Origin of the sequence: Sutcliffiella sp. NC1 (genome assembly GCF_027594365.1) — a bacterium.
GTDB lineage: Bacteria > Bacillota > Bacilli > Bacillales > Bacillaceae_I > Sutcliffiella > Sutcliffiella cohnii.
Genome location: NZ_CP115153.1, coordinates 1,646,743 through 2,108,115, shown reverse-complemented (window position 1 = coordinate 2,108,115; position 461,373 = coordinate 1,646,743). Strand labels below are relative to the sequence as shown.

At 35.7% G+C, this 461,373-nt stretch carries 481 protein-coding genes, 1 tRNA gene, 9 pseudogenes, 4 riboswitches and 3 other annotated features (2 of these 498 cut by a window edge); of the genes and pseudogenes, 123 read left to right on the top strand and 368 right to left on the bottom strand.

All coding sequences use genetic code 11. The features are described 5' to 3' along the window. The 16 genes from O1A01_RS10930 to O1A01_RS10855 form a co-directional block, all read right to left on the bottom strand. Positions 1–1,148 carry the 5' portion of an RNA-guided endonuclease TnpB family protein gene (locus tag O1A01_RS10930; protein WP_066411933.1) on the bottom strand. The gene continues 214 nt to the left of window position 1, outside the view, so the window shows 1,148 of its 1,362 coding nt (coding positions 1–1,148); its start codon is at positions 1,146–1,148; its stop codon lies off the left edge, out of view. Positions 1,149–1,633: 485 nt separating this feature from the next. Then, positions 1,634–2,161, bottom strand: coding sequence for a GNAT family N-acetyltransferase (locus O1A01_RS10925; protein WP_066411936.1), 528 nt, complete (start codon positions 2,159–2,161; stop codon positions 1,634–1,636). A gap of 195 nt (positions 2,162–2,356) precedes the next feature. Further along, entirely contained in the window at positions 2,357–2,812 is a 456-nt protein-coding gene (locus O1A01_RS10920; RefSeq protein WP_066411939.1) for a hypothetical protein, read from the bottom strand. Then, complete coding sequence (locus O1A01_RS10915; protein ID WP_066411940.1) at positions 2,809–3,588, bottom strand: aminoglycoside 6-adenylyltransferase; 780 nt, start codon at positions 3,586–3,588, stop codon at positions 2,809–2,811. The genes O1A01_RS10920 and O1A01_RS10915 overlap by 4 nt, the downstream gene beginning before the upstream one ends. Before the next feature lies 1 nt (position 3,589). Next, a complete protein-coding gene (locus O1A01_RS10910) occupies positions 3,590–3,895 on the bottom strand; it encodes a hypothetical protein (RefSeq protein ID WP_066411941.1) in 306 nt (101 codons plus the stop codon). Positions 3,896–3,905: 10 nt separating this feature from the next. Next, a complete protein-coding gene (locus tag O1A01_RS10905; protein ID WP_066411942.1) occupies positions 3,906–4,358 on the bottom strand; it encodes an NUDIX hydrolase in 453 nt (150 codons plus the stop codon). Positions 4,359–4,859: 501 nt separating this feature from the next. After that, positions 4,860–6,017, bottom strand: coding sequence for a mannitol-1-phosphate 5-dehydrogenase (locus O1A01_RS10900; protein ID WP_066411344.1), 1,158 nt, complete (start codon positions 6,015–6,017; stop codon positions 4,860–4,862). Positions 6,018–6,022: 5 nt separating this feature from the next. Continuing rightward, positions 6,023–8,104: a BglG family transcription antiterminator gene (locus tag O1A01_RS10895; protein ID WP_066411346.1), complete on the bottom strand. Its 2,082-nt coding sequence runs from the start codon at positions 8,102–8,104 to the stop codon at positions 6,023–6,025. A gap of 82 nt (positions 8,105–8,186) precedes the next feature. Then, on the bottom strand, positions 8,187–10,106 hold the full coding sequence (locus tag O1A01_RS10890) for a PTS mannitol transporter subunit IICBA (protein WP_066411347.1): 1,920 nt from the start codon (positions 10,104–10,106) through the stop codon (positions 8,187–8,189). Between the two features lie 233 nt (positions 10,107–10,339). Further along, positions 10,340–10,846, bottom strand: coding sequence for a DNA topology modulation protein (locus O1A01_RS10885; RefSeq protein WP_270066252.1), 507 nt, complete (start codon positions 10,844–10,846; stop codon positions 10,340–10,342). Positions 10,847–10,862: 16 nt separating this feature from the next. Then, positions 10,863–11,057 (bottom strand): hypothetical protein, encoded by a 195-nt coding sequence (locus O1A01_RS10880; protein WP_066411357.1) that lies wholly within the window; start codon positions 11,055–11,057, stop codon positions 10,863–10,865. 82 nt (positions 11,058–11,139) lie between these two features. After that, positions 11,140–11,904: a class I SAM-dependent methyltransferase gene (locus O1A01_RS10875; RefSeq protein ID WP_270066251.1), complete on the bottom strand. Its 765-nt coding sequence runs from the start codon at positions 11,902–11,904 to the stop codon at positions 11,140–11,142. Between the two features lie 104 nt (positions 11,905–12,008). After that, positions 12,009–14,018 (bottom strand): hypothetical protein, encoded by a 2,010-nt coding sequence (locus O1A01_RS10870; RefSeq protein ID WP_270066250.1) that lies wholly within the window; start codon positions 14,016–14,018, stop codon positions 12,009–12,011. Further along, on the bottom strand, positions 13,984–14,535 hold the full coding sequence (locus O1A01_RS10865) for an RNA polymerase sigma factor (protein WP_270066249.1): 552 nt from the start codon (positions 14,533–14,535) through the stop codon (positions 13,984–13,986). The genes O1A01_RS10870 and O1A01_RS10865 overlap by 35 nt, the downstream gene beginning before the upstream one ends. A 122-nt stretch (positions 14,536–14,657) precedes the next feature. Next, positions 14,658–15,116: a hypothetical protein gene (locus tag O1A01_RS10860; protein WP_235858040.1), complete on the bottom strand. Its 459-nt coding sequence runs from the start codon at positions 15,114–15,116 to the stop codon at positions 14,658–14,660. Positions 15,117–15,142: 26 nt separating this feature from the next. Next, positions 15,143–15,601 (bottom strand): NUDIX domain-containing protein, encoded by a 459-nt coding sequence (locus O1A01_RS10855; protein ID WP_066411369.1) that lies wholly within the window; start codon positions 15,599–15,601, stop codon positions 15,143–15,145. A 141-nt stretch (positions 15,602–15,742) separates the two neighbouring features. Here O1A01_RS10855 and O1A01_RS10850 point away from each other — a divergent pair, with 141 nt between their 5' ends. From O1A01_RS10850 to O1A01_RS10835, 4 genes are all read left to right on the top strand, one after another. Beyond that, complete coding sequence (locus O1A01_RS10850; RefSeq protein ID WP_066411372.1) at positions 15,743–16,273, top strand: GNAT family N-acetyltransferase; 531 nt, start codon at positions 15,743–15,745, stop codon at positions 16,271–16,273. A 108-nt stretch (positions 16,274–16,381) separates the two neighbouring features. Beyond that, complete coding sequence (locus O1A01_RS10845; protein ID WP_066411669.1) at positions 16,382–17,107, top strand: DUF421 domain-containing protein; 726 nt, start codon at positions 16,382–16,384, stop codon at positions 17,105–17,107. 164 nt (positions 17,108–17,271) lie between these two features. Next, on the top strand, positions 17,272–18,207 hold the full coding sequence (locus O1A01_RS10840) for a DUF3994 domain-containing protein (RefSeq protein ID WP_270066248.1): 936 nt from the start codon (positions 17,272–17,274) through the stop codon (positions 18,205–18,207). Between the two features lie 195 nt (positions 18,208–18,402). Beyond that, on the top strand, positions 18,403–19,251 hold the full coding sequence (locus O1A01_RS10835; RefSeq protein WP_066411375.1) for an FtsZ/tubulin family protein: 849 nt from the start codon (positions 18,403–18,405) through the stop codon (positions 19,249–19,251). Between the two features lie 70 nt (positions 19,252–19,321). Here the strand turns inward: O1A01_RS10835 and O1A01_RS10830 are convergent, their stop codons facing one another. Next, positions 19,322–19,876, bottom strand: coding sequence for a nitroreductase family protein (locus tag O1A01_RS10830; protein WP_066411384.1), 555 nt, complete (start codon positions 19,874–19,876; stop codon positions 19,322–19,324). A gap of 501 nt (positions 19,877–20,377) precedes the next feature. Between O1A01_RS10830 and O1A01_RS10825 the strand changes: the two genes are divergently transcribed. Continuing rightward, positions 20,378–21,115 carry a serine/threonine protein kinase gene (locus O1A01_RS10825; protein WP_270066247.1) on the top strand — a complete coding sequence of 246 codons (738 nt, stop codon included), beginning with the start codon at positions 20,378–20,380 and terminating at the stop codon, positions 21,113–21,115. Between the two features lie 60 nt (positions 21,116–21,175). On the opposite strand, the gene O1A01_RS10820 is transcribed toward O1A01_RS10825, so the two are convergent. From O1A01_RS10820 to O1A01_RS10785, 8 genes are all read right to left on the bottom strand, one after another. Continuing rightward, positions 21,176–22,822, bottom strand: coding sequence for a catalase (locus O1A01_RS10820; RefSeq protein ID WP_270066246.1), 1,647 nt, complete (start codon positions 22,820–22,822; stop codon positions 21,176–21,178). A 141-nt stretch (positions 22,823–22,963) separates the two neighbouring features. After that, positions 22,964–23,338, bottom strand: a complete 375-nt coding sequence (locus tag O1A01_RS10815; protein WP_066411391.1) for a hypothetical protein — start codon at positions 23,336–23,338, stop codon at positions 22,964–22,966. Positions 23,339–23,374: 36 nt separating this feature from the next. Then, a complete protein-coding gene (locus O1A01_RS10810; RefSeq protein ID WP_268874249.1) occupies positions 23,375–23,497 on the bottom strand; it encodes a hypothetical protein in 123 nt (40 codons plus the stop codon). A gap of 96 nt (positions 23,498–23,593) precedes the next feature. Further along, positions 23,594–24,988 carry a serine hydrolase domain-containing protein gene (locus O1A01_RS10805; protein WP_270066245.1) on the bottom strand — a complete coding sequence of 465 codons (1,395 nt, stop codon included), beginning with the start codon at positions 24,986–24,988 and terminating at the stop codon, positions 23,594–23,596. 32 nt (positions 24,989–25,020) lie between these two features. Continuing rightward, positions 25,021–25,578, bottom strand: coding sequence for a TetR/AcrR family transcriptional regulator (locus tag O1A01_RS10800; RefSeq protein ID WP_270066244.1), 558 nt, complete (start codon positions 25,576–25,578; stop codon positions 25,021–25,023). A 116-nt stretch (positions 25,579–25,694) separates the two neighbouring features. Further along, positions 25,695–26,210, bottom strand: a complete 516-nt coding sequence (locus O1A01_RS10795) for a hypothetical protein (protein WP_270066243.1) — start codon at positions 26,208–26,210, stop codon at positions 25,695–25,697. Between the two features lie 128 nt (positions 26,211–26,338). Beyond that, complete coding sequence (locus O1A01_RS10790; RefSeq protein WP_328227390.1) at positions 26,339–26,626, bottom strand: hypothetical protein; 288 nt, start codon at positions 26,624–26,626, stop codon at positions 26,339–26,341. Between the two features lie 130 nt (positions 26,627–26,756). Continuing rightward, positions 26,757–26,936, bottom strand: a complete 180-nt coding sequence (locus O1A01_RS10785; protein WP_066411404.1) for a hypothetical protein — start codon at positions 26,934–26,936, stop codon at positions 26,757–26,759. A 108-nt stretch (positions 26,937–27,044) separates the two neighbouring features. Between O1A01_RS10785 and O1A01_RS10780 the strand changes: the two genes are divergently transcribed. Then, positions 27,045–27,170, top strand: a complete 126-nt coding sequence (locus O1A01_RS10780; RefSeq protein WP_268874250.1) for a hypothetical protein — start codon at positions 27,045–27,047, stop codon at positions 27,168–27,170. A 12-nt stretch (positions 27,171–27,182) separates the two neighbouring features. Here the strand turns inward: O1A01_RS10780 and O1A01_RS10775 are convergent, their stop codons facing one another. Beyond that, on the bottom strand, positions 27,183–27,689 hold the full coding sequence (locus O1A01_RS10775) for a VanZ family protein (RefSeq protein ID WP_270066242.1): 507 nt from the start codon (positions 27,687–27,689) through the stop codon (positions 27,183–27,185). 54 nt (positions 27,690–27,743) lie between these two features. Then, positions 27,744–28,142, bottom strand: a complete 399-nt coding sequence (locus O1A01_RS10770; protein WP_270066241.1) for a group-specific protein — start codon at positions 28,140–28,142, stop codon at positions 27,744–27,746. 172 nt (positions 28,143–28,314) lie between these two features. Between O1A01_RS10770 and O1A01_RS10765 the strand changes: the two genes are divergently transcribed. After that, positions 28,315–28,923: a hypothetical protein gene (locus tag O1A01_RS10765; protein WP_270066240.1), complete on the top strand. Its 609-nt coding sequence runs from the start codon at positions 28,315–28,317 to the stop codon at positions 28,921–28,923. A 44-nt stretch (positions 28,924–28,967) separates the two neighbouring features. Beyond that, the gene (locus tag O1A01_RS10760) at positions 28,968–29,702 is read left to right on the top strand and encodes a class I SAM-dependent methyltransferase (protein WP_270066402.1); all 735 of its coding nucleotides are present in this window, start codon (positions 28,968–28,970) and stop codon (positions 29,700–29,702) included. A 107-nt stretch (positions 29,703–29,809) separates the two neighbouring features. On the opposite strand, the gene O1A01_RS10755 is transcribed toward O1A01_RS10760, so the two are convergent. Then, positions 29,810–30,244, bottom strand: coding sequence for a hypothetical protein (locus tag O1A01_RS10755; protein WP_270066239.1), 435 nt, complete (start codon positions 30,242–30,244; stop codon positions 29,810–29,812). After that, positions 30,241–31,113: a hypothetical protein gene (locus tag O1A01_RS10750; RefSeq protein ID WP_270066238.1), complete on the bottom strand. Its 873-nt coding sequence runs from the start codon at positions 31,111–31,113 to the stop codon at positions 30,241–30,243. Before O1A01_RS10750 ends, O1A01_RS10755 begins: the two co-directional genes overlap by 4 nt. Before the next feature lie 241 nt (positions 31,114–31,354). Between O1A01_RS10750 and O1A01_RS10745 the strand changes: the two genes are divergently transcribed. Continuing rightward, positions 31,355–32,239: a S16 family serine protease gene (locus O1A01_RS10745; protein WP_066411414.1), complete on the top strand. Its 885-nt coding sequence runs from the start codon at positions 31,355–31,357 to the stop codon at positions 32,237–32,239. A 129-nt stretch (positions 32,240–32,368) separates the two neighbouring features. Here the strand turns inward: O1A01_RS10745 and norA are convergent, their stop codons facing one another. Next, the gene (gene norA, locus O1A01_RS10740) at positions 32,369–33,562 is read right to left on the bottom strand and encodes a multidrug efflux MFS transporter NorA (protein ID WP_066411415.1); all 1,194 of its coding nucleotides are present in this window, start codon (positions 33,560–33,562) and stop codon (positions 32,369–32,371) included. Positions 33,563–33,666: 104 nt separating this feature from the next. Here norA and O1A01_RS10735 point away from each other — a divergent pair, with 104 nt between their 5' ends. Next, positions 33,667–34,485 carry a MerR family transcriptional regulator gene (locus tag O1A01_RS10735; RefSeq protein ID WP_066411417.1) on the top strand — a complete coding sequence of 273 codons (819 nt, stop codon included), beginning with the start codon at positions 33,667–33,669 and terminating at the stop codon, positions 34,483–34,485. Between the two features lie 219 nt (positions 34,486–34,704). On the opposite strand, the gene O1A01_RS10730 is transcribed toward O1A01_RS10735, so the two are convergent. The 8 genes from O1A01_RS10730 to O1A01_RS10695 all read right to left on the bottom strand — a co-directional run bounded on the left by O1A01_RS10730 (position 34,705) and on the right by O1A01_RS10695 (position 43,058). After that, a complete protein-coding gene (locus O1A01_RS10730) occupies positions 34,705–35,931 on the bottom strand; it encodes an IS4 family transposase (protein ID WP_270066237.1) in 1,227 nt (408 codons plus the stop codon). A 142-nt stretch (positions 35,932–36,073) separates the two neighbouring features. After that, the gene (locus O1A01_RS10725) at positions 36,074–37,624 is read right to left on the bottom strand and encodes an AbgT family transporter (protein ID WP_270066236.1); all 1,551 of its coding nucleotides are present in this window, start codon (positions 37,622–37,624) and stop codon (positions 36,074–36,076) included. A gap of 171 nt (positions 37,625–37,795) precedes the next feature. Then, on the bottom strand, positions 37,796–38,974 hold the full coding sequence (locus O1A01_RS10720; RefSeq protein WP_066411424.1) for an amidohydrolase: 1,179 nt from the start codon (positions 38,972–38,974) through the stop codon (positions 37,796–37,798). A gap of 222 nt (positions 38,975–39,196) precedes the next feature. Further along, positions 39,197–40,402 carry an anti-sigma factor gene (locus O1A01_RS10715; RefSeq protein WP_270066235.1) on the bottom strand — a complete coding sequence of 402 codons (1,206 nt, stop codon included), beginning with the start codon at positions 40,400–40,402 and terminating at the stop codon, positions 39,197–39,199. A 16-nt stretch (positions 40,403–40,418) separates the two neighbouring features. Continuing rightward, on the bottom strand, positions 40,419–40,928 hold the full coding sequence (locus O1A01_RS10710; RefSeq protein ID WP_066411430.1) for an RNA polymerase sigma factor: 510 nt from the start codon (positions 40,926–40,928) through the stop codon (positions 40,419–40,421). 123 nt (positions 40,929–41,051) lie between these two features. After that, positions 41,052–41,759 (bottom strand): DNA alkylation repair protein, encoded by a 708-nt coding sequence (locus tag O1A01_RS10705; protein WP_270066234.1) that lies wholly within the window; start codon positions 41,757–41,759, stop codon positions 41,052–41,054. 95 nt (positions 41,760–41,854) lie between these two features. Continuing rightward, a complete protein-coding gene (locus tag O1A01_RS10700; protein WP_066411435.1) occupies positions 41,855–42,604 on the bottom strand; it encodes a class I SAM-dependent methyltransferase in 750 nt (249 codons plus the stop codon). Positions 42,605–42,680: 76 nt separating this feature from the next. After that, entirely contained in the window at positions 42,681–43,058 is a 378-nt protein-coding gene (locus tag O1A01_RS10695) for an SLAP domain-containing protein (RefSeq protein ID WP_066411439.1), read from the bottom strand. Positions 43,059–43,376: 318 nt separating this feature from the next. Between O1A01_RS10695 and pepF the strand changes: the two genes are divergently transcribed. After that, positions 43,377–45,176: an oligoendopeptidase F gene (pepF, locus tag O1A01_RS10690; RefSeq protein ID WP_270066233.1), complete on the top strand. Its 1,800-nt coding sequence runs from the start codon at positions 43,377–43,379 to the stop codon at positions 45,174–45,176. A 48-nt stretch (positions 45,177–45,224) separates the two neighbouring features. Here the strand turns inward: pepF and O1A01_RS10685 are convergent, their stop codons facing one another. Then, positions 45,225–45,668, bottom strand: coding sequence for an SRPBCC family protein (locus O1A01_RS10685; RefSeq protein ID WP_270066232.1), 444 nt, complete (start codon positions 45,666–45,668; stop codon positions 45,225–45,227). A 95-nt stretch (positions 45,669–45,763) separates the two neighbouring features. Beyond that, on the bottom strand, positions 45,764–46,246 hold the full coding sequence (locus tag O1A01_RS10680; RefSeq protein ID WP_270066231.1) for a hypothetical protein: 483 nt from the start codon (positions 46,244–46,246) through the stop codon (positions 45,764–45,766). Positions 46,247–46,442: 196 nt separating this feature from the next. On the opposite strand from O1A01_RS10680, the gene O1A01_RS10675 reads away from it, so the two are divergent. After that, on the top strand, positions 46,443–47,876 hold the full coding sequence (locus O1A01_RS10675) for a DDE-type integrase/transposase/recombinase (RefSeq protein WP_270064909.1): 1,434 nt from the start codon (positions 46,443–46,445) through the stop codon (positions 47,874–47,876). A gap of 345 nt (positions 47,877–48,221) precedes the next feature. On the opposite strand, the gene O1A01_RS10670 is transcribed toward O1A01_RS10675, so the two are convergent. The 12 genes from O1A01_RS10670 to O1A01_RS10615 all read right to left on the bottom strand — a co-directional run bounded on the left by O1A01_RS10670 (position 48,222) and on the right by O1A01_RS10615 (position 56,346). Then, positions 48,222–48,971 (bottom strand): aminoglycoside phosphotransferase family protein, encoded by a 750-nt coding sequence (locus tag O1A01_RS10670; RefSeq protein ID WP_066411443.1) that lies wholly within the window; start codon positions 48,969–48,971, stop codon positions 48,222–48,224. 18 nt (positions 48,972–48,989) lie between these two features. Beyond that, the gene (locus O1A01_RS10665) at positions 48,990–49,586 is read right to left on the bottom strand and encodes a voltage-gated chloride channel family protein (protein WP_270066230.1); all 597 of its coding nucleotides are present in this window, start codon (positions 49,584–49,586) and stop codon (positions 48,990–48,992) included. A gap of 187 nt (positions 49,587–49,773) precedes the next feature. Then, positions 49,774–50,613, bottom strand: coding sequence for a nucleotidyltransferase domain-containing protein (locus O1A01_RS10660; RefSeq protein WP_270066229.1), 840 nt, complete (start codon positions 50,611–50,613; stop codon positions 49,774–49,776). A 52-nt stretch (positions 50,614–50,665) separates the two neighbouring features. After that, positions 50,666–51,631, bottom strand: a complete 966-nt coding sequence (locus O1A01_RS10655) for a quinone oxidoreductase family protein (protein WP_270066228.1) — start codon at positions 51,629–51,631, stop codon at positions 50,666–50,668. Positions 51,632–51,681: 50 nt separating this feature from the next. Continuing rightward, on the bottom strand, positions 51,682–52,011 hold the full coding sequence (locus O1A01_RS10650) for an HIT domain-containing protein (protein WP_270066401.1): 330 nt from the start codon (positions 52,009–52,011) through the stop codon (positions 51,682–51,684). A 60-nt stretch (positions 52,012–52,071) separates the two neighbouring features. Further along, positions 52,072–52,332 (bottom strand): hypothetical protein, encoded by a 261-nt coding sequence (locus O1A01_RS10645; protein ID WP_270066227.1) that lies wholly within the window; start codon positions 52,330–52,332, stop codon positions 52,072–52,074. 189 nt (positions 52,333–52,521) lie between these two features. Next, positions 52,522–53,064 carry a ribonuclease FAU-1 family protein gene (locus O1A01_RS10640; RefSeq protein WP_270066226.1) on the bottom strand — a complete coding sequence of 181 codons (543 nt, stop codon included), beginning with the start codon at positions 53,062–53,064 and terminating at the stop codon, positions 52,522–52,524. 155 nt (positions 53,065–53,219) lie between these two features. Continuing rightward, positions 53,220–54,236 carry a DUF4871 domain-containing protein gene (locus tag O1A01_RS10635; protein WP_270066225.1) on the bottom strand — a complete coding sequence of 339 codons (1,017 nt, stop codon included), beginning with the start codon at positions 54,234–54,236 and terminating at the stop codon, positions 53,220–53,222. Beyond that, positions 54,226–54,780 carry a sigma-70 family RNA polymerase sigma factor gene (locus O1A01_RS10630; protein WP_270066224.1) on the bottom strand — a complete coding sequence of 185 codons (555 nt, stop codon included), beginning with the start codon at positions 54,778–54,780 and terminating at the stop codon, positions 54,226–54,228. Before O1A01_RS10630 ends, O1A01_RS10635 begins: the two co-directional genes overlap by 11 nt. A 598-nt stretch (positions 54,781–55,378) precedes the next feature. Continuing rightward, entirely contained in the window at positions 55,379–55,663 is a 285-nt protein-coding gene (locus tag O1A01_RS10625) for a hypothetical protein (protein WP_066411479.1), read from the bottom strand. 141 nt (positions 55,664–55,804) lie between these two features. Further along, entirely contained in the window at positions 55,805–56,086 is a 282-nt protein-coding gene (locus O1A01_RS10620; protein ID WP_270066223.1) for a hypothetical protein, read from the bottom strand. After that, positions 56,083–56,346: a hypothetical protein gene (locus O1A01_RS10615; RefSeq protein ID WP_270066222.1), complete on the bottom strand. Its 264-nt coding sequence runs from the start codon at positions 56,344–56,346 to the stop codon at positions 56,083–56,085. Before O1A01_RS10615 ends, O1A01_RS10620 begins: the two co-directional genes overlap by 4 nt. A 340-nt stretch (positions 56,347–56,686) precedes the next feature. Here O1A01_RS10615 and O1A01_RS10610 point away from each other — a divergent pair, with 340 nt between their 5' ends. Then, positions 56,687–57,493, top strand: coding sequence for an aldo/keto reductase family protein (locus O1A01_RS10610; protein WP_270066221.1), 807 nt, complete (start codon positions 56,687–56,689; stop codon positions 57,491–57,493). Positions 57,494–57,903: 410 nt separating this feature from the next. On the opposite strand, the gene O1A01_RS10605 is transcribed toward O1A01_RS10610, so the two are convergent. From O1A01_RS10605 to O1A01_RS10550, 12 genes are all read right to left on the bottom strand, one after another. Beyond that, positions 57,904–58,092, bottom strand: a complete 189-nt coding sequence (locus O1A01_RS10605) for a hypothetical protein (RefSeq protein WP_270066220.1) — start codon at positions 58,090–58,092, stop codon at positions 57,904–57,906. A 148-nt stretch (positions 58,093–58,240) separates the two neighbouring features. Continuing rightward, positions 58,241–59,122 (bottom strand): GNAT family N-acetyltransferase, encoded by an 882-nt coding sequence (locus tag O1A01_RS10600; protein WP_270066219.1) that lies wholly within the window; start codon positions 59,120–59,122, stop codon positions 58,241–58,243. Between the two features lie 33 nt (positions 59,123–59,155). Then, complete coding sequence (locus tag O1A01_RS10595) at positions 59,156–59,359, bottom strand: hypothetical protein (RefSeq protein WP_270066218.1); 204 nt, start codon at positions 59,357–59,359, stop codon at positions 59,156–59,158. A gap of 61 nt (positions 59,360–59,420) precedes the next feature. Then, complete coding sequence (locus O1A01_RS10590) at positions 59,421–59,927, bottom strand: hypothetical protein (protein ID WP_270066217.1); 507 nt, start codon at positions 59,925–59,927, stop codon at positions 59,421–59,423. 76 nt (positions 59,928–60,003) lie between these two features. Continuing rightward, on the bottom strand, positions 60,004–60,180 hold the full coding sequence (locus O1A01_RS10585; protein WP_270066216.1) for a hypothetical protein: 177 nt from the start codon (positions 60,178–60,180) through the stop codon (positions 60,004–60,006). Positions 60,181–60,250: 70 nt separating this feature from the next. Continuing rightward, the gene (locus O1A01_RS10580) at positions 60,251–60,742 is read right to left on the bottom strand and encodes a GNAT family N-acetyltransferase (RefSeq protein ID WP_270066215.1); all 492 of its coding nucleotides are present in this window, start codon (positions 60,740–60,742) and stop codon (positions 60,251–60,253) included. A gap of 54 nt (positions 60,743–60,796) precedes the next feature. Next, positions 60,797–61,597, bottom strand: coding sequence for a nucleotidyltransferase domain-containing protein (locus O1A01_RS10575; RefSeq protein WP_270066214.1), 801 nt, complete (start codon positions 61,595–61,597; stop codon positions 60,797–60,799). An 82-nt stretch (positions 61,598–61,679) separates the two neighbouring features. Then, positions 61,680–61,973 carry an RNA polymerase alpha subunit C-terminal domain-containing protein gene (locus O1A01_RS10570; RefSeq protein WP_066411493.1) on the bottom strand — a complete coding sequence of 98 codons (294 nt, stop codon included), beginning with the start codon at positions 61,971–61,973 and terminating at the stop codon, positions 61,680–61,682. 81 nt (positions 61,974–62,054) lie between these two features. Then, a complete protein-coding gene (locus tag O1A01_RS10565) occupies positions 62,055–62,234 on the bottom strand; it encodes a hypothetical protein (RefSeq protein WP_270066213.1) in 180 nt (59 codons plus the stop codon). After that, positions 62,227–62,418: a hypothetical protein gene (locus O1A01_RS10560; RefSeq protein ID WP_270066212.1), complete on the bottom strand. Its 192-nt coding sequence runs from the start codon at positions 62,416–62,418 to the stop codon at positions 62,227–62,229. The genes O1A01_RS10565 and O1A01_RS10560 overlap by 8 nt, the downstream gene beginning before the upstream one ends. Positions 62,419–62,653: 235 nt before the next feature. Beyond that, positions 62,654–62,860, bottom strand: a complete 207-nt coding sequence (locus O1A01_RS10555; protein ID WP_066411506.1) for a hypothetical protein — start codon at positions 62,858–62,860, stop codon at positions 62,654–62,656. Between the two features lie 121 nt (positions 62,861–62,981). Then, complete coding sequence (locus O1A01_RS10550) at positions 62,982–63,626, bottom strand: 2OG-Fe(II) oxygenase (protein ID WP_270066211.1); 645 nt, start codon at positions 63,624–63,626, stop codon at positions 62,982–62,984. A 295-nt stretch (positions 63,627–63,921) separates the two neighbouring features. On the opposite strand from O1A01_RS10550, the gene O1A01_RS10545 reads away from it, so the two are divergent. Together O1A01_RS10545 and O1A01_RS10540 are read left to right on the top strand one after the other, a co-directional pair. Next, on the top strand, positions 63,922–64,437 hold the full coding sequence (locus O1A01_RS10545) for a hypothetical protein (RefSeq protein WP_270066210.1): 516 nt from the start codon (positions 63,922–63,924) through the stop codon (positions 64,435–64,437). Beyond that, positions 64,430–64,639, top strand: coding sequence for a hypothetical protein (locus O1A01_RS10540; protein ID WP_270066209.1), 210 nt, complete (start codon positions 64,430–64,432; stop codon positions 64,637–64,639). The genes O1A01_RS10545 and O1A01_RS10540 overlap by 8 nt, the downstream gene beginning before the upstream one ends. Before the next feature lie 101 nt (positions 64,640–64,740). Here the strand turns inward: O1A01_RS10540 and O1A01_RS10535 are convergent, their stop codons facing one another. Genes O1A01_RS10535 through O1A01_RS10520 form a run of 4 tightly spaced genes read right to left on the bottom strand, consistent with a single transcriptional unit; the run spans position 64,741 to position 67,017 of the window. Further along, on the bottom strand, positions 64,741–65,310 hold the full coding sequence (locus tag O1A01_RS10535; protein WP_066411512.1) for a DUF4256 domain-containing protein: 570 nt from the start codon (positions 65,308–65,310) through the stop codon (positions 64,741–64,743). Positions 65,311–65,370: 60 nt separating this feature from the next. Next, positions 65,371–66,006, bottom strand: coding sequence for an FMN-binding negative transcriptional regulator (locus O1A01_RS10530; RefSeq protein ID WP_270066208.1), 636 nt, complete (start codon positions 66,004–66,006; stop codon positions 65,371–65,373). A gap of 21 nt (positions 66,007–66,027) precedes the next feature. Continuing rightward, positions 66,028–66,540, bottom strand: coding sequence for a spermidine/spermine N(1)-acetyltransferase (locus O1A01_RS10525; RefSeq protein ID WP_066411518.1), 513 nt, complete (start codon positions 66,538–66,540; stop codon positions 66,028–66,030). Between the two features lie 24 nt (positions 66,541–66,564). After that, on the bottom strand, positions 66,565–67,017 hold the full coding sequence (locus tag O1A01_RS10520; protein ID WP_066411521.1) for a MarR family winged helix-turn-helix transcriptional regulator: 453 nt from the start codon (positions 67,015–67,017) through the stop codon (positions 66,565–66,567). Positions 67,018–67,307: 290 nt separating this feature from the next. Here O1A01_RS10520 and O1A01_RS10515 point away from each other — a divergent pair. Beyond that, positions 67,308–67,559: pseudogene (locus O1A01_RS10515) on the top strand (GNAT family N-acetyltransferase); the annotation flags it as partial. A 63-nt stretch (positions 67,560–67,622) separates the two neighbouring features. Here the strand turns inward: O1A01_RS10515 and O1A01_RS10510 are convergent. From O1A01_RS10510 to O1A01_RS10480, 7 genes are all read right to left on the bottom strand, one after another. After that, entirely contained in the window at positions 67,623–68,183 is a 561-nt protein-coding gene (locus O1A01_RS10510) for an NUDIX hydrolase (RefSeq protein WP_066411524.1), read from the bottom strand. A gap of 63 nt (positions 68,184–68,246) precedes the next feature. Beyond that, positions 68,247–68,888, bottom strand: a complete 642-nt coding sequence (locus O1A01_RS10505; RefSeq protein ID WP_066411526.1) for a pyridoxamine 5'-phosphate oxidase family protein — start codon at positions 68,886–68,888, stop codon at positions 68,247–68,249. Between the two features lie 19 nt (positions 68,889–68,907). Next, positions 68,908–69,294: a VOC family protein gene (locus O1A01_RS10500; protein WP_066411528.1), complete on the bottom strand. Its 387-nt coding sequence runs from the start codon at positions 69,292–69,294 to the stop codon at positions 68,908–68,910. 36 nt (positions 69,295–69,330) lie between these two features. After that, the gene (locus O1A01_RS10495; protein ID WP_066411532.1) at positions 69,331–69,522 is read right to left on the bottom strand and encodes a hypothetical protein; all 192 of its coding nucleotides are present in this window, start codon (positions 69,520–69,522) and stop codon (positions 69,331–69,333) included. Between the two features lie 200 nt (positions 69,523–69,722). Next, positions 69,723–70,328 carry a hypothetical protein gene (locus O1A01_RS10490; protein WP_066411534.1) on the bottom strand — a complete coding sequence of 202 codons (606 nt, stop codon included), beginning with the start codon at positions 70,326–70,328 and terminating at the stop codon, positions 69,723–69,725. A 201-nt stretch (positions 70,329–70,529) separates the two neighbouring features. After that, a complete protein-coding gene (gene proS / locus O1A01_RS10485) occupies positions 70,530–71,966 on the bottom strand; it encodes a proline--tRNA ligase (RefSeq protein WP_270066207.1) in 1,437 nt (478 codons plus the stop codon). Positions 71,967–72,021: 55 nt separating this feature from the next. Continuing rightward, positions 72,022–72,238, bottom strand: a binding site (T-box leader). An 85-nt stretch (positions 72,239–72,323) separates the two neighbouring features. Then, the gene (locus O1A01_RS10480; protein ID WP_066411538.1) at positions 72,324–72,677 is read right to left on the bottom strand and encodes a DUF3221 domain-containing protein; all 354 of its coding nucleotides are present in this window, start codon (positions 72,675–72,677) and stop codon (positions 72,324–72,326) included. Positions 72,678–72,887: 210 nt separating this feature from the next. Between O1A01_RS10480 and O1A01_RS10475 the strand changes: the two genes are divergently transcribed. Beyond that, positions 72,888–73,166: a hypothetical protein gene (locus tag O1A01_RS10475; RefSeq protein ID WP_066411540.1), complete on the top strand. Its 279-nt coding sequence runs from the start codon at positions 72,888–72,890 to the stop codon at positions 73,164–73,166. A gap of 50 nt (positions 73,167–73,216) precedes the next feature. On the opposite strand, the gene O1A01_RS10470 is transcribed toward O1A01_RS10475, so the two are convergent. From O1A01_RS10470 to O1A01_RS10430, 10 genes are all read right to left on the bottom strand, one after another. Next, the gene (locus O1A01_RS10470; RefSeq protein WP_066411543.1) at positions 73,217–74,017 is read right to left on the bottom strand and encodes an AAC(3) family N-acetyltransferase; all 801 of its coding nucleotides are present in this window, start codon (positions 74,015–74,017) and stop codon (positions 73,217–73,219) included. 15 nt (positions 74,018–74,032) lie between these two features. Then, positions 74,033–75,898, bottom strand: a complete 1,866-nt coding sequence (gene abc-f / locus O1A01_RS10465; protein WP_066411546.1) for a ribosomal protection-like ABC-F family protein — start codon at positions 75,896–75,898, stop codon at positions 74,033–74,035. Positions 75,899–76,084: 186 nt separating this feature from the next. Further along, positions 76,085–76,198, bottom strand: a complete 114-nt coding sequence (locus O1A01_RS25360; protein ID WP_280522906.1) for an RAxF-45 family protein — start codon at positions 76,196–76,198, stop codon at positions 76,085–76,087. 87 nt (positions 76,199–76,285) lie between these two features. Next, a complete protein-coding gene (locus O1A01_RS10460) occupies positions 76,286–77,059 on the bottom strand; it encodes a nucleotidyltransferase domain-containing protein (RefSeq protein ID WP_270066206.1) in 774 nt (257 codons plus the stop codon). 35 nt (positions 77,060–77,094) lie between these two features. Beyond that, positions 77,095–77,343, bottom strand: a complete 249-nt coding sequence (locus O1A01_RS10455) for a DUF4181 domain-containing protein (protein WP_270066205.1) — start codon at positions 77,341–77,343, stop codon at positions 77,095–77,097. Between the two features lie 336 nt (positions 77,344–77,679). Then, positions 77,680–78,528 (bottom strand): DUF2268 domain-containing putative Zn-dependent protease, encoded by an 849-nt coding sequence (locus O1A01_RS10450; protein WP_270066204.1) that lies wholly within the window; start codon positions 78,526–78,528, stop codon positions 77,680–77,682. Positions 78,529–78,676: 148 nt separating this feature from the next. Next, on the bottom strand, positions 78,677–79,123 hold the full coding sequence (locus tag O1A01_RS10445; RefSeq protein WP_270066203.1) for a GNAT family N-acetyltransferase: 447 nt from the start codon (positions 79,121–79,123) through the stop codon (positions 78,677–78,679). Between the two features lie 29 nt (positions 79,124–79,152). Next, entirely contained in the window at positions 79,153–79,830 is a 678-nt protein-coding gene (locus O1A01_RS10440) for an HAD family hydrolase (protein WP_270066202.1), read from the bottom strand. 131 nt (positions 79,831–79,961) lie between these two features. Continuing rightward, the gene (locus O1A01_RS10435; RefSeq protein ID WP_270066201.1) at positions 79,962–80,774 is read right to left on the bottom strand and encodes a protein phosphatase 2C domain-containing protein; all 813 of its coding nucleotides are present in this window, start codon (positions 80,772–80,774) and stop codon (positions 79,962–79,964) included. Positions 80,775–80,779: 5 nt separating this feature from the next. Beyond that, positions 80,780–81,226: an HIT family protein gene (locus tag O1A01_RS10430; RefSeq protein ID WP_270066200.1), complete on the bottom strand. Its 447-nt coding sequence runs from the start codon at positions 81,224–81,226 to the stop codon at positions 80,780–80,782. Between the two features lie 53 nt (positions 81,227–81,279). Then, positions 81,280–81,494, bottom strand: a binding site (T-box leader). Between the two features lie 169 nt (positions 81,495–81,663). Here O1A01_RS10430 and O1A01_RS10425 point away from each other — a divergent pair. Both O1A01_RS10425 and O1A01_RS10420 read left to right on the top strand, forming a co-directional pair. Next, positions 81,664–81,780: pseudogene (locus O1A01_RS10425) on the top strand (IS1595 family transposase); the annotation flags it as partial. Positions 81,781–81,833: 53 nt separating this feature from the next. Continuing rightward, complete coding sequence (locus O1A01_RS10420) at positions 81,834–82,514, top strand: hypothetical protein (RefSeq protein ID WP_270066199.1); 681 nt, start codon at positions 81,834–81,836, stop codon at positions 82,512–82,514. A 183-nt stretch (positions 82,515–82,697) separates the two neighbouring features. Here the strand turns inward: O1A01_RS10420 and O1A01_RS10415 are convergent, their stop codons facing one another. The 3 genes from O1A01_RS10415 to O1A01_RS10405 all read right to left on the bottom strand — a co-directional run bounded on the left by O1A01_RS10415 (position 82,698) and on the right by O1A01_RS10405 (position 84,686). After that, complete coding sequence (locus tag O1A01_RS10415) at positions 82,698–83,318, bottom strand: alpha/beta hydrolase (RefSeq protein ID WP_235858043.1); 621 nt, start codon at positions 83,316–83,318, stop codon at positions 82,698–82,700. Positions 83,319–83,404: 86 nt separating this feature from the next. Further along, positions 83,405–83,887, bottom strand: a complete 483-nt coding sequence (locus tag O1A01_RS10410) for a hypothetical protein (RefSeq protein WP_066411574.1) — start codon at positions 83,885–83,887, stop codon at positions 83,405–83,407. Positions 83,888–84,230: 343 nt separating this feature from the next. Further along, a complete protein-coding gene (locus tag O1A01_RS10405) occupies positions 84,231–84,686 on the bottom strand; it encodes a GNAT family N-acetyltransferase (protein ID WP_270066400.1) in 456 nt (151 codons plus the stop codon). 271 nt (positions 84,687–84,957) lie between these two features. On the opposite strand from O1A01_RS10405, the gene O1A01_RS10400 reads away from it, so the two are divergent. The 5 genes from O1A01_RS10400 (at position 84,958) to O1A01_RS10380 (ending at position 88,622) form a co-directional block, all read left to right on the top strand. Then, positions 84,958–85,473: a CBO0543 family protein gene (locus O1A01_RS10400; protein ID WP_066411577.1), complete on the top strand. Its 516-nt coding sequence runs from the start codon at positions 84,958–84,960 to the stop codon at positions 85,471–85,473. A 181-nt stretch (positions 85,474–85,654) separates the two neighbouring features. After that, entirely contained in the window at positions 85,655–86,185 is a 531-nt protein-coding gene (locus O1A01_RS10395; protein WP_270064414.1) for a transposase, read from the top strand. A gap of 133 nt (positions 86,186–86,318) precedes the next feature. Continuing rightward, positions 86,319–87,572 carry a DDE-type integrase/transposase/recombinase gene (locus O1A01_RS10390; protein WP_270064413.1) on the top strand — a complete coding sequence of 418 codons (1,254 nt, stop codon included), beginning with the start codon at positions 86,319–86,321 and terminating at the stop codon, positions 87,570–87,572. Next, positions 87,565–88,365 carry an ExeA family protein gene (locus O1A01_RS10385; protein ID WP_270064412.1) on the top strand — a complete coding sequence of 267 codons (801 nt, stop codon included), beginning with the start codon at positions 87,565–87,567 and terminating at the stop codon, positions 88,363–88,365. Before O1A01_RS10390 ends, O1A01_RS10385 begins: the two co-directional genes overlap by 8 nt. Continuing rightward, entirely contained in the window at positions 88,362–88,622 is a 261-nt protein-coding gene (locus O1A01_RS10380) for a DUF5348 domain-containing protein (RefSeq protein ID WP_270064411.1), read from the top strand. The genes O1A01_RS10385 and O1A01_RS10380 overlap by 4 nt, the downstream gene beginning before the upstream one ends. 216 nt (positions 88,623–88,838) lie before the next feature. Here the strand turns inward: O1A01_RS10380 and O1A01_RS10375 are convergent, their stop codons facing one another. The 3 genes from O1A01_RS10375 to O1A01_RS10365 form a co-directional block, all read right to left on the bottom strand. Further along, positions 88,839–89,171, bottom strand: a complete 333-nt coding sequence (locus tag O1A01_RS10375) for a hypothetical protein (protein ID WP_066411580.1) — start codon at positions 89,169–89,171, stop codon at positions 88,839–88,841. A gap of 66 nt (positions 89,172–89,237) precedes the next feature. After that, a complete protein-coding gene (locus O1A01_RS10370; protein ID WP_066411583.1) occupies positions 89,238–89,573 on the bottom strand; it encodes a DUF6054 family protein in 336 nt (111 codons plus the stop codon). A 449-nt stretch (positions 89,574–90,022) separates the two neighbouring features. Beyond that, positions 90,023–90,235 (bottom strand): DUF6366 family protein, encoded by a 213-nt coding sequence (locus O1A01_RS10365; RefSeq protein WP_066411594.1) that lies wholly within the window; start codon positions 90,233–90,235, stop codon positions 90,023–90,025. 112 nt (positions 90,236–90,347) lie between these two features. Here O1A01_RS10365 and O1A01_RS10360 point away from each other — a divergent pair, with 112 nt between their 5' ends. After that, a complete protein-coding gene (locus O1A01_RS10360; protein WP_157076577.1) occupies positions 90,348–90,503 on the top strand; it encodes a cyclin family protein in 156 nt (51 codons plus the stop codon). 85 nt (positions 90,504–90,588) lie between these two features. Here O1A01_RS10360 and O1A01_RS10355 read toward each other — a convergent pair whose 3' ends face one another. The 3 genes from O1A01_RS10355 to O1A01_RS10345 all read right to left on the bottom strand — a co-directional run bounded on the left by O1A01_RS10355 (position 90,589) and on the right by O1A01_RS10345 (position 91,867). Further along, positions 90,589–90,951, bottom strand: coding sequence for a VOC family protein (locus tag O1A01_RS10355; protein ID WP_066411597.1), 363 nt, complete (start codon positions 90,949–90,951; stop codon positions 90,589–90,591). A gap of 45 nt (positions 90,952–90,996) precedes the next feature. Then, positions 90,997–91,344: a DUF952 domain-containing protein gene (locus O1A01_RS10350; protein WP_066411600.1), complete on the bottom strand. Its 348-nt coding sequence runs from the start codon at positions 91,342–91,344 to the stop codon at positions 90,997–90,999. A 70-nt stretch (positions 91,345–91,414) separates the two neighbouring features. After that, positions 91,415–91,867, bottom strand: a complete 453-nt coding sequence (locus O1A01_RS10345; RefSeq protein ID WP_066411602.1) for a hypothetical protein — start codon at positions 91,865–91,867, stop codon at positions 91,415–91,417. A 221-nt stretch (positions 91,868–92,088) separates the two neighbouring features. Here O1A01_RS10345 and O1A01_RS10340 point away from each other — a divergent pair, with 221 nt between their 5' ends. Next, the gene (locus O1A01_RS10340) at positions 92,089–92,313 is read left to right on the top strand and encodes a hypothetical protein (RefSeq protein WP_270066198.1); all 225 of its coding nucleotides are present in this window, start codon (positions 92,089–92,091) and stop codon (positions 92,311–92,313) included. 25 nt (positions 92,314–92,338) lie between these two features. Here the strand turns inward: O1A01_RS10340 and O1A01_RS10335 are convergent, their stop codons facing one another. The 6 genes from O1A01_RS10335 to O1A01_RS10310 form a co-directional block, all read right to left on the bottom strand. Further along, entirely contained in the window at positions 92,339–92,671 is a 333-nt protein-coding gene (locus O1A01_RS10335) for a hypothetical protein (RefSeq protein WP_270066197.1), read from the bottom strand. A 55-nt stretch (positions 92,672–92,726) separates the two neighbouring features. Further along, positions 92,727–92,897, bottom strand: coding sequence for a hypothetical protein (locus tag O1A01_RS10330; RefSeq protein WP_157076578.1), 171 nt, complete (start codon positions 92,895–92,897; stop codon positions 92,727–92,729). Positions 92,898–92,914: 17 nt separating this feature from the next. Next, the gene (locus tag O1A01_RS10325; RefSeq protein WP_066411610.1) at positions 92,915–93,868 is read right to left on the bottom strand and encodes a phosphotransferase enzyme family protein; all 954 of its coding nucleotides are present in this window, start codon (positions 93,866–93,868) and stop codon (positions 92,915–92,917) included. A gap of 73 nt (positions 93,869–93,941) precedes the next feature. Next, on the bottom strand, positions 93,942–95,417 hold the full coding sequence (locus tag O1A01_RS10320) for an amidase family protein (RefSeq protein ID WP_066411612.1): 1,476 nt from the start codon (positions 95,415–95,417) through the stop codon (positions 93,942–93,944). Between the two features lie 113 nt (positions 95,418–95,530). Then, positions 95,531–96,103 (bottom strand): histidine phosphatase family protein, encoded by a 573-nt coding sequence (locus O1A01_RS10315; RefSeq protein ID WP_328227331.1) that lies wholly within the window; start codon positions 96,101–96,103, stop codon positions 95,531–95,533. 191 nt (positions 96,104–96,294) lie between these two features. Further along, complete coding sequence (locus O1A01_RS10310; protein ID WP_066411618.1) at positions 96,295–96,759, bottom strand: hypothetical protein; 465 nt, start codon at positions 96,757–96,759, stop codon at positions 96,295–96,297. Between the two features lie 260 nt (positions 96,760–97,019). On the opposite strand from O1A01_RS10310, the gene O1A01_RS10305 reads away from it, so the two are divergent. After that, positions 97,020–97,181, top strand: a complete 162-nt coding sequence (locus tag O1A01_RS10305) for a DUF3934 family protein (protein ID WP_084380139.1) — start codon at positions 97,020–97,022, stop codon at positions 97,179–97,181. 208 nt (positions 97,182–97,389) lie between these two features. Here the strand turns inward: O1A01_RS10305 and lepB are convergent, their stop codons facing one another. The 8 genes from lepB to O1A01_RS10265 all read right to left on the bottom strand — a co-directional run bounded on the left by lepB (position 97,390) and on the right by O1A01_RS10265 (position 102,548). Further along, entirely contained in the window at positions 97,390–97,977 is a 588-nt protein-coding gene (gene lepB / locus O1A01_RS10300; protein ID WP_270066196.1) for a signal peptidase I, read from the bottom strand. Between the two features lie 78 nt (positions 97,978–98,055). Beyond that, a complete protein-coding gene (locus tag O1A01_RS10295; RefSeq protein WP_066411629.1) occupies positions 98,056–98,760 on the bottom strand; it encodes a class I SAM-dependent methyltransferase in 705 nt (234 codons plus the stop codon). Between the two features lie 327 nt (positions 98,761–99,087). Beyond that, a complete protein-coding gene (locus O1A01_RS10290) occupies positions 99,088–99,477 on the bottom strand; it encodes a hypothetical protein (RefSeq protein WP_066411631.1) in 390 nt (129 codons plus the stop codon). Positions 99,478–99,534: 57 nt separating this feature from the next. Beyond that, a complete protein-coding gene (locus O1A01_RS10285) occupies positions 99,535–100,182 on the bottom strand; it encodes a hypothetical protein (protein WP_066411633.1) in 648 nt (215 codons plus the stop codon). A 91-nt stretch (positions 100,183–100,273) separates the two neighbouring features. Further along, the gene (locus O1A01_RS10280) at positions 100,274–100,774 is read right to left on the bottom strand and encodes an NUDIX domain-containing protein (RefSeq protein ID WP_066411635.1); all 501 of its coding nucleotides are present in this window, start codon (positions 100,772–100,774) and stop codon (positions 100,274–100,276) included. Positions 100,775–100,813: 39 nt separating this feature from the next. Beyond that, a complete protein-coding gene (locus O1A01_RS10275; RefSeq protein WP_066411637.1) occupies positions 100,814–101,203 on the bottom strand; it encodes an NUDIX hydrolase in 390 nt (129 codons plus the stop codon). A 47-nt stretch (positions 101,204–101,250) separates the two neighbouring features. Then, positions 101,251–101,718, bottom strand: a complete 468-nt coding sequence (locus O1A01_RS10270) for an NUDIX hydrolase (RefSeq protein ID WP_270066195.1) — start codon at positions 101,716–101,718, stop codon at positions 101,251–101,253. Between the two features lie 221 nt (positions 101,719–101,939). Beyond that, positions 101,940–102,548 carry a TetR/AcrR family transcriptional regulator gene (locus O1A01_RS10265; RefSeq protein WP_270066194.1) on the bottom strand — a complete coding sequence of 203 codons (609 nt, stop codon included), beginning with the start codon at positions 102,546–102,548 and terminating at the stop codon, positions 101,940–101,942. A gap of 149 nt (positions 102,549–102,697) precedes the next feature. On the opposite strand from O1A01_RS10265, the gene kynU reads away from it, so the two are divergent. From kynU to kynA, 3 genes are read left to right on the top strand one after another with little or no spacing between them, the layout of a single operon-like run. After that, positions 102,698–103,984 carry a kynureninase gene (gene kynU / locus O1A01_RS10260; RefSeq protein ID WP_270066193.1) on the top strand — a complete coding sequence of 429 codons (1,287 nt, stop codon included), beginning with the start codon at positions 102,698–102,700 and terminating at the stop codon, positions 103,982–103,984. Then, complete coding sequence (gene kynB, locus O1A01_RS10255; protein WP_270066192.1) at positions 103,984–104,613, top strand: arylformamidase; 630 nt, start codon at positions 103,984–103,986, stop codon at positions 104,611–104,613. The genes kynU and kynB overlap by 1 nt, the downstream gene beginning before the upstream one ends. A 2-nt stretch (positions 104,614–104,615) precedes the next feature. Further along, complete coding sequence (gene kynA, locus O1A01_RS10250) at positions 104,616–105,461, top strand: tryptophan 2,3-dioxygenase (RefSeq protein ID WP_270066191.1); 846 nt, start codon at positions 104,616–104,618, stop codon at positions 105,459–105,461. Between the two features lie 41 nt (positions 105,462–105,502). Here the strand turns inward: kynA and O1A01_RS10245 are convergent, their stop codons facing one another. Both O1A01_RS10245 and O1A01_RS10240 read right to left on the bottom strand, forming a co-directional pair. Continuing rightward, entirely contained in the window at positions 105,503–106,021 is a 519-nt protein-coding gene (locus tag O1A01_RS10245; RefSeq protein WP_270066190.1) for a DUF3231 family protein, read from the bottom strand. Then, entirely contained in the window at positions 106,018–106,506 is a 489-nt protein-coding gene (locus tag O1A01_RS10240; protein WP_270066189.1) for a DUF3231 family protein, read from the bottom strand. Before O1A01_RS10240 ends, O1A01_RS10245 begins: the two co-directional genes overlap by 4 nt. A gap of 177 nt (positions 106,507–106,683) precedes the next feature. On the opposite strand from O1A01_RS10240, the gene O1A01_RS10235 reads away from it, so the two are divergent. Then, the gene (locus O1A01_RS10235; RefSeq protein ID WP_270066188.1) at positions 106,684–107,286 is read left to right on the top strand and encodes a phosphatase PAP2 family protein; all 603 of its coding nucleotides are present in this window, start codon (positions 106,684–106,686) and stop codon (positions 107,284–107,286) included. Here the strand turns inward: O1A01_RS10235 and O1A01_RS10230 are convergent. The 9 genes from O1A01_RS10230 to O1A01_RS10190 all read right to left on the bottom strand — a co-directional run bounded on the left by O1A01_RS10230 (position 107,266) and on the right by O1A01_RS10190 (position 114,206). Next, positions 107,266–107,763: a GNAT family N-acetyltransferase gene (locus tag O1A01_RS10230; protein WP_270066187.1), complete on the bottom strand. Its 498-nt coding sequence runs from the start codon at positions 107,761–107,763 to the stop codon at positions 107,266–107,268. The two genes, O1A01_RS10235 and O1A01_RS10230, sit on opposite strands and share 21 nt — an antisense overlap. Positions 107,764–108,053: 290 nt before the next feature. Then, on the bottom strand, positions 108,054–108,686 hold the full coding sequence (locus tag O1A01_RS10225) for a CPBP family intramembrane glutamic endopeptidase (RefSeq protein WP_270066186.1): 633 nt from the start codon (positions 108,684–108,686) through the stop codon (positions 108,054–108,056). A gap of 293 nt (positions 108,687–108,979) precedes the next feature. Further along, positions 108,980–109,441 (bottom strand): DUF4362 domain-containing protein, encoded by a 462-nt coding sequence (locus tag O1A01_RS10220; RefSeq protein ID WP_270066185.1) that lies wholly within the window; start codon positions 109,439–109,441, stop codon positions 108,980–108,982. Positions 109,442–109,490: 49 nt separating this feature from the next. Beyond that, positions 109,491–109,829 (bottom strand): ASCH domain-containing protein, encoded by a 339-nt coding sequence (locus O1A01_RS10215; RefSeq protein WP_270066184.1) that lies wholly within the window; start codon positions 109,827–109,829, stop codon positions 109,491–109,493. Positions 109,830–109,856: 27 nt separating this feature from the next. Further along, positions 109,857–110,732, bottom strand: coding sequence for a GNAT family N-acetyltransferase (locus O1A01_RS10210; RefSeq protein WP_270066183.1), 876 nt, complete (start codon positions 110,730–110,732; stop codon positions 109,857–109,859). Between the two features lie 103 nt (positions 110,733–110,835). After that, a complete protein-coding gene (locus O1A01_RS10205; RefSeq protein WP_270066182.1) occupies positions 110,836–110,964 on the bottom strand; it encodes a hypothetical protein in 129 nt (42 codons plus the stop codon). 38 nt (positions 110,965–111,002) lie between these two features. Continuing rightward, positions 111,003–112,016, bottom strand: coding sequence for a GNAT family N-acetyltransferase (locus O1A01_RS25355; RefSeq protein ID WP_333482933.1), 1,014 nt, complete (start codon positions 112,014–112,016; stop codon positions 111,003–111,005). Between the two features lie 154 nt (positions 112,017–112,170). Further along, positions 112,171–112,653 carry a hypothetical protein gene (locus O1A01_RS10195; RefSeq protein ID WP_270066181.1) on the bottom strand — a complete coding sequence of 161 codons (483 nt, stop codon included), beginning with the start codon at positions 112,651–112,653 and terminating at the stop codon, positions 112,171–112,173. A 509-nt stretch (positions 112,654–113,162) separates the two neighbouring features. Continuing rightward, positions 113,163–114,206 (bottom strand): serine hydrolase domain-containing protein, encoded by a 1,044-nt coding sequence (locus O1A01_RS10190; protein ID WP_270066180.1) that lies wholly within the window; start codon positions 114,204–114,206, stop codon positions 113,163–113,165. A 486-nt stretch (positions 114,207–114,692) separates the two neighbouring features. Between O1A01_RS10190 and O1A01_RS10185 the strand changes: the two genes are divergently transcribed. Both O1A01_RS10185 and O1A01_RS10180 read left to right on the top strand, forming a co-directional pair. After that, positions 114,693–114,887, top strand: coding sequence for a hypothetical protein (locus O1A01_RS10185; RefSeq protein ID WP_270066179.1), 195 nt, complete (start codon positions 114,693–114,695; stop codon positions 114,885–114,887). Positions 114,888–114,900: 13 nt separating this feature from the next. Beyond that, a complete protein-coding gene (locus O1A01_RS10180; protein WP_270066178.1) occupies positions 114,901–115,845 on the top strand; it encodes a DUF2268 domain-containing putative Zn-dependent protease in 945 nt (314 codons plus the stop codon). A gap of 90 nt (positions 115,846–115,935) precedes the next feature. On the opposite strand, the gene O1A01_RS10175 is transcribed toward O1A01_RS10180, so the two are convergent. From O1A01_RS10175 to O1A01_RS10145, 7 genes and pseudogenes are all read right to left on the bottom strand, one after another. Continuing rightward, a complete protein-coding gene (locus O1A01_RS10175; protein ID WP_270066177.1) occupies positions 115,936–116,349 on the bottom strand; it encodes a hypothetical protein in 414 nt (137 codons plus the stop codon). A gap of 73 nt (positions 116,350–116,422) precedes the next feature. Beyond that, on the bottom strand, positions 116,423–116,737 hold the full coding sequence (locus O1A01_RS10170) for a hypothetical protein (RefSeq protein ID WP_270066176.1): 315 nt from the start codon (positions 116,735–116,737) through the stop codon (positions 116,423–116,425). Between the two features lie 73 nt (positions 116,738–116,810). Further along, the gene (locus tag O1A01_RS10165; protein ID WP_270066175.1) at positions 116,811–116,975 is read right to left on the bottom strand and encodes a hypothetical protein; all 165 of its coding nucleotides are present in this window, start codon (positions 116,973–116,975) and stop codon (positions 116,811–116,813) included. A gap of 210 nt (positions 116,976–117,185) precedes the next feature. Next, entirely contained in the window at positions 117,186–117,422 is a 237-nt protein-coding gene (locus O1A01_RS10160; protein ID WP_235858150.1) for a CPCC family cysteine-rich protein, read from the bottom strand. A gap of 56 nt (positions 117,423–117,478) precedes the next feature. After that, positions 117,479–117,724, bottom strand: a complete 246-nt coding sequence (locus tag O1A01_RS10155) for a hypothetical protein (RefSeq protein ID WP_066416975.1) — start codon at positions 117,722–117,724, stop codon at positions 117,479–117,481. Positions 117,725–117,828: 104 nt separating this feature from the next. Next, complete coding sequence (locus O1A01_RS10150; RefSeq protein ID WP_270066174.1) at positions 117,829–118,386, bottom strand: hypothetical protein; 558 nt, start codon at positions 118,384–118,386, stop codon at positions 117,829–117,831. 116 nt (positions 118,387–118,502) lie between these two features. Then, positions 118,503–118,832, bottom strand: a pseudogene (locus O1A01_RS10145) (TrmB family transcriptional regulator); the annotation flags it as partial. A gap of 4 nt (positions 118,833–118,836) precedes the next feature. On the opposite strand from O1A01_RS10145, the pseudogene O1A01_RS10140 reads away from it, so the two are divergent. Then, a pseudogene (locus O1A01_RS10140) lies at positions 118,837–118,959 on the top strand (hypothetical protein); the annotation flags it as partial. A 68-nt stretch (positions 118,960–119,027) separates the two neighbouring features. Here O1A01_RS10140 and O1A01_RS10135 read toward each other — a convergent pair. Genes O1A01_RS10135 through O1A01_RS10125 form a run of 3 tightly spaced genes read right to left on the bottom strand, consistent with a single transcriptional unit; the run spans position 119,028 to position 121,048 of the window. Next, positions 119,028–119,534, bottom strand: a complete 507-nt coding sequence (locus O1A01_RS10135; protein WP_270066173.1) for a GNAT family N-acetyltransferase — start codon at positions 119,532–119,534, stop codon at positions 119,028–119,030. 48 nt (positions 119,535–119,582) lie between these two features. Further along, positions 119,583–120,500 (bottom strand): Nif3-like dinuclear metal center hexameric protein, encoded by a 918-nt coding sequence (locus O1A01_RS10130; RefSeq protein ID WP_270066172.1) that lies wholly within the window; start codon positions 120,498–120,500, stop codon positions 119,583–119,585. Positions 120,501–120,538: 38 nt separating this feature from the next. Continuing rightward, on the bottom strand, positions 120,539–121,048 hold the full coding sequence (locus O1A01_RS10125; protein ID WP_270066171.1) for a nucleoside deaminase: 510 nt from the start codon (positions 121,046–121,048) through the stop codon (positions 120,539–120,541). Between the two features lie 159 nt (positions 121,049–121,207). On the opposite strand from O1A01_RS10125, the gene O1A01_RS10120 reads away from it, so the two are divergent. Beyond that, positions 121,208–121,807 carry a histidine phosphatase family protein gene (locus O1A01_RS10120; protein WP_270066170.1) on the top strand — a complete coding sequence of 200 codons (600 nt, stop codon included), beginning with the start codon at positions 121,208–121,210 and terminating at the stop codon, positions 121,805–121,807. Between the two features lie 68 nt (positions 121,808–121,875). On the opposite strand, the gene O1A01_RS10115 is transcribed toward O1A01_RS10120, so the two are convergent. From O1A01_RS10115 to O1A01_RS10095, 5 genes are all read right to left on the bottom strand, one after another. Continuing rightward, complete coding sequence (locus O1A01_RS10115; protein WP_270066169.1) at positions 121,876–122,076, bottom strand: helix-turn-helix transcriptional regulator; 201 nt, start codon at positions 122,074–122,076, stop codon at positions 121,876–121,878. Between the two features lie 39 nt (positions 122,077–122,115). Beyond that, positions 122,116–122,580 (bottom strand): hypothetical protein, encoded by a 465-nt coding sequence (locus O1A01_RS10110; RefSeq protein WP_270066168.1) that lies wholly within the window; start codon positions 122,578–122,580, stop codon positions 122,116–122,118. A 263-nt stretch (positions 122,581–122,843) separates the two neighbouring features. Next, complete coding sequence (locus tag O1A01_RS10105) at positions 122,844–123,053, bottom strand: hypothetical protein (protein WP_270066167.1); 210 nt, start codon at positions 123,051–123,053, stop codon at positions 122,844–122,846. Positions 123,054–123,087: 34 nt separating this feature from the next. After that, complete coding sequence (locus O1A01_RS10100) at positions 123,088–123,339, bottom strand: hypothetical protein (RefSeq protein WP_270066398.1); 252 nt, start codon at positions 123,337–123,339, stop codon at positions 123,088–123,090. Between the two features lie 21 nt (positions 123,340–123,360). Next, complete coding sequence (locus O1A01_RS10095) at positions 123,361–124,212, bottom strand: DUF4037 domain-containing protein (protein ID WP_270066166.1); 852 nt, start codon at positions 124,210–124,212, stop codon at positions 123,361–123,363. Positions 124,213–124,590: 378 nt separating this feature from the next. On the opposite strand from O1A01_RS10095, the gene O1A01_RS10090 reads away from it, so the two are divergent. After that, positions 124,591–125,805: an IS4 family transposase gene (locus O1A01_RS10090; RefSeq protein ID WP_270066083.1), complete on the top strand. Its 1,215-nt coding sequence runs from the start codon at positions 124,591–124,593 to the stop codon at positions 125,803–125,805. 165 nt (positions 125,806–125,970) lie between these two features. On the opposite strand, the gene O1A01_RS10085 is transcribed toward O1A01_RS10090, so the two are convergent. The 8 genes from O1A01_RS10085 to O1A01_RS10050 all read right to left on the bottom strand — a co-directional run bounded on the left by O1A01_RS10085 (position 125,971) and on the right by O1A01_RS10050 (position 133,401). After that, positions 125,971–127,281 (bottom strand): MFS transporter, encoded by a 1,311-nt coding sequence (locus O1A01_RS10085; RefSeq protein WP_270066165.1) that lies wholly within the window; start codon positions 127,279–127,281, stop codon positions 125,971–125,973. A 189-nt stretch (positions 127,282–127,470) separates the two neighbouring features. Beyond that, on the bottom strand, positions 127,471–128,469 hold the full coding sequence (locus O1A01_RS10080; RefSeq protein WP_270066164.1) for a DUF3231 family protein: 999 nt from the start codon (positions 128,467–128,469) through the stop codon (positions 127,471–127,473). A 105-nt stretch (positions 128,470–128,574) separates the two neighbouring features. Beyond that, positions 128,575–129,087 carry a CBO0543 family protein gene (locus O1A01_RS10075; protein WP_270066163.1) on the bottom strand — a complete coding sequence of 171 codons (513 nt, stop codon included), beginning with the start codon at positions 129,085–129,087 and terminating at the stop codon, positions 128,575–128,577. Positions 129,088–129,111: 24 nt separating this feature from the next. Then, on the bottom strand, positions 129,112–129,573 hold the full coding sequence (locus O1A01_RS10070) for a glycine zipper family protein (RefSeq protein ID WP_270066397.1): 462 nt from the start codon (positions 129,571–129,573) through the stop codon (positions 129,112–129,114). Then, entirely contained in the window at positions 129,573–130,364 is a 792-nt protein-coding gene (locus O1A01_RS10065; RefSeq protein ID WP_270066162.1) for a hypothetical protein, read from the bottom strand. Before O1A01_RS10065 ends, O1A01_RS10070 begins: the two co-directional genes overlap by 1 nt. Before the next feature lie 160 nt (positions 130,365–130,524). Then, the gene (locus O1A01_RS10060) at positions 130,525–132,483 is read right to left on the bottom strand and encodes a SpoIID/LytB domain-containing protein (protein WP_270066161.1); all 1,959 of its coding nucleotides are present in this window, start codon (positions 132,481–132,483) and stop codon (positions 130,525–130,527) included. A 189-nt stretch (positions 132,484–132,672) separates the two neighbouring features. After that, complete coding sequence (locus tag O1A01_RS10055) at positions 132,673–132,924, bottom strand: hypothetical protein (protein ID WP_270066160.1); 252 nt, start codon at positions 132,922–132,924, stop codon at positions 132,673–132,675. Positions 132,925–133,047: 123 nt separating this feature from the next. Continuing rightward, positions 133,048–133,401 (bottom strand): cupin domain-containing protein, encoded by a 354-nt coding sequence (locus O1A01_RS10050; RefSeq protein ID WP_270066159.1) that lies wholly within the window; start codon positions 133,399–133,401, stop codon positions 133,048–133,050. Between the two features lie 148 nt (positions 133,402–133,549). On the opposite strand from O1A01_RS10050, the gene O1A01_RS10045 reads away from it, so the two are divergent. The 4 genes from O1A01_RS10045 to O1A01_RS10030 all read left to right on the top strand — a co-directional run bounded on the left by O1A01_RS10045 (position 133,550) and on the right by O1A01_RS10030 (position 136,187). Further along, positions 133,550–133,795, top strand: coding sequence for a hypothetical protein (locus tag O1A01_RS10045; protein ID WP_270066158.1), 246 nt, complete (start codon positions 133,550–133,552; stop codon positions 133,793–133,795). A gap of 86 nt (positions 133,796–133,881) precedes the next feature. After that, the gene (locus tag O1A01_RS10040; RefSeq protein WP_270066157.1) at positions 133,882–134,289 is read left to right on the top strand and encodes a hypothetical protein; all 408 of its coding nucleotides are present in this window, start codon (positions 133,882–133,884) and stop codon (positions 134,287–134,289) included. Between the two features lie 227 nt (positions 134,290–134,516). Continuing rightward, a complete protein-coding gene (locus tag O1A01_RS10035; protein WP_270066156.1) occupies positions 134,517–135,098 on the top strand; it encodes a copper resistance CopC family protein in 582 nt (193 codons plus the stop codon). A 3-nt stretch (positions 135,099–135,101) separates the two neighbouring features. Further along, positions 135,102–136,187, top strand: a complete 1,086-nt coding sequence (locus O1A01_RS10030) for a copper resistance D family protein (RefSeq protein WP_270066155.1) — start codon at positions 135,102–135,104, stop codon at positions 136,185–136,187. An 84-nt stretch (positions 136,188–136,271) separates the two neighbouring features. On the opposite strand, the gene O1A01_RS10025 is transcribed toward O1A01_RS10030, so the two are convergent. Together O1A01_RS10025 and O1A01_RS10020 are read right to left on the bottom strand one after the other, a co-directional pair. Further along, a complete protein-coding gene (locus O1A01_RS10025) occupies positions 136,272–136,832 on the bottom strand; it encodes a sugar O-acetyltransferase (protein WP_270066154.1) in 561 nt (186 codons plus the stop codon). Positions 136,833–137,340: 508 nt separating this feature from the next. Then, complete coding sequence (locus tag O1A01_RS10020) at positions 137,341–137,736, bottom strand: hypothetical protein (RefSeq protein WP_066416929.1); 396 nt, start codon at positions 137,734–137,736, stop codon at positions 137,341–137,343. A 196-nt stretch (positions 137,737–137,932) separates the two neighbouring features. On the opposite strand from O1A01_RS10020, the gene O1A01_RS10015 reads away from it, so the two are divergent. Genes O1A01_RS10015 through O1A01_RS10005 form a run of 3 tightly spaced genes read left to right on the top strand, consistent with a single transcriptional unit; the run spans position 137,933 to position 139,019 of the window. Further along, the gene (locus tag O1A01_RS10015) at positions 137,933–138,058 is read left to right on the top strand and encodes a hypothetical protein (RefSeq protein WP_270066153.1); all 126 of its coding nucleotides are present in this window, start codon (positions 137,933–137,935) and stop codon (positions 138,056–138,058) included. 26 nt (positions 138,059–138,084) lie between these two features. After that, positions 138,085–138,411 carry a transposase gene (locus O1A01_RS10010; RefSeq protein WP_333482932.1) on the top strand — a complete coding sequence of 109 codons (327 nt, stop codon included), beginning with the start codon at positions 138,085–138,087 and terminating at the stop codon, positions 138,409–138,411. Then, complete coding sequence (locus O1A01_RS10005) at positions 138,408–139,019, top strand: hypothetical protein (protein ID WP_235858146.1); 612 nt, start codon at positions 138,408–138,410, stop codon at positions 139,017–139,019. The genes O1A01_RS10010 and O1A01_RS10005 overlap by 4 nt, the downstream gene beginning before the upstream one ends. A 689-nt stretch (positions 139,020–139,708) precedes the next feature. Here the strand turns inward: O1A01_RS10005 and O1A01_RS10000 are convergent. The 16 genes from O1A01_RS10000 to O1A01_RS09925 form a co-directional block, all read right to left on the bottom strand. Further along, positions 139,709–140,299, bottom strand: coding sequence for a hypothetical protein (locus O1A01_RS10000; protein ID WP_066416928.1), 591 nt, complete (start codon positions 140,297–140,299; stop codon positions 139,709–139,711). A gap of 9 nt (positions 140,300–140,308) precedes the next feature. Then, complete coding sequence (locus O1A01_RS09995) at positions 140,309–140,833, bottom strand: matrixin family metalloprotease (protein ID WP_066416927.1); 525 nt, start codon at positions 140,831–140,833, stop codon at positions 140,309–140,311. 302 nt (positions 140,834–141,135) lie between these two features. Then, on the bottom strand, positions 141,136–141,762 hold the full coding sequence (locus O1A01_RS09990) for a hypothetical protein (protein ID WP_066416923.1): 627 nt from the start codon (positions 141,760–141,762) through the stop codon (positions 141,136–141,138). 57 nt (positions 141,763–141,819) lie between these two features. After that, positions 141,820–142,260 (bottom strand): ArpU family phage packaging/lysis transcriptional regulator, encoded by a 441-nt coding sequence (locus O1A01_RS09985; RefSeq protein ID WP_066416921.1) that lies wholly within the window; start codon positions 142,258–142,260, stop codon positions 141,820–141,822. A 201-nt stretch (positions 142,261–142,461) separates the two neighbouring features. Beyond that, a complete protein-coding gene (locus O1A01_RS09980; RefSeq protein WP_066416919.1) occupies positions 142,462–142,722 on the bottom strand; it encodes a hypothetical protein in 261 nt (86 codons plus the stop codon). Between the two features lie 123 nt (positions 142,723–142,845). Beyond that, entirely contained in the window at positions 142,846–143,406 is a 561-nt protein-coding gene (locus tag O1A01_RS09975; RefSeq protein ID WP_066416917.1) for a sugar O-acetyltransferase, read from the bottom strand. Between the two features lie 541 nt (positions 143,407–143,947). Further along, on the bottom strand, positions 143,948–144,103 hold the full coding sequence (locus O1A01_RS09970) for a hypothetical protein (protein WP_169714875.1): 156 nt from the start codon (positions 144,101–144,103) through the stop codon (positions 143,948–143,950). A 33-nt stretch (positions 144,104–144,136) separates the two neighbouring features. Then, positions 144,137–144,532 carry a hypothetical protein gene (locus tag O1A01_RS09965; RefSeq protein WP_066416915.1) on the bottom strand — a complete coding sequence of 132 codons (396 nt, stop codon included), beginning with the start codon at positions 144,530–144,532 and terminating at the stop codon, positions 144,137–144,139. 27 nt (positions 144,533–144,559) lie between these two features. Next, complete coding sequence (locus tag O1A01_RS09960; RefSeq protein ID WP_066416913.1) at positions 144,560–145,258, bottom strand: hypothetical protein; 699 nt, start codon at positions 145,256–145,258, stop codon at positions 144,560–144,562. Positions 145,259–145,433: 175 nt separating this feature from the next. Then, positions 145,434–146,117 (bottom strand): ABC transporter ATP-binding protein, encoded by a 684-nt coding sequence (locus tag O1A01_RS09955; RefSeq protein WP_066416911.1) that lies wholly within the window; start codon positions 146,115–146,117, stop codon positions 145,434–145,436. Between the two features lie 15 nt (positions 146,118–146,132). Further along, the gene (locus O1A01_RS09950; protein WP_066416908.1) at positions 146,133–148,679 is read right to left on the bottom strand and encodes an FtsX-like permease family protein; all 2,547 of its coding nucleotides are present in this window, start codon (positions 148,677–148,679) and stop codon (positions 146,133–146,135) included. Positions 148,680–148,930: 251 nt separating this feature from the next. Beyond that, complete coding sequence (locus O1A01_RS09945) at positions 148,931–149,608, bottom strand: hypothetical protein (protein ID WP_066416906.1); 678 nt, start codon at positions 149,606–149,608, stop codon at positions 148,931–148,933. Then, on the bottom strand, positions 149,592–150,134 hold the full coding sequence (locus O1A01_RS09940; RefSeq protein ID WP_066416904.1) for an RNA polymerase sigma factor: 543 nt from the start codon (positions 150,132–150,134) through the stop codon (positions 149,592–149,594). Before O1A01_RS09940 ends, O1A01_RS09945 begins: the two co-directional genes overlap by 17 nt. A 185-nt stretch (positions 150,135–150,319) precedes the next feature. Continuing rightward, positions 150,320–150,988 (bottom strand): hypothetical protein, encoded by a 669-nt coding sequence (locus O1A01_RS09935; RefSeq protein WP_270066152.1) that lies wholly within the window; start codon positions 150,986–150,988, stop codon positions 150,320–150,322. Between the two features lie 58 nt (positions 150,989–151,046). Beyond that, on the bottom strand, positions 151,047–151,190 hold the full coding sequence (locus O1A01_RS09930; RefSeq protein WP_270066151.1) for a hypothetical protein: 144 nt from the start codon (positions 151,188–151,190) through the stop codon (positions 151,047–151,049). 225 nt (positions 151,191–151,415) lie between these two features. After that, on the bottom strand, positions 151,416–153,977 hold the full coding sequence (locus O1A01_RS09925; RefSeq protein ID WP_270066150.1) for a S8 family serine peptidase: 2,562 nt from the start codon (positions 153,975–153,977) through the stop codon (positions 151,416–151,418). Between the two features lie 344 nt (positions 153,978–154,321). On the opposite strand from O1A01_RS09925, the gene O1A01_RS09920 reads away from it, so the two are divergent. Further along, positions 154,322–155,785, top strand: a complete 1,464-nt coding sequence (locus tag O1A01_RS09920) for a transposase (protein WP_270066149.1) — start codon at positions 154,322–154,324, stop codon at positions 155,783–155,785. Between the two features lie 162 nt (positions 155,786–155,947). Here O1A01_RS09920 and O1A01_RS09915 read toward each other — a convergent pair whose 3' ends face one another. The 11 genes from O1A01_RS09915 to O1A01_RS09865 form a co-directional block, all read right to left on the bottom strand. Then, positions 155,948–156,079 (bottom strand): hypothetical protein, encoded by a 132-nt coding sequence (locus O1A01_RS09915; RefSeq protein WP_268874246.1) that lies wholly within the window; start codon positions 156,077–156,079, stop codon positions 155,948–155,950. 435 nt (positions 156,080–156,514) lie between these two features. Beyond that, complete coding sequence (locus O1A01_RS09910) at positions 156,515–156,571, bottom strand: hypothetical protein (RefSeq protein ID WP_244905130.1); 57 nt, start codon at positions 156,569–156,571, stop codon at positions 156,515–156,517. Positions 156,572–156,741: 170 nt separating this feature from the next. Then, the gene (locus O1A01_RS09905; RefSeq protein WP_270066148.1) at positions 156,742–157,401 is read right to left on the bottom strand and encodes an HAD family hydrolase; all 660 of its coding nucleotides are present in this window, start codon (positions 157,399–157,401) and stop codon (positions 156,742–156,744) included. A gap of 98 nt (positions 157,402–157,499) precedes the next feature. After that, positions 157,500–158,261, bottom strand: a complete 762-nt coding sequence (locus O1A01_RS09900) for a GntR family transcriptional regulator (protein WP_270066147.1) — start codon at positions 158,259–158,261, stop codon at positions 157,500–157,502. 91 nt (positions 158,262–158,352) lie between these two features. Then, entirely contained in the window at positions 158,353–159,171 is an 819-nt protein-coding gene (locus O1A01_RS09895; protein WP_270066146.1) for a PfkB family carbohydrate kinase, read from the bottom strand. Positions 159,172–159,195: 24 nt separating this feature from the next. Then, on the bottom strand, positions 159,196–160,035 hold the full coding sequence (locus O1A01_RS09890; RefSeq protein WP_270066145.1) for a carbohydrate ABC transporter permease: 840 nt from the start codon (positions 160,033–160,035) through the stop codon (positions 159,196–159,198). Positions 160,036–160,037: 2 nt separating this feature from the next. Continuing rightward, positions 160,038–160,898 carry a carbohydrate ABC transporter permease gene (locus O1A01_RS09885; RefSeq protein WP_270066395.1) on the bottom strand — a complete coding sequence of 287 codons (861 nt, stop codon included), beginning with the start codon at positions 160,896–160,898 and terminating at the stop codon, positions 160,038–160,040. Between the two features lie 105 nt (positions 160,899–161,003). Beyond that, entirely contained in the window at positions 161,004–162,290 is a 1,287-nt protein-coding gene (locus O1A01_RS09880) for an ABC transporter substrate-binding protein (RefSeq protein ID WP_270066144.1), read from the bottom strand. A 39-nt stretch (positions 162,291–162,329) separates the two neighbouring features. Continuing rightward, positions 162,330–163,304, bottom strand: coding sequence for an SIS domain-containing protein (locus tag O1A01_RS09875; protein WP_066411131.1), 975 nt, complete (start codon positions 163,302–163,304; stop codon positions 162,330–162,332). Positions 163,305–163,598: 294 nt separating this feature from the next. Next, complete coding sequence (locus O1A01_RS09870) at positions 163,599–163,970, bottom strand: iron chaperone (protein WP_270066143.1); 372 nt, start codon at positions 163,968–163,970, stop codon at positions 163,599–163,601. Between the two features lie 106 nt (positions 163,971–164,076). Continuing rightward, positions 164,077–164,355: a hypothetical protein gene (locus tag O1A01_RS09865; protein ID WP_270066142.1), complete on the bottom strand. Its 279-nt coding sequence runs from the start codon at positions 164,353–164,355 to the stop codon at positions 164,077–164,079. A 245-nt stretch (positions 164,356–164,600) separates the two neighbouring features. On the opposite strand from O1A01_RS09865, the gene O1A01_RS09860 reads away from it, so the two are divergent. The 4 genes from O1A01_RS09860 to O1A01_RS09845 all read left to right on the top strand — a co-directional run bounded on the left by O1A01_RS09860 (position 164,601) and on the right by O1A01_RS09845 (position 167,201). Then, positions 164,601–165,125, top strand: coding sequence for a CBO0543 family protein (locus O1A01_RS09860; protein WP_066411138.1), 525 nt, complete (start codon positions 164,601–164,603; stop codon positions 165,123–165,125). Positions 165,126–165,383: 258 nt separating this feature from the next. Further along, positions 165,384–165,899 carry a sigma-70 family RNA polymerase sigma factor gene (locus O1A01_RS09855; RefSeq protein WP_270066141.1) on the top strand — a complete coding sequence of 172 codons (516 nt, stop codon included), beginning with the start codon at positions 165,384–165,386 and terminating at the stop codon, positions 165,897–165,899. After that, entirely contained in the window at positions 165,883–166,911 is a 1,029-nt protein-coding gene (locus tag O1A01_RS09850; protein ID WP_270066140.1) for an anti-sigma factor, read from the top strand. The genes O1A01_RS09855 and O1A01_RS09850 overlap by 17 nt, the downstream gene beginning before the upstream one ends. After that, complete coding sequence (locus tag O1A01_RS09845) at positions 166,896–167,201, top strand: hypothetical protein (protein WP_270066139.1); 306 nt, start codon at positions 166,896–166,898, stop codon at positions 167,199–167,201. The genes O1A01_RS09850 and O1A01_RS09845 overlap by 16 nt, the downstream gene beginning before the upstream one ends. A 254-nt stretch (positions 167,202–167,455) precedes the next feature. Here O1A01_RS09845 and O1A01_RS09840 read toward each other — a convergent pair. From O1A01_RS09840 to O1A01_RS09825, 4 genes and pseudogenes are all read right to left on the bottom strand, one after another. Next, positions 167,456–167,689 (bottom strand): annotated as a pseudogene (locus O1A01_RS09840) (HAD hydrolase family protein); the annotation flags it as partial. Positions 167,690–167,895: 206 nt separating this feature from the next. Then, positions 167,896–167,994 carry a putative holin-like toxin gene (locus O1A01_RS09835; protein ID WP_220096667.1) on the bottom strand — a complete coding sequence of 33 codons (99 nt, stop codon included), beginning with the start codon at positions 167,992–167,994 and terminating at the stop codon, positions 167,896–167,898. Between the two features lie 117 nt (positions 167,995–168,111). Continuing rightward, on the bottom strand, positions 168,112–168,588 hold the full coding sequence (locus tag O1A01_RS09830; RefSeq protein WP_270066138.1) for a hypothetical protein: 477 nt from the start codon (positions 168,586–168,588) through the stop codon (positions 168,112–168,114). Then, positions 168,585–169,472 carry a ParA family protein gene (locus O1A01_RS09825; RefSeq protein WP_270066137.1) on the bottom strand — a complete coding sequence of 296 codons (888 nt, stop codon included), beginning with the start codon at positions 169,470–169,472 and terminating at the stop codon, positions 168,585–168,587. Before O1A01_RS09825 ends, O1A01_RS09830 begins: the two co-directional genes overlap by 4 nt. A gap of 359 nt (positions 169,473–169,831) precedes the next feature. Between O1A01_RS09825 and O1A01_RS09820 the strand changes: the two genes are divergently transcribed. After that, entirely contained in the window at positions 169,832–170,251 is a 420-nt protein-coding gene (locus O1A01_RS09820) for a hypothetical protein (protein ID WP_270066136.1), read from the top strand. 216 nt (positions 170,252–170,467) lie between these two features. On the opposite strand, the gene O1A01_RS09815 is transcribed toward O1A01_RS09820, so the two are convergent. From O1A01_RS09815 to O1A01_RS09795, 5 genes are all read right to left on the bottom strand, one after another. Then, a complete protein-coding gene (locus O1A01_RS09815; RefSeq protein ID WP_270066135.1) occupies positions 170,468–170,755 on the bottom strand; it encodes a DUF5316 domain-containing protein in 288 nt (95 codons plus the stop codon). Positions 170,756–170,900: 145 nt separating this feature from the next. Then, the gene (locus O1A01_RS09810) at positions 170,901–171,581 is read right to left on the bottom strand and encodes a hypothetical protein (RefSeq protein WP_270066134.1); all 681 of its coding nucleotides are present in this window, start codon (positions 171,579–171,581) and stop codon (positions 170,901–170,903) included. Positions 171,582–171,583: 2 nt separating this feature from the next. Continuing rightward, a complete protein-coding gene (locus O1A01_RS09805; protein ID WP_270066133.1) occupies positions 171,584–172,087 on the bottom strand; it encodes an RNA polymerase sigma factor in 504 nt (167 codons plus the stop codon). Positions 172,088–172,260: 173 nt separating this feature from the next. Further along, a complete protein-coding gene (locus O1A01_RS09800; protein WP_270066132.1) occupies positions 172,261–173,088 on the bottom strand; it encodes a nuclease-related domain-containing protein in 828 nt (275 codons plus the stop codon). 83 nt (positions 173,089–173,171) lie between these two features. After that, a complete protein-coding gene (locus O1A01_RS09795) occupies positions 173,172–173,693 on the bottom strand; it encodes a GNAT family N-acetyltransferase (protein ID WP_270066131.1) in 522 nt (173 codons plus the stop codon). A 412-nt stretch (positions 173,694–174,105) separates the two neighbouring features. After that, positions 174,106–174,358: a binding site (T-box leader), on the top strand. A 72-nt stretch (positions 174,359–174,430) separates the two neighbouring features. Between O1A01_RS09795 and O1A01_RS09790 the strand changes: the two genes are divergently transcribed. Next, positions 174,431–175,669 carry an MFS transporter gene (locus O1A01_RS09790; protein ID WP_270066130.1) on the top strand — a complete coding sequence of 413 codons (1,239 nt, stop codon included), beginning with the start codon at positions 174,431–174,433 and terminating at the stop codon, positions 175,667–175,669. Between the two features lie 265 nt (positions 175,670–175,934). Here the strand turns inward: O1A01_RS09790 and O1A01_RS09785 are convergent, their stop codons facing one another. Then, positions 175,935–176,312: a hypothetical protein gene (locus O1A01_RS09785; protein WP_270066129.1), complete on the bottom strand. Its 378-nt coding sequence runs from the start codon at positions 176,310–176,312 to the stop codon at positions 175,935–175,937. A gap of 194 nt (positions 176,313–176,506) precedes the next feature. Continuing rightward, positions 176,507–177,031, bottom strand: coding sequence for a hypoxanthine phosphoribosyltransferase (gene hpt, locus O1A01_RS09780; protein ID WP_270066128.1), 525 nt, complete (start codon positions 177,029–177,031; stop codon positions 176,507–176,509). A 282-nt stretch (positions 177,032–177,313) separates the two neighbouring features. Between hpt and O1A01_RS09775 the strand changes: the two genes are divergently transcribed. Further along, on the top strand, positions 177,314–178,183 hold the full coding sequence (locus O1A01_RS09775; protein ID WP_270066127.1) for a LysR family transcriptional regulator: 870 nt from the start codon (positions 177,314–177,316) through the stop codon (positions 178,181–178,183). Positions 178,184–178,255: 72 nt separating this feature from the next. On the opposite strand, the gene O1A01_RS09770 is transcribed toward O1A01_RS09775, so the two are convergent. After that, positions 178,256–179,272 (bottom strand): 5-methylcytosine restriction system specificity protein McrC, encoded by a 1,017-nt coding sequence (locus tag O1A01_RS09770; protein WP_270066126.1) that lies wholly within the window; start codon positions 179,270–179,272, stop codon positions 178,256–178,258. A gap of 1 nt (position 179,273) precedes the next feature. Beyond that, complete coding sequence (locus tag O1A01_RS09765; protein ID WP_270066125.1) at positions 179,274–181,499, bottom strand: AAA family ATPase; 2,226 nt, start codon at positions 181,497–181,499, stop codon at positions 179,274–179,276. Between the two features lie 161 nt (positions 181,500–181,660). Between O1A01_RS09765 and O1A01_RS09760 the strand changes: the two genes are divergently transcribed. Together O1A01_RS09760 and O1A01_RS09755 are read left to right on the top strand one after the other, a co-directional pair. Then, the gene (locus tag O1A01_RS09760; protein ID WP_270066124.1) at positions 181,661–182,320 is read left to right on the top strand and encodes a hypothetical protein; all 660 of its coding nucleotides are present in this window, start codon (positions 181,661–181,663) and stop codon (positions 182,318–182,320) included. Between the two features lie 215 nt (positions 182,321–182,535). Continuing rightward, entirely contained in the window at positions 182,536–182,889 is a 354-nt protein-coding gene (locus tag O1A01_RS09755) for a helix-turn-helix domain-containing protein (RefSeq protein ID WP_270066123.1), read from the top strand. Between the two features lie 466 nt (positions 182,890–183,355). Here O1A01_RS09755 and O1A01_RS09750 read toward each other — a convergent pair whose 3' ends face one another. Then, positions 183,356–183,682, bottom strand: coding sequence for a nucleoside triphosphate pyrophosphohydrolase (locus O1A01_RS09750; protein WP_066411191.1), 327 nt, complete (start codon positions 183,680–183,682; stop codon positions 183,356–183,358). A 127-nt stretch (positions 183,683–183,809) separates the two neighbouring features. On the opposite strand from O1A01_RS09750, the gene O1A01_RS09745 reads away from it, so the two are divergent. Further along, positions 183,810–184,205 carry a (deoxy)nucleoside triphosphate pyrophosphohydrolase gene (locus O1A01_RS09745; RefSeq protein WP_270066122.1) on the top strand — a complete coding sequence of 132 codons (396 nt, stop codon included), beginning with the start codon at positions 183,810–183,812 and terminating at the stop codon, positions 184,203–184,205. Positions 184,206–184,293: 88 nt separating this feature from the next. On the opposite strand, the gene O1A01_RS09740 is transcribed toward O1A01_RS09745, so the two are convergent. Together O1A01_RS09740 and O1A01_RS09735 are read right to left on the bottom strand one after the other, a co-directional pair. After that, positions 184,294–185,286: an HNH endonuclease gene (locus tag O1A01_RS09740; protein ID WP_270066121.1), complete on the bottom strand. Its 993-nt coding sequence runs from the start codon at positions 185,284–185,286 to the stop codon at positions 184,294–184,296. Between the two features lie 35 nt (positions 185,287–185,321). Next, a complete protein-coding gene (locus tag O1A01_RS09735; protein WP_270066120.1) occupies positions 185,322–186,713 on the bottom strand; it encodes a Sau3AI family type II restriction endonuclease in 1,392 nt (463 codons plus the stop codon). Positions 186,714–186,873: 160 nt separating this feature from the next. Between O1A01_RS09735 and dcm the strand changes: the two genes are divergently transcribed. Then, on the top strand, positions 186,874–188,121 hold the full coding sequence (dcm, locus tag O1A01_RS09730; RefSeq protein ID WP_270066119.1) for a DNA (cytosine-5-)-methyltransferase: 1,248 nt from the start codon (positions 186,874–186,876) through the stop codon (positions 188,119–188,121). Between the two features lie 46 nt (positions 188,122–188,167). On the opposite strand, the gene O1A01_RS09725 is transcribed toward dcm, so the two are convergent. From O1A01_RS09725 to O1A01_RS09685, 8 genes are all read right to left on the bottom strand, one after another. Further along, on the bottom strand, positions 188,168–189,340 hold the full coding sequence (locus O1A01_RS09725; protein WP_270066118.1) for a PDDEXK family nuclease: 1,173 nt from the start codon (positions 189,338–189,340) through the stop codon (positions 188,168–188,170). A 40-nt stretch (positions 189,341–189,380) separates the two neighbouring features. After that, entirely contained in the window at positions 189,381–191,849 is a 2,469-nt protein-coding gene (locus tag O1A01_RS09720; protein WP_333482931.1) for a restriction endonuclease-like protein, read from the bottom strand. After that, positions 191,818–194,061 carry an HI_0552 family protein gene (locus O1A01_RS09715; protein WP_270066117.1) on the bottom strand — a complete coding sequence of 748 codons (2,244 nt, stop codon included), beginning with the start codon at positions 194,059–194,061 and terminating at the stop codon, positions 191,818–191,820. The genes O1A01_RS09720 and O1A01_RS09715 overlap by 32 nt, the downstream gene beginning before the upstream one ends. Positions 194,062–194,403: 342 nt before the next feature. Further along, positions 194,404–195,528: a M28 family peptidase gene (locus O1A01_RS25350; RefSeq protein WP_333482930.1), complete on the bottom strand. Its 1,125-nt coding sequence runs from the start codon at positions 195,526–195,528 to the stop codon at positions 194,404–194,406. Positions 195,529–195,596: 68 nt separating this feature from the next. Further along, positions 195,597–195,866 carry a hypothetical protein gene (locus O1A01_RS09700; protein WP_270066116.1) on the bottom strand — a complete coding sequence of 90 codons (270 nt, stop codon included), beginning with the start codon at positions 195,864–195,866 and terminating at the stop codon, positions 195,597–195,599. Between the two features lie 17 nt (positions 195,867–195,883). Beyond that, positions 195,884–196,630, bottom strand: coding sequence for a tetratricopeptide repeat protein (locus O1A01_RS09695; RefSeq protein ID WP_270066115.1), 747 nt, complete (start codon positions 196,628–196,630; stop codon positions 195,884–195,886). Positions 196,631–196,713: 83 nt separating this feature from the next. After that, a complete protein-coding gene (locus O1A01_RS09690; RefSeq protein WP_270066114.1) occupies positions 196,714–197,298 on the bottom strand; it encodes a hypothetical protein in 585 nt (194 codons plus the stop codon). A 46-nt stretch (positions 197,299–197,344) separates the two neighbouring features. Then, positions 197,345–197,848 (bottom strand): hypothetical protein, encoded by a 504-nt coding sequence (locus O1A01_RS09685; RefSeq protein ID WP_270066470.1) that lies wholly within the window; start codon positions 197,846–197,848, stop codon positions 197,345–197,347. On the opposite strand from O1A01_RS09685, the gene O1A01_RS09680 reads away from it, so the two are divergent. Beyond that, positions 197,802–198,053 (top strand): N-6 DNA methylase, encoded by a 252-nt coding sequence (locus tag O1A01_RS09680; protein ID WP_270066393.1) that lies wholly within the window; start codon positions 197,802–197,804, stop codon positions 198,051–198,053. The genes O1A01_RS09685 and O1A01_RS09680 overlap by 47 nt on opposite strands. Before the next feature lie 295 nt (positions 198,054–198,348). Here O1A01_RS09680 and O1A01_RS09675 read toward each other — a convergent pair whose 3' ends face one another. From O1A01_RS09675 to drmA, 5 genes are all read right to left on the bottom strand, one after another. Beyond that, on the bottom strand, positions 198,349–199,404 hold the full coding sequence (locus O1A01_RS09675) for a DNA cytosine methyltransferase (RefSeq protein ID WP_270066113.1): 1,056 nt from the start codon (positions 199,402–199,404) through the stop codon (positions 198,349–198,351). An 8-nt stretch (positions 199,405–199,412) separates the two neighbouring features. Continuing rightward, on the bottom strand, positions 199,413–199,661 hold the full coding sequence (locus tag O1A01_RS09670; protein WP_270066112.1) for a DNA cytosine methyltransferase: 249 nt from the start codon (positions 199,659–199,661) through the stop codon (positions 199,413–199,415). 486 nt (positions 199,662–200,147) lie between these two features. Then, entirely contained in the window at positions 200,148–200,930 is a 783-nt protein-coding gene (locus O1A01_RS09665) for a phospholipase D-like domain-containing protein (protein WP_270066111.1), read from the bottom strand. Beyond that, complete coding sequence (drmB, locus tag O1A01_RS09660) at positions 200,923–202,734, bottom strand: DUF1998 domain-containing protein (protein ID WP_270066110.1); 1,812 nt, start codon at positions 202,732–202,734, stop codon at positions 200,923–200,925. Before drmB ends, O1A01_RS09665 begins: the two co-directional genes overlap by 8 nt. A 5-nt stretch (positions 202,735–202,739) precedes the next feature. Continuing rightward, complete coding sequence (gene drmA / locus O1A01_RS09655; RefSeq protein ID WP_270066109.1) at positions 202,740–206,087, bottom strand: DISARM system helicase DrmA; 3,348 nt, start codon at positions 206,085–206,087, stop codon at positions 202,740–202,742. 133 nt (positions 206,088–206,220) lie between these two features. Between drmA and O1A01_RS09650 the strand changes: the two genes are divergently transcribed. Then, a complete protein-coding gene (locus tag O1A01_RS09650) occupies positions 206,221–208,047 on the top strand; it encodes an ATP-dependent helicase (protein WP_270066108.1) in 1,827 nt (608 codons plus the stop codon). A gap of 12 nt (positions 208,048–208,059) precedes the next feature. After that, the gene (locus O1A01_RS09645; protein ID WP_270066107.1) at positions 208,060–209,502 is read left to right on the top strand and encodes a 3'-5' exonuclease; all 1,443 of its coding nucleotides are present in this window, start codon (positions 208,060–208,062) and stop codon (positions 209,500–209,502) included. Between the two features lie 141 nt (positions 209,503–209,643). Here the strand turns inward: O1A01_RS09645 and O1A01_RS09640 are convergent, their stop codons facing one another. Together O1A01_RS09640 and O1A01_RS25445 are read right to left on the bottom strand one after the other, a co-directional pair. After that, the gene (locus tag O1A01_RS09640) at positions 209,644–211,395 is read right to left on the bottom strand and encodes a DEAD/DEAH box helicase (protein ID WP_270066106.1); all 1,752 of its coding nucleotides are present in this window, start codon (positions 211,393–211,395) and stop codon (positions 209,644–209,646) included. Between the two features lie 598 nt (positions 211,396–211,993). Further along, a complete protein-coding gene (locus tag O1A01_RS25445; RefSeq protein WP_443081810.1) occupies positions 211,994–212,137 on the bottom strand; it encodes a DUF6946 family protein in 144 nt (47 codons plus the stop codon). A 198-nt stretch (positions 212,138–212,335) separates the two neighbouring features. Here O1A01_RS25445 and O1A01_RS09635 point away from each other — a divergent pair, with 198 nt between their 5' ends. Next, positions 212,336–212,752: a DDE-type integrase/transposase/recombinase gene (locus O1A01_RS09635; protein ID WP_270066105.1), complete on the top strand. Its 417-nt coding sequence runs from the start codon at positions 212,336–212,338 to the stop codon at positions 212,750–212,752. A gap of 807 nt (positions 212,753–213,559) precedes the next feature. Here the strand turns inward: O1A01_RS09635 and O1A01_RS09630 are convergent. From O1A01_RS09630 to O1A01_RS09620, 3 genes are read right to left on the bottom strand one after another with little or no spacing between them, the layout of a single operon-like run. After that, positions 213,560–214,606, bottom strand: a complete 1,047-nt coding sequence (locus tag O1A01_RS09630; RefSeq protein WP_270066104.1) for a 6TM ABC transporter family protein — start codon at positions 214,604–214,606, stop codon at positions 213,560–213,562. Further along, entirely contained in the window at positions 214,593–215,150 is a 558-nt protein-coding gene (locus O1A01_RS09625; protein ID WP_270066103.1) for a hypothetical protein, read from the bottom strand. The genes O1A01_RS09630 and O1A01_RS09625 overlap by 14 nt, the downstream gene beginning before the upstream one ends. 16 nt (positions 215,151–215,166) lie before the next feature. Next, positions 215,167–216,369 (bottom strand): hypothetical protein, encoded by a 1,203-nt coding sequence (locus tag O1A01_RS09620; RefSeq protein ID WP_270066102.1) that lies wholly within the window; start codon positions 216,367–216,369, stop codon positions 215,167–215,169. Positions 216,370–216,704: 335 nt separating this feature from the next. Here O1A01_RS09620 and O1A01_RS09615 point away from each other — a divergent pair, with 335 nt between their 5' ends. Beyond that, on the top strand, positions 216,705–216,806 hold the full coding sequence (locus tag O1A01_RS09615) for a hypothetical protein (protein WP_270066101.1): 102 nt from the start codon (positions 216,705–216,707) through the stop codon (positions 216,804–216,806). Positions 216,807–217,092: 286 nt separating this feature from the next. Here O1A01_RS09615 and O1A01_RS09610 read toward each other — a convergent pair whose 3' ends face one another. The 3 genes from O1A01_RS09610 to O1A01_RS09600 all read right to left on the bottom strand — a co-directional run bounded on the left by O1A01_RS09610 (position 217,093) and on the right by O1A01_RS09600 (position 219,515). Beyond that, positions 217,093–217,260 carry a hypothetical protein gene (locus O1A01_RS09610; protein WP_270066100.1) on the bottom strand — a complete coding sequence of 56 codons (168 nt, stop codon included), beginning with the start codon at positions 217,258–217,260 and terminating at the stop codon, positions 217,093–217,095. A gap of 92 nt (positions 217,261–217,352) precedes the next feature. Then, positions 217,353–219,047 carry a M3 family oligoendopeptidase gene (locus tag O1A01_RS09605; protein WP_270066099.1) on the bottom strand — a complete coding sequence of 565 codons (1,695 nt, stop codon included), beginning with the start codon at positions 219,045–219,047 and terminating at the stop codon, positions 217,353–217,355. A 393-nt stretch (positions 219,048–219,440) separates the two neighbouring features. Beyond that, positions 219,441–219,515, bottom strand: a tRNA-OTHER gene (locus O1A01_RS09600). A 294-nt stretch (positions 219,516–219,809) separates the two neighbouring features. Here O1A01_RS09600 and O1A01_RS09595 point away from each other — a divergent pair. The 4 genes from O1A01_RS09595 to O1A01_RS09580 all read left to right on the top strand — a co-directional run bounded on the left by O1A01_RS09595 (position 219,810) and on the right by O1A01_RS09580 (position 222,498). Next, positions 219,810–221,024, top strand: a complete 1,215-nt coding sequence (locus tag O1A01_RS09595) for an IS4 family transposase (RefSeq protein ID WP_270066083.1) — start codon at positions 219,810–219,812, stop codon at positions 221,022–221,024. A 234-nt stretch (positions 221,025–221,258) separates the two neighbouring features. Continuing rightward, entirely contained in the window at positions 221,259–221,345 is an 87-nt protein-coding gene (locus tag O1A01_RS09590) for a hypothetical protein (RefSeq protein ID WP_270066392.1), read from the top strand. 42 nt (positions 221,346–221,387) lie between these two features. After that, entirely contained in the window at positions 221,388–221,549 is a 162-nt protein-coding gene (locus O1A01_RS09585) for a hypothetical protein (protein ID WP_270066098.1), read from the top strand. A 709-nt stretch (positions 221,550–222,258) separates the two neighbouring features. Then, entirely contained in the window at positions 222,259–222,498 is a 240-nt protein-coding gene (locus tag O1A01_RS09580) for a hypothetical protein (protein ID WP_270066097.1), read from the top strand. A gap of 272 nt (positions 222,499–222,770) precedes the next feature. Here O1A01_RS09580 and O1A01_RS09575 read toward each other — a convergent pair whose 3' ends face one another. After that, complete coding sequence (locus tag O1A01_RS09575) at positions 222,771–223,712, bottom strand: hypothetical protein (RefSeq protein ID WP_270066096.1); 942 nt, start codon at positions 223,710–223,712, stop codon at positions 222,771–222,773. 330 nt (positions 223,713–224,042) lie between these two features. Between O1A01_RS09575 and O1A01_RS09570 the strand changes: the two genes are divergently transcribed. Continuing rightward, complete coding sequence (locus tag O1A01_RS09570; RefSeq protein WP_270066095.1) at positions 224,043–224,426, top strand: hypothetical protein; 384 nt, start codon at positions 224,043–224,045, stop codon at positions 224,424–224,426. A gap of 572 nt (positions 224,427–224,998) precedes the next feature. After that, complete coding sequence (locus tag O1A01_RS09565; protein ID WP_270066094.1) at positions 224,999–225,136, top strand: zinc ribbon-containing protein; 138 nt, start codon at positions 224,999–225,001, stop codon at positions 225,134–225,136. Here O1A01_RS09565 and O1A01_RS09560 read toward each other — a convergent pair. From O1A01_RS09560 to O1A01_RS09550, 3 genes are all read right to left on the bottom strand, one after another. Then, positions 225,123–225,443 (bottom strand): hypothetical protein, encoded by a 321-nt coding sequence (locus tag O1A01_RS09560; RefSeq protein WP_270066093.1) that lies wholly within the window; start codon positions 225,441–225,443, stop codon positions 225,123–225,125. The two genes, O1A01_RS09565 and O1A01_RS09560, sit on opposite strands and share 14 nt — an antisense overlap. 427 nt (positions 225,444–225,870) lie before the next feature. Further along, positions 225,871–226,299: a GIY-YIG nuclease family protein gene (locus O1A01_RS09555; protein ID WP_270066391.1), complete on the bottom strand. Its 429-nt coding sequence runs from the start codon at positions 226,297–226,299 to the stop codon at positions 225,871–225,873. A gap of 216 nt (positions 226,300–226,515) precedes the next feature. Further along, positions 226,516–229,518 (bottom strand): UvrD-helicase domain-containing protein, encoded by a 3,003-nt coding sequence (locus O1A01_RS09550; RefSeq protein WP_270066092.1) that lies wholly within the window; start codon positions 229,516–229,518, stop codon positions 226,516–226,518. Positions 229,519–229,724: 206 nt separating this feature from the next. Here O1A01_RS09550 and O1A01_RS09545 point away from each other — a divergent pair, with 206 nt between their 5' ends. Then, positions 229,725–230,978, top strand: coding sequence for an HRDC domain-containing protein (locus O1A01_RS09545; RefSeq protein WP_270066091.1), 1,254 nt, complete (start codon positions 229,725–229,727; stop codon positions 230,976–230,978). A 513-nt stretch (positions 230,979–231,491) separates the two neighbouring features. Here O1A01_RS09545 and O1A01_RS09540 read toward each other — a convergent pair. The 15 genes from O1A01_RS09540 to O1A01_RS09470 form a co-directional block, all read right to left on the bottom strand. Then, on the bottom strand, positions 231,492–231,863 hold the full coding sequence (locus O1A01_RS09540; RefSeq protein ID WP_270066090.1) for a nucleotide excision repair endonuclease: 372 nt from the start codon (positions 231,861–231,863) through the stop codon (positions 231,492–231,494). Between the two features lie 497 nt (positions 231,864–232,360). Beyond that, positions 232,361–232,453: a putative holin-like toxin gene (locus O1A01_RS09535; RefSeq protein WP_270066089.1), complete on the bottom strand. Its 93-nt coding sequence runs from the start codon at positions 232,451–232,453 to the stop codon at positions 232,361–232,363. Positions 232,454–232,888: 435 nt separating this feature from the next. After that, positions 232,889–234,217, bottom strand: coding sequence for a Na+/H+ antiporter NhaC family protein (locus O1A01_RS09530; RefSeq protein WP_270066088.1), 1,329 nt, complete (start codon positions 234,215–234,217; stop codon positions 232,889–232,891). Positions 234,218–234,299: 82 nt separating this feature from the next. Next, positions 234,300–235,121, bottom strand: coding sequence for an SDR family NAD(P)-dependent oxidoreductase (locus O1A01_RS09525; RefSeq protein ID WP_270066087.1), 822 nt, complete (start codon positions 235,119–235,121; stop codon positions 234,300–234,302). A gap of 88 nt (positions 235,122–235,209) precedes the next feature. Beyond that, a riboswitch (SAM riboswitch) is annotated at positions 235,210–235,319 on the bottom strand. Positions 235,320–235,543: 224 nt separating this feature from the next. Further along, complete coding sequence (locus tag O1A01_RS09520; RefSeq protein ID WP_270066086.1) at positions 235,544–236,056, bottom strand: DUF4652 domain-containing protein; 513 nt, start codon at positions 236,054–236,056, stop codon at positions 235,544–235,546. A 397-nt stretch (positions 236,057–236,453) separates the two neighbouring features. Next, positions 236,454–240,866 (bottom strand): coiled-coil domain-containing protein, encoded by a 4,413-nt coding sequence (locus O1A01_RS09515; protein ID WP_066411282.1) that lies wholly within the window; start codon positions 240,864–240,866, stop codon positions 236,454–236,456. After that, on the bottom strand, positions 240,853–241,593 hold the full coding sequence (locus O1A01_RS09510; RefSeq protein WP_066411284.1) for a DUF6063 family protein: 741 nt from the start codon (positions 241,591–241,593) through the stop codon (positions 240,853–240,855). Before O1A01_RS09510 ends, O1A01_RS09515 begins: the two co-directional genes overlap by 14 nt. Further along, entirely contained in the window at positions 241,594–243,093 is a 1,500-nt protein-coding gene (locus O1A01_RS09505; protein WP_066411287.1) for a replicative DNA helicase, read from the bottom strand. It lies immediately after the preceding gene. Next, positions 243,080–244,087 (bottom strand): Wadjet anti-phage system protein JetD domain-containing protein, encoded by a 1,008-nt coding sequence (locus tag O1A01_RS09500; RefSeq protein ID WP_084380120.1) that lies wholly within the window; start codon positions 244,085–244,087, stop codon positions 243,080–243,082. Before O1A01_RS09500 ends, O1A01_RS09505 begins: the two co-directional genes overlap by 14 nt. Positions 244,088–244,346: 259 nt before the next feature. Next, positions 244,347–245,597 carry a M20 family metallo-hydrolase gene (locus O1A01_RS09495; RefSeq protein WP_066411292.1) on the bottom strand — a complete coding sequence of 417 codons (1,251 nt, stop codon included), beginning with the start codon at positions 245,595–245,597 and terminating at the stop codon, positions 244,347–244,349. A gap of 276 nt (positions 245,598–245,873) precedes the next feature. Next, on the bottom strand, positions 245,874–246,086 hold the full coding sequence (locus O1A01_RS09490; protein ID WP_066411295.1) for a hypothetical protein: 213 nt from the start codon (positions 246,084–246,086) through the stop codon (positions 245,874–245,876). Between the two features lie 49 nt (positions 246,087–246,135). Beyond that, positions 246,136–247,440 (bottom strand): solute carrier family 23 protein, encoded by a 1,305-nt coding sequence (locus O1A01_RS09485; RefSeq protein WP_066411297.1) that lies wholly within the window; start codon positions 247,438–247,440, stop codon positions 246,136–246,138. Between the two features lie 231 nt (positions 247,441–247,671). Continuing rightward, a complete protein-coding gene (gene hydA, locus O1A01_RS09480) occupies positions 247,672–249,066 on the bottom strand; it encodes a dihydropyrimidinase (protein ID WP_066411299.1) in 1,395 nt (464 codons plus the stop codon). A 30-nt stretch (positions 249,067–249,096) separates the two neighbouring features. Then, a complete protein-coding gene (gene preA, locus O1A01_RS09475; protein WP_066411301.1) occupies positions 249,097–250,380 on the bottom strand; it encodes an NAD-dependent dihydropyrimidine dehydrogenase subunit PreA in 1,284 nt (427 codons plus the stop codon). Between the two features lie 31 nt (positions 250,381–250,411). Then, on the bottom strand, positions 250,412–251,776 hold the full coding sequence (locus O1A01_RS09470; RefSeq protein WP_066411303.1) for an NAD(P)-dependent oxidoreductase: 1,365 nt from the start codon (positions 251,774–251,776) through the stop codon (positions 250,412–250,414). A gap of 702 nt (positions 251,777–252,478) precedes the next feature. On the opposite strand from O1A01_RS09470, the gene O1A01_RS09465 reads away from it, so the two are divergent. After that, positions 252,479–253,216 (top strand): AAC(3) family N-acetyltransferase, encoded by a 738-nt coding sequence (locus tag O1A01_RS09465; protein WP_066411312.1) that lies wholly within the window; start codon positions 252,479–252,481, stop codon positions 253,214–253,216. A 129-nt stretch (positions 253,217–253,345) separates the two neighbouring features. Here the strand turns inward: O1A01_RS09465 and O1A01_RS09460 are convergent, their stop codons facing one another. Then, positions 253,346–254,287, bottom strand: a complete 942-nt coding sequence (locus O1A01_RS09460; RefSeq protein WP_066411314.1) for a DMT family transporter — start codon at positions 254,285–254,287, stop codon at positions 253,346–253,348. A 405-nt stretch (positions 254,288–254,692) separates the two neighbouring features. Between O1A01_RS09460 and O1A01_RS09455 the strand changes: the two genes are divergently transcribed. Together O1A01_RS09455 and O1A01_RS09450 are read left to right on the top strand one after the other, a co-directional pair. After that, complete coding sequence (locus tag O1A01_RS09455; RefSeq protein ID WP_270066085.1) at positions 254,693–256,378, top strand: sulfatase family protein; 1,686 nt, start codon at positions 254,693–254,695, stop codon at positions 256,376–256,378. 959 nt (positions 256,379–257,337) lie between these two features. Next, the gene (locus O1A01_RS09450) at positions 257,338–258,330 is read left to right on the top strand and encodes an EAL domain-containing protein (protein ID WP_066411316.1); all 993 of its coding nucleotides are present in this window, start codon (positions 257,338–257,340) and stop codon (positions 258,328–258,330) included. A gap of 94 nt (positions 258,331–258,424) precedes the next feature. Here the strand turns inward: O1A01_RS09450 and O1A01_RS09445 are convergent, their stop codons facing one another. From O1A01_RS09445 to O1A01_RS09375, 15 genes are all read right to left on the bottom strand, one after another. Next, on the bottom strand, positions 258,425–259,837 hold the full coding sequence (locus O1A01_RS09445; RefSeq protein WP_066411319.1) for an MATE family efflux transporter: 1,413 nt from the start codon (positions 259,835–259,837) through the stop codon (positions 258,425–258,427). Positions 259,838–259,956: 119 nt separating this feature from the next. Then, positions 259,957–260,085 carry a thiopeptide-type bacteriocin gene (locus tag O1A01_RS09440; protein WP_220096665.1) on the bottom strand — a complete coding sequence of 43 codons (129 nt, stop codon included), beginning with the start codon at positions 260,083–260,085 and terminating at the stop codon, positions 259,957–259,959. A gap of 52 nt (positions 260,086–260,137) precedes the next feature. After that, entirely contained in the window at positions 260,138–260,266 is a 129-nt protein-coding gene (locus tag O1A01_RS09435; RefSeq protein WP_220096664.1) for a thiopeptide-type bacteriocin, read from the bottom strand. Positions 260,267–260,318: 52 nt separating this feature from the next. Then, positions 260,319–260,447 (bottom strand): thiopeptide-type bacteriocin, encoded by a 129-nt coding sequence (locus tag O1A01_RS09430; protein ID WP_220096663.1) that lies wholly within the window; start codon positions 260,445–260,447, stop codon positions 260,319–260,321. Between the two features lie 40 nt (positions 260,448–260,487). After that, a complete protein-coding gene (locus O1A01_RS09425) occupies positions 260,488–260,619 on the bottom strand; it encodes a thiopeptide-type bacteriocin (RefSeq protein ID WP_268874272.1) in 132 nt (43 codons plus the stop codon). 29 nt (positions 260,620–260,648) lie between these two features. Next, positions 260,649–263,198 carry a lantibiotic dehydratase gene (locus O1A01_RS09420; protein WP_066415879.1) on the bottom strand — a complete coding sequence of 850 codons (2,550 nt, stop codon included), beginning with the start codon at positions 263,196–263,198 and terminating at the stop codon, positions 260,649–260,651. Beyond that, positions 263,195–264,487 carry a nitroreductase family protein gene (locus tag O1A01_RS09415; RefSeq protein ID WP_066415880.1) on the bottom strand — a complete coding sequence of 431 codons (1,293 nt, stop codon included), beginning with the start codon at positions 264,485–264,487 and terminating at the stop codon, positions 263,195–263,197. Before O1A01_RS09415 ends, O1A01_RS09420 begins: the two co-directional genes overlap by 4 nt. 9 nt (positions 264,488–264,496) lie before the next feature. After that, positions 264,497–266,284, bottom strand: a complete 1,788-nt coding sequence (locus O1A01_RS09410) for a YcaO-like family protein (RefSeq protein ID WP_066415882.1) — start codon at positions 266,282–266,284, stop codon at positions 264,497–264,499. Then, positions 266,281–268,038, bottom strand: coding sequence for a hypothetical protein (locus tag O1A01_RS09405; protein WP_066415885.1), 1,758 nt, complete (start codon positions 268,036–268,038; stop codon positions 266,281–266,283). The genes O1A01_RS09410 and O1A01_RS09405 overlap by 4 nt, the downstream gene beginning before the upstream one ends. After that, a complete protein-coding gene (locus O1A01_RS09400) occupies positions 268,007–269,155 on the bottom strand; it encodes a hypothetical protein (RefSeq protein ID WP_066415887.1) in 1,149 nt (382 codons plus the stop codon). Before O1A01_RS09400 ends, O1A01_RS09405 begins: the two co-directional genes overlap by 32 nt. Continuing rightward, complete coding sequence (locus tag O1A01_RS09395; protein WP_066415890.1) at positions 269,152–270,048, bottom strand: thiopeptide-type bacteriocin biosynthesis protein; 897 nt, start codon at positions 270,046–270,048, stop codon at positions 269,152–269,154. The genes O1A01_RS09400 and O1A01_RS09395 overlap by 4 nt, the downstream gene beginning before the upstream one ends. Before the next feature lie 286 nt (positions 270,049–270,334). After that, positions 270,335–270,955, bottom strand: coding sequence for a response regulator transcription factor (locus O1A01_RS09390; RefSeq protein ID WP_066415891.1), 621 nt, complete (start codon positions 270,953–270,955; stop codon positions 270,335–270,337). A 15-nt stretch (positions 270,956–270,970) separates the two neighbouring features. After that, a complete protein-coding gene (locus tag O1A01_RS09385) occupies positions 270,971–273,343 on the bottom strand; it encodes a sensor histidine kinase (protein ID WP_066415892.1) in 2,373 nt (790 codons plus the stop codon). A gap of 73 nt (positions 273,344–273,416) precedes the next feature. Further along, on the bottom strand, positions 273,417–273,644 hold the full coding sequence (locus O1A01_RS09380) for a hypothetical protein (RefSeq protein ID WP_157076646.1): 228 nt from the start codon (positions 273,642–273,644) through the stop codon (positions 273,417–273,419). An 89-nt stretch (positions 273,645–273,733) separates the two neighbouring features. Further along, positions 273,734–274,702 (bottom strand): polyprenyl synthetase family protein, encoded by a 969-nt coding sequence (locus tag O1A01_RS09375; RefSeq protein ID WP_066415895.1) that lies wholly within the window; start codon positions 274,700–274,702, stop codon positions 273,734–273,736. A gap of 341 nt (positions 274,703–275,043) precedes the next feature. Between O1A01_RS09375 and O1A01_RS09370 the strand changes: the two genes are divergently transcribed. Continuing rightward, complete coding sequence (locus O1A01_RS09370; protein ID WP_066415897.1) at positions 275,044–275,421, top strand: hypothetical protein; 378 nt, start codon at positions 275,044–275,046, stop codon at positions 275,419–275,421. Between the two features lie 127 nt (positions 275,422–275,548). On the opposite strand, the gene O1A01_RS09365 is transcribed toward O1A01_RS09370, so the two are convergent. Beyond that, the gene (locus O1A01_RS09365) at positions 275,549–276,544 is read right to left on the bottom strand and encodes a DUF3231 family protein (protein WP_066415899.1); all 996 of its coding nucleotides are present in this window, start codon (positions 276,542–276,544) and stop codon (positions 275,549–275,551) included. Between the two features lie 333 nt (positions 276,545–276,877). Here O1A01_RS09365 and O1A01_RS09360 point away from each other — a divergent pair, with 333 nt between their 5' ends. Together O1A01_RS09360 and O1A01_RS09355 are read left to right on the top strand one after the other, a co-directional pair. Then, positions 276,878–277,393 carry a CBO0543 family protein gene (locus O1A01_RS09360; protein WP_066415902.1) on the top strand — a complete coding sequence of 172 codons (516 nt, stop codon included), beginning with the start codon at positions 276,878–276,880 and terminating at the stop codon, positions 277,391–277,393. A 15-nt stretch (positions 277,394–277,408) separates the two neighbouring features. After that, positions 277,409–277,534, top strand: coding sequence for a hypothetical protein (locus tag O1A01_RS09355; protein WP_268874273.1), 126 nt, complete (start codon positions 277,409–277,411; stop codon positions 277,532–277,534). Between the two features lie 356 nt (positions 277,535–277,890). On the opposite strand, the gene O1A01_RS09350 is transcribed toward O1A01_RS09355, so the two are convergent. The 11 genes and pseudogenes from O1A01_RS09350 to O1A01_RS09300 all read right to left on the bottom strand — a co-directional run. Next, positions 277,891–278,976, bottom strand: coding sequence for a C45 family autoproteolytic acyltransferase/hydrolase (locus tag O1A01_RS09350; protein WP_066415904.1), 1,086 nt, complete (start codon positions 278,974–278,976; stop codon positions 277,891–277,893). A gap of 34 nt (positions 278,977–279,010) precedes the next feature. Next, positions 279,011–279,844 (bottom strand): polysaccharide deacetylase family protein, encoded by an 834-nt coding sequence (locus O1A01_RS09345; RefSeq protein ID WP_235858119.1) that lies wholly within the window; start codon positions 279,842–279,844, stop codon positions 279,011–279,013. Between the two features lie 23 nt (positions 279,845–279,867). Beyond that, positions 279,868–280,884: an NADH:flavin oxidoreductase/NADH oxidase gene (locus tag O1A01_RS09340; RefSeq protein WP_066415905.1), complete on the bottom strand. Its 1,017-nt coding sequence runs from the start codon at positions 280,882–280,884 to the stop codon at positions 279,868–279,870. Between the two features lie 41 nt (positions 280,885–280,925). Further along, positions 280,926–282,479 (bottom strand): sodium:solute symporter family protein, encoded by a 1,554-nt coding sequence (locus tag O1A01_RS09335; RefSeq protein ID WP_066415908.1) that lies wholly within the window; start codon positions 282,477–282,479, stop codon positions 280,926–280,928. A gap of 3 nt (positions 282,480–282,482) precedes the next feature. After that, the gene (locus O1A01_RS09330) at positions 282,483–282,716 is read right to left on the bottom strand and encodes a hypothetical protein (RefSeq protein ID WP_066415911.1); all 234 of its coding nucleotides are present in this window, start codon (positions 282,714–282,716) and stop codon (positions 282,483–282,485) included. Positions 282,717–282,790: 74 nt separating this feature from the next. Next, complete coding sequence (locus O1A01_RS09325) at positions 282,791–283,558, bottom strand: SDR family NAD(P)-dependent oxidoreductase (protein ID WP_157729277.1); 768 nt, start codon at positions 283,556–283,558, stop codon at positions 282,791–282,793. A gap of 21 nt (positions 283,559–283,579) precedes the next feature. Beyond that, positions 283,580–284,329 carry an SDR family NAD(P)-dependent oxidoreductase gene (locus O1A01_RS09320; protein ID WP_066415915.1) on the bottom strand — a complete coding sequence of 250 codons (750 nt, stop codon included), beginning with the start codon at positions 284,327–284,329 and terminating at the stop codon, positions 283,580–283,582. 22 nt (positions 284,330–284,351) lie between these two features. After that, the gene (locus O1A01_RS09315) at positions 284,352–286,043 is read right to left on the bottom strand and encodes a hydantoinase B/oxoprolinase family protein (RefSeq protein WP_066415917.1); all 1,692 of its coding nucleotides are present in this window, start codon (positions 286,041–286,043) and stop codon (positions 284,352–284,354) included. Then, entirely contained in the window at positions 286,040–288,109 is a 2,070-nt protein-coding gene (locus O1A01_RS09310; RefSeq protein ID WP_066415918.1) for a hydantoinase/oxoprolinase family protein, read from the bottom strand. Before O1A01_RS09310 ends, O1A01_RS09315 begins: the two co-directional genes overlap by 4 nt. Before the next feature lie 24 nt (positions 288,110–288,133). Next, positions 288,134–288,766 carry an NAD(P)/FAD-dependent oxidoreductase gene (locus O1A01_RS09305; protein ID WP_270066084.1) on the bottom strand — a complete coding sequence of 211 codons (633 nt, stop codon included), beginning with the start codon at positions 288,764–288,766 and terminating at the stop codon, positions 288,134–288,136. A 55-nt stretch (positions 288,767–288,821) separates the two neighbouring features. Then, positions 288,822–289,409, bottom strand: a pseudogene (locus O1A01_RS09300) (NAD(P)/FAD-dependent oxidoreductase); the annotation flags it as partial. 240 nt (positions 289,410–289,649) lie between these two features. On the opposite strand from O1A01_RS09300, the gene O1A01_RS09295 reads away from it, so the two are divergent. Continuing rightward, positions 289,650–290,453 (top strand): IclR family transcriptional regulator, encoded by an 804-nt coding sequence (locus tag O1A01_RS09295; RefSeq protein WP_066415922.1) that lies wholly within the window; start codon positions 289,650–289,652, stop codon positions 290,451–290,453. Positions 290,454–290,514: 61 nt separating this feature from the next. Here the strand turns inward: O1A01_RS09295 and O1A01_RS09290 are convergent, their stop codons facing one another. The 3 genes from O1A01_RS09290 to O1A01_RS09280 all read right to left on the bottom strand — a co-directional run bounded on the left by O1A01_RS09290 (position 290,515) and on the right by O1A01_RS09280 (position 294,451). Next, positions 290,515–290,934 (bottom strand): GNAT family N-acetyltransferase, encoded by a 420-nt coding sequence (locus O1A01_RS09290; RefSeq protein WP_066415924.1) that lies wholly within the window; start codon positions 290,932–290,934, stop codon positions 290,515–290,517. A 543-nt stretch (positions 290,935–291,477) separates the two neighbouring features. Further along, a complete protein-coding gene (locus O1A01_RS09285) occupies positions 291,478–292,473 on the bottom strand; it encodes a zinc-dependent alcohol dehydrogenase family protein (protein ID WP_066415926.1) in 996 nt (331 codons plus the stop codon). A gap of 682 nt (positions 292,474–293,155) precedes the next feature. Continuing rightward, positions 293,156–294,451: an HNH endonuclease gene (locus tag O1A01_RS09280; protein WP_066415927.1), complete on the bottom strand. Its 1,296-nt coding sequence runs from the start codon at positions 294,449–294,451 to the stop codon at positions 293,156–293,158. A 263-nt stretch (positions 294,452–294,714) separates the two neighbouring features. On the opposite strand from O1A01_RS09280, the gene O1A01_RS09275 reads away from it, so the two are divergent. Continuing rightward, the gene (locus O1A01_RS09275) at positions 294,715–295,929 is read left to right on the top strand and encodes an IS4 family transposase (protein WP_270066083.1); all 1,215 of its coding nucleotides are present in this window, start codon (positions 294,715–294,717) and stop codon (positions 295,927–295,929) included. Positions 295,930–296,158: 229 nt separating this feature from the next. Here O1A01_RS09275 and O1A01_RS09270 read toward each other — a convergent pair whose 3' ends face one another. The 5 genes from O1A01_RS09270 to O1A01_RS09250 form a co-directional block, all read right to left on the bottom strand. Then, positions 296,159–297,424, bottom strand: a complete 1,266-nt coding sequence (locus tag O1A01_RS09270) for an L-lactate MFS transporter (protein ID WP_066415974.1) — start codon at positions 297,422–297,424, stop codon at positions 296,159–296,161. 493 nt (positions 297,425–297,917) lie between these two features. Beyond that, positions 297,918–298,190 (bottom strand): hypothetical protein, encoded by a 273-nt coding sequence (locus O1A01_RS09265; RefSeq protein WP_066415929.1) that lies wholly within the window; start codon positions 298,188–298,190, stop codon positions 297,918–297,920. Positions 298,191–298,263: 73 nt separating this feature from the next. Next, on the bottom strand, positions 298,264–298,455 hold the full coding sequence (locus O1A01_RS09260; protein WP_066415931.1) for a hypothetical protein: 192 nt from the start codon (positions 298,453–298,455) through the stop codon (positions 298,264–298,266). Between the two features lie 30 nt (positions 298,456–298,485). Then, complete coding sequence (locus O1A01_RS09255; protein ID WP_066415934.1) at positions 298,486–298,938, bottom strand: YaiI/YqxD family protein; 453 nt, start codon at positions 298,936–298,938, stop codon at positions 298,486–298,488. A 309-nt stretch (positions 298,939–299,247) separates the two neighbouring features. Next, on the bottom strand, positions 299,248–299,967 hold the full coding sequence (locus tag O1A01_RS09250) for a spore coat protein (RefSeq protein ID WP_066415937.1): 720 nt from the start codon (positions 299,965–299,967) through the stop codon (positions 299,248–299,250). Positions 299,968–300,157: 190 nt separating this feature from the next. Between O1A01_RS09250 and O1A01_RS09245 the strand changes: the two genes are divergently transcribed. After that, positions 300,158–300,649: a hypothetical protein gene (locus tag O1A01_RS09245; protein ID WP_270066082.1), complete on the top strand. Its 492-nt coding sequence runs from the start codon at positions 300,158–300,160 to the stop codon at positions 300,647–300,649. Between the two features lie 180 nt (positions 300,650–300,829). Here O1A01_RS09245 and O1A01_RS09240 read toward each other — a convergent pair whose 3' ends face one another. The 6 genes from O1A01_RS09240 to O1A01_RS09215 all read right to left on the bottom strand — a co-directional run bounded on the left by O1A01_RS09240 (position 300,830) and on the right by O1A01_RS09215 (position 304,374). Further along, positions 300,830–301,501: a DNA alkylation repair protein gene (locus O1A01_RS09240; protein ID WP_066415941.1), complete on the bottom strand. Its 672-nt coding sequence runs from the start codon at positions 301,499–301,501 to the stop codon at positions 300,830–300,832. Between the two features lie 32 nt (positions 301,502–301,533). Then, positions 301,534–301,746, bottom strand: coding sequence for a PF20097 family protein (locus O1A01_RS09235; RefSeq protein WP_066415943.1), 213 nt, complete (start codon positions 301,744–301,746; stop codon positions 301,534–301,536). 426 nt (positions 301,747–302,172) lie between these two features. Next, positions 302,173–302,811 (bottom strand): cadmium resistance transporter, encoded by a 639-nt coding sequence (locus O1A01_RS09230; protein WP_066415946.1) that lies wholly within the window; start codon positions 302,809–302,811, stop codon positions 302,173–302,175. Between the two features lie 82 nt (positions 302,812–302,893). Next, on the bottom strand, positions 302,894–303,601 hold the full coding sequence (locus O1A01_RS09225; protein WP_066415956.1) for an FAD-dependent oxidoreductase: 708 nt from the start codon (positions 303,599–303,601) through the stop codon (positions 302,894–302,896). Between the two features lie 53 nt (positions 303,602–303,654). Beyond that, the gene (locus tag O1A01_RS09220) at positions 303,655–304,047 is read right to left on the bottom strand and encodes an SRPBCC family protein (RefSeq protein WP_066415959.1); all 393 of its coding nucleotides are present in this window, start codon (positions 304,045–304,047) and stop codon (positions 303,655–303,657) included. Positions 304,048–304,050: 3 nt separating this feature from the next. Then, positions 304,051–304,374, bottom strand: coding sequence for an ArsR/SmtB family transcription factor (locus O1A01_RS09215; protein ID WP_412766317.1), 324 nt, complete (start codon positions 304,372–304,374; stop codon positions 304,051–304,053). A gap of 435 nt (positions 304,375–304,809) precedes the next feature. Between O1A01_RS09215 and O1A01_RS09210 the strand changes: the two genes are divergently transcribed. Beyond that, the gene (locus O1A01_RS09210; RefSeq protein ID WP_066415963.1) at positions 304,810–306,033 is read left to right on the top strand and encodes an MFS transporter; all 1,224 of its coding nucleotides are present in this window, start codon (positions 304,810–304,812) and stop codon (positions 306,031–306,033) included. 192 nt (positions 306,034–306,225) lie between these two features. Here the strand turns inward: O1A01_RS09210 and O1A01_RS09205 are convergent, their stop codons facing one another. The 3 genes from O1A01_RS09205 to O1A01_RS09195 form a co-directional block, all read right to left on the bottom strand. Then, entirely contained in the window at positions 306,226–306,843 is a 618-nt protein-coding gene (locus O1A01_RS09205) for a hypothetical protein (RefSeq protein WP_066415966.1), read from the bottom strand. Between the two features lie 260 nt (positions 306,844–307,103). Then, positions 307,104–308,114 (bottom strand): LLM class flavin-dependent oxidoreductase, encoded by a 1,011-nt coding sequence (locus O1A01_RS09200; protein WP_066415969.1) that lies wholly within the window; start codon positions 308,112–308,114, stop codon positions 307,104–307,106. Positions 308,115–308,171: 57 nt separating this feature from the next. Further along, positions 308,172–308,381, bottom strand: a complete 210-nt coding sequence (locus O1A01_RS09195) for a hypothetical protein (RefSeq protein ID WP_270066081.1) — start codon at positions 308,379–308,381, stop codon at positions 308,172–308,174. A 112-nt stretch (positions 308,382–308,493) separates the two neighbouring features. On the opposite strand from O1A01_RS09195, the gene O1A01_RS09190 reads away from it, so the two are divergent. Further along, positions 308,494–309,096, top strand: coding sequence for a restriction endonuclease (locus O1A01_RS09190; RefSeq protein WP_270066080.1), 603 nt, complete (start codon positions 308,494–308,496; stop codon positions 309,094–309,096). A gap of 199 nt (positions 309,097–309,295) precedes the next feature. Here O1A01_RS09190 and O1A01_RS09185 read toward each other — a convergent pair whose 3' ends face one another. The 4 genes from O1A01_RS09185 to O1A01_RS09170 form a co-directional block, all read right to left on the bottom strand. Next, positions 309,296–310,210, bottom strand: coding sequence for a sensor histidine kinase (locus tag O1A01_RS09185; protein WP_270066079.1), 915 nt, complete (start codon positions 310,208–310,210; stop codon positions 309,296–309,298). 13 nt (positions 310,211–310,223) lie between these two features. Next, positions 310,224–310,976 (bottom strand): ABC transporter permease, encoded by a 753-nt coding sequence (locus tag O1A01_RS09180; RefSeq protein ID WP_270066078.1) that lies wholly within the window; start codon positions 310,974–310,976, stop codon positions 310,224–310,226. Continuing rightward, positions 310,969–311,886: an ABC transporter ATP-binding protein gene (locus O1A01_RS09175; protein ID WP_066421041.1), complete on the bottom strand. Its 918-nt coding sequence runs from the start codon at positions 311,884–311,886 to the stop codon at positions 310,969–310,971. Before O1A01_RS09175 ends, O1A01_RS09180 begins: the two co-directional genes overlap by 8 nt. Before the next feature lie 100 nt (positions 311,887–311,986). Continuing rightward, a complete protein-coding gene (locus O1A01_RS09170) occupies positions 311,987–312,670 on the bottom strand; it encodes a response regulator transcription factor (RefSeq protein ID WP_333482929.1) in 684 nt (227 codons plus the stop codon). Between the two features lie 201 nt (positions 312,671–312,871). Here O1A01_RS09170 and O1A01_RS09165 point away from each other — a divergent pair, with 201 nt between their 5' ends. Then, positions 312,872–313,732, top strand: a complete 861-nt coding sequence (locus tag O1A01_RS09165; RefSeq protein WP_094366088.1) for a hypothetical protein — start codon at positions 312,872–312,874, stop codon at positions 313,730–313,732. A gap of 121 nt (positions 313,733–313,853) precedes the next feature. Here the strand turns inward: O1A01_RS09165 and O1A01_RS09160 are convergent, their stop codons facing one another. After that, a complete protein-coding gene (locus O1A01_RS09160) occupies positions 313,854–315,284 on the bottom strand; it encodes an SEC-C metal-binding domain-containing protein (RefSeq protein WP_270066077.1) in 1,431 nt (476 codons plus the stop codon). Between the two features lie 127 nt (positions 315,285–315,411). Next, positions 315,412–315,960, bottom strand: a complete 549-nt coding sequence (locus O1A01_RS09155) for a hypothetical protein (RefSeq protein ID WP_066419993.1) — start codon at positions 315,958–315,960, stop codon at positions 315,412–315,414. Between the two features lie 144 nt (positions 315,961–316,104). Here O1A01_RS09155 and O1A01_RS09150 point away from each other — a divergent pair, with 144 nt between their 5' ends. Further along, positions 316,105–317,523 carry a PQQ-dependent sugar dehydrogenase gene (locus O1A01_RS09150; protein ID WP_066419994.1) on the top strand — a complete coding sequence of 473 codons (1,419 nt, stop codon included), beginning with the start codon at positions 316,105–316,107 and terminating at the stop codon, positions 317,521–317,523. A gap of 87 nt (positions 317,524–317,610) precedes the next feature. Here the strand turns inward: O1A01_RS09150 and O1A01_RS09145 are convergent, their stop codons facing one another. Further along, complete coding sequence (locus O1A01_RS09145; protein ID WP_066419996.1) at positions 317,611–318,057, bottom strand: GNAT family N-acetyltransferase; 447 nt, start codon at positions 318,055–318,057, stop codon at positions 317,611–317,613. 322 nt (positions 318,058–318,379) lie between these two features. Between O1A01_RS09145 and O1A01_RS25345 the strand changes: the two genes are divergently transcribed. Beyond that, positions 318,380–318,493 carry a putative holin-like toxin gene (locus tag O1A01_RS25345; RefSeq protein ID WP_268874288.1) on the top strand — a complete coding sequence of 38 codons (114 nt, stop codon included), beginning with the start codon at positions 318,380–318,382 and terminating at the stop codon, positions 318,491–318,493. Between the two features lie 363 nt (positions 318,494–318,856). On the opposite strand, the gene O1A01_RS09140 is transcribed toward O1A01_RS25345, so the two are convergent. The 4 genes from O1A01_RS09140 to O1A01_RS09125 form a co-directional block, all read right to left on the bottom strand. Then, positions 318,857–319,087, bottom strand: coding sequence for a DnaA N-terminal domain-containing protein (locus O1A01_RS09140; RefSeq protein ID WP_066419998.1), 231 nt, complete (start codon positions 319,085–319,087; stop codon positions 318,857–318,859). A 15-nt stretch (positions 319,088–319,102) separates the two neighbouring features. After that, on the bottom strand, positions 319,103–319,459 hold the full coding sequence (locus tag O1A01_RS09135) for a hypothetical protein (RefSeq protein WP_066419999.1): 357 nt from the start codon (positions 319,457–319,459) through the stop codon (positions 319,103–319,105). Positions 319,460–319,541: 82 nt separating this feature from the next. Continuing rightward, positions 319,542–319,895 carry a DUF1801 domain-containing protein gene (locus tag O1A01_RS09130; RefSeq protein ID WP_270066076.1) on the bottom strand — a complete coding sequence of 118 codons (354 nt, stop codon included), beginning with the start codon at positions 319,893–319,895 and terminating at the stop codon, positions 319,542–319,544. A 117-nt stretch (positions 319,896–320,012) separates the two neighbouring features. After that, positions 320,013–320,606 carry a YdeI/OmpD-associated family protein gene (locus tag O1A01_RS09125; RefSeq protein ID WP_270066075.1) on the bottom strand — a complete coding sequence of 198 codons (594 nt, stop codon included), beginning with the start codon at positions 320,604–320,606 and terminating at the stop codon, positions 320,013–320,015. A 265-nt stretch (positions 320,607–320,871) separates the two neighbouring features. Here O1A01_RS09125 and O1A01_RS09120 point away from each other — a divergent pair, with 265 nt between their 5' ends. After that, positions 320,872–322,569, top strand: a complete 1,698-nt coding sequence (locus tag O1A01_RS09120; protein ID WP_270066074.1) for a M3 family oligoendopeptidase — start codon at positions 320,872–320,874, stop codon at positions 322,567–322,569. 538 nt (positions 322,570–323,107) lie between these two features. After that, positions 323,108–324,196: an NAD(P)-dependent alcohol dehydrogenase gene (locus tag O1A01_RS09115; protein WP_066420005.1), complete on the top strand. Its 1,089-nt coding sequence runs from the start codon at positions 323,108–323,110 to the stop codon at positions 324,194–324,196. A gap of 344 nt (positions 324,197–324,540) precedes the next feature. On the opposite strand, the gene O1A01_RS09110 is transcribed toward O1A01_RS09115, so the two are convergent. The 5 genes from O1A01_RS09110 to O1A01_RS09090 form a co-directional block, all read right to left on the bottom strand. Further along, positions 324,541–329,010, bottom strand: coding sequence for a hypothetical protein (locus tag O1A01_RS09110; protein WP_270066073.1), 4,470 nt, complete (start codon positions 329,008–329,010; stop codon positions 324,541–324,543). Further along, positions 328,988–329,737 carry a DUF6063 family protein gene (locus tag O1A01_RS09105; protein WP_270066072.1) on the bottom strand — a complete coding sequence of 250 codons (750 nt, stop codon included), beginning with the start codon at positions 329,735–329,737 and terminating at the stop codon, positions 328,988–328,990. Before O1A01_RS09105 ends, O1A01_RS09110 begins: the two co-directional genes overlap by 23 nt. Continuing rightward, positions 329,734–331,245 carry a hypothetical protein gene (locus O1A01_RS09100; RefSeq protein WP_270066071.1) on the bottom strand — a complete coding sequence of 504 codons (1,512 nt, stop codon included), beginning with the start codon at positions 331,243–331,245 and terminating at the stop codon, positions 329,734–329,736. Before O1A01_RS09100 ends, O1A01_RS09105 begins: the two co-directional genes overlap by 4 nt. Next, entirely contained in the window at positions 331,236–332,309 is a 1,074-nt protein-coding gene (locus O1A01_RS09095) for a Wadjet anti-phage system protein JetD domain-containing protein (protein WP_270066070.1), read from the bottom strand. Before O1A01_RS09095 ends, O1A01_RS09100 begins: the two co-directional genes overlap by 10 nt. 139 nt (positions 332,310–332,448) lie before the next feature. Then, positions 332,449–333,561, bottom strand: a complete 1,113-nt coding sequence (locus O1A01_RS09090; protein ID WP_270066069.1) for a DUF4145 domain-containing protein — start codon at positions 333,559–333,561, stop codon at positions 332,449–332,451. Positions 333,562–333,757: 196 nt separating this feature from the next. On the opposite strand from O1A01_RS09090, the gene O1A01_RS09085 reads away from it, so the two are divergent. The 4 genes from O1A01_RS09085 to O1A01_RS09070 all read left to right on the top strand — a co-directional run bounded on the left by O1A01_RS09085 (position 333,758) and on the right by O1A01_RS09070 (position 336,433). Continuing rightward, positions 333,758–334,540, top strand: a complete 783-nt coding sequence (locus tag O1A01_RS09085) for a helix-turn-helix domain-containing protein (protein WP_270066068.1) — start codon at positions 333,758–333,760, stop codon at positions 334,538–334,540. Between the two features lie 52 nt (positions 334,541–334,592). After that, a complete protein-coding gene (locus O1A01_RS09080; RefSeq protein ID WP_270066067.1) occupies positions 334,593–334,964 on the top strand; it encodes a VOC family protein in 372 nt (123 codons plus the stop codon). Next, positions 334,964–335,863 carry a DUF899 family protein gene (locus O1A01_RS09075; protein ID WP_270066066.1) on the top strand — a complete coding sequence of 300 codons (900 nt, stop codon included), beginning with the start codon at positions 334,964–334,966 and terminating at the stop codon, positions 335,861–335,863. Before O1A01_RS09080 ends, O1A01_RS09075 begins: the two co-directional genes overlap by 1 nt. A 174-nt stretch (positions 335,864–336,037) precedes the next feature. After that, entirely contained in the window at positions 336,038–336,433 is a 396-nt protein-coding gene (locus O1A01_RS09070) for a VOC family protein (RefSeq protein WP_270066065.1), read from the top strand. A gap of 42 nt (positions 336,434–336,475) precedes the next feature. On the opposite strand, the gene O1A01_RS09065 is transcribed toward O1A01_RS09070, so the two are convergent. The 7 genes from O1A01_RS09065 to O1A01_RS09035 form a co-directional block, all read right to left on the bottom strand. Further along, the gene (locus O1A01_RS09065) at positions 336,476–336,787 is read right to left on the bottom strand and encodes a hypothetical protein (RefSeq protein WP_270066064.1); all 312 of its coding nucleotides are present in this window, start codon (positions 336,785–336,787) and stop codon (positions 336,476–336,478) included. A 402-nt stretch (positions 336,788–337,189) separates the two neighbouring features. Then, entirely contained in the window at positions 337,190–339,313 is a 2,124-nt protein-coding gene (locus O1A01_RS09060) for a LysM peptidoglycan-binding domain-containing protein (RefSeq protein ID WP_270066063.1), read from the bottom strand. 435 nt (positions 339,314–339,748) lie between these two features. Continuing rightward, positions 339,749–340,558, bottom strand: a complete 810-nt coding sequence (locus O1A01_RS09055) for a creatininase family protein (protein WP_270066062.1) — start codon at positions 340,556–340,558, stop codon at positions 339,749–339,751. Between the two features lie 15 nt (positions 340,559–340,573). Beyond that, entirely contained in the window at positions 340,574–341,977 is a 1,404-nt protein-coding gene (locus O1A01_RS09050; RefSeq protein ID WP_066417128.1) for an APC family permease, read from the bottom strand. Between the two features lie 163 nt (positions 341,978–342,140). Further along, positions 342,141–342,905, bottom strand: a complete 765-nt coding sequence (locus tag O1A01_RS09045; protein WP_270066061.1) for an IclR family transcriptional regulator — start codon at positions 342,903–342,905, stop codon at positions 342,141–342,143. 178 nt (positions 342,906–343,083) lie between these two features. Beyond that, the gene (locus tag O1A01_RS09040) at positions 343,084–344,397 is read right to left on the bottom strand and encodes a glycosyltransferase family 2 protein (protein ID WP_270066060.1); all 1,314 of its coding nucleotides are present in this window, start codon (positions 344,395–344,397) and stop codon (positions 343,084–343,086) included. A gap of 191 nt (positions 344,398–344,588) precedes the next feature. Next, positions 344,589–346,064: an alanine/glycine:cation symporter family protein gene (locus O1A01_RS09035; protein WP_270066059.1), complete on the bottom strand. Its 1,476-nt coding sequence runs from the start codon at positions 346,062–346,064 to the stop codon at positions 344,589–344,591. A 65-nt stretch (positions 346,065–346,129) separates the two neighbouring features. Further along, a riboswitch (glycine riboswitch) is annotated at positions 346,130–346,218 on the bottom strand. Positions 346,219–346,221: 3 nt separating this feature from the next. Beyond that, positions 346,222–346,321, bottom strand: a riboswitch (glycine riboswitch). Between the two features lie 293 nt (positions 346,322–346,614). On the opposite strand from O1A01_RS09035, the gene O1A01_RS09030 reads away from it, so the two are divergent. After that, complete coding sequence (locus O1A01_RS09030; protein ID WP_169714874.1) at positions 346,615–346,767, top strand: hypothetical protein; 153 nt, start codon at positions 346,615–346,617, stop codon at positions 346,765–346,767. Positions 346,768–346,931: 164 nt separating this feature from the next. Next, positions 346,932–347,282, top strand: coding sequence for a hypothetical protein (locus O1A01_RS09025; RefSeq protein ID WP_270066058.1), 351 nt, complete (start codon positions 346,932–346,934; stop codon positions 347,280–347,282). Positions 347,283–347,347: 65 nt separating this feature from the next. On the opposite strand, the gene O1A01_RS09020 is transcribed toward O1A01_RS09025, so the two are convergent. Then, a complete protein-coding gene (locus tag O1A01_RS09020; protein WP_270066057.1) occupies positions 347,348–348,967 on the bottom strand; it encodes a peptide-binding protein in 1,620 nt (539 codons plus the stop codon). A gap of 200 nt (positions 348,968–349,167) precedes the next feature. Further along, positions 349,168–349,334: riboswitch (SAM riboswitch) on the bottom strand. A gap of 267 nt (positions 349,335–349,601) precedes the next feature. After that, on the bottom strand, positions 349,602–350,102 hold the full coding sequence (locus tag O1A01_RS09015) for a fasciclin domain-containing protein (protein ID WP_084380477.1): 501 nt from the start codon (positions 350,100–350,102) through the stop codon (positions 349,602–349,604). Between the two features lie 296 nt (positions 350,103–350,398). On the opposite strand from O1A01_RS09015, the gene O1A01_RS09010 reads away from it, so the two are divergent. Genes O1A01_RS09010 through O1A01_RS09000 form a run of 3 tightly spaced genes read left to right on the top strand, consistent with a single transcriptional unit; the run spans position 350,399 to position 351,794 of the window. Continuing rightward, entirely contained in the window at positions 350,399–350,821 is a 423-nt protein-coding gene (locus O1A01_RS09010) for a VOC family protein (protein ID WP_066417109.1), read from the top strand. A gap of 34 nt (positions 350,822–350,855) precedes the next feature. After that, the gene (locus O1A01_RS09005) at positions 350,856–351,122 is read left to right on the top strand and encodes a hypothetical protein (protein ID WP_270066056.1); all 267 of its coding nucleotides are present in this window, start codon (positions 350,856–350,858) and stop codon (positions 351,120–351,122) included. A gap of 51 nt (positions 351,123–351,173) precedes the next feature. Next, positions 351,174–351,794, top strand: a complete 621-nt coding sequence (locus O1A01_RS09000; RefSeq protein WP_270066055.1) for an NAD(P)-dependent oxidoreductase — start codon at positions 351,174–351,176, stop codon at positions 351,792–351,794. 112 nt (positions 351,795–351,906) lie between these two features. Here O1A01_RS09000 and O1A01_RS08995 read toward each other — a convergent pair whose 3' ends face one another. From O1A01_RS08995 to speB, 3 genes are all read right to left on the bottom strand, one after another. Then, positions 351,907–353,190 (bottom strand): serine hydrolase, encoded by a 1,284-nt coding sequence (locus tag O1A01_RS08995; RefSeq protein ID WP_270066054.1) that lies wholly within the window; start codon positions 353,188–353,190, stop codon positions 351,907–351,909. A gap of 685 nt (positions 353,191–353,875) precedes the next feature. Then, positions 353,876–355,276, bottom strand: coding sequence for a YjiH family protein (locus tag O1A01_RS08990; protein ID WP_066417099.1), 1,401 nt, complete (start codon positions 355,274–355,276; stop codon positions 353,876–353,878). 63 nt (positions 355,277–355,339) lie between these two features. After that, complete coding sequence (speB, locus tag O1A01_RS08985) at positions 355,340–356,323, bottom strand: agmatinase (RefSeq protein ID WP_066417096.1); 984 nt, start codon at positions 356,321–356,323, stop codon at positions 355,340–355,342. A gap of 567 nt (positions 356,324–356,890) precedes the next feature. On the opposite strand from speB, the gene O1A01_RS08980 reads away from it, so the two are divergent. Then, a complete protein-coding gene (locus tag O1A01_RS08980; protein ID WP_270066390.1) occupies positions 356,891–357,064 on the top strand; it encodes a cysteine-rich CWC family protein in 174 nt (57 codons plus the stop codon). 72 nt (positions 357,065–357,136) lie between these two features. Here the strand turns inward: O1A01_RS08980 and O1A01_RS08975 are convergent, their stop codons facing one another. Next, positions 357,137–358,513: an MFS transporter gene (locus O1A01_RS08975; protein WP_270066053.1), complete on the bottom strand. Its 1,377-nt coding sequence runs from the start codon at positions 358,511–358,513 to the stop codon at positions 357,137–357,139. A gap of 81 nt (positions 358,514–358,594) precedes the next feature. Beyond that, the gene (locus tag O1A01_RS08970; RefSeq protein WP_066417090.1) at positions 358,595–360,889 is read right to left on the bottom strand and encodes a beta-glucosidase family protein; all 2,295 of its coding nucleotides are present in this window, start codon (positions 360,887–360,889) and stop codon (positions 358,595–358,597) included. Positions 360,890–361,055: 166 nt separating this feature from the next. On the opposite strand from O1A01_RS08970, the gene O1A01_RS08965 reads away from it, so the two are divergent. From O1A01_RS08965 to O1A01_RS08955, 3 genes are all read left to right on the top strand, one after another. Next, positions 361,056–362,294, top strand: coding sequence for a helix-turn-helix domain-containing protein (locus O1A01_RS08965; protein WP_066417089.1), 1,239 nt, complete (start codon positions 361,056–361,058; stop codon positions 362,292–362,294). Between the two features lie 245 nt (positions 362,295–362,539). Continuing rightward, positions 362,540–362,746, top strand: a complete 207-nt coding sequence (locus O1A01_RS08960) for a helix-turn-helix transcriptional regulator (RefSeq protein WP_066417087.1) — start codon at positions 362,540–362,542, stop codon at positions 362,744–362,746. Further along, entirely contained in the window at positions 362,746–363,225 is a 480-nt protein-coding gene (locus O1A01_RS08955; RefSeq protein ID WP_066417084.1) for a hypothetical protein, read from the top strand. Before O1A01_RS08960 ends, O1A01_RS08955 begins: the two co-directional genes overlap by 1 nt. A gap of 106 nt (positions 363,226–363,331) precedes the next feature. Here the strand turns inward: O1A01_RS08955 and O1A01_RS08950 are convergent, their stop codons facing one another. Next, complete coding sequence (locus tag O1A01_RS08950; protein ID WP_066417082.1) at positions 363,332–364,243, bottom strand: ketopantoate reductase family protein; 912 nt, start codon at positions 364,241–364,243, stop codon at positions 363,332–363,334. 214 nt (positions 364,244–364,457) lie between these two features. On the opposite strand from O1A01_RS08950, the gene O1A01_RS08945 reads away from it, so the two are divergent. Continuing rightward, positions 364,458–366,731, top strand: a complete 2,274-nt coding sequence (locus O1A01_RS08945; protein WP_066417079.1) for an ATP-dependent DNA helicase — start codon at positions 364,458–364,460, stop codon at positions 366,729–366,731. A 140-nt stretch (positions 366,732–366,871) separates the two neighbouring features. Here the strand turns inward: O1A01_RS08945 and O1A01_RS08940 are convergent, their stop codons facing one another. Next, positions 366,872–367,108: a DUF3977 family protein gene (locus O1A01_RS08940; protein ID WP_066417076.1), complete on the bottom strand. Its 237-nt coding sequence runs from the start codon at positions 367,106–367,108 to the stop codon at positions 366,872–366,874. A 41-nt stretch (positions 367,109–367,149) separates the two neighbouring features. After that, entirely contained in the window at positions 367,150–367,686 is a 537-nt protein-coding gene (locus O1A01_RS08935) for a hypothetical protein (protein ID WP_066417072.1), read from the bottom strand. A 393-nt stretch (positions 367,687–368,079) separates the two neighbouring features. On the opposite strand from O1A01_RS08935, the gene O1A01_RS08930 reads away from it, so the two are divergent. Beyond that, positions 368,080–368,907 carry an alpha/beta fold hydrolase gene (locus O1A01_RS08930; protein WP_270066052.1) on the top strand — a complete coding sequence of 276 codons (828 nt, stop codon included), beginning with the start codon at positions 368,080–368,082 and terminating at the stop codon, positions 368,905–368,907. Positions 368,908–369,318: 411 nt separating this feature from the next. Here O1A01_RS08930 and O1A01_RS08925 read toward each other — a convergent pair whose 3' ends face one another. The 4 genes from O1A01_RS08925 to O1A01_RS08910 form a co-directional block, all read right to left on the bottom strand. After that, a complete protein-coding gene (locus O1A01_RS08925; RefSeq protein WP_270066051.1) occupies positions 369,319–369,669 on the bottom strand; it encodes a hypothetical protein in 351 nt (116 codons plus the stop codon). 107 nt (positions 369,670–369,776) lie between these two features. After that, positions 369,777–370,565, bottom strand: a complete 789-nt coding sequence (locus O1A01_RS08920) for a class I SAM-dependent methyltransferase (protein ID WP_270066050.1) — start codon at positions 370,563–370,565, stop codon at positions 369,777–369,779. Positions 370,566–370,581: 16 nt separating this feature from the next. Further along, the gene (locus tag O1A01_RS08915; RefSeq protein WP_066417056.1) at positions 370,582–371,151 is read right to left on the bottom strand and encodes a hypothetical protein; all 570 of its coding nucleotides are present in this window, start codon (positions 371,149–371,151) and stop codon (positions 370,582–370,584) included. 182 nt (positions 371,152–371,333) lie between these two features. After that, positions 371,334–371,651, bottom strand: a complete 318-nt coding sequence (locus tag O1A01_RS08910) for a hypothetical protein (protein ID WP_157076663.1) — start codon at positions 371,649–371,651, stop codon at positions 371,334–371,336. Between the two features lie 496 nt (positions 371,652–372,147). Here O1A01_RS08910 and O1A01_RS08905 point away from each other — a divergent pair, with 496 nt between their 5' ends. Then, complete coding sequence (locus O1A01_RS08905) at positions 372,148–373,602, top strand: transposase (RefSeq protein ID WP_094366086.1); 1,455 nt, start codon at positions 372,148–372,150, stop codon at positions 373,600–373,602. A gap of 193 nt (positions 373,603–373,795) precedes the next feature. Here the strand turns inward: O1A01_RS08905 and O1A01_RS08900 are convergent, their stop codons facing one another. The 4 genes from O1A01_RS08900 to O1A01_RS08885 form a co-directional block, all read right to left on the bottom strand. Continuing rightward, a complete protein-coding gene (locus O1A01_RS08900) occupies positions 373,796–375,472 on the bottom strand; it encodes a hypothetical protein (RefSeq protein ID WP_066410629.1) in 1,677 nt (558 codons plus the stop codon). 288 nt (positions 375,473–375,760) lie between these two features. Then, positions 375,761–377,647: a squalene--hopene cyclase gene (shc, locus tag O1A01_RS08895; RefSeq protein ID WP_270066049.1), complete on the bottom strand. Its 1,887-nt coding sequence runs from the start codon at positions 377,645–377,647 to the stop codon at positions 375,761–375,763. A gap of 198 nt (positions 377,648–377,845) precedes the next feature. After that, complete coding sequence (locus tag O1A01_RS08890; protein ID WP_066410633.1) at positions 377,846–378,433, bottom strand: acetate uptake transporter; 588 nt, start codon at positions 378,431–378,433, stop codon at positions 377,846–377,848. Between the two features lie 128 nt (positions 378,434–378,561). Further along, the gene (locus tag O1A01_RS08885; protein ID WP_066410634.1) at positions 378,562–378,843 is read right to left on the bottom strand and encodes a toxin-antitoxin system YwqK family antitoxin; all 282 of its coding nucleotides are present in this window, start codon (positions 378,841–378,843) and stop codon (positions 378,562–378,564) included. Positions 378,844–379,105: 262 nt separating this feature from the next. On the opposite strand from O1A01_RS08885, the gene O1A01_RS08880 reads away from it, so the two are divergent. Continuing rightward, the gene (locus tag O1A01_RS08880; protein ID WP_066410636.1) at positions 379,106–380,041 is read left to right on the top strand and encodes an acetamidase/formamidase family protein; all 936 of its coding nucleotides are present in this window, start codon (positions 379,106–379,108) and stop codon (positions 380,039–380,041) included. Between the two features lie 122 nt (positions 380,042–380,163). Here the strand turns inward: O1A01_RS08880 and O1A01_RS08875 are convergent, their stop codons facing one another. Then, entirely contained in the window at positions 380,164–381,036 is an 873-nt protein-coding gene (locus tag O1A01_RS08875) for a hypothetical protein (protein WP_066410638.1), read from the bottom strand. After that, on the bottom strand, positions 380,996–381,565 hold the full coding sequence (locus O1A01_RS08870; RefSeq protein WP_066410639.1) for a sigma-70 family RNA polymerase sigma factor: 570 nt from the start codon (positions 381,563–381,565) through the stop codon (positions 380,996–380,998). Before O1A01_RS08870 ends, O1A01_RS08875 begins: the two co-directional genes overlap by 41 nt. 359 nt (positions 381,566–381,924) lie before the next feature. Between O1A01_RS08870 and O1A01_RS08865 the strand changes: the two genes are divergently transcribed. From O1A01_RS08865 to O1A01_RS08855, 3 genes are all read left to right on the top strand, one after another. Then, positions 381,925–383,850: a 5'-nucleotidase C-terminal domain-containing protein gene (locus O1A01_RS08865; RefSeq protein WP_066410640.1), complete on the top strand. Its 1,926-nt coding sequence runs from the start codon at positions 381,925–381,927 to the stop codon at positions 383,848–383,850. Positions 383,851–384,064: 214 nt separating this feature from the next. After that, the gene (locus O1A01_RS08860) at positions 384,065–384,451 is read left to right on the top strand and encodes a hypothetical protein (RefSeq protein WP_157076568.1); all 387 of its coding nucleotides are present in this window, start codon (positions 384,065–384,067) and stop codon (positions 384,449–384,451) included. A 71-nt stretch (positions 384,452–384,522) separates the two neighbouring features. Further along, on the top strand, positions 384,523–385,938 hold the full coding sequence (locus O1A01_RS08855; RefSeq protein WP_066410646.1) for a M20/M25/M40 family metallo-hydrolase: 1,416 nt from the start codon (positions 384,523–384,525) through the stop codon (positions 385,936–385,938). Between the two features lie 106 nt (positions 385,939–386,044). Here O1A01_RS08855 and O1A01_RS08850 read toward each other — a convergent pair whose 3' ends face one another. From O1A01_RS08850 to O1A01_RS08830, 5 genes are all read right to left on the bottom strand, one after another. After that, positions 386,045–386,728: an ABC transporter ATP-binding protein gene (locus O1A01_RS08850; protein WP_066410648.1), complete on the bottom strand. Its 684-nt coding sequence runs from the start codon at positions 386,726–386,728 to the stop codon at positions 386,045–386,047. Next, a complete protein-coding gene (locus O1A01_RS08845; protein WP_066410650.1) occupies positions 386,728–387,849 on the bottom strand; it encodes an ABC transporter permease in 1,122 nt (373 codons plus the stop codon). The genes O1A01_RS08850 and O1A01_RS08845 overlap by 1 nt, the downstream gene beginning before the upstream one ends. Positions 387,850–387,870: 21 nt before the next feature. Then, positions 387,871–388,323 carry a hypothetical protein gene (locus O1A01_RS08840; RefSeq protein WP_066410652.1) on the bottom strand — a complete coding sequence of 151 codons (453 nt, stop codon included), beginning with the start codon at positions 388,321–388,323 and terminating at the stop codon, positions 387,871–387,873. A 100-nt stretch (positions 388,324–388,423) separates the two neighbouring features. Continuing rightward, positions 388,424–389,851, bottom strand: a complete 1,428-nt coding sequence (locus tag O1A01_RS08835; RefSeq protein WP_066410654.1) for a sensor histidine kinase — start codon at positions 389,849–389,851, stop codon at positions 388,424–388,426. Beyond that, entirely contained in the window at positions 389,844–390,551 is a 708-nt protein-coding gene (locus tag O1A01_RS08830; RefSeq protein WP_333482928.1) for a response regulator transcription factor, read from the bottom strand. The genes O1A01_RS08835 and O1A01_RS08830 overlap by 8 nt, the downstream gene beginning before the upstream one ends. Positions 390,552–390,973: 422 nt before the next feature. Between O1A01_RS08830 and O1A01_RS08825 the strand changes: the two genes are divergently transcribed. Beyond that, positions 390,974–392,053: a C40 family peptidase gene (locus O1A01_RS08825; protein WP_066410656.1), complete on the top strand. Its 1,080-nt coding sequence runs from the start codon at positions 390,974–390,976 to the stop codon at positions 392,051–392,053. Between the two features lie 194 nt (positions 392,054–392,247). Here the strand turns inward: O1A01_RS08825 and O1A01_RS08820 are convergent, their stop codons facing one another. From O1A01_RS08820 to O1A01_RS08805, 4 genes are all read right to left on the bottom strand, one after another. Further along, a complete protein-coding gene (locus O1A01_RS08820) occupies positions 392,248–393,372 on the bottom strand; it encodes a CAP domain-containing protein (RefSeq protein WP_066410657.1) in 1,125 nt (374 codons plus the stop codon). Between the two features lie 68 nt (positions 393,373–393,440). Then, positions 393,441–394,100, bottom strand: a complete 660-nt coding sequence (locus O1A01_RS08815) for a YczE/YyaS/YitT family protein (protein WP_235858021.1) — start codon at positions 394,098–394,100, stop codon at positions 393,441–393,443. Positions 394,101–394,581: 481 nt separating this feature from the next. Next, positions 394,582–395,709, bottom strand: a complete 1,128-nt coding sequence (locus O1A01_RS08810; RefSeq protein ID WP_066410658.1) for a M20 peptidase aminoacylase family protein — start codon at positions 395,707–395,709, stop codon at positions 394,582–394,584. Beyond that, complete coding sequence (locus tag O1A01_RS08805; protein WP_066410659.1) at positions 395,709–396,539, bottom strand: MurR/RpiR family transcriptional regulator; 831 nt, start codon at positions 396,537–396,539, stop codon at positions 395,709–395,711. Before O1A01_RS08805 ends, O1A01_RS08810 begins: the two co-directional genes overlap by 1 nt. 116 nt (positions 396,540–396,655) lie before the next feature. Here O1A01_RS08805 and O1A01_RS08800 point away from each other — a divergent pair, with 116 nt between their 5' ends. Both O1A01_RS08800 and menC read left to right on the top strand, forming a co-directional pair. After that, positions 396,656–398,092, top strand: a complete 1,437-nt coding sequence (locus O1A01_RS08800; protein WP_066410660.1) for a YfcC family protein — start codon at positions 396,656–396,658, stop codon at positions 398,090–398,092. 35 nt (positions 398,093–398,127) lie between these two features. Beyond that, entirely contained in the window at positions 398,128–399,234 is a 1,107-nt protein-coding gene (gene menC, locus O1A01_RS08795; protein ID WP_066410662.1) for an o-succinylbenzoate synthase, read from the top strand. Between the two features lie 380 nt (positions 399,235–399,614). Here menC and O1A01_RS08790 read toward each other — a convergent pair whose 3' ends face one another. Next, on the bottom strand, positions 399,615–400,049 hold the full coding sequence (locus tag O1A01_RS08790) for a GNAT family N-acetyltransferase (protein ID WP_066410663.1): 435 nt from the start codon (positions 400,047–400,049) through the stop codon (positions 399,615–399,617). Between the two features lie 98 nt (positions 400,050–400,147). Continuing rightward, positions 400,148–401,080, bottom strand: coding sequence for a 3-hydroxyacyl-CoA dehydrogenase family protein (locus tag O1A01_RS08785; RefSeq protein WP_174522349.1), 933 nt, complete (start codon positions 401,078–401,080; stop codon positions 400,148–400,150). 364 nt (positions 401,081–401,444) lie between these two features. Between O1A01_RS08785 and O1A01_RS08780 the strand changes: the two genes are divergently transcribed. Genes O1A01_RS08780 through O1A01_RS08760 form a run of 5 tightly spaced genes read left to right on the top strand, consistent with a single transcriptional unit; the run spans position 401,445 to position 405,173 of the window. After that, entirely contained in the window at positions 401,445–403,100 is a 1,656-nt protein-coding gene (locus O1A01_RS08780; RefSeq protein WP_066410666.1) for an AAA family ATPase, read from the top strand. A gap of 21 nt (positions 403,101–403,121) precedes the next feature. Further along, a complete protein-coding gene (locus O1A01_RS08775; RefSeq protein ID WP_066410668.1) occupies positions 403,122–403,583 on the top strand; it encodes a hypothetical protein in 462 nt (153 codons plus the stop codon). After that, positions 403,576–403,791: a DUF2997 domain-containing protein gene (locus tag O1A01_RS08770; RefSeq protein WP_066410669.1), complete on the top strand. Its 216-nt coding sequence runs from the start codon at positions 403,576–403,578 to the stop codon at positions 403,789–403,791. The genes O1A01_RS08775 and O1A01_RS08770 overlap by 8 nt, the downstream gene beginning before the upstream one ends. Before the next feature lie 6 nt (positions 403,792–403,797). Continuing rightward, the gene (locus O1A01_RS08765) at positions 403,798–404,571 is read left to right on the top strand and encodes a ComEA family DNA-binding protein (RefSeq protein ID WP_066410670.1); all 774 of its coding nucleotides are present in this window, start codon (positions 403,798–403,800) and stop codon (positions 404,569–404,571) included. After that, positions 404,571–405,173 carry a 4Fe-4S single cluster domain-containing protein gene (locus O1A01_RS08760; protein ID WP_066410671.1) on the top strand — a complete coding sequence of 201 codons (603 nt, stop codon included), beginning with the start codon at positions 404,571–404,573 and terminating at the stop codon, positions 405,171–405,173. The genes O1A01_RS08765 and O1A01_RS08760 overlap by 1 nt, the downstream gene beginning before the upstream one ends. A 159-nt stretch (positions 405,174–405,332) precedes the next feature. Here the strand turns inward: O1A01_RS08760 and O1A01_RS08755 are convergent, their stop codons facing one another. Together O1A01_RS08755 and O1A01_RS08750 are read right to left on the bottom strand one after the other, a co-directional pair. Then, entirely contained in the window at positions 405,333–405,953 is a 621-nt protein-coding gene (locus O1A01_RS08755) for a periplasmic substrate-binding domain-containing protein (protein ID WP_066410673.1), read from the bottom strand. Then, positions 405,943–407,082 (bottom strand): ABC transporter substrate-binding protein, encoded by a 1,140-nt coding sequence (locus O1A01_RS08750; protein ID WP_066410676.1) that lies wholly within the window; start codon positions 407,080–407,082, stop codon positions 405,943–405,945. Before O1A01_RS08750 ends, O1A01_RS08755 begins: the two co-directional genes overlap by 11 nt. Before the next feature lie 191 nt (positions 407,083–407,273). On the opposite strand from O1A01_RS08750, the gene O1A01_RS08745 reads away from it, so the two are divergent. Beyond that, positions 407,274–408,506, top strand: a complete 1,233-nt coding sequence (locus tag O1A01_RS08745) for an MDR family MFS transporter (RefSeq protein ID WP_066410678.1) — start codon at positions 407,274–407,276, stop codon at positions 408,504–408,506. A 265-nt stretch (positions 408,507–408,771) separates the two neighbouring features. Here O1A01_RS08745 and O1A01_RS08740 read toward each other — a convergent pair whose 3' ends face one another. Together O1A01_RS08740 and O1A01_RS08735 are read right to left on the bottom strand one after the other, a co-directional pair. Continuing rightward, positions 408,772–410,169 carry a M28 family peptidase gene (locus O1A01_RS08740; protein ID WP_270066048.1) on the bottom strand — a complete coding sequence of 466 codons (1,398 nt, stop codon included), beginning with the start codon at positions 410,167–410,169 and terminating at the stop codon, positions 408,772–408,774. Positions 410,170–410,383: 214 nt separating this feature from the next. Next, positions 410,384–411,661, bottom strand: a complete 1,278-nt coding sequence (locus O1A01_RS08735) for a mechanosensitive ion channel family protein (RefSeq protein WP_066410680.1) — start codon at positions 411,659–411,661, stop codon at positions 410,384–410,386. A gap of 267 nt (positions 411,662–411,928) precedes the next feature. Between O1A01_RS08735 and O1A01_RS08730 the strand changes: the two genes are divergently transcribed. After that, the gene (locus tag O1A01_RS08730) at positions 411,929–412,837 is read left to right on the top strand and encodes an SDR family oxidoreductase (protein ID WP_066410682.1); all 909 of its coding nucleotides are present in this window, start codon (positions 411,929–411,931) and stop codon (positions 412,835–412,837) included. A 139-nt stretch (positions 412,838–412,976) separates the two neighbouring features. Here the strand turns inward: O1A01_RS08730 and O1A01_RS08725 are convergent, their stop codons facing one another. The 6 genes from O1A01_RS08725 to O1A01_RS08700 form a co-directional block, all read right to left on the bottom strand. After that, positions 412,977–413,351: a nuclear transport factor 2 family protein gene (locus O1A01_RS08725; protein ID WP_066410683.1), complete on the bottom strand. Its 375-nt coding sequence runs from the start codon at positions 413,349–413,351 to the stop codon at positions 412,977–412,979. A 220-nt stretch (positions 413,352–413,571) separates the two neighbouring features. Continuing rightward, positions 413,572–413,970 (bottom strand): hypothetical protein, encoded by a 399-nt coding sequence (locus tag O1A01_RS08720; protein ID WP_066410685.1) that lies wholly within the window; start codon positions 413,968–413,970, stop codon positions 413,572–413,574. A 192-nt stretch (positions 413,971–414,162) separates the two neighbouring features. Further along, the gene (locus O1A01_RS08715) at positions 414,163–415,542 is read right to left on the bottom strand and encodes a HAMP domain-containing sensor histidine kinase (protein ID WP_066410687.1); all 1,380 of its coding nucleotides are present in this window, start codon (positions 415,540–415,542) and stop codon (positions 414,163–414,165) included. Then, positions 415,539–416,219, bottom strand: coding sequence for a response regulator transcription factor (locus O1A01_RS08710; protein WP_270066047.1), 681 nt, complete (start codon positions 416,217–416,219; stop codon positions 415,539–415,541). The genes O1A01_RS08715 and O1A01_RS08710 overlap by 4 nt, the downstream gene beginning before the upstream one ends. A gap of 76 nt (positions 416,220–416,295) precedes the next feature. Further along, complete coding sequence (locus tag O1A01_RS08705) at positions 416,296–417,006, bottom strand: ABC transporter ATP-binding protein (protein ID WP_066410691.1); 711 nt, start codon at positions 417,004–417,006, stop codon at positions 416,296–416,298. Position 417,007: 1 nt separating this feature from the next. Next, complete coding sequence (locus tag O1A01_RS08700) at positions 417,008–418,042, bottom strand: ABC transporter permease (protein WP_066410693.1); 1,035 nt, start codon at positions 418,040–418,042, stop codon at positions 417,008–417,010. Between the two features lie 247 nt (positions 418,043–418,289). On the opposite strand from O1A01_RS08700, the gene O1A01_RS08695 reads away from it, so the two are divergent. Then, the gene (locus O1A01_RS08695; protein ID WP_066410694.1) at positions 418,290–419,249 is read left to right on the top strand and encodes an NAD(P)-dependent alcohol dehydrogenase; all 960 of its coding nucleotides are present in this window, start codon (positions 418,290–418,292) and stop codon (positions 419,247–419,249) included. Positions 419,250–419,574: 325 nt separating this feature from the next. Next, on the top strand, positions 419,575–420,783 hold the full coding sequence (locus O1A01_RS08690) for an MFS transporter (RefSeq protein WP_066410697.1): 1,209 nt from the start codon (positions 419,575–419,577) through the stop codon (positions 420,781–420,783). A 140-nt stretch (positions 420,784–420,923) separates the two neighbouring features. Here O1A01_RS08690 and O1A01_RS08685 read toward each other — a convergent pair whose 3' ends face one another. From O1A01_RS08685 to O1A01_RS08670, 4 genes are all read right to left on the bottom strand, one after another. Further along, positions 420,924–421,286 (bottom strand): rhodanese-like domain-containing protein, encoded by a 363-nt coding sequence (locus O1A01_RS08685; protein WP_066410699.1) that lies wholly within the window; start codon positions 421,284–421,286, stop codon positions 420,924–420,926. Positions 421,287–421,361: 75 nt separating this feature from the next. Next, the gene (locus tag O1A01_RS08680; protein ID WP_066410704.1) at positions 421,362–423,056 is read right to left on the bottom strand and encodes an FAD-dependent oxidoreductase; all 1,695 of its coding nucleotides are present in this window, start codon (positions 423,054–423,056) and stop codon (positions 421,362–421,364) included. Between the two features lie 140 nt (positions 423,057–423,196). Beyond that, positions 423,197–423,433, bottom strand: coding sequence for a glutaredoxin family protein (locus O1A01_RS08675; protein WP_094366082.1), 237 nt, complete (start codon positions 423,431–423,433; stop codon positions 423,197–423,199). Positions 423,434–423,489: 56 nt separating this feature from the next. Beyond that, a complete protein-coding gene (locus O1A01_RS08670) occupies positions 423,490–423,876 on the bottom strand; it encodes a DUF302 domain-containing protein (RefSeq protein ID WP_066410707.1) in 387 nt (128 codons plus the stop codon). A gap of 349 nt (positions 423,877–424,225) precedes the next feature. On the opposite strand from O1A01_RS08670, the gene O1A01_RS08665 reads away from it, so the two are divergent. Next, positions 424,226–424,855, top strand: a complete 630-nt coding sequence (locus O1A01_RS08665) for a lysozyme inhibitor LprI family protein (protein ID WP_066410708.1) — start codon at positions 424,226–424,228, stop codon at positions 424,853–424,855. Between the two features lie 85 nt (positions 424,856–424,940). On the opposite strand, the gene O1A01_RS08660 is transcribed toward O1A01_RS08665, so the two are convergent. The 11 genes and pseudogenes from O1A01_RS08660 to O1A01_RS08610 all read right to left on the bottom strand — a co-directional run bounded on the left by O1A01_RS08660 (position 424,941) and on the right by O1A01_RS08610 (position 436,762). Beyond that, the gene (locus O1A01_RS08660; RefSeq protein WP_066410859.1) at positions 424,941–425,882 is read right to left on the bottom strand and encodes a branched-chain amino acid ABC transporter permease; all 942 of its coding nucleotides are present in this window, start codon (positions 425,880–425,882) and stop codon (positions 424,941–424,943) included. A 55-nt stretch (positions 425,883–425,937) separates the two neighbouring features. Beyond that, positions 425,938–426,804: pseudogene (locus tag O1A01_RS08655) on the bottom strand (branched-chain amino acid ABC transporter permease). Positions 426,805–426,824: 20 nt separating this feature from the next. Next, positions 426,825–427,523 (bottom strand): ABC transporter ATP-binding protein, encoded by a 699-nt coding sequence (locus tag O1A01_RS08650; protein ID WP_270066046.1) that lies wholly within the window; start codon positions 427,521–427,523, stop codon positions 426,825–426,827. Continuing rightward, positions 427,507–428,274, bottom strand: a complete 768-nt coding sequence (locus O1A01_RS08645) for an ABC transporter ATP-binding protein (RefSeq protein ID WP_066410714.1) — start codon at positions 428,272–428,274, stop codon at positions 427,507–427,509. The genes O1A01_RS08650 and O1A01_RS08645 overlap by 17 nt, the downstream gene beginning before the upstream one ends. 94 nt (positions 428,275–428,368) lie before the next feature. Further along, the gene (locus tag O1A01_RS08640) at positions 428,369–429,583 is read right to left on the bottom strand and encodes a substrate-binding domain-containing protein (protein WP_066410716.1); all 1,215 of its coding nucleotides are present in this window, start codon (positions 429,581–429,583) and stop codon (positions 428,369–428,371) included. Between the two features lie 28 nt (positions 429,584–429,611). Continuing rightward, positions 429,612–431,414, bottom strand: a complete 1,803-nt coding sequence (locus O1A01_RS08635) for a 6-bladed beta-propeller (RefSeq protein WP_066410862.1) — start codon at positions 431,412–431,414, stop codon at positions 429,612–429,614. A gap of 40 nt (positions 431,415–431,454) precedes the next feature. Further along, complete coding sequence (locus O1A01_RS08630) at positions 431,455–432,456, bottom strand: 3-oxoacyl-ACP synthase (RefSeq protein ID WP_270066389.1); 1,002 nt, start codon at positions 432,454–432,456, stop codon at positions 431,455–431,457. A 2-nt stretch (positions 432,457–432,458) separates the two neighbouring features. Then, the gene (locus O1A01_RS08625) at positions 432,459–432,875 is read right to left on the bottom strand and encodes a MaoC family dehydratase (RefSeq protein WP_066410719.1); all 417 of its coding nucleotides are present in this window, start codon (positions 432,873–432,875) and stop codon (positions 432,459–432,461) included. Position 432,876: 1 nt separating this feature from the next. Beyond that, complete coding sequence (locus O1A01_RS08620) at positions 432,877–434,373, bottom strand: o-succinylbenzoate--CoA ligase (protein WP_270066045.1); 1,497 nt, start codon at positions 434,371–434,373, stop codon at positions 432,877–432,879. A gap of 12 nt (positions 434,374–434,385) precedes the next feature. Then, on the bottom strand, positions 434,386–435,009 hold the full coding sequence (locus O1A01_RS08615) for a TetR/AcrR family transcriptional regulator (protein WP_066410722.1): 624 nt from the start codon (positions 435,007–435,009) through the stop codon (positions 434,386–434,388). 202 nt (positions 435,010–435,211) lie between these two features. Beyond that, positions 435,212–436,762: a glycine betaine uptake BCCT transporter gene (locus O1A01_RS08610; protein WP_066410724.1), complete on the bottom strand. Its 1,551-nt coding sequence runs from the start codon at positions 436,760–436,762 to the stop codon at positions 435,212–435,214. Positions 436,763–437,488: 726 nt separating this feature from the next. Between O1A01_RS08610 and ehuB the strand changes: the two genes are divergently transcribed. The 4 genes from ehuB (at position 437,489) to ehuA (ending at position 440,611) form a co-directional block, all read left to right on the top strand. Next, a complete protein-coding gene (gene ehuB, locus O1A01_RS08605; protein ID WP_066410726.1) occupies positions 437,489–438,355 on the top strand; it encodes an ectoine/hydroxyectoine ABC transporter substrate-binding protein EhuB in 867 nt (288 codons plus the stop codon). A gap of 115 nt (positions 438,356–438,470) precedes the next feature. Then, entirely contained in the window at positions 438,471–439,127 is a 657-nt protein-coding gene (ehuC, locus tag O1A01_RS08600) for an ectoine/hydroxyectoine ABC transporter permease subunit EhuC (protein WP_066410864.1), read from the top strand. Beyond that, positions 439,127–439,795 carry an ectoine/hydroxyectoine ABC transporter permease subunit EhuD gene (gene ehuD / locus O1A01_RS08595; protein WP_066410727.1) on the top strand — a complete coding sequence of 223 codons (669 nt, stop codon included), beginning with the start codon at positions 439,127–439,129 and terminating at the stop codon, positions 439,793–439,795. Before ehuC ends, ehuD begins: the two co-directional genes overlap by 1 nt. Before the next feature lie 18 nt (positions 439,796–439,813). Next, a complete protein-coding gene (ehuA, locus tag O1A01_RS08590) occupies positions 439,814–440,611 on the top strand; it encodes an ectoine/hydroxyectoine ABC transporter ATP-binding protein EhuA (RefSeq protein WP_084380059.1) in 798 nt (265 codons plus the stop codon). A gap of 127 nt (positions 440,612–440,738) precedes the next feature. Here the strand turns inward: ehuA and O1A01_RS08585 are convergent, their stop codons facing one another. Beyond that, positions 440,739–441,605 (bottom strand): MBL fold metallo-hydrolase, encoded by an 867-nt coding sequence (locus tag O1A01_RS08585; RefSeq protein WP_270066044.1) that lies wholly within the window; start codon positions 441,603–441,605, stop codon positions 440,739–440,741. Further along, positions 441,605–443,023 carry a Na+/H+ antiporter NhaC gene (gene nhaC, locus O1A01_RS08580; protein ID WP_270066043.1) on the bottom strand — a complete coding sequence of 473 codons (1,419 nt, stop codon included), beginning with the start codon at positions 443,021–443,023 and terminating at the stop codon, positions 441,605–441,607. Before nhaC ends, O1A01_RS08585 begins: the two co-directional genes overlap by 1 nt. A 423-nt stretch (positions 443,024–443,446) precedes the next feature. Between nhaC and O1A01_RS08575 the strand changes: the two genes are divergently transcribed. Together O1A01_RS08575 and O1A01_RS08570 are read left to right on the top strand one after the other, a co-directional pair. Beyond that, positions 443,447–443,818 carry a VOC family protein gene (locus tag O1A01_RS08575; RefSeq protein WP_066410732.1) on the top strand — a complete coding sequence of 124 codons (372 nt, stop codon included), beginning with the start codon at positions 443,447–443,449 and terminating at the stop codon, positions 443,816–443,818. 107 nt (positions 443,819–443,925) lie between these two features. Further along, positions 443,926–444,447, top strand: a complete 522-nt coding sequence (locus tag O1A01_RS08570) for a DUF6199 family natural product biosynthesis protein (protein ID WP_066410734.1) — start codon at positions 443,926–443,928, stop codon at positions 444,445–444,447. A gap of 67 nt (positions 444,448–444,514) precedes the next feature. Here O1A01_RS08570 and O1A01_RS08565 read toward each other — a convergent pair whose 3' ends face one another. From O1A01_RS08565 to O1A01_RS08510, 13 genes and pseudogenes are all read right to left on the bottom strand, one after another. After that, positions 444,515–446,404, bottom strand: coding sequence for an FtsX-like permease family protein (locus tag O1A01_RS08565; protein WP_066410735.1), 1,890 nt, complete (start codon positions 446,402–446,404; stop codon positions 444,515–444,517). Continuing rightward, on the bottom strand, positions 446,379–447,143 hold the full coding sequence (locus O1A01_RS08560; protein WP_270066042.1) for an ABC transporter ATP-binding protein: 765 nt from the start codon (positions 447,141–447,143) through the stop codon (positions 446,379–446,381). Before O1A01_RS08560 ends, O1A01_RS08565 begins: the two co-directional genes overlap by 26 nt. A gap of 84 nt (positions 447,144–447,227) precedes the next feature. Beyond that, positions 447,228–448,229, bottom strand: a complete 1,002-nt coding sequence (locus O1A01_RS08555; protein ID WP_066410738.1) for a sensor histidine kinase — start codon at positions 448,227–448,229, stop codon at positions 447,228–447,230. After that, entirely contained in the window at positions 448,226–448,930 is a 705-nt protein-coding gene (locus O1A01_RS08550; RefSeq protein ID WP_066410740.1) for a response regulator transcription factor, read from the bottom strand. Before O1A01_RS08550 ends, O1A01_RS08555 begins: the two co-directional genes overlap by 4 nt. A 151-nt stretch (positions 448,931–449,081) precedes the next feature. Further along, the gene (locus tag O1A01_RS08545; RefSeq protein ID WP_270066041.1) at positions 449,082–451,667 is read right to left on the bottom strand and encodes an ABC transporter permease; all 2,586 of its coding nucleotides are present in this window, start codon (positions 451,665–451,667) and stop codon (positions 449,082–449,084) included. Beyond that, on the bottom strand, positions 451,664–452,347 hold the full coding sequence (locus O1A01_RS08540; RefSeq protein WP_066410746.1) for an ABC transporter ATP-binding protein: 684 nt from the start codon (positions 452,345–452,347) through the stop codon (positions 451,664–451,666). Before O1A01_RS08540 ends, O1A01_RS08545 begins: the two co-directional genes overlap by 4 nt. A 99-nt stretch (positions 452,348–452,446) precedes the next feature. Beyond that, positions 452,447–452,716 (bottom strand): annotated as a pseudogene (locus tag O1A01_RS25440) (sensor histidine kinase); the annotation flags it as partial. Positions 452,717–452,974: 258 nt separating this feature from the next. After that, positions 452,975–453,049 (bottom strand): annotated as a pseudogene (locus O1A01_RS25435) (hypothetical protein); the annotation flags it as partial. A 403-nt stretch (positions 453,050–453,452) separates the two neighbouring features. Continuing rightward, a complete protein-coding gene (locus O1A01_RS08530; RefSeq protein ID WP_066410750.1) occupies positions 453,453–454,142 on the bottom strand; it encodes a response regulator transcription factor in 690 nt (229 codons plus the stop codon). Between the two features lie 362 nt (positions 454,143–454,504). Beyond that, on the bottom strand, positions 454,505–455,740 hold the full coding sequence (gene fabF / locus O1A01_RS08525) for a beta-ketoacyl-ACP synthase II (protein WP_270066040.1): 1,236 nt from the start codon (positions 455,738–455,740) through the stop codon (positions 454,505–454,507). 229 nt (positions 455,741–455,969) lie between these two features. Beyond that, a complete protein-coding gene (ilvA, locus tag O1A01_RS08520; RefSeq protein ID WP_066410756.1) occupies positions 455,970–457,238 on the bottom strand; it encodes a threonine ammonia-lyase IlvA in 1,269 nt (422 codons plus the stop codon). Positions 457,239–457,435: 197 nt separating this feature from the next. Further along, complete coding sequence (locus tag O1A01_RS08515; protein WP_270066039.1) at positions 457,436–458,089, bottom strand: DUF429 domain-containing protein; 654 nt, start codon at positions 458,087–458,089, stop codon at positions 457,436–457,438. A gap of 12 nt (positions 458,090–458,101) precedes the next feature. Next, positions 458,102–458,512 carry an Lrp/AsnC family transcriptional regulator gene (locus O1A01_RS08510; protein ID WP_066410759.1) on the bottom strand — a complete coding sequence of 137 codons (411 nt, stop codon included), beginning with the start codon at positions 458,510–458,512 and terminating at the stop codon, positions 458,102–458,104. A 133-nt stretch (positions 458,513–458,645) separates the two neighbouring features. On the opposite strand from O1A01_RS08510, the gene O1A01_RS08505 reads away from it, so the two are divergent. Next, positions 458,646–459,407: an MBL fold metallo-hydrolase gene (locus O1A01_RS08505; RefSeq protein WP_066410761.1), complete on the top strand. Its 762-nt coding sequence runs from the start codon at positions 458,646–458,648 to the stop codon at positions 459,405–459,407. Between the two features lie 251 nt (positions 459,408–459,658). Here the strand turns inward: O1A01_RS08505 and O1A01_RS08500 are convergent, their stop codons facing one another. Continuing rightward, positions 459,659–461,110: an aldehyde dehydrogenase family protein gene (locus O1A01_RS08500; protein WP_066410869.1), complete on the bottom strand. Its 1,452-nt coding sequence runs from the start codon at positions 461,108–461,110 to the stop codon at positions 459,659–459,661. A gap of 27 nt (positions 461,111–461,137) precedes the next feature. Then, positions 461,138–461,373 carry the 3' portion of an SDR family NAD(P)-dependent oxidoreductase gene (locus O1A01_RS08495; RefSeq protein ID WP_270066038.1) on the bottom strand. The gene runs 505 nt beyond the window's last position, so the window shows 236 of its 741 coding nt (coding positions 506–741); the start codon falls outside the window, past its right edge; it ends in the stop codon at positions 461,138–461,140.

The following is a 461,373-nucleotide window of genomic DNA, read 5'->3' as shown; positions in this document are numbered from 1 at the left end:
ACAGCAAGGTCTTTCTTATCGTTTCGTTCCACTTTTCCAGAGCCATCAAATGCTAATGCGCTAGTATTGCGTGGATTTACCCTGGATATTCTAATCCCTACATAGTTAGCCATTTCTTTGACTTTGTTTTGAATAGCTGTTTTACGCCAATAACGTAGTTTGAAACGAAGTTTCTTTGCTCCCCAAAAACCTTTCGGGACTCTCATTTTGTTAAGATATTCGAATACAATAACTTCACATTTGTTTTCTTTCGCAAATTTCACAATTTCATGACACGTATGATTAATAATGTGTTTTTGCAAACCATGGATTTGTCGCCAATAATTAGGTGCAGCAGCCCAACCGGATTCACGCTGAACTTTTCGAAGCTTATTTGTCATCCGATACAAACGGTCTTTTTCTTTCGCCTGATTAATAAACTTTCGAGCCAAGACAGTGCCCTTTGCATCCACGATGGAACAAACTGCAGAGTTTGTGATTCCTAAATCTACTGCACATACTTTTTGGCTATTGATTTCTGTCTTACTTAGAGCCACCCTGTTCGAATAACTGATGTTTAAGAAATATTTTTTCCCAACTTTAACAAGCTTGGGGTTATGTTCTTTCCAGCTCCAGACATCTCGTTTATATAAATCTTGTTTTCTAAACTCTATGTCCACCCATACCCAATCATTATGATGAAACACCTTGATACGGGCAGTAGTGTCTGAAGTTCTTTGGAACATATTAGTTTTGTAAAACACCGGAAATTCTTTGTGTTCTAGTTGTAATCGAGGTGGTCTCTTGTTAAATCTCTTCCCTTCAGAAAGAGTTATTTCCTTCTCCTTTAACCAATTTTTATAATTCGAACGATAGCTTTTTACTTTCCCGAAAGCAGTAGCTATTGCACTTCTTCTAAAATAGGAAGGAAATTTATAAAAACGCTGATTAAATTCTTTATATTTTGGAAGGGGATTTGATTTAGTGGTATGTATTAGCTTTTCTACTGCTGAGACAATAGACTTCGTAGAAATGTCACTCAAATCATCAAACTCGTTGTCTATAACATTTATAATAAATGCTAATGCTTCGTTATAAATATTTAATGTGGGATCGAAAATTCTCGAATGATTCGTAATCTTATGACGTAACGTTTTAGCCATTATCATCACTAACCACCCCCTCTTTACGAACGTTTGTTCTATACCGAAGTATACCATTTTCCTATTATTTTGTAAATATATGAGGGGATTAAACATGAGTGATTACAAATAGAACAAACATTCTTATTATAGATTGACCTATCATTTAATTGCTGTAACAAAATACCGACATAAAGGGATACTGAAAATATAATGAACAGCTTGAAGAAGATCACAATAGAACAACAAGGAGAGTAAGACCTTAGAGCCTAACCCCCACTAAATCATAGAATTTTGAAGGGGAATGCGGCACTAATATTTTGTTCAAATTCCATTCCTTTTGAAAAAAAGATGAAGAAATAAAAAATCGATATGCTAATAATAAGGATTGCTAGTATGAATTTCACATTCTTATTCTTTGCGATTTCCTTCCATTGTTCCGTTTTTATATAGACTCCCCCTATGAAACTGTGTTACTTTATGTACGATTATTGATGATTAAAGTTGCAAGTTTATTTAGATAAATTAATCCAAAGTCTCTTAATAACGTTACCATCATCCTCAACGAAGTCTGTATCTGGTTCACCACCGTTTTTTATGATCACTTTATATGACGCTTCATTCGTTTCATCACAAACGACAAGTGCTTTAGTAATGCCTAAGTCTTTCGCCTTCTCAAGTGATAAAGCTAATATTTTCGTTGCATACCCTTTTCTTCTTTCGGACGGCCGAATTCCGTACCCAATATGCCCACCTTGATATAACAAAAATTCCGTTAACCGATGGCGTATATTTACCGCTCCTAGCACTCTATTATTTTCATTAATTAACCAAAACGTACTGTCCGGTCCCCAGCCCTTAGGAAGGTTTACCCCATTTTCATGGTCTTGTATAAATTGAAGCATCTCTTCGAAGTTTGACGGGTCCCTTTGGATAACCCAAGGGACCATATTTTCCCCACTATCGACCCATTCTTGGTAGAAAGATAAATATTCCTCTTTGAGTTTCATCGTTGGTTTAATTAAATGTAGTTGTTCCATCCTCTATAGCTCCCTTTTTTGGTGAATACGGCTTTTATCTAGTGTTCTATGAAAACAATTGATGCAATTCGTGATTTTTATGCTGCACTTGGAAAATTAATTGACGCACTTCCAGAAGCTGGCCCCAAGCTTAGACGATGCACCTATCCCGTACAACACTCAATACACTAAAAAGCGCTAATCATTTTACTTTGATTAGCGCTCCCCTATATTAAACGGCTCGCCTTCAAAAACAACGGTAGCGAGTTTCCCCACTTTTTCCTCTTCCAGTTCCAAAACGAATGTTCTTGGAATTGCTATATCGTTACAATTGTCTGATTGGGTAGTTGTATGTATCGTTAAAATCGATTCATCCTCATTCCATTCCATCTTTTTAACACGTTTCGGACAGGAACTTTCGATGGTGTGCAAAAAGAGAATAGTAGACTCATCGAAATTAATAGTAGGTGCTTTTCCTTCTAGGTTAAATTCACCCCACAGATCATCAAGTGTTTCTGTTCGATCGGCTATTTTTACTAACCTACTCCCAATTGAGTGATCCACTGGACCATTTTGTTCCGAATGAATCACACTTTTACTCGGTAATTGATTACTACAAGCTATCAAACTTACAGAAAAAAGTAACACTAGCATAACTTTAAATTTATTCACCTGGCAACTCCTCCCTCGAGTAAACACATCAATTTTTCATCCGGCCTTGCAAAATCGCTTTTTTCGATTACTTCCAAAAATAAAGCCTTTAACTTTTTAGCGGACTCTTGTATATTTTCACTATTAGTTTCATTTGGATAGGTTAGAAGATATTTTCTAATAAAACTAGGGTCCAAAGTGTCGTAGGCTTTAAACTGGTGAAGTTTTTTGTTTTCATTCAGCGCCTGCACCTCAAGAATAAATCCTTGTAACATTTCAATTATTTTCATTGCGTAAATAAGATTATTTCGTTTTAACTCAATATTTAACCTTCGCATAAAATACACAAACTCAAAAGCGATATCTGGTGTAACGTAATATTTTACTTGTCTATTAGAAAAACGCTCGTGCTCAAAATTCATATTTTTTAGTACAATACCCGTCTTATCAACTAACACCTTCCATAACGGAGATCGAACATTTAAATAGGCAGTCGGTAATGTTGAAATATTAAACTCTAAACCATTTTCTAAAATAGCAATAATAATATACACTTGCTCACTATGTCTTTTCGCTTTCATATAAGCAACGTTGAACTCTCCTAAGCATTGGAGAACGTAATCTTTCAACTGCTCTACCTCTTCAACCGTGCATACCATTAAATCAATATCTGAAAACTCATCACGGTAGCCCTTTACCCCTGATCCTAATTGAACAACTCCTTCAACTAAATCAGACTCCTCCAATTGTTTCACTAATTTTTGAAAATACAATTCTCTCTCTTCCACACTATACATGCTACACCCCTTCGTTAAATTTCACTGAGCTTTTGTAGTAAAACCAAAAACTTGAAAAAAACGTTAGTAACGCAGTACCACCTAAAATAAATACACCATCCCAATATGAAGACTTCCCGGTTACTACCCAAACTTGATATATAATCGTTAAGATTGCTGATACGACGACTATACCCCATAATAGTGAAAGAATATTTTGTTTTATGTCCGCTGCAATTCCATCTGTGGTACGGTATTTTATCATTGCTATTTTCTTTAATGAGAAAAGTAATAGTATGATGGAAGTTAGTAATAATAGATAATCCATCGCATCCACCTTACTTTGTTACCTCTTGAATATAGGACTCCATATATTTTCTATATACATCCGTTAATCCCTCTGGCAAATTGTTTAAGTGAAAATATTGTAAAGCTTTTGACTCGCTTTGATCCATCTCAATATTTCCTTTCACATCACGTGTTTGGTAAACAGCTGTGACCGAATATAATTCATCCCCATTACTGACCTTTAAATAAAATTCAGCACCTGAGTAAACTCCTAGTAGTTTCAATTCACCAATATCTAGCCCTGTTTCTTCTTTCACTTCTCTTCTCGCAGTTTCCTCTAGACTTTCTCCTAATTCCATAATTCCACCTGGTAACCCCCAGCCTCCGTCATGGCGATGTTGCAACAACACTTGATTCTGTTCATTTATTATTAATACAACCGAACCTGGTAATATTAAAGGTCGGTGCCCGACTAACTTTCTTAATTCCATTACGTATTCCATATATAGATCCCCCTTTTGCTATTCGTACTCCTCTTTCTATTAACTAATAATTTCCACATAAAATGGAAAAATCCTCTGTAAAAAAAATTGCCACTTTGAAAACATAATTTAAATCTTCTTATGCTCTCCTCCTTTTTGCTTCAAATAAACTCGAACTTACACCAACCCGAATGCTAGTAAGGAAATTATTATGTTAAAAAAAAGCTGTGGATGGACTACTGCTTTCACTTTATTTGCGATAAACCCCATTTTATTTGCGGTACTCCTTTTTTATTTGCGATACTCCTTTTTTATTTGCGATAAGCACCCTGTTATTTGCGATAAGCTCCCTGTTATTTGCGATAAGCTCCCTGTTATTTGCGATAAGTACCCCTTCTATTTGCGGTAGCCCAGTATGTTATAAAATTAGGACACAATCTTATATATGTTGTAAACAATAATAAAAAAGCGGCCCAAAAAGTCAGTCACCACTAACTTTTTAAACCGCTTTTTTTCCATATTTTACGCTTCGGATGCATTACTTTTCAACATATCATACGCACGAATTACTTCTTTCGCAATTTCACTATTTTCCTCTAATTTGCTAACTGTCTTTAGAACATATTCCGGTCCATGTTCTTTAATCATACTTTGAATTTCCATCGCTTCTTGGTCTTCTGGATTGTCAAAAAGAAGAGCTGCGGCAATTGCTTTTGCCAAGTTCTCAAATGGTAACCCAGCTTTTTCTGCTTGTGTTGCAGGACGAATAAGTCTATCTTCCGGACCTAGTTTACGAATTGGAGAACGTCCAACTCTTGTTACGCCATCATTTAAAAATGGATTTTTGAATCGTTCAATATTTTTATTAATGTAAGATAGGTGTTCTGTTTCATCAATGCCGTATTCTTTTACTAAATAAGCACCTGTTTCTTTTAATGTTTCTCTAACCTGGTTGGCAACTGCGTCATCTGCAAGGGTCTCATCGATAGTTGATTTTCCTGCTAAATATCCTAAATATGCGATTACCGCATGTCCAGTGTTTACGGTAAATAGTTTTCGTTCAATAAACGGAGCAAGGTCTTCTACAATTGTCATACCTTCAACATGTGGAATCGACTCTTTTGCCTCTACAACCCATTCATAGTACGGCTCCACGAGTACATCGAGCGAATCTTGGTCTTGAATTGGCACGATGCGGTCAACTGCAGAATTAAAGAAGTGAACTTTCCCTTCGATTTTCGCTTTTGTTTCTTCGTCTAGATTGTCTAAAATGTGTTGCTTAAGTATATCTGTTGCACCAATTTGATTTTCACAAGCAATAACGTAAAGCTTTTTTTCATCGGTTTGAGCAACGCGCTCTGTAATTCCACGAGCCATTAAAGGTGCAATTCTCGGTAAAATGTTTGGGCCGATTGCTGTCGTTAAGTAAGTAGCTTCTTTAATGGCAGTGATAACTTCTTGTTCTTGTGTCATGTTGTTTAATCCGGAAACGTTGTCGATTTGAATCGTTTCCTTTTGATTCGTAGCTAATACAACTTTATAGCTTTTTTCTTCGTTTAGTTTATTTATTATTTGTTCAGCAATATCAACAAAAGTTACATGGTAACTTGATTGAGAAAATAATGCCCCAATGAAACCTCTACCGATATTTCCTGCTCCAAAGTGAACCGCTTGTTTCAACTTCATCATTCCTTTATCAAATTATTTTGAAGATAGTCTAAAAACAAATCTTCTAACTTCCGTCGAATGAGTGCTTCGTTGGAAGATGAATAAATCATCATCGATACATCACTTTCGATTAAACTCGTACTAATCATGCTAAGTATTTCTTGTTCTCTTTCACTCATATGTACCGGAGCTAGCATTAGCAACAAGCTTTTCATTTGTACTTCCTGGCCATCCATTCCTTTAATTGTGTAAGGGGTGTCGATATGTGCAATTTGGAATATAAGTTCTTTTATATGATTATCACGACAATGAAATAGCGCCATATTCGTATTAGGGATACCAAGGCCGCCCTGTCTTTCCCTTGCCATTAATTGTTGTACAACACTAGAAGTATTTGTATGTAATCCCTCTTGTTCCGCGTCTTTTACTACTTCTTTTATCGTGTTCCAGTGATCATCAACATTTTGCTTTCGAACGACTCTTAAATTATTTAAAATAGAATCCATACTAGACTGGACATCTTTTATTTCTTGTAGAAGTACTTTTACATCCGTTCGATCATGTTTAAACGTATCTTTTTGATCCGTGTTTAAATAACTTTTTTTCCGTGTTACTTTTTCTATATTATTTTGAAGGTAACTTTTAATCGTATCGATATCTTCCTCACGTAACAAAGGGCTTACTAAAATATAATCAACATTTGTAAAAGGTAGTCTTACTGTTGATATGACAACATCGTATTCATCCAAAGTAGCGCTTTGAAAATCATTTATAGATAGTATTTCTATATCTTTAATTTCCATTAATTCTTTTTGAATTCTACTTGCTAGCATTTTTGAAGCACCTATACCAGTCGGGCAGACGACTACAGCGTTTATTTTAACTTCCTCTTCATTCATTAAAAGTGCTGAGCCAAAATGAAGAACGATAAAAGCGACTTCATCTTCAGGAAAATCGATGTCTATAAATACTTGTTCCAAGCTCTTTTTCACAGCCATAAATAGAACTGGGTATTTCCTTTTTATCTCATCTGTTAACGGATTAAATATATCTAGTTTTTGCTTAATCCGAAAAATAGAAGGCTCCATATGTGCTAATAAACCTTGATAAAGCGAAAAATCATGTGATAAATTTACATGCAGCTTTGTAGAGATGTCTTCAATTACTTTCTTTATTAATTTTCCTAAATGAACGCTATCGTATAATACGACGTCTGTACCTTGAACTTTCGAGCCCTTTAGTATGACAGTTAGAAAATGCCGATCACTTTTACTAATCTGCATATATAGTTTTTCTTCTAATTCATTACAAATATTTTCTATTAAACGATATTCAGCAGTAAGTTCATTTTCCGAATCATACTCTTGAGTTAAAACATAATTATTTTTTGTTCGTTGAATGGTAATACAAATGTGAACGACGAGGCCAATATAGTCACTGTCTGCTAATCTCGCTTGATCTTTCTGCATTTTTTGATTCACTAGCTGATCAATCATTAATAAATCTCTTGGAGAAAAATATCCAAGAATCTCTTTATTAGTGTATTTTCCTTGTTGAAGTTGATATAAGCTATCTATTAATTCTTCATAGAAATAAACTAAAATATAGCTGGCTAGAGCGTGCCTTTTGTTCGCTTCTTCGGCAATGAGTTCAATCCCAACGCCTCTTTTTTTTATAAGCTTAATAGAAAATTTCCGTAGCCACTCTGCTAATTCATCTACATATGTTGCTAAAGTTGCTCCACTAACACCAATATCATGAGCCAGCCCTTGTATTTTAAAGGACGGACCTTCATGTAGTAAAGTAAGGAGCAAGTTTAACTTTCGTTCTTCAGGAGTTATATCAGTCGGATGTATAGTAGCTAAATTTTGGATTAGCTTATAAATATCTTCATTTTTACCTTCAATAAAAAGACCATCGTTAGCAGTACGATTTAATTGCAAATGAAATTTATCTAATATTTTTTCTATCGATTTTAGATCCCGTTGGACCGTTCTTCCACTAACATTTAAAAACGAAGATAGTGTTGAAACGGTATGCTTTCTAGAAGTTCTCACAATTAAATTGATAATGTTTTTTTCCCTCGAGGTAATAAACATTCTCTTCACTCATTTCATTTATTTAAGCGAAAACGTAGAAAAAAGTACAAGAGAAAGGCAGGAATTCCCGCCTTTCTAACTATTACTTACTATTAATAATTTCTTTCAGTTCTTTTACCGTTTTTGCTTGTACCATTTTATCAACATTTTCCTGTTCCGAACAAATGATAGCAATACCAGAAAGGATGTCTAAATGAGTTCCGTCTTTACCAGCAATACCGAAGATTAGTTTTGCCTGTTCACCGTTAAAGTCTACCCCGTTCGGTACTTGAATCACCGTAAAGCCTGATTTAATAACCGCTTTTTTCGCTTCTTCTGTACCGTGTGGAATAGCTACATTATTCCCCATGTAAGTAGATGTCATATTTTCACGGTCAATCATGGCATCTACATAACTATCTTCAACGTATCCTGCTTTTACTAGCACTTCTCCAGCAAAACGGATTGCTTCTTCTTTATTCGCAAATTCTTTTCCGATAAAGATGTTTTCTTCTAATAACATATCGTCATCGTTATCCATGTTAGGCTCTACGCCTACTGCATCTTCTTGTGATTCCTCGATAAGCTCAGCCTGTTCTCCTGTAATATCATTTTGTAACCTTGCAATTAAATGATCGTACTCAGGACTAGATAAGAAGTTATCTACTGAAATGTGAAAAGCAGTTGGTATTTTATTTTGGGCACGAGGTGTTAATTCTTCTTGGGTGATAACGACTTCCGTGTCAGCTGGGATGTTACTGATTGCAGTATTAGTAACGTTTATATTTAAGCCAGCTTCTTTCACCTTTTTACGAAGAAGAGAAGCACCCATTGCACTTGATCCCATACCTGCGTCACATGCAAAAACGATTTTGTTTACTTCTGTTGGGAAAGTTCCGTTGTTAGCCGCTACTGCTGTTTCATTTGAATCAGAACCTTTTTTCCCTTTCATTTCCTTCATCTTTTTCGTTGCTTCATTTATATCTTCTTCCGTTTGCTTACCTGTTTTAAGAATGATGGCAGATATTATAAACGAAACAGTTGTTGCGACAGCAATTGCTGCTATGTTCGCTACATACGCCATTCCTTCTGGCGGAGTTACAGCCATAATTGCTAAAATACTACCTGGAGATGCCGGAGCAACAAGTCCTCCACCTAAAAGTACTAGTGTAAAGACGCCACTCATACCACCTAAAATAACAGAAACGAGAAGCATCGGCTTCATTAAAACGTACGGAAAATAAATTTCGTGAATTCCACCGAAGAAGTGGATGATTCCAGCTCCCGCTGCGGATTGTTTCGCCATTCCTCTTCCAAATATCATAAATGCTAATAACACACCAAAACCTGGTCCTGGGTTTGCCTCTAGTAGGAATAGAATGGAACGTCCAGCACTTTGAACTTGTTCTAATCCTATAGGCGTCATAACTCCGTGATTAATAGCATTATTTAAAAACAGAATTTTTGCTGGTTCAATGAGGATACTCGTTAAAGGAAGTAATCCCGCTGCAATTAACCAGTCAACACCTGCTACTAAAACTTTTGTGAACGCTTGCACAGCAGGGCCTATACCTAAAAATGCAAGAACAGCAAGTATTCCACCAAGAATACCAGCAGAGAAGTTGTTAACGAGCATTTCAAAGCCTGATCTAACTTTCCCTTCGATTGTTTGGTCAAACTTTTTCATAACGTATGCACCAAGTGGTCCCATAATCATTGCGCCTAGGAACATCGGTGTATCAGGAGCTCCGACGATAACCCCCATCGTTGCAATAGCACCTACTACACCACCACGTTGGTCGTGTACTAATTTACCACCTGTATAACCAATTAATAGAGGTAACAAGTAAGTAACCATTGGTCCTACTAAACTTCCGAGCTTTTCATTCGGGAAGAAGCCAGTAGGAATGAATAATGCCGTAATTAATCCCCATGCAATAAAAGCACCGATATTAGGCATTACCATAGAACTTAAAAAGTTACCGAACTTCTGAACTGCAACTTTAATATTTGATTGAGCCATTGTATACTTCCTTTCATTCATTAAAAAATAAATAATACTCATTTATAATGATAGAATAGCTGTAGACTGTTATTCAACGTAAAGGAAAACTAACTTTGTCGCGAGCTCGATGACAAACGTAACGTTTCTCATTAATAATTGTTATACTTTACTAAAATGTAAATTATATGCTGAGATATAGCCCTATCAAAGATAAAAAGCCGTTGAATTATCAACAGCTTTTTATCACTACCTTATTTTAATGTTTGTAAAAACTTCCTTGTTTCCCTCGGTGTCTTTAAAACGATGACATTTTTCTCTTTTGATAATTGCTTAAGCTTATTTATCACTTCGGGTCTTTTCGTTTTTGGATAGTTCCAAATCCATTTTATAAATGAAAAATCTATCCTTTCTTCGCAGCCTTCTCCCATATCTGGTCTTGTTTTTTTACGGTATTTTACCATTCTTTTAAAAGCACGGTAAACACAAATCGTTCGATGATAATCGAGCAGAATTATTGTATCGGCCGCTTGAAGTCTTATATCCATCGTCGCACCGTAGTTGCCGTCAATAATCCATTGTTCATTTTTTACTAATTCATTTTGAACCTGGATTTGTTCCTCTCTCGGAACACCAACCCAATTCGGTTTCCACAACAATGCATCTAGATGAAAAACCTTTATTCCTAATTTTTCACCTAGATGTTTTGCCAATGTAGATTTTCCCGCTCCTCCAGAGCCAATGAGAATAATCTTTTTCATTGTACCTCCCCTGAACCTATTTAAAGGTTAAGATAATTATTGCTAAAGCAAAGTTTATTATAGCCCACCTCTTAGTTTGCTTAATAACTCGTTCATCTTCTTTACGTAAATCTTCAAAAAATGTAAGAGTATAGTAAAAACTTATAACAGCAAATACGACAATGAACATATTAGCCAAGTCTGTATTATCAATAAAACCAATAGTAAACAATTGACACCATCTCCTCTAACATTCTTTCGTTACACAAAGGTTTCAAGAAACAAAAAAACTTTTAAGCTTTTTCAGTCGAGGATTATCTAATTTTTTTACACACATAAATCATTTCATGACTATCTTTCGTTAAGGGAGTTTCTTTCCAATCACCATATACGTTTATTATTTCAAAACCATGCAAACGTAATGTTCTTTCCATTTCTTTCGGGTATACGTATCTTAAACTAATGTTTGTTCTCTTTTCGTCAATAATCTGTCCTTCTTTGTTTTTGTACTTTCGAATCGTCGTATAGTGTTGAATTTGCTGAAGCGAATCATAGTGGCTGATCGTATACACATCGACTAACGCTTCATTGTCCGTGTAGGAACGCCAATATTCTTCTGAGGTTGGTTGTAGCAACTCTTCCGCACTTGGGAAACGAGTACCAAAAATGAAAATGCCGTTCATTTCTAAATGGTTATTTACGGAAGACAATAACCCATCCTGATCCTCATTGGTAAGGAAATGTTGAAATGAATTCCCAACTGTATATAGGAGATTACTCTTCAAACCTAAGTTTAGATTAGAACAGTCCTGTTCCATCCAATTTATATCAACATTAAGATTGGTAGTTTTGTTGCGAGCTTCTGCTAACATTCCACTATGTATGTCTACTCCTATCACTTTGTGGCCCGCTTTTGCGATAGGAATAGTGACTCTTCCTGTTCCACAAGCGATATCAATGATTGTCCCTTTCTGCTTTTCTGCCCATTTTAATAGTAAGGGTAACTCCGGCAAATATGCTTCATTTTCCTTATCGTACAAAATCGGGTCGTTATATTCTTCAGAGTTGTTTAACGTCATCTTTTTTCTCCTTTAAAAATCATTCAATACTATCCTCCTATAATTCTACAAAAAATGCGTTTTTCCTTTTATAGGAGAAACGCATTTTCATTCTCTTTCTAAAGCTATGGATTAAACACATCTCTAACAATAGCTATTAAATACCATTCACCTTCTACTTCTTCATACACGAAACGTAATGCTTGCCAATGGTGAAACTTATCATCATCCCCCTCTGGAGCAGGAGCAAAATAATCTACATATATTGCCTCAGGATAATGTTCATGAATTGTATTTATAATTCCACCACTTACATATGCTGCTTCATTGTAAGTAATGACAGAATAATCCAATACCTCTTTTGAATAATATCCTTTTAGCAGATATGAGTTCACATAATCATTTGGGGTATATTCAAAGGATTTTTCATCGAAACCATCGCCCCAAATATAAGATCTAGTATCCTCTCCTAAATTAGCAACCTCTGATTTCGTAAACTTTACTTCATAACTATCGTAGCTTCCTAAGTTCGCATAGAACGAAAAGATTAATCCTTTCTCTTCGTGAACGTGAGTTGCTATCCCTTCCCAGTTAAGATTTTCCATATCCTTGAATACATCAGCAGTCTTTTCCGTTAGGTGACCTTGTAAAGAATCTCGTAACGCATCTGTTCTTTTCCAAGGCTCTTCCGTACTTTCTAACCAGTAACACCAAGCACTAAAGCTACCATCAAACTGAAAGTATATTTGTTTTATGTTTGAAAATTTCTCGAATGTTACAGACTTCAACACTTCGAATAAATGTTGAGCTTGCGCACTTGCCGGACTCGGTGCTAGGAAATCTTTAAAGTCTATCACGACCGTGCCATTTTCATCGATAGCTACCCCATTTAGTGATTGCTTATTACCATACTCTATTAATCCATTTTGAAATAGAATATTCAATTCCTCTTCTAATTCAGGAAAAGGTTCGCCGAACGTTTCTATTTCAAAACCTATATTTACTTGTTCTAACTGCTCCTCAACAAAGCTTTCATAATTCTTCCCTAACGTTACTTCGTAAAGAGCAACATGTTCTTTTTCAGGAATAAGGAGAAAGATGCTACTGCCATCTGTTTTAATATACTTTTGGACTAATTCTGGTTTTTCCATAAAACTTTCTTCAGGTATGCGGATACCTCCAACAATTTCTCCCTCTCTATTAAGGGCATACAAATGGGTTTCTGAAATAGATTCCATTATTGGTGGATTTACGGTTTGAGAATATAAGACATGTTCTTCTGTTAAATCGATAACGGCCCGATTTCCGATTCCAAAGCTTGAGAATAAGCTTATCCCCTTTTCATCATCTCTTAATTGTAAAGTTTGTTCCTTACGATTTACTTGTTCAAAATGAAATGGGACCTCTTCACTAGCTATTAAATCCAACGTTGTTAGACTAACAAACTGTTCCTGCCTTTGACTTACAGCAATTTCATTGTTTTCTAATTCTATGATGGAATCCGGAAAAAACAAATCAGTTTTCGATAAATCAAATGTTTCTTTCAATTCGCCGTCGGAATTGTATTGATAAACGAGTTTTTCAATGGAATCGAGGATATAAATGTCTCCGTTTTCAGTTACTAAAATATCTTTTAGACTACCTGTAATCGATTCATTATGTTGAATAGGAAATGATGTCGTTTCCCCATCACTATTATTTATCACGACTTGTGATCTTGCTTCATCTAAAATATATACTGTACCTCTGTTTACGTCGAAACTACTAACCGTAACTGGCAATGTTTCATTCATTCCTTCATAATACAGACCTATTTGATTGTCCTCGCTTCCATAAGCAAACGTATCTACTAATGTAAGCTTCGAATTTTCCGAGATTGAATAAACGTTTTCCACCTGGTCGGCACTTTCTCCCCATAAATTAGAAGATAAAATAAATATCGTGAAAATGAGAAGAACAGATGCAGTTGCAAATACCGGGACAAGAGGTAACCTTAATTTTTTCTTCGATTGCTCTCGTTTTAATTTGTTTTGTAACTCGTGCACGAACTCACGATTCGGTTCGTTATCTGGTCTATTTTTTATTGGATGAAGTAATTGTTTAGCTCCTTGAAATGGATTTTCGTTCTTGTTCATTTGGACTCCCTCCTTCCAATATGTGTAATTCCTTTTTTAACACTTTCACAGCACGGTGAAAATCGACTCGCACTTTTAATTCTGTGCAACCTAACACGTCCGCAGTCTCTTTTATCGTTAATTCTTGTATTCCACGTAGTATTAATAAACTACGATAATGAGGCTTTATTTTCAAAAGCACCATTTGAATCTCTTCCCATTTCTCCTTTAAAAGTAATCCATCATCCAATGAATCATTATTTTCTTGTCTAGAAATCTTCTCTATTACGTTAGGTAATAACGACCTTAATTTCTTTTTACGCAAATGGTCAATTGCGGTATACTTCGTAATGGAAAGTAGCCAATATTTCGCCCGGCTAGCATCCTTTAATGAATGTATATTTTTCATCGCTTTTATAAACGTTTCTTGCGTAATATCCTCCGCATCCTGCTTGTTGCTGGAGAAATAAAGTGCAAACTGATAAATATCTCTATGATATTGCACATACAACTTTTCAATGTCCAACTCACTACTCACTTCCATCCCCCCCTTTACTAATAAGTCGAGTGACCTTTTCATTTGTTTCAATTGTTTGTTGAAATTATTTTTAAACCGTGAAAAAAGCGTTAATCGTAGGAACTGATTAACGCTTAAATTACCTATAACTTTTTTGTAAAAGATAAAACATGCTCTTTCACTTGTTCTTTTTCTTCATCGGTCAAATTATTAAATAGAAAATCTGTTGAACTATCTTCCGGTATTAAAATAGTAGAAGGAGTTTTAAGTTCTTCTTTTTTATTCATTTCACTATCTATATCAATGACAGTGGAGCTTTTAAAATTTGAGTGAAACACTTCAGTTTTTATGTAGTTTCCTTCTGTATCGTAATAATCTTCGATTGCTTTAATATCGGTTTTAATATGGTTTTTTCTTTCTTCGGTAGTAGTGATAGCGTTCACCTTTTTATAGCCTGTAGTTTCGTAAATGCCTTCCTCGTTTTCTTCGGAAGTTTCTACAACAAAAACTTCAATCGTTTCTACTATTTCCCCTTTACCACATGCGGCCATTATCAAAAGAAGTAAGATTAGTAGGCAAACTTTATACATTTTACTGTTCAATTTTATTCCTCCTTGCTTGAACACTATTAGTTAATATCCCCTAAATAAATTGGTGATTTTTCATTAATTAAAAGATTCAACATGTATCGTGTTAATTCCTTTGGGTAAATTCTATAATTTTGTAAATCGTTAACAGCAACCCATTCTATCCCCACTTGATGACTATCGGGATTACTTGGCAATGTACAACCTTCCTGTTTAATAGTACAAACGAAGTAAAATTCTACTTGGTGGAAATCTGAATCAACTGAAGAATACTCATGATTTTTACCAATATATTCACGAATATGTACTAGATTCCCTACATCCACTTGTTCCCCTATTTCTTCCATGCACTCTCTCGTTACTGTTTCATGAAGTGTTTCACCATGCTCCTGACCCCCACCAGGAAACAGATAAAAATAGCCATCATCATCTACGTTTTTCGTTAATAAAACTTTGTTATCTGACATAATTATCGCTTTAGCTGAATTTCTAATGTGCATAAAAAGAACTCCCCTCGTAAATTTCATATATTTGAACATAAATATTGATTTTGCTCTCATGTTTGCAAGCACTACCCATTCCAACTTATCCAATTAATGGTATCATAGTGTAATAGATTCGTCTTTAAAAAGGAGGAAAAGATTTTGTTTAATTCGAAGAGAGTTAGTTTAAGAAAAATGAGTATAGATGATATTGAGTTATACCACTCTTGGCGAAATAACATGGAAGTCATGATTTCTACAAACCCATCGTTAGATGTGTACTCATTAGAGGAAACGAAGAGTTTTGTAGAAAATGTAATTTTAGGATCTTCTTCATCGAAAAGCTATATTATTCACCATAAAAGAAGCGAAAAAGCGATTGGTATCACCTCTCTCATCAACATCGACCTAAAGAACAGAAATGCGGAATGTATTATTGATATTGGGGATAAAGAGTATTGGGGGCATGGATATGGAAAGGAAGCGTTAAAGCTATTACTGGACTATGCCTTCCTTGAACTGAATTTACACCGTGTTTCGTTACGCGTGTTTTCCTTTAACGAAAAAGCAATTAGCTTATACCAAAAAATTGGCTTCCAACAAGAAGGTGTTAGCCGACAAGCTCTATTTAGAAATGGACAATGGCATGACATAGTTCATATGGGGTTGTTGCAAAGTGAATATAATTAAATAATTAAATAGATAATGCCCTTTGAAAAGTATCGTTCCCCTTCCATATGGCAAAAATGGGTTATTAATGAACTCAAGCTACATATCTATCGTGGAAGGGAGCACTTTATTTTGGAATTTTTACAGGAGCAACTATTAATTTTCGGACGTATTATTACCATTCTACCTCTTCTATTACTCATGACGTTGTTTATGGGAAAGCGAGCGATTGGAGAGCTTCCGATATTTGACTTCCTAATTATTGTTATATTAGGTGCTATCGTTGGTGCAGATATTGCCGATCCTAGCATTCACCATCTCCCGACTGCGATCGCTATTGTTACGGTTGCAATTTTCCAGCGTCTCATCGCACGGTGGAAAATTGCAAATCGAAAAGTAGGGAGATTGCTAACCTTTGAGCCAACTATCGTCATTCAAGATGGGAAGTTTATCGACAAACATATGAAAAAAGAGCGCTATTCAATGGATAACATATTGCAAATGCTTCGAGAAAAAGATGTTTTTGACATTAACGAAGTGGAAACGGCGATTATTGAGCCAAACGGGGCATTAAGCGTTCTTAAAAAGCCTGAAAAAAACACAGTTACTCGTGAAGATATGAACATCCAAAAGCCTACTTCTACGCTAGCACTTCCTGTTATTATGGAAGGAACTGTATATAGAGACGTTTTAGCTGAATTCCAATTAGACGAAGCTTGGTTAAGACAGCAGTTGGCCAATCATGGAGTACACGAGCTTCATAAAGTCTTTTTTGCTTCCATTAATAAGCAGAAAGAAGTACATTTTTCATTAAAAGATGAAAACAGCGTAGCCATTCCGATGTTACGACATTAAAGAAATAACTGATGGTTGTAAGTCTGTTCCGCCTGAACAGACTTTTTCACTATGCCTTTTTCCCTACTCCAAAAACCAAAATAATCCATTTTACTCACGAATAAATGATTTTCTTCCTCTATAATAGAATGGATATTTATTACAATAGTTTCAGGAGGTATTACATGGCAGTCAGTAAAAAGATACTTTCTTTGCTCACTTTAACCATTGTTAGTTTTTCTTTAATAGCATGTCAGCAATTAGATGCTGCTAAAGATGGAGTCAATAACGACGAAGTGGGAGAAAAGGTAGTGATAAAAATGGATCCAATGTCTGAATCAGAATACGAGGTTGCTGTAGATTCGAAAGCAACTGATTTTTATACTGCACTTACAGAGATGCTTCAATCTTTAAGTGAAAAACAGACAGTAGATCAACAAGACGTCGAACGTTTCTATAAAGATTATGAAAACTTACAAAACATAGCGAACGAAATTATTGCATTCGTTCCCCCTGCTTCTTATGAAAAGGCAGATGAGGCATACAAGAAAAGTATGGACGAGTTCCAACTGTTTTTAGATGGATTTAAAAGAATACTAGATAAAAAAGACTTTTCCACTTTTTCTCTAATTCACGAACACGCAGCACTTGGTGAAAAATGGCTCAATCGTGCCAGCGCATTATTGGCTATAACGTACGATAGACCTGTAGGTAATGATGGAACGATTACAACTGCTGATTTAAAGAGTTTAGATCAACATGAAGGCATTGATCGTGACAGCGTTTTGCTTAACGTATCCGAAGACGGAAAAGAGCTTATTGGTAAATGGGGCTATTATAATGAAGATGGTTCATTTAATATTTCTGTCGTTTTAGAAGCAGATGGAAGTTACGCTGGTTATGGGAAAGATGAATATCCGGAAACAGACATGACAGGAACGTGGAAGTATGAGTTTCTTGACAGTATTCTTATTTTCGAACATGATAATAACGAATTTCGCACGATAACGATGGAGCTTTTATCGTTTAAAGATGCTACGTTTAAGCTACGAGATGTAGATACTTGGAACTCTTACCATTATGTAAAAGAAGGTACACCGAACAAAGAAGAAGACAATTAATCGTGAAGCGTTATGTAAAGGAAGGTTTTTATTCTTTTATATATCGCTTTTTTATTGTTCGCGAATTGAAATATAAGTATATTTTAGAACATTTCAACCTTTCTACAAAAATAGTTGTTTTTTATAACAGCATATGACATTATTTTCTCCGTGATTTTTATATAATGGAAAAAAATCGATATAGGAGAAGGTATTATGCAAACTATTGAAAGAATTTGTCAGCGTGACTCTTTTTCATTGGACAAGCCTGTTGAAACGATCCTCGAATCCGATCATTTATCCTTTGTACGATTTATTGGCGGTAACGCGAGTGAGACAGAAGAATTAGTGAACCATCTACATTCTTTAAAAGAGAAAGACAAATTACTCATTGGTGTATTCCGCTTTCCGTTTGCGTTTGAAGGAAAAAAACGAACTCATACAGCTGCGTGCCAATATTTTAGAATGAAAGAACTTTGTGATGCAGTTATGTATTTTCATAGTGATTCTTTAATGAACATGATCGACAGTAGTACACCTATTCGTGATGCATTAATGATTTTTAATTCTATCGAAGACTACACAATCGACTCTCTTTTGCAACTGATTGACAAAACAGGTGATATGAATATTGACTTACACGATATTAAATCATTTGTTAACCAATACGAAGGACCATTATTTATACATACGGTTGAAGGTGATTCGTTAGATCAACCATTGAAATATTTAATCACGACACCATATTTACCAGAAGATTTTTTCGATGGAAAACAACTCATTATAAATATTGGCTATACAAGAGATGTGGATATGGAGACGTTTCGCCAACTCAACCTACGCCTGCATGACCTTTTTTCCAAAGCTGACATCTTTAAAATTGGCTCCTACTATATCGATGAACCTGACCGACGATTCAAATTAACGTTAATAGTGAATGGCATGAATGATCCTATTGAAGCTCCTGATAATTATAAAAAAATCCCCAAGTACAACAACCTCCTTAGAAAGTGGCACCGTATGACGGAATTGGGAAGAAAAAAGTTTAATCTATTAAAATCATAAACAAAACAAGGGCTAACTAAATATAGTTGGCCCTGTTTTTATGTTTCTGTCTTTTCTGTTCCTCTTATATTTAATTTATCCACTTCGTCACGTCTTCAAATGACTTTCTCTTTCCATCAGGCATGTAACGTTTTGGATAACCAATATAAAGAAAGCCTAGGACTTCTCCATCTTCCGACAAACCGAAAAATTGTTTCATTAAAGGATCATAAGTCGGTTTCCCTGTTCTCCAAATACTTGCTAATCCTAAGCTATGCGCCGCTAACAACATATTTTGGATTGCTGCATATACAGCACCGATTTCTTCTAAATGGAGAGCTTCCGGGTGATCACTTGGTTCTACAGCTACTGTAATAATTAGTGGTGCTCGTAATGGTTTTGCTCTTGTTTTCTCTAGCTTTATTTCATCCTCTTCACCATTATTTTTTGCTATTTGCTCTAATACCTCACCAAGTTTCTTTCTTCCTTCTCCTTCTAGAACAAAAAAACGCCACGGTTCTGTTCGATAATGACATGGAGCCCAAGTTCCAGCTTCTAATATTTGTTCTATTATCTCTCTATCTATTTTTTCATCCTTTACAAGACCAAAGCTTCTTCGTGTTCTAATTGCCTTCAATACGTCCACTCTATCTCCTCCTTTTTTCTTCAGCACACTTCATGTAGTTTATAGTATGTATATACCGCAATAATCGTTAAATAAACGGTTCTCTTCCATGGTTTTTACAACTTATCCAATTCATTTTTCTTGAAAAAACCTTTGCCACTTGATACTATAATTATACAATTAAACACTCCAAAGGGGAGTAGCTTTTACAAATGAAGTCGTCATTACAGGAGTTGTGCTCCTCGGCTTATTTGGCAACCAATGTTGTTAGCAAGACCTTTGCCTCCATGGTAAAGGTCTTTTTCTATGCACTTTACCATCTGGTAGAGTGTTTTTTTTATTCTATTAGAAAAGAGGAACGAACATGTTAAAAAAAATATTAAAAAAAGTACTTAAAAGTAAATCAGGCTACAAGCGTTATTCAAGTAGTGGCGACCATAAGAAAGGCTATCATTACGGCCATAAATACTATAAAAAGAAGCGCAAATCTTTCTTCAAATCATACAGTAGTAGTTGAGTGTAATGCTAAATAGAAAATTAAAAAACGGTACACTACTACATGAACGTTACATTTTAAAAGAATTCATCGGTCAAGGTAGTTACGGCTTAACTTATTTAGCCCTTGATCAAAAGAGAGAAAATATAGTCGTAGTAAAGCAGAATAGAGTTAGATGGAAAAAGAATAGTAGGAATATGTTTGTTAAAGAAGCAGAAATTCTGGCATCTCTTCAACACTCTTCCATACCTAAATTTATCGATATTTTTACCGAGAAGAAAAGGTCCTATCTTGTGATGGAATATATAAAAGGAAAAAATTTCGAAGACCTCGTATTAAGTGATGACCAAAAGTATAATGAGCAAGAAAGTTTATCCTTACTTTTACAAGTATTAAACATCGTAAAATACATTCACTCTAAACGAATCGTCCATCAAGACTTACGGCTTCCGAATATTATTAAGGACGGAAATCGTCTGTACATCATTGATTTTGGACTTGCAGTTCATAACAAGGAAAGTGCTGTCACAAAAGATTTTGAATCGTTAGGTCACTTTCTCTTATTTTTACTATACTCTACGTTTGAGCCTGCTTCTAAAAAGGAGCGGTGTTGGGAGCAAGAATTAGAAATACGTGATGATACAAAACGACTAATTCGAAAGCTATTCAGATCCGAGGATTCCTATAAAAATGTAGATGAAATTATGTTAGAAGTGAAAAAATTGTTAATTACATTTAATGATACGGATAAAAGAGCTAATTAATAATAAAAAGAGGCTACCAGATGTTCTCACCCTATCTGGATAGCCTTTTTTATAAATTTATTAATATGGATCTGCTTCGTGACTTTTCTTTACAGCATCTTTTGTAGCTTCGTTTGCATCTAATGTGCCTTGACCAAATTTCGTATGCCCTGCTTCACGACCAGGAACAAGTTCTTCTTTATGCATCGCTTCTAATTCTTTCATTTTCTTCGCAATACCTTCTTGAACGCGACGCCCATACTCCTCATCTGCTTTTGTGAAATGCTCAATCATCGCATCTTGAATTTTTTTGTCACAAACCGCTAAAGCATCTGATAAGTTTTTAATAAGCTCGTCTCGCTCCCAATCCTCTAAACTACGGTACGTATGACCTGCTTGCCCATAGTTATTAGGACGATCAATTGGTGCCGTCATCGCCGCAGCATTATACGTTGGTCGGTGTGGAGCACGACCCGTTGTATCTGCTTCCTTAAGGCCACCAAGCATCGATGGTTCATAGTTAATATGTGGATTTTCACCAAATTCTTCTGGACTACGTTGATCCATTTGCCCACGTTGTTGATTCGTATGTACCTCTGTTTTAGGCGCGTTCACAGGTAATTGTAAGTAGTTCGCACCAACGCGATATCGCTGCGTATCGGAATAGGAAAAAGTACGACCTTGCAGCATTTTATCATCCGAAAAATCCATTCCATCTACAAGAACACCTGTACCAAAAGCTGCTTGTTCGATTTCTGCATGAAAATCTTTTGGATTACGATCTAATACCATCCGTCCTACTGGTAACCACGGAAACTTATCCTCTGGCCAAAGTTTCGTATCATCAAGTGGGTCAAAATCGAGTTCAGGATGGTAATCATCCTCCATGATTTGTACAAACAATTCCCATTCCGGATACTCACCGCGCTCAATTGCTTCAAACAAGTCTTGTGTTGCATGACCAACGTTTTTCGCTTGAATCGCCTCTGCCTCTTCTTGCGTTAAATTGCGAATACCTTGCTTCGGTTCCCAATGATATTTAACTAGGACTGCCTCGCCCTCCGCATTGACCCATTTATAAGTGTTAACCCCAGACCCTTGCATATGACGGTATGTAGCAGGAATTCCCCACGGTGAGAAAAGGAACGTAATCATATGTGTAGCTTCAGGTGTCTTGGAAACGAAATCAAACATCCGTTGCGGGTTTGGCACGTTCGAAACAGGGTCAGCTTTAAACGCGTGAATCATATCAGGGAACTTCATCGCATCGCGGATAAAGAAGATTTTAAGATTGTTCCCGACTAAATCCCAGTTGCCATCCTCCGTGTACATTTTCACAGCAAAGCCACGTGGATCTCTTGCCGTTTCAGGTGAATCTTTCGCACCAGCTACTGTTGAAAAGCGAACCATTAATGGTGTTTTCTTTCCCGCTCCTGAAAATACTTTAGCACGAGTATACTTTTCAACTGGTTCATCGCCAACTTTTCCGTACGTTTCAAAATAGCCAAACGCTCCAGTTCCCCGCGCGTGCACCACTCGCTCTGGCACTTCTTCACGATCGAAATGGGATATTTTTTCAATAAAATGATAATTCTCGAGTGTTGCTGGACCACGGTCTCCAATAGTTCGTATGTTCTGATTATCAAACACTGGGTGCCCTTGGCGTGTTGTTAACGTTTCACGATTTTGATCATCGTTTGAGACATTGTTCTCTTTATTCTCAGCCAAAATAATAACCTCCTTAAAAATATCCTTGTTATCTTACCCAATTTTTACACTACTATCCAAAATAAGGATATTCTTTAAGTTAGGGGCATTGAATGATTAAGAAGAACGCGTCTCTGACACTAGTGAAATATTACTTTATGTTTATTTTGGAACTTTAACGAGCACATATTTTCCAGTCCACATTTCAGTAGTTACGATTTTTCTTTCACCATCTTGTTCAAAAAACAAACCACTACCTTCTTTTTCTTTAAAAATCCAGCCGCTAGACTCCAGAAACTTTATGATTCGTTCATCTGCAACTAAAATGCCCTGGTTCTCAGTAGGTGTTATATACCATACTAGATTATCCTTTTCTGCAATTTGTACAAATTTACTGTCCGATTTTTGTAGTTTATTAATAACTTCTTTAGCCGATACACCATCTATCGGAAGAGATGGATAATATAGTTTATTTATATAAACAATTACGATTAGAACAACTAATACTATTCCCGTCAATGCTACAACCTTTTTCATTTTTCTTCTTCCTTTCATATAGAAACTTGCAAGGTACTATCTTTCATTTTTCTCTTTTAACAACTCCATTATTTCTGCGTTTTGTTGGTTTGCTTTTCTTAACTGCAATTCTATTGAAATGAGCGTAACTGTTATAATGGTAAAAAAGAGATAAATCATCTCTTGCCACTCCTTCCTCTTTATATTCCCAAATATTAACTTCCACAAAAAAAGCGTTAATCCTTTTTTTACAGATTAACGACTTTTATTTTCCTATTAAACTTGCTTTCTACTCTTTACACTTATCAAAATCACCGCAGCAACTCCATATACTCCTAACACCCCAACAACACAATGAGTGAGAAATGCAATGTCAGGTGCAAAAAGTTTAATAGTTCTCCACGGAGTTCCAATGAATAAGCCAAATAAAGGAATGAGGACTGCAGCTAAAACAATTGAAATACTTCCTACAGTGTATGCTAACTTTTTATTCGGATTCTTTGTGCGAAATAGTTTTATAATATGACTGATTGTAAATAGTAAGATTACTAGTAAAATTCCTAACAAGACCCATTGTACTAGGTAACTCGGTGCTGGTAGGTTGGGCTCTTCACCGTTTAAAATAGAACGGATGCCATCCATAATATAATAAACATTTCCGTCTTCCATAATATGGTGTTTGTTCGTAAGCAATACAGCTCCTATCCCTTGCTCTGGGAGGAAGAACAGTTCACCTCTAAAATGAGGTGTGGAACCCCCGTGAAAGGGGAAATGCTCTGTTTTGGAAAAATGCCACCCTAGGCCATATTTCCCTACTTCACCAGGATGTGTTGTTAAGAGGGCTAAACTTTCTTCCGATAAAAGGTCTCCACCATCCATCATGAATTGAAGGAAGTTTACTAAATCATTCGTACTCGCAGACATATACCCATATGGAGCTCCTGCATGGTCATATAAGCTATCACTTTTCAATGGATTTCCCCACCATGATGCATAACCAGGTACAAGCCCTTTTTGTACGGCACGTTCATAGTCTGCTGCTGCATCGTCCATCTGAAGTGGAGAGAAAATATGGTCCTGTATATACTTCGAAAATGTTTCGTTCGATACCGCTTCGATAATACCTCCAAGCAACGTGTAGTTTGCAGAGTTATATTTATAAACTTCTCCTGGCTCGGAAACTAATTCTACTCCACTTAATTGATTAATAGCTTCCGAGATTGTCCAATCGGCTGACGCACGGTCTGTTATTTCAAACCCATCAGCTGCACTAATTCCACTAGTTTGATTGAGCAAGTGGCGAACAGTTATCGGACTTTCCGATTTATATGTAAAAGAAGGAAGGTACGTCTCGATCGGTTCTTCAAGATCTATTTTCCCTTCTTCCACTAACATCATTGTTGCCAAAGCGGTAATTGGTTTACTAATCGATCCAATTAAAAAAGGCGTATCACCTGTAATCGTTGAACCGTCACTTAACGCTCCCCAATTATTTTCAAAAATAATTTCCCCATTTTCAATTATCGCTAAAGATGCTCCTGGAATACTATATTGGTCAACTGCTTCATCCAAGAAGGCTCGTAATTTCTCACTTTTGTCTACAGAAGCTAAAACAGAAAGCGGCGAAAATAAAAATACCAAAAGGCCTACCAACATGATTATTTTTTTCAATGTTCTCTTCTCCTTTTGCAATAAAAACATCTTTATTGTTTTTTTAAGTACGATTCGAAAAGTTTGGCTAGCATGTCGTATGATGCATCGATATCAAACTCGTCAGCAACCATTTTTTGAAGGGCAAGGCCATCAAAACAGGCTAGTAAAATACTTGCCATCGCATCGGCTTCTTTTGGCTCTTTTACTAAGCTTTGTAAAGGATAAGAAAGGCTATCTCTTCCCGACTTCATCATACTTTGTACTTCTTGTTGTAGTGATTCATTCTTTAACCCTAAAGAATAGAGTTCATATCTCCAGCGATACCAATCTGGATTATTTTGTACTCTTGATTTGATTTCTTTTAGCACTTCTAATGGTTCCGTAGTAGACGTATCTTCCCCGTCATAGTGCTTGTGATATTTACTTTGAATATCTCTCTGAACCGCAAACAATAACTCTTCTTTACTTTTGAAATAGTAATGGACAAGTCCAGGCGTGATCCCAGCCTCCTGTGCGACTTCTTTCACTGATGTATTATTAAATCCTTTTTGACTAAAAACTTTGTATGCTGCTTCAATTAATTTTTGGCGTTTATCTTCCTTTGTCATATCTACACTCCTATTTAGTTGGTCGACCAACCAAATTTTATTATAAACATCATTACGAAGTCAAATTCTTTTTATAAGATAAATATAAAACGCTGTAAAAAAAACTTCACAGCGCTCTAATTTTGATAATATTTTTTCTTCTTTTCTATATACTCTTTCTCGCATGTGAGTAGCTTATATTCAATATTATTACCTTTTTTCTTTTTTTGATCTACTTCTTCCCATGTGGTGCCAATGAGTTGCAAATGAATCATAACGTCCGTATTATTCGGTTCCTTATATAAAAAATATGCCTCCTGAGGCCTTATATACAATCTTGGTTCTCCGCGGGATCTCACTATAAATTGCTTTTTTAGCGAATCGTAGTAATCATCTTTTTCTTTACCGTTATATATCATTTTAGCTGCTTCTAATTCTCGAAAGGATACTTCGATATACGCATGTTCATCAATATCTAGCTGAAAACTTGAAATAATATCTTGCATAATTAGACGTGTAAATTGCTCATCTCGTTCTTCCATCTTTTTTATACACTCCACTGACAGCTCTGGAAGCTCCCCAACCTTAATTTCTTGAGGTTGTATATGAATCAAAATGAACAAACTAATAGAAATAAAGAATATTTTATACATTTGCATGCCCCTCCAACTGAGTTTACAATATGGAGTATTTTCTTAAAACGTAAATTTATTCTTAAACAATAAATAAAGCGTGAACCTTTATCTTGGTCCACGCTAAAAATATAGTGATAACTTATAATTTAATGTTCTTTCATTTCAAATCCATATTTTTTATTAACTTTGTCTGCGATTTCTTCTAAAAATCCATGTACCGTAGTCTTTTCGACTTTTCTAGAATACCATGCTAATTTCGCGTCCATTGCCTTCCCTGCATAATTTACTTCTAATGGCCAATACGTTTTAGTTGCGTATGTGTAATCGAAACGAATATACAGCTGTTTACCTTCTGGACATAACAAAAGAGCCTTATAATTTGGATTTTTACCCGACTTGTCAAACTTCACTTTTTTTAGTTTAGCTAGCATCATAATCTCCAATCTACGGTTTTATCCATTATACCACAAACAACCACACGAAACACCATGGGACACAGGGACACATACCGTGGACGGAGGGACAGGTTCCGCGTCCCACCATAAAATGGAAAGCAATCCATTGTTACTTTATAAAATTTATACCCTGCAATAATATCAGTACTAAAAAGAAAACGATTATGACTAAAATAAACATCGAAAAACCATTTTTCTTAGCTCGTAAAATATCAGTCATAAAATAGATTAGGACCACTACTAACAGTACCATTCCTACAATCGCCAATACGAAATGAAGTAAAAACATTATAACCTCCTCCTATATAAAAGGACTTTATTGAATTTCCTAAGTGAGAATAACCGAATAATTTTTAAGATATTGTGTAAAATACTTCTGTTCAAAGGAGGTGTTCACATGCCTAATCGCAACGATAATAAGTTCAGAAAAATCGAATCTGAAAGTCAAAAACAAGGAAAAACTCAAGAAGAATACGCTGCTGAGCTTGAAATGAACAAGTTGAAAAGTCAAAAACGGAAATAAGTAAAAGGCAGGTCATCCTTCCCTGCCTCTTATTTTATGAAAGAAAAACTTTTTCATCTGCTCAAAAACAAAATACCCAACGACCCCACCGATAGTATTTAAGATTAAATCATCGACATTAAAACTACGTGGGAATATGTATCCAAAATAACTTAACAGCATTTGCATCGATTCAATAGCAAAACTAACTAGGAAAATAATGAATGTTGCTCGCTTAATACTACTAACGTTATAGATGGAGAGATATACTCCTAATGGTAATAGTAGAAGAATATTATAAAATGACAATTTAACTGCATTCCAAAAATACCAACTAAAACCGCTACTATTATATTCGTTAATAAGATCAGCAACAAAGAAAAATGGTACTAATTGAGTATTATAGTCCCAGCTCCAATAACCCTCCGTTAAAGGCGGAATAAATAAATGTCCTGTTGTTTCTTTTAATACGTTAAAAGCATAAATTATAAAACTTAGAAAAACTAATATATTAATAATTCTTTTCTTGTTCAATTTCATTCCATTCACCTTACGTTTTCTAGTATTGATTCTTATCCTATCATCCCTTTTTTATTATCGAACACTAAACTCTTTCGTTACAGTTTCTACTAACTCTTCAACCGTCCCAATACAGATTTTAACTTCAGGTACATGATAAAACGTACTCGTTGTCTCAAAATTATTCACTTCGCCGTCTTGTGAGTACAAATATATTCTTTTTCCTTGTCCTAACGCAATCCCAAATTCTATATGACTTCCCTTTCCTGCTGGCAATAAAACGATAACAAAATCAGCATCCATTACAGCATTTTTTTCCTCTTCGCCGATTCTTTTTAAATCTTCCGTAGTTGAAGCTCTTTCATTTTTCGTCCAATCATAAGTTTGAACATAGCCCCTATGAACGATCTCATTACTAACATAACGAACCATCTCCATATTTCCAAAACTAGATGCAACATAAAACTTCTTCACAATTTAACCCCCCTTGTGGACGGAGGGACAGGTCCCGCGTCCCACTAAAAATTGGATAGACACGGAACCCCTTGTCCACACCTATGTTATTCATTATAATAAAAACTAGAAAAATATGGAGGTTTTTTCTAAAAATCTTTTAGTCTATCAATTGGGGAGTGTGGGAAGTTACATGTTAAAAACACATGATTATCGAAAAAAGCACCCTGAGATTTATTTACCTAAAACAGAAAAATTAGTGATATTAGAACTTCCAGAATTAACTTACGTATCGCAGCGATTGGTCACTTCCTTTAACATGAATTGGGACGGTAGGCCGGAACCAATAGATGAGAAGTGGTTAGCTTGGAAAGTGGTCAATCAAATAAAACAAATTACGAAAAATGAATTAGAATACAAATTTAAACTGATGCCACCGGAAATTATTTGGCATGAAAAAACAAATGACGACAAGTGGTTAGTTGTCCAAATGATGCTAGTATCAGATCGTGCAACTGAAGAGATGTATAATCGAGCATTAAAAAAAGTAGAAAAGACTTTACGCGTACAATTACCCACCATTTCTTTTGTAAAACGCCCACCGACATTATCTGCGCAAAAGTTATACGTTGGGCACTATAAAGATGCCAGTGAAGTTTTTGAATCTATGAAAAGTGAATTAAGTGAACGGGGGTACCGACCTACTCAACCGTGGCGAGCAATTTACTTACTACCCGCGATGGGCTGTTATCCCGCTCATAATAGTAAAACTGTTGTTTCCGTAGATATTGAGAAAATATAAGTTACGAAAACCGGTACATTCACTCTTTGGAAGGGGCTAATATGATGGAATATAAAGGTTCAACCGTGTATGATCAGGAGGATTTTTTGTCTAATTATATGAAAAGGCGGAGTAGAAAAGATAGTCCCAATAATGCTATTGAAGGTCCGATTATTTATGAACTCCTCGGTGATTTTCGTAACAAAAAGCTATTAGACTTAGGTTGTGGAGACGCCGCGTTTGGGGAAGAATTACTTAGTCAAGGTGTTTCATATTACACTGGAGTAGAAGGTTCTGAACAGATGGTTGCATTAGCAAAATTTAATGTTCCTAGTGATAATGGGGAAATACACCACGATTCTATGGAAACCTACAAATACCCTACAGAAACATTTGACATCGTCACCTCTCGTTTTTCCATACACTATGTTTCTAATATTAAAACGCTGTTCCAAAACATACATAAAACATTAAAAGATAATGGCTCATTCATTTTCAGTGTGCAACATCCCCTTACTACTTCTTCATTTATTAGTAAACAATCTGGGGATAAACGGGGAAATTGGATTGTGGATGACTATTTTCTCGAAGGCGAAAGAAAAGAACCTTGGATGGAACAAATCGTTGTAAAATACCACCGAACAATCGAACATTATTTCAAAGCACTCACAAGCTCTGGATTTACAATAGTAGATTTACGCGAAGGAACACCAAAACGCGAGAATTTCTCCAATGAGGAAGAGTTCCTTAGAAGACAAAGAATACCAATTGTTTTAGCTTTTTCTTGTACGAAGAAATGAAATGTGGACTGCGGGACAGATACCGTGGACGGAGGGACAGGTTCCGCGTCCCACCAAAAAATGGATGGACAAGGAACCTGCCCCAATGTCCATCCGCCTTTACCAATTTAGTTTTCCACCTGCAAAATAAACACTGCTGCAATATCCTCTTTCCAAGTCCACCGTGATTCTATACTGTATATGTAGATTCCCTCTCTACTCGGAGCAAAAAAATGGTCGCCTACGAAATCTTCATCCACAATTAACACCTCACCATGCCATTGCTTCCACCCTAAATGATTTGGTTCTTCATCAACGTAAACTACATCAACTCTTGTGTTAGGTGCTACTTTTATAGGTTCTATTTCATGATGAAAAGGTGGAGGTGCATCAGGGTTAGAAACATTATTATAATTTTTGTGGATAATGTACGGAAACTCTTCATCATTGACAGATATATCTGGTATAACAATGTTTTCGTTTGGCTGACAGCCCACTAGTAAAATAGTTATAACCATAAACACAATTAAATTTCGAATCTTTTCTATCATCCTATTATTCAAAACTTCCTCCCATATATTCCATCCTTACCATACGCAAATAAGAACGTTCCTCTCATAAAAATTGGACCTATAATACGCTTCCCCTTTTCATCAACAATCTGTATCTTTTCTGTCGGTTTTAAAGAACGAACTTGGAGACGAAATCGTTTCAATGTATACATGTCAATTAGTCCAATTAGATCGGATTGGTCAAAAATAAATTGCTGAAGTGTGTCGGGTCCCCTCACATGGTAGCGGGCAGACTCCTTCATCTCATCAAGACAAACAAGGTGAAAATCATCATAATAATAAAAATAAACCTCTTTCGAATTAGCAACATTCAACGCATAACAGTCTATTATCCCGTAATCTCCTGCTCCCCACAGCTTCTCCCCTGTAATCGAAAAAGCAATAACACCATCACTTCCTATCGGCTCATCCCAACCGAAGTTTCCGAAAATACCTTCGTCAAAATAACTAACCCAAATGGTATCGTTATTGTCAATTTGAACATCGTTAATACCGTCACCGAGAGTAAACGCGTCGATTAATTGTCCGTTTGGATTATACCTTCTTGCATTTCTTTCAATATAATTATCTTCTTTTAAGCATCGCCCCTGTACAATTAACAGCGATCCATCAGAAAATATGTCTACATGTGTTGGGATGAGTGGAACTTTCTTTAAAACAATCGTGTCGATTCCGTCCTCTTTAATGATTCGGATTGTCCAATCGCGCTTTTTCACTGGACGTTCAAAAAAATCTAACTCACTTTCAGCGGTTTCTATTAAAAGTAATGCTCCATCTTGTGTTACTTGACCTGCGACATAGGTCAAAATTGAAGAATATTCGGCATACTTGTTTAAAACTAACTTTTCTAAATTACTCATCTTTTCTTTCTCCTTACTTTCATTATCCATATTTACATTCAACCTAAAAGCATGTAATCCTTCTTCGACAGAAATTGTTTTTCAGTTCCCTACCTCCATTTTCATAACAAGTAGTTAACTAATTTTTAAAATATTTTTTAGATAAATAGAAATATTCCTTTTATTGCCTCTCGCCAAACTATATAATTTAATAGCAGTGTTTGTTTTTACAAAATAAACCAAATGATAAAGAGGTTGAACAATGAACAAGAATGAAAAAATGGTAACCATCCCTTTTTTAACGATGACTTTCGTCTATTTAACAGAACTATATTATTATCTTTTCGGTTACAGCTCAGGTGTTCAGTTTGTCACTTCACTGTTTTTCATGAGTATACTTTTGTTTATTTTTACATTTCTTATAAAGAAAACAAATATTCCTAAGCGTGCATTTGTAATCCCTACACTTTTGTCTCTTTTATTACTAGCTTATGAGTTACCTACTATTCTTATAGATGACGTCCAATATTTAGTAACGAGTTATTCTGAACCTGAAGAAGTAATTGAGGAAACAGGCATATTTATTTTATCTATAAATCTTGCTCAAATCACTAATGTCAAAAACGAACAAGAGGTTCGAAAAATGTTTACTTATAACGGAGTGAAATTTTTTTACGAGATTATGGAAACTACTAATTTCAAACGTTATACATCAAAAAACAAAGAAATATTTAGATTGCTAGGTTTGAATCGACGTGACTTTGACAAAATGGCCGAGTACGTTTCGACTTACATAAATACAAATAATCCATCAGTAGCAGAGTTTTTAAGCCGCGAAGACTCTTCTGGAGATAGTGCAGGTCTCGCTTTAGTCTTGTCTGGTATGATTCATCAAGGAGACGTACAAAATAATTTCCCTATAGGTGTAACAGGAGCTATCACGAAAACTGGTAAAGTACAATGGGTTGGAGCAATTAAGGAAAAAATCCAAGTGGCAAACGAACATGGATATGCTCATATAATCGTTCCACATGCAAATCTTGCAGAAGCAAACGAAGCGAAAGAAGCACTTGGACTCACTATCCATATAAGCGGAGTAAAAACCATTAACGAGGCGATAAAAGTGATTGAAAACGTAAATAAGTAGTGGATCATTTACACATAAAACTCGATGGACAAAGAAATGATTAGCTTTGAGACGGAGGGTTTCGCATCCAACAAAAAAAGGATGAACAAGGAATACATTCACTCCCTCATCCACCCTCATAGTCCATCTTTAATTAACTATACTAGCCTTCGCCTCTTTAGGAGCATCCAAACCTGGCTTCTTCCAAATTATCGTAATACCAATTCCAATAGCCAATATTACTGCTGCAAAATAATAAGGATAGTTAACATCTATATCAAAAAGCATACCACCGATTATCGGGCCCGTAATATTTGCTAAACTAGTAAACGTAGAGTTCATACCACCAACAAAGCCTTGGTCGTCCCCTGCAATATTAGATAAATAGGACGTAACTGCTGGGCGAAATAAATCAAAGCCAACGAAGACAATGAATGTAACGAGTAAAATAGCAAAATAAGAATGTACAACAGTCATTAAATACACGAGGACTGCTGACAGGATTAAACTGTAGCGAATGAGTTTTATTTCACCCCAAATTTTTGTTAACCGGTCAAAGAGTAGTATTTGTGCAGCTGCTCCAAAAATAGCTCCGCCAGTAATAATAATTGCGATATCCCCTGGTGTAAATTGAAACTTATGATCGACAAATAGACTAAAAAACGATTCAAAAGCTGCCAATCCAAAGGAAGCGATGAAAATTAAAATAAATGCGATAAAGTATTGTGGCGCTAAAATACGTTTAAACCCACCTTTAGTTTCTAAAGCTTGTGGCGCATCAATCTTTTTGCGGACAGGTTCAGATAATAAAATTATCGAAAGAATGGCCGCAATCGTACCAAATGCCCCTGCGAAAAAGAACGGTACCCGCGTTCCAAATTCAGCTAAAAATCCGCCAATCCCTGGTCCAATAATAAACCCAGTACTAATCGCTGCCGACATATAACCGAGTGCTTTAGGACGAGTTTCCAAAGTGGTTATATCTGCTATATACGCTGTAACAGCCGGCATAATAAAGGCCGCACTAACTCCACCTAAAATACGAGAAACGAATAAAATTTCGATACCTTTCCCAATCCCGAATAAAAACTCAGAAATTCCGAAAATAAAAAGGCCGAGTACTATCATTATTTTTCGACCAAATTTATCTGCCGCCCTACCAGCAAACGGAGATACAATTAATTGCGCTAACGCAAACGCAGCTGTTAAATAACCTACAGTAGTCCCAGTAACACCCAATTCTCTCATAAGCGTTGGTAAAACAGGAATAACGAGACCAATCCCTAAAAAGGCTATAAATAAATTCAATAATAATAATCCTAATGTAACTTTATAACTTTTCATCTTTCTCAAACTCCTCACCTGAGTGAACGTGATGTGATTCTTTATTTACTTCATATATCGTAAAGTATATAGTAACTATATAGTCAAGGGTGGTGCTTAAAAAAATGAGTAATAAAGGAAAACATTTAACAACAGGAGAATTTGCAAAGCTTTGTAAAGTGAACAAACAGACGCTGATTTATTACGATCAAATTGGATTATTGTCCCCTGAAGTAAGAAACGAAAAAGGGTATCGATTTTATTCTTTACGTCAATTTGAGCTATTTATGGTTATTGACCTATTAAAAGATGTTGGCATGTCACTTCATGATATTAAACAATATACACAACATAAATCACCTGACAGTTTTCTAACATTAATGCATCAGAAGAAGAAGGAAATAGAAAAAATGCGTCAAGAGCTGGAGGCGAAGGAAAATTTAATCCAAACAAAAATAAAACTAATGGAAGAGGCATTACAAACGGATTTTAGTAAAATAACGTTGGAATACTTTCCAGAAGCAACGTTATATTTGAGTAGAAATATTGAAAATACATCTGATGAGGAATTTGTGGAAGTAGTTTCAGATTTTATTGATGAACTGTATGTCTCCAAACTTGATACAGGCTTTCCAATTGGTGTTATTACGACACGAGATCATATTATAAAAGGCGAATTTACGAACTATAGCTATTTATATATCGAACAACCAAATGCAAAAGAAGGCTTCTCCTATTTTCATGCAGTGGAAGGTCAATTTCTAGTCGGTTATCATATTGGAGATGAGAAAACAATTGGTCATACATACGAGCGGCTTATAGCAGAGATAGAGAGATTACGATTAAGCTTAGGAGAATTCATATTTGAAGAATATATTTACGATACAGTCGTCGTAAACGATAAAGAACAATACGTTACGAAAATCATGATTCAAGTCGAATAAGGACAGATTCCCCACTCTCCTAAAAAGAGATAAGGAAGCTGTCCTTTTCGCTTGACCTATTTCCAAAAAATGTGTGGACGAGGGACCTGTCCCACTAGCGTTGCGTTACTGTAAATGAATTTGAATTTATTCAAAAAAATTACATCTACTTTTCCCCGTTGGGAGCAAAAACGACAATCTTAACTAAGATTGTTGTTTGTTCCCATTTTTTGTAATTTTTTATTTTATTTTACGTTTTACTCGTTTCTTTTGATTCTCTACGATAAGCGCTACTTTGCCATAAACAACTGGTTTATTCGGGTTTTTAGGCACCTTTTGTCTACCTCTCGATGTTTTGTGGGATTTATATTCTAATGCTTTCACCAGATCTTCCCACGATCGATTGAGATAGGTTCTAATATGGACTAAAATGTTCTTCATCGTTTTATTAGAATTAGTTTTCAAGCGAACCATAAGCGTTAAGATGTATGCGATCATGGCAATAAACATCTGGTTCCAGATGCCTTGCGGCTTAGTACTCCATATTTTTACGAACCTTAAAGATTGTTTTATCCATTTAAAGAATAGTTCAATTAACCATCGATTTTTGTAGATTTCCGCAATCATCTCAGAGCTTAAATCCCATCTATTAGTGGCTACTTTATAATAGTTTCCTTCTTCATCAAGGTATTCAACAATTCTTATAGGTTCCATTTTCCCAGTTGCACCTAATATTACTTTTGCATCTCTTTGGATAGTTGATTCCTTTGGGATTGGGTATTCTTCTAGTACTTTCTCCACGATCTTATCTTTTTTTATCCGACTTACAAATTTAATATTATTTTTGATCCATTCGTTCATCCGATAGAAATCCATGTACCCACGGTCCATTACATAAGTAGCATCTGAAACTTCAATCAACAAATCACCACCAGCATAATCTTGAACCTTTCCGTTAGATGGAACAATTTTGTCTGGGTAGCTAACATCGGGTGCAGCCACGATTAATCGTGTATGCATTTTTACAACTGTCCACCCTTTTGTCACGTTAGCCCACTCAGATAAAATGGCAGGTAGCTTGATGTGTGTCGAATCAACGATTCGAAGGCGTCCAATCTTGTCAGGAAGCCCAATTAGGCTTTTAGTATAGTTATTTAGTTCTCCAACAAGTTTTAAGAAGAGGTTTTGTAAAATTGATGTATCTAAATCATTAATTCTTCTACTTAATTGAGAGGTACTAATACTATTGACATCTATGTAATCCATTAGGTCTTTATTTGCCCTCATTTTTACAGCAAATTCATTATAAGAGTTCCAGTTATCTAGTTGGGCAGTAACAAATATTTTAATTAGCGCTTCCGTAGTTAATTTTTTATTATCATAGTTTAAAAGTGGACATGATAATTTTTCAGTTGGTAACATCGATAAACATTGACGTAGTACTGTATTTTGAGTTAACATATTCATATTCTTATTTGAAGCTCCTTTGTAGAAAGTTTGTTTTCGGGAACAAACATCTAACATTTCTACAATAGGAGCTTTTTTTATTTTTGTCTACAGAATTGAATATACCGTCGTCATTTTTACATATTTTGGATGGTGCGCAACACTAGTGGACCTGTCCCTCTGTCCACGTTACATAGATTGGGCCTTCTGGGCCGACTGGGATACCGAATAGGTACCAGACGACGATGAGGATGATCCAAAAGATACCGAAGAAGATGGTGTATGGAAATAATGCTGAAATTAATGTCCCTAAGCCGATATTTTTATCATACTTTTTCGCAAAAGATAAAAGTAATACGAGATACGGCAACATCGGCGTAATTGGGTTCGTAATAGAATCCCCTATGCGATAAAGCACTTGTGTAAAGGCTGGATGGTAATCTAAAAACATGAACATCGGTACGAATACCGGTGCTAATATTGCCCATTTTGCAGAAGCACTGCCTATTAATAAATTGACGAACGCAACAAAAATGACAAAGGCAACAATTAACGGAACACCTGTAAAACCTATATCATTAAGAAATTCCGCCCCTTTAATAGCAATGATCGGACCTAGATTACTAGCTGAAAAGAAAGCTAGCATTTGAGCAGCTGCAAATACTAAAACAATGTATGGTCCCATTGTACTCATTGATTTACCGAGCATTTCGCCAAAGTCTTTCGAGTTATTAATCGTTTTAGCACCAATTCCATAGAAAAGACCTGGAATGAAAAATAGCATTGTTAATAGTGGAACAATTCCATTCATAAATGGAGAATTCGCTAATATGGAACCTGTTTCAGCATTCCTTAAGACGCCATTTTCAGGTATGAGCATCGCTACGATAACGATAGCAAACACAATCGTTGCAATACCTGCCCATTTTAATCCACGTCTTTCCGTTTCGGTGACCTTCTCCATTTGTGGAAGTTCCCCTGTATACGTTCCAAATCGCGGAATCGTAAATTTATGTGTTACCCAGAGTGAAACTAGCATTAAAAATAGAGCGGATACTACAAGGAAATAATAGTTCATTGCAGGATTTGCTATATATTCAGGATCTACCGTCTGAGCACCAATTTGTGTGAAACCAGCGGCAAGTGTATCAGACATACCGATAATTAAGTTCGCACAAAATGCTCCTAACGTAGATGCGTAAGCAACGACTAAACCAACTAATGGATGATAACCAAATGCCATCAATACTGTTGCAGCCAATGGAGGCAATACGATTGGACCAGCATCACCAGCAGCGTTAGCTACAATTGCAATTAAAATAATGCTTGGAATAATTATTTTTTTAGGGGTCGCGATGACCGTACGTTTCAATAGACTTGTAAAAAAGCCACTTTGTTCCGCAAGTCCAACACCAATCATCATAACTAGTACCATACCTAATGGTGGAAAGTTGCTGAAGTTCGTTACCATACTCGATACAAAATCGGCGAATCCGGCACCATTTAAAAGATTGTTGGCAGCTACTACTTCCCCTGTACCTGGATGAACAGCTGACACGTTAAAATAGCTCGTAATAAATGAAGCAAGTAAAACAATACCGCAAAGAATGAAAAACAGCACAATCGGATCTGGTAATTTATTTCCGGCAGACTCGATGGAATCAAGCATGCGATCAAAAAATGATTTTTTCTCTTTCTTACTAATCTGAGCCATAGACTCCCTCCCTATAAACCGTTTTATGTTGTACCACTTTATAGATTTACTACAATAAAGGATTAAGGTGAAAACTTGTCACTTCCTACGAATGAGCTCTGAGGGTATCATAAACCCAAAACTCAAAAAGAAAGTGACCAGTTATTACCTCACATTATTATAAATAGATTCTTATTTTGATAGAGTTAATGCAGCAAGCACATGAAATTTCAAGCCATCTTTCATTGCTTCTTCATCTATATCAAACTTTGGATGGTGGTGAGGGAATGTAATACCTTTTTCCTCATTACCGGAGCCTATCATAATAAAACAACCTGGTTTCTCGTCGCTAAATGCCGAGAAATCTTCTCCTCCGAGCATTGGGTCGATCCATTCAATGTTTTTATCTGTGAAATTCGCCTCAAGTAAATTGGCTACCTTGTCCGTTAATTCCTTTTCATTAACAACAGAACTATAACCATACGTATAAGTAACGTTAGCTTCAGCTCCATGTGCTTTAGCAATTCCTTCCGCCACTTCCGTAATTCTTGACTGCATTAGTTCCCGAACCTCAGGGTTAAGTGTTCTTACGGAACCACCAATTTCTACTTTGTCAGGAATAACATTTAATGCTTGACCTCCACCTAGAAATCTAGTTACAGATAAAACTCCAGACTCTAACGGAGCTACTGAACGGGACACGATATGGTGTAAGCCCGTTACAATTTGCGCACCTGTTGCTAAAGGATCCGTCGTCAATTCCGGTGTAGAGGCATGTCCCCCTTTTCCTTGAACAACGATGTTAAATGTATCGCTGGCAGATGTAACGGAGCCATGTTTGATGCCAATCGTTCCGTACGGAATAGTCGACATTAAGTGTATCCCTAATACTTGGTCTACCCCTTCTAAAACGCCCGCTTCCACCATTTCTTTTGCTCCACCAGGTGGAAGTTCTTCCGCATGTTGAAAAATAAAGACGATCTCACCACTTAATTCATCCTTATGTTCTTTTATTATTTTTGCTGCCCCTAAAAGCATTGCTGTGTGACCGTCATGTCCACAAGCATGCATAATGCCTTCATGAGCAGATGCAAATGGCAAATTGGTCTCTTCCTGTATCGGTAAAGCGTCCATATCCGCTCGTAAAGCGATAACTTTACCAGGGCTAGCTCCCTTTATACGCGCCAACACACTTGTTTTCGTCGGTCTTGACAGGTCGAACCCTCCAAAACTCTCCAAAATGTCATACACATATTGCGCTGTATGATGTTCTTGAAACGACAGCTCAGGGTTTTTATGCAGGTATCTGCGCCATTCGATTACATCTTGATAGACTTTATCAATGTCTTGAAATACTTTATTTGAATTCATCATTATCCCCCTATATAAAGATTCGTTATTTAACAGTTGCATAATTATTCATAAACGTGTACACATTCGTGAATATACGACATTTTTTTAATAACCTTACTTTACATAAAATTTTCACTCTTTTCAATATTTATTTTTTCAATATAACAAAAACAAGCGCAAAAAGGGCTAGAATTCACACCACTCCAAAAAATGGATGGGTGAGAAACCTGGCCCTCTGTCTTAATTGTATATCGTTCCGTTTGATGGAGTATTGTACCAATTCCAAAAATCTACTTCCCCCATCGTTGCATAAATAATACTTTCATTTTGTTGAAGTCGCAGGAGCTCTTTCGATGGTCCAGTTACGACAACTCCATACGTTTTTACTCCGTTCTCTTCCACATATTTATACACTTCTTCGAAACTTTGCTCTGTCCAAATATACTTTTTGGCTAACTTGCTGTTTTCAACAAGGAAATGTAAACTCGTTTTAAATATTTCTGCGCGCTTTTGACCATCTCCACGTTCCATAATTGAATTACCATGTTGCGGGAAATCGAAAACAGCTCGTTCATGAAATCCCCAAATACCATTACTAGCACTAAAATATGGTGATCGATATTCTTCCCTTTCCTGTTCGACTCCTGTATCGATTGCGTACCAAACAATGTCTAAATCATAACCTTCTAATAATTGATAAACCTCATCGATTTCATAAAGTCCGTCAAAAGTAATCGCAAGCTCAGAAACAGTACCCTCTGGAAGTAGGTCTAAACTATTCCACGTCTCGTTCAACACCTCTTCGTAAAAATCAAGCTCCGTTTCTTGTTCGTTTGCTACTAAGTTTGGGTGTAGGAAATGTAATTTAACATCATATTGACCATCTGCCCATTCTCTTTTTACATTGAGGGAATTAAATAACATTTTTCCATCGAGCTTTCCAATCGATTTATTATCCTTCCCTATCTGTTTTTGTATCGAAAAATCCATATCTAAAGTGAAATAAAAATTTGTGTCCATACCTCCACTACCTAAAAACACGTTAGGCATCGACATTTGTGTCGCTGTTTTCACTACTTGAACAGCTCTTTCCCCTCGACCTTGTTTGTCGGATCCAAAACCATAATAAGATGCAGTAAACAAACCGGTCATAAAACTCACGACGATAAATATTAGAAGAACAGTCAGCGCAGTCATCAAGCGGTTTTTCCATTTTGCCTTACGTAACATTTGAGCTTGCTTTTTAATAGGAATTTCGTTTAAAGGGTCTTCCTGTTTTACTATTTGTTCACGACTTTTCTCTTCCTGCTCTTCCATCGTTTCATTAAGCAATTGCTCACACTCGGGGCAACTTTCCAAATGTTCGTCGATTGCTCGTTCTTCATCACTTGGAAGTTCTCCGTTTATATACGACTTCCATTTAAACTTCACGTCGTTACAATTCAATCGCATTTCCTCCTTTTTAGTTTATTTCTTTCATTTTCATTTCCAGTTCCTTACGTCCTCGATATATGTTTACTTTTACTTTTGAAATCGACATATCAAAAATGTCTGCTATTTCTTGATAAGAAAATTGATAATAATCTCTCAGTAATACGACATTTCTTTTTGTTACGGACAAAGTCCCTAATGCTTGAAACCATTGTTCAATACTATCTTTAACGAAATACTCTTCTTCGGCACTTCTGCCTTGGCCACCTTTTACATCGGTATTTAAAAGTTCAAGATCATCATAATACGTTATTCGCTTTTCCTTCCGTACCACATCGATAAATGTATGATAAGCCACTTTAAACAACCAAGGTTTTATTTTTTCCATCTTGTAACTTTCAACATAAAGGTAGGCCCGATAGAAAGTTTCTTGAACAACGTCTTCCGTTAATGTTTTATTTTTACAAAGTGAAAATATATACCGATACACATCATTTACATAAAGCGAATATATTTGTTCTAAATCTACACCCTTTCCCATCGAACCCTCCTTTCACTATATCCACGGATGAATACGAAAAAAGTTACACAAAAAAAGTGGACAGAGGGACAGGTTCCTTGTCCCACCAAAAAATGGATGAACAAGCACGTGTCCCACCGTCCTTTAACATCTTACATATTTACGTTTGAAACCAAGTCTGCCTTTATCCATGTCTTTTTGAATATTTTCATAAGCATTTAAAAGGCTGCTCTTTTTGTTTTCGCGTTTGACTTCCACTATACCAATTTCTTGAGCAGTCACAATGGCCATTTCATTTAGAGGAATATAGGAAACGCCAACTGTGTATAGGAAATTATTCATAGAAGCTTTTGCCCGTTCCGGTGAGTCGTGAATCGTGTTTTTTACTCTATCAAGCATCTCGGAAATTTTACTTTCGGAAAATTCATGGTCCTTCCGATTTCCTAAAAGCCAGCAATAGCAGCTCCACCCTGCCGACATTTTCAACTCATCACCGCTCGCAATCCATTTATCGGCAACATCTTGTGCGATATTTGACTCTGATAAAGTTACCGCTACTACATAATCAGATAACATATAAAAATATGCACCGTCCATCCAACGGTCATAATCGGACTCCGTCATAGCATTTGGATCTGCAATAATTCCTGCAAAATACATCGCATCATAATTTCCAGTCGCATATAGTTGTTCCGCTAAAGGCTGATTTATTTTTATTTTCTTCGCCATCGGCTTCATCGCACCTGTAGCAACCCCAAAAAGCGGCTCACGCGCACCGTTAGATATGTACATTTTTTTCGTACGTTCTTTGCCAAGCGCTTCTAGTTCTTGCATCACTGTTTCAAAATCCATTGGTATTCAATCCTTTCTAGAAAAGATAGTTTCCCAAAAAAATTGAGAGGCCTTTGCTTTGATATATGTATTATAAACTATCTCTCTAAAAACACTTACATTTTCGTAGCTTTTATGATGAAAGTAGCTGGCATTAATTCAGCCTTTTGCCGAAAATACCACCTTGCTGGATCGGTTGTTGCATCAGCAGGTATAACCACATCATCCATAACCTTTTCGATTTTAAAACCTGTTTCAATCAACGTATTAATATAAGTGGTTAATTTACGGTGAAAAATAACGACATCTTGATGCCACGCCTCGTTATATTCAGGACCTTCGACATTATAAGATTTGTTGAACAGAAAGGATGAATCTTCGTAGCTAATCCGGTCATGCAGCGGATGTTCCCAACTAAAAACGAAAACACCTCCTGGCTTTAAATAACTATGAATGTGAGACAAAGTTTCCTTCAAGTCGGTCGTCCATCCTAACGCATAAATAGAGTATGCAATATCAAAATGGTTAAACGGAATGCCCGGATTTTCCTCCATCGGAGATTCCTTTAATGTCACCTTTCCCTTTACATCCTTCAATACTTCACGTGCCGTTTCTATTTGTTTCGTTGTAAGGTCTAACCCCCAAAGCTCGTTCGCACCCTGTTCTGCCATATACAATAAGGAGTGCCCACTTCCACAACCAATATCTAATACTGTTTTCCCATTTATGTCACCAAGCAACTTTAACTTTTCTTCACTAGGTGAAAAAGGTCCGTAGTCTGGAAGAGGATTTCTACCAAAAAAACGTTCCGCCGCTTTTTCCCAACTACTTTTATTTAAAGTTAAAATTTCCTTCGTATTTTGCATTCTAAACACATCCTTTTACTTCTTCACCCTTTCAATTCGACATTTTCCACAAAATACCCTTTCAAAGTTTTGAAGATTAAATGATATTTAACTTTCCATTTTTAAAAGGAACACTTTGTTTATAACTGCCTTTTGGGTAGATAAACGTCCAAGGCGTACTTACTTTGGATGGAATAGAAAGCGCGGGCAATGTGAATACTTGGTCCCCAATGACCTCATCACGTATTTTATACTGCAATCTTTTATTATGAAAAGTTAGTGTCTGCTCCATACCGTTATGTATCAAAACAGTAATTAGTAATGCCTCACTATGGTTCACTGCTTCTCGAATAGGTGAAAAAATAATACTAGAGTTATGGATGTGCTTCGTTTCTTGAAAAATATTTTCGATATGTTGTCTGTCATTAGTAGATAATGTTCTGTCCCAAGCTGGTTCAAATCGTAATTGTTGCATCGTTTCATTCACCTCTTGAGTATTAGTCTAACATATGGTACAAAAAGGCTGAAGTATAGCACATTAATGGCTTACCATTGTTAATTCGTTATTTATTTACCTTTTTATTTGCGGTTACCGAGTGTTCATTTGCGATAAGCTTTTTTTATTTGCGATTCCTTCCCTCTTATTTGCGATAAGCCGTTTCCACATCAAAAATTTTGACTTTTAAGAAAATATTTTCATTTCCGGTAAGTTTGCTTTATAATAAAATTATATTTCGATTCACGAAGCATTTAGCGTGAATCTAGTAAACTCAATACGGAAAGGGGTAATTTTATGACAAAGGGTACTTTACTACGTTCAGACGTCCCTGTTGAGCAGACGTGGGATTTACGAGATTTATTTCAAACGGAAGAAGATTGGGAAACTGAACTGGTGGCAGTTGAAACTGATATTCAAACAGTTACTAAATATAAAGGAGCAGTGTGTGAAAATGCCAAATCGTTACTAGAATGCTTGAAGGCAAAAGACGCGTTACAAGAGCGACTAATGCGTGTAGCAACATATGCAGATTTACAAATGTCGGTTGACGGTACGAATCCTAATTACCAAGCAAATGCAGCCCGTGTCGGTTCGGTTTTATCTAACGTTCGTTCAAGTTTGTCGTTCGTAGAATCTGAACTTCTTCAATTAGACAGTGATACGGTTAAAGCTTATATAAACGAAGAAAGCGAGCTCGTAGATTTCCAGAAGACACTCACGGACATTTTGGAGTCAAAGCCACACCGCTTATCTCCTGATGTAGAAAAAGTCTTAGCTGCATTTGGCGAAGTATTTGATGCTCCGTATATGATTTACCAACGAAGCAAAACATCTGATATGAAGTTTTTGTCTTTTACGACAGATGATGGAGTGGAACACCCGCTAACTTTTAATTCATTTCCTAAATACGAGGACTCAGCCAATACAGAACTTCGTCGGAAAGCGTATGATGCTTTTGTCGGGACACTACAACAATACCAAAATACATATGCTGCAACCTATGCAACGGAAGTAAAAAAGCAAGTAACAGAAGCACGCTTACGTAACTATGAATCTGTTACTGATATGCTTCTAGATGAACAACAAGTAACGAAAGAAATGTACCATAATCAATTACATACGATTCAAACGGAATTAGCTCCACATATGCGTCGTCTAGCGAAGTTGAAGCAACGTGTGTTAGGTCTTGACAAGATGCATTATTGCGACCTTAAAGCACCGCTAGATCCTGACTTTTCTCCAGAGGTGACTTATGAGGAAGCTTCCAAGCTAGTTTTAGATTCATTACAAGTAATGGGTTCCGAATATATGGAGATCATGGAGCAAGGAATTAACAATCGTTGGGTGGATCTTGCTGATAATGTTGGGAAAAGATCGGGTGCGTTCTGCTCAAGTCCATATGGTGCTCATCCATATATTTTAATGACATGGAATAATTCGATGAGAAATGCATTTACACTTGCTCATGAATTAGGTCATGCTGGTCATTTTGTTCTTGCTGGCCGTTATCAACGTATTTCGAACACTCGTCCATCAAGATATTTTGTAGAAGCTCCTTCCACGATGAACGAAATGCTATTAAGCAAGCACATTTTAGAGCAATCCAACGATGAGCGGATGAGACGTTGGGTTATTTTACAATCTCTAGGTACGTATTATCACAATTTCGTTACTCATATTTTGGAAGGTGAACTTCAACGAAGAGTATATGATTTAGCACACCAAGGTACACCAATCACTGCAAAACTATTAAATGAACAAAAAGTAGAACTTCTCACTGCATTCTGGGGAGAAGAGGTAGAAATCGACGAAGGAGCAGGCTTAACGTGGATGCGCCAACCGCATTATTATATGGGCTTATATCCATATACGTATTCAGCCGGATTAACTGCTTCTACCGCTGCTTCTCAAATGATTCAAGAGGAAGGTCAGCCAGCAGTGGATCGTTGGTTATCCGCTCTCAAAGCAGGAGGCACACTAAAACCAATAGAGCTGATGAAACTTGCCGGGGTAGATATGTCCACACCTGAGCCAATTCGCAAAGCAGTTGCGTATGTCGGGTCATTAGTGGATGAGTTGGAGAAGAGTTTTTAATTTTAAGATGAAAAAACCTAGCTATCTGAACAGACGGCTAGGTTTTTCTTATAAATCCTCCGCTAATTCTTTTATTACTTTTTTGGCATCGGAGGCAAATTCTACGGAAGCATCATAGTACATTTGGCCGTTTTTTATGAGTGAAAAATCACCAATCTCTATTTTAAGCAAAGTACCACTACCTCTTTCTTCTAAAAGATAACGATACGCTACATCGCCTTCTTTCGGTTGTACTTCCCAATTTGTCACGTTTAATGCGATGATTAATTCTTTATTTTGGTCTGCCTTAATAATCGTTGTGATTGATTGCCCACCATTAGGAAGCTCCCAAACTACCTTACTACCGAGAGTCATTTCCTCTTCTGGGTAATTTTCTGGCAACTCATCCCATATGGCAACAAATTTAGGCTTAACAAGAACTTCCCACACTTTCGAAGGGGGGGCTTCAATTAATACTTCGTCTTTAACTGTTAGTTCATTTGATTGCATCATCCTTCATCTCCTTCTAAATATATAAACTCATTATAACCTTTGATCATAAATAAAAGACAATCGGATGCCTTCCCGAATTGTCTTTTTCTCAGCAGTCATTTCCAAGTTTCAACGACCTCTCCACTTTTATCGTAACCTGTTGCTTGAACAATTTGGGAGTAAAAACCTTCTTCCTCTACTGGTAAATGCGCTGGAAATTCAGCAATAAAAGTATTATTTTTCGCCTTAACCTCTTGAGAATCTCCATTAATATATTGAATAACAAACTTCTCAATCTCATGTTCATCCGTACTTATCGCACCATGAATAATGTTTCCTACCCCTTCAAAATAATTTACGGAAACTAAAAAAGGTAGACCAATTTCGGAATCAAACGTAATCCCAACACTTTGCTTATTATCATAACGATATTTTCCGTTCTCGTAATCGTACGCACCTAAAACATGTTGAGTTTGGTCTAAATAATATACTAATTGCTTCTCTTCGTCTTGATTGATTACTTCTATTGGTGTTTCCCAATGGCTCTGGACTGCTTCTTCTAGTGAGTCATAACCTCTACTACAACCAGTTAAGATCAATACAATAATTATAAAAGCATTTATGTATCTAATAATTAGCCCCCCACTCTATGTGTCGTATTGTCAAAACTTTATATAGAAATAGGTTATTAAATCCTATATTAGAGGGCTTTATAAGCAAAAAAATTGCCACCCCCTGATTTCTGTAGATAATTGAGGTTACCACACACCCAATTCCAGAAAAGGAAGTGACAATTTGTACCCTCAAATTATAACCTATTTATTAACTTTTATAAACTATCAAGAACAAATTATTCGAACTTTGCTCACTCTATTGATTGGAAAAAGCATGTTCGATAAACCAAAAGAAGCTCCTGTTAATCAGCCTTATCGAAAGCTTCAAATTGATGATTTACCTATCATTGAAAAACCTAAAATGCTCAATTATCAACTTTTATTAGCGGAACACCTTCATTCCAAAGGGAAACCGTTAAAACCAGTACAGCGTCGATCGAATTCTACACCTGTACCGTCTACATTATGTTGTCCGAAGTGTGGTGCTCCTTCTGCGTATCTGTACGCAAACAACGGAGGAAAAGGACAATATCAATGTAAGGTGTGTGCGTGTGTTTTCAATAAAAAGAGTCGTTATCAGAAAGAGGCCATCCTTAAGTGTCCTCACTGTCTTAAAACGCTAGAAAAAATTAAAGAACGAAAAGATTTTCACGTGTTTAAGTGTAAAAATGATCGTTGTTCTTATTATCAAAAGAACTTGAATGCCATGACTAAAAAAGAGAAAAAACAGTTTAAAGAAGATCCACAATCGCTGAAAGTTCGCTACATTTACCGGAAGTTCCACATCGACTATCAACCGTTATCCAAACAATCACCAAAGCAGCCAAAAGTCGATTTATCAAGATTGTATGTTTCACCGCATACACTTGGGCTCATCTTGACGTACCATGTCAATTACGGATTATCGGCCCGTAAAACGGCAGCGATCATGAAGGATATTCACGGCGTGTCTGTCTCCCATCAAAGTATCCTAAACTACGAAAACAGCGTCGCATTATGGCTCAAGCCTTATATTGACTACTTTCCGTATGAGCTGTCGGATCAATTCTGTGGGGATGAAACGTACATCCGGGTCAACGGTCGTTGGCATTATCTGTTTTTCTTTTTTGATGCGGTCAAGAAAGTCATTCTTTCGTATCCAGTGTCACCAAATCGCGACACCGCAACAGCAATACGAGCGATTGATGAAGTACTAGTGAAGCTGAAAGAAATACCCGAAAACCTACAATTTGTAGTAGATGGTAACCCTATTTACTTGTTGGCACAGCATTTCTTCGCAGAAAACCACATATCGTTTGACGTAAAACAGGTCATCGGGCTAACAAATGAAGATGATGTCTCCAGAGAGTATCGACCTCTCAAGCAAATCATCGAGAGACTAAATCGCACGTTTAAAGGAAATTATCGATCGACACACGGCTTTGGTTCTGAACAAGGTTCTGTTTCTTTTGTGACATTGTTTGTGGCTTACTTTAACTTCTTGCGCCCACATTCTTCACTTGAAGGTAAAGTGCCAGTAACAATTCCAGAATTAGAAAAGCTACCAACCATGCCAGCGAGATGGACAGCCCTTATTGGATTAGCCCAGGACTGGATTCAACAACAGTCAGCCTAACTTTTGTTTAGCTGAGCCCTATTCAGCTATCGGCGAAGCGAACTCTTGACAAACCGAACTTACCAATGGTTTAAAATGGAAAGAGTCAAGGGTTTATTTAGCATGCCTTCTTTTGTTCCCTTCGCCCTTGATTGACCTCCGAATAAACCATTGGTGTGTTTGTCAAGAGCGATAGCGAGCAATTCCACCTAATAAATGGTAGGTAGTATGAACCGTGCTAGTTTTTCATAGAACTTTTGACACTACCCTATGTGTGCTTACTGAAAATAATCCTATTTATCTGTTTGATACCGACAATAGTAATCTTAATGTACTTCATGGTAAGTAATCTTCACCTATTAGACTCTAGTAAGAGCAATATTTATTAACAATCTCCATAAGCCGCTCTGAATTCTCCGATGAAACATTTTCAGATAGTCTTGCAGCCGCAATGATTGGAGCCCACTGAAAAACTTCAGACTTTAAAAGTCCACTCTTTTTACAATATAGCTCCAAGTACAAATCAGCTAAATCTGAGGAAAATTGAGAGTATAATAGATAGGTACGATATATATCAGCACGAATATCTCCCATACTAGAATCGACCCAATCTATAATAGCAATATGACGATCCGTCTTTAGTAAATTAAACAAATGAAAGTCACCGTGACAAAGCCTGTTTTCGTTTGTGAATGAATCTAATTTTTTTAGTAGATAACATTTTTGCTTCGTACTTAGTTCTTCCACTCCGTTAATTTGACGATACAACTTGTCAACCATCGGCTCTATTCCATCCCCGATTACATCATGTATTTCCATTTGTACATCAACAGAGAGATTCAAGTAATGTTCTGCTCGTTCTTGGTTATGGAGAAATAATTCGCCTAACGTTTCTCCTTTAACATACTCCATTACAATCGCTTGTTTGTCGTTTATTTTCGTAACTTCATGTATTTTTGGCACTGGAAGTCCGCATGAATAGGCATACTTTTGTTTCTCAGCTTCATAAAGAGCTTCTGTTTCTGGCAAAAAATCGTTAAACACTTTAACTATTTTGTTGTTAGACAAAAATATTTTTGCGGTATTTCCTTCTGCAATTGGGTTTCCTAAGTTCAATCAATAACTCCCCCTTACCTATTCTCCAACCTGCTCCACCTCAAGAACAACCTTCGTCTTCTCTAGGTAGGTAAACCGATATATTTGGTCCCGGTAGATACGAAAAGGTCTCCAGTACAGAACCATATCCCCTTCATCGGTTTCAAGTAGTGTTATATTTGAACGTTTATTTGGTCCATATATATCCTTTACTAGCAACTCCTTTACCGTCCAATTCCCTTCTTTGTAATCCTGAAACGCCTGACTATCTCTACTGATTTCTTGACTACTAAAGCCGACAAACCATACGGTAAAAATAAATACAACCATTCCAGCTGCTGCAAATTTTAAAACTTTACTCCTCTTAATCCTTTGCGGGTTTATGAATACAATGATAAAAAACAAATACAGGAAAAAAGCAGATAAAATGATAGCCCCGACGTACAAACCTATCATACCTAACAAATCAAATAAAAGAACATAATACATGTTGGGATAAACTAAATCTCGGAAAATAAGGAAAGCACCACCGATGGCTATACAGGTTGCAAAGGCAAACACGAAAACCAAAATAACTCTCCATCTTCTCTTGTCCGAAACCGTTTGCTTCTTTCGCTGGGGTTGATTCTTACTCATGATAGTCACCTGCCACACTTTTCATATTTCTGTTATATACGATCCTAAGCCTAAAAAAGTTTCGGTACACCGTTTTATCTACCGCAATTGAAGCTTTTGTCGAACTTGTGTTAAATACGATATTACAATCAAAAAGAAACACCAAATTGGTAAGATAAAATTTGGTGTCTCTTTGCTCCCCATTATATTAGTAACCCATTTCTATTATTTTTTTGAAATGAGCATCATTAGCTTCCATATTTACTTGCTTACATAACTGTATATTCAACCTAATTATTTCCGGAACCATACTTGCGATTGTTTTCATTATTTGATTAGTGTTCCGATTACAATCCCAACTTTCCAACAAAGATAATTGCCAAGGCTTTAATTTACTTCGTTCCCCCTCTATTTTGGACCAAACACCATAAGCACTATCTAAATGCTCATCCATCTCCATATACCACCCAGCAGCGATTAACCAACGAATCATATCTAAATTAGAGAGCGCATAATATACTTCCCCTCTCATAACTGCACGGTAAGCTTCGTGTATATATGCAAGGACTTTCCCTCTCCAAACCTCCACTTCTTCGGTAGAAGGTTTATATTGTAGTGCGGACGATTTTAATATTGCGTTGCTTATAAGATTGTTTGGATCGTATAAAACCTTATATCCCTTTAACCATATAGAAGCTGTAACTTCTTCGGGGGAATGATACCAACTATCTACTTTGACGAAACAATCATAATGGGTTACTACCACTGGTGACAGAGGATTAAAATCTTCAAAAAATAATACCTCTCCCCATTTGCTAGCTCTATTTCTTTTATTTTTAATAAAATCCGCTTTCGTTTCGGGAGTCACAATTGTATGTATATCAATATCCGAATAATTATCAGCATTCCCTTTAGCTAACGAACCCGCTAAATAAATAGCTAAAACGTTAGAGTCTGAACTCAAATCTTTTACTGCATGATCCAACAGTATTTCTCGATGTTTTGGCAAAGCTTCATCCCGTTCTAAATGTCTACTTACAAATCCCACACACGTATACCATCTCCTTTTATTTTTTACTAATAACAAAGCTATAATAAACTTAACTTTTTAATAGAACCTTCCCCTCATATTGACGACTTTCTACTAGTTTATGAGCGTCGGCTGCTTTACACAATGGAAAAACTTCTGCAATTTTTAGGTTGATTTTATTTTCTGCAAACAACTGAATTACTTTTTCTGCTACAGGTGCTAATCGTTCAGGTGCATGTTTTCTCGTTGTTCCTAAGCTAAAGCCTTTTACATTTCTACAGCTACTATGAACATCACTTGTTTTAAACGAACCTGCTTTACCACTGCTGTTACCAAATTGTACGAGAGTTCCATATAAACTTAAACATTCTAAACTTTTACTAGTAACTTCTCCTGCTACGGAATCAAAAATAACATTAGCCCCTTTTTCGTTGGTAAGTTGCAGCACTTCACTAGCAAAAGTTTCATAAGTAAATACTGAATGCGCACCTAATTGTTTCACATAATTTTCCTTCTCTAAATCTCCTACTGTGCCAATGATATGTTTCACGCCTGCTAAACTTGCTAATTGTACTAGAGTTGAACCTACCCCACCAGCAGCACTATGAATAACAATCACATCATTTTCACTCACTTGGCCAATTTCATGTGATAGCATATAAGATAAAATGGACACAGTCGGCATCGTGGCAGCTTTCTCAAAAGATAGCGTATCAGGAATCTTAAAAACTAGTTGTTCATTAGCAATAACATATTCCGCATAAGAACCAGCTTTCGGAAACGCAATAACTCGATCTCCTTTTCTGTACTTTGAATCACTCGAAGCCTCCTCCACAACTCCCGCAACATCTAGCCCTAATGTAAATGGGAAATTACCTTTACCCTTATTCCCTCGGCGTTTTTTAATGTCCGCATAGTTGACGCTCGTATATTCCGCTTTTATTAAAACTTCATTTTCACCTAACTTTGGTATTTCGACATCCGTGTACAATAGTACGTCAGCATCGCCGAATTCGTGTTGAACTATTGCTTTCATGCTATTATTCCTCCTTTTAACCGCTTAATAATTTCAGAGAACGGCGCTGTTTATCTCATTTGTTCTCCAGAAACAATATGCCAATGGAGATGCTTAGAGTCTTGATATTCACCTAAATTAGTTATTATTCTGCATGCCCCGTGTTTTTCGGTAACCATTTTTGCCACCTTTTGGATTACCCCCATTAATTCCATCAACAATTCATTATCACTTTCTTCCAACGTAATAAATGAAGAGATGTGTTTCTTCGGAATGGCAACAATATGAACTGGCCAAAAAGGTTTTGTATGATAATAAGCTAATACATTTTCTGTTTCGAACACTTTATTTACTTTTGTTTTACCACTTAGAACCTCGTCACAGTAAAAGTCTTCGGTCATTGTCATCCCACCTAATTGTTTATTAATGTTCATCCTTCTCAATCAATCAAATAACATTTTTTATTTCATTTTCAGAAAGAATTCTTCCAATTCCTCAAATTTATTTGTTTGAAGAACTATCCCCTTATGATCAAAGACTACAATTTCCGGCAAATCACTTAATGAAAAAACCTCTTTATAATCGTAATCTTGTGAAGTATTTTCATTCAAACTAATAAAAGATAAGAGATGCATTTTTTCCCATAGTTCGTTCGCGTCAACCAAATCAATATTAATTCTTTTCTGATAATCTGCAGAAGGAAGGTTAACATCAAACACCACAATACTGTATTTGCCTGCTTCTTCAGATTTAAATCTATTAATAACTTTTTAATAACTTTTTCTTCCTCAGATGAACAACCAATTAATATGAATAAGAGACTTAGTATTATTGCTAACTTGCTTTTCAAGGTTTCTCCCTCCTTAACAACAAGTAAAACCCGAAATGGAAATCTAATTTATGTAGAATAATCACTTCAATTTAGGAAGTAATTTTTCCCTGTGATCTTTTGAAAGATTAATTAACTTAAAGCTTCCTGTACCTATTAAACTCTTAAGGTTATGAACTTCCTTCCACGCTAGATCATAGAGGGCTTTATCAATAATACCTTTTGATAATGCATCCTCAAGTTCATCAGCATCTTTTACAATTAATTCACCTGATGGCAGTACAACGATATCTAGGAATAAATCGTCCATCCAAGGAATACCGTTTTTCATTCCGTTCCTAAGACATATATCTATATACCATTGCACGATATTCCCATCGGCATCAAACATCGTTGTTACGGAATGGTTTTTATTAAATGGAAACTGCTGCAACCACATATAACCATCGTCTACAATACAAACAAGTTTTTCACCATACTGAACCGATAATGGCTCTGTCACTTTTATAGTGTTTAATAAGGTTATATATCCCTTAAATTCTTTAGTTTCAAGATAAGTTTGTGAATATTTTCTTTTTATCACTCGTTTCCAGTTAGAAAGGTCCCCAAACTTTCGTTTTAGCATCCTGCTCCCCCGATTCGTTGCCATTAGTACTCCTCGAATACCTAATCTCATTTAATAAATAACTTCAACATAAAAAGCGTCAATCCTGCTTGGATCAACGCTCTTTGTGCTAAATTTTGGTATAATGTGCTAATTCTCTAATTTGATTTATTTTATTATTCATTGATGTTATAAACTAATACATCAAATAATTCGCCATCAACATAAAGTAATATCGACCATTCTCCTGGCATTGGAATGTTCACGCTTGAAGGTGCGTGTGCATCTGCACCATTATTTGCTCCCCCTAGGCCGATCGTCCAACCTGTTGTGATGATTTGATGCCACGTTTCCGTTTCTCTATGAAAACCTATAGCGGTAAGTTTGGTTTCCGTAGGATTTTCAATTTCCCAAAGATGCCACATCCACTTTTGGTTAATATTTATGCTTGGCATATCAGCACCAATAACACCTGATTTATTCTTATTCCCTACAATATTGTTACCTATATTAACAGCCTTTCTGTTCCAGTCAATTATTTCAATGTCACTTGCTTTTACAAAGCTAGGAATATCTTTATTTTGGATAACTTTGTCTCCAACTGATAATACGACATCACCATAAAGTTTATTATTAAAATAGACTTCATATTTCCAAAGTCCACTATCTGGAACTTCAAAAAATGCTGTAAACCTTTGTAAACTTGAATATCCACCTGATGGTTCCGTAATTGTTTTGGAAGGTAATACATTAATCCGCTCACCTGTATCACTATGAATTGCATATATTTCTATATCTTTACCTTTATAGATATCAAATGATTCCTTAAAACTAAAGATATAACCATATGTTTTACCTGCGGACAAAGTAGGGTCTGGGAAAACTTCGAACAACATCTGATTATTTTTTGTGTATTCATGTCGAACCTTCCATTCGCTTTCTACAGGCTGCAGAGACCCTCGATTTATACCATCTGAAGAATAGAAGTTAGGTAAGAAATCTGTATAAAACAATAAGATAAACAAGGATACAGCCAGAGTAGTGATAAGATAAATGGAGAAATTTGGTTTCTTTGTTACTTCTCGTTGATGAAGTGAAGCTCTTATCTTTTTTTTCTGAAGTTCTGTAAAATGAACACCTTTGTGAGTAGAAGAATTCATTGCTTTCCTTAAGTTTTTAAGCTCATTCTCCATTTTCCCTCCACCTTTCCATCATTATTTTTAATTTTTCCCTTCCCCTATTCAATCTAGTTTTTATCGTGTTTCTATTAATCTGCAAAATTTCACTAATTTCTTCTATTGAAAATTCCTCATAGTAATAGAGCGTTATAACCTCACGATATTTAATAGGTAGTGCTAAAACACAAGTAGATAAGAATGCCTCTTCGCTTCTCTTCAATATGAACGATTCCGGTGTTAATTCTAATGATTTTATTTGTGTAAGAAAGGTAGAGTTCATAACAATTCTTTTAAACAATGAACTCTTCAATATATCTTTACATTTGTTGATGGTTATCCTAAATATCCAAGATTTAAAAGATACAATTTCATCAATGTTTTCATATTTTTTATAGCAAGTAATGAATACATCCTGAACAATATCTTCGGCTAGACTCCAATCCTTTGTATAGTTATAGGAAAGCTTTGTTAATCTGTCACCATATTCATCCATAATTCTTTCAAACCATGCATTTTTATCTTCTAGATATTCCTTTTCCATTCCGGCACCTCTACTCAAATTTACACCACCTCATTTCTCACTTAATGCTAAGACGATTGAGTTATGTATTGGTTTCATTTTTTTCAATAAAAAAAGCTACTCAGTTATGTATAAGTAGTTTCGAGTACGTGTAGAAAATATAAATTTACAGTCCAAATAACATTCATTTTCGTAGGATGAATTAACAATACATTAGCACACAAAAAAAGCTAGGGTTATCCCAAGCTTTAGTGTACCTTTTCATACCTAATTCATTTGCACTAAAAAGGTACTTCCAAATAGCCAAATCATCGGGGTTAAGAGCACCAGGAAAAACAAGCCAGTAAACATATACATTATGTATTGTTTTCTATTTAGACCTTCTCTTAATTCCCATAGCCCTAATGTGATAAAGTATAGTCCAAACAAAACCGAGATAATCGGAAGCACAATAATTATACCTAAACCACCCACTCGGACACCTCCATTTTTTGATAGTCCTCAATGGTTATGTATATTCAACAATAAAGGTGTTTTCCCTTTTTTTGAAATCCCTTATTGGATCAACGCACTCGTTAGTTATAAATAAGACTTAAACAATAATTGCATATTATATAAATGAAGTGACAATAAGTCTTTATTTCTTACGTTTTCGTTCTAAAAATATAGGTGCTATATTTAGTAAGATAGAAACAATTGTCAAAAACCAAAATGCCCTTGCCATACCAGGTATTACATCCGATAAAGCAGCCCAATCTTCAGCTTTTACCCACCGAGTTAGATAACTGTAATCTGCACAAATTGTTAATGCTGTAAATGATAATGCCATCGCCATAGCGAGCTTATAATCCTTTCCCGCTGCATACATATAAAGATTGATAAAAGTTGCTACTATTGCAATAACTCCAAATATTACCCACATAACTATCCTCCATATTTTAATTTATAATGTGAATAAACTCTTCTGCTTCATTTATGTAATTAGTTCAAAAAAACAATTACCCTGCTTAAACTATCGCAACCCTTTAGTTGAGTTAGACAATTATATCTCTAGATCAGTCTTTTAATATCCGCTATTAAACCAAGAGATAAAACCAATTATAATATATATAATCACTGCAATTGGTACTACTAGACTTATTAAAATTAATTTCTTCTTCTCTTTATTCTCTTTCAAAGCATTATAATGAATGGCTAATGTAATGATAGACACCATTAGAGTCGCATTTTGATAAATTGAAGAAAATTTATATAATGGTTCATTGGCAATCAAACTGTAAATAACAGATATTAGAATAATAATGGATGTTAATATTGCTAAGTGAGTGTTAGTAAATTTTTTCATCTTCCCTCCCCTTTTCTTATTATAAAAAAAAGCATAGTACCTAATATAATAAAAACCGACAAACCTATTAACATCTTTATTGGTGAGATTGCAAAGTATGCTGGTGTTATTACTTGAATAATATCCTGATTTTTCGATGTGCTTTCATTAATAGTTTTTACTGTCCACCAATCTTCTATAGTAGAATGATTTGCAGCTAAATAAAGCCATAATAAAAAACCAAGATAAGTAAATAAACACAAAGCTATTTGCCTATTCATAATTTCACCTCAATAAAAGATAAATCATAAACTTATATAACCTTCCATAACTTTTAAAAGCATCAAGATTTAAACTATAAAATCTTTAGAGCTACTCTTTTTACTCTTGTACCTTTTACTTCTATGCGGAACTAGAGGCACAAATTTTGATATGCAGTATAACTTATTCTACACTATAAGGGAGTCTATGACGTGCGGCTTTTACTTTAATTCTCAATATTTGCCACAAATAGTTAAAGAGAGAGTTAATAACATTTTAAATCCATAAAGCACAAGGAGAGCCACATTTAATTAATTCATAGATATGGTAGGTAAAAAATATAGCATAGGAGGAATTAGGATGAAAAATATTAAATTAAACAACGACATCAAAATTCCAATTGTTGGCAGTGGTGCAAATACTTACGGTAAAGAGGGAAACCAATTCTCAGGTGCCTTAAGAGGAGACACTCAAGAGATTGACTGGGCAATTGAAAATGGCTACCGTCATTTTGACACTGCCCAAATTTACCGAAATGAAGAAGTTGTCGGAAAAGGGTTAAAAAAATCCTCTTTATCACGTGAAGATTTCTTTATCACGACTAAGCTGAATACATATGAAGGATTCGGTGGTGCAGACTGGGCGCATGCTGAAATTGAAAAAAGTTTAGAAAAATTACAAACTGACTATGTTGATTTATTTCTAATCCATTTCCCATGGGATAATCACGAGGAAATTTTAGTAGCATGGAATATTTTAGAGGAGTACTATAACCGTGGTGTGTTCAAATCAATTGGTGTTTCCAACTTTAAAAAGGAACATCTTGAATTAATTCTTAAAAATAGCAAAATCAAACCGGCTGTTAACCAAATTGAATCCCACGTTGGAAAATGGAATGAAGAATTAATCGCTTATAATAAAGATAACGATATCGCTACTGTAGCATGGTCTCCATTAGCTGGTATCGATGAAAATGACAAGCAAGTTCTAGAAAAAATTGGTAAGCCGTATGGAAAGACATACGCACAAGTTGTATTGCGTTACCAAATTGAACGTGATGTTATCGTCATTCCTAAGTCCCATAATAAAGATCGTCAAGCACAAAGTTTAAATATTTTTGATTTTGAACTATCGGCTAACGATCGTGAACGTCTTGCTGCCCTTTAATTAAAGTCAGGTATTAACAGGGGTACAGTTTTATGATATAAAACTTACCCTTATTGGTTTTAAAATTCACTCAACCACCACACTATTAAATATCCTTTTTATTGAAGAAATTTGCCTTTTTGTACAATTAAATACAGAAAATGAATTTCCCTCTTTTTTGATAAATCGCCCCTTTTGCTGTCGCTGTACGGAAAAAACTAGCGTTTCTACATAGAGAAGGAAATAGTCTCGTACTGTCATCATACTGATTTCACAGAAAGGAGAGAAAGGTCGATGAACTATGTGGGGTTAAAGGCCTTTTATAGTCCGCAACCACGGTCCACTATTGACTATTGCACCTTTTTCATGTTAGTTCAAGAAAACGATGTACACCTTACTCCTAAAATAATAGAGCTCTGATGGCGAACTCATTACCACCAACTTGTATGATTTGAATTTGGTGGATTCTGCTTTTGTGTTTCATCCTTAATAGATTCCAGTCCACCTTTAGCGCCTTTATCGCTCATTCCCCTATAACGATTGCTTTTCCTATCTAATATATAGCCAAATAACAATAGTGCCACAACGAACACCCCGACAATACTCCAGACTAAAACCATTTCCTATCCTCCTTTGTATACTATGTATATGTTCAACTACTTTTCCATAATTCCCTCCTTCTGCTTGAGAACTACTTTTCCTCTTTCGTATTTCTCCGCCTTAAACTCATTTTGATTTAGATATAGATTAACTTCTATCTCTTTACACTCAAGCTTGTGAAGTAACAGGATGTTTCATTTGCAGTGGAAAATGATTATTATCGTTTTCTCTCACAAATAATACGTCACTTCCATTAGCAATTTCCCTTTCTATATGAAGGCCTTGATAATCCGGAGTGTAATGAAAAACTATTTTAGTAGTCTCTTCATCACATATTTTTGATAGAATCGCATCAATATCAACATCGTTTTTCGTAATAATATCAAAAATATCAATTTGATTTTTATCCTTTTTATAAATGACAATAGCATCTTCACCTTCTAGATAGTAAATATCCTGATGAAACACATACATGCAATGAAATATGAGAATAGACTGCGTATTTTCCGTTCCAAATGTTTGAGAAACAGGTACTCTTTGAGATGCAAATTGATAGATAAAATGTAGATCATCTACATTGTTACCATTGAGTTTGCGAATTCCGGTTGTAGCCACATTACTCGGTGAATAGTTCATCGAATATTGGTACTCATTTACTGATTTAAAACCAAATTTAGGATAGAAATTTAAAACAGTTTGATTAGCAAATAAATACATAAAATCGTACTTATTCTCGTATTCACTTAAAACTTTATTCATTAAGTTAGCCGACAATCCCCTATTTCGATAATCAGGGTGTGTCATGACTGTCCCAATCTGTAGTGCTCTTTTTTTCTGACCATCAATCACGAAATCCAGTACATTGACGGATACATTGGCGACAACTTTCCCTTCATCAACGTAAGAAAAAGGTAAATAACGTTCATTCCAAAAACCCAATGTGTACCATTCTTCAAAATTGATACCAAAAACCATTGTTGTAAGCTCGTTGAAACTTTTTCTTAGTTTCTTATCATTCTTGTAATCTTTTATGAAATGTAATTCGTTCATGTTATTTCCCCTTAATAGCGACCTTAAGTAAATCTATGAATGTTTATTCCTAATTTTTTGTTGTAAATAGGAGGCGAAAAATAGTGCAATTCCTAGACACACCAACGATATGGACAAATACTGATCTTTAAAAACAAATATTTCATTAAAATTTTGAACAAACAACAATACTCCTAGTATAAAAAATGTAATTCCTAATCCAAAGTTCACTTTTCCGAATAGAGTAAGATTTTTCATGCATTATATCTCCTTTCTTTTTCCGTTTGCCACTAGTCCTTCTACTATAAACGCACCCTTATCAATCTTCACCAGAGTTAATAACCACCAGTTGCTTAAAAGGAATACCTAAGTAACTATATTTAATAAGAACATTCTTTATCTCATCATCGTGATAGACAATAATACCGTATTCTCTAATCGTGTCAAAAACTCCTTCCTCGTATTCTTGCTTAGGAGGTGTCTTTATCGGATAATCTTCTATGTTATGAAAACTAAAACCTTCTCTCGTTTCACCCACTGCTTCTGCAATCATAACCATCGTGTTGGAACGGCTAAGTCCGAGTTCAACTTTTACAGGCTTGTAAGAATCGTTTACTAATACTTCTTTTAGCTTTATGTTTACAAAGTCATGGTTCTCAGGATTAACACCAGCAACTACATATAGATTCCCCTCTTTATCTGGGATCGGATCAACAGTTGTGCCGTGTCCACGAATGTATAGGGGTGGCTTCATTGCTAGAAAAACTAGAAATCCAGTAATTAAAATAATCATCAAGACTATGGGAATTAGAATTTTATTTTTCATTATTGCCCTCCTCCTTTTATATTATTTCATTTCTAATTTGATAATAAAGGCACCTCAACATTTATAAAGTACGTTCCTAACCTTCTTCTGAAACTTGTATTTTATATTTAAATAGCGTTCCGATAACTCCTCCTATACAGATGGCAACGACAATTCCCCAGTTTATCTCTTTACCTAGCCAAAAAACTAGTACATATTGAGCAGAAAAAACACCAAGAATCCAAATGAACGATGACTTTAAGATTTTTTTCAAAATTCTTCTCCTCCTTAAACAAGTGATTTCCAAAGCATTTATAAATCATATGAAAGTTTTAACTTAAGTTTCATAAAGGTTTATGTAAAATAAACAACTCCCCTTTTCTTCCCATCACTCTACCACCTTTATCGATAAAACCTGCCTTTTTATATACGTGTTGAGCAACAATATTCTTATAGTTAACGGACAATATGATTTCGTTGATTTCTGGAAAGTTTCTATTTACAAAAGAATCTAAGACAAGTAAAGATTGCTTGGCAATTCCTTTCCCTTGAAACTTTGGATTTACCGAATATGACCTTAAAAGAATGGCATCTTTGTTGTCACTATACTCCTTCACTCCTTCCCAACCGTGCAAAACGAAAAAGCCTGCTGGTTCACCGTTGTAAAGGATAACAACTGGATGCCTCGTATTATCCTCCTCACATTTCAATAAAGCCGGTAATGGATCGGAAGCGTAATTACTTTGTTCTCCTGATAGATGATAGTCAACTAGATTTGGCCGATACTCTTCCTTGTAAAAATCGAGTGTTATATTTAAAGGAGTTTGGATAGACATTGTTAAAACCCTCCTAATAGGGTACTTTCTTTATTGTTCTGAAATAAATGTGTTTTAAGAATCAATTTTCGCTTCACGCGCAAAGTTTTCACAAGCCCACTCTCCCTCTATTTTAAACAACTCAAATACAGTATCCCGTTCAGTAGGAGGTTGATTTATCCATTCATGTAAGCTTCTGATTATAGGTGCTTTATGTGGGAAGTAGTGGGTAAAAACGTCAGATTGTTCGTGAAGTTTAGTCGTCCATATTTGTGAGCGTGCCATCACCATGGAATAGTATGTTCGGATGAGTTTACGAGCGAAGCCTTGTGAAATAATTTTAAAATCTTCTATAGAAGCTGCTGTTTCTAACCTTTTTAACGTCCTAGTAACATAATTACATATATCGCCATTGAAACTAATCGCTATCTCTGGTGTAAGTTTATACGGACCAAATCGCTCCCCTACATCCTCTCCGTACACACAAACTGATATTTCCTTTATAAAGGCATTTTCATAATAATTAGTAGGATCAACGGTGTAATCGTAATATGCAACAGCAATACCTACATCTCGAACGAGAGAACCGTACTTTACAGACAGTTCACTTGCGAGAGTTTTTAGTGCAGCCAACTTCTCGGCACTAAGTTGGCTGTTAAACATGGCAATTAGATCTAAATCTGACTTTAGTGGTATTGCATCCCCTCTTGCTACGCTACCATACACATAAACACTATGTAGTTGTTGAGGAAACAATTTTTTAAGACTCTCAATCGATTCTTGAATACATGGCATATAGGATTTATCAATTTTTTCTATACTAACATCGCTTTCGATAAATCCATTATGGTCTAGGCCGTAACCGGCTTTTAACATTGCAATCGACTCCCTCACCTTATATTTACGAAATCCTACTTTCATCATAGTGAAGAGTTCATCAAACTAAGTACCTTTAAAACTATTCTTTAAATGATAACCCTTCTTCTTTAAGAGATGCTCTCAATGTTGGTAAAGAAGCTGGTCCAATGCCATGTAGCTTTAAAATTTCTTTTTCCGTATACTTTGATAGTGCTGTTAAAGTTTCAATCCCTTCGTGAATTAACGCACTTCTTGCAGGTGAACTAAGTTTCGAGAGAAAGCCACTCGTAGGCTTATTTTCTTTTTCACACGTTGGACAGGTTGGACAATCACTGCTTTTATAAAACTCATGACCTTTATCACAAACCTTCAATTTCTTCTTTTCTTTCAACATAATCCCTCCAAACGAAATACTGGACTAGCATAAGTATGTTCTCTATATACCATTTTAACCATTTATGTACAAAGCGAATAGTTATTCTTCTTCTATTACATACGAAAAGGAAACATTATTCCAAACCCATTCTTTGAAATAAGCGTCTACTGCTTGTTTAATTTCTATTTCACTTCTTTTCTCGTCAATACCTAACTCTTTTAAGGCAATGGTTTCTTTCAGATTCATCGTACTTACCGAGAAAGTGACTGTTTTAGTCATCTGTTAATCCTCCAATAGTCTTTTTCCGGTCGCCAATATAATTCCATATTGATAATGTTATCCAAAATAGAAGTGGAACTACAAATAAAAGCCCCTTATATGGGTTTGGTAAAAGGAAAAAGACCAATAACATTGTAATAAAAAATGGCGGCATTAATATCCAGTAACGTTTCCACCTAGTCAATTAATCTCCCCCTGTTAATTGTCATTTTTCAATGCATTTATACTTACATTTATTATATAGTTTTTTTGCAAAATCTGTATAAAGATTTATTCCTTGTTGAGTTAGTGAAGATACTAAAACAGTGCACATACCAAAAAATGGATCGAATAGGACCTCTGTCTATAAAAAAGGACCTATCCCAGTAAACAATATACTAAGAGATAGATCCATTTGGCAGTTTTATATGTATGTACATTTACCCATCTAAATTACACGAAAAATGTTTAACGGTGAATCCAGTTTTTTGAATACTTGGAAGTCCACCTTTATCGTAACAACCATCAGCTAAACTTTTAACCTCTTGGTAGCTGAAATATGCCTGACTTGCAAAAACTATACATAATGCAACTGTAACAGATGATACAATAATAGCAATTTTGGAACTTAGTGTCTTTAATTTCATCTAACCCCTCCATGATTTATCTATTATACCATTTGTAGCGGAACTGGGAAAGTCTACTAAAATAAAGAGAATCCATATTCCAATTAAAAAAAGCGGACGAGGAAGCTAGTCCCTCTGTCCACTACGTTCGTTGTCTGCGCATCCATTGCGTTGCAGCCCATTTGTCACCGATAGTAACGGGTGCTCCACCATGTAATGTTAGTTCATTTAAAGTTTGATCGTTATAAAAATACTCAAAATAAACGGCCATCCCTTTTTGTGGTGAAACGGAATATTTTAGTTTGGGGAAATATGTTTCTCCGCCTTCTTCTACGTCATTTAAGTACATAACAAGTGTACTTATGCGAGGATTTTGAACCTTTCCACTTTTAGATGTAAAAAAGTCAAAATGGGCCTTATACTCTTGGCCAATTTTATAGTTTAATATTTGAAGTCCTTCACCATGTTCTACAGGAATATTCATTATTTGGGAGATTCGCTTTTCCACTCTTGCAACAATCTCATTTTCACCTTCTGGCAAAAATGTACTACTACTCGTTCTCAACTCGTTTACTTTTAAAGAATTAGCAACTTTTGAGTGTTCTAGTCTATCCTTTGACAATTTAATTAGCTCATCACATTCTTCATCACTTAGAACATTTCCTAGAATTACCACTAACGGTTCTTCTAATCTAGCAATGATGTTTATGACTCGGTCATCTGTTACAATTTTATTTCCAATGTGATTAAAAATAGTAGGTTCTTTTGTAGCTAATTGTTCTGTCAACTTTCATCAACCTCTTCAATATAAAATTTTTAGAATAATCAGATTGTTTTAAAGCGATTTATTGATTCGTATTTAACCTTGTACGTTTCCCCTATCTATCAAAAAGCGATAAATAATTAAATATTTTACACTGAAGACTGATATTTTTCTATATTTTTTTGGAATAAAAAGATATTTTTTTACTTTAAATGGTTTGAAAATGTTTACAAATATTTTTAGTGGAGTATTGTCATAAAATTCAGATGATTATGGTATTATGAAATAGATATTGAAATAATTAGGAGATTGATAAACAATGTATAAGGTAATTGGAGTGCTTTTAGTTGTTTTAGTTATGTCTTTAGGGATCTATAGTTTATTCGGCTCTGCAGAAAAAGAAGGAAAGTTCACCATTTCTTCCGTTCCCACTTTTAATAAGGAAGATTGGCAAGAAGGTACTACTATTTATTTTGGCTACAAAATTGACTGGGAAGGAGATACACGGCCCACTCTTACGAATGTGGAGGTAAAAAGAAATGGAATGAAGATAGGTTCGAATGACCAGCAATTCAGCATTACACCATATGTGTTTGATGAAAAAAGTTCATCCAACCTTATCGGGGTCTTATCGGAGCAATTTGTAGATAGGGATACTTTAATGCCAGTGAACGGACATATGGTGGATGATCACTTTTATTTAGTGTTAAGTGTAGAACTTTTGGATTCATCAGTAAATACAGATGTTGATACATTAGAAATAACCTATAAAATCAATAATAGTACCAACACTGTTGAACTACCTTTGGAAAAAGGTTTTATAACAAATGAATAGAAGGAATGATAGTTCGTCTAAATATGCAAGCATTTTTTTTCTTGTAATTTTTATTAATATTTTTCTATTCTTTGCACTTTCTAGTTTATTAGGTGGAAGTGACAGCACTGACCTAATTGCTATTGGGATAATAATTAGCGTCTTACTATCGTTTATAATCGTTCAAGGCTTCTATGTTATTGATTTAATTAAGAAAAAATAAAAAGGGCTCCTATTGTCAGAAGCCCTCTTACTTGTTCTTTAAAATTTGTTATTCTTAACTCTTATTTTCCAAAAAATGTGTGGACGAGGGACCTCTGTCCACTAGACTCTTAATGAGCCGCGGAATCCTCTTGCGGCGTAGTAGGATTCTGCTCCGTTGTGGTAGACGAAGACGTGGCCGTAGCGGCTATCGCAAAATAGGGCACCACCTCGTTCTCTAATATCCGCTGGTGTTTGTATCCAACTTGACGTTTTAAGGTCAAAGTTTCCAAGCTTTTGCAGCTCGCGATATTGTTCTTCTGTTAGTAGTTCAATCCCCATGTCAGTCGCCATATTAATAGCACTATTTTCTGGTTTATGTTTCTTCCTAGATTCTAGTGCTTCTTGGTCGTAACAAACACTTCTACGACCTTTAGGACTTTCCGCTGAGCAATCATAAAATATGTATTCATCCGTTTCTCTATCATAGCCAACTACATCTGGTTCTCCTTCCGTTTTTTCCATTTCATAAAGAGACGAAAGTTTTTCAGGATTAGCTACTAGTTTCACTAGGACGTTACTCCATTCAAGCTCCTCATGGCGGTTTCTATTTTTCTCAAAACGATCATGCAATGTTTTAAGTAATTCTTCCCGTTGCTCTTGTGACAATTCTTGATTATTACTTTTTGTCATGGTAAAACTCCCTTATCGAAAATAAAATATACTATAACTTTACCTTATTTATATAGTTTTTTAAAATTTGTTCATTAAATGCTGTTTATTTTTGCAAGTTTTTTTCATAAGAGAAGCTACTCGTAAATTATCTTCATCCGTACTATTTTCTAAATGTTGAATGACTAACTTTTGACGTTCGATTGGATGGTTTTGACTTAACTTAGCTTTCGCTTCTATTTTTGTAATGTTTATTTTAAACGCTACAATTCCTTTTGACAGTCCTTCCACATAACTAGGCTCAACCTCCCCCAAACTGTATGGACTATCATCACTTTCATATTTCTCTACCAAATCATTTAAAGAGTCAAATACTGCTTTTGGATCATCCACAATCTCCATTTTTCCATATACATGGATAGACACGTAATTCCAAGTAGGGACTGCCTTATCCGTTTCATACCAGGATGGAGAAATATAACAATGTGGACCTTGGAAAACGGCAAGAACTTGTTGGTTTTCTGCATCCTTCCATTGTTCATTCGGTCGTGCAAAGTGTCCGTATAAAGCATTCTCCGTTTTATTTAACATTAGAGGTAGATGAGTAGCATACGGCTCTCCTTCGTGCTGGGAGAATAATGTTGCAAAGCCATACTTGTCAATAAAATCATAAATGACTTCTTCCTCTTCGATTTTAAAATATTTTGGTATATACATCACCATCCACCTTTCCAAAAGTTAAAGTACTTTCGTCATAATAAAGTCTGTTTGCTCCTCATCACCCATAATAAAAGCATGTGCTCCTGTTTGAACAAACCCCATTTTTTCATAAAAAGCTATCGCGTTCTCATTTTTCTCCCAAACACCTAGCCATACTTTCTCTTTATTATGTTCCAGCGCAATTTCAATCGCTTTATTGTACAAAAGTTTACCAAGTCCATGTTTTTGGAATTCGCTCATAATATAAATCCTCTCAATCTCTAGAGAATCAGTTCCCATCTCTTCCGATTGTGCGTCATTCGTATTTACTTTTAAATATCCAGCGACTTCACCATTTACATAAGCAAAAAAGAATTTCGAAAATGGATTAGACAACTCATTTCCTAATTGTTCTAAGTTAAATGCTATTTCTAAATAGGCTTTCATATTTTCAGGAGAATTTTGATCCTTAAAAGTTTCGTTAAAAGTGACGTAACTAATGTCTTGTAAAGGTTTGAGATCGTCTATCGTACATTGTTTTATATGTATCAATTTTTTAGTACCTCCCTTTTGTGCTTAATACTCTCTCTTGTTCCCTTTTTTCACAAAATCCCAATCTTTTTCTATATTTTTTCTAACTCTTTGAAGTAGTTCATAAATAGTTTCTATTTCTGTTTCAGAGAATCCTGCTAAAGCAACGGTATTAGAATGTTCATTTTCTCTTATTATAAAAGGAAACACTTGTGTCCCTTTTTCTGTTGGATAAAGTTTTTTTATTTTTTTGTTATGGGAATCATCTTTCTTTTCAATAAAGCCATTAAGCTCCAATTTCTTTATAGCCCGAGCTGCTGTTGTGCGATCTACTTTTATCATCTCAGCTAATTTTTCTTGAATGATACCTGGGTTTTCACATATCCTCACAAGGTACAAGTATTGCCCTTTTGTAAGGTCAAATTCTTTAAACTCCATATTACTTATCGAATCTAACGCCCTGGCTATCATACCAATTTCACGAAGGATTTCTTTCATACTAACCTCCTTTTAGTATTTTTTGTTGTAAATACAACAAAAAAATATATGTTAAATATAATCTATTTTTGTTGTATATGCAACAAAAATAAATAATGAATTAGCGACAAAGAATTTCTCGTCCAGTAAAGTAACCTACACTTTACAACTCATTGTTTCTTTACATTCCATCCGCTTTCATTTATATTAAGGATTATTTACGAACAAGTTCACACACATATTTCTACTTTTTTCTTAAATTACCAAAAAATGTGTGGACAAGGGACCTGTCCCTCTGTCCACTTTTACATAAAGAATTTAGAAAGAGAGGAATTGGTACTTCACTTTTGAAAGAGATAATCGCAATTGCCAAACAGAAAGAATATATGACCTTAATTGCTGGAATTGATGCAACAAATGAAAAAAGTATCGCTATTCATAAAAGTTTTGGTTTTGTTCACTCTGGTACGATTAAAAAGGCAGGATACAAATTTAATAGATGGCTTGATTTAGCATTTTATCAATTAGAACTTACCGGACCTAAAAAACCTTCAGAAGATTAATTAAAGCTAAAAAAATATAAGCATGTTTTGACCAAACTGCTTGTCCAAAACATGCCCAAACTATTATTTATAATGATTATTCTCTACAAGATAATTTTTTGCCATAAAATAAGCCGTTACTGTAAAAAGTTGTGTTTTAATTTTATTTGTTGTTATTAGCTCTCCAAAGCAATCAAAATCATACAATTTAACATCTATCTCTTCTGTATCATCTAAGTCTTGCTCATGTTTTTTGTATGCATCCAATAGGAGAAAGGTTTTTATTTTATTGTTTTGGGTAGCTGGATTCACCATAAATTCACCTAAGAAGATAGGTTTTGTATCCGATATATAGCCTGTTTCTTCTCTTACTTCTCTAATTAAACCTTCTTCATCCGTTTCATTTCCTTCTTTTTTCCCGGCTGGCACCTCTAAGAAAAAATCTTCCCCGGCGTAACGATATTGTTCCACTAACAAGATTTGATTTTCTTTAGTTATAACAACCGCGTTCACCCAATCGCTATATTCATTAACATAATACTCGTCAATCACAATACCATTTGGCAGCTCACAACTATCTTTTCTAATGTTGCCAAATGGGCTTTTATTTATATACTCTGATTTCAATGTCTTCCACTTATCCATAAGAACCTCCATAAATAATTAGGAGGAGTACTCCAATGTTTAAGGAGATACCCTTCCTTTATGTTAATAAAGTCTTTTAGAATAACTTTCTACTAATCTTTCTTCTATCGATTCTACACTGGTGTTTGGTAGCTTCGCATGCTCAAAAAGAATTTTAGAAGGAGACGGCAGCAATTTTTTTTCTGTCCATGTGCTTGGTTCCCATAAACCTGAGCGTTTGAATGCTTTGGCACAATGGATAAAGCACTCTTCCACTTCTACTCCAATGCCTATAAGTGGTTTCTTTCCTTTTACCGCCATTGCGTCAAGTAATTCGTCATCCATTACTAATTTTGCTTTCCCGTTCACTCTTAATGTTTCTCCTAATCCTGGGATTAAAAAGATAAGGCCAACGTTAGGGTTCGATAAAATATTTCGCATCGAGTCCATTCGTTTATTTCCAGGTCTTTCAGGGATTATTAATTGCTGTTCACTTAACACTTGAACAAAACCTGGTTGGTCCCCTCTAGGTGAAACATCACAAGAGCCAGATTTATCTGCAGTAGACATGACTACAAACGGTGATTTTGATATAAACTCTTTACAATGATGATCAAGATATGTAATAACTTTATTTTTCACTAATTCACTCGGATACCCTAAGATGGACCTAAGCTCTTCCTCTGTTTCAATCGTTTTTTGGAATTGATAGCGTTCTTTCATCATCCACCTCTTTATTTTTTATCTATTTAGATGGCCAACCGCCCCAAATATCAAGTTTATTGCCGTCTGGATCATAGGCATAAAAATTCAGCCCACAGCTCCCGTTATCTTCTATAGGTGACACAAAAGTACCATTATTCTTCATTTTATTAAATAGGTTGTGAATGTCATAGACTTCTATAGTTAGTACACTTTGTTCCGTTCCACCTATTTCTATATAATTAAGGGTTGTCGGTTTAGGTGTTCTTATTAAAAAAATGGAGGTTCCAGAGGGAATTCGTAGTTGTGCCTGATTTTCATGGACTGGTCCCATCAACTCTAAACCGAGAGTTTCAACATACCATTTCACCGCATTTTCTGTATTAGTTGTAGGGAGATAAATACAGTTAATCTCTTTTACTATACTCACTACTAATACCTCCTCCATAGCCATTGATAAACGAATTTACTTAATAAAGAAGTACATAATAGGAAGTGCAACTAAAACAACGACTACACTTTGGATAAAGGTCAAGATTAAATCCTTTTTCCAAGGATTACTCGCAGGGTAACGATTATTTATCCTTTGAAATACAAGAAATACAATCCACAAAAATAATATACTATTAATGATTGATCCTATCCCATCGTAATACAAGCTACTCCCCCTCACACAGTCCCCTAAAATAACTGAACATTCTATTAAATTTTATCATATATTTCCAAAAAAAGAACCTATATAGTGAAAAAGCCAAGAGTTGCTCAACTAACTACTCTCGGCTTCGATTTGTTGATGAGGAAAGTTACGTGTTGTGAACTTTCAAAGTGTAGAAACAGGTGTAGCAGCTCTCTCATTCATTAAGGAATATAAGATTCTAAGATAAATATGACTTCCCCATCTTTTTCGAATAATTGCAAAAATCCACGGTGGTCAACAACATGCTCCCATGTTGCTTCCATTAGCATCCCAGGATTTTCTTGTAACAAAATTGGGACACCTTCTTTTATAAGGATATCTTTAGTTCCTTCGCTCGTTTCAATTAAACGAAATCCATTTGGTGCTTCATCATCCGTTACTTTGTCCATATACGTAATGTTAATGCTTAAGGAGTCATCCTTTAATTTTGCACTATTTAACATTGCCGTTTTAAAAGACGTAGTATGTTGTAACAACCTATCTAATACATAATTTTGATTCATTACATATAAATAGGATTCTTCTAACATTTGAATACTAATTTTTAACTCATCATAATCTTGAACTTTAGCTATTAACTCCTTTGTTTCTTCTTTAATTGCTTGCTGTTTATAGAGTTCTTCTTCTAGTTTTGTCATTTTATTTTCAAGCTCACTAATTTTTTCATCAGAGACTGAAAGGGAAGCCTCTTCTTTTTTTGTACAACCTACAAAGATAAAAACAAAAATAAGGGAAAATAAGAATAGCCGGATTTTTCGTCCTTTCATATAAAACAACTCCTCAACTTTTAATTAACTGAATTTTAAGTTAATTATAGCCGTAATAGCAGTTTTTGTCCTCGTACTAGCGAGCTCAAACAAAAATAATTTTTCTCCGGACTTGTCGTTGACTCCGCTACTCTAAACATCCAAATAAAAAACCGAGAGTGGCATAACGCCGCTCCCGGTTTCAACTTTTATAATTATTGATTAATACGCACGAGCAAACCAAACAGTATGTTTTGCTTCTTCCCCACAATTTAGGCAAGTATGCTTTGTTGTTGGTGGATTGAACGGAATGTTACGTGTTGTGAATTTCGTTTTGTCTTTTACGCTTTCTTCACAAGCATCGTCTCCACACCAACCAGCTAAAATCCAACCAGGAATTGTGTCATTTTTTTCTGATTCTGCTAAATGTTGTTCTAGCTGTTCCATCGTATCAATGTGCGTGTGTGAATGCTCCGCACGGAATGCTTTAGCTTTTTCGAAAAGTCTCGTTTGCATCGTTTCAAGTTCTTGTTTAATGCTTTCTACAACAGCATCTAAAGATACAGAAACTTTATCCCCTTCGTCACGAGACTTCATTAACACTTGGTTATTGTCTAAGTCACGTGGTCCAAGTTCAATACGAACAGGTACACCTTTTAACTCCCACTCATTGAATTTAAATCCTGGTGATTGATCCGAATCATCAAGACGTACGCGAATTCCTTCCGCTTTTAGGCTTGCAAAGATTTCATCTAATTTCTCGATAATTTCTGGTTTCTTCTTCCATGGTCCAACTGGAACTAATACAACTTGAGTTGGCGCAATTTTTGGTGGTAAAACAAGACCTTGCTCGTCACCATGAACCATAATAACCGAACCAATTAAACGAGTAGACGTACCCCAAGAAGTTGTATGCACGTACTCATGTTTATTTTCTTTCGTTAAAAATTTAATATCAAATGCTTCTGCAAACTTCGTCCCTAAATAGTGAGAAGTACCAGCTTGGACTGCTTTCCCATCTTTCATCATCGCTTCAATAGAGAAAGTATCAACCGCACCAGCAAAACGTTCTAACGGAGTCTTTTGTCCGTCGTACACTGGAATAGCTAGAAGTCCTTCTACTACTTCTTTATATATTTCTAACATTTGCATCGTTTCTTTACGAGCGTCTTCCTCGTCGATGTGAGCTGTATGACCTTCTTGCCACAAGAACTCAGAAGTACGAATGAATGGAAGAGTTTTCTTTTCCCAACGGAATACGTTTGCCCATTGATTGATTAAAACTGGAAGATCGCGATAGCTTTTGATCCAGTTAGAATATAAATGACCAATCATTGTTTCAGAAGTAGGACGAAGTGCTAGACGTTCCTCTAGTTGCTCACCAGCTGCTTCTGTTACCCAAGGAAGTTCTGGGGAGAAACCTTCAATATGATCCTTTTCCTTCTGGAAGAATGATTCTGGGATTAACATTGGGAAATACGCATTACGATGGCCTGTTTCTTTAAAACGTCGGTCCATTTCATCTTTAATATGCTCCCATAATTCATACCCATCTGGCTTAAATGCGATACATCCACGAACTGGAGTGTAATCCATTAAATCCGCTTTTTGAATTGTTTCAATGTACCATTTGGTAAAATCGTTTGTGTTTTGTGACATTTTTCTTCCTCCTATCATTTATGTAACAATTAAAAAAGCGTAAAGAAAGTCCTTATAAAAGGACGTCTTTACGCTTATAGACGTGGTACCACCTTAGTTCAACATTATAAAAAATTATAATGTCCTCTAGCGTTTGTAACGAAACGACTCGGTTAGCCTTGTACTAACATCTCCGTGGTAGGTTTCAATAAGAAGGGGTGATATAGCTTTCAGCCTAGGCTATATTTTCTGTTTCACAATTCTTATTTACTTGATCACTTCATTGAATTGTTATTTATTCTTACAATAATATATCAAATTGCTAAAAGTAATTCAATTGTTTACGGTATAATATTTATTGTGGTCAAACAAAATTCATTATAAACCTGTTTTAATTTTCAAAGCCGTAGTTTTAGCTGGATCGGACTCAAGGATTATTCCGTTATTCCAAACTTCCACTGCTTGTCCTTTTTTTAAATGCGCAAACTTTATTGTAGCTCCTTCTGAATCCACTATTTCCGTCTCATCATTAATACTTACCCAAATCTTCCCTAGCGGTTGACCATTCTTACTTACAAGTTCCTCTACAAGAATGGTATTTTTGCTTTTTCTTATAATTTTTCCAATATGCTGCGCATCACTTGTAGTGTCAACCTTAAGCTCCATATCATCATATGTGTCGCAAGCTGCGAGCAAGAACACTATGACGATAGCAAAAACTAACTTTTTCATGAACTAGCCCCCATTTCATCTACTAATTAAAATCTAATATCTATCTAAAGTTATTTTCTACCAACACTAATAAATATCCTCTTTCGAACGAAACCATCGAGGCTAATTATTTCTATTAGCCTATAAAAATATGATAAAATTTTATAAGTAGAAAACCAATTTAATACGACTTTCATCGTACGATTTTATATAAAAACTGGAGGTTTTAACATGAACAAAGGCCTAACAGCTATTAAAGAAGTATCGAGAGAAGAAGTGATGGGCTTAGCTCAAAATGGACTTCGTGAATTATTTGATCTTGCATCTTATAAAGTGTGTGATGCTACTACTGGTGATGTACAAAGTCATTTTGTGTACGACATGAGCACACACCGTTGTTATTTAATTGATGTAGCATCATGCTATGAGCTAGTAACTGCTTTTTATTGCGGCGGAGACAAGCAATCCATTCTTCAAAGTTTAAACGGAATTGCTAAGTCTGTTAATTAATAGGTGAAGCCCTTACCATATTTACTTGTGATAAGGGCTTTTCTTTTTTATTAATTCTCCTGAAACCACCTACGTGCAAAATCTACTATTTCTCTTTGATTTACTAACTTACAAGAACTCTTCCCTACCGTATATTGTGAAAAGGAATGGTTTTTTTCATAAACGCTACCTATCGCTTCAAATACATCCGCATCGTATTCTATTTCTTTATAGTTCACCCATTTGCGCTCACCATTGACGAGCATAGCTGTACCTTTTTCTACAATTGTTGGATGAGGCTTCGCATGTTCCGCTAGATGTAAGGACGTATTGCTGTCATGTCCAACTCCAATCAGTAACACTTTACCGTTTAAATCATAAATTTTCCCTAATGGAGATTGTTGGCCAAAACCGGCGTCTAACGGTTGTTCAGATATAATATATTCTGCATGTTTTCCCCAAGCTGAAAATGAATACATCGGATGGGAACTTCTTTTTACATTTGGAAATGTTCGAAACGTCTCTACTACTTTCCCCATCCCTCTCGTTGGAGTGATGTCAGGATCAAAGGCAGGCATCTCGTTACGGATTGTCGCCCACCACTCTTCTGGAACAGGTGGATTTTGCCATCCTGAAGGGTCCGAATTGTCACCTGTTTGAGTAGGCATAACAATAGTTCCTTCTTCCCCAACGACGTCCATTAGAGCTTGCACAACAGCGACAGCTCCACCACAAACCCAACCGAGCGAGCTTAATGAGGAATGGATGATCACTACCATTCCTTTTTTCAGCCCTAACAATTCAAACTCTCTTCTCAAACTCCCCCTCGTATTTGGACTTTTCATTTCTTCCATTACTTTTAATTCGCTCATACTAATCCCCTCTTTTCAAAGTTGTTCGCTCAGCTCTTCCCACTGTTGCTCTAACTTTTCTTTTTCTGCATACAAGCTTTGCAGTGTCTCTAAATCGTCCAGTTCAGCTAATTGGCTTTCGATTTCGATAATTTTATCCTCTAACTTTGCTATTTTAAGTTCAACGTTTTCTTTACCATTTTTAGTACCGCTATTAGTTACAACATGTTTAACTACTACCTTTTTCTCTACTACTTCCTGTTTACTTTCAAGAACTCTCTCTGCCATTTTCTTTTTCGCATAATCGTAGTCCCCTACGAAACAATCTACACTTCCGCTTTGAATCCAATAAATTTTTTCAAACAGTTTATTTAAAAAATATCGATCGTGGGAGACGGCTAAAATCGTACCATTAAAATCTTCCAACGCTTCCTCTAACACTTCGCGTGAGTCAATATCCAAATGGTTCGTCGGCTCATCCAGTATTAGTACATTCACATCTTGATACATAAGTTGCGCGAGCCTAAGCCTCATTCTCTCTCCACCACTAAGCTGCGAAACTTTGCGATAAACAGTAGGCCCATAAAATAAAAACTTTGCTAGTATACTTCGTGCTTCTCCTTCTGTTACTCGCACTTCATCTCGGAATACATCTATAATCGTTTCTTCTTTCATGTTAGGAAAAATATGTTGGGATAAGTATCCGATTTTCACATTACTACCTACTCGAACTTCTCCACTATCTGCTTCTATTTGCCGCAAAATCAACTTTATTAACGTTGATTTACCAGTGCCATTTTCCCCGATAATCGCTACACGATCTTTGTACATAACATGCAAATTTACATGTTGAAACAATAGTTTATCGCCAAACCTTTTTTCTACATTGCGGAGGGTAATGACGTCTTTTCCAGTTCGATCATTAGCTTCCATCTCAAAGTCCATTTTTTTCCGATTCAAAATAGGGCGTTTTACCTTTTCCATCCGTTCTAGCGCTCTTTCCATATTCCGAGCCCTTTTATGAAGTCCTTCATTTGGTGGGTTCGCACGGTTCGCCCATTCTCTTAACCGCTTGATCGCTTCCTTCATTTTCTTTATCTTTTTTTGCTGTTCTTCATATGCTTGAAACTCATTTAAAAGTCGTTCTTCTTTTTCTTTTACAAATCCAGAAAAATTCGTATGGTAACACGTAACTTCTCCATCCTCTAAATCTATTATTTTGTTTACGACTTCATCTAAAAAATACCGATCGTGTGATACAACAACTACTGTTCCACTATAATCTCTTAAAAAATGTCCGAGCCATTCAACTGCAGTTAAATCTAAATGGTTCGTCGGTTCATCTAATAACAATAAGTCTGGTTCGTGCAAAAGAGAAATCGCTAAACCAACCTTCGTCTTTTCTCCCCCACTCAGCGTCGCAAAAGACTTTCCTAATAAGGAAGAAATGTTTAAGCCGTTTACGATTTTTTCAATAGTGGCATCTATTTCATACCCACCACGGAAGCTGTACTGTTCTTGAAGGTTTCCATAGACGTTCATCAACTGTTGAAGTGTATCCTCATTTCTTTCTCGACTCATTTCTACTTCTAAGCTTTTCATTTTTGCTTCTAATGTGATTAAATCAGCAAATGCCGTTTGTAGCACTTCTTTCGTTGTAAGGTTTTGTTCAAAAGCTGGAATTTGCGCAAGATAGCCAATTTCTAACCCTTTTTTCCAATGTATTTGTCCGCCATCTACCGCTTCTTTATTTGCTAGTAGTCGTAAAAGCGTTGTTTTCCCGCAGCCATTTCGACCAACTAACCCTACTCTTTCCTTTTCTTTCATTTCAAACGATATATTTTCAAAAATAGTGTTTCCACCATACATTTTTGTTACAGAATTAACGCTACACGTAATCATTGTCTTTCCTCCTAAATTCCTTTGACAGGCAAATATTCTTTTTAAAACACAAAAAAAGCCATAGAGAACATACCTCTCCATAGCTTTATACAAATGAAGCCACAAAAAAAGAGCGTAGGAAACGCCCTCTTTAAAGCCACTTTTATTGTAGGATAAGAGATGTTTTCACTGTTTTAAACTTGCTATTTAGTTGCTAAAAATGGGCATACGTATCCCGTCAACAACTAAAAACGCAAATTTTGCACGGACAAAATATAAGAATTCTCTCGTAAATCCGTGCATTAAAACAGCATTCAACATCCTTTCCCACCTCCGTTCAGAATAATTAGTTTAATCGTACAATTAATTTGTCGTTTTTGCAAGTCAATCTCGATAAATAATTTCTCTTTATTTACCTTCAAGAAAGCTAGAAACTACGCGATCCCATAGTGGCTTAATCTTACTTGGATTATCCACATTAGAGAAAACCCAACTAGATTCCTTTAGTAAGAGTTCACATATTAAAATAACTGCCTGCCTATGTTTATTTGGAGTAATATTTTCATATATTTGTTGAGTTAATTGGAGCATTTCCCGCGGTAACGAGGATTCCATTGTCTTTAATCCTAATTGCGCCCTATTGGAATTGTACCTGTGTAGCAATACTCTTGATAGATTTGTCATCACATAGTGCAGCATATGAACAGACCATAGATCATTTCCTCGTTCAGACGATTTTTTATACTGGAACAGGAACCACGCTACATCATCCACTGCATCTTGAAATTCACTCTCTGACAATACTAGATTTTGATTTTGCTTATATTTTTGGAGTTTATTTTTTGGATCATAAAGAACTTTTATATAATCCTTTTCTATCAAAGTCTGTTCCGTAACCGTAAACAGATCAACATGTACAAGATTTTCATACAAAGCGATAATTTGTGGAGCGATAATAAAGATTTCATCATGAAAAAGCAATGGATTGTAGGACTCCAAATGTTGAAGCCGACTTTCGTTAAACTCATCTACATCTTCTTCATTCACAAGGCAATACATATCGATATCAGAATGCTCATCTTGTTCGCCCCGTCCGATGGATCCTTTTAGAAAAATGGACTGAACTCTTTTGTCTTGTTTAAGGCTATTTACTATTGATTCTATGGCTTCTTCGATTAACATAGTTTTCTCCTCACTATTTCTAAACTAGTGTTTGGTTAGACTGACAGCATAGTTTGAAAAAAGAAAATAATTGCGATTACTAATAACAGCATTTCGCTTAATGTTAAAATAGATTGCTTTGGATTTGGTGTATGTCTCCACTCAAAGTATGCCCTTACTAAACAATCTGCCATTAAAAGATAAATCGATATAACCATGAATATACTGTTTATAGAAATGTCTTGCATGATATAGGAAATGTCCTCATATATAGATATTAGAATAAAAATAATAAATGTAAGCACGGTAACCGCTCTTATTCCCCAGTCTATCCTTCTATGCCTGTCGTTTATGTACTAGTTTGAAAAGAATCCCCTTTTTACCTTTTCTATTTTAAGTACTTTTCGTAAAAAATGTTTTATTACTGAGATAAGGATAAATACTATAAGCGCAAACAATACAAACTTGAGCCAAAACATTTAATTTCCCCCTTGTAGCCTACATTGAGCTAGGAAGATTACCATCTCCATAGATAAAAAAATTTGGCAATAATTTTATTTAATACTAAGCAAAAACAAAATATATATTTATGGAATCTCCTCCAACATTTCTTTCAATTAATATGTAAGTTATACAATCTGTTATGAATTTTTTAGTTCCAACAATACTCGCGTAACTTCATCAGTAAACCATGGATCCTTCCATAATGTGATAGCATTTAGTTCTCCATATCTTTTAATCAAATATTCAAGAACGATATAGCCTATATAATAACCTAGCCGTGTATTTCCATATCTATTTCCACCGTTAATAGAAAACCATTCACGAAATATATCTTGATGTGAGAGGTTGTTAAAATCTTCTAAAAAAGAATTAACGATTTCTTGAGTATTAGATTCAGCAAATTGTAACCATTCATTTCCACTTGAGTCATATGAGAAGTAAACAGATTCTTCCGCATCTATTATTTGTTTCGAAAGATATGTTGCACTACCTTCTTGTAATAACCAGACGAACGGATGAGACCATTGAAGCTTAGACCATTCCATCCCCGATTTATCTGACAAAATATTATGTACTGCGTGTCCAAACTCATGGGCTATGATAACTTTTAAATGTTCTTCCTCAGGCGAAAGCTTTTCCAAACAAAATGTAATTTCTGGGATTATTTGACGATGTGTAAATGCATTAGATCCATAACATCCGACAATGACATGGACATCCTTCTGAAACTCTACATTATACTTTTCATTATAACTAGTAGCGATTTTATTAATTAAAGATTCTATTATTTCATTAGACATTTTAATTTCATTTATTTTATATGGATAATGCTTAATAGCATATTCCTTTTTTTCCTCAGCATTTTTACAGTGATATAGGAAGTATTCCTTAAAGTGAGGAGTATACTTTTCATGATAACGTTGCAGAAATTGAACATTTGGTTCAAAGTTCTCTAAAAAATATGGAACTGTATTATATATTTTCATTTTTACTCCTCCCAAACTTCTTAATCCTGCTATTTATTCAATAATAAGGAATTTACCATTCTTGAAATAACACTATCCTATTCTCTATTTTCTACTTTACTTTGACGTTTTGACTATTAGCTCTTTTTTTTATTCAGTTTAAGATTTTTCACCCGAATACTTTTTTCAATAGAAAGGCCGAATCTTCCATTTCAGAAAAACCGTTTTTCTGATAGAAATGAAATGCTGGGACTGTTCTTTCTGTTGCTAGCCATATATGCTTTATTTCTTTTGCGGTCAATACTTCATTTATTTGTGCTAGAAAACTACTGCCTACTCCTTGATTTTGTACTTCTCTTGAAATGAAAAATTCTTTAATAAAATATTCCTTCCCCTGCCACCAGTTAAAAACATAACCTAATGAGGCGCCAATTATTTTATTATTTTCATCGTGAAATACTAATGATAGTGAATTGTTATTATCGATAAGGTCTTTTAAATACAAATCTAATTGTTCATTTTCCCATTTGTCATACCAAGGTTCATTTGAAAAAACATCTAAAAACAACTTTTTCATTTCTTCATATTCGTTAACTTTTAAATTACTAATCTTCATTTTATCTTTCTCCTATATTAAGAAATATTTTATATAAGTTCTTCACTTTTTCTATGACTGCCTATTAACATATTCTTTAATTCCATAACACTATTTACAATATAAGTAGGATTAACATTACTCAGTTCCTCAAATGAACCGTATCCATATGTTACGCCAATCGACTCAATTCCAGTATTATTTGCACCTATAATATCGTGCTTTCTGTCACCTATCATAATAAAATTATCTAGTTTATGTTTATTGTATCTATCTAATATGTATTGAATAATTTCAGTTTTTGATGTTCTTGTTCCATCTAGGTTACTTCCTACAACAAGTTCAAAATAATGGTCAATATTAAAATGCTTTAATATTTGAATGGAAAATACCGTAGGCTTTGAAGTTGCCACAACTAATTTGTATTGTAGTTCTTTTAGCGATTTTAAAAGGGAAGGAATATTTGAATATAACTTATTTTCAAACATCCCCTTCGCCTTAAACCTTTCCCTATAGAGATTGATAGCTTTTTTACAATTTTCCTCATCAAAACCATATTCACCAAATGTAACTTGTAATGGAGGACCAATAAAAGATTCTAGGTCGTCCAGTTCAGGCTCTTCAAAACCCATTTGCTGTAATGCATATTGTACTGATTTGGTTATTCCTTCTTTTGGGTCTGAAAGTGTTCCGTCTAAATCAAATAAAATTACTTTGTATTTACCCATACTCTCCCCCCTCTAAATATAATGACAACTTAATTTTATCATAAGAATTTCGAATAAAATGAATTTTTCACCAACTGAACACATCGTTTGAACCATCATTTTAAAAAACATATTGGATTACTATTCTATAGTTAAACATTGTAATCACTTGGTATTGTCACGTCTTTCGTTATATTTACTTCCCAAGAAATGATTGTTGTACTATCTCTTACATCATTACTTTTGATAGTTTCCAGCAATTCCGTTATTCCATCAGTAATCGTATGTTTTTTCATTACATTGTAAATTTCTTTAGGGTTGGTGAATGGTTCATTAGGGCATTCCACTAATCCATCCGTTGTTAATAAAATACGATTTAGTCCTTTCCTAAGTTCCCTTATTCCACTACTATAACAAGGAACGACTTGCTCAAATGTGTTTACTTGACCAACCCACTCAAAAAATTGCCTTTGGTTTATTTGAAATTGGCCAAGTTTGGCTAGCTCTGGGTGAAATATATATGAAATGCAATCGCCTACCGAGAACCACCAGACATACTTATCTTTTCTAAGGACAATTAAACAAGCTGTTTCACCTTTCACTTTACGACATTCGGAAAGGAATTTTTCTTCTTGAAACAGGTTTAATATCTTTTCTTCTAATCTCTTAAAAGATTGTTCATTTGATAGTGATAGAAGATGTTGTATTTCCTTTTTATTTCTTGAGAATTGCTTAATCACTAGCTCTGCACTTTCCGCTGAGTTATGAGCATCTAAAATAACGACAAACTCCCAGTTTCCTTCGTCCGCCCATACTAAACAACCATCTTCATTTTTATACTGACCTGCACTCGAATTCCCACCAAAACGTCCTATTGATAGTTGGTTAATTCTCATTGTATTTATGTGATCAACAAAGTTTTCTTGACTGCCAACCCAACTATATTCCCGGATATGGATTTCCATAATAATTAGTTATTCTCCATGTAGACTTTTAATCGATTACATAGACTAATAACGTCATTGTTATCACCCATTGGAGCACCATCCCAATCGTAAACGTCCCACGGTCCCCAATATTCTTTTGGTGTATTAGGATAACGGGCAACTAGGTGCATATGAAGGTGAGGAACTGCATCTCCAGCAACGAATGAATAAATATGTTCAGCGTTTTCCGATTCCTTTAAAGCCTTGCTAACTTTAGCCATTATCATTCCAAATGCGGCTGCCTCTTCCATCGTCATTTCAGCAAGTGTAGGTGCGTGCCTCTTTAAATCGATCATAATATGACCTAAATAGTTTGGTTTACCGTTTCGATCCATGTGTCCAACATAAACAAATTCGTCTTCGTAAATCGTTACCCCCGCGAGTTCAATATTCCCAGCATGTTTATTGCAAATAAAACAACCTTCACTCATGATAAAATTCCTCCCTACTATTTTTCATAAAAATAAAAAATCCTACCGTCTCATAAAGAGACGATAGGATTAGTATCGTGGTACCACTCTTCTTGTTTTGTTTCTAACACAAAACTTCTCGGGACTCATTTACGGGAGTTAACCGTATAGATTTACCTATCAATCTATCCACTCCTAGGCGAGTTCGGGAGGTAATTGACTGTCTTGCACCTGCCGACAGCTCTCTAAACAATAACGTCTCCTTACTACTCCTAATCATAGCGTTTAAATTATATATTTTTAAAATATTCTATATATTCCTAATGCATTTGTCAATAATTAACTTTATTATTGGCTCTACCCTGAAGGTTCGTTCGAGTAACACAATTGTCGTCAGTGCTATCGTTGCAAGTTTTGTAGTAAGAGATTTTCAAATACAACAAACACTGTTCTTTATCAGTAACGAAAGCACAAAGCACAATATTAAAGAATTTTTTCTGTCATCTTTTGTATTTGAAATAGTTGATACCTATGATAGTTTTCGTCAGTCGAAGTTCAAGATTTTTAATTATTGATTATGACAATAATAAGTTGTTATGTTAGGGAACACTAAAATGAGGTGTTTTCTATGAAGACTTTTTTTGGTTTACTGTTAGCAATTGTTCTTATGATTAATCCTATCATTGCAGGAGCAGAGTTTGAAGGATACGAAGTTGTTAGTACGAATGACAAAGAGAATATCACCCTGTATGCTAAGAAAATAAATGGCTTGTATAGGGATTTCAAAATTAATTTCAAAGGTGGAATATATTCAAGACCATTTTGGATTAGTGAAACCAACCCTACCTATGCTCCACAAATTATCTACAAAGACATTGACAAAGATCAAAATAAAGAATTAATCATAATCTTAACAAAAGGATATGGTACAGGTGTTTTATGGGAAGATGTTTATATTTTTAACACATTGAAAAATCGTTTAGACATAAACGAAGTAATTGTTGATAATCATTTAGCAATTATTCAAAAGAACGTAAAAACTAAGTTAACTGCTGAAAAAGTAGAGGTCATTGTCGGTAACAAAAAATGTACAGTTGATATAACCTCTTTGGAAATCAAATCCGAAAACTTATTTAATGATATAAGTTTTGGAAGCATTATCGATTACGACGTAAGAGACAATCAACTAATTGTAAGTGTTGCTGGACAAATATCTCCAGCAAGTTTTGTTGGAAGTATTGTAATTGTGTATGAATATCGAGACAAAATGTATCAAGCAAAGTGGATAGAATTTCAGCCTTGTAAATAAAATCTTCGGAAACCATTTTTATTAGTTCCCATGAATTTTGTTTATTTAGCAACATTAAAATTTAACAGAGCCTTTATTCTTTTAAATGACTAGTCAAGCAAGTCTCCTTTAATAAGGGATGATAAGTCAACTTTAAACCCTTTTTCCCAATAATTTTTCGAGTATACAGTATTCCCTTTGATTTTAAAACTCATTTATTGTTTGAATTACATCCTTTAATAATTCAATAGACTTTATTGGTTCTCCATCAAGCTCTAAACCATGATTTCCACCTTCAACTACTTTTAATAATAGGTTACGATTGTTTTTTAGCTTTTCAAAACGATCTTCAACGAAACAACTATCCCTATCTCCAATAATGCAAAGCCCCTTATTTTCACTGTTAGCCATTGCGTTAAATACATCATTTCTTTGTAGCAACGGTGTTAACCATACTGCTTTTGCATCTTTCAACCTTGTATTCTTAAGTAGATAACTTAAAGCGATAGTTCCAATCGATTTGCCGACTACATAAAAATTGTTATAATTCCTACCCTCGATTGCTTTATCAATTACGAGTTGGACATTTTTTGCGAAATCCTCATCACTTAGAACAGACATTTCTTCCCTACTAAACGTATAGTTAATGTGTAACACATCGAAACCTTTATTGTAGAATACCCCTGTTGTAAAGTGTAACAATGGCGCCTGCGTTGTGTAAGCAGCTCCTGGTAAGACTATCACTAAATTATTTACTTCTTCTTTTTGTTCAATCAGTCTAAAAGGAATACTTTTAGAACCTACAGCCTCTTTATTAGTCAACATTACCTCACTCCATTATTTTAATAATTTTGTCCTGTTCATAATTTGATTTAACATGCCATCTAAATCAATTCATATGATTCTATTTTTCACTCTAGTACATCTTCTGGAACCCACGTAACCAAGTTGTCACCTGGACAAGCTACTACTTGAAAGACATCTTCTAAATTTGTATTATTGTGAACTTCTACTTGCCAGCTTTCGAATTCTTGATGATGACCATTAATAAAAAGAACTTCTCCAGAATCAAAAATGAAATAAAGATGAGGCCTTTGCTCACCTAACTTTATATCTACAATCTTCTTTAGTCGAAGTTCACACAATTTTTTTGCTGATTCAACCCAATCAAGTTTATGTAATTCATCGGACTTTGGGTCCTTTTCAGGCAATGATTGAAATATTTCAAATTCGCTTTCAATATTTATCGATATTTGCCCTTCTATTCTCTGTTCGTTATATTCATTTTCAGACAGGAGAATTCTTAATCCATGGAATAGTAACCCTTCAATTACTGAACCTTTGCATAAATAATTTAACGTCTTTAAAGCTATGATTCTATTATCATGATCCAATCTAACCACTCCAAAAATTCAGCTATTTCTTATTTCTTTAAAATCCAAACTATTAGTAAGCACAAACCTAATAACCCGACACCAATATATAAATACCAATAATCTATAAATAACTCCCATTGTAGCCTCTGAATTTCTTTAACCCTATCAAAATAACCCATCGGTTCCCCCCTTGTAATCTCCTTTACTTCTAATACTTTTTTAGCGTAGTTAAGGTTTCCTTCTATAAAGAGAGTTAACTAAATGACACTAATAAGCAAAGGGCTCGTTCCATCCTTCCTCAAGAAAACACCAGTGTTATGCTTTTGTTCCCTGAGCTCATCCTAAATTTCCTAGCTAAATATTACTGTTTATATGGGGGGTTAACGACCATTTGCATAAATAGTTCGGGATTGACATTCTGTTCAAATCCATATTGACTATATAAAGCATGAGCATCATTAGTAGCTAACATAAATCTACGAACAACCTGTAAATCTGAATGATTTGTGATAATTTCCATTAACCATTTTGATAATCCTAATTTCCGGTAATCTGGTATTACGAAAACGTCACAAAGATAAGCGAACGTTGCTAAATCAGTAATTACCCTTGCAAAACCAACTTGTTCATAATCGTCTTTACCTGGTATCCCTTTATAAACCCCAAAACATAGCGGTGATCCTTCAATTGCTTTTTTTACTAATTGCTTAGGTATACCCTTTGACCAATAGGCTTCTTCACTCAAAAAATTATGTATTAATGTTAAATCTAGAAACTCTTTATTTGTAGAAATCGAAAATTCCTTCTTATTCCACATATCCAATTTAAGTCCTCCATCTAAAAATCCTTCAAATTTTTCACTTACTGCATCTATACTTGAACAACCATAAACCTACACTTGATTAGCGGTTAAGTTATATAATTCAATTACTTCAACAAAAAAGGCAATAATCCTTCTTGATTTATCACGCACTTTATTTTTGATTTATTTTTTTTAATCCAATTTTCTATTACATAATTGTTAAAAAGTTTGATTTATCACGATAATTTTTCTAAAAAAGGATACCTTAATTATTGGAGGTGTATACATGAAGGACAGAACAATATTGAATTTATTGACGATAGCCGGCATAGCTGGAAGCATATTTACATTATCGAGAAAAAAAGGTGATTTGAAGGACTGGTTCCTCATTTTCTTTATTAAAACGTTTGTTTCTACTATATTTGATGGACCGGTTATAAAGACAAATCATTTACAATACCCTCATCGCTATTTACCAAAATTATTTGACTCAAATATAGTGTTTTTATATATTTTATTTCCTTTATCATGTGTTATGTATAATCAATTTACTTATAAAATGAAGCCTTTAAAATCACTCTTAAGTGTTTTTCTTTTTAGTGTACCAATGACACTTTTAGAAAATTGGTTGGAACGAAATACCGATTTAGTCAAATATAAAAAAGGTTGGAATGGATTTTTTACATTTATTGTTCTATCGTTTACATTTATACTTGTTAAAGGTTGCATAGAAGGTATCCGTTTTTTAGATAAAAAATTCAAAAGAATCTCTCCATTAGAAGGTAACGAGGCTGCAAGTTAAATAATCTATTCACTTCTATGTATAAAAGGCCATTGATTGGTCTTTTTTCATTGTTGTTGTAAACAGTCACTTTTTCTCCTCCAATATACAACTAAATTTTGCAAATTTCTCCGGAGTAACATCTATACTTCTCTAAAATAATGTGCTAAATTTTTTGCATATTACAAGGGGAGGTTTTTTTATGATCATTTCTTATGATTTTGGCATTGGATTAGTGGAATATGGTGAAAGAGGGATAGAGAACGAGTTTCCTTTATTGGATGAATGCTCAAATTGCCATTGCCCTGCACATGGAAATCTTCATCGTAACGGATATTATTGGCGTTATGGGATAACCGACGATGTTACATTACGAATCCCTATTTGTCGCATTAAATGTTTACAATGTAAAGTGAATATTTCTATTCTACCAGACTTTCTCCTACCATATTTTCAACATACTGTTCATACGGTTTTAGATAGGGTAAAACATGTGCTTCAAAAGAAAAAAGCAAAGGGCAGTCGTCAACTAGTAAGTTTTTACTACAAGCGTTATCTTAAGGGGATAAATTGGATACATAGCTTCTTTATCGATATCGGGCTGGTTAGCGCAATGTCAGGAAACATTATAAAAGAAGCCACAAAATATATGAAAATGATCTCTGATTTTGGCGAATCACCTTTCTTGCGAAGGTCACAAGGTCATTTATCAACATACTTTATGGCAAATTAATTCTATCATATTTGAGTGATTTAGAAAATATTGTTTATCCCACATACCTTTTTCATAGTCAGAAAATATCGAAAAAAGTAGAATAAGAATCATGGATGACCGGTCGTCCTTCTATAAAAAGGAGGAAGATTCCATGAATGAAAAAGAACGTGAACAGGTGGCCTTATTTCGATATGGGTTGATTTCCCCATTATTTAATGAACAAGTTGATCCGAAGGAATATTTTAAAGGCTTGGAGGGTAAGCTTCATTCCATTCCTTATTATGGGGAAAGGAAAGTGGCAGAAAAAACAATAAAAGAGTGGCTGCTTCATTATCGCCGACATGGGTTCGAGGCATTAAAGCCAAAGAAACGGGCAGACCAGGGGAATTCTAGAAGATTATCTCCTGATGATCAAGATCAAATTCTTGAAATACGAAAAAAATTTCTCCATATGCCAGTGAGTGTTTTCTACGAACATCTCATCGAGCTAGGAGAAATCAACAAAAATCAAATATCTTACTCTACTATAAACCGATTACTGAAAAAACACAACTTAGTAGGGAAAAATATTTTGGCTACTCCTGAACGGAAAAGGTTTGCCCATGAACGAGTCAATGTTTTGTGGCAGGCAGATTTGTCTCATGGCCCCTATATACCAATAGATGGCAAGAAGAAAAAGACATTTCTCATTGCCTATATAGATGACTGTTCACGCCTCGTTCCCCACGGTCAATTTTTCTCGTCAGAAAAGTTTGATGGGTTAAGAGTCGTGACAAAAGAGGCACTCCTCAGGAGAGGAAACCCCACCATCATTTATGCGGATAACGGGAAAATTTATCGTTCGGAAACACTTCAATATGCGTGTGCACAATTAGGAATTACGTTAGCCCATACGCAACCGTACGATCCTAGGGCGAAAGGAAAAATAGAAAGGCTTTTCAAAACGATTCAAACAAGGTTTTATCCCCTACTTCAGGCAAAGCCAGTTCATTCCTTAGAAGAACTGAATGAAAGGTTTTGGAGATGGTTAGAGGTAGATTATCACCGAAGAGTTCACGCTTCCCTGGATGGAAAAACGCCACATGAAGTCTATCAATCTCAATTAGAAAATGTGAAATTCCTAGACAACACGTCTATTTTGGACTCCATCTTTTTGAAACGGGAACATCGAAAAGTAAAAGCAGATAGTACCATTACATTAAATAAACAACTTTATGAAGTACCTCCTCGTTTCATTGGTCAATCAATTGATGTCCGATTCGATGAAAAAGGAATATTTATTTTTGAAGATGATAAAAAGGTAGCTGAAGCTATACCAGTATCTATGAGTGATAATGCCCATGTCAAACGGGTTCGGTCTCCTTTTACGTTATCAGCAGGAAAGGGGGAAGTCATAGATGTATAAGTCTTTTTATTCCTTATCCCAAGCTCCCTTTTCAAAGGAATTACGTTCAACAGATGCCTTCGCTTCCACAGACTATCAAGGTGCCATAGGGGCCCTAGATTATCTTAAAAAGTCAAAAGGAATGGGTATTCTCATTGGAGATCCAGGTGCAGGAAAAACTTTTACATTGCGCACCTTTAAAGAATCTTTAAATCCCTCGTTATATCATGTAGTCTATTTTCCACTCTCTACAGGGGGAGTAATGGATTTTTATCGAGGCTTAGTTTATGGCTTAGGAGAAGAACCAAAGTTTCGTAAGGTGGATTTATTTAGGCAAATACAACAAGGTATTGAACGAATGGCTCAAGAGCGTAAAATCACTCCCGTCTTTATATTAGATGAAATGCATATGGCGAAAGATGCCTTTCTACAAGATTTAGCGATTCTCTTTAACTTCCAGATGGATTCAACGAATCCTTATATTCTAGTTTTAGCTGGACTGCCACACTTAAAAACACGAATCGCCCTTAATCATCATCGACCTCTAGCACAACGAATGATTATGAAATACGAGATACAGCCTTTATCAAAAGAAGAAGTAAGAGAGTATATTCAACACCATATGAAGTTAGCAGGAGCGAAAATGCCGATTTTCACGGACGAAGCCATTGAGGCTATCGCTTCCCGTTCACAGGGGTGGCCACGAGTAATTAATTCATTATCGATAAATAGCTTATTATTCGGGTCACAACTAAAAAAAGAACAAGTAGATGAAGAAGTTGTACGTCTGGCAATTGAGGATAGTGGCTTATGATGAAAAAAGGGATACTAATCTATGATCATGAGGTACAGGAATGGAGATTGTGGATTGAACATAAAGCCTATTGGTTACAGCAAGGTGATTCTTTTGAGTTACTCGTTCAAAATCAATATTTTCAAGCATACCTTGAGAAGGACTTTGATTGGTTTGTCACCTTAGAGGGAGAAGTAATGTTTGTATTACATGTTCAACATATATATAAGGTACAAGTGAATCCACAAAATTATTTGGAAGTCGAGGACCCGTTTTAGGGTCTTTTCTTTATCAATAAAATCTGAAATAAAATGAATAAGATTTTGCACATTCCGAAATATAATGGAAAAACGAGCACATTATCTCAGATTATGTTCTGAATTAATTTGAAAAAGAGGTGCTGAAACAATGTGCTCGTTTACAGTTATATCCACCAGATTTATGATTGACCTCTACTTATACATACATAATTTGGACGTACTTCGAATTAAACTCTAATACTTGTATAGATCAATAAACGGACTATATACTGGATTATATGCAAAAGGAATAAATGTTCCTAATATTCCTATTCCGACAATTAAAGTTCTACGTTCTTCTTCATCTTCTAATATTACACCCATTTTATTTATTAAAATATAATTGTCTATATCCCGATGAACTACTATTTCCTTTGAATTTCCATGTACACATTCATCACCAATACACTCTCTATCATATTTACTTTCCAACCATTTATTAAAAGTCTCAGGAGAAGGTTTTGATAATGACATAATAATAATTAAAATTATAGTAGCGACTAAGTAACGCTTCCGTTTCTTATTCATGATTTTCTTCTCCTTTTTCAACAGGAATATATTTAATAAGTGTGTTTGATATCATTAAAAAAAGTATTATTCCATATGTTCTATACTTCTTTGTACGATTTCCACCATTTCAGACTCGGCACCAAGACTAAAGTTAAAAATAATACCACTTCCCCCACCAGCCCCAATTGCTGAAATGAAGATATTATCGTTAGAACCAACAACTGTAAGACTCAAGCTCGCTCTGTTGCCATTTCTCATAAAATATTTATCATACACTCGTACTGCTATTTTAGTCTCGCTAATAGTGTAGTTACTCTCATCCACTAAATTCATTGTTATTCCACTGTTATTGATATCTTTTTGCAACTGATTAACGACTTCCTCAAATTGGCCAGTAATTGTTTTTTCGTATTTTGCCATGATAGAAACACCCCCAATAAAATTGAACAAAGTTAGCAAAGTTGATGTCATATTAATTCACAGAATTGTAAATGAACGGGTACCATATAAAATGAATTTATCGCTTCCTTAACTTGAAGAAACTATTATAATACCCCCGTTGAATAAGTAAAAAATTGATTAAAAGTACTATAAACGCTAACATAGAAGACCATTCAAAATGAAGCTCTCCTGTATGACGCATTGACATATAAGGGGTATATAGGAAGTTAGCAAGACTATTTATGGTCGTGATCCCAAAAAACCAAAGTAAAACCTTTTTATATTTTTTATACATTTTTTGTTAAATCCTCCCCGCTATTTTGTAAAAATGATAATTACTCTTTATTCTACGAGTATGCACTTGGAAAGGTTTCATTTAACAAAATACGCTTATATAACACTTCTGCTTCGTCATCAAAAACTCGCCGTTATTTAAAAAATTGAGCAATTATGACGCCGATTATGATGATAACAATTAATAAACCTGTGCCCTTCCAACCTAAACTCCCTACTAAGTCTACAAGACCACCACCGCTAGCCTTATTAAAAGAATCATTCATATTACCTGTTGGATTTTTCTTTAATTCTTCTTGTCTTACTCTTTCTCTCTTTTGTTCAGCAGATTCTTTTTTATCATTCACACGAACACCCCCCTAATAATTGTTAATTACAAGACGTAGGAGCAAATAACAACAAAATAGCCGGTTGATTATATCATTGCTGGGAAATATAAATAGGAAAGGAGTGGTAAAATTGAAGAAAAATCGGGAAATAGATAATACACCAACAATTGCAGAAGGAATGGATACTGAAGATGAGTTAAAAAGGGATGCTACTGCAACTGAAATTGAAAATGGTGAGTATACTCAGGTAACTACTTTATCTTTAGACGAAAACGACCCAAGCTAATGGAGTGAACACTTAGGTCTTTCAGAGTTACTCTAACATCCTTGCTCCCTAAAAGAACAAGGATGTTTCTTGTATTAATGACAACTTATAATTGAATCACACTTATCATATTGCCATTTACGTCAGTCAAGTCAAAGCGTTTAGGTTCCCCAACTCTTAATTCTGAAACAACAACATTCTTCTTTATTAACTCGTTTCTAACTTTTTCTAAGTCTTTAACAACATAATTAAATGGAGTGTATGAATTTATAGGTTGGAAATCCGGAATTTGAACAAGGTGAAACCCACAGTTAGGTGCAATCGACAGACCACACATTCTCTCATTCTGCCATAGCAGTTTGAAACCAAAAATCTCTTGATACCAAGATAATGATTCCTTCAGATTCTTTACAGGAAGAAACACTGCATCTATCCGCTCTACAAATTGTTCGGAAACTTGATTATTCATTCTATTCATCTCCTTAAGATATTTATGGCTGTTAAAAATACTCCTTTAGAGTCCGCTAACTAATTCCTTTGGCAAATCAAATGTACCATCACTGTTAGGTGTAAAATGAATAACTTTAGTTACAGCATCTATATTTAAAGGCCCGTATATATGCGGAAATAACTTCCCCGTTTCATATAGATCCTCATAGATAATTTTAGCTCCAACTTTATCTGAGTCGATACATAACAGTACCAAACCACTTCGACCTTTAAACAAATAATTAGCTACATCAACTGTTTGCTCGCTGGTAGAGCAATGGATAAAACCGTCACTTTCTAAGCTAGATGGAATATAAATACCCTTGGTTACTGCTTTCGACCATTCTTGTTTATCAATAATATGTAAAATCAATGTCGTTACCCCTTTATTGAGATTATTAAAGCTAAATCTATTACAACCTTACAAGCTAAACAATCTTAAGCTATTTAATTTGGATCCAAATTTCTAAGTCTATATCTCCTATATCCACTATTATTAAGTCTTCATTTTCATCCGACTTTTTTCTATAACCAGCTTGAAAATTTATGGTTGATGAAGTTATGTCAAGTATATCTTTATGAGACGGTAACCCTATATTTATAGCATTTGTAAGTATCCAGTTGTTTCGTTCATTTAACTCTAAATCGCCTATGAGGATGTCCTCTTCTCCTTCTTCTGTCAAGACTTCATAAATTGCTAATACCCTACTGGAATTCACTTCAACTATTTCCAAAATATCAATTACTTGAGGAGCATAATCGTCATTTTTGTGGATTTCTCTTAATGCCTCCTCTGGAGTATTTGAACCGCTAGGAGCATGAACACAGCCTCCGATTAAAATTAAAACTATAACTAATATTAAAAGTATCTTAAGCTTTAACAAGCCAGTCCCCATTTTTGCTTTCTCCTATTTTATATATTGTTTTATCTATAAAAATTCTTTTAATGGTCCTTTAGCACATAAATCATCTTTTAGACCTAACCGAAAGAGCAGCAGTTATGCCAAAAACTGTATCTATATTTTTAATCTTAAGTAACAAACATATTTTTCTTATAACTGAAAATAATATCCTTATGGTTCGATTTAATATAGATTAACTATAAGGAAGATGACATATGAAAAATATTGCTGATACTGTTCATATAGGAGAATTAATTGCTGTCTCTAGGTTTTTTCAGCTTAACACTTATCAAATGATATCCCTAATTGAAGATGGCGAAATGGAAGTATTCGAAAAAAAGGAAGATTTTTATAACAAGTACGGCGACAAGGAAACGTATACCGAATTAGAAGATTGGTGTGAGTTAAACAACGGGAAAATTTTCACGAAGCAAAGATAGGTAGTCTGACAAAAGGGTGTCCTACTTACATCCCACTTTCTTCATCTCGCTTCCACTTCGCATAGTTGTATAATGCTTCAATACAAAAGCCTAATAATAAACACACAACAAAAATAATATAAACAGGTAAACTCCAGTTTGATAAGAAGTATATAACAATAAGTGCAACGATAATAATTGGAGTACTAATAAGGTTTCGTATCAATTTTCTTCTATAACTTAGTTTAAAATAATTTAACTCAAAACCATTGTCCGTTTTATCTTTTCCTCTAAATATTTTGGAAAAGATAAGAAAGCTAACTACCGCAACTATAACCGGAAAAGCTATTTGTAAAATTACGCTTTCAAATATTGACACTCCATCACCCCTAACTTGTGTTGAACCCATGTCCTTTACCAGCCGTTCTTATTCTCTATTCCTTATGTGTATTATTTTTTATAAACAAGCCTATGACAGTAATGAAGAAACCTATCCCCAAAAAGAAAGATCCACTATTATAAAATATAGTTCCTGAACCAACTTGGATGTAAAGCGCGAAAATCATAATCGCAATACCAAGCAACATTACTTTTATAGATGCCATTTTGCACCTCCGTTTTTTCAAGATTGTATATTAAGAATGGTATGTTTTAATTCAATCCTCATTCTAAAATGGTTCATTATTCTAATCTGTTCTTCCGTTAGTTTTTCTTTATCCCAGTACATGTGCATTAAGCTATATTCAAATACTTCTTTTAGTTTTATAAACAGAGGAAGTTTTTCTAACATTTCCGGGGAAAGTTTATTTTCTTCTTCATATCCTTCTATAATCGCTTTTGTAATACTTCTTCCATACTCAACAATATTCCCTCCACCTACAAATGAGTACTCCAAAGCACTATAAATTGGAACTGCTAAATCAAATATATAAAAATGTTTCTCGCAATCTTGAAAATCAACCATTGTTATTTTTGACTCTTGATCCACCAGTACATTTTCTAACCATAAATCCCCGTGCAACAACCCATAATTCGATTTCGTTTTTGGGATATTCTTTATTGTTGATAAAACGTCACTAGCAATCTCCCTAATAGTAGATTCTTCTTCAGGAATATATTTTAGAAAGGCATATTCTTCGTTATCATACCAATCGTTAATACGACTGACTGGATACTGTTCCTCGAACTTCTTGGACAATCGATGTAATACACCTATTTGTCGACCTAACTCTTTTAATATACTGGCATTCCATTGTTGCCTTGGTAGATGTATACCAGGAGCTGCTTTATAAAGAACCATTAAAATATTTTTGTTGTTAAGTATTATCTTTTCTACAATGTTACCGTTTATAGAAGGTATCGTTGGCGAAACACTTAACCCCTCTTTAAATAAAAAGTTCGTATACTGAACTTCCTCTAACTGTTCATCTAAGGTTTTATAGTTTGTAACTCTAGCAAAGTAAATCCCTTCTTCGCCAATACAACGAAACATCTCGTTAGTTACGGATTCGACTTTAAATACATTAATTGGATAAATCTTATTTAGTAATTCAAGAATCTTTTGTTCCATGATCATTACTCCTCTTCTCTCAGGTTTTGCAGTAAAATCTCTTTTCAACTAACAACGCATTTTGATGAAATTAAGAAAGTTAATAAATATTGAATACCGGACTTCTTCGACATTTAGTAGCTTGCTCAAAGGCAAAACCAAGTTTTATTAAAACCGCTTCACTAAAAGCCGTGCCTACAAAGGTAATACCAAATGGCCTTCCGCTTTCCATATACCCAGCCGGAATAGCTATGGAAGGGTATCCAGCTTTAGCACTAATCGTTGAACCTATATACGAAGGAAAAACAATTGCATCAAGTTCATATTTTTGAAGTGCATAATCAATCCCGAGTTCTTGAGAAAAATATAAGTCTTCTAATTTTGCATGTAAATATTCAGGGTTTCTAAGTGTATTAGGGAATTTTTCTCTATGTTCTAACTTATCTTGCCCATATTTCAACGCTCTTTCTTTTATATTATTATTGAACTGAATTAATTCAGATATAGAATGGACCGGCATGTGTGAAGGTAACTTCGCAAGATAATTATCTAAACTATGCCTCAATTCATACAAAGATACGCCCCATTTCCATTCTCTATGGAAAGAAGGAATCTCGATGTTTTCGATAATAGTAGCTCCTTGTTCCTTTAATACTTGAATGGCCTTTTTAAATAAGTGCTCATCATACTCACCGGATTCATAATATTCTTTAGGAGCATTATTAAATATTCCGACTTTAGCACCGTCTAATCCTTTCCAGTCTAAAAAGCTTGTGTAATCTTGTTCTATGTTATTTGCACTTCTATAGGAAGCAGCATCGTCCTTATCTATACCCGTTAAAGCATTTAATAGTATGGCTGCATCTGTAACAGTTCTTGCTATCGGCCCTGCTGTGTCCTGAGAATAAGTAAAAGGAATAATCCCACTTCGACTAATTAAACCAACAGTTGGCTTTATACCGACTACAGAGTTTTGAATAGCAGGACTTACTATCGAGGCATCCGTTTCAGTTCCAACAGATAAAACGGAAAAATTTGCGGCAACTGCCACAGCTGAACCAGAACTGGACCCACCTACAAAAAGATTCTCATCACCATAAGGATTTAATGTTTGTCCTCCCCTAGAGCTGTATCCAGCCCACATCTCACTTGCCATCCCGTTAGCTAATTCCGTCATATTAGTCTTTCCTAATATAACCGCACCTGCATCACGTAGCTTTTTTACAATAAATGCGTCGTTACTAGCTAAATGGTTCTCTAAAGCAATAGTCCCTGCACTCGTATGCATAGAATCATTTGTTTCTATATTATCTTTAAGGACAACAGGAATTCCGTGCAATGGCCCTCTAGCACCTTTCGTTTTCCTTTCATTATCTAACGCTTCCGCAATAAAGATTGCATCAGGATTTATTTCCAACATACAATTTATTTTTGGTCCATCTTGGTCATACTTAGCAATTCTATCAAGGTAAAACATGATTAATTCTCTTGAAGTTATTTCCCCATTTTCCATCGCAAGTTGTATTTCATAAATTGTTAATTCTTCCTTAAAAAATTCCTTAAACTTTATCGTCATCACAATCTTTCTCCCATTCTATTAAGTAGGCACTTAATCACGCACTATTTGTCATTGTATCTATATACTTACTTCAGCGCCGTTCCTACTTCGTTAATTCGCCTTAAGCACTACTATTTTTCAAAATAATATGTAGTACAATCCCAATGTTTACCACTCGTTTTTCTGTTCCCTTTCCAACCGCTTTTCTGTAATTCTTTTGCTATTAATAGATTAAAAAAACCATGTCCGACTAAAACAATCGATTTATATTCGTTTGCAAAGTCTATTAATTGTTGTGATGCTTTTTTTGCTCTATGTTTTGCTTTGCTTAACGATTCGCACTCGTTACTATACCCTATCACCCATAACATTCTCATAACGACTGCCCAAATATTCGGTCTTAATTTTATTTGTATTAAATCTTTTGAAAGTATAGGTAACTCGGTTTCTCTATATAAAGGGTTAGAAATCATATTCACTTCTGGATTTAATAATCTAGCTGATTGAATACTCCTTATTAAATCACTAGTAACAATCAATTTTGCATTTTCCACTTTTTCCTTCGTTTCAGGTGGAAGCGTCATTTCTTCCGTTACGCCACAATTATCATACTTTTCCACCCACTGCTGAAATTCCAAACAACTGATACTATCATTTTCAATTAGTTCTGATTTTCCGTGTCTAATTAAAGAAATTTCCATCATTAGCTCCTTGAGTTAAACTTTACCAAATAACTATTTTCTATTATAAACTGATAAATCCCTCTTTTATGGGAAACCTTTATTAAATATTTGTCAAAAAAACAAAAAAGACCGCGTTTTTTTGAGCGATCTTCCTTTGTTGTCAGAGGAGCTGGGTTCACATTTGTGCTTTGCTCTCTTAAATAAGTCCACTATTAATTAATTTTTATCAACCATTTTACAAATTTAAAATGCACTACGAGAAAATAAATTAGAAATGGGTAACACAAAGCCGAATACCACATCTTCCATTCATTATATTTAATAAACCCAAATGTAAAAGATAAGAACTCAAAAACCAAAGTAATAAAAGTAAAACATAAAATAAAAACTAATTGTGACTTTACCGACTTATTAAAAGGGTATACGTTTAGTAAAATTATGCTAGTAGCTCCATATAAAATAACTTGACCAATTAAAGCAGGTATTTGCACTCCAGGCTGATCCAGTACGTAAAACTGGTATTTAACAGCTAATACCATATCAACAAGAAGACCAAATACAATAGCAAACAACGTAGTTACATAAATTTCATAAGGTTTCATTTTTTTCGGAATGAAATATGCTACTAAGGCAAAAATAAAGCTCGCTATAAACACAAAAACCGTTTCTGGTTTCATCAAAGATCCTCCAAAAAATGGTGCTATTTCTTGTTATTATTATATATTTTTCTGTTACTATTCTAATTCATGAGAAAAATAGCTATGAAAAAGGGTGATTTTCCTTTAACATGAATAGCAGCCTTTCAAAAGCTAGTAGCACTAATTTAGGAGCGGTACACAGTAATATAGGTGACTAATGTGATTGATTAATTACGGAGTATAATACTAAAACTAAATAGATAAGGTAACTCGATATAGAATTATAATGAGGTGATTTGATGAGTAAAGCTAAAGGAAAAGGCGGAACAGGGAGAGGAACAGGCAAGAAGGGATGGAATCGTTGGCAAGCTAGTGCAAACAGAAAAAAGAGTGCAAAACCTTATGTAAGTAAAGGTAATAAAAAAGCCGATGTTGAAAATGACTCCAAGAGCAATAGTTAAAATCACTTTTCAGTACCGAGCCAGGTTATGATAATAGAAACCCTTTAACAAGAATAAAATTAAATGGGGCCAAAATATGCATTATTAAATGCATATTTTGGAGTATCTTACCACTAATGTTCATTTTACAATGTCAACATGTTCAACTTGTGACACTTCATTTTTATAGACGATCTTAACCCTCACTAATAATGACAGTTTTTGTATTTTAGGGATAACCCAACACTTTCCCTTTTACAAATTCAATTGGTATTGGACCATATTGCTTACTATCAATCCCTCTCCACCACAAGTCACCCGAAACAAATATATGACCATCAGGAACAGTTATTTTCTCCAACTGAAATTCGCTCTCGTAATCATTGCTACGAATATTATTCGTTCCGTTTCCGTAGAAAGTGTCTAATTTTTTGCCATCGATGTAAAATTGGCCATCCTTTATTTCTACAGATTCACCTGGAAGAGCAATAACTCGGTTAAGTGGTTCCTCTAAAGCTTCGTATTGTACGAGCTCATAATATTCTTTTGGCTGTTCATGATAAACAACATCCCCACGTTGGATTTCTTCGTTATCATAAAAAGATGGATCAATAACAATATCCCTAAGTAGATAGTTATATGGATTGTCTCCTCTTTCCATGTTGTCACTTCGATAATATATAGTAATCATTCCATCTTTCATTTCTACTTTTTCTAACTTTTCTTTTGTATACGAATCAGTTATTGTTTTGTTTGTTAGTGCGGAAGAGCAAGCTGTTAAAAGGATAATAGATAAAATTAGTAATAGTTTTTTCATAAAATAACCTCCTTTACATTATTTTATGAAAAAACTAGATTGGTTTTTTTATTAGATTTGTCAATTTTCTGACAATTATTAACTGTTTTTTAACTGCATTAAGCTTACCCAAAGAAAATCCTCTCCAAATATGTTATCTGGTTGAGCGATTCTTTTCATTCTTCTAAAATCTTTAATAATAAAATCTTCCTCAAATATTTCTTTTAGTCTTTCTTCCGTATAACCGATGCCGCCTTTTAAGCTTCCTTCTCGATAAACCTCCCAATCTGGCGTATCAAGTGCACCTTCTGTATTGAAGCAAACAATTCCAAAATGTCCGTCCTTTTTAAGTGCTTTCTTCACAATGTCTACATATGATAACCGGCGATGAGGTGCGAGATGATGGAACATACCCGAATCGTAAATAAAATCATAGGAATGAGGTTCAAATTCAAATTCAAACAAAGAAACACCACGGAAGTCAATCTTTACAGCTTCTTCATCCGCTCTCTCTTTTGCCCATTCAATTGCTTTATCTGAAATATCGATTGCGTCAACATTACATCCATGTCTAGCCAAATAAATCGCGTTTCTCCCAGGTCCACAACCTATTTCTAATACCTTTTTAGGTACTAGCCCATTAAGAAAATATTCTACTAAATTCTCATCCGGTCCTTTCACCTTAAAAAAAGGGATATCCTTTGTCCTATCCTCATAAAAACCATCCCAAAATTGTTTAGGCTCTCTTAATAAATGATCCAACATATCTAGTAAATCTTCATAATTTAAAATCCTTTTCTCCACGTGGTTCCCCTCCTAAAATAACGCTACTAATAGTTTACTAAAATTAGGGTGAATCCTTGTTACAACAACGTTAAGATAGGGTTAAAACGTAATATGTAAAGAAGAGAAAACACCTGTAGAAATAGCATTATAACTGTTTATTTTCATCCCTATATACTGGATAAACTCTTTTTAATACTAGTACATTTATTTTAGGGAAATTCCTGTATCTCCTTCTGTAATCATTATTAGGGTAATATCATTATCGCTCCTTTGGATTTGTTTGTAATATTTGTAACAGTTTTGTTACACTTCCACACTTAATAATGCTAGTACCCATGGAAATCCCTATGATAGTGCAATTAACAAACATAATAAAAAGGTAAAGCCTGATAAAGGTGTCATAACTAATTTCTCTTTCTTACTCCTTGAAATAAGATTTGCTATTGTATTTACACCAAGGAATATTGTAATTACCCACAGTAATATATTCGTAGGTAAAAAATCAAAACCAATGATGACATTAGCATGTTGTAGAATAACAAAGCCCATAAATAATAGGACGAAAGCATTTATCAAACTGGCAATACGTAATTTTTTCGGTAATACCTTATAATATCCACCCATAGCAAATTCCCCGATCGGATAACCAAGTGATAGAAGTACTTGAAAAACAGCAACGACCACAAACATAATAGATACAATGATCGACAACGTATAAATAAGATCCTCTAACATACATTACCTCCTAATTCTTTTTCCCGTAGTTGTTTACCTAAAGGCCTATTTTCTTCTTTAACGAACAGCCGTCATATAGCGATTATATAATGTATCACATCTTGCTGAGAGTTCTAAATATAACGCTCTTACTTTGGCTTCTTGACATAACTTTAAATAGCTTTCGCTTCTTATAACATCAATTAATGGCTTCACCGTTAAGTAATACATTTCATCGTTATTATTATCTAACGTTTTCTTATATTCTTTTAAAATAGCAACATACTTTTTATTCATTATCCTAAATTCACTTTTAGCTTTTTCTTGTTGATAGAATACTTGAATCTCACTTGCGAAGGCTGTACCAGTTGAAAAAGAAAGGGAGCTTGCATTCGAGTAGTAACGTAGTTCACCATTATATAATTTTTTTGATATACGAAAAACATGCCAGTTCTTTACCTCATTGTACTGTTTTCCTAGCACTTGATGCTCATTTGAAACAAAACTACATTTATTATCTATAATAAAATCAAAAAGCGACGCATTCTTCTTTGCATCAAAGACAGTTGTAATTGAACACCAAACTAAATAATTAGTGTCCAACTTTCCTAGCACACAAACTTCTTTATCAGGACTAACATATACATCAAAGTACATTTCCTTACCATCCAAGCGGTAATTAGGTGTGACTTGATTTTCTTCGTTTACTAAATTTATTGGGTGCATGTTTACCTCCTAGTAGTTACTATCGTAAAACCCTCTCTTAATCCCTGTAAACTTCGTATCTTAATTAAAGTTTATACAGAGCTCTATAGATTTACTTTAAAATCAAACTACCATTAAAGTTTCTAAAATCCTCTATAACTTCTTTATGGTGGTTTTCCCAAAACTGGTTAGAACATGGAGGGATATTATCTAGTGAAAAAAATCCAGTATTTTGACTTTCATCAGAATGCTCTAGAATTTCACCTTTCCATTCATCAACTAGAAACACAAATTCGAACATTTGATATTCATCTCCAAATTCATTCTTCATTGACTTATGAGGGCCAGTATATATTGCCATCAGTGTTGCACTAACTACATTAATACCTGTTTCTTCTTTCACTTCCCTTTTCAAAGTTTCATAAATGGACTCGTCAAGTTCCATAGAGCCTGCTGGCATTCCCCATCTATTTTGACCTTTTCTTTCAATAAAAAGAACTTTTCCTTCTTCATCTTGAATGATCGCTCGAACAGAAGGATGGATTAGTTTTTGATGACCGATCATTTTTCTTATTTGTCCTACATATGAATCGTTCCAGCTTTTATTTGACAACTATATCCCTCGATTCATTTTAAATTGTTAAATAATGCATTAAACGAACAGGTATTGTATCTTATCGGCTACCTCACTAGGTTTAACATCAATAGATGATAGTTCTTCAACCTCGACCCACATAGGAATATAATTACCTTTCTTCTTATCCATATATTCTTCAGCTTGACCTGTACCAAAAGTTCCACCAACGATATCACATAAAAAGAAATACTGCTTCCCGAAATAATCAATTTCAGCAATACATTCATTAACGACCACATTAATGCCTAACTCTTCATAAGCTTCTCTTTTTGTTGCTTCTCCAGGTGTTTCACCTTTTTCTATACCTCCACCTGGAAAAACATAATAAGTTAACCCATCTTTTACTCTTTTAATTAGAGCAACTTTTTTATTATGGATAAGAACCGCAGAACCTCTATCTCTCATATCAACCACTCTTTCTATCGAAACCACCCTTTAACTATTTAGCATTTTTACCTTATAATCGGCTTTTCCTTATTGGCTAGTAAATCATCAAAAAATTCCTGATGGTCAACAAAAAGGTTTTCAGGTAAGTTATTAATCGGAAAAAAAGTATTTTTCAAAGACTCTTCGTTACTTTTTACCAACTCCCCATCATAATCGTTACAAATAAATAATACTAGAACCATAGAAACTTGGTCTCCATTAGAAAAGGTTTTTTCATATTTAGGACCTGAATACATTCCGAATAAATTAAGCTCACCTAAACGTAGCCCAGTTTCCTCAAATACTTCTCTTCTTGCAGTTTCTTGTACCGTTTCCCCTAGTTCCATAAATCCTCCGGGAAGACCCCAACTTCCGCTATCCGTCCGTTGTTGTAATAACAAACGATTATCTTTATCGAATACGAACGCCCCAGCAACTACCATAATTACTTTTTCTTGACCAATTAATGATCTTATATGTTTTATATAATCCATAATTTTCTCCTCATAGCTATTCTCTTGGAAAAAGCCACCGCACAACACATTAATTTGCGGTAACCACGTTTTTATTTGCGATAGCCATCACTTTATTTGCGATAATCCATTTTTATTTGCGGTAATACGCCTTTATTTGCGGTACCACACCTTTTATTTGCGATAGCACGCCTTTATTTGCGGTAACCACCCTTCTATTTGCGATAGCTACCCCACGCTCCCTATATATACAACCCATCCATATACAAATTCGTAAGATGCGTAATCACATCTTCCATCAAGTAATCGTTCTCTCCCTTAACATAGTCCCACATGAACATTTCGTTTGCGTAGAACCAGCCGCGAGCTACTAACTTCGGTTTAAACGCCGGTGCTGCCAAACCATTATTCTGTACGTACTGAATGTCAACCGAAATCCGCTCGATAAAGCGTTCCCGGATACTGTTCCATTGTGACTCGATTTCAGGAGAGCTACCGATTGCCTCTTTGACTATTTTCATCATCGCTTCTTCCTCTACCGCACAAGATAAAAATAACCGGACTTGCTCCGAAATTAGTTGACGGGCTTCTTGCTTCGTCCTAGGTTGATAGGATCGCTCCGCAACTTGATAGAACTTTTCCATCACTTCTTCCATAAGAACTATTAAAAGGTCATCTTTATTTTTAAAATACACATAGGCTGTCCCATATCCGGTATTGGCGCGTTTAATAATTTGTGAGATTGTCGCTTTTTGAAAGCCATTTTCTAAAAAGATTTCTTTTCCGGCCTTTAGAAGCTTTTCACGAGTTTGGATCGCTTGGCGTTCCCTCGCAGACAGTTCTTTCTCCACTCTTCTACACTCCCATTTCCAACATATTACTCCCCATTTTACAAGGTCTTTTCTTGTTTTACAATAAGTTGACACAATGTCATTGACGTAGTGTCAACGAGCATATACAATTCAAATTAATAAGAGAAACATGAAGAGGAGGAACGTAAATGCAAGGACATGACAGCGTTTACACAAAAGCATATGCCATACAGCTTGACCAACATGATAATCTTGCCCATTTTCGTGAGGAGTTTTACATCAAAGAAAACAGCATATACTTAGACGGAAATTCACTTGGTTTGCTATCGAAGCGGGCCGAAAAATCGGTTTTAAACCTTTTAGAATCATGGAAACAGCTCGGTATTGACGGCTGGACTCAAGGAGAAAATCCTTGGTTTTATTTATCAGAAGACCTCGGTGGAAAAATGGCTCCTCTAGTTGGTGGCAAGCCTGAGGAAGTGATCGTGACTGGATCGACAACCGTTAATCTTCATCAATTAGTGAGCACCTTCTATCAACCTCAAGGAGACAAAACGAAAATTTTAGCGGACGAATTGAATTTTCCGAGTGATATTTATGCCCTACAAAGCCAACTTCACTTAAAAGGCTTTGACCCGGCAGAGCATTTAACTCAAGTAAAGAGTCGTGATGGACATACGTTGCTAGAGGACGACATTATCGAAGCAATGACCGAAGAAATTGCACTCATTCTTCTTCCTGGTGTGTTGTACCGAAGTGGCCAGATTTTAGATATGAAGAGATTGACGATGGAAGCGCATAAGCGTGGCATTGTAATTGGCTTTGATTTGTGCCACTCCATTGGCTCCATCCCACACCAGCTTAGTGATTGGGAGGTTGATTTTGCTTTTTGGTGTAATTACAAGCATTTGAATGGCGGTCCCGGTGGGGTTGGTGGTTTATATGTAAATCAAAAACATCTCGGCCAAAAACCTGGTCTTGCAGGTTGGTTTAGCTCCCGCAAGGATAAACAGTTTGACATGGAACATACGTTAACTCCAGCAGAGGATGCAGGTGCGTTCCAAATTGGGACACCGCATGTATTGAGCGTTGCACCAATCATCGGCTCACTTGAAATTTTTGCGGAAGCTGGAATAAAAAACATACGAAGAAAATCACTCCAACTCACGCAGTATATGATGGACTTAATCCAACATGAATTAAGAGATTTCGAGTTTACGATACAAAATTCACTAGAGGACGAAAAGCGCGGCGGACACCTTTATTTAGAGCACAAAGAAGCGGCGAGAATTTGCAAAGCATTAAAAGCGGAAGGCATTGTCCCAGATTTTCGTAATCCGAATGGCATTCGCTTAGCACCTGTCGCGCTTTATAACACGTTTGAGGAAGTGTGGAATAGCGTGCAAATCCTCAAAACGATAATGGTAGAAGAACGGTATAAGCAATTTAAAAATGAACGGGAGGTAGTTGCCTAATGAAATGGATCGATATTTCGCAGCCTTTGGATGAAACACTCGCTCATTGGCCAGGCGACACTCCTTTTAGTTATAAACTAACGTATACAAAGGAACAAACAGGCTCCGTTAATATTGGGCAAATGACGATGAGTCTCCACTCGGGTACTCATGTTGATGCCCCGTTTCATTTTCATAATGATGGAGAGAAAATTATAGATCTAGAGCTCGATGTTTTTATCGGCAAAGCACGTGTAGTAGATCTCTCTTCCTTTGAAAAAATTGATGAGGTGGCCCTTAGTCAAGTTGACTTAGACGGGGTTACCCGCTTGCTTGTGAAAACGTCCGTCCCTAATCGGCCAAATCATTTTCCAAACAGCATTCCATATGTAACAGCGGATGGAGCTGCTTACTTGAGTTCAAAAGGCGTTCGGCTAATCGGGGTCGACGTCCCATCAGTGGATGCTCTTGATAGTAAAGAATTAGAAGGCCATCATGCTTTACACCGCCATCAAATATATATATTAGAAAATCTAATGCTCGACCGTGTCGCAGAAGGTGAATACGAACTGATTGCCTTGCCTTTAGCCCTTAAAGATGCAGATGGAAGTCCTGTTCGTGCTGTCATTCGACCAATGAAGGAGGCGTAACGATGACTGATTATCAAAATAAAGCAACTACTAATGAAAAAGGAATTCACACTGATTTTAAAAACAATATGACGTACGGAGAATATTTACAATTAGATGACTTGCTCTCTAGTCAGGACCGTCTATCTGACCATCATGATGAAATGCTTTTTATCATCATCCACCAAGTAAGCGAACTATGGATGAAGTTAATATTACATGAAACGAACGCAGCGATTGAATCTATTCAAGCAGATGACCTTCCGACTTCGTTTAAGCGACTAGCACGTGTCTCTAAAATTCAATCACAAATTATCCAGGCGTGGGATGTTCTTTCCACCTTAACTCCTTCTGAATATATGGAATTTCGCGATTCACTTGGGCAAGCTTCAGGATTCCAGTCGTATCAGTACCGTCTAATCGAATTTGCTCTTGGCTACAAAACTGGTCATATTTTAAAAATTTACGAAAAAGACGCCAAGCTTCATCAAGTGCTGGAGAAAGCTTACCATGCACCTAGTATATACGACGTGTCAATTCAAGCGCTTGCGAGAGCCGGACTGCCAATCAATCCTGACTTACTCACACGTGATTTTTCAAAGCCATATAAAGAAGACGATACTGTTCGCAATGCATGGCTCACTGTTTACCGAAATACGAATCAATATTGGAATTTATACCAACTTGGAGAAAAGCTTGTAGACATTGAAGATTGGTTGCAGCAATGGCGCTTCCGTCACATGAAAACGGTCGAGCGCATTATCGGTTTTAAAGTAGGGACTGGTGGCTCCTCGGGAGTAAACTACTTGAAAAAAGTATTAGATCAACGTTTCTTCCCAGAACTTTGGGATTTACGAACAGAAATCTAACTATTAGTCTCCCCTCCTTTTTAAAAGAAGGAGGGGCTGAACTAACCTAAATCTAAGTCTTCTCGATTAGGTGCCATTGGCGGTTGCTCCATCCAATCATTTTGAATCATAATATCCGCTCCAGATTTAATGTATAATGAAACATCCGCTATACAACGTGCATAAATCGCACCGATATCTGTTCTTCCATTAAGAGATGATCCTTTTCCATACGACCTTATTTTCATTGAAAACATATCTATTTTGTGAGCCAACATTATTTTATCCGAAAAAACTTTTGTCGTTGAGTCTGTAACTAAATGATCTATTAAAGTTGGTGCAGGCAAATCACTGTCATTTAATATATTTGTAAGTAACTCAATGTGCTTTTTATTAATATTTTTACCACGTTCTAAAAACTCTTTTACCTTTTTATCTTGAGTACCTTGATAAAAGCCAATAATAAGCGCCTTACTAGTAACATCGTTATTTAGATTATCGAATATATGGGCCACCTCTAGTGCGTGAGGTGGTCTTTTTTTCCCTAAAATACCACCGCTAGAAAAACTTTTATTTTTCACAAATTGTACTTCTTCTGGCATAGGGGTACCGGCGCATTCATTAAAAGACCTTTTGCCGTTAAAATTTCTTTTGTCATTGTCAACAATTTGACAGTCTCCTGAAGACATCTAACATAAAACTCATTTATATCTTTTCTCGTTACAACTGAAATTGCCGAACTATAGATACTCATTCCAACTTTTCCAGTGTATTGCAAATAATAAAGATAAAACTCATCCTTAAACAATCTCGGCGCATCAAGATTTACATCTTCTTCTGTAAAACCAACCGGGATAGGAAAGTTCTCTTCGTTGAAAATGTGAGTTATTTCTTTTATGTAGTTGTTTGTAATAGTCCACGCGTATTCTAAAACACTTTGTATATCAGGGTCTTCTATATGCCTCCTATAATAACTAAGGATGCATTTACCCATCGTATTTCCCATATAGGTTACCCAGAGCTTTCCCATTTCAGCTAAAGTTAAATTGGGTTTTTCCATACTCATCCTTACACACTCCACTCATAGCATTTTCCTTATAATTCCCTATATCATAATAAGAAATACTGAATGGAATGTTTCTCAAACTAAAATTAATGGCAATTACAATAATAATGGAGTGAATATTGAATTAAAGAGAGAAACTAAAACAACTTTGGCATGAAAAGTGGAGGATTTTTTGTTATGGTGCAATTGGGAATTTTCGTGGGCATCACACTATTTGTATTTTGCTTACTTAATTACAAAACGGATTGGGTGATGGAGCTGGATAATCAAATGTTCCCCATTTTAGAGCCTTTTCAGTGGCTAGTTTGGTTTGATTATCTTGGAAGAGGAGCTTTTATTACTGCAGGGGCAATTATTTTAATTATTTTTCTACTGAAGAAAAGAAGAATGTTTGCAAGTATTACTGTATTCATGACGGTTGGCGGAGCTCTATTTTTAACGGAGTGGATAAAAGCGGTTGTCAAACGGGAACGTCCCCCGTTCGAGCATGGCCAAGACGGGTTTAGTTTTATTAGTGGCCATGCGATGTATGCTGTTATTTTTTATTTACTCACTTGCTATATGATTGTGGAAGTGGGAGGTTATAAAAGGCACAAATATTATATCTATGCAATTGGAATATTGCTATCGATATTAATTGGAATAAGTCGCGTGGTGGAAAAGGCACATTATTTCACAGATTTCCTTGGAGGGTTCGGTTTAGGCTTAGCCATAACTCTTTTAGCGATACACTATTATAAGAGAACGAGGATGAAACAATCACCCCACACTCTCTCTTAACTTAACCATGTTGTACCATTGTGTTCCCCCATGTTGTGATTTACTCATGCCATGGTTAACAAAACCTAATTTCTCATAGAAAGAAACTAATTCGCCTTTACACGTTAACGTGATGCCTTCCCTTTCATATTCTTCTACCAGTTCTCCCATTTTCCCCATCAACATTTTAGCAATTCCTTGATTCCTAACCTTCTTGGAAACAGCTATTCCTAATACACTCTGGAATCCTCCTCTTTTCGGATTTGCTTTAATTTTCGCAAAAAGGTCATCAGTTATGTAGGGCTTATTAATGACAGGTCCATTAATATAACCTATGATTTCCCCTTCCTTTTCTGCGACAATGAATGTATCAGCTATTAAACGAATCCTCTCCATAAAAGCTTCTCTCGTGGCAGCTTCTTCTTTCGAAAACCCTTCGTTCTCAATCTTTAACAACTGTTCCAAGTCTGTAGATTGAACATTTCTAAAAGAAATCATACTCTCTATACCCCCTCTCCTATCCATCGGTTGAACACTATTGTTTATTTTTTTCTTCCAGTAGTTCTATAATTCTCTTATTTTGTTTTGAATGCTCTCTTAACAAACTAATAATTGTACTTATTCCAATAATAACAATCAGCATCAATACCCACATTTACTTTCCCTCCCATAGCTATGAAATACCCTAGTACAAAATCGTTAAGTTTGTGGCTTGTCTACTCATCAATAGGAACATCGAGGTTGTTGTCCATGAACCTTTGAACTATTTTTTCAAAAATTTAATTCTTTTAAATGTAATTAAAGTAAAATAATGCATAAAGGTTCCAAAGCATATGTAGTACTAGTGAGGGATATATTGATTTGAATTTCATATTCAAAAAACCATAAACTAGCCCGTGAATACCAGGGTGTATCATGTTGTCGAAATGCATTATCCCAAAAATAAACGAAGTTGCAAATAATGCTATCCATTTATTAAACTTTGATTGTAAGTAACCCTGTATTAAAACACGGTAAATAATTTCTTCCATTATAGGTCTAATAACAACCAATCCAATAGAAAATAATAATAGTTTGTAGAATGTTCTATCTGGAACCGTGTAATGCGGATGAGTTAAATAGTACCATGTTGTAGCTAAGTCTATTCCTCTACCATAGTAAATAGCCGCAACAATGTAAAATGATATTACGCAAAAAAATAATGCTAGATAGAAGGAACCTTTTTTAAACACAGTTGGATTAAAGGATTTACTGATAGTTAATCTTACATCTTTAAAAAGAGTTAAGACAAAAATAAATAGGACAAATGCGATAATATTTGAATAAAACCCCTCAAATAAAGGTGTCCAAAATGCAAAAGCCAATATCAAGTAATGTAATAAAATGAAATATATAATATTTTTACCTTTTAATGTATCCATTTTTCCCCCTTAAAATAAAACAACAAATCGTGATAATCTTTGCAACCTCCGTTTTAAACGAATGTGGAAGTTATTGACGTTTTGATATGATAGATCGCATTAACATCACTCCAAAAAATATAACAGCATAACAATTTTAACATAAAATTCCTATTCACTTTTTACTAATTTTTCAAACTTGAAAAATAGTCCTTTCCTTTCTTTACAACAGTTCTTTTTTATATCAAAAACAGTTTAAGAATTGAAAAGACGATCCATTCTGATCGCCTTTATTATACATAGGGTTATGAAAATCACTTATGTTCAATAACTAAAATAGTGCTGTCTTCTATTTTAGGGACACATTCTTTAACGTTGTAACTAGTCCTGTTTGAAGTTTCATCTACTTTAATGGCACTACAAGTTGTATGAAAAATTTCTTTTTGACCAAAACCATCTCGACTAGTGTCAATTTTCACCTTTATTGCTTCTTTATCAAAATCATATTCATAAAGTATAGGATCACCTTCAGTTGTATATCTAACCACTCTGATACTATCTTCTTTCCCTTGTTCTACATTAAGGAGAAATTCATCGAATCTTTCTTTATTTTCTAGCTCACCATGCATATCTACTATATCTTCTGGAAATTTAATATATGGGAGGGAAATATTATCAGGATACATATAAATATCTGTTGTCTTTTGTTCACCCGTACAACCAGATATAAAAAGAAGTCCAAAAAATAAAACGAAAAAAACCTTTATTGTTTTCAAGGGTGATCACCTCTTTTTCGATTAGTCTCGAAAAATGTTGTATTAGTCCCTAATATTTTATCGCAATAGCTAAAGCTCCCCATTTTTTTTCTTGCTCTGGGGTATATATTTCATATGTACCATCCATCATTTCTTGCATTGTCCAGCCTTCACAATCAAAATCTTCAAAAGGAATAGTCTCATACATCGCTCGAAACGTATCGTATATTTTTAATTCCGTTACTTGTACTTGTAACGTTTCATCTTGTTCAGGAACCTTTATGAATTCAATCGTATCTCCAACTTTAAACTTTCTTCTTTTCTCATCATTCAAACGAACTTCAACCTTTTTCTTTCCCTCTTTAATTGATTGAAAATACTCTCCATATAAACCCATTTGATGTATCACTCTAACTTCCCTCCTTATTTTGGTTGCCTATAAACTCTTAGTGAAAAAACATAATTCATGTATTTGTTGAAATCCAACTTTTTTATATAGATTTATAGCAGTTTGATTGCTTGAATTGACGCAAAGATTTATAGATTCGATACTTTCAAAAGTGAAAAGCCATTTTAAAGCTACCGTTAATAGTTTTTGACCTATTCCTTTTCCTCTCTCACTTTCATTAACAGAAAAAAATTCAATACTTGCTTCTCCATAGGCTGGTTCTGCTTCCACATAAATATAACCGGATAATTGACCGTCATTTTCGATTACGAAAACCTTCCTATTGTCATTTAATCGGCTAATAATTTGTTGACCGCTATAATAAGTATTAGGAAAAGATTGATCGTGCAGCTGTTTCATTTCTGTGTAATATCTTTCCTCTAGTTCTAACATAGGAATTTCTTCTAGTTCATTTATTCTACTGCGGCTATAATTCAATATCGTTTGATCACTATGTTTATTAAATTTAAGGCTTTCCGCAAGCTGAAGAACTTGTTTATTTTTTTTATTTGGAAACATACTTATGGCGTTTATTTCATCAGGGAGTAACTCCATCATTCTCTTCCATAAGCTGTTGGCAATGTCCCACTTGTCTTCTTTAATAAAAGGCCCCCAAAATTCAGCACTATTACCCTCTAAATCCGCATCAAATCCTAACACACCGATTAATTCGCCCTCATCATATACAGTTAAAAAGCTGTTATTATAAGTAACATCTGTAATGTCTTCTCTAATTGAATGGGCAATTTCTAACCGATCTTTGCCACAATATCCAATATGAGATTGTTCGATACTGTTCAGTTCTGATATGAAACTAGCAACAATATCAACTTCGGAATCTTTCATTAGTTCTATTTTTGTCATGACCTAATCCCCCAGTTTGTGATTCGTAGCTCTCTATAAATACAACAGTTCATGGTAAACTTAGGTTCTACTTCTTGAAGAAACTCACCATTTATCACAACCATCACTTGATTTTATCTTCTAATTCTTTCACTCTTTTTTCTAATGTTTTCGACCTTTTTTCCGCTTCATATGCTGTATAAAACGCTCCTGAAGCAAGGGCGAATGCTGCCAGAACCCAATACCAATCCACGATTTTTCCCCCTAATATTATTTTTTAATTGCATGAACTTACAACTCCAGCATACTCTCCAAATTGCTCTTCACTTGCAACCATTCTTTGTCAATTATACTGTAAAACACTGTGTCTCTAAAATAGCCGTCATGCATAATCATATGATTTCGATGTACCCCTTCTTTAACCCCACCAATCCGCTCAATTGCCTGTTGGGACCTAACATTTCGACTGTCTGTTTTGATTTGAACACGAATGGTACCAAGTGTTTCAAAGCAGTGTTTCAATAGAAGATATTTGCATTCTGTATTAATTCGAGTTCGCCAAACAGTTGGAGACAGCCAAGTCCATCCAATTTCCAAGTTGCGGTTCGGTAAAGAGATGTTAAGAAAACGAGTACTTCCCACAATTTTTCCCGAATCCTTATCGATAATAACAAAAGGGAATTCACTTCCTTGCTCTCTCGCTTGAAGCGCTCCCGTCACAAGTTCTTTCATATCTTCCATCGATTGAACATTCATTGACATGTATGGCCATATACTTGGATTGTTACCCGCCTCAAATAACTCCTGTACGTGATGAATTTCCATAGGTTTTATCTTTACTCTATCTCCGGTTAGGACTACTGATGTTATTTCCATTATTGTTCTCTCCTTTATTAAAGTACTTAAGTTGAATAACCTCACAATTTTAACGGTTGTTAAGTAATTTACGGATGTTGTTAAATATATTTGCGAAGTTGTTAAGTAATTTTCCATTGCGGTTAAGTAAATTTGCGAAGTTGTTAAGTAATTTTCTAATGCTGTTAAGTAAATTTGAAAAGTTGTTAAGTAATTTTCTATTGCTGTTAAGTAAATTCGAAAAGTTGTTAAGTAATTTTCCATTGCGGTTAAGTAAATTTGAAAAGTTGTTAAGTAACTTTCCATTGCTGTTAAGTAAATTCGAAATGTTGTTAAGTAATTTTCCATTGCGGTTAAGTAAATTCGAAATGTTGTTAAGTAATCTTCGTTTTTTATAACTTTCTCTTCAAAACCCCTTTGCTGTTCGTTCAGACATACGAAAAGTTCCAAGTACAACAACCTTTTCTGCACTAAACATCAATGCAAATCCCCCATTTATTATTAATTCTATACTAATTCAACAAAAACAGGCACTAATCCTGCTAAGATTGGTGCCTGTTCTCGTTCTGATATTGAAAATCCCTCTACTCTAGATTCAACAGAGTCACTCATAATACCCGTTCGATTCGGGCAAATCCCTATATTCCTCTTTCGAAGATACTACTTTATGAATATAGTCTTCCAGTTTTACTAATGCCAAAGCATCTTCCGTATAATCACAAAAACTCATGTAGGTAAAGCTTTTCGTTTCTCCATTCATTTGAATGTACCACTGAGAAATGGAAGGAGGCTCCGTTTCACACCCCTCTTCTTTTTCAAGTTCCAACTCATTCATGACACCTATCTTCATCATCTCATCATATATTGCTTGTTTTTCGTCCAAAGTGAGTGAAATTTTAGCCTCGATGGTCCCGTCCTCCACAAGGTCTTTCACTACAATATCATGAAAAGTATCTATTTTTTGTTTACCATACGTTCCATAAGTAAGACTGAAATAAAAGTCCTCTGGCATCACTTCACTGTTGTGATCTTGCAGCGTATTACAACCCGGAATAAATATTAAAATAATAAGAATAGAAAAGTGCAATATATTCTTATGAATGTTAATCTCCCCTTTTAACCTTTGACGGATTTAAGGATTAAAAGTTACTCCAATTCTATTAAAAATTAAGGTCAAGATATGTATTCTATTCTTTCTACTCCTGTTTTAACTTTTCATTGTTTTGAACATATATCTTCTTTAAAGTTATGTTAATACTAGTCAAACCTAAAAAAATAAACCATAACATAAAAAAAGTTACAATTTCTCCAGTGAAAAAAGATAAAAATCCTAAAATGATAAAACTAATTCTGTACCACCAATTAAGCATTTTTCTCGATAGCCCCTTTCGAAAGTTTATTTACTCACAGCCATTTCTACTAGATTAGCAATAGTCTGCTCGAACGTTTTAGTCGGTCTATAACCTAATTCTTTCATCTAACTATTTCTTTTAGACGGTTAGGTCTCTTCATCTTCTTCCCTAGAGCATTTATCAGCCGTATAGACTAGTAGATGTATCACAATATCCTAAATCCACAATATTTCCCCTTTCCACTTCATTTTTTCATAGACATGGCAAGTTGCATTACCAGCCGTACAGGTGTTGCTGGGTTTTGCATTTGATTGACATCTCCAATAAAAAACATATCCTTTTCGGGATAGTAAAATGCTAATGAACCTGTTGAACCAGAATGACCAATTAACTCACCTTTCCCCATATAAAGAGTTGCAAGACCATTTAGTGGAACTCTCATATATCCAGCACCGTAATGAATTGGAAGCATAGAAGCCTGCAACCTGTTATTTACTTTAAGTTCATGAAAAACAGTATGATTAAATAACTTTCCTTTAAAGAAAGCCTTGATAAATACCATTAAATCACGAGCAGTAGAAACACAACCGCCACTTGCGCGAATGCTTCTAAGTAATTTTGGACGGTAAAAGGCAGTGTTCTTATAATAAACATATGGGATAAAATCTTCCTCATCTTTCGGGAGATAAGTATTTTTGAGTTTTAAAGGATCAAAAATTAATTGTCTATACACATCTTCCAATGTTGAATTAGTAACTTTTTCAATTATTTTTCCGAGGATTTCAAAGTTTATATTTGCGTAATGAGCTCTTTTTCCCATATCTGGTGCAAAGTATGGTTTTATTTCCTTCGTCTTCATTATAGTTTCATTGAAATAAATCTGCACATCCTTATAAATAGCACGTTTTCTCGACTTATTACTCCCCTCCTCCATCACATCCCTCAATCCACTTGTATGAAACAAAAGGTGAGAGATTGTAAGTCTATTAGAATACTCTTGTCCTTTGTAAACGTGAAGGTTCCTTAATGTGTCTTTTTTAAAATACCTTGTTATTTCATCATCCAATGACAGTTTTCCCTGATCCCTCAAAATAAAGATACAAGTGGTTGTGAACAGCTTTGTGATACTTGCAATAAAGAATGGCGTATCTACATTCTTACCCCCGTACCCAAAACTGTATGAAACATCTCCATTGGAGTTTTCTACGAGAAGAACAGATTCATGTATTAGCTTTTTCTTTGTAACGTTTCCGAAAATTTTTTTGAATTTTTGTTTTTGAATTTCCATATGGCTAACCTCCCCCCATGTAATTCATTAAAATAACATTTTAACTTAAACTATTGTTCTATTAAATGAACTGGTTGCGGAAGTTCGTTGAATGTGTACTTTACTGTTATATCTTATTTAGCAAGTTCAAATCCATACCACTACTTCCATCTCTTTATGTCACTAACTAAATACGATTGAAAAGGATATAAGTTCCATTTTAATAATTCCTTATTGAACTAGCTAGTTAGTACTTCCACAAAAAAAAGCATTTCTCCTTCATGAAGAAACGCTACCGTTAGTGCAATTATTAAAAATGCAACAAAGAAATGTTCTGGGTCTTCTTCCCAAACCCCGTCATCACATACTATTTTAGTAGTTTGACAATTAGCCTGTTAATCTACAATATTACGAATTGAATATTTTAAAAATAATAAACATTATGACTTGACAAAATTATCCTATTCTATTAATTTTTTACTAAGACAAAATATAGGAGCTGAATAAATGGGTTATCTGATTATTTCCATTCCAGTAGAAACAATGTTTATCATTTCCCTTTCACTTTTAGTTCTAGGGTTTACCTTAAATAAAATAGTAACAAAAATAAAGGGTGCTCCACTGGACACTTGGCAAATCATTGTACCGATACTAAAGGTATTTGGCATATTTTTTCTTATTATGGGCTTACTAAAATTTTAGCAAGGAGTTCGATATGAAAATAGTAAAATATGTAATGATATTCATGTTCGTTTTGTTGCTTTCAGCTTGCGAGGAAACTGTTGATACGGGAATAAAAGAAGTAGTAGAAGTAAGTGAAGGCGTTTTTACTGTTGCCCATGAAACTTTCCAGCAGACTTTCGAAATTATCCCGCTATATGAGAATTTCCATGAGTACATTGAAAAGAGTGAAATAGAAGATGCAAATTTGCGGTTTTTGTATTTAGAAACTGTGTTTCTCCCATCCTGGGACAAGTGTTTTAAAGATGGTGAATATCTAGATTTAATGAACAACTACATACAAAATCCTCCCACTAACATACACGACACAAAAAGAATTGTTAATGAAATGATGAATGCCAATCTTGAAGAAGTTGTGCAAGCAGCATTGAAGAAATCATCTGACATACTCCCAGGTCCTGATACTACAGTTTGTATCCTTCCCTACAATCAAAACGCTGGTGGTGTAGCATTAAATGTAGGTGCAGGGAAGATCGTCATCTTTTATAACAAACAATTTTATAATACAGAAGATACCTTAGCCGGTACAGTGGCACACGAATACCATCACAGCGTTTGGACAGATGAACATTATTCAGGTGAACCTATGACACTATTAGATTATTTAATATTTGAAGGTCGAGCGGAAAGTTTTAAACGTATCCTTTATCCAGAGGCAAGTATTTTCACCGTATCGCCACAACAAGAAGAAGCGAACTGGAATAAAATTGAGAGAGAATTGGATTCAACTAACTACGAATATAATCAACAAGTGATATTTGGAGGAGGAGGATTTCCGAGACTTTACGGTTATGCTATTGGATTTAATATAATGCAAGACTTTTTGGAGAATAATCCCGATGCAACGATTGAGGAATGGACAGCACTATCACCGGAAGAGATCTTAGAAAAAAGTAATTATGTGGATCGTTTTAGATAGATTTGGATTTTCCTATTTAAGCATAGTAAACAACAACGGTAGGACTTTACATTGTAAAGTCCTTACATAGTTACGGGATAGATAAGTGGTTTATTCTTCAATTAAGGATTTATACTCTTCTACATCATCAAATTTTGGAGAAAAGTAAACAGGTGTTTTATCAATATTTTCCAATGTAATTGGTTTACCATCATTTAGTTTTTTTACGATAATTTCAAAGGAATCATCACTATTTAATGTAATTTCAAATTGTTGAATATCTCCATTAATTTTATATACACCGTTGTCTAATTGCTCGTACGTTCCTTTATCTACTTCCCTGTTATCAATGTATTGAATAAAACTATTATCGATAGGTTGAAATGAAAGTTGAACAACATAGCCATTTACATGTTCACTTTGATAGCCACCTTTTAACACAGGATTTTTAGTAAATGCACATCCTCCTAATACTAAAGCAAAAAAAATAGCTAGAACTATCATACTTGATATACTTTTGCTCATAAAATTACCCCTTTCAAGCATTTGCTGGAACAAGGCGACTTTTCATTTGCTATTACTTTCCCGTTGTTCGAGGTTACTCGTCTTCCTTGTTTAGTATATTTATAGCTCCGATTACTAATACCACAAACAACACTACTATACTTAATCTTAGTATGTATATTTTTGTAAGAAAACTAAATATGACTATTGGAAGTCCGATCATTACTGTCATCGTAGAAAATTTTGTATAACGGATAGCTTTTGTAGACGGTTCTATTTCCCCGTTGTACATCCATCTTTTTCCGAATAATAAGCTTTCCTCAGGTTCTATATACGTCCATATTAATACACCATATAAGGGGATTAACAAAATGGTGCTGAGAATTATACTAGAAATACTAATATCCATGTATCTCCCTCTTTCTTTATTTTTGAAAAAAGCCAACAAAATGATTGTTGACTTTCATTGAACAATGACACTATTAATATTCACTCATACTATCATCTGGCAAATCACTCAGAAATAAAGCTTTACTAAGTAACTCGATATCAGAATGAATAGATTCTTTAAGGATTGGATCGTCACAATTATAATAATCACTCACCAATCGTTTAAGTTCTTGCACAATTAACTCGATTGGGATCACTTAAGAAAACTCCTTTATTTCGTTTAAATTAATTATTAAACAACATTGTAGCAATTGGAAGAGTTTCGACAAAATATGCAAAAATTCATTTCTCGTCCATTGACTAGTTTCTTAGTCGTACATCTAGGTTTGTCACTTCTGAGACAAAATTCTTTAAGATTACTAACCTTCAAGAAACCTCGCATTCATTCCTATTTAGGGCTTGTTGAATTATAACGGTTTCCAATTATGATCTTTTATATCAGATTTATTAGGAGATCTACCAAATTGTAAGCTTCTTTCACCTTTAGCCCAAAATTTTAGAAAGTTTTGTTGGGCCTTTCTAAAGGATACATAGTTGGCACCCGTTTCATCAGGATATTTGTATTGGTATCCATCGTCTTCCCAAAAGCAAATTTCACATATTTCATATGTATTTGTTTGAAGTATATCTCTAAGTAAGTACAATCTCTTCTCTACAAAAATTAAAGCATTTCCCCTCTTGAAGAGAAACACTCTAATACTTAATTATTATTATTTTTGCTCTTCCAGTCCTCAAACTCTCCCCAGACGATGTATGCAAGCCCTATAATAAAAGCTAATAAACTAAAATTACTTAAAGTGTCGCCAACGTAATATAACATCGCTTCATATAAAGATTTGTCCCAACTAAGAACTCCCGAACCGAAGATTGAAGCACTTATATATTTGGAAGATATTAAAAATGCAGAAATTGCAATAAAAGCAACCCCGGCTCCTCTCTTTGTCATTCCACTCACCCCCATTTTGTTTGTCCGTAAAAAGTTCGGAATTTTTTTACTATTATGAAAACGATATTACGTCCCAAAGCTTCCGGAATGATTTCAAGGATTACTTAGTTTTCTTTCGTGGTAAACGGAAATTCGTAAGTTTTACTTATATTTATAAGAATAGACCTCATATTTTGTACATCATTCCTATTAGTAAGCATGAATATTTCATTATCTTTATAATGGAATTCAAGGCTTTGCTCTTTAGTTGAATCATCTATGATTAAATATACTTTCTCTACATCTTCCCAACTGTATTTAACTTGATCTTCAAAAGGAGAATCCACAAAAATAAATCCAGCTGAATTTAAGACTGTAATTGGTTTCAATCCAAAATACATAAAACATGCCGCCAAAACGGTACAACTAAAAATGATGGCTATTTTTCGCTTGTAATAAAAGTATGCTGTAACTGAACCTATTAATAAAAACAACCAAGCTATCATAAAAAATCGATATGTAATACTTGGTGTTTCTATCATCCAAGCAGATTCTGTATTACTCATATCAAAAAGAACTCTTTGAACAGTATAAGGAAGTAACCAGATAATTAGTGGAGATAACACTATTAAAGTAATAGTACTTACAATAAAATAATGCTTTCTTTCATAGTTCTTTTTCATTACACATCCCTCCCTTTTAATTAATACGTTGTCGTTATAAATAAGTTTCGAATTTTCTGCATTTAATACAAATAGAAAAAGAACAAGATTCAGCAATACTTGTTCTTCAACATCATTTATTTTACATAATGCTTTTTAAAATCTGGATGTATGGAAAATTTACGGCGTAAGTTCACGAGGTTTTCCCCGAAACTTCCTTCTAAAATTTCTCTATGTTCCTTCATTATTTCCATAAGATATAAATCATGAATGACAAATTCCGTAATTGGCATGACTAGCCCTACATGCCTTGTCCATGCTGCGCGACTATCTTTCCCTAATGAGACAATACCGGCTACTACTTCGGAATCATCTGCACTAATAACAAGCCAACGGCCACCATATTCTTCTGTAATATCTTGTCCCATATAATGATGGTACACATTCGCAAAGTCAGCGGAGATTTCTCTTCTAACCCTTGTTTATGTCATTGATTACGCAAAAAAATTGTTAAACAACGCCAAATTCCAGAAGGTTTTCCAAAAATCTACTGGGTTAATTTTAGTAGGGTTTGGTGTTAAAACTGGAATATAAGATCCAATGTAAAAAATTACACCGCTCAGATAACTGAACGGTGTTTTTGTCGTCATTTGGATGAATAATTACATATTATTCAAATACCACTCTAAAAATATATCTTTCTCCATTACATTCAAAACACACGGTGCATTTACTTGTTGCTCTAACTTTAAATATTCCTCTGGAAATTCAGACTGAACGCCAACCCTAATATAAGGTAGTTTTGCTTGAGATTTTTGAGATCGAATATTTGATAGCTTAGCACCTGCAAAAACATATTCTAATCCCATTTTTGCAAAGGCTGTATATAGGATTTCTGCTTTTGCTAACGCATTATAACCTTTTCCCCAATATTGATGCCCAATCCAAGTACCAATATGGCAAGTTTTGTTTGCCTTATTAATATCTTTTAATGTGATAACTCCAATTACATCTTCATTTTCATTTAGAATAACTCTTGAATATTGTTTCCCTAATATTTCTTGTTCGAGAATAAATCCAATAAAATCCAACGTTCCTTTCAGCGAGGTTTGCTCGCACGTAAGTCCTAATGCATCTTTTACTTGTGGTGCCGATGATAGGGCTGACATTGCCTTCGCATATTTTTTTGATGTGGTACTAAAAATACTCTCATCATTTTATAACCACCATTTTTCTTGAGGAATTAAAATAGTATTAAGTTCAAAATTACTTTCAAACCAGTCTTTTATAAGTGTCCTTTTTACAAGGTATTCCGAAGCAGAATGCGATACACCAATGAGTGACATCGAGGTGTCCCTAGCGTAATCTTTCATCTTTTCATATTTCATTCTTCCATAATAATTATCAATATGACAACGAATTTCACCCGTTATATACGCTTGCACACCTTTTTCTTCTGCTTCTTTCATCCATTCGACTTTATCACCACAACCAGCAACGATAGCAATTTTTTTGATATTATTTAAACGTTTCCCTTCAAAATCTACATAAGGTAGTTCAAAGATTTCTTTCAACTGTTGTTCTAATGCGTCAGTATTTGTCTCTTCGATTTTACAAATTAGAACAAGATTATTTCCTGTATCGTCTGGTAAAAACCCATCAACAATCTTAGCATTTAATGCTTTTGCAATCGCAACACTTGTGCCCAAATGTTTATGATAATCTAAAGGTATATGGCACGTGTAAACAGATAAGTTTTTTTCCTTTATTTTTCTTATAAATTCTTCTTTAATCGGTATGAATCCTCTTCCCCATTTACCATATGGATCTCCACATTCCATGAGTAACGGGTGGTGCATAAATAATAAATCACCTTCTTGACTTTCTTTTATAAACCTTTCTAGAACATGGTCAGTAGGAAAAACAGCTAAAAAGACATTGTTTATTTCGGAAGCACCTCTCAACATTAGCCCATTGAACAGTTCAGTAAAATTTTTCTCAAACTCACTTTTCCAATTAAACTTTATTAGGTCATACACATCTGGAATAAACCTGCTAAAACTAGGATCCTTACCAAAAGCTTTTATATCAAACTCTTTATCTAATTTTTTAACAACTCTATCTAGATACACCATAGTTTAGATCTCCTTTTAGTGGCCCCTTTATCAAAATATTACTTTTCCAAAGCTTTTCTTATATTAACAATATTGCTTGGATTAGCAGCCCATTTATTCATAAGCTCCATCTGTTTGAGCTTCAAATCGTGAAACGGTTCTTCTACCATTTCCACTTCATTGAACCTTTCATCAAATACATTCGCTTCCTTAAGCTTCTTATAACCACCGAATCCTACATCGTCATTTAGCAACCAAACAACTTTTTTAATATGTGCAAACAAAATACCACCCGTACACATCGGACAAGGTTCTAAAGAAGTGTAAATAGTGTACTTTTCCCGACTAATTTTTGCGTTTAAGATCGCTTGACCAGCATTTCTAATCGCATTAATTTCAGCATGAGACGTGGCATCTTGATTGGGAAAAACTTGGTTTCTCCCTTTTGCAATTAGATTGTACTGTTCATCAACAATTACTGCTCCTACTGGATATGTATTTTCAGATAAAGCTCGTTCTGCTTCTTCTAACGCCAATTCTAGATAGTATCGATCTTTATTAATACTCATTATTTCTTAACCTCCCCTCCAATAACGGTTTGGTATCGATTAGAATAACTTCCACAAAAAGAGCACTTCTCCTTTTTGTTCCCCCACATAACCCATCTACAATCAACAACCCATTCCCGATAACATACATTACAATATACAACGGAAGGAGATAGTAATGTGATTCAACAATCATATAAACGTGTATCATTCACTGGAGAACAACCATATCCAAAAACACGTTCGTTACTAGACTCATTGCTAGAAGGAGGATACATTTTATATGCGAGGCATGCCGAAGCAACTGTTGGAGTCGATCAACCGAACCTTAACTTTCAAGATTGTTCGACCCAAAGAAATCTTTCCTCTACTGGAAGAAGACAAGCGATTATTTATGGCGAAACGATACGTCGCTTGCGAATTCCAATTTTAAAACCTATAATTTCAAGCCCTTTTTGTAGAAATATAGAAACAGCCGCCCTTGCTTTTGGATTGGTCAATATTCAGATTGATCGATTTTGGTTTGACGTATATAGATTAGGGGGGATTATAGGTGATTCGGAGCGATTAAGAATACTAAATACTCTGAACTTAGTGCTAGAAAGCCCTCCACCTTTTAGAACAAACAAAGTAATCATCGGTCATAACTTCCCAGAAGGATCTGGTTTGGGGAATATTCCGGATATGGGTACAGTTATTGTAAAACCGCTTGGGCAAGGGAATGGATATGCAGTGATAGGTCGACTTTCATTAGAGGAATTGATCAATTTAATGAAGTAATAACAGTGGATTGATATTTTCAAAGTCCCAAAAACGGATGTGAAAGAAAAATTGTCCACTGTCCCTCCCTATTTTCCTAAAATGTCTTCTTCACGTATCCCATAAAATTCTGCAAGTTTTTTCAGTAATTCTTCATCTATTTCCTGCTTATTTCTCTCTATCGCACTCATTCTTTGTACGGAAACATCCATTTCTTTTGCAACTAATTTTTGTGTGTAATTTCGTTCAAACCTTAGCATTCTTAAATTATAGCCAACCGAGTTAATCATAACTGTCCTTCCTTCTCGTTGTATATCTTAAAAATCCAATTATGTATCTTTAAAAGAAAGCGCAAACCAACGCTCTTTCATCTGAATTTTTTCACCATTTCTTTGAAAATGGAATCTAGCTAAATTGTCATCTTTTTCTAGATGAGGAACTTCCCAGAACACGGTTACTTTATTCACATTATAATCCGCTAGTTCGTTCGCAAGCTGATCACTATAAAATTCTATAATTTGTTTCGTTTCATTGATGTCCGTATTCTCATATTTAAGGTGAGATGTCACAACATAACCGCCATCTATTAAATTATCATCTTCCATGACCTCTATATGACCAATGAATGTTTTATCCATGTTTTCTTCAATAACTTGCTTGGCTCCCTGCTTAATTTCTTGGAATGCTACCGAATCATTCATGCCAAAATTGATTATAGAAGTGAAAGCAAATGTTAAAAAAAGAAGAACGATCATGAAAGGTAATGCAAGTTTTTTAATTTCCCCGCTATACAAAATTCTCTCTCCTTTTGTAGGTAAAATTGACTGCATTGATGTAAATTAAAAGAATAGCACAGAAAAATCTAGTAATTTTATACATTAATTGTATTAAACATCATACCTCATTCTCCTACAAAAGTCCTAAAATATTCCTAGAAGAATATTTTTTATAGATTAATATAGGGAGTGAACAAATAAATAAAAGACATAACGTCTTTAAAATCATTAAAGAATGTTATGTCCTAATTATTTTTAAAAACCTAGAAACGAAAAACTCCTTAACTTTTTCTAGTTTTATAGTAATACAGTAAAGCAGCTAGTGTCATTCCTAAAGAAAAACCTATTCCAAAGCCGGCAATTTGAATAAAAGAATTTCCTACCATCATACCAATCGTACTTAATAACGAGCCACCAAATAATCCACAAACCATTCCATAAACTAAATAGTTTTCTAATTTACGATTTTTATTGTCTTTATTAGTTTGCATCCCTCTCCCCCTAATCATTTAATTTCTATGTTTGTTAAGCAATAAATGCTTCCAATAAGGAGCCGATGAACATTAAAATAAAAAAGCTAAAAGTCATAATAATATTTATAATCATGGTTACTTTGCTGTTTCCGACGTATCCAAATATAATCCCAATTGGATTGATGATAAAAGTTAGAAGCCAATAGCCATACCCGTACTGAAACAAAAAGTTAGGTATCCACGTTGCCATTCCTATAAAAAAGCAGAGGTAGGATAAAATAATACATAGCTTTCTATTATTCATCTGCACCTTTAGCTATCCTCCCTATCTCTCCATTATCCTTATTTCACGTTTCGGCCTTAAAAATAACGATTTATCGATAACCGAGGATAAATCTATTTGAGGATATTCTCGTTGAATAAGTTCATAAACGTCCCCAATTATGTCTTCTAATTCTTTTACGGAATTGGAAGGGTGATCCAGAAAGATGGAATCTAACCGATTTACTATATTTTCTGGGGTAATATCCATTGATTGTAGTGATTGTTTTTGCCATTTAAATGCAGGGTGATGCACGTATTGTCGATTTAATCCGAATAACATTCCCATCACTTTCGTTTGCACCTCTACCATTACCTTATAAAGCATTAACCAATCTTTCCGGTTGAGCAGTGCCTCCCGATTATTCCATCTGTTTCCTAAATGAATATTTTCTTCTATCATTGCTAGACTTAGTTCTACTGGGTAGCTATTTACTTTTTCCTTCATACTTTTAATCACTAAATCTCCACTGAGTGAAACTCCATCGTGAACCGTTGCTACGATACATTGCTTATCTAAATCTGTGTCAAATGATAGGGTGACATCATCTATTATCTGTTTTATTGTATGTGTTAAAAAATTACTTATTTCTAATTTAACCTCTTCAGTTGTATACGTTTCAGACCATTCATCATCTTCGAACGGGTGAAAGTCAATAATATCTCCTTTTACCTTTTTGATTGGAGTTTTTCGATCCTCATCTGATGGTGCTTCATTCCAAAAAACGAACAATTCAATATCGGAATATTCATCCTCCCAGTTCCTTGATACGGAACCTCCTAGTAAAACAGCTTCAACCTTTGGGTTCAACTTGTATATTTTTGCTACTACATCTGCTAATTTCTTTAAATTCATAAAACCATTCCCCTTTCAATAGTTGAAACACTAACTCAATTGGATTATACTGTCAATATTTTCATATGTCTTTCTGAGCGGCAACTTTGATTCCTTACTATATAGTAACTAAAAAAACCACAAAGAGAATATGATCTATGCACTCTCTTTGCGGTATGTTTTCGTTGTATATAAAGAAGGTTGGTCATGGTGACAGGTCACTACCTACCAAATAATGGATGGACAAGGGACCTGTCCACTAGCGTTGCATGACTTCCAAAAAAATCCATAATTTCAATAATTATGGATTTACATTTAATAAAAAAACTCCTATTGTAGAATGTGTGACCTTGTTTTGTTCCCTTAAACAAACAAGTCATCTACAAAGGAGCTTTAAAAATGAATAAAGATAGTATAGAACGTGAAATGCTTATTTGTCAATGTTTATCACTTCTTCCTACTGAGGATTTTGATTGTCCATTATTGGATTATAGTAACTATAAACTTTCAACTAAATCATTGGTTAAAACGTTTGTAGCTGCTCAACTGGATCATTGGAGTTCCTATAGCCATATGGAAGAAAAGCTTGAGGCTTATCCAGAGCTTCGTATGGAAATTGGGATAGAGGAAATCAGTAGATCACAGTTAAGCCGTAGAATTAACGAACTGCCAACTGAACTAGTACAAAAACTATTTATAAAAGTTGTAGAGAAACTCTCTCAACTTACTAAAGGGTTAATGGGACTTCCAAATGGGTTAGGTAGGTTACGAATTATTGATTCTACTGAAATAAAGTTACCTCATAATTTATGTGACTGGGCAAAGATTTCGAAGAAGAAAACTGGCGTTAAAATGCATACAAGACTAATGGTTGCGTCACCCGATGTTGTATATGCAGACAAGATTGTACCATCTTCCGGAAGGTTAAGTGATTTTGAAAGTTCGGATGTAATGATAGAAGAATCAGACTATATCTATATAATGGACCGTGGCTATCCTTCAAGAGAGAATCTGCAATCCTGGCAAGCGAAGGAGATATCGTTTGTAGCACGGGTATCCAAGTCACTGCGATTGGGTATCTTGGAAGAATATACACCTACCCACTCATCCGTGGTTCAAGACGCAAAAGTATCCTATACTGTTTCTCAACCACCAGTTCGGTACGTAGAATTCATCGATGAAAAACAAAGAACGTATAGAATTCTAACGAATAGATTTGACCTCACAGATCAACAAATAATGGAATTATATCGAGCAAGATGGACGATAGAGTTGTTCTTTAAATGGATCAAACAGCACTTAAGATTTACAAAAATATGGAGTACAAAGCCGCAAGGAATATGGAATCAAATGTTTTTAGCCTTGATTGCATATGGGTTAACTTTAATCGTTAAACTCCAAACTAACTCTAAAAAGACACCTTGGGAATTCTTTAGACTACTACAAACCTATCTGTATAAAACAGTAGGCTCATTTACTAAAGCGTTAAATAAGAAAAACAAAAAAACGTCTAAAGGAAGACAAAAGGTTCCAATACCAAAACAAAAGGTGTCGCCGGAACTTGGAAATGTAGCTTTGGATAAAAAGGGAACTAAGGAAAGAAAACGTCGATAGGAATTAACAATTGTAAAAAAAAGGGAACAAAGTCGAAAGTAACCTCGTTTCCCTTTTTTCTTTATGCGGACAAAAGCGACTTGAAAAAAAATACATAAATTCAACTAAGAGGAAATCGTGCAACGCTAGTGGGACCTGTCCCTATGTCCACACCTCTGTCCACAACTATCCTACATTTGTTCCTTTAGTTTGGACATTTATTTCAGCTTTTTTTGCTCTTCGAGACCAGACTACTACTGGAACAAGTAACAAGGATAAAATTCCACCAACTAAGGATAAGGTTGTGTAACTGGAGCCGGCGACAACCATTCCGGATAATGCTCCCCCACCAGCACCAGATAGTGCAATTAAAACATCTACTTTACCTTGCGTTTTTGCTCGTGTTGAAAATTCGGTAGAGTCCACAATAAGTGCAGTCCCGCTGATCAATCCAAAATTCCAACCTAAACCAAGTAAAGACAGAGCAATGACTAGAAAAACCATGGAATCTCCAGGTGCAAATGCTCCTACTACACCTGCTAAAAGTAATGTAGTTCCAGAGGCTATAGCCATTACAGTACGCCCCAATTTATCAACTAAAAAACCAGTAACGAGTGAAGGGAGATACATTGCCCCTATATGAAAACCAATAACAAGCCCTACTGCCCCTAAGCCATGACCATGATGTTGCATATGAACCGGTGTCATCGTCATAATTGCCACCATTACGATTTGAGTAAGCACCATAATAGTCGCACCGACGATAACTCCTCTTTTATTTTCAACATGTTCATTTAATGCTGTCTGCACTTTTGAATGTTGTTCTAGTTTGGATGCTTCTATCATTCTAGCAATAACTAACGGATCTGGACGAAGCATGATGAAAAGGACAAGACCCGCTAGAATATATGCGACAGCTGATAAAATGAAAGGTCCTGCAAGTGCTGGAACTCCAATTGATACAGCAACATTCCCCATGACATTTACTAAGTTTGGACCAGCAACTGCACCAAATGTGGTAAACACCATCGTAAGACTAATAGCTCTTGCTCGCTGTTTACTAGTTGCTAAGTCCGTGCCTGCATACCTAGCTTGTAAATTGGTTGCTGTCCCTGAACCATAAATAAACAGGGAAATAAATAACAGGAATATACTATTAATTAGTGCCGCAATGATAACTCCTATTGCTCCTAGTCCACCTACTATAAAACCAGCTGTTAGTCCCGTCCTACGACCATAACGTTGCGAAAGTCTCCCGACGACTAATGCTGCCCCTGCCGAACCTAACGTAAATAAAGCTGTAGGTAGTCCAGCAAATGCATCTGTTCCAAGCATCTGTTGCGCAAGAATAGCCCCTACGGTAATACCAGCTGCTAATCCTGCCCCACCAAAAATCTGTGAAATACTCACAATTATTAACGTGCGTTTATATAACATCCTTTGTTTTTCTTCAGAATCTATGTAACTCTTATTTATTTGAAAAGACTTACTAGCCATTAGTTAGGACCTCAATTCATCTATTATTGTGGACATAGGTCCCTTGTCCTCCTAATGAATGGATGAAAAAGGATGCCTCTGTCTATTTTTTTCTAAGTATATCAGTTGCTGTTATTCTAGTCAGCCTATTCTTTTCTTTTACAGATTCCATCGTACACAAATAAAAGGACAAAGAAACCTTTGTCCATATTACCCTTCTCGCTCTGCTATTTTCGGAGGCTGTTCCATCCATTCTCTTTCAATCATTAAGTTCAAACCATCTTCCACAAATGCGCCAGTTTTAGTAATAAAACTTGCGTACATGGCACTAATATCTCTTCGCATAGTGGTCGATAATCCGGCACCATAGCCAGCAATTCCTAAACCAGAAAGTATGCCGATAACATATAACATAAACTGTTCAGAAAAAGGTGCCACGGTAGACTTTGTTAGACTTTGATCCGATGACATTCCGAGAGGTACATCATTTTCTTCCAAAATATCATAAACGGATGTTGAGATTTGCTTACATAACTGTTTTCCTCTTAGGAAGTAATTTTGAATTTCACGATCTTTCGTTACTTGTGAAAAACCGGTACATATTACTTTTCCCATATTATTTTGGATGGCATTAAGTGCTAAATGTGTAACTTCCATCGCTAACAATGGTCTTCTTCTGCCGAACCAGCCCGTCAAAATACTATCTTTATTAATAAAATCCACCTCTGATGGGTAATTCATAGAAGGCATTCTTATATAAATCCCTTTTTCTTGCATACAATTTACAACCTTGTTATAAAAATCTGATACATCATCAATGTATTGCTTAAACATTTTCCTTATATCTTCCCTTGCAGACATGGTTAGGTTCGCTGTATGTGTAGCAACTCCAAATTGACTCATTTGTAAAACAGATTGTATGTAAAACACATCCGAAAATAACTTTGGTGCATGAGAGACAACATGTTTTTCCACTTTAAAACCAGTAGGAATCACGATTTTCTCCTTTAAAAATAACTGTTCTATTTCAGCTTCGTGTTTTCGGGCTAATTGATTAGACTCCTTCAATATTTCAAGTATATCGGGGTCATCACATGTTTCTTGGAAGTGAGCAATGAAACAAATTACTACATTGATATTCATATAAGTAGACCAAAGCCCAGAAATTTCTGCACTTGTTAATTTAACTATTTCTGATTTTTCGCTCAATAGATTCGCCTCTTATTCTTATAATATCTCTTTTCAAAACAAAAATATTCTCCATGAGTGGGCAGAGGGACAGGTTCGGTACTGAGCTGACTCCCTGTCCACATCTTAATTAATATTTGTACTCTCCTGGATTTTTTGTTTTTCTGCTACTTTTCTCACCCACCCGATCCAGAGTCTTGTTACTAATGATTTTACATTTAGGCTAATAAATGAGTGATACCATTTCCAACTTCGTTTAAATTCAATTAAACTTGTCTTTCGTTCTGCCCAAAGTTCTATTAAAAGCATTGGAATAGTGAAATAGAAAAGTTTTAAAAAGATAATGCTTGGCCTGTCCTTATCTGTGAACTGATTATAAACAATTGTCATTGTTGGGTATAATAAATAATCAAATAAAATATTTGTTTTAAATAGTTTTGGAAATTGACGTGTAGGATATTGGACAATTTTATAAGATACAATTACTTTATCAATTATTCCATTGGTAACGGCATTCCACAGATAAACCAATAACCAGTCTTTAATTGGTGGCTTTCTAAGCACAAATGTTAACAACCCAATTCCAAATACAAATAAGCTTCGTAATATATACTTATCCACTTTCTTATTTCCTTGCACTTATTGATACACCTCCTCCATTACTTACTCTTCCACCCTTGCTACACCTAACGCTAAATTTTCCCAAAGAATCTCTTCTACCTTCTCCACGAATTCCTTTGGACACTCGATAACGATAATGACTTCAGATTTCTTACCTTTTATGACCCTATGACGTTTACGAACGACTTTATAAATAAAATAGTCAATAAGAAACCCTACAATAAATCCAGTAGCTGCACCAATTAACCCCCAATATATTGGTCCCCATTCTAAAACAAAACCGACACTCGCTCCAATAACAGCAAATGCCGTTCCAATTGCCGCCCCCTTATCAAACAAACTAACACCATCTGCTCGGTGAAGTGTATCGAACAACCGTCTTTCTTCTATACGGCTATTCAGGGGCACAGCAAGAATACTTTCTCTTTTTATACCTGATTTCTCTAAGGAAGAAATGGCTAATTCAAGATAGGACGAATGTTCAAAAGTAGAGAAGACTTGCATCACTTAACCTCCTCCATTGTGTTTGGAAACTTCACCCGATATTGCTGATATTTTTCTGTCAAAAATTTTCGTTGTTCACTCTCATAAAGTTTATTATTTTCAACCGTATTTACATAAGAATCATAAATTGAAAATCCGAAATGGGAAGGAATAAAAAGTAACCATTGTGGATTCATTACTTCTGTTGCTTTCGCTATTTCCCCTAAAAAAAGATAATGAAACGCAACTAATATATTTGAGAAATATACAAATAAAATCATAAAGGCCATTGTAAAAATCGCAGTAATTACGCGGTGTATATACAGTTGACCTAGTCCAGGTGTAAAAAGAGACCAAATGATTGCCATGATTGGTCTTCTTTTATCTAAATAATTTATTTCTAAAGCACCAATCGTATATGAGTTAAAATCAGCATTTTCGTGTTCCGCTAATATAAACACTTTATTCATATCAACAGACGTACGATAACTATCCCATATCGCATAAATATAAACAGGAATATATAAAAGCATCCATCTAGGTTCGAGAACCTCTTTTGCCATCTCAATATTCCCGGTAAAGGAATAAACCATTGCATGATTAATATTTGCCATATTATTCACTAATATCTCCCATATAAACAATGCATACCCTCTAAGATATTTTGATAGAAGCAGATGTCCGAAACCTGGAAATGCTGCTGACCACCACGCAATGATGTATGGATTTCTCAAATGTAATTGCGTAGTACCAAGAGCGCTTACATGCGCTTTAAACCGCCGTTCTTTATTAGTAGAGTTGAAATTATTCAAATTATAATCGCCTCAAAACTTTATACTTTGATTGATAAACCTTTACAATTTTATGTTAAACTATTTGATTCAAATTATACGTGAGGTGGAGGGTTAGAGGGACAGGTCCCTTTCCCACAAAAAAAGATGAACAAGAAATCTTGTCCATCCTTTCATCTAATTATCTAGTAATCCATACAATTCTTGCTTTTGAGTCCCAATGTGTTTTTGCTTTGGTTGTTTCATTTACTGTTCGTAACGAAGCATACACTCGAGAATTAATTATTTGAGGTGCTTGTGTTAGTTTTACTTTTTTCCCGTTAACAGTAGCGTTTCGATTGTTCACATCCATAATTCCATTGGAACGCTTGTCCCGAACTGTTATTCTGTTCGTTTTTTTATTCCATTGATAACTCATTTTAAAGTTATCTGCTACCCCTTTTATTGGTACATACAGTGTATTATTACGAACTAATGCATTTCCTTGCACATTAGCAACTCTTCCATTAATAACAACTGCTATATGATTTTTATTAGATAGCCTTTGATTAATTGTTAATAAATTTACGTGTATAAAGCCTCGAACTGACCCGGCCTGAACTTGATAAAACTCTCCAGTTCTACCTACTATATTTACGTTTTGATTTCTTTTTGCTTTACCAACGATTGTTGATGAAGTAGTTGCCGACTTCCTAATGTTTGCTACATTGACGCTTACTTTCCCTGTAACTCGTGTACCAACAGCAGCTACTGAAGGCGTCGCTGATTTAGGTTGAACAGTTGTTGCAGGTGGCGTAGTAACTTTTGGTGGCGCGGGTTGAGCTACTGGTTGACTCGCTACCGGTTGCTCTTTCGGTTGAACTACTGGCTCACTTGTAGCTGGTTGTTCTTTCGGTTGACTAACTTGCTCTGGAACAGGCTCTGTTACGACTGGTTGAACAGTTTGTTGCGTAGCTTTTGCTAGTGTATGTTGTACGTTTGCACTAACTCCTGACGAATTTTTTGCTTCTATCGTATAAGAATAAGTGCCATTAGGGACGGAAGTAACTGTCCAAAACTGGGCAAGGTCCCCGGCCTTTCTCGTTACATCACGAATGAGTGTCGTAACAACTTTATTTGCCGAATCTCGCACTGTAATTGTTACAGGTGCATCTTGATTTAAGGAGTATCTAATAATTATTTGGTCATTTTTAGCGTCATATTCAACGCGCTCGTTTGTTATTTGCAGTGGTGTCACTTGCTCTTGAACATTACTTACTGGGTGTGCTGCATATTGGATAACTGGCGTTAAAGTTGTTCCTGGATAATAAAATTGCAGTATTTCTGCTACTTTAAATCCACGATCCGCCATTCCTTTTGCACCCCATTGGCTCATACCTACACCATGGCCCCACCCTCGACCATTCACTACGATGGAAGTATTGGTTTCTCTTACACTGTCTACTAAATAACTGCGGATTAAATTAATTCCAATCATCGCACGAATTCGTTGTGCTGTTGTATTTTTGAATTCCACAGTATGAAGTCTAATCGTACCATCTGTATTTCTTACAAAATCTTTCGTAGCAAGAGATCGAACAAAGAAATGAACAGTAATATCACCATTTCTTACTCGCCCCCCTGATGTTACTTGATTCGAAAAGTTCATTGTCGGAATCGAGACGATTTTTATTTCTGTATTGGAGTATCCATTGTTGTACAACCACGTTTTAATATTATTTGGAATCGTAGTGTCTCGTTCTCTCGTTTGCGACCACCACGATTCAGGAGTTAATAAGTTTAAATTGGATGTGTCAATTTGTGTTTTATTAATGGTAAAATTCCAAGCATCGATTGAATCATAAGGGTCGTCTTTTATTGGCAAATAAGAAAGACTTGTCCCACCCCAAACGTTTGCATTTGATTCCGTTCTTCCACCGTTACTGGAAGAGTAAACAGCAGAAATGTACCGTCCGTTATGCATTAATGTTTGACCGCTCGTTTCATTAACAGCTCTAGTGCTATTTGCATGCCAAGCGTACCCAGCATACACTTGGAAATTAATTGTATCGTCAATCACTTTATTTCCTTGCATTGCTACATACGTACGGGCAGCAACTGCTTGTGCCTTTAATGCTTCTACATTCCATGAAGCTGGCATTTCAGATGGAACAACCCCTTTAAGGTAGTCTTCCACTGGGATTGTGTTTATTGGTCTTACAAAAGAACCTTCCGCAACAAAACGGATCGTTCCTAAATAAGGACGATTGTTAATGCGAATACGATGTTCTTCATTGTATATACTAGGAACAAACGAAAATTCGTTAAACGTGTGAATGCGAGTAGTGCCTTACATAAGGACAAGCGAACCACCCTCATTTCTTAAGCGATACGTTTTTCCGTTCTCAATTTGAATATTATTATTTAAAACATAGTTGCCTGTGAAATTAATGGTAAGCTCATGAACGTTACCTAAATAGTTTACTAATTTAACGGTAACATTAGGTTGTTGAGTAGTTTGTGCACTTGCGTGGAAGTTTTGTATAGGAAAACTTGAAAAAGCTAATAATAAAATTAATAGAATCGAAGTTACTTTTTTCAATTCATTTCCCCCAAAAAGTAAATTACTAGTGTGCCTAGCAACATAATATTAATAACTTTTTAGGGTAATAGATAGTGGATGTTTATGGGATTTTTAATGTGATTAATTCCTCCCAACAAACTATTACTTTTTCGGCATAAATAAACTAGGATTTAACTCCTCACTCTCGATGACAATAGCAGTTAGCCCAACATCCGTTTTCGTTTCATGCCACTCGTCTTTCTCCCAAAAAACCGCATCTCCGGGTACAACTTTTACATATTCTTCTTTCTCACTACGAACATAACCTTCCCCACTTACTACGAGCAACAACTGCGGGACTACTGCCTGGTGATAACCAACTATTCCCTCTCGCTCTAAGTGCATACATCCTATATTAGCTTTCATATTCGTTTGTATAATACGAGCCATAATAAAGTCCGAATTGAATTGCGTTATTTCTTTACCATTTTCTTTGTTGAATGCGTAAAATTCCATAAAATCCTCCTAAAAAAATAGTCTTCTAATAATCCAATTATAAACGATTAATTCTAAAATAGTGAGTGTTTATCCCAATATTCTGATATTGTGTTAAAATAACCAAGTGACCTTATACCCTAATCTGAAAATAAGGGAGAGATATTACTTGAGAGAATACCCTCTAGACATTATGGTGGAAATGTTGCTGGAATACTTCGAAATTAACACGTTGAAAAACGAGTTTTTTCGAATGAGAGCATTAAGCAATTTAATCGACTTTGGCTTACTGGAGGACATCCCTCTTTTAGCAAAAGAAATAAAACGCCAGCAAGGAGAAATTTTACTTGATCCAATAAGAACATTAAACTCCGAAGCTGCTAAACAATTAGAATTGTGGCTAGAGTTTGTTTAAAATGGGTCAGAGGGATGGGTCAACAGTTGGATAAACACTGTCTCTCTGTCGATTTAAATCAATAATTACATAGTAAGAATCAAAAAATGGTTGTATCCGAGCAATTATTTAAAAACCTCGTATTTTTATTTATCACCAAACTCGATTTATTTATCAACGACCGCCTTTTATTTATCACTGAACCCGATTTATTTATCACCGACCGCCTTTTATTTATCACTGAACCCGATTTATTTATCAACGAACGCTTTTTATTTATCACCGAACCCGCTTTATTTATTAACGAACGCCTTTTATTTATCACCGAACCCGATTTATTTATCAACGACCGCTTTTTATTTATCACTGAACCCGCTTTATTTATCAACGACCGCTTTTTATTTATCACCGAACCCACTTTATTTATCAACGACCTAATTTTATTTATCACCGAACCCGATTTATTTATCAGCCCCGCCTTTTTTTATCACCGAACTCATTACATAGAAGAATAGATTCTCGTCCCTACCTATGTTCATTCAACCGATAAAAAATATTCACAGCCACTTCACATTCTCTTTATATACTAAAAAACGAAATGAATGATAAGGAGTCTTCGCCCCGTTTACAAGATATACAGTGTACCAATAGTAAAAAGTATCCATAATCGCACACTCGATGAGGTTAACTTATTATTTAACATCCAATAATTAATAGTAGGAAGTTTTAGGAGGAATTTAGTATGAAACGAATTATTACAATAGCAACAACTGTTTTAATAGTATTGACGATGTCAAAAATGGTACTAGCTCATTCTCACTTTGTAGGCTCCAACCCCTCAGATGGAGAAGTACTCACAGAATCCTTACAAGAAATTGTTCTTGAATTTGATGGCAATATTGAACAAGGTAGCTACATTGACCTTGCAACCACCGCGGGGGAAGTGGTTGAAGTTCAGGACCATATTATTGAAGAAAATATGTTAACTGGTGCACTAGCAGCTCCACTTGAAAATGGTGATTACGATGTTAATTGGAGCGTTATTAGCGCAGACGGTCATCCGTTAGAAGGTTCTTTTTCCTTTACAGTTAATGCCCCAGTTGCAGAACCTGAAGTGGAAGAGCAAGAAGAAATAACAGAAGAGCCAGCAGAAACGCCGGAAACAACTGATGAGGCAACAGACCAAGATGTTGCAGAAACAGAAGAAGAGATTGCTGCTGACGAAGCAAACGAGGGTTCTTCTTCTATGATGATTATTCTAATTGTACTTTTAGTAGCTATTATTGCTGGTGGATTCTTTTTTCTCGCTAAAAAAAGGAAATAATAGATGAGTTTACTAAACATTATTAGTCAGGTTCTTTTATACTTTTCGGTATCGGTTTTAGTGGGAAGCTTTATCCTGTTACTAGTCCCTAACCGATACCGTCCTGACATTCATTTTTCAAAGCGCCTCATGCTTATTAGTGCCATTTTCATACCAGTTTGTGCTTTCTTTTCAGTATTAGATATCGTACTTTATATCGCTCCACGCATGGGACTGATGGAATCCTTTACACTAGTACTGACTTCTTACACAGTCGGAGCTGCCTGGAGCTTCACTTTACTAGCATCTATATTTTTAGTGCTTTTCATTATTTTTACGTATTCTACAGAAAAGAAAAGTTTTGCTTATATCGGTACACTATTAACGTTAGGGATTATTTTAACAGTCGCTTGGTCTAGCCACGCTGGCGCTATGCAACCGAGCTTAGGAATTATTAGTGATTTTATTCACTTACTAGCTGCAAGCGTTTGGGTTGGGATTTTGCTTATTATCGCTCTGTTTTCTAAAAATAATCAAAATTGGCTTGCATTTTTGGACTGGTTTTCCATCGTGGCGTTTGGCTGTTTGACAGCTACTTTTTTAAGTGGGATCGTAATGTCGGATATTCTAACGGATGGATATGTAAAATCGTGGACAATTTCTTACGGGCAAGGATTGTTAGTGAAGCATTTATTTCTATTGCCAGTTCTTTTCTATGCACTCATAAATGGGGTTATTGTAAAATATAAACTGAGAAAAGATGATAGGTTTAATCCACTTCCATGGGTTCGTTTAGAAAGTTTCCTCTTATTCATCATATTTGCAATAACTGCTGTCTATACACAACAAGCGCCTCAAGTAAGCTCGTTAACGAATGAAACGATTTCACCCCTGTTTCGTTTATTTCACGGAACAATCATCGATGGGGTTCAATCAGTCGGCTTTGCTGTAAATGCTTATACAGTTTGTTTCTTTTTTATAGCCCTATTATTTTTTGGGTTAATGGCATTAACGTACAAAAAAGCATCCCATATAGCATCTTTCTTTTTTAGTTGCCTATTTGTATTAAGTACTTACATTATGTTAATGGTTTCAGTTGTATTACGTTAAATGGTGGGACAGTGGGACAGATACCGTGGACAGAGGGACAGGTTCCGCGTCCCACCAAAATATGGTATCCCGTCCCTCTCTCCACTATAATTCTATCTGCTTTATGACCCTTGCTGGATTCCCTCCAACTACCACGTTGTCTGGTATGTCTTTCGTGACGACTGCACCGGATGCAATTACGACGTTGTCTCCTACCGTAATTCCAGGATTGATAACTGCGTTTCCACCAATCCATACATTGTTTCCAAATTTGATCGGTTTTGCGTATTCTTTCCCTATATTTCGTTCTACTGGATGCAAGGGATGTGTTGCTGTGTAGATCTGTACCCCTGGTGCAAGCATACAATTATCCCCGAACCGTACTTCACAAACATCTAATATTGTACAGTCAAAGTTCGCAAAAAAGTTCTCACCTACGTGTGTATTGTATCCGTAGTCAAAACGGATATTAGGCTCCATATAAACATTTTCTCCTGTGGATCCGAGTAACTCCTTCAATAACTGTGTACGCTTTTCCGCTTCCGTCTCTAATGTTTGATTGTAAATCCTAACTTTACGCCTTGCTTCCTCACGCTCTTTTAATAAAATAGGGTCAGCAGGATCATACATTTCTCCAGCCAACATTTTTTGCTTTTCGCTTTTCATTTGATCGTTTCATCCCTTCGAAGTTCATGATAGCGGTGCAAAAACTTGTATGTACAGGATAACAGACTCATTCAGCTAAGGTAAAGTTGTCCAATTCTGTAAAACAAGGAAAACTAATTGATTCTATGTATGAACGGAGATTTTACTAACACTGAACTCGGTTTATTTATCAACGACCAGCGTTTATTTATCACCGAACCCGGTTTATTTATCACCGAACCCAGTTTATTTATCAACGACCACCGTTTATTTATCACCGAACCCGTTTTATTTATCAACGACCGGCTTTTATTTATCACCGAACTCCATCCTCGCTATTTTATAAATGGCGAGAGAAAAACTTAAACCTCCCATAAAGTTTGCTCTTATATTTTTCCAGTTTATTGATCTTCCTAAATGTTAGAAATGAGGCTATAACAACTAGTACTAGTAGCCATTCGTGACCTTCTCGTTCATTGTCAATAATGTTATGCACCATTCCTCCCCCTTTCTTCATGTGAACAAACATTTAATCTTCACTTTCTAGTCGACTTAAAATTTTTTGAATATCTTTCTGATAGTCGGTATCGATGTTGTAATGTTGATCTCCTTTTTCAAAACGATTTTCGCTAAAGTTAAACCAATAATCTTCCGTACTTTTATCTCCAAACTTTACTTCCACCTTATATTCGAAGCTATCTTCTATATAATCGATCTGCTCTGCACTTTCAATCACCTTACTTATTACTTGCTTTTCCGGAGCCTCAAAATACTCTATTAAAGAGTCATTTGTACTGGAATCAAAAATTTCAATAGATGACACTTCTTTTTCATGAATAGAAGCTGGATAAAAAGCACCATTATTTTCTTGGCTGCAACCAGCGATAATAGAAATCATAAACATAATAAAACAGTATCTTTTCACGAATCCTTCACCTCACTGTTAAAAAATAGATTCTCGGAAATTAATTTCCCGCACCAGCTCTAGTCTTTTGACTAGGGCTTTTTTATTGTTACACCCCCAAACGAGGATACGAACAAATTTTCCGCCTTGGCAAACGTGCGTTCCTCTTATAATTGAGTATAGGCATTTTTTAGTACCAATTATAGGGGGAATTCTTATGTTGAATAATGTTCGAAATCATGAAGCATATCTAAAATTTGTAGTTGACCAACTAACTATTCACTACCATAGTAAAGAGTTTTTAAAGGACTTTTACTCTAACCAAATTGTTTGGTTTCCTTAATAGATTTAACGGATACAGCCAGCCTAATGGAAAATCGATATTCCTCTAACCCAAGAGGTAGAAAGCCGCGTAACCCATGTGATATGCTTCGAAGTTTATTGCTTATGCACTTCCAAAAAGAAACTAGTGTAGATAAATGGGTTTTTACCTTAAAAACGAATCTCATCTTTGCCATTCTTAGTGGGTTTTCACCGGATGATGTTCCTGGTGTTGGGACGTTTTATGACTTTTTTAAGCGCCTTTGGATTCATTCATCTCCGCATCTTTCTAAACGTAGTAAACGGAAGCTTAAAAAGCCTAGAAAAAAGGAAAGAAAAATCAAAAGCTGGACCCTAAAAATCCAAGTATATTGAGAAAACTGGTTGATCGCGCCTTAAAAAACAAGGAAATTCAGTATACTTCGAAGGCGCATGATCAGCTGCAGATTCTCTTTCAATCCCTTTTCATAATCAAATCTGCAAGAACTGGATTATTAGGTGATACACAAGCGCTTAGTATTTTAGCTGACGGCACTCCTGTTAAAACCGGTGGTCGACATTACGGAAAATTTCTCTGTGACTGCCGGAAACAAGGGAATTGGAAGTGCCAATGTAAACGACAATTCGCCGATCCAGATGCCGATTGGGGCTGGGATAGTTCTATAGAAAAGTACTATTTTGGACGAAATCTATTTATGATAACTGCCTCAGATAGTCCGTATAATTTACCGATTTATCCTAGAATGTATCAGGCCAGTAAGCATGATTCCGTCTTGTTTGTAAGTACCTATCATGAACTTTTACACTGGTATCTGGATTGGAAATTCAGCGAAGTCATTTTGGACTCTGCTTTCGATGCTTTTCCAATCTATCAAATGTTAGAACACTATGATGTGTCTGCCATTATTGATCTTAATGCTAGACGTTCTAAACAGATCACTTACAATGAAATGGATATTAATTTAGACGGTGTACCTATCTGACCCATCGGACGAAAAATGCTTGATTGGGGAGTAGATAAAAAACGATATCGACGTAAATGGCGGTGTCCAGCTGTAGTCGGGAAATGGCAATGTCCAACCCCCTGTTCAGAATCAACCGGGAGAACCTTTTACACATCAACAAAGGATAATCCCCGTCTTTTTCCTCGGGTCAAACGTGACAGTAAGGAATGGTATAAGCGCTACTCCTTACGAACTGGGGTCGAGCGTTGTATCAAACGTCAAAAGATTGATTATCAATTAGAGGATTAAAGAGGGCTTAGTTCTAGGCATTGGAATATAAGGTCATATATCATCGGCATGTGCCAGCATGCCGATGCGTGGATAAAGGAAACAAAAAAGAAGAATTATTCAACTCTTCACCCAACCATCAAAGGGTTTTTGTCCTTATAAATCCATGTTAAAACACATTTTTTAAAAAATTCACAATAGATGGATTATTTGGCATGCATTTTTTTGAAAATGGTTATGAAAATTCCAACACTACCTCTTAAATTCCGCTTTCATCCCCCAAAAGACACAGGAGCCTTTATTAAATTTCCGAGTCTCTATTAAATGTTATTTCGACAAAAGGAGATAAATTCCTTTGAAAAAAGCACCCTCAAAGGATGCTAATGACTTATTAAAAAAGGAGTGTATAGTAGGGTTTTCATATTGAACTATTTATAGTATTATTTTAAACTATTAATTTCTTTTCTGTATTTTGCTTTAGCTTGATTATGGATACCTATAATCTTTTCTTTATCATGTTTAACCTTTTCTGCAGTTTCTAAAGGTATTTTCCCATAATTGACTGCGCCGATAATATAAACTCCTGGATCCGACTTACTTTCATCTAAATAAAGAATAAACTTTTTATTTTCTTCTAATGCTTCATAATCCTCATATTGAAACGTTGTTGTAACTCCAAGGGCGTTTTTTTGAGAAGCACTCAGTTCTAGCACCTTTATTACATCACTACTCTTTAATTCTTTATTAGTTTTATTATTTATTACTTTACTAATTTTAAAATCTGCAATACTATATGCATCTATAATCCTATCTACTTCTGGATCCTCTGTTATAATTGTTTCACTTGTTTTTATTTTTTTCCCAATTACTACAAGTTGTGTTTCATTCTCCATATGAGCAAAATCATCATAAGGAATTGTCTTTCCATGAATAATAATCTTTTTATCTGGCGAGAGACTATTAAATGTATAAATTCCACCAAAAGTAATTGGTAATAATAGCAATAATAATATAATCTTCTTATACCTCATAATTTTCCTCTACCTCCTATATAATGCTTCGAGACCATTGTAATCATCTACATACGGCATATGGGTACCATTAAATCCTTCTGATACCATAACAGATTGTTTTGTGTCTTCATGACCCAATCCCAAAGCATGACCATATTCATGTACAGCAGTTTCATTTTTATTACTGTGACTCAAACCATCAAATCCTCTCCAAAAATATATATCTACTGGGGGTTGGTTTTTTTGCACATAATAAAAAGCTGTAGCTACAGTTCTCCCTCTGTCTGTATTAGAATACCGCCATACAACATTTGACTGTATTTTTGAGGTACTTCTAGAAGATTGAACTACAGGAGAATAATTCCAAGTATTCCCACCAGTAACTGCATATCCACCATAGTTTTTATTTAGGACTGAGGAATCAATGTAATACCTTAGAGCAGTTGGATGTTGAAAGCTATTCCCCTGTAATACATAAGCATTTACTGAAGATAAAGGGGCTAATAATAATAATAAACAGATTAAAGCTAATATTGACTTTTTGTACTTCAATTAAATTTACCTCCTATTAAAATAGTTAAAAAAGAAAACCCTTCCAAAACAATAACATACATTAAACATATTGTTAATATATACCTAGTAAATTTTTTCCATAATTTTAATAGATTTATTTTAATGGAATGTTTCATGAAATTCATTTATGATTTATTACGCCGTTTATTGTTTCAATCTGTAGTGATAAAAAGTGCTCTTCCACAAATTCAAGAAAAGCGCCTTTCGATATATTTCGTTAATACCATATTAGCACCTTTAAAACCAAATGCTCTGCCTTCTCTCTGCCATAAGTCTGACAATTATCTGCCTTTATTCATAATTTTAAAGAATTTTGTATCCAATTTAGAGTCATAGTCTTGTAGCTCTTTTATTTTTTCGCTAATATCGGAAACTAACTTAACCTTTAATTGCTCCAGTTTTAAATAAGACTCCTCTGTTAATAGAGGAGTCCAACCAACTTGATGAACATTTTGATATTCTTTATATAATTCCACTTGTTCAAAATAAACTTTAAAGGTTTTTTCAAGATCAACAATTGAGTTGTAAACAACTCCATCAACATTAGTAGCCGTTATTTTAAGTTCACGAAGAAACTTGCTTAAATCATATTCGTTTGGACCAAAATTATAAGATACATATGAATGATCTTCCCTATTAATCTTTGTTAAATTATCTATAATAGTATCTAAACTCTGTTTCTTCTTAGGAAATTCTATTATATATCTATCGTTAGCCTGTTTTTTTAAAGTCCATCTTACTCCCATAAGAGTTAGTCCTCCTCCAATTATTGAACCAATGAAAGCTAAGACTCCAGCTGTCATTGTGGGATTATCAGGAAAAAGTAAGTCAATTAACCCTAGAAATACTGTAATGTTTATTACTAACAAACAACCAATAGCAATATATTCCCTTAATTTTGTTGACACTATCATAACCTCCAATATTCAAATAACAACTTAAAAGACATCCACTAAGGGATGTCCTTATCCTTTGTAAATTTCAATTTTTAAAATAAATGCTAGCTTATAAAATATTCTACCTTTAAGTCTATAATACCTTCTTTCACTCATCCCTAATTCATTATAAATCTCATAATCATAAACCTCATCCTCTTCCAGGTACCGTTTAATAATTAACTCCCTCTCCCTAGTTCCTAAACGATTAACAGCTCTTCTAATCCGTTCGATATACTCTAACCTTTCACGTTCTAGATCTACTCTTTCAATAGCCACTTGTTCAGTGGAGGAATAAAATGCATTGGTGTTTGAAGGTGGAATTAATGAGTAGGAAGCTGTTATTCTAGGAATCTTCTCTTCCGGAACAGATAGTAAATAAAAACGATACTTTTCGAGCGAATTCTCTACAGCTTTTTTAGTTGCTTCACGGTCAATTTCAGGTAAATTAAAGGATAATTGTGCCACCAAGATTCCTCCCTTATGGTAAAATAAGAATAGGTCGGTCAGGAGAAATCCTGGCTTTTTTATTTTGGTATAGTAGGTTCGTTTCCTTCAATCATAGTTACAAGACTTATTAAATCCTCATTAAGTTTTTCAGGATGTAACTCATAATCCCGTCTTCTTGGTTTAGTATCATATTGATTACCTTTACTTTAATTTCGGTTAATTCTAGTTTGTTAACCCCATCCATGTTTCAGTTCTGTCGGAGGTATCGGAATTTGTTTGATAAAGTAAGGATTCTTCCAATTTAGGAGAATAGTAGTTAGAAATAAAATGAGAGTCTCGGATGACGTAGTCGTTAATTCCGTCATTAGCCATTTTTTGAACAGTTACCTCGTAAAATTCACGAGGTTCGGCATCCTTAGCAACTACATTTAGATAATCACCTTGATGATAACCAATTTTTGCAATTGGGGCCGCAATCTTCACTCCTGGAATTTGTCTAATAATCTCTAAATCTTCTATGGTGATTCCCCCGTACCCAGCTAAAATATGGGACAGAGGGACAGGTTCCGCGTCCCACCAAAAAATGGTATTCCCTCGCTCTGTCCACTATATTTCAATCTGCTTAATAATTTTTGCAGGATTTCCGCCAACTACCACGTTGTCTGGTATGTCTTTCGTGACGACTGCACCGGATGCAATAACGACGTTGTCTCCTACCGTAATTCCAGGATTGATGACTGCATTTCCGCCAATCCACACATTGTTTCCAAATTTGATCGGTTTTGCGTATTCTTTTCCTGTATTTCGTTCTACTGGATGCAAGGGATGTGTTGCTGTGTAGATCTGTACCCCTGGTGCAAGCATACAATTATCTCCGAACCGAACTTCACAAACATCTAATATCGTACAGTCAAAGTTCGCAAAAAAGTTCTCACCTACGTGTGTATTGTAACCGTAGTCAAAACGGATATTAGGCTCCATATAAACATTTTCTCCTGTGGATCCGAGTAACTCCTTCAATATCTGTGTACGCTTTTCCGCTTCCGTTTCTAACGTTTGATTGTAGATTCTAACTTTGCGCCTTGCTTCCTCACGCTCTTTTAATAAAATAGGGTCAGCAGGATCATACATTTCTCCAGCCAACATTTTTTCCTTTTCGCTTTTCATTTGATTGTTTTCCCTTCATTTAAATACCAATTGTATACACATGATAACAAACACACTGAGAGAAGTTAAATTTTTCCGATTCCGTATAAAAATTTAGTGAGGTATAACTAATTATGTTAAAAAAATATGGATTTATTAGTTAGCTATCCCTAATTTTCATAGAATACAATCGGGCAAAAAGTGGTTTTAGCAATATTGAGGACTGGCAAGCATGGAAAATGCTTTGCAAATGGACATTTAATATAAGCGTGGAGCTTCTTATTTAACATAGTGTTGAGTTTATTTAACAAGTTTGAGATTTTATTTAACAGCTTTCAGATTTTACTTAACAGCTTTGAATATTTATTTAACAACTTTCAGATTTTACTTAACAACTTTGAAAATTTATTTAACAACTACGACCATTTATTTATCACTGACCTCGTTTTATTTATCACCGAACCCAGTTTATTTATCAACGACCAACGTTTATTTATCACCGAACCCGTTTTATTTATCAACGACCACCGTTTATTTATCAACGAACTCCATCCTCGCTATTTTATAAATGGCGAGAAAAATATTTAAACTTCCCATAAAGTTTGCTCTTATACTTTTCCACTTTATTGATCTTCCTAAATGTTAGAAATGAGGCTATAACAACTAGTACTAATAGCCATTCGTGACCTTCTCGTTCATTGTCAATAATGTTATGCACCGTTCATCCCCCTCTCTTCATGTGAACAAACATTTAATCTTCACCTTCTAGTCGACTTAAAATTTTTTGAATATCTTTTTGATAGTCGGCATCGATGTTGTAATGTTGATTTCCTATTTTAAAAAGACTTTCGCTAAAGTTAAACCAATAATCTTCCGTACTTTTATCCCCGTACTTTACTTCCACCTTATAATCGAAGTTATCTCCTATATAATCGAATGGCTCTGCACTTTCAATCGCCTGACTTATTACTTGCTTTTCCGGTGCCTCAAAATACTCAATTAAAAATTCATTTGTATCGGCATCAAAAATTTCAATAGAAGCCACTTCTTTTTCATGAATAGAAGCTGGATAAAAAGCACCATTAGTTTCTTGACTGCAACCAGCAATAATAAACATCAAAATCATTATAAAATAAGATTTCTTCACGTACTTCTCCACCTCCCATTAAAAAAATCACTTTTCTATGTCCTCTAAAAATCTTTCCGGTTCGTCCATTCGGCATACGATCCTTTTTATGAACTTCTTCTTTCCAAACATTCCGGTCATTTCAACTGGTTCGTGTAACATAATCTCGTATTGTGGAGAATCTATGTTTAATAATGAGTAATACATATCACTCGGAACTTTCTCGCCAAGATCCAATGCTTTCGCTTTACTTATTTTCGCGATATTCGTTAAGTCGAAATCTATAGAACTCTGAAAACCTAAACGAATAATGAGTCGGCCGTTACTCATTTCGTGTGGCATATGTTTTACAGAATTATATAAACCTACTAAATACAATAATCCATAAATATTTAATGCAGTGAGAATCCAAGCAGCGACTTCACTCCATTTTTGTAACAAAAAATGAAATAACATTCCTTCTCCAAAAATGAGAATACCGAATACGATGACAATCGTTTTAATTTGTGATGATATATGATACGTATACTGTGCAGAAGACTGCTTTTTTCCCTTTTGAAACCATACAAATAAAGAGAAATAAAGAACATACAGCTCCTGACGCACAACATTAGATAAAAATTGGTTTCCAAGCTTGGTGCTTATTTCTTCACTCAGTCTTTCAATGAAACCTTGTTCTGAATGGCGGTTGTTGCTCACCTTTTTCAGGAGAGAAGTAATGATAAAACTAACTAGGAAAATCTCCACAATGATGAAAATCCAAATGAACTGTGGAAAATAAGTTCTACTAATTAAAATTGTGATAAATAAAATGAAAACAACTATTAGGTTTCTAATAATACAACCCACCAGTGCAATTTAATAGTTTCAACTATACAATCCGTTCCATATCACTAAAAACAATGGACAACGGAACCTTTTTCTATCTTACTTTCAACACTTCTTCCCTTACTATTCTTCCATCAAGGAAATGGATTACTCGATCTGCTCTGTAGGCAATTTCTTTATCATGGGTAATTAAGACGATGGTAACACCGTCTTCTTGGTGAATCCTCTCAAGTAACGAAATAATATTCTCCCCATTGGTTGAATCTAAGTTTCCAGTTGGCTCATCTGCTAAAATAAGTTTAGGGTTTGTGACGAGCGCTCTCGCAATCGCGACTCGTTGTTGCTCCCCACCAGATAGTTTACTAGGTAAATGGTTCATCCGGTGAGACAAACCTACTCTAGTTAATGCTTCTTCTGCTTTTTTTCTAGTATCCCTTTTACCAAAGAAGTTTAACAAAGGCATCATGACATTTTCTAACGCGGTGGCAGAAGATAAAAGCTGAAACTGCTGAAAGATGAATCCGACTTTTTCTAGTCTAATTTTTGCTAACTGGGAATCTTTTAATTGATGAATTGGCTCGTTATCAAGGAAGATTTGACCACTGCTAATCTCCTCTAATCCCCCAACTGTATGGAGCAATGTTGATTTTCCTGAACCAGATGGACCTATTATCGTAATAAACTCACCTGCCTCCACCGTTAATGATATATCTTTTAAAACTTCTAATTTTTCCTCACCGTTACCATACGCCTTACAAACGTTTTCGATTCTGATCACTTCATTCCCTCCCTTTTATGCTGCATGTTGGTCGCGCACCATCCCTCTCAATGATATTGTCCCTGTAAGGATGATGATGGAAAATAGTAGTAAAAACAGTGTAACAAAACTTGCGTAAAGCGCTATCGAGACAGGAACAGACATAGTTGTAAAAGCTACAATGGTCACTACCGCACCCCCAACACCTAGAAGAGAACCTATTAATCCAATGAGTGCAACTTCCAAGCATAAAAATAGCTGAATTCGAGTTAAAGACCATCCGATTGAACGCATAATTAATAGTTCTTTTTTCCGATCTGTCACATTCAAAAATAAAAGGAAGAACACACATAAAATTGTCAAGATGAGACCACCGATAAGAAATAGCTTTTGATAAGGTGCCATATGAAGATTAATTGCTTCTCCTAACACACTTAAAAATAAAAATTGTTCCATACTACTTTGGGCTGCCAAATATAAAACGCCAACATATAAAGTAAGTCCAATTGTACCTACTAGAAGGCCGAACCGCAGTGGCTTTCTTACCATTTGGTGCAAAACGTATGAACCTAAGCCTCTAATCGGTAACAATGAACGTGATTTCTGACTCATTACTTCTCCAGCTAATCCATAACGTGGTGAGTTTTTTATAGATTTACTACTCCCAGACCAATAGCCGAGCCCAATCATAAGGAAAAAAGCAATCCAAATCAGAAAGAAAAATTGCGTAGATAGAATGTCCATATAAAGATTCACTAAAAACATAAAACTAGTTGAAACCGTTGCAAGAATTGTTATTTCAAGACATAAAAGTAAAAGGATTCTTTTTCTTGACCATCCGAACGAACGTAGTATTGAAAATTCAACTGAACGCTTTAACAAACTATGAGTGATAACCGTGTAAATAAAGACGAAGCCAATTAAAAACAAATAAAGAAAGAGCCATTTATTCGCTTCATCTAACCGTTGCTCGATGCTCCAGCTTACTCCTTGTCTCTGCCAAACTTCCTCTACTACCCCAACTTCATTTGCACCTGTTCCTTCCAAATGCACATGAATTTTTTCACCAACAGACCCAAGCATTATTTCAACATGGTGACCTGTTTTATCGATAATTTCGGTAGCAACTTGTTCAATGATCCTTTGACTTTCCTCAGTACGTTTCTCGACGCCATCCACCAATACACGAATAGATGACAATGGGGGATCATCTTTATAATAGAGCCTTAATGCACTTAAAGAAGTTAGTAAATCGGGTGCTCCTGTATAGTAAGCATATTTTAAAGGAAGTGGCTTAAGTTGCGTCGGATTTAGCGACTCCCCTGCCCCGTCCATAAAAGCTACACTATGATGAGGCGTATAAATATCTAACGGTTCTCCTTCCTTCCAGACAGGATTAAAATTAGATTGAACTTTTGTAGCATCATAAAAACCTACAATATTAGCAGCAACTAAGCTATCATGATCCTCTCCATATTTTTGACGATAACTAGGAAAGTCGATTGAGAATTCTGCTATCGAGGGAGGATTAAATTGTTTAGCAAAAACAGTCGGTATACTGTTTTCTTCTTGCGTAATTATTTCATAGGAGAGTTGCCCATATTTATAGAAGCTTGATAATGTTGCGCCATATGAATAAAGCTCCTTTGTAATTTCATCTTTACTGACATGTAACACCCCGTTAACATTGCGCCACTCTGGGGATAGTGTCTCTAATTCAAGGGAAACAATTTCTGTTTGCGGAAGTGATTGCAAGTAAGCATCTACACCGTTCTGGAGGTCGGCTTCCGTTACTTCATCTGGTGTTTCAAATCGCTTAATGGAAATAGACTCGCGATAATCATACAATTGGCTATTCAAGGCAAGAAAGGAAACCTCGGGCATAATACCACTGTTGTTAACACTCTTTAAGACACTTAAACCTTCCTCAGTACTATCATGAAAGGAAAATAATTGCTCTTCAGCTTCAGGATCAATGGCTACAACTAGTAGCTCATTTGGATAACGAAGCAGTTCTGTCGGAGGTATTCGAATCTGGTACCATTCTGGTAAATTCCTCTCCTGATTAAATTTTTGATAGAGAAGAGATTCTTCAAACTCTGGAGAATAGTAGTTAGTTATATAATGTGAGTCCTGAATGATATAGTCGTTAATTCCGTCATTAGCCATTTTTTGAACATTTACCTCATAAAATTCACCAGGTTCGGCATCCTTAGCAACTACATTAAGATAATCACCTTGATGGTAACCAACTTTTGCAATTGGGGCCGCAATCTTCACTCCTGGAATTTGTCTAATGATCTCTAAATCTTCTATGGTGATTCCCCCGTACCCAGCTATACTGGACTGAGGTGGCACCCATCCATCTCCTAGAACATTGTTACCTTTTACTTCCTCAGGGAGAACTAGAATGTCATAGTGGTATCTCCAATTTGCTTCTAAATCGGTTCGTGCTTGCAAGTTCATCCGATCCGTTACGGCAAGCGACCCGATAAATCCAGTTCCTATTAATAATAAAATAAGAATAACTACAACAAACATTTTCCATCTCTCATAGAATGAGGCTTTTAAATAGTGGAGCAAGGTAAATCCTCCTTTTTGGACAAGCTTAAAAACTATTAAATATATATGAAGGAAAGCAGTATAATTTTCCCATCCGTTGTTAATTATACTTAATTTTATGAATCACATCACTATTTTTTTAAATATTTGAAAAATTTATCAAGTACGCCAGCATACGAACAAGGGACCTTTGCCCACAAAAAAACAGGCGGAGGTAAGTCTCTGCCTGTTGAAATTCCTTCCATGATACCTTCAAATCGATGTAATCTTCACTAATCTAGTTTCCCAATCAGTTTATACTCAGCCTTTACCATCTCATATTGAATTTTGTATTCCTGACCGATTTCAAACGCATTACAAAAATCGTTTGCTGTATTTTCGAACTCACTATCAAAATGATATTCTATTCCTGTCTCTTCCGCAGTTACCGTACATCTGTTTAGCCCCATATGCTCGTATACGGAAACGTTTTCCACCACGATAAGTGCTTCCCCTTTGTAGGAAGGGCGGTTTTCGTATAGCATCATAGCACCTATGACGATACTTAATCCGATTAGTAATGATACCACTCCTTGCTTTCTTTCCATTTTTACAAAAAGAAAAAATAGTCCAGCACCGATAAAGCCAATCCCAACCATAAATAAAATAAGTCCAAAGATATACAAAAAGTTCCCAAAATAGAACGGTGTTTGCAACGTCTCACTTGCATTTTCTCCAGAAATAGCTGAATGGTTTTCAGTAGAAAAAATACTATTAAGTAACAGGAACAAGGCTATTAAAATAGGTGGGACAAAAAGTACTGTTTTTGGCAATCTAAACAAAACATTTTTGCTTTTCACATCCGTGTTTCTTAAAACATTTTCTATTTTCGCTGTCGTTTGATCATCCATATTTAAGTCTGGTCTTTTCTTTAAAGGAGTAAGAACATCTCTTTTATTTCGATTTATCATACATCACTACTCCTTCCTCATCAGTAGAAATGTAGCTGCTTATTTTTTTCAATGCTCGATGATAATTCACCTTTACTTTCGATTCACTCCACCCTAGTATTTCGGCTGTTTCTTTAGTCGAGAATTCTTTCAATCCTCTAAGAATAATAACTTGTCGATAATCGTTTTTCAGAGAGTTTAATGCCTCTTGGATTACCTTCCAATCTACGTTTCTTTCTACATTAAATTCAGGTGAAGGCACAAATGTAGATTTCTCGTTTGTCCATTTAAATGGAAGAAGCCGACGTATTTTTTTCTTTCGGTAAAAATCAACCGTAGTATTTTTTGCTATAGACATAATCCACGTTCGAACACTGGAATCACCTTTGAAGGTACTTATACTTTTCAACGCCTTCACAAAAATATCTTGCGTTAAATCTTGAGCATCTTCCACATTGTTTACAAAATAAAGACAGTAATGGTATACATCTTGGTGGTATGGATGATAAACGTCTCTAATGAAGGATTCTTTTTGTTTTTCATTCAATCATTTTCCCTCCTTCTATATTTGTAGTAATTTATAGTCGTATGAGTAGGGAATCGGTTACAACTTTTTGTAAACTTTTTATTTTCATATAAAAAAGGCGATGCAGGTTGAGGTCGCCCTAATGTTTTTCATCGCTGAACAAGAGTGGCAAGAAAAGTCAGCTTTAGACCACTCTAATTTATCCACTATCTATATTTTGAAATAAAATCTTCCAACAACACATTTCCGGCTTTATCGTAGGCAATAATGGTACTTTCTAAAAGCGTTTGTCCTGACTCTATGTCAACTTGTTCATACCAAAAACGAATTCCATCTCCCTCGACTTCTGAAAGCTCGATTTCCAATTCGTTATTATCAATCTTTAACTTTAAAACATCAATAGCCGAATTACTTGTTAATCCTACAATCGTACCATGTTCATAATTCCAGCTATCGGTATTTGAGCTCAGGTAGTCCAATGTAGTAGTGACCGTGTTAGGATGATCAGCAGTAAAGGTTAATAACTTATATCCTTCGATATCCTTGTATATTCCTATAAACTGGCCCCATCCCTTTTCTTTATGAATTAACTCTATTGTATCTGAGTTAGGAAATTGTTCCATAAATAAATCTGTATCGAATAACTGTACCCTTGTTTCATATAAGTAGGCAGATAAAAGATTTATCTCCTCTTTTAGCTTTTCTGTGTCATTTAAATATTTTATATATAGTTCATCATACTGATGATTTTCAATGCTCTTTTTTTCTTCCTCGACCTTAACTTCCGTGTATTCTTTAGGCGAATCTTCTCGAAAAAATTGAATAATAGCGTAAAAAAATGTTAGGACCACTAAAAGGTAAATATATTTTTTCATTCGATATCTCCTTTAACACCACTAACCGTATAAGACGTAGCTTGATGTCTTCCACAGCTTATTTTAATTGATTTCTCTCCACTATCTCTTCTAGTTCTTTAATTCTCATTTGTTGGAAGGATATAATTTTCTGCGCTTTTTTGTCGTAATAATAGAATAGTAGGGACGCGGTAATCCCGACTACGATAAATACATATTCCATGTTGTATTTCCACCTTCGTTCATTTTTGATTAATATTTTTCATAAATTTTATGTTACTATAAATCTCGTGTCGATTGTAAAATATTTTCAATAAAAAAGACCAAACAGTGCTGGAACACTATTTGGCCAGTTTTCTTCAAGCGGAGGCTTTTATAAGGGTAACCCCCTATCTATGCCATCTTGGTAATTACCATACTCGACTCGGCATCCACCCATCCGTCCACATTAGTTGCTTATATATACGTTGTATGTTCTATTCGCAAATGCTGCGTACTCAGCGCGGGTGACGGCTTTTGCAGGCTCGAATTTCGCATAAAAGTTTACTTCTCCGTCTTTTAACTTATATTCCATATTGTCGGCAAAATAATCTTCTGCCGAAAGGATGTTTAGTTCGAATGCAAGTTGCACGTATCCTCTTAAATTTGGTGTGAAAGATGCACTATCTTCAATAACAATTTTTTGATCGCCATAGTATACAACGAACGGCTCTGATTCTAATTTTACACTTCTAGCATTCGCTTCGTTTTCTAATCCTAAGCTTTGGACTAAAGAATATGCAACTTCTTCTCTTGTTACTTCCTTGTTCGCAGAGAACTTAGATCCATCCGTTAACATAACAGGATGTTGTTGGATAGAGGGGTCTTTTAATGCTCCCCCTCTAGCAGATACAGATTCCGCAAAGGAAAGCAGCGCCGAATTTTTTAAATCTTGGAACGATTGAGAACCGTCCACTGGTAAACTTTGACGAATCCCCATACCCATTACTAATAATTTTGCAAGCTCTCCACGTGATACTGCTGCATCTGGTTGATAGTTCCCATCTTTGTTCCCGTCTACTAGTCTATTATGAACGGCCATAATAATAGAGTCTTGGTAGCGGTGGCCAGCAATATCGTTTAAGCCTGTGTAACCTTTGGACTCTCTTGTCGTGACTACGCCATTGACCGTTTCAGGTAACGCTATTCCGATTGGATTTACCGTATCACCACGTAATCCACGTATTTCAATCGTCCATGTTCCAGCTACCGGGGATGGGACAATGACCGTTCTATCGTAATAAAGTGCAAAAAGTAAGGAAATACCAGAGCTATACTCTTTCCCAGTTGGGTCAATTAATACTAAGTTAATTGGGTTACCACTTCCAGCAAAGCCTTGACCATAAACGGTTACACCGATTTCCGTTAAGCCTTCCTTCACTTCAAATGGTATACTCCCATTTGTTGCTGGGTCGTACGGAATCGAAATATCCTGTCTCTTCACATCTAAATCTATGCTACTGTTGAACGTTTGATTAACATTTAACGTTTTACCGTATTCACGACCGTTAAATGCTACATCGACCGCTGCAAAAGCATTCACATATCCAGCTCCTACTTCCCACGAAGCTTTCCCAGGAATATTTGTTGCTGTTTGCTGTAGAATTGCTTTCACTTCATCTGGACTTAAATTAGGGTTTGCATCTAGCATTAGCGCAACAATTCCAGCTACATGCGGAGCAGCCATCGATGTACCACTAGCCGTAGTATAGTATGGTAAATGAGCTGTTTCAATTAATTCTGCATCTTTTTGGGCACCTAACGGAGTTAATGCATCTACTGCACGTGTAGAAATAATATCTACCCCTGGAGCCGTAACTGTCGGGCGATCTTCCCAAGTAAATTCTTGTCCATCTACTACAACCGTTCCACCTTTTCCTTCTACACCACGAGAAGAGAAGCTAGCTAGATTTCCAGCTTTATCGCCAGCAGCGACTGTAATGACCCAAGGAGCTTTTTTAAAGTTACCGGTGATAGTACTTTCAGCTGGACCAGAGTTACCTGCGGAAAATACGACGACAATTCCTCGATCATATAATTTCTTTGTAGCAACGTTTGTAGGATGGCTTGGATCAAAATCAGAACCAACATCACCCGTACTACCGAAGGAGTTCGTGATAACTCGAATATCATATTCATACTGGTGTGTTAACGCATAATCAAATCCACCTAACGTATCCAAAATAAATATTCCAGCTCCAGATCCATATCCTACTAAACTAGCTCCTGGTGCAACACCAGCATGCTTGCCGCTAGACATTACACCGTTTCCTGCAACCGTACCTGCAACATGTGTACCGTGAGATGCAGTATCTGTGTTTGGCACATTTTCCGTATACGTAATTGGTAGTAGACTGGTCTGTGCATTAAGGTTCGTAGTCCCTAAAACATTTTGAATAGTTTTTCTTCCATATTCTAAGTCTTTGTGCGTTCCATCAATACCACTATCATTAACTAAAACGGTTACACCTTTACCTGAAACAGGCATGCCTCCGTTTGCTTTTCTAAACGCATCCTCTGTTTGCACTTTGCGTGCACCTGTTAGATTTGTTGCATCATAGTTTTCATATTCTAGTTTCTCGTTGAAATAGAGCGAACGAACTTGAGGTAGAGCAGCTAATTCCGACACTTGTGTGGGAGTTGCAATAACCCCTGCAATTGGTAGAGATTGAAACGAAACACCTTTCTTAATCCCAAGCTTGCCTAACAATTCATTATGGCGCGCTGTTGGTGCTTCGTCTCCCCAAAACGTCACAATAACCTCCACTTCGCTTGCCGATTTTAACGCCTTTGTCAGCAGAGGATCTACCACCGTTTCGACTTGCGTGTTTAATGGTAAATCACTAAACGCGGAAGCTAACTTATTAGTCAACGAATTAACTGTCCCTGTTAATGCGGATACTGGCATACTAGTAAATACGAGAAGAAATGTTAAAATTATTGCCGTCAAACTATACCTTTTTACTCTCATTACCTTTCCCCCTTAACACCATTTTTCATAATGTGTAGAACATTCTAACAATTAAATGGTACCAAGAAAAAAGAAGGGAAATAAGGCTTATTTTTAAAATAACCCAAAGGATATAGAAGGACTAGTCTTATGTATATATGCGACTACATATAATTACTAGTTGGCAAGTCTGTTTTCTACCAAAAAAAGGAACCCGTCCCTCTGTCCACCCCAGAACGGGAAAGCCCACTTCTTTTGGTGTGGGATGAAAGCGATGTCGAACAAGGTATGTCTTCGGACATATCAAGTGTTCGATTTTTTGTTGCGAACATGCGTTCCTGTATGGTAAAATATATCTATAGGAGGTGAGTGCGTTGGCTAAATCTAAAACTCCAAGCTATGTTCTAACGTTAAGAATAAAAACTGAAATACACCAAGAGCATAAATTATCTAAGCGATTCGAGTTATCCAGGGGCATGTATAATGCATGCTTAAGAGAATTACTTAAAAGATATACAGCTTTAAAACAATCAAAAAAGTATCGAGTTGTTTGTAAGATGGAGAAGGGAAAAAAGCGAAATAAGCTATTTTCAGAGTTGAATAAGGAGTTTGGATTAGCCGAGTATTCGCTTCATGAGTTTGTGAAACCGATGCAACATGAATTTAAAAAGAATATAGATTCATTTACCAGCCAAAAAATTGCCACAAGAGCTTTCAAAGCTTTTGAAAAATTAATGTACAAACAAGGGAAGAAAGTGCATTTCAAGAAGTGCGGCGAAATGTATTCCGTCGAAGGGAAGTCTAATTCAACAGGTATCAGATACAAGGATGGCAATATATTTTGGAACGGTCTAGTTCTTAGAACAATCGTTAAAAAGAAAGACGACTATGCCCACCTTGCGCTAGAAGACAAAATAAAATTTGTTAGAAGTAAAAGAGAATGGATTAAGAATAAATATGTATACTACGCTCAATTAGTACTCGAAGGAACGCCTCCGAAAAAGTACAATACCAAAGGGATGAAAAATAATAGTTCTACTCAGAAAAGAGTAGGTATTGATATAGGGACTTCTACTGTGGCAGTCTGTTCTGAAACAAAAGTTATGCTGACGGAGCTTGCGCCTAGTGTTATTGATTTAGATAAACAGATAAGGATTATCCAAAGAAGTATGGACAGAAGTAAAAGAGCAAGCAATCCATTAAAATATAAAAAAGACGGCACGATTGATACTAGCAATAAAGACAAATGGCTCTTTTCAAAACGATATATGAGAAAAAAGAGCCAATTAAAAGAGTTGCAGAGGCTGAATAGAGCTAAAAGAAAACAGGATCATGAAACGCTAGCTAACTCCATCATTGCTTTAGGTGACGTTGTATTTGTCGAAACCATGAGTTTTAAGGGACTTCAAAGAAGAGCGAAAGAAACAACGGTGAATGAAAAAGGCAAATTCAATAAAAAGAAAAGGTTCGGAAGAACGATCAGCAATCGAGCACCTGCGATGTTACTAAGGATTATAGAACGCAAACTTAAATACAAAGGCTTAAGATTAAATAAAGTAAATACAACACTTACAAAAGCAAGTCAATATAATCATTTCACTAATACATATGAAAAGAAAAAACTTCACGAAAGATGGAACAACTTTGGTTTCTGTAAAATACAACGAGATTTATATTCAGCTTTTCTATTAATGAACTGCAAGGAAAGCTTGGATGAAATAGATAGAGATCTGTGTGAACAACACTTCCATAAATTTAGAAAAATGCACGACTTAGAAATAACAAGGATGAAAACGAAAGAAAAATCCTCCGTTAGAATGGATATATAAAAAACTTATTATCGGTTTAGATATGAGCCGAAACAACCGCTAATAGAAACAGAGGTTTCTTTGGTTGTAAAAGTCTAATTGAACATATATGAGTTCCTTTGTGTTGTAACTAGAAGACTAATTATTCTTCCGGTGAGAGCATTGGAGAAGTATATAAGTAAATTAGAACCCCACTCCTTTAGGTGTGGCAGTATCAGTAATCCCACCTTGGAATTTTACTGTTCCATGACCAATAATAATAATGCCTAACACTACTCTTAATAATAATGCACTAATACCTTGTTGATTTTTCATTTACGTTTCCTCCAAAGAAGTTTTTTATTTAACTAAAAAAATATTATTCATATTTGAAAACTAAAAGAGGAAAAAAAGAGAAAATATCCCGATATTTTGTTTCCTCATAAGAATATTTATTCTTTATAAGATAACAAATTAGATTATTAACTGTAAATAGTTTTTGCTTAGAAATATGTTCCTAACAGAATTTTTTTCGCAACTCCGGTCACAAACTGGATTTTAATTGAATACAACCACAAGCCCTAGGTCAAAAGGATGGTTCCACCTTTTCAACTCATTAAAAATTAGTTATACTATTGTTAATACTGCATAAAGTAAAAAAGACCAAACAGTGCTGGAACACTATTTGGTCGTTCAATAGTCGCAGGTCCCTTCAAGGGGGCGGCTTTTGGAAGCGAACCCACTCACTTTGCCGTCAAGCTCAAGGGTGGGTTATTTTCTGTCTACATACGAGATGATGGACACGATCAAACCGGCAAATGAAATCATTAACGCTAACGTTTGAAATGTTGACATCATAAGCACCACCCCCTTTCGATGGGGTAATGCCGACCACCCTTGAGTTTCCCTAACTGACTATCGCGAAACTATTATAGCACAAAACAGAACACCTGTTCTATTTATTGTTAAAAATAATAGGCCTTTAATAGAAAAAACTTCTAAACTATCCCTTCAATCATTTCAATAATTTCATCTAAACTACTTTCATGCATACCGCTTATTCGAAAATGATAGTTTTCAAATTGGCTACTTTTTGTCACTCTGTTTGGAACGATTACACAATTCAATCCTGCTGCAATGGCTGCCTTTGTACCATTAGGAGAATCTTCAAAGGCGATTGCTTCAGATGGAAGAATATTAAAATGTTGAATAACATTATTGTATAGCGCTGGGTCAGGCTTTACTTTTTCCACATCATCCTTCGTTTGAATAACATCGAAGTAAGGTAACAAGTGAAGCTCCTCTAAAAAATGTGTCACCCACTTGCGGTCCGAACTAGATGCCAAGCCAATTTTCAACCCTCGCTCTTTAGCAGCTTGAAGGAAATCTTCTACTCCTTCTCGAGCAACAGGTGTCCCTAATTTACTCGTATGTAGCGCTCTAGCTTTTTCCCTTAGGTCATCTATCGAAATGTTTACGCCTGATTTTTCTAAGAGGAAATGAAAAATAGCTGGTCCGTCCGTCCCAATATATGTCCCATATTCAGCTACTGGAATGTCACGATCAGTTTTACCTAATACTTCACAGAAACTTTCATACCACGCATACTCTGTATCGATGATTAACCCGTCAAAATCAAAAATAATTGCCTTTATCATGTCCTATCCCTCCTATTTTTAATTCCGGTTATTCACCTGTCTTGACCGTCCGCTTCAAGACAAATAACCCCTTTTCTACGATTAGGGGTACTTGCCAGTTAAAATTCTTGATTAGAATCGTCTTGCATATCAACATCAATATTAAATTTCACCTTACTAGCCAATAAGTAATATAAAGAATAATGGACAGGTATATTGTTCACATCGATAATTACTTTGCCAATTTGAATAACAGGTTCCATCCGAGAAACTTCTAGCAATTCACTAATTTCTTGTGAAGGGTGTAAAAATTCGAGTTCTTTTTTCGCACATTTAAACTGTACTCCATACTCATTTTTCACAATTTGGAATGTAGAAACGTTCTCTTCCATTTTGTCTTGAATTCCTGGGTAAAGGTCTAACGGAAAATAGGAATAATCGACACTGAACGCACTATTTGCATCTTTGATAAGACGGACAAGCTTTAATACTTCAAACGGCTCATCACGCTGAAATAATTTCATTAGCTGTTCATCAGCCTCTTCCACGGTTTTAGAAAGTGTTTTTTTCGTAATCGTCGTTTTCCCTAACCACTTGCCGTTCGTAAATCCATTCAAATCTAGCATATGAATTTGCTGCTTTGTGTTTTTGACGAACGTACCTTTCCCGTGTAGGATCTCAATGACTCCTTCATTTTCGAGCTCCTTTAACGCTCTTCGAATCGTAATTCTACTAGTCTCAAATATTTCACATAGTTCATTCTCATTTGGCAGTTTCTCATTAGGATTAAATTGGCCAGACTTTATCATTTCTTTAATATTTATCATTACTTGTTCGTACAAAAATCCAGGTTTCACTGCATTCTCCATTTTTTTCTTCATAACCGTACCTCAACTTCGTGGTATTTTCTCCTATAATTATACAGAATTAATTGCAGAAAAACCTTAAATTTCGAAAAATATGAATGATTATTCACTCTATTTCTTTCGGATATCCCCAGCCACCGTAAAACGTACATGTTTCACTTGCTCGTTCTGCCGCAAATTGAAGCGCGTCCTTAATATCTGCTCCATTAAGAAATGCTGTTAAAAAACCAGCTATAAAATTATCACCAGCTCCCATTGTGTCCACAACATTCGTTTCAACCGGCTCTTGGTAATATCGTTCTCCTTTATAAAGAAATAGTGCAGGTTTTGATCCTCTCGTAAACCCCGCTACCTCTAAATCATATTTTTCTACTTTCGCAATAAAATCCTCTAACTGTTCCTCTGATAAATCAGAAGCAGAAAAGAAGCCAAAAGAAATGTGCGGACATACTTTTTCTAAATAAGCCTCTTCCAATCTAGTAGAAAAATCAAACGACACCTTAGTTTGTTTCGCAATAAGAGGGAGCTCCTCTTCTAAAGAGGAATAACAGCTTGAATGACAAACATCAAACTGCTTTACATACTCTAACTCTTCCGCTAACAACTTAATTTTCACCTTATGTTGAACGGTATTTTTAGGTCCACCTACGAAAACCCGGTCTCCATCTTCCGTTAAGTTCACTTTCGGTTGACCACTAATTCCTTCGACTACTCTTGATCTATCAAACGCAACGCCCTCTTCTGTTAGTGCATACTTCAAATGTTGCGCTTTATCGTCTGTTGCGAAATTGCCGATATAACTCGTTTCCTCTGCACCTGAACGTTTACAATTTACTAGCACGTTTACACAATTCCCACCTGGATAATATTTTCCTTGATCTAAATAACAATCTACTACGTTATCTCCAATTGCAATAATTTTCATCTTTTATACCCCTCTCTCTATCTCTTACCCTTTCACAGATCCTTCTGATAATCCTCTTACTAAATATTTTTGAAGCATAATTAATAGTACAATCATCGGAATAGAAGAAATAACCATTCCAGCGAGGAGAACACCCCAGTCTGTTCGAAGTGCATCCCGGAAGTTCATCAATCCAGAAGGAATTGTTTTTAGTGCATCAGAATCTATAAAGATTGTTGCAAATAAAAACTCATTCCAAGCGAAAAACGCTGTTAATACGATCGTTGTAATTAAAATAGGTCTTGCCATCGGTAAATAAATTTTCGTATAAATTCCCCAATCGCTACAACCGTCAATAACAGCCGACTCTTCTAACTCTTTCGGAATACTTAAAAAGTAAGACCTTAATAGAAGAATAGCAATCGGTAAACGAAATGCAATATACGGTAGGATTAGCGCCCACCTCGTATTTATCATGTCAAAAGCACTTAAAATATTAAACAGCGGAATAAGTGCTACTTGCGGGTTAATCATCATCCCAGCGATGATAAAAATTAACGCTAAATCGATTAATCTAGAACGATATTTTGCGAGTGAAAAAGCTGCCATTGAACCGAAAAGTAATACAGAAACAATCGTAGCAATCGTCACAATAACACTATTTAAAAAATAACTAGAGATCCCTTTTGACCATGCTTCGATATAGTTTTCATATTTCCATACTTCAGGAAAACCCCATACGTTATTATATATTTCATCATAACTTTTCATCGAGGAAATGAACATCCATAATAACGGGTAAAGAATAATAACAGCAAATGCTATTAGTGCAAATAATGTTATCGTTTCACCTACTCCAAATTTTCTATTTTTAGTAAGCTTCATGGTCACTCATCCTTTCCCGTTCCGGATAACCGAATTTGAATAAGTGCTAGTATCGCAGTAAGTATAAAAATGACGATAGCTAACGTAGAGGCGTATCCCATATTATCTTTCACAAATCCTTCTTGATACATATGAACGGCCATTGTGATCGAGCTAAATCCAGGTCCACCATTCGTCAAAATGTACGGCTCATTAAAGACGAGCATCGAACCTGTAATTGTGATAAGTGTATTAACGAAAATCGCTTCTCTCACTTGTGGGACCGTTACACTGAAAAATCTACGTACTTTCCCAGCTCCGTCCATTTCGGCAGCTTCGTACAGTTCCTTCGGGATTTTTTGTATAGCAACAATGAAAATCACCATAATAAAACCGATACTTTGCCACTGTGACATTGCAATCACAGCGTAAATTGCAGACGTCGAATTCCCTAACCACGGCTTTCCGTATTCTCCTAGACCGATTAAATCTAAGAAACTATTTAATAGTCCCATTTGCGGATTATAAATAAAACCGAATAATAGGGCGATAACGGAAATCGAGATCATAACCGGCATGAAATAGACGACTCGAAAAAACGGAGCCACTCTTCTAAAGATTTTGTCCTCCAAAATATAGGCTAGTACGAGCGCAATGGCTACTTGGAAGAAGACGGATATAATGGCGTATTTAAAATTGTTCGCTAATGCAGTTTGTACTACTTTATCACTTAAAAGAACTTTAAAATTATTCAATCCAACAAATGTTTTCGTTTGAGAAAAAACAGAAAAGTCGTAGAGACTGTAGTAGAAATTTTGTATTAGAGGAATAAATACAAATGTAGCTAGTATGACAACACTCGGTAATAAAAATAAGATAGACATGATTCTACTTCTATATCTAGTCACTTCCTTCACCCCTTGCTGAATAGTTCGATATTCTTGATAAGGCTCAGGATACCCTGAGCCTCAACACATACTTTATAACGTTTACTCATTTTTCAATCGAGCTGCTCTTTCTTGTACATCTTTCATAATATCTTGAGGTTTCGTTTGGCCTGTTGCTAACGATTGACCACCTCTCATAAAGATGTCTGCGATATTAATATTGACGGCATTATCAAACCAAGGAGCTGGGGAAGAAGCACTTAACACAATCTCATAAGCTTCGAAACTAGCAGGAGAAGTATTCCCTTCATCCACTCCACCTTTAATTGCATTTAACTGGCCATCCGTTTTCGTAAATTCGTACGCCGTTTCTTTAGAAGTTAAAAACTTTAAGAAATCGACCGCTTCTTTTGGAGCGTCTTTACTTAACATCCAGCCTTCAGGTGCTCCTGTTAATGCGTCCGCATCTCCTTTTCCACCTGCTACTGCTGGGAAGTTAAAAAATCCGAAATCAACGCCACCGATATTTTCTACTAGTTTAATTTCCGCGAACTGCATGTATACGATTGGAATTTCTCCATTACCGAACATGTTTCTAGCTGTTTCATGATCGATTGCCGTTGAAATATCCCCCATATAGGATGTTAGTTCCTCGAAAATTTCTAGCCCTTTAATATAACCTGGGTCCGTAAATTCACCAGTTTTTGCATTATAATCAACTGCCGTTACTCCTGGATCTAGTACTCGTTGGAAAATCGTCCCCATATAGTGAGAGATTGCCCAAGCGTTCGTTAACCCTTCCACAAGTGGTGTATCGTATCCAGCAGCTTGCAATGAATCTAACACTTTAATAAATTCATCGTAAGAAGAAGGTGCTTGTAAGTTATGTTTTTCAAAAATTTCTTTATTGTAAAAGAACACTTTTCCATCGATAGTAAATGGTACTCCGTACGTAACATCATCGAACGTGAATCCTTCAAACTGAGATTCTATAATATTGCCTGACCATTCCTTGTCTTCTTCTAGTAAACTATTTAAATCCATAATTCTATTAGAGGAAACAAGGTTTTCTGCAAATGAGTTAGACCAAGAAGAAAACACATGTGGTAAATTATCGCTCGAAACGAGAACACGAATTTTCTCTTTATACGAATCATTTAATACTGCATCAACATTAATTTTGACATTCGGATTTGCTTCCATATACTCTTTAATTTTTTGATCATAGAACGACTTTCGTGGTTCATTCGGCCATCTATGAAAAAAGTTAATTTCTACAATATCCTCGCCATTCTCCCCTTTGGAAGAACCGGATTCATTCGATGAACACGCTACTAAAGATGCAAAGAGAAATAGTACCATTACTACAAATGAAAAAGTTCTTTTCATTAACTTACACCCCTTCGTTCCAATCGATTTTTTATTTTTTTAATATTCCATTTTCCACATATACCGACGAACGGATAACGGATGACCTGTATGTTCTGCAAGACCGTCCGCATATTGTCTTAACACGACACCTGCAATTGCTGGACCAAAGTATTCGCGAAGATCCTCGTCCACACCTGTATAATCAAGCTCTGCCACGTCTACCACTTCTACTTTATTGCTAAACTTTTCAGCAAAGTTAATCGCTCTTTCATCTAAAGGTCTAGTTGGTCCATCGCCTTTAATAATTAAGAACGGTACATCGAAATCTGTAATTTCAAACGGTCCATGGAAAAATTCACCTGAATGAATTGCATTAGAGTGAATCCATAACATTTCCATCAATAAGCAACTCGTAAAGGAGTATGCCTGATGGTAGTACGCCCCACTTCCCATCGTGTAGATAATCTTTTCACGTTTATTTTCTTTCCCATACTCAAATGCTCTATCAAAAGTGTTTTTCTTATTTGTTTCAAATAGATTTTCTAAATGACTTAATTGCTTTAATACTCTGTCATACTTTTCATTCGGTGAAACCGCATTCAAAATGCCGAAAATGAGAGAAAAGTAGACTCCAGTTTCCCCATCAATCGCGTCGGAACCGTCTTTATAGTTGTAATGAACAACATACTCCGCTGCCTGACATAACGGTGATTCTACTTCCATCGATACCGCAATCGTAACGGCCCCTTTTGATCGAGCAAACTTTGCCGCCTCTACTGTTTCTGGTGTAGTTCCTGAGTGAGAACGTAAAATAACGACACTATTTTCCCCTAAACCTTTTGGATCTACATGAACAAATTCGTTGGAAGTATACACTCTAGATGGAATATCAAGCTCACGATTTAAGAAATAATCTCCTGTAGCTAATGAAGCCATCGAACCTCCGCACGCTACAAAATAAAAGTTTTTTACATCCATTGCTTTGACTGCATTCACAGCTTCCGTAATTTGGTTTACATGTTCAGTTTTCATTTTGGCACCTCCAAAAAGTATAACATCATATGATGTATTATCTTTATACTAGAACGAAAGGTACGCCTTGTCAACAAGTTTTTAGAAAATTCTCTTTATTAAGTCTTTTATACTAGCTAAAATGATATTCTACTAAAACAACCAATTATCTATAGAAGATAACGAGATAATTCCACCTCGATTACTATATGTGTATAATAAAATTTCACAAATCTTTTTTGAAAAATAAAAAGAGCAGATTCTAAAAAGAACCTACTCACATCGTTTTATAATGTTTGTGGCAAAGAGATTGGTTTATTCACGCCAAAATTTTGTATACCCTGTTTTATCCTCAATATTAAACTGAATCATTTTTTCTAGCAGTTCGTAATTTACAGGCTCGTTCCATTTAATACGAAACAGGTCCTTCGTAGAACTGTAGCCAGCTTCTTTAATTGCCTCAGCAAACTTCTCCATCCCTACCCGCTCTGGTGAAATGCTCATATGGTGCTTAGCTGTCGAAAGGCCGATAATATATGTACCGTGTTTTGAAAACATTGGCGTATTCCATTTAATATGGCCTTCCAAAGTCGGAAATGTATTAGTAATCCACGTCAAAACTTCCTCCGTTCGTTCCCGGTGGTCTGGGTGGTCGATTCCCGTTAAATACTCTTTAAAAACTTCCATGTTGCTGCCTCCTGAAAAATATACATAGTCTATAACTATCTAATAGTTTAGACAAAATTGTTAAAAGAGTAAACTATTTGCCTTGGTTGCTTCTTTAGGCTCTTTATTATCTAGAAACGTCTTTTCCCCTAGATTTCAAGTCCAATCCTACTAGTACTGCTGAAAGAAGGAAAGCAACTATGCTTGAAATAAAAAATCCTATTGCATAAGCTGGGATGCTTTCTACAGGTACTCTATCATTAATTTCCATAAATAAAAAATATACTCCAATACCATCACCATCGACACTTTTTCCAACAGATAACAAATTAAATCCTTTGATCAGCAATGAAATGGCTAGTAAAATTAAAATAGCCACTACTACCCAACGACTAATAGATTTCATTTTTTTACTCCTAACACATTTGATTTTTGCTCCAATATTATATTCATCATTTGTATACCCATTCCTTCTTCACACGGCACTGGTTTTATATAATTTTAATTTAGAATATCAATAATATTTATACATTATAAACAAAACATTCTTGATCCTTTGTGAAATTTATGAAAAAAATGGATATTTTTAAGGAAATAGGAAAATCTAAAAACGGTTGAACATTTTTTTCGTAAAAGGTAGAGGTGGATCATTTGTTTCATGTTGTATTAACATTTGGAATGTTAATTAGTTTGGCTCTTTCTAAAAAACTAAACAAATGGCAAGAAGCTTTTGTTCCTACTCTATTTTTTGCCTTATTCAATCTTTATTACCATTTCCTTTGTTATAGCAAGGATAGATGGTTATGGATTATCCAAAAGCCTATTGTAAATTACTTTATTACTGAAACGGTCTATTGTTTTATTATTTTCCCCTGTTGGGCGATTCTTTTTATTGGATTTTTCCCTCAAAGAAAACCTTTTATCTATTTGCTAAAATGGTCCATCGTTTCCGTAGTAATTGAATATATAGCTACGAAGATGGGGTATTTTAATTATTCAAACGGCTGGAACATTGCGTGGACCTTCTTTTTTTACATAACAACGTACCCAATATTAAGACTATCTCAAGTAAGACCGTTACAAGCAGTTATCTTCTCTTTTTTTCTCATTGTTTTTTATTTATGGGTGTTTGATTACTTTCCGATTCTCTTTCAAGGAGATAATTTAACCAAATAAAGGACGGCTCCATTTATAACTGGAGATCGTTCCTTTTTTATTTTGGCTCTTTTATTTAGTTGTTTATATTTGATAAACAAGAACGAATATTCTATGATTACGGTGAGCTTTATTTAAAAAATACAATAAAATGGAAAGAGAACTTCTATAAAATCGAAGTTCTCTTTTTAATTCTCTCAAAGTATTAAAAACTTTTTATAAAAAATTGCAACTTTTCACCACATTCATACGTGGTTTGCTTAGATTGGGGTGAGGCCTTTGGAGCTTGATGAGATATATGAACTGCATGTAAATGATTTATACCGATACTTGTACTCCTTATCAAAAGACCATTTTACAGCGGAGGATCTAGTTCAAGAAACGTTCTACCGAGCATTTATTACACTTGATGAAAGAGAGATTACCAATATAAAAGCTTGGCTATTTAAAGTATCCTACCATGCATTTATTGATTTTACGAGAAAAAGAAAGCGATATATTGTAAGTGATCAGTTAGAAAATATAGAGCCTAAAGGGATACCGCCAGAAAAGTCACCAGAAAAGCAATTTATTGAAAAGGAAAGTTTTCAACAGTTGCTGGAAGATATACATTCTCTAAATGATAAGCAAAAAAACGTCCTTCTACTCTGTGACTTTCATAAACTTTCGTACAAAGAAGCTGCAGACATATTGGAGTTAAACATAAATACATTAAAAAGTCATTTACTACGAGGTAGAGAAAAAATGATCGCGAAAATACAGAAACGGAGGGAACGAGATGAAAGAGAAAGATAAAAATCATTCAAATGATGAAAATCTGTATGAACAAATGTTAAACAACTCTATTGATGAGTTTGATCAAAAATATAGTCCAAAACAACAACAAACAATCGTGAAAAGAAGTAAAAACAAAGCAATGTTTACGAACATTTTAATAAGCTTAGCTATTTTATTATTAATTGTTCCAGTGATGACCTTATTAACTTACTTTTACTATAGTAGTGGTGAAAATTATGGCCGCGCGAACAATGCTATTGAAGTTGCTTCCAAACTTATATATGTTACGGAACCGAATATGAGTGTGGAAGAGATGGAGATAGAAGAGGAGATCGGCTTTTTCACGATGGACCTTTACTTTGATGTATATAAAAGGATTGGGTCTCAAGACTATAATGTCGGTGACTATGAGATTAATTATTATTTTGACAAACCTAATTTTCCGAAAAGAAATTTGTTACTAGATAGACCATTGGAGGAAATACCCCAGCCTCAATCCGAATTAATTGTCCATCCTGACGTCTTAGTATCCACAAATTCCGATTGGAACATTTTAAAAGGACTTCCGGATGGGACTGTTTCTGAAATGTACGTGTCATTTTCAGAAACGATTGATGTACCCGAAGTGAACGAATTATTTAATGGAGATATGGAAGTACGATGGCTTGCAGTAGATACTGGATTAGAAAGAAAGAGAATAGACAAAGATGGTTACCCACTTACACCATTAGGCTACCCTGCCCAAGTTGACACAACGACGTGGTCACCGTTTAATGGACGAGAACAAACGAACGAAGAAGTTTTTCTAAACATACTTAAATTTTTAAAAGAGAACGAGGAAACCGCAACCATTTTAGCTAGGGCAAAATCGTTATCTTTAGAAGAACGAATAAAGTATATCGAGGAAAATGGCATCAAAATTTATGGTGTGGTCGTTACTGGCCCAACAGCCGAATTACGCAATTTACAGGAAAACGAAAAAATTAAATCTATGAAGATAGGAGAAGTGAAACTATGGAACTGGAAGTAAAAAGAAATCGTTTTAGGCTATCAAATATGTTTACTGGTAGTGGCATCATTTCCTTTCTAATCGGAATTATTATACTAGTAATGGTTAACATAGGTTTGCTAACAGGCTTTCATATTGCCTTTGGAAGTTTCACGTTAGCCCTTTTAGGAATCTTTCTTGGCATTTTTGGTTTATTTACTAATAGAAGTAACCGATTATATGCGTATTGGGGACTTGGACTGAACGTATTTATTCTTATTTTTGCATTCCTGATGTTTGTTTTTGCTTGGAGTATTAATGCGAAGCCTTAGGGTATTAGTTGCATAAAGAGAGCCTTCCAATCGTTTGGGCCGTGTCTACCACTGATATCGAAAGTGTTCGACAGCCTGAAAAGTAAAAATTTTCACCGGAAAGTCCACTCTATAGTCAATTTGTTCATATTGGTATTGCATGATTATTTTTACTGTTAAAAAAATACAAGAAGAGAGAAATTATATACTTTTAAGAGTTAGAGGGACAGTTTCGGTGACCCACAATGTGTGTAACAAAACCTGTCCCTCACCTCTTAAATTACACCCGACTTTTTCGTTACGAAATCGGCTACGCTCTTTAATTCCTCATTTCCATTTCCCATCGCGATACCTAAACCGACAAGTTCTAACATATCTATATCGTTTCCACCATCTCCAAACGCAATTGCTTCTGTTAGATTCAAATTAAAATACTCCAACACTTTTAAGATAGCTACAGACTTTGATATATTCTCTTGTAAAACATTCAAAATAAAAGGGTACCACCTTGCTTTTTTCACGGCCCACCTGTTCCCTTTACTCCACGTTCAACTCTTTTCACCTCTAGTAAAATGGGTTATACTAAATAATATAAAGACATATAATAAAAAAGACTAAGCGGTGCATCAACACCACTTAGTCAAGCAATAGTCGCAGGTCCCTTCAAGGGGGGCGGCTAAATGTATAGGATAACCCACCATATCGCCGGTCAAGCTCAAGGGTGGGTTATTTTCTGTCTAAATACGATTAGGATGGACACAATCAAACCAGCGAATGAGATCATTAGCACTAAAGTTTGAAATGTCGTCATCATATGCATCACCCCCTTTCCCTTGGGGTAATGCCGACCACCCTTGAGTTTCCCTGACTGACTATTGCGAAATTATTATAACACAAAACAGAACGCTTGTTCTATATGTGTTTACAACTTCTAAGGTCTTTCCTTAGTCAACCTCTCACTTCGTAACCACGATGCTACGGAACTATCTATTTCTTCCACTAGTTTCTTTTTTGTCCAAGATTTTTTGTACGTTGCGCTTTTGTTGAGGAGAATGTAAATAGATTGAAGTTCCGGTATTCTGAATTTATTTCGTGCTGTTTTACTTAACTCCCTCCATAACGTCACAATATTCCCGCTCCCTTTTAAGTACTCGGTAGGTAAGTTCAACTCATATTTTTCTAACAGTTCGTTAGAAGATAAATTTTCCTGCACATCTTGTAAAAATCTCTTCCCATCGAAGTTTGCTTTTTTACTAGTATGACGTTTCTCAACTTGCTCTGATCCTTCCTTTATAAACGCCATTACTTGTTCTAAAGTTTGTATATCCTGTTTCATCAATTTTTTATCTACAGCTTCCAATATTCGCGTACACTTCTCCAACGTTTGAATAGCCTCTGATTTGTTCACAAAGTCACCTCTAATGTAGTCGGATCCAAATCTCTCTTTACTTCGTCTGCTAACTCTTTATACTTTAAATGCTCTGGACTTATTTCACCATTGGACAGTGCTTCCGAAATGGAATTTAAATGTTTTATAGCCGTCTCGTACATTTTCACATCTCCTAATTCACTTTGGCCTTGAGGTAGAGAAGGCCCCTTTCGCATCGTTTCAAAAACACCGAGAAGCTTCGGTTTATCTCCAAACACTAGCTTAATAAATGGAGCGTAATCCTTGTTTGCACAGTATTTGTCATAAATTTTATTCACAATTTTTATGTAGTGAGCAACACCTTTCGTACTCACCTTATCCATTATAGTTGGAATGATAAAATAGTCTGATAGTAAGAAGCCGCTCTGCGTGATGAGATTATTAGTAGGAGGACAGTCAAAAATAATGAGATCATATTTTTCTTCTAACTGGTGATCTAGCAAAAAGTTATGGAGGATAAATAGATTTTCAAGTCCAGCTTGCTCGGTCGTCATATCAATGGCTAGATCATCTAATCCACCATTGCTGTAAAAAAGATTAGATGGGATAAAATCTATGTTTCGATGATTTCTCGAACAGTTCTTAATTAGTTTCCCGGTATCAATAGAAAACCTCGCATCATTTAACTTTTTCGACTGAAGGTACATATCAAATGCAAAGTTTAACGATTCATCATCTCTTAAATCCATTAAATCTCTTTCCGTACTTTTCAAGCAGATCTCACTTAAAGAACATTGCGGATCCAAGTCAACAAGCAAAATTTTATACCGCTCTGCTAAATAGTGCGCCAAGTAATACACACTCGTTGTCTTCCCTACCCCACCTTTATAGTTCCCAACAAAAATTTTCTTTGCTCTTCCCATATGTACCCTCCTAGATGTTTGTCAGTTTATATATAGGTTGATGGGCGGAGATATATGCTATAATTTGGAACAGAGGATTTTACATTTCCATATACTTCTTCGGCTAACTAAGTAAGCCACAACTTTTTAAGTAGAAATATAAAGAGCCTTCAGGATATAAATAGTAGTTCAGTTTTGAAGTAGAAAATCAATAAAGGAATATGAAATAACATATGATTCTCTATAAGTAAACAAAGTAAATTAAAAAGGAAGTAGCATCAATTTAAACTGATGCTATTTTTAGTGTTTTAATACAGAAGGAAACTTTTTGGTGAATTACTCGTCTATATAAAGGAAAACTTAATAAAGGTAGGTGTCTTATGAGGAAACTCGTTTTTTTAATGTTTATGTCAAGTGTGCTCATTTCATTAGTAGGATGTAATTTTCAGTCAGATAGTAAGCAAGTTAATGAAGCAAATTCTAAAGCTGAAGAAGAAAAGTTATTGGTTGAAAAACGCGTTGGAACAGAAGATAAATATGAAAAGTTTAAAGAAATAACAGATAAGGAAAAAGTTGAAAAAGCCTTAAATATACTTAAAAATGCGGATTGGGAAAATGCTAAAGTTAAAATGGCTCACCCTCCTGACTTTAGGATTAACAATAAATATTTAATTTGGCTAACTCCCCAAAAAGATATGCTCGAAGTGATTATCCAAGGTGAAAATAAATACACTAAACTCTCTAAAAAGGATTCAGAAGTTCTATATGAAATCATTACAGAGGAAAAGCTCGGCGAATAATTTCAACTGAGGGTGATACAACAACTTTTTCCAAAGCTTAATAATGAAATTAACACGATTTTTGACATATGACCAACAGCCATTGTCCTTTGTGCCAATTTATACACTTTTCATTCATAAACATAGATATATTAACAAAAATAAAGAGTCCAATTCATTTGTGAATTGGACTCAAAAATATTGTTTTTATTTCCTTACTATGGTACATAGAACCCCTTAGAATAAATAATAAATTAAGATTGCAGTAAATAAACTTGGTAAACCCAATAAGGCTAAACGAAAAGTTGTTCTATTTCTTATCTTTCTATCGTCGGCTGATTCTGTTGAAAAGTTGGCTCTCATTCTATCACCGCTTACCATACTTCCTGACGTAACCATTGTACCTAAGAGAAATAACATTCCAATTCCCCCTGGTATTACATATGCTTGATTAAAACTCCAAAGAAAAGTTGATAATAAAACTCCGATTACCGATAAAATAGTTCCAGTTAATAAATACTTCATGATCATACCTCCTTGGCCTAAGTCTAATTATTATACGATTTAAAACTGATTGCGTTTCATTTTTGGCTCAAAATAATATTAAGAAGTGCCAATCCAACTTTGATTGACACTTCTTTTATTTAATAAAGCTAAACATCATAAATTACTATTCATTTAAACTTTTAATAATCTGTTCCGTAAATTCAAATGCTTCAGCTTCTGTATATTTCTCATCTAAATAATACATTAATTCATATATAGCATCTTCATATATAAAACTGGTTTCTAAGATAGTACCGTCGGGCCGTTCTAATAGTTCGAAATAAACATCCGTATTTTCGATCGTTCTACTTTGTTTTTCATGAAATTCCATTGTTCCAAACGTTATACTCAAATTAATGACTGGATCACTACTATATGGACCAAGAAAAATCTTTCCGTTATTTTCATCTTCCCACGCTTCTTTTTGATCTATATTAAAAAACGCTTCACCTAATTCCTTAGCATAGCTAATTTCCACGCGAGTTCGATTCAACTCTCTAACTCCTACGAAGTTAATGTCAAGTTCTTGATGATTAGGGATAATAATCTCTTTACCTACATAATTAGACACATCAGCGGTTAACTGTTCGTTAATGCCCTTATACCCTATAGTCGATAAGCAAATTACACCTAATAGTACTATACATGCGATAACCGCTAATAATGGTTTAGACAAAACGATGCTTTTTGTATCTTGTATTCTAATTTTATTCATCGTTTCCTCCTTTTGAGCAGGACTTCTTTGAACACTTTCATTGAGTTTTGCAAAATTGTCATCTGAAAAAATCTCATCAAATTTGTTCATTTTTATCCCTCCTTTATATCAAGATGAGTAATTTCTTGTTTTAACTTTTCCAAAGCACGTTGCATGGTAGATTTGACTTTACTCTTTGACCACCCTAACGCTTGAGCAGTCTCCTCAACAGAAAGCCCTTGAATCTTCCTTAAAATTACTACTTCTTTATAATTTACTTTTAGATTATTGATTGCTCTATACAATTCTTTTAAGGATTCTTCATTTAATACTAATTCTTCTGCAGTTTCTTTGGTCTGTTTTGAATGGTTTCGTATGTGAAAAGATAGAAATTTTATTTTATGTTTACGTCTTAAGTAATCGTACGTTACATTTCTAGCAATTGATATTATCCACGTATAATAACTAGACTCCCCTCTAAAATTAGTTAGAGATTTTTTCACTTTTATAAAAGTATCATGTGTGAGATCTTCCGCTATTTCTTTCTCATAAGTCATAAAAAAGATAAATTTAAATACATCATCACTATATTTAATATACAATTCCTCCCAATCCATGCTTTACACCTCCTAATATTATTGTCGATTTAAAATAAAATCGGTCGCGGTTTTTTTAAAAAAAGGGTGGAGGATATTTCGAAATGAAAGTCATCATGATTCGTTGGAATCTTGAGGACAGCTTTTCCAACCTAATAAAAAAAGGCGGACAAAGAACCTCTCTCTGTCCGCGGCTAAATCCCCTTTTGATGCTCAAAACAGTATACTTTCCCTTTAAACTTTTTATTGGATAAGCAAAATGCACTTACTTTTGTTGAAACGGGCTGTTGACATATAGTACATTTGTATTTTGTAGTTTCGCCTTCACTGTCCTCGCCTTTACTCTCATTACGTAAAGCTTGTACATGACGAAGACGGATAGATTCATCTACAATATTGGCAGATGTTAACGCCGAATGAATGTCGTCAATTTCATCTTTCGATAACAAAGGTTCTTTATGTATAAGCTTTAAGACAGATACCTTCCTATGAATAAAATCTGATAGCTCTAGATCATATACAATTAGGTGATCAGATTGTATTTTCCGATAATCTAACTCGTCTAACTTAAAAGTACATCGCTTTGTAAAAGAAACCATTGATATAATAGCGTTATGAAACTTCCTATCTATTAAAGATTTCAGCGCCTCAATATGGCCATAGTTTTGAATAAAAGGATTCATAAAATTAAACTTTCCGTTCGCTGACCATTGTTTTCGTCCTTTACCACCGTAGATTGTTCCTTGATAATTTTTCGTCTCAATAACAAAAATTCCGTACGGAGTAATTACTGCATGATCAACTTGAGAATAACCAGACTTCGCTCTCGGATTTTTTATTAATAAATCCGTTGTATACTTATAATCATTAGGTAATTGACTTAATTGAATATCAATCTTGTATTCCCCTAGCTCACCTTTACGAATAGATTTATTGTCCTTTTTGATTACTGTTTTCTTCACTTCATTACTTTTCTTTATCTCGTTTGGTTCCTTTTTAAAAAGTTTCAATAGAAATAACATATCAGTCAGTCCCTTTTAGTTCATTTTATTTAAGTTTAATTAACAACTTTCACATCTTTATTTCTTTGTAATCTAGAAGCACATTAAAATTTATAGTACCAAAAAATCGCCATTTCATTTGCTGTCGGTAAGTTGGAATAAAGCATAGTATCAACTGAACCTATTACAAATTGATTTTTAGCATAAAAGAGACAAGCTGACACATTAATATCTTGTGTTTCAAGCATAAGGCCACAAAAGTTATTTTCCTTTGCCCACTTAATAGCTTCCTTTAATAACGCTGTACCTACACCATTTTTTCTATTTTCTTTTGTAACAGCAATGTCCTCAATTAAGGCATATCCATTCCAATTAGAACGCATCTTTATTCGACCAATACAGTTGTTATCAACGTAATATAAAAAAACGACTTTCTCTTTTTCTTCAATATAACTAATGTCAACTTTTTCTTCTTCGTATTTCTTAGAATAAGGTTCAGAAAACCTTTCCACGGTATAGTTCCAAACATTGTTACTAAATGTAGGAATGATTTTACCTGAAACAACGAAACTTTCGTTTGGTTTAATATAATCCTTCATATTAAATTGATTCATTTTAACTATCATATTGATTTCTCCATTCAAAAGGAATATATATTATTACTTAAAATTATGCCTTCAGTTTTATCCATTAAAAATTTATCTTTATCTATTTTTCAATTAGTCTAACATAAAAAGACAATTCACCTAATTCATTTCTAACAATACCAAATAGCATTACAATTACCTAATAAAAAAATATAAATACAGACAAGAACATTAGCTTGGTTACTGATGGAGATCAAAGCCTCGATGCGAGCATTGTACTCCTCAGAAGCGTTAGTTTGAGATCCTAAAAGTGGAGCAAGGGATAATCCAAAGTTAACCTCAAAATCTTGCCATTTGCATAGCGACTACTACGGATATTTATAAGATAATAATATTTATGTATACAATATATGGAAGTTAATGTTATAATTTTAGAAATATTTAATAATTAATATATGCGATGATGAGAAGAGTAAATAAAAAGTTTCTTTACAGAGAGCTCCGTATGCTGAAAAGGAGTAAGAAATTATTATTGAAACAAGCCTCTGAGCATTACATTGGAACCTTGTTAGTGGGGATGGTGTAACGGAAGCTCCCGTTAAAGAGCTAGGGTATAAGCATATTAATGCCGTACCTGATAAGGTTAATATGGTGACATATTAATAAACTGGAGTGGTACCACGATAATAAATCTCGTCTCCAAGACTAAGGTCTTGGGGGTGGGATTTTTTTTATTTTAAAAAACGTAATACAAATATGCTTAAGGAGTGAGTTTGATGAATTTCAAAAATATGCTAGAAGCATGGAAATACCCATCAATTTTATTGCTAGGTATAGGAGTATCAAATTTAGGTGCGTGGGTGTACTTAATTGCACTAAATTTAATGGTATTTGAACTCACAGGTTCTCCTCTTGCCGTAGCTGTACTTTACATTCTAATACCTTTAGCAACTATGTTTACAAACTTTTGGTCTGGTAGTGTTATTGACAGATTAAATAAACGAAATTTGATGATCTTTCTTGATATTTTTAGAGCACTTTGCTTATTTTTTGTACCTTGGTTCCTAGATACATCCTTGTTGTTACTATATTTTATTGTCTTTTTAATTAATATGGCAACCTCCATGTTTAGTCCGACAGCGATGGTTTATATTACAAAATTAATTCCTTCCGAACAAAGAAAGAGGTTTAATTCTCTCATAAGTTTAATTGATTCCGGAGCTTTTCTGATAGGTCCTGCTCTAGCGGGTTTGCTTTTCATAATTGGTACACCTGAACTCGGTATTATCATTAATGCAATCGCATTATTTTTATCAGGATTAATTACATTGCTCATGCCTAATGTGGAAAAACAGTCAAAAGCTATTGATAATGGTGAGAAGTTATCCATACAATTATTGAAGAAAGATTTTCACATCGTAATGAATTTTAGTAGGAAAAGCATTTATATAATGCTAGTTTACTTTTTGTTTAGTTCGGTTTTTGTTATGACTGCTGCTGTTGATTCATTAGAAGCTGCTTTCGCAAAAGAAGTTCTTAGTTTATCAGATAGTGACTACGGATTTTTAGTAAGCATTGCAGGTGCAGGTATCATTGTTGGAGCGTTTATTAATACCATTTTTGTGAAGAAGATTGCAATTTCCATTATGATTGGTGTAGGTTCAACATTTGTATCGGTTGGTTACATCATTTATGCATTTTCAAATTCGTTTATTATTGCTGCATTAGGCTTTTTTATTCTTGCCTTCTTTCTTGCATTTGCCAATACAGGTTTTCTTACTTTTTATCAGAATAATATCCCTGAGGATGTTATGGGTAGAATAGGTAGTTTATATGAATTTGTCGAAGCAACACTTATTATCATAACGACGGGTATTATAGCACTTCTTGCACAAGTTTTTTCCATTCAATTTGCGGTTATTACTGGTGCTTTGGTGATGTTGTTCCTATCTGTGATACTATGTACTTTCAATTTAAGATCGTCCAAACGTAAGTATTATCAACCCAATACTTGATCAACACATGGTAAACTACGATTATGAGTGATAGGAATGGAGGTTACCTTCTTCAACAAACTTGCGTTAGATGAAGAAGAAATTAAATTAAGGACCGCACCTATTAGATATGTCTAATAGGTGTGGTCCTTTTATTATCAACTACTTAATCTATCCTAAATATTCACTTTGAGAAGTGAATTGTGACTTTTATGTGTAATAATACGTTATATAAATTTAGGAAAAAGAAAAGACCAAAAGGGAGGCAACTTGGGGAATCTTTCCCTTATCTTCCTTCCCCCGTTAAGTTCTCACCACCCGGTGGGGAGATTTGCTCTAAGTAGTACCGGTTCGGATCATTTTCGGTAGAGAAACCCATTAAGTACACTTTCTCTTTTTCGATAAGGTTAAAGACATTGGCGTCCTTGATATAGACTCTGAAATATACTCTATTCTCTTCTTTTTCAGCATCGTTATAGCCATCCACCCACATTTCCATATATTCTCCCGGTTCGATGTGGTAGCCTTTTTCTTCTATATAGAAGGATCCAAACGTATGATGTTTGACTATTTGGTCCTCGTTCTTATTATTTTGAAAGATAAAGAAAACTGTAATTAGCAACAATCCAATAATGATATAAAGCCATTTCTTTTGCTTTCCCATACTACGCCCCCCTTTATTTAATTTAAAATTATTTCAAATTTCATCTCACAATCATCATAACATTTTTGGCATTTAATTAGTTACTACTTTTTGGGATATTTTTATTTTCACTATTGAGTAAAATATTAGTTTCCCAGTATAGGTTAAATACGAAAAAAGACGATCACTTAAATGTGACCGTCTCATTTTAAAAATTAATCCTCAATTACTTCAAAAATATATGGTGTATTACGGTAATGGTGACCATAGTTCAGCCCATATCCTGCTATAAACCTATCTTCAATAACAAACCCTTTGTAATCCACTTCAATCTCAACTTGTCTACGTGAAGGTTTATCAAGAAGTGTACATGTCTTAAGACTTTTCGGGTTTCTTTCCTTTAGGGAATCATAAACTGTTTTCATTGTATTCCCTGAATCTAATATATCGTCTACGATTAAGACGTCATAATCGGAAATATCCATCGTTAAACCAGAAACTATTTCTACTTTTCCGGTACTTTCTTTTCCATGTCCATAACTTGACGTTTCCATAAATTCAATTCTAACTGGAACTGTTATGTGTCGGACAAGGTCTGCTGTGAAAATAAAGCTTCCTCTTAATAACGAAATGACAAGGAGATTGTTGTCCTCCCCTTGGTAATCATTCGATATCGTTGCACCTAGCTCTTTTACTTTATCATCTATCATTTCTTTATTATACAAAATATTTTCTTTCATCGTTTCTTCCCTTCCTAGACAGTTTTTATTGTTTTTGAGTTTCCTTTAAAATACTGAATATGCTCATAAACAGAATCGCACATTAACTATATTGAAATATGTCACTGTGATATTTGAAATGATACTAGCAAATACTTACGCTCCAGCTTCGTATCATACTATTATTAAAAACGCTCTATATTAATCACAAATTATGAAAATAATCATAACATAGACTTACCTATACGAAAAATATATAATTCATATAGAAACTATATGTTTTGTATATACAAGGAGAAATCGATGGACATAAAGCGATTAAAGTATTTTATAGCAATAGCCGAAGCAAAAAATATAACAGCCGCTGCCACTAGGTTACATATGTCGCAACCACCTCTAAGTATGCAGTTAAAACAATTAGAAACTGAGCTTGGTGTGAAATTGTTTGAACGAAGTGGTAAGAGTATGGTATTGACGGATAAAGGGAAAGTACTCTACGAAAGAGCATTACATTTGGTGAACAGTGTAGAAGAAATAAAAAATGAATTACAGGAAACAGAGGAGGGAAAAAGAGGTGTACTGGCAGTAGGAATTAACACCCTATCTCTATCAGGTTTTTCAGAAGTGCTCCAAACCTTCCACGAAAAGCATCCTAAAGTTTCGTTAAAAATTGTTCAAAATGACTCCTTTTATTTAGCAGAAATGATAAAAACAAGGGCGATTGAACTTGCATTTGTACGCCTTCCACTGGAATATCGTGGATTGACTTACCATCATCTCATGAACGAGCCATTTTTTTTCGTAACAAACAAGAAAATACACACTATATCATTAGAGGAAATTTCTCATACCCCTCTTATCATTCCAAGTACAGAGGGTTTAGGTATTTACAGTACGATTCTTGAAGCATTTACAAGACAAAACCTCCAACTAAACAAAATAGCTGAGTGCTCGGATATGAATACATTAATGGACTTAGTGAATGGTGGAGTTGGGGCAACGATTGTTCCAAAATCTGTTTTAGATGTCTATAAGGACAAAGCTCTTTACTCCATACCAATCGATAACGCTGATCTGAAGTCTTCTTTAGGAGCCGTTTGGCTTGAAAACCATTATCTTTCTACGCCTGCTAAAAACCTTTTAGCATTAATAAAGCAATACTATAGAAGTTAACATTATGATTAGATAATATAGATAAGATCCAAAACCACCCTTTTGCCGTTAAGTTAAAAGGGTGGAGTAATTTTATAAAACCTGTATCAACCTATCGTATATCTCTCTCCAAGGCAGATCCAAATTCACAGTCAATACTTCTATTTTCATTCGTCCATCCCAAACGAACGACTCTTGAACTTCCATGCCATTGAACGGGTAAATCAAAATGCCCCTTACATCCAGTTCCTGCGGTTGGTGCATGAGGTAAGTGAATAGTTGGAACATATTATGGCTATGAAATGTTTGTTTGCCAAAGTGTTCTTGGAATATATGTTTGTAAAACTTCGCATCGATAATTATTTTTTCTCTGCCGTTTTTATGTGTTAAGGATACATCGGTTACCATACTTGGCAGCAGCGCTTCATTTCCTTGTAGGTTCCAAGAGAAGCGCTCCGATGCCACTTTGTATTCGTTCTGTTCCATACGGTAAAAGTGAAATAAAAACTTTTCAAAAAGATGGTTGAGTGCTTTTTCATCTAACTCCGCCTTAAACAAGCTCCAATCCCCTCGTTTATGAGACAACAAGGTTAGTTCGTGGAGAATTTTCGCAATGTGTATGCTCCGTTTATAGTAGGCGTTATGTTTCGAAAAATGCACCCTATTAAAAATCCCTTTTGTGAGTGGCAGGACATCAACTTCCGGGAATAGGTCTAACATCATAAAGCTTCGTTTCCGAGTCTCTTCCTTCACATACCGGTTATAAGAAATGGCTTTTAGTGTTGCCTTCAATAGTTGATTTTCAAGAACATTTGATGAGTACTCATCCTTTTCACATACTACTAACGGCTTTCTAGCAATAAAATAAGGAATACTTTCATTAAGCAACAATCTGCCACCTAACCGACCAGTTGGCTCTACATGGGTAACGTAGCTTTTTACTAACCCACGATGTGAAATACGCTCTACTTCTTTCAAATACTCGTTGGCGATAAAATCATACGTAATAATATCTTCATCGACTTCGTTAAGACTTTTTACTAGTTCGGGCATTTCATGAACATAGCTAAGCATACAAAACAAATTACGAATGGGAACTTTAAACTCCATCTTACATTCCCTCAATTAATTCTTTTACTACTTCAGGTCGATCGTAAAAATACTCTTCCAACAGAGGGGTGATTTCAAATTGTATAATGTTTTCAAACCAGATTTCTTCTGTTAAATAGTCTGGTTTCTTCGTAAAAAAGGAATGTCCAATTGCATACCCTTGTCCAAGTTGATAGTCATTGACGATTACGGTGTTCCATTTATCCACTGCATATTGAATTCGGTCCAGCATATGAGTAGAAACTCCTGAACCTTCCAAGAACTCCCGCCACTTTGCATTAAAATTAGGCGTTAATGACACAAAAGCAAAACGTCTTCGTAACGCTACTTCCAACTGTGCAAGCGAGCGATCAGCTGTATTCATCGTTCCAATAATGTACACATTACTAGGAACGGTAAACTTCTCGCCATTATAGCTCATGGAAACAAAATCATCCCGCTTATCTTGTTCAATAAGCATTAGTAACTCACCGAAAATTTTCGATAAGTTTCCTCGGTTTATTTCATCAATGATAAAATAGTAATCTTTTTCTTCGTTTTCAATTGCCTTTTTACAAAACTCGTAAAAAATGCCGTACTTCAACGTAAAGCCATTTTCTTTCGGACGATAGCCCATGACAAAATCTTCGTACGAATAGTTTTGATGAAACTGTACCATTTCCACACGAGTATCATCCTTCTCCCTCATTAAGGAATACGCAAGCCGTTTTGATACGTATGTTTTTCCAACACCTGGTGGTCCTTGTAGAATCATGTTTTTCTTATAACGTAATAAATTGACCATCGTAGAATATTGCTTCTCTTCCATAAACACTTCCGAGAAGAAATCTTCCTGTGAATAAGGTTTGATAGTCTGCTCCGCCTGGGCTCCTCCAATAGTACTTTGTGCTCCAAAAGCTCTAGCTTGTTGCTCCCCTCCACTTTCCTTAAACGCATCTAAAACATTAATTATTTGGTAATAGAAATCCTCATAAGAAAAAGCATCTATATTAGATTCTAAAACATACTTTTTCTTCTCTTTTTTATCGTGCTGATCACCAAAGTCTAATCCATATTGAACCCCTTGTTCATTAACGGCTACGAAAATTTGTGGTGCGATACGATGAGTGTCATATTTTTCTTCATAAACTGCTAGCCAGCATCTAGTACTACCAAAATATTGATTCCCATTAAAACCGTTTAACACTTTATCCTTCCAAAGTGATAACTCTTTCAATTCTTCTATCTCACAGATAGCTTGATGAATCTTGCGCTGCTCCTCTCGAACTTTCTGTTTTTTATCTGCGTAATATAGTTGGAAAAGAATCGTGAAGTTATTCCACGACTGCAAGATATTTGTTTCATATTTTACCTTTACTTCATCTTTTATTTTTTCTAATTCTTCAATAGTCATCCGTTTTGAGCTAATTATGTTATCTAGTATTCTATATCTAATTAATTTTACCTTTTCTTCATTACGGTATTGCTCTCTTAAGCTCAATAAATTTTCTGTATCTAAATCTACTATATCACGAAGCATGTCCGCTGGATTTTTCATATAACTTGCTAATTTAACTGCAACAGTATGTAAATACTCTACAGACGTTTCCACAATAATTTTGTTAGATTGTGAATGAGACAAGAAAAAATCTTGAACATCTAACATCGTTAAATCTGATTCTGTTTTTTGAAAATGTTTTAATACGAACGTGCACACATTTAAATACATTAAGTAATTATTTCCAACCGTTCCAGACTTACTTGCTAGGCCATAAGTATTTTTTATAAAACTAAATACACCCTCGTTATAGAGTGGGTATAATGCGTACTCTTTAGCAGCTAATAAGTATCCGAACAACGATGCATCAAAAGAAATACTGCTTTTAAAGTCTTTACCTTTACGTATGAACTGATCGATTGTTTCCCCTATCGACCCACCAAACTGATAAAGTTCCTTTAATAGAAGGGCAACTTCCTCCGGTTTATTTTCCGCAAACTCAACTAAGTCAGCTGTTTTGTCCTCATGAACAAAGATTTCGGAAGGCGTGTTGGCTTTTTGTAGTCTTTTCACGATATAAACGACCGTATCTGGATTAATCTCTTTCTCTCGTAAATACTCATTCAAATTCGATAATATTTCTATCTTATTTCCGCCATTATATTGTTCCGTCTCTTTATATGCTAAGTATCTTTTATATGCGATATTTAAATAATTATCTTTTAGTAGAATTGATTCATAACTTTCCATTTTGACCTCCATTATAGAAGTAATTCACCCCATTATTATAGCATTTATTGGAATTTTATTGTTTTTAAAAAACTTTTTAAAAATTTTTCTCTATGATGCTACTTTTCTTGTCATCCGCTTTATATAGAGGGTGAAGGTACAATAAAAAGGAGGAATTACAAATGACAATTGTAAACAAGGAAGCAGTAAAGGAGTTTCAAACATTCTCATCCATCACGGAGCTGGATCAAACGGTAAGGGGTTACTTATTCAGACATAAGTATACGTTTTTACCAAGTACAGAAAAGGTTTTAAAGTGTATTTGGAGAAATGCTGGGGATGTTTACGGTGTGTGTGACTACACGTTAGACAAAATAGAAACAGAAGTAAAACTTTCTAGAAATCAAGTAGATAGAGCTATCAATCAGCTTATTAGACTAAATATCATAGAAAGTATTCTAACTCCTAGAGATGTAGGAAAGAGACGAATTTTACTTGTCATTCAGCCAGATATGGATTACACAAAGTTTTCTAAAGAGGAGGAAATGATTGGATTATCTTCTTTAGAAAGGATCCCGAAGGATTTTATAGATTTTGGAACCTCCTATTTTTCTGAAGAGAAAGTGCACCAATTATGGGCATACGTATTAGAATTGGAAAAAAACAGTGAAACAGACATTCCTTTAGGAGAGTTACTAGATGAAGTCATTTCAGCCTTGATTGATAGTACTGCTTTAATAAGTGGAGTACCAGCAGAAGTCAGAGAAAAGCTTTTTTATCAAAATGTTGAAAAGCTATTTCACGCAGAAGAAAAAAAATTAGTAGAATTTAATCGCCTATAATAATAGTGATAGAGCTATACGAGTAAAACGTATAGCTCTTCTCGTTTTATGGCCATCAAACCTTTTCATAGCGATAGCATTTTTTAATGTTTATGAATCTATATTTATTAATTTGATCACGCTACTTTTTTTGTCCTCCGCTTTATATAGATAGTGAAGGCACATTAAGAAAGGAGGGATTAAACATATTAATTGATAACGAAGAAACAGTAAAGATGTTTCAAACATTCCCATCCATTACAGAGTTGGATCAAACGGTAAGGGGGTACTTATACAAACATAAGTACACGTTTTTACCAAGTACGGAAAAGGTTTTAAAGTGTATTTGGAGAAATGCTGGAGAAGTTTACGGTGTATGCCACTGTACGGTAGAGAAAATTGCTACAGAAGCAAAAATTTCAGAAAGACAAGTAGGACGAGCTCTCAATCAACTTATTGAATTGAATGTCATTAAAAGAGTTCCAACATATAAAGAAAATGGTGCACAGTCACGGAATTTACTTGTCATTCAACCAGATTTTAATTACACTGCTATCTCAAAGGAGGATGACGAAGCTGGATTATCTTAGCTTGATACTATTCCGAAAAAAATTTTAGCGTTTGGTAAGTTTTATTTTTCTGAAGAAAAAATACATGAATTTTGGGAGTATATATTAAAAACGGAAAAAAGGTTCATACAGATACTTCACTAGAAGAGTTGCTGGAAATTGTTTTGATAGGCATAGGAGAGAGTAACGTTAAAATCATAGAAGGCGAAACGAAGGAAGAGACCGAAAAGGTTTTCTATCAATGTGTTCTTGATCTATTTTTAGAAGAAGAAATAAGGTTGAGTGAGTTTAATAGTTTGTAGCAGTTAGAAATAGGATATATTGGTTGATTCGAAGGCTTTAACATAAAAGTTTATTATTTTAAAATTGTTCATTAAAATTTTTGCATTTTTTCCTCTTTCATTTTATATAAATATAAACCTTCTTAAATGGATTTTTTAGATAAAAAGGACCAGTTGTGGTCCTTTTTCTTTCTATTAATTTTACTTTAGTTATCTTCTACCCGAACTAAAAAAATCTTCTTTTGGAATCCTCCGCGCTTAGATGCTTTTTCTTTTCGAATTCGTTCCACTTCGTCGATAGAAGACCCATGATAACCTGCTAGAGCATGGATGATTTCTAGAATATCAGCTAGTTCCTCTAAAGCATCCTCATTATTCTCCGTGTTCATATATTCTTCAAGCTCTTCGAGACTTTTCTTCTTTAGTTCGGTTATGTATTCTTCATCGGAAAGAATGCTAGTTGTATATTTTTTACCTGACTGTTCAATGATGGCAGGGATTTTATCTCGGACTAGTTTGTTGTATGTAGGCATTATTAGCACTCCTATATTAAATGTATTAGTTAATTATAGTCGAAACTATAGCGAAGTGAATCCAATTTATCGTTTTATAAAATAATGTTAAGATTAATAATAACATTTTTAGGTAGAGGAGTTTTGTATGAAAAAGAAAATAAAAGTAGTTGCAGCAATCATTGAAAATGAGCAAGGTGAAGTACTATGTGCTTTAAGGTCCCCTGAAATGTCCTTACCAAACTATTGGGAGTTCCCTGGTGGTAAAGTCGAAAAGAATGAGGATATTCATTCTGCTCTAAAAAGAGAAATCCAAGAAGAGCTTCATTGTAAAATTGAAACTCATGACGTACATAATGAACACACGCATGAATATGAAGCTTTTATTATTCATTTGATTACTATTAAAGCAAAAATTGTGGCAGGGACACCCATTCCAGCCGAACACTCTATACTTGTATGGTTTAAGAAAGAAAACTTACCTTCTTTAGTTTGGACTCCAGCTGACACACCGGCAGTGGAATTATTGGTAAAAGGAAGATAAATGGTGTGTTCACCTCACCATTTATCCTAGATTTGATAAGTTACCTCTAAAACATAAAACATAGTTAGTTTTTAATATATATTAAAAACTACGGAATCCAAATAGTATCATAACCGTTTCTTATAGAATAATCATAAAGCATGATTATTTTCTTTGGCCTGTAATTTATCATTAATGAAGAAATATTTTTGTCTTCCTTCTTTTCTGTTAATACATTATTTCTATCAATGATGAACTCTAAATATTGTTTTTCAGGCAGCTTATCACTTTTGGAAATGTTGCATCTGTTACACGATAAAACGAGATTCCAAATATTATCCGATTGGACGAACGACCAAGGGATAAAATGATCAACATGAGTTTCCCGTTTTGCTCCTGTTAACGGTTTTTCACAATAAAAACATTTTGCTTCAAAGTAATTTAATAAAATGTTTTCAAATGAACTTAAAGAGGATCTTCTTGCTATACTTTCGACCTTACCTAGAAGGTAGTTAATACTTGGTACCTCATTTAACGTTTCAATCATAGCAGCCATATGATAATTTGTAAGATTTACTATTAACCTTTGGTAATTCAACATAAACGCATGTACAGCAGGGTTTATTTTAAAATATTCCTGTCTATGATCAAAGGCATAAAATTTACCTCTAGTATCTCCGTACAGAGCTCCAAATACATTTTCCTTCATTATAGATTTTACTTTTCTAACAAGTTTAATTTGGATATTCGTATCAATTTTGTCCCAAATAAATTCAGAAGGTATCGAGTATTGTTGCTGATATTCCTTCATCAAAGTAGCTACTCTGGCATTCTTTTTCGGGTTATTGTTATGCTGTATCAAATCATGCTGTACAACTAGGTTCCAATATATCTTCGTAAAGGAGTAAGCAATTTGATCATACGTTAGTTCAAAATCATCATTCACTAGATAAAGATTTTCTATTAGTGATTTTATTAAAGCGAACTTATAGGTAGATGACTTAGCAGACCTATTAGATAGTACAACGGTGAAAATACGCCAGATTTCTTCGTCTGTTAAATATTGTTCTTGTAGTTCTCCTATTTTTAGTTTGTGGCTCAAATCGGCACCTTCTTTACTTCCTGAATACACTTTAATTATGTTAAATCTCTTACTATCTCCGCAACATACGTATTATTCAACCAATAACACTGCTTTGTAATGCGTTTACCGTTTGGAAGATCTACTTTGTCGCTTCCATCTCTCCCTTTTGGTCTAAGGTGAGTTACACCATTGAAGGTTGATTTAGGAAAGTTGTTTTTCTCCACTAATTTGTCTCCATGCTTTACATATTCAATCTTTAATTTATTTTCATTAATTAGTTTATTTACTTCTTCCCATAACTCTTTAATTTCTGTTTCTATTGTTGCTTCAGGCATATTCCATAGTTTGATTCCTTTAAAAAATAATTCTCTATTAGGGTTTTCAGCTTTTGTTTCCTTATATTGAAAAACAACGAAAAGAAATTTGGTATCATAAAAACGATTACGTAAATAGCTGTCTTCCCAAGTTTCAGAAGTCCATTGATTAAAGTCGATATTTTCAAAGGACATAGATTCCTTGGGAATTCCGTTTGGTTCTAATCTAACCGTTTTAAATTGAATATTTGCTTTAGAAAACTCTTCAATTTTTTCTAATTTTGTTCCCTTAATACCTAAAAGCGCACTAACAACAGTAGCGACAAAGCTTTTGGATTTTTTATTATAAGGGATCCCATGATGCTCTGCCATTTCCTTATCTGTCATTCCAATAAACGGAGCAAACTTATCCTGCAAAATATCCTGCAACGACTTTTGTTTTAGTTCAGCAGCATTCGCAAATTGTACTAAATCTTCATTTTTGATATATTTTCTCACTAAAGCTGTCATATATGATTGTTTTAAGGAAAAAGCACGTTGCATAGCTTTAATTTCATTATAAGGCTGTTCTCTTACTGAACTTTTATTACTTCCTTTTGATGCAGCACCTAAATAAACGGTATCACCTTCAGATAACTCATGCGCTTTTCCTTCCCTTATCTTGGCAACGATTAATTCCCAGTCTTGTTTTATTATCTCAAGATCCGCTTCCGGAAAAGTATATAGTACACTTTTAAATATAGAATAATCTTTTCTATCAACCTCAGGAACCCATTCGTAAAACATTAATAGTAACTTTTGATTCTTCCGCCAAAAACTCGACGTTTCAAATTCATATTTTACTTCTTCCATAAAGTTGATAATATTTAATACTAACCTTTCCTTTGCAGACAAAGTACCATTCTTATTTTTCCTGAATGGAGTTACTTTTAACTCGACACCTAAATTCTCAAAGTCTGGTTTGGCATCGGAATTGACTGTGTACTCAAACAGACTTTCCTCTACTACTTGTCCTAATCCACCTTTAGACATTTTATTATGTAATCTATCATGTTTATCAATTTCCCCAAATGTCCTACCTTCCGCCTCTTTCGCCTTCTCCATCAATTCTTCCATTGTTTCGTAAATCATTATAATCCCCTTTGATTAAAAATAATATAGAACGATCGTTCTGTATATGTTATAATTTACTTACATACTTATAAAAAAGGTAAATAATATTAGTTGATCTTTTTGTTACTTTTTATTATAATGATTATTAGGTATCTTTTATACCGAAAGGATGTTCGAGATGATAAAAGTAATAGAATTATTTGCCGGAGTCGGTGGGTTTCGTCTAGGTTTAGAAGCAACAAAAGGTTTTGATGTTGTGTGGGGAAACCAATGGGAACCTTCCAAAAAAGCGCAAGATGCTTTTGAATGTTATTCTAGGCAATTTAAAACTGGTATACATTCCAATGAGGATATTTCAACAGTAAATGAAAAGGAATTAGTAAACTTAAACGCTAACCTACTTGTAGGTGGCTTTCCTTGCCAAGACTATTCCGTGGCTCGTAGCCTATCTGGAGAAAAAGGCATTCAAGGAAAAAAAGGCGTACTATTTTGGGAAATCGTTAGAATTTTAAAAGAAGCTCGCCCTAGATATGTACTTTTAGAAAATGTTGATAGATTACTAAAATCACCATCGAAACAACGGGGACGTGACTTTTCTGTTATGCTTGCTAGTTTACGTGACCTAAATTACACAGTCGAATGGCGCGTCATTAATGCAGCTGACTATGGACAAGCTCAAAGAAGACGACGTATTTTTATCTTCGCTGTGTTAAATGATACTTCCTATGTTTCCAAGCTAAGCGCAATAGATGATGTAACATTAATACATGAACAAGGCTTCTTTGCAACACCATTCCCTATTGAAGACGGATATAACGAAAAACATAAACCACACTCTTTCACTCTACCAGAAGATATTTTAGAAGTATCTGATGAGTTCTCTATGAAATATTTAAATGCTGGTATTATGAGGAACGGTAATGTTTATACCGAAGAAGTGATTCCAGTATATGAAGAACCGACTACACTTAAGGAAATCCTCCTTACCGGAGTGGACGAAAAGTATTATTTAGGGGAAGAAGCTATTAAAAAGTTTGAGTACTTAAAAGGCCCTAAGAAAATTGAAAGAACTTCCTCAACTGGACATAAATATACGTTTTCCGAAGGTGGAATGGCCTTCCCGGAGCCGATTGATAAACCTGGACGTACGATGTTAACTAGTGAAGGCACAGTAAATAGAAGTAGCCACGTAGTGGAAGATCCTGAAACAGGACGAATCCGAATCATCACTCCTGTCGAAGCAGAACGATTAAATGGCTTCCCAGACAACTGGACAGAAGGAATGTCGGAACGGATGCGATATTTCTGTATGGGTAATGCATTGGTTGTAGGACTTATTGAAAGAATGGGTAATCGGATTCTTGAGATTGAGAAAGAAGAGGAAATCCCTGCTGATAATAGAGAAGTGCAGATGTCGTGGTTTTGATAAAAAGTAGTGCCCTCCTAAGGCAGAACTAGGAGGGCTTTATATATTAATATGGAATTATTTCAAACTCAACCTTTTCAAGATTAGGATTGTATAAATATTTAACAAGTTTTATATCCTTCCACTCTTCAGAAAATCTATCGTCTCGTAAATTTGTAGTATATCTTCTACTTCCATTTTCTTTTATGTATTTAACAACCTCATCTGGAAAATTTGCTGCAACTAAGAATGCACAAACCATTGAATAATCACCAAATGAATATTCACTTTTTATCCAATCCACATATTTTAGCACTTGATTAACATCTTTTATTTCTGCATCCTCTTTCTTTAGCTCCATTGCCATAAATTTAGAAATTGTTGGCTTATATCCTTCAATATACCTATAACCAAAAATATCCATTTTATCCATCCATATTATTGGTTTAAAAGGTGAGGCGACAACTTGGTGCGAAATGTAGTCCCATTTACCAAAAATGTTACTAGTTTCTTTATCATTTGAAGAAAGTTGGTGTAATAATGCCAACTCTAAAGTAGTTTCCCTTCTAAACAGGTTATTTGCACGAGCTGAGTTTTCAAGAAATTCTTTTACTCTAAAAGAGTATTTACCATTATCTATTTTTTCTTTAATATCATCATGTATTTTTGAAGTAAGGTTTTCAAATGTTGCATTAGTATTTTTGTTAATTATGGACTCTTCATTAACCTTGAAAATAATATCCTTCAAGGCTTGATTTTCGTGGTCGTCAATTTTTATAAATGACAAACGCTCAAATGCTCTAAGCATCTTAAAAGCAGACGGGTTAGACATTAGAACAGCATCCATATCAACCGGCTTTTTAAAAAAATAGGGGGATGGCTTAAAGGTGCAAAGCCACCTTAACTCTTGTTCCCCACTTTTCCAAGCCCCTTTTGAGTTAAGCACCTCATTTTTAACAGTTGAATATTTTGTTGGTATTGGTGAATTAGCTTCAGGGAAATTTAAAAACTTACAGTCTTCTCTGATATTTGTCAATTCACCAACTCCATAAATTTTTCTGTTTTTGAAGAAATATATATTATCTCCTTCTTTCATCGTTGCATAATCTGCTACAGTCGATTCAACTGTAGGACGCCAAAGTCGATTAGAAGGAATTGTTATTTTGGTCGAGTATATTCCATTCTTTGCAGACTCAAATAATGAATCTAAAGTATCAAAAGTCATAATATATCCAGCCATTTTTACCCCCAAGTAGCTATTCTTTAATTTTTGTTAGTTATTATTGGTCTCTTACAATAGCTAAAACCTCTTTTAAAACAAAGGAAGGCTTCTTTAATAAAGTATCTACATCGATTTTTCGTTCTTCAAAACCGTTTTTTATTACAGTTAAAAAACCTTCTTCCCTCAATTTTATAACAATGTTATTAAAAGAAAACTCCTCTACACGCTCTGCTTGATCCACATTTTTATGATTTACTTTAACTGTTACTTCATTTGATACACGTCTTAGTATCTTCCACAAAATTGTTTCTTGCTGTGACTTCATATATAATTCAGGAAGCTCTTTCGCAGTTTTTAACTGGGTAAATGTTGTCATCATATTGGAGGCTACTCCGTATTTTACTGGACGAATAAGCTGTTCTGTCCGTTTCCATCCTTTAATATGAAAGATAATATAGTTATTGTCTATTAAAACCTGGTCCACTTTTCCATAATCAGCAATTCCATTTTCAGTTGGGTTAACTTCAGCAGTTACATATAGCGCAACATACTTTGCTTCTTGCCAATCTTTTGTAACGTGTTTAGCAGAAATCCGAAAGTACCTTCTTTGAATAAAATCCTTATAAGCTTCTTTACTTGAGACAGTACCTACAAGAACCTTTTCGACTAGGCTTGATTGCCACTCTTCCTTCGTCCCACGTGGAAGAATTCCTTCTTTTTGAATTTCTTCAGGGCTTTTTTCAATAAGCCGTTCAATAAATTGTTCCACTAAATCTGTTGCATTTGGAAGAAATGGTAGACCACCGATATTAACTTGATCAATACTACGATATAACGGATGCTCCTTGTACGCTTCCTCGTCTCCCCAAGGAAATAATATGTACGCACCGAAAGCTGTTCGTTCATATGGGCCGTTATTCATATAAACTAACGAATCTCGATACCGATGCATTGTATTTATATCTTCCTCTAACGGTCCAGGTGTTTTGTACCGCGAATAATACCCGCTATCCTTTTGAGCATAATCAATCCGATATTTAGCATCAAACACATAGTTATAAGTAAAGTCCTTTCCCTTTTTTGATATAGCTAACATCGTGTCCGGCTTTTGCGTAATCGTTGGTAATCCAGCCTCTACCTTTTGATACATTAACGTTATTTTCTCTTTCGTTACTGGATGTTCAAAAGTTCGTTCCGCCTTTTGACTCGTATCTAAGTTTACAAAGAGGCCATTTCGATTAACCCTAATGATATCTTGACTAAGCTGTGTATACTTTCTACTTAGAATTTGTCCAATCTTTAAATACGTCCAATATTCATAAAGAGTAGCAACATCCTTTACCGACATTTGGTAAAAACGAGACTGCAGTGTTAACCCTTTTGTAACTAGTAAATAGATTTGAAAAGCATCACGATATCCAGGGGCCATTTGAATGACTAACCTCATTACTGATTGTGTTAACCGACCTATTTGCTGCCAGAACATATTTTTCAGTTTACGTTCTAGCTCTTTTTTCATAGCTTCAAGCTTTTCTACTAACTCAGAGTCCGGATCCGTTTTCCATCTGGATGGTTGACGAATTGCTCCTATTAAGTCAACAAGCTTATCTAAAACACGCTGCATCATCCATTTAATGAAACGATTTTCAAGCGTATCATACACTAGCTCTTTTTTCATCTTCATTCCTTGTTGAGGCATCATCCTTTTCCCGTGAAGAAGAATGCCATTTTTCACTTCTACAAAATTTCCTTTTCTTTGTAAATATTTGCGTGTGAAGAAATCTAATTGACTAAGCTCGTCACCTCTTGCCTTCACGTAAGTTGTCTCTAGCTTATGGTGCGGCTGCCGTTCAATTCTATTAATAGACTGCATGAACTGCTGGAAATGCTTTGAAATTAAACGGTAAAATTCTGCTCGACTTGGGTTCCCGTCTAATTTAATGTTTGCACCCAGGTACGTTTTTCTGATAAAGTAATACGCTAAATTGTATATTTCATCGTTCACTTCTTCTAATAGCTGCTTATAATCGTTTTGGTAGTCTAGCTTTTCCGGAAAAACTTCTAATGTTACTTCGAGAAGCGTGTCATCCCCTCTTCGAACTTCAAAGGTAGAGTATCCTATTTCATTTTGGAACGTTAGAGATCCTGCCAATATATACGTCCCTGGTAAATCCTCTCTAACAATAGCCCTTCGAAGTAAAGGTGATTCGTGATAAAACTGTAGCGGAATGTCCTTGTTTTTTGGAGCAATAATGACATCATACACACCATTTTCAAAAAAGATTGGTTTAACATTTGTATTTTCTGTTAGCGCTTCCTGATCTACATTAAAAAGAAGTACAGATGTAACCGTATCTCCAATACACGAAAAGTCCATCTTTTCCTGTACATTCATTTTCCTATACTGCTTAAACCCTTCGTACCGGTAATGATAAGGTCTTCCTTTTATAATAAGCGTAAATTCCTCTGTCTCCACAACCAATAATTTCGTAGAATTACGAGATCCAGAAGGAAGTGAAGCCATCATGTAACCTCCTCAACATTTCTACCACTTTCTTAGCACTTTTCGGGTACTTAGCCTCTTTTATGTCCTCTTCATCTAGGCTCGTGTATTCTCTTCCAGTGAAATGTTTATACAAGTTTTGAAGCATCTCCTCTGTCCGTTGGTCACTACCACTTAGTCGAGGTAGAATTTTCTGAAGAATACAAAAGTCAAACGCTTCTTCAAAAGTTAGGAAATCATTGATTTTGTTGTAATATAAATAAAAGCTAATTTCATCTCTCACTCTGTAACCAAAATGCGAGTTTGTCGGTTGTAAAATAGAGTTGATTTCCACTAGTTCATTTGTAACTTTTTGGACGAAATCTTCATTCCCTACATAAACATCTTTTAAATGAAGAAAATCAGAAAGGAAGATACTGTTTGATGCCTTTATAGGCTCCACTTCATCTAAGTCCTCAAGGAAAGATAAATTTCCTAATTCAACTGTATTAAATTCAATCGTATTCGCACGATCTAACACTTTTTTACTAAATGGATGTGTTGTTTCGTCCATATTAACTGTTCCTAAAACGTATACATTGGACGGCAAGGTAATATTTCTTTTTGCCGTTTCCTCTGTTAGAAGTGGTGTTGTCACCATTTTTCCGTCTTTCCACTTTCGGCTTTCCATCACACTTAACATATCACTAAAATAATGTTCTACTCTCGCTAGATTCATTTCGTCTAGTAATACGAAATACGGAAGGTTCGGATGTTTTTCAGCTTCTTCTATTACTTTTGTAAGATGACCAGGTTTAAAATCTCCCTTAATATCTACATAACCTAATAAATCCGACCCATCATTCCAATCTGGACGGACTGGAATTAACGTAAACTGTTTATTCTTTGACGTCGCTCCTACACTTTCCGCCAACCACTGAACAATTTTCGTTTTACCTGTTCCTGAAATACCAGATAAAATCACAAACGGCTTAGTCTTAATTGATAAATATAAGTTTTTTATGTCTTCTAAGGAATAGTTAAAACCTTTTGATTTTATGTAGGAGTGGATGTGGGTTGGGAGCTCGGATTGGGATACGGAAGGGAGCACTTCATTTTCATTAGATTCCCCGTTAATTAACCTCTTTGCAAATGAAAAACCTTTTAATGAAATATTAAAAATAGTAGAATGCCCCATAACAGTATTGCTTTCTAATCCTAAATCCTCTACAAAAGTAGAGCCTTTATACCAGACAGGAGTGCTAAGCGCTATCTCCCAATCTACACCCACTCGCTGCTTCCAATGTGCACCTGTAACATGAATATATTTCTCGGGATTATCTTCCTCAAAATACGTTTTCGTTACTTTTCCGTAGCCTAATAACCCTTTATTTCCAGTATAAGCTACTACATAATCTCCAATTTCTATTTGTTTAACTGTATTTATATGCTTTGTAACAGAAGAGCTCGATTCTCTACCATACTCATACTGCATTGCTACTACGTCCAATTGTCTACATTTTTCCCAAACAGTCGGATCATTCGCATAATAAACATTGAAAAGCCAGTACTTCGGTTTCTGTTTATCAGTATTAGAAGCAGTTGACCTTTTATATAGCCATTCTAGGTCAGATATAGTCCTTCCCATTTCAGCTGTAAAATCTTCGTGATTTAAAACCATTTCCTTTGTGTACACTTTACCTATACGGACCCAATGTTTATTATCACTATTTAAATAGTCTACTGTTTGTTTTTTCAGACTGCTATTAGATATAAAGCTTTCGAGAGAAGGATAATTTTCAAAGTTCTCGTCTTCTTCCTTATTCGTCCAGACTTTGTATTCAGAGGTATTGATACTCATTTCGTTAATCCAATCGGTAATATAGGACAACCAGCTATTATGCTGTCTTCTCTCTTCTACTAATTTTTCATTTTTATAACCATGCCATTCTAAATATGTTCTTACATTATCCTTACTGATCATAGCGGCAATACAAGAAGGAGAATGAAACAAGTCAGAATCCTTTATTCTAGACCAAAATCTTCTTCTTAAGTTCCCACTATTTTGCCAGTGTTCGGTATTCTCAACGACTAAATCCTCACTATTAGATGCTTCGGTAGCTCTTTTTACAATTTCCTTCCAATCATTCCATGCTGACATATATTCCTCTTTTACCTTTGAGGACCCGTCGTCACCAACACGATAGACGAAGTTGTCTCTATCAAAAACATCAAAAGAATGTTTTTTTATTTTCATAGATCTCTACCCCCACTTTTCTGAATTATATTGAAAACCAATACTTTCTCCCTTTCCCAATTTAACATTTTGCTAATGTGTTATCATCCTGTTACAACAACACCTTTCAGTAATTGTGTTACACGGTAGCAGTCTTCTACGTTTAAATACTCTTCTTCAGTGTGTTCGAATCCGTATCCAGCTGATAGGTTAACACTTTGGATGATGGAAAAGTGAAATTTGTCTTCACGGTAAAAGAAGAGTGTGGTCTCGTCGGAGCTCGGGCACTAGATAAGTACTTCCTATGGGGAACAGACGCTGCAATTGTCATTGACCGACGGGGAAATAGCAACATTGTTACATCTAGCGGAGGATACATTTCATTTTGTAACAAAGCATACGGAGCATTTTTCGGAAAAGTAGCCGAAGCTGAAGGACTAAACAACTGGAAATGCACAGCCGGCGGAAGCAGCGATACTCGCATCTGGGCTGCCGAGGGTTAATAGAGGTAGAAAATTGCGAGGGGTGTTGGGGGAGATTAAGAGAAGTCAGTTTATACAACGTGGAATGGTTAAGGTACTCTGCCATGTGTAATACTACCGCAACTCCTGCCCGATCATCCGCTCCTAGTATACCGCTACTACTAGTCCATATGTTGCCATCTTTTATAATGTGGCGCCCTAAGTGTATTGATTCGACTGTATCTAAATGTGCATTCAATAGAATGGTAGGTCCATTGCCAGTTCGGTACCTTCTTTCCGCAATCAGATTGCCGTGGCGGTCCTCTGTAATGTAATCAACCAATGGTGTTAGTCTCTGCTTCACATAATCTCTAATTTTGTCCTCATTTCCACTTTCTCCTGGAATGGAAAGTAGTTCTTCTAAGGAAAGGTTAAATAATTGATTTTTAATGTTCTCGATTCCTTTATCTCCCCACTCAAGTTCAATAACACTTAAGTTTTCAGCTAAGTCTAGTAATTCATTTCTAGAAAGAGGAAGGTTAACGTGATAGTGTTGTCTGCTTTCACGATAAGACACACGCTTCTGTCCAAGTGCTACTAACACACTAACTAGCTTTTCGATATTAGTCGTTTCTCTCTTCAATAAAACATACGCACTTCGCTTTTCATGACCGTCACATGAGCCTGTTGTATTAAAACCTAATCGATTTAATTGACGTACAATACCACTAATATACGTATCTAGTTCTCTAACTTTTGGTTGATCTACACCAGGTCGGAACCATAATCCTTCTCCTCGACCGCGGTACTCAAAATCAACAGCCTCTATCCACTTTTCTTCTGAAACTAGGTCACTGTTTATAGTTAATACGAAACTATTGAATGAAAAATCCAAGCCTGCAACACATAAACTTTCTTGTAAAAACTTTATATTCTCCTTTGTTTCTTCGTGACAAGAAAACTCATTTTCATTTAACTGATTTACATTCCACCCGTGACGAATAAATAATTGATTCCAGTTTTTCAATTACATCCACTCCCTTACGATTTGTAAGGTTATTATCACATAGAGCAGATGACACCCCTGTCATCGGTTTAAAATAAAACTGTCATCACTTCGTTAATGATCATGAATGGGATATTGTTTTCGTAATAATAGGCTGTTTGTTTTTGATAAGTACATGTGCTAATGAGAGTAGATGGTAGATCACATTGCGCTATCTGTCTCCTTAACCGTGACACTGTTTGCACGAATGTATTAGTCGGTACTTCCCCACCGTCATTCATGTTCATAAATAAATCATACACGTGCTGCTTTACGACTGGTGCTTTAAGATTACTATGTAAGAAAAAATGGCGTAACAACTCACCTCGGTTAGTACTTAGCGATTTTCCTTTTTCTGATGTAATAAAGAAATTTGTCGATCAGAGAAATACAAAATTATGTATCTATTTACACTAGCTTCCAGTAGTTCTTCCATTTCTTCACGGGAACAAAACATTTCAGAAGTTGCAGTTATGACCTTATACGCGTTACTTTCTAGTAATCTATCATTTTGTTGGATCGCCTCATATAGCGGAGATAAATTATGAGAATCAACGCTTTTCACATGAGTTTTCACTTCTAGCTGTTGCGCTTTTTTTTGTGCCCTCTTAGCAATGTACAACGAACTATTTGCTATATATATTTGGGCATGATACATTTGCTGGTCATTTAGGTGAAATTCTTCTATATTGCAATCCTTTTGCCATGAATTCAGGTTTTGAAAATGAAGCAAAGCCTCAAAATAACTTTTCCGCTTATACGCTAAAAAACCAAGCCGATAGTGAGCAATCGGAATAGCGCGATCATACTGAAGTGCCTTTTTCAAAGTACTCTCCGCTGCCTTATCATCTTTTTTATATACTGTCTTTAAGTATGATCCGTATCGAACTAGATAAGTTATTAAGTTCTTCTTTGTCACATCTAACAAATATTCATAGTCTTTATCCTTTGTTATTTTTTTATATAATTGCTCATAAAGAGAGATTAATTGATGGTTAGTTCCATCACGTTCTTCTTCTTTGTTTTCGCGTAGTTCTTGTTCTAGGTCTAGTAGTTCGTCGATTGATTTTTTCAGTAGTGACATACTATGCCTCCATTCAGTTAATGAAAACAGAACAGAGACATATTCATCTAAAATCTATGAAATGCCACTGTTCCTCTGTTCTTCTATAAACTAATATTAAGTTTCACCATATTTTTATGTGATAAAGATTGTATGTTAATATGCTCCGTCTCTACATTTTTCACCGCAATATTTCCTAAAAACAGCATCCCCTCAACCTCTATATCAGTCTCCTTTAAGTAACATCCATCTTTTCCTTTTACTAATTCTATATATTCTACAAGTTCTCTCAATCCAGTAATGGCATAATCGATGTTTTTTGTATTTTTCACTTCACCAATAATAACTTTGCTTAGAAGTCTAGTTACTTTTGAGTATACTTCCACAATAATATCTGGTCTACCACGCCAAAATGTTGTATTACCAAACTCTTTTCCTAAACTTTGACTGGCAATAAGAAGGGCTGTATCCATCGAATTTACTTTTTTCATTATAAAAGGATGGTCAACTTTTGATATTTCTTCAGTTGAAATATTAAATCCAATGTTTGAAGATCCTGCAGAATCATGATAAATCCGATACTCGTATTTTTCTGTTTCCCAACTAGCAAATAAGTTATTCCGTCCATTTATAAGGTGTAACTGCACATTGTTAGTACTCACCTTTATCGATTGTCCAATATAACTCAAATAATACATCTTCTTTTTCTGGAAAAATAAACGTTTTTATTAAAAGTCATTGTAGCATTTCTCTATCATATCTAGCTTTCATTATTTCTCTATATGTGAGCAATAACTTTGCCGCGTAACGATAAAGAGAATTTTGATGTGATAATGCCTTTTGTATCATTCTATTCGTTACTTTACTGTCATCTACTCTAAATATGTAAACGTTTTTCCGCATGATTTCACTGACAATACCTTTTAATTCTTTCCATTCCTCAAAATAATCATATTTTTCAAGGTTAGTTGTATCCATTCTTTTAAAAACAATCGAATATATAGTTCGAATTAATTCTTTTAATACGATATTTTCGATGATATTGTAGTTTCGAATAGATTCGTTACAAGTAAAGATTGTTTTATCTCTACTGTTTATTTTTATACGTCCTTGTATAGTGTTTGGCCAATTAATTCTACATTTAATTGGCCGTGAAAGCTTTCCTGAATCATATGCAATTTGTAAAGCAGCCTTGCTTATTAAGGGAGAAGGCGCATGTACTATTCGTTTAGGAAACACGCTATCAAACGACCAATTCCCGCGTGATAAATTTGATTACCTAATTTCCAATCCACCATATGGAGTGGAGTGGAAATCGTATGAAAAGCCAATTAAAGAGGAACATGAGAAACAAGGTTTTGACGGTAGCTTTAGTCATAGAACACCAAGAACGAGTGATGGACAGCTATGCGTAACGCTGTGTATTTGTAGAACTGGCAAGTGAATGGAATTTCAAACCCGATTTTTAAGAGGACTACATTTTGAAGAACAGCTAATTATTAGCTAGTACAACCGCACTTAAGAAATCGTTTTGATTGCGTTTTTGAAAGCACAAAGAGTTTTAAGAAACCCATGTTGGGATAGCAATATCTGTAGTTGATTCCATATCGATTTTCAATGGGATCTAACTCTTTTTTATTTTACTAATTCGATTGCAATCATAATATAACCCTTTAGAATTTATATTAAAAACAGACGGACCAATATGAGAATAACATCTCGCATCTATCCGTCTTAATTTAGAAATGATTTTTTTTAATTGTTTTAGCTATAATTTCAGACATAAGTGGCGGTACCGCGTTTCCAACTTGTACAAATTGAGCCGTTCTAGGACCTTCAAAGAAGAAATTATCTGGAAAAGTTTGTATTCTTGCTGCTTCTCTTACTGTCAAAGACCTTGCCTGAGTTAGGTCGTAATGGATATTATAATGGCCGTCTTTCGAGATATGTGCTACTACAGTATGTGGAATTTGGTTAGATGCATGAACTTTAAATTTATCCTTAAAAACATTTTCATTCTTGTGGGTTTTTAGTTCGCTTGGTAAATCCGGATAACTGAGTTTTTCACCATTTCTTGCTTTTTTGATAGCAATCCTATAAATCTCCCTATCCCTTTCTTGGGTGGGACGAGCTTGGTGGTTGAAAACACCTATTGAGTCCATACGCATTAGTGATTGGAAAGTTGTTAGTTTTTTAGAGTCATAGTCCACTAATCCATCTGTTCCTTCTCCCGGAGATAGATTAGGTAAATCCGCAAGGACGTTTTCTGTATTTAATTCGTGATTCCAAATCATTTTTTCTTTCGAAAAACATGGATACTTGAAATTAATTTCTTTTTTGAAACCAAATAATAATACTCGTTTTCTACTTTGAGGAATTCCATAATCTGCAAAATTCAGGATATTAGCTAAATCCCCAGAATTTGGACCAGATAATATGGAATACCCTATTCTGTCAAATTGTTCCTGTATCTCTTCAAAAACCTTCCCTTTTTTTGCAGAAAGAATCCCCGGGACATTTTCGAATACAAACATTTGTGGTGAAAATTCTTTTACGATGCGTAGGTAATAATAAAAGAGGAAATTTCTATTATCCTTTTCAGCTTCTATCCCCATTCTCCCTCTTCCAACAAGTGAATACGCTTGGCATGGTGGCCCACCAATAATCATAGATACAGAATTCTCATTGTTATACTTAAGACTATTTTCAATTAGGGATATGACCTCTTTTGATGATGTGGCCTCTTTGTCGTTAGCAGGATTTCCAAACTTTTTGTTTAGTATCTCTATATTCAATTTCTCTTTTAATACTTATACTTTTTGAATATTTGTTCCCTATCATTATCAATGGTTTTATATGTTTTTTTAGATATTAAATACTTATAATACATCTCAAGATCATTATTTTTTTTAAGCTCATGAAATATGTACCTAGTTTTCAATGTTTCAATTGCCCAATGATCTTTTTCAACCTGTGCTACTATTTTAAAACCTTCTTTATGAAACCCTTCACTGAGTCCACCAGCTCCCGAAAAAAGATCAACTATTACCATTTTTACCTCCTCTCCTACTTCCTACCATTTATTTGAAGTATTGAAGCATCTATTAGTAATTTTATAAAAAATTGATTATCGGAAATAACCATTCCTTTTTTTTAATCCCTCATTCTAATTATTAACTATACCATTATAAGAAAGATTAGTAGTTGATACAATACAAATGTATTTTTATATTCTACTATAATTACTATTGAAGTAATTATTATTAAAAGTACATATATTAATTTGGAATATAATCTATAAAACTATATACAACTCGAATAAATTTTCTTTTGCCTAGAGACATAGACAAAGTTTTATTTCTTATACTATTCCTGACTAAATAAAGTAAAAAAATATAACAAAAGTATTAACTAACTCACCTTATAACGTACGAAAAATAGTAAATGAGCAAGAAAAGTTTCTTGCTCATACTATTTTCCCTTGTTGTATATTTTCAAGAGTAAATAAGATACTAGTTCTCGCTACGGAATAATTAACCTAATATGCTTTTTCCATTTGATTTTCTTTCATTAATAAATGATATTGCTTCCAAATATCCCTTGAAATTTGATGGTTTTCAATAACTACACCCGTTTCTATATTTTTATGAAAACCGTGATAGGAAAAGTTTGCAGATGTTAGTAATAATTTTTGTTGGTCAACAATAACCAATTTGGCATGTAAGCTTGTAAAGTCATCTGAATCTGAACCTATCCAATGATAGACGTTTAACTGAAACTCCTCTTTTTCCCAATGTTGCATAATTTCTTTGAAATTACCCTCAACATTATTTACGATTATATTTACGCGGCAATTTCTATCAACTGCACGTTCTACACTTTTTAAAAGTTCCCTTATTGACTCATGTTTAAAAGAGAAACTATAACCAACTATAAACACCTCTTGTTCTGCAGAGTCAATCAAATATTTAACAGTATCATATGTGTTAAGTTTTATTTGTTGTTTATTTAGATGCGGCCCTGTCCATACAGGCGCGACCCTCGTTTCATTTTCCTTTTGGAATTTAGCCATTTGGTATGCTATATCTAGAAATCGTCGTAATTCTTCTAAAGTAATGTTATTATTATTTGCCTCATTTAACATTTCGAATGCTAGATACTCTATATCGAAAGGAAACTTCAAGGTGGATTGCCAAGTAATAAATTCATTTGAAAGCTTTTTGTTTTCAATATTAACAAAGAGCCTTTCTATTAAATGTTCACTACTTGCAGACATACAAACTGATACAAAATGCACTATTTTTTCATTTAGTTTATTCAATATTAAAAAACTCCCGCTTTTGATTAGCTACTGTCCTAACTAACAAAGAACGGTCTAAGTAGCGGTTTGATTGTTCACATGATGTTTCTGCTAGTAACATACAACTATGGCAGGCAGCACCATTCACATCCGTTAATACATCTACATCCTTTTCAGCACATTGTGGATCCCCAGAACAATACTGAGCAGCAGATAGAGTACGTGCTAATATGGATTCAAATTTGTCCTTTGTACCCAATTCAACTAATCCACCTAAGCTTCCCTCCGAATCCACAGATGCGGTATATATTAAAATACCTGCCATTCCTTTTTCTCGATTTGAGTAGATTCTTTCTTTCAGTGAAGATGAAGAATAACCAGAGTGCATCGTTAATTCTCTTATAAGTGAGTGTGAAAGAGTGTGAAGTAAAACATACCTCAACCCAGGAAACTCAGGAATTTCGCTCTCAGGAACTTTTCTATCTAAATAGAGTTTTTTGTGTGCTACTGCCATTCCTAATCCGTAGTCTTTGTGGTCTGCTTCCCACGACGTTAATCTATCATTATTAATCGTAAGAAAAATACCTTCACCGTACGTCTCTACACCCGGTAAGAATGTTTGAGGAGTTGCACTTAGTGGTGCTAACTCAACTTGGTCATTATTTGACAGGTTTTCCTCACTACTATTATTGGTATCCCCCGATAATCTTGCTGTTAAATCTGGTAATGGATGAATTCTTGTAAAACCTTTTAGAACCATTACTTCTTTTAATCGTTTTACACGAACAAGATTGGATATATAATCCTTGAATCTGTTTGGGATATTCTCAATCTCAGTTTCAAAATCTATTCCCTCATAATTATGATGTTCTGTAAGTAGAGCATGGTATTCAGGGGTTCTAAGATCAACATCATCCCCATCATTCATCTTCCTTAATCTCTGAACTATATTCCAGACTTTATCTAGTCCAAGTCTAGCTATATCTGGTACTCTTTTCATAACAGAGTCAAACACACTTCTCTGAGTAATAAGTTCTTCATCGGAGAAGTCAATATTATCTCTAATAAAACCCTTAATTCCTCCTTGTTGCATCTCTTTTGGGATAACTATTGAACTTTCGATTAATGAGAAATATATATTTGATGCTCCTCTTAATAATAATTCTGTTTCATGTTCGCAGTCTTTCTCAAAATCTCGTAACCATGGTCTTCTTCCACTACACTTCCCTAATATTTTGTTATTAGAGAACGCTTCACTTATCGACCTTTTTTGGTTACATAATTTGCAATAAACAACTAAATCCTTCAGGGATCCGGTTTCGCCTTCATCAAGTAAATATAACTTACATGTTTTTGGGTCATATTTCCCTTTTTTATGCACATAATTCCCCCATGGAAAGTCATTAATATGCCCTTTCTTACACGTAACAATAAAACGCACTGGATGTGTTTTAATTTTTTGGCATGGCTCACCTTCATAATCAGGATTTTTACAGTATAGGATTCCGTCTTCTTCGACGAATTCTCTTCCACTATACCTTCCAATCTTTCTACACCTTGGACAAACATGGTATTCGGGAAAGCGATAGGCAGGTATCGTACCATATTCCTTACTATCACTAATCGGTATAGCTTTAATTTGTTGGACTTTCAATTTTTTTCTTAGTCGTTCTTCTTCAATTGTTTTTGATTTTGAAACATCGAATGAATCCCATTTATCAATTCCACCCATGATAACGGAATAATCGGGTAAGTCCACTATAGACCCTGGACCAAAGGTTGTAATATATTGACTAGGTCTTAGCTCTCCTACTTTTTTACTCAATCAAATCAATCCTTTCTAATGTATATACCAGCAACTGATTCTACATCTCTCATAGAGTTAGGTGTATTGTAGGTTCCTTTTGAAGGATCTTCGCCTAATGGATAAAGCAGGTTTGATTCATTTTCATTTTTTTTGTAGGAGTATAACATACGACTTTTATTTGAATCTTCTTCCCATCTCTCAATAAGCTGTTCAAGGTGACCCTCAAGATCCTGCTTAGTAATATCTATTTTTATAGCCCTTTTCAAAAATACTTTAATAATTCCGTCTGATAAGTCACTCACTTTGTCAAAGTTACTTGCTGCCGAGTTATTAGATAGCTCACCAAAGCCTAATCGTAACATTGACACTAAAACAGCGGCTAAACCTCTATCTCGTGCTCGTGATGCAAAAGGGGTGACACTAATTGGCTCTACATAGCGATACAGAGCTGCGTGATACGCAAAGAACTCCTCATAATGCGAGATATCTCTAGGTCTTGCCCAATTGTATAAAGTAATAATGAGTCCAGGGTGTCTACGTCCAGCCCTACTGGTAGATTGGATGTATTCGGCAGTGGTTTTAGGTTGCCCATTAACAACCATCAATCCTAACCTAGGTACGTCCACTCCTACCGAAATCATATTACTTGCCAATAAAACATCTACGGGTGTTAACTGTCGTTCTTCATTAAATGGTTGAAGTAAACGGTCGAGTATCATTGGTATTTTACCCGAATCAATACGGCTTGTTAGTTCTGGGACATCACGATCCAACTCTCTGTGTTTGAATTGAAAACGATTCTCCTCTGAATATTGCTTTTGCAATGTCTTCATTCTAGCAGGAACATCATCTTCGATTAAACGAACTGCTCCTCCTAGTTCCCTAATACTATTAAAATATCCAATTAACGTCTGATATGGATCGAGGTTATCTTGATCAAACTCAGATATAGATTCCATTGCCGTAACACTTGATAATAAGTTAGCGTAAACTCTTAATTGTGCTGTTTTCATACTTCGACCTGGGGCAAACAAACCTACATACATTCTTCCAGGTTGTTCTTCAATCTTTCTCTGTTTAGCAAAAAACGAATCTTTATGCGTTAATCCCGGGCTAGGGAAAATTTGTGTATCCCTTGTATAGAGTCCACTTATTTGCTTATGAGCATTTTTAATGGTAGCAGTTGAAGCTATTACCTTTGGTCGATATTCAATACCATCAATTGTTACTGTTGATAAATAATCGACAGCTGTCTCATAAAGACCTACCATGGTTCCGAGCGGTCCAGAAATCAAATGAAGTTCATCTTGTATAATGAGATTAGGTGGATGGACAGGTAATTTGTTTATTAACTCTGTATTACCTGCAACATTCTTAATGTTAACTAATTCTTTCTGAGAACCGCCATGTGACATAAAACCCCAGTTTGCTACCTCTCCTTTTACCTTACCAAATAGATTTTGAATTTGAGGTTCCCAAGGCATTCGTGCAAACTTATCCACTGTTCCTATTACCATATCAGGAAGTAACCGATAGATTTCCTCATCTGTGATTAATACGGGTAAACCTTCACCATTAGTATTAGATTTATGAAAATCACAATTTGTATTAGGACAACATATAAATAGTCTTTTTTTCTTGTCTTTTATTTTATATGAATTAAAAAAGATTTTAGGGTTATCTTTATCATCAACCAATTTTTCTCCACACCATGGACATGAGACTAGTTGTATTGGTGTCCCTTTTATATTATTTGGTTTAATGAATTCTATTTTTCTACTGATAGCTTCTTCTTTAGCCTTTATCACCTTTTTTGCATCCTCATATTTATTCGGAACACTACTATCTCCAACCCATAACCCAATTCTAAAACGTGTATTTCCCCATTTCTCCGGTGAGTTATTTCTAATATTCTCACATGCACAAATCATAGCAGTTGCGCGTTGAAATTGTTGAATAGTCAATAACCTTAGCGTGTAACGCATAATAACAGATACACCTACATCGGTTCTGTATCCTTGTATTTTCATTAACCTACGATAGGCTAATGTAAATGCAGCTATTCCGAGATATGCTTCTGTTTTACCTCCCCCCGTGGGGAACCAGAGCAAATCAGCAATATTTCGATCGTTAGATGTAGGTTCCACTACCCCTTCGATATTTTGCAAAAAGAAAGCTATCTGGAATGGTCTCCATTCTGACTTTATTTCAGATGGTAATTTACCGCTTTCAATTGCCTCAGTGTGGGCACGTTGTTCTGACATTACTTTATTCGAAAACAAGAAGGCATCGAGCACATTCCTATCGCTTAGCTTAGTTATTCCAGACCACATTCGGTCTAACGAATCTTGACATCTTCTGATATGTAGAATAGCTGTATCTTTATATTCCTCTTCAATCTCATCGTCTATTTCTTTCCATCTATCTTTTATCCACTTTCCATATTCATTTAATAACGGCGTTAGGGCTTCTTCAATTTCCTTAGATGTCTTCATAGAAGCCAACTTTTCCATATCTAAGGTCCCTCCTTTATTCCAATTAGGAGGTAATACCATAGGTATTTCATATGCAGGAATGATTTCCGTTTCTAAAACACTTGCTCTTGATCTAAGTTCATTAACTTTCTTCCAATTAACAGATATACTATGCCCTACCCCATAAACCCCTTCATTTCGGTATAGAAGCTCATTTGATTTAGTGTCTTCATCTTGGAAACCCTTTTCATTATTAGAAAAAGCATTTCGAACCATAAATGCATCAGAACTCTGTACAATGATTTTCGGTTGAAATACACATTTATGGTCCACATCATGTTCATCAACTTCTTGTATATATCGATTGACTAGGAATAGGCTTACCGCGTAGGAATTATTATATGGTCTCACAATCCATTCAATCTGAATGGGTTCTTTAGTTTCCCTTCCTACTTTTAACTCTTTCCGTGGAATACCCTCTGTACGTTTTACACCAATTTCTTCAGTTAAGTTAATTATAAAATTATTTAATTTAAAAGGAATCCTAGCCCATTTTTTCTCCCCAATCTCTTCATACATCCCAAACTCTACATTTACAAAAATTTCAGGTTGTTGTTTATCAACTAAAAAAGATAATCCAATTGCTGATGGATTCATTGCTTTTGCAAGTGGAGCAATTCCCTCCATTAACTCTTTACTAGTATCCTTTCCGTTTACATTATCAGTTTCATTCTCTTCAGCAGCCACGCTTGATTGCATGGGCCACAGTAGTCCAGCTAAGTATTTTTGTGAAGGTTTATTATTTAAAATTTCTTTCTCATGTTCATAACCAATTAATTCATAACGTAAACGCTCCAACAATTTTTCTCTAACTTTTCTATTAGCTTTTTTCATCATATTCCCTCCCAGCTCGCAAAAATGTTATTATACTCAGTTTACCAAAAACTTTTATGAACAAATACCCATTATTCTGGTAAAATATTCACAGATACTAATTTATTTTACCTATGAATGAGAAAGGTACTAAACTATGAATAAAATTCTTGAAATATTAAACTCACAACAACGAAGTGCTGTCACGTCGGCATCCCGGTTTAGCCAAATTATTGCTGGACCCGGTACGGGGAAAACAACAACCCTCGCAGCTAAAATTCTTTACGTTCAAACTGAACTAGGTGTTGATACTGATAAAATACTAGGTATTTCATTTTCTAAATCAGCTAAATCACACTTACTAAATAAAATTGAGGAATTTACTAGTGTCATAGGATATGGTGGTAAACCGTCAATTTTAACCTTTCACAGTTTAGCACACCGTATAATTAAATACGGTATCCATTTTAAAGAATCGCGATTCCGAGTAGGCTTTGGACGAATCTCTACTGATAAATTTATTGACTTGGATCCTACTTTAATAAAAGATTTATGTACAGAATACGCCAATCGTGAATTGGTAAACAGTTCGTTATCACATATCTATAACATGATTAGACAAGGTAGCATTGAAGATTCTCCTATACACAGTTGGTCAGATATAAACCCAAATAAATCATACCATGATAATACCTATACAAATGGTAGAGTTCTTGTTCAAGGGAAAGACCTTATAACTTTTTGGAGAAGAATTCACACATTAGAAAGAATTAAAAATGTTACTGATTTTCAAGGTCTTATTACTGAAGCCATACGAATTTTGTCATTAAAACAACGTACTTACAATTATATATCTCAGAGTCTACAACATATATTCATTGATGAATACCAAGATACATCTTTAGCACAAGAGGAGTTGTTATTACGATTAATTAATCTAAATCAATTCGTAACTGTTGTTGGTGACAAATACCAGACCATCTATACATTTAATGGATCAAACAGTAAAAATATGGATCGATTTGCAACTTATTGTGAAAAAAATAGTCCCCTAAGCTTTGAAATAGTTAACTTGAATCAAAATTATCGTTCAACAAGAGAAATTATAACTGTCGCAAATGACTTTATTGGAGAAGGGACAATTGAATCGGCCAATAATAGGAAAGGAATTAAACCTAAAGTCATTGAAACACACTCCGTGACGTTGGCAGCGGAATATATTGCGAAAAAAATATGCGAGTTAATTAAGGAAAAGAAAGTAACGTTATCTGACATATGTATTCTATATCGAAAAAATTCTGAGTATTCACCTCAAGCAGACGAAGTATACAAGAAACTAGACAGTTATTCAATAAGATATAACACACAACATCAAAACGAGAAAAAGGTCGAGTCGCTTATTGAACAAGTATTACATGTACGTGATAAGTATGAAGACGAACCGTTAGATGAAGTTCTTGAAAAATTAAAGGTTAAGGAAGCATCAAATGAACTGATTACTTTTATTAATGATGTTATTAAACAAGGAGCACTGGACACTGATGATTTGACAGAATATATTGTCGAAATAGAAGAAGATCCAAATTATGAATTAGAAACAGATTGTATCACAGTTAGAACCGTTCATGATGCTAAAGGTTTAGAATACCCGATTGTATTCATCCTCTATGTTGGTGATCGTGAGTTTCCTCATAGCAGTCGACCAGATATGGAAGAGGAAAAGCGACTATTCTATGTTGCACTAACAAGGGCGCAAAATCAATTATATATACTCGGGAAAAAGGGAATAGAATTTGAAAGTTTTCTAGATAAGTGTATATTATCTGAATCAGCTTATAACCAGTATCATTCATCTAACAATGAAGAAAAGAATGATGGGTTTACTAATTTAGATAAAGAAATTATAGATAAAACAACGATACAGCAGGAAGAAGAAGAAATTAAACAACAAGAAGAGTTAAGGAAACTTATGGATTTCTTTTAAGGAGGATCACGCATGTTGCAAACCATGGAACTAACAAAGAAGCAAAAGAAGTGTGTAACTTTTAAACCAGAAGGTGATTTACTTATCCAAGGAATTCCTGGTAGTGGTAAATCTACTATACTACTTGCAAGAGCAGCATATCTTAAAGAAACATTGCCAGCAGATTCATTACTTGTGTTGACATATACCCGCGCTTTAACTAACTATACACGTCAGCTTTGTAAAAAAACCATTTCCACAACTATCGATGCGAAAACTTTCCATCAATGGGGCCAAGAAATGATAGAACACACCGATTACCCCCATACTCGCTTAATTATGGGTGATTTAAGAGTAGAGGCTGTCCGTTTTGCAAAAAATATAGTAAATAAAAAATTCAAACCAGTAAACTTCCCTAATATCGAAGAGAAATCAAAAAGTGATAAGGCTTTAATTCGTTTTCTATGTGATGAAATTGAATGGATTAAAGGGGCAGGAATTAATTCAAGAAATGATTATCTCGATATTACTCGTGCTGGTCGAGGAACAGATATCAGAGTTACAAAAGTGCATAGGAATACAATTTACGATGTACTAGAAAAATATAATGAGTTACTTTTAAACCATTACAAGTATCAAGGAATTGATGGAGACGATCTTGCAAGAATTCTAGTTGAAAAAACTGATCAAATTCCTAATCACCTAAGACCAGATCATATATTAGTAGATGAAGCTCAGGATTTACACACCATGCAGTTAAAAGCTATAAGCTCCATTGCTAAAAAAAGTTTAACTATAGGCGCAGATAAAGGGCAACAAATATTCAAACGGTCTTTCACATGGAAAAATGCCGGTATTAAAGTTGTTGGAAATAGAAGTCAATTATTAAAACAAACATTTCGTTCAACAAGAGAAATAGTGAAACTTGCAAATGACTTCCAAGAAAAAGACAATCTCTATGTTAAAGATGAGGATTATTATCGTGCCGAAGAACCTAACATAGATGGTAAAGTTCCAGAACTTTCTCTATGCCCTGACCTTGATTGTGAAGAAAAGGTTATAACTGACCATGTTAAGACTATCCGAAGTACTTATCCAGAAAGTACTATTGGAATAATAGGACAGTCTCATAAAAAGCTTGATAATATTAAAGAATACCTTGAAAAAAAGGGACTTCCTGTATTCAGTTTAAGGGATGACAAAGCTGATATTATTTCTCCAGGTGTTAAACTAATTACCTATCAATCTTCAAAGGGACTTGAATTCGATCATGTAATCATAACAGACTTAACAAAAGGAAAGTTACCATATAAATCCCCTGCCCCTGGAGAAGACGAGAATGATTTTATATCTCGTGAAAGAAAGAAACTATATGTTGCTATGACACGGGCAAAGAAGACTTTATTGCTAGTTGCTGTAAAAGAGTACTCTACTTTTGTTAATGACCTAAACTCAAATATGTACGACTTAAAATAAGACTCTGTTAAATGATAAAAAAGAATGATTGTACCATTCTTTTTTATCATTTATTATTAAGTGAAAGAATCGTGTTTATGAAAAATATAAACAGTTTAGTTAATTCCTCCGTCTTGATGACAATTTATCTTCTCTTTTTTTCTAAAATGTATGATTAACTTCACGGTTATTATGCTTACTGTCAAGTTCCCAAAATTTATGGAATCTTCTATATGCAAGTGGTTTACCTAACCTCGTAATGTTATCAGCAAAATCAATTATTGTACAGGTTTCAGTTCCTCCAAATTTAGGACCTCTAAGACCTCTTCCCACAATTTGTTCATATAAGACTACGCTTGTGGTCGGTCGACAAACTATAATATATTCTGTTTTAGGAGCATCAAAGCCTGTTGTAAGTACCCCATAATTCAAAAGAAATTCTATATTACCTTTTTTAAATGCGTCTATATACATTCTTCTGGTAGCTTTAGGTGTGCTTGCTGATATCGAGGCTGCCTTTCTCCCTACTGCATTTAATACCGATGCCAGAAATTCTGCATGATTAACTGTACATGCATAAACAAGAGTTGGACTACCAACAGGAATATCAAGCAAGTGGCGTATAATAGTCTTATTGCGCTGCTCGTCATTCGCGAGTACCTCGAGAAATTCAGGTTTAAAATCCTCATCAGTTTCATTAAGTTCATCTTCGTTTATTTCAACAGTGCTCCCCGATTGATAAACAATATGTCTCGGTTCTGCTAGAAAACCTTCTGTTCTAAAGTACAGTAAAGGATTGTGAAAATACTGGCTATTAGGAGGCAGTTTCGGTTGAATAAGATATGCTTGAAATTGATTAACCAACATTGTAGTTTCCTCATTATTCCTACCAGGTGTTGCAGTAAGACCACATATAGGAAATAAATCAGGACCACACAATTCTTCCGCTTTAGTTAAAAGAGCACGATATATAGGAGCAACTGCATGATGGGCTTCATCAATAATCATAGCACCACAGTTTTTTAATATTTCATTTATTGTCGGATCGTCGTTTCTAATTCTAGAATAAAGTTGTTGTATACTTGCAACGACTACTCCACCTATCAACTGGTCTTCTTGTACCTTTTTGCCAGCAAAGTATCTATAGATTCTCAATGATTCTGGAAATTCTTTTTCTTGCCACATATCGATAATACACGAAATGGCTTGCTCACAAAGCTCTTCACTTTGTGCAATCCAAATCATGTATTTCCCTTCCGAAAACCTTATTTGCATCCATTCAATGAAGCTCTCCACCGCAACCCGAGTCTTACCCCCACCAGTAGGAAGTGTTACTACACATCTAGTCTTATCCCCTTCCATACTCAAGACTTCTAGCATTCTCTCCTTTAAGCCAATTTGGTAGTCGGCAAGCGGTGGTACAGCTTTTCGAGCATCAATATCAACAACTGCCTCTGTTGAGGAAGACTTCGGAACTGAAATTCCTGAAAACACCATAGGAAATCCTAAAATTTTAACAAAATCACGTGGCCATGTTCCACCCATAATCCATTTCTTCTCTACAAGCGGCCTTATCATGTAAGATGGAGAGGTGATGGAACGGCCCTGTGAAGGATTACGATTATATAGTTCCATAAGTTGTTGTGTTGGAATTTGCCGAAGGAGATGTGATCTAAGTGAGCGTACTGACTCATCATGACCTGAGAACAAATAGGCTCCTTTTTCTAAAATTAGCATTTTAGTAAGTTCAGTTGTATTTATAGTTTGTTTCTTTAATGAAGCTAAGATAGAATTTAAATTGATAAAATTTTGTTGTCCAAACATAACTTTAATAATTGAATCTGGAACTTTATATTTATCTATTAATAATTCTAATGCCGTTTTTATATCTTGTTCAGAAGGAAAAGCATTCATAATTCTATCTCCCTATTAATAAAGTCTCTATATACCTATTTTAATAAACTTCTTTGGAAATTCAAATACAAAACTAAGAAACTTAATTTCAAATAAGATAACCCCAAAAACTTAATTCTTTGCTCATATAATCCATTCATAATTTTCAGCAAGTACACATCAGACTTCATGACAAGAGATGTTAGAAAAAAATTGTTAGAAACCTTCACTATTTCAACTATCATTTGCTCAATTAGTCTTTCAGTTAGGAGCTCCGCTTTAGTCAACTTCTACATCAAGATTTCTCCTATCGCTCGGCTAATTAAAGAACTACCTCATATTCAGAAAACGATATTTTTGTCTTTAATAATTAAATTTAAATTCCGAAGAACGTTTTTATAAAATTACCTTTTCATTCGTTCCAAGTCCTGTTAACCCCACTCTTTTATCGTATAAATATATTTATTTGAACCATTATTTGAACCATTCAATTGTCTTACACTATTTTTTCTTATATGTGTTTTGAAAATGTTATAAAAACTGGACAAACAACTGAATATTTCTTAGGTGTCATGTTAAACAGACCTATATACTCTGCATAATCTTCCTCTTACCGTTTTCATTCTCTAATAGAGGAGTGAAGAAGTATGTTGGCATTCTTCACTTCGATTCTTTCTGCCTCCAAATGTGTAGAAGCTGTTTGATGTAGTAATTGATAACTATTGTCTAGAACGTCTTCTTCTTTTAAACTAGTAAAATTAATTCACCTCTAAATTTTTACGCTTTCCAACGATTCGAGGCTTATGTAAACGCTAATCTAAAATCAAAAGTTTTCCCAAAATAAAATCAAACAGATTTCCACAAATAAGAATAAACAGGTCACCAAATACTTAAACGCTTTCAATATACTGAGAGTAGTACATTGAAAGTGAGGAATTATTAGGAGTGAACCGCTACATGAGTGGCAGAAAATACCGTTAGAAACTATGTTAATGATCTTTGGGAATTTTATCATATATCTAAAGTAAGTGTTCCAAGAACGTATTCAGCAGTTCCTATCGGAAAACAAGCACAGGTAGATTTTGGCCAGACCAACGTAAAGAATACCAATGGAGAAAGTAAGAGATTATATTTTATTGCTTTTATACTGACTCATTCACGATATAAATATGTTGAGTGGCTAGATCGTCCTTTTAGAACATCTGATGTTCTTAGGATGCAAGAAAATGCTTTTGATTATTTTGAGGGGATGCCAGAAGAAAAAGTATATGATCAGGATGCTTTAATAAATGCTGAATTTACAAACTATCAGAAGGCGCGACATTTTAATATTTATCTCTGTAGAAAGAGTGATCCTGAATCCAAAAGGGAAGATTGAACATGTTGTTAAATTTGTAAAAAACAACTTTAGTATAAATAGAATCTTTGACAACATTACAGATTGGAATAGTGCAAGCCATGCTTGGCTTAGAAGAACGGGTAACTTTAAAGTACATCATAATACAAAAAAGCTCTTCCGAAGTGCACGCCCTGGAAAAGCAACACTTAAAGAAAGTCTTTGGTACTTACATATTTAAAGATGTTCTTATATCAGTATAACAATAACTATACACAAGGACAACGTAATTCGCTACGAGGGAAATCGTTATAGTGTACCAACCGGTACATTTAGACCTGACACTCCAAATATCGCATACGTTTTCTTAGAAGGGGAAAATTTAGTAATAAAATTAAAACAATCTGGAGGAGATTTTGGGGATTGTTAGGACAAAACGACAGATTATGAAACAATATAAATTACGATAAACAAAACCTTTCCGAGTGAACAGGGGGATAGGATAGTCATCCACACATTTTTTAGAACTGCTGCTAACAAATGTGTGAACAGATCCTGTCCCCTCGTCCCAAATCAGCGTAAATAGTGTACTTGTGCGTATTTTCTTTAACTGAATTAACATGATGCAACCTAGTTCGCCTAAAAAACTCTACCACTAAAAATAGTTATGTATAAGGCAATTATCCTTAGTTTCTATTGATTCTACTAAATAGAAATTTAAAATGATAGTTGCAATAATTCATGCAGAGGTTTGTAACTTAAGAGGTATAGTCATGCTTCTCTGTTAGAAGTACAATTATTGTAAAACATTCCTATACATTAATTGGGTAAAATCTCTTGAGTGAAGCTTTATTTAACTTTAATTAACTTATATTCATTCTGTTTATTTTCCGCCTGAAAAACATGCAACCATTTTTTAGTGGTAAGAGCCTTTATAATATAACTATCTGGTGACATATTAAAATACTCATGTATATTTAGGGATATCTTATTTTCACTATCACTAGAAATCCACAATTTATAAGTTGCTATAGCTTCCCCTTTAGGAGAAAAAACATATAGGTTTTGGTAAGTACTTGATTTAATAATATTATATAAGCCTTCAAAATTATTCTCATTTTTGTTTAAAGGCTTTACTTTATATTCATTATATTTCTTAGCAGAATTACTCTTTAGTTTAATTATTTGTTTTGAATTACTTTTTCCAACGCATTCAAAGATGTAAGTTACATTAGAGATTGGTACTTGTTGATTAGAAGATATCATTAATTTTCCTGATAGACTTATAGTGAAATTTAGTGTAGGTTGTATATAATCTTTTATTATCAGTTCGTTAGAGATCCTTGTTATAGAATTAAAGTAACTAATCAGATTAGATAATGATGTCCTATTCTTATTATCTACTTTTAAAGCAGGATTTCTATTAAATTGAAATAAAATGATCGGCAAACCAAAAAACGTTAAAAAAATGGCAAAAATCGCTAATACTATTACTGTTAAATCACCAGAACTTATATTTACTTGATCCAAAATATACCCTATCCCTGATAATACCCATAAACCCCCAGACAAGTAAGACAAAAAGAAAAAGTAATATAATGTAGATTTATAAACTTTTTTATTTGCATTTAGGTAAATTATTTCATTTATTTTTTCAATAATTAATTGGTGATTTTCCCTTTTTGACATTAATGCTTGAATTTCCTTAGAAATATCATTTACTCTATGAATTAATCTCTCATTGAATTGGCTAAAAATAATTGTAGTCACAGCTAACAAAGCAGCTATTACTGCAGAAGTCCAAGCTAAGAACGTTATAGAGGCTATTGTCATATTATCAAAAAAAGAATAAAACTCATTTGTTTGTATACTGAGTAAAATTTTATATTCGATCATAATATTTTAGTATTTGTAAAGAAGTACTTATTACCTCTTCTATTAACTCCAAATTATTTGTAAAAGGAAAAGTAATTAAACCATTACTATATATTTTTATTAAGTATGGGACACCTTTAAAAGATAATGTTCCGATTATGCCAAATACATTATCAGTAGCCATTACGTTAAAGTTTTCTACTTCGGGATAAACACCACAATCTGATGATAATGGTATTTTCACTATATCAAAACTTACTTTATCATTTGTCATTTGTGTAATTATTTTTTTAAAGAACTTAGAATGCTGAATACTCGAAGTAAACAGGAAAAACAAATTGGATTTACGAATGAAATTAATTACATTCATCTTTCCATACTCGAAGGAATTAGTATAATGTATTTCTCCTATATCTTTTCTTTCATTATCATAAAAATTTATTGAGTAAAATTTTCTAGAATGGTTTTTTATTCCACTTTCCTCAAAAAAGGAAAAGTTTTTTAAAACTTTTTCCATATCTGTATTATTTATCCTTACAATAATTGTACTATTGGAAAAAAACATAAAAAACCCTCCTTTTTTATTTATCGTTTGAAGAAGTTGGATAATTTTCAATAAAAAACTTTTCTACCTCAATTTTATCATCACTATTCTTAATTAATTCTAAAACACTCTTTTTAATTTCAGAAACGACAAATTGGATTGATTTTGGCTTTGGTAATTCCTTATAAATTATATTTTGTCCTCTTTCAATTGTATCTTCATCATAAATGAGTTCCATCAAACTATTTTGTAAATTTATACATATTTCTCTTTTTCTACTCTCCCGTACATCATCATCTTCTTCAAAAATAAAAGCAATCTTCCCTTGAAGATCAATCATAAAAGTAGTACCTACATATTTATCAATTCCGCTACTCTTATCTATAATCTGTAAAGATAACTTAAGATTATGTACTTCATCGCCACTATGTATCCTTTGAAGAATCTCTTGAGCTTCTAACAAATCAGTACCTTTCATTTTCATCCCTTGTACATTTTGGGAATCTAAATTTGTAAAGCTGATTGCTTCTAAAGTTATTTCATAACCCAATTCTGGAATCTTTTCATATAGTAAGTTGATAATTAATAAAGTTGTTGGTGAAAACTCTGTAAAATTTCTATTTTTAATTGTTAGTGCTCTTTTAAGAATATATATAGAAGAAATATTAAATCCCTTAGAAGACAAAAATTCGACTAAATTATTATGTGTTTTATAATTTGGCGACTTTGATGAGAAAAATTTATTATTTTTCATATCAAAAATAATATTTACCAAACCTGATGACTTCTTATATTCTTCTCCTGTAACTATATCTGAGGAATATTCTTGATATTCTAAATTACATTCAATAATGCGACTATAAGAGTCAAATTTTATTGAGTCTGTTAATTCATATTCAAAATCACCATATATTAGTCTTTTTTTAAATGTTTTTTTCACTAAATCATATAGTGTGTTATCTGTATATTGAGTTTTGAATTCGTAAACATAGTTTGGGTTCTGAGTTGAATATGAGTACTCAAGAAGAGTGTATAGCTCCTCTAGAATTTCTTCCGATTCGTCTTCTCTTTCTATTATGTACTGAATGATATATGCTAAACTTTCTTTTTCATCGCTAAAAGAAATATCTTTTTTAGTTTGCTTACTAAAAAAATCACTAATAGTCTTTATCCGCTTTTTTTTGGTCAAGTTATTTTTCATTTTTTTTGAGTAATAATTCGTAAATCTATCTAAATCCATATTTTTTCCCCCAACAATCTCCAATCTCTTTCACTATAGTACCAAATAAATACCACCTTTTGTTAAAAAATCATAATGTTTTTTCTAAATTAGAGTGCTTTTTCATAATCCTACCAAGCAGCGATGTAACCTATAGCTATGTACAAGATTAATAAATAAAATAACAAGATGGTTGGGTGTACAGCAACTGCAATTAGGTCACGAACAAATCTCTTTAAAATAGCAGAGACATAGACAGGAAAGTCATCCACACATTTTTTGGAAGTATTGTTAAAAGATGCGTGTGCAATATTCCTGTCCCCTCGTTCCAACCTTTAGAGATGAGACCTAGGACAGTGGAAGAATTGTTGAGTGTGGAAGGAATTGGGCCGAAAAAGACAGATGAGTTTTGGGAAGAGATTTTAGGGATAGTAAACGGAGCTTTATCGTTTACTTAGAAAAAGGGAAATTACTTTAACTCAATGGGACATGGGGACAGGAAAGTCATCCACACATTTTTTTACATTACTGTTAACAAATATGCGCACAATAATCCTGTCCCCTTGTTCTATCCCAGCCGTTGTTTTCATTAATTTTGTATGAATAATTTCCGACAATACTTCTCTACCATTTGAAATACAGTGCTATGACACAGCTATATACCCTAGTTCAAATGAGTTTCGATCTTAAGAAATGCAGTATTGTAATAAATATATACTTAATATTATTAATCCCTCCCGAAAATTACCCAATATTATTTTCATGTGTTATTGCTTTTATGTCTTCCAACGCTTCTTTATCATTTTCATAATTAATGGTGTAGTGAACATGGGGACAAGTCATCCACACATTTTTTGACATTACTGTTAACAAATGCGTACACGATATTCCTGTCCCCTCGTTCATTTTCATAAGGTAGTAACATCAACTAGAAAAAATTCAACTTAACCTATAAAAAAAGGAGCAGAAAGTTATCTTAACTTCTGCTCCTACATTTATATTTTTTAGAGTTCTTTATCGTTAATAGAATCTAAATATACTTCAATTTCTTCAATTACAGATTTTACACAACCTTCTTCAAATGGAGAAATTAAGTTTGCCTCTGCCACTAATTGTGTAAATGATTTACTTCCGCCTTGTTTGCATAAGTGTAAATAATCAGCCCAAGCTGCATCCTTGTTTTCTTGTGTTCTCTTCCAGAATTGAAGCGCGCAAATTTGTGCAAGTGTGTAATCGATATAATAGAATGGTACTTTGTAAATATGTCCCTGTTGTTGCCAGAAGCCACCGTTCTCTAAAAATTCATTTCCATCATAGTCAAGATGAGGCAAATACGTTTTCTCTATTTCTCTCCACTCAGATTTACGCTCTTGTGGCGTTGCTTCTGGGTTAGCATAAACAAAATGCTGGAATTCATCCACTGCCACACCATAAGGAATGAACTGTACTGCTTCACTTAAATGAGAGAACTTATATTTGTCGGTATCTTCGTCAAAGAATAGATCCATCCATGGCCAATTAAAGAATTCCATACTCATCGAATGAATTTCACATGCTTCTAATGTTGGAAATCCATACTCAGGAACTTCATATCCACGACTAGAATATACTTGGAACGCATGTCCTACTTCATGTTTTAAAACTCTAACATCACCTTTAGTACCGTTAAAGTTAGCAAAAATGTATGGCGATTTGTATTTACTAATATACGTACAATAGCCTCCACCTGCTTTACCTTTCTTACTTAAAAGGTCCATTAAATCATGATCTAGCATAAAGTTATAAAATTCTTCTGTTTCAGGAGACATCTCATCATACATCTTTTTTGCTTGTCCTACAATCCATTCCGCATCCCCTTTAGGATCTGGATTTCCTGTTTTAAAGCTATATCCAACATCATAGTACTTTAATGAATCAACACCAATTCTCTCTTGCTGTTTTTCTCTTAACTTTGTTGCCAGTGGAACAATATACTCTTTTACTTGATTGCGGAAATTAGCGACCATATCTGCATCATAGTCCGTACGTTTTAAACGAGCATAAGCAAGCTCTGTAAAAGAATCAAAGCCTAATTTTTCAGCGATTGTTGTACGCACTTTTACTAGTTTGTCATACAGCTCATCTAATGGATCTGCGTTTTCAACAAAGTACACATATTTTGCTTCGTTTGAAAGTTTACGAGTTTCTCGATCTGTTGATTGATGGAAAGCAGCCAATTGAGCTAGATTTCTTTCTTGTCCTTCAAACTCAATTTTTGCTGCAGCTAATAGCTTTACGTACTCACTAACAAGTATGTTTTCCTCTTTTAAATCATCTAAAACGTCAGGTGAAAACGTCTTTAACTCACTGTCAGCAAGTAGAAATAATTGCTTGCCCCATTTCTCTTCTAGCTGTGCGCGAAACTTCGATTGTGTTAATGCTTGGTAATAGTTTGTTACTAACCCTTTATAAGCTGGTCCGACTTGGTCGAAGAAGCTTTTTTCCTCTTGATAAAACTCATCTGTTGTATCAATTGTATGGCGGATTTGGACAATTTGTCTCATAGACTCTACTTCACTACGAACCTCATTAATAGCAGCCATTACGCTATCTTGTTCTTCAAATGACGTTGCATTGGTAAAGTCCGTTAAAAGCTGACTAAACTTCGCTTCTACCTCTTCTAAGTTCGGTCTCACATACTGATATTCATTAAACTTCATGATAACTCCCCTTTTGCTGAATAATATAAAACTATGTATACTACGTATTTTCGACAAAGTACTTATTAATTCCTTTTAAAAAAGCAAAAGAATTTCGTTTTCCGAAACATAAAGTTACAAGGAAGGACTGGGTAAGGTAACATCTATTAAATTAGAAAACTCTTTAATAACTACTGCACAGATAGTTACTTCGCCGCACACTAAGCATAAGAACACTTGGCTCTATTATGGTTGACAAGATAGTGCCCATAAATAGAATCCACTTTATAAGCGCTTTAAAAGGTGAATGTTCAGCAATTTGTGTTAACACAGCCCCATGGTATAGGTCTTGGTTTTAAATTTTCACTATACACTCTCATAATGAATACTCATTAAAATATCTTTATTCGATAATGGTGGACTTGGTTGGAATCGAACCAACTAGACACTCAGCGCATACTGGTTGCTCTACCATTGAGCTACAAGTCCAAAAAAACATTACTGCTGTAACGAAATATATTATTCCCTTTCGTTATTCATTTATTCTATTTCCATTCTTTAAATACTTCCTTTTCGCCTTAGCAACAAATACTACTGACACAATAAGCCAAGTAACATACATGGGACACGGGGACAGGAAACACTAGCGTTGCATGACTTCCAAAAAAATCCATAATTTCAATAATTATGGATTTACATTTAATAAAAAAACTCCTATTGTAGAATGTGTGACCTTGTTTTGTTCCCTTAAACAAACAAGTCATCTACAAAGGAGCTTTAAAAATGAATAAAGATAGTATAGAACGTGAAATGCTTATTTGTCAATGTTTATCACTTCTTCCTACTGAGGATTTTGATTGTCCATTATTGGATTATAGTAACTATAAACTTTCAACTAAATCATTGGTTAAAACGTTTGTAGCTGCTCAACTGGATCATTGGAGTTCCTATAGCCATATGGAAGAAAAGCTTGAGGCTTATCCAGAGCTTCGTATGGAAATTGGGATAGAGGAAATCAGTAGATCACAGTTAAGCCGTAGAATTAACGAACTGCCAACTGAACTAGTACAAAAACTATTTATAAAAGTTGTAGAGAAACTCTCTCAACTTACTAAAGGGTTAATGGGACTTCCAAATGGGTTAGGTAGGTTACGAATTATTGATTCTACTGAAATAAAGTTACCTCATAATTTATGTGACTGGGCAAAGATTTCGAAGAAGAAAACTGGCGTTAAAATGCATACAAGACTAATGGTTGCGTCACCCGATGTTGTATATGCAGACAAGATTGTACCATCTTCCGGAAGGTTAAGTGATTTTGAAAGTTCGGATGTAATGATAGAAGAATCAGACTATATCTATATAATGGACCGTGGCTATCCTTCAAGAGAGAATCTGCAATCCTGGCAAGCGAAGGAGATATCGTTTGTAGCACGGGTATCCAAGTCACTGCGATTGGGTATCTTGGAAGAATATACACCTACCCACTCATCCGTGGTTCAAGACGCAAAAGTATCCTATACTGTTTCTCAACCACCAGTTCGGTACGTAGAATTCATCGATGAAAAACAAAGAACGTATAGAATTCTAACGAATAGATTTGACCTCACAGATCAACAAATAATGGAATTATATCGAGCAAGATGGACGATAGAGTTGTTCTTTAAATGGATCAAACAGCACTTAAGATTTACAAAAATATGGAGTACAAAGCCGCAAGGAATATGGAATCAAATGTTTTTAGCCTTGATTGCATATGGGTTAACTTTAATCGTTAAACTCCAAACTAACTCTAAAAAGACACCTTGGGAATTCTTTAGACTACTACAAACCTATCTGTATAAAACAGTAGGCTCATTTACTAAAGCGTTAAATAAGAAAAACAAAAAAACGTCTAAAGGAAGACAAAAGGTTCCAATACCAAAACAAAAGGTGTCGCCGGAACTTGGAAATGTAGCTTTGGATAAAAAGGGAACTAAGGAAAGAAAACGTCGATAGGAATTAACAATTGTAAAAAAAAGGGAACAAGGTCGAAAGTAACCTCGTTTCCCTTTTTTCTTTATGCGGACAAAAGCGACTTGAAAAAAAATACATAAATTCAACTAAGAGGAAATCGTGCAACGCTAGTGGACAGGAAAGTCGTCCACACATTTTTTGACATTTCTGTTAACAAACGCGCGAACGTTATTCCAGTCCCCTCGTTCACTAAAGGTCGAAAACACTATTAAAGATATGATTAAACAGAAAGAAAAGATAAACTTTAATTCTGTATCAACAAAATCAGGGGTATCAAAACCCTTTTTATATAAATACAGCTAGATCAGATCCAAAATTGAAACATTAAGAAAACAGGAAGAAAAGTTGGATTCACCAAATCAAGTTAAACGAAATATGACAGAACACTCTAAAGATGTGGTAATAGCCTCACTTCGAAAAAAAGTGAAGCATCTCGAAGAAGAAAATCAGAAATTGAAGGAACAACTAAAGGTCGATTGGGCAGCGGTTTATAATAAAATCGATTAAGACAAACAATTTCTTTAATAACATGTAAATATAGAATGAGGTTCGACGGAACCTCATTTTTTTTACAATACTATATAAGGGTTGCGTTACTTTAAGTATAATATTTCACAAGTCAATTATATTTTTGAGACACGAGGGACAGGAAAAAGTTGCGCACACATTTTTTGTAAATATTGATAACTTATGTGCGCACAATATTCCTGTCCCTTCGTCCATAATAATAACAATAAGTAAAGAATTGAGGTGGATAAATGGATGATAAAAGCACGAGAATAGTAAGTAAAGAGCAGATTAAAAATGAAGAACCTATTAAAGATATTTTTGAATTCTTTAAAAAAGAATGGAAAACTAATAATACTTATAATAAAGACACCTTATTACATTTTGAGTCACATTCCTTTTTTATGTGCAAAAATCAACTTAAATGTGATAAACCAATATGTAGTGTATGAGTACGCATATCTAAAGTATTTTATCTGCGAGCGAATGGTAATTTTTAATACAAAGTAATTGATGAAATTATGAATTTCAAGAGCTATAATATATATATATTAGAAGGGGGGAGAATGTTATTCGCTATTCGAATGTTTTGCAGTACCAAATATTAATAGGGATATTACTAACAATAATTATTGGTTATGTCATTTATGTTATGTTTTTTGAAGTTAATTCGGGACACAAACTTTATTCAATGACAGGGGCTAAAAATGTGAGTTACCAAGAATTAAATGATTATTTTCTTAAAGAGACACAAGGAACTATGACTGAAAAAGAGTTTGAGGAATATAAAATGATTGTTGATAACAATATACCAAATGTGATAAACCAGTATGTGGTGTACGAGTACGAAGAGATAGATAAAAAAATAATAGTAGAAGTAACCCCTGGATTGAAGAACATGAAAATATTAAACATAAAAATTGAAAGTGGCATAATTCAAAAAGAATAAGATAAACAAGCAAAGCAATTAAAAAAGTTTTTAAACATCCAAAACTGATGTTTAAAAACTTTTTTACTTATTAGATGGGTAATCTATTAGCTCTTGCTAGCATCTTGGAAGTTTTGACTGTGCCCTAACTCACATCATTTTCTTTTTACTATTGGATTTTTAACCAATAGTAAGCAAATATAGCAGTATTGATTTTAGCTGAATTGCTACTCTTATTAACATTGACATATCTAGTTAATTTTTACCATTTTTTGAAATTATAATATATTACATTAACATGTTCCATTATTTTTGCAAAAGTAAGCAAATATAGCAGTATTGATTTTAACTGTATTGCTACTCTTATTAACATTGACATATCTTGTTAATTTTTTACCATTTTTGGAATTATAATATATTACATTAACATCCCTTTCTACTTGGTAAGACGTCCTTTCTTTAACTTTAGTCATATATCTATAAGTTGTCTCAGTTGCATCATAATAGCCATTTAGAGAGTCAGTTGTAAATGCATTAATTACACCTATACCTAATGAAGATAGCAATACAACTACACCTACAATAACTGTGGAAAATATTGTAGTAATTGCTGCGCCAATTATTGAAATAGCAATATCTCTCTTAAAATCAAACATAAATTTCTTAATCATTTTAGTAGTTTTTGGGGCACCATAAAGATATCCAGTATAACCCATATACTGAGCTGACGTAATGTAAGTGTATCCACTATCAATGGATTGCGTTGTAAACCCACCACCAGAGTTATCTATATTTAAAGTCGTTTCTTTCTCTTCTACTAATGTTACTATTTCACTAGTTTTATATTCTTGAACTTCCAAAACAACATGATTGTCTTTACTTTCTTCTTGCATTTCTACAATATCTTCAATCTCTTGCACTTCAGGTGACACTTCTACTTGAAAGTAAGTGATATTTTCTGATAGTCCATCTGTGCCTACTTTTTCACGAACTGCATAATCAACTAACTCATCATTTACATATGTATATACGGTCAGATTCCTTTCATTCCATACATATTCAATTTCTATTTTGTTCCCCTCATCGTCATACATAAGTTCTCGTTGATTTTCATCTTGTACTTCTCCATTACTCATGGTTTTAACGATATCCTCATAATTAGCATGTGTGCTTAGCGGTATTATTGAAAACAATAATACCAACACGAAAAACGATAAAACAATCCTTTTACCCAAAAAAATCTCCCTTTTTTTAAATTTTCAAAATATACCATTATATATTAACATAAAAAAAATGATAAAAGTAAAAAATTGATAATAAATAAAATTTTTTACATAGATTCTAGCGATTATCTTTATATAATTGAATTAACTCATTCCTTTTATTTTTATTGCAACTCTTTCTGAGTTAGCAGGCTTAACTAATAAACACAGCGATCTTTGGAGCGTTTTTGAACCCTATGAAGTGCGTCTTCTTTTAGAAACCAAATCGACTGAAGGTCGCTTTTTTCGTTTATTAAACCATTTGTGATTCGCATCCTGAAACCCAGGAAAACTAAATACTATGTGACAAAGGAATTCAAGCTGATTATAGGTGATCCAAGAAAAGAGGCTAAAAATGTTCCTTTTTGCCTTTCATATGTAAATAAATTATCTTTTACTGCTATGTATGGAGATAGTGATCTACAAGACAAATTTGATCTAACTGAAATTAATGAATGGAATGATAATGGCGGACTATGTATATATACTAGCGTATTACTTTATTGTCTATTAAGTATTACTGATTCAAGAGGAAAAGTAGAATATGTACAAGGATTTTTCCATTTTGACGGCATTTATAACATGATGTTTTCAGAGGGAACAATGGGCCTTCATGCATTCTTAGTTATGGATAAATACGTAATAGATGTATTTATTCAACAGCTGCAGGACTACTTTCTAGATTAAGAAGAGTTTTTTGTACTGGTAAAGATTCTTCCTGGATTATCTTATTTTGGATATAAAGAGTCTGAAGAAATTGTATTCGAATATGCGAAAGAGATTGCTACTAAAAAGGGCTTAAGTATTGATGAATGGACTAGATCTCATTATCATAAAGCATATGAATTAGCAGTAAAAGGGAATTTGAATTAATAAATCCCTAAGTTTAGTTTCCTTAGGGATTTCATCATTACCATAAAACTGAATTATAAGGATTTCACCTACCGTTAAGCGTTCCGCTTCATACGAATTCAACGTTGCGATGGATCTAGGCACCATTTCCCAAGCAGAAAAACTTACACCTTTGAAAACTGCTCATGGCCTGAATGGGACATGGGGACAGTCGTTCACACATTTTTTTACATTGCTGTTAACAAATGTGTGCTCAATTCCTGTCCCCTCGTCCATTGTATTTGATCATTAGAAAAATCATTTATAATTCCTTCAAGCACAAAAAAACTCCTTCTCAACTTAAATTTCGACATATAGGAGGATTTACCTTCTTTAATGCCGAATTATGTAAAAAAGGAGGTGAGGATATGCCGAAAACAGGAGAAAAGCCAGGAAAAGGTACTTACGTATGCAAAAAATGTGGTAGCAGTCTATATTTAGATGATCACACCGATACTTTACCACCTTGCCCAAAATGTCATAATACTGATTTTAGACGTGCTTAGTTAAAAATTCTTGGATGGAAGTTTCATCATATCCATATAACTTCCCCAAGACCCAATGTTCATATTTAGTTTTCGGAACCTGCGGGCTTTCTTTTATCACTTCTAGAATATGAGGGTATCGGTAAATCCATATCGTTTTCCAACCATCGTATAATGATTCTGTATAATGGAAAAGGTTATAGGAATCCACCAACTCTGTAACATCACTAATAAACCTCTCTTGGACAGCAATTGAAGACGCAGGTTTTCCTGTTTTAATGAATTCACAATGAGTTATAATTTGTTCTTTAATGCAGTCAGGAATCACAGTCTCACCTCCTGTAATAGCCTCTTCTTATCATATTTATATTAATATAAATCCACTCTTAGTATTTTCCTTTATCAAAAACAATAAAACGCCCTCCATATGAAAAAGGCGTTTGCGTGTATTTCTTCTTCGGTTTCAAAGTAAACAACCATGCCACAATTAAAAGTGTAAAAATCGTCCACCCTGTTAAAAATGCAAACCATTCTTGTAACAAATAATTGCGGGACATGGGGACAGGAAAGTCATTCACACATTTTTTTACATTTCTGTTAACAAATGAGTTCATAATAATCCCGCCCCTCGTTCCATGTTATTCTATTAAAGATTTTGACAAATTCAATACCAAATATCTATGAATCTGATAATCACTGTTCACCATTTTAATTACATCGAAAGTTTCACCTGATTTTTTAAAAATATTTATCCACTATACCCAATCAAGTTCGTTTGCTGAAATCCTTTTTGCTAATAAACCCCGTCTTCCGTGGTTGATAACTTCTAAATCAACTCTCCCCCGATAGTAACATGTTGAAATCGTGTTTTCTTTCGGTAAATGCCACAATATTAATAACGATTCAACATCAGCTAATTTCTTTGCAGAATATCTTCCGCCATTTGGAAATTCTAATAGCCCAAATCTAATTTGTATTTTTCCTTTTACGCTCCATAGCCAATCTTTATGATGCTCGCTTATCCTTTTCCAAAAACTTCTGGTAGTTTTCCCTATATAAAGTAAGGTTTCTTTTTCACCGTAAACTCTATAAATTGCATAGATTCCTGTATATAATGCTATTTCCTTATTATAAAAATTATCAAGACTGTATGCTCCATACCATCTTACATGGACAGTTGTCATTTCATCACCAAACTTTCTTTTGATGTTTCCCCTCAAATATTCAAAAGCAAAGACAGCAATCAATAACCAGAACTTGTTCAACAGATAAATCTACTAAAATTGTTGTTACGTATGGAACTGGAAGGGGAACTTTTGTATATTTTACCAAAGGAAGGTTATCTGGTACTAATATTTCATTCGTTTTTGCATTCACTATTTAATGCCTTTTTCTATCTATTAAATACCCGTTTGCTCCTCGAGCTCATAATGTATATGTCCACACTTCGGATAATTCGAACACCCATAAAACTCCCCCTTAGCACTTCTCCTCAACACCATATACCCACCACAACTCGGGCATACCTTCTTGCTTTCTAGCACTCTAACATCATTCAACGTGTAATCACATTGTGGAAAGTTGCTACATCCTAGGAACTTTTGGTTAGTGGATCCGTTTACTCGAACCTCTAAGTGTCCCTTTTTACATCTCGGGCAGCTTGGTGCTTCGGTGATGCTTTCTGTACCGTCGACGGTTTTTACTTCGATGTTGTGTTTGTCTATTAACTCTTTTACAAAGACGGACATTTTGTTGACTGGGGTGAGTATGTAAGTTCTGTTTTTTGTTCTTGTTAGGGCGACGTAGAAGAGCCTTCTTTCTTCTGCAAATGGATAGCCTTCTTTGTCGGTTAATACTAGTGATAGGATTGGGTCGTCTGAGATTTTATTTGGGAAGCCTAGTAAGCTATTGGCTGTGTTGATTAAGATGACATAGTCTGCTTCTAAGCCTTTTGATTTATGTGTTGTTAGGAAGAACAGCTTTAGATTTGGATACGTTTCGTACTTTACAGTAGTTCCATCGGCTTTTCTTTTCACATCGAAATCGAGGGATCCATCTAGCACTTTAATATCAAAATTGTTCCGGCCAAGCAGCATAACCTCAACGTCCTCACCATCTCTCGTAACGATATCATCAATAGAAGCTTTTATCGTACTGATGATTCCTGCTTTACCTAGATAGGAGTAGATGATGATTGGCTCGTCAGTTTCTTTGAAAGACGTTAAATCTTTTCGAAATTGTTTCGGATTTTTCATAACAAACTTACCGGCTTCGTCAATTAGCTGTTGGGAGTTGCGGTATGTTTTTTCTATTTTTAGTAGTTCACTATATCCGAAGTAGTGTTGAAACTCGGTAAATAGATTGATGTCAGAACCGGCGAATCGATAGATGGATTGCCAGTCGTCTCCTACACACATTACTTTTGCGTTTGTCATTTCTCTTATTTCTTTAATTAACTCGTATCTACTGACCGAAATGTCTTGGTATTCGTCGATAATGATATATTTGTAGGTAAGGTCTAGTTTTCCAGAACGAACAATGCTTGCTGCTTCATTAACCATGTCGTTAAAGTCGATGACACCGAGTCTAGTCAGTTCGTCCTCGTAAAATTGAAATACTAAGTTAGCTATTTCTAGAAATATTTTTGTTCTCATGTAATGGAATAGGTTACCTTTATCAATCGAATTCACTAGCTCGTTAAACTGGCCTTCGTTGTAGCCGTTTGACTTAAATAGATTAATAAAGGAGCCGACAAACTTAATAAATTCATCAAAGTGATTATTATTAGCTGTGTCGTATACTTTCGAGAAAATATCGATAAAGTCTACTTCTTTGAATTGAACGCCGTTATCTTTTAGTTTTTCTTTTAGCACATCTAGCAACCTGCCATCATTGGATAAATAGGAATACGTTTCAATGAGGGTTGTCCCATTTTTCTCGTGCTCTTCTCTTTTCCACTTCATGCCTTCTAAGTATTTCTCTTCTTCTATTTCACTTAGCCACGGCGTTCGTTCGTCTTCCGTTATTCCGAAGTGTTCGATGTAAATGTCGTATTCAGGTAAGTAATAATCCGGTCTGTACCTACGATAGTTTTCATTTGCAGAAGCGTGCTCGTAAACTTTTTCATACTCGTACTCAATTCCATTCAAAAATAAGAAGTTAGCAATCATCACTTCTTCTAAGCTTTTTACTCGTTCACCTTGAATAGTCGTTTTGGCGGCTTTTAACTTGTTAGATTTAGCTTGGACATACTTCTCCTCTGCTCCATCATATTTACTTTTTAACGTTTCTAAATCTATACTTTTTTGATAATCATAGCTGTCTCCTAAACTATCGAACTCCTCTAAGCTTTTCGGAATGTTTAAGTAGTAGCCAAAGAACTCAATCATTTTTTTGATCTGTTGTGGGTTGTCGTATAGCTCGTTATGGAAATATTGTTTGATGATTTCGCTTGGTTGCTCGACGATATCTGGTTTTGCTTTCGTGCTTTTTGAGATGATGTCTAAGCCGAGTTTATGGAACGTTTTCACTTCAACGTTAATGTTTAGCCTTTGTTTTATCCGTTCTTCCATCTCATTCGCTGCTTTTCTCGTAAAAGAAACGAGCAATATTTCTTCAGGCTTTACTCCCTTTTTCTCTACTAAATATTTCACCTTACCAGAAATCGTTAACGTTTTACCTGCACCAGCACTGGCTACGATGAGCTTGCTGTCTTCGTCGACAATAATAGATTTCCGTTGTTGTTTGTCTAGTGATTTTCCATCTATATCATTGAAATAACGATCATTCGCAGCTAATTCCTTCCGAACGTATTCATCATTCCAAACCTTCACTAGCTGATCTAACGTTTTATAATGATAAAGAAAGTCGTTAATATTACTGTTGTTCGAACTGCTATCGTCATAGAAAGAATACGTATCCCCATATTTTTGTTTTAATTGATTATAGTTGGAATGAGTAATATACTCTTCTCTATTCTCTTTAATCTCTTCTTTAAAATCCGTTAAGTTAGCCTCATACAATTTAATCTTTGCATTTGTTAATCGGATTTCACCTTGTAGAGCTTCCTTTTCTTTTACATACTGTTCACTCAAACTAGCGTATTTTTCCTCTAACTTGATCAATGTTCTCTCTTCACTAGACATCGGAGACAGAACTTGCTTTAATTTAGCATCAAAATTGTAAAGATCTTTTTCATTAATAAATGCTAAAATGTCTTCGTGTGATTCTTCTACATGTTGAAGAAACGTATCAGGGATAGTTGCTCTTGTGCTCTTTACAACCTTGCTTAACTTCTGTAGTTCCAGCATTTTCTCTTCTAATAAGTTAAGTTGCTTCCTTAATTCCGGAACATACTTAAATAAAGCTATCTTATTTTGAACAGTATTCCAAAAACTCATCATAAACCAACCTTTTCCTGGTACATTGTCCCACTTAATAATAGATAGGATAATAGTAACATTATTTTGTATAATTTTACAGATTTCGACGGTAATTCTTGGAATAACGCACTAATCTCCCAGTTCTTTTGCTATAATGATAGACAAATACTTACAAAATACATAAAGCGAGGTGCCTTATGTCGTCTTTTTTCAAAAAGGTTTATAACGTGTTATCCGATAAAAGAGATATTAAAGAGCCTGTTGTCCTTAAAGATTTTAATCCAAAAAATAATATGATTGATGCTTTAACTAAAATGGCAGAAAGTAATGATTCGAAGGTGGATCAAAAGAAAGTAGAACAGCATTTGAAGCTATTTTCAATCGGCCAAACTGGGGAAAGTAGTGTTATGTTCGAGTTAAAAAATTCGATGCTACCGATTGTTATTTTGCATGATGTGAATATTGAGTTTGATGACTACAAGGCGCAAATGGATTTTGTCATTGTGACCCATAAGTTTATTCTTGTACTAGAGGTTAAGAAGCTGTTTGGGAACATCACGGTAACGGATAAGGGTGAGTTCCAGCGAGTTATTACGAAGAACAATAGAGTAGTAAATAAAGAGGGAATGTACAGTCCGATTAATCAAGTGGAACGACATGTTGCGATTCTCGAGAAGCTGTTAAAGGCGAGAGGTGTGATTACTAAATGTCCGATTCGTTATGCTGTCACTTTTGCTAATCCGAAAACGATTATTGATGTTTCGAATAAAGCACAAGCTCATATTCAAAAGAGTATTATTCGGCATGACCAGATAAAATCGTTTCTTACGGCGGAGTTAAAGAAAGAATCACCAGTGTTTATACTTGATCACATGGTGATGGACATTGCTGAAGCGATAAAAGATAGTTGTAAAGAGAAAGAGTTTGATGCGAGTCAATATTTAATGGAAGATTCCGTTGCAGTCGAACCGATAGTAGAAAATAAAATCGCACCATCTTTTCCTGACAAAAATAACGTTAAGTACGTACTAATCGACTACCGCTCGAAGAAGGCAAAACAGCAGGAATGCGCGCCATATCACGTTTTCACAAATAAGACGTTGGATGAGATACTAGAAAAGCTACCCACTACAATGGACGAGCTTTTAAACATTCATGGGATTGGGGCTCAAAAGGCAGAGCTATATGGTCAAGATATATTAGCTATTATTCAAAAGAGTCGTATAGAGAATAAGGAACCTGTTAAAAAGGAAGCCTCTCCTGATGGAAATGATATAAGAACTTCACTAATCGAATTCCGCTCCAAACGAGCAAAAGAACTAGGTGCAAAATCATACTATATTTTCACCAACAAAACTTTGGATGCTTTGGTAAATATGCGCCCGAAAACGATGGAAGAATTGTTGAGTGTGGAAGGAATTGGGCCGAAAAAGGCGGAGGAATTTGGTGTGGAAATTTTGGAGATAATAAATGCTAGGTGAGGAACTGCTTTCTCTTCCTTAATAATAATACTAGCAAATATAATAAAAATATCGATAGTGATGGTAACGCTAACAGCCGATAAAATAGAAGGTTCTTTTCACGGGAGTCGACATAGTTGTGAATCAAGATGACTCACCCCTAAGCTAAGTGGCCTAAGAGAGGGTTATTTTGTTTCTAAATGGTTCGATAGACAACACTATTAATACCCTTGCGGCAATTCGCTTGAAAGGTATTTCTCCAATATCTGTATGGAAAATTCACTGTCATGATGATTCCTGTATTCTGGCAATTTTCACTAGCAAACGCTACAGTTTTGGTTATAATATTTGTATTAATAGTCATTTACTAAAAAAGACTGGATGGTGCTGTAACACCAGAGGTCCACACAATAGCAAGTTCCCTTCAAGGGAGTCAGCATTGTGGGATAAAATAACCCATCCTGTTAGCTGCGCTGCTCAAGGGTGGGTTATTTTTTGTGTTAATTAAAAGATTTTTGTAGAAAATAGAACATTTTAATAAAATACTTTGTCAACGTTATATTTGGACACTAGTTTATTAATAATATATGTCTCATAAATATCTCGTTCCATTGGATCTTCTACTAAGCAAATATCGATTCTATGTACTTCGTCTCTGTGATCTTTAATAGGTGAAACAGTATCTTCAAAATGTTTTTTAATTCTTTGACGTAGTTTCCGTGCTTTCCCAACAAAAAGAAGTTCATCATTTATATTAAAAAATAAGAAAATGCCACCTTTATCTCTTGGTATTAGATGAAAATCAATAAATCCATATATATCTTTGATTCTTGGTTCATTTTCTTTCGGAAATTGTTTCCGTTCTGTAATCGTAATATCTGGAGTAGGAATGCTAATTTTTATCATGTTTCATCATTTCCCCTTTTGTGTAGAGATAATGGTATTATGTGTAGAAAAGAAATGAGTTATAACACTTAATTAATATACTTGATTCTTTCTTCAGTTCTCTCTAACTTTAAATCTTCACTATATTTCCTAGTCAACCGACTCACCCCAAAGGTTAGATTTTGGCTCTAACTTTGGAGTTCACTATATCCAGTGACCAACTTTATACACATATAACCAGACTAGCAAAGGCTATTAGCACGAAGAGAAGGAAAGTCTTGAACACATTTTTTGAAAAAATTGTTAACTAAGGTGCAAAATATTCCTGTCCCTTCGTGCGCGTTCTATTTCCATTGCTACTATCATCAGGTATAATGATAGTATGAATATCATATAATAAAAAAGACCGATAGTGCTGGTAACACTATCAGTCCATACAATAGCAGGTTCCCTCCAAGGGAGTCAGCCATTAAGGGATAATCCACACCTTCCATTAGCTTCTCAGGCTCAAGGGTGGATTATTTTTTGTCTCTAAAAGATACGATGGACAACACTAAACTAGCAAATGCTAGCATTAAAACTAATGTTTCAAATATTGTCATCATAGGCATCACCCCCTAACCATTGGGGTAATGCTGACCACCCTTGAGTTTACCTAGCTATTGTACAAATATTATAGCAAAAATAAGAACGATTGTTCTATATCATTCTTTCAAAAGTTAATGGGACATGGGGACAGGAAATGTCGTGCACACATTTTTTGACATTACTGTTAACAAACGTCCACGGTCTAGGAACAGGTATTATGTATTATATTAACCTGGAAATTGCTAACCCTTTTGTATTCTTCACTACGTATCTTCTAATGATTAGCGAAGTAAGAAACAAAGCAGTTGCAACATCGCTTTAGACAAAATGCCATTAAGTCTAGTTAGTGACTTAATGGCTTTTCAACTTCATAAAAAAACTTGTATGGGTCCTAGGACGCTATCCTTGCACCCCGATTACTCATCGGGACGACATTCCTGTTCGCTTGTTCAACCTATCTACGATACCTTTTTCACTGTATCTACGCTTGGTTGGTTTTTGAACTTTGGAAAGCCGATAAGGATAGCGATTACTCCGCAAATTCCTACTAAAATTGGATAGAAGGAGTATGGTACTAGGCTTACAGGTGAAATGGCAGCTAATCCTGCTGCTGCTAATATTTGACCACCATACGGGATAATGCCTTGGAATGCACATGAGAATAAATCTAGTAAGCTCGCTGATTTACGTGGTTCTATATCATATTGATCCGCAATGTTTTTCGCAAGCGGTCCTGTAATCATAATGGATATTGTATTATTCGTTGTTGCCACATCTGTAATACCTACTAAACTAGCGATCCCAAACTCTGCACCTTTTTTGGTTTTAATTTTACTAGTAACAAAATGAAGGAGATAATCAATTCCACCATTATGTTTAATAATACCAACCACACCACCAATTAAAAGGGCTACAATCGCTAAGTCTTCCATACTAATAAGCCCATTTCCAACCGATTGTAGATACCCGAAGAAATCGAATGCACCTGTCGAGAGCCCAATAATTCCAGCAAACACGATACCACCTAGTAATACGATAATAACATTCAGACCTGCGATTGCTGCACCAAGAACTGCTAAATACGGAAGCACCTTTACAATTTCATATGTATACTCCCCATCAATGTTAGCACTATTACCCGAAGTAAGAATGAATAGAATAATGGCTGTAATGATTGCACCAGGTAATACAATGAAAAAGTTTACTTTGAACTTATCACTCATTTTTGTTTTCTGGGTTCTAACAGCAGCAATCGTTGTATCAGAAATCATTGATAGGTTATCGCCAAACATCGCCCCACCAACAACTGTTGCCATTGCGAGTGCCATTGAGATATCGGTTTGCTCTGCAATCCCAATTCCAATTGGTGCTAACGCCACTACCGTTCCCATAGACGTTCCCATAGAAATCGAAATAAAGCACCCAATTATAAATAATCCTACTAGTAGAAAATTCTGTGGTAAAAAGGAGAGACCTAAATTAACAGTGGATGCAACTGCACCCATTTCTCTTGCTACTCCTGCAAAAGCACCAGCTAAAATAAAGATAATACACATTAAAATAATGTTGGAGTCGCCTGCACCTTTACAAAAGATCTCGATTTTTTTAGCAAAGCTTTCCTTACGATTCATAACTAATGCGATAACTGCAGCAACAAGTATTGCAACATTCAATGGCAATACGGAAAAGTCCTTTGCAAATACACCTACTCCAATAAAAAGGAGTACAAAAACAAATAATGGTAAAAGGGCATACAAGCTACCCTTATTAACGTTTTCCTCTGACATAATGATTTCATCCTCTCATTTTTCGCTACGATAAAATTAAATTTAATTCAAGTGTAAAAATTCTTTTATCTAGAGAGCTTTCTTAAGACATTGTCATACCCCCAGTGACATTCACACCTTGCCCCGTCATATAATCCGAAAACCTTGAAGTCAGGAAGATCACGACATTTGCCACATCTTCGGGTTTTGCAGTTCGGCCAAGTGGTACTTGAGAAATATCCTCCATTTCAATTGCGTGTGCATTCAAACCTCTTAATTGTCCACCGATGACTCGTTCACTTCGCTTCATGTCTGTTTCGACAATGCCCGGACAAACGGCATTCACATTAATTGCATGCTTTGCTAATTCAAGTGCCATCACCTTTGTAAAGCCCATTACAGCATGTTTGGATGCAACATAGCTTCCCATTAATCTGTACCCATTTTTACCAGCCTGAGAAGCGATGTTGATGATTTTTCCGCCTTGACCTTGTTTGATGAGATACTGAGCAACAGCCTGGCTCCAAAGGTAGACACTTTTTGCATTCACATCAAGCACCCGATCCCAGTCCTCTTCCTTTATGTCTACAACATAATCCATCGAGGAAATCCCTGCGTTGTTGACTAGAATATCTAGTCTACCAAAGTGTTTTACAGTTTGATCAACGTATCCATTAACTATTGAACTTTCTGTAATATCTGCTTGAAAATACAATATTTTTTCATGTAGAGATTCAGGGGACGGGGCCAAATCGATTACAGCCACTTGTGCACCACATTCAAGTAATGCATTAACGATTGCTTTACCAATTCCCCTTGCTCCACCAGTCACAATCGCTACTTTTCCTGTCAAATCCATCACATACATTAAAATCCCCCACTTCTTTTTACCAACTAGTTCAATCATTTTAAGCAGATTGAACACGGAAAATTCTCCCGTTAAATGTTTCCCTAATTACACAAAAATGCCTCTCTAGATAGAGAGGCATTCATCATTAATAGTAGCTACGCCTCTCTTATCTTTCAAAACAAACGTTTTGCAGGATTTAGCACCTTTTCATGTGTCAACATGAACGGTTGCCGGGTTTCATCGGGCCAGTCCCTCCACCACTCTTGATAAGAGAATATACAAATATATTAAACTTAATTTTATTGTTCCTAGTTTAAATTATCATCCCTATAAATGTCAATTAAAAAATTCGCGGAACTCTTGTGGTCCATATGAAAGCCATTTGGGACATGGGGACAGGAAAGTCATCCACACATTTTTTGACATAACGGTTACCAAATGTGTGCACGATATTATTATCCCCTCGTTCCATCGGATTACAAAACTAACATTATTACTCATTTCATTAAAATTTCGTCGATTAGTAATACTTCTTCATATTCCTTAAAAGTTGAAAAATTATCATCCGTATATCTAATACCTCTTAAGATAAGTAATTTTCCCTTTACAAGTAATTTTGTAATTTGTATTCTACTAGAAAAATGGGTAATCTGAGTTAATTGCTGCTTTTCAATATCATAAATAAACACATTGCCCCCAATTCCAACAGTCCCGTCCCCATAACCTTTAATAAGTGCAATCGTCTTTTTATTAAGCCAAACAGCATATTTAGGAATGTTTCCATCTTTATCAGGAGAAATAACTTCTTTAATGTATCCACTTTCCATATCATACATATAAAGACTTCCTGATCTCTCCCATTCTAAAGGCGAAATATAAATTGCTTTCTTTTTGTCAGGAGATACTTCGGGTTTAGAAGGAAAGTCTTCTGTAATGATAGTACTCTCTCCACTTGGGTTAATTTGTATTAACTTCTCATTGACTTCATCATACATAAGTTGGTACATCATTCTTCACTCCCATTAGGTAGTAAACCACGAATTAAAATACTTTTGGTCTCTGGAATGTGATAAATTATCTCTTCAATTACTGAAAGAGGAAACAAGATTATTTTAAAAGGTTAACTTTTTTCTATACTATTTAGGAAATCTAATTGATTTGGTGTAGGATTAAGTGGTATTACTAATACCCAAAAATCCGGTTGATGCTGAGCCGCTGTTGATATTTCATTATATAATACGGTACTACTAGGCATTCTTTTCCATTTTTTACATTGAAATATCCATTTTCTATCATAACCTAGATTAAAAGGTAATTCCTCATATCTAGTGGCTGTAATATCTCGTCCTCTTCTCTATTTATTGCAATTTCTACTGTAACATAATAAATTTCTTTTAAATTAGAAGTCTACTCAAACAAACTCATCTGTTCCACTTCCCCTAATCGTTCCATTGCTACCGGTTCGTGGTCTTGGAAGTAAGCATGATGGAGCCATTTTTCTTTCGTCATGACTTTTTTTGATGAATCTGTAGATGCTCTCAATCTGCAACTATATATAATTGGGAAGTAGTCTTGAAGGAATTTACCCTCTGCATGTGCTGTTAGAGCGATAATTTGAAATCCTAATTGCTCTGCGATGAAGAAAACCGGACTCAAGACGTGGTCACTGGATGCTTTACCGAATGGGTTATCTAAAATGACTGCTCGGTGCCGCTTCATGTTCGATTGGATATGCTGTCTCTTTTCTGCTACATAATTTAAAATTCCAAGGAACAAAGTCATATTTTTACTCCATTTTTCTCCACCTGACCATACATTACTTTGCTCCCAAGAGTATGAGCGTGTCGTCACTTTATTGTCATTCGTTACTTTGCGACAACTAACCTTCATCACTTCATTATTCATAACGATTTGGAGTAATTGCTTGGACTGTAGCCACATTTCAATATCTTTTCGAATTTTTGCTGCGTCCTCTTCCCCTTGATCATTATAAAAACGATCTGACTCTAGCTGCTGAAGTATCCACTCAATATAGTCTAGGATTCTTGTTTTTCCAATTTCCTCGTCCCATTCAGGTATATTAAAGTTAAAAATCTGCTTCCAATCATTAACTATTTTCACTTTCGTTTTTTTCGGAATTTGCTTAAGCTCTTCTGTAAGTGTAAGCAAATGTGTATGAATTTGTGTGACGAACAATTGCATATCTTCATCACTTTGGCGAATATGTTCATTTGCATAAACTGTTACTCTTTCTATCCGTTGCAGCATATTTCTTTTGAATTCAAGAATATCATCATATGATTGTTTCACTTCAATACCTGTTAAAGCCATTTGACGGAGTTTTACATCTGAGATTTCTGTATTACAAAACTCTCTAAATTTACGTTTTGCTCGTGCAACTGTTTCTTTCTCATTTTCCACTGCTGCCTTGCCTAATCTCAATTGATCTGTTATTGCCTTTATGAATTTTTTTCGGCTATAGGTGAAGTCGTTCAATTCTTCGTCGTTTAATCGAACTGCTTCGACGTCAGGTGCATTAAAATGGTGTCCTTCTATAAAAAGATCCAGACTATACTTTGCTTCTTGTAATTCTTTTACTTGCTTTTCCATTCTAGCTTTCTCTTGATCGAGGAAAGATTTTCGTTCCTTTAAATGTTGTTGTTCCTGCAATAATTTACTTTGTAGCTTTTCTACGCCTTCTGCAAATTCCACTATCTCGTAGGAAGGGTAGTCTTTTTTAAATTGAAGTAGCCTATTACTCAATAGCCCAAGTTGCTTATCTTTTTCCGATGCTTTTTCCTGAACTTTACGATTGGCGTTTTCAAGCTCTACCTTCAAAGCTTCTATTTTCCCGAAAAGAATACTCATCCTTTGCTTACCGTCCCCAGGAAATAGCATGTCTTCATCTAAATTTTGCTGTTCTTTTAGTAAATCATTGATTTGGTCATTGTTGGACTGGAGAAATTCGAGCACACCTTCTCTTTTTGCAATCCACTCCCCTTTAGTTCGATTAATTTTTTCTAGAGAAAACTTTAAATCTTGGATTTTATCTAAAAGAACTTGCTTACTTTTACCTGTAAAAATCGGGGTGAAAGATTGAACAGATGGATATGCCTCTTCTCTTTTTAATAAAATTAACTCATTTCCCAATTGATTCTTTCGATCTTGAAGCTCTCTTTTTTGATTCTCGAAATCTTCGATGAGCCTCATACAATTCGTCAAATCTTTCTGTAAATGTTGAAGATTTTTTTCTGCAAGCTGCTTACGCTCGCTGTCTTCTTCAAGCTCGCGTTCATAATGTAAATAATCCATCGCTTTGGAAATTTTTTCCCCAAGCCCTTGTTTTTCATCCCGATAATTGTTGATAGTTGTTTGGAAAACAGTAATAGCAGATTGGTGCTCCGCAATAGTTGTTCTAACTTTTTGTATCATAATTGCTAGTTCTTGAAGAAGGTTTGATAGCTTGTTTTTTTCTTCTTCTAACGTAAAGATTTTCTTATACGGATTTACTTCTAGAAATTTTGTTAATTCATGTAGGCATTCTTCCCAAACTTTTATCTCTTGTTCTTTTAACTCTCTAATAGCGGTTGTTTCGAATGCACTTTTCTTTATTTCCTTTTTCCAATTAGTAAATGTGCTAAGTTCAATATTTTCTCCCCAATGGCTAGGAGAAACCCAATAGTTAGCAGACTCCTCCTGAACTTCAACTGCTTCTTCCGTAGTTATGACAACAATAGGGAACTGCAATTGATCGGATATGCTCCTTATTTTTCCTATTAAAGCTTCCTTCGATTTGTTTGTCGTTACTAAAGTAAGTGGCCATAATGGATATTGTTTATACTTTTCTCTATCCTTTTCGTTCATTGATTGTACGTATTCAACACCAGTGACAACATAATCAAATTGATTTTTCCAGCTTTGAACTTTTTCTTCTAAAAAAGCATCCCCGAAAAATTGATCTTGTCTATCATAATCATCCACATAACGGTAAGCGATTCGCTCGCGGTATAATAGTTGATCTCGTTCCTTTTTTCGCTTTGTTATTTCATCCTCTAACCTTGTCCTAATTGCTTCCTCTTGTAAATGAATTTTTTCGATTGATGCCCATTGGGGACGTAGGGAACTAAGCAGCTTTATCACATGTTTTTGTTCTTCTATAAATTGATCTAGTTGATAGTTTACATTATTTTGCTTATTTTCCACTCTAGATTTTTCAAGCTGATTCTCTTCTAGCTTCTTCGTTAATACCTTTATCTCTCCCATTTTTTCTTTTTCTTGCTTTATGAAAGAAATAATTTCGTCATCAAGATATTGTTGACGCTTCGTCCATTTTTCCATTTCCTCCTTCATATCTTCCTGTGTCGGATTGGCAAGAAGCTGATTCTTTAAACGTTGTAAATCGTTTGTTCTCGTTTCTATTTTACTTTGTAAACTAGAAATTAAATTTAGTGCATCTCTTTCCTTATGCTCTATTTCTTGCTTCCTTCCTATTTCCCCTTCTAGTTTATTTATTATAGGGTTTAGCTCTAATGAAACATTTTTCCGTTGGTTTTCTAATCGTTCTTCCTCTTCCATATAAAAACCGCGCAACTCTTGTCTTGCTATTTCAAGTTTTTCTTCAAAGTCATTTACTTCATCCGTTTGTTCAAACGAAGCAAGCTCCTCTTCTATATGCTTTAATGAATCTTGCTTTTCCTTACGCCTTGCTTTTAAGTCAGACAATTTCAAGGAAAAATATTCCCTTTTATTCGTATGGAGTTCTTCTTCCTTTTTATTTCGATCGCCTAACACTTCCTTTAACTCCTCTTCCAGGCGTTTTAACGTTAGTTCTTCTATTAAAATTTCATACGAGGCAGACTTTACTTGATAAAAAGTTTCGGAAGTATTCCATTCCTCTAGTTTCGTTAATACTTCGGCGTGTTCAACGGTGGCTTTCGTTTGTTGTTCTATTGTTACCGTCCATGTACCTTTCGTGCGCTGTTTAGCTTTTTCATATTCTTTTTCTCGTTGATGTAATTTTTCATAAACAGATACATACTCTTCCAGTTCGCTCTGAATTTGTTTATTTTCTTCCAATGTTTCTTTTAATTTTTTATAGTTTTTAAAACTCGTATGCTGCTTTTCAAATAAGTCAGCAAACATATTTTCTTCATGACCATTTATAGAACGTTCTACCGTTGGAATAAGGAGTCGATCAAATAATTGATTCGTCGTTTTACAGTCGTCAAAAAATGCCTCTACCCCACCTTCCGAGCTATTAATTTTCACGATACTTTCCCATTCGCTTGAAATAATGTGGTACTGTTCTTCGATAAACGTTTTATATTCTTTAATAGTAGGAAATGTACGTGCCATAAATGAACGTTCACGCATACCACTATAATAATCTAGCATTTCCCCACGATCGGCCGTTCTCTTTCCGTCTTTTCCACCACGAACGAAAGGAATACCTTCTATTCCGTGTGGATCATTCCCATCATATTCGTACACATATCGATAAGAGTCTAAACCGTTCTTCGTCATAAATAACGTTACGGCTGTCACAACGTACCGACGTGGTTGATCATTCATAATCCATTCAATTGCAATATGTGCAGGGGCGTTTTCAAGCTGGAGTGTATTTTTAATTTTCCGATCTGCTAAATCAACATGAGGTAAAATGGCCTGCAATGCCGTTTGAATGAGCACTGTTTTCCCGCCACCGTTTTCAAGTAAAATGGCACCGTTATGTCCTTCAAATAAAAAAAGCTCATCATTATATCTCTTATTACCTTCTTCGTAAACAACATTAGTTAATCTAATTTTACTAATGGCTGGCACGTTCATCCCTCCGATCAAATCCGTATATGAACTCCAATATTCCTTTGTTATATTCTATTTCCATGAAAAATCTCTGAATAATCGTTTTCGCCTTTTCCGTTAACGTTATTTCATCGTTTCCAATTTCCTGTATTAGTTGTTGAGAGAGTAAAAACCTTTTTACTGTATCGATAAAGCTTAGACGGCTTATCGTATTTCCGCTCTGTTTTTTAACTGTTTCTTTAATATCATCCATATCGTCCCATTTTTCGATAATCAATCTCCAATTATAGGAAAACTCTTTTTCTACTTCTTTTAACTCTTCCTCATCATGAGATTTTAATTGGTCAATTCGCTCTTGAATAAATCGAATCCACTCATCAAGTCGAATAAATTGTCTTGTCGGCTCATTACTTTGATACGTGTCGTAAAAGCTACCGAATAGAATAATTGTGGAAAAATAAAGTAAGTATATATCACCATTAGTGGAACTAGAGCGTAAAAAATTCTTTTTGATCCAGTCGTTGCTTACATGAAAAAAAGAGAGCTTCGTTTTAGGAACTAAGAAAAGTTGTTCACTTGTAGATATCACTACCGCATCTACTTCCTGGCTAAACATCTCAAGCAGTCCACGAATTTCATCATCTGCTCGGTATAGTTGCACTGCTTCACGATCTGCCACTCCATCTCTAGCAAGCTTTGTATATAATTGAAAGGCTTTAATGATTTTTTGTTCAGAGTAATTCATTTAATTCTCCTCCAAAGTTATCTCCATATCTTGAATAGAATAACGGGAATATCTATTTATGATTTCGTTTCCTTCTTGAATAACTAGTATTTTTGTCTCTAATAATGATATAGCATCTCCTAATAGTGTTTTTCCTTCTTCCTCGTCTAATTCTCCATTTACAATAGGAGATCGTTGATGTAAGATGATCCAAAAGTCATAAAAATAACGTTGTTCGTAAATAGAAGAAAGGCTATTCCTATCGAGATAATCCATAAATTGAGTGAGCGTTGAGATTTTTTCTTCCTCAAAAGCTAACAAATAATATTGCATAAGCTCTTTAAATTTTGCTTTCAACCAATTTCGATAAGGTAAATTCGGTTCCTCATCTAGAACGGAAAGAAAACTTTGTTCCACCTTTTCTTCACGTTCCTCTGATATGTTTTGTTCAGCAAAAACAGTTAATGGCGACCATTGAACGTTTTGCTCAACCTGTAAAAAAGGATGAAGAACGCCTTTCATCGCATCCATCGGTAATGGCGTAGATACGATTTTCGAAACAATGTCTTGATCGAAGTTAAATGACTGAATACCTGTATAGTAAAGGGATTCTTGTGCGGCTAATAACGTTGTATTTTTCATACTTAGTGTTTTATCTAGCAATCTAGAATGATCATAATGAACGGACTCTAATTCACCTGTTATTTTTACTATTAGCTCATACGTCTTTACTTCTTTTTTATGAATATCTTTAGAAAAAAGTCGCTCTCTTGTCTCTTTTACAAACTGACGCAATTCTTTAAATTCTTCATCTTCTCTTATTAGACGTCCATAAATATCCTCTAGAAGCTGCTTGTATCTCTCAAAAGTTTCCTCTGAGACGATGCTCCGCTGAATTTCGTGCTTCAACTTATTCATTCTCTCTTCTAAACTCTCAACATCAATACGCATTTCGTTAATTTGTCTTAACGCACCTTTAAATTCCCCTTTATCAAGCTGCTTCCTTAACATTAATTGATTGATAGAAAGTTGAAATTCACTATAAAACTCTTTCGTTGCAAAAACTAACTCTAATCCATCTTCATCCAACGTATAGTATTGTGTGTTCGTTTTTAAATCAAATGCATTAGCCTTTAGTATCGAGTACTCAATGAATTGTTCTCGTTGCTCTTCCCAATTAAAATAAGAATAATCTCTTTTTCTACCAGTAGTGGGTCGAAAAGTTTGTATAATCGTTCGAGCTAACCTTTCATAGCTCGCATCATTTAATACGTATTGAGAAGATACTAAAGATTTTAAAAATGAGGCCAGTTCTTTTACTCCCGTTTTATATTGCCTTAATAGCTTGTTCTCAAAGAAAAAGAGCAAGGATAATAGCCCTAAACCTTTCATATCTATTGTATTCTGATTAATGTCTGTTTCTCTTTTTCGGTCTAGTTCAAATAAAGGGTCAAACAATGCAAGCCTTCTCATCCGCTCTCTATATCCACTCGTTATTTCCTTTAACTCATGCTTGTCCAAAATAGTCCCTCCAAATCTGTTGTAACTCCTTTGTATTTAAGGATTCTTGTGGATAATACTGTCCGTTTGCAAGTAATGTTTTTATTTGCTCTTGCTGATTAGTCTCAAAACAGTTTACAAAAGACTCCAGCGCTACCAATCTTTCTTTTTGATATTCCTTCCCTTTTGCAGGTGATTTCTTTAAACACGCATTGTAAAAAGGTAATGCAAGTTCGACTCTTCTCTTCTCATTCAACGAATACCATATCGATATTCCTTCACGGTCAATATCTCCAAAATAAAGAAAACGATGATCTGCTTTAATAGGAAACTGAAATGGAAACTGTTCAATACTTGCGATAACAGCTTTTCCTTTTCCATAAATGATAGTTGAGAAGTCTGTTTCTTTTAACACTTCGACTAAACCTTGGTATGTCGTTTTATTTTCTACAATTAAATGATATTGAATGTCGTTTGATAGATTGGAAGGATGTACTGCTAACATAAGAGGATCTGAAACAGGTAGTATATGAAGCTTATCAAATAATTTAATTCTTTCAAGAAGTTCTTTCCCGCCTTTTTCATCTATCCACTTTTCATCTCCAACTATTTCATAGCTTCTTTCAGCTGCAGGTACACGGTCTGTAGGAAAGGAATTTTGTTTAAGGTATACATCTATTTTCTCGATAAAAGGTAAGTCCTGTTTCCATAAAGATTGGTCTTTTGAGTAATACTCGTCCAAAATAATAGAAGAATGAAAACGTCTACGATATTGGACAAGTTCTTGATGAAAATCTTCTACAAGAAGACTTTTGTTAATTCGGTATTGAAAAGCAAGAGACGGTATTCTACTGTTTCGCCCTTTCGATTTTACCATTACTAAAATGGCTGATTTCTCCAACTTTAATACTACCTTTGCAAATTGCTCGTATGATTGAAAAGATGATGTGAACATATGTTCAAGCTCTGTTAGTCCAATCGTTTTCTTACTATATGTATTCAGAAATTTTTTCATCTCTTCCAATTGCTTACACTCCTATTTACAATCTTTGTATATTACTATTTTACTAGAAAGAGACAAGTATTAAAAGTGAACATGGAGACAGGAAAGTTATCCACACATTTTTTTACATTGCTGTTAACAAATGCGTGCACGATATTCCTGTCCCCTCGTTCCACAAATGTAGCAATGATAAATTTATTTTTACAAGGTTTAAATTGTATTTTCAACCAAAACGAATGTAGAGTATCATTCTACATTCGTTTTAATTTTCTTATTCCTGTGCAATTTGTACAGTTGTACGATATAAAAGTTCAGTACCTAATGAGATATCTTCAAAGGTTGAAAATTCCTTTGGGTTATGGCTTATTCCATCCTTACAGCGGACAAAAATCATCCCGTATTCACACTCATAAGACATGGCTAGTGAATCATGAAATGGGCCACTCATTAGTTCGATTGGTTCCAAGCCAATCTGTTGAATCTCATTATGCATAATTTCTTTTATTCTTTCCGAACAATATCGTGGTTCACTATTCGTATCTTCCCTAATGTTACAATGAAGCTGATGTTCCTCTGTGATCTCTTTAATCTTTTGATGCAACTGTGCTTCTAGCTTATGACGTCTGTTGAGGTCAATATCCCTTAAGTCCACCGTAAAACTTACCTTTTCAGGAATGATATTGCGCGAATCCGGGAAAACTTGTAAACTACCAACTGTACCAACCGTTGGAGCTCCTGGTTCTTGACTTGCGATCTCATTTAAAGCAATGATAATCTTTGCGGCGCCAACAAGTGCATCTTTTCTCATTTGCATTGGAACGGAACCTGCGTGTCCTGCAAAGCCTTCCAATTCAACCGTTAGCCAGAGTGGACCGGAAATCCCTGATACAATTCCAACAGGTTTATTCATAGTATCTAAAACTGGCCCTTGTTCAATATGCAACTCAAGGAACGATCCAATGCTTCCTCTCGGATATTCTGACTCTTTAAATTTTGCTGGATCACAGCCAAAATCAATGAGTGCCTCTCGTCTTGTAATACCATCTTTGTCCTTCCGTTCTAACTCCCCGTCTTCTAGCTTTCCGAGAATTCCTCTAACACCAAATAACCCTTTATTAAAGCGGCAACCTTCTTCATCAGAAAAAGCAATGACCTCAATCGGGCTGTTAGGAACAATCTCGTTTTCTTTCATCGTTTGAACAACCTCAAGGGCACCTAATACTCCAATTGTTCCGTCAAATCTTCCACCATATGGCTGGGAATCGATATGAGACCCTAACATTAAAATCGGTTTGTTTGGATTTTTCCCTTCCATTCTGCCGATTAAGTTTCCAAAATGATCAATTCTAGCTTTTAGTCCTGCTTCCTCCATCCAACCTTTTACGGTTTCTACCGCTTGGCGGTCCTCCTTAGAGAGGGCAAGGCGACACACTCCCGTTTCTCCAATTTTCCCTATTTTTGATAAGGCAATAATTCTCTCTTGTAGCCGTTCCTTATTGATCGTAAGCATTTTGACACCCATTGAATCATCCCCTATTCATTGGTCACAAAAGGTAGGTTATGTGCTTTTGCAACTTCCTCATAAACTACCTTTCCTGCCAAGAAAATCACATACTCGTCTCCAATCATTTCATTGAGTTTTTCCTCAAGTTTAATCGTTGCTCGTGTAGCTTTCCTATCTGCTATACGAAGTAAATAAAAGAGTTATTTTTACATTTTTCCAATGAAAATGAAAACATAAGAAAGCCGGTACCCTATGATTTATAGATATCGGCTGCCATTGACACATATTGAAAGCTTAAGCGCCTTCTTTTTGTTGCTTAATAAGCATCACAGCAAAATATTTACGCCCTTCTGGTGTCACAATGTGTAAGGTTTCTTTCTCCTCTTCTTTACAAAAATCTACAAATGCTCCACTCAGGTTTTCAAGTACATTTGTAATTTTATAGCCTTTTTGAAGCAAAACATCCATTTTATCCCTTTCCTGTAAAAAGAGTTGATATTCGGACATGTATTGACACTCCTTTGCCTTCATACATTGATTGTACTGTGTAGATGTATTACGATTCTACCTCAGCCTCATACATATTTATTTCTTCCTCGACGCTTCCTCCAGGTAGAGCCCAATTTAATAAAACGCCTAAAATTGCTGCCAGGGCCATCCCGTGAATTTCAAAGTTTGCTGTAAATTTCATGATTGCTCCACCAATTCCAACCACTAAAATGACCGATGAAATGATGAGGTTGCGTTTATCGCCCAAATCTACTTTACTATCAACGAGCATCCGTAATCCAGAAGCAGCAATGATTCCAAATAGTAATAGGGATATACCTCCCATCACAGCTGTTGGTATCGAGGTAATAAGTGCCGTAATTTTACCGATAAACCCAAAGAGAATAGCAAACACAGCTGCCCCACCGATTACAAAGACACTAAATACTCTCGTAATGGCTAAGACACCAATATTTTCACCATACGTCGTATTCGGAGGACCTCCCATTAATGCGGCTAGCATGGTGGCAAATCCGTCTCCCATAATCGAACGGTGCAAACCTGGCCTTTGAATTAAATCTTTATGAACGACTTTACTTAATACCATTTGATGTCCAATATGTTCAGATAATGTAACAATTGAAACAGGTACCATTAGTGCAATAATACTTAGGGTTACTGTGGGGGAATAATGAACAAATGGAAAAAGAAAATCGGGTACTTCGAAAATCTTGGCAGCCTTGACACCCGATAGGTCAACTAAGCCAACAAGAGCAGCAAAGATATATCCTCCAACAATACCAATTAATACTGGAATTAAATTCAAAAACCCTCTGAGGAAGATTGAACTTAAAATGACAATCGCCAAAGTCACCAATGCAACGGTAAAATGAAGGAGGCTATATTCGCCACCTGAATTATTCATCGCCATACCAACCGCTGTTGGTGCAAGGCTAAGTCCAATCACAATGATAACTGGTCCTACAACAACAGGTGGAAGTAATTTAACCAACCATCTATGGCCAGTTGCTTTAATGACTAAAGCTACGATCCCATAAACAACACCTGCTAAAAAGCTTCCTATCATCGCTGCACCAGGACCATCTGCCGCTGTTGCAGCAATAATCGGTGCAATAAATGCAAATGAGGAACCTACATATGCTGGAACTTGACCTTTCGTAATAAGTAAAAATGTAAGGGTACCAACTCCGCTTGAAATTAGGGCTACACCTGGACTTAAACCAACAAGATACGGAACTAAGATCGTTGCACCGAACATGGCAAACAAATGCTGAATGCTTAAAATGAAAAACTTACCTGGTGGTGGATTCTCGTTTATCCCCAGTACAACCTTCGTATCTTCACTGCTCATTACCAAATCCCCCTTTACTTTTTTCAAATTTGGTCTCACTACCTTCCCGTTGAAACTCCCCTTTCCATAAAAACGGAATCTTTAAATCAATCGTGTAAATTACAACACCCTCTCTGAATATTATTTTAAATATTCCGAATTACAAAGCCGCTTTACTTCTCTATTTAATGAAGAAAGGAGACTTTACTCCCTCCTTCGTCGATCATAAACTACAAGGTTGCCGATGTATTTTTACATTTTATACGTTTCCCCGTATTTTGCTCGTTTGATAAATTGACCTGCCCCTTGTTTTCCGACAAACTCTTTATTACGGATAACAAATTCTCCTCTTGAAAGGACGGACACTGGTTCCCCTATAAATGTCATTCCTTCAAATGCACTGTAATCAACTGCCATATGGTGGGTTTCTGCAGAAATTGTTCGTTCGATGTTAGGGTCAAAAATGACAAGATCGGCATCTACTCCAACCGCTATTGTTCCTTTCTTTGGATACAATCCAAATAGCTTTGCCACTCTAGTTGAGGTTAGATTAACAAATTGATTTAGCGTAATTCTGCCTTTTTTCACACCTTCTGAAAATAAAACGGTGAGGCGTTCTTCAATCATTGGACCCCCATTTGGAATTTTCGAGAAGTCACCTAAACCTAATTCTTTTTGTCCTTTAAAATCAAAGGAACATTGATCCGATCCAAAAGTGTGAAGCTGTCCTGTACGTAATGCATTCCACAACACATCTTGGTTCCATTTTTCACGAAGCGGAGGTGACCAAACGTATTTCGCTCCTTCGAAATCTGGCTTTTCTAGATAGGATTGATCCAGAACTAAATATTGTGGGCATGTTTCTCCCCACACTTCATAGCCCTTTTCTCTAGCTTTTGTAATCGCCTGTACGGCATCGGCACATGAAACATGGACTACATAAAGTTGCGAATTCGCAAGTCCTGCAAAGGTTGCTGCTCTTTCGGTAGCCTCCCCTTCGATTTCCTGTGGTCGAGTTAATGCATGGTAGATCGGTTCGGTCTTTCCTTCACTTAATGCCTTTTTTACAAGAAAGTCGATGACATCTCCATTCTCTGCATGAACCATGACGAGCGCACCTAAATCTTTCGCCGCAACGAGTGTTTTATATAACGTTTCATCATCTGCTTGAAGGACATTTTTATAGGCCATAAATACTTTAAAGGATGTAATTCCTTCCTTTTCGATCACGGATGGAAGCTCATTTAATACAGCATCCGTTACCTCACCGATCGATAGATGGAAACCGTAATCAATGACTGCTTTTCCTTTTGACTTTTGATGCCATGTCTGTATGGCATCTTTTAGCGGCTCCCCTTTATTGGATAAACAAAAATCTATAATCGTCGTTGTTCCTCCAAACGCAGCCGCCATTGTTCCCGTTTCAAAATCATCCTTCGTGACTGTACCTCCAAACGGCATTTCTAGATGAGTATGAGGATCAATCCCTCCTGGAAATACATAACATCCATTTGCATCAACGGTTTCTACGCCTTCCGTCGAAAGATTGTGCCCAATTTGGCTAATGACTCCGTTTTCCACGAGAATATCTGCTTCGTACGTATCCGTTGCTGTTACAACGGTTCCGTTTTTAATAACCTTTTTCATCCATTATCCTCCTTCTTAAACTATTAACCTTTATTTTATTGAGTCTGTTTTACAACTAACTGCACCAAGAGCTGCTTGACGTTCATTCCAAGTCATTGGAGGTAACCCACTCGGGACTTCCACCATATCAATTGCACCTTCAACGGGACAAACAATGGAACATAAGTTACATCCGACACAGTCTTCTTCTCTAACCTTTATGATGTTGTAGCCATTTCCGTCCTTTAGCATATCAATACACTGATGGGAGGTATCCTCGCATGCAATATGGCATTTATTGCAATTTATACACACATCATTATTGATTCGCGCCACGATTTTATAGTTAAGATCTAGGTCACCCCAGTCAGAATACTTCGGAACGGTTTTTCCTACGATATCCATAACCGAAGCAAGCCCCTTTTCATCTAAGTAATTGTCTAGCCCTTCAATCATGTCCTCTACAATTCGAAAGCCATGATGCATAGCTGCCGTACACACCTGAACACCTGAAGCTCCCATTAGCATATATTCCACCGCATCCTGCCAAGTTGAAATGCCACCAATTCCTGAAATTGGAATGTTAATATGAGGACTTCTTGCACATTCAGCTACCATATTAAGGGCGATCGGTTTTACAGCAGGGCCGCAATATCCCCCATGTGCACCTTTCCCTCCAACATGCGGGATCGTATTCCACGTATCAAGATCGACACCCGCTAAACTATTAATCGTGTTAATCATACTGATGGCATCGGCTCCTCCTCTAGTAGCAGCCTCTGCAGTAGCCGTTATATCTGTAATATTAGGAGTAAGTTTAACAATGACAGGTGTTTGAGCAACCTCTTTTACCCAGTATGTTTGTTGTTCTACAAGAGAAGGCACCTGGCCAGATGCGGAACCCATCCCTCGTTCGGCCATGCCATGCGGACAACCAAAATTGAGTTCTAATCCATCTACACCTACTTCTTCTACTCTTTTTACAATTTCATGCCATTTCTCTTGTTTTGGTTCCACCATCAGTGAGGCAATGATCGTATGGTTTGGAAATAGCTTTTTTGTTTCTTTAATTTCTTTTAAGTTAACTTCTAGTGGACGATCCGAGATTAATTCAATATTGTTGAAGCCCGCTACTCGTTGTCCATTGAAACTCACTGCTCCAAACCGAGAAGTTACATTTAAAATGGGATCACCTAATGTCTTCCATACAGCTCCACCCCACCCAGCTTCAAATGCACGTTGAACCTGGTATCCTGAATTTGTTGGAGGTGCAGAAGCCAACCAAAATGGATTTGGGGACTCAATTCCTGCTAAATTGATACGTAAATCCGCCATAGAAACGCCTCCTTTTTGCCATTAAAGTTTTTTATTTAGAAACTGCACTAACCATTGCTTTGTGTAATGAATATGCCGCATCCTTCCCTTGTTGTGCGGCTGAAACGACCATTGCTTCTCCTTGGCCTTTTCCGAAAATAACGTCGCCACATGCAAACACCTTTTTATTCGATGTTTGGAGTGTTTCTTGATTGATTTTCACCACTCCACCGTCATGCTCAAGACCGAATTGCTCGATAAGATCTGTATATCTTGTTTGACCAATTGCTTTTATAACAGCGTCTACCTCCAAAATAAACTCGGATCCCTTCATTGGTACAGGTCGCCTTCTCCCATCCTCACCCGGTTCTCCAAGCTCCATTTTGATGCATTCAATCGCTTTTACACGCCCTTGATCGTCACCTATGATTCTCTTAGGAGCTGTTAACCATCTAAATTCAACACCATCTTGTTTCGCAAATTCATATTCAAAATCATAGGCAGTCATTTCTTCTAATGTTCTTCGATAAAGGATTTTTACATTTTCCGCTCCTAAACGTATCGAACATGTCGCTCCATCAATGGCCGTATTCCCTGCGCCAATCACAACAACCCGTTTTCCTAAGAAACGATCAGTAATTGGTTTTGTTTTTGTTTCTTTTACAAATTCGATAGCATCGTAAACGCCATCCAATACTTCCCCATCAATACGAAGAGGAGGAACCTTTGACATTCCAATTGCTAGAATGATGGCATCGAAGTTTTCTAAAATTTCATCTACTGTAACATCCTTCCCCACTCTCGTATTTGTCCGTATTTTCACATCTACGCTTTCTACTTGCTTTACTTCCCAAAAAGAAATTTCCTGTGGAAGTCTAAAGGAGACAATTCCATATGTGTTCAAGCCACCAGCTTTTTCTTCCGCTTCAAAAATCGTCACATCATAGCCAAGTAAACCGAGTTCTCTTGCCGCTGAAAGACCTGCAGGACCGCCGCCAATAATCGCCACTGTTTTTCCATTTTTGTTACCTGGTTTAAAAAGCACCTGTTCATTTCGTATCGCCCAGTCTGTTGCATATCGTTGTAAATCACCTATCATAATCGGTTTTGTAGAATGATTTAACACGCAAGCCCCTTCACAAAGCTCATCTGTCGGACAAACACGAGCACAGCTAGCTCCTATCGGATTGGATGTCATAATCGTTTTGGCGGATCCTTTTAGATTTCCAGAAGCAATTTTTTTAATGAAGGTAGGGATATCAATTCCAGTAGGGCATGCAGTTATACAAGGGGCGTCATAGCAGTAAAGGCAGCGATTCGATTCCTCCATCGCTTCACGGTTCGTTAATCCAGGTTTTACTTCATGGAAGTTCCTTTTTAAATCTTGATATGAAATTCTTGTGTTTGATAGACTCATAGATTTACCTCCTTTATATAATGAAATTTACACCATACAATAGACAATTCGAGTTCAAATTGGCGTATTCGCCCAATTTTTGAACCCACATGATGTATAGGTCACAAAGACGCGCCACTGAGATGTTGCTTACTTACTCTTTGATTTTTGGCTCAAGACTTACCTAAAATAAATCGTGCATCCGATAGAGTTTTAACCATTATTCAGGCAGGTACTTCTGCTGGATAATGGTTAAAATGCAAATAAAAGAACGTTCATACAGAAAGCGTTTACATTCTAATATTAGTTCCATCTACTAACTTTTATGACAAAACAGAGACTAGTTTTCAAAATATTAGGAACTTTAAGTCTATTTTGCTTTTACTTGTTTTTTTGGCATTGACCATCCCATTCACAAAAGTAGGTGGTGTTGATGGAAAATACACAGTTTAATTCATGACTGATTGTTCCTTCCTATTTCAACTGCCCTTTTCCAATGCTGGATACCAGAAGTGAACATGGGACAGGAAAGTCGTTCACAAATTTTTTAACATTTCTGTAAGCGAATGTGTGAACAAATCCTGTCCCCTCGTTCTCCATTAGATTCTCGACATTGACAGCTACCCCTAACGGCTCCCCTTGTCCACCCCCTAGGATAATTAGACTCCCACTACTAATATGGTATTCTAGTGCTATAGAGAAATAATAGAAAGGTAGATGGAGATGTATACAAAACAAGACTTAATCGAGTCTCTTAAACAATTAGGTATCGATGAAAATGGAACATTACTTGTTCATTCGTCGATGAAAAGTATTGGACAAGTACAAGGTGGCGCAGATACCGTCCTTGATGCTTTATCGGAATATATGAAAAATGGCCTTTTGGTTCTACCTACTCATACATGGTCCTATATTAAAGCGGAAAATCCACGGTTTTATGTCGATGAGTCCCCATCATGTGTTGGTGTACTAACTGAACTCTTTCGGAAACGGCCTGGTGTGGTACGCTCCTGGCATCCCACGCATTCTGTCGCTGCATTAGGAAAAGGAGCTCATGAATTTGTTGCAGGAAATGAAAGATTTGATACGCCATGCGCAAGGGAATCTGTTTGGGGGAAATTACTCGATCACAAGGCAACAATTTTGTTGTTAGGGGTCGATTTACGGAGATGTACGTATATTCATGGAGTGGAAGAGTGGCTTGATATTCCAGGTCGACTGACGGAAGAACACGAAACGCTTTATACGGTCTTACCAGATGGAACGGAAATCGTCGTACCACAACGAAGACATATTGGTCACACTTCTGAAAAATACGGTCGCGTAGAAGATGTTTTTCTAAATAATAATGCGATGTACAAAGGTAAATTTGGTGATGCCACCGTTAGGGTTTGCGATACAGTAAAAATGACAGACTTGTTATATCCTTTACTAGAAGAGAATACAACATTATTTTCATAGATTCTACTAAATTGGTGCGCAATGCAAAAAATTAACAGAGATAATAGCAATCATCACACTTGTCACCAATAAGCCCTGTTAGCGATATTTCAATCTACTAACAGGGCTTTATTTTTATGCAATTTCCTTTTAGAGCATTTTTATTAGAAAAACACCAATGACCATAATAATGAGTCCTACTACTTGAATTAATTCAATTTGATTTTTTATAGATTTGAATAATCCAAATTGAGCCACTAAAAGGCTACCTGCAATTTGACCGAACAACACTAGAACTACTGTTTGTCCGGTACCTATTTGACCTACAAGATAAACATTAATTAAAACATATAGTCCACCTATGACTCCACCAATCCATACCCACCACGGTGCTGATTGCTTAATAGGCTCCTTGATTTTGGTAAAACTTCGCTCCTTTAGTCCAACTATCAATAATAAAGTGATAAAACCAACTAAAAATGAGACAAAGGCAGCATGAAAGGAAGAATGAAGAGCTACACCTAACTGTCCGTTGACAGCTGCTTGTATAGAAACTAACATTCCTGCACCAATTCCAATAAAACGCCATTTCCATTGGTTCACCTGTTTTTCCTCTGTAGAATCTGATCCTTGACGATTAGCTTTGATTTCTGGTAATACAACAGCTAAGAAAATACCTAATAATACAAAAACCACACCGAATACTCGGTTCATACCGAAAGGCTGTACGATTGAATTAAACAGGCCGAAATGATCGATAAACATTCCCATCACAATAATCCCTAATATCGGCATAACAGTCGTTTGAACACTTCCTATTTTAGGAAAGAGCTGTATATTTGTTGTTAAAAAAACGACACCACAAAAACCACCAATCCAAATCCAAATCGGTTCACTTGTAAACAAGGATAGAGGTACACCTAAAGAGGAACCACTTATTAATGTACTAATAGCCAAAAAGATCGTTCCTACTAAAAAGGAAACCATGGAAGCAAAATAGGGGGAAACAACAAATTTTCTCAACTGTGAATTTACGGCTGTTTGTGCAGCTAAACCGAATCCTATTCCGATGCCTAAAAAAGCTGTAATCATGATTCCCCTCCTTCATCGAGTAAAGCATACCACAATACGTTTACAAATGAATATTTTTTTAGAGTTATAACGTCTATTAATTTGCACGTTTGTCTATTTTGCCAATTTCCCTGTAGCCAAGCTTCTGATACAGCTTGTGCGCCTGTATGTATACGGTCTTACCAGATGGAACGGAAATCCTCGTACCCCAAAGTAGACTAGCAAATGTTTTATCTTAATGTAGCCACATACTCTAAGAGATAGATCGATTTTCTTTAACTATAACTTTTATTTAATTTCCAATATCTGTGTAGATTCCTTGTCCCCCCTTCCACCTCTTGCCCCGTGAAGATTCGAAGCGATTTACGTACTCTTTATAAATAGGTACATATAATGAAGGAACCGTTTTATGAAGGGGTGTAGGGAATGAGTGTAGTAAGAGATAATACAAATAGTAAGCGACCTAATATTCTTATATTAATGGTCGATGAACAACGATTTCCGTCAATTTACGAGACGGCACGATTAAAGAGATGGTGTAAAGAAAATCTAGTAACACAAGAGCTGTTAAAGAAGAATGGAATGGAGTTTGTTAATCATTACGCTGGAAGCACAGCTTGCTCTCCGAGTAGAACTACATTATATACTGGGCAATATCCTTCCTTGCACGGAGTAACACAAACGACTGGGGCGGCTAAAGGTTCTTTTGATCCGGATGTTTTTTGGCTTGATCCGAACTCCGTGCCTACGATGGGACATTATTTTCGGGCTGCGGGGTATGAAACGTTCTGGAAAGGGAAGTGGCATGCTTCAGATGAGGATATTTTAATTCCAGGTACACACAATGCTTATGCTAGTTATAGTGCTAAAACAGGTTCACCGACGAAAGATGCGGTATCTCTTTACGAGAAAGCTAATCGTCTAGATTCCTACGGTTTTTCCGGTTGGATTGGACCAGAACCTCATGGACCAATCCCACGTAATTCTGCTTCGTCTGCACGCTTCGGATTATCGGGACGAGATGAAGTATATGCTGCAGATACGGTGAAATTGATTCAATCTCTAGAGAAGAAAGCTTCTAAAGGAAAAGACCAAACACCGTGGTTTATTATGTGCTCGTTAGTAAATCCGCATGATATTGCCCTGTATGGAGTGGTAACTGCTCGCCAGCGTACGTTTCATTTTCAAGTTGATCCAACTCTTCCACAAATTCCACCAGCACCAACTACTCGCGAAACGTTAGACACGAAGCCAACAGCGCATGCAAGTTACCGGGACACCTACCCAAAAGCATTACAACCAATCGTGAACAACCAATTTTATCGACAGTTGTACTATAGTCTTCAAAAGAAGGTAGACCAAGAAATGCTAAAAGTTTTTAAAGCACTTCAAAAGTCTTGTTTTTATGAAGATACAATTGTGGTATTTACGTCAGACCATGGGGAACTATTAGGAGCTCACGGTGGTCTGTATCAAAAATGGTATAACATGTATGAAGAATCGATTCATGTACCACTCATTATCCATAGCCCAAAACTGTTTTCGAAAAGAACTACTACCGATGCACTAACTAGTCACGTAGACGTACTACCTACTTTAATAGGTTTAGCTGGATTAGATGTCGATGTGCTACAAAAAAAGCTTACAAAATCACATACGGAAGTACGTCCTTTCGTTGGTAGAGATTTATCATCGCTAGTGAAAGGCAATAGAGAATGTCCAAGAGTTGAGGAGCCGTTATATTTCATGACAGACGATGATTTTACAAAAGGACTAAATCAAACAACCGTAACTGGGCAGCCATACGAATCAGTCGTTCAGCCGAATCATATTGAAGCAGTAATTACGAAGTTAGAAACAGGAGAAAACAACCAAAAAGAAATTTGGAAATATGCTCGTTACTTTGACAACCCTCAGTTTTCGGATGGAAAGGATAGTTCCGTCCCAGACGAATACGAACTGTATAACTTAACGAAAGATCCATTAGAAGAAAGAAACTTAGCAAATAAAGCCTTTGCAACAGAAGAAAGTAGAACTATTCAGCAAGTTTTGGAGAAATTATTAGAGGAGCAATCTAAGGAGAAACGGTTATATCCTAGAGTAAAGGTTTAGAGTGAACGGAGGGACAGGAAAGTCATTCACTCATTTTTTAACATTTCTGTAAGCAAATGTGTGAACAATAATAACCCTGTCTCCTCGTTGTCCATTAGAATCTCAGCCTTGACGGCTCCTTTCCCCCTTCCACCCTTAACCTCTAATGGTCTTGCTACGCTTAATAAGATAGGAAACCGAATAAGATATTATTAACACCATCCCAATTAAGAAAGTAATAAAAAAACCAATTATTCCTTAAATACCAACCCATCCAACTGTGAATGTAAGAAAAAATAATCCATAACAAAAACCAGCCACTATTATAGCAACAGGTACGTTGAAAGGAAATAGACGTTTCCACCCTATTGCTAAAGAAGTCGAAATGACTAGTATTGCAATTGAAATGATCGTATGTAGTAAGCCCCAGCGCAATTCGATACGAGACTGTGCCTCCTCACCAAAAGTAGTGTGTGGTCTAGTATTTAAATCATAGAGTGTGAGAATTGCTGTGACAACTCCTACAAATAATAAGAGTATGAAAATACCCCAGTTTATTTTTTTATTTTATTTTTATTCATCATTTAATACCCCCTAGATTAATTCTCATTAAAGTAACAAAGTATAGGTTTAATTCTGTACTCTTGCACTAAATTCCTTCCTTCTCAAACTTCTCATTAGTTTAAGCGAAAAACTTTCCAATATGGCAAATCTACATACTAATAACATAACAGATGAAAACGAATTAATGTTGCGATTATTAGCCCGCTATGGTGAGGAAGAATTTGCTATACTATTTACTAATAAAAGCTTTAAAATATATATGAAAATACAGTATGATTAGGTCTTATTTTAATTGTTTGAACAGTTAACACCGGGCTATTAAAATACTAGCATTCTTTTTCAAAATTGAGCCCCTTTTTAAAAGGGTAGTTTACCGGGAAGAATCGTGTGGTTGTAGAAGAGTAGGAGGAAACAGTGTGGGTTGTCAAAGTTGTGTGATAGGAGAAATCTATTTTGAGGTGAAAATGGAAGGACAATATAACTCAAAAATATTGGAGAGAATTACTAGCTATTTAGAAAATCATCATTCTTCTATCGACCAGAATAATAATACATGGAAAATAAAAGAAACTGTTTTAAAGGAGCTTTTCGATTTTAGTAAAGATATGATGGACCAAAGAGATATTTATTTTCGGATAGAATCAGAACAAAATTGGAAAAGTTTCCATGAAGCCGAAGCTATTTTTGAGCAACAGTGGATTGATGATGTCATCAAAAACGAGCTCATTACCTTTTTCTTTCAACCAATTATTACAGCAAAAAAAGAGATATTTGCATATGAAATGTTAGCAAGGTTCCGCGATGAAGAAGGTAAAATTGTTTCCCCAAGTAATATATTTCGTGCAGCAAAAGAAAGAGGAAGACTTTATGCTTTGGACCGGGTATGTAGGTTGAATGCGATAAAAGCTTCTAGAGCAGTTGATGAAAAGGTGTTTATTAACTTTATACCTACTTCTATTTATTCTCCAGAATATTGTTTGAAATCAACAGTAAATCTAGCGAACAGTTTAGGATTGAACCCTTCCAAATTTGTATTTGAAGTAGTAGAAACGGAAAAAGTAGATGATATTGATCATTTAAAGTCCATTTTAACTTTCTATAAAGAAAAAGGGTTTCAATACGCTTTAGATGACGTTGGAGAAGGATATAGTACGATTAATCTATTAGCTGATTTAAAGCCACATTATATGAAACTGGACCTAAAATATGTACAAGGTGTAGCCGAAACAGTGGAAAAGCAAAGGGTAGCAGAAAAGTTTTTAAAGAAGGCTCTTGAAATAGGTTCTATTCCATTAGCTGAAGGAATTGAAAATAAAGAAGACTTTGAATGGTTGAAAGATATCGGTTATCAATTGTTTCAAGGCTATTATTTTGGAAAACCGAGTCCAAAACCTTTAAAATATGTTTAAGCAGGCGAAGGGACAGAAATATGGTCCCTTCGTTCATATTCATGCTTTTCTTCATTACTTCTCTGTTATCGAAGGAACAGGTACATCCCATGTTTTACCCTGCATCATATGCTTTTTCTCCTAGCTTTTCATGTTGTTCACTGTTGTAGTTAATAAGATCGACCTTTTTCCATTTACCAATCCATAGATAGCTGTATGAAAATATAAATGCTAATATAGCAGAGGTGGAGTAAGCTATCCATACACCTACTTCTGTATTAGATAGTAGTCTCGGAATAACTATTAACGGAATTAAGGCGGAAATGTACATATTCCAAACGATTAATAAAAGGGAACCTTTATAGTCACCTGAACCAGAAACGGTAAAAATTGCAACCATCGTTAACATACTTAATATCCATGGAATTAAGTAATAATTTAAAAATTGCGAGGCTAATAAAATGATTTGCTGATCATTCGTTATGAAATATAGCGCATATGGTTTTGTAAAGAAAATAACGATAGCAGAAAAGACAGACATCGCGCCAACTGAAAGGAAGGTTACCTTTATTACTTTTCGTATATTTTCCCATTTTCCCGCTCCGATGTTTTGTCCGATAAAAGGAATTAGACCTGTGGCGAAATTTAGTATTACTTGGTTAAAAATATAGATAACATAAAGACCAGAAGTAATGGCGATGAAAATAGTATCATCGTAATATGACAAAACAATAATAACTAAAAACATTGATAAATTAAATGAGATGCTGTTAATCGTTTGGGCAATTGCTTGAGGGATTGATTTTTTCATTAATGCCTTATTCATTTTCTTCCAACTAAGCAGTTGTATCTTAATATCGTATGTATGAAACATTTTTCTAAATAGGTAGAACATATAAATCCCACCTAATAGATGTGAGAGTACAGTTGAAGAAGCTGCTCCCTTCATACCTCCCCAACCTAGAAATTCAAATAAATAGATTAATAGTGGCGTGAACACTGTATTCAGGAGCACCATAAATATTAACCCTTTAAGAACAGAAAGGGAGTTCCCCATATTCCTTGCCATATAAAACAAATACGTTTGAACAATGATAATGATATATCCAATGAAAAAAATAAGCAAATAATCTTTCGATAATACTTTCGCTTCACTTGAGATACCAAATAATGACACAATAACCGGTAGTAATAATATACCGATAATACTAGCTACTACTCCAAATACTAATAAGCTTATCATTCCTCCATTGAATATATCCTGCGCTTCTTTATATTTCTTTGCACCATAATATTGAGTAAACAGTACTCCGACTCCTGTAACAACTCCAACAATAATACTTTCTATAAAACTTACACTTGCCATAGAAACTCGAAAAGAACTAATCACTTCCACACCTGGAAGCAGACGTGTTAACCAAAAAAGGTCAATTAGAACTAATAAAAAACCCACAACGCCAATTCCTATTAGTGGCAACGAAAATTTAAACATATTTTTCCATACTTTATCATCTGTAATATCGACCATGTCCTGCTTCTACCTCCTTATAGTGTAATAGAGGTCCCTTTAGGAACCTCTATCATCTGTTTATTTCTTATGATGTGAATTAGACAAATGATTCCAGTTGTTCTAATACGAACAACATCTTAACGGATAATAATGGATGAACAACAACCCAGTTTTCCAATCGATGCTCCCATTTCCTCCATTACCGTTGCTTCTTCTACTTCAAAAATTTCTAATTCTACTTCCTCCATGCTTTGTTCCACATTCATTTTTTATTCCTCCTTTGATAGTTTGTAATTGCATTAATTATCAAATGCATAATTATCTAATAATGATCGATGAACAACAACCCAGTTTCCCAATGGATGCCCCCATTTCCTCCATTACGGTTGCTTCTTCTACTTCAAATATTTCTAATTCTACTTCCTCCATGTTTTGTTCCATATTCATTTTTCATTCCTCCTTTAATAGTTTGTTATTGCATTAATTATCAAATGCATAATTATCTAATAATGATTGATGAACAACAACCCAGTTTCCCAATGGATGCCCCCATTTCCTCCATTACCGTCGCTTCTTCTACTTCAAAGATTTCTAATTCTACTTCCTCGACATTTGTTAGTTGAGCCATATGATCACCTCCTTTCAAATAGTTAATTAGCATACGCTTTTTAATACGGTTTAATTTCAATGGATGAGCAGCATGCAATGATAAAGATTGATGCTCCCATTTCTTCCATCACAGTTGCTTCTTCTACTTCAAAGATTTCTAGTTCAAAATCCATAACCTTTTCAATCTCCATTTTTTCACCTCCTTCACCGAAATCGTGAATCACGATTCTTTTTTGCCTATTTCGAATACAACTTCAGAAACATAGTCTTCTTGTTCTTTCCCTTCAGTACCGCCATCTGCCAACGAAGGCAACACTTCTTCAAACACAACGTACGTATATTGTTCCGCTAACCGTTTGGCGATAGTTTTTAAAAATAGTGGACTTGTAAATGATAAGAAAAACGGTTTTCTTTGGTTAGCAAGAATTTCTCTATTTGGATTTATTACCCGTACGAATGTGTGTTCAGATATGTTATGTTCTTTTCGCCAAACGTTCGCCCGTTTAAAATAATCAAAATCCGATTCATTCCGTTGTTTTACCGGAATATACCCTCTTCTTACTATCCAACTTCTTCTATGCATTACGACATCACCTAACTGTAAGCGAGGCACGTAAAGTATATGTTCATTTGGATGTTCGTCCAAATACACTTGAATCATTACAGGAATTAATCTATGTGTTGGAATAGGCTGACTTGATATTTTAAATAAAAACTCAATATGTCTAGGTAATAACCCTTCATACATAAAATAGCTGTTGTATATCTTTACGACTTTGCCAGATTTCTTATCAGTAAAGTATACCTTTTGGTCCACTTCATCCCAATTAACACATAAGTCTCGTAGAAATAATGTTTTTTCTTTGTCCACTCGATCACTTTGTAACAATAACGACTGTTCTACCATTGGCGGATGAATATTAATGTTGTAACCAAACGTGTCTCCTATCTCATACGCATTCTCAAAAAAGTGATCGTATTGTTGAGTTAAGTCTTTAACTGAAACAGGTGTGTATTGTAAATACCTAGAAAAATAGCGGTAATTTCCCGACCTAATTTCATTTACAATTAATTCTCCCCTTGTGGTTAGTTGACCAAATATTGAATAGGAGCCATCGAATGATTTGCTTAAGTTTTCGCTTCTTTTTAATTGAGTTTCTACTATATCTGTTACATCGATTATGAATTCAGTGGAGTTGAAACATTTGTTCATCAAGGCTTCATATAACGTTTTATTAATAGTAAACCGATGACTTTCTAGCTGCTTCATTTGATCTTTGTACTTTTCATAAAAATCATAGAATGGGATAGTCATTCTTCCTTCTTCGTTAATCCATTTGCTCACAACACGATTAACACATTCTGTATCTTGCACGCTTAACAAAAAAATTGTGTATCGTTCGACATTCTCTATAAATCTTTCTGGAATCTCTTTTGAAATAGATTGTGACAATGGTTGATAACTATCTTCATTGATATACGTTTTGTACGTTGGTAACTCCATCTGTAACAACGTATATATGTAACTTAACGATTCTTTTACTTCCCTCATACACTCTAATTTATTTTGAATAGAGCAAACGTTTAAATCCTCTAATTTCTTTTTTAATTTCCGTAAACTATTTAATAACTTCTCCTCTTTATCGAACGATCTAGCTAACGACTCGACATAGCGAATCATTTCTCCTACAGTATCGCTAGTTTGTTCATCGAACGATGGTTGAACAATCACTATTTTGTTTTGTATGAAATTATTGGCAATGCTTGATGCTTTATCACCTACATACATTTTTAAGTACGTAATAAGCTCTTCATAATGGATTGGTCCAGTTCTCGATTCAAATAAATGTATTAATTCCTCTAAAAAAACTGAGCGTTTGACTCGAATTTTTTTCAAAGTATTCTGATAAATTTTTCGATTCTTCTTGTCAACTAAAATATAAAATAAAATGCAGTCTTCTTTAACGACGTAATTAGGATTTAAACAATAAGTTTGTTCTTTAAACGTAAGTTCTAAATATTTATCAATGATTCTTAATACTATTGAACGATCTAACTCATGGTGACTAGTCTGTTTATTAACTTTAACAAAGATAGGTTTCACGTCACTTTCTTCCCTTTCCATTTTTTGCAACGAAAAGGAAGTGAACGTGGAGAAAGGGCTTGTTTTTAACACTGCTCTCGTATAATATGTTAAGTATTTTTCTTCATATTTTTCATATTTTCGTTTCTCTGGATTTTCTATATATTTTCTAATATTTTCGTATAGATGCTGATCTGTCATAAGAACAGCATTTAAGAACAACTCATTTTTCATGAAATTTCTAAAAGCAGACCGACTTTCCTTTAGCGAAGCATCAAACGTTATTCTCATTTTTTGCTCCAACAAAAGAGATTGTTTGAAAATTCGGACCCATTCCATAAGTAGCGGTAATTTGTTGTGAATATCTACTTTAAGCTTCTCCGCTAATTTTATTATTTTTTCTCGCTTATTGAACACTTGTCTTTTGCATTCTAGCAATAATGTTGTTTCTGTCTGATCGGTTGATTGATTGATTATCGTAAAGAGATCTTCACAAAGCTTTTCTTTATTTGACTCTAACCAAACGTCTAATTCTATCCATACTTGAAACTGTTCACTTATTTCTGAACTATATTCTAGAATACTATTCAAATGTTGAATAGGTTGGTTATTCGTACGAACAAGTAGGTAAGGATTCAGTTTTGCTTGACTTACAATCGGAATAATAACCTCCTCCTTTTTTATCAAAACGTAATTGATTGAAAAATAGTATCTGCTTGAAGCCCGAACATTATTTTATATTGCGATGTTCTTGTACCATTTAATGTATTCAGTTGCTGATCCGCCTCGTATTGAAAGTAGCTTTTATAAGGCCTAGCGAATAATCCTAATTTAGCTGCTTTCAGTAATAAAAATTGGGATATCATTCCTACAACCAGTTGAGAATAACGAAAATAATGCTTTCCATAACGCTTCTCTAGCTGCTCAAAATCGATGGAAAATGTACATATGAGAGGCATATGAGTAAAATTAATGGTGCCAGTATAACTGTATAATGCTCCTTCCTCTTCTTTACTTATACCTTGTCTTATTAACCGGTCATTTAATAAGTCGTACTGATAACAACCTTTCTTCAAACCGTTTACATGTTGCACCGTAAAATGCAGCATAATATGTTTCATTGCTTCTCTGACAGAAAATTCTGTAAATAAATTGCATTCTTTCATTGTTTGAGTACTCTGTAACAATTGTAAAAAGGCCTCTTTGCTTAACTTCACTTGCAGAGGAACAATTCCACTTAATCCAGAACCACTATTTCGTTTATAAAAAAGTTCTCTCCATTGAGATATGAGTAAGTTATTTTCCATCACATTTTCGATTGTATTTCCTCCGGCCATTAAGCCTACTTGAATACCGTAGGGACTGTTCTTCACCTCTATTTTCATTCCTATTACGTCACTCATTATTTGTAAATTAGTTAAAAAGTGACCTAGTTCTAAATAGCAAAGTGATTCTCTCAAAAAATTGTAGAAAGGTTGTAATTTATAAAAATCATAGTTTAAGTACAAGGTCAAATAATAATGGTCATTATGTTGATGAAGTACTGTTAACAATGTTTCCAAGGGATCTAGCGTTACAGTATTACTATTCAGATGATATACTTTATTTGTATCTTGACCAATCACATTTTGACTGTCTACAATAAAGATTTCCGTAGGATATAAAGATCTTGGTGAAGGATATGATTTATGCTTAACATATAAACTAGAAATATCAATACGGTTGTATAGCTGAACAATGGATAGAACGTTTATTATTACATTAACAAGCTGATTGCTTTCTCCTCCGCTAAGTTTTTTTCCTTTTAATAGTGGTAAGACATCAATCGACTTATCCTCTTCCTTCGCATGATTCAAGAAGTATGTTAACGTTTTTTCTTCTAATGATAATGGTTTTCTAACTGTAGTATCGATTGTAAGTAATTTGTATGCAAGTTCTTGAAGTAACGTTTCATGGTTCTCGCACATCTTATTCATATCTTCCTCCTATGGAAAAGGGTGAATATAGCTAGACACTTCATCTTCTTTTAGTTTCGTTGGAATATGTAATTGACTAACTTCCTCTAACCTCTTCCTCCTAACTCTACTAAATGGATAACCAAAATCTAACGTTAGCAATTCTGGTACAATGCATTTGACGACATATAAATTTAGATATTCTAATTCCTTTGGAGTTTGGTTGTATACAATAACTTCATATTTTAATCGTTCTAGTGAGTGTAATACATAGCGGAGATCTTCTCTTATATCATCGCTACGAAAATCATACTTTTTCTTCATTTCTTGGACGGTCATTTTCTTTACACTTGAACGATTTAATAAAAAGTCAAATCGTTTAAGTTGCTCACGTTTGGCGTAAAAGTGAGCATGTGACTCCATATCTAGTACGTCCTCATCTTTTACTAATGTACTTATTTTCAACTTTTCTTTGTTATAAGCATCTTCAACACCTTTATAGCTATGATAAAGTTCCATTACTGCGTCATAAATTGCTTTTTCTACACTTACATGTGCTCCTGCGGTGGAGAAAGTCGCCAGTTGAGATCTAGTATTACCTAATGCAACTACCCAAACACTCGGTATGTTTGTATCTAATGTTGTGTTAAATAATCGCAATTCATATCCGTCTAACTCCATCTTTTTTATCACCAGTTGGATATCCAGCGATTCTATACTTTCGCGATCAATCTCCGGAACTTGCAACTGCTTGTACCACACAGCTAGAAAGCTATCTCTTTCAATCAGCTCTAATAAGCCATATAAAGTAGCTTCTTCCATAGAATTCCCCATTGCACAGCCATTACTATTCTCAAAGATATAACGGTTTTTAGCTGGTGCTAAATAATTCACTACTTGTAGAGGGACATATTTCTCGCGCTTTTCTTTATACGAAAAGGCTTTTACCCACTGAAGCTGTAGTGTATCTGTATATTGCTGTAACTGTTTTGACTCCTTGTTATAGGTAGTATGTTCATAAACTCCTAGTTTCCTTGGATGTATTGCTTGTTCTTTTATGTTTATATAAGTAGATTCTTTGACTTCATCAGGAACTAAACTACCTGCCCACCGCTCTAAATATTCAAAACAAGCACTTCGTTTATTTTCTTCCGAATGAACACCTTTTCCAGCTCCAGCAACTTTTGTTTTTACGTTAACACATAAATATTGCCCATTCGATTTTATTAATTGAAGGTCGCTGTTATAAGCAAAAATAATAAATTTTTCAAGTAAACTGTTATAGCGATTAAACGGTCTGTGACTTCCTTTTACTTTTTTATAGGAAATCTGTTCGTGCAATTTTTCCCTATATTGATTGGTTGGTTTCGCTAATATATGTTTCTTCCTAAAAATATCTCGATCCAAATAGTAAACATAGTTACTGTCTTCTAAATTTAATAAAGCATGTTCTAACTCTCTTATGATGATAATCACCATTTCGTTTAATTGTGTTATTATCGGATACGTTCCATTAGATGATGTACGTATTAATTTGTAATTTTCATCCAATATAGTAGTTGCATTCGGTGAGAACCACGGCCCTACCATCACTAATTTTTTATTTAAGAAAACATTTAATGTTTTACTATTATGGGTTACGGGAGTGAGCAATTCCGGTTCATCATTCGTATGAAGGTGTATATTCAAGTAATGGTCATCTTTGAATTCCTTCACTGAAATAAATTGGAACTTAGAGTCGGTTCTATTTAATTGGGAAATAAAAGCTTTACCTTCATTCTCATTTTTCATGCCAACTTGAACTAGTAATTTCATCATATTTGGACACCTGCCGTAGATGGAGTCATCCAGCTTATGTGAATTTCGTTACCCATTAAATCGAAAGTTGTTACTAAGCTGTTTTCCTTTATGCTATCGTTCGTTAACTCCAAATACATACTTTCCAATATTGAAAGTTGCTGAGTCGATAGTTCAGTGAAAAATTGATTATCTTGTAGTGGATTAGACAATTTCCCTTCTACAATATAGTGTAGATATATTCGTTCTAATATTTCTTGCATTGGAAATTGCAAGGAGTCTGATAGTAAAAAGTATTCATTGATTTTTGCCTTAATGTGAATGTAAAACAAGTCAGGTTTATTATGAAGTGCCGGTGACAAATCTTGGTTTAAGTTTACATATTTTATGTGTACTTCTTCTTGAAATCTCATCTGTAAACTACGTAAGATGAAATATGCTTCACTACTCATGTTACAGTCACTAATAGGTAAAGTTTTTTTCACCTTTACTATGTCCTTTAATTTTGTTAACACGTGATATTGGACTGTTTTTTCATACAACCTTTGTTTACTCGTTTCCAATATAGAAAAACCTTCTTGATTATATTCCTTTGTTACATGATGTTTAAATCCTGTTGTAAAGGCATAAAGTTGTGCATCTTCCTCGGATAATGAAGCACCTATCGATACGTACTCTTCACCGTGCTTAAGCTCGTAAATATTATATGGAAAATGATTATGCTTCACTTCGTTAAATTCTATAAATAGGCCTATTGCTGGATCTACTAAACTTTTATACATATTAATCATATCCGCTTTATTCATTTTTTGCTGTCCTTTGGAGGAAGATTGAATCATATATAATTCTTTAGGAGATTGCTCATATTGTAAGTCGAATTTCTTTATGGAATGATTTATCATTATTTCTACACCTGTCATATGATGTAAGACATCTAACGCAATTTGACTCCCTATTAATAACATGGACATTTTTTCAGGAGCTTTGTTCTGTTTTGTTCTTTGATGAAAATTCATCCATCTCTTTCTTAACATCGTACGCCAAATAAAATTAGCACTGACGTCAATAGAAGTACGATATGCATAACGTCCTTCTGAAAATACGTGAATTAAATTAGCCGTTTGTATCTTCGTGTCAATAAAAATATAATCTTCTCGATCAAAATTATCTTGCACATGTATGATTAAATCATAATCCGCTGCTACTTCTGTAGAAGGTATTTCATTTATTTTAACGATCGCTGTATCGCTCCCATTGTGACGTTCGGAAGGAAGATTCCATTCTTGGCACAATTGCTCACTTCTACCATGCATCTGCAAAACGTGTAGTTCTTTCATACCAAGATTAGATAGATTATCAATAATTGATTCCCAGCTCATACCTGAGCCTATAATTAATATCTTACTGTTACGAAAATGTTGAAAGCGAGCTAGTCCATCCTCTTGATAATTGGAAATGTAATCAATCGTCGTTTTATGTTGAGAGTAAACTATACTTTGGCTGTTAATTATATTTTCATAATTATTGTGAAGGAATTTTTTACTCTCTAGATGTTGAATCACTTGTATTATTTTTTTTGCATTTTCATCAAATTTGGATTGTACTTCCTCTATCGTTTTCTGGCCATCTAATGACGCTGCCACTTTATAAATAAAATCCTTTAAAGCGGTATTGCCTTTTATATAGATATATTCTTTTTTTCTTTTTAACACTAAACCGTCTTTCGTTTCTAATATATTTACGTCATTTTTCAACCGTGGATAGAACGTTTTCATCGGTCTTTGCTACCCCCTTTGAAAACTGATGAAATAAAGGGTCGAATAACTGATTATCTTTCAGATATAGTGTTGACAAGGCATAGGTATTGTAAAATTTGGTTAGCGCAGCAGTGTTTAATAAAGGAAAATGCGCATAAAAAACGTTTAAAATCCATCGATACGTTGAAAAATGTTCGTGTTCTGCTAATTCTTTCAAATTTGTAGGGTTAGACATTAAATTTTTATGACCTTCACTATATTGTTCTATATCATATTCTTTTGTTGAATAAGGAGAATTATAGGTAATAGCTCCATCCTGGTAAAGAGCTTGAACTTTAGGCCAATTGTATTGCAAATACTCGACCCATTTTTGTAGCACATCTTCTTTCTTACCTTTTAATCTATCGATGATTTCTTTTGTATAGCTTCGATATTCTTCTTCAGATGCTTCAAATTTCATTCTAAAACTGGTCTCTACTTTATCCTTATTCTCCATTGACAAACTATGAAGAAACCCTACGTAGTGGGAATAATAAGAAACAAATCCATGTAGCTGCAAGTTAGGGTTGTTAGCTGATCGCCATTTTGGGAAATGGCATGCTAATACAATCAACATACAGAAAACTTCCTTGTCCATCTCTTTTCTTGTTAAACACTTTGCCTGAATCGATAAAACATGTTGTGTCATTTGACAACAAAGGTCTTCGTAGCTTTTAAGCTGTTGCAGATTCTCAAACGTCTCTTTCTCAATCATCTCCTTATCAACTTCAGTGAGGACCGTATTGTTTCTTATCAAATCTTTTACTTTACGGTTTTCAAAGTGAGCAATCTTTTCAATTTTCTTCCTATATAATAATTCATCAAGCGGAGGTGATGGGTTGTGAGAAACAAACTGTAAGAACATCTCCTCTACTTCCTTCATCAAGGAAATCGGAAAAGTTCCTTCTTCGTCCATTACTTTTAACGTATAATTTGGACCACCTATCCAATTTCTTTTTAAATAATATTTAGGAAAACCTTCTTGCTCTAGCTTTTTACTAATTGGCTGAAAACAGTCTGTATATAGATTTGATGAATTGCTGTTGTAGAAGATAGTGAAGTTTATACGTTGACCGTTTGGATGATCAAAGTTCATTCTAAAACCTCCCTTTTATTTAGCGAGAAAACTTTTTCACATAGCTTATAGAGTAACATTTCTTTATAAGGAGAAAGCCCCAGCCTGTTACAGTACATATGCATTTGACTAGTTAAAACCGTGATTAATTGATCTTTCGGTAACTTATGTAGTTTCATCATCTTCACTAAGTTATGAAATAGATGATAGTAATTCGTGACATAAAGTTGTACATGACTGTTGGCTTCACGCCCCAAAATGTGATTGATTCGTTTGTACCTTTTTATAAGGTGCTCTTTATGCCTGTCAAAAAGGAAGGTTGCTTGATTTACAGCCTCTTTCTGTGTAACACTCTTCTTCGTGTACTGGATAAAAGAATCGGTGCTCATTACTCCTTCTTTTTCCATTATCATTAAACTAATGAAAAAACTGTCGAGCGCAAGAAAGAATCGATGATTATTGGATGACTGTAAAACCTTAACAGTTAGTTTAGTGTTAGAAATAAAATAGTCCTCATTTATTTCGATACCTTTTAGTCCTCCATATCGATTTATTTCAGGAACATATTCAGACTCTACTACACTATTATTTTCGTACCATTCTACATTTCTACTATTAATATTTTCTAGTGAGAAATATTTACTATACTGCTTATAAAATTGTGCAACATCTAGTTTCTCATTCGATGGATGAGTATCTAAATAAGATCGGAATTTCTCTGAAATGTACCGTTTTTCTTCCTCATTAACATGTAACATCCTCACCCGAATATGTGGCCCACCATACCAATACCGAATAAAAAACCAATCTATATTTAACTGTTCCATAACTGGTTCAATTAATTCGAGAAGGAGTATGTCTAATTGATCAAAGCTATGGTAATACAGGTGAAAGCTTGTCCACTTTTTATCCATCTAACTCCCCCAATGTTTTTTCTATAGCTTAACTATAGTATAGATTTATTCAATTTTAATCCGTTTCTCCCGCAATTATTTCTACTTTATAACGAAAAAAAAATTGCGGAATCCCGCAATTTTTTGAAAAATGCTATTTATATTATTATTAATTACAAAGTCCATACCTTCGGATTAAGTACCACGGCTAATCTACCACGACTTCAGTCTTACATCTTCTAAACTAAAATATACCTATGTATGTTAACTTTTGAAATGAAGCGACATACAAGAATAAATGATTACGTTACACGCTTTCTTCTTTAATATATCCGAATTTTATTCCTCTTAAAACCGCTTGAATTCTAGATTCAACATGCAATTTCTCATAGAGCGAAGTTATATAGTATTCTATCGTTCTTGAACTAACATGAATTGCTTCTGCAACTTGTTTATTCGTATATCCTTGCGCCATCAAATTTAATACTAAAATTTCCTTTTCTGTTAATGGTTCTGTTTTCATGTACTCTTGTTTCCTAATAGTCATGCCTTTGGATACAAATAAAATCATATCTACTAACGTCTGTAACGTATCGCTTTTTGAAACAAAAGCATTTGCCCCAACTCGAAACGCTTCTTCTTCATACGGTTGATAGTCAAAACCTGAATATATAACAATCGGTACGTTAATCTCTTGCTCTCTTAATCTTCGAACTATCTTTAACCCATTATCTTGAGTAGAATCATTTCCTAGTTTAATATCAATAATTAATACATCAGGGGTATGCAGCTCTATTTTTTGTAATAAAGAGGTGCTATTATTTAATTCCGCAACAACTTTTAATCCATCTCGCTCATTTAAGTGTTTTGTCAAACCATAACTAACTGCTTTATGGTCGTCTAGTATTAAGATTTTTACTTGCTTCAATGTCAACCCCTCCGCCTAGTTAATATTTATGTTTAAATGAATGGAAGTTCCTTTTCCCTTTGTGGAGTAGATATCTAACAATCCCCCCATTTTTTCAACACTTTGCTTGACAGAAGCAATGCCGATATGTTTTTTCTGCAGAAATTCACTAATCATATTATTGTTTATCTCAAAGCCTATTCCATTATCGTTAACTTGAATATTAACCGTATTACCCTCTTTTTTCATCAAAATAGTAAGTTCGGTTGCTTTCGAATGCTTTTCCACGTTCTTTACTAGCTCTTTTAAACTTCGGAAGATTATTTTTTGATCGGCTTTAGATATGTTATCTAAATCTTTATCTGTCAAATCTACTTTATAATTTAATCGCAACTTGCTATTATTCCAATCATAGAGAAAGTAATACTCACACGTTCTTAAAAATCCAAGGTCGTCTATCATTCCTGGGTAAAGATCAAAACATTTCTCCCGTAGATCATGCATTAACTTGGCAGACATCCTTACAGCTTGATTCATTTCCTCTTTAGTGCACATATAGTATTTTCCTTTTATATCTTGCATTGCTGCTTCTAAAGAATGGTTCAAACTGATTACACTCTGCAAAATATGATCATGCAAGTACATAGATAATTCTTTCTTCTCATTTTCTTGCACTTCTACTAATTGCTGATTGTATGACTGAACGTCATGTAGTTTATGCTTTATGAGTTCTCTACTATTATTTAAGAACATTTTCTCATTCTCTAACTGCTTAAGTTGGGTCGCAGTAAATATCACCTCTGCCGCTATATCCAACATTTCTTCCAGTTGCTTTACTTCTTGTGGTTCCAAACGACTTCCATTAATCTTTTCTCCTATAAAAAAGTGTACTTTATATTTCCCTTTGTATTGACAAATAATTTCTTTACTAGTAGATAATTCACTATTAAACCTTTTATTAATAGCTTTCCTATCATGTTGGCACCATTTTAATAGCTCATCTTTCCACAACAAGTACTTCCCCGTTGCGAAAAAATACTCTCGCCCATCTTCATTTATTATTACTATCGCAGATGAGTCAATAGCCACTATTTTATGTATAGAAGTTAAAACGAACTCCATAACAGATTCCGCATGCTCACTTTTAACTAACTTTAATAATAAATCATGATTATGTTGGTTAAAATTATCTTGTAGTCCGAATAATTTTCTTAATATTAACTTCGGAAGTATTTTCATCAACTGCAAAACTAGCAAAACTAATAAAATGATTCCGATTATGTCTGTAAATGGTAATAAATCGGTTTTCATGACCAAACTACTAACAATGCTTGTCCATAAGTAATAAGCTATAATACTGATTAGTAGGATGACTGTATAATATATAATCTTAGGTTGGTAAATATTCACATCAATTATTTTGTTCTTTACCATAACATAGGAAAAAACAATCGGTAATAAGTTAAAAGAAAGTACTAAAAACTCCGTTGGGATTATGATTGGATTAACGTTAATAAATGAGGGTATTATTCCAAATATGATTGCTGGCATAAAAATAAATAGGAACGTAACGTTTAATAGTTTGATTTGATTTTTTATAACGGGATCCTTTGTTCGCAAGCTTTTCGTTACTAGTAACACTAAAAATAATAAAACTCCTAACAGAAACAATATGATCCATATTCGCTTTATCCAGTAATGATAAGTGAAATCTAGTAAAAATATATCTATTATATTGGTGCTGACAATGAGTATATTAATCATAACTAAAAAGGCGTTTATATTAGTAAAAAGGTTATATTTTTCATCTTTAGGAAAATTAAGGTATAAGTATATGAGTAAATTAGGAATAAAAGGGAATACGATTAGCAGTATAGTTAATGAGGGAATATGCATTAACCCTGATGAAATAGATGAAATAAGGGCTAGAGCGATAAAGTAGTTTAACATGAAATAAATCCCTTTTATTTTATGCTTCTTCAACTTTATAAATGTATAAGTACCTGTAATGATACAAACTAGAGAAGTAATAGCTAATAGAAAAACACGTGAAAAGTCCTTCCAAGTGTAATACTCAAAGATGTTAACCTCTTTAATCCCCCCATTTTCCTCTTCTAATATTATGTGTGACGCCAATTCAATAATATTCCATTTAATTGTTTCATGTTCACTAACACTTTTATGATTAACTTTTATGATCTTATCACCAATGTTCAAGTCAAACTCTTTTTCAAATTCTACAACTCTTAAACCTTTTATATAATATTGGTTTTCTTCTTCATTAACAATTACACCTAAAAAAGGGTGTTTAAAGCTGAAGGATACGAAGAACAAAAAAATAATTATATATACAATTATTAGAAAAAATACTATTTGATTCGTATAGCGTCGTAATAATAGTTTATCCATAATAACACTTCCTGTTTATTGAATCTATGTAAATAAGTCAGACCTACTTTAGACCTGACTTTTCAACATTTTGTTATGTAGATTGGTTATCTATTGCTGCTCTAATTTCTCCACCAACCCAAGGCATTCCCCAATTTTTTACAAGTTGATCTTTCATGTCTCCGATAAATTGTAAAAAGGCACGTTTTTCTTCCTTTGATAAGCTTTGGTACTCTTCTAAACTTACTAGTTGTGCAAGGTCTTCGCCTTTAAGATGCATTTCTCTCGTTTTACATACTAATTCCCAAACTTTATTCGACATAATTTCCATATCCCTCCTTTCTTTTTACAGAATATCATAGTTGTTAAATATTCTCAACAATTAAAATATTCTAACATCTATTTTTTGTTTTAGGTTGTTATACCTAAGTAATGTTTAAGTTTTGATAGTGAATGCTCATTTTGAACAGGAGGTTTTAGCATGTTCAAACATTCGTCTACCTTATTACGATGGTAGAATATTTGAAATTTACAGTAATCAAAAGAACCACTTTGTTGCAAATTTTTCATTATTTCTATTCTGTTCTTTTCAAGTTCCTTATTGTCATACCACTCTTTTAATTTAGTAGCGAAAGTATCACCTTTTATCCTACTGTTTTCAATTCCCTTAATAAGAATAAAATTAGGCATTAACTTACGTAAGTCTGACTTTTGAGCAGACTGAATGTCTAAATAATCATTTTGCAGCTGAACAACCGCCCCTAAACTTTTGCCTATTTGTATATGCGTCAGCGTATTCTCCGGTTTTATTGTTGTATATGCCTCAAAAATGGAGAAAGCCATTTTTATTAGAATCCCGGATTTGCTATATACGTAGTCCCAATATTCCGTCTCTTCCATACAAAAAACATTCAGTTTGCTTTCATTCCATTGCCCAATAAGTGCATGTGAGACATGTGAAGATAAACAATGTAGTATTTTACTCTTTTTTGTTTTGCAAAAAACTTCTGCAGGTGAGCGCAGTATGATTGTATATGCATTTGTATACAACCAGTTAGCAAGGAGCATCGTATCTTCGAGAGGTAATTTTCCCCACGGAGCATCATTATTATCTCTATCTTTAATATCATCCATTATGTCCCCTGCTAGTAAAGCAAACTCTAAAGAGAAGGCAATACGTTCAGTCGCACTAGCTGGAACAGAATAATATTCCCCTAGCAAAAGCGACAAATCACTCCAAAACGAAACATTTTTCTCATGTAAAGGTTTACTTCTTTCCGCAAAAGAAGCAATAACATTCTCCTTAAAATCTTCCATATAAAATGGACTCTGACAGTTTAATAGAGTATTCACTTCCTCTAAAAATCTTTGTCTATTCATTTTGCTCTCCTTCCTAGTGATTTTAGGGATAGAAAAGTCATTAAAGTATTTTTTACATTTCTTTTACTAATGTGTGCCCATTAGCCTGTCCCTTCGCTCATCATTTTTGAATCATTAATTATATTATAACAGTTTCAGTAAGTTACTAAGAGCAACAAGAGGATAGGAAAGTTATTCACACATTTTTTACACCCTTCGCTAATATAAGCTTTAAGAATAATCCTGTCCACTCGTTCCAAGTTAATTATGTTAAGATTTTTCCTACTCACTTTTTTTAGATTAATAGATTAGCTTATCATATACGTGATATAATATAGAAAACTATATCGGAGGGATTTTGTATGGAAGAAACTTTGAAAAGAATACTTTCTGAACTTCAAAATGTCAATACCCGTTTAGACGGTATAGAAAATGGACAACTAGAGATAAAGCGTGACATTTCTAGTTTAGAACAAGGACAACAAGAGATAAAACGAGACGTTTCTAGTTTAGAACAAGGACAACAAGAGATAAAACGAGACGTTTCCATTATAAAAGATAATCTTATCAATGGTTTAGGCCCATATTTTGAACGCATAGAGCAACATATTGATGAAAGAACAGATGAACTAAAAGATACATTAGAAGACCAACAGCGTGTGATTGATATTTTATCGGTTCGTTCAATTAAGCATGAAAGTGAAATAAAAGATTTTAAGCGAATGTTAAAAAACCAATAGAAAATTAAGACGATTGTTGGTGGTTTTCCATTATAGATCCAAAAATAGAACCAACCACCAACAACTATACAATAAACCTCTTATTTTCTTCCTTATATTATTTTCAATATCTTACCTGTCCCCTCGTTTACTCTAATTTCCGATCAACTGCTTGAGGTGGTTGTTCGAACCAATCTTTATTAATCGTAAGGAATAGACTCTCACCATAGTACTTCTTCATCTTATTATTAATGTTTGTCAGCTTTAATATAATATCTGACCTTAAAGTAGTATTCAATGCCTGGCCGATCATCGTAAAGCAAAACATCCCAAGACATGCATTAACAAAATAAAGCATTAGTTTATCAGAGAAAGGAGATACTTCCACGTCAAATATTTGATAATCTCCAGAGGCGGATATTGGGACATTTTCTTCCTCTAATACTTCTTTTAAGGAATCTATTGTTGATTCAATTACATCCCTCCCTTTCCCGAAATGTTTCTTTAACTCTTCGTCATTACTTAGCTTATTAAACGTAACAAAAATCATTTTTGAAAAATATGCTCTATGAATAATTCTTGTTATGTTAGCAATTTCCGCTGCATTTAATGCTCTTGCTTCACTTAACGATTTGCTTAAATATTTTTTGCTATCTACAAACTCCACCTTTTTTTCAAATGTAAGTTGAGGTGGCTTAAGGTAAATACCTTTTTCTAGCATTAATTCAACCGTCTCATCTTGAAGCTGTATAGTAGTTTCCAAAGCGGTATGAAAATAGTTTCTTGTATCTTTTCTAGTGCAATCAGATAAAGCACTAGGATAAGTAGTTAAAGCGAGCAATGTAATGTCATGACAGAAATACAAAATAAAAGTATCAGAAAAGACTTTACTCGCCTCCTTCACTACATCTCTTTCTGTAAAACCGATTGGTGTAGGGAAATCTTCTTTCATAAAAAATGTAGTAAGTTTTTCTATATTTTGTTGTGAGGCATTGAACATTTTTTCAACAATTATTTTTATATCTTCATCGTCCGTAGTTGTAGAAAAATACTCCGTTAATTTCATAATTAAATTGCTCATTAAATAGGCTGCCCATATATTAGATAATTCCGTAGAAGTTAAAGGCACTTCAGATTTATGCATACTAATTCTCTCCTTCTTAAACCCCATTAATGTCTTTATTGTTTGTTTATCTAGTCATTATTATGAAAAGAAAAATAATTGAAGGTTTTTAACTTAGAGGAAATAATACGATCAAAAAAATGAAATGATAAGGGAGGAATAATCTTAAAAGAAATTACGCCAACTGAATTTGCTTAAATGCTTAAAAAGAGTGAAAAAGTAAATATATTTGATGTCCGTGAAGATGAAGGCTAGATAGGGAAGTAAAGTTTCTGAAAATTCATTATGCGATAAGTATAAAACATCTCAATAGTGTTAAAGATGCAATTATTAATATTATTGAGGTGTTTATTCATGTATTTATTATTAGTAATGATTGTTTGGATTCTTTTTGCTTATAAGTTTGTAGATTGGTCTCAATGGAAGAAGCAATATTCAACTATTCTATTTTTTATGGTTGTTAATCTTTTTTACAATTACTTTTATTACAACCATACATTATGGGCTTTTAGAGGAATTACAGCAGAATGGTTAAATCACTCCATTATTAATTTAGCATTTACTCTTTTTATCTGTCCCGTTGGATTAATTATTTATTTACAAAGGTTCCCTCAAAAACGAAATTCGCAAATAGTTTATATAGGAATATGGGTATTATTCTATTCAGTGATCCAAACATTATTTGCTTATACAGGAATGTATGTCTATGATAACGGATGGAACGGTTGGCTAAATTTACTATTAAATACTGTGATGTTTACAATTATTTATATACATTACAGAAGCCCTCTCAAAGCTATACTATTATCCATTCTGTTAGCTATTATTTTTTATATCTTTTTCCCATTCCCGCTGGAAAGCTTAAAATAGGAAGGAGTACTTCAAATGGAAATTAAAGAATTATTATCTATTCCAGTTTTTTTATTACTACTATTTTTAACATACATTATTATGTGGACATATTTAAATGTCCGAACAGAGGTTAGAAAGAAAAAAGGGCCGGTAGATTAAGGGAGACTGTTGGCTAATAGTAACCAATAGCAAAAGGGCTAACGCCTTGACAATAAACTACCAAATAAAAGCTAGTTCAAATACGACTGGATATTCAGCGTAAGTTTTCCAGCTAGTGAGTCAATTTCATTCGGAGTGAATGGCTTGTAATAAATTAATGTGGTCATGTAGTACCTTTCTTTTCAAAATGTATGCATATGAATACTTTGTAAATGAAAATGTTGTTGTGAATAGGATTAAACAAAAAATACAGAGTACTTATGATAAGTACTCTGTATTTTTTGTTTAATATTGATAGTCGATTTCGAAAATTGGCCTTAACATGAAAAAATAGATTCCACTTTCATAAATGCGTATTAAAACCCATATTGCTCATACGATTCATGGGCTGGCATGCCTTCGCTAATATACAGCTTCTTTTTTGTTAAATTCATGATAATCGAAAAAACAGTTTCGATATGTCGATGAGAAGGGATTTGATGATTGATATAATGATTTATTGAATTGGGAGCATTGAACGTATCACTGAACCACAATTTAAATGTTTCTTCATTAATCTCTATATCATTTTTTACTGCGTACTTTATAAGTTGTTCTGCTCTTCTAAGGCGAATTTCGGAATCACTATATCTTAAACTATTCCCTTCTCCAACATTCATTTTAATTTCAGGTGAACAGATGTGATTAGTATGCACGCCATATTCGGTCTCATTATTTGTAATAGCAATGCCAAATGGAGACACCTCAACATGAAAAGCTAACCCTTTATTTTCTCCCTCACTATATCCAATCATAAAATTAGCAGCGGACGCCATTTGTCCTTCTTGAATTTTCCCCATTGCTTCGTGTAGCGAACGAGAATCAAGAATCGAGCGAAGGCCTAAGTGAATCGGAACCCCATCGCTTTTCTTCTTAGAATGAAGGGCATTTAATCCGACACCAATCGAATGATCATTACAGCCAATTTTCCCAATTATCCCACCTTCTGTTACCATGACGATGTTCGGCCGGTCCTCCCTTTCTATTTTAAGCAACAACAAACTATTTTTTTGTGCGGCTTTCCAATCCCAATTTTGACCGATGATGGTATCAGCTGATAAAGGACTACATGTAAAAATACTTGTGCATCCATCGGTGAAAGAGGAATGTGCCTCCCCTGTAAGTGCGATTTCACTTCTAGCATTGAGAGCCAAAATATCTTCAAAATCCATTGATGCCCCTTCTGCTACTCCATGGATTTCTTCAAGTAAACGTTCATCAAATTTTTCAATGGCTTTAATATGGATTTTCGCACGTTCCTTTACTTCATTCCACCGAATACCTTGGTAGTCATAAAATAGTTTTTCATACGTTTCCATACTCCTAAGGATTTCTTCTTTCCCGAGTAGACCATGTTGTTTACCTATCTCATACGCGGAACCTGACAGAGTCAATTTCTTCATTTATAAACTCCTTTGTTCTCATACTACATTTCTATTACAGATTTTCCTTACGTCTCATCATGCTTCTCTCTTTCACAAAAGAAGCGACTTCTTGCCCTGTAACGAACTCTATATTCGGATAGCTTTTGATATACTGAATAAATTGATCAAGCATATCAATTCGGGATGGCCGACCTATGATTTGCGGATGACAAACTAAATTAAACAACTGACCACGTTTATAAATTGCATGAAATTCTTCTTTCCAGACATTCATGACATGTTGTGCTGGAAAAATCGGCCTTGCTGGCCCTGTTACACTAAATAAAAAGAAGGGAGCATCATCGAGCATCCAATGGACAGGAATTTCAATTAAATCTGTCTGCTTCTCTTGCTTGACAACACGATACGGGTTAATAGAATCCATCATATTACTTGAATAGAGAAAATCATGTTCAATTAATAGGTCTAACATATGCTCACTTGTTTCCCATGCTGGTGAGCGAAAACCGACCGGTTTATGTCCAATTACTTTCTCTAAAGCGGTTAATCCCTTTATAAAAACTTCCCTTTCTTTTTCTGGATCCTCCGGGTCAACCCATTCATGTAAATAGCCATGGTGACCTATTTCATGCCCATCCGCAATAATTTCTTCTACCAAAGATTGATATTTTTCAGCTACCCAACCTGGGATAAAAAACGTGGATTTTATTTCATGTTTTCGCAGGAGCTCCAAAATACTTGGAACTCCTACATTTGCCCCGAATACACCTTGTGATAATGTACCTGGTTTTTTAAGATTGTCTTTATTTCTAGAAATCCATAATGTTTCGGCATCGAAATCAAACGTGAGCATCACAGGTGTTTGTATCCCTTTTTTCCAAATCAATGTCATCATTCCTTTTTTAATTTTCACAGCGAATAGCCTAAGTCATAAACTCCTGGTAAAGTTAATTCTTGATTCAGTTGTATTGCCGCTTCTTTTGCCCAGTATGGTTCACGTAGAAGACCGCGACCAACGGCTACTATGTCCGCCCTGCCTTCTCGGATTATCGACTCAGCTACATACGGACTTTCTAACCGACCAACTGTAATAACGGGTAACTTAAACCTTTCTTTTATTACCTGGGCATATTGTGCTTGATAGGCAGGGTAGACGTCAGGTCTTACGGGATCATTTCCACCTGTGCTGACATCAAATATGTCCACTCCAGCTTCAATAAAATGAGGAATTAACTTTAGCATATGATTAAAGTTGTAACCATTTTCTCCGTACTCAACTGCTGAAATTCTTAAGATTAACGGCATCTCAGATGGAATACGTGAACGAATTTCTCTTATAACTTCGACGGGAAACACGTGATATTCACCATATTGATCGGTTCGATGATTCGTAGCTGGTGACATAAACTGATGCAAAAGGTATCCATGAGCCCCATGAATCTCAATCGTATCAAAACCTGCTTCAACAGCTAATGCGGCAGATTCACCAAACTTTTCACAAATCTCTTTTACCTCATCCGTAGTTAATTCCCTTGGTACTGGAGATTCTTTTGAAAATGGATGCTTTCCAGGACCAACAACATCGCTTCCTTCAATCACTGATTTTCTACCAGCATGGGCGATTTGGATGCCTATCTTTGAACCATACTTATGACATTCTTCCACAATTCGCTTGAAGTAAGGAACTTGGTATTCAGAGTGAAGAGTCAGACATTGATTAGTTATTCTCCCTCTTAATTCCACATTAGTCATTTCTAGAAATATGAGCCCTGTGCCACCAATTGCTCGACTTACATAATGAACAAAATGCCAATCTGTTGGAGTCCCATCTTTGTTTTCAGCTTGATATTGACACATTGATGACATCATAATGCGATTTTTCAACTGAAGTCCTTTATGACTAAATGAACTGAATAGTCCGGCCATTTCATACCACCTCCATCTGATTAGTTAAGGGTTGATTAGTTTTAGAAAATCCCTATCATTGATAAAAGGATGAAGTATACCACTGTCACAACAATGAACCCACCAATTAATATGACATAATCTTGTTTCTCAGGAGCAGCTTCCTCAGTGGCAAAGCCTTTGTCTTTTAATAATTTATAGCCTTCTTTTTCACTGTTTGTTTGTTTCGTTAGTAATGAGAGGATAATGAGTCCTCCAAATCCAATTGGAAAACTATAGACTGTAGGAAATGGTGCAAACCAACCCCAAAGATTGTTGGTGATGATCATAAACGCACCAACTGGAACACTTAACCAAATCATAATATTAACAGCTTTAATTGTGAGACGCTCCCAATATAATGAAAGGATTAAGGTTGGGAAGAGTCCAAGCGATGCGATTATCCCAGCTAACGATCCAGCAATAATTAATAAATAGTTTTGTTTAAAAGCCATGACTCCAACTAAAATTAAAACAATTACACTGATGCCGATTGTATATTTCTTCTTAGCGTCATCTGACATGTCCGGTTTTAGCGCATAGCGAAACAAATCTACTATCCCTTGCGAAATTGATAATGCTTGCGTGTTTGCCGTAGTAAATGCGGCTGACATTGCAGCACCGATGATGAGGACACCGACAATCCAAGGCCATACATGAACTGATGCATAGGCGGAAATGCTATCTGGATGCATTGAACCTGGTTCAATAACAGCCATTAACATACCAGCCGAAATAAAGATTAAAATTGATAAAACAACGGTAATGGTATAAGAAATAAATGACCCTTTTAAGACACTTTTTGGTTTATCGACTATAAGAGAACGGTTAATGATGTGAGGTGATCCACCAACAATTGCTAGCCACGCTAAAGCATAACCAACGAAACTTGCCATACCTAAACCAGAAGAACCTGTTGCTGACCAACCATCGAAGGATGAAATCGCTGCAATTCCTGCATCTACCCCTCCTACAGCAGAGATGGTTGCGGGCAGAATAATAATTGCAATTAGGATAAATAACACCATCGCAAACGTGTCTGTGATAACGACTGACCACATCCCTGACAAGCCAAGAGTAAATGCAACTATAATAACCATTATTGTGACTGCTAATGGTAACGGGATATCAAAAATAGTTTGTAGGATTAACCCACCACCTTGAATTTGTACTAATAGATAAAAATAGAGAATTCCTGCTAACGTTAAACCAAGGCCTGCATACATCCATTTTCCATTACTTCCAAATCTCACTTTATAGTATTCTGAAATACTAGTAACCCCAAGTTTTCTCATTCGTAAACCGATTAATGTGACAGCAATGATCCATCCAAAGGTAAAACTACTAGTATAAAAGAGGAGGAATGGCATCGGTCCCCAGTTCCAAGCAGAACCTACACCGCCGATAAAGGTCGATAGACTGACGTAGCTGGCTGTTAATGTACCAGTAAACATCCACCATTTTGCTTTTCTACCCATAATCCAATAATCTTCCGCCGTTTTAACATATTTCTTCACAACGATACTAATAAGAACGAATGCGATCAACACTATAACAATTCCCCATGCTAGATGCATAAATTATATCCCCCTTTTTAGGGCCATGTAATACAACAAGCCAAAGAAAAATGTAAACCCTAGAAAGTAAGCTAAAATGATTACTTCATGAATACCCGCGGAATCTTTAGGTGATGCAATAAACGCTAACGACGCAAGAAATCCCCAGACCAATACGCCCCAGCCAATCCAAACGACAATATCAAAGATATGACTGCTCTTTTTCGTTGGGTTTGTTTCATTCTTATCTTGATTCATTCAATTGCCCCCTTTTGATTATTAAATTATTTTGAACACCTAGAAATTCTAGGATGATACAAACCTTTTTTCTTTCACCTTGCTTGTTTATTTGAATTTGGTAGGCCATAATGACCAGATGATAGACCGCCATCAATCGGAATTATTTGTCCGGTCATGTACGTATTTAGCGAGGAAGTAATCATTTCAATTGCACCACTTACTTCTGTAGGTTTTGCAGGACGTCCAAGTGGGATTCTTTTGCTAAATGTCTGAACATAACTTGGATCCAACAACTCACTCTCAACCAGCCCTGGCGCAATACTATTCACTTGGATCCCATAATCTGCTAATTCAAATGCGAGTACTTTTGTTAGCATCACTAAGCCTGCTTTGGAAGCACAATAATGCCCTGACCCAATACGAGCTGATTGATAGCTTCCAGAGGAAATTGTAACAATATGGCCCCCACTACGTTGTGCAATCATCCTTTGAGCCACGTTCCGACATGTAAGAAACGCGCCTTTCAAATTAATGTCGAGTACACGATCCCATTCTTCTTCTTCCATATCAATGATTCGCATATCCGGGAAAATACCTGCACTATAGACTAAGATGTCAATTCCATCCCATTCTTCAACCATTATGTCTAGTGCCCTAGCAATCTCATTGGCCCTTCGGACATCCCCCTCCATTGTGAGAAGATCCTGCTGATACTGATTTTCCAGTTTGGTTAAGCCCTCTTGATTAATATCAAAGACAGCGACTTTTGCACCTTTTGATAGAAAATGGTTGACCGTGGCTAAACCGATACCAGAAGCACCGCCAGTAATTAACAATCTTTTCCCTTCAAAATCACTCAATTGTTTCGCCACCTCTTTCATTTACTGAGTCACATACCCTCCATCAATCACCAGTTCGGTACCTGTCACGAATTTGGATTCGTCTGAGGCTAGGTAAACAGCACCATAAGCAATATCATCTGGTTCACCAAAATCAGGCCAAGGCGTAAGAGTTCTAAATCGAGCAAGGATTTCTGGTTTTTCTAACTTTGCTTTTGTCATTGGTGTACGAATCATTCCTGGATGAATCGTATTGACTCGTACATAATTTTTTGCAAATTCAACTGCGGCTGTTTTTGTTAAGCCCATCATTCCGCTCTTCGCAGCAGTATAAGCCGCATTTTTCCCCGACCCTATTATTGCAAAAATAGACGATGTGTTGATGATCGAACCTCCTCCCGATGCAATCATTTTAGGCAAGAGTTCATACATCCCTAAATACACACTCGTTAAATTTGTTTGAATAATTTGATTCCATCTCTGATAATCTGTTTCTAATAACCCTTCATTGCCACTGATTCCAGCATTATTCACTAATACATTGACTGTAGTGAATTCAGAATCAATTTTATCGAGAATTTGTTCCCAACTCTGTTTACTAGAAACATCAGCTACAATCACTTCTATTTTTTGGCCAAATGGTGCTAACTCGACTTTCAACTCCTCTAAACGTTGCTGATCTAGGTCAACTAATAAAAGTTGCGCCCCTTCTTTTACAAATTTTTCTGAAATAGCTTTTCCAATTCCCCCTGTCGCCCCTGTCACTACCGCAACCTTGTCAGCTAAACGCATTGTTCAATCCCCCCTTAGTCATCTAGTTGTCTTCGATTTCAAGGTTATAGACTTCTTTCATAGCCTTTGCGGAAATATAGCCATCTTTATAATCTTGAATTACTTTTTCTTTTGGTCGGTTTTTCGGTGAACCGTAGCCACCAGATCCGGGGGTTTCAAAATATAAAATATCGCCTTTATTTACAATTAAACTTGTCGTTTTCCCATATAGTCTTTGTTCGTTTTCTGTTCCACGATTTAATATTTTTTGACCAGGCCGACCATCAAGTCCACCGTAAAATCCTTTAGGATTGGTAGTTTCGCCATCGCCGCGTGTCGTTAGTGTTAATTGATCTTCAAGCATTTCGATTTCTCTTATAATCCCTAATCCACCTCGGTATTCTCCCATCCCCCCAGAATCTTGGTGGAGTTCATAAGTATGAAATAATAGTGGATACTCTAATTCAGCTGATTCAATAGGCACATTCATGCAGTTCCCAACATGAACATCAATACCACTTAATCCATCTTTCGTTGGGCGAGCCCCCATCCCTCCACCATTCAATTCATAATAAACAAAGTAGTCATTCGTTTTCGGATTATTTCCACCAATTGCCACTGTCGTTGCATGTGCATTACTAGAAGCAGGAATTCTATCTGGAAGTGCTTTTGACATCGCTTCAAGACAGATATCACTTAACCTCATAATTGTGTGATATCGACCACTCACTGGTGCAGGGAAATGTGGGTTTAGGATGGTCCCTTTTTTGGTTCTGACTTCAATCGGCTTATAAGCACCTTCGTTTTGGGGAACAGATGAATCCGTTACACATCTGGTTATATAATAAGCTACAGCATTTACCGTTTCCTCCGTGACATTAAATGGACCTTTCGCTTGATCGGCACATTTGGTAAAATCATAGATCATTTTGTCGTCTAAAATTTCAATACTCACGTGGAGTTGGATTTGCTCATTCTTTACCACCCCATCATCATCTAAATGACCTGAGGCAGTATAAATCCCATTTTTGATTGCTTTTATTTTGCTTTTAATGCGATTTTCCGAATAAGTTTCCCACGCTTGAACAATCTCTTGAATCGTTTTAATTGAGTATTTCTCGTACAAATTCCTTACTCTTTTTTTACCGATTTCATTCGCTGAAATTTGTGATCTTATATCACCTAATGTGTAAGAAGGCATTCTTACATTAGCTCGAATAATACTGATTAGGGTTTGATTTTCTATCCCTTTTTCATACAATTTCACTGGTGGGATTAGCAACCCTTCTTGATAAAGTTCTGTCGCATTCCCCGGGGCACTCCCCGGAGCAATCCCCCCGACATCAACGTGGTGGCACATACTTCCGCAAAAACCAACCAATGTATCTTTGACGAAAACGGGAGCAAATAAGAGAATATCTGGACTATGAGAAGCCCCCATATAGGGATGGTTAATCATAATTTGATCGCCTTCAAAAATTTCGGCTTGTGTAAAATGATTTTTCAAAATGCCTTTCAGCGTTCCTCCCATTGACCCTAAATGGGTCGGAATATTATCTGATTGTGCGATTAAATTTCCATTTTGATCAAACACAGCCGTTGAAAAGTCTAATGCCTCGCGGACAATACTTGAATAGGCTGTTCGCTGTAAGGCAGCACTCATTTCTTCTGCAATTGACATAAACGAATGACCTACTACTTCCATTGTGATTGGGTTAATATTTGCTGCAATCAAGAGGATAACCCCTTTCCTAATGAAATAATTATGTTTCCGAAACGATCAAGTTGCGCTTCTTCATTTACTTCAACAATAATTGTTGTGTCCAAGCCATCGATAATTGCCGGTCCAGATATGCGATTTCCGCTAACCAGTTTGTCTAAATAAAACACCTCAACTTCTTCGAATTGATCTATTGAAAATAGGTAAACATTACGCTTTTGTTTTCTTGAATCTTCAGGCGGTTCTAACTGCAGTTCTTCGTAATGTTCAAGGCCAATTTCTGAAGTTAAACCAATCGCAGATAGACGGTAGTTCACCACTTCAATTGGTTGACTTTGGTCACAATACCCGTACTCCCTTTCATAATATTCAAAAAATTTACGCGATATATTTTCCAAGTTTATTTGGTCGTCCTGCTCTTCCAGTTCTACGTTTATTTCAAATGCTTGGCCTTTAAATCGTAAGTCTATTGATCTACGCAATTCTTGGTTTTCAAGTATTACCCCTTCTTTTTCTAGCAATTGTTTGCCACGTTCTTCTAACGTATTGAATTCACCGACAATTCTTGGTAAATTCGCTATATCGAGCGAAATAAGATTGGTTGTTGTAAAATCGTGTTTTATGTCTGCCACTAAAAATCCAAATGCTGATAACACGGAGGATGCATTCGGAATCACAACTTTTTGAATTCCTAGTTCACGTGCAATCGCTGTGGCATGAAGCGGTGAAGCTCCACCGAAAGCGAATAAAGTGAACTCTTCAGGGTTATGCCCTTTTCTGACTGAAACTAGACGCACTGCTTCAGCCATGTGATGATTCGCTATTTTTACCATCCCAACGGAGATCTCATCTGCAGAGAGGTGAGATTGTTCAAGGAGTTTTTGTTGCGCTTTAATTGCAGCTTCAAGATCTAAGTTCATTTCTCCACCAAGGAAATATTCTGGATCAATTCTTCCTAACAAAAGGTTAAAATCTGTGATTGCGATTTTCCCACCCCCATTTCCGTAACAGGCAGGACCAGGAAACGCCCCAGTACTCTCAGGTCCAACTTTAAAAAGTCCTCCCTCATCGATACGCCCAATACTTCCTCCCCCAGCTCCTACCGTTTCCATTTCAATCATTGGTGCTTTTAAAGGATAATTTTTCAATCTACTTTCAAGTGTCGTTTGTGGAGAGCCATCTTTAATCAAAGCAACATCGGTACTCGTACCGCCCATATCAAAGGTAATAATATTATTGATGCCTAGCTTCTCAGCGATAAACCCTGCAGCGACGACCCCACCAGCTGGACCTGAAAGTAAGGTTTGAATTACGTTTTCTGATGCTTCGCGCATCGTCATAATACCGCCATTGGATTTCATGATATAAGGAACTTTCACTTTGAGTTGTTCTAGTTTTTTCTCTAAATTAACAAAATAATTTTTTGTTTTTGGTTTTAAATAGGCGTTAACTACAGTGGTGATCGTTCGTTCATATTCCCTAAATTCTGGTGAAACATGATGGGATAACGAAACATGACATTCAGGGAATTCTTCTTTAATAATTTCTTCTGTTCTTAGTTCGTGAAGTGGATTGTTGTAGGAATGGAGGTAAGATACAGCTATGGAATGGATATTATTTTCTTTTACTATTCGTACAAATTTCCGAACATCTTCTTCATTTAACGTATGTAAGACCTCTCCGTCTGCCTTCATTCGTTCACGTACACCGAAACGAAATTGTCGGTCAACAAGACTGGGTGGTTTATCTTGAAATAAATCATAAAGCTTTAAACGCTTTTGTCTCCCAATTTCGATGACATCTCTAAATCCTTGTGTTGTAAAAAGGGCTACTTTGGAGCCTTTATTTTCAAGAAAAGCGTTAGTTGCAAACGTTGTCCCATGTACAAAATAATCTATTTGTTCTGGCTTGATTTGTGCTATGTTCATGATTTTCCTAATTCCATTAATTACACCTTCTGAAGGATCATTTGGAGAAGATGGAGTTTTTGTAAAATGCAGCTTCTTCTGCTGCTCGTTGAATAAAACAACATCGGTAAATGTCCCTCCAACATCTACGGCTAGTTTATAGTTTGTTGTCATTTTTTCCCCTCACTTTGTGATGATTTATTTAACTTTATCCAGTAATGAATAATAATTACCAGCAAGATTTAGTAGCAAGTTTTTTTGACTGTGTAGTGGAATTGTCCTTAATGGGAGTTCTTCCAATTTTGATTTCTCTCTATTAGGATTGATAATATTCTGTGCAACATATTCACCGAACAAAGTAGAAGTAGATGCCCCATGTCCACAATAACCTAATGCATAATGAATGGTCTTCTTTATGGTGCCAACATGCGGAAAAAAGTCCATTGGAAAAGCCACTTTTCCGCCCCATTTGTATTCAATTTTCTTATCCGATAATTCTGGAAATACCTCTAATAGATTCTCTCTTAGAGATTGATAAAGGCTTTCATCTTCTTTACTATTAAAACTCACCCGACCACCGAATAAAATGCGTTCATCCGGCGTTCTCCTGAAATAATATAGAAAATTCTTCGTATCTGATATCATGCGGTTATTAGGGATGAGCCGTTCGGTAATCTCTTTTCCAAGTGACTCTGTAGCAATAATATAACTGCCCATTGGCATAATGGAGCGAGTTAATTTTTTGTTGAGTTTCTCCGTGTAGCCATTTGTGGCAAAAACAATATGAGAGGATTGAACAACACCCCATTTCAGTCTTAACAGAATATCCATGGTGATTCTCCTCTACTGAGCTGACTTCTGTTTGTTCATAAATTTCTCCACCTTTTTCTTCCACTGCATTCGCCAAACCTATTGCATAGTTTAACGGATGGAATGAAGAGCTCTTAAAATCTATTAACCCACCGTAATAAAAATCACTATCCAACTCTTTTTTTAGCTGGTTTCGGTCAACGTATTGGAGCTCATACTTATAAGCTTCCCACATAAACTCTTGTTCTCGTTTCAAAGCTTCCGAATGGCTTGATTTGAATGCAGCTTTCATGCTACCACAGTCACTTAACGAACATTCAATTCCTTCCGCTTTAACAATTTCACGTACTTTTTCAATCCCTAAACTGGACTGATCAAGAAATATTTTCGCTGTTTCTCGACCCCAACGCTTTTCAATTTTTTGAATACTATTCTTGAATCCTGTTAATACCATCCCGGCATTTCTTCCACTAGCTCCCCAACCAACGACGTTTTTTTCTAAAACAACACAATTGATTCCTGCTTTTCGTAAGTAATAGGCTGTAGCCAGTCCCGTGAACCCTGCACCAATTATTACTATATCTGTCTGGATTTCCCCCTCAAGTGATGGTCGTATTTTCAATGGATTTGATGTGGCCGCCCATAGTGAATCTGTGTGAATCATGCTTATTAACCCCTTTTCTCCAAATGTAATCAAAAGGCTTATTTGAATGAATTAATTGCATTCACATTCTCAGATTGTTCTAGAATTGTTTCAATATTGAAACTTCATTTCTTATTTGATATAATTGAATATAACAAACCGTCCATTTCGCTGTCAATGTAATTTTCTAAAAATATCGAATATTATAAATTTATGTTCTTAGAGTAGAAAACTAAAAATATACTTAAAGGTAGGTTTAAAATGAGTGAATTAGAGAAAAAGAACAGTAACTTTATCCCTTCTGTGTATTCTGCACTTAACATACTAGAATTTTTAACGAAGGAAAAATACAAAAAAAGCACATTGACTGAACTATCAAGTGCCCTTGGCATTAGTAAAAGTACTTGTCTACGAATATTAAAAACATTGGAGCTCAAAGATTATGTTCACTTTGATCCGATTAGTAAACGCTATAAACTAGGCTCTTATTTGATTTTTCTTGGATTGCGATCTAAAGAGATGAATGACTTTATGAATACATCAATCTCTTATTTGTCCACAATTTGCGAAGAAGTTAACCAGACTGTCGTTTTAGCCAAACCAAATGATGATTTACATTTGGTTTACATTGCAAAAGAAGAACCAGATCAGCAAATAAGGTTAACGATTTCGCCTGGTGAAACGTTCCCAGTCATTGGTGGTGCTGTTGGTAAATGTTATCTTGCTCATTTACCTGATTCTGAAATTACCAAGATTATTTCAGCATTTATGGTGGATGGACATCTTCCACGTTACACTGAAAATACAATTACGGATCCCGAAAAGTTTAAAGAAGAATTAAGAACTATTAGACACGAGGGAATTGCTGAAACGAATTCTGAGCATACACAAGGAATTCATGCTATTGCCTGTCCAATTTTTAATGGCAAAGGCGAGGTAGTTTTATCAGTCGGCATCTTTTTACATAGCACCTTTTCTAATAGTTTATCTGACATAACCTATTATAAAGATGCCTTAAGAAAACACGCACACAATCTAGAATCGTTAATATCAAGATACTTTTAAGGCACACTAGAAATAAGAAGATGCGCCAGCCATTATACAAGTTTTGGATGGCGCTTAGTACTTATAGAACTTTTTTAAATGAGTAACAAAATTTCTCGTACCCCATTTTGGTCTCATAAAATCTGTGTGCGTCTACTCTTGCTAACCCAGATTCTAAAGCTACCATACCGCACCCACTATCTCTTGCAAATTCATGAATGTATGAAAGTAATTGCTCCCCATACCCCTTAGAACGGTGAGTCGACTGAGTAACTAAGTCATACACAAAGACATGTTTCCCATAATAAAAATTAGTTTTTATCGTAACTCCGGCAACTGCAACAATTTTATTATTTTCATATAAAGCAAACATTCTATATCCTTCTTCCCTCATACTACAAAGAAAGTCGAAATATGTTTTTTGGTTTAAATGAATTCTTAATTCATTTATCACAGGAAATGCTGCAAGCCATTCTAGCTCTTTGACTAATTCTTTAATCATCCAATTCACCTCTCGAAGAAATTTACAAAATTTTTTTTTAATTTCATTTTCAATCATATTCATACGATTATAGGTTTATTTGGTATTATTAAAAAACTTGATTTATTCTTAGACAAAAACTGAGAAAAATTATAAAACAATAAGAAAACAACTAATACTCTAAATATAGTATAAGGGGTTACAAGAAATAGACTTACACATATTAATATAATAATACTCAAGCTATTTCTTAAAGCTTCTGTGAGGGTTTTTTTGCTTTAGAAATATTAGAACAGTTCTCCTTGCGTTGTAATACTACTATTTTACAGTTTTGATTTCCCCTGAAGATGAACTAGCAGAATAAAATTTAAAAGCACAGAAAAAACTGTCCTTTTATTTACGAACCTATTAAATTATTACTTTTCTTTCAACATTAGCTTTGCTTCTCGTTCATTACGGTACCATATAAATCTTGAAATACAGAAACACCAACTATAATGTTAGCCCAGTAAGAAGAAATATTTTACTCGTTACCCTCTACTCTTTTCGTTTTTCTTTGTTAAGTTACCATTCATTCACTAATACTACTTTTCCAACTGCCTTATTAGATTCCAATAAAGAATGCGCTTCATTAACTTGATCAAAGGTGAAAACTTTTTCATCGACAAGTGGCACTAGTTTTCCTGCCTCAACTAGTTTTGTTACCTCTTTCAATATTTCCCCATATTCCTGTCTTTGGTCCTTAGTAATTACCTTTAATAACATGAACGTAATATGTAGGGACAGTGCTTTAGCATGTAGAGGGGACAAATCATGTGTTGAACGTGCTGCGATTGCTACAACAGTTCCATAAGTGGCAGCTGCTTCAAATGACCGATTAAGGTTATCGCCACCAACCGTATCGAACACAACATCAAACCCTTTTCCATCGGTATTTTCCTTGATGTATTCTTCAACGGATTGTTCCCGATAATTAATAACTTTATCTGCACCTAAACGTTTTCCTATGCTCAACTTTTCGTCAGATGAGCCCGTTGTAAATACTTTGGCTCCCGCAAGCTTTGCTAACTGAATTCCAATATGACCTACACCACCTGTAGCTCCATGAACGAGTACTGTTTGATCTTTTTGCACATTTGCACGATTATAAAGTGACTCCCATGCAGTAATAGTTACTAGAGGAAGAGCAGCTGCTTGGGCCATCGTTAAATTTTTCGGTTTATGAGCTAGAAGGTTAACATCCGCCAGCATATATTCTGCAAGTGCACCACCTGTTCCTTTAAAACCACCGGCGCACCCATATACTTCATCACCAACCTGAAACTCTGTTACCCCTTCTCCGACTTCTGCGACAACTCCTGCTACATCGCCATGTAGTACAGCTGGGAACTCTGGCGCAACTGCTGGAACGAAGCCGGCACGAACCTTTGTATCAATTGGATTTACACTTGTTGCTCTTACATGAATAACGACATGCCCTGTAACTACTTTAGGCTTAGGAATTTCAGTAATTTCAAAAACAGATGGGTCTCCAAACTTATTTATTACCAGTGCTTTCATTTTTTCTCAAACTCCTTTTCCTTTAATTTAAAATAGGCGCTTGTTGTGGATAATTTGTTCTTGATACTTTCCAGGTTACGTACTTTCTATTTACGTTCTGAAGGTTTGCTAAGATGGGTTTCGAATTTTTAGATTCTTCTTACAATTAAAATTATACTTTATATATTATAGATTTAATAGTCGCACATTTTTAATTAGTTAGTACCTTCTCAGTTTAGGGATTGACAGAAAAAAATTGTATCTAGAGCACTTGTAAAAAAGTCACAAAGACTAATGTAGTTACCGTTTTAGTGGGGAAAAATTTGCTATACTATTTCTAATAAAAGCTTTAAAAACATATGAAAATACAGTATTGATTAGGTCTTATTTTAAGAGTTTGAACAGTAATCAGCGGGCTATTAAAATACTAGCATTCTCTTTAAAAATGGAACCCCTTTTTTAAAGGCTAGTGTACCGGGAAGAATCGTATAGTTGTAGAAGAGTATTAGGAACAGTGTGGGTTGTCAAAGTTGCGTGATAGGAGAAATCTTTTTTGAGGTGAAAATGGAAGGTCCATATAAGTCAAAAATAATGGAACATCACAATGAGTTCTATAGGAAAAAATACAAAAAAAAGAGATTCTTTTCCACATTATACTTTAAGGCAGTGGAGGGCAGTTACAACTATGCCCCCCAACTCTGCCTCATTTTTTCAGAATCATTAAATTGTGGTAGTCGACATATTTTTGATGAATCGTATGTTTGATCGTAATTTTCTTATTGTGTAGTGAGTTGTTTTCATTAATATGTTGAACACGTTCATTTTGAAGGTCTAACGTTATTGCTCCTCTGTCGAACATTACATGATGATTTGGGCAAAGTACTATCATGTTTTCTTTCATATCCGGTCCATTGTGCAATCCTAATGGTTGAATATGGTGTACTTCAGTAGAGTACTGATTAAATCCTGTTTCTACTACTTCTCCACACACTTGACACGTATGGCGATATAGTTGCTTTAATTGTTGGACAAGGGTTTGATCTCGTAATACAACCTTTACTTCTCTAGACTCTTTAACAGGATTTAGTGACCCTTCTTTTATGATAATTTTTCTGGAGGTAGTATAAGGTTGTACATTATCTACTTTCCGAGGTCTCATAGAGCCTATCGGTTCTCGTGAAATATCAGGTGCGAGTTTAACATTGGTATGCTTAATATTATTGTCTATTGATTCCATTTCTGTTGGAGCACTCTTTACTTCTAAACCACTAGACTCACTTAGAGGTTTTAAAGGACCTGAAACTTCCATTTGTTCCAAGTCAGATAACGAAACAAAGGAAGGAATATTCATTAACTTCTTTCCTCTTACATGGATAACCTTAACATGTTCGACCTTATTTTCTTCTACAAGGATTTGCTCAAGTTCCTCTAATGTGTATTTACGAAGACGGTTTTGGATATCTACTAATCTTAGTCGCTCATTTTCTAGTATCTTCCCATAACCATTATGCAAGACATCGCTAAAATATAAGTTACCTGCAATTCGATTTTTTCTTTGAATTGTGATTTTGAGTATGTCAACATCTTTACACGGCACTTTAAAAATCTCTTTGTTATCTATTATTATTTTCGGGAAAGCAAAGCTAAACCCTTCCCTATTTTGTTCGAGAGCGTGCTCTAATTTTTCTATTCTTTTCAAACTTTGCTTCGTTAATACTAATTTATGAGAGTTATTAAGTTCATATCTAACATCTGTAAAAAGAATTTCGCCCCTTAACAAGTCACGAGGTTTAGATATCTCTCTTTCAAATTGTCCTCGTCCCCATGTAACAATTAGTTTTCCATCATTCGTATATGGGAAAATCCCTTGCAAGTCATTATTCCTATGGCATTGATAAATATACTCCATTGTAGCTAAATGCTTTTCTTTTGTTACATCTACTTCTTTAGGAATATTTTTAAAATGTACGTCTTTGTAGGTAAACTCTTGATGTTTCATGCGTGTAACACACCTTTTTCATATACTTTCTTTATTATATAAAAGGTGACAGAGAAAATAAATGAGAGTTATTGTTAGATGCACAAAATTAACATGATTTGGTGAACAGAGGGACAGGAAACACTAGCGTTGCATGACTTCCAAAAAAATCCATAATTTCAATAATTATGGATTTACATTTAATAAAAAAACTCCTATTGTAGAATGTGTGACCTTGTTTTGTTCCCTTAAACAAACAAGTCATCTACAAAGGAGCTTTAAAAATGAATAAAGATAGTATAGAACGTGAAATGCTTATTTGTCAATGTTTATCACTTCTTCCTACTGAGGATTTTGATTGTCCATTATTGGATTATAGTAACTATAAACTTTCAACTAAATCATTGGTTAAAACGTTTGTAGCTGCTCAACTGGATCATTGGAGTTCCTATAGCCATATGGAAGAAAAGCTTGAGGCTTATCCAGAGCTTCGTATGGAAATTGGGATAGAGGAAATCAGTAGATCACAGTTAAGCCGTAGAATTAACGAACTGCCAACTGAACTAGTACAAAAACTATTTATAAAAGTTGTAGAGAAACTCTCTCAACTTACTAAAGGGTTAATGGGACTTCCAAATGGGTTAGGTAGGTTACGAATTATTGATTCTACTGAAATAAAGTTACCTCATAATTTATGTGACTGGGCAAAGATTTCGAAGAAGAAAACTGGCGTTAAAATGCATACAAGACTAATGGTTGCGTCACCCGATGTTGTATATGCAGACAAGATTGTACCATCTTCCGGAAGGTTAAGTGATTTTGAAAGTTCGGATGTAATGATAGAAGAATCAGACTATATCTATATAATGGACCGTGGCTATCCTTCAAGAGAGAATCTGCAATCCTGGCAAGCGAAGGAGATATCGTTTGTAGCACGGGTATCCAAGTCACTGCGATTGGGTATCTTGGAAGAATATACACCTACCCACTCATCCGTGGTTCAAGACGCAAAAGTATCCTATACTGTTTCTCAACCACCAGTTCGGTACGTAGAATTCATCGATGAAAAACAAAGAACGTATAGAATTCTAACGAATAGATTTGACCTCACAGATCAACAAATAATGGAATTATATCGAGCAAGATGGACGATAGAGTTGTTCTTTAAATGGATCAAACAGCACTTAAGATTTACAAAAATATGGAGTACAAAGCCGCAAGGAATATGGAATCAAATGTTTTTAGCCTTGATTGCATATGGGTTAACTTTAATCGTTAAACTCCAAACTAACTCTAAAAAGACACCTTGGGAATTCTTTAGACTACTACAAACCTATCTGTATAAAACAGTAGGCTCATTTACTAAAGCGTTAAATAAGAAAAACAAAAAAACGTCTAAAGGAAGACAAAAGGTTCCAATACCAAAACAAAAGGTGTCGCCGGAACTTGGAAATGTAGCTTTGGATAAAAAGGGAACTAAGGAAAGAAAACGTCGATAGGAATTAACAATTGTAAAAAAAAGGGAACAAGGTCGAAAGTAACCTCGTTTCCCTTTTTTCTTTATGCGGACAAAAGCGACTTGAAAAAAAATACATAAATTCAACTAAGAGGAAATCGTGCAACGCTAGTGGACAGGAAAGTCGTTCAAGCATTTTTTTACATTTCTGTTTGCAAATGTGTGCACAATTTTTCCTGTTCCCTCCTCCATTGTCCTCCCATATGTTATTTTTAGTTAGCTATCTTGTAAACTGGGTCTTTTTTCTCCTCTTTTATTTTTTTAATATCGTATCTAATTAGTACAGTTAGAAATAGGGCAACGACTAACAATATCGTAAAGACTAAAAAGGCAGGGGTGTAAGTTCCGGTAGCATCATGGATAGAAGATACGACAATTGGTCCCACAACCCCAGCTAAAGACCACCCTGTTAAAATATACCCGTGAATGGCACCAAGCTCCTTCGTACCAAATATATCTCCAATAAAGGCAGGGAGGGTCGCAAATCCACCACCATATACCGTCATAATACTAAAAATTAATATCTGAAATAATATAACATTTGTTACATGTGGTAAGGTTAAAAATGCGAAGATTTGAATCGAAAAAAAGATTAAAAATACTGTAGGTCGTTGAATATAATCGGATGCACTGGACCATCCAATTCTTCCTCCACCATTAAAAATACCCATAAGTCCTACCATAGAGGCTGCAGCTGCTACATTGAGCCCTACCATTTCTTGGGATAATGGAGAAGCTACCGAGATAATCATAATACCCGAGCTAATATTAATAAAAACCATTCCCCAAAGAAGCCAAAATCGTTTCGTTTTTATTGCTTCATTTGCTGTTAGTTGGTCCAAGTCTTCTTTTAATTTCTTTGTGTTACCTTCTTTTACCTTAGCCTGAAGTTTAGGTACCCATCCTTGTGGAGGTCTTGTAATATACATGGCCCCACATATCATAAGAATAAAGTAAATGGTTCCTAATATATAAAAAGTAGTAGATACTCCTACACTTTCAATTAACCTAGCTGCAACGGGGCTCGTGATGAGTGCACCCGCTCCAAATCCAAATACCGCCATTCCTGTAGCTAACCCCCTTCGATCAGGAAACCATTTTACTAAGGTAGATACAGGTGAAATATAGCCAATCCCTAATCCAATCCCCCCGACTACACCATACAAAATAAGAAATAGGAGTAGTGACTCGGTAGAAACTGCGAAACCAGCCCCAACTTGTCCTGAGCTAAATAGAACAGCGGCTATCATGGCAGACTTTCTAGGGCCTATTCTTTCGACCATACGTCCAAACGTTGCAGCTGATAAGCCTAAAAACACAATAGCAAGAGTAAATGCTAAAGTTACTTCTGTCGCTTTCCAACCTATCGATTCTGCAATAGGTTTTGTATATACACTGTATGCGTAAGTAGAACCAATAGATATATGGATAGCAATCGCAGATAATGCAATGAACCATCGATTTTTGTTAGTATTCAATCCTCTCACTCACTCTCTAGTTTTTTTTGTGGTTTTTAACTAAGTTTATTGTTGGTTTTAGGAAGACTTCCTTTCTTTGTGTGCTATGTTTGTAAAGTTATATTCTCATATGTATTTGAAGAATATTTTTTCGTCACTTGCATCCTCCCCTAATTAATACAGTTATTTGTTATATCTATATGTCTATACTTTACCATCTTGTGAATGTTTTCACATAGTTGTGTAGACAGGTTCATAATAAGTTCAATGTTATGTGAATTATTTGTGACCGAGGTAATGTCATTATTGTTGACTAAGCCCATATAATAAAAAAGACCGATAGTGCTGGTATCACTATCAGTCGAACAATAACAGGTTCCCATTAAAGTAATCAGCATTATGGAAATAAAATAACCCAACCTATTAGCTGGGGTACTCCAGGGTAAGTTATTTTATCTTTTAAAAGAGCTTAGCCCAAGGCGTAAACCAGCCTCCACCTACATTACCCGACTCATCAATCCATTAATCCCTCATCAATATAAACTTCCATTCCCTCATCTTCCAAACATTCACCAAAAAATTTAACTGCCTTCCGATAGTCGTATTTGAGTATATTCAAATCTTGGTCATCTGCATCATATACGGCTACAACCACATCATTGGCATATAGAGTAATGTAATTATCTGATCGCTTCTTTAAATGTGCCTCAACACTGAACTCTTCGCCTTTTATTACTTTTTTGTTTGACTTTAATGCCTTAGATAGTAAGTGTTTAATTTCTTTCATTTATATAACCTCCAATAGGTAAGCTCATATTATCCTAACAGAATTCTAGTATGTATAAATAAGAGATCAGCGTCTACTCTTTAGGCCGGTCAAGCGCTTGGTAAGCCGACTGATACTTTCCGCCATCCGCTACTTCTGAATGGTACAAGGCTTTGAGGGCATTGTTTTTTTCTAAACCGTGCTCTGCCTTCAGTTCTTTAAAGCGTGTATGTAGTTCTTTATTTTCCTTTATTAGTTGTTGCATTTGTGATTTTATATATTTCAAGATATTTATCTCCTATCTAAATTTCTGAGTTTAGTTTGATTTCTCACTAGAGAGAACCTTTTTAAAGTGATCTCTAAATTGCTCTCGGTCTTCTGCGGTGAAAGGCTTTGGTCCCTTTGTTCGCTGTCCGCTTTTTCGAGCCATTGCACTTAAATAACGTGTTTGTAATAATTGGTCAATATTTTCATTTGAATATGTAAAACCTTTATGGTGAAGGACGATCACTCCTTTTGCTAAACCTAGCGATGCAAGACCATAATCTTGCGTCACGATTATATCTCCTTTTTTCACTAACTTCACAATCCGATAATCTGCAGCATCTGCTCCAGAATCGACATAAATGGTTTCCACTCCTGCTGGCTGTTCTGCATTAGAATAATGAGAAAAGCTTGTTACAAGAATAACCGGAATTTCATACTTCCTTGCTTCCGAAATAATAATATCTTTCACCGGACAAGCATCTGCATCCACATATATTTTCATCTTTTACCTCCTGTTAACAAGTTAGACTTACTCTCTTTTTCAACTGGACTAGCCCGTTCTTCCTTTTATCTCATCTTATACTTATAGAATGGTGATGGCAAATGGTCGTATAAGTTAAATGCCAACAAATTCAAAAATAAAAAGGATAAATGTACCGGCTAACTAACCATATACATCTATCCTTTTTCTATAACAAAAGACCTTATCTACCACAACAACAAAATTGTTTGTTGTTCAGCTCTCGCTACCGGTTGTTAAAGTAATAGTTCAACACCTTTTAGTAAAATAAACATGAAAATAAATACTATTCTAATATCCCAAAATAGCTACATACTGATTTTGCAATCCAAACCTATTATTATGCCATCCTAGTGTGTTTAAAACATACCCTAAAGAATCCGCATTATATCTTCCAGCAATTTTTTGGTACGCTAATAGCTCAAATACTTTATTTGAATCAAAATCTACAGGATATAAGCCGCTTAGAGGATTCACAAAGCCTGTAATAGGACTCTTCAGATTCCCGTTTTCATCATATATTTCATTTAAATACTCAGGATCTTTTGTAGAAATGTCTATAATGTACTTTTTATTATTGATCTTGCTGACAACCTCAACTTTGTAATTGTCTTTATAAAAAACCTCATATTGATATTGCTCATTATATATATTGAAATCAAATAGTAATTGGGCTGTATTTTTCACGAAGGAATAAATATAATGGTACATGATTCCTCCGCTACCACCAGTATTAATACTTATTAACATATCATCTACTCCATTGCCGGTAAAATCCCCCAAGAATATAGTAGGATTGTAACCAGCATTCTCACGAAGTTGAACACTGTTTACTACTCCAGTTCTACCATCTTGTACGAGAAGGGTAATATTTTGAATAAATGGACTATCTGGTGTAGTAATTCCGGTTAAGTAGACATTATCTGGCACTCTATCACCAGTTACATCCCCACGAGCAAATGAAACAATAATCGGTTGATTCGAATAAGTCATAGAATAAAAATTATTCATACCATACTCCCTTTCACGATGACGATCATAAACATTTTCTAATTAGAATTAATATGCTTATAAAGCTGCAATTATTAAGGTATATCTATTCAAATTCATAATAAAATTTATAAGGTCAATTACATGCATGGGATCGGTTCTTTTGCTTCCTTTGCTTTTTCTGCTTTTTTCATCATTAAGGAGGGAAAAAATGAAAACATTCAGTTCTTTTTCTGGTACGGTTACGATGATTCAAGATCACTTAGTAAGTTCCGATGAGGAATTAATGGGGTGTTTTAAATTAATGTCCTTATTAAGAAAGGATGGTTCAATAGTAAATTTCGTTATTAGTCCAAAAACCTATTTTCTAGACCATGTTATTGTTTCAATTGGAGACCGTGTAACTGGTTTTTATGATGTCAATGCACCTGTACTTCTTATTTATCCACCACAATATCAAGCCCTTATTATTGTAAAAGATAACCCTTATCAAAATGTAAAGGTAGACTATTTTAACAGCCAGCTGATAAGTAGTGATGGGCAGTTACAATTGAATATTTCTAGTAATACTCCTATATTATTAGAAAACAATCAGCCCTTCACTTTGAATCCTGCAAATCGAAACCTTCTTGTTGTATATGGGCCTACTACATTTAGCATACCAGCCCAAACAACTCCCTATAAAATCATTGTAATCTGTTAATCTCTTTTAGAAAAATAAGGGGTTAAAAGACCCCTTGTTTATTGATAGTTGAAAATTAGCGTTGATATTTTTTACTCTAAGCTAATAACGCGTTGTTTTCTTTATTTTTCGTTCCAAGCCTATTACAATTTTCATATTGAGGCTTTGAATCTCTTTATTTTCCCATTAAACCCTAATATATTATTTATTATTATGTCGTTTGTTAACTTCCACCGTAATGAACTCCGGCAAATAGCTGGGAGTACATCCTTTTGCTACTATGTCATCTTTGTAAAGACCCGTTTTCTCACCAAGTTTAATACAACGTGCACGATTTTTTTCATCATAGACGCCTATCCAGCCTGCAGTGAAATTCATAGCCCATTGAACTTCCGGTTTTTCCTGTGTAATATTAGCTTCTAATGCAGATAGTAAGTCTGCCGTGTTATCAGGCGGTGTTTGTCCCGTCCATCTTAATCGCGCCTGATAATACCAGAAAGTTCGCCTTTGAAGAGCAGAAGGGCTTTTTTGCCATGACTCCATCAAGAAAATCGTCTTCTTGTCTTTCGTGAGCTGATTAGCCATTAACCAATCCATTAAGTTATTTCGCTCATCAAACGTGTGCCTCTGCATATCCTTATCAAGCTTATTTAGCACATCTTGTGAAAGGAGTTTTTTATCCATAATTAAGATTGCTAATAGTCTCTGCAAAAACTCTTCGGTTGACCAAAGTTCCATAGCTAGTTTGTGATCTTTTTTAATCTCCTTCGCGATTTTTCGTAAGTCGCCTAGCTTAGTTTTACTATTGATCTGAGCTAGAATGTTTTCTGCTTTTGAAGAGCGTTTTATCTCTGTATCTTTGTTTTCATTCATTTAATACAACTCCTTTATTAACCGTTAAATAGTTATTTGTATTTAAAAGTAACCAAATTACATCCTTCACATCTAATTGCTGGAATTTTACTCATTTTTAGAATTGAATCCTTTACTAATACTTCACTACCAAAATCAGCATAGATTGAATCAGCTGATTCTGACCAACAAATTCGTCGTGGAGAAAAAATGTACCCCTGCTTTACCTCAGTACTACATTCAGAACATTTTACAATATCGCTCATATTTACTCATACCACCTTTTCTATTTTCCCTTCGTTTGTATTCTATTTCCTTTTCGAACTAACGGGTCATTAGTTTAAGTGAAAAAATTCACAATATTACCAATCCTTCATACTAAAATGATAACAGAAAATAACAAATTATTGTTTTCATTATTCATAAATATGGAAATGATTCCTCAAACAAAGAAAAGGTACCTTGTATTCAATTTAAGGTACCTTTAAGACAAGTCTTCTTTTTTACGAACTTATCTTTAAACATTATCAAGTAAGGACTTAATAGCCTGTAGTATTTTGAGGAAGAAGGGCCTGGAATTCGTTCATACAAAATGCGTGCACAGCCCCCATACTATAAGGCATTTATCCAAGTTTGGTAAGCAACATCTCTTTATGGTCCCATTGCCTTCTTTAGCTGAGTGACCGTAGTAACTAGAAACGTAATAAACTGAAACTACCACTATGGTAAAGAATGAACAATCCGAGACCAATTAATATAATTGGAACTGCGACATGCCCGTATCTTTCCAAGACCTTTGCTGCTATTGGCGCCATAACAAGTGCATAACCAAGGAAACACCACAATGCCAGCATAATAAAGAAGACTATTAGCGTGATTGCATTATGACTGATTGGCTGACTAGCAAAAATCGGTATGTAGATTGCAATATTATCCCCACCATTGGCAATTGTTATAGCGGCTACGTTTATAACTGATCCAGTCCCTGATATGTTGGTAACATCCTCGTCATTCTCTTTACTTTTCCGCAAGGTTAGTAGCCCATTCACCCCCATGTATATTGGAACAAAACCTAACATTCCAATCCATGGAACAGGAATGAAAAAAGAGCTTAGTGCACCAATAATGCTTAGAGCGACTAGTGAAGTAAAACCGAGAAACTGACCAATTACAACATGCCTGGTCTGTAGTCCGGGTTTTGTCAAAACAGCTGCCTCACTCCCGGTGACTTTAGCTGTCCTTATTTGTGAAAATAAAGCCATTAGGATAAAGATGTCATCAACATTTGTAGAGGCAAACGCGACAATTGATGAAATGATGGTTGTTAACATGCGATTGCCTACCTTTCTTGTTTAGTGGTTACAGGTGCACGCAGTTCCTGTGACCACTGTCCCAACTTCCTACCGTTCTCCCTTAATACCCGTAAAAAGAATCTTTGTGGATATTCTTTTTAGTAATGCTGTTTTTTTGTAGGTGGGTAGAGATGGAGTCTACCATTGATTTTGGTCCTGCAACGAAGTACTGTGCATCGTTTTTATTTAAGTTAGTGAATTGGTCGATTTGTTGACGTAAGTCATTTCTTGATTGAAGGTACGTTATTTGAATAGATGTGTTTTTTGCAATCTCATCTAATTCTTCTCTATATACGAAGGATTCATTGCTGTCGTAATAAAAGAGGTGAATTGGCTTTTTCGTGTTAGTACCTTCTGCTTCTATTTGTTTTACTATTGATCGAAATGGGGTAATACCAATTCCGCCTGCAATTAGGAGTGCCGGAACGTCCTCTTTTAAATAAAACGATCCAACCGGTCCGCTCATACTAATTTTCATTCCCTTTTCTAACTCTAACATTGCTTTCTTAAACTCACTCGGATTATCATTGATTTTCATCGTAAGTTTCACTACATTTTCGGCTGGTGCAGATGCTATCGTAAATGGACGGGTATGATTTTTTATTTTTCGTTGCGTAATTCGAAACAAACCATGTTGCCCGGCTTTCCATGTTAAATCTGGCTCTTTTTCAAATAAAAAACTGTACACATCGTCTGCTTCTTTATAGCTTTCTATAAATGTTAATTCTTTCTTTTTAAATATAGCAATCATATCTTGAAAAAAACTCATTTGCTTACTCCTCCTGTAACCCTCTCCGTATTTCTATTTTCCTCAAAAATGCCTTACTTTTCCTCCATCACTTTTTTCAGCTCTTCTACCATATATGACCAACCATATTTTGCGCCATTGAACGCCGCTTGATTTTCTTCATCGAATCCTGTTTGATCTAGATGTAAGTAAGTTATGTCGCCATCTTCTTTTAATGTCCAAGTGACAATCGTGTTTATTGGTCCACCTACCCATGTGTAAGATAGCTTAAAAGGCTTTTCTACTACCAATACTTCACTTTCTACAATTAACCCTATTTCCGGGTTTCGGAACTGGCATTTGTATCCTACAATTGGTCTAAAATTATTTTCCATCACCCATTGTGCGAGCGTATCCGAATGGGTTAATGCGTCCCACACTTTATTAATCGGGCTTTTAAATTGAAAATCTAATGATAAATCTGCCATACTTTATTCCTCCAATATATTTTTTAGTAACATCGCTCTTTCATTCCAAAACTTCTCATAGAAGGATAACCAGTCTTTTACTTCTTGTAAGGGAGCTGCGTTTAATCGATACCTTGTTTCTCGACCAAATTTGCGGTTCGTAACTAAATTTGCTTTTTTAAGGACCGCCAAATGTTTGGATACAGCGGTACGCCCCATGTCAAATTGCGCAGTTAATTCGTATAGAGGTAGCTCCTCCGCATCTGCCAACAAACGTATGATTTTACGCCTTGTTGGATCCGCAATCGCTACATACACGTCATCCTTTCGGCAAGTATTTTCCAACATCCTCCCACCTCCAAAAAATAAGACACCATTTAGTGTCATTATTATATGACACTAAATGGTGTCTAGTCAATAGTTAGATTTGTTTGAATAAACGGTAGTAAACAAAGGACAGGGAATATAGAACTCGACAAAATCGAAAAAAAGCGTTTCTTCATCTTAAAGAAATGCTACCAGCTAGTACAAGAGTTTTTCTATGGATTGTATGAACTAAATTGGAAGGAGCAATTGGTTCTAAATTAACTTCTAACAATGTTATACTTATAAAATTGTGTTCGCAAATGATGTTTCAAGTTAAACTCACACGAAACTATCAATTTCCATGTCCTCGACTTTCTTTCCCCTTCATCCGTTTTATTTTTTGATTCTTTTTAACTTTCGTACTATAATAATCAAATACTATTATCACATTACTATATATAGAAAGAAGGATATTATTTGCTGGAACAACAAAGTACTGTAGAAAAATTATGGACGAAAGATTATTTTTTAACGTTTAGTTATGCCATGTCAACACAGATTTCAAACAATATGTTAATGACAGCACTCCCGTTATACGCGATTCATCTCGGCGGCGATAATTCGATTTCCGGGATGCTTTTCGGTTTTTTCATGTTTGTAGCCATACTTTTTAGACCTTATTTTGGTAAATTATCAGATGAGAAGAGTCGTAGAATTGTGCTCATTATTGGTGCTATCGTAGCCGCATTTATTACCCTTTCCTATGTTGTTGCATTTTCTATTAGTCTACTATTGATAATGCGTAGTTTACACGGAATAGGATTCAGCGCTACGACGAATGCTGCCGGAACTGTTATTTCAGATATTGTTCCAAAAAAACGGTTAGGAGAAGGGATCGGTTATTACGGTTTATCCAATACACTAGCGACGGCCATTGGACCAGCTTTAAGTATTTATTTGATTCAACAGTTTAATTACCAAGTACTTTTTATTGTAGCCGGTTTGATTGGTTTGATCTCCATTGTTTGTAGCCTTTTTATTACGTATGAAAAACGAAATCCGAATGCTTTTGTAAAATCAAAACAAAAACGTAAAATCTCGGAACTACTCTTTGAGAAAACTGCTCTTCCAACTGGGTTGGTAACGGCATTTGTCTATGTTGCGATGGGTGCAGCGTTAACCTTCATTCCAACCTTTGCGCTATCTTTAGGGATTGTTGATATCGGTTTATATTTTACGGTGTATTCCTTTGCTCTATTGTTCACAAGAATTGTTGGTGGGAAATTAGCAGATAAATATGGTAGTTCCTACGTCATTATCCCTGGTTTATTTATCATGGCCGGCTCATTTGTCGTGTTAGCCTATGCATCTACACTCGGAGGTTTTATTATTTCAGGTGTCCTCTATGGATTAGGATTAGGTTTTGTGGAGCCCGCTTTAAATGCTGTTATGATTAAACTTTGCCCCCCTGATCGAAGAGGTGCAGGGAACTCGACGTTTTTTACAGCAAAAGACTTGGGTAGCGGTGGCGGAGCAATTGCGTTAGGTTTTATTTCCCTTCAAGCAGGTTTCAAAGCCGTTTTTCTATTAAGTGCTTTAAGCATCATCATCGCATTCTTGGCCTATTTTTTCGTCCTTCGAAGACAAATGAAGAGGGTAAGATTAGCCGAAAAGGCAACATTGCAGGCACGTGTAAGTTAACATTCATAGCTGTTTCGAAAGGCCAAGTACCTCTTTTGATTATGGTACCCGGCCTTTTATTTTTTGGTTTAGAAGGAAGATATAAAGGCGGAATGGAGAGTATTAACAAGGGGATTGGAATTAGTGGTTTACACATTTTTTCAATTGTTGTTAACATTTTTGGACATATAGCTTATGTTCCCTCATTTAATCTCATAATATTTTCCGTCTTTTACGACTAAATAAATCCTCGATAAACGTATGGTAATAAAGGTCAGTAAATGGCTTAAAGTACTCGGAAATATGCTTCCGTTTTAACGGCACTTTGAATTTAAATATTAAAAAAACAGTGGAGCATAAAGATAGAAACAGTGTAGTTAAAGGTTTTCTAGTGAATAAATAGCTGTACATAAACATCTTTCCGTATAATAAACTGGACCAATAAATATTCCAACCATGAGCGTAGAGGATTAATTGTTTCTTGTGAGCAAAAAATTCCACAACAGTAGCGATAAAAACCGACCTTAATAGATGTATACATTTCTTAAAAAATGTTACTGGCATTTTTGATAAAAATATAACTACTAATAATGGAGTTACTATTATCACATGCGCTATTCTAATAATTAACCAGTTAACCCCAGTCGGAATAAACTCCCAAACGAGATGTCTTTTACAAAGATAATAATAAATCAAATTAAATGAACTAACATAAAGGAGACTTTTATAATACTTAGGTATATCGCGAATAGATTTATTGAAGAAACTTATTAATATAATACCTACTACCAAAGCGAAATGCTGATTTCTTTTATTTCGTCTCTTTTTCATTACAAACCTCTTTAAGATTTTTTATTCCAGTATTAGGTTTCCTAATTCTACTACTACCATTCATTGTTTAATAAAAAGTTGAGTTATTTAAGCGTTTGGTGGTATTACTGAATAGCTTGGTCTTCTCCTAGATTAGTATCTTTCCTTGGTACATATTCTCACCCCAAAAAGCGTTTCTTCCTGGTGAAGAAACGCTTCCCTTTTACAAAAGAGTTTTTTATCTCTTTTTCACTTGTTATTTAGAAATACCCCAATACGTTTTACCGTTTTGTTATTTCAGCCACGAGTTGGTGGGAGTAGAGTCGAGCGTTGTGGTCATAAACCATTGTGCTCACCATTATTTCATCTACCTTTGTTTCATCTAAGAAAGATTGCAGCTTTTTCTTTACGGTGATTGGACTTCCAATAATTGTGGAACCTAATTGTTTTTCTAAAATCGCCTTTTCGTATGGGCTCATGAGCTCATCCAAATTCTCTACTGGTGGTTGTAATTGTGTTGGTGTGTTTCTCATCATGTTTAGGAAGCTTTGTTTGATCGAAGTGGCAAGTAATTCTGCTTCCTCATCCGTATCTGCTGCTATGACGTTTACTGCTACCATTGCGTAAGGCTCTTGATAATCCTCTGACGGTCGGAAGTTCTCGTAATACAATTTTAGAGCGGGTATTGTGTTTTCAGGTGAAAAATGACTAGCGAAAGCAAACGGCATCCCAAGTTGTGCCGATAATCTTGCACTAAATCCACTAGAACCTAACAACCAAATCGGGATATTCGCTCCTTCACCAGGGATTGCTCGTACCGGTGCCGAACCTTCAAAATAGGCTTGCAGTTGCTCTAATTGTTCTGGAAACTCAACGCCATTGTTGTAGTTTGCTCCACGGAGGGCATGAGCTGTTCGTTGGTCCGTTCCTGGTGCACGACCTAATCCTAAATCAATCCGGCCTGGAAACATCGCTTCGAGCGTTCCGAATTGCTCCGCGATTAAGAGTGGCGAATGGTTAGGAAGCATGATTCCACCTGCCCCTACCCGAATAGTCGAAGTATGCGCGGCTACATGGCCAATTACTAAAGATGTTGCAGAGCTTGCTATACCGGGCATATTGTGGTGCTCCGCTAACCAGTATCGTTTATAGCCTAGTTTTTCCGTTAACTGTGCTAACTCTAGCGAATGTTGGAAAGATTGGCTAGGCGTCCCCCCTTGCACAATCGATGCAAGATCAAGGACGGAAAAGGGTATTTCATTTATGGATTTTGACGGTCTATTAATTTGCATAGAATAACCACTTCTTTCTTCTTAATTAATTAGTTGGATGAGCTTGGATGTGTTTGATTAGTAGTATTTATGATACTCCATACAAAGGATTATTACATAATAATTTGCTTTGTCATAACTGAATGAACGGAGGGACAGGAAATCAATTACTTCGGATACCGCCAGTATAATATAGCTACGACCAACAATAACTACATCGACCTTACCACCAAAACTAACAACTAAATTGTAGTAATCAATCGGCATTTTCAATAGTAATTCCTTCACCCAATATAGGCATCTAATAATTCGAATCTATTATCATAGTAAATTTTCATTTATTGCCAAAACATCGAATAAACGAAGATTAACCGTTAATAATGATAACGAGGTGATTTTTGTGGAATATATTCTAATAGTAATTTTACTAGTATTTATCATTTACCAATGGAGAAAAAATAAAGACTCCAAAGAACTAAAGGTCAATAAACAATATCTTTCTTCTAACGAATTTAAAAGTACTTTAGCTCTAGGAATTTATCAAAGGTTTTGCAAAGAAAATGAGGAAAAAACATACTCATCTCTATTTCTTAAAAGCAACCCTTTAAGTTTTGAAGATTTTGTAGGAGACATACTTAAACATAAGTATGGTGAAAATATGTACGTGACAAAAAGCACAGGCGACTTTGGTGTCGATATCGAACATGGAATCGGAACAGATAAAGTGTTAGGACAAGTTAAATGTTACAAGGTTGACGTTGGGTATGAACCAATTGCATTAATACACTCAAATATGGTCAAACAAGGTGCCTCAAAAGGATATGTCGTAACAACTTCAGACTTTACAGAAAATGCTCGTTGGTATGCAGACGGATTAAACATAGATTTAATTACGGGTACTGACTTAGTAGAAATGTGGTTGAATTATACTGATCCTATTTCCGAAGCAATTTCAATTGATCCACCCAATAACTTTCCAAAACAAATGGATACACCGATTTGATTTGTATAGAACTTATTAATTCGATTGATGCTTACGTTCATAACTATTTCGTAAGCATTCTTAATTTTAGCTTTATTCAATCAGTCAAAACATTTAAACTTCTACCCTAACTTTTGGGGGTCATCATAAAATCGTTCCACACTTTTTTGACATTGCTTTTAAAAATGTGTGAACAATGATCCTACCCTCTCGTTCACTCCTAATCCCACTTCCGAAACGACACTTCCATAATAAATTCATTATCACGTACATTAGCTACTGCTTTTCCACCCTGTTTATTAACAAGTTGCTGAACAATATGAAGCCCCAATCCAAGATGTGTACCCGTACGACTAGAATCCAGCCTATAAGTTCGATTAAAAATCTGTTGGAGTTTCGCAGCATTAATCTTCTCCACATCATTTACTGCCCTTAACCTAATGTATTCCTCTTCCTCTACAAAACTTATTTTTAAATAGCTTTTAGCATAAGTTAAAGCATTTTGAATGATGTTCGTTATAATCCGAACGGTTGCTTTGTTGTCAGCAAGAATAGGAGGTACACTCTCCTCAACCAATTGTACCTGTAATTGCTCTTTCTCAAAATCTTCATAGAACATTAGCATCGTATCTACAACAATTTGATCTAGAGACTGTTTCTCCATCGTCAATTTCTTGTCAGAGGAATCAAGTTGTGACAGTTCATAAAATAAATCTACAATCATCGTGAGATTATCGATTTTCTTCTCGATAATTTCTAAAAACTCTTTTCTATCAGCTTCCGATATAGTCGGATCTGTTAATAGCTCTGAAAATCCTTTGATCGATGTTAAAGGAGTTCGTAAATCATGGGAGATATTGGTGATTTCTTGCTTTAGTTCCATTTCTCTTCTTTCGACAGACTGTTGGTTCTGTTTGTATAATTGAATGAGCTGATTGATTTTCGTAGCAAATCTACTCAAGTTTTTATTATGAGTATTCGTACGAACTAATTCATTTGTCCCGAAATTTTTACTGATTTCCTCTAATTGTTTTGTCATCCTTCTAATATCCCAATGGAACAATAGAAGCTTGGAGATGGAAACCATCAGCAGGAAACCTAAGATTATGATAATCAACCAGCTATTCACTTTCATTCATCCCTTCTAATCAATCGATGTTTTGTTTTGCGAATCTATTTGCTCCGATGAATAAAACAAACAGTGAAATTCCGATGCCGATCACCCAAGATTCGTAACTGAATGGGACTGCTTCCACTATATAGTTTCCAAGGTTATCGTTAAATAACGTATTTGGCATATATTTATAGACATCGCTCAAGCCTTGAAACGGACGGAACAACATCCGGACAAGATTACTAGAGAATCCATATATAAATAATAGTAGGATAAAGATATAAACGTCTCGAACTTTCATCACTTTTAACACATGGGTTAAAATAAATCCACTTAAAACAAGTGGAGCCATATTTACACTCGCCATCAGAAAATTATGGACTGAATGATTATCCGTAATTAGTAAGCTCTCCCCTAGCGCGATCATTAAAAATATGCCAATGACACAAATTAGTACAAAATAGCTTAAAGTTAAGATTAGCTTCGACCAGAAGATCGTATTCCGTGAAATGCCGAAAGAAACAGTTTGTTTTATCAACGACATATCATCTTTGCTTGTGAGAGCCGAATTAAAAATGAACCCTATGATGATGATGATTAAACCTAAGGCAATGACATTGGAATAAAAATAATTACTAGTAGCATACGGGAAAGTAGGGTCCACTTTGTCTAAATATTGAAGAACAGTGGCAGCCACAACGATCAACAATAAACATATGACACTTGTAAAATGCACGCCTTTTTTACGGAGAAGACGATAATATTCGCTTTTCATATAATTAATCATTGTTACTTTCCTCCACTAATCCTAAGAAGTATTCTTCTAAATTCAGAGCTTCAATGCGAAACTCCTTCACCATCACACCATTATCAACTAAAAGGCGATTAATTTCTCCACTGCTCTCTATATGATTTTGGATAGAGATGACGTGATTAGGAAGGACTTTAAACTCTATATCCCCATATGCTCGGTCTAAAAGTTGTGCCACTTTCACTGAATTATCAACCGTTAGGACAATTTGTTTCCTACTCTTCTCTTCTAGAGCGTCTTTGCTTAAATCATCGAAGATTACACCATCTTTTATAAATACAAACCGAGTTGCTACCAATTTCAATTCCGTTAAAATATGACTAGAAATTAATATCGTAATATGTTTTTCCTGATTGAGCTTCCTCAATAATGTCCGGATTTCGATAATCCCCTCCACATCTAATCCATTGATTGGCTCATCCAGCACTAAACAATCGGGGTTACTTAAGAGACATAAAGCTATCCCTAATCGTTGCTTCATCCCCATGGAATAATCTTTAAATCGTTTCTTCTTTTCTTTTGCAAGACCTACAATTTCTAGAACTTCATACATACGTTTCTTGTCCACAACACCACGTTGAATCCGAAAATATTCTAGATTTTGAACTGCCGTAAAATCCGGGAAAAACGCAGGTGTTTCAATCATAAAACCCATTCTTTTTTTCTCTCGCTCTATCTCTTTACCAGATTTTCCAAAAAGGAGAACCTCCCCACTTGTCGGCATTATTTGGCCTGCAAGAACTTTGAATAACGTCGATTTGCCAGCACCATTCTTTCCAATTAATGCACAGATTTCCCCTTTTTCCACTGAGAAATCAAGCGGTTTCAGAACCTCTTGTTCCCTATACTTTTTCGTCAATTGACGTGTCTGAATGATCGTACTCATCTTTTCGACTCCCTTAACTATATTCGTTGTTATTTCCAGTTTAGCTTAGAAGTCTTTAAAATCCTTTAAGCAAATCATAAAGAAATCGTAAAGGTAAGAGTCACGTAAGCATAAAACCTACTCCCCAAATGGTCTTTATATATTCTTCCGTCGTAATTTCGGAAATTTTCTTACGGAGGTTCGAGACGTGAACGCTAATCGTATTATCATCACCATAATAAGTCCCCTTCCAAATACTTTCATATATTTCTTTTTTAGAAAGGGCACGCTCGGGATTGTTCATGAAATAGGTTAAAATATCAAACTCAGCAATCGTCAGCTGGAGCTCTTTCTCTTTTAATTTTACAGACCGTTTTTCCGTATTCATTTTAAGCTCACGCCAACCTATTTCCGCTGACTGTTCCGGTTGTGTGTTTGCTTTTCGTAATTGTACTTCCACTCGGGCCATCACTTCTTCTTGATGAAACGGTTTCGTTATATAATCATCTGCACCCATTTTCAACACTTGCACTTTATTTTCGATATCGACTTTGGCTGAAATGACAATAATCGGTACGGAACTCATTTCTCTAATCTCTCCTATAAGTTCCTCCCCACTTTTGCCCGGTAGCATCAAATCCAATAAAATTAAATCAAACATATTGTTTTGTATCTGCAACAAACCTTCTGTACCTGAATAGGCTGCGACAGGTTCCATATTCGCTTTTTCTAAAATTACAGAGAGTAGCCTACTAATCTCTTGATCATCTTCAATTATTAAAATGCGTTTACCTTCATACATCATGATCACCCATTTTTTAATATGTTTCGTTTTGTCCTTTGTTTCTATTAATTATAGCTTACTGGATGAGTTTGTTACTACTATAGGAAGCTATTGTTTTGTTATAATGTATTTAACAAAGGAATTTTCTTCAAGTGATAGAAATTAAATATGAAGAACTGCATATCCAATCCAAAAGTTACTAAGAAGAGAAGTGATGATAATTTGAAATATAAACCTTTTTTTATTTTTATAACGTTCATACTATTAATTAGTGCGGTAGGAAATATTATAAAAAACACAAAAAAAGAATACCCAGAAATAAAAGAACAATTTATTGATTATTTAACGAACTCTCACGATTTAGTGATTTCTAATGGTTATGTTTATAAATCTAGTCGAAGTACTAATGGCGTAGAGGAAGGAGATTTCATCGGGGTATTTTACGACGAAAGAGACCCAAGTTTTATGATCCAACTTTCGATTGACCAACAAAACAATTCTATTCGGGACACATTTGATAGTAAAACATTTTGGATACGACAAGAAATATTTGAAGTGATGAATAAATATAGAAAAGACAATGAGTTCAACGGATATCTTGATTTTTCACCAGAAGGTATACGAGGACCTAGTTTAACTTCAGTTACTTATGGGAGTATTAATCCCACGATCAATTATTCAGTTATCAGTGAAGAAATAGATATTGAAAAAGAATTAGAGGCAGATTTTCACATTGCAAAAGAAGTAAATGAAATCATAAAAAAACATTATGATATGGAATTAAATAGAGTAGGAGTCACATACTTTGAACGAAGTGGTTTTGATTTTGAAAGTTATCTAGAACAATATAAAAAAAATAACGGTGAAGGTATATACGGTAGTTCTATTACAAGCTATGGTCATTTAAATAAGCCTCATGTGTACGGTGTGAAAAATGTGTCAGCTCCAATTAGAGTATTTGAATATGGAGTTAGTATATTTGAAAAAGCGGATTATCACTTGCGGTTAGATAATCTTGAACAATTTAAAGACGAAGCGAATAGAAACTATAACGAGCAATATAAAAAGGCCGATTCAAATTAAAGTGTATCGGCCTTTCTTGTTTTTTGACAAGCTTGTTAGTAGTCATCCAAAACTTTCCACTTTTATAATTCCCTAAACGGCTAGCAAAAGCTACATTAATACAAAATTCACACTGTCGCTACTATAAAAAAGCTTCGACACTACGAGGGTATGCAAATTCAATCTTCAACATTTCCCACATGTTTATGTTTCCTTTACTTATTGCCCCTGAAAAAATAATTCCAACCTCTATGGACCTCATCATGTGTTCACCACATGCGACAGTAAATTCCTTTCCGGGTAAATCTCTGTTATTTGATTTCAACAATTGCACACGAAAGCTCTGTTTATTTTTCCTGATTATTTGAAACAAACCTTCTACCGTTTTGCCGCCATCAGATATTTTTCCACTTAGCATTTTTCGAAAAACAATACTAGGGTCATAAACATAAGGTAATTCGACAGCTTTTATCAACTGATTTTCCTCTTCTGTAAGGAACGCTGCTGTATTTTCCATTGCATCTGTACTTTTCCCTTTTTGCTTTAACCATTGAAAGAATAATTTTAACGTACTGATCATGTCGGTTATTTGTTTCTTCGTCATTGTCTCAAACATGTTGAAATAGTCTAGTGTTAATACTTTGTTCCAGTCTTCCATATCAAGATCTCGTAAATCTACGAACCCGTTTTCCTTTAAAACTAGATTCAAATCACATAAGCTCGTAAAGTATTTACGAACTGTGTTTCCTTTCTTTCCTTTTGTTTTTTCTTTATAGAAATCGACGAAATCCGCTGTGTAAAACGGTAGATGTTCTAAGTGTAACTCTCTTAATAAAGGTATATCCTCTTTTTTATATTCGAAAGGCTTCTCATTATTTACTAGTAAGGTCATTAACTCTAGAGTATATTTCCTCATTACCTCTCCATACGAAAGATTTTCTTCTTTCATTATTTTTTTCACTTTTGCTTTTACCCGTAGAACATATTTATAATCAGTGAATACTCTTACCCCGTTAAAATAATGTTTTCCATTAAACTCTTCCAATAGTGCAATTGTTCCATAGCCTATAGTTAAATTATTTGGAACATTCGTTTCTACAATTGGAACGATATACTTTTCATTTGTCATTACGTCCCACATCGTATAATAATTGTCGTTTACTTCTATCACCTGAATTAGCTGGAAGTTTAGATCTGTCCACACTTTAGCAAGCTCTTTCTGCTCTCGGACTAAACCGTTAGCTTGCTCTTTGTAAAACCACTCCATACCACGAAGGCCGTTATTGTATACTTGGATAAATACTAGAAAAAAGGGAAACAACGTGTCTCTACGCTGACGTTCTATCTTGTTATTTGTTCTCTCCTCAAAAACTCTTTCATAATCCTCTACATCTTGTCTGCTTAAGTTCTCATATAAAAAACGGATTACTTTAGTAGTTAACACATGCTTCTCTTCATAAAAACGTTTCTCTTTTAAGCTATGTAAATCTATAATATTGTCTTTTTGCATACAACACTTTTTATATTTTTTCCCACTGCCGCATGGGCAGATATCATTTCTATTTATTTGCATTCAAATAATCCTCACTTCATACTCTTCTTTCCTTTTAGAATAACGGTTTCGGCGCTAACTTTCAAGAATTTCTCTAATATTGAAGAATGTCCCTACTAGGACTAACGTGCCCCTCTTGATCTTCTTATTATGGTCGAGGAAGAATTCTTTTTAGAAGTTTTATAATAAAGAGACTTACGAACTGCCATAACCAACTATACAACAAGGAAAATACCAAAATTGCTAAAATAACGACACCACTAAAGTTTGTTGTTACGGAAGGTCCCAATATCGGAAATTTAAATCCATATAGTAAGATAATGATTCCTAGAGACAAACATATAGCAGCAAATGGAATAATGAATATGCTCCTTCTTAAGTACTTGAGACCCACTCCTAGAGCTAATCCTAATAAACCTGTCGTAAATGGAAACACCCATAGTTCACTTGGTTGAAACATCGCTAATAGAAAAATAGTAACGAAATAAGTCATGGTCCCAATTTTTAATGATAGTAAACTCGCAATTACTAGTGGAGCCGTACTCATCATGCTGAATAGATAACCTATCCCAGCGAAAATTCCTGCAGATTGTAGCATAAAAGCTATTGCTCCTAATAGCGCACCGATTACTAGCTTCTTCGTTTGAGAAAAACCGCCCACTTTTAAGGCTACTTCTTCCACCTCACCCTTACGCATAAGACACCCCCATTAATGATAAATGCAGCGAGAATGAAATTTATTCACTTGTTTACTTTCATGAAGAGTACACCCTAAAACGGACTATTCCTTCATTATTGTTCATATATTTATTGATGGAAAAATGATGGGAGTGTGAGGGGGTTGAATAAAGTGAAGGTTGGCTTGCGACCTATTTTGAATGGAATAAATTTGCCTACGGTCTTGAAAACTGCAATTCTTCCTGGCGACTCAGTGGAACGATTATTTATCGCCTCTCAAGTCGGAGAGATTTTTTTTGTTGGAAACGGAGATGTCCGAACTTTTTTAGATATACGCCAGCAAGTCTTAGACCTTGGTACTTCGAATGGCGGTTATGACGAGCGAGGCTTACTCGGGTTAGCGTTTCATCCTCAATTTTATTATAACGGACTGTTTTATCTTCATTATTCCGTGGCAGGTACACAAGGTCCAGGTGCTCCACACGATTCCTTTGAACCGGACCATTGTGACCCTAATACGTTAAATTTACAGTGGAAGAATAGAGAAACCGAATACGACCATATCGATACGGTGGAAGAATGGATAGTTCAATCGAACGGGCAACCAACAAAACGACGAACTTTACTTAATTTAAGAAGACCTTTTTATAATCATAACGGCGTCAATAGTTTAAATTTTTCACCAGAAACGGGGAAACTTGTGTTAACAACTGGAGATGGTGGTTCGGGTTTTGATCCGTATAATCTTGCTCAAAAAGATTTAGAAATTGCGGGGAAAATTATTGAAATCGATGTAAGTATGATGACAAGCATCCAGCAACCACCTGCCGTGACACGTTTTCATGAACTTCCGGTACCAATTCAAGAAACATTAACTGTAACAGCAAAAGGAGTGCGCAACATCCCAGGAATTTCTTATCAACGAAATTATAATCATTATATTAAATATGTAGGCCAGGTCGGGCAGGCTTTGATAGAGTCCATCTTTGCCTATATGAATTATAAACCAATCCCAGTCACACAACTTGTTCAAGCTTCTATTCCAAATACAAAATGGAATCAAAAAGGGTTTATTAATCTCGGCTGGCGAGGCTGGGAAGGGAATTTACCTACTCCCATTGTGGAGGATTGCTCGGAAGATTCCGACTTGAGTAAAAAAACAATTGCCTTTTATAATGAAGCTATTAAAATGACAGGAAAACGACTTCAGCCTTTAACTAGTTATTACCATGAAGAACCAAGACGTGATAAGCTTGGAGGAACAGCACTTACTGGAGTTCAAGCTTATATGGGAAATGACATTCCAGCATTAAAGGGAAGCGTTGTTTTTTCAGACTTTGCTCGGAAAGGAATTGATCAAGGTCCTGGTCAAGGGTTTTTAGGTTACACTAGAGTTAGAAGCGATTCAATAGAAAATGACTATAGCATTATTGAAACGGATTATGATTTTGGAGACAAGGCAGCTCATTATACTAGCCTAGGAACCAATCTCTCTCAAACTAAGCTATATTTAGGAGTTTACGGCTCAATGAGGGTGACCGATTATAATCAAGGCTCTGTTTTTGAAATTGTTGGGAGATAGTGGCTCAAGGGCACAGGCTTTCTGTGCAAACTTTTCATGAATGAATCCACCCTCATAAGCTTTTCAGCGCAAGGGTGGATTGTTTTTTTATATTGATATTTTCATAAACTTACTAACATCTTTAAATCCCATTTTCTCATACAATGCCATTGCTTTTTCGTTATGTGCATAAACGTTTAGTCTTACATCACTATATCCTAAGTTTCTAAATTCTTTTATAGCTTCTTCTATCAATAATTTGGAGTAACCATTCCCTCTGTAAGGCATTTTTACATATAGGTCATTAATCCAGCCAATTTCTTCTCCCGTTAAATATTCAATCGCTTTATCGATTTGAATCCAACCGAGAAGTGTTTCACCATCCATTAAGCAAAGGAAATAGGCATTATATTTTGCAGAATGCTCATACGCTTCAATCATTTTTTGTCTATTATCTTCCGAATCATGGTTCGTTGCTTCTTTACGGTTCTCGCCTGCTAGTTCATAAATTTCCTCTATCTCTGCTTCTGTAGCCTCTTTAAACTGTAACCCCATATATGCACCTCTTACCTCAATTTATATTTTCCCCATCCATATTTCCATTAAAGCATTTTGCGAACAGAAAAAGAAGAGCGAGAAATGTCCCCTACTCCATTTTTTTCAAGGAAATATTTAAGTTTGTGGAACGACTAACCCTATCTGTTGCGTTGCTCAAGGAGAATTTTTTAAGAAATTAATGTAATAGCTGCATTAATACATACACATCTCTCTATTAATTTTTCTAGACAATAAGAATGTACGTTCGTTATAATTTAGATGTAACTACATAATGCAGATGGGCGGTTGACCATCTCCTTTCGAAACGGAGGTGGTATTAATGGTGACTTATGAAGCTATGCATTTGCTATTTCATTTCGGTATGTTTATTGTGACATCCTTGACAGCGGTAATAGCCATAATCACACTTGTCACCAATAAGAAAGAGAAATAACCGCCCATTGACCGAATGATAGCGGTTACTTCTCTTGTACTTTCATCTATTTCTAAGGTCAGCCGCTCTTCTGGCGGCAAGTAGTTACATGGATCGAGTGTTCCAGCACTCGATCTTTCTTATATTATATATTGAACTTACTTTTAAAATCAACATTTGTGTTGGAGTAGTAAAATCTAATCCCACTGTCACTAATTCCTCTTCTTAAACGGAATCTGCATAATAAATTCATTCTCATGGACAGTAACTACTGCTTTTCCACCATGTTTGTTAACAAGTTGCTGAACAATATATAGCCCTATCCAAGTTGAGTACCTGTCCGACTAGAATCCAGCCTTATTATCATTCAAACAGTTTTCTCCATCAACTCTTTATTTCTACGAATCGAAGGTCATATTTAGTGCCTACTATTTTTTCGGTAACCTTTGAAATCAGATCACTGTACCTTGCTTCTAACCAATCCAACTGAAAGCTGTTCGCACAATTAATAACTAATACTCCATCCACTAATTCACCATTTGTCTGTTTAAACCAAGTATCAAATGAAGGAGAAGATATTTCATTCTTAATTTGTTCTAAAACATTCCCCCACACATCTCCGACTTGCTCCTATGTAAACTCCATCTTGTCATTTTTCGGAGCACTACATTTGAGCTTCATTTTATAAAAGTCCTTCTCTGACAGGTGTTTAGAAAACTCAAATAAAACTTCAGCTTCTTTGTCTTTATGATTTCTAAATGCTTCCTCTATTTTTTCCATTTCTTCTTCCTTTAAATATACTTTCATTTGTTCGTTAAATGCACCGTATTTAGTGCTTAACTGCTGTAATTTGCTAAATTCGTCTTTAGTAAGAACTGAATATTTGAACAATACAAAGGCATCATTGAAATTACCATTTTTAAATGCCTTTTTAATCCGTTCTTCATCCATTTGCTTATACATTTCTTTATTACTAATTTCGCTCATAAAAATTCACCTCTTAGCTTCAATTTATACCTTTCAATTAAAACTATAAATTATTTAAAAAATAGAATTAAAAGCTGAGAGGTTATTGATTAAGTTCAATTGCCTCTTGAATCATAGAAATAAACAAATCCGGTTTAATGTCCTCTAGTTTTTTCACCTGTATATGACGCATTTGTTTACCTGTTCCTTGAAGTACACCTTCCTTGTCAGAAAGGTCTGACCCTCGATAAAACCCTAGGTTCACATGTTTTTTTGCAGCGGCTAAATAACATACTAGTCCATTTTGTGCGTAGCTCGGTTTAGACCATTTAACCTCTTCGATAATTTCTGGAGAAGACTTAAATACAAGCTCTCTTAGGTTATTCGTTATTTCCTGAATAGGCTCAGGAAGTGTTTCAATTAATTTCGTGACTTCTATATTTTCTCTTGGATTCATATTGCCCTCCTATATATCGTTATGAACTAGGTTAATTAAAAGTATTTCCCTTAAATAAAAAACATCATCACAGTCCCATTGATTGTCAATGCAATGACATGATATCACAATGAAACATCAATCATGTAACCCCTTGCCATCGAGGATTTGCTGAATATATTTTTCAACCCTTGTTTCTCGAGTTTTCGATTGTTTAGCCTGTGAAAAATAAATAACATATGCTCTTTGCCGTCCGGGAGTCAATGCTTGAAAAGCTGTTTTCAAGATAGGAATTTCATCAAATTTATTTTGAAGCTCTTCAGGAATTATTAAGTCGGTTTTTTCTTTGAAATTCACTTCCAAGCCGGCCTTTTCGACATCTATAGCCTCATTAATATAGGATTTTATTATGTGTTCCATCTCATCAATTTCTCGAACCTCGGTGAACCGAATCTGGCGTTGTGCCTGTGAATTCTCTCCAGGTTTGATTAGGACCCCTTTCGCATCCTTTAGCAATACACCTTTAAAAAACATAAGCGCACAATATTCTTTAAACCCTTGAATGATCACGACATTACTTTCCTGAAATGTGTAACAAGGTTTGCGCCACTTCCATTCTTCGGTCAACCCACAGTCTATTATGATTGTTCTCAATTTCCCCATTTCTTCCCGCCACTTTTTTTCATTACTTACATATTCATTAACCTTTAAATTCATTTTACTGTTTGTCAACAAGTAACACTCCCCTCTTCTTATCTCTAAATTGTCAACTGATAGCAACCTCCATATATTTTAACTTCAATGTATTATTTTATTAAAAGTAACCAACCTTTTGGTTTAAGATTTTCTACAAAAATAGCATTTCTCCTTCTTGAATACATTTCGCCACTCCTGCTCTTTCCACCTTTTTTCAAAAAAACTAGATTTTAGAACGAAGTTTCTATAATATTATTATTGAAATAGTTAAAATTGTTAAAAAAGGGGAAGGGGAGTTTTCATGAGTCAAGATTTAGGTCATAAATATTATAAAGAACTAATTAATTTACAAGATGTAGCAGGGGTCGAGGCTCAACTTCAAAGTTTACTAGATGCCCCAATTGAATCCGCTTCTGACCTAGAAGAGTGGTTAAAAGATGAAAAGGATTTAGATGTAAAACTTTCGGAGGCGTTAACAGGTCACCGAGTCGACTTCTACCGGAACACAGAAGATGAGGAAATTAAGGCAACTTTCCTTCACGATCAGCAAAACATTCAACCACTTTTAATGAAATATGAGGCTAAACTGAATGAAAAATTTTGTGAGTCTCCTTATGTAAAAGAGTTAGATGAAAAACGTTACGGATTGATGCGAAGAGTTCGAGAGTCGAAAGTTAAACTGTTCAGAGAAGAGAACATTCCTTTAATGGTAAAAGAACAAGAACTTAATACTAAATACAGTGAAATTATGGGCGGGTTAACCGTTGAATGGGAAGGCGAAGAAAAACCGTTTCCTTATATCCAATCCCAACTCGATTCGTTAGACAGAGATGTGCGAGAAAAAGCATATCGCGCAATGGGCTCAGCGATTAAACAAATTAAGCCAGAGATGGATGCAATTATGGACGAGCTCGTTCAACTACGCCACCAAATCGCTTTAAATGCAGGCTTTGAAAATTATCGTGATTACATGTTTGTCGTGAAAAATCGTGAGTATACGGTCCAAGATTGTTATGATTTCCATGAAAATGTTGAGAAACATATTATCCCAGCTTGGAATCGTCTTGCAGATGTTTTTAAGTCGAAGCTTGGTGTGGATACATATCGCCCTTGGGATAATACGGCTAAATTAATGAAAAACCCTCCATACTCCGAAGTGTCTACGCTTATGGATGGCGTTTCTGAGATGTTAAAGGATACAGATCCATACTTTGGAGAACGTTTCGATTATATGAGAGAAAAAGGGTTACTAGATCTTGGCGACCGAAAAGGAAAAAGCCCAGGTGGTTTCTGTACCTCTCTACCTGTTTCAGGGGATACGTTTGTTTTCGCAAACTTTAGTCCGTCGTTTTTCTCTCTCATCGCATTAATTCATGAAATGGGACACGCCGTAAATGGGTACCTCCAGTTCTCGGAGAACGGTCCTATTGAAGACTACCAACACCGAATGGAAGTTGCGGAACTGTATTCTCACGGGATGGAATTACTCTTATTAGATAAGCTTGATCGTTTGTATACAGAAGAGGAAGATTTTAAGAGTGCACAACGTGAAGAGTTAAAACGCGCATTTACGATGTTATTCGGTCCGTTGTCAGGTGATCTCTTCCAGCATTGGATGTATACGAATCCTAATCATACTGCGAAAGAGCGTGACGAAAAGTACTTTGAAATCTCCAAACGTTATGGCTTAAACCCTGTTGATACTTCTGGGTTTGAGGAGGCAATTGGGATGAGCTGGGTAGGCACCCTTCATTATTTCCAAGTTCCTTTCTATAACATTGAATACTCTATCTCGATGCTAGGTTCTTTACAATTACTAGAGAACTATCAAAAAGCTCCAAAGGCAGCTGTTGAAGCATTTAAAAAAGGTGCAGGTGCCGACTACAATCAATCGATCGCAGCTATTTACGAAGAAACTGGCGTTAGCTTTGACTTCTCTGAGCCAGCTGTTAAGCGAATGGGTGAATTCTTGGAAAAGGTTATTCAAGATATTCATTAAGGTGGGACAGAGGGACAGGTTCCGCGTCCACACAATTTCTGGAAATTGTAGTTTCGTTTCTAGTTTAAAATCGTAATAAAACAATATATATAATACTGATAGCGCTGGTAACACTATCAGTCCACACAATAGTAATTTCCCTTCAGTCACCGTTGTGGTCAAAACAACTCACCCTGTTAAGCTGTGCGGCTCAAGGGTGGGTTATTTTTTTAAACGATACACTAGCAAATGCTAGCATTAAAAGTAATGTGTCATAAATAAGCATCCCCCTATCTGAAGTAGTATTAAATCTCGCAGCACAACTTTATTTGCTCAAACCCCGATTCGTTTAGCCATTTACCTTTAAGCAATCAAAAGGGTAAGTTTTTAATGGTATTAAGAAGATTACCCTTTTGCATATGACCTTAATTCCGTAACGATTTTTAGTCGGACCTTTTCAGCGGTTTTTGACCTGTCCCCTCGTGAAATTTTTTCAGTATTTATTTATGATTAAAACAAAAGATAAAAGGAACAGATAATATAAAGGAGTTCGTTTTAAATGAAAATAAAAGCTGCCGTTACACATGGAAAAGGACAAGTGTTTAGGATTGAAGAGGTAGAATTAGCTGAGCCGAAAATGAATGAAGTATTAGTAAAAATTGTAGCTACTGGTGTGTGTCATACAGATGCTGTTGCTCGTGATGCAGCTATTGCCCCATTGCCAGCCGTATTAGGACATGAAGGTGCAGGTATTATTGAGCGACTTGGTCAAGGTGTTACTACCCTAGAAGAAGGAGATCATGTCGTACTTTCATTCGCACACTGCGGTCATTGCCAAAACTGTTTGACTGGTCACCCAACTGTTTGTGAAACTTTTAATGACCTAAACTTTGGTGGCGTTGCTAATGACTTTTCCCATCGTCTAAGCCATAATGGGCAGGAACTCTCTACATTCTTTGGACAATCCTCCTTTGGTACATATGCTGTTGTTCATGAACGCAATGTAGTAAAAGTAGATAAAGACGTCGATCTTACATTACTCGGTCCGTTAGGCTGTGGGATTCAAACAGGTGCAGGAACTGTATTAAATAGCCTACAACCGGAATTTAGTTCGACCATTGCTATTTATGGTGCAGGTGCTGTGGGATTAAGTGCAATCATGGCTGCAAAAATCACTGGATGCAAACAAATCATTGCCGTAGACATACACGAAAGTCGTTTAGAATTAGCAAAAGAACTTGGTGCAACTCATGCTTTAAATGGATCACAAGTTGATGTTGTCAAGGAAATTAAGGCGATTACAAATGGCGGTACAAACTATGCTGTCGATACAACTGGGGTACCTCCTGTTGTTCGCCAATGTTTACAAGCATTACGCCCGTTAGGAAAAGCAGCGATTGTTGGGGTAACCCCTGAAATGAACATTGATGTGCATAATGATATTATGGCAGAAGGAAAAACTATGATGGGAGTCATTGAAGGAGATGCAGTTCCCCGTGTATTTATTCCTCAGCTTGTAGAATATTACAAAGCAGGCCGATTCCCAATTGATAAATTAGTTAAATACTATGAATTTGAACAAATTAACGAAGCATTTGAAGACTCTAAAAAAGGTGTAGCCATTAAACCTATTTTGCGTTTTAACTAATCAAAACAGGTTCAGCGTCCACACATTTTTGGAAATTGTAGTTTCGTTTCTAATAAATGTACCGGCGACGCTCCCGTATAAAACAACATATATATAAGGACTGATAATGCTGGTAACACTATCAGTCCATATTCAAGGGAGTCAGCATTGTGGATCAAATACGACTCACCCTGTTAAGCTGTGCGGCTCAAGGGTGCGTTATTTTTTGTTTTTAAAAGATACGGTAGTCAAAAAAAACAAGCCAATACTTTGATTATCTCAAAGCATTGGCTCTATTGATATTCGACTTATGATTAGGCTCGGGTTTGAAACCAATATTCCTAAGGAAGACTATCTAGTTCGCCTTACACCTCACTACCTACTTCCTCCCCCTGATATATCCGAAAAGCAGGAACAATCGTGTCGGAGACGATTTCTTTTCCTTTTTCGCGGATGAAGTCTAGTTTATAGTAGGCTTCAAATCGTTGACTGATCTCTGTTTTGACGAGTTCAGGTGGTGTGACGACGATAAATTGGAACTTTAGTTTTTCCGCAACAGCGAAGATTGGGTCCAGAACATGGGCAGATGCCGCTTGGCCGAATGGGTTATCACAAACTAACGGTACCCAACTTTGATCTGTTTCGCCTTTCACGGAAAGTAGCATCATCATCATGACCATGCGGGCTGATAGCTTTTGTCCACCACTTCCATCGGATTTCGTTTTCGATCCTTGGTTGATCGTTTGCCACGTTGAATAATGTTCCTTCAGTGGTTTCCCGTACATGAAGGCATTATCTGTACGCATATTGTAAACGAGTAACTCTGGATATCGATTTCGTAGCGATACGAATAAAATTTGTTCATCACTAATGAGTTGCTTTATTTCATTGTCTAACGCACGATTATTGTCATCAATCATATCAAATTGTTTCGTAATTTTGTTAATGGCCGAAACAAAGTGCTGCTTTAGAAGTGGCTCGATGTCCTCCACCTTTTTCGGTAAAATATCTTCTTTCAGCTGGACGAGTGGGAATGTTCCTCGTTCGTTTTTCAATTTCATTTTCGCAATCATTGAACGGATTGCCTCTGAAATGCTCATCACTTTCATACTTGCACGACTAGCCCAGAAGTTTTGCGCTTTTTCTGCTCGTTCTTTGTCGCGCTCTAATTGCTCTAATCCACTTTGTGAAAAACGTTTCATGTTTTTAACGATGCTTTGAATATGGGAATAGTGTCTTGTGTCCATATGATCAAGTGTCGTCAACACTTCATTTTTAAAGCGAATCTCCCAATCTTTACCTTCTATGAGTAGCTTTAAGTTTCTTAATGCTTGGTCAATTTTCGCATGCTTTTCTTGCCCTTCTTCTTGAATAGCTTGATGCTGCTCACACCAGGTTAAAATACATGCTTTGCCTTGACTTTTTATTATTTCGACTTCTTCGTCCGTAAATGCGGAAGCTTCCTCTTTTAAAATAACAGATAACGTTAAAATATCGCCTTCATAACCCGCGATGTTCGTTTCTGTTTCTTTTTGACGCTTTTCAACCCTCTTGATTTCGTCTTTCGTTTGTTTCGTTTGGTCTTTAATTTCCACTTCTTTTACTTCAAGATCAAGGTCTTCCCATTCTTCTGGATGTTTTTCATGTTTTGCTATCTTTTTACTTGCTTTCGTACGTTGTTCCGTCGCATGCTGTAGAGATGTTTCTGCTACTGTTACAGCTGTTCCTTGAGCTCGTTCTTCTTTTTCAGCTGCTTTTGCTTCCTTTTGGGCAGTTTGATGCATACTTTCTACTATGCTTACCGGTTCCTCAGGTACTGGTGCTTCTTTCCAGTCTTCCTTTTGAGTGGCAAGCTTTTTCTCGATTTTTAGCTGTTGCTTTTGTTCCGTTTCTTTTTTAGCTTGAAGAACGAGTAGCTCTTGTGCCTGTTCTTCTTTAGACTTTTGTAGCTGCTTAAGCTCGTCCATACTCCCATTGATTTCTTCTAACAAGTGTAGAGAAAGACTTGGTACTTCTTCACTTTCCTCTGCTTTTTCATTCGTAGGAAAAGCTGCTTCTTTCACAAAGTAGGCGATCTCTTTAATATTTTGTTCGGTCGTAAGCTTCCATTCCACATATGTTTGATTCCACTTACTTTGTAGTTCAACAATTTGTTGGTGCTCTATATTCAGTTCTTGTTGCTCTTTACTTAACGTTTCCTTTTGTTTCTCTTTTTCTTGCTTCACTCGTTTATTTTCTTGATGTACTGTTTTTTCTTTTTCGAACTCCTCGAGCGATCCAACATCTTTTGTCAGCTTCTCGAGTTTATCTGCTGTTTTATCTAACTGTTCTTTCAACTGAAGCTGTAATTCTTTTTCCTTTTCCTCTTGGACAATAACGTCTTGTAATTCTGTTTTCTTCGTTGATAGTGCGTTCGTCTCTTGAGTTAAAGCTTTTTCGATATCACTGGAAAGCTCTCTAGATAAAAAGCGGTCCATCTCTTTTAAAATGTGTCGAAGAGTTGCTTCCGTTTTATCCATTTCACTTAGCGTTTCTTTCTTTTCTTCTAGCTGTTTAGCAATCTCTATTTTCCAGTTCGTGAAGTTGTTTTTATTTGTTACTAGCTCTTTTTCATTCCCATTGATAATGACAAAAGAGCTAGCATGTTTCTCGTCCGTCATTTCTTCTCGTAAAAATATCGGGACTGGACTTTTATACATTCTACCTGCTAATACTTGCTGGTTCACTTTTTCCCATTGTTGGCCATTTACGACTAAGCCGTACGGAAGAAGTGGATAGGTGGACGTATATTTCTCCAACTGATCAGCAGTTAATGATTGCAGAAATTGTGTTCCATAAAACACATCAATGCCCGTTTTCTCATCAATCCATTCTTTTAATTCCTTCACATCTTTATTCGGAATCCAGAAGGGCTCGTCATTTAAAGAGTGGTCGATTTGTGTTTCCCACAGTTCTTTTTTCAAAAGTTCACTTTGTTGCTTGTTTTGACTAAGCATCTCTTCTATTTGGATCGTATATTTCGATAAAAGAGAGTTAGTAAACGGCACTGTGACGTCATCTAGTAAACCGTATAGTTTATCCGCTAGTTTCGCTTCTCTTCCATCTTGCTTTTCTTTTGATACCTTTAATTCTTCTATTTTTTTCTCTAAATAGGTAATCGATTGGCCAAGTGTACCGTGTGAAGTTGCTAGCTCATTTTGTTTTTTACTAGATTTTTTATCTTTCTCTTTTAAATCTTCTAAACTAGTCTTCTTATCCTCGATTTGTTTGAGGAAATTTTCCTTTAAGCCTTGTGAATCATACGTTAGGCGGTCACCGTATTGTTTAATCAGTTCAGCTTCCTTCACTTCAAACGCGTGTATTTGTGTGTATAGGAAATCAATTTCGGTGCTAAGCTTAGCTATCTCTGTCGTCTTTTGTTTATCTACTCTAGAAAGCTCTTTTTCTTTTTTCCTCAAGAATTTTTGATAACCGAAATATTGTGTAACAGCTTCTTGTAATGTAGTAGACGCCTGCTCCCATTCTTTCGTAGCTTCGACTTTAATTTCATCCATTCTTTGATTCACTTCTGCTAAGCCACTATTTTGTTCTAATTTTGCAATTTGCTGCGTAAGAACACTTATTGTTTGTTCGTTTTCGCTCCACTCTTTCAACAAAAGGTGAAAAGTTAACTGTTCTTTTCGTTCCAGTTTTTCCGTGACGATTTCTTGAAGGGAGCTATGTTTCTCTTTTTCTTCTATTAATTTCTTCTCCCAATTCATAACTTCGCGGTGGGCTTTTGCATATTCGAGATTGTCTCTTTGAAAGCGTAGATCTTCCTGCTTTACATTTAAGTTCTCCATCTCTTTCTCTAAAGCAAGCTGGTCTTCCTCTTCCTTTTGCTTTACATACTCTAACGCACCGAGCAGCTGTCTACCTTCTGTTGTACTGCGATTTATTACCTCTTTATGGTCGACTCCAATTGCTACATGCTCTTCAAACGGTACTATATCTTCTAGAAACTCTTTATGCGCTTGCTCTCTTTTTAGTAAAACTGGTAGATCCTTTGCAATGCTAGCTTGGCTCTTAAAAATTTCCACTAGATCATTTTTTTGATGTTCTGTACGTTGGAGCACTTGGCTAACAGTTGGAATAATACGTTTTTGGAACAAGGAATGATCATCCTCTGCTCCCTCAAAGTATTTACCAACTCCACCTTCGTCCTTGTTAATTTCTTTTAAAATATCCCAATCTTTACGGTTAATACCGTACGTATCAAGAATTCGGTAGTGTTTTTTCGTATCTCGGTAAACGTCATAGCCATTCCATTTTAAATAATCGGTAAGACTCTCCGTTTCCACTACCTCACCGTCTTTGTATAGTGGAATATGTTCTAGAGCTGCTTCTTCTTTTCGCTCGAGCTCTTTCGTGTAAAATCTAATATCAGGAATAATCTTTGCCTCTTGCTCTAATGTTTTCGTTTCGTTACCACTTTCCTCACTCATCGAGATTCGTTGTTCTGCAGAGAACATTCCCCCTGTAATGAGATGGCGACGGTCTGCTCCGTCTAACTCCCATTGAATGAGCACATGAAACGTATACGGAATAAATTGTTCTTTATTATTAAAGAAAAATTGTTGATAATAACGATTGTTTTGTTTCCCCCATGAAGTTCCTGGCTTAAGAATTTGGAAAATGGTTTGTAGAAACACTCCTTTTCCGCCACCATTCATCATCGCAATGAGACCGTTTGTGGACGTATCATCATTATGAAAGTTAAAGGTAGTATCTTTATATTGCTTTTGCATGCCATCGTACTTCAGGCCAACAATTCTAATTCGATGTATTCTCGGCATGCTCTTCCTCCTCTGTTGTCATTAATTTCTTAAATAGTTCGTAGCGATCATAGTCGTGGTACAAGTATTCTATCCGTTCAAAAAGCTCTTGCTTTGGAATTGCCTTTGGAATATCGTCGCGGTCAAGAATGACGATTAACCCTTCCGTCTCTAATAACCGCATACTGCTAGCAATTAACCCAATTCGCGTCCGTCTATTTCCTTTTTTTAAGCCATAATCATCTGTGTCAACCTCCATGAACTTCCACGTTGTCACAACGTCTTTCATATCAATTCGTTTTTCTTCTCCGTATGTAGGCTCCGATTTAAGAATGCTATCCCAATTTAATATAAGATCATTCACTTGTCTTTCTAACGCATAATAGCTAATCCCTTCCCGCTTCGTACGAATTTTTGCTGCTTGGTTGCGGTCGATCGTAGCTAAAAAGGCCATGATAATTACACTCATTAGATGAAAGTGCTTCTTTGTTTCCACTTGCTTATGCTTGTCTTTCATATGAGTAAAATTCGTCGCAAACGTAGAACCTGTCGGCTGCACAACTAAATGAATACGCTTTGGGGCTTCAATGATATATGTACCTGATTCGTCTGCTAATAAAAGAACGGTCTGTCTTACTTCTGGTTCAAAGTATGTTTGAAAATGTTCACTAGATTCGTCGATTACTTTTTCTTTTAATAAGGTGAAATAGACAGCGGAGGCTTTTTTAACTGTTTCTGCATTCATCATTTCCCCTCCTCTACACATATTTTAAATGGAGTAATTTTCATTCGATTCCACTGAAATGGTTCAGCTAGGTGGTCGAACTCTGTATATAATTTTGATCCTTCAAACACTTGAAATTGCGGATATTCCTGCATTAGTTTATAAAGAAGAATTTCCCGCTCATCACTCAATGTTTCTTCCTTTCGATGCAGCACTTGAACCTTCAATGGCTTTTTATCAAACATCATCCATAGATCAATCGTTTCGGATTCTTCAAACCATAGATTTTGTACTTCTAATGGTAGCTCTGCTAGGTTTGTTAACGAAAACTCTTTAAATGTTTGAAGATATTGAAATACATAGCTCCAGGCGGAAATAACAGAATTCCAGTCGGTCACTCGCTTCCTAGTCGTATTTTCCTCTACCTCATCCTCTATTTCTACCTCATTTGTTTGGATTTCATTAAATTCTTGTTCTCCCCAAATCCAATCAAGTGGCAAAATAAAATCATTTTTTGGTGAAAATAAAGGTGACAGTATCCGTTCAATGGCGGTGAAAGATTGAACACCTTCTTTTAGTACCCAGTTTTCATAAAAATGCTCTCGGAACGAAACTAAGCTGTTTTCCCAAAAGAGGGAAGGATTTTCTACCTTTAGTTTCATTTCGTAGGAAATATTTTGAATAACAAGCTTCGCAAAACGATCATGTAATTGCCGTGTATGGCCGATTTTTTCTTGCAGAAGAATGAGCTCCTTTTGTAAAGAATCATCTTCTTCATTTCTTCGTTTCGTTTTTTCAATCATGCTAGAAATGGTACGGAAGTGATTTTTTTCTTCTTCAAATTGCTTCTCAATCTCGATGCGATTGTCTGCTCTTTGCATTTCCGCTTCCATTAATAAAATTTTAGGATTGTTCGTCATTTCCTTTTGAAAAGAGAATTCATTTGCCATTAAGCGGTTTACCCGTGAAATTAGGTGATCGAGGTTACGCGTAGCTTTTCGAAAATTACCGTTTTTAATTAACTGCATACTATACAGCTGTTCAATAGTGATGGAAAACTCCTCCGCCATCTCTCTACTCATAAAAATCATTTCTTGCGCGACATCTGTCAGCTTATAAACAATTTGTCCGCCCATCTCTAAGTTCGTATATAATTCATCCATCGTGACATAGCGAAAAACTTGTGTTTCCCAAGATTGTCTTATTTCATCGTAATATAATGCTTCAAACGGCTTACTATACTCTTCTTTTCCCTGATATAGTAGCCCACTTGTGATCCGCTCAATTTGCTTGTCATCTGCTAATAGCTTCATTTGTTTAATAGATTCTTCCACCATATATTTAATATCTGATTTTCGTCTATTGTCATCATCATTTAATTCTCTATAAAAGATGAGGAGAAGCACTTGCATGAGAATCGTTTGAATATGAGGCTTTAACTCCCCAACATCCATTCCTCTTCCAAGCTCAAACAATGGATTTAGTCGTTGCATTCGCTGGGCAAAACCTTCCCATGATTCGTTCACATCCATCTCCTCCACGTTTCTATTGTCAGCACTTCTTGTGGTATACGCTTATTCTCCTGCCATAAACTCATTAACTGTTCTTGTTCCTCTTCCGTAAACCATTGAAAAAAAGAATTACGGTAGTGACTGTTCTGTGTTTGGCCACTTTTCTGCTCGTTCTTTTGATCAGCGCATTCAAGCATTTTACGGTAAATTTTTAGTGCAGGCTGTATCGTGTAATCTGGATATTTTTCAATTAGTCTTATGAGAATTCCGTATCCAGAAGCATCTATATCTCCTGCATAATAGAAAAGGTAGTTTTGGGGCGGGAACATTTTGAAGAAAAAAGAAAAACTACGTTCAATTTTTGTCCCTTCCCCAAAAATGATTAGCTCCGGTTCATAATCTAATTGATTTTTTTCCAATAATTGAATAGAAGTATGGAAGAAAGATAGATTTTCTACAATGAGAACTCGCTGAATATCTTTCATTTCTGTACCTTGTTTCAGCCAAAATACAAAAGGCTCCCCATAGTGCACCATTTTGAGCCTTTCCTCTGAAACACCAATTCTAGCTATAAATCCTACGCCCTCTGGAAAACTATCAGCATCTAATAAGAATTTTTCATGCCCAAACAGCTCCAAGCTTCTTTCTTCGACTGATACGATCTCTCGTTCCTCACTTGATTGGAGAAAGTCGTGTAATTTCTGGATTCGGTCCCACTCCTGAGGCGTTTGCCAGACGGGATACCGTTCATAATAAGAAAAATCGAACGTATCACTTAGCTTCATCATCTCAAGACGGTCCCATTTTACTTCTAATACTTTTTTATTAACCCAGTAATATAAAGGTAAAGACGGAATTCTTCCATTATATTGGTTATTTTGTAAAGGCGTTAGCATTCCTTCTCCTTGCAACGTTTCAATCGCACGACAAAATAACGTATACCCATCTATTTCAAAATAATCATCTAGTAGCCTTCGTAACTGAAGCTCTAGATCATTTATATTCAACTTCTTCTTTTGTTTCGGGTGCTGAATATCTTCTATAAAACCTCTCACCCGCGTTTCAACAACATCGATTGTACTCACCTTCTAACATTAATAAGGACATCCTTCCATTATAACCTACTTCATTATCGGTGGGACAGAGGGACAGGTTCCTCGTCCACACATTTTTTGGAAATTCGAGACGATGTCTTCCTCACAAATATTGAAAACTAATATTTTATTAATTTTTACTATACTCCCCCAACTGCTCAAACAACTTCCCAACATTCACAACCCCGACATTTTTGTACTTCCCTAAAATTACAAGCTCTTTCGGAAGTTGGCCAACTGTATGCATTCCATCTTCATTAAGTTGACGGATTAGACTCGGGACACCTTTAAAAGCTTCTGTTGTGAGAGGAATTTCCTTCAATTTATTAGTAAGAACCAAATGTTCTGCTTTGTAAAACAGCAATAGTTCTCCTTGACGTTGTAATACTACTTCTCTACGGACCTTCTCTTCCGCAATAAAGTCTTTTAATTCGTAAAAGAATCTTCTGTCGTTTTCTTCGGTGTAACGTTTCACGTGTTTGTGTAAGTTTTCTATATCACTAGGCAACTCACTCATAATCCGTGCTTGTTGTTCTGCTCCTAGTCTAATTAGGAACATTTCAGACTTAGGGAAACGTTGTGGTAAAAGGAAAGCATCACGAAGGAAATAAGGAACCTCAACCTTGTCTCCTTTATAGCTAATCTTTCGGATAGTCGTAATTCCAGGCTCTTCGAATTTTAAAGGAGCTGCTTCCGTTGAATCTGCCACTTCTTTTTCGGCATTGTTCTCTCCTTTTTGCATCGACGCTTTAAGCAATTCTTCTAATCCCTTTAACCGCACTTCTAGCTCGGATATGTCATACTTTTTTTCTTCTTTTGGAGAGGCTGGATCTTGGTAGTCTGGGACTTCGATGGATAAGGGGGCGTACACCTCAACGTACCACTTAACTACTTTAAAAAGTGCCTCCCACGATAGAAGTGCTTCAGAAAACCGAAACATTCTTGCATCATGCGCTGCTTGGTTTCCTAACTGACGTACTTGATGTAACGCTTCACTCACTTCAGCAGTTAATATGCCATGATCACTTAATATATCTAGTCGTTCTTTTAATGTCATCCGAGGCTCTTCTTTTAACTTTTCTAGCTTCATTACTTGTTGCAAAATGTTTTCTACAAACACCCTAGCATGCGTCAACATCGTCCGCGGGCTAGTAAACACACTGTTCTCTAACTCTCGCGCTACAAATGCTAACTCTTTTGAAACAGGTTCTAAAAATGTATAAAAATAGGTCGATTTAGTCATCGGGACACCTCTATTGGTCTAGTAAATTGCTAATGTTATTTTACCATACTAATGGAATAGTACTTAAGGAACAATATAGCAAAAACTGCTCATGCGCTATATTTAAATTTTTTCCTTTCAATTGTCTAAAAGAGGTTTTTAACTGAAATGTGTAGAAATTTATGGAGATAGAATAATAGTAAAAAGGTGACTCGTTATGACAAACGAAAAAACGAAGATTATCATACAGGCAATTGAATATATGAAAGAACATTTAGATGAAGAAATTACGTCAGAAGGTATAGCGCTACATGTTGGCTATAGCCCTTATCATTTTAGTAGAGTTTTTAAAGAAGTGACAGGAATTCCGCCTCGCCACTATTTATCTGCCTTACGAATTGAAGCTGGGAAGCAACGATTAGTAAATTCGTCAGATTCGATTCTGAAAGCTGTACTAAAGGCCGGATTTCGTAGTACAGGGACATTCAGCTCTAAATTTAAACAGTTCGTTGGATTATCACCAAAGCAATTTCAAAAAAATATCGAGCCGTTACATCGGTTCGTTCACGACTATGGTTCTTCTACCATCCTGCAACCATTAGAAGCATTAGCCCCCTCTGTGACATGCGAAGTAAAAGCTCCACCAAATTTTAAAGGAATTATTTTCGTTGGACTTTTTCCTAGACCAATACCTGACCAAGCGCCCGTTGTTGGAACTGCCTTCGATTATCGCGAATCAAGCTGTACGTTTTCTAACGTTCCGAAGGGAAAGTATTATGTTCTTTCCGCTGCAATCGCAAAAGGAGTGAATCCTAAACATTATTTTGTTCTATCTCATGCGTTAAGAGGTATAGCAGAAAATACTGTTGATACACAACTTCATTCAACATCGCTTACAGAAGTTGTTTTAAGAGAACCATTGCCATATGATCCACCTATTTTAATCAATTTACCAAAACTACTCTTTGATACGAAAAAGCGCAAACAAGAAGAAAATTAAACAGGCTATTCATGATAATTTTATGGTAATCATTTTGTAAAGGGGCTTTGAAATGTTAAATCAAGTTTGTGTATTAACGATTAAAGTGAACGATTTAGAGAAAGCGGTAGAGTTTTATACGAACATACTAGATTTTACAGTGGAGAAAAAGTATGGCGATACGATTATTCAGTTAACACATCATGGTCTTCCCTTCATTTTAGAAAAAGGAGATGCTACAACTCTTCCCTCCTCTTCTAACGTATTACTAGCTATACAATCCAGTAATATTCAGGACGATTTTCATCAACTTCGTGAAAAAGGCGTTAAACTGCTTTTCGACGAACCGCAGCCATGTCCACCAGGTTATTTTTTCATCATAGAAGATTATTCCGGAAATCAATTAGAAATTGTCCAATTTGTAAATAAAGGAGAAGAAGTCTAATGGAAAAAATCGAATTATTAAGTGAAATCGAAGCATTGGAAAAAGAAATCTATGGAAAGAAAATGAAGTTAATGGAAATGAGGAAATCTGTACCTCGTAACGAGATGAAAAATTATCAATTCCTAGATTCAATGAATCGAGAAGTAAATTTACTTGATTTATTCGGCGATAAGGATGAATTAATTGTTATTCAGAACATGGGGAAATCTTGCTCGTATTGCACGATGTGGGCAGATGGCTTTAATGGGGTTTATCATCACATCATTGAAAAAGCTGCCTTTGTTGTGGCTACTCCAGATGCACCAGCTGTTCAAGATGCGTTTGCGGCAGAACGTAGATGGCAATTCCCGATGATTTCTACGATTGGTACCACTTTTAAGGAAGACTTAGGCTTCATGAAAGACGGCTATCAATATCCAGGTGTTACTACCTTTCAAAAGGATGCAGACGGGAAGATTTTTCATGTCGCCAATGCCCCTTTCGGACCTGGCGATGAATTTTGCTCCGTTTGGTATTTATTTGACTTACTTCCTTCTGGTCAGAAAGGTTATCGTCCAACGAGAAATATCAACAAAAAATCGGAGTTCGAATTGACGAACAATATAGCTATTCAAGTAAACGACTCACCGAAAGCTATTGATTTTTATACAAGTATTTTAGGCATGATGAACGTCTTCTCCAACGATTCAGAAACGAAGCTCTCTTTCGGTGGGCAACATATTTTCGTGGAAGAGAGCGCAGCAAATAAAGTCTTTTTCGAGGTTGCTGTGAGAGATTTTACCTATGCAAAAGAGCTCTTATTAACAAATGGTTGTTCGATCACGAAAGAATATAGCGAAAAAAGCATCATGGTAGCAGATCCTTTTGGCTTACATTTTCATGTTTTTGAACGGGCTTAACAACCTTAACATGGTGTTGTGGAATATCGCTAATAAAATGTGGTTAACGCAAATAAAACAGGATTATCGCAAATAAGCGGCTCTGTTCCGCAAATAAATCGTGATTATCGCAAATAAACAGCCATCGACGCAATACCATGTTATGCGTTCAATTATACATATAGGAGCGATAGAATGATTTTTGAAATGACTACTCAAGTAAGAGTTTCTAACTTGAAAGAAGGACAAAAATGGTACGAAACACTGTTAAATAGGAAACCAGACTTTATTCCACACGAAGGATTTGCAGAGTGGGAACTCCTTCCTGGATGTTGGTTGCAGGTCGCGGAGGGAACTCCCGCTGATGGTAGTGGTCCACTTCGATTTGGCGTTTCTAATATAGAAGCGGAAAGAGATAGACTTGTTAAAATGTTAAAGGTTCCTAGTTTTGACATACACTCCAGACCAGAAGTACCAGTCAAATGGGGTACCTTTACAGACCCGTGGGGGAATCAGCTTGGATTTTTTGAATACATGAATAAGAATGAAGAGCAGGAACGGGTTAATAAGATCCTTGGAACTCTCGCGTGATAGAGGTTACCATTTTTATGAAACCGTAAAGAAGTATCTGTATTACGGTGCAAACTCAATGGCACCTGTAAATAATAAAATGATCGTTATTATCCAAAATATAAATAGTGAGGAAGACAGAATTAATCCAAGAATAGCGAGTCCATTCTTTTCTGTCTTCCTTTTTAGTCCAACGATTGACAAAATTATGCCAGTACTTGTTAGAAAAATCGTCATATAATCCCCTATTGTGCTCCCGATATTCGCTATTCTTGTTGGTGTTACAAAAACAATAAAAAAACAAATGAGTCCTATTAATAGAGAAAGATAGCTAATGGGGCCGTATTTTTTAGGGGTTTTGCTTTCACTTTTCACTATGTCACAACCTTTCTAAAATAGCTGTTTTATTAAATTATTATTAATCTTACATGCTACTTTAGTACAAAAATATACTTATACAGAATAATCTCCTTTCCCAAGGTTCACTCGTCATAATAGCGTTTCCTATTGGAAGTACCATTGACCCTATATTACATCGGAACACTATCTTGAAAATAGTGAATTAATCAATAATGATAATTGACACTATAGAAAATTTTTCAACATAAACAGCCCACTACCTAATGCATTGGGCTGTTTATTTTATAGCTGTTCTTACTATAAAGTTCTTAATAAAAAAAAACTTGTTACACCACTTTTTCGTTTCTCCAACATCTACATTTTTGTTTTAAATTGGGTAACGGCTTGCTTCTTCATAGCTAAACGTATTAAAAAGTTCTACCTTAAACCCGCCGCTATTTCCACTTGGGCTTGGTGTTTTGGATCTGCTTTTCCATCGACATGACGAGTACTATTGGAAAAGTACACGTCAAAGTGACCCGTGATTCCATTTTTTGTTATATATTGGACATCATGAGGCATAAAGCTCATGGAAGCTGCAAGTTTTCTACCATCTACTTCGACGATAACCGCTCGTGGTGTCCAGGAAAAGCCTCCCCAAATTTCTTTTGCAATATTAGAATCACGAGTTGTAAGTGTTTCTGCGTCTGCATGGTTGGCTCCGATCGTTCGCTTGATTTTAAAGCTCTTCCCTGTTTTCATATCGGTAACCGTCGCTTCTTTTCCAATTGGGAACACGTACTGGGCTTCGGTCCACCAATCTAATAGCTCGCCATGTTTTGCACTAACTACTGGTTTAACAGCAATATTATGAACAGGGATTGTTAGCTTTTGTCCGATAGATAATGTACTTCGGGTCGTTAAATTATTGGCTCTCAATAATTCCGTTTGAGGTATTCCGTATCGAATACTTAAATCCCAAAGGTTGTCTCCAGATTTAACTGTATGTGTAATATAAGTAATGGTGTTAGCTGCCGTTTGCGCAGGCGCGTTAATGCCATCTGGGATTGTAAGTGCTTGTCCAACTTGAAGTATATCGGATTTTAAGTTATTTGCTGATCGAATAGCCGGTACTGTTACTCCGAACCGATTAGCGATAACTGATAGACTATCACCTGCCACCACACGATAGGTGAACGTTTTTCTTTCTTCTTGAACAGTCTGTGTCGGTGTAGGTTGTGAGGTTCCGGTTGACCCACTGGGGATTGTTAACACTTGCCCAATTTGCAAAACATCTGATCTTAAATTATTTTCAGAACGTAATGCATCAGCTGTTGTATTAAAACGTTTCGCTATCACCGATAAACTATCTCCAGATATGACAGTATAAGAACTAACAGTAGGAGCTGGAGTTGTTGGTGTTGTGGTCGTACCACTTGATGGAATTGTTAACGTTTGACCGATTTGCAGGACGTCTGTTCGAAGATTATTGGCACTCCGTAATGAATCAGTCGTTATGTTAAAACGCTTGGCTATGACCGATAAACTATCTCCAGAAATAACTGTGTAGGTAGTTGGTTGCAATGGTACAGGTGTTGGTGCGGAAATGGTTGAATTTCCAGTTGGGACAACTAATCTTTGACCAATTTGCAGGACATCTGACGATAAGTTATTTGATGTTCTTAAAGCCTCCGTCGTTGTTCCAAAACGTTTCGCTATCACCGATAAACTATCTCCAGAAACTACAGTATAGTTAAGATCAGTAGATTGCTCGCTTGGAGAATTATCACTACCCGGAATTGTGAGGGTTTGCCCCACTCGAATTATATCAGACGTTAAGTTATTAGCGCTTCTAAGTGACTCTGTTGTTATCCCAAACTTTTTTGCAATAACAGATAAACTATCACCTGATACAACCGTATACGTTTTAGACTGCTGCGCGGGCGGAATTACCTGTGTAGGTTGCGATTTGGACACACTCACGATGGCAGGAATGATTAATGTTTGTCCTAGTCTTACCGAGTCATTTGTTAGACCGTTAGCTTCTCGAATAGCTGAAATAGTTGTTTTATAATCTCGAGCTAGAACAGATAAGTAATCACCAACTTCAACTTTATGAAAAGCGATTGGAATTATTAATTGTTGATTAACATGCAGAATATCGGAAGTTAAATTATTTCCTCTTTTAATATAATCAATCGTCGTACCAAACTTTCTTGCTATCGTCCAAAGTGTGTCGCCCGGAGCTACGATATAATGAACGGCTGATGAATCGGTTGCTTGACCATTCGGCTCGTTCGTTTGGGCGGATGCCGAATGTTTATTATCGAGAAGAGGTATTGACGTTGCGAGCAACCCTCCAACAATCACTTTAATAGCCGTTACTTTCATTGCAGGATATTTTTCTTTAATAATTTTAATAGCCGTTAAACGGATACTTTGTTGAGATTGAACATCCGTCCCAAGCTCATTTGCAAATTCAGTTAACTGGTCATCAAGATATAATACTAACGCATATTCGTCTGTATTAAGCTGTTGCAACTTGTAATGTTTTAGATTCATGTTGCCACCCCTTTTTAACTACGAATTTGTTATGTGAAAACCTTTTTATATTTTGTTTAAAACAGTATTCTTATACAGAAGAACGTGCACAAAAAATAAGTAGTGACCAGAGCAATAGGTCCGTTACGAACGGAACTTGTCGTGAATTAGAGACAGGAGAGCCAAGTTTATTAGGAATAAAATCCTAAAAAGCAAATTTTATGTTTGGGCGGTACAAAAAAACCGTCCACCTTCTAATGAAGATGAACGGGCTTATCGAAATTATTATTTTGAAAACACTCAACCTTAATTAGAACATCCTTCGTGCTTGGAGGTAAGATTTTTAGGTAGGTTTTCCAACGAGTTCCATAAATAGCTGTACTTTTTACCGAATAACCCGCAGATTTGTTCTAATAAAAAATTATTCTTGAGGCTGGACTTTGAAGGGAAGTCCTCTTAAAGCGGTATTTCACGCTTTCTCACTTCCACCGTTACTTCTTCCTCACAATATCGCACAAGTTCTATTAAGTTTTTCACTAATGCATGATGATAAATTTCACCGTTTTCCTTTGTGGAAACTGTTGGGTCGCCTACGACTCCAATATTCTTCGCTCCTTCACGATATGTACCAACATCGCTTGGGACAAAAACGGTATCACCTTCAACGAACGGATCATGCTGTAAGAATGGGTGTTTGTTGTGTACATTCTTTACAGCTTTTGAAGGATCACATAAGTCTGGGTACAAATAGTACATATGTGATGTTTCCATCTCTGCAGCATGGCCTACCCCACCAGGTTCGGATACCTTGATTTCTCTAGCAATTTGATCTGCTATATAGAATGGATCAGCTATTGCTAGAAAGGCACCCGTTTCATTTCGAAGCTTTGTAATCGCAATTTTTAGTGGTGGTAGATTTGCTTCACGGTGACCATTTAAAATAATGATTTTTTCGAAGCCATGGTAGACAAGGCTTTTGCAAATATCGTACACAAGATTTGTTAATGTTTCTGGACGTAACGTTATCGTTCCTGGAAACGCCATATGATGGGGCGCCCAGCCAACCCAGTTCGGTGGAGCAACTAATGTATTTGTTTTTTGCCCCACTTCTTCTGCTACCCGAAGCGCCACAAAGGAGTCGGTTCCGAGTGGTAAATGCTTTGCGTGTTGTTCGACACTTCCAACTGGAACAATTATCGTCTTTTTATTTTGTAAATAACCTTCTACATCTTCCCATTTATTTTCTTGTAACCAAACACTTTTCATCTTTCTCATCTCCTGTTAGTCTTTTGTGATGTTTTCCATGTCCCTTTCATCTAAGTACTCCCAACGGCTTCTTGAATAAAAGAAATAAAATGCCGTGATTAGTACCAACCAACTTATTCCAATTAACAATGGAATTGGCTGGATATATGTTAAAATCCAGAATGATGCAATCGCCGCAACAATCGCGAGCACCGGAATGTTTTTTATATTTACCGGGTAACGAAATAATGGTTTTAAATGGGGTTGTTTTACCCTTACAACAATAAGTGCAATGTTCATTAGCCCCATCATGAGCCAGTTGGCAAATACGGCTGCACCGACCGCTATAGAGATGGCTTGCCCGTATCCCATTGTACTCATGAGAGTGGTGCCTAACGCAATAATTCCAGTAAACACAGTTGCTGCTACAGGAACGTGTGTCTTCGGATTTACTTTTCCTAAAAAGCCAGGAACAGCTTTCTCCCTTGCAGCTGCGAATATCATTCTCGACGATCCTAATAAACAGCCAACTGTTGATGTTCCAGTAGCAGTAAGTGCTGCAATGGCAATTAATACGGCACCAACTCCAGGTAACACTGTTTCAACTGCGAGTGATAATGGTGCTGTTGATGCAGCTAATGCACTTGGGTCTGCTGCAGATACAACTCCAAATCCTGTCAAACAATATAAAACAACTACTGTCACTAGTGCAGACACTTGCGCTAAAGGAAGATTCCGTCTTGGTTTTTTCGCTTCCTCACCAAGAGTTAACACAGCCTCTACTTGCATTTGTCCAAAAGCAATTAATGCAGTTGCTGCAAAAACACCAGTCCATCCATTTGGTAAAAAGTCGCTGTGCATGAATGGGCCTGTTGGATTGTGGAAAATAGTAATAATCGCAATCGCAAATAAAGCAATCACCTGAATAATAGAGAAAATCGTATTAACTTTACCAGTAGTTTTAATTCCAATTAGCAATAATCCCGTAATAGCGATTGACACTACTGGCGCAACTAGCGTTGGTGATAGTGACGGGAAAAGAAAATTAAAATAACCTGCAAAACCTAGGTTTACTGCCCCTGCTGCAAATGCAAAGGATAAGAAGTAAAGACCTGAACACCATAATGCCATTAGTCTACCTAAATCCTTATGTATCGGGGTGAAAGCAAACTTAGAGTATGCATAGGACGCACCCTCATATGGCCAATTTGAAGCTAGTTCTGCGTAACTCAAACTTGAAAGAATTGCAATAACACCTGCAATTAAAAAAGCCACAAACAACGCAGGTCCTGCTTGTGCAACTGCCGGACCGATAACCGTGAAAATTCCTCCCCCGATTAACGCTCCAACACCAACACTCCATAAGTCAACAAAACCTAATCCTCTACTGAGCTTACCAGTTCCTGTAACAGGATGATTCGTAGATGTTTGTAGATTCATAAACCCTACCTCCATTTCATTATGTGAAATAATTGTTTCATAATTAAAAATATTGTTCTTATTGTACACTATCATTTACTAAATTTCATTCAATTTTTAAAATTTTCTATAAAAACAAATAAAAACAGGCTACCCTATCTGGACAACCTGTAACGTGGATTTATTAATGTAACTTTTCATGTATGTTCCTGGCACAGTCTTTTAATCTAGCAACATGTGATTCTAACTGATTGTTAAATTCACGGTCAATACCAATCACACTTAATGCAGCCATTACATTGTTATTAATATCAAAAATTGGCACAGCAATCGCAGCTGTTCCTTCATGTAACTCTCCCTTACTAACTGCATAACCTTTTTCTCTTATATCTCCTAGTTCAGAAAAAATCATGTCGTAATTTATTTTGGTGTGTGGGGTGAACGGCGTATACGTATAACTATCTAAAATAGCCTTTTGCTCTTCGTCTCGGATAAACGCTAATAAAACCCGTGGACAGGCCGCTGCATATAAGGGAACTCTTCTCCCTACCTGCGGAAAGACACGAAATGCCGATAAAGCTTCAAATTGTTCAATATAGACGGCTTCGTTTCCATCCCGGATAGCTAATTGAACCGATAAACCGGTTTCATTTCGAAGCAATAGCATTTCTTGTTTGGCTAGCTCCCGAATATCAAAATGGCTGTTTACAATTTGACTTTTTTCTAAAAAGGCCATACCAAGCTGGAACTTCAATTGTCCGTCCTGATTGACTCGTTTTATATATCTAAACTTTTCAAGTGAGGAAATCATGCGGAAGACTGTTGGCTTTGAGAACCCCAACTTTTTCGAAAGCTCGTCCAATGTTAAAGATGGATTTTTTAAATCAAAGCATTCAATAACTTGTAATGCTTTTTCTACACTACCATTCTTACTCGCTACCTCTCTCATCTGCATATCTCCTTCGACTGAATGTACCTTTACTACTATCAGTTTAACAAGAAAAAGTAATGTCTGTCACTATTAATCGAAGGAGAGTAACTTGTAGGGACTATGGAAGAAAAGGCCATGATAGTCTGTTTCGGTTAATCCATAATCTCTAATACACCTAACTTCATGAATCATAAACTTATTTCCAAACTCTTTTTAACTGCAAAAATTCTTGTGCATATCCCAAAACTGATATGGGGGACATAAACATTTGATACGTTAATACATACGCAAAGAAACCAAATATATTTTTTCTAATCTTTAACCCTAACTTATCAAATACTTTTCGTTGATAATGATACATTGTATAGTTCGTTAATAGTGCTAACGGTAAAACAAAAAGTATCGTCGCACCAACGATATAGTAATAGCCAAAAAAGGCCAATATCAGCCCTGGAATCCAAACAAAGGTGTATACAACATCTAAGTAAGGGAAAATAAGATTTGTTCCGGTAAGGTACTTTGTGAATATAGAGGGTTGATTCCAAGGTTTTACTCTTTTAAAAGCTTCTATCATTCCTCTTGCCCATCTACTTCTTTGTCTTACGAAATGAACTAATGTTTCAGGAACATCTGTAAATGCAACTGCAAGAGGCTCAAAATATACTTTACAATTAATTTGTAACATCTGCCACGTTAGCACGATATCTTCCCCTATTGCATCATCCCAACCTCCGAGTTTTTCAAGGGCTTCCCTTTTATACAAACTAAATGCTCCTTGGGCTACTAATGTTCCTTGGTAAAATCCTTGTAGTCTTTTTATTGAAGCAATACCTAAAAAATAATCCCATTCCTGAATTCTAGTCCAAAAATTTTTACGACTATTTCGAACAAGTACAGAACCTGCAACAGCGCAAATTTCGTTTGGAGCTGATAATAATCTACTTACTAGTAACCGAACAGCTGGTTTCGTTAAGATAGTGTCTGCATCAAGAGTAATAATTAAAGGGGTATCAACCATGGCTAATGCTCGGTTAAGAGCAAAATTTTTACCCGGTTTTTCTTCATATATAACCTTTAAATCAAGATTATATTCCTGACCCGCTTTTAATGCCACACTACTAGTTAGGTCTTTCGATGCATTATCAATTACAATAATGTTCATATCTCCTTTATAATCTTGTTTAGCAATATGACGTATGGTATCACTAATTCCCTTTTCCTCATTTTTACAGGAAATAAAAATGGAAACGGGCTCTGTTGGATCGTGTACCTTAAATTTTGGTTGATTATCAAAGAAAAGACTAAATACCAAAAATGCATTTAAATATCCAGGTAAATAGGCAATTCCAGCGATTATTATAATCGAAGGAATTATTCCAATTACTTGTCCTAATTCTTTTATCCAAGGTAAAGAAATAAAAACCGAAAATAAGAACCACAAAAAAGCGAATACATGGCAATACCAGAACTTCCTAACAACTGGAATATAATAGTTTTTTTTAGTTTCCATCCCAAATCACCTATTAATAGTTTCACCAAAGGGGATGTTTTTATCATTAATAATTTATGAACACGAAAACAGGAAACTTTAAATAGGTAGGGGTTACTTTTTATGCTAGAGGCCTGAACAACACCTTTTTTAATAATAAGCTTAAAGTTAAATGAAAACCGCCCCATTAACCACAGGGCGGCTTTCTTCTATTATGATACTTTCTGTTCTTCTTTTTTATCCTCAGTTTGTTCATACCCATCAGCCCAAAAGTCTGCGTTTTTAATTCCTAGTTTCGTAGAATTAAAGGTTGGGTCGAGGCCTTGTTTTTTCTGTCTTTCATAGTCTTTTAACGCTAGTAAAGCTGGTTTAGATAGCAATAGAATGGCGATTAAGTTGAGCCATACCATTATTCCAAGACCGATATCCCCGAGTGTCCAAGCTAAACCTGATTCTTTTACAGTACCGTAATAAGTCGCGGCAAGAAGGACTAGTTTTAAAATGGTAGACGCGATTTTGCTAAATCTTTGATTAACAAGATAGGCAAGATTCGTTTCCGCTATATAGTAATACGCCATAATCGTAGTGAAGGCGAAGAAAAATAGTGCGATTGCGATAAATGGTGAACCGAATGTAGGGAAGACAGATTCTACTGCTACTTGCGTGTAGCCTGTCCCTTCTTCTACGCCAGTAATGTTTTGTACAACATATTCTCCCGTTCCTTCGTCCATCGTGTTGTATGCGCCTGTGAATAAAATCATCAAAGCGGTGGATGTACAAACTAGGAAGATTCCGATATAAATAGAAAAAGCTTGTACCAGTCCTTGTTTAACAGGGTGAGAAACTTCCGCAGCAGCTGCTGTGTGAGCACCTGTTCCTTGCCCGGCTTCGCTCGCATAAAGACCACGTTTTACTCCCCATGCAATCGCAGAACCGATTATTCCGCCGAATATCGTATCAGCACCAAAGGCACTTGAAAAGATTAAGGAAAACACTTCTGGAACCTTGCTTATGTTAACGATAATAATTGAAAGTGTGACTAATATATACCCCATCCCCATAAACGGAATGACAACTTGGGTAACATTCGCGATACGTTTAATTCCACCGAATATAATTAAACCTAATATAATAATGAGAACAATCCCAGTAACCTTCTTATCAATCGAAAAGGCATTGTCAATCGCAATCCCGATCGAGTTCGATTGCACCCCAGGCATCAGGATGGCCATCGCGATTAAACTTGCGATGGAAAAAATAACAGCATACCATTTCCAACCTAGACCTTTTTCAATATAATAAGCAGGACCGCCACGGTATTCTCCGTCTTTTTTTTCTTTATAAATTTGCGCTAGCGTTGACTCGACGAACGCGGACGCTGCACCGACAAAGGCAATGACCCACATCCAGAAAACTGCTCCTGGACCTCCGTAGAAAATCGCCATTGCAGTTCCTGAAATGTTACCAACCCCAATACGGGCTGATAATGCTAAAGATAATGCCTGGAAGGAAGATACTCCTTCAGCTGAGCTTTTTCCGTTAAATAATAGTTTTCCCATTTCTTTCACGTGACGAATTTGTAGGAAATTACTACGAACTGTAAAATACAATCCTACAGCCACACAAAAGATGATCAACGGCGCACCCCATAATACATCATTGAGGTTTTTCATTAGTTGTTCCAACATACAATATTCTCTCCTTTTTTGTACAAGCAAAAAAGGACAGTAAGATGCCTTGTGACTTCACCCTGCTCTGTCCTTATACCTGAAAGTTTGACTTTATTGATAAAACAATAAAGCTTTCCCCTTTGGTGGTGTACTTCTTACACGCTCTCCAGAGGCGCGTCCAGTTGTGGTCCTTCTACCTGAGAGATTGGTTTCAAGGGTATTTTTTGAAACTTGCTCCTTCGGTGGCTTCGATTGCTCTCTCCCATAACTTTCATCCGCTTATTTTTTTATATGAAAGAATATTACTATCATTAGCATTACTTTGCAAATATAATTTTAGTATTTTATAAAAATAATAGAATTAACAAATGATCTAGTTTATGGAACATAGCAAGTTGCTGCTTAGCTACTACCCCTTCTACCGGGTATCGCCGACCATTGATAACGATTAGCTCATGAAAATTGTCTGGAAGTAAATGAAGCGACAAAAAAATTAGTCACACATACTATGACATTTCTATTTTTTTAGATATAATTACTTTCGTACTATTTAATAAAGGTGGTCACCATGACAAAGTGCCTAGACGGTGTATATTCTATTATTCTATACGAATTAACTAAACTAGTTGATGAGTATTATCGTTGCCCTGACCCTTGCATTAGGAATGAAATATATAAAGATATTCTTCTTTTAAGTGAAGCTGTTAACCAAGACTATTAGTTTTGGTTTTCTTTTTTGCTTGGCGTTTTAATTTTACATACTATTAATCTACTTCACTTTTTCATAGATAAATGTTGATTTATATGCCAACATACTTCCATGCCCTATCATTCACTCTAGTAAATGCATACTCTATCTTATGAAAATAAGGGAGGTTAAAAAATATGCAAGAAAATATCATCAATACTATTAGACAGTCTTTACTAGATAGTCTTTCTACTCTCACTCCTGGACATTATATTACGATCGTGGATGAAGAAGGCAGAACAAGGACATCTAGAGCTAGTGAAGAGATTTTACACCCAGGAGAAATTGGTGTTGTGTTTTGCTTACCTATTATAGGAGCGCCAACGAGAAGATTACCCGACGTCAATTTAGGACGAAACCAATACGTTAGGGCTTTTTGTGGATTAACGACAATTGATGTATTCTGTAGTCAAAGAATAAGTGGTCCTCCGACACGAACGGTTTCGATGAGAACAGGGGAGTTTTTCGTTATTACTTGTGAACGGTAAATAAGATTATACAAAAAACAGGAGGCTAGCATTCGCCTCCTGTTTTTTTAGACATGTAATCTAAATTACTCCGCTAACCACCAGTTTTTTATGTTATAAAAACCGTTACTTGGGTGAAACTCAAATCCTCCTAAGTTAATTGGTAGTGCATAATGTACGTTTGGATAGTATAAAAATGTATACGGTTGGTCTTCCGAGATTTGTTGGTATAGTTCGTGTAAAACTTCCAATCTTTTTTCATCATCTAAGATTTTTACGTTTTCCTCTAGTAATTGATCAACCTCTGGATTACTGTGTTGTGTATAGTTCAACCCTTGTTCTCTATGTTTGGAGTGGAAGTAATCCGTTTGATCTGGGTCTACCCCTAAACTCCATCCATTAATACATGCATCGTACTCATGTGCCATGTTTGCACTTACAAATGCGCTCCACTCGAGCACTTTAATGTTCACTTCAATACCAACTTCTTTTAATTGTTCTTGCGCAATTACCGCGATTTGTTCACGGGCTTTATTACCTTGGTTCACATTTAGTGTGAATTCGAATTTCTCTCCATCTTTATCAAGAATGCCATCTCCATCTGTATCTTCCCAACCCGCTTCCGCCAACAGAGCTTTAGCTGCTTCTAGGTCGTAATCAAATACAGGTACATCTTCCGTGTAAGACCAACTAACTGGACTTGCTGTAGAATTCGCTAGCTGACCATCACCTTCTAACACACTTTCAACAATTACTTCTCTATTCAAAGCGTGGGTTAATGCTTGACGAACTTTTTTATCTTGAAATAACGGATTTTTTTGATTCCAGCCGATATACGTATACGACAATCCAAGGCCAGATTGCAACTGAATGAGTCCTTGCGCTTCTAAATCTTGTGCAAGCATAAGGTCTTCTGATTGAACAGCAATGTGATGAATATCTCCTGTTTGCAGTTGAACCATTAACGAGTTCGCATCTGGAACAATTTTGTAAACGATAGAATCAAAATTAGGGCGACCGTCGTAATAGTCTTCATTTGCTTCTACTTTTATGTACTCTCCATCTTTCCATTCAACAAACGTGAATGGACCAGTTCCAATCGGCTCTTTCGTGTTAAATGGATGTTCCGCCAAATCGCCAATCGGCACATCTTCTAAAATATGTTTCGGTAAAATGTGATAACTCATCGTTGACAAAAATGGTGCATATTTTTCTGTTAGTGTAATTTGTACTGTATACGGATCAACAGCCTGTATGTCCTTAATTTGTTCAAAGTCAGATGCACGCGCACCTGCGTAATCGTCATGTAGTGGAATGCTATATGTAAATACAACATCTTCTGCGGTTAATTCTTCACCGTCATGAAATTTCACCCCTTCTTTCAAGTGAAAGGTCCAAGTTAAGCCATCTTCCGAAACATCCCAGTCCTCTGCTAAGTCTCCTTCAAACTCTAAACTAGTATTTGTTTTTACTAATCCGTTAAAAAGAAAACCCTGAATAGCACTACTTGTTGTATCAACGGAATATAAGGAATTAAAAATAGTAGGTGAACCGGTGCTTCCGATAATGAAGTCTCCACCATTAACAGGGTCCCCACTCACATTTTGGGTACCCTCATTTACTGTTCCAGTGGCACATCCAGTTAAAAATAAACTCATCGTAACTACTAAACTAGCAATACTTAAAATAATTTTTTTTGTATTCATGTAAAAATCCTCCTTCTGTTCTCCTCATTAAGATGATTTCAAAAAATAAGTTTAACGAATCCCCTCCTCTTAATAAGTAAAACGATATGTTTACTTGGTTTATTAGTAACAGACACCTACTTTTTTACCGATCTTCTTCCAAACAAAAAGCCCCTTTTCTAAGCAATAGAAAAGAGGCACATTTATGTAAAAGTCCGTACCTCTTATCTCTCAGAAAAATAGTATCTTTCTGTTGGAATTAGCACCGTGTCACAATGGAAAATCCTAGGCTACTAACATAATTGTTAGTTGCCCCATCTCACAATGGTATTACGACCGGTTGCCGGGCTTCATCGGGCCAAATCCCTCTGCCTGCTCTCGATAAGAGTGTCATATTAAGTTGCTTTATTATATTAATACAATAAAAACAAAAATTCAACCTATTATTATAAAATTAGGAAAAAAGAAACAGTTTGGGACAGAGGGACAGGTCCCTCGTCCACACATTTTTTGGAATTTAAGTAAGAATATATGCAAATCATCTTTCTTGCTTCATGATGTATAATCTCTAAATGAGTGCAAACAATAGTATTTACCACTTCAAGAATGAAAAGACTGAACTGTACCATAAGTACGAACTCAGTCTTTATATCGATTAATTTGCAGGTATTAAAACCGTATCAATGACATGTATAACACCGTTCGAAGCCTGAATATCCGGTTTCACAATGTTGGCATTATTTACACGTGCTGGATTAAGAGAGAAAGTTACTTCTTTAGTAGCAAGTGTTTTTGCCTTCATTCCTTCTTTTAAATCACGTGACATGACTTTACCAGGTACTACATGGTATTGAAGAATTGTTGCTAGGTCTTCTCTTTCTAATAATTGCTCAGGTGTTACGTTTAATTCTTTTAGCAGTTTTTCAAAAGCCGCATCAGTCGGTGCGAAAACGGTAAAAGGACCATCACCTTTTAGCGCGTTCACTAATCCAGCCTTTTCTAAAGCTGCTGCTAATGTTTTAAACTCACCTGCTTCTAATGCTGTATCAACAATGTCTTTCGTAGGTGCAGGATTCTCAGCTCCTAATGCACTAGTAGATAAGGACATTACCATTAATACAACTAATAAACCCATAATCAACTTCACTTTCTTCATATTTCTTACCTCCTTTTTATTTACATCTACTATCCGTTACGCTTTTATGATGCGTCACACCCCATGTATGTATTCTCCAATGTATAGTATTTTGATTAGTCGTTATTTTTATCCAAAGAAATTTCCTATTACAATTGGACAGGATCGTCAAGCACACACTTTTAGTAATGCTACAAATATATGCGTGCACGCAAATCCATCTCAAAAACGTTGTACTCTTTATCAAATATATTTTTTCCTAATAACTAATTGTTGTTATAATTAACTTAAACAATATAGTTTAGGAGATGCCATTTATGAAGCCCCGAGTTACTGTAATTACTTTAGGTGTAGATAATTTAGAAAAATCTTTGGTTTTCTATCGTGATGGTCTTGGCCTTCCCACAAATGGCATAGTCGGTGAAGAATTTGAAAATGGCGCAGTTGCTTTTTTTGAGTTACAACCTGGATTAAAACTTGCCATTTGGAATCGAAAAGATATTGCTCATGAAGCAAAAGTTACCTTATCTGCACCAAGCACTACCGAATTTACTTTAGGTCACAATGTTAATAGTAAAGCCGAAGTTGACGATATAATGGAACAAGCAAAACAGGCAGGAGCAACTATAACTGATCCCGCACACGACACTTTCTGGGGTGGATATTCTGGTCACTTTCAAGACCCAGATGGTCACTTATGGGAAGTAGTTTGGAATCCTCAATGGGATACAATTGAGTAACCTTAAGACCATTAAGAACAAAAGGAGAAATATTATGGAGAAAGTTAAAGCAATCGTTTTGTTTAGTAGGCAAGATAAACCACGTAAGGTGTTTAAGACTATGGCAGAAGCACAAAGGTACTGTGTAGAAAATATGATATGTAATCAAGGTTGGGTTACACGTAGCTTAGAAACAGGGCAGAGGTTTTATGAAGCACAGAATGGTGGTTACACAATTAGCCACAACGGTTATGAGGGGCACGGAATGTATGTGAGATGGGCTAAAGTGAAACCCGAAGTGTTGGAAAGAAGAAATAGGTAAATCTGCAATTTTTACAGAAAAATATTAGTATTTGCTAAAGGAGGTTCCCTCTTGAATATTTTAGTTTTAGGTGCAACAGGACGAGTTGGAAGTCTAATAGTTACATATGCTCTTCAAGACAATCATCGTGTTACTGTAATAGTTCGCACCCCCGAAAAAATACAAATAAACAATGATAATTTAACGATCATTCAAGGGAATGTGTTAAATAAAGATGATATCGTCCGGGTAATGCATGGAATTGATGTAGTTATTAGTGCACTAAATACGGATGGCAACGACACTCTATCTGAAAGCATGCCACTAATTATCGAGGCAATGGAAAACGAGAGTATTAAACGAATGATAACGGTTGGAACTGCAGGTATTCTTCAAAGTAGAACTACCCCTAATACTCTTCGTTATCTATCAAGTGAATCAAAGCGTAAGTCAACCCGTGCAGCAGAAGAACATCATAAAGTTTACGATATCCTTAAAGAGTCAACACTCGACTGGACCATTGTTTGTCCTACGTATTTACCGAACGGAGAAAAAATAGGTAAATATCGTGTAGAACGTAATTATTTACCGGAGAACGGGGCTGAAATTTCTGAACCGGATACAGCTGAATTTACATATAACCAGATTGAATCAAGCGATTATATTAAATCTCGTGTAGGTATCGCCTACTAATGTATGATTGACTGAACAGGAAACTCGTATACACAAATAGCGGAAACACACCATATAAAGCGAGTTTCCGCTATTATTTAACCACATCCACCACGTTGTTGAACCTTAAACTCTATCTTTCATTAAGAACTTTAAGTAAGAACGAGTTCATACTTCGATTCATTTTAATAAATTCAATAAAGTTAAATCCCTCTGTAAAAATAATTACTTCGATTTTCTTTCCGTTTTTGTCTTCAATATAAAGAGCTTGGTTTAAAACAAATGCAGTTGAACCACCTTTCGCTCCGAAGTGTGCATACTTTTCTCGGTTGGAAGTATGTAGCTCCATTGGCCACTCCATTATTTCACGGAGAATGCCTTCTCCTCCTGGAAGAGTTGCCTTATCATTAGAAATCGCTTCCATTACCTTTCCATAGTCTTCTACTGTCGCGTTTGGTAATCGGTTAGACCATATTTTTTGTAGCTCCATTGGGATGGAAACAGTACCATCGAAAAATGCTGCCTCCCCCTTCTTCAATACGTTATGAATCTCCCAAGCAAGCTCTCTGTATTCTTCTAGCGTTATAGATTGAAGCATTTCCTCTAATTGTTGATTGCTCAAACCTCCACCATGCTGATCATTTATATATTCTGAAGCTAACAAAGATGCCACGATAGGAAAAACAGGGTCGTGATTTTCCAACTCTAACTCCTCTACGACTCTATTAATGGACGCTTCACCTAGCTTTTCCAATAGAAAATCGGTATTTGCATTGGAACTATATCTAATCATTCCCTTTGCTACTTCCTGTAAACTGACTTCATTGTTTACGACTTTTCCAGCTTCTCGCATTTCGTTTAGCCAAGCTGGATGTGCCCCACCATCTGTATTAGCAAGATGAAATTTTTCTAGCTCATCTAACGGAATACGTTCTTCCGAATCAATGGTGCCCTTCACCACTTCATTGGCATACGCAATCGCAACAATTGTCTTTACAACACTCGCCAAAGGTCGTTTAACATCGCTCTCCTGACTCACAATCACTTCGCCATTTACACTTACATGCATAGAAGCTAATTCCGGGTTGTTTTTTATGTAATTTTCTACATAGTTGGGATCGTCATGAAATAAGTAAAAAGCTCCACCAGCAATAAAAAGTAGCACAATGCCAGCGATAATAAGTCCTCTTTTTGTGTAGGTAGATTTGTCGGTAAGAAAGCTGACAACTATAACAAAAATAATAGGAATCAACGGGGGAATAATTAAAAATTCAATTGCAAGTACTGCTAGTAAAACGGAAGAGGTAACTAAAATGGCTTGAGTAATTTTCCATCTCGTTCTATTTTTACGAGATAATAGCGGCAATGTGTGTAACAAAATAAACCCAACAAACACAATCCATAAATAAAGGTACATAGTAAATATCCTTTCTCATTAGTTTCGAAAAAAAACATGCCTTTCTGGAGATCTTGATGTCGTGAGGTTCAGTTCAAAGGAGTCTGCCATGGAGGAATGCCACCTAGAATAAGTTTTTGCACAAAATATTATACCATGAACAGAGTGGGTTTTCCGTAAAATGGAATAATTCACTCGATAAAGAACAAGCCTGCCCCTGACCGAATACACCTTTATCGGTCAAGTGACAGACCACAATGATTTCATATTTTGATTCGAAAAATTTATTGAGAAACTATTTTTATCCGATTCTTCCTCTGCCTAACCAAAGTTCCGAACATTTTCGCCATTGATTACTGTTTCTTACCCATTATGCAAAATGTTTAATGGCTGTAGCAGATTCTGCTGACGAAAATATAGCATCTCCATATAACAAATCCCTTAGACTTTTACCTTAATTACAATTACATATTTTTGACCAAAAGCAGAGAAGAACTTTTAAGAATAGAGGGTAGGACACGTAAAAGTTGAGAGTATTGATGAGAGTTTTATTATAATGTTACATAAGAGATACTCGTAACCTATAAAGATAATAGTTTCATAGTAAAAATTAGCAATAAAAATACACACCCCCATTTTCTAGGAGGTGTGTTCTTATCTGGGGATTTTTTCAGGAAATTTGTATAGAAAAATATTCTTAATTTAACTAAATAAGTAGATGCATAAATAATGCAATAATTGGAATTGCTATAATTGTTCTTTGAAAAAAGATAATTACAAGTTCCTTTGCAGTAATCGGAACACCTGTAGCTAAGATTATTACTGCAGTCTCTGCAAAGAAAATAATTTGAACTAAGCTTAATACAGCAATAAAAAATGCAGCCCCAACACTTACCCCTGCATCAGCAATTAATAGCACTGGCAAGTACATCTCTGTAATACCTACAATAGTTGATGCAGCAATTGCTTGTGCATCTGGTACTCCAAACAAAGTCAATATAGGGACCATAGGAATTCCTAACCATGTAAATATAGGTGTATATTCAACCAGAATTAACCCTGTTAAACCTACAGCAGTTATTAAACATAGTATCTTCGGTACTAAACTTGCACCTTCCAAAAATCCCTTCATTAGTTCCTTTCCAATTGATTCTGCTTGATATGATCTATTAACAGCTCTGTTAACTGCATTTCTAAATAATTGAACATTATATTTTATATTAGTTTTTCTATCTTCTTCTGTTTGTATTTGGCCGTTATAGTACACGTCTGGTTTTCTAGATAATGGTGGTATTCGCACTATAATGGCTGCTATTATAAGCACGGTTAGAAATGCTACTAGAAATACAGTAGTAAACATTGGTAATAACCCTACAGTATTCGCTACCAAAGCAGCAAATCCAATACTTACGACACAAAAGCTAGTAGCAATTGTAGCTGCTTCTTTTTTCGTGTACACATTTTCCTTGTATAGTTTACTAGTTATATAGGCTCCTACCGATGATGCCCCAAAAAAAGAAGAAACCGTATCAAGTGCAGCATTACCTGGAATTTTAAAAAGTGGACGCATAATTGGTTCAAGCAAAGTTCCTACAAACTGTAAACCACCAAACGATATGAAGAAAACAACAAACATACCCCCTAAAGCTACAATTATGCCAACTGGAAGTGCAATATCATTAATTATAACTCCTCCAGTATAAGGTCCAATAATCATCTCAGGACCAAATTGGAAGGCAAACATAATTGAGTAAACAGCTGCAACAACATATATAATCCCTAACAATATTGAATCTGATTTATATAGATTTTTAATCCAATTATTTTTCTTTAAAATATACCTACTATACATAAAACCAACAGCATTTAAAAATATAATTCCTACAACAGTCCAAAACCATATTGCGCCTAAGTTGTCTACAATAAAGTTAACAATAAGTCCAAATAAAATATTCGTATCATTCTCACCTATTTGGAGCGGAACAAAAAAGATGAGTCCTCCTAAAACTAAACAAAAAAACGATTTTAATAAATTTTTATAATATACTTGTTGACCTAATTCCGCTTTTAAACTTACCGGCTGTACAGCTTTTTCTTTTAGTAGCATTTAACAACCCCCAATTAGAATAATAAAACTAAAAAATTATAATATATTTTGTAGGTCACTTAATTAGAAAGTATAATTCGACTTATTGGGTACTGGTATATTTCCTCGTTTATTTGAAGCAACTAGGGAGATAAATTCGTAACAAATATTTGCAGCAGCAATACTTGTTACTCTAGTAATGTCTCTGTCCGGTAAAACTTCTACACAATCAAATCCTATTAAGTTTAATCCATTCAACTGTCTAACAAACTCCTGAGCTTCAAAAGTTGTAAACCCTCCTATTTCGGGAGTACCAGTACCTGGTGCATATGCAGGATCAAGGAAGTCTATATCAAAGCTTACATAGACAGGATTATTCCCCACTCTTTCGTGTATAATTTCTCCTAATTGATCCGCAGTAATCTTTTTTAAGGAAGTGGTTGGTATGACCTGATATCCTAAATTCTCAGCATCAGAGATGTCATCTGGATTATACAAACTACCTCTCATTCCGATTTGAATAGACTTTTCTGAATTCACTAAGTTCTCCTCTACAGCTCTTCGAAACACAGTACCGTGAGTATACTTTCTACCAAAATACGAATCCCATGTATCACTATGCGAATCAAAGTGTACTAGACTTACTGGGCCATATCTATCCGCCATCGCCCTCAAAATAGGCAAGGATATTGAATGGTCTCCACCAATCATTATCGGAACAACATCATTTTTTAACAGAAGATTAAGTTGTTCTTCTATTAACTTATAAGAGTCCTCAATATATCCAGGGTTAACTACAAGGTCTCCGTAATCTACCCCCGAGCAATGTTCAAATATATCCACTGACAAGCTTGGATTATAAGGTCTTAACAAAGAAGACATTGAACGAACTGCTTCTGGTCCAAATCTAGTTCCTACTGCGAAACTTCCACCAGTGTCAAAAGGGACTCCAACAACCGCAAAATCTATATTTTCTTCAGTTTTTACATGAGGTAACCTCATAAATGTTTTTATACCACTAAAACGTGGAGATTCCTGTGAATTTACAGGTGAATATTTTTTACTCATTTTAACTCCTCCTATTTTTGGCCACATACTAAGGCAAGGGATTATTTACTGTAATACTGAAGTAGAAATATATTAAAGAAAAAATGATTGGACTTAACCACCAAATAATTGGTAGCGCTTTCGAAAAAAAGGTTGACCATATAACCTTTTCTAACCACCCCCCACGTGATTATATTATTCTAATACCAAAGATTCATTTTGCAAAAGATAATAGTCAAATAATAAATAATTTTCAGACTTGTTTCATTAGACGTTCTGTAACATTAATCAAATAACATCTAGACATAACGTTATAAAATTATAAATTTAGAATTGTCTTCGTGAACTTGTATCATTACTTTTCTACCCTATAGGACTAAAAACTTATTCTTTAAGGCCTTATCAGACAAAGTAATAATACAAACAGTGGAGACCTTCTGAAAGATAAATGCTTGATATTATTAGTAACCATATTTAAACTTTGATTATTACTGCATTTATAAAGAGATTAATTATTTCTCAAAGAGAGGATAAAAGCAATTGGCAAAAAAACTTAATAAACAAAAAGAATGTCCAATTTGTAGCGGAATGAATAACTGTAATAAAAACGGAGATTGTTGGTGTGGTTATGAATTTTTTCCGATAGAAATTTTTGATCTTATCCAAGAAGGACAATTAGGGAAATCTTGCATTTGTAAGGACTGTTTGGATCAATTTAAGTCGGATAATAATTTTAAAATTCGAGTGAACACAAGGGAATAAAGACAGCCCGTCCGCCTAAAATTGAAGGCAAACGGGCTTTAACTGGTTATATGGTGGTCCAAACTCTAAATTTTATGAATCTTTTCGTGCTTGTAAGTCTGCTAGGATTTGTTGGTAGATTTTATCTAGCTTATAGAAATTAAGAATGATAATTTGTAGTACTGAAATAATTGCAGGTGCCCAAACGAATAAGAAGATAATCATGGAAGTTGCAGAATCAGTTTGCTCCGCAGCTCCTCCAACATAACCACCGAGTGATAAGGCCCATCCCATTGCCGCTGCACCAAGTCCCATCCCAACTTTCGTACCAAAACTTCCCGCGCTATACACTAAACCTTCTGTTCTTAGGCCCGTTTTCCATTCTCCATATTCGATTGTGTCGGCTAGCATGGCAAAGATAGAAGCTGCCATTGGAACAGAACCAATCCCACGGACAATAGAGCCGACTAATACTAGTGTGAAGTTTGTTGGGTCAACGAGAATGATAGCGGTTCCAATTAATCCAAAGATCAATCCAAATATAATAGCATTACGTTTACCGAATTTCTTTATAATAGGAGCTACAAATAGTAAGCCAATCATTAAAGGGAATAAACCGGCTAAACCAAGTGGTCCAACTAACGCAGTATTTTCAAGAATATATTGTGCATAGTAAACATTAAGTCCACCACCAAGCCCCATTCCAGTGTATGAAACTAGTAAAAACACTACCATTAGCGCCCAATATTTATTCTTGAATAAAGCCTTAACACCTTTTTTTATTGGAACGTTAGATTGTTCAGCATTTACAGCTGTTACACGTTCCTTTGTTGTTAAAAAGGTAATAAGGAACAGAATACCTGCAAGGATACCGAAAATAGTGAAGGTTACCGTCCAACCTGTTTTTCCTCCCCCAAAAGCTTCTACAAGAGGAATCGTAAAGAAAATAACAATAGAAGTAGCTATAAGTGCGGAAAACATTCGAAAAATATTTAAGGTAGCTCGTTGATAGCTGTCTTGTGTCATACGTGCATTTAATACACCGTAAGGAATATTAATACCTGTGTAAATGATATGAACAACGTTATAAGTAATCGCAATATAAATTAACATACCTACTGAACCTAAATCTGGAACAGTGAACATCATAATGGCAGATATCGTAAATGGTATTGCTAGCCATAATAACCATGGTCTTGCTTTTCCATGCTTTGAATTTGTTTTGTCAACAATCGCTCCCATTCCAATGTCTGTAAACCCATCCAATAGTCTTGATAGAAGAATAATTGTACCAACCGCAGCTGCTGAGGCACCAGCTACATCCGTATAGTAGAAGACTAGGAAAGTTGACACTGCTGCAAATACTAGATTACTTGCTAAGTCACCAAAACCATAACCCATTTTCTCTACAAACCCAATTTTCGCTTCTACAGGTGTATCTACAACCTCTTCCTTTCTAATTGCTCCCATTGTAAAGCCTCCTTTTCAACCTTTTTTTCTTTAATGGAGCCCCAAACCAATAGGTTCATTGGTCTGGAGCATTCATAACTATTAGTGAGCTACAACTTGAGAAACGGCATCGTTTAATTTTTTTAGTAAATTAGTGAGCATTTCTTCTGTGAAAGATTCATTGAAAGATACGAGCGTTCGAAGTGGCATATATTTCATCATTGCCGCCATCATCTCTGATTGATCCGCTTCCACTGCTTCCATCATAGGACTATTTTTGTTGATTTCAGCAAGTGCTTCCTGTAATACTGGCCCAGCATGAGGATGAACCATAATATCCCCTATCGTTGATGTTCTAGAGAAACTAACTGGTAAGGAAACAGTAGATCCTACATTCACTTCTTCTGATAACACAATATCCGTAGAGGATTTCCCTACTAAAATCTCAAATACACCCGTTTCCACATGCCAATCCTTTAATTGAACGTTATAGTAAGCAAAGGCGCGTTTATCAAGGGTAAACGTAATAGTCGTTTCTTCACCTGCTTTCAGCGAAACTTTTTCGAATCCTTTTAATTCTTTTGATGGTCGAATAACGCTTGTTTCTACATCGCGTACATATAGCTGAACGACTTCTTTACCGGCAACAGTGCCACTATTTTTCACCGTTACATAAACATCTACTGTTTCTTCGTCTGTTAATTCCTTTTTATCGACTGAAATAGCCGTATAATCAAAAGTAGTATAGCTTAAGCCGTAACCGAATGGGAATAACGGTTCAATTTCCTTCGTATCGTAATAGCGATAGCCAACAAAAATTCCTTCTTTGTACTCTACTTTGTCACCTTCTCCTGGGAAGTTAAGGTGAGATGGATTATGACTAAGTTTTTGCGGGAATGTTTCCGCTAATTTACCAGATGGATTTACTTCTCCGAATAGAACATCTGCTACAGCCCCACCAAATGCTTGTCCTCCTAGATATCCTTCAAGCAACCCTTTTACATTCCCTAACCAAGGCATCTCAATTGGCGCACCATTACTTAAAACGACAATGACATTCGGTTGTACTTCAGAAACTGCTTCAATAAGTCGTTGATGATTCGCAGGAATGTGTAAATGTGTACGGTCATAACCTTCTGATTCGTAACGATCTGGAAGTCCAGCAAATACTACCGCTACATCAGACTGAATAGCAAGATCTTTCGCCTCTAAAATTAGCTGCTCATTAATGTCGTCTGAGTCTAACTTATACCCTTCCGCATAAAACACATCCGCTTTTCCAGCTAATATCTCCATTTCCTCAAACACATTATCTAGTTTAGTAGGAACGACGTGAGAGCTTCCTCCACCTTGGTATCTAGACTGTTTTGCAAATGCACCAAGTACTGCAATCTTCCCTTCTTTTTTCAGTGGAAGGATTTCCTCTTCGTTTTTGAGAAGTACCATGCTTTCACTAGCCACTTGTCTAGCTAGAGCGTGATGAGCTTCTTTGTCATATGTTGCATTTTCCTTTTTCTCGTCTACCGATCTAAAAATAATCGTTAGCAGTCTTTCTACTGCGTCGTTAAGAACCTCTTCTGATAAACTGCCGTTTTTCACCGCTTCGACGATTTTTTTGTCTCCTTCCCCATTACTAGAAGGCATTTCTAGCTCCAAGCCTGCTTCTAAAGCGTGGGCCCTTTCATTTACAGCTCCCCAATCAGACACGACAAAGCCTTCATGTCCCCACTGTTTTTTCAAAATATCAGTTAATAATGTTTTATTTTCAGAGGCGAATTCTCCATTTACTTGGTTATAAGAACACATTACCGTCCACGGTTGTGCTTTTTTCACAGCACCTTCAAAGCTAGCAAAGTAAATTTCTCGAAGCGTTCGCTCATCGACTACTGCATCAGTTGACATTCTACGGTGCTCTTGATTGTTTGCGGCAAAGTGCTTTAAGGAGGTACCGACACCTTGACTTTGTACCCCATTAATGTGACTTGCTGCAAGCTCAGATGAAAGATAAGGATCCTCGGAAAAATATTCGAAGTTACGTCCACATAATGGAGAACGTTTAATGTTAGCACCTGGTCCAAGAAGTACCGCCACATCTTCTGCTTGGCACTCTTCCCCTAAGGCTACTCCTACTTTGTTAATAAGGTCTCTATCCCAAGATCCTGCTAATCCCGCTGCAGAAGGAAAACATGTTGCTGGAACACTATCAAAAAGTCCAAGATGATCAGCACCTTGTTTTTGTTTTCGTAATCCATGTGGTCCATCCGTAACCATTACGGAAGGTATTCCTAATCGTTCCACTGGTTTTGTATTCCAAAAGTCTAAGCCAGAGCATAACCCTGCTTTTTCTTCTAACGTTAATTCTTGGATAAGTTGTTGGATAGTCTCTTTACGATTCATAAGAACCTCCTATTAAGTACTTTTTTCTCTTTCTTGATTTGAATTTTAACCGTTTTCAGAGTATTATTTTTGTAAATAAATAATTTTTTTGGTAAAAATATAATTTTATTAAAGCGTTTTCAATGAGAGAATTATTAAAATGCAAATGTGAAAATTGGAGGTACATATGGAAAGTGGAACGAGACGGGATATCGAATACTTTAGTAAGCTTATACATGAAACAGTGCATATACCTGTTTTTTATATGAATAAGGACTTTGAGATGATTACAGGATTTCCGGCAATTTTTACTGGTAATCCGTTATATCCATCAAACGATGAAATATATCGACAATTAGATATTTACAGTGACCCATGGCATATCCCGGTTTTAAGAACCACAAACTTTCTCGAGAATTTTATCTCTATTAAAGTTGGTAATAATGATGAATTTGAAGGTGCTTGGATTTTAGGTCCTTCTGTTTACTCTCCTATTGCATTTGAAACCATTAATGGGTTGCTGAATGATTTTCAGGTTAGAGTAACAGCAGATATCATAAAGGAATACTACGATTCTTTACCAGTGATTAACAAGCTCACTCTACTCCATGCGGGTCTTCTAGCTACTAATCTCCTTTATTCGAAGCGACTTTCCGTTACTGACGTTATTCAAAAGGATTCTAGTTTGGCAAATAATATTATCATTGGAGAAAACCCTGATTTACACGTGTCAAAAAACAGACAAGAAATCTCCTTTCATGCCTCCTATGAATGGGAACAAAAACTGATGCAATGTGTGAAAGAGGGGCGAAAAGAAGAGCTCATTAAAAGATTGGTTGTTCCTGATACAGAAGGGAAACCAGGTATACTTTCAAAGAAGAGCCATCTGAGGAGCGAAAAGAACTTAGCTATATCCGCCATTACATTAGCGACGCGTTACGCCATTGACGGAGGTCTTCACCCTGAGTTGGCTTACACGATGAGTGATTTATATATACAAGGGTTAGAAGAAATGAAGGATGCGTTAGAGTTGCAAACATATTTAAGAGAAGCCCTATGTGACTTTACAGATCGCGTAAACAAGGCAAAGCATCATAAGTACAGTACGCCTATTATCGAATGTCAGTCTTATATTTTTAAACACCTTTATGAAGAAATTACGTTAGGACAGCTGGCGAAAGTTGTGAATATGCACCAAAACTATTTATCAGCCTTGTTTAAAAAAGAGGTAGGTATGACTATTACTGAATATATTATTAAATTAAAAGTGGAAGAGGCGAAAAAGCTTCTAACACATTCTGAATATGAAATATCGGAAATCTACACTTGGCTTAATTTTCACGATCAAAGTCATTTTACGAAAGTATTTAAAAAGTACACTGGAACTACACCTAAAAAGTTTAAATTTAGTAAGGGGCTGACGTGAGCAAAGGGGCAGGAATACTGTCCCTTTTGTCATTTTGAAGATTTGTCTTACTTACTTTTCTTTATAAATAAAAAGCTTGCAAATGCAGCCTTTAAGATAGAATATTCTACAGCATCTCTTCATCACCTTAGTAATTTTTAATAAAAATGTAAACCTCCCTTGACATCTCACGGAATGTAAAGTATCCTTTACTTATACTTCAATGTAAAGTTAACTTTACAAAAAATGTCGGAGGTTAGTAAACAATGAAAAATCGGATAAAGGAATTGCGCAAAACAAAAAAGATGACGCAAGAAGATTTGTCCAAGAGGGTTGGTGTCTCTAGACAATCAATCATTGCTATTGAATTAGGAAAATATAATCCATCCATTGAACTAGCATATAACATTTCAAAGGCATTTGATTGCACAATTGAAGAGGTATTTATCTTTGATGAAGGAGGAGAAGGGTAATGGGGGTACAAATTGCAGGGTTAATTGGATTATACGGTGGTGCAACAATTGGAATTTTGGGATGGTGGTTTGGTAGACGTCTAGCGAACAAAAATCGTGGGTTAGATGAACTATACGAACATATTTGGCAAAAAGCGCGCTCAATCTCATGGTACTTCACTCTTGTTAGCGTCTACATTTTCTTTTCGCTATTGTTATTTGGAATTGAATTGAACGTCGCGATGGTTCTTGGGATAATGTTAACCGTTCATTTGGCAAGTTGGGGAATAACAGGCATGATTTTATCCATAAATATGAGTATGGAAAATCCGTTAAAACCTTCTAGAGTCAAATTTGGAATCGCAATTGTGGCCGTATCCCTAATTAGTTTTACCGTTTTATCTATTACAACTGGGAACTGGTGGTTTCTAATTGCTAGCATTCCCCCCACTGTCATTGGGTTAATTAGTGCCTTAACTCCTGAAAGAACCGTTGAATAATAAAAACTGAAACGAAGGGATTCAAAAGATTCATGAATCCCCTCTCTCTTTACTAAAAAAGTTTAAAGGCTACCATCATAGGCAGCCTTTTTTCATAGATAAGAATCTACATCATCTCTTCGTACACTTTTAAATTTTGATAGACCGTTTTTAGAATCGGTGCTTCGATGTCGTATTGTTTTGCTAGTTTCATTAAATGCCCTTGTAAATGGTCTCCTTCAATGAATAAACCTTTTTCCATATCGCGCTGCATCGAAGTTTTAAATTGATAAGAAAGTCCGTCTATTGATTTCATTTGCTCTTCGACAATATTATCATCAATTGGTGCTTTACATGCTCTCATAATCTCTGTTACTTCTAGTAATAAACTTCTTATAAAGCCTTTGCCACCTTCACTATCTCGAATTGGTCCCATTGGTGCACGCATAAGTGTCGTCACACCTGACATAGTAGTAATCATTAAATATTTATGCCACATGTCTTTTTTAATTTGGTTACTCATAACAAATTTTGCTTTTGTACCACTAAATGTATCCGCAATTTGTTGGATTCGATCTGTTTCTATATGTTCAAGTTCGCCAAATACAAGACGGTCAAACTTACTCGTATGTACAACTTCGCCTGCTTCATTTAATGTCGTTTCTATAAAGCTTAAGCCTCCTATCACGTTTTCACCAAATGCTTCTTGTAATGGAGATAGGTGGGCTACACCGTTTAATAAAGGAATAATCACTGTATTCTCGCCAACAAACGGTTTCACATCGTTGATTGCTTCTTCTAAGTGATAGGCTTTTGTTGAAAATAATACGATATCAAATGGCGCGGTTTGATCAGTCTTTGTTATTAATTTTGGCGCAAAAGTAAAGTCACCGTTTACACTATGAATAACTAAACCTTTTTCCTCTAGCAGTTGTTTTCGTTTTGAACGAACAAGAAAAGTGACGACTTCTCCTTTTTCTACTAAACGACCTCCGAAATAACCGCCGATCCCTCCAGCCCCTAAAACTAAAATACGCATATGAAACTCCCCTTTAGCTCTTTTTAAGAATATTATATCATTGATAAATGTGAATGTTCCAAGACCACCCAATTAAATTGCCAGTTTATATGTATACGATTTTCCTTTCCGTTCGTCCCCTTTTTCCCATTCCATGCATTTTAAACCAGATTCCCTTTCCTACTATTAACTGCTAAACTAGAAGGAATAGAAACGATTTGGACGGGTGAAATGTATGAAAATTAATATTTCAGTAAGAAGTTTAGTAGAGTATGTATTCCGATCTGGCAGCATCGAGACTGGTTTCCGTACTGCAACTACTATGACAGAGGGTACGAAAGCCCATCAAAAAATACAGAAAACATACGGTGAAAATGACCAAAAAGAAGTGTATGTGCAAACCGAATTTCTTTATGAAGATATTGTCATTCAAGTAGACGGGCGGTGTGACGGGTTACTCGTTCAAGAAGACGGTTCTGTCGTTATTGATGAAATAAAGTCAACCGCCCATTCTCTTGATTACATGACGGAAACTTCTCACCCTGTTCATTGGGCACAAGCAATATTTTATGGATTTATTTATGCAAAAGACAATGAGCTAGACTCCATTACGATACAATTAACGTATTTTCAAGTTCATACAGAAGTAAAGAAGCAGTTTCAACGTAGCATGTCGTTCAAAGAGCTCACCGCTTATGTCGAAGAAGTCATCATTACTTATGGAAAATATGCGAAAGCACGAAAAATTCATCTAACAAAGCGAAATGAAACGAGTAAACAATTAGTTTTCCCCTTTCAAGAATACCGAGCAGGGCAGCGGCAGCTAGCTGGGGCTGTTTATAAATCTATCGTTGATCAGAAAAACTTATTTGCAAGAGCATCTACCGGGATAGGAAAAACAATATCAACTATATTCCCGTCTATAAAGGCAATTGGCGAAGAACATGTTGAGCGCATTTTCTACTTAACAGCGAGAACTATTACTAGAACGGCTGCAGAAGAAGCGTTCCAGCGCTTAATAGATTTAGGTTTACATATAAATGTCGTAACATTAACAGCAAAGGATAAAATATGCTTTCAAGAAGAAATGAACTGTTCGAAGGAGCATTGCCCTTTTTCAGAGGGGTATTATGATAGAATAAATGAGGCAGTTTTAGATATTTTAACCAATGAAAAGTTAATTACACGAACAATAATAGAAGCATACGCTCGAAAACATTCCGTTTGTCCCTTTGAATATTCACTGGATGTAGCCTATTCTGCCGATGTGGTCATTTGTGATTATAATTATATATTCGATCCGAAAGTTTCCTTAAAAAGACTGTGGGATGAACAGAAGAAAAAAACGGTTTTACTTATTGATGAAGCTCATAATTTAGTGGATAGAGGCCGCGAGATGTTTTCCTCTAGTATAAACAAAGCTAGTTTTCTTCAAATAAAAAGAGATTACACTAAGATGAATGACACACTCTCGAAAGCAGCGAAATTAGTAAACGATTATTTATTGTCGGTAAAAAAGAAGGAAACATTTCAAATAAAAGAATTAGATGAAGAAGTTGTTCAGCTGTTAGAAACGTTTATCGAGGAAGCGGAAATGGTGTTAATTCAACAAAGTGACGGGAATGAAATACTGTTAGAAACCTATTTCGCTGCTCAATCGTTTGTGAAAATTTCGAAGCTTTATGATGAACGGTTTGTTACGTATGTAGAAGTAAATAAAAGTGAAGTGACGATGAAGCTGTTTTGTTTAGATCCATCCGAACTTCTACAAAAAACGAGAAAAAGCTTCCGTTCCACTATTTTCTTTTCTGCTACCTTATCACCAACAGACTATTACCAAAACTTATTAGGTGGAAGGTCGGAAGATTACGTTATGAGCATCCCTTCCCCATTTCCACGGGAAAATGCAGAAATAATTATACAGCCACTATCTACAAAGTACCACGATCGAGAGCGAACGATGGGTCCGATGATACAGTTTATGTTAGAGATATTATCTAATAGGGCCGGCAATTTTTTAGTTTTCTTCCCTTCATATGCGTATATGAGGGCAGTTTATGAACAGTTTATAGTAACAGCTCCTGATGTTCCTACTATTATACAAGATGTAGGTATGTCCGAAAGTGAACGAGAAAGGTTCCTCGAATCGTTCCAAGCGGATAATGTAGAACGATTAGTAGGCTTTGCTGTTTTAGGTGGGATTTTTTCTGAAGGAGTAGATTTAGTAGGAGAACGGCTTCAAGGCGTGATCATCGTGGGCGTTGGCCTGCCACAAATCGGTGTAGAACGGGACATTATTAAAGATTATTTCCAGTTCATCGGGAAAAATGGATTTGACTACGCCTACGTATACCCTGGTATGAACAAAGTACTTCAAGCCGGTGGAAGGCTCATTCGTTCCGATTCTGATACTGGAACTATCCTTTTAATAGATGATCGGTTTTTGCAGCGAAAATATCAATCATTACTCCCTTTGGAGTGGCAGCATTATACAGTGCGACGGACGTGAGGTGTCTGTCGCACTTTTACACTTTTAGATATAAATTATTTAGTATGAAAGTAATTTGGAGTTATGGAACATCCCCCGGTTACGGTCGATTTATCAAATACAGCTATAACAAATAAACACGTATTAATTTAGGTTTTACCTTATTTACTTACTAAACCTACAATCACTTTCAAAGAAGCTTTCCTTTTTCTTTGTCGTTTAAAACCTTCCGTAGAATCGATAATGAAAACCGTCTTCCCAATCCAAATTTTGAGATAAATAGATTGTAAAATAATAGGTCGAACAATCCCTCTCTCTTCATGTTCTGAACCATCTTCTCGTTCCGTTTCGGTCCTTACTAGCCATCTATTTCCGACACCAAACTCTATGTATTTCAATTGACATTCACTCCACCCAACCCAATTTCATCCCATATCTATTAATATCCTATTCTAGTTAATTTCCCTTTATCGGGAGTGAATTGATTCCAAACATAACTTCCCAAATATTCCTGACTTTCATCAATTAAATGAAATTCGTTACTAGTAACCTTAATCTTTTTCTCATTTATGACAACATAATATTGATCATTTTCTACTATTTTTTCCTCAATTTTTATAACTCCTGATGTTGATACTTCACCTAAATAATAAACAATCATTCCACTCATTCCACAGACTGCTATAAATATGATTAGGTCGTTGATCAATCGATCAATCGCTGGCCGCTGTTTCAACCTTCTTTTAAATAAATATTTAACAGTTAAAATAATATATACGATGGAAAAAATGGGGATTAACCACATGAGATTTGCCAAGGCTGATATTACTTCATGAAGAGAATAATCAATATTAATCAAAATAGAATATCTATTTATTTGTAGGCTGCAATATGTAATAAGTACAACCCCTAATAGCCAATATTGCGCAATTTTCTTTCTGTCATATAACTTATTTAATTCCGTATTTTCTACCATATGAATCCTCTTTCTATTCTTCTGTATTGTCTTCTCCATACTTTTCACTAAAGTTTAATATCCATTACATTCCATGTCAATTGGTCCATTCAGCGCTCTTTAAAACCAGACGTCTTTTCCAATTATTGTTTCTTCTATAATTACTATACTTGTGTTGGAAGAAACGTCTAAAATTGCCAGTTTCAGCAATGGTTATAGCCTTTGTCCCACAATATCTGGATTAAGCTTACTTGTCTCAGGTGAAATGATTTTTTCTAACCTTTTCTACTACTCTTTATTTTTTTTCGATTTTCTTACTTTACTTTTTTGTAAACATGAAAACTATCATTTCGGAATATAATTTAGAAACATCTTTAGAGTAATTGAACGTTCTCATATAAGGAGGAAAATTCAATGAAACTTAGTAACGGAATGTATGATGAAGTCGACTCAGGAATTGAATTGTATGTTCAGGAAGAAGGAGATGGACAACCTATTGTATTTATTCCAGGGTTTACATTTAGTTCTAACGTCTTCGCGGAGCAAGTACGTCATTTTTCGAAAACTCATCGGGCAATCGTTATTGATCCGAGAAGCCATGGGCGTTCTACAATAACAGTTCATGGAAACGACTACGTTACACACGGAGAAGATTTACAAAAGGTATTGAAGGCACTAAAGGTAGAAAATCCTATACTTGTTGGTTGGTCTTTCGGTTGTTTAACCGTATGGGAATACATTCGCCAATTTGGGACTGATAATATCCATTCGCTCGTTTTTATTGACATGCCACCGAAATCTTTATCGATAAAGCAAGACAAAGATTGGGTAGAAGGTCCTCTCGATGATTTAGCCGCAGCCTATACAAACTTTCTCAGAAATTCGAAAGGTCAGCGTGAATTTATTGCTTCGTATGCAAGTAATGTTATGGTCCAACGCGAGTTAACCGAGGATGAATTTGCTTGGATTATTGATGAATCATTGAACACTCCGTACTATATTGCCCAAAACTTATTCGCTTCGGGACTTTTCTCTGACTATCGTAAGCAAGCTAAGGAAAGCAGTGAATCTGTCCCTACTCTTTATGTTATTGCGGAGCATTGGGCAAAAACAGCCACTAATTACTTAACCACTCTCACTCCAAAAGCTACGGTCAAAGTTTTAGGTGGGCATTTTATGTTTTGGGAGTACAGTAAGGAATTTAATGCTTTCGTTGAACAGTTTTTAGGAGGTAAAAAGTAAACGACAAGGGAGCGATTAATCAAATCGTAATTCACTTTTAATTAGCTTTTATGGCTCAAGGGTGGATTATTTTTTGTCTATAATGATGGAAACAATAAGACTAGCAAACATTTCATATTATTACTAGGTGGACGAGGGGATTTTTGTATGTATATGAATGTCACACATCTATCCGTTATGTGTGAAAGGTTTCCAATTACAACTAGTATGCTATATTCCCAGAATATGAGTGAACGAGTCTCTGTCCCCCGTTCACATCCTCTTTTCATAGAAAACATAGATGTTGAAATTAAGCGCGTGTAGGAATAAGTTTCTTTCTGTTCAACACAATATAAATGATAGAACAAAGGTCGGGGAATATATTTTGAAGTAGTTTTACTGTAGTTTGATACTACCGATCGAGACCTTGTCCTAGTTTTGCTGCTTTACATACCTAGCAATGTCACGTTCGTTTTGCACAGCTTTCTTCCAAATAAAATCTTGATCACTCACTAACGTCTTTAACGTTTCTTCCATTTTCAGGTGTGCAACTTCGTTTTCAAGCTTTAAATTATTTATTGTACCTTTTAGTTCTTCATGATCTGCTTTTACTTTGGCTATTTCTCTCTTCATTTTTTCTTGATTATTTTGATTCATATCAGTCAGTTCTAATCGCATTCCTATTAGTTCTGCTTTCATTTCCGTCTGTTCAGCTTTCATGCTTTCTACCATTTGGATCAATTGAGTCAACATATTTTCCATTTTATCGAAACGTTCTTCCACTTTTCTTCACCTCCTTCTTACGTATATTATAATATAGAATATTATCTGCGAAAAGATAGTGAACGAACAAGCTAGCTTCCGATTGAGAGCTAGCTTTATTATAGGTCTCAGCTATTTATTCTCTTTTCCGCCAAAACCATCCATTCATCGATTTTGTGAGACTCCACCCGATTCTCTTTATTGATTTTAACTGAAAAATAACCCTGTATTTCTTTACTAGCATTTAAGATATATTGCTCCACCCGATCCATTTGTTCTTGGCTACTTGTGGTTCGTGCCACCCAAGAAGGGAATTGAAACGTTTTTTTGCGATTGATAGATTTCGTTTCTTGTAAGCCCGCTTCCGTCATTAACTGTTTCCACTCACTTACTTTTAGTGCCCTTACATGACTCTCATCCCTTAATTTTTCTACCATGTTCATGAATTCATCAAGTGCATCTTCCTCAGGTGCAACATTATCTATTAATACGAATTTTCCACCCGGCTTTAATACTCTACTTACTTCATTTATAAAAAGACCTGGATTTGGAAAGTGATGAGGAGCAATTCGACATGTCACTAAATCAAAAGTACCTTCAAGAAACGGTAGCTTTTCTGCATCAGCAATAACATACCAAATATTCTTGAACTCTTTATTGAGATGTTTTGCAGTATTAGCAAGCATTTTCTCCGTTAAATCAGTGGAAAAAACAGTCCCTATATATGGTGAAAGCGCCTTCGCAACATGCCCTCCACCAGTTGCAATGTCAAGCATTACCCAGTCGGAATTAGGATTAAGCCATTCGACTAATAACGGCAGATCGCTTCCCTTTGCATGTGATTCACTCGCTACATATTGTTGCGCATTTTTCCCGAACACACCTTTCACCTTTTGTTTGATTTGTTGTTCATCCATTGATTCTCCAACCTCCTCAACTTCTTCTCAACAATTCTTTACTTGCATTATGGGCTGATTTCATAAAGGGGTTATGCTTTTTATAATGTATCGGTAAATACTTTATCTCTAAACTTATTTTTGGGTTTTCTCTTTTTTTTCGATCATAAAGAGTTATTAGTTCAGAGTGCAACTTTCTTAAAGAATGAGTCTTTTTAAAGCTAAATTCATTTGATAATAGTCTCTCAATATCATTTACATCAGAGTATATTGTAACGCTGTCATGAAAAATCTCTAAATACTTATTAAAATGCGTCAGCCCAAAAATAACTGCTTTTAGTTCTCCAAATATATTTTTTCCAATAACATCTTTTGGAGAATACACCAGTTGATTTTTCACAATTATTAAACCATTCCTTAAATACGTACAGGCAACAGCCATTTCTCTACTAACTTTACTGCAAGAACTGTCACAATATACATATAACGTGTTTCGACTATAATATTGGTCGTATACCATTTCTTTCAAATCTAATGGAACTTTGTCTTCTCTTTCTCCCCAAAAATTTGGTTTACTTACTTTTTTTACATTTCCTTTTGATTTCATCCATCATCTTCCTCATTGAATAATGATTTCTTAGCTAGTATAAAATCACCGAATTATATTTTCAACATATCTTCCGAATATTCAATTTATAAATAGTGAGTAATGGGTGTTTAGGTTGGCGGAAGTTAGCAGGAGCGGAGACACAAAAAATGGGACAAGCATCCACTTGTCCCTTTCTCATGTTAATTCCATGGAGATTCAATCAAATTTAATTTGACTAATACATTCCATACAATAGGTTTTTTAACTGGCTCCAAAGCAGTTTCAGTACAGGAAGATTCCTCTACATATCCTAGCTCTTTTGCCTTTTTTAAATTACTATCTTCAATATAATTAGTAATTTCCGCCTGTTGGAAGCAACTCGGGGCAATATATGTTTCATGATTATGTTCTAAAATAACCCTCGTGTCTTCTGGCGGTGTAACCGTGAACGGAATTGCACAGATGAAGATAATAGCCACTAATAACAATATACTAGTTAAAATAATCCCTTTTTTCATTTTGGTTTCTCCTTCATTATTAAAACTTGGAAATGGCAATAAAAATAACAACATTATTTTACCGTCTAAAATGGAGTAGTTTTTCTCCATACTCTCCATTTCGATTTAAGTAAACAGTTTTTATTATACCTTGTTTAATAAATTCATTTGTGTCCTTTTAGTGAACAGAATGAACGTGTGGACCATAGGTGGACAGAGGGACATACCGCATCCACACATTTTTACGTAACTGGAAATCAAAACAGAAAAAAGACTGATAGTGCTCGTAACACTATCAGTCTTTGTATTAGCATGTACATTTCAAGTGGTTTCCTATGGTGTGTAATAATGTTTTGTTTACCGCGTTTACATTTACAGAACTTCTGAACGGGAAAGCCCACTCCTTTAGGTGTGGGATGAAAGGTGATGTGTATGTCTTCTGATAGATATTTTGTTCGGTTTTTGTTGCGAACACACGTTCTTGTATAGTAAAATATACCTATAGGAGGGGAGTGCGTTGGCTAAATCTAAAACTCCAAGCTATGTTCTAACGTTAAGAATAAAAACTGAAATGCATCAAGAACATAAATTATCTAAGCGATTCGAGTTATGTAGGGGTATGTATAATGCGTGCTTAAGAGAACTGCTTAAAAGATATACTGCTTTAAAACAATCAAAAAAGTATAGAGTTGTTTGTAAGATGGAGAATGGCAAAAAGCGAAATAAGCTATTTTCAGAGTTGAATAAGGAGTTTGGATTAGTCGAGTATTCGATTCATGAGTTTGTGAAACCGATGCAACATGCATTTAAAAAGAATATAGATTCATTTACCAGCCAAAAAATTGCCACAAGAGCTTTCAAAGCTTTTGAAAAAATAATGTACATACAAGGGAAAAAAGTGCATTTCAAAAAGTACGGTGAAATGTATTCCGTCGAAGGGAAGTCTAATTCAACAGGTATCAGATACAAGGATGACAATATATTTTGGAACGGTCTAGTTCTTAGAACAATCGTTAAAAAGAAAGACGTCTATGCCCATCTTGCACTAGAAGACAAAGTTAAATTTGTTAGAATTAAAAGAGAATGGATTAAGAATAAATATGTATACTACGCTCAATTAGTACTCGAAGGCACCCCTCCGAAAAAATACAACTCCAAAGGGATGAAAAATAATAGTTCTACTCAAAAAAGGGTAGGTATTGATATAGGGACTTCTACTGTGGCAGTCTGTTCTGAAACAAAAGTTATGCTGACGGAGCTTGCGCCTAGTGTTGTCGAGCTAGATAAACAGATAAGGATTATCCAAAGAAGCATGGACAGAAGTAGAAGAGCAAGCAATCCATTAAAATATAAAGAAGACGGTACGTTTGATACTAGCAATAAAGACAAATGGCTGTTTTCAAAACGATATATGAGAAAAAAGAGTCAATTAAAAGAGTTGCAGAGGCTGAATAGAGCCAAAAGAAAACAGGATCACGAGATGCTAGCTAACTCCATCATTGCTTTGGGTGACGTAATATTTGTCGAAACTATGAGTTTTAAGGGACTACAAAGAAGAGCGAAAGAAACAACGGTGAATGAGAAAGGTAAATTCAATAAAAAGAAAAGGTTCGGGAGAACGATCAGTAATCGAGCACCTGCGATGTTGTTAAGCATTATAGAACGCAAACTTAAATACAAAAGCATAAGATTAAATAAAGTAAACACAACACTAATAAAAGCAAGTCAATACAATCATTTCACTAATACATATGAAAAGAAAAAATTGCACGAAAGATGGAATAACTTTGGTTTCTGTAAAATACAAAGAGATTTATATTCAGCATTTCTTTTAATGAACTGCAAGGAAAGCTTGGATGAAATAGATAGAGATCTATGTGAACAACACTTCCATAAATTTAGAAAAATGCACGACTTAGAAATAATAAGATTGAAAAAGAAAGGAAAAACCCCCATTAGCACAGGTATATAAAAAACTTAATAACGGTTTAGATATGAGCCGACACGACCGCTAATAGAAACAGAGGTTTCTTTGGTTGTAAAAGTCTAATTGAACATATATGAGTTCCTTTGTGTTGTAACTAGAAGACTTATTATTCTTCCGGTGAGAGCATTGGAGAAGTATATAAGTAAATTAGAACCCCACTCCTTTAGGTGTGGGAGTATCAGAGCCCCTCAATTACCATCTCTTTTACCGGCATAAATATTTCACCTGTGTCTAAATAGTTGACCTGCACTTTATCGCCTTCTTCCAAGTAGATTGCAAGTGGGCTATTTTCAGATGAAACGACGTAGTTCTTCTTGTTATCCAATAAGAAGGTGATTGTCGTAAAATCGCCTACCTTTTCCTTGTAGACTCGGATGACGGTTCCTCTTACTTGCTTTTCCTCTGCTTTGGAGCTGCCATCAACAGTTCCCCCGCCTCTTTGCAAGGCCGTTTTGTAGAGCTTCAATGCTTCATTCGGTGTATTGGCGTACACCGAAATTTCTGGGTTCGCAGCGGAAACAATGAAATAATTTTGGAGGAAGCCGTTTGAATCGAGTACTGGCGTTAACCAGCTTGCTTCTCCGTAGAAGTTATAAAGGACAGGCATTTCTCCGTTCCACTTCTTTTCAATAAATTTCTTTTCAATGATTTGCAAAGCACCTTGAGAATCCATATAAGATGCTTCTAGATTACCAGTATAAAAAGTTGCTTCCCCTGTTCTTGAATTCGTAAGAGAATAGCCTAGCATAGAATCTACGCCCTCTTTCGGACTTGTGAAATCTGTAAAATAATACATATCTCCATTTTCATCAAAAATAGGACTCACATTTGCCTCTGTTCCTTCATCAGAAGGCAGCCTTACATCTCTTTTGCCGAATAGACTATTCCAAAAACCGTGAATATAGTTACCATAATAGCTATTTTGTAAGCTAACAACTTCTGGAGACACTGCCCCATCAATAAATGCTGGAATGTCTTTTAACAGAAAGTCCTCTGTTTCCCCTGTTTGAGGGTCTACCATTACAATCCCCTTTACATCAAAACCATTTCTTGCTGATATATATTGACCGTAAGATCGAATATAATACGGTTTGCCGTCATCATCAATTTCTAATTGAACATCTCCATAGAAAATATGATTCGGATATTGCATTCTTATTTGGCGTTTAAGATTTTTATGAAAATAAGACGATGGTGTATACTCCATCTCCGCCTTCATAAATTTCGGATTGTCGCTTGAGTCAGTAGCACTAATCGTAAAATAGCCTGGCGTTGTATTCCCATTCACCCATTTGAAAAACCCTGAAAATTCTACAGGTGCGATATACACATACTCTCCGTTAACTTTTTGAATTTGCAAGTTTCCGAGTTCGTAATAACTCGTGTCTGGAACTTGTCCAAATGCCTTTTTCATCTTATTTCGAGCAAATTTAGGCGGAACACTTGCTGGCGTCTCTTTTTCGTCAAACGTTTCAATTTCTGTCTTCTCCGCCATTTTCGCAACTTCATATTTTTCATCCGCATTAAAGAGGAATGCTGACAAAATAATAATCCCAAAAACTAAACTTCCTAAAAATAATACCGCTTTAACCATTCGTTCCTTTCCAGAAGCGAAATATGTCCCCAAAAGGGTAACTGGAATGGCTAATATCCATAACGAAGTGAAGTTTCGATCAAGGTTAGTTAAATAATAGAAAGAAAAGATTGCAAAAATAATAAGAATTATTCCAACTACTAGCGCTCCCGGATTAGACCTTTTCCCCTTTTTTTCCTTCGTTTTGTTACTAGTAAACGGAATCAGCACAAGCGCAGAGGCTAATCCCGCGATAAGTGAAAATAAATAAATATTGCCCATAATACCACTCCTTAATAAACCTATATATCTAATACGGATGTACTAGAGAAAAGTTTCAAATGCTGAACGGTAGAATAGGAAAGTCCTCCAAATTTTTTTAGAAACCGAAACCCTACACTCCTATTTAATTCATAAATATTATACTTATTATTACGAGCCTTCGAAATAAATATTGATGAAATATAGCAATCTTATACGGAGGGCAAGGTCTATTAAGGAAGTAATGGGACAATTGCATGAATTTGGAAAAAAATGTGTGGACAAGGAATGATGTCCCTCTGTCCACCTTCACTTATATTTCTTGTGGTAATGGCTCAGTGCTAGCAATGAAAAGATATAATCGTAACTATGGTAATGCATGTAGAATTCGCCAGCCAGTCCTTGCCCTTTTGGATAATGTTTCGTCCAGTCTTCCTTTTTAGATGCAGTGAGTAAGAACTGGATCCCTGCATCGATTTCGGATGTTGTTTTCTCAGATGCCGAGATTAATGTATCTACTGCCCAAGCAGTTTGTGTGATTGTACTTGCGTTTAGTGGGATATATGTTCTATAAATATCACTGTTACACGACTCTCCCCACCCACCATCAGAATTTTGAATGCTTTTTAACCAATTCAATGCCTGAATTATAGAAGGATCGTTAGGAGATACTCCGACTGAAATCATGCCAGTTACCGCTGCCCATGTCCCATAAATATAACAAATCCCCCACCGACCGTACCAAGAGCCGTCCTTTTCTTGGTTTTGTTTTAACCACTTCACACCATTTTTTATAGAAGAATGATTACTCGTTAAATTCGTAAAGTTCCCGAAAAACTCCAATGTCCTCCCAGTTAAATCGGCAGTAGAAGGATCGAGGAAAATATACTCTCCACCTTCAATAGGTAAGTAAGTTAGCAACTTCTTATTTACATTCTTTTCGAAAGCTGGCCAGCCACCGTCGTTATTTTGCATCGTTAGTAACCAGTTAATCCCTCTATCCCATGCATGACGATAAGACGTGTTGTGCTTAACGGCTCGGTGAATGGCTCGTAGGGAAGCAGTCGTATCATCAATATCGGGATGCATCGTATTTAAATCGGAAAAGCCCCAACCACCTGGTAGGCTATTCGGATTGTGAATAGCCCAGTCACCATATCGGTAATGCTGACGGCTTAAAAGGTAGTGATTTGCTTTCTGAATGGTAGTATCCTCAAATGAAACTCCAGCCTCCTGTAAAGCGTAGCTTAGTAAATTCGTATTCCAAACAGTTGCTGTAGTATATTGCATATGCACTTGCCCATTAATGAGAGTAGTCATAGATTTTAATCCGGTCAGCGCTTTTTGAATGACAGGATGACTTTTAGAATAATCAAGGGAAAGTAATGCGAAAATCATTAAAAAGGTCGAACTAAAGTAATTACTAAATGTGCCATCAGATTCTAATCTATCTATCATATACTTTTCGGCTTGTTTTATTGCTGTAGCACGAATGTTTGCCGGGAAATTTAACATACTTTTAATAGCTTGCTGCATGTAAGTAGATAATGATCGCCACTCGGCGGATTCATTCCAGAAGTTATCATCCTGATGTTCATTTTCCCTAGATTGAAACAAATCTTGAAGATTAGGACTTCGCGTCGTCTTTAAGCTAAATCTTTTATTACCTACAATCAAAATTGGGGTAAGATTAGCTCGTCCGAAAACGGATATGTCAAAATAATTAATTGGAAAAGAAAGTGGAAAAAGGATTATTTCGGGAGGTAGCGGGAAGTAACGAGGCCATTTATACTGACCTGTTAAAGCTAACATAATTTTCGTAAACAGATGGACGTTTTCTATTCCACCTAAAGCTAAAATTTGGCGTTTAGCAGCCAACATTTCTTTGTCATTCTTTTGGTGATATCCTGAATACAGTAGTGCATAATAGGCGTCCACAGTTGCTGTCAAGTTTCCATTCTTCTCATCATCAAAAAGCTTCCATGCTCCATTTTCTTCTTGCTTACTAACAATCCGCCTGACTAATGACTGAATCAACGCCTCATCATTTATTTCCAATGACCGTAATAAAATAATCATCCATGCATCCGTCTTTATACCAGTTTCAAATGGATAAACCCATGACCCATTCGCTGATTGATCGTTTTTAACTATGTTGATTATTCGTTTCATTTCATTCTCGACATCAAGAATCATACGAATCACTCCACACATATTTGTTAAAACATATTTATTCAAGGAGAGCTAATACAATACATAATGGGAAAGATTTTTGAGTTGAGTTGAAATTATGCTAATTAAGACATTTCTCGCGTTTACTCAAAAGTATTAGTATTTATATAAAAAACGCCCTAGATAAAGTTCCAGAGCGTTTAGTAAATAACTATTAAGCTATTAATTTTTTTCACCAATTGGTAAAACGGTTTTTCCGTATACTTCATTTAACACTTGTGCCATAGCTGCATAGATCGCTGTAAAACCACAAATAATCCCTTCATATCCAGCAATCGTCAAAATTAAGCTAGAGCCTGTGAAGTTTCCAATTGCTAATAAGAAAAATAGGATGGTAAGTGTTCCAAAAACAACTTGCAAGGCTACATTTATACGTAAAGTTCCGATAAACATGAATAACGTGAAAAGTCCCCACATAAATAGATACGCAGCCATTGATGTGGAACTAGCTGCTTCCCCATAGCCCATTAGCGGAATCATGTTTAATGCAACTAATGATAACCAGAAAAAACCATAGGACGTAAAGGCTGTTGTCCCGAATGTATTATTTTTCTTAAATTCCATGATGCCGGCAATCACTTGTGCTAATCCACCGAAAAATATTCCCATTCCTAGGATCATGGCATCCAATGCAAAAAAGCCTGCATTATGAATGTTTAGCAAAACGGTTGTCATACCAAATCCCATTAAACCAAGCGGAGCAGGGTTTGCTGTTACTTCTTTGATGATAATATTCTTTTCCTTTTCCAATACATACACTCCATATTCATATACTTGTGTTTACACACTAAGCTTGTATTATAGGCACGGTAATACTATCATGTCAATGGAATTTTCATCAAAAGATGGGTCAAGGGACCTGCTCCTCGACCCATTTTTTATTTTTTATCACGATTAGTTGTTTTGTAAATTTCACCATTGCTATCGTAGGTAATCCATTCACCTACAGGCTCACCATTTTCAAAGTATCCTGTACGCTTTATCGTTCCAACTGCACGATACCATTCCCAATAGCCATCTGGTTGATCACCCAACATTTTTCCTTTTGACCACATTGTTTTTCCATTTGCATGGTATTTTATCGTGTACCCATCAACTACTTCTAACTTCTTTTCTTTGACACCGTTTCGTTGTATCATGTCACAATTTTCGTTTCCCATTACTTACCTCCATATAATCATTCTTAATATAAATACCATAATTTAATAAAAATGATAACTATGTATAATCTCACCGCTATATTCCCCCATCATATCCATTCCTAATTTAAGTTCTCTGTTTTGTCGAATTCAGTATTTTGGAGTCATACTTTTTCTCGTAGCGGTCTATTCTTGAAGATTCCACCCACCCTTCCTCTTTTCCATCTTCCCTTTTTTCTGAAAATAGTTATAATTAAAAACACAACAAAGGAGGAGGAGACACTTGATACATAAAATAGAACTAGATTCTAAAAATATTCACGGATCGTTTAGTAGGGATTATGAACCTATTTTAACCGTTCAGTCCGGCGATTCTATTCAACTAAAGACGCTTGATATTCAATGGGGCTATTCTGAAACAGAAGGAAAAGAGAGGACTATTTTTCAGTCTAGAGAAAAAGAGGAAAAACTAGGACATCCTATCTTTGGTCCAATTGCCATCGATGGAGCTAAGCCGGGAATGGTATTAGAAGTTCGCACTAATGAACTTGTACCAGGATGGTATGGCCGAAATTGGGCTGGCGGCGTCCAAAGCTGGCAAAATGAGAAATTAGGCATAGTAGGCAGTAACAGAGTACAACTAGATTGGAAGTTAAATGCCGCAACAATGTCTGGAAGCTGTAAAATTGGTGAGCGAGATATTCATGTCGGCCTTTCCCCTTTTATGGGCTTAATGGGAGTTGCTCCCGCTGAACCTGGTGTACATCATACTGCTCCTCCTGGTTATTTCGGTGGAAATATTGACTGTAAAGAGTTAGGAAAAGGTAGTAGCCTCTTTCTACCTATTTCCGTTGATGGTGCGCTTTTCTCGATTGGCGATGGACATGCTCTACAAGGAGACGGAGAAAGTTCTGGAACCGCGATTGAATGCCCAATGGATTTAGTCGACATTACGCTTATCGTTCATGAGAATATGGATTTAAATATGCCGCGAGCAAAAACACCTTCAGGTTGGGTTACATTTGGATTTAACGAAGATTTAAACGAGGCAGCTGCCGTCGCTTTAGATGAGATGGTTATGCTAATGAAAGACTTATACAGCATTTCTAAAGAAGAAGCTACCGCCCTCGCAAGTGTTGCTGTGGACTTACGAATAACACAAGTAGTCAATGGTGTAAAGGGAGTTCATGCAGTATTACCTTATGGGGCTATACGGTAACAAATTCGTGAGCTTTAGGCCATGAAAGGGGAGTCAGTTCCTATACTCTCCCCTACTACCTTTAGAATCTAAGCAAGATCTACCGCTACGCCTCTTGTTATTAGATATTATAATTATAGAAATTAATTACCAAATACTTTTCTCATTATTTTTAAATCATAATCACCTATTTTTGAAGTGTACATCCCTTCAATATAATATGGTTCAAAAACAATATCATTTTGAGGCATAAAATTTTCACCCAACAAAAATACTTTATCGAACTCAGATAATGTTTTTAGTTGTAATACTTCTAATAGAAAGTTTTCATTATTAAAAAGCTCTTTATAGACTGAAATAATTCTTTTATTCCTACCTTCTGTCCCTTCAGGGTCCTTTTTAATCATAGAGATAAAATCGAATAATTCATTCTCGCTAGAAATTTTTATTACACCTTTATTGAATTGGTCACTGGAATGTATAAAATCAGATTCATTGATAATTTCTAATTCATTGTTATTTTCCACAAATTCACCTATTGTTCTAGGATCTAACTTAAATGATTTATAGATAGTTATACCAAATACTTCTTCAAAAACTTCCTCACTAGTAATGTCATTTATTTTGCTCCCCTCATAAATTGAATCTGGAAGGAAAATGTATTTAACACTGTTTGTAATTTTATTAATATTAACGAGTAATAGATTAATGTCTGACTCCTCAAATTCAGTTATAAATAAATAATTCAAACTCTCACTCGCATTTATAACCTCTTTTTCACTTTTGTCTCCCAGAACGAGTAATTCTTTATTGTTTGGTAATAAATTTGAACCAAGGGATAGAATGAATAGAATTGCAAGAGCTACCGATAGCGCGAAGTAAGGTAAGATAGTTTTTTTATGTTGTTTATTGTTTATCTTCTTAATTGTTTTTTCTTGCATTATTTTATTAAATTGGATATCTTTATATACCGTTTCATCCAATGCTGTCTTTAGTTTGTCTAACTTTTCCTTCAATTTCTTCTACCTCCTTTAAATATATTTTTTTAAATTTTTCTCTTCCTCTACTTAGCCGTGTCCTAACATTTGATTCATTTATTGATAATATCCTTGAAATTTCAGCTATTGTTAAATCTTCATAGTAAAAAAGGGTTAGAACTTCTCTATATTTAATAGGTAGCTTGAATAAACATTTGGCAATAATTTGATATTCGTCCATTTCTATTAACTTTTCATCTGCATTTTTTTCCTTACTATATAAATTAACCATTGATATTCCTAGATGACTTAACTTGTTTTTAGGACTCTTTAGAAAATCTTTTGATTTATTGACTGCAATTTGAAATAACCAAGTTTTCAAACTTGATTCCCCTCTATATTGATTGTATTTTTGTGAAAAATTAATAAAAGTTTCTTGTACGATATCCTCTGCAGTACTCCAGTTTTTCACATAAGAATATGTAAGTTTTAATAGTGATGAACCATGTTCCTCCATAATCATTCTAAGATACCGTTCATCTATTTGCTGTTCTTTTTTCTCAATCAAACAAACCACTCCAAACCAATAATCTATCCCTTAGACGAGGGACCAAGAAAATTGTTACAAAATCCGAATCAAATTCTAAAGTTCGTTTCTACTTGTCTCATATCTCCTTCTATAACCCTAGTATGTACTAATAATGATTGTTAGTGTGTATCCTTAAATTTTAGCAACGTATGACAATTTTTTCGCTACGTAGCGTAAGCGTTGTTTTTTTGTTTTCAGGGGAGTATGGAATAGAGGATGCTCTGACCCTCTTAAGTTTACAAAATTGTTCGAAAAGTTTAACGGTATATTAACCGAAAGAATCTATTTTTCTAAAAAAATAGAAACTGTACCAAATAGTTTAATAAAGGAGCGGTTATATGAAAAGATTAAAACAGTTTGTTGTCGTAGTTTTAGCCGTCTTGATCAGCATTTCAGGATTATGGAATCCAAGTGTCACCGATGCTAGCTGGAAAGAGAACGCGCCTGTAACAAAAGGGGAATTCATTAAGCAGTTAGTAACCACTCTCGGAATCGATTTGCAAGATGGTGAGGTTCCCTACACGGATGTCGATGCTGATTTAAAACCATTTTTAGAAGCAGCAATCCGCACCAATATTTTAACCGATATTACCGAAACTCCTTTTGGACCAAATGATAAGGTAACGCGTGAACAAGCCTATGTATTTTTAATTCGCTCTATTAACCTCCGAGACTCCTATTCTATGGACACATTAAAAGAATTTAAAGATTATCAAGCAATAAATCCGGCATATTATCAAGAGCTTTCTGCGGCTGCTGAATTAGGGTTAATTGATAAAAACAGTCGGACCTTCCAACCTAAAAAACCAGTTACAAAGTATGAAATGCAAACAATGTTTCATCAATACGAAACGATGTTTGAGTTTATTACTGTCATCCATACGAATGATCTACATGGAAGAATTATGTATAACGAGAATAACAAAGAATTAGGCTTAGCAAAAATTAACGAAATTGCCAATAAGGTACGCAGAAAAAACCCTACTTTTTTAATCGATCTTGGCGATACATTCCATGGAACAAACTATGTCAATATTAATAGAGGACAAGCAGCCGTTGATGCGATGAATGCTATGAATTATGATGCGATGGTTCCAGGAAACCATGATTTCAACTACGGCCAAGACCAGCTTTTAGCTTTAAGGGATGAGCTCAACTTCCCACTTATTAGTGCAAATGTATTAAAAGATGGCAGCCCATTCCTAGATAGTTATACTATTATTGAAAAAAACGGCAAGAAAATTGCACTGATTGGTCTAACCGCTACCGATACTGCTGTAAAAACAAATCCTGCGGGAATTGAAGGAATTACTTTTGAGGATGAAGTAACGGTAGCAACGGAAATGGTAGCACAACTAAAAAATGAAGTGGATGTTGTTGTCGGGATTTCCCATTCAGGGGTGGATACAGATACAACTATCGCAAATGAAGTGGATGGCATCGATGTCATCTTTGGCGGACATAGCCACAGTACGATTGAATCACCGATTAAATATAAGTATGGCTATGTTACACAGGCATTTGAACATGGAAAAGCGTTAGGGCATACTAATTTAATTTTTCATGATGGCAACCTAGTTGGTGTTAATGGGTTCCTATATCGCGACAGTGAAGATAAAACAGAGGACCCAGCTATTGTAGAAATTCTTCAGCCTTATAAGGAGCAGGTTGACAAAGAATTGAATGAAGTAATCGCTACTACTTCTGTAAAACTTGACGGGGAAAGAACGGATGTCAGAACGAAGGAAACAAATCTCGGAAACCTTATCACAGATGCGATGCGCTCCAAACTTGGAACAGAAATTGCTGTAACAAACGGAGGTGGAATACGTGCTTCCATCCAAGTGGGCGATATTACTAGAAACCATGTATTAAGTACTCTCCCATTTGATAACACTCTTGTTAAAACAACTTTGACAGGGGAAGAAGTGTTGGCTAGCCTTGAACATTCTGTACGTCTTTATCCTAGTGAGAATGGGGGCTTCCTTCACGTTTCTGGTATCAGCTTTACTTTTGATCCGAAAAAGCCTGCTGGTAGCCGCGTGGTTGAAGTGCTTGTCAATGGAGAACCGCTCAATCTGACACAAACGTATTCCGTTGCAACGAATAACTTCATCGCTGCCGGAGGAGACGGCTATACCATGTTCTCACTAGAAAATGTAGAGTTTGACAGCGGTGAATTGTTAAGCACCATCTTGATTGAAGCCCTACAATCAAACAAGCCTATTCCGAGTGTAGAAGGTAGAATCAAGATTACTCCATAAAAGAAGTCCTTAGGGGGTCAGCACTTTCTCTGCGCCCCCTTTTATACTACGTAGGTGGACAGAGGGCAGATCTGATCGTCCACCTATTTTTTAGAAAATGAACATCCCACTAGCAGTTCAGAAAATAACATCTACTTCACACTACTAATTTAAAAAGAAGTTAGCATCGGAATGACATAGCGCCACCCCTCTATTAGTCTCCCTGGCTTAACTGGTGGGGTATTTAGCATTTTATTTATCACCTACCCCGATTTATTTATCACTGCATTCATTTTATTTATCACCGCACTCCGTTTATTTATCACTGCATCCATTTTATTTATCACCGCACTCCGTTTATTTATCACTGCATCCATTTTATTTATCATCGTACTCCGTTTATTTATCACCGAGCTCCTTTTATTTATCACCGCACTCCGTTTATTTAACACCGCACTCCGTTTATTTATCACCGAGGTCCTTTTATTTATCACCGCACTCCGTTTATTTATCACTGCATCCATTTTATTTATCACCACATTCATTTTATTTATCACCTGCACTATTTTTTTCACCAACGCCTGTACCCGAAACACATCTCCATCCTAAAATATTTATTTAAACTCCAAACAGGATTTTCCTTTCGTATCTCGAAATAAATAAAGGTACACTATTTCGAAGGGAGTTTTCATTGTGAGCAATGTCCAACTTAAGGAGTTAAGAGCTTATACTAAAGAGGTAGTAGATCGTTCCATCGAAACACTAAAAGATTATTTACGTTTACCGACGATTTCCGCTCAAAATAAGGCGATTCCAGAGACAGTAGAAATGGTTTGTCAATTAATTGAGGAAGCTGGCGGTGAAGCGAAAGCTTTAGATGACCTAGGTGGAAATCCTGTTGTTTACGGTTTTTTCCCTGCTGGGAGCAATGGTGATTCATCGAAAACACTTTTATTTTATAACCACTATGATGTACAGCCACCCGAGCCATTAAATGAATGGGAATCTGAACCGTTTGAACCTACCATTAAAGATGGAATATTGTTTGCACGTGGTGTTTCTGATAATAAAGGAGACTTTATTGCCCGTTTAACAGCCATTAAAGTGTTAAAAGAAGTAGCTGGCGAACTACCTTGTAATATTAAATTCATGGTGGAGGGTGAAGAAGAAATCGGCAGTCCGAATTTAGCTCCTTATATCTCAAAATATAAAGATCTTTTCCAAGCCGACGCGTGTATTTGGGAATTCGGAACAAAAGATGAGCAAGAACGAGTAAATATGGTAGCAGGAATTAAAGGAATGGCATATATGGAGCTTACATCTATCGGTGCCGATATTGATATGCACTCCTCTGTTGGTGCCTATGTAGATAACGCAGCTTGGCGTCTCGTTCAAGCATTAGCAACAATGAAAGATAAGCAAAATAATATTTTAGTGGAAGGTTTTTATGATGGAATCGAAAAGCCAAAAGAAAGTGAAATCGAAGCGGTGTCACGATTACCTTTCAATGAAGAAGCGGTGAGCAAGCTTTACGGTTTAAAGCGCCCACTCATTACAACTGAAAAAGGTATAGACCCTAGAGAAGCGATGGTATTTCAACCTACGATGACTATTTGTGGAATTGAAAGTGGGTATACAGGTGAAGGAGCAAAAACCATTTTACCGAAAAGCGCAAAAGTAAAACTGGACTGCCGCTTAGTACCTGGACAAGATCCAAACCTTATATTTGAGGCGGTTCAAAAACATTTATTAAAACATGGATTCGAGGATATACAAGTAACATTGTTAAATGGGCAAAAGGCATACCGTTCTGATTTTAATCATCCATTTATCCGCCATGTGTTACAAACAGCAAAAGAAGTGTACGAAAAAGAAGCAGTACTAGCTCCAAACTCTGCTGGCACAGGTCCGATGTACGAATTCGGAAACCAACTGAATCTTCCAATTGTAAGTACAGGGGTTGGTTGGGTAAAATCAAAAGCCCACGCGCCTAATGAATCAATTCGATTAAAAGATTTTGAAGAAGGCGTTGTTCATATGGCATATATGTTATCCTCTTTTTCACAAGCTTTAAAGGGAAAAGTAGAAGAAGATAATATTACTACTTAATAGTTTTTTTCCTCGCTTTCCCATAGAGAGGATTTCAATAATAGACTAAGGGGCAAGGTTCCGCATTCCACCAATAACATTGGACCTTTTCCCCCGTTTGTAAAGATTAAACCTCTGCTAGTTCTAACTTCCCATCTTTCATTCGAAACACACGATCACAATAAGGTAGCATTCGCTCGTCGTGCGTTACCATGATAGCAGCTTTCCTCCTCGTCTTTACGCCATTGGCAATTAGTTCGACAACTTCAAAAGCTCGCTTACTATCTAAACTAGCAGTTGGTTCGTCCGCTAAGATGATGTCTGGGTCATTCATGAAAGCCCGTGCAATCGCAGTACGTTGACGTTCCCCTCCTGATAGATGCTCCGGAAAATTTTTTAGTTTATTCTCTAGCCCAACTCCTGCTAAAAGTTCCTTCGCAAACTCTTTGTCTGCCGTTGTTATTTTCCCTTTCATTTTCTTCACAACTAGTAATTGATCCAAAACATTTAAGTAAGGAACTAGATTAGAAGTTTGTAAAATGAAACCGATATGGTCTAGTCGCAATTCTGCCACTTGCTTTGGAGATAATTCCGATAGGTTTGTATTATTTATATTTACTTCCCCACTCGAAGGTTGTAATAGCGCCCCTGCGACGGAAAGGAAAGTACTTTTACCCGAACCGGAAGGACCGATTACCGCTACGAGTTCGCCTGGCTGTACAGATAACGTTACTTTGTCCAATATTTGTAGCTTGGAGCCTGTACCTTCTTGATAAAATTTCGAAACATTTTTAAACTGAATTCCACTCATTATTCCACCCTCCCGATTGCTTGTAACGGATCAATTTTCGTGATTTTTCGTACAGAGATGAGAGAGCTAAATACTGAAACGACTAGTAAAACAACGGCATAAGTTAGCACTAACATAGGGTCTAACGCAAACGGCATTCCCGAAGGAAAAATAGCTGTTGTTCCGTACGTAAGTAATACCCCAATCCCAATACTAACACTAGCTAATAATGTAATTTGTGACACAATCGCTTTTGCTAAAAAGCGATTATTCGCCCCGATTGCTTTCATCACACCAAATTGATTTGCTTTTTGCAACGTAAGAACGTAAAAGAAGACACCGATGACAAATGCTGAAATAACTAGTAAAAATCCAAGCATCATCATAATCGTTCCATTTTCAGCTGTGTAACCTGGAATTCCATTAATTGCTTCTTTTTTCGTAGCTACTTCTACTCCATTCATGACATCATTAAGCTTGTCCAGATCAATTCCATCACCTTGTAGCATAATGGCATTAACAGGTAATTCTACACCCATATCTGACCCAGGAGCAGCAAAATGAATGGAACGCCATTGATCAATGGATATAAAAATGGCAGGTAAATGGTTAAATGTTTCTCCTTCTACAAACCCAATAACTTTTAACGTTTCGGTCGTTCCTTCTATTTCTAATGTATCACCTATTTTAATTCCTTTTTCTATTAATGAATTATTTACGATAACCTCGTAATTTTCCGCTTCCGTTAACGATTGTCCTTCAATTATTTTCGGCTCTAAAAAGGATCCAGGGTCAACTCCTAATATCGAAACGTCTATTTTTTCACTATCTGCTTCATTACCTTCTTTTAAAACAACTGCTACGTGACTTCCCATCGGGGCAGCATCTTCCACATGTTCCTGTGCCTTCATCTCAGAAACAAGGTTTTCAGAGACGACTGAGCGAGACATTGAATGCCGAGCACCTTTTTCAAATGCTACATATTGGGCATCCATATTTTTAAAAGTAGCAGCACTTAACGAAGAAAGCCCATTACCTAATCCTGATAAAATAAATACAAGCCATGAAATTAACACTAAAATCATGCCAATCATAGTAAAACGCCATTTAGCATGCTTTAATTCTCTTATTGCTAAAAACATCCTTAATCTTCCTCTCTCTAACTATGAAACTCTTAAGCCGACAACTACAATAATCACTATTCCTAATACGGCTGAAATTAATAAAAAGTTAGCGTACATTTTTGTAAGTTGTCCGAGTGATTTATCTTTTTTCATCGGAATGCCTTTTAATTTTTTCGTTAGTTTCACACTGTAAATCGATACAAAAATGATCGTTAGTAAGATGATCATCGTTCCACCCATTTCCATTAACGATAAGTAAAGTGGCATCGCATCTCGGTTAAACTGCATAATCATGAAGGAACCTGATAGAACAATTAAAATTAAGCTTGGCAACGTCCCTCTCATTACCCACTTTTGTATTTTAGTAATAATAGGAGAATAATCCTCTACTTTGTTATTAGTCATCGTCTTTAGTAAATAGCCTAATACGATAAAAGAGCCAATCCATAGGACAACCCCAACGATGTGTACAATATAATTTAATTCATACATATTTCTACTTCCTTTCCATTTTGTCTACCTCTGAGATGATACCAAGTAAATATGAACAAAACGTTAACAAAAGTAGTTATATAAAAAAGACTACCGATTTTCATTCGATAGCCCTTGAAATGATATATTGTTTACTAAGCGGAAGGACGAACGAGAATGTTGTTCCCTCCCCTAGCTTGCTACAAACTTTAATATCTGTCTCATGGAGATCTAAAATAGATTTTACAATCGCTAATCCGAGGCCAGCTCCCGATTTATTCGTTCGTGCTTCATCTACCTTATAAAACCTTCTCCATATTAAATCTAATTTACTTTCTTCTATCCCTTCTCCATAATCTTGGACGGAAATTTTCACAGCTTGCCCTTCTTTCGATAACCGTATATCAATTGGGGCATTATGTTCGGAAAATTGGACAGCATTTTGTAAAAGATTTACGATTACTTGTTCCATTCTACCTTCATCTGCATTTACATAGTATTCATAGTCCGAATGAAAACGTATGTCCAAGTCTTTTTTCGTGAAGTGTGGTTCTAGCTTATGAATGATACGGTTGATTTGTTCCGTAAGGTTATAATCCGTTAGTAATATATTGCTATTACCCTCTTCCAGTTGAGTCATATCTAATGTGTTATTCACTAGTTTAATCATTCGCTCTGTTTCATCTTTCATTAATCCATAATAATAGGCCCGTCGGTGATCTGGAATTGTCCCGTCTAACAATGCGATTAAAAATCCTTTTATCGATGTTAACGGAGAACGTAGCTCATGAGAAACGTTTGAAATATATTGTTTACGTCTTGTTTCTAAATGATTTAATTCTTTCGCCATATACGTAAAAGATTTTGCTAACTGTCCTATTTCATCATCGGATTCGTATTGAACAGATTTAGAAAAGTCCCCTTTCGCGTAATGTGCTGAAATGCTATTCATCTCTCTTAACGGCGCGGTAATTTTTTTTGAAATAAACCATAAAATGATGCCAGCAAACACAATCGAAATGACGAATGTTAATATAATCATGAAGATGACTTGTTGATATTCGTGCGTTAAGTCATGAAAAATCATGACCATAATCGGTGTTTGAATCCCTTGTACGTTGGAATTTATCGTAGAAGCGACAATATAACGAAGTTCGCCATTGTAAAAGCCTCCTTCTGAAACTGTTTCTCCTGCTAACACTTGCTGAATCATTTCCTCAGAAACCTCCACTTGATTAGAAGTCCCCTCTGGATCAGGGCCGTATATTTGTCGGCGCTCTTCATCTACAATATAAATATGATAATCCGGCTGATTGAAAGCATAACTTAAGCTTTCCGCGGTTTCGTCTTTAATTAAAGCAAACTTCTCATGACTTTGTAGCTGAGGTGCTAATTGTTCGTAATGATGTTGAAACGTATCTTCATATTTTTTATATAAATTTAAATGAAATAAATAAAAAAACACTCCAATAAACAGTAATAAAGACGTTACGATAATAAACGAATAACTGATAAAAAGCTTAGAGAAGATAGTGTTTTTCTTACGCATGGATTTTCTCCTCAAATCGATAGCCAACGCCCCGTATGGTAATGACCGACCAATGGGCATTATTCGCTACTAGCTTATCTCTAATTCGCTTTATATGTACATCAACCGTTCTTGGATCTCCATCAAACTCATATCCCCAAATACGGTCTAATAGCTGTTGTCTAGAAATAACTTGGTTCGGATTCATCGCTAAGTAATAGAACAATTCCATTTCTCTTGGCGCCAGCGTTACTTGCTTGCCATCTATGAGCACTCGATATTCCTTCAAGTTAATAACGATATTAGAAAACTGGAGATTGCCTTTTTCACTATCCGATAATATCGTACGTCTTAACACTGATTTTACCCGTGCCATTAATACATTTGGGTCAAACGGTTTAACGATATAATCGTCTGCCCCCATTTCTAAGCCTTGAACAATGTCATACGACTCACCTTTCCCTGTTAGCATGATGATAGGAACATGTTTGTTTTCGATACGAATCATTTTACAAACTTCCCAGCCATTCATTTTCGGTAGCATTAAATCTAATAGAATGCAGTCAGGCGACTCATTATAAAATTTTTCCAAACCTTCCTCCCCGTCATAAGCAGCCGTGCAGGAAAAGCCCATTTTTTCCATATATAATTGAATTAACTCCACGATATTCGGATCATCTTCTATCGTTAATATTTTAATTGGATGCTTCAATGTCTTCACTCCTCTCTTTTATTTTCCCATATTTTTATGAATAAAATGTTAACAAAAAATATAAACAAACATTAGTCAACATTTTGATTGAAAAATAGCACTCTGGACATAATCTTACGTAAATAGTCTAGTGGAAAATACTCACCACTCTCCAAATCAAACCGTAAAAATCAGTACTTTTTTCACAGTTTCTCTTAATTAAAATTATCGCGTGGTAAAAACACGTAAACTCTAGGTCTATCAACCCCTACCGAAGACTCCCTAAATACCTATATTATTTCTACTTCAATGAAAATAATGAAAAAACATAGGTATTTCAACCTCCATAATTGGTTATCAATCCCTACAATTCCACATTAATCTACAAATTAAGATAGGACTATAGTATAATGTTTTAGTAGAATGATAGATTGGAAATGGGGGTACAAACGTTGGGTAACAAGAAAAAATACTTGACCGTAACTACGACTGCACTTATTGCCTCTGCGCTGCTAGGTGCGCAAGATGCTGAGGCGAGCACGTACAAAGTACAAAGTGGTGATTCACTGTGGAAGATTGCTCAAAAGCATAGTTTGTCTGTTTCACAATTGAAGTCATTAAATAATTTAACAAATGATCTTATTTTTCCAAATCAAGTACTTAAGACAGACGTTAAATCAACGAACAATTCAACTAGTACACAGCCTGCAAAGAAAGAAGAAGCTCAAAAGAGTAGTACAGCAACATCATCTACATACACTGTAAAATCTGGTGATACATTAAGTGGCATTGCCTTGAAACATAAAATTTCTATTAATGAATTAATGACGTGGAATAAGTTGAATTCTACTATTATATTCCCCGGAAATGTGTTTGTCGTCAGTAAACCAACTTCAACACCGACAACAACACCGGAGAAGCCTACTAACTCTACTGCCGAGAAAACAGTGAAGCCTGAAGAAACTAAGGTTCAATCCGCTACTGTTTATACAGTAAAGTCTGGTGACACTTTGTCTCGAATTGCACTCGAATATAAGGTTACGGTTGCAAACCTTAAAAAATGGAACAACTTGAAATCAGATCTAATTCATATTGGTCAAAAGCTTAATATCGGCGATGGAGCGAAAGTAGAAACTCCTAAAGTTGAAACTCCACCAAGTGAGGTTAAATACAATGTCGATAAGTTAATTAGTACAGCTAGAAGCCAACTAGGAGCTAAATACCTTTGGGGTGGCGCTACACCAGCTGGTTTTGACTGCAGTGGATTCATTTACTACGCATATAGAGAAGCAGGATTAAATATTAACCGCTACTCAAGCGAAGGCTACCATATGCGCTCCCATTATGTCACTACACCTGAAGTTGGAGACTTAGTTTTCTTTGAAGGAACGTATAAAGCTGGTATTTCCCATGTTGGAATCTATATTGGCAACAACGAATTCATCCACGCTTCTAACAGCGGCGTTGTTATTACTAATTTAAATGACTCTTATTGGAAAAAACATTTTGAAGGGTTTAAGAGGTTTTATTAATAGGTTTTGACGGTCGTTAGGTAGTTAATTTTTTTGTGTATGGGCTTTCTTTTCAAAGACTAACTATGCTAATTAAATAAAAGTACTACTTTTTTAATTAGAAGTAGTACTTTTGTTTTTATAGCGTTTAGTTTTTCTTTTTTCTTATCAATTGGAAAAAAATGTGTGGACAAGGAACCTGTCCCTCTGTCCCATCAATTACTAAAGTATTTTTTTGTATAGTATGGCTGTGATTCATTATTAAATGCCACTCCGACGCCTAACTTTCGGAATCTTTCTTGGAGGATATTTTTTCTATGTCCTAATGAATTCATTAATCCTTCGTGGGCAAATATGCTACTTATTTGGCCGTATGCTAAGTTTTCCCCTGCTGTCGTATATGGAATGTTGTCTTCCTCCATTCGATCAAATGGGGATTGTCCTTTTAAATTGGTATGACTGAAATATTGATTTTCTGCCATGTCCATACTATGCTTCCTAGCCGTTTCTTTCACTTGATCATCCCAAGATAAAAGAGGTAAATTATGATTACTTCTTGTAGCATTTGTTAAGTCAAACAACTGATATTCAAAACCTACCTGTAGTTGCTCGCTAGGTTCAGAGTATAAAGTATTTTTGCCACGTTCCAGTTCTTCATCTATAATTTTAATCGCAGTAACGGTATCATTTTCGTGTTGGTCATAAAAAATCGTGACGTAGCTGTTGTCGAGGTGAAAAACATCATATTCACCATTACTATTAATAGCGTAATGAAACAAACGATATGGTATGATTGTTTCCGGCTTACCGAGCTGTTCTCGAACTAATTCCATCGAGCTGCCTAACATTATCTCTGTTGAAGAGGCAATCAAGTCTTGATTTGTATAAAGGCCGCGAACAATATCTTCCTCATCATATGCAACCATTATAAAATTTTGATAGTTTTCGTGATAAGCATCCCAATGCACACCATATTCATTTAGCGTGCTGCGCTTCGGGCTATGACCTATAATTTGCTCCACTTCTGCTCTTGAATCTCCCAACTCAATATTATGAATACTAAACATTTCTTCAGTTGGTTCTAATAATTCCGGCGTTGCTATATTTGTATCATTCGATTCTAATTGTTTAGTATCAAAATCTTCTAGTAGTGAATTAAATCGCTCAGTAAGATTATCTATTATAATATTTACGTTAGGATCTTCTTTTACCTGTTCGACCGTCTGATGAACCGAATCCCATATCGATGAAGGAATTAGTTGTTGAACTGGTTCTTCCCATAACGGCTTCGAAACATAACCGAGAAACACAATTACTACTAGTAAAATAAACCGCTTCACAACTACACTCCTATTCTATTTTTTATATCTATTATTCCCGGACACGATAGTGTTTAATCTTCCTTATATTATTGATAATGGGCAGAGGCTCTTCTCCTAATATTTCTATTTGAAAGATTTTGCATCCTTTTGACAAGTAGGCCAATGAAAACGGCCGAAATGACGGTTCCTTCTCGTATTCCGCTAATACTTCCTAGCGCCACAACCGATATAATTACTGCTATCAATACTAAACTGACATCGAAACATATTTTAATAGTTCCAAAGTTTTTGTTCACTTTAAACGCAATTGCTTTTACTACACCTTCTGCTGGGTTATTTACAACGTTTGCTTTTAGTTGGATTACGATACTGAAAGCTATAATGACACAGCCGACTAATACCATCGTTAATTGGAAAAAGTAATTTGGTTTTTCAATTAATGAAATATATGGGGACCTGAAATCTATGGAGTAGCCTAATACAGGACCGACTAATAATTGTAAATACTGTATTTTCGGAAAATCTCCTTTTAGTAGAAGTATTTGAATAAGTACATACATCGTGTTGAACAACATTGTGTACATGCCAAAACTGAGTGTGGTGAAAAGGCTAAGTACGTACGGCGTGCTCGTGATCGCCGTTGTGCCTAAATGAGCTAATGTAACGAGACTAATTCCAAGGCCCATGAGAAAGATGCTAACTAAAAACACACTATACGCTTTGAACGTCGTGTTTAGTTGAATCAACTCGTTCCCTTCTTTCTACTTATAATATTAGTTTATGAGAAAATCTTTCACATTTCTATTCTAACGTACTTACCATTTGCTTCCTGTTATCGGTAAGTGTTTTTTCGTAGGGCTTGAAATCCCTTCAATTAAAATGAGGTCTTGCATCTTACAATTATCACATTGTATGTGGCATATTAATCGATATTATTTTTTATTTTACAGAGTGCGGAAAGAAACATAGATTTTGTTCCCCACCAGGAATAGTGAGAAGATGAATCTTATTCTTTTTTTATAAGAGATAAAAAGTTTTTGTTTCCGTTATAGGGTAGCCTTATTCCAAGTATTCGTCCCTATTACTTTTTGAAAGGTGAGAACCCCTTTTACTACCACAAAAAAGCACCTACTTTGCTCCGTTAAGAAGAAAAGTGGTACTTTTTGGAAGTTTTTTCTGTTAGGATGGAAAAAAATATGTGAGCGAGGGACAGTCCCTCCGTCCTCATTAAATTTTATAAGTGTTTAGTATTGCCCTGGACAAAATGTCAACGCCGTTTTGTAGGGCTTCTTTGTTAAAGGTCATGTACGGGTGATGAAGGCCTGGTGTTAGGTCACAGCCTAGTCCGAGCATCGTAGCTTTTAATGAAGGCTTCTTAATCGTGTAAAAATGAAAATCATCTCCACCTGGTGTAACTAGTGATGGCATCGTATTTTCTTCACCTAGTGTTTCAGAGATTGCCTTTTTCATAATAGAAATTGCTTCCTCATTCGTTTCGGCTGCAGGGAGCCCGTTTTCGCTCGTAATTTTAATCTCTACATCGTACAATTCTTGAATGGAGTGAAAGATGTTTTTCACTTTTCTTTCTAATTGTTCGATTAACTCATTCGATTGCGCTCTTAAATCAAGAGCGAACGATGCGTTTCCCGGGATGATGTTCGTACTTTTACCACCTGCATGAAAATTTGTCATTTTAACCGAATGTGGAACACGTGGATCTAAATGAATTTGGCTGATCATGTTTACAATTTGTGCCCCGATTTCAATTGCATTATGATTTAAATGAGGTCTTGCGCCATGGGCATCGCCATCACCTTTAATGGTAGCACTATACATTTTAGATGCACCATGCACAATGACAGGTGATGCTTGCCCCATTTTCAGTTCTTGTTCCGGACGCAAGTGAACACCAAACAAATAATCAACATCTGCCACTACTTGTTTTTCTATCATTTGAAGTGCACCAGTTCCCGTTTCTTCTGCTGGTTGAAAAATAAACTTAATCGCCACTTTATCCTTTAACTCTAGTTCTTGTTCCAGTTTCCATAATACACCTAAAACGATGGCCATATGCGCATCATGGCCACATGAATGATTAGCTTGAAATTCACCATTTACTTCTTGCCATAACGCATCAATATCTGCTCGTACACCAACTACCGGTAAATCGCTATTAAAATTTCCATATTCTCCAATTACTCCAGTACAATCGTCAAAAACCGTAACTTTACACCCACTGTTTTCTAACAAACTCTTAATATAGTTCGTTGTTTCTTTTTCTTCCCAGCTTATTTCTGGATGTTTATGAAGGTAGTCAAATGTTTCTTGTACTCGTTGTTCTAACGTATTCCCCATTAATTTTCTCCGTCCTTTATAAAATATTTGTAGGTTGGTTGTATTTTTCCATGTCCCTCCATTCTTTTAATCACTTCAAATAACATCGAATTCATAAAAGAGATCGTAACAGGTCCTTTGTTCAATAACGTTTTATGATCACTCGTAAATAATGATATGACGATATCTGCAAATTCCGTTATCGGTGATGTCCATGAATCTGTAATGGCGACAATTTTAATTCCTTTACTCTTCGCTGCCTCTGCAATTCGAATTGTATCTAATGCGTAACGATAAAATGAAAAAATAATGAGACAAGAATTTTCAGGAAGGAAATCTAGTAGATCAGCGTCATTTTCAGGTCGATAAAGGTCAGCATTGCCTTTTACTAAATTCAAATTATAGGAAAACCAATGTGCGAATGAAAAGGAATGATAATATCCTACGACTAATATTTTTTCACTGTCGATGATTAGCTCAATCGCTTCCCCCATAGCCGCTTCGTCTATACGGTCGATATTTTGTTTTAATAAAGAAAGATCATCCAACATGCTATGAAGAAATTTTTTAGATTCTATATTTTCGGTTTCTTTTTGATGATATGCATCTCTACTTAAATTTAATAAATTTTCACGAACTTCTTTTTGTAAGTCACTATATCCCGAATAGCCTATTTGGTTACAAAACCGAATAACCATCGTTTCACTAACCCCGATTATACTTCCTACTTTTTTAGCTGGATGCGTGGCAAATACCATTGGATCCTCTAATAAATGGTTTGCTACTTTTTTTAACCCTTTTGTAAGGAACGGTAATTTTTCTTTTGTTTTATCGGCATAATAATATTTCATTTTTTCACCTTTTCGAAGTTTTCACAATATTTTATATTGATTTAAAGTATAGACTTCATTATAATTATTTTCAAGTTTTATAGAAATATTTTTAGACAATCAGGGAGGGAAACATTATGAGTGAACCACCAAAGTTAAATGAGGAAAAAGTAGTAGTACAACAGAAGAAAAAAAGGGAATTACCTGATGCCTATGTTATTTTATTTGGCATTTTAGTTATCGCAGCACTACTTACTTATATTATTCCAGCGGGGGCGTTTGAACGAGAAACTGCAGATAATGGGATATCAGTAATTGTTCCAAATAGTTATGAGACGATTGATCAACAGCCTGCTAGTTTAATAGCTATCTTCCGGTCCATTCAGGAAGGGATGATTGGTGGCGCACCGTTAATTTTTCTAGTATTGATTATTGGTGGAACGTTCCGAGTAATTGAAAGTACTGGAGCGATTGACACTTTAATTATGAAAACAATTCATAAAACGAAAAACAAAGAATGGCTTTTAATTATTATCGTTGCAACATTATTCTCTGTTTTTGGAGGATTAGGAATTATCGTTAATGCTGTTATCGCCTTTATTCCAATTGGGATTATTTTAGCAAGAGCGATGAAAATGGATGCGATTGTCGGTGTCTCTATTATCTACTTAGGAGCCTATGCTGGTTTTGCAATCGGATTTTTAGATCCTTTAACAACTGGGTTTGCACAGCAAATTGCACAGCTTCCATTATTCTCAGGAATTGGGTTGCGAATGGTTATTTATATTACGGTACTTGCTGGAACACTTGCGTATGTACTCTGGTATGCTAATCGAGTGAAGAAAAATCCAGAGAATAGTATTTTAGGTGAAAATCGTTTTCCTAAACTTGATGAAAAAAGTATGGAAGCCGTATCTAGCGTTTTAACTTCAACACATAAGCTTGTAATTGCTTTACTAGTCATCGGTATCGGTACATATGTATATGGTGTGTTCCAACTGAACTGGTCTACAAATGAAATGGCTGCTATTTTTATTATGATTGCTGCAGGTACAGCGATTCTTAGTAAGATGGGTGCCAATAAAATGGTATCTGAATTTATGAATGGTGCTAAAGCTGTTGTTTACGGTGCATTAATTATCGGGATGGCAAGATCGATTGTTGTTATTTTAGAAAACGGAATGGTTTTAGATACAGTTGTACACGGAATGGCTATTATGTTAGAACCATTTTCTAGTACGATGGGTGCGATTGCTATGTTAATCGGAAATGGATTATTTAATCTAATCGTTTCTTCAGGAAGTGGGCAAGCTGCAATCGTCATGCCAATTATGACACCACTTGCGGATATTATGGACATTCCTCGTCAAGTAGTTGTTCAAGCTTATACGATGGGAGATGGGTTTACTAATATTATCACCCCCCTATCTGGTGTGCTGATGGCTAACTTAGCAATTGCAGGGATTCCTTGGACGAAATGGATTAAGTTCGCTATTCCACTTGTGTTAATTTGGTATGTGATTGGGATTATCTTTATCGTTATTGCGATGATGATAAATTGGGGGCCAATGTAATAGTTTAAGAGTTAAAGGAGAATGGAGAGATATTTTTGAAAATAGATGAAATTATTGTTTATAAAATAAATATGCGTATGAAAAATCCTTTTACAACGAGTTTTGGAACCGAACATGATCGTCTTTTTCTTTTAGTAGAAGTAAAAAATGAAGATGGGTTATCAGGTTGGGGCGAGTGTACAGCATCGGAAAGCCCGTTATATATCGAAGAGTTTACAGAATCTAGTTGGATTATGCTGAATAAGTTCCTCATCCCTATGATTCTAAAAAAAGATATAGAACATCCTGATGAAGTACATGAACTGTTTTCCGTTTTTAAACGAAACCATTTAGCGAAGTCGGCTATTGAAGGTGCTGTATGGGATTTATATGCAAAATCAAAAGGTATTTCTCTATCAGAAGCACTTGGGGGCGTGAAGTCTTCGATTGAAGTCGGAATTAGCCTCGGAATTGAAGAGTATATCGAGACTCTTTTAGAAAATATTCGAGAGAAAACCGAAGAAGGTTATAAGCGAATTAAAGTGAAAATCAAGCCTGGAAAAGATGTAGAAGTTATCGACAAAGTCCGTGAACATTTCCCTGACATACCATTAATGGTGGATGCGAATTCGGCTTATACACTGGACGATATCGAGACATTAAAGAAGTTAGATCCGTACAATTTAATGATGATTGAACAACCTTTAGCCGCTGGTGATTTAATTGACCATGCGAAACTACAAAAAGAAATAAAAACACCTATTTGCTTAGATGAAAGTATTCATTGTTACGATGATGCAAGAAAAGCAATCGAACTCGGTAGTGGACGCATTATAAATTTGAAGATTGGTAGAGTTGGCGGCTTATCCGAAGCAAAGCGAATTCATGACTTGTGCGTTCAAGAAAATATCGCGATGTGGTGTGGAGGCATGCTAGAATCTGGAGTCGGGCGAGCTCATAACATCGCGATTACTAGTCTAGCAAACTTTACACTTCCTGGTGACACCGCAGCTTCCTCTCGATATTGGGAGAAAGATATTATCGAACCAGAAGTAACCGTTCAGGATGGAATTTTGCAAGTACCGACGAAACCAGGGATTGGTTATGACGTGAATCGGGATGAATTGCTGAAACATACAGTTGAGGTTAAGACGTTTCGTTAATTGCAAGCAATTTTTGTAAGGGGTGAGTGACTCACCCCTTTTTTATTAGCTACGTTTTGCTGGCTGATTACATTTTCTAGGAAATAATAATTGATTAATGCTCTTGTCCCTTTGATTAAAATTTGGTTTTCTTGACAGGTGGTCTAATTTACTTATCAAGTTGTAAAGTTTTCTTAACAGGCTGTTTGATTTACTTAACAAATTACGAAATTTTCTTAACAGATCTTTTGATTTACTTAACAAGCTGCGAAATTTTCTTAACAGATCCTCTGATTTACTTAACAAGTTGCGGAATTTTCTTAACAGGTTATTTGATATATTTAACTTTGTGATATTTTTACTTAACAGAGGGCTACATTATGCCTTTCTTTGTATAGCATTTATGATTTAACATCCAAGCCCTTCTTTAAATAATAATGCGTAAAATCTCTACCTACATTATCTATGCTACCAAACACTTCATATCCATTCTTTTTATAAAACTCTAACGCCTGAAAGCTCAACGTATCTACTTTTATGAAATCACATTTTTTATCTACAGCAATTTTCTCTAACTCTAATAATAATTTAGTCCCATACCCAGAGTGTCGAATATCCTCATCTAAAAAGAATGTATAAATTTCCAACCAATTCCAACATACTGCGCTTAGGATTCCACCACGAACGTTGCCGTTTTCATCCTTAAGGATAAGATTGATTTCTTCATATCTACCTCCCAAATCTTCTGGAAAGTGTTTTAAATTGAACTTGTAAAGTTCGTCGTCAATATATTGCTTATCATTTTTATTTGATTCTCTACTTATATGTAGTGTCATTTTAAGTCTCCCTTACTATTTAAATAACTCCATACCTACCTCAAGGAAAAGAAGTTACTAAAATCATTTCCGTGTGGACTTGACGACAAACCTATCCCCTATTCCACACTCTTTAATTGTAATAGTTTTAAAAAATTGCGGTCTCTCTCTTCGATTCGTTCCAATACAGTGTCCGGATTGTATTCATAAAGTCCTTTTCCAGATTTCACTCCCAACTGTCCATTCGCAACCATATTATTAATTACATCTGGAGCTGATTTCCGATCATCGAGGTTTGGACATAGTTGATCTAAGACTCTCTGCCACGTATCTAAACCTCCAAAATCGGTAGTTTCTATCGGACCGACAAAAGCCCACCTAAACCCTGGCCCATGTGTAATAGCTAAATCTATATCCTCAATTGAAGCAACTCCCCGTTCAACTAAAGAAAATGCTTCTCGGACAACGGCGGCTTGTAGTCGATTTGCAATGAACCCAGGTATTTCTTTTTGTAAAATAACAGGTGTCTTCCCCGCTTCTTTTAAAAGTTGAACCGTTTCGTCTATTACGTGTTTGGCAGTTATATCTTGTTTCACAACCTCCACAAGTGGAACAATTTGCCCAGGATTAAAGAAATGTGTAATGATCATCCGGTTCTTTTTTTGGGCATTGGCAGTCAACGTCGATAATGGAAAAGTCGATGTATTCGAGGCAATAATCGTCTCTGGTTTACAAATGGATTCAATTTGTTCGTATAATGCTTGTTTTAATTCTAATATTTCTGGAACTACCTCCGTAATGAAATCGCTTTCTCTGACAGCATCCTCTAAATCTGTTGTTGTTCTAATTCTATTAACTATTTCATCTATATCATTATACGCAATCATTCCTATTTCAAAGAACGATTCCAAACTTTTTCTAATAGCTTTAAGAGCATTTTCTAATGCATGTTTTTGGGTATCATACAAAACAACATTATGTCCTGCAGTAGCATAAACTTGTGCGATTCCATGGCCCATTACCCCGGCTCCAATAACGGTAATTTGTTTCATGATTGAACCTCCTCAATAATTGATTGAATACATGGTCTTTCAGATTGTTATATTTACAACTTATAAAGTTCTTACTTTTGGATATCTTTGTTACACACTGTTAACCAAAGTACCCACCCCCCTTCAACATCCTCCTATTATCCATTCTAATACATTTACTAGATAGCTAGAATGTTTTCGTGGTTTATTTTATAAAATTTTCTGGGAAGTCTAAAAATAAAGCAACTAACTAGCGTGCAAACCTATGTGACTTTGTTGAACTGGAAAAAAATGTGAGGACAAGGGACCTGTCCCTCTGTCCCATTTGTGATAAAATATAGGCATGAATATTTTACCAATGTAGGATTGATGAGGTGTATGTTAGATGAAGGAAAATTTCTCTGTTCTGTTAGCGAATTATTTACGGGCTCGATTTTCTTTTTTGTCGATAACGACTTGGGAAGAGGATCGTCTTATTCGTGATATTAAAGAGGTTTGTTATAATCCTGAGTTAATTAAAACGACACGTAAAGTGTATACGTGGAGTGTAACGGAAGGGTTAGTTGATGAGGATGGGAAAGGAAAGCATAATACGAAGCAACCCCTACCTGCTCTTGATCAGATTGAAAAAACGGAAGAGCCTTCTGTATTTATTTTGAAAGATTTTCATATTTATTTAGGTGGGGAAAATAGAAATCCTGACTTTAATATTGTTCGCCGTATTAGAGATCTTGTATCTGTGTTGGTGAACAGTCCTGTACCGAAAAACGTTATTTTTGTCGCACCTACTTTCTCTATTCCTTTAGAATTGCAAAAAGATATTATAATTGTGGATTATGGATTGCCTACATATGATGAAATAAAAAAAGTGTTACACCAAATGATTGAGGTTAATAAAAATAACTCTCGAATTCAGATCAACTTAAACGATGAAGAAGAAGAAAAGCTTATTAAAGCAGCATTAGGCCTTACGATACAAGAAGCAGAAAATGCATTCGCATTGTCGATGGTTCATGATGGCAAACTAGATATTAATACAGTTGGTCATGTGCTTGCTGAAAAGCAACAAATTATTAAAAAGAACGGTTTACTAGAGTACATTCCGCAAGATCCGAGTATGGAAGATATCGGTGGATTGGAAAACATAAAGCGTTGGTTAAGAAAACGTGACAATTCCTGGTTAGAATCTGCTAGTGAATACGGTCTTCCCGCTCCTAAAGGCTTGTTAATTACGGGAGTACCTGGTTGTGGGAAAAGTTTAATTGCTAAGTCTGTTAGTTCCTTATGGAAGCTACCCCTTTTAAAACTAGATATGGGGAAAATTTTCAGTGGATTAGTAGGTAGCAGTGAAGAAAATATGCGGAAAGCGATTGAAACGGCAGAAGCGATCTCCCCTTCTATACTTTGGATTGATGAAATTGAAAAAGGGTTAGGTGGTACGAATTCTAGTGGTGATAGTGGTACTTCTACACGTATTTTCGGTACGTTACTAACGTGGATGCAAGAAAAAACGAAGCCTGTTTTCTTAGTTGCCACCGCAAATAATATTCGAGCATTACCTCCTGAGTTACTTAGAAAAGGTCGCTTCGATGAAATTTTCTTTGTCGATCTTCCTACTCATAAAGAACGAAAAGAAATTTTTAAAATTCACATTGAGAAACGTTTAAAATCTGATAAAGTAAAAGGAAATTTCCAGCTTAGAGATGAAACATACGAAAAACTAGCCAACGTTTCGGAAGGTTTCATCGGAGCAGAAATTGAGCAAGCTGTTATTTCTGGACTGTTCGAAGCATATTCGGAAAAGCGCTCTATTAATGAAGAAGATATTTTAAAGGCGATTGAAAGAACCGTTCCATTGTCGATTACTCAATCGGAGCAAATCCGTTCCATTCGGGAATGGGCAAATGTTCGAGCTGTTGCTGCGACTCTTCAAGATGATCGAGCAGATTATAGCCATGTTGTGGAACAGGAAGAACCGAAAGAAATACCTGGAGATGAAGACATTTACCGTTCCCGTGGAGGAAGAACGTTAGATTTTTAATAGGAAAGCGAGGGTTATGTTATGAGTTTATCTGTTGTCCTAGTTCCGCTTGCGCTAGGTGCTGCAAGTTCGGCTGTTAGTTTTGCACTAAGAGAAAAAGTGGAAGAAGGAGTTTTGTACAAAATCGAGACTAATATGAAGGATGAAATTTTGCTAGAAGAATCATTAAAAAGCTTTGGCTGTAACGTAGATCTCAATGAAGAATCTTTTCATTCTTCCATCGGGGACATTCAAATGGCATTCCAACAACAAGAAAATGGTACGTTTAGTGGGATTTTTAATGAAAGTGTGTCAACAGAAGAAGCACAAGAATTTTTACAAGACGTGCAAAAAGAGTATGTACGACTCGTCCAAAACCGCACTTATGAAAAATTAATTGCCCGCGCTAGACAGGAAGGGTTAATTTTAGAGCATGAAAATACGACGGATGATAACACTATTCAGTTGACTTTTCAAGTAAAGGAGAAGCTCTACAATGAGTAAAAAAATAAAGTTTGAAATTACCCCAACTGGAGAAATTCGTGTGAAAACGATTGGGATGAAGGGCGAAGAATGCCTTAATTACGTCGAATTGATTGAAAGATTAGCCGATGCTACAACGGTTGATTCAAGCTTTACAGAAGAGTATTATGAGACTAAAGTAGAACAACAGGAAAATGTTCACAAACGTAGTCATCTAAAGAGGGAGTAGATAAATATGGATCCAATTACCCCTTTTGGACGGAAGTGGGAATATAGACATTCGATGTGGATGAATTGGTTATTTGGCCCATTTTTGCTTACAGGATTTATTAGTTTTATATATATAGGAATTCGTGCAAACAAGAAAAAATGGCTTTTCTATGGAGCAATTTATTTTATTTTAATGGCGCAATACTTCTTTTATTTTTCAAGCTATGATATCAACTCTACGACATTCGATATTTCGATAATGCTCGTGCTTGGTGGTTGGGTCTTTGCGTGGGTACACGCTTTCCAAGCAAGAAGAGAGTATTTACGTATTTTAGCAGTAAGAATTATGAATGATCCTTTACAACCAACACCACCATATCGGGTGAAGACACATTATCCTTTTCCGACAGAAGAACAGCCGCTTACTAACATTAAAAATGTAAAAAAAGTTAAGGCGGAACTTCCAGTAGCGGATAAAAAAGTCCCTTTTACTTTTAATGTTAATAAAGCTAGTTTACAAGAAATTGCTTCACACCCTTACATCGGAAATATTTTAGCGAGACAAATTGTTCAAATTCGTGAAAGAGTCGGAGCGTTTCAATCTCTTGAACATTTAATTGAGGAAACGAATATGAAGCCACACATTATCGCAAAAGCAAAACCGTATATAACGTTTGGGAATGTAAAAAAGCAAGCTCCTACATCTGCTGAACCTAGTAACGACGAAGAACAAAACAAACCTAATTCTTCTCCATCTAGAAAGAAGGAGTCCATTTCAGGAAGGATTGTCGATTACTAATGGAAGTTATTTTACATCGTTTTTTGCCGTACACAACTTCCGAAGGGCCTGGGAAAAGAGCATGTATATGGGTACAAGGCTGTCCGATTCATTGTAAAGGATGTGGTGTTCCTTGGACGTGGAATCCGAACAAAGGAACACCTACTTCTGTGGAACTTTTATGGGAAGAAATTTTGAAAAGTAAGCATGAGCACGATATTGAAGGGATTACCCTTTTAGGTGGAGAGCCGTTTGAACAAGCTGAAGCGTTAAGTGTATTAGCAAAACGAGCGCAAGCGGCCAGTTTATCTGTTATGACATTTAGCGGCTACTATAAAGAGCAGTTAACGGAAATGAATAAGCCTGGCTGGGAAGATTTATTAAGTGCAACCGACCTGTTTATTGACGGACCGTTCGAAATCGATAAGCCCGATAAGGACCGACCGTGGATTGGTTCCACAAATCAACGCATCCACTTTTTAACGGACAGATACAAGTCTATTGAAAATAGTCTCAAAGCCATACCAAATCGCCTTGAATTTTACATCAAAAGCGACGGCACTATCGAAGCAAACGGTATGGTTCCCTCCGAAACATGGAAACGCATCCTCAACGATCTATAGTGGACGGAGGGACAGGATTATAAACCTGTCCCTCTGTCCTTTGTTAATTTTCCACTAATATTTGCGTTACGACCTTTAGAATGGCTATGGCGCTCTTTAACTTATGGGACATTTTCAACTATTCGCTTGGATAAAGATATGTCACAACATCTTATCTCTTCACTTCCAATACATCGAGTTGTTCGAATTCTTTTCAAACCAAATTCGTTGAAAATTCGGCCAGCCTAGACCTGATATTGCGATTCCGTTTAAGTAGCTTCGGAACGTCTGCTTTTCGCTCGTATGGTACGTAAAAATGAGTAGTTTATGTTCAACCAATTGCGTCTCAATTGACCTAATACGTGCTAATAGTGTAGATTCTTCCTTCGTTTCCATTGCCATGATTTGAGCATACTCCGAATCTAGCATCGCTTTCCAGTCACTGGATATGTAATTTCGAAGTACACTATTTTGGCCATAATAAAAAACGAGAAGACTTGAGAATAAATTGTTCTCAAACGTTTCGCCTGTGTAAAATGCATCAAACGTTAGGAGAGAATCTACATCATAAATAGTAGATAATTCAACCGGTATTACTTCCACTATTACACCCTTTTCCTTTGCTCGAGTCTTCACCCATTCTATATCCGCCACTAGGGACGGAAAGTTTAACACACCAATCGTAATCCTCATTTCCGTTAAAAGGACGTTATGTAAATGGGGAGAGGTATTACGATTTCTTTCTGTCGGGACAATCCCATATGCTGGTGAATGACGGGATCCACCTAGCTCAACTGTCATCCGCTCTTTGATCTACAAGTGCATAAAGAACTTCTCTATTTTCTCTATTTTGAAGAGGGCCAACCTTCTGTAAGTTTACAAGTAAGAAGTTGCTTCCTTTCTCTATAAATTCAATGCTCGAAGATGTATCAAAATCCGCTTTTTTCTCCAACGTATCGAGCATATGTATATCCATCTCCGTTTTCAAAAGCTCTACTTTATCTAGGAAGGGACGTCCTTGAAAGTAAGCTAGATTTGCCTCTAACCGGACTATGTTTTCATTTCTCATTTCTACTTTAAAAGGCCCTGTACCAATCGGACTTTCTTCTATAAAACCAATGTCATATGGAAGAATGGAGGCATAAAATGAACCTATATGATGCAAAAATTGATAGGTTGGCTGTGAGAATGTTATTTCTAAGACAAGCTCATTTATTTCTTTTATCTCAAGTATATGCTGGAAAAAGTACGGATAATTTCCTGACCCATCTTTTAATCGAGAAAAAGTATAGATAACGTCCTTTGCACATAAAGTTCTGCCGTTGTGAAACACGATTCCTTTTTGTATATAAAAGATCCACCTTTTCCCATCGTCCTTCACTTTCCATCCGTACACTAAATGTGGTTCAAACGTTTGATTTTTCTCATGATAGATTACTAACGGATCAAATATTTGTGTAACGAGATGGGCTTCATCTGCAGTAGAAACGAGACTCGGATCCAAAGTATAAATTTCCTGTTTTAATGGAAGTCGTAACATATCATTACGTCCACTACTATCTTGTTTATAACCAAAGTAATTCTTCAAATAGAGGGTTAGTTCTTCTCGGATACTTGTAGGCAAGTTCGTATGATGAATATAATCGAGACACGCTTGAATATTCTGCTTATCTATTAATTCCTTTAATCGTGTTAAGGCGCTATCTCTAAGAGAAAGATGAAAACTTAACGTCGCCTTCCTCCCTCTTCCTCTCCTACTTTTCCACGTAATCCATTGTTCTTGTTCCATCCTTTTTAATAGAAGCTGTGCGTTCCTAAACGTACAAGACAATATTGAGGAAATTTCCTCTGTCATCGCCTCTACCATTTCTCCTTCTTTCACTTGTGAGAAGGCACTTCTTAACAATACGTAATGCTCTATTAGCTTCATGTTTCCTCCAAAATATGAAAAGAATTTATTTTAATTTCGCTTTTTTGCTAGTTTTTATCATGTTATTTTCAACTTATAAAAGGTTTAAACCTTCATGCGTATAGAGAATGTTATATACCTTTATTAAAAAGTTTGCTGAGTCGCGATTAGCGGCGGTTATCTAATGTATAGGAAAAGGGGCTGAACTCCGAATGAAGTTTCAACAATTACATCCAAATATAAAAATTCGTGTCGTTACGGATTTTATCACCGATATAGCTGCCATGAGTATCATTCCTTTTATGGCGATCTATTTTGCGGAGCGAATTGGACCATCTATTACAGGTACATTATTAATCCTTAATGTTCTCGTATCTCTTCTTGTCGGTTTTTACGCAGGCCATTTATCGGACTACATTGGCCGAAAAAAAATAATGGTGACCGCACAATTCCTACAAGTGTTCTCGTTTATTTTCATGGCGATTGCTAACTCACCTTGGTTGGAGAGTGCATGGGTAACATTTGCTATGTTTCTATTAAGTAGCATAAGTATCGGGATGATGAACCCAGCGGCAGAAGCGATGATTGTCGATGCGAGCACAAAAGAGACCCGCCCTTATATTTATAATATCATGTACTGGTCTGGAAACATTGCCATTGCTATCGGTGCTGTACTTGGAGGTTTATTTTTTAAACATTATAAATTTGCTTTACTGATAGGCTTCTCTATCTTCAGTATCATTACCCTATTCGTCATCCTGTTCATGGTTCATGAAGTACCGGTAAAAAGAGAAATTGCTAAAAAAACAATCAGCTTCACTTCTATGCTCACAAGCTATATAAAGATTTTAAAAGATTTTCGTTTCCTTCTTTTCAGTGCTGGTTCTATTCTTATATTAACACTAGAATTTCAGTTAGATAAATATATAGCTGTTCGTTTACAATCGGAGTTTTTCATGAGCTTCGCTTCCATCTCACTGGACGGCTTAAGGATGGTCAGTATCATCATTATTATTAATACAGCTCTAGTCGTTATGTTAGGGCTGAAGACAGAAAAGCTATTTTCCCGTTTTAAGAACGAATCCATTCTTCAAAACGGTATCATCATTTATGCCATTGGTTTTGCTATTTTAGCCTTTAGCAAATCACCATACGTTCTCATTATGGCAACTGTCCTTTTTACATTTGGGGAATTACTCACAGTACCGATTCGCCAAACGATGCTAGCAACTCTCATAAAGGATGATGCTAAAGGGGCTTACATGGCGATGAATGGTTTAACGTATCATATCGCTATGCTTGGGGGAGGCTTAGGATTAATCATTGGGCATTATGTATCTTCTTATATCATGGGGATCATTTTCTTTGGAGTAGGAGTTGCTGGTTTGATTTTCATTCAGCTTGCTCTGTTGCCTGGAGGTATTAGATTACGAAAGGTATCATAATAGGGAAAGTGGCATTAACTTAATTATTGGAGATTATACACTAGCTGCTGAGTACTAGCATGTATAGGGGTCCGTTACATAAGCAATCGTTTTAGGAGCAATACGAACCGTGTTATATTTACAAGGCATACCTAATACTATATTTAAATCGTTATAAAGCTAATGAACAATCTAAATATAGTATTGATGAGCCTCAACAATGAAATTACTTGTATTAGTTCATATAAATTAAAAAGAACCAGCCAAATGAGCTGGTTCTTTATGTTTATTCTACACTCTCTTCAAAGTACATTTGTTGAGGCACGTTTTGCTTACTTGCTCTTTGCGGTTGCTTTGGCGTTTGGTTGTCAAAGCGAGCATAATCATAAATGGCCGTCCCGACGATTTCCGCTACATCTTGAAGTTTTTCTTTGCTAATTTTATCAATCGTGTCTTGCGGTGTATGGTACCAAGGCTCTAATGGACTATGAATAAACAACGCTGCTGGAATGCCTGCCTCTCCAAATGGAACGTGGTCACTGCTTCCTCCGCGTCCAAATCTTGTCGGCTCACCATTTAGACGTAAGCTTGATGCTTGGGATAATTCTGTTACTAAATTCGGTTGCCCGTCAATTGTATTCATGACAAGGCTTCCTGCGTCGCGGCTACCGACCATGTCAAGATTGAAGTTCGCCACAATACGGTCCAGTTCTTCTTGGGGTAGATCTCGTACATAGTGTCTCGACCCAAGTAATCCCAATTCTTCCGCACCAAATGTAATGAAACGGATTTCTGTATCAGTTGGTAAATTTTTAAATACTCTTGCTAACTCAAGTACCATTGCTGTACCAGAAGCGTTATCATTTGCACCAGGTGCACCTGGCACTGAATCATGATGAGATGTTAACGTGATTACATTTCCATTGTCCCTGTTTTTATTAGTAGGTAGCTTGGAGGCAATAACATTATGTGATGAACGAAGTCCCGCAGATGCTCCTAAAACTTTTAAAGAAGCTTGTACTGTTTCTCCATTATTAAGCTTTGAAACTAGGTTGTTTCCTTGCGCTTGCGTTATAGAGACAGTAGGTACGAAACGATCGTCAGCTCCACCGAGGGTACCATTTATCGTACCAGCAGCATTATTAAAGATAATAACACCTACTGCACCCTTTTCAGCAGCATTAATTACTTTTTCACCAAAAGGAATAGAACCGCGCTGTACTAGTGCAATTTTTCCAGATAAATCTTTTCCTTCCAACTCATCCGGTGTTGCTAGTCCAACATATTCTAACGGTGCTTGAACATCCCCACTAGGAGTATAGGTGAACGCAAGTGGACTTAGGCTTGTCCCATCTATTAGTAGGTCAACTGTATGCGGTGTTGTGTAACCAAAATATTCAAATTCTTGAATTTCCACGTCATAGCCATACGATTCAAACTGGTCTTTTATATACTGAACTGCTGCAAATTCCTCTGGTGTGGAGGCTACTCTAGGAGTTTGTTGCAAGTAATCAATCATGTTGTAAATGTTATCAACGTTGATTTTATTGATTACCTTATTATCTAACGGATTTTTTACTATTTCGTGTTGAGCGGCCGGTTGTTGTGCAAAAACTGGAACACTTAAAGCTCCTAACGCTAACGATGTAGCAAGTGTGATGGATAATAACTTCTTCGTTTTCATAATAACCCCCTAGGAAAAATTTAGTATTTTTTGATTCTACTAAATTTTATAATAGTTAAAATATTGTAACTAGGGTTATTCCTCCTATTAATACTAGATACATAGCCTTAATTATGGACGGGTTCGTCACCGATGCATAAAAAAGAGAAGAGTAACTTAATCTACTCTCCCTTTCATAACAATTAACTATTCTATAACGTAAAAATAACGCTCTTTAATCTCGATTTGGTAAAAATTGTGTGGACAAGGGACCTGTCCCAGTGTCCATAAATATTCCTTTTAGGTCGCTACCTGAAGGGTTTTGGAATATGCGAAGTCCGAATTCTGGTGCCACGGCGAGGAGATGGTCAAAAATATCGGATTGGATGGATTCATAATTATTCCATTGAATATCGTTCGTAAATGCATAAATTTCAATTGGTAATCCGAATTCGCTTGGAGCGAGCTGTCTTACAATCATCGTCATATTTTGCTCAATACCAGGGTGATTTTTCAAGTAATTATTAATATAGGCTCTAAAGACTCCTATATTGGTAAGAGCACGACCATTCACTCGGTTGTTTCTATTAATCTCGTTTTTAATATTGTATTCCTCTATTTCTTTTTCCTTTTGTTCGATGTACTCGGAAAGATAGTGGATATGTTTAAACTTCTCAATCATCGGTTCATCACAAAAAGCAATACTACCAGTATCGATAAAGATTGACCGTTTAATGCGACGTCCACCTGCATTTTGCATTCCTCTCCAGTTTTTAAAGGAGTCGGAAATTAAAGCGTAACTTGGAATGGTCGTTATTGTCTTATCCCAATTTTGCACCTTTACCGTATTTAAGGAAATATCAATTATATCACCATCGGCCTCATACTTAGGCATTTCAATCCAGTCTCCAACACGTACCATATCGTTTGAAGTTAACTGAATTCCTGCGACAAGTCCTAATAACGAATCCCGAAAGACTAACAAAAGTACAGCTGACAATGCTCCAATCCCGCTTAATAAAATAAGAGGACTTTGTCCGATTAGGTTTGAGATGACTAAAATAACACCTAGAATGACGATCACTATGTTAGCTACTTGTATGTATCCCTTTATCGGTCTCGTCTTCGAAATTTCAAACGTTTGATATATATCATTCAGCGCATTAAATAAGCTAATAATTACTACTAAAGCTACAATAATAATATACGTTACCGCTAGTTTTTGGATAACAGTTTCATAATCAGAAAATGCCGATGCGAAGAAATAAATAATAATCGCCGGAACCACATGAGATATCCTATGAAAAACCTTTCGTTCCAAAAGCATATCGTCCCAGGTGAATTTGTTATTCGTCACAAAGTGTGTAATAACTCTTATTATTATTTTTTTCGTTATAAAATTCGCTATGACAGATATGAGCGCGATAAAAAGTATCATTATTATCATAGTTAAATATTCAGCTATTGTTGGATCCATCCCATAAGATAAAAGCTTCTTATCAATAAATTCCATCTTTTCTCCTCCTTTTCATAATAACTACCTATAACAGTAATAACTAATATACTAGTATAACAAAAATAGGTGTTTCCTTCAGTAGATTTAGTTTATGTAAAAACAACTAACTTCACTCTTTGTATATAGTCCAAATAATATTCTGTAACCTACATACACGACAATTGTCTATGTATCATAAACTATACTTAAATTGCTTTATGTAGAAATAAGAAGGGAATCGGTTTATTTTTTACCGATATAATATAGTGTGAAAGGATGTTTAAAATGGATCGAAATTATCCAGTTTACCCGTACATTGGTTATAAAAAAAAGGTGGTAAAGCAGCCGATTGCTTTTCCTCCTCAACACCAAGAAGAGGCACCTGGCTTAGAGTGGAAAATGTATCCTAGACCAATTTATGATTATGCTGGATTTAAAGGTAGTGGGAAACTTCAAGGAAAAATAGCTCTTATAACCGGTGGAGATAGCGGGATAGGTCGTGCAGTTGCTGTAGCCTATGCAAAAGAAGGCGCAAACATTACTATTGTCTATCTGAATGAGGATTATGATGCGAATGAAACAAAGCAATACGTTGAAAAGTTCGGAGTCAGCTGTCTACTTATTCGAGGAGATTTACGAAATCCATCAACATCTGAATTTGCGGTAAATCAGACGATAAATAAATATGGACGTTTGGATATTGTCGTTCATAATGCTGCTGTACAGCCTTTTACGGAAGATATTATGGATGTATCAAATGAACAGCTCGATGATACGTTTCGAACGAATGTGTACCCGTTGTTTTACATGACAAAAGCTTCCCTCCCCTATTTAAAAAAAGGAAGCTCCATTATTAGTACTGCTTCAAGGGTGGCATACGAAGGGGATAAAAACGTTATTGATTATGCTACTTCGAAAGGCGCGGTCGTTTCGTTCACTCGCACAATGGCTTTGTCATTGGTAGACAAAGGGATTCGTGTAAACGCAGTTGCACCAGGTCCTGCATGGACTCCGCTAACTGTTAGCACATACTCTGCAGATCATGTTTCTACACTAGGTACAGATATCCCGATGGGGCGAGCCGCACAACCTTTCGAAATCGCTCCGGCCTTCGTATATCTAGCAACAGAAGAATCATATTACGTAACCGGCCAAGTCATACATGTTAACGGGGGAATAATTCGCGATTCATAGGCGGGCTGTGGACGGAGGGACAGGTCCCTCGTCCACACAAATTTTGGAAATAAGACTTTAGTTAGCATACCGAAATACCTTATGGAGAATATAGGAACAATCCTTTTTTACACCTCTCAAAAAATACGGATTATTACAATTAAAATACGCCATTTTCATTTGGTGAATCTTCCGGTACAGGCTGCCCCACATCCCACAATTCTACGATGAGTTCGTTTTCGAAACGGAATATATGTACTACTGCAGCACCTAGATCAGCTTGATTCTGTTTTATATGCGAGTGAACCGCAACAATCTCACCATCTTCTATAACACGTTTTACTTCAAGAATTTTGAGGGGACTCTCAATAGCGTTCTCTTCCATTGCAATCATAAGCGAATCAGCATCTCCGCGAAAAAAGGGGTTATGATGACGAAAATTCGGACCAATGTACTTTCTATACGCCTCTCTCACTTCTCCTGACGCAACGAGTTGCAAAAACGATACTGCTTTCTCTTTTTTAGTTTCATTCATTACAAAACATCCTTTCTTGTGGATGGGGTCCCTAGTCCTATCTTTTCTAAAAAAACAGGAGAGTATTAGCTTACTCTCCTGTACAAAACAGTTTAAAACTATCAACATAGTATTGTCCACTTAATGCGCTTGAACGACTACTGGGTTGTTTATATTATATATTCCATTTAGAAAAATGAGAAGGTTTCATAAAATATTCACCTTGTTAAGCACACTCCGTTTACCCGTTATACTCTTCTCCTCTGTAAAACAAAGTAATTAAGAAAAAGATAATAAAACTTACAAGCAGAGCTACCCCACCACCGATGTAAAGCACTAGCGTTAATGGTTCTGGCAGATCAAACGGTTTGACCATATATAACCACATGCCTCCTGACAAGCCAATAGAACCTATAATCGCAGTCCAAACATGGATTTTTGTTAACAATGTTTCAGATGTTTGGAACACTTTATAGTATACAGACCATGCAAATAGACTTAACCAACCGACAACTAAAATATGGGCATGAACAGGGCGAAATGCGTAAGAGCCAGCTCCAGCCATATGCGCTCCGAGTATAGCACCGATTACTCCAAAAACACCGGCAAATCGTAACAATAATAGACTATGTTTATTCATTTTAAATATCCTCCGTTTTAATCTTTACGTTTTTTCTACTTCTCTAATGTACTTCACGAAGATGAACGGAGGATGAATAAAAGTTTACAAGTGAAAGAACTATTAGTTGGAGAAATATTTAAAAACGTTAGGGAGATGAACTTCACCAACTTCATAAGATAAGAAGGAAAAAAAGGATAAAAAAACCTGTCCCTATTTAATCGGTAGTTTTACAATAAAAGTCGATCCTTTTCCTTCTGTACTAGTAACTTGTACGTCACCATTATGTAGGTGAACGATTGTCCAAACGATTGATAAGCCAAGTCCTGTTCCCTCAATCGTTCGTGTTCTCGCGGTGTCTGCCCGGTAAAAACGATCAAATATCCTTTCTTTTTCTTTCAGGTTCAGCCCTATACCAGTATCAGCAAAAGTAACTACGATGGAGTCTTCACTTTTTTCCATCGTTATTTCAATACTACCATTCTGCTTATTGTATTTAATAGCGTTCGTTAATAAGTTGTCCCACACTGTATGGAGTAAAGAAGCGTCACCATTTATTTCGACGTCCAGTAAAGAGTAGCTAAGCATTATGTCTTTTTCACTCATTAGCCATTGATAGTTGCGCACTAATTCCTTTAGTTGCTCACTAACATTAAATGTCTTCCTTTTTAAAATATCTTCATTACGATCTAGCGAGGCAAGTAATAATAATTGTTTCGTTAAAGTAGATAATCTTTTTATTTCATCATTAATAATGGAAACGTACTGGGCTCTATCTTTTGACGTAATAGATTCATTTTCGAGTAAGTTAATATATCCTTTTATATTCGACAACGGTGATTGAATATCATGAGAAATGTTCGAAATGAACTCTTTCCTCACGTCATCCATTTGTTCTAATTTGGTAGCCATCGTTAAAAAACTATTCGAGAGCTCGCCTAGTTCGTCATTACTAGCAACATCCAACTCTACATTAAACTTCCCTTCAGAAAGAGATTTTGTCGCTTTCGTTAATTTAGAAATCGGCTTCACTAAATATTTTGTACTGATTACTACCATAATGGTGCTGAGCACGATGGTGAACACTAGTAGCCATGCAAATAAAAGATGCATCTCATTAAACAGAAGTTTAATGTCCGGCCTAATAAAAAGTGCGTAGTTATTTCCATTATGGGTAATCGGAATTCCAATTGTATTTCTTAACTCATTTGCAAAAAATCCTGTGACGAACGTTTCTCCAGGAAAATGAAGAATACCGTGATATACATTCCCGCTTAATACATCTTCTTTCGCAGTAGCCGAAAGATCTTCGTCCCGGAATGCTGCACCGAAAAAACTTTCTTCACCTGATTCATCTACTAAGTACATTTGATACCCAAGCGAGGAAACGTTCTGCAAGTAATCTCGTAAATCTATATAAGGATGTTCCTCTGCAAATGAGGCAATCGATTGTGCAAAGTTTGTAATTTTTTGATCGTTTTGTGGCTTTAGTTTATGCTGATAATACGTATTGGATATTAAAAAAGATATAATCCCACTGAAAAGCATAATACCGATCGTCACGACAACGAATTTTACGTAAAGAGTTTTCATTCGCCCTTTGCCTCCAAGGAATATCCTACTCCTCGTACTGTTTTAATATGAAAGTCATCGGTCATTTTGGAAAAACGTTCTCTTAACCTTTTAATATGAACATCAACAGTTCGTTCATCGCCTTCAAAGTCGAAGCCCCAAATATGCTCGATTAGATGTTGTCTTGAAAATACTTGAGACGGTTTGGTCATGAGAAAATGAAGTAACTCAAACTCCTTTAATGGTAACAAAATCGTACGGTCGCCACTCTTTACTTCATAGCTATTTTTGTTAATGGTTGTATTTCCAATACGAATAATGTGCTCTACTTGTTGATCATCATACCTGCGTAGCAAAGCTTTAATTCGAAAAGTTAATTCTTTCGGTTCGAATGGCTTAACTAAATAATCATCTGTTCCTGCTTGAAACCCTTGCTCTTTATCCTCAATTTGACTTTTCGCGGTTAAAATAATGATTGGAATATTGTACTGACTTCGTATCTCTTTCGTTAAAGAAAAACCGTCCAAATACGGCATCATCACATCGACCACTGCCAGACTACATTTTTCTCTTTTTAATATTTGTAAAGCTTCCATTCCATCCTTTGCTTCCAAAACGTTATACCCTTGTTTTGTTAGATGTATATTTACTAGTTTTAAAATATTTCTATCGTCATCTACAATTAAAATGTTGGACATACAGTTACCTCTGTTTTTTTTTATATAATATACTGTATCAAAAAAATAGCCCAGCACAAATGTTGGGCTATCTTCCTTACACTTCTTGAAGTTCCATCATAAATTTTTCATTATATACTATTAGTCCGTCACTCATTTTAATGGTTTGATCTGTAAAGGGGAGCATTTCTTCATCATGAGTGACCATTAAGGTTGTAATATTTAACGATTTCGTTAAGTCACGGATTAATTCCATTACTTCTTTTGACCTTTTCGAATCTAAACTTGCAGTTGGCTCGTCGGCGAATAAGATTTTCGGTTGATGAATGAGGGCACGTGCGATGGCCACTCGTTGCTTTTCCCCACCTGATAGCGAAGACGGATACGCCTTTTTCCGGTGTTCCATCCCTACTAACATTAACAGTTTATTTACTTCGGTTTTTTGTGCTTGTTTCGATAATTTCGTTTCGGAAACATCTAACATTAATAAAAGTTGTTCTTCTACTGTAAGAAAAGGAACGAGATGCGCAAATTGAAAAACAAAACCGAACTGACTTGCTCTTATTTTTCGGATTTGCTCTTGATTCATCAAGATTAAGTCCTTTCCATCAAATAATATTTCTCCGTCCGTTGCCGATTGTAGCCCGGCAATAATTGTAAGCAGTGTACTTTTTCCAGAGCCAGAAGCACCGACTAGCGCTGTAATTTCACCCTTATTAAGGGAAAGGTTTACTCCTTTTAAGATTTCTTCCTTCACTTCACCGTTCGTGAACACTTTCTTTACTTCTTTTACTGTAAAAAATGCCATGTTACACCTCTCCTTGTTGAATAGCTTGTAATGGTTCCACTTTTTTAATTTGTATCCCAGATAGAGTTGCTCCCATAAAACCAATTAGTAAAAAAACGAAGGACAATTGGAAAGTAGTTTCAATTGTTAAATGGAAAGGCATTCCTTCAGGTGCTAACATGTTAAACCCTTGACTTAAACTCGCTGCTAAACAGAGCGCGATTAAGGTGATCGTCACCATTTGCGTCCACATCATGCGAAATAAGGCAGTTGTTTTCAAGCCGATAGCTTTTAAAATACCGTACAAACCAATTTTTTGAACGTTCATCATATAGAAGAAGATGGCGAACAACATGCCACTAATGACGATTAAAAAAGATATAATCATATTTAGAGACATTTGCTCTGCTTTGTAACTTGGTATCGAATTGAGAAATTGTTTTTTCGTGAAAATTTGTAAACCTTCTACGACGGTAGCTTCGTTAGTGCCAGGTACGAATACTAATTGCATTTCCTCCACTCTGTACATTTCTTTGTAGTCGTCTTTATGGATAAATGCGACTGGTGCATGACTAAATTTCTTATCTCCTACAAATCCTTTTACAATCAGCTCTCCTTCCAACTGATTGTTCGTTAACACATCACCAATCTCGATTCCTTTTTCTTTCATGGAGCGGTCTAATAGAACTTCACCACGTTTTACATATTCAAATATTGTTGATTCTGTTGAGGTAACGAATGCCACACTTTGCTGTTTGTCATTTTTATCATGTAAGAAACCCATTTGTATCGATAGTGCGGTAGCATCTTTTTGTTCGTTTAATACTTTATCTTGAATACTACTATCAATTCTAGAGAGGTTGTACGTTTCGTCTGCCTCTTCATTCATGTAAAAATATCCTGGTGGCAAATCTTTTATTAAAGCTGCATTATCTTGAGACAATCCGTTTGCCAATCCAGATATAATAAATGTTAAAAAGCTAATTAAAAAAATAATCGAGCCTAAAATGATAAACCGTATTTTATTTCTTTTCATTTCTTTCCATGCAAGCTTCACCGCTATTTCCTCCTATCACTATTTTCATCTCCAAGCATATCTCCTCAATATGAACAGACAATGAATAAACTTTTACATTTTAGTAGGATGTGAGGACAGGTTCATTCTCCCTCCGTTCTCTGTTCGAGTTAAGAACACTATCCCTCTTATCTACTAACGTTAAAATATTTACAGAATCTTCACACTATTTTTAACCTATTTCCAATATAATGAAAGTAATGTGAACAAATAGGGGGTAACAATTGATATGAAAGCAATCGTTTATACGAGGTATGGGCCGCCAGAGGTGTTACAGTTTCAAGAAGTGGCTAAACCGACACCGAAAGATCATGAACTATTAATTAACATTTATGCGACTGCTGTAAACTCTGCCGACTGGCGAATGAGAAAAGCTCAACCTTCTGCCGTACGGTTCTTTTTTGGATTAACGAAGCCTCGAAAGAAGATTTTAGGTGCGGTATTTGCTGGAGAAGTGAAGGAAGTTGGGAAAGATGTAACACAGTTTCAAGTGGGAGACCGTGTTTTTGGATCACTTGGGATGAGTTTTGGCGCATATGCTGAATTCATTTGTATTGCACCAGAAAAATGCTCCATTTCCATTATGCCTGAAAATATGACGTATGAAGAAGCCGCGGCTATTCCTTTTGGAGGCATGACCGCTTTACACTTTTTAAAGAAAGCTAACGTGCAGCGTGGACAAAACGTGTTAATTTACGGTGCATCCGGAGCAGTAGGGACAGCGGCTGTTCAGCTCGCAAAAGATATGGGAGCAAACGTCACTGGTATATGTAGTACTTCCAACATGGAGCTCGTCCAATCACTCGGTGCAACAAACGTAATCGATTATACGAGAGAAGATTTTACAAAGGAAGGCAAAAAATATGACGTTATTTTTGACACAGTAGCGAAAATTAATTATAAGTCTACTATTGCATCGTTAACAGATAAAGGAATTCTTCTTCTAGGTGATGCTAGCGTAAGTACAGTGTTGAACGGCTTTTGGACGTCAGGGACTACAAGGAAAAAAGTAATTGGAGGTGTGGCAGCCGAAAATAGTAAAGCAATCGAAGACTTAAAGAAAAGGATTGAAAAAGGGGCATTAAAAGCAGTAATCGACCGAACATATCCGTTAGAACAAGCGGCTGAGGCACATCGATACGTAGAGAAAGGCCATAAAAAAGGTAACGTCATACTGACGATACAGTAAGTACAAGTGTTCTTTACCCAACGAAATACTAGATGAGAGTACAACTTTTCTCCCTCAAAAGATAGCGTTTGACATAGAAGCCCATCCTAAGTAGCGTCAGGCTCAGGGTGGGCTTTTTAACTCTGTGTTAATCTTACCTTCCCTTCCCCTCTAGCTGTTCATAAACAATTACTTTTGTTTAAGGATAAAATTGCGTGGATAAGAATCTCCCCACACAATATTTCTATTTCCGAAATTTTCGGTAATGAAAATAACTTCTATCTATGCTACTATATTAATATAAAAATATTTTGTAAATTCATTTTTGTTTGGAGATGTAAATGCCATGCCAACATGGAAACGAAATTTGGTCATACTTTGGATTGGTGCTTTTTTTACGGCTGCAAGTTTTTCAATGGTTATTCCGTTTTTACCGATTTTTTTAATGGAGATTGGCGTGCATGATCATACGGAATTATGGTCCGGGCTCATTTTTAGCGCCGCTTTCTTTGCGGGTGCGATTGCCACACCTTTTTGGGGAAATATGTCCGATAAGTTCGGTCGTAAACCGATGATTATACGGGCAGGGTTCGCCTTATTTGTCGTTTATACGTTAATGGCATTTGTTACGAATCCTTATCAAATTTTAGGATTACGGGTTATGCAAGGTTTGTTAAGTGGATATATTCCAGGTGCGATTGCGTTAATTGGAACGAATACACCGAAGGAAAAGGTCGGTTATGCCCTTTCTCTCATTTCCTCCGCTACTGCATCAGGGACGATTATGGGCCCATTGTTAGGTGGTGGTATGGCCGCATTACTTGGAAGTCGTTGGTCCTTTGCTAGTGCCGGTATCATTGTATTTTTTGCTACCATTCTCGTTATCTTTTTAGTAAAAGAAGAAAACTTCAAACCTAGTAAAGATAGAGGCTCGATTAGGAAAGATTTTATAGTTGCTTTTAACAATCGACCTTTTCTCATCGTGTTGTTGTTAACTTTGCTCGTAAGCTGTTCCGTCATGACAATTGAACCTATTCTTCCTTTATTTATTGCCGATATGAGTGGGTCATCCAAATATGCAGCGTTAATTACAGGGATTGTCATTTCCCTTCCTGGTATCGCTAGCGCCATCTTTGCACCTTACTGGGGGAAATGGGCAGATAAAGTTGGATTTCACCGGGTGTTATTCATTGGTATGTTAGGAGCTGCGATTGGAACATTAGCACAGATTATTTTCAGTCAAATATTAGGTTTCTCAATGATACGGTTCGTTTATGGTGTCTTCTATTGTGCAATCTTCCCAGCGTTAAATGGATTAGTCGTTACGTCCACACCAGAAGACTTCCGTGGAAGAGCATTCAGTTTAAATCAGACAGCTAATATGGTCGGAGGCATGTTCGGTCCAATCATCGGTGGTGTAGTCGGTGGATTCTTCCCCGTCCAAACAGTATTTTTAATGTCTGCCATCCTCTTTTTCGTAGCAATGGCCATGGTACACATAAACACGAATACACTAACATACTCAGCTAAGAAGGAAGTAGCTGCTAGCAAATAGTGGACAGAGGGGACAGCACCCATGAATTTTTTGGAAATTCATGACTACAGGACAAAATAAAAATAGGCTACCTCTCGTCTAAATTAGAGGTAGCCTTATTTGCATGGTTTCTTCTATTATACTAGCAATATATACATTGCTCACGTCCCACTCAATATTCCTCTTTTTTCGCGACAAGGACATTCTAGTATTTCATAACTCCTAACATCGAATCCTCTACTTAATAAAAATCGGAGACCAAGATTAAGTTCCATTTGGTTAGTTGCAATAACATGTAAAGGTTGTTTAGGAATTTCCCTATAATTTCTTCTTAAATAAGCATATGGTATGTGTATGGAAACTTTCTTAAAAATATCCTTTTCGTTGTAATCTCTAATATCTAGTACAACTTGTTGGTCACCAACGACATCATCTTTACAAGTTATGCCCTTAATCGGAAAAAACCTTTTGTACAGCTCAAAACTCACCAAAATGGTAGCTACAACCATTACATAAAAAATCATCACTAATCACCTTACGTTATCGGAGGTCACACATAACAGTGTCAGCTCTGTATTATTTTATTTCTTCATAGGGTACTATTTAAAATTATATTTCGTTACAATTTTATCTCTACCAGTAACGTAATCATTAAAGTATTCATAAAGATTTACACCTAAATAAGACCCAGAAATGTTATTAACGTTGTTATATCCTAAATGTTGCAATGCCATGACCATATTATAACTTCTTTGTCCCGAACGACAATGAATATATACAGGGCGATCTTTTGGTATTTCATGAAGTCTCTGTCTAAACTCACTTAATGGGATATTAACTGCATTATTAAAATGCCCATCATTGTATTCATTTTTCTCACGAGCATCAATGATAAAGGCGGAATTTTCGACTAGTTCTCGCACTTGAGAAACTTTCACTTCTTTATAGCTTCCATGTAATACATTTAACCCGACCAATGCTGCATGATTGACGACATCTTTTGCCGTTCCTAGCATTGGAGAGTAGGTAAGTTCGAGATCTTTTAAATCTTCCAACGTACCATTCATCGTAATCATCGTTGCGATAACATCTATTCGTTTATCCACATTACCTTTACCAATTGCTTGTGCACCTAAAATTCTGCCAGTTGGATACTCAAAAATCAATTTAAAATGCATCGGATTACTATTTGGCATCAGTCCCACTTTATCGCCTGGCATAAGGTAAACATAATCGTGCATCATTCCAGCTTGCTCGGCTGTTCTTGCATTTAATCCAGTGGACGCTGCATTAAGGTCAAACAGATGGATAGATGATGAACCTATTACACCTATATTTCTATTTGGGATTCCATAAATATGGTCTGCTACTGCTCTCGCTTGCTTTTGAGCAGGACCTGCTAACGCTAACCTTGTTGGCTTGTGTAACAATCGATGGTACACTTCAATCGCATCTCCTACTGCATAAATATCTTTATCACTCGTTACATAATTGCGATCTACCTTAATTGAACCCGTTTCACCTATTTCTAATCCAGCATCTTTAGCTAAGCTCGTCTCTGGCCTTACACCAATTGCAAGTATCACTGCTTGGGCATCCACTTGCTTACCAGAATTCGTGATAATATGTCCATCGTCAATCTTAGCCAATCCGTCATCTAAAACGAGATTTACTCCATGGTCGACCATTTCTTTATGGAGAATTTGAGCCATATCATAATCAAAAGGTGCCATAACTTGATTTGCAAACTCTACTAAAGTTACATTGTAATCTGCTAACTTAAGATTTTCTGCAACTTCTACGCCTATAAAGCCACCACCGATGACCGCAATATCTTTAACACCATTGTGTTTAATATATGAATGTATTTTCTCGATATCTACAACGTTACGAACGGTGAATACATTCGAATTGTTAATCCCCTCTAAATTAGGTCGTATAGGTGATGCTCCTGGGGATAGAACTAATTTATCATACGATTCCTCATAATTGCTATCGGTAAGCAAGTCTTTTACAGTAATTGTTTTTTTATCACGATTAATTTGAACGACCTCTTGATGAACTCTTGCCTCTATGTTATATCGATTTTTAAAGGTTTTAGGAGACATTAAAACTAGTTTCTCACTATCTTCAACAATACCACTTAAATGATAAGGTAAAGAACAGTTCGAAAAAGATACATGAGGTCCTTTTTCAAACATGATGACTTCGGCACTTTCATCTAGTCTTCTAACTCTTGCTGCAACAGAGGCCCCTCCAGCAACTCCACCAACAATCACTATTTTTTTAGTCATGTTACATCCTCCCACTCAATTTCTAATAGTTATTTTAAAGTTTACACAAAACAAAATACCCATATAGGTATAAAACTATCCAAATTAAAAGAATGAAAAAACAATGGGTAATTAGTGATTTTCTTCATTCTTTCATTCCCCTATTTATTAAGTAGTTCAACAATCCGCTCAGGGTCAAACCCAAAAACCCATTTTCCACTAATATTTATTTGTGGTACGGTTAATTGTCGAGTTTTTCCTATTAAAATGATCATAGCAATTGGATTAAGGTCAACATTGACCTCCTTATGTTCTACATTCAAATGAGATAAAAGATCTCTAACCATTGCACATACAGCACACGTGGTAGTTGTATATAATGTTATATCGCTCTTCACGTTAATTAACCTCAATTTAAAACAGTCCAGTCACATTGTGGGACTGCTTTTTTAATTTACATACTCTTGTCAATACAGACAATTAATCTTTTTTCAATATCGATAGCTAGTTCCTGTAAAGACTCATCTTCGAGCATTTGAATGAGAGCACTAGGCTTCGGCATACCGATTTTTGTTTTGCCTTCATTATCTTTATATACAACAATTTTACACGGTAGAAAATATCCAATAATTTGGTTTTTAGACAAAATATTTTGTGCTTCTTCAGGGTTACATACTTCTAGAACAATAAATGGATTTTCTAGTTCATATCCTTTATTGTTTAGCGTTTCTTTTACATTAAACTGCCACTGGATTCCAAACTGTTCTGCTTTGAGGTTTTCTTCCAGCGAATGTATTGCTTCCTCTATTGACTTTGATGTTTCAACGGTATAATGAAACAAGCTATCCATCTCCTTAATGCGAGTATATTCACAATGAATTCCATATTCCTTTATCTATCTTTTGCCAATTGAATACTTCTATTCGTGAAAACTCCCACTCGCTTTATAATATACCCCCATAGGTAATTTGTCAACGTGTACGGGTTGGACGGAGGGACAGGTCCCGCGTCCACACATTTTCTGGAAATTCATATTTACAAGCTCACCAAAAAATACTTATGCTACCTCTCGTCCTATGAAATGTTAGTTTTCTCAGATTTTAAAGCATTTCATTTTATTTTTGTCCCAATGAAAGGTAAAATTAGGAAGGGTTTATGAAAATAAAATTGTCCCAAAGGAGAAGTATACAATGAGAAGTAATAAAAGAATTTTAGTAGCAATTTTAACTTTATTATTCGTTTTCCTGACAGCTTGTAATAGCGCAACTGAAGAATCTATTGCTGATATGGACAACGAGAATACCGAGCCAACTCAAAAGATAAATGAGGAATCTCCGAAGGTTGATTCACCTAATAACACCGATACCGACAATAATAATGATGCAGACAGTTCAAGTGAAGAAGTAAGTACTCCAAGTGAATCAACTCCAACTACAACAGAAGACTCCTCAACAGTAAGCCTAGTGAGCGCGAAGGACGAATACCTCGAGAAATTACAAGACACAAAAAAAGAGCTGGACGCATTGGAAGCAGAAGGATCAGCAACATATGCTTTGAAAAAAGTAGAAGATGATAAATGGGAGGCTTGGGATACTTTGTTGAATGAAGTGTATGGTGTTCTTCAAGAGCAACTCTCTACTGAAGAAATGGACGAGTTGAGAGCTGAACAACGTGGTTGGATTCAATATAGAGACGAAACTGCATTAGAAGCATCCTCTAAATATAAAGGCGGGACACAAGAGCATTTAGAATACGTGGCAGTGCTTGCAGTTCTTACAGAAGAAAGATGTTTTGAATTGGTTGAAGAGTATATGAGATAACATAAGGATTAGCATGGAATGGCGGGTTACCATTGTTCCAAATGGAAAAAAATGTGTGGACGAGGGACCTGTCCCTCCGTCCACATTACATTGGTAAGTCTTTATTTTTAGGTGTGATTTTGCGTTGGGTGCGAGATTTGATGGTTCCTACGATTCCTTTCGGGAAGCCTAGGATGACGATGATGTAGAGTAGTCCTAAGAACAATGTCCATCTTTCAAAGATTGGGATTGTTTTACCTAGTTGTGATAAATAGTGTTGGAAAAATTCTACGGATGCACTTCCAAGTATTGGTCCAATTAACGTACCAACTCCACCAATCATTGTCATTAAAAGGGCATCTAAGGTGATTTCAATGGAAAATACAGAAGGATCAACGAAACGTAATGTTATGACATATAAAGCTCCGCTGTACGCTGCTACTACTCCAGCTACTATGCTTGAAATTAGTTTATAATGAAGAACTTTAAACCCTAAAGCCTCCACTCTTTGCTCGTTTTGTGAAATTGCCCGCAATACTTTTCCTACGGAGGAAGTTGTAAATAAACGAAGCAAAATGTAAATGAGAACAAGGCTTATTAAGGCAACATAGTAAAAAGTTAACCGGTCACTCAGAAACTCAGGAACTCTAAATGTAAATCCTTCTCCACCTCTTGTTAACGATCTCCATTTTTCAGCTATTACATGAAATAGTTCTGCAAACCCAAGCGTTAGCATCGCATAAAAATGACTTTGAAGTCGTAAAGAGAGCATCCCTACTATGTAGCTAACGATGACGGCTAATACCGCACCTATTAAAATACCAAGTAAAAAAAACCCCATTGAATTTTCATTTGTATTTAAAGTGACTGCTGCACTGTAAGCTCCAATTCCAAAAAACATACAATGTCCAAAAGAGACTATTCCTGTATATCCTAATAAAATATCAAAGCTCATGGCAAAAATGGCAAAAATAAAGATTTGGGTATACAAAATTAACATACTTCTAGAATCATTGATAAACGGGAATAAACATAATCCAACAATCAGTAACAAACCAATATAAAGGTACATTTTATTATTTTTTGAATTTAATAATGTCATCTTATGCTCTCCCCTTTTCGCCTAAAATTCCTGTGGGCTTGAGCAATAAAATAAAGATTAACAATAGCATATTGATAGATAGAGATAAATCGGGTATATAAAAAGCTGTAAATGCTCCCGCCAAACCTACTATAATAGATGCAATTGCAGCACCAGGTATACTTCCTAGCCCGCCGATAATAACAACAATAAAGGCGAGAATCGCATATTGCATGCCCATATCAGCAAAGATAATCCCGGAATATGGGGCTAATAAAAACCCTCCTAAAGCCGCCATCCCTGCACCAAATAGGAAGACAAAGGAAAAAACGGTCTTAATATTTATCCCTAACGCTTGAACAGCTTCTCTATTATCCACTCCAGCGCGTATCATAATCCCAATCGTTGTTTTCTTTAATATTATCCATAGGAGTAAGTAAATCAAAAACCCTACTACTAGTATAAATAAGCGATATTTAATTAATATTACGCCGCCAAACTGAAAGCTCCCTTCTAACCAGTCGGGCATATTGGCACGGAGGGGGTTCGATCCCCAAAAGATTCGAATACATTCTATTAAAACTAGCATACCACCCAGTGTTACTAGTAATTGTCTAATATGGTTTCCGTAGACAGGCTGAATTAGTATTCTTTCTACAAGCCAACCTATCAACATCCCAACTAGTACTGCTCATATTAATGCAACGAAAAAATGATTCGTTAAATCATATAACCATAAACCAACAAAAGCACCCCATACGAAAAAGCTACCATGGGCAAAATTTAACACACTCATCAAACCAAAAATTAATGTAAGTCCTGACGCTAACAAAAAAATTAAAACTCCTGTAGATAAACCGTTAACAAACAAATTGATAATAGCATTCATGACTGCTCACCTCCATTACTTTAGGAAATTCCTAAGTACTTTTTCGTGATATCTGGATTTTCACGCAAATCTTCCATCCTTCCGCCATGAACTATTTTTCCGTCATCCATAATATGAAAATAATCGCCGATATGACTTGCCATAAAGAAATTCTGTTCTACTAAGAGAATCGTCGTTTTTTCTTTAATAAGGAGTAAAGCCTCCATTAATTTTTCAACCATAATCGGAGACAACCCTTTACTAGGCTCATCGATTAATAACAAATCATTACTATTAATATAAGCTCTTGAAATGGCAAGCATTTGTTTCTGACCACCGCTTAACAAACTCGTTTTTTTCTGTCGTAATCTATTTAAGTCTGGAAAAAGTTCAAACATCCACTCCGCTTTTTCTGCACCATACTTTTTATTATTTCTTTGTGCTAAAAGAAACGTTTCTTCCACTGTTAAACTACTAAATATAGCTTGATCTTCTGGCACATAGCCAATACCTTTTTGTGCAATGATGTGGGTAGGTAGACCAATTAATTCTTCGTTATTAAAAGTAATAGAACCACTCGTTTTTTCGTTATATCCCATAATAGAGCGAAGTGTTGTTGTTTTTCCTACACCATTCCGACCAAATAAAACGGTAATTGCTCCTTGTTTTACATCAAAGGAAACGCCTTGTAAAATATGAAATTGATTAATATACGTTTCTAAATTATTTACTGTCAGCATGGAAAAATCCTCCTAAATAGGCGCTTTGAACCCGCTCATCATCCATAATTTTTTCAGGTTCACCTTCTGCAAGCAATTCTCCGTTAAACAATACGACTAAATAATCCGACAGATGTAAAACCATCTCCATTTTATGTTCAATTAGGACGATTGTATTTTTGTCATCGCTTTTAATATTTTCAATTACCTTTAAGATCGCTGGAACTTCTTCTACTGAAATCCCCGCTGTCGGTTCATCTAGTAATAAAAGCTCAGGCTTCAGTGCTAAAAGCATCGCTATTTCTAGCTTTCGTTTCTCACCATGCGCTAGATTTGCCGCTAAAAATTCACTTTTATCTTGTAAAAAAACCGTTTCCAGAAGTTTCTTCGCTTCCTCTTGCTGAGCTCTAAGTTTAGCTGGCATTGGAAATAAACTATAAAGATCTTTAGCGGTTGATTGTACAGCCATTCTCACATTTTCTAAAACCGTTAATTCTGGAAAAATATTCGTCTGTTGAAAGGACCTTCCCATCCCCAACCTTGTCCGTTCCGCTATAGATAGTTTCGTTATATTGTTATTTTTAAAATGTATTTCACCTTCAGTTGGTGGTATTTGACCACTTAACAAGTTAAATAGAGTCGTTTTGCCAGCCCCATTTGGTCCGATAATAGATATAAATTTACCTTTTGGAACATTGAAATTTACCTTTTGGATAACGTGATGTTCTCCAAAAGATACGGAAAGCTGTTTCGTTTCTAATATGTGTTCCAAGTTGGTCACTCCTTTCTAATTGGAGAATGATAAGAGAAAGGGCTGTGTTATACTAGACGTCCCGGTCAAGATTATGACAGCCCTTAAAACATTTCTATTTATTACGAATTGGTGGTTCCGTTTCAAACATATCTAACTCACGGATTAGAACAGGTATTGGATGATCGACGCCATCTTGATTTTCCAACACAATAGCATATAAGCTTTGTAATGCTTGATGGTCGTCTGCACGGAATTTCATTGTTCCTTTTGGCGTGTCAAACTCCATTCCTTCCATCGTTTCAATTAGCTTATCTGCATCAACATTACCTTCCGTTTTCTTCAACGCTTCTACAATCGATATAGCTGCACTCATCCCGCCAGCTGTAAATAGGTCTGGTACTTCCCCATTAAAACGTTTCTTATGTTCTTCTACTAACCAATCATTTACTTCGTTATCTGGCAGCGTGTAATAATAGATGGAATAACCTTCCATTCCTACTAGCGCATCCATCGTTTTCAAAGATGCAATATCTTGAACAGCTGTCGAAATTTTAACACCCTGTTCTTCCACCTTCATATCTTTCAGCTGTTTCCATGGTGCATTGGAACCTGACCAAACGATAAATAAATATTCTGGGTCCTCACTTATTACTTGTTGAATGTTTGGTGTAAAATCAGTTGAATCGGGATTCGCATATACTTCAGTAACAATTTCAGCACCTAATGCTTCTGCAGCCTCTATAAAAGCAGCAATTCCATCACGGCCGTATGTGTTGTCTTGAGCTAATGTTGCAATTCTCACACCTTCACTTGCAATAGCGGCAGCACCCGCAACTGCATCTTGTGAGGAGTTTCTTCCTGTTCTAAAAATATAAGGGTTAAAGTGTTCTCCAGTTATACTGTCTGCTGCGGCTGGCTCGACAACCATTATTTTTTTATATTCTTCTGCTAGCGGGAGGACCGCTAATGTGTCTCCGGAGCTAGATGAGCCGACTAGAAAATCAACGTTATCTTCCTCTAATAGTTTGGTAGCCTTTTTAACCGCTACATCTGTTTTTGTTTCTGTATCTTCTTGAATAAAGACAATCTTTTTACCCGCAACCTCTCTCGTTCCATCGGTAGCATAGTCTAGGCCAAGTTCAAATCCTTGAATCGTTTGTTTTCCATACGCCTCTAACGGACCTGTTAACGAAGCTAAAACACCAATTTTAATCGTATCATCATCACTAGAACTAGCCCCTTGATTCGAACACGCAGCAACAAAGACTAATACAGTGATAACGCTTACAATAGATACAAACTTAAAAAATTTATTTTTTTTAAGCACAGCTTTTCCTCCTTATGATTTGGATCATTTATTTTCTGAAAAATTGAATCCGATGCAATAAACCATCTGCTATTGCAATGTCTCCTTGGCTCGTAATAGATACTCCTTGTGGCGAAAAGAAGTCACCATCTTCCCCACTGAAACTACCAAACTCGTATAGGAAATTACCATATTCATCATAAACATTCATCCTATTGTTTGACGTGTCGGTAACATACACAAGATTATCCTGATCAACAGCAATTCCTGTCGGCAAGAAAAGGTCTCCTGGCTCTTTTCCCCAATTCTCTAATGGATCTAAATCACCACTTCCGTTGTTAGTTCCCCATTTCCCTAAAAAGTTTCCATTATTATCAAACTTCTGTACACGATTATTAATTCGGTCCACAACATATATGTTATCTTTTGAATCAATAGCTAACTGCATTGGTTGAAAAAATTCCCCATCTCCTGTACCTTTTGATCCCCAACTTTTCTGAAATACAAAGAATGAATTAAACTTTTGAATACGATTGTTTTCAGAGTCAGCCACAAATATATTACCTTTGCTATCTACTGCTACCCCAGATGGAAATTGAAAATATCCACTTAGTGTTCCATATGAGCCATAGGCAGCGACAAAAATCCCTGAATTAGTGAATTTTTGAATTCGATGATTTGCTGAATCGGCTATATAAACATAGTTATACTTATCCACAGCGATTTGTCTTGGAGCGAAAAATTGACCATAGTAATGTCCGTAGCCATAGGGACCACCCATTCCATACATGCTTCCCCACCGGCTAATAAGTTCGCCGTTCGAATTGTATTTTAAGATACGGTGATTAAATGAATCAGAGACGAAGAGATTCCCATATGAATCACTTTGAATATCAAATGGACCTGCATATTGTTTATTATCTGAACGGGCACTTCCTACAGAATATTTAAAGCCTGCAGATAAAATATATTCCTGATATACTACTAGCCTATTATTTCCGGTATCTGTTATATATAGGTTCCCATTTCCATCCGGCAATACTTGATTTGGAGCAATAAAAGAAGTGTAATTCCCGAAACTATATAGAAAATAGTCATTCTGGCTATATTTCATGATTCGGTTATTGTAGGTATCTGCCACATAAAACGATCCAGTTTCTTTGTCAAAATTAATACCTCTAGGATGATAAAACTCATATTGCCCAGTTCCAGGATTGAGATCTCCAATTTTACGCAAAAATTCACCCGTTGAACTATAAATTTGAATTCTATTATTATACGTATCTGCCACGTAAATCTCATCATTATTACTTATCGCAATACCTTGAGGCAACGCTAACTGGCCATCTTCTTTTCCATATTCTCCAATTGTAAGAAGATACACTCCATCTGAGTTATACTTTTGAATCCGGTGGTTGTACTCATCCGTGATATAATAGTTATTATTGCTATCAATAGCAATCTCCCGCGGAAAACCAAACTGGTAGTCACCTAAACCTTCACTTCCCCAGCTAGTAATATATTCAAACTGAGGATTAAATTTTTGAATACGATAATTTCCAGTGTCCGCGACTAATACATTCCCTTCGTTATCAATCACTACACCGAAAGGCATATTAAATTCACCTGGTCCATCGCCCAGCTGTCCGTAAGTTCCTACTATATGTCCTGAGGGATCTATTTTTACAATCCTATGGTTACCCATATCAGTCATATAAATATAACCATGATTATCTTTTGCAAGAGTAACTGGTGTACGAAACAGATTAGAGTCCTCTACTTCATTTCCCCATGAATCTGTATATTCAGGAGTATTGGCTTCTACAGTTATTGATTTATAACCAATTATCATCATGAGCACTAGTAAACATAAAGGGATTTTCTTCACGACATCACCCTGCCCATCTTATAGTAGTAGCTGCCCATGTATAGCCTGTGCCGGCGCTTACAGCAACTGCAATATCACCTTTTTTCAATTTACCTTGTTGTGAAGCGAAATGAAGGCCGATACATGGATCGAGTGCCGACATATGTCCGTGATGATCTAAATACACCGCCTGTTCTTCTTTAAGGTTGATGCCATTCATTAATTGTTTAAACATGGAACGTTTCGTATGGAGTGGAAGCAGTAGTTGAATGTCTTCTATTGTCAGCCCGCTTTTTTCAACTGATTGGCGAATAACTTGGTGAAAGTTTGGAATGGATACGGGGTCTAGTCTTTCTTTCATACTTGCTGGATCTGTTACATCAATGTAATGCATTCGGTTTTCGACTGTCTCAAAACTTGGATAATAGGCGGATCCTCCAGCTGGAACTCTTACATCATTATGAAAAGATCCATCCGTTTTAATTGCACTGTCTAAAATCTCACTTTTCGTCGCATTTCGTTTCACTAAGGCTGCTGTACCTCCATCAGCGAAATTAAACATAAATCTTGAACGAGGATTTTCATAATCAATAATTTGTGATTCTTTACAGCCACCAACGAGCAAAATGTTATTAATAGTAGCATCTGATCTAATCATATCCTTCGCTACTTTTAGAGCAATTGGAAAGCAAGAGCTTACATTCATCAACTCAAAAGCGTAGGCATTTTTTGTTCCTAATTCATGACTAATTTTGGGGGCGGACGACCAAACGTAATAGTCTTTATGTGGACTTCCAAAATAAATGACAACATCGATTGATAAAGGATCAACCTTTTCGACTATCGGTTTAGCAGCAGCAATGGCCAAGTCAGATGCATGCATTGTGTGATCAGCAACATGCTTTTCGAACAAGCCAAACTTTTCAATAATTACGTGTTTTGGTATCCCCGACTTCACAGCTAAATCGGCCGCCGTTTCGATTTGTTGTGGAAAAAATACACTCGTTTCTTCTATTCCGACCTTCACTGTCATATTGTTTCTCCTTCCTTCGGTACCATCATCGCTGCCGTTCCAGTTAACACTAATTTTCCATCTTGGTTATGGCATTCCGTTAAAAGCTTAACGATATTTTTTTCTTCTATAAATTCTTGAACTGTACCAGTAGCTGTGATTGTATCTCCCGCAAAGACTGGTGCCGTAAAACGAATCGTTTGCTCCACATAAACAGACCCTATTCCTGGAAGTCGATATCCTAATAATTGAGACAATAAACTAGAGGTTAACAATCCGTGGGCGATAGGCGCCTTAAATCTTGTTTTTTTTGCATACTCTTTGTCAATATGAACCGGGTTATAATCACCACTTAGATCTGCAAAGAGCGTAATATCTTGTTCCGTGAAGGTTTTGCTACAGGAAGCTGTTTGACCTATTGTAAATCTTGCCATTCTATTGTTTCACCTGCTTTTCCTTTATAGTTAAACGGTTCTTTTGAATTTTTCCCGTTGCATTTTTCGGCAGTTCCTCCAAAAATATGATTTGTTTCGGAACTTTATATTTAGCTAGATTCGTTAAACAATGTTGTTGGATTTGTTCCTCCGTAATGAAAGCGCCTTCTTTTTTAGCTATAAAAGCAATTGGAATTTCTCCCCACTTTGGGTCGATACTTCCCACTACAGCGACTTCTTTAATTTCAGGAAGTTGTTTTATAACCTGCTCTACTTCAAGCGGATACACATTCTCGCCGCCTGAAATAATCATTTCCTTTTTTCTACCTACAATGTAGACGAAGCCTTCTTCATCAACTCGAGCCAAATCCCCTGTATGAAACCACCCATTTATGATTGCTTCACTTGTTGCTTCTGGCCTGTTCCAATAACCTTTCATTACATTTGGTCCACGTACTATTAAATTTCCAACGTCACCTTGTTTAACATCATTCCCCTGTGCATCAATAAGCCTGTAATCAGAAAAGACAACTGGTTTCCCTATCGAACCTTTTTTTCGTGGTGCATCTTCGCGACTAAGCATAAAAACGGTTGGAGATGTTTCTGTAAGGCCAAACCCTTGACCAAACAAGAAGCCTTTATCATAATATTCTTCGATAAGCTCCACTGGACAAGGTGCTCCACCACTATAAAACCAGCGCACTGATTTCATTTTTTCTTTTTGAAAGGATGGACAGTCGAGTAATGCTTGGTGGATCGTAGGGACTCCCATTACAACGGTAGCTTCAAACGTTTCTATCATCGTAATGACTTTAGTAGGCTCAAATTTCCCTGGAATAATTATAGCTCCACCTGTAAAAAGTGTTGGGAATGCAAACAACCCAAGTCCACCAATATGGAAAAGTGGCAGCAACACGATGGAACGGTCTTGAGACGATAAATCAATGGCCAATATATTATTGAGCGCATTCCAATGCATGTTGCTTTGAGTCAAAACCGCTCCTTTTGGTTTTCCTGTAGTGCCGGACGTATAACATATAATAAATGGGGCCTCGTCATCGATTTCCGGAGTAAAAGTAGAATCTGAGAAATTCTCGTAATCTCGAAATCTATTTATATTTACAAGTTGTAAACCTATTTCCTTTTCAATTGAATGCCCCAATTCATAGTAATCTTTATCCACAACTAAAACAGTAGTGCCACTATCTGTTAGTTGGTAAAGAAGTTCTGTAACACTTAAACGTATATTTAGTGGTACGGCAACACATTGAAGTCTCGCTATGGCAAATAAAAGTACGATATACTCCAGTCGATTTTGTGAAAGAATTGCCACTCTATCTCCTTTTCTCACCTTCATTTCATTGACCAAGTATGCTGCTGTATTTTTAATGTGTTGTTCTAGTTTTTCGTATGTAAGTTGTTCTTGGTCTGTAATGACAGCGATTCGGTCTGGATTTATGTGGGCCCGCTTGCTAATCCAGTAAGCAATCCCTTTCATGCCATCCCCTCCTTAACTTTTTTTAATTCCATCAAAGATTAATGTCATTGCTGAATCAAACACTTCATCTGGTACATTTTGACCTTCCCAAAATACCCAGCGCATTCCTAGAAACTGACCAATTGACATTAAACAATAAGCAATTGTTTCGAGATGAATATCTTTAAATTCCCCATCTTGAACGCCAACCGTTAAACTTTTAAGGAAACCGTCTGCTAATTTTGCGTAGTACCAACGATAAAGTTCCTGATCTACCACAATAGCTTGCTGGACAATGCTATACAATTCAGGGTGATCCTTAACCCAATTAAAAAACGCCTTAAAACCATTTCTTTGCGCTTCTTCATGTGTTGTAGCAGAAGTCATTTTTTCTTTAATAGCTTTTCTTAAATTACGGTTATAGTGTTGAATAAGCTGATCATAAACATCCTTTTTCGATTGAAAATAATTATAAAATGTCCCCTGACCAACCTCTGCCTCTTGTGTAATATTCACAATAGATGCTTCAAAATAGCCCTTCCTGCCGAAAACCTTTTCAGCAGCATCTAATATTTTCCGTCTTGTTTCCGCTCCTTTCTTCGATAAATTTAGGTTGTCATTTGCTGCGTTATCTTTTTTTGTATTTATTTCTGACATGTGAATCACCTCTCAGTTTTCATTATATTCAGGCAATTCTACCATGTCAAGACATTTTTTGTGGGACGGAGGGACAGGTCCCTCGTCCACACATTTATTGGAAAATCCTTAAATTTGCCGTCTCCAATTCGTTTATAATCCGCTATATATAACAAAACAACGCCCCAACCGAAGTTGAGACGTTGCCTATAAAATTACTCGTTTACCCAGCTTTTTTAACATTCTTTTTACTTTTCTTAACTGGTTTCTCTATGTTAATAATTTGACCAATTCCAAGTTCTTTTGCTTCTTTATTTAAAGACTTGAGTAAGCTGACTACCATTAACAATATTATGATGGAAAATGGTAGAGCTGCCAGAATCATAGTGTTTTGAAGAGCTTGTAAACCTCCAGAATAAAGGAGGGCTATTGCAGTAATCGACAGGAAGATTCCCCAAGTAGCTTTTATAATTCTACTTGGATTTAACGATCCATTCGTTGTCATCATCCCTAAAACGAATGTACCAGAGTCAGCTGATGTTACAAAGAACGTAACAATGATTAAAATCGATAACAGGGATAATGCCATGCTCAATGGAAACCCTTCTAACACGCCGAAAAGAGATTCTTCCGGTGCTAATGAAGAAATAGAAAGTAGCCCTGACATTTCCGTAACAATGGCTGCACTTCCGAATGTTGTAAACCAAAGGAAACCGATAACGGTAGGAACGAGTAGTACACCTATCACAAATTCTCGTATCGTACGACCTTTCGAAACTCTGGCAATAAACACTCCGACAAATGGTGCCCATGCAATCCACCAAGCCCAATAGAAGATTGTCCAGCCATTGATCCAGCTTCTTGCTTCTTCGTTCAGCGGTGCTATACGGAAACTCATATTAATGAAATTTTGCATATACGCACCCAATGTATCAGTAAATAAGTTCAGTGTAAAAAGTGTCGGTCCAAAAATAAAAACAGCTAAGAAAAGGACAGCTGTAAGCCTCATATTTATATTACTTAATATTTTTATTCCTTTACTTAAACCCGTCATGGCAGAAATCATAAACAAGATAGTGACAACGAGAATAATAAGCGTTTGGCTTGTCATTGAGCTTGGTACACCAAATAAATAGGATAATCCTCCATTAATTTGCATTGCACCGAATCCTAATGAAGCAGCTACTCCCATTACGGTTGAGACGACTGCAATAACATCAATGGCTTTCCCGACAGAGCCATCCGCGTGTTTGCCAATTAAAGGTCGTAACGTTCGGCTAATTAAGCTTAGTTCCCCTTTTCTAAAGGTAAAATAAGCTAGTGCCATCGCTACTGAACCGTAAATTGCCCATGCATGAATTCCATAGTGGAAGAAAGTAAATCTCATCGCATCTTTGATTCCTTGATCTGTACCTTCTTGACCTGTTGGAGAACTAATCATGTAATGGCTAATTGGTTCATATGTACCATAAAAAATTAGGCCAATCCCGATCCCTGCACTAAATAACATCGCAAGCCAAGTTGGACGTGAAAACTCAGGCTTATCGTCCTCTTTCCCAAGCTTAATTCGGCCAACTGGACTTACTAATAAATAAAAACACACAAAAACAAACGAAGTCACTAAGACAAGGTAATACCACCCAAATGAGTCCGTTATTACTCCTTGCGCACTATTTGTTGCTTGTTCTAACGTTGAGGGCATGACGATCCCCATAAAAACAAAAATAGCCAATATTACTACTGATGTATAAAAAACAGTTGATGCATTTTTCATATTAAATTTTAACTCCCATCTTTGATAATTCGCAGAGGGTTTTACTTCGATTGGAAACATAAAAAATAAAATTCACACGACTAAAGTATATTTTTTGTGAAGTAATACCAAACTTAACCCTAAAAATTTGCGTTCATACTACATACTAAATCTCGTAAAATACCATTGTCCATCTGTTTAGATTTAGGAAAATTAGATAGATAAAATACAGCAGAGGTATTTCTTCTGGATTATTGCACAGGATATTTTGAGGAATACTATAACTATAACAAAGTTTGCAAAACCAATCACACACGAAAAATCCGCTTATTTACGGCTCACACCTACCAATCCCTTTTTAGAAAGATTAGACAAGGTAAATTCTTAATATAACTCTCAGATGCTCGGAATTTGGGACAGAGGGACAGGTCCCTCGTCCACACATTTTTTGGAAATCCAACCAATGAATACACCTTATTTTCGTTTAGAAATGTAAATTGTAGTTTCATGTATGTGCTTTTTCTCCCCCTTGAGTATTTGCGAGAATGAAAGAGGATGTTGGAATATGTTTAAGGACGTGTAGGATAAATCTTCCACAAGAGAACAAACGATAGAATTATCTGAAAAATGCGAGAATACAGAGTTTGATTCATTTATTCTAATAAATGTAAGATTTATATGTATATGTCTTACTGACTTTCATGATTGGCCAATCATAGAGTACTAACTTTTCGGGGGGAGCATTACTTGAAGAAATTTATTACGATATTTACTATTACAATATTTACGATCGTACTAGCCGCTTGTTCTAGTACATCAAGCGGAGATTTAAGCACGTTAGAACGTGCGAAGGAAGAAGGAAAAATAACAATAGGCTTCGCGGGGGAAAATCCATACGCCTACCAAACAGCTGATGGAGAACTAACAGGTCAATCCGTTGAAGTTGCTCGCGCCGTATTCCAAAAGTTAGGAATAGAAGAAATGGATGGAGTTTTAACGGAATTTGGTTCATTAATAAACGGTTTACAGGCAGAAAGATTTGACGTAGTAACTGCTGGGATGTATATAACACCAGATAGATGTGAGCGTGTGCAGTTCGGTGAACCAGAATATAGTATTGGGGAAGCATTGGCAGTTCAATCGGGAAATCCATATAATCTACATAGTTACGAAGACATCGCAGCAAATCCTGATGTAAAAATTGCTGTAATGGAAGGCGCTATTGAATTGTCATATCTAGATGCGGCTGGGGTTAGTCAAAGCCAAATAGAAATTGTGTCAGATATTCCATCTAACGTTGCAGCTTTACAATCTGGTCGTGTAGACGCGATTACGATGACTAGTCCTACGTTAGAAGCAGCGCTAGCAACTGCAAATGCAGATAATGTTGAACGTGTAGCTGACTTTGAGCAACCTATTGTTGATGGAGAAAGTGTAAGAGGATATGGTGCAGCTGCATTTAGATTGGCGGATGAGGAATTTGTTCAGGCGTACAATGAAGCTTTACAAGAATTAAAAGATTCTGGTGAACTACTAGAAATTATCAGTGAGTTTGGTTTCACAGAAGACGATCTACCTGGTGACATGACAGCAGCTGAACTTTGTGGAAGCTAATAAATGTATTAGAGCTTATTAGTAGAACAACAGGCGCTCTTCGTCAGGGTGCCTGTTTTTTCTTCCTTCCACCCCACCTTTACTTTTACGGTTAAATGACAATAAAGGAGTGATCATTATCCAGCCTTACATAGAAATTTTGCCGCAGTTACTAAAAGGGGCAAATACAACAATACAAATATTAATTGCCTCCGCGTTAGTGACATATAGTGTTGCGTTTATAGCCGGACTAGGCAAGATATCACGATTTAAGTTGGTAAGGGGCGTAACTACCTTTTATGTAGAAATATTTAGAGGAACATCGTTACTTGTCCAAATGTTTTGGATATTTTACGCACTTCCCGCTTTCGGTATTACTCTTTCTCCATTTTTAGCTGGTGTTATAACATTAGGATTAAACTACGGTGCTTATGCTTCAGAAGTAGTAAGAGGTGCTATTCAAGCAATACCAAAAGGACAAACAGAAGCTGCCATCGCTTTAAATATGAGTCGTTGGCACAGAATGACACGTGTTATTCTACCTCAAGCTATTAGAATTATGTTACCTGGTTTCGGTAACATATCTATCGAACTATTAAAAGGGACATCGTTAGTTTCCTTAATAACATTAGCAGATTTAACGTTTCAAGGATTAATTATACGTAATACTAATTTAAGTTATACATTCCATGTTTTTATAAGTTTACTAGTTATTTATTTCTTAATAGCATTACCATTAATTATTTTAGTACGAAAATTAGAGAACAGAGCAGCGAAAGGGGTGGCTAAATAATGAGTTGGGATTGGGAGTTTGCGATAGAAATCTTTCCTGAATTATTTAATGTTATTTGGCTAGTAATTGGCATAACGTTCGCTGCCTATGCAGTAGCATTGATTTTCGGATTAGTACTCACATTTGGAAGAAGGTCAAAATTTAAGCCTCTAGCTTTAGTAACATACGGGTTTATAGAGTTCGTGCGATCCACTCCGCCGCTAGTGCAATTATTTTTTGTATATTTCGCATTACCACAATTAGGCATTACAATGGACAAATATGTAGCTGGAATTTTAACATTAGGCATTCACTACAGTACGTACGTGTCAGAAGTTTACCGATCCGGAATTGAATCAATCCCAAAAGGTCAATGGGAGGCAAGTAGAGCATTAAATTTCTCAAAAACGCAAACATGGTTTCGCGTTATATTACCACAATCCATACCACCAGTTATTCCAATGTTAGGAAACTACTTACTAGTGTTATTTAAAGAAACACCGTTATTGGGCGCTATTGGGGTTTTAGAATTTTTAACGAGAGCTAAAAATATAGGTTCAGCTTCCTTCAGTTACTTAGAACCTTTTACCATTGTTGGTCTATTATTCTTAGTATTAAGTTACTCCTCCTCTATCATGATACAGAAATTAGAAAAGAAAATGAAAAAGGTACATGTTAGAACGAACTAAATTGAAAGGTGTGATTATATGAGTGACCAACCACTCGTTCGATATAGTAAAGTAAGTAAAAGCTTTGGTGACTTAAAAGTATTAAAAGAATTAGATTTAGCCATAAAGCATCGGGAAAAAGTGGCGTTGATAGGACCAAGTGGATCAGGAAAAACAACGATTATCCGTATGTTAATGACGTTAGAACAGCCCACTTCCGGTGTGATTGAATTGGAAGGTGAGCCTCTTTGGCATAAGGAAGTAGACGGAAAGCTAATAGAAGCAGATGAAAAGCATTTGCGAAAAATGCGGAGCGACATAGGTATGGTATTTCAGCATTTTAATTTATTTCCACATATGACGATTTTAAGAAATGTAACAGAAGCCCCTATTCGTGTCCAAGGATTATCAAAGGAAGAAGCGGAAGCAAGAGCGATAGATATGTTAGAAAAAGTTGGTCTTGGAGATAAGTTAAATGCCTATCCAGCTCAACTATCTGGTGGTCAGCAACAACGAGTAGCGATTGCTAGAGCTGTAGTGATGCGACCAAAAGTGATGCTGTTTGACGAAGTAACATCAGCTCTTGACCCAGAACTTGTAGGAGAGGTGCTACAAGTTATTAAAGATTTAGCAGAAGAAACAGATATGGCAATGATCTTAGTAACCCATGAAATGGACTTTGCCAGAGACGTTGCAGACCGTATTGTTTTTTTACACGATGGTCAAATAGAAGAAGAAGGTGCACCACAAGAGGTATTAGGAAACCCTAAATCTGAGAGGCTACAAACATTTTTAGGTAGGTTTATGAGTGATACCGGTGCTGTACAAACTGGTTAATGTAAACAGATGAATGTGGACTAGAGATAAGCCCCTTTCCCTTCCGATGTAATGACGAAAGGACAAGGTTAGAGGGGCTTTTCCTGGGAACCAAAAGTGTGGACGAGGGATTTCCCACGTCCACACTTTATATTTTGAATTCGATTTCTTCGTCTGCGATATAAAAACCTCTTGCTTCCACTTCTTTTCGTAATTCCCCATCTGCGCGTAATACAGGGTTTGAATGGTTCAGATGGATAAAATAAACTTGTGTTGACTCTACTAAATCTTGTAGTCGATCCATCGTTTCCGTCATTGGTGGGTGAGGAATTTGCCCAAAGTCGCGGTTAATTTTTGCTAAATCGTACTGGGAGTGAAACGTTCCATCGAGAAAACAAATATCCGCCTCTTTCACCGCTTCAGAAATATCCATATCCCATTCATCCCATCGATCGATATCTGGAATAAATAATACTTTTTTATTCGGACCTTGAATCCAATAGGAAAAAGTTTCCGAAAACTCATTGCGATGTGGAACAAGAACTGGTGTAACGGTTACGTCCTTTGATAAATTAACTGCTTCTTTATCATTAATTTCTTCGACAACGATGTTTTCAAGGGCAGTTAATTGGCTCCATGGTGCATCCGTTTCAAGCAATTTTTTCATTTTTGCTCCTGCCATGACTGGTAACTTGTTAGCATTTATCGCTTCTTTTCCTAAAAACATTAATCCAGGGTAATGACCGATATGAGCATGTGTTAGAAAAATACTACTCATCAACTTCGATTCCATTCCATATTTCATTTGCAATCGTCCCATTTGTTCCCTTAAATCTGGTGTTGCCTCAATTAAATGCCATTTCTGTTCCTCTGGTAGAACAATAGCCAATGATGATGCGGTTCTCTTCCATTTATGGTCTGCTATTGCTCTTTTACAATTTTCACAAAAACAATTTGGATGAGGTAGTCCGCCATCTTGAGCAGTACCCGTTACACTTAAAATAACTTCACTCACTATAAAGCCTCCTCTTTTGCAGGTGTCGATTTTATTTCATGGCTGTAATCTTTTCGTGTTATCGTCCAACCCGTGAAACCGAAAAGGAGATTGATTAATGGTACAAGATAGATAAAGAATGCGTACGGTATAAACTCCCATGCACTGATACCAAAAATACTAGAAGCAAAGACAGCCGGTACACTCCATGGTATAAGATTGATTCCAACCGTCCCCATTGACTCAACCGCTCTTGATAAATTTTTCGTATCGATTTTCATATCTTTATATTTTTGAACAAACGTTCTTGCAGGTAATATAATGGCTAAAAACTGTGCGCCGCTCGCTAGTCCGACAGCCAACGTTGTTAATAGAGTAGAACCAATAAGCGTTCCAGTAGTTTTCACTTTTTCCATCATTTTTTTCGTTAATACTTCAAACGAACCAGTTTCTTCTAAAATACCACCAAGTGCCGTTGCAATGATCAAAATGCCAACCGTTCCGAGCATCGAAGTAAGTCCACCACGATTTAACAATGAATCTACTGCACCAACTCCCGTTTCAATAGAAAAGCCACTCGTCATAAATTGAACGATAGAACTTACGGAAGTACCCTGTACAACAACTGCTAACACAGCTCCTAATAAACTAACACCCATTAAGGCAGGTAATGCTGGTACGCGTTTTAACATTAGTAGAATCGTTAAAACCGGAAGTAATAACAGCAACGGATGAATAACAAACGCTGCGCCTAATCCTTGCATCATGGCTTCAACAGTACTTGAATCCATTTGTGAACCTGCTACTTCAAAACTACCAAACAACCAAAATAATAATAGAGATAACAAAAACGCAGGAATCGTATCCCAAAGCATATGTTTAATATGACTAAATAAATCCGTATCAACCATAGCTGCCGCAACATTCGTAGTGTCTGATAATGGGGACAGCTTATCTCCGAAATAAGCTCCTGAAATAACAGCACCTGCTACTAGTGCCGGTGAAAATCCTAATCCTTCTCCAATTGCCATGAATGCAAGCCCAACCGTTGCAATCGATGTAAAGGAAGTTCCTAACGTAATCGCAACGATACCCGTTACGAGAGCGACGAGTGGAACAAACCAAGACGGATCAATAATCATCATTCCATAATAAATCATCGTTGGAATAACTCCACTCGCTATCCAAGATCCAATAATCATCCCGATTGCTAATAAAATAAATACTGCAGGCAAAGCTCTTGATACTCCATTGACCATCATTTGTTGTACATTATTCCATCTCCATCCAAAGCTAATAGCGATGATGGAAGCTAATATCACCCCAACAATTAATGGAAAGTTCATCCCTGCCTTCCAAATAAAAATAGAACAGGCCGCAGCAGCGATTAAACCTAATAAAGGAATTAGTGATTTCCCGAAGGTTACATTTTTTTTCATTATTATCCCCCCAATACCTATTCTAAAAGTAAAATACTTTAACACTTTAAAGCTTTTACGCTTTTATGCTTTTATGCTTTTATGTAGCGTTAATGATATTGAGATATTAAACAATTTCTACTAATCTGTCAACCGAGTGGTCAGTGCTCCCTCGTCCACTCAGACAAATTTATAACCACACCTACCTAACACAATGGTATAATCTAATCTGTATAGGGATTAATAACAGAAAATTCTTATAAAGGGGTGGTTAGTGTTTTATTGTATTTACTAACATTATTGTAGTAAGTGTAGAGTATACTTTTAAGTGTGGTACATACTCCTTTCAATAACAGTGCTGGAAGGATTGCACTCCCTCTCTCAGTTGAAAAAAAATGTTTGGACAAGGGATGTCCCCGCGTCCACGGAAAAGGTGGTAGTATGATGAAATTAGGAGCATTTTCGGTCAGTTTAAACGTGAAAGATATTAACGCATCAAAACTATTTTACGAAAAATTAGGGTTTCAAACGCTAGGTGGGGATATTAGTCAAAATTGGCTTATTTTAAAGAATGAAAACTGTGTTATCGGGCTATTCCAAGGTATGTTTGATAAGAATATCCTTACTTTTAACCCTGGTTGGGATCAAAACGCCCAAAATATTGATTCTTTTACCGACATTCGGGAACTTCAAAAGCACCTTAAGGAAAATGGGATATCGATACAGCGTGAAGCGGATGAATCCAGTGAAGGGCCAGCATACTTTACTATTGAAGACCCAGACGGGAATCAAATTCTAGTTGACCAACATCGATAAATGTGTGGGAAAATACAACCTACAGGAAAATGATTCAGAGCACATCTTCCATCTCATTGAAACATTCACAACTTGTATCCGTATTATCCTGTAGGGGGATAATCGTCATGAAAATTAATAAACTGTTTTTATTCTTACTTCTGCTCTTACTACCAAGCGTTGTGGCGGCTGAAGATAATATCCACGTGGTCAAAATAGGAGGGCAAGAGTATACAGTAAACGCCACTGCCTATGAAAATGGATATAGTTATACTGTTACAACGGATGGAACTACCTATATTTATGAGTGCCATGGTGCGGGAGACGTTACTACTTGTTCCGGTAGATTTGTTGGGAACGACGATGCTACTGTCACGGAAATGAGTAGGATGGAAGAAGCTGTTCAGCATTATGAAACTACATATGGTACACCTCGACTGGAAAAAATTGAGTCAAGGTCCGGTAATGTTCTGATGGGCCTATTCGTAATTGGAGTGGGTGCGTTTTTAACCTTTGCTCCAAAAGCTGCATGGTACCTAGAGATAGGTTGGAAGCTAAAAGACGCAGAACCAAGTTCGATTGCAATTACGATGAACATCTTTTTTGGAATTATCATCGGAATTGTTGGAGTAGTAATGTTGTTTTCTTAAGAAGTGAAATAAGTATAATTTGGAAAAAAATGTGTGGACGAGGGACCTGTCCCTCTGTCCACGCGTTTCACCTTAAGGCGTTTTTGATTTGTTTTATATAGAAGTATCTAACTATTAGGAAGTAGGCTATTTGAATGATGGCGAAGCTACCTAGTACTAGGGAGGCTTCTACTGTTAAATTGTAATTAAAAAGGTTAGATAGCGCTGTAAGTGCGACTGCTCCATGTATTAGGGCAACGACAATCGGCGAGAAAAATAATAGCGCAATTTGGCGGTTTACTACTTTTTTCAGCTCTGATTCGGTTAGCCCAATTTTAGAAATAGCACGGAATTTGCGCTTTTCTTCATCAAAATCAGAAAACAGGCGGAAATATAAGAAACTGCCTGCAGAAACGAAAAAGACAATTCCGATAAACAAGCCGATAAATAAAATTGGTCCAAAAGCTTTGTTAATATCAAACAACGTATAATCTACGGAAAAAGCTTTATACTGTAATTCCTCTTCTAACTTTCTTCCTGTTTCAATTAGTTGATCCGTATTTGCATTTTGCGCAACCCAAACTGCACTCCAATCCGTATAAACCGGTGTTCCAAGCTGGTCATAAACGTTATCATGCACGACATAATAACCGTTAATTTCTGTTAACACCGCAGATTCGACTACGCGGCTAGGACTAATTTCTTGTCCATTAATTAGTGAAATATTCGTTCCCAATAACCGCTCACTCGCTTTTGGCCCATCCATTACAATGGCATCGCTCTGTTCAACAACAAACGCCTCATTTTCCTTTGGATGAAGCTTCTCCCGATTGATTAATGCGGCAAAACGATTATAGTCAGAAGCTTTCGCCACCAACACTTCCATTTCTCCCACTTGGAATTTTTGTAAAAGAAGAGTTTCCATTTTTGTTTCTATCTTTTCTTCTTTAATAATACGGTTCATGACCTCAATATCACGTTCGACCTCTTCATTATTTGCTCCTCCGAACGGACTATAGGAGAACGTGTATGGATTAACATCTTTTATTCCTTTCGTTAAATAAGATTGAAAGCCATATAATGTTCCAATTGCACTAAAAGCTACGGTAGAAATAATCGCCACCATAAAAAATGTTCTAGCATTATCCTTCATTCGAAAGGAAAGGTCTGAGAATAATAGCATATTTGTTTTTCGCCAAAATACAGATTTATTTCGTTTTAATAAACGTATAACAAACACACTTAATTGTGTGAAAAATAGATACGTTCCAAGCGTAACGACAATAATAACAGGAACCATTGCAAACATAACTGCTATACCTTCAACGTAAAGTGCTGTACTGTACCCTCCAATAAGTAGTAGTGCTGCCAAAATAGACAGAAGAATAGAAGCTTTCGGTTCTCCCTTGGATTGTTTATCTCCTTTTAGAAGGTCTACCAATTTTTTCGTACGTAATATAAACGAAACAAAAATGGATATAAAGAAGAATAAAATGAAAAAGCTAATAAATGTCACTACTATCGCGAGTGTTGGGATATAAAAGTGAAGGGATTCTTCAATAATTAAAACATTCTCGGCAATTAGTAGAATCGCCTTCGCAAATAGCAAACCCATCCCAATTCCACCGATAGTTGCTGCAAAACCTATTAATATGTTTTCTAAAAATACCATTAATCGAATTTGCTTGTCAGATGCTCCAAGCATGATTAACAAACCAAACTCTTTTTTCCTCGATTGCAAAAAAGAACTCATCGAGTAAAGAATAAAAAAGAATGAAAATACATAAATAATTCCACCAGCAACCGTCATTCCAAATAGTGCATTTTCATTTATAGCTCCTTCTGAAAATGTAGGGTGAAACGAAAAGATGGCAAACGTGAAAAAGACCATTACTGTAAACATACTACTTAGGAAATACGCAATATACAGTCGCTTATTGCGTAACACATTATTAAACGCGAATTGACGAAAGGTCATTTCCATCCCCTCCCATCAGTGAAAGCATGTCAATTATTTTTTGGAAAAATGCTTGTCTATTATCTCCACGGTAAATTTCGGAATGAAGTTTTCCGTCTCGAATAAATACTACTCGGTCCGAATAGCTAGCTGCTAGTGGGTCGTGCGTTACCATTAAAAGACTAGTTTTTTCTTTTTCATTAATAGATACGAGCATTTTCATTACATCTTTGGATGCTTTCGAATCAAGGTTTCCTGTCGGTTCATCGGCTAGTAGCAGCTTAGGCTTATGAATCATCGCTCTTGCAATCGCAACACGTTGTGCCTGACCACCTGATATTTCGTACGTGCGCTTATTCATAAGTGAAGAAATCCCAAGTGTATCTGCAATCTCTGCTGCCTTGGCCTTCATCTCTTTTACTTTTGTACCCTCTAAAGTTAATGGTAGAACAATATTTTCCTCCACTGTTAACGTGTGTAACAGATTAAAATCTTGAAAGATAAACCCTAGTTCATTTCGTCGAAACTTTGCAAGTGCGTTTTTCTTCAGTTTATGAGGATTTTCACCTTCAATTTCAACAGATCCACTAGTTGGTTCATCATTCGTCGAAATGATGTTTAATAGTGTTGTTTTTCCACTGCCCGAAGGACCCATAATCGCAACGAACTCACCTTTTTCTATTTCTAAATTAATATCTGTAAGGGCACGGTAAGCTACTTTCCCGTCATATACTTTACTTACATTTGTTACTTTAAGCATAATCTTATCTCCTCTCCAAACGTTTCTAGGAAAAGTATAGCCGAATACCTTACATGTTAACTATCGATTATGCTTTCACTTTTCTTACATCGATGTAATGTTTTGTGTTTCAGAAAAGATAATTCGAACGGTAGTTCCAACGTTAGGCTCTGATTCCAATTCGATACGATGATCTAGCTTCCGAGCGACTTCTTTAACTAAATAAAGCCCCATTCCTGTCGACTCTCGATATTTACGTCCGTTTTCTCCTGTATAAAATTTTTGAAATACTCGTTTTTGGTCTACAACCGGAATTCCTATCCCAAAATCTTTAACTTCTAAGACTGCTTCTCCTGACCTTTCATAAACAGAAAGGATGATATTATTTGATTTTCCTGCAGAATATTTCACGGCATTATGTATCAATTGTGTTAATAAGAAGAAAAGCCATTTTTCATCCGTCTCAACGTTAATAGCTTGTTTTTCTTCTTGTAATTTAGGGAACACTTCGTTACGAATGTATAACCGTTTGTTCTCCTGATTCACTTCATGTATTAGCTTCGTAAGCGTAACAGGTTTAATGAGAAAATCTTCTTGGATTGTACGAAGACGAGCCATGTATAAAACTGTATTTAGTCCGTTTCTCATTCGTTCTGTTTCTTCCCGTATGTTTGAGGACTCTGGCTCATCTAAGCCCTGTGCGGTTAGTTCCACAACAGAAAGTGGGGTTTTCATTTGATGAACCCAACGGTCCATGAATAACAAATGCTCGTCCTGTCTATCTTCCGCTTTTTGAAGTTCGTCTTTATATAAACGATATTGCGAAATGAGTAAGGAGTCGAGTGCTTCAGAAATTGGTGTCCGCTCTGTCGTTTCAAACGACTCGTCTAATGTATTTAAAGGAGTTTCTAGCCTCTTGTAAAAATTCTTTCTACTTAAGTACCGGTATAGTAGAAAGAAGGTTAATAGGACGAGCGAAAGAAAAACAGCATACAGGATGACGCCTGTACCTCTGTAGCCATCTAACCAAAATAGAGTTGCTATCACTACGCATTGACTAAAGTAAATGAGAATAAATAACATATGTTCACGAAAAAAAAGCCTCATTCGTCTTCCTCTTTCCAAGTAATGCGAAGACGATAGCCCGCTCCTCTAACCGTTTCTACTGCATTTTCTATTCCAACTTCCTGTAACTTTTTACGAACTCTCGTAATGTTCACATTAAGTGTGTTCTCATCGACATATGCTTGATCATCCCAAAGTTTCTCTAACAAGTCTTGACGCCCTGCAACTCTTGGATAACGATCTAGTAAGTTCTCGAGTATGTCCGTTTCTTTTTTCGTAAGTTGTGTCATGTTACTATTGAAATGAAGTTCCAGTCGTTCTGGGTATAAAGTTAGCCCATCTTGAATGAGCATTCTTTCTTCAAATTTAGTAGCATACTCTCCATATGCACGACGGAGTTGACTCCGAATTTTCGCCATCACAATGTCCGGGTGAAATGGTTTTGTTATAAAATCATCCCCTCCATTTTCTAACGCCATTACTTGATCCATCTCCCCAGTTCGAGCAGAAATAAATATAACAGGACAAATCGACTCTTTTCGGACTTGCCTACACCAATAATATCCGTCATAGCTTGGGAGATTAATATCTAATAATAGGAGCTTTGGTTGAACACTACGAAAGGTATCCATTATTTTTTCAAAATCAGTGGCAATCGTTACCTCATAGCCGTATTTCTCAATATATGACTTTAAATAATCTGCAATTTTTATATCGTCTTCTACAATTAAAATCTTCTCCATCTTTGTACTCCTCATCTTCTTTATATAGTGCCAGTTTAATGGAAGATTCTTCTTTGAGCAAATGTGATGGGGTTATGTTACTTTTAAAACACACCTTACATAGACAACATGAAAAAACGCCCACCTATTAAATCAGGAGGGCGCCATCTTGTTATATATTCTCTTGCTTTAATCCTTCTATTATATTTTGCTTCTTCACTTTTTTAATAGAATACAACATGGAAGAACCAACGATTACAAATATCGCAATGATAACGAAAATGATTTCCAGCCAAGGCAGGCTAAATCCATATTCAAATGTGTTATTAAAAGATAAATACATAAGGATCATCACGACAATACTTATTGGTAATCCATAAAGTAAGGCTTTCAGTCCATAAAAAATACTTTCATAGTTCATCATTCTATTAAAGCCACTAGGTGTCATTCCGACCGATTTAAGCATTGCAAACTCACGCTTTCTAAGCGAAATGCTAGTTGAAATCGTATTAAAAATATTCGCGACAGAAATGGCCGATATTAAGACGATAAATCCATATGTGAATACAGACATTAATAAAATCACTTGTTCACTTTGTTGTCTATTTTTAAATATGTTATAGACGTAAAGGTTAGGAGACTTCACTTCTTCAATAGCTTCTTGAGTGGCCATTGGATTAGAACTACTTAAATATAAATATTTATAAGACTCACCTTCGAAACCATCGCTCAATAACTGTCCTAATGTACTAGCCGATACAATAATATTTAACCCTCCTGGATGTGCTGTGTGTACACCCATCGGAATTTTGTCAGTTAGAGCAGCAATAGTAACAGAGTTTACATAGCTTCGTTCACCAGTTTCGTAGTTAAGGTTAAATAGGTCAATACTTTCTCCTCGTGTTGTATGGATCGTCTTTGTTTCAATTACTTTATTAAGGTCATAATCTTTGTATGACACTTGGTCAATGACAATCGCTGGTAAAACTCCATCTTCATGAATGCTATCTATATTAACCCCAACCTCTTTCGCATACGCTTCATAACTTTCTTCATCTAATCCGATTACTTCCACATAGTATGGGTATTTTCCATCTTCAAGAACACTCGGGTCTTCTTTCACAACTTGCTTTAATTCTTCGGCTATTTGGTTTTCCTCTATCCACGCATGTAGTTGAACTTCTTCAAGAAGAGTTGACTCCGTTACAAAATCTACATTCATTAGTGGTCGCAAATCCTCTTCCACAGTAGTATTACTTCCAGAAATTTGAATATCAAAATTAATATTGTCTTGGGAAAGCTCTACTGATTTTTGTAAGTTGGATGTGAAAAAAGCTACAGTTAGAAACAAGACAATACTGATGACTAGTGAAAATACGGTAGCTTGATATCGTCTTTTGTTTCTTTTCAAGTTTTTCAACCCGATTTCCGCTTCGATACCAAAGAGCTTACGAACAAGTTTAGAAGTTTTTACTTTTTTACCTGTAAGCTTCACATCTTCCGTTTGACGGATTGCATCAATGGCTGATACTTTCGATGCCTTTCTTGCTGGTATATAAGTAGATAAGAAGATTGTCAAAGCAGAAACGAAGCAAGCAACAAATATCGTCATCGGAGTTACAACTACAGATAAACTTTCGGTAGTATTTAGCGCTTCATTTATGAAAGTGTTTATAAAATAGAAAGTAACGCCTATTCCAGCAATACCTGAGACAATTCCGATTGGGATACTAATTCCCCCAATTATGATACCTTCAAAGAACACGGAATTTCTTTTTTGTTTCTTCGTCGCTCCCACACTAGCAAGCATCCCTAAATGTCTCGCACGTTCTGATACACTTATCGCAAAAGCATTATATATTAAGGATATCGACCCGATAATAATAATCCCCATAATAATTCCACATAGTGAATATAATGTGACATGTAACGTATCTACATTCGTAACTCCGTAGTAGCGAAGCAATTCATTGTTAAAACTTTTAGAAGGGATGTCGAGCTTTTCGGCTAACTTTTCGGCATTTTTATAAATAGAACGGTTCACCTTGTTCACAACAACAATCGCATTTACCGTTTCGTTTTCTGTTAAGTTTTTTTCATCAATATAATTAATAATTGTATAACCCGGCGACCACGTCGGCTCCCATGTCGGCCGCTCTATTATTCCAACTACCGTATAGGTTTGAGCTATTTCGGTACGAATTTCTTCAATAACTCCAGTTTCTCCCCTTTGTAATGAATCGGTTTGGGTTAAAGGCTCTACAGTCGCTTCCGTCCAACGATTACCTACATCAAACGTTAATTCATCACCTATTTGATAATCTACCTTCGCATTTCTTTTAATTTCATGAGAAATAACAATTTCGTTTTCAGACTTTGGTAGTCTACCTTCTTTTAATTCGATTGGGAAATTTTTAAAACCTTGTTCATTATATTGCTTAATAAAAACATAAGGTTTATTTTCATTTTGGGACTCATTTAAAGCTGCATATCCTAAGTCTCTTGATAGTATGAGTTCTTTTGTATGTTCATCCTTTTTTATCGCTTCAATTTGTTCTGTATGAACTTCTTTATACACAACGTGCCAATGGCCTTCATCCGCGATAGATTGTCGCTTTAATAAATCTAAAAAAGAAACCCCTAAAGTTGCAACGGCAGTGATCATCGCAACAGAAATAATAACCCCAATGATCGTTACTAGCGTTCTTCGTTTATTTTCTTTTAAATGTCTTACGGTTAATTTATTGACGATGTTCATGGACGAATCACCTCGTCTTTAGCGATTCTGCCGTCTTCAATCGAGATTACGCGGTCTGCTTGTAAGGCGATTCTTTCATCATGTGTAATAATGATTAGTGTTTGATTAAATGTTTTATTGAACATTTTTAGTAGCTCGATTATTTCTTTACTATTTTTGCTATCTAAGTTACCTGTAGGTTCATCCGCAAGCATAATTGCAGGATTGCTTATAACCGCTCTTCCTATCGACACACGCTGTTGCTGTCCACCAGAAAGCTGATTAGGTAAATGGCTTAAGCGACCTTCTAACCCTAGTATTTTCGCAATTTCTTTAAATTGTTTTTGGTCTACTTTTTGCTCATCTAGCAGAAGTGGTAATGTCATATTTTCTTCTACTGATAGAACAGGAATTAAATTATAAAACTGATAAATTAACCCGATTTGTCTTCTTCTAAAAATCGCTAGTTGTGTTTCGTCCATTTGATAGATATCTGTATTATCAACAAGTACTTTTCCGCTTGTCGGTCGGTCTACTCCACCTAATAGATGTAGCAATGTAGATTTCCCAGAACCTGATGGGCCGATAATCGCCACAAATTCTCCCTTTTTGACCGAGAATGATACATTATCTAACGCCGTTACTGCTGCATCTCCTTTTCCGTACACTTTAGACAGATTTTCAATTTGTAAAATATTCATATATAAACCCTCCACTGTTTTGATGATTTTAGTTTATCTGTCTAAAATGACTATAAAGTGACTTTTTTCGTGACAATTTAGTCACTTAACGTTTTGTGCTCAAATAACTCTTTTGTAAAACTTAATTTGAAACTCAGTTCCGGCTCCCCATTCACTTTTCACTTCAATATCTCCCTGTTGACTCGTAATAATGCTGTTAGCCATTGCTAGGCCGATTCCAACGCTATCTTCTCCCGCGTGTTTTCCTTTAAAGAACCGTTTAAATATGTAAGGTAGGTCTTCTTTCGGTATTCCGGTGCCGCTATCTTTTATCGTAATCTCTGTAAAAAGTGCATTTTCTTTATAAGAAATAGTAATAGTCCCTTGTTCTGGTGTATGCTCGACACAGTTCTTTAAAATGTTAATGAGTGCTTCTGTTGTCCAATTTAAATCACCGGTATAGGTTACAGAATCGTCTCCATCAATGTTTAATGATAACTGCTTAATGTCCATTGGAATGAGAACTGGTTGTAACGCTTTTTGAACTAGTTGAGATACTTGAACTTTTTCTTTTTTAAAGTTTACCGTTCCCGCATCTATTTTGGACAGCTTTAATAGTGAGGATACTAACCATTCAATCCGCTCTAATTGCTTTTCAATATTATTGGTAAACTCGATTCGCTTTTCTTCTTGGAGATTTGGGTTTTGAAGTAAATCTGTCATGACCATCATCGACGTTAATGGTGTTTTTAACTGATGAGAAATGTCTGAGATGGCGTCTGTTAGCTTCATTTGGTCTCTCCGTAAAGATTCACTTTGCTCCGATAACATTAGCGTCACTTTGTAGATATCATTTTTTAAAATGCTCAACTCTCCTTCATAGTTGTCGCGGACATCTAGCGTAAAATCTCCATTACTAATCCTTCTTAAATAACTAGAAAGCTCGGCGATTTCCTTGTAACGCCAATTTGTGAAAAATAGAAAACATACGATTAAGCACATTGCCGTAGCAAATACGAACGCGCTAGCTACAAGACCTTCAAAAATGGAAGTAATAATGGTCCCAACAACAGTTACTGCTGCTATAAGTAAAATAAAACGCTGAATTTCTGGATTCCGAAACACCTTAACCACCAACCTTATAGCCGAGACCACGTACTGTTTTAATAATCGTTGGGCTTTGTGGGTTATCTTCTAACTTCTCTCTTAAACGTTTAATGTAAACGGTCAAAGTATTGTCATTCACAAAATCCCCAGCTACATCCCAAATACGCTCTAACAACTGATTTCTTGTCAAAACTTGTCCAATATGATTGGCAAAAATGAGAAGCAACCGATACTCTAGTGCTGTTAACAACACTTCTTGCCCTTGTTTATATACTTTTCCTTCTTGTGTATTAATAGAAATGTTCTCTATATTAATCGTCGTTGCTGGCGGAGTATTGGCTTGTTTGTTATACCTTCGTAGTACCGATTTAATACGAGATAACAATTCCCGAATACGAAACGGTTTTGTTATGTAATCATCTGCTCCCATATCCAGTCCCATTACGACATTTACTTCATTGTCTAACGCTGTTAAGAAAATAACTGGCTTATCCTGTTGTTTTTTTACCGCTTCACACAATTCATATCCAGTTCCATCCGGTAATGATAGGTCAAATAAACATAAGTCGATATGATCTAACTGTGTTGCGATAACGTCGCTAGCTGATTCCACATCATGGCAAATGATTGTTTGATAGTCTGCATCCTGTAAGGAATATTCCAAACCAGAAGCAATTGTTTTATCATCTTCTACAATAAGTATTTTCATTTTCAACATCCTAACTCGGTTACTTGAGAAACTATCATTAGTTTACAGAAAAAAGGAGAGCAACAAAAGGGTAAGCTGTATGATATTGGCGATAATTTGTTAAAGAATGTCCTTTTATCGTAAAGGTAACACGTACCTAACAATACTCTTCGGCAAACAAAGGAAACCACGTCTTATCCTTTTTCCACTCCAAGAAATAAAAAGCCATTCAACTCCCACCTAAATGTATTAGGAAGGAGATGAAAGGCTGTATTTTAATTAGTACACGGGTTAGCCCGTGAGAAAGATATGGGAAAAATGAATCGGAAAGGAAGCTGCTCCTCTTACCAAGTGAACAAAGGACATCCCCCTCCGTTCGTGCTTTATATTTTTTTGAAGATTAATGTAGCATTATGTCCACCAAAGCCTAAGGAGTTGGACATTACTACTTGTAGATTCTTTTGACGGGCTACATTTGGTACATAATCCAAATCTAATTTTTCGTCAGGCGTTTCGTAATTAATAGTTGGTGGCATCACTCCATCTCTCATCGCTAATATGGAGATGACCGCTTCTAAGGCTCCAGCGCCACCTAATAAGTGGCCAGTCATTGATTTAGTTGAACTTACAGACAGATTGTAAGCATGCTCTTTAAATACAGTTTTAATTGCATTTGTTTCATATAGATCATTGTATGGTGTGGAAGTTCCATGTGCATTTATGTAATCAATCTGTTGATGAGATATTCCAGCTTCTTCAATTGCTTCGCGCATCCCCCGCGCTGCACCTTCTGCATCTGGAGCTGGTGTTGTAATATGGTAAGCGTCTCCTGTAGCACCATATCCGATAATTTCCGCATAAATTTTCGCACCACGTGAGCGTGCATGTTCAAGCTCTTCTAATATGAGGATTCCACTTCCTTCTCCAAGAACAAAGCCATCACGATTTTTATCAAAAGGACGGCTCGCCTTCTTAGGGTCTGGATTTTTTGACAAGGCTGTCATGTTAGAAAATCCAGCGATCGTCATTTCTGTTATAGCTGCTTCTGTTCCTCCAGCAACAATCACGTCTGCTACCCCGAGCTGAACTGAACGAAACGCATCACCAATTGAATTTGCTCCAGAAGCGCAAGCAGTTACAGAGCAATTATTTATTCCTTTTGCACCGAGTTCAATCGATACTCGACCTGCCGCCATATCTGGAATGAGCATCGGAATAGTAAACGGACTCACCCTCCGCTGACCTTTATTGAGGAATTTTTGGAACTCTTCTTCAAATGTTCCAATACCACCAATTCCAGAGCCGATCCATACTCCTACTCTCTCTGCGACTGCGTTTTCACCAACTTTTAATCCCGCATCTTCCATTGCCATTTTACTAGCAGCAACAGCAAATTGACTAAACCGTCCCATCCGTTTCGCTTCTTTTTTATCCATATAGTTGGCCGGTTCAAAGTCCTTTACCTCTCCTACAATGGAAACATCCACTCTATTTTTATCAATGGTAGTTGACTCTGCGATTCCAGAAACACCATTTTTAATATTCTCCCACGTAATCAATGCATCATTTCCTACTGGAGTAACCGCACCGACACCTGTAATGACTACTCTCTTTTTCACAAATATCTCTCCTAATCACTAACTATTAAACTAATACTTACCTATAATAGTTTATTTTAACAAATGAGTATCATTCCTTCTAATTTATTGACTTAAAAAACTAAATATTTCGTAAAATTATTATTTCGCTTGATTTAAATGGACGAAACGGGACTCGGAGTACAAAAAACCTTCCCATGAAATAAAATAAATTGGGAAGGTGTAATGTGGAAGAAGAACTCTGTCCACTTTAAATCAATAGATTAAAAAGGTCGGGGTCTTTGTTGACTTCCATGAAGGAAAAGCCTTTTTTCTTCATACGGTCGATTAATCCTTGATAGTTTTCTCTCTTTTGAATCTCGATACCTACTAATGCTGGTCCGTTTTCTTTGTTATTCTTTTTTGTATACTCGAATCTTGTAATATCATCTGTTGGATCTAAAACTTCTATTAGAAACTCTCTTAATGCACCGGCTCTTTGTGGGAAGTTTACGATAAAGTAATAGAGTAGTCCCTCATAGAGCATGGAGCGTTCTTTAATCTCCTGCATTCTTCCGATATCATTGTTGCCCCCACTAATGACAAGGACAACATTTTTCCCTTTAATTTCATCCTTGTAAAAATCTAATGCTGCTACAGTTAAAGCGCCTGCTGGTTCTACAACAATGGCATGTTCATTATACAACTCTAGAATACTCGTACATACTTTACCTTCTGGAACGACAATGATGTCTTCAAGCTCACGACAAATTTCAAAAGTTTTACTGCCTGGAGTTTTTACTGCACACCCGTCTACAAAGTTATCAATATCATGGAGGGTTATGACCTTGTTTTCTTTTAAGGATTCCTTCATACTTGCAGCCCCAGCCGGCTCAACACCAATCATTTTTGTATCAGGTGAAACACTTTTAATATAGGTGCTTAGACCAGACATTAAGCCGCCCCCACCAATTCCAGCAAAAACATAATCTACTTTCTGATCACAGTCATTCATAATTTCTATCGCTACCGTACCTTGACCAGCAATGACTTTTTCATCATCAAATGGATCGATGAACGAGCGATTTTCTTCTTCTGCACAACGATTCGCTTCTTGATAAGAATCGTCAAAAGTATCACCAGTTAAAATAATTTCTACGTACTCTTTACCGAATAGTTTTACTTGGTTAATTTTTTGCTTTGGTGTTGTAGTCGGCATAAAGATTTTTCCATGAACTTTTAGTTTATGACATGCAAAGGCAACCCCTTGTGCATGGTTACCTGCACTCGCACAAACGACACCATTCTCAAGCTCCTTCTGGCTTAAAGATGCCACTTTATAGTACGCCCCTCTTAACTTAAAAGAACGAATATGCTGCAAGTCTTCCCTTTTCAGAAAAATATTACATCCAAATTTCTCAGATAGTCGTTCATTTTTTTGTAACGGTGTATGGCTAACAACATCTTTAATCTGTTGATAAGCAATCATTACATCTTCGAGTTGTACAGTTTTCTTATTGATTACGGTTTTTTCACTCATTTATGTTTACCACTCCAGCTTTGTCAGTTTAACTTTTTAAAGTATCTAAAAAGTTACTCATAATACAAAATTTAAAATATTCCTTCTATTCTAACCTAGTTTCTAAAACTATGGCAATGAATTTATTTAAAAAATCTCTAAAAAAACACTCTTCTTAACGAATGAGTGTTTTTACCGTTTGGTATAAGGAATTACCACTAACAGCAATAATCATAAGGATGTAACGGCAGTTTAGCTGGGGATTTCCATTTCCATGTGCCTACCTTCCAATGCCAGGCACCTAAGGCGGCAGCACAAGCATCAATCGAATGACTTTGTTCAGCAACAGTTGCTGGTATTCCGATAAGCTGTTGTTCTTCAAGCCAATTTAATAATACCCTTCTCACTTCTAAGTTTTGCTTATACGTTAGGACATAACGCAATTCGTTTGGAGACATTCTGGAACCGATAATGGCACCAGGATGCACTTCCACCATTGATATAGGGTGTTTCGATTTCTGTGTTGCAATTTCTCTACTAAGTTTGATTCCTCTTAATGTTAAATATACCATCCGGTTTAAAGTAGGAGGCATAACAGATCCTGGCCTCATCCCGATTTCAACAGTAAACTTTCGCAACTCACGATCTGATTCTCTATCCCCTCCACCGTCTTCATATGACAAGGGAGCGTCGATACCAATTACGACTTCATCTAATTGAGATTGTACTACAACCTCTTTTAAGATTTCTTCATCACTCATATCGCTTCTACACTTAACAAATTTCAATTGCCCTTTTTGTAATTCAAATACTGTAAGCACTGTATCCTTATGGTTACTAGGACCTGATAAATCAATTCCTATGACTCTCATAATATCACCACACTATTTATTTATTACTATTGCTAATTTGTAGTTTGCGTGTTGGTTGAGTTCTTCTAAAAAATGATTCATTTCTTCGTTTGATCGGAATTTACATTCGAGAATATAGCAACCGTCCCCGCTTATTTTATAATTATTTAAAACATATTCTTTTTTTGTATTAACGAATGATAGATAAGATTGATGAAAGATACTTTCTGTAATGATTGTAATAAAAGCATGTATAACAAATCCTAGTTTGGCTACGTTCACTTTTACGGTATATCCTTCAATCACCCCACTATCCTCTAACTTCTCCACTCTCGCGGAAGTGGCGGGACCAGTCAGATGAACTTTTTCCCCTAATTCTTTCATTGTTATTCGACTGTTTTTAGATAGTTCGTCCAAAATCCGCATGTCCGTGTTATCTAACATTTATTTTTAACTCCTTTCATTAATAAAGTAAAATCGCTAAAAGACTTTATTTAATCTATATATCGTTGATAAGGTCATAGTTTAGAATAGACATTGTTAAAACAATTTTTTAAATGAAATGGAGCTAATCGCTATGAATATACAACAAATTCGTAATGCAACAATCGTTGTAAACTATGCTGGGAAAAAGTTTTTAATTGATCCAATGTTAGCGAAAAAAGGAGCATATCCACCTTTCCCAAACGCACCTAGACAAGATCAAAATAATCCGTTAGTGGAATTGCCAACTACTATTGACACAATTATTGAAGGTATTGATGTTGTCATCGTTACTCATCTTCATTATGATCATTGGGATGAAGCTGCAATAAAAGCTTTACCAAAGGATATCAAATTATTTACTCAAAATGAAGAAGATGCAATTGAAATTCGAAATGCTGGATTTCGAAATGTAGAAGTTTTACAAGAAGATACTGTATTTGATGGAATTCAATTAATTAAAACGAAAGGCGAGCATGGAAGAGGTGAAATTTTAAAATTAGCAGGGCTAGTATGCGGTGTAGCCTTCAAACACGCTAATGAAAAAACGTTATATGTAGCCGGCGATACGGTTTGGTATGATGCAGTTCAAGAAGTTATCGATACACATAAACCTGAAATTATCGTAGTTAATGCTGGAGATAACCAATTCTTTGAAGGTGGTTCTCTAGTTATGGGTAAAGATGATGTTTATGAAGTATACAAGGCTGCTCCTAACGCAAAAATTATTACTGTCCATATGGAAGCTGTAAACCATTGGGGATTATCTAGAGAAGAATTAAAAAATTTCTTGACGAATAAAGGTATTGCGTCTAGTGTGTTAGTACCTGATGATGGAGAATCGTACGAGCTTTAAGTTATTAATATAAATAAAAGCGGACTCGTTTTCTTGAGGAAAAGCTAAAATACTAAAGATAAAAAGACCTTGGGGGTCTTTTTATCTTTTTGTAAGTACATATTATTTAAGAGATTATTTGCGAATACTTCCTTATTACCTCCCTAACTTTTTTAGCGATTTGAGTCCCCACTGCCTTGTCTAACAAAGTTCTAGACAGATAGAATTACTACATTTGGAAAAAAATGTGTGGATGAGGGACTATGTCCACATTAACCGTCGTATCTGAGTGCGACGTTTTTTAGTTGGGTGTAGTTTCTTAATGCTTCTAGGCCTTTTTCTCGGCCGAAGCCGCTTTTTTTGTATCCGCCGAATGGCATTTGGATTCCGCCGCCAGCTCCGTAGTTGTTGATAAATACTTGGCCGCTCCGTACTTTGTTCGCGATACGATGCGCTCGTTTTACATCGTTCGTCCAAATACCAGTAACTAAGCCAAACTCTGTATTGTTGGCAAGTTGTAGTGCTTCTGCCTCGGTCTCAAAACTAAATACAGACAGGACTGGGCCAAAAATTTCTTCTTGAGCTAGTTTACAGGCTGGATCCACGTGGTCTAATACGGTTGGAGCAAAATACGAACCGCCCTCGCCACCTTCTACATCCACTCCTCTTCCCCCTGTAAGTACTTTAATCCCTTCAGCTTCTGCAGCAAAGATAAATGACTCAATTCGTTCAAATTGCTTTTTTGATAGAATTGGGCCAATATCCGGATCTGATATACCAGGACCTACCTTCAGCTCTTTCATTCGGTTGACAACTTTCGCTACAAACTCTTCTTTAATCTCTGCTTCTACTAAAAGTCTTGATCCAGCTGAACATGTTTGCCCTGCATTTTGAATAATAGATTTAACGACCCATTCTAACGCTGCATCTTGGTCGCAGTCACTAAACACGATATTCGGTGATTTTCCACCTAATTCAAGTGTAACTGGAACGATGTTTTCCGCCGCTGCCTTCATGACGGCCATGCCGGTCGGTACAGAACCTGTAAATGTTATATGATTAATGTCACGGTGCGAGCATAAAGCAGTTCCAGCGTCATACCCATAGCCAGTAACGATGTTCAATATTCCTTTTGGTAGCTTCGTTTCCGCGAACAACTCAGCTAGCTTTAGGGCAGTTAATGGGGTATCCTCTGCAGGTTTCACAACACAAGCATTTCCTGTTGCAATCGCCGCAGCGACACTTCTTGAAATAATTTGAATCGGATAATTCCACGGAATAATATGGGCGGTTACCCCCACAGGTTCTCTTACCGTATAATCAATAATTCCATATTCGACGGGAATTGTTTCCCCAAGAATTTTATCTGCCATTCCTGCATAGTATTCGAAGTATCGTGCAGCCGCCTCTACGTCTGCATACGCCTGGGACAACGGTTTTCCTACATCGATTGTCTCTAGCTTTGCCAAGTCATCTTTGTTCTCACGGATTTTTGCAGCTATCTCTAGCAAAATATAGCCTCTTTCATGAGGACGGAATGTTTGCTGCCATTCTTCCGATTCAAAAGCCTTTCTCGCTGAGCGAACTGCAGCATCTATATCCTCTGCCTTGCCCATAGGAACTAGGGCAACTTGGTCTCCAGTTGAGGGATTTATGACAGTAATGCTCTCTCCTGAAGCGCTTTCTACCCATTCTCCATTTATATACATTTTTAGATTTTTCATCATTCACCGCTCCCTTTCACGCTTTACTTACAGTCCTCTTCCACCATCTACATGAAGGACGGTTCCTGTTACCATCCGCGCTTCATCGGAGCATAAATAAACTGCTGCATTGGCAATGTCAATTGGCTCGATTAACTTGCCTAAAGGAACACTTTGCTTGAATACGGAGTCCTTCATTTTATCGACATCTGCTCCTTCAGCCGCAAATTGTCCGAGCATTTGTGTATCGCTTGGACCTGGGTGTATTACATTTACTCTTACCT

Bases quoted from the DNA above. Each gene is read 5' to 3' on its own strand.
- O1A01_RS09290 (WP_066415924.1), bottom strand. From the start codon at position 290,934: ATGATTAAAGAATTAGTCAAAGAGCTAGAATGGCTTGCAGCATTTCCT.
- O1A01_RS09110 (WP_270066073.1), bottom strand. From the start codon at position 329,010: ATGCCGAGAATACATCGAATTAGAATTGTTGGCCTGAAGTACGATGGC.
- O1A01_RS09005 (WP_270066056.1), top strand. From the start codon at position 350,856: ATGGAGAAAGTTAAAGCAATCGTTTTGTTTAGTAGGCAAGATAAACCA.
- O1A01_RS08930 (WP_270066052.1), top strand. From the start codon at position 368,080: ATGAAACTTAGTAACGGAATGTATGATGAAGTCGACTCAGGAATTGAA.
- O1A01_RS10355 (WP_066411597.1), bottom strand. From the start codon at position 90,951: ATGAATAATCAAGTTTCCGAACAATTTGTAGAGCGGATAGATGCAGTG.
- O1A01_RS09145 (WP_066419996.1), bottom strand. From the start codon at position 318,057: ATGGGGTTACAGTTTAAAGAGGCTACAGAAGCAGAGATAGAGGAAATT.
- kynB (WP_270066192.1), top strand. From the start codon at position 103,984: ATGAAATGGATCGATATTTCGCAGCCTTTGGATGAAACACTCGCTCAT.
- O1A01_RS09025 (WP_270066058.1), top strand. From the start codon at position 346,932: ATGCAAGAAAATATCATCAATACTATTAGACAGTCTTTACTAGATAGT.
- O1A01_RS09170 (WP_333482929.1), bottom strand. From the start codon at position 312,670: ATGATGTATGAAGGTAAACGCATTTTAATAATTGAAGATGATCAAGAG.
- O1A01_RS09285 (WP_066415926.1), bottom strand. From the start codon at position 292,473: ATGAAAGCACTGGTAATAAATAAGTTTGGAGACCCATCTGTTTTTGAA.
- O1A01_RS08560 (WP_270066042.1), bottom strand. From the start codon at position 447,143: ATGCTTAAAGTAACAAATGTAAGTAAAGTATATGACGGGAAAGTAGCT.
- O1A01_RS10695 (WP_066411439.1), bottom strand. From the start codon at position 43,058: ATGCAACAATTACGATTTGAACCAGCTTGGGACAGAACATTATCTACT.
- proS (WP_270066207.1), bottom strand. From the start codon at position 71,966: ATGTCACAAAACACAAACGATTTTACCAAATGGTACATTGAAACAATT.
- O1A01_RS09375 (WP_066415895.1), bottom strand. From the start codon at position 274,702: ATGAATAGACAAAGATTTTTAGAGGAAGTGAATACTCTATTAAACTGT.
- O1A01_RS09185 (WP_270066079.1), bottom strand. From the start codon at position 310,210: ATGAAAGTGAATAGCTGGTTGATTATCATAATCTTAGGTTTCCTGCTG.
- O1A01_RS10565 (WP_270066213.1), bottom strand. From the start codon at position 62,234: ATGACTAAAACAGTCACTTTCTCGGTAAGTACGATGAATCTGAAAGAA.
- O1A01_RS08555 (WP_066410738.1), bottom strand. From the start codon at position 448,229: ATGAGGCTTTTTTTTCGTGAACATATGTTATTTATTCTCATTTACTTT.
- O1A01_RS10810 (WP_268874249.1), bottom strand. From the start codon at position 23,497: ATGATTTATCTCTTTTTTACCATTATAACAGTTACGCTCATTTCAATA.
- O1A01_RS09720 (WP_333482931.1), bottom strand. From the start codon at position 191,849: ATGATGGCTTCACTTCCTTCTGGATCTCGTAATTCTACGAAATTATTG.
- O1A01_RS09975 (WP_066416917.1), bottom strand. From the start codon at position 143,406: ATGAAAAGCGAAAAGGAAAAAATGTTGGCTGGAGAAATGTATGATCCT.
- O1A01_RS10225 (WP_270066186.1), bottom strand. From the start codon at position 108,686: ATGGATACATTAAAAGGTAAAAATATTATATATTTCATTTTATTACAT.
- O1A01_RS09945 (WP_066416906.1), bottom strand. From the start codon at position 149,608: ATGATAAATCGAAATAAAAGAGATGTTCTTACTCCTTTAAAGAAAAGA.
- O1A01_RS09355 (WP_268874273.1), top strand. From the start codon at position 277,409: ATGGAAATTAAAGAATTATTATCTATTCCAGTTTTTTTATTACTACTA.
- O1A01_RS09410 (WP_066415882.1), bottom strand. From the start codon at position 266,284: ATGATGAAATTACTAGTTCAAGTTGGCATGAAAAATGAGAATGAAGGT.
- O1A01_RS08970 (WP_066417090.1), bottom strand. From the start codon at position 360,889: ATGAATCGTAAAGAGACTATCCAACAACTTATCCAAGAATTAACGTTA.
- O1A01_RS10745 (WP_066411414.1), top strand. From the start codon at position 31,355: ATGAACAAGAATGAAAAAATGGTAACCATCCCTTTTTTAACGATGACT.
- O1A01_RS08500 (WP_066410869.1), bottom strand. From the start codon at position 461,110: ATGAAAAATCTAAAAATGTATATAAATGGAGAATGGGTAGAAAGCGCT.
- O1A01_RS09550 (WP_270066092.1), bottom strand. From the start codon at position 229,518: ATGATGAGTTTTTGGAATACTGTTCAAAATAAGATAGCTTTATTTAAG.
- O1A01_RS10790 (WP_328227390.1), bottom strand. From the start codon at position 26,626: ATGATGCTAGCTAAACTAAAAAAAGTGAAGTTTGACAAGTCGGGTAAA.
- O1A01_RS25360 (WP_280522906.1), bottom strand. From the start codon at position 76,198: ATGTTGAATGCTGTTTTAATGCACGGATTTACGAGAGAATTCTTATAT.
- O1A01_RS09295 (WP_066415922.1), top strand. From the start codon at position 289,650: ATGAGTGAATTAGAGAAAAAGAACAGTAACTTTATCCCTTCTGTGTAT.
- O1A01_RS10090 (WP_270066083.1), top strand. From the start codon at position 124,591: ATGAATAAAGATAGTATAGAACGTGAAATGCTTATTTGTCAATGTTTA.
- O1A01_RS09530 (WP_270066088.1), bottom strand. From the start codon at position 234,217: ATGTCAGAGGAAAACGTTAATAAGGGTAGCTTGTATGCCCTTTTACCA.
- O1A01_RS10590 (WP_270066217.1), bottom strand. From the start codon at position 59,927: ATGAAAAATAAAATTCTAATTCCCATAGTCTTGATGATTATTTTAATT.
- O1A01_RS10385 (WP_270064412.1), top strand. From the start codon at position 87,565: ATGTATAAGTCTTTTTATTCCTTATCCCAAGCTCCCTTTTCAAAGGAA.
- O1A01_RS10185 (WP_270066179.1), top strand. From the start codon at position 114,693: ATGGGTTATCTGATTATTTCCATTCCAGTAGAAACAATGTTTATCATT.
- O1A01_RS10505 (WP_066411526.1), bottom strand. From the start codon at position 68,888: ATGATGAAAGAACGCTATCAATTCCAAAAAACGATTGAAACAGAGGAA.
- O1A01_RS25345 (WP_268874288.1), top strand. From the start codon at position 318,380: ATGGTGACTTATGAAGCTATGCATTTGCTATTTCATTTCGGTATGTTT.
- O1A01_RS09215 (WP_412766317.1), bottom strand. From the start codon at position 304,374: ATGTTGGAAAATACTTGCCGAAAGGATGACGTGTATGTAGCGATTGCG.
- O1A01_RS10530 (WP_270066208.1), bottom strand. From the start codon at position 66,006: ATGTATATACCAAAATATTTTAAAATCGAAGAGGAAGAAGTCATTTAT.
- O1A01_RS09105 (WP_270066072.1), bottom strand. From the start codon at position 329,737: ATGATGAATGCAGAAACAGTTAAAAAAGCCTCCGCTGTCTATTTCACC.
- O1A01_RS09500 (WP_084380120.1), bottom strand. From the start codon at position 244,087: ATGAAAAAATTTCTGAATACATATAGTAAGAAAACGATTGGACTAACA.
- O1A01_RS08960 (WP_066417087.1), top strand. From the start codon at position 362,540: ATGAAAAATCGGATAAAGGAATTGCGCAAAACAAAAAAGATGACGCAA.
- O1A01_RS09320 (WP_066415915.1), bottom strand. From the start codon at position 284,329: ATGCGTTTAGCTGACAAGGTTGCGGTAGTGACAGGGGCGACAGGGGGA.
- O1A01_RS09565 (WP_270066094.1), top strand. From the start codon at position 224,999: ATGCCGAAAACAGGAGAAAAGCCAGGAAAAGGTACTTACGTATGCAAA.
- O1A01_RS09455 (WP_270066085.1), top strand. From the start codon at position 254,693: ATGAGTGTAGTAAGAGATAATACAAATAGTAAGCGACCTAATATTCTT.
- shc (WP_270066049.1), bottom strand. From the start codon at position 377,647: ATGATTCTTGATGTCGAGAATGAAATGAAACGAATAATCAACATAGTT.
- O1A01_RS08575 (WP_066410732.1), top strand. From the start codon at position 443,447: ATGAAATTAGGAGCATTTTCGGTCAGTTTAAACGTGAAAGATATTAAC.
- O1A01_RS08710 (WP_270066047.1), bottom strand. From the start codon at position 416,219: ATGTCCAACATTTTAATTGTAGATGACGATAGAAATATTTTAAAACTA.
- O1A01_RS08835 (WP_066410654.1), bottom strand. From the start codon at position 389,851: ATGCGTAAGAAAAACACTATCTTCTCTAAGCTTTTTATCAGTTATTCG.
- O1A01_RS09645 (WP_270066107.1), top strand. From the start codon at position 208,060: ATGTTGCAAACCATGGAACTAACAAAGAAGCAAAAGAAGTGTGTAACT.
- O1A01_RS10470 (WP_066411543.1), bottom strand. From the start codon at position 74,017: ATGAGCGAATTAAAAGTAATGGAAGAAATGAAAAGTCCAAATACGAGG.
- O1A01_RS10705 (WP_270066234.1), bottom strand. From the start codon at position 41,759: ATGGATTTTGAAACAGTGATGCAAGAACTAGAAGCGCTTGGCAAAGAA.
- O1A01_RS09040 (WP_270066060.1), bottom strand. From the start codon at position 344,397: ATGGAAACTAAAAAAAACTATTATATTCCAGTTGTTAGGAAGTTCTGG.
- O1A01_RS09930 (WP_270066151.1), bottom strand. From the start codon at position 151,190: ATGGAATATGTATTTATCGTAGTCGGGATTACCGCGTCCCTACTATTC.
- O1A01_RS08550 (WP_066410740.1), bottom strand. From the start codon at position 448,930: ATGGAGAAGATTTTAATTGTAGAAGACGATATAAAAATTGCAGATTAT.
- O1A01_RS09810 (WP_270066134.1), bottom strand. From the start codon at position 171,581: ATGAACAAATTTGATGAGATTTTTTCAGATGACAATTTTGCAAAACTC.
- O1A01_RS09670 (WP_270066112.1), bottom strand. From the start codon at position 199,661: ATGGTAATAGTTGATCTTTTTTCGGGAGCTGGTGGACTCAGTGAAGGG.
- O1A01_RS10750 (WP_270066238.1), bottom strand. From the start codon at position 31,113: ATGAGTAATTTAGAAAAGTTAGTTTTAAACAAGTATGCCGAATATTCT.
- O1A01_RS10910 (WP_066411941.1), bottom strand. From the start codon at position 3,895: ATGGATTATCTATTATTACTAACTTCCATCATACTATTACTTTTCTCA.
- O1A01_RS10595 (WP_270066218.1), bottom strand. From the start codon at position 59,359: ATGAAAAATCTTACTCTATTCGGAAAAGTGAACTTTGGATTAGGAATT.
- O1A01_RS09370 (WP_066415897.1), top strand. From the start codon at position 275,044: ATGGAAGAAACTTTGAAAAGAATACTTTCTGAACTTCAAAATGTCAAT.
- O1A01_RS09695 (WP_270066115.1), bottom strand. From the start codon at position 196,630: ATGTCACTACTGAAAAAATCAATCGACGAACTACTAGACCTAGAACAA.
- O1A01_RS10420 (WP_270066199.1), top strand. From the start codon at position 81,834: ATGAAGACTTTTTTTGGTTTACTGTTAGCAATTGTTCTTATGATTAAT.
- O1A01_RS08775 (WP_066410668.1), top strand. From the start codon at position 403,122: ATGAGTTTATCTGTTGTCCTAGTTCCGCTTGCGCTAGGTGCTGCAAGT.
- O1A01_RS09785 (WP_270066129.1), bottom strand. From the start codon at position 176,312: ATGGGAAAGCAAAAGAAATGGCTTTATATCATTATTGGATTGTTGCTA.
- O1A01_RS08620 (WP_270066045.1), bottom strand. From the start codon at position 434,373: ATGAAAGGGATTGCTTACTGGATTAGCAAGCGGGCCCACATAAATCCA.
- O1A01_RS10785 (WP_066411404.1), bottom strand. From the start codon at position 26,936: ATGTTTTTACTTCATTTCGTATTGGCGATTGTAGGAATGGTACTGTTA.
- O1A01_RS10435 (WP_270066201.1), bottom strand. From the start codon at position 80,774: ATGGAAATCCATATCCGGGAATATAGTTGGGTTGGCAGTCAAGAAAAC.
- O1A01_RS08725 (WP_066410683.1), bottom strand. From the start codon at position 413,351: ATGAATGAAACTAAAAAAGAGAAAGCAGTATCGTTTTTGCAACTCGTT.
- O1A01_RS10475 (WP_066411540.1), top strand. From the start codon at position 72,888: ATGAACAAAGGCCTAACAGCTATTAAAGAAGTATCGAGAGAAGAAGTG.
- O1A01_RS09905 (WP_270066148.1), bottom strand. From the start codon at position 157,401: ATGATAAAGGCAATTATTTTTGATTTTGACGGGTTAATCATCGATACA.
- O1A01_RS09795 (WP_270066131.1), bottom strand. From the start codon at position 173,693: ATGATAGTTAAAATGAATCAATTTAATATGAAGGATTATATTAAACCA.
- O1A01_RS09220 (WP_066415959.1), bottom strand. From the start codon at position 304,047: ATGGCAGATTTATCATTAGATTTTCAATTTAAAAGCCCGATTAATAAA.
- O1A01_RS09160 (WP_270066077.1), bottom strand. From the start codon at position 315,284: ATGCAAATAAATAGAAATGATATCTGCCCATGCGGCAGTGGGAAAAAA.
- O1A01_RS08735 (WP_066410680.1), bottom strand. From the start codon at position 411,661: ATGGAATTTATTGATAAGAAGCTTTTATCTTATGGGATGGATCCAACA.
- O1A01_RS10445 (WP_270066203.1), bottom strand. From the start codon at position 79,123: ATGAAGATTAGTAATTTAAAAGTTAACGAATATGAAGAAATGAAAAAG.
- O1A01_RS09395 (WP_066415890.1), bottom strand. From the start codon at position 270,048: ATGGATAAAAAGTGGACAAGCTTTCACCTGTATTACCATAGCTTTGAT.
- O1A01_RS08540 (WP_066410746.1), bottom strand. From the start codon at position 452,347: ATGAATATTTTACAAATTGAAAATCTGTCTAAAGTGTACGGAAAAGGA.
- O1A01_RS08745 (WP_066410678.1), top strand. From the start codon at position 407,274: ATGAAGTTTCAACAATTACATCCAAATATAAAAATTCGTGTCGTTACG.
- O1A01_RS08505 (WP_066410761.1), top strand. From the start codon at position 458,646: ATGAATATACAACAAATTCGTAATGCAACAATCGTTGTAAACTATGCT.
- O1A01_RS10835 (WP_066411375.1), top strand. From the start codon at position 18,403: ATGCAAACTATTGAAAGAATTTGTCAGCGTGACTCTTTTTCATTGGAC.
- O1A01_RS09175 (WP_066421041.1), bottom strand. From the start codon at position 311,886: ATGAGTACGATCATTCAGACACGTCAATTGACGAAAAAGTATAGGGAA.
- O1A01_RS10285 (WP_066411633.1), bottom strand. From the start codon at position 100,182: ATGCACCCAATAAATTTAGTAAACGAAGAAAATCAAGTCACACCTAAT.
- kynA (WP_270066191.1), top strand. From the start codon at position 104,616: ATGACTGATTATCAAAATAAAGCAACTACTAATGAAAAAGGAATTCAC.
- O1A01_RS10155 (WP_066416975.1), bottom strand. From the start codon at position 117,724: ATGACAAAGAGAGGAGCCGGGGTTGCTTTTATTGCAATTTCTGCATTT.
- O1A01_RS10600 (WP_270066219.1), bottom strand. From the start codon at position 59,122: ATGAACGAATTACATTTCATAAAAGATTACAAGAATGATAAGAAACTA.
- O1A01_RS10460 (WP_270066206.1), bottom strand. From the start codon at position 77,059: ATGTTAATCGAAGAAGCCATAGAATCAATAGTAAATAGCCTTAAACAA.
- O1A01_RS09255 (WP_066415934.1), bottom strand. From the start codon at position 298,938: ATGAAAATATATGTGGATGCAGATGCTTGTCCGGTGAAAGATATTATT.
- O1A01_RS10735 (WP_066411417.1), top strand. From the start codon at position 33,667: ATGAGTAATAAAGGAAAACATTTAACAACAGGAGAATTTGCAAAGCTT.
- O1A01_RS09405 (WP_066415885.1), bottom strand. From the start codon at position 268,038: ATGAAAACGTTCTATCCACGGTTGAAAAATGACGTAAATATATTAGAA.
- O1A01_RS08615 (WP_066410722.1), bottom strand. From the start codon at position 435,009: ATGTCAGAAATAAATACAAAAAAAGATAACGCAGCAAATGACAACCTA.
- O1A01_RS09850 (WP_270066140.1), top strand. From the start codon at position 165,883: ATGAAAGAGAAAGATAAAAATCATTCAAATGATGAAAATCTGTATGAA.
- O1A01_RS10175 (WP_270066177.1), bottom strand. From the start codon at position 116,349: ATGAGCAAAAGTATATCAAGTATGATAGTTCTAGCTATTTTTTTTGCT.
- O1A01_RS09060 (WP_270066063.1), bottom strand. From the start codon at position 339,313: ATGAATCTAAAACATTACAAGTTGCAACAGCTTAATACAGACGAATAT.
- O1A01_RS10270 (WP_270066195.1), bottom strand. From the start codon at position 101,718: ATGGATTATATAAAACATATAAGATCATTAATTGGTCAAGAAAAAGTA.
- O1A01_RS08515 (WP_270066039.1), bottom strand. From the start codon at position 458,089: ATGAGAGTCATAGGAATTGATTTATCAGGTCCTAGTAACCATAAGGAT.
- O1A01_RS10625 (WP_066411479.1), bottom strand. From the start codon at position 55,663: ATGTGGGTAATATTTGGAGTTATTGCAATAGTAGCAACTTTTATCAAT.
- O1A01_RS10395 (WP_270064414.1), top strand. From the start codon at position 85,655: ATGATCATTTCTTATGATTTTGGCATTGGATTAGTGGAATATGGTGAA.
- pepF (WP_270066233.1), top strand. From the start codon at position 43,377: ATGACAAAGGGTACTTTACTACGTTCAGACGTCCCTGTTGAGCAGACG.
- O1A01_RS09535 (WP_270066089.1), bottom strand. From the start codon at position 232,453: ATGCCTATGATGACAATATTTGAAACATTAGTTTTAATGCTAGCATTT.
- O1A01_RS10895 (WP_066411346.1), bottom strand. From the start codon at position 8,104: ATGTTTATTACCTCGAGGGAAAAAAACATTATCAATTTAATTGTGAGA.
- O1A01_RS08770 (WP_066410669.1), top strand. From the start codon at position 403,576: ATGAGTAAAAAAATAAAGTTTGAAATTACCCCAACTGGAGAAATTCGT.
- O1A01_RS08740 (WP_270066048.1), bottom strand. From the start codon at position 410,169: ATGAAAACGAAGAAGTTATTATCCATCACACTTGCTACATCGTTAGCG.
- kynU (WP_270066193.1), top strand. From the start codon at position 102,698: ATGCAAGGACATGACAGCGTTTACACAAAAGCATATGCCATACAGCTT.
- lepB (WP_270066196.1), bottom strand. From the start codon at position 97,977: ATGAAAAAACTATTACTAATTTTATCTATTATCCTTTTAACAGCTTGC.
- O1A01_RS10040 (WP_270066157.1), top strand. From the start codon at position 133,882: ATGGTTGTATCCGAGCAATTATTTAAAAACCTCGTATTTTTATTTATC.
- O1A01_RS08635 (WP_066410862.1), bottom strand. From the start codon at position 431,414: ATGATAATTGGTTATAAATCAATAACTGTAGAAGCCAATACTCCTGAA.
- O1A01_RS10400 (WP_066411577.1), top strand. From the start codon at position 84,958: ATGAAGGACAGAACAATATTGAATTTATTGACGATAGCCGGCATAGCT.
- O1A01_RS09430 (WP_220096663.1), bottom strand. From the start codon at position 260,447: ATGGCTCAACTAACAAATGTCGAGGAAGTAGAATTAGAAATCTTTGAA.
- O1A01_RS09070 (WP_270066065.1), top strand. From the start codon at position 336,038: ATGATTTTTGAAATGACTACTCAAGTAAGAGTTTCTAACTTGAAAGAA.
- O1A01_RS10925 (WP_066411936.1), bottom strand. From the start codon at position 2,161: ATGGAACAACTACATTTAATTAAACCAACGATGAAACTCAAAGAGGAA.
- O1A01_RS10510 (WP_066411524.1), bottom strand. From the start codon at position 68,183: ATGGATAAGTGGAAGACATTGAAATCAGAGTATATAAATAAAAGCCCA.
- O1A01_RS10380 (WP_270064411.1), top strand. From the start codon at position 88,362: ATGATGAAAAAAGGGATACTAATCTATGATCATGAGGTACAGGAATGG.
- O1A01_RS08900 (WP_066410629.1), bottom strand. From the start codon at position 375,472: ATGGGCAATATTTATTTATTTTCACTTATCGCGGGATTAGCCTCTGCG.
- O1A01_RS10710 (WP_066411430.1), bottom strand. From the start codon at position 40,928: ATGGGAAAGGGTGTAGATTTAGAACAAATATATTCGCTTTATGTAAAT.
- O1A01_RS09275 (WP_270066083.1), top strand. From the start codon at position 294,715: ATGAATAAAGATAGTATAGAACGTGAAATGCTTATTTGTCAATGTTTA.
- O1A01_RS10305 (WP_084380139.1), top strand. From the start codon at position 97,020: ATGAGTAAAGCTAAAGGAAAAGGCGGAACAGGGAGAGGAACAGGCAAG.
- O1A01_RS08760 (WP_066410671.1), top strand. From the start codon at position 404,571: ATGGAAGTTATTTTACATCGTTTTTTGCCGTACACAACTTCCGAAGGG.
- O1A01_RS09770 (WP_270066126.1), bottom strand. From the start codon at position 179,272: ATGGAGTTTAAAGTTCCCATTCGTAATTTGTTTTGTATGCTTAGCTAT.
- O1A01_RS10765 (WP_270066240.1), top strand. From the start codon at position 28,315: ATGTTAAAAACACATGATTATCGAAAAAAGCACCCTGAGATTTATTTA.
- O1A01_RS09815 (WP_270066135.1), bottom strand. From the start codon at position 170,755: ATGAAGTATTTATTAACTGGAACTATTTTATCGGTAATCGGAGTTTTA.
- O1A01_RS09155 (WP_066419993.1), bottom strand. From the start codon at position 315,960: ATGCGTAAGGGTGAGGTGGAAGAAGTAGCCTTAAAAGTGGGCGGTTTT.
- O1A01_RS08865 (WP_066410640.1), top strand. From the start codon at position 381,925: ATGAAAAGATTAAAACAGTTTGTTGTCGTAGTTTTAGCCGTCTTGATC.
- O1A01_RS09650 (WP_270066108.1), top strand. From the start codon at position 206,221: ATGAATAAAATTCTTGAAATATTAAACTCACAACAACGAAGTGCTGTC.
- O1A01_RS09055 (WP_270066062.1), bottom strand. From the start codon at position 340,558: ATGAAAAGTGTTTGGTTACAAGAAAATAAATGGGAAGATGTAGAAGGT.
- O1A01_RS09205 (WP_066415966.1), bottom strand. From the start codon at position 306,843: ATGAAAAAGAGACGAAATAAAAGAAATCAGCATTTCGCTTTGGTAGTA.
- O1A01_RS10890 (WP_066411347.1), bottom strand. From the start codon at position 10,106: ATGGCTCAATCAAATATTAAAGTTGCAGTTCAGAAGTTCGGTAACTTT.
- O1A01_RS08915 (WP_066417056.1), bottom strand. From the start codon at position 371,151: ATGAAATCAAAAGGAAATGTAAAAAAAGTAAGTAAACCAAATTTTTGG.
- O1A01_RS08885 (WP_066410634.1), bottom strand. From the start codon at position 378,843: ATGGGAAACGAAAATTGTGACATGATACAACGAAACGGTGTCAAAGAA.
- O1A01_RS10290 (WP_066411631.1), bottom strand. From the start codon at position 99,477: ATGTTAGAGGATCTTATTTATACGTTGTCGATCATTGTATCTATTATG.
- O1A01_RS09015 (WP_084380477.1), bottom strand. From the start codon at position 350,102: ATGAAGAAAGTGAAGTTGATTATGGGTTTATTAGTTGTATTAATGGTA.
- O1A01_RS08980 (WP_270066390.1), top strand. From the start codon at position 356,891: ATGAATAACTGTAATAAAAACGGAGATTGTTGGTGTGGTTATGAATTT.
- O1A01_RS08625 (WP_066410719.1), bottom strand. From the start codon at position 432,875: ATGGCAAGATTTACAATAGGTCAAACAGCTTCCTGTAGCAAAACCTTC.
- dcm (WP_270066119.1), top strand. From the start codon at position 186,874: ATGATAAAAGTAATAGAATTATTTGCCGGAGTCGGTGGGTTTCGTCTA.
- ilvA (WP_066410756.1), bottom strand. From the start codon at position 457,238: ATGAGTGAAAAAACCGTAATCAATAAGAAAACTGTACAACTCGAAGAT.
- O1A01_RS09030 (WP_169714874.1), top strand. From the start codon at position 346,615: ATGACAAAGTGCCTAGACGGTGTATATTCTATTATTCTATACGAATTA.
- O1A01_RS09180 (WP_270066078.1), bottom strand. From the start codon at position 310,976: ATGATTAATTATATGAAAAGCGAATATTATCGTCTTCTCCGTAAAAAA.
- O1A01_RS09240 (WP_066415941.1), bottom strand. From the start codon at position 301,501: ATGAATGAAAACAAAGATACAGAGATAAAACGCTCTTCAAAAGCAGAA.
- O1A01_RS09825 (WP_270066137.1), bottom strand. From the start codon at position 169,472: ATGGGAAGAGCAAAGAAAATTTTTGTTGGGAACTATAAAGGTGGGGTA.
- O1A01_RS08685 (WP_066410699.1), bottom strand. From the start codon at position 421,286: ATGATTTTTTATGTAATGGTTGTAGCTACCATTTTGGTGAGTTTTGAG.
- O1A01_RS10730 (WP_270066237.1), bottom strand. From the start codon at position 35,931: ATGAATATGTTAACTCAAAATACAGTACTACGTCAATGTTTATCGATG.
- O1A01_RS10635 (WP_270066225.1), bottom strand. From the start codon at position 54,236: ATGGAGAATGAGCTTAAAAACTTAAGGAAAGCAATGAATTCTTCTACT.
- O1A01_RS09230 (WP_066415946.1), bottom strand. From the start codon at position 302,811: ATGTTAACAACCATCATTTCATCAATTGTCGCGTTTGCCTCTACAAAT.
- O1A01_RS10640 (WP_270066226.1), bottom strand. From the start codon at position 53,064: ATGCTAAAACGAAAGTTTGGGGACCTTTCTAACTGGAAACGAGTGATA.
- O1A01_RS09605 (WP_270066099.1), bottom strand. From the start codon at position 219,047: ATGAAGTTTAATGAATATCAGTATGTGAGACCGAACTTAGAAGAGGTA.
- O1A01_RS10480 (WP_066411538.1), bottom strand. From the start codon at position 72,677: ATGAAAAAGTTAGTTTTTGCTATCGTCATAGTGTTCTTGCTCGCAGCT.
- O1A01_RS10375 (WP_066411580.1), bottom strand. From the start codon at position 89,171: ATGAATAAGAAACGGAAGCGTTACTTAGTCGCTACTATAATTTTAATT.
- O1A01_RS10440 (WP_270066202.1), bottom strand. From the start codon at position 79,830: ATGGGTAAATACAAAGTAATTTTATTTGATTTAGACGGAACACTTTCA.
- O1A01_RS09010 (WP_066417109.1), top strand. From the start codon at position 350,399: ATGAAGCCCCGAGTTACTGTAATTACTTTAGGTGTAGATAATTTAGAA.
- O1A01_RS10190 (WP_270066180.1), bottom strand. From the start codon at position 114,206: ATGGAAATTCAAAAACAAAAATTCAAAAAAATTTTCGGAAACGTTACA.
- O1A01_RS08935 (WP_066417072.1), bottom strand. From the start codon at position 367,686: ATGGTAGAAAATACGGAATTAAATAAGTTATATGACAGAAAGAAAATT.
- O1A01_RS09265 (WP_066415929.1), bottom strand. From the start codon at position 298,190: ATGAAAGAAATTAAACACTTACTATCTAAGGCATTAAAGTCAAACAAA.
- O1A01_RS10345 (WP_066411602.1), bottom strand. From the start codon at position 91,867: ATGGGGACTGGCTTGTTAAAGCTTAAGATACTTTTAATATTAGTTATA.
- abc-f (WP_066411546.1), bottom strand. From the start codon at position 75,898: ATGATTACGTGTAGCGTTAATTCTGTAACAAAAATGTATGGTGGAAAC.
- O1A01_RS09715 (WP_270066117.1), bottom strand. From the start codon at position 194,061: ATGAAAATAAAAAAACATTCTTTTGATGTTTTTGATAGAGACAACTTC.
- O1A01_RS10490 (WP_066411534.1), bottom strand. From the start codon at position 70,328: ATGAAAGGACGAAAAATCCGGCTATTCTTATTTTCCCTTATTTTTGTT.
- O1A01_RS09085 (WP_270066068.1), top strand. From the start codon at position 333,758: ATGACAAACGAAAAAACGAAGATTATCATACAGGCAATTGAATATATG.
- O1A01_RS10685 (WP_270066232.1), bottom strand. From the start codon at position 45,668: ATGATGCAATCAAATGAACTAACAGTTAAAGACGAAGTATTAATTGAA.
- nhaC (WP_270066043.1), bottom strand. From the start codon at position 443,023: ATGAAAAAAAATGTAACCTTCGGGAAATCACTAATTCCTTTATTAGGT.
- O1A01_RS09090 (WP_270066069.1), bottom strand. From the start codon at position 333,561: ATGACTAAATCGACCTATTTTTATACATTTTTAGAACCTGTTTCAAAA.
- O1A01_RS10320 (WP_066411612.1), bottom strand. From the start codon at position 95,417: ATGACGATAAAGTTTAAGGAATTTTTTAAGGAAGAATTAACAATTTAT.
- O1A01_RS09895 (WP_270066146.1), bottom strand. From the start codon at position 159,171: ATGAAAATTATTGCAATTGGAGATAACGTAGTAGATTGTTATTTAGAT.
- O1A01_RS10050 (WP_270066159.1), bottom strand. From the start codon at position 133,401: ATGGAATTTTACGCATTCAACAAAGAAAATGGTAAAGAAATAACGCAA.
- O1A01_RS09750 (WP_066411191.1), bottom strand. From the start codon at position 183,682: ATGCCTACATACAACAAACTAGTCCGAGATAAAATCCCTGCCATCATT.
- O1A01_RS09380 (WP_157076646.1), bottom strand. From the start codon at position 273,644: ATGTCGAATAAAGTTTGGGAATTAGTATGTAAAACGAGAGAAATGCAT.
- O1A01_RS08950 (WP_066417082.1), bottom strand. From the start codon at position 364,243: ATGCGTATTTTAGTTTTAGGGGCTGGAGGGATCGGCGGTTATTTCGGA.
- O1A01_RS10555 (WP_066411506.1), bottom strand. From the start codon at position 62,860: ATGAAATTAAAGACACTAAGTTCCAAAATTGCTATTATTGTATCATCT.
- O1A01_RS09900 (WP_270066147.1), bottom strand. From the start codon at position 158,261: ATGAAGAAAAAAATGGAGAATGCAGTGAAACCTGGATTTTTGTACGAA.
- O1A01_RS10840 (WP_270066248.1), top strand. From the start codon at position 17,272: ATGGCAGTCAGTAAAAAGATACTTTCTTTGCTCACTTTAACCATTGTT.
- O1A01_RS09280 (WP_066415927.1), bottom strand. From the start codon at position 294,451: ATGAAACATCAAGAGTTTACCTACAAAGACGTACATTTTAAAAATATT.
- O1A01_RS10720 (WP_066411424.1), bottom strand. From the start codon at position 38,974: ATGAATTCAAATAAAGTATTTCAAGACATTGATAAAGTCTATCAAGAT.
- hpt (WP_270066128.1), bottom strand. From the start codon at position 177,031: ATGAAAGAAAATATTTTGTATAATAAAGAAATGATAGATGATAAAGTA.
- O1A01_RS09470 (WP_066411303.1), bottom strand. From the start codon at position 251,776: ATGAGTCTATCAAACACAAGAATTTCATATCAAGATTTAAAAAGGAAC.
- O1A01_RS09845 (WP_270066139.1), top strand. From the start codon at position 166,896: ATGGAACTGGAAGTAAAAAGAAATCGTTTTAGGCTATCAAATATGTTT.
- O1A01_RS10430 (WP_270066200.1), bottom strand. From the start codon at position 81,226: ATGAGTGAAGGTTGTTTTATTTGCAATAAACATGCTGGGAATATTGAA.
- O1A01_RS09250 (WP_066415937.1), bottom strand. From the start codon at position 299,967: ATGAATAATTTTTATTCTATGACTTATTCGAATCAACCGATTATTGTT.
- O1A01_RS08695 (WP_066410694.1), top strand. From the start codon at position 418,290: ATGAAAGCAATCGTTTATACGAGGTATGGGCCGCCAGAGGTGTTACAG.
- O1A01_RS09460 (WP_066411314.1), bottom strand. From the start codon at position 254,287: ATGATTACAGCTTTTTTAGGCATCGGAATAGGATTCGGTTTAGCTGCA.
- O1A01_RS10905 (WP_066411942.1), bottom strand. From the start codon at position 4,358: ATGGAATACGTAATGGAATTAAGAAAGTTAGTCGGGCACCGACCTTTA.
- O1A01_RS09820 (WP_270066136.1), top strand. From the start codon at position 169,832: ATGAGGAAACTCGTTTTTTTAATGTTTATGTCAAGTGTGCTCATTTCA.
- O1A01_RS08530 (WP_066410750.1), bottom strand. From the start codon at position 454,142: ATGAAAATACTTATTGTAGAAGATGATAAAACAATTGCTTCTGGTTTG.
- O1A01_RS10520 (WP_066411521.1), bottom strand. From the start codon at position 67,017: ATGAAAGAAATCCTTCGTGAAATTGGTATGATAGCCAGGGCGTTAGAT.
- O1A01_RS10010 (WP_333482932.1), top strand. From the start codon at position 138,085: ATGGAAAATCGATATTCCTCTAACCCAAGAGGTAGAAAGCCGCGTAAC.
- O1A01_RS08955 (WP_066417084.1), top strand. From the start codon at position 362,746: ATGGGGGTACAAATTGCAGGGTTAATTGGATTATACGGTGGTGCAACA.
- O1A01_RS09495 (WP_066411292.1), bottom strand. From the start codon at position 245,597: ATGGGTGTCAAAATGCTTACGATCAATAAGGAACGGCTACAAGAGAGA.
- O1A01_RS08920 (WP_270066050.1), bottom strand. From the start codon at position 370,565: ATGGATGAACAACAAATCAAACAAAAGGTGAAAGGTGTGTTCGGGAAA.
- O1A01_RS10700 (WP_066411435.1), bottom strand. From the start codon at position 42,604: ATGCAAAATACGAAGGAAATTTTAACTTTAAATAAAAGTAGTTGGGAA.
- O1A01_RS08715 (WP_066410687.1), bottom strand. From the start codon at position 415,542: ATGAAAACTCTTTACGTAAAATTCGTTGTCGTGACGATCGGTATTATG.
- O1A01_RS10105 (WP_270066167.1), bottom strand. From the start codon at position 123,053: ATGCAAACTAATAAAGACAATAAAAATCGTAAATTAGAAAACTATTTA.
- O1A01_RS10545 (WP_270066210.1), top strand. From the start codon at position 63,922: ATGTATAAGGTAATTGGAGTGCTTTTAGTTGTTTTAGTTATGTCTTTA.
- O1A01_RS09035 (WP_270066059.1), bottom strand. From the start codon at position 346,064: ATGTTGGAACAACTAATGAAAAACCTCAATGATGTATTATGGGGTGCG.
- O1A01_RS10915 (WP_066411940.1), bottom strand. From the start codon at position 3,588: ATGTATAGTGTGGAAGAGAGAGAATTGTATTTTCAAAAATTAGTGAAA.
- speB (WP_066417096.1), bottom strand. From the start codon at position 356,323: ATGAGTAAAAAATATTCACCTGTAAATTCACAGGAATCTCCACGTTTT.
- O1A01_RS10760 (WP_270066402.1), top strand. From the start codon at position 28,968: ATGGAATATAAAGGTTCAACCGTGTATGATCAGGAGGATTTTTTGTCT.
- O1A01_RS09050 (WP_066417128.1), bottom strand. From the start codon at position 341,977: ATGAATCTACAAACATCTACGAATCATCCTGTTACAGGAACTGGTAAG.
- O1A01_RS10330 (WP_157076578.1), bottom strand. From the start codon at position 92,897: ATGGCATCTATAAAAGTAATGTTGCTTGGTATTGCGATTATGATTTTC.
- O1A01_RS09135 (WP_066419999.1), bottom strand. From the start codon at position 319,459: ATGAGCGAAATTAGTAATAAAGAAATGTATAAGCAAATGGATGAAGAA.
- O1A01_RS09335 (WP_066415908.1), bottom strand. From the start codon at position 282,479: ATGCATCTAGCATGGGGAATTGTTATAGTGTTGATCGCATTCGTTCTT.
- O1A01_RS08690 (WP_066410697.1), top strand. From the start codon at position 419,575: ATGCCAACATGGAAACGAAATTTGGTCATACTTTGGATTGGTGCTTTT.
- O1A01_RS10725 (WP_270066236.1), bottom strand. From the start codon at position 37,624: ATGGCTCAGATTAGTAAGAAAGAGAAAAAATCATTTTTTGATCGCATG.
- O1A01_RS10610 (WP_270066221.1), top strand. From the start codon at position 56,687: ATGAAAAATATTAAATTAAACAACGACATCAAAATTCCAATTGTTGGC.
- O1A01_RS09020 (WP_270066057.1), bottom strand. From the start codon at position 348,967: ATGAATACAAAAAAAATTATTTTAAGTATTGCTAGTTTAGTAGTTACG.
- O1A01_RS09365 (WP_066415899.1), bottom strand. From the start codon at position 276,544: ATGCATAAATCTGAAGTGCCTTTAACTTCTACGGAATTATCTAATATA.
- ehuA (WP_084380059.1), top strand. From the start codon at position 439,814: ATGAGTGACCAACCACTCGTTCGATATAGTAAAGTAAGTAAAAGCTTT.
- O1A01_RS09305 (WP_270066084.1), bottom strand. From the start codon at position 288,766: ATGGATATTCTGTTAAGACTGAAATGGGGTGTTGTTCAATCCTCTCAT.
- O1A01_RS10085 (WP_270066165.1), bottom strand. From the start codon at position 127,281: ATGGCTAGTAAGTCTTTTCAAATAAATAAGAGTTACATAGATTCTGAA.
- O1A01_RS08765 (WP_066410670.1), top strand. From the start codon at position 403,798: ATGGATCCAATTACCCCTTTTGGACGGAAGTGGGAATATAGACATTCG.
- O1A01_RS09100 (WP_270066071.1), bottom strand. From the start codon at position 331,245: ATGGATGTGAACGAATCATGGGAAGGTTTTGCCCAGCGAATGCAACGA.
- O1A01_RS09445 (WP_066411319.1), bottom strand. From the start codon at position 259,837: ATGGTCGATATTACAGATGATAAAGTATGGAAAAATATGTTTAAATTT.
- O1A01_RS10390 (WP_270064413.1), top strand. From the start codon at position 86,319: ATGAATGAAAAAGAACGTGAACAGGTGGCCTTATTTCGATATGGGTTG.
- O1A01_RS09915 (WP_268874246.1), bottom strand. From the start codon at position 156,079: ATGAAAAATCAACAAGGTATTAGTGCATTATTATTAAGAGTAGTGTTA.
- O1A01_RS08805 (WP_066410659.1), bottom strand. From the start codon at position 396,539: ATGAAATATTATTATGCCGATAAAACAAAAGAAAAATTACCGTTCCTT.
- O1A01_RS09735 (WP_270066120.1), bottom strand. From the start codon at position 186,713: ATGATTTACGAAACAATGGAAGAATTGATGGAGAAGGCGAAAGAGGCG.
- O1A01_RS10800 (WP_270066244.1), bottom strand. From the start codon at position 25,578: ATGACAAAGGAAGATAAACGCCAAAAATTAATTGAAGCAGCATACAAA.
- O1A01_RS08975 (WP_270066053.1), bottom strand. From the start codon at position 358,513: ATGGGAGCAATTAGAAAGGAAGAGGTTGTAGATACACCTGTAGAAGCG.
- O1A01_RS10025 (WP_270066154.1), bottom strand. From the start codon at position 136,832: ATGAAAAGCGAAAAGCAAAAAATGTTGGCTGGAGAAATGTATGATCCT.
- O1A01_RS09760 (WP_270066124.1), top strand. From the start codon at position 181,661: ATGACAATTGTAAACAAGGAAGCAGTAAAGGAGTTTCAAACATTCTCA.
- O1A01_RS09875 (WP_066411131.1), bottom strand. From the start codon at position 163,304: ATGAAAACTGAACATGTAAACCAAATTACGGAAGCTGTGAATGCAGTC.
- O1A01_RS09330 (WP_066415911.1), bottom strand. From the start codon at position 282,716: ATGAATCAAGATAAGAATGAAACAAACCCAACGAAAAAGAGCAGTCAT.
- O1A01_RS09310 (WP_066415918.1), bottom strand. From the start codon at position 288,109: ATGACAACAAACTATAAACTAGCCGTAGATGTTGGAGGGACATTTACC.
- O1A01_RS10115 (WP_270066169.1), bottom strand. From the start codon at position 122,076: ATGATTAACTCGGTTGGCTATAATTTAAGAATGCTAAGGTTTGAACGA.
- O1A01_RS10665 (WP_270066230.1), bottom strand. From the start codon at position 49,586: ATGAGTAAGAATCAACCCCAGCGAAAGAAGCAAACGGTTTCGGACAAG.
- O1A01_RS09625 (WP_270066103.1), bottom strand. From the start codon at position 215,150: ATGTTTTTTTCCAATAGTACAATTATTGTAAGGATAAATAATACAGAT.
- O1A01_RS10060 (WP_270066161.1), bottom strand. From the start codon at position 132,483: ATGCCAGCTTCATGGAATGTAGAAGCATTAAAGGCACAAGCAGTTGCT.
- O1A01_RS10235 (WP_270066188.1), top strand. From the start codon at position 106,684: ATGGTGCAATTGGGAATTTTCGTGGGCATCACACTATTTGTATTTTGC.
- O1A01_RS08650 (WP_270066046.1), bottom strand. From the start codon at position 427,523: ATGCTGACAGTAAATAATTTAGAAACGTATATTAATCAATTTCATATT.
- O1A01_RS09360 (WP_066415902.1), top strand. From the start codon at position 276,878: ATGTATTTATTATTAGTAATGATTGTTTGGATTCTTTTTGCTTATAAG.
- O1A01_RS09120 (WP_270066074.1), top strand. From the start codon at position 320,872: ATGAGTCAAGATTTAGGTCATAAATATTATAAAGAACTAATTAATTTA.
- O1A01_RS09590 (WP_270066392.1), top strand. From the start codon at position 221,259: ATGATTAAACAGAAAGAAAAGATAAACTTTAATTCTGTATCAACAAAA.
- O1A01_RS09865 (WP_270066142.1), bottom strand. From the start codon at position 164,355: ATGAAATCTATTAGTCGTTGGGTAGTAGTGGCTATTTTAATTTTACTA.
- O1A01_RS09755 (WP_270066123.1), top strand. From the start codon at position 182,536: ATGTTTCAAACATTCCCATCCATTACAGAGTTGGATCAAACGGTAAGG.
- O1A01_RS09555 (WP_270066391.1), bottom strand. From the start codon at position 226,299: ATGACAACTGTCCATGTAAGATGGTATGGAGCATACAGTCTTGATAAT.
- O1A01_RS10815 (WP_066411391.1), bottom strand. From the start codon at position 23,338: ATGAAAAAGGTTGTAGCATTGACGGGAATAGTATTAGTTGTTCTAATC.
- O1A01_RS09885 (WP_270066395.1), bottom strand. From the start codon at position 160,898: ATGTCTATCTTATTTTTATTACCGAGTGTTGTCATACTAGCTACATTT.
- O1A01_RS10180 (WP_270066178.1), top strand. From the start codon at position 114,901: ATGAAAATAGTAAAATATGTAATGATATTCATGTTCGTTTTGTTGCTT.
- O1A01_RS10540 (WP_270066209.1), top strand. From the start codon at position 64,430: ATGAATAGAAGGAATGATAGTTCGTCTAAATATGCAAGCATTTTTTTT.
- O1A01_RS08840 (WP_066410652.1), bottom strand. From the start codon at position 388,323: ATGTATGAATTAAATTATATTGTACACATCGTTGGGGTTGTCCTATGG.
- hydA (WP_066411299.1), bottom strand. From the start codon at position 249,066: ATGAAAAAGGTTATTAAAAACGGAACCGTTGTAACAGCAACGGATACG.
- O1A01_RS10310 (WP_066411618.1), bottom strand. From the start codon at position 96,759: ATGAAACCAGAAACGGTTTTTGTGTTTATAGCGAGCTTTATTTTTGCC.
- O1A01_RS09440 (WP_220096665.1), bottom strand. From the start codon at position 260,085: ATGAATGTGGAACAAAGCATGGAGGAAGTAGAATTAGAAATTTTTGAA.
- O1A01_RS10620 (WP_270066223.1), bottom strand. From the start codon at position 56,086: ATGAAAAAATTTACTAACACTCACTTAGCAATATTAACATCCATTATT.
- O1A01_RS09385 (WP_066415892.1), bottom strand. From the start codon at position 273,343: ATGGATAAACTATTATTACGACGCTATACGAATCAAATAGTATTTTTT.
- O1A01_RS10275 (WP_066411637.1), bottom strand. From the start codon at position 101,203: ATGAGAGATAGAGGTTCTGCGGTTCTTATCCATAATAAAAAAGTTGCT.
- preA (WP_066411301.1), bottom strand. From the start codon at position 250,380: ATGGCGGATTTACGTATCAATTTAGCAGGAATTGAGTCCCCAAATCCA.
- O1A01_RS08545 (WP_270066041.1), bottom strand. From the start codon at position 451,667: ATGAACATCGTCAATAAATTAACCGTAAGACATTTAAAAGAAAATAAA.
- O1A01_RS10340 (WP_270066198.1), top strand. From the start codon at position 92,089: ATGAAAAATATTGCTGATACTGTTCATATAGGAGAATTAATTGCTGTC.
- O1A01_RS10580 (WP_270066215.1), bottom strand. From the start codon at position 60,742: ATGTCTATCCAAACTCCTTTAAATATAACACTCGATTTTTACAAGGAA.
- O1A01_RS10855 (WP_066411369.1), bottom strand. From the start codon at position 15,601: ATGCACATTAGAAATTCAGCTAAAGCGATAATTATGTCAGATAACAAA.
- O1A01_RS09765 (WP_270066125.1), bottom strand. From the start codon at position 181,499: ATGGAAAGTTATGAATCAATTCTACTAAAAGATAATTATTTAAATATC.
- O1A01_RS09835 (WP_220096667.1), bottom strand. From the start codon at position 167,994: ATGATGACGACATTTCAAACTTTAGTGCTAATGATCTCATTCGCTGGT.
- O1A01_RS09115 (WP_066420005.1), top strand. From the start codon at position 323,108: ATGAAAATAAAAGCTGCCGTTACACATGGAAAAGGACAAGTGTTTAGG.
- O1A01_RS09880 (WP_270066144.1), bottom strand. From the start codon at position 162,290: ATGAAAAGAACTTTTTCATTTGTAGTAATGGTACTATTTCTCTTTGCA.
- O1A01_RS09630 (WP_270066104.1), bottom strand. From the start codon at position 214,606: ATGATCGAATATAAAATTTTACTCAGTATACAAACAAATGAGTTTTAT.
- O1A01_RS10095 (WP_270066166.1), bottom strand. From the start codon at position 124,212: ATGAATTTAAAGAAATTAGCAGATGTAGTAGCAAAAATATACAAGTTG.
- O1A01_RS08680 (WP_066410704.1), bottom strand. From the start codon at position 423,056: ATGACTAAAAAAATAGTGATTGTTGGTGGAGTTGCTGGAGGGGCCTCT.
- O1A01_RS10170 (WP_270066176.1), bottom strand. From the start codon at position 116,737: ATGGATATTAGTATTTCTAGTATAATTCTCAGCACCATTTTGTTAATC.
- O1A01_RS08750 (WP_066410676.1), bottom strand. From the start codon at position 407,082: ATGAAGCTAATAGAGCATTACGTATTGTTAAGAAGTGCCTTCTCACAA.
- O1A01_RS10035 (WP_270066156.1), top strand. From the start codon at position 134,517: ATGAAACGAATTATTACAATAGCAACAACTGTTTTAATAGTATTGACG.
- O1A01_RS10605 (WP_270066220.1), bottom strand. From the start codon at position 58,092: ATGGTTTTAGTCTGGAGTATTGTCGGGGTGTTCGTTGTGGCACTATTG.
- O1A01_RS10405 (WP_270066400.1), bottom strand. From the start codon at position 84,686: ATGTGGAATAAGAAGGAATTTTCGATTTCTACAAATAAAGAGTTTCTA.
- O1A01_RS08785 (WP_174522349.1), bottom strand. From the start codon at position 401,080: ATGAAACAAATTACCGTTATTGGAGCCGGGGTAATGGGCCATGGAATC.
- O1A01_RS09235 (WP_066415943.1), bottom strand. From the start codon at position 301,746: ATGAGCGATATTGTAAAATGTTCTGAATGTAGTACTGAGGTAAAGCAG.
- O1A01_RS09485 (WP_066411297.1), bottom strand. From the start codon at position 247,440: ATGAGCAGTGAAGATACGAAGGTTGTACTGGGGATAAACGAGAATCCA.
- O1A01_RS09640 (WP_270066106.1), bottom strand. From the start codon at position 211,395: ATGAATGCTTTTCCTTCTGAACAAGATATAAAAACGGCATTAGAATTA.
- O1A01_RS09935 (WP_270066152.1), bottom strand. From the start codon at position 150,988: ATGAAAAAATATATTTACCTTTTAGTGGTCCTAACATTTTTTTACGCT.
- O1A01_RS09805 (WP_270066133.1), bottom strand. From the start codon at position 172,087: ATGGATTGGGAGGAATTGTATATTAAATATAGTGATGATGTATTTAAA.
- O1A01_RS09400 (WP_066415887.1), bottom strand. From the start codon at position 269,155: ATGAACTTTGATCATCCAAACGGTCAACGTATAAACTTCACTATCTTC.
- O1A01_RS08720 (WP_066410685.1), bottom strand. From the start codon at position 413,970: ATGAATAAACATAGTCTATTATTGTTACGATTTGCCGGTGTTTTTGGA.
- O1A01_RS10415 (WP_235858043.1), bottom strand. From the start codon at position 83,318: ATGTTGACTAATAAAGAGGCTGTAGGTTCTAAAAGTATTCCTTTTAGA.
- O1A01_RS08570 (WP_066410734.1), top strand. From the start codon at position 443,926: ATGAAAATTAATAAACTGTTTTTATTCTTACTTCTGCTCTTACTACCA.
- O1A01_RS09465 (WP_066411312.1), top strand. From the start codon at position 252,479: ATGTATACAAAACAAGACTTAATCGAGTCTCTTAAACAATTAGGTATC.
- O1A01_RS08845 (WP_066410650.1), bottom strand. From the start codon at position 387,849: ATGTTTTTAGCAATAAGAGAATTAAAGCATGCTAAATGGCGTTTTACT.
- O1A01_RS10780 (WP_268874250.1), top strand. From the start codon at position 27,045: ATGCCTAATCGCAACGATAATAAGTTCAGAAAAATCGAATCTGAAAGT.
- O1A01_RS10000 (WP_066416928.1), bottom strand. From the start codon at position 140,299: ATGAGGTATAAGAAGATTATATTATTATTGCTATTATTACCAATTACT.
- O1A01_RS10240 (WP_270066189.1), bottom strand. From the start codon at position 106,506: ATGAGTATGGAAAAACCCAATTTAACTTTAGCTGAAATGGGAAAGCTC.
- O1A01_RS09745 (WP_270066122.1), top strand. From the start codon at position 183,810: ATGAAAAAGAAAATAAAAGTAGTTGCAGCAATCATTGAAAATGAGCAA.
- O1A01_RS09045 (WP_270066061.1), bottom strand. From the start codon at position 342,905: ATGAGAGAGGTAGCGAGTAAGAATGGTAGTGTAGAAAAAGCATTACAA.
- O1A01_RS09080 (WP_270066067.1), top strand. From the start codon at position 334,593: ATGTTAAATCAAGTTTGTGTATTAACGATTAAAGTGAACGATTTAGAG.
- O1A01_RS08810 (WP_066410658.1), bottom strand. From the start codon at position 395,709: ATGGGGAATACGTTAGAACAACGAGTACAAGAAACATTTGACTACCTT.
- O1A01_RS09890 (WP_270066145.1), bottom strand. From the start codon at position 160,035: ATGAAGCTTACTAAAAATAGAAAATTTGGAGTAGGTGAAACGATAACA.
- O1A01_RS10825 (WP_270066247.1), top strand. From the start codon at position 20,378: ATGCTAAATAGAAAATTAAAAAACGGTACACTACTACATGAACGTTAC.
- ehuD (WP_066410727.1), top strand. From the start codon at position 439,127: ATGAGTTGGGATTGGGAGTTTGCGATAGAAATCTTTCCTGAATTATTT.
- drmA (WP_270066109.1), bottom strand. From the start codon at position 206,087: ATGATGAAAAAAGCTAATAGAAAAGTTAGAGAAAAATTGTTGGAGCGT.
- O1A01_RS09620 (WP_270066102.1), bottom strand. From the start codon at position 216,369: ATGGATTTAGATAGATTTACGAATTATTACTCAAAAAAAATGAAAAAT.
- O1A01_RS10570 (WP_066411493.1), bottom strand. From the start codon at position 61,973: ATGTTGAAAGAAAAGAAGAAATTGAAGGTTTGTGATAAAGGTCATGAG.
- O1A01_RS08755 (WP_066410673.1), bottom strand. From the start codon at position 405,953: ATGACAGTTGAGCTAGGTGGATCCCGTCATTCACCAGCATATGGGATT.
- O1A01_RS10015 (WP_270066153.1), top strand. From the start codon at position 137,933: ATGTTGAATAATGTTCGAAATCATGAAGCATATCTAAAATTTGTAGTT.
- O1A01_RS09610 (WP_270066100.1), bottom strand. From the start codon at position 217,260: ATGAAAATGAACGAGGGGACAGGAATATCGTGTACGCATTTGTTAACA.
- O1A01_RS08780 (WP_066410666.1), top strand. From the start codon at position 401,445: ATGAAGGAAAATTTCTCTGTTCTGTTAGCGAATTATTTACGGGCTCGA.
- O1A01_RS09350 (WP_066415904.1), bottom strand. From the start codon at position 278,976: ATGAAGAAATTGACTCTGTCAGGTTCCGCGTATGAGATAGGTAAACAA.
- O1A01_RS09540 (WP_270066090.1), bottom strand. From the start codon at position 231,863: ATGATAAAAATTAGCATTCCTACTCCAGATATTACGATTACAGAACGG.
- O1A01_RS08850 (WP_066410648.1), bottom strand. From the start codon at position 386,728: ATGAGTGGAATTCAGTTTAAAAATGTTTCGAAATTTTATCAAGAAGGT.
- O1A01_RS09510 (WP_066411284.1), bottom strand. From the start codon at position 241,593: ATGAATTACTCTGAACAAAAAATCATTAAAGCCTTTCAATTATATACA.
- O1A01_RS10230 (WP_270066187.1), bottom strand. From the start codon at position 107,763: ATGATTTCTTTTAGAAATGTTCAATCTACAGACTTGGAACAGTTGTTA.
- O1A01_RS10650 (WP_270066401.1), bottom strand. From the start codon at position 52,011: ATGACCGAAGACTTTTACTGTGACGAGGTTCTAAGTGGTAAAACAAAA.
- O1A01_RS08945 (WP_066417079.1), top strand. From the start codon at position 364,458: ATGAAAATTAATATTTCAGTAAGAAGTTTAGTAGAGTATGTATTCCGA.
- O1A01_RS08995 (WP_270066054.1), bottom strand. From the start codon at position 353,190: ATGTACCTTTATTTATGGATTGTGTTTGTTGGGTTTATTTTGTTACAC.
- O1A01_RS09490 (WP_066411295.1), bottom strand. From the start codon at position 246,086: ATGTCCGAATATCAACTCTTTTTACAGGAAAGGGATAAAATGGATGTT.
- O1A01_RS08565 (WP_066410735.1), bottom strand. From the start codon at position 446,404: ATGACCTTTCGTCAATTCGCGTTTAATAATGTGTTACGCAATAAGCGA.
- O1A01_RS10030 (WP_270066155.1), top strand. From the start codon at position 135,102: ATGAGTTTACTAAACATTATTAGTCAGGTTCTTTTATACTTTTCGGTA.
- O1A01_RS08665 (WP_066410708.1), top strand. From the start codon at position 424,226: ATGAGAAGTAATAAAAGAATTTTAGTAGCAATTTTAACTTTATTATTC.
- O1A01_RS10775 (WP_270066242.1), bottom strand. From the start codon at position 27,689: ATGAAATTGAACAAGAAAAGAATTATTAATATATTAGTTTTTCTAAGT.
- O1A01_RS10795 (WP_270066243.1), bottom strand. From the start codon at position 26,210: ATGTATAAAATATTCTTTATTTCTATTAGTTTGTTCATTTTGATTCAT.
- norA (WP_066411415.1), bottom strand. From the start codon at position 33,562: ATGAAAAGTTATAAAGTTACATTAGGATTATTATTATTGAATTTATTT.
- O1A01_RS09245 (WP_270066082.1), top strand. From the start codon at position 300,158: ATGAAAACATTCAGTTCTTTTTCTGGTACGGTTACGATGATTCAAGAT.
- O1A01_RS09790 (WP_270066130.1), top strand. From the start codon at position 174,431: ATGAATTTCAAAAATATGCTAGAAGCATGGAAATACCCATCAATTTTA.
- O1A01_RS09725 (WP_270066118.1), bottom strand. From the start codon at position 189,340: ATGGCTGGATATATTATGACTTTTGATACTTTAGATTCATTATTTGAG.
- O1A01_RS08790 (WP_066410663.1), bottom strand. From the start codon at position 400,049: ATGACACTACATATAAGTAGAGAATCAAATAAAAATGATAAGCAATAT.
- O1A01_RS08990 (WP_066417099.1), bottom strand. From the start codon at position 355,276: ATGCTACTAAAAGAAAAAGCTGTACAGCCGGTAAGTTTAAAAGCGGAA.
- O1A01_RS10100 (WP_270066398.1), bottom strand. From the start codon at position 123,339: ATGAATAATAGAAAGCTATGTATTATTTTATCCTACCTCTGCTTTTTT.
- O1A01_RS10370 (WP_066411583.1), bottom strand. From the start codon at position 89,573: ATGGCAAAATACGAAAAAACAATTACTGGCCAATTTGAGGAAGTCGTT.
- O1A01_RS09425 (WP_268874272.1), bottom strand. From the start codon at position 260,619: ATGGAGATTGAAAAGGTTATGGATTTTGAACTAGAAATCTTTGAAGTA.
- O1A01_RS08965 (WP_066417089.1), top strand. From the start codon at position 361,056: ATGGAAAGTGGAACGAGACGGGATATCGAATACTTTAGTAAGCTTATA.
- O1A01_RS10070 (WP_270066397.1), bottom strand. From the start codon at position 129,573: ATGCAAGTCTTCTCTACTTTTGAACATTCGTCCTATCTTGAATTAGCC.
- O1A01_RS09415 (WP_066415880.1), bottom strand. From the start codon at position 264,487: ATGAATAAGATGTGCGAGAACCATGAAACGTTACTTCAAGAACTTGCA.
- O1A01_RS09870 (WP_270066143.1), bottom strand. From the start codon at position 163,970: ATGGAAGTTTTTAAAGAGTATTTAACGGGAATCGACCACCCAGACCAC.
- O1A01_RS09520 (WP_270066086.1), bottom strand. From the start codon at position 236,056: ATGATGTACCAACTTATGTATGATGAAGTCAATGAGAAGTTAATACAA.
- O1A01_RS10125 (WP_270066171.1), bottom strand. From the start codon at position 121,048: ATGAGTATTAATAAAGATCGATACTATCTAGAATTGGCGTTAGAAGAA.
- O1A01_RS09225 (WP_066415956.1), bottom strand. From the start codon at position 303,601: ATGAGTTTTTTTCAAGATATGATTGCTATATTTAAAAAGAAAGAATTA.
- O1A01_RS10210 (WP_270066183.1), bottom strand. From the start codon at position 110,732: ATGACAAAAATAGAACTAATGAAAGATTCCGAAGTTGATATTGTTGCT.
- O1A01_RS10450 (WP_270066204.1), bottom strand. From the start codon at position 78,528: ATGAAAATATATAATACAGTTCCATATTTTTTAGAGAACTTTGAACCA.
- O1A01_RS09435 (WP_220096664.1), bottom strand. From the start codon at position 260,266: ATGAATATGGAACAAAACATGGAGGAAGTAGAATTAGAAATATTTGAA.
- O1A01_RS08610 (WP_066410724.1), bottom strand. From the start codon at position 436,762: ATGAAAAATGCATCAACTGTTTTTTATACATCAGTAGTAATATTGGCT.
- O1A01_RS09075 (WP_270066066.1), top strand. From the start codon at position 334,964: ATGGAAAAAATCGAATTATTAAGTGAAATCGAAGCATTGGAAAAAGAA.
- O1A01_RS10130 (WP_270066172.1), bottom strand. From the start codon at position 120,500: ATGGTGTATCTAGATAGAGTTGTTAAAAAATTAGATAAAGAGTTTGAT.
- O1A01_RS09775 (WP_270066127.1), top strand. From the start codon at position 177,314: ATGGACATAAAGCGATTAAAGTATTTTATAGCAATAGCCGAAGCAAAA.
- O1A01_RS10135 (WP_270066173.1), bottom strand. From the start codon at position 119,534: ATGTCAGCCCTATCATCGGCACCACAAGTAAAAGATGCATTAGGACTT.
- O1A01_RS10655 (WP_270066228.1), bottom strand. From the start codon at position 51,631: ATGAAAGCAATAGTTCAACACGAATTCGGCGATGCTGACGTACTATTG.
- O1A01_RS10875 (WP_270066251.1), bottom strand. From the start codon at position 11,904: ATGACGTTAAACAACTCTGAAGAATATAACGACCCGATTTTGTACGAT.
- O1A01_RS10315 (WP_328227331.1), bottom strand. From the start codon at position 96,103: ATGATGGAAATTTCTTTAATTAGACACGGAAAATCAGAACTAATTGAA.
- O1A01_RS08800 (WP_066410660.1), top strand. From the start codon at position 396,656: ATGAGTGAACCACCAAAGTTAAATGAGGAAAAAGTAGTAGTACAACAG.
- O1A01_RS09925 (WP_270066150.1), bottom strand. From the start codon at position 153,977: ATGAGAGTAAAAAGGTATAGTTTGACGGCAATAATTTTAACATTTCTT.
- O1A01_RS08910 (WP_157076663.1), bottom strand. From the start codon at position 371,651: ATGAAAAAAGGGATTATTTTAACTAGTATATTGTTATTAGTGGCTATT.
- O1A01_RS10870 (WP_270066250.1), bottom strand. From the start codon at position 14,018: ATGAACAAGAACGAAAATCCATTTCAAGGAGCTAAACAATTACTTCAT.
- O1A01_RS09130 (WP_270066076.1), bottom strand. From the start codon at position 319,895: ATGAATCCAAGAGAAAATATAGAAGTCACGAAATTAATTGAAACACTT.
- O1A01_RS08705 (WP_066410691.1), bottom strand. From the start codon at position 417,006: ATGGCATTTTTTACAGTAAAAGAAGTAAAGAAAGTGTTCACGAACGGT.
- O1A01_RS10325 (WP_066411610.1), bottom strand. From the start codon at position 93,868: ATGATCATGGAACAAAAGATTCTTGAATTACTAAATAAGATTTATCCA.
- O1A01_RS08730 (WP_066410682.1), top strand. From the start codon at position 411,929: ATGGATCGAAATTATCCAGTTTACCCGTACATTGGTTATAAAAAAAAG.
- O1A01_RS09800 (WP_270066132.1), bottom strand. From the start codon at position 173,088: ATGTTATTTCTATTGAAACTTTTTAAAAAGGAACCAAACGAGATAAAG.
- O1A01_RS10885 (WP_270066252.1), bottom strand. From the start codon at position 10,846: ATGAAAAAGATTATTCTCATTGGCTCTGGAGGAGCGGGAAAATCTACA.
- O1A01_RS08510 (WP_066410759.1), bottom strand. From the start codon at position 458,512: ATGTTAGATAACACGGACATGCGGATTTTGGACGAACTATCTAAAAAC.
- O1A01_RS09595 (WP_270066083.1), top strand. From the start codon at position 219,810: ATGAATAAAGATAGTATAGAACGTGAAATGCTTATTTGTCAATGTTTA.
- O1A01_RS10615 (WP_270066222.1), bottom strand. From the start codon at position 56,346: ATGAATAGGCAAATAGCTTTGTGTTTATTTACTTATCTTGGTTTTTTA.
- O1A01_RS09340 (WP_066415905.1), bottom strand. From the start codon at position 280,884: ATGGCCGGACTATTCAGTTCATTTAGTCATAAAGGACTTCAGTTGAAA.
- O1A01_RS09200 (WP_066415969.1), bottom strand. From the start codon at position 308,114: ATGCAAATTAATAGACCGTCAAAATCCATAAATGAAATACCCTTTTCC.
- O1A01_RS10575 (WP_270066214.1), bottom strand. From the start codon at position 61,597: ATGTTAAAAGCCGGTTACGGCCTAGACCATAATGGATTTATCGAAAGC.
- O1A01_RS10535 (WP_066411512.1), bottom strand. From the start codon at position 65,310: ATGACAAAAAGTAATAATCAAGAATTGTCACAAGAGCAACGGGAAGAA.
- O1A01_RS10150 (WP_270066174.1), bottom strand. From the start codon at position 118,386: ATGAAAAAGAACTATGAAAGAAAGCATTATTTTATTGTAAGTACTATT.